Consider the following 448,808-nt stretch of genomic DNA (forward strand, 5'->3'; position numbering starts at 1 on the left):
CCCGAGAGAAGGCAACCCTTGAAGAACCCGAACGACCGCAGCTTCACTGATCGTCAGGCCAATTCCGCAGCCGCCAAGAAGGCGCTCCTCGAGCGTTTCAAGGCCAGGCCCGGTCCGGATGACCCGATCATGCAGCAGCGACGCGCGGAACGCGAAGCCGTCGCCGCCGCCCGCGCCGAGCGCGAGGCCGAGAAGGCCGCCGCCCGTGCCGAGCAGGAGCGTCTCGCCGAGATCGAGCGCGCCCGCCTGGCAGAGGAAGAGCGTATCGCCGAACTGGCGCGCGAGGCTGCACGCAAGGCCGAACAGGCCAAGCGCGACGCCGAACGCCCGCGCAAGGTGCTGCTCGAAGCCGTCCAGTACATGCAGATGCGTTCGGCCGGCAAGGGCGGCCGCCGCTAAGATAACGCCGATGCCGGGCACGCTCCTTCGTTCCCGGTGCGATGCTGACGGGGTTTCGCGTGTACGCCGATGGCGGACTGGGCTCGGCAGTCGACGATTCCGGTCAAGGCCGCCGTGTTCTTCGAGCGGGCAGTGCCTGGACCGGCGTGACACGCCTTTCTTCCGGAGCCGGGTCGCTTCGGGCCATTCGGCCTGGATCGGGAATCCGGCTTCCGCCGCACAATTGGAGCGAGCCGCCATGGCGACGCGAGGCCTCTCCCCCGACGAGATCAAGCGTCGTGCGCAACTCGCTTTCGACAAGGCCGATGCGCGCAAGCAGGAAGCCTCGCGCGCAATGGAGGCCGAGCAACTAGAGCGCGACGCCGTTCTGCAAAAGACGGCGCGCCTGAAGGCGCTGCGCCTCGCCAAGGAAGCGGCCGACGCCGAGACTGCGGCGATCGTTGCGGCCGAGCAGGCACGGGCCAAGGCCGAGGTCGCCGAAGCCAAGGCGGCCGCCAAGGCGGCGAAGTCTGCAAAGGCTACCGCTGCGGTCAAGCGTGTCGTGAGGGCCAGGCCCACCCCCTGACGGCCACCGCAAGGCCTGCGGCGGGTAGCTCGCGGAAAACCGGCTGTGACGCTGCAAATCGCGTCCTCCTGAGCACTTGCGAGAAATCCCTCCTGAACGATCCGATTTTCGGTGCGGCGGAGCTCCCTGCCCGCGCGACATCCCATATTCCGATGCTCGAAACGTCACTTCCGGTTGACCATCGCTGGCGATGACGTATGGAAAGTCGCCGCGGCCAGATTAATCTTGCTGCCGTTTGAACCTTTTCCACGCTCGCCGCGACCAACCCTTGCGAGCCGGATGTCAGGCCTCGAGGGCAATGCATACGGAATCGGACGAAGAACTCGTCAAACGTATCGCCAGTGGCGAACGGCTCGCAATGAAGGTGCTGTTTTCGCGGCATCAGACGCGGGTTTATCGCTTCTCTCTGCGCCTGCTGCGCGACGAGACGATGGCGGAGGATGTGACCGGTGACGTCTTCATGGATCTCTGGCGCCAGGCCGATCGTTTCGAGGGTCGTTCCTCTGTCACGACCTGGCTGCTCACGATCGCGCGCAACAAGTCCTATTCGGCCTTGCGCAAGCGGCGCGACGCCGGTCTCGACGATGAATTCGCCGAAAGCATCGAGGACGACGCCGACGACCCGGAGGTCGTGCTGCAGAAGCAGGACAAGGGTCTCGCGATCCGTGCCTGCCTCGGCAAGCTCTCCCGCGAGCATGCCGAGGTCATCGATCTCGTCTATTATCACGAGAGTTCCGTCGAGGAGGTCGCGAAAATCGTCGGCATCCCCGAGAACACCGTCAAGACGCGGCTCTTCCATGCCCGCAAAAAGCTGGGCGAGCTGCTCAAGGCTGCGGGGATCGACCGCGGCTGGCCTTGAGCCGAGACCGGACCCGAAGCGGGTTCGCGATGATCTGCCGATGCCTTGCCGCCGTCCGCCTTGCCACCATCAATCGGTCCGTTCCGGAGTTCAGTCATGACCGACACCATCGCGACCGATCCGAAGCGCGCGGAACTCGAACTGCTCCTGCCGTTCTATGCCAGTGGCCGGATCTCGGCCGCCGACAAGGCGCGCGTCGAGGCGGCTCTGGCCAGCGATGCCGAACTCGCCCAGCGGCTCGACATCATCCGCGACGACATGGCCGAGACGGTGCTGCTCAACGAGAGCCTCGGCGCGCCGTCGCCGCGTGCGCTCGACCGGTTGATGGCCGGCATGGAAGCCGAGCCGCGCAAGCTCGGCCTGCTCGCGGCCGCCAAGGGCGGCTTCATGAGCCGGCTGGGCAATCTGCTCGCGGCGCAGCCGCCGCGCCGGCTGGCCTGGGCCGGGGCCGCGGCCTGCGCGCTGATCGCGATCCAAGGCGTGGCTCTGACCGGCGTCATCCTGCGCGAAAGGACCGGCTTCGAGACCGCCTCGGCGCCATCGCAGTCCTCCGAGCGCTATGTGCTGCTGAGCTTCGCCTCGGATGCGCGGGCGGGCGACATCGCCTCCTTCTTCAAGCGTTTCGACGCATCGGTCGTCGATGGTCCGCGCGCCAACGGCTATTTCAAGGTTCGCGTCGGCGATGCTTCGCTGACCCAGGCCCAGGTCGACGCGATCGCCGCGCGGATGAAGTCGGAGGCTGCGATCGTCCGGTTCGTCGCGCCGGCTCCCTGACAGTGCGTGGCCGGTGACGGATCGTCATCATTCTGCTAAGCCGTCGCTGCATCCGAGCGTATCGGGAGAGCGCATCATGACGTTGCCCCGCCCCCTGAGCGATCATCGCGCCACGCCGGCCCTGCAACTGGCCTGCGGCGGCTGCCTTGCTCTCATGCTCGCTCTGGCTACCGCCCCGGCTCTGGCGCAGCAGCCTGGCCCCGGAGGCGGCAATACGCCGGCCGCCGGCTCGTCCGGGCAGACCAGGGCGGTGACCGTGCCGCCACCGGCATGGCAATTTCCGTTTGGCGCAGTGCGCCCCCGCACGGTCGTGCCGGCTGCGGACGAGAATCGTTTCGTCCCGGGCGAAATCCTGTTCGAACTGGCGCCCGATGCCCAGGCCGAGACCGTGCTGCGGCGCTATGGCGCGACCCTGATCACCAGCCGGCGAGTCGAGCTTGCCGGCACGACGATCATCCGGGCGCGGCTGGAGGCCGGGCGCGATCTGCGTGCGGTGCTGACGCAGATGGCGGACGACAATGCCATTGCCGGGGCGCAGCCGAACTTCACTTACGAACTCCAGCAGGAGATGGCGCAGCAGGTCAGCACGACGGCGTCCGGCGGAGCGCGCCCGGATGTTCCGACCCTGCGCCTGTCCGATCCGGCGGCCGTTCGGGCGACGCCCGCGCCGCGCCGCGAACTGCCGCCGCAATATGTCGTCGACAAGCTCCGGCTCGGCGATGTTCACAAGCTCGCGCGCGGGAATGCCGTCCGCGTCGCGGTGATCGATTCCGGCGTCGATGTCGGCCACCCGGAGTTGCGCGGAGCGGTTACCGGTCTCTACGACGCGCTCGGTGAGGAGTTCATCCCGCATGCGCACGGCACCGCCATGGCGGCGGCGATCGTGGCGCAGGGGCAGTTGCAGGGCGTCGCACCGGCGTCGCGCCTGCTGGTGGCGCGGGCCTTTTCCGGCCGCGCCAGCTCGGCCTCGGCCAGCGGCACAAGCCTGCATATCATGGCGGCGATCGAATGGGCGGTGAACCAGGGCGCCCGGGTGATCAATCTCAGCTTCGCCGGTCCGGAAGACCGCCTGCTGTCGCGCGGCCTCGCCGGAGTGGCGGCCAAGGGCGTGATCGCCGTCGCCGCAGCGGGCAATGGCGGGCCCACGGCCGCCCCACTCTTTCCGGGCGCGGACCCGAATGTGATCGCGGTCACGGCGACCGATGCCGACGACAAGATCTTCGCGCGGGCCAATCGCGGGGCCTATGTCGCGGTCGCGGCGCCGGGCGTCGACGTGCTCGCAGCCGAGCCGCAGGGGCGCTACGCCTTCTCCTCGGGCACCTCGATCGCTGCCGCCCATGTCTCGGGGCTCATCGCGCTGGTGCTGGAGAAGCGGCCGGATCTCGATCTCGCCGGCGCGCGTCGGCTGCTGACCGAAAGCGCTGTCGATCTGGGCTCGAAGGGGCGCGACCCCGTCTATGGCGCCGGCCGTATCGATGCGGCCGCGGCGCTGGCGCGAGCCTTGCCGGTCACAGCCTCGCGGCCCTGAAAGGTTGCGGTTTACGCCGTCGCTTTGGCGTTGCCGCCGAGGCGCTTGGCCGGCTCGTATTGCCCTTCGAGCCGGTTGGCATGACGGTGCAGCAGCCGCCAGCCACCTCCCTCGAAGCGGAAGACATGGGTGACCCGGTTCGTCCATTGCGTCGGCTTGTCCATGCCGGGCAGCGTCACGTTGAAGGTCTCGATGTCGGTCGTATAGGCGAGCTCGGTCCCGACGATGGTCGTGACGTTGTCGTGACTGACGGTGCCGCCTTTGAACTGCTGTCCGGCCCAGTCCCAGCGCTTGGAGATGTCGCCCCAGCCCTTCTCGTAGCCGCCCCAGCCATACATGCTGGTCGCATCGTCAGCATGCGAATAGATCGCCTTGATCGGCCCGACATCACCATTGGCGACATGGGCGAGCGCTTCGCGCAGCTTTGCCAGGGCCGAGGGGAAAGCCTCCGCTGCCGATGTGTTCGATGATCCGCTCATGCCTGCCTCCATCGGGCGTGGAGCTTAGCATGGCGCAGGGCTGATCCAACAAGTCTGCGAGTGCGGTCTTTCCATGCAATGGCGGCTTGACCTTCGGCGCCGCATCGGACTGATGTCGCGCCATGGCCCGCCCCAAGCTTCTCTTCGTCGCGACCGAGGACTGGTTCTTCGCGTCGCATTTCCTGCCGATGGCGCGGGCTGCGCGCGAGCTGGACTTCGATGTCGCGGTGATCGCGCGCGAACGTCACCATCGCCGCGCCATCGAGGCGACGGGTGCGCGGCTCATCGCGCTCGAGGCGGAGCGCCGCAGCCTCGATCCGCGGGCGCTGTTTCGCCAGATCATCGCGCTCCGGCGGCTGATCGAGGCCGAGCGGCCGCATATCCTGCATTGTATTGCGCTGAAGCCGATCGCGCTCGCTGGATTGGCGGGCAAGCTCGCAGGCGTGGATCGGCGTGTCTACGCCTTGACGGGCCTGGGCTTCCTCGGCGCGAAGCAGGGCGCGGGCGCCGCCGCTGCCCGGATGGCCGCGAGGCTCTGGCTGCGCGAAGCGATCGACGGACCGCAAGTCCGCTTCCTGTTCGAGAATCCGGATGATCCGGTCATGCTCGGGCTTGATCCGCAGGATGTCGGCAAGGTCGCGATCGTCGGCGGCGCGGGCGTCGATCCGCTGATCCTGATGCCGGAGCCGATGCCGGCGACGCCGCCGTTCAAGGTCGCGCTGGTCGCGCGCATGCTGTGGTCGAAGGGGATCGATCTCGCGGTCGAGGCAGTGAAGCTGGCGCGGGCCGAAGGGGCGCGGGTCGAGCTCACCATTCATGGCGCGCCGGACCCGTCCAACCCGAAGGCGATCCCCGAGGACACCCTGAAGCGATGGGCCTCGCGGCCGGGCATCAACTGGGCCGGGCCGACGCGGGACATCGAAGGCGTCTGGCGCGAGCACCACCTCTGCATCCTGCCGTCGCGGGGGGGCGAAGGCCTGCCACGCACCATCTTGGAGGCGGCCGCCTGCGGGCGACCGATCCTGACGACGGATGTGCCGGGGTGCCGCAGCTTCGTGCGCGACGGGCAGGACGGCATGGTGGTGGCGGTGGACGATGCCGCGGCGCTGGCGCGGGCTCTGATCGTGCTCGCCCGCTCGCCGGCGCTGGCCGAACGCATGGGGGCCAGCGCGCGGGCTCGGGTGATCGACGGGCATACCGAGCGCGACGTCATGAATGCGGTCAAGGCGCTCTATCGTGGGCTGCTCAGCCGACCTACCACGGATGTCGCGGCATGAGCGCGCCCGCCGCCTTGCTCGACAGGCGCGGGTTCATCCTCGCGCATACACGTCTCCTGCCGGTGCCCCATGCGCCGGAGATCGGCCTGTACGTCGCGCAGGAGGCGACCGAACTCTGGCAGAAGACCGAGGACGAACTGGCCACGATCGGCCTGCCGCCGCCGTTCTGGGCCTTTGCCTGGGCGGGCGGACAGGCGCTGGCGCGCTATCTGCTCGACGATCCCGGGATCGTGCGCGGCCGGCGCGTGCTCGACTTCGCCAGCGGCTCCGGTCTGGTCGCCATCGCGGCGGCGAAGAGCGGCGCGGCCAGTGTCGAGGCCTGCGACATCGATGCCTTCGCCGCCGAGGCAATCACGATCAACGCCGCCGCGAATGACGTCGCGATCACGGCCAGGCTCGACGATCTCGTCGGTCGGGACGAAGGCTGGGACGTCGTCTGCGCCGGCGACGTCTGTTACGAGCGGTCGATGGCCGAAAGCGTGATCGCCTGGCTGAACGAGCTTTCGTCGCGGGGGACGCGGGTGCTGATCGGCGATCCCGGCCGCAGCTATCTGCCGAAGGACCAGCTGGAACCACTCGCGAGCTACGCCGTGCCGGTGACGCGCTCGCTCGAGGATGCCGAGATCAAGCACAGCACGGTCTGGCGGCTGAAGGCGTAAGGCCGTCGCCGCTCGTTAGCCCCTCACGCCGCCCGGCGGGCCGGGGAGGGCATGGCGACGACGCGGCTGTCCTGCGTGCGGAAGCTCGAGATCAGCCGGTTGAGCTGTTCGATCTGGTCGAGCAGCGTGCGGGCGGAGGCTGCGCTCTGCTCGGCGAGCGCCGCGTTCTGCTGGGTGATGTCGTCCATATGCGCGACGGTCTGGCTCATTTCGTCGATGCCGTTGGCCTGTTCGCCGGAGGCGCTGGCGATTTCCTCGACCGTGGTCGAAACCCGCGCCGAGGCGTCGACGATCTGTTCGAGCGTCTCGCCGGCCAGCCGGACGAGCTTTACGCCCTCCGTGACCTCGGCATCGGAGGAGGCGATCAGCCCGGTGATGTCCTTGGCGGCGTCGGAGGAGCGCTGCGCGAGCGCGCGGACTTCCGCTGCGACCACCGCGAAGCCACGCCCGGCATCGCCGGCGCGGGCGGCCTCGACGGCTGCGTTCAGCGCCAGGAGGTTGGTCTGAAAGGCGATGCCGTCGATGACGTCGGTAATCTCGGAGATCTTCCGGGAGGCCGCCTCGATGCGCGTCATGGCCTCGGTCGCGTCCTTGACGATGGTGCCGCCGGTGCGCGCGATTCTGGTCGCGTCATCGGCCAGCGCCACCGATCGGCGCGAGGCCTGGGCCGAGGTCTTGACGGATGCGGCGAGCTGTTCGGTCGTCGCCGCGCTTTCCTCCAGCGCCGACGCCTGCTGCTCGGTGCGTGATGAAAGGTCCTCCGCGCCGGAGTTGATCTCCTGGGAGGAGGCCGCGATGGCGGCCGAACTCGACTTGATCGTCGAGATCATCTGCTCGAGCCGCGACATGGCTTCGTTGAAATTGTCGCGGATCAGCGCATATTCCGCGGGAATGTCATGTCCGATGCGGAAGGTCAGGTCGCCCTTGGCGAGTGCCGCCATCCCCTCGCTGACATAGCCGACGGCCTTCTCGCGCTCGGCCGCCTTGGCGGCTTCGACCACGCGGGCTTGCTCCTCAGCCTCGATGCGGGCCGTCTCCGAGGCCCGCAGGTAGACAGAGATCGCATAATCCATATCGAGCAGCGCCGCCTTGACGATCGCGCTGATCTCGGCGCCGCGTTCGGCTGCGCCTTCGCTCTTGCCGCCGAACCGGCTCTTCGGCCAGCGCGCGGCGACGATCTCCGTGATCAGCTTCTCCAGGATCAGGGCGTAGCCGCCGATGTACCAGCGTGGCTCCAACCCGATGCGGGCGTGGGTCTCGCCGACCATGGTGACGGCGGAGACATAGGTCTCGTCGAATTGGGCCCGGGCGATGCGGTCCCAATGCGAAGACTGGCGTTGCTTGGCTGCATCGATGTGCTTGTCGTCGCGGAAGAAGCGGCTGGTCTCCGGCGATTTGCGGACCTGGGCGTAGAATGCGTCGAGGGCGTCGGGGAGGGCCGCCGCGATCATGTCGTGCATGCCGTTGATCCGCTCGCGCGTACGCGCATCGAGCCGCATGAAGGAAAGGCGGCTGTTGAGATGATCCGACGACGACATGTGATGTTCCCGAATCTACAGCGCCGACCGTCGGCACCCGACTCGATAGGAAACCAGTTTGGTTAATTTCTAATCACCGCGGCGCTTGATCTGGATCAATTCGACACATCCGGATGGGCTGCCCCGCTGATCGATGCTCAGGTGCCGTTGGCGAGCGCGCCGCCTTCATATCGGTCGAGAAACTCCTCGACGGAGAGGCTGCGAAAATCGTCGAGCGCGTCGCGCAACCGGGAATGATCCCAGTCCCACCAGCCGAGCGCGATCAGCCTGTCGGCGATCGCGGCGGGGAAGCGCGAGCGGATCGGCTTCGCCGGGTTGCCAGCGACGATGGTGTAGGGCGGAACGTCCTTGGTGACGATGGCGCCCCCGGCGACGACCGCGCCCGTGCCGATATTGCGCCCGGGCAGGATGATGGCGCCGTGGCCGATCCAGACGTCGTGGCCGATCGTCACCGGGGCCGAGCGCCGCCAGTCGAAGAAGGCCGCGTCGTCCTGCACATCATCGAAATAGGCGCTGGCGCGATAGGTGAAATGCGACTGGCTGGCGCGCTGCATGGGGTGGTTGCCGGGGTTGATCCGGGTCATCGCGGCGATCGAGCAGAACTTGCCGATGGTCGTGTAGATGATGTTGGAATCATTCACGACATAGGAGTAGTCGCCCATCGTCGACTCGATGAAGCTCGTCCGGGCGCCGATCTCGGTATAGCGCCCGAGCGTCGCCTGCCGCACGCTGGCGGTGGGGTCGATCACGGGTTCGAGCCCGAGTTTCTTGGCTGCCATGTGGTGTCCCCCAGAGAGGCGTCTATTCGGCTCACTGACCGAGCGCAAAGCTGTCGAGCAGGCGGAAGCGGCTGTCACGGTCGTCCTGCCTGAACAGGGCCAGCCGGTCGATCGCGACCGGAGCGGCCGGCACGGCTGCGGCATGGGCCTGCGACAGAGCCGAGGTAGTGCCGGCAACATCGTCCTGCGGCAGCGGGCCGGTCAGCGTCATGTGGAAGCGGAAGGCGTCGCCGACATAGGGGTAGCCATAGGCTTCGAGATAGGCGCGATGGGCGGGCGTCAGCGGGCTCGCGAGCCGGCGTTCCAGATCGGCGGCGCTGAGCGCGGCCCTGAAGGGCTCGAACGCCTGGACGATGTCGAAGGCGAATTTCTGCAGGGCCGGGCTCGGCTCGGCCGGCGTCAGGGCGACGAAGCGGCCGAGCGCGGTCACCGCGAGCCCGGCCAGCGGAACGGCCGAGAGCCCCGCCGCGATCTGACGGGTGAAGGCGCGCAGTTGCCCTTCACTGCGGCCATTGGCCAGCTCGAAGGGCGCTTTCAGCGTCGCATGGAAACCGTAGCGGCGCGGCTCGGCGGTGAGATCGGGCCAGGCCGCCGCATCGCGGCCGGGCGGGATGGCAAAGGCGACATCCTCGCCGGTCAGGGCGTCATAACCCAGCGTTGCGCAGCCAAAGCGCCAGAGCGGGCTGTCGGCTGCAGGGGCGTAGTAGAGGGCGTAGCGCGGCGTGCTCAAAAGGCGCGCTCGCCTTGCGACCAGACGGCGGCGATGACCGGGGTCGGGCCTAGCGCCTTGAAGCGCAGGAGGTCGGCGCGCAACCCGGCGCGGAGATGGCCGCGATCCTTGAGGCCGAGGATATCCGCGACCTTCCAGGTCACCATGCCCATGGCTTGCGGCAGGGCGATGCCGTGGCTGTCGTGCAGTTTCAGCACGGCCTGCAGCAGGCTTGCCGGCACATAGTCGGAGGAGAGTCCGTCGAGCAGGTCCTTCTCGGCGAGCTCCGCGACCGAGACGCCGCCGGAATGCGAGCCGCCGCGCACGACATTGGGGGCACCCGCAATGGTGGCGAGGCCACGCTGCTTGGCGGCGGCGGCGGCCTCGACAGTGGTCGGAAATTCCGAGATCACCGCGCCCGAGGCGAGCCCCTCCTCGACATGCTCGACGGTGGTGTCGTCATGGGTCGCGATCGGGATGCCGCGGGCGCGGAACATCTCGACGACGGCGTTCCAGTTCCGGCCCACATTGGCGGCGCCTTCCTGCTGGCGCACCACGACATCCTCCTCGAACTCGGCCACGGTCTTGCCGTTGCCGACCGCATAGGTCTTGAGGTGTTCGAGGTTGCGCCACTGCCGCTGGCCGGGCGTGTGGTCCATCAACGAGACGAGCTGGACGAGATCGTCGTCCTGATATGGCTCGATGTCCTTGAGCAAGTCGGGGCTGGTCAGCTCGCAGCGCATGTGGATGCGGTGGTCGATGCGGAACACGCCTTCGCGCCGGCCTTCGGCCAGGGCCTTCATCACATCGGCGAAGATGTCCTTGCGGTAGTCTTTGGCGGAGAAGGGCGTGCCTGCGCAGATCGCGTCATAGACGGTGGTGACGCCGGCGGCCGCCATCTGCGCATCATGGACCAGCGCCGCCGCCAGCCCGTTCGGCCAGAAGACCTTTGGGCGGGGCATGAAGTGCTTTTCCATGTTGTCGGTGTGCATCTCGACGAGACCAGGCGCGACATAGTCGCCGCCGATGTCGATCGCCGACGGCAGGGAAGACAGGCCCTGATCGACGGCGGTGATGCCCGAGTTGTCGAAGGCGATCGTTCCGGTGACGATCTCGTCTTCGAGGATCAGGCGGGCATTGGTCAGAACGGTCTGCATCTTCAGGCCTTCCGGAAAGCGGTGATGTCGAGATAGCGCGTCGCGACCTTCTCGCGGACGGCCTCGTCGTGGAATATCCCGACGATGGCCGAGCCCTTAGCACGGGCTTCGGCGATCAGCTCGACGACGACGTCGCGATTGGAGGCGTCGAGCGAGGCGGTCGGCTCGTCGATCAGCATGATGGCGGAGGGATCGACGAAGGAGCGGGCGATGTTGACGCGCTGCTGCTCGCCGCCGGAGAAGGTCGCCGGGGCGAGGTTCCAGAGCCTCTCGGGCAGGTTGAGGCGCGCCAGCATCGACTTGGCCCGCTCGCTGGCTGCCTCCGGTGTGGCGCCGCGCGCGAGCAATGGGTCGCGGACGATGTCGAGTGCGCTGACGCGCGGGATCACCCGGAGGAATTGCGAGACGAAGCCGAGCGTGCGGCGGCGGATGTCGAGCACGGTGCGCGGCACGGCTTGGACGATGTCGATCGGGCGACCGGCATGGGTGATGTGGATATGGCCGGAGGTCGGCCGGTAATTGCCGTAGAGGATGCGCAGCAGGCTCGATTTACCGGCTCCGGACGCTCCGGCGAGCACGAGCGCCTCGCCGGCCTCGACGCTGAAATTGACGTCGTCGAAGACGGGCAGCCGCACCCCGCCCTGATTGTGCAGGGTGAAGGCCTTGGCGACGTTCTCGACGCGAATCATCGTGGTCATGGGATCCAAAATCCTGGGATCAGTGCCTTGTGCGGGCGGGGTGACGCGGATGTGACGGGAAGGGGCGGCGCAACCTCCGCCTGTTTGGCTTCGGGCAACCCTTCATCCGCCGCCGTGTCGCCGGGCTGGGCCGCACCCTGCCCGAGAGCGAGGCGATCCAACTCGTGCCCAGCCTTCTGCCGGTCATCGCCCGGCTCCGTCGATGAGGACGGAGGCGGGCCGGAAAATCCCGACCAGGGCGGGTGGACGAAGCCGCTCATACGCTGAGCACCGCCGATGTCAGAAGCTGCGTGTAGGCGTGGTGGGGATCGTCGAGAACCTGGTCGGTGAGGCCCTGCTCGACGACATGGCCGTCCTTCATCACCATCAGTCGGTCGGTGAGGAGGCGCGCCACGGCGAGATCGTGCGTGACGATGATCGCCGCCAGCCCGAGATCGCGCACGAGCACGCGCAGCAGGTCGAGCAGGCGGGCCTGGACGGAGACGTCGAGGCCGCCGGTCGGCTCGTCCATGAAGACGAGGCGCGGCTCCGAGACCAGGACGCGGGCGATCTGCAGGCGCTGCTGCATGCCGCCGGAGAACTGGCGCGGGCGGTCGTCGATGCGCGAACCGGCGATCTCGACGCGGGAAAGCCAGTCGAGGGCTCGCTCGCGGATCTGGCCGTAATGCCGGTCGCCGCGATCCATCAAGCGTTCGCCGACATTGCCTCCGGCCGAGACGTCCATGCGCAACCCGTCGCGCGGGTTCTGATGGACAATACCCCAGGCGGTCCGCATCAGCCGGCGGCGCTCCTGCTCGGGGACGGAGTAGATGTCGAGCGGTTCAGTGCCGCCCCGGAACAGCACTTCGCCCTCGTCGGGCTGGTCGATGCCGGCGAGGCAGCGCAACAGAGTCGACTTGCCGGAGCCGGATTCGCCGACGATGCCGAGCACCTCACCCGGCCAGAGGTCGAAGGAGACGTCCTTGCAGCCGATGCGCTCGCCATAGAAGCGCGAGACGCCGGCGACGGAGAGCAGCGGGGCGGGTTCGAGGGCGGTTTCGGGGAAGGTCGCGTGGACGGTCATGATTTGCTCTCCTCGACCAGCCCGCTCGCCGTCGCATCGCCCAACATCGCGCCGCGATGGCCGGCCTCTCGGCGCGTTTCGCAATGGTGGCTGTCGGAGCAGACGAACATGCGCTTTCCCTGGTCGTCGATCACGACCTCGTCGAGATAGGAATCGTCCGCGCCGCAGAGCGCGCAGGGCTCGGACCAGCTCTGGATGCGGAAGGGGTGGTCCTCGAAATCGAGGCTGCGCACGCTGGTATGCGGCGGCAGGGCGTAGATGCGCTTCTCGCGGCCCGCCCCGAAGAGCTGCAGAGCCGGCGACATGTGCATCTTCGGGTTGTCGAATTTCGGGATGGGCGAGGGCGCCATGATGTAGCGGCCATTGATCATCACCGGGTAGTCATAGGTCGTCGTCACCTCGCCGAAGCGGGCGATGTTCTCGTAGAGCTTGACCTGCATCAGCCCGTATTCGGCCCAGGCGTGCATCTTGCGGGTCTCGGCCTCGCGTGGCTCGAGCTTGCGCAGCGGCTCGGGCTGCGGGACCTGGTAGACAATGACCTGGCCCGCCGAGAGCGGCGCTTCCGGGATGCGGTGCCGGGTCTGGATGATCGTCGCCTCGGCCGTCGCCTCGGTGGTGCGGGCGTCGGCGGTCTTCTCGAAGAAGCGGCGGATCGAGACGGCGTTGGTGGTGTCGTCGGCGCCCTGGTCGATGACCTTGAGCGTGTCCTGTGGCCCGATGATCGCGGCGGTCACCTGGATGCCGCCGGTGCCCCAACCCCGGGCGAGCGGCATCTCGCGCGAGCCGAACGGTACCTGATAGCCGGGCACCGCGACGGCCTTGAGCAGGGCGCGGCGGATCATCCGCTTCGTCTGCTCGTCGAGATAGGCGTAGTTGTAGGCGGGGCTCGTGTCGTCGCCCGGCAGGGTCTGATGAACGGTCATTCCGCGGCCTCCGGCAGCTCGTTCGCGTCCTTGGCCAGACGCTCCTCGCGCTCGCGGTGAATGCGGCGGATCAGTTCGAGTTCGCCCTGGAAATCGACATAATGCGGCAGCTTGAGGTGCTCGACGAAGCCGGCCGCCTCGACATTGTCGGAGTGGTAGAGCACGAACTCGTCCTGCTGCGCCGGGTATTCCGCCGCCTCGCCGAACTCGCGGCATTTCAGCGCCCGGTCGACCAGCGACATCGACATCGCCTTGCGTTCGCTATGGCCGAAGGCGAGGCCGTAGCCGCGGGTGAATTGCGGGGGCACGTCCTTTGAGCCGGCGAACTGATTGACCATCTGGCATTCGGTCAAAGTGACCTCGCCGAGATCGACGGCGAAGCCGAGTTCCTCGGGCACGAACTCGACCGCGACCTCGCCGACGCGGATCTCGCCGACGAAGGGGTGGCTGTTGCCGAAGCCGCGCTGGACGGAATAGCCGAGCCCGAGCAGGAAGCCCTCGTCGCCGCGCGCCATGGATTGCAGGCGGACATCGCGATCGGCCGGAAACGAGACCGGCTCGCGCGTCAGGTCGAAGGGACGGGGGTCGCCTTCGGGCGGGGTCTCCGGTTCCATCAGCCCTTCGGCGCCGAGGATGTCGGGCACGCGCGGCATGTGAGCGTCGAGGGGGGCATGCAGGCCGTCATGCTCGGGCTTAACCCGAGCATCTCCGGACGAGTGAGACTGTGCTTGCTGGGCAGAGATGGTCGGGTCAGGCCCGACCATGACGTTCTGGTCGTCCATCAGCGCGAAATCGAACAGCCGGTGGGTATAGTCATAGGTCGGGCCGAGCACCTGTCCGCCAGGCAGGTCCTTGTAGGTCGCCGAGACGCGGCGGCGGATCGCCATCCGTGCGGTGTCGAGCGGTTCCGACGAGCCGAAGCGGGGCAGCGTCGTGCGATAGGCGCGCATCAGGAACGCGGCTTCGATGACGTCGCCCTGCGCCTGCTTCAGCGCCAGCGCAGCAAGATCGCCGTCATAGAGCGAGCCCTCGTTCATGACACGGGCGCAGGCGAGCGCCTGCTGCTCGCGGATCTGCGCGACGGAGATTTCAGGCACGCGAGGGTCGCCGCGCCTTGCCTCGGCGACCAGATCATGCGTGGCGAGGATCGCGGCCTCGCCGCCCTTGACTGCGACGTACATCTACCGGACCTCCTCGATCTGCGTCGAGCGTGGCAGGCCGATCGCGGCATCGCCGTGAGCCAGGAGCAGGTCAATGCCGATCGGGTAGCGGGCGTTGTTGGCCGCGACCTCGGTCCAGAAGCCGGCCCGCAGTCCGGCCGGAGCGATCACGCGGGAGCCGGCGATGCCCGGACCCGCCAGGATCACGGCCTTGCCGCCGTCGAACGCCGCGCACTGCACGATGACCGTCGTCGAGCGGTCGGGAAACTGGTCGTTGCCGGCATCGAAGGCTGACAGCGCCGGCTCGGGCGAGAGCCCGTCGATCACCGCAAAGGTCGCCCTGCTGGGGTCGCTCACCAGCGCCGCGCCGCAATGGAAGCGCAGCCAGGTGCCGGCCGGGCCGTCGCGCAGCACAGACGGCAGCCAGATCGGGGTTTCGTAGTCGGCCAGCGTCAGCAGGGCGGTCGCGGTCGCGGCCTGCAGGCCGTCTGGCGGTGGCGCGACGCCGACCGCGACGCACTGCCTCGTCCCCGGTTCGGCGAGGGCGGCCAGCAGCGCGCGGAAGGCGCCTTGCGACTGGAAGACGGGATCCGAGAAGCCCGGGCCGATCAGTGTGTCCGTTGTCATCAGGCGCCCCTGACCAGCGTGAAGAAATCGACCTTGGTGGCGGCGGCCTTGCGCGAGGCGAGGTCCCGGGCGGCGCTTTGCCGGTCGGCCAGATCATGGACGGAACGGTGCAGGGCGCTGTCCGGCGCTTCCGCCTGCAACCTCGCGTCGAGAATGGCGGCGAGGTGGGCCTTGCGGGCGTCGCGGCCGAGCGCATAGGCAAAGCCCATCGCGCCATCGTCGAGCCGAACGATGCAGCGCGTCACGGTCGCCTCGCCGAGGTTGAAGCGGCGGCCGGCGCCACCGGCGCGACCCTCGACCATCACAGTGCCGGTTTCGGGGGCCTTGAGAATGTCGTGGCGAGGAAGCTCGGCGCCGACGAGTTCGGTGATCTCGCTCCGCGTGGCGCGGGCGAGGATCGCCATCCAGCGCTGCCTTGAGGTTTTCTCTGCGGTTTGGGCCGTCATCATTATCTGCCGTCTGGTCGCCCGCTAATGTCTAGACTATAATAGGCTGGTCGCGAGGAAAGGTCTATACATTTTGCATGACGCTTTGGTGACTGATGCGAGCGAGCCCGCCGAGGCCGGGACGGCCGATAGCGGGACGGCCTGGCGCCGGATCGCGGACGAACTCGCCGGCTCGATCGGCAAGGGCGAGTATGCAGCGGGCGATATCCTGCCGGCGGCAACTGCCCTCGCCGAACGCTACGGCGTGCATCGGCACACGGTGCGGCAGGCCTTCCGGCATCTGGCCGAGCAGGGTCTCGTCACGGTCTCGCGCGGGCGCGGTACGCAGGTCAGCAGCCGGCGCGTGCCCTATCCGCTGGGCCGCCGCGTGAGCATGCGCGCCAATCTCGGCCGGATCGGCATGGTCGGGTCGAGCGCCGTGCTGACGACGGATCAGATCGAGGGTGAGGCCGAAACCTGCGCGACTTTGGGACTCGAGCCCGGCGCGGCGCTGTGGCGGCTCGAAGGCCTGAGCCTTGCCGACGGCACGCCGATGGGCACCGGAACGCACTGGCTTTCGGTTGCGCGCTTTCCCGGTTTCGACGCGGCCTATCGCGCGGCGGAAGGATCGATGACGGCGGCACTGAAGGCCTGCGGCGTCACAGATTATGTCCGCCTTTCCACGCGCCTTACCGCGCGGCTTGCCGGAGAAAGCGAGGCGGAACTTCTGCGGATCGAGCCCGGAGCGCCGGTGATGGTGTCGGTGGCGGTCGATGCGCTGCCGGACCTGACGCCGATCCACCTCGTCAGCAGCGTCTTCGCCGGCGAGCGCATGGAGATGGTGGTCGAGCCGTTCAGCGAAGAAGCGCGCTAGCACGCCCGGCTGGCGTGCCTTGCGCCGGCACGGGTTCGGCGCAATGCTCGGAAGGGGAACACGCGACGCCAAGATCGCGCGGAAACCGATCCGAGGAGACCATCATGATCCGTCTGACCGGGCTGCTGCGCGCGGCCGCTCTCGTCGTTTCCTGTGGCCTGGCGCCGTTCGCGCTCGCCGCGGATTATCCGGCGCCCAAGCGCGGCGTGTGGGTGGCGAAGGATTTCCGCTTTCACACGGGCGAGACATTTCCGGAAATCAAGCTTGGCTACGCCACGGTCGGCGAACCCACGGGCGAGCCGGTGGTGATCCTGCATGGGACGGCCGGCTCGGCCGCCAGCATGCTGACCCCGGCCTTCGCCGGCGAGCTTTTCGGTGCCGGACAGGCGCTCGACGCCAGCAAATACTACATCATCATTCCCGATGCGATCGGGGCCGGAACTTCCTCGAAGCCGTCGGACGGGCTGAAGGCGCGGTTCCCGCGCTATAACTACGACGACATGGTCACCGCCCAGCACAGACTCGTGAAGGAGGGTCTCGGCATCAGGCATGTCCGTCTCGTGCTCGGCAATTCGATGGGCGGCATGCAGAGCTGGATGTGGGGCGTGAAATATCCTGACTTCATGGATGCTCTCGTACCAATGGCCTCTCAACCGACCGAGATGTCGAGCCGCAACTGGATGATGCGGCGGATGATCATCGATGCCGTCCGCAATGATCCGGAGTGGAGGGGAGGGGAATATACCGCGCAGCCGCCGGCGTTCCGCATCGCCAATGTCTATTTCGGGATCGCGACCAGCGGCGGCACCCTCGCCTACCAGCAGCTGGCGCCGACGCGGGAGGCTGCCGACAAGCTGCTCGACGAGCGGCTGAAGGCGACGTTCAGCGCCGATGCCAACGACTTCCTCTATCAGTGGGACTCTTCGCGCGACTACAATCCCTCGCCCAGGCTCGACGCCATCAAAGCGCCGGTGCTCGCGATCAATGCGGCCGATGACGAGCGCAATCCGCCCGAGACGGGCATCATGGAGCGCGAGCTGAAGCGCCTCGGCAATGCCAGGCTCCTGTTGATCCCGGCGAGCGCCGAGACGCGCGGCCATGGCACCACGGGCATGGCGAAGTTGTGGGCAAAGGATCTGGCGGACTGGCTGCCGACAGTGCCGAAGCGTCCGGCAGGCAGCAATTGAGGGCAGCCCCCGCTTCGGAAGCGGGGGCTGCCCCGTCACACCGCCCGCTGCCCTATGATCGCGAAGCGCAGCCTGGCCGAGAGGAAATCGATCGCGGTAACGGCGGCGAGGATCAGCAGGATCAGGAAGGAGACCTGCTGCCATTCCAGCGTGCGGATGGTCTCAGCCAGATAGAGCCCGATGCCGCCGGCGCCGACGATGCCGATGATGGTCGAGGAGCGGGTGTTCGACTCGATGTAGTAGAGCACCTGGCTCGCGATCACCGGCAGCACCTGCGGGATCAGGCCGAAGCGAATCTCGTGCAGCTTGCCGCCGCCCATCGATGTGACGCCTTCGACCGGCTTGCGGTCGGCGGATTCGATGGCTTCGGAGTAAAGCTTGCCGAAGGCGCCGATATCGCTGGTCATGATAGCGAGCATGCCGGCGAAGGGGCCGAGGCCCACGACATTGATCCAGATCAGCGCCCAGATCAGCGCGTCGACGCCGCGCACCGTATCGAGCGAACGCCGGGCGAGGAAATGCACGATCCTGTTGGCGACGACATTGCGGGCGGCGATGAAGCCGAGCGGAAAGGCGAGGATGGCCGCCAGGATCGTGCCGAGGAAGGCGATCGCGATGGTCTCGAACAGCGCCTTCACAAAGATGATGGCGCGGGCGAAGGAGCCGGGATCGGGCGGCAGCATCAGGACCACGAAGGTGCCGAGGTTGCCGAGCCCGGACAGGATGCGCCAGAGCGAGACCTCGAAGGTGCTGACGCCATAGACGAAGAGGGCGAGCATGACGGCGACGACCGCGATCGTGGTCAGCTTCGTCTTGAGCGAACCGTCGATGGCAGCCTGGTGGCGGGCGACGAGCGCGGCCTGCTCGGCCGGGGAGAGGGCGAGGCTCATTTGCCGTGCTCCAGGCTGAGGAGGGCGTGGCGCAGCCGCTCGGTGCCGTAGTCGATCAGCATCACGGTCACGATGATCAGCAGCAGGATGGCGCTGACATCGGTGAAGTAGAATTTGCGGATGGCTTCGATCAAGTCCTGGCCGATGCCGCCGGCGCCGACGAAGCCCATGATCGAGGCGCCGCGGACATTGATCTCGAAGCGCAGCAGCGAATAGCTGGCGAAGTTGGAGAGCACCTGCGGGACGACTGCGAAGCGGATCGTCTGCCACCAGCCGGCCCCGGTAGCGGTCAGGCCGTCGACCGGCTTCATGTCGATGTTCTCGACGACCTCCGAGAACAGCTTGCCCATCGCGCCCATGGTGTGGATGGCGATGGCGAGCACGCCCGGCAAGGGCCCGAGCCCGAAGGCGATGACGAAGATCAGCGCGAAGACGATCTCCGGTACGGTGCGGCAGAATTCTAGGAAGCGCTTGGCGGTGAAGCGCAGCCAGCCCGAGCGGCCCAGATTTGCGGCGGCGACGAAGCAGAGCAGGAAGCCCCCGAGCGCGCCCAGGATCGTACCGGTATAGGCGATCAGGATGGTCTGCCAGAGCAGCCTGAGCCAGCCCTTCCAGCCCCAGAACCACTCGGCGAAATCGGCGCCGAGGCTGTTCCAGCGCAGGACCGGCATGGTCTCGAGGATGTATTTCGGGAAGCGCCAGGCGTTGTCGACGAATTTGCCGAGGTCGACTTCGGAGCCGATGGCGGCGAGCCAGACCAGGGCGGCGAGCACGGCCGCGCCGAGCAACGTCTGGCGGCGCTTGGCAGCCATCTCGCGGCGATAGCCGTCCGCACGGGCGCGGATCGCGGGGTCGTTGCTGTCGATCGCGAGGGTCATGAAGGGTGTTCCCTTAGCCGCGTGAGGCGCGGGGAACCCTCTCCCATAGGGAGAGGGCAGGGTGAGGGGGCGGCCGGAAAACCAGTTGCCTGAGTAGAGAGCCGGTGAGCGAGGCCAACCTCGAAACGGCCTTCACCTCACCCCTGCCCCTCTCCTTACAGGAGAGGGGTTTCCCGCGCCGAACTTGGCGAGCGATACGGTATCTTACGAGGACTTCTTCTTGCGGAGAGCGTCGACGAACTTGTTCAGCTCGATGATCGGGTCGTAAGCCTTGTTGTCGACGGCGACCAGCGGGCCCTGCTTGCCTTCATAGATCTTGTCGAAAGCGACCTTGTCCTTGGTGGCGAGGTTGAGCACCGCGTCCTTGATCTTGGCCTTCAGATCGACCGGCAGGTCGGTGAGGTAGGCCATCGGCGAGTTCACGATCTGCTCGGACTTGTAGATGATCCGGAAGTCCTCGGCCTTGACCATGTTCTTGCGGGCCATGCGCAGGAGGTTCGATTCCTGCTCGTCGTTCCACCAGTTGGCGGCGACGTCGACCGTGCCCTGGCCGAGGGCGATGACGGCGTTCTCATGGCTGCCGGTGTAGACGACCTTGCCGAAATAGGTCTCGGGTTCGATCTTCATGCCGTCGAGCGCGAAGCGCGGGACGTTGTTGCCCGAGGTCGAATTCGGGTCGACGAGGCCGAGGTTCTTGCCCTTCAGATCCTCGATCTTCTGATAGGGCGAGTCCTTCTTCACATAGAAGACCGAGTAGTAGCCCTTGGTGCCGTCGATGTTGGTCTCGATGGCGAAGGCGTCAATCTTGGCGCCGGTCATGAGCGCGCGGGCGAAGGAGGAGGGGCCGTACATGCCGATATGGATGTTGCCGGCGCGCTGTCCTTCGATGAGGGCGGCGTAGTCGCTGGCGATGCGCAGCGTGACTTTGGTGCCGAGCTCCTTCGACAGGTAGTTCACGAAGGGGGTGTAGCGCTCGACGACGCCCGAGGCGTTCTCGGCCGGGATGATCGCGAAGACGATCTCCGGATACTTCGCCTTCCAGTCCTGGGCGAAGGCAGGGGTCGCGAGCGAGGCGGCGAGAGAGGCCGCGGCGAGCGTCAGGGTAAGACGGCGGGTCAGCATGGTTTGCTCCTGGTGTTGGGGTAACGTCGGGTGCCCCGGGCGAGCCGGGGCCGGGACTCAGGCGACGGTCCGTTTGGCGCGCTGGGCTTCTTCGCTGGCGATGGCGTCGAGCTGGTCGAGCGCCTCGGCGCCGGCGTCTTTGGCCTCGATGCCGTAGAGGCTCGCCGCGACGTCCTTGGTGAGTTGATGCGGCGGGCCGTCGAAGACGACCTTGCCGGCGGCCATGCCGATCAGGCGGTCGCAGTATTTCGACGCGATATCGAGGTGGTGCAGGTTCGAGACGACGGTGATGCCGTCCTCGCGGTTGATCCGGAACAGGGCGTCCATGACGACCTGCGTGTTGCGCGGGTCGAGCGAGGCGATCGGCTCGTCGGCGAGGATGATCTTCGGCTGCTGCACCAGGGCGCGGGCGATGGCGACGCGCTGCTGCTGGCCGCCCGAGAGGGTTTCTGCGCGCTGGGACAGGAGATGGCCCATATCCAGGCGCTCGAGCGCCGCAATCGCGCGGATCTTGTCGTCGCGGGAGAAGCTCTTGACCAGCGTCAGCGCGGCGGAGCGATGGTTCAGCCGGCCGAGCAGGACATTGGTCAGCACGTCGAGGCGGCCGACGAGGTTGAACTGCTGGAAGATCATCGCCGTGTCGCGGCGCCAGCCGCGCAGGGCGGCGCCCTTCAGCGCGGTTACGTCGCGCTCGCCGGAGACGATACGACCCTCGCTCGGATCGGCGAGACGGTTCAGCATGCGCAGCAAAGTCGATTTGCCGGCTCCGGACCGGCCGATGACGCCGACCATCTCGCCCTTGGGGATGGACAGGGTGACGTTGTCGACGGCAGCCTTGCCGCCGAAGCGCTTGGTGAGGCCTTCGATGCGCAGCATGACGGCGTTCTCGCTTGCGGGACGAGCATGAATTTGGCCCGAGGCAGCAGGATGCCGTCGGGTTCACGCTGTTTCATGCCAGGAGAGCTAGCCAGCGCAGATGACAGGCTGGTGACAGGTCCAGCCGACGTCGAGCGCTGTGGGCGGTGATCGTCTCGGCAGGCCTCAGGCGCCGCGTAGCAAGAGCTCCACACAGGCCCGCACATAGTCGCTGCGGCCCGCCGCGGTCGCGGGCTTGATGCTCAGCAGGCCGCGGACCTGATGGAAACCGCGGAGCATGCCGATGAATTGTTCGGCCAGGATGCGCGCGCTTTCGTCGTCGAGCGGCTTGGCGAGCCCATCACCGATTCGTGAACGCTGCACCAGAAGCGTCGAGAGGTCGTGGAGCATGCGCTTCGCGCCAGCCTCGTAGGCGATGTGGCCCAGCTCCGGAAAGCGCACGGCGGCGCTCATCACGAGGCGGTGGAGGTCGAGCGAGGCCGGGTGCAGCATCATTGCCAGCGTATCCTCGCCGAGGCGCGTCAGAGTGCTGCGGAGATCTCCTTCAGATATCGATTTACGCAGCGGAATCGTAAGTCTTTCAGTGAGTTCGGTGCAGATCGCCTTGAACAGCGCTTCCTTGTCGGCGAAGTGGCTGTAGATGGTCTGCTTGGAGACGCCTGCACGCTGCGCGATCTGGTCCAGGGTAACCCTGTCGAAGCCCTCGGCGAGGAACATCTCGGAGGCCGCCTGGGTGATCGCATCGTGCTTGTTCGGCCGAGCCTTTTCGGACGGCAAGCGTCTTGCATCGGGAGCCTCGGTCGCGGAACCTTGCGACGTGGCCATGACTGTCATGTTTACGCCCATCGGGCCCCTTATCAAACTGGACCGTCCAGTCTAAGATAAACGCGCAACACCGGAGCGTCCAGTTCTATGAAGCGGCTTGTCTACCTGCTCCTGATCATCGGCCTAGCCGGCGGTGGCTATTACGGTTATCGCCACTTCAAGCAGGGCAGCGCACCCGCGCAGGCCGCGGCCCCGGCCGCACGTGCCGCAGGTGTCCCTGTCGAGGTCGCCAAGATCGAGCGGGCGACGGTCAACGAGGAGGTCGAGGCGCTCGGCACCCTGGCCGCTGACGAGTCGGTCGTGATCGCTCCCGAAATCGCCGGCCGCGTGATAGCGCTCGGCTTCAAGGAAGGCGAGCGCGTCGAGAAGGGACAGCTTCTGGTCAAGCTGGACACGGCGATCCTCGATGCCGAACTCAAGCAGTTGCAGGCCGATCTCGGCCTCGCCCGCGACACCTTCGAGCGCAATCGCTCGCTGAACCAGCGCGGCGTCGGAACCCAGGTGGCCTATGACGAGGCGACGGCGAAGCTCGCGGCTGCGGAAGCTCGGGTACAGTTGTCGCAGGCAAAGCTCGCGCAATCGGCGATCATGGCGCCGTTCAGCGGCGTGGTAGGATTGCGCTCGGTCAGCGTCGGTGACTTCGTCGCTGTCGGCAAGCAATTGATCACCCTGACCAATATCGACCCGATCAAGGTCGATTTCCGCGTGCCGGAGATCTTCCTGGCGCAGGTCAAGCTGGGCCAGACCATCAGCCTCAAGGTCGATGCGGTGCCGGGGCGCGAGTTCCAGGGACGGATCTTCGCCGTCGATCCGGTGGTCGACGTCAATGGCCGCGCGATCAAGCTCAGGGCGACCGTACCCAATGGCGATCTCGTGTTGAAGCCGGGCTTGTTCGCCCGCATCACCATCGTCGTCGACCGGCGCGAGAACGCGATGCTCGTTCCTGAATCGGCGGTCGTGCCGGATGGCGTCGGCAAGATCGTCTACATCGTCGACAACGGCAAGGCGAAGCGCGTTCAGGTCGAGCTGGGCAAGCGCCTGCCGGGCAAGGTCGAGATCGTGAAGGGGCTGACGCCGCAGATGCTGGTCGTCAGCTCCGGCCAGATGCGCCTGCGCGAGGGCTCGACCGTCTCGATCAAGAATGCCCAGCCCCCGGTACAGACGAGCGCGCTGCCCGGCTCCTCGCCGAGCGCCCAGCAATGAGCCTGTTCGAACTCTTCGTCCGCCGCCCCGTCCTCTCGACGGTGCTGAGCCTGCTCGTCCTGCTGATCGGCGCGGTGTCCTATACCCGCCTGACGGTGCGCGAATATCCGAACATCGACGAGCCGATCGTCTCGGTCCGCACCGTCTATACAGGCGCGAGTGCGGAGATCATCGAGACGCAGGTGACGCAGATCCTGGAGAACTCGATCGCCGGCATCGAAGGCATCGAGATCATCTCCTCGACCAGCCGCCAGGAGCAGAGCAACATTTCCGTGCGCTTCCGGCCGGACGTCGATCCCGACGTCGCCGCATCCGACGTGCGTGACCGCGTCAGCCGCGTGCGCGGCCGCATGCCGACCGAGATCGACGAGCCGATCATCGCCAAGGTCGAGGCCGACGCCCAGCCGATCCTGTTCCTGTCGCTGGTCAGCTCCCGGCACAATCCACTCGAACTGACCGATTTCGCCGACCGCTTCATCACCGACCGCGTGCAGAACATCACCGGCGTCGCCGAGGTGCAGATCCGCGGCGAGCGCCGCTACGCGATGCGCATCTGGCTCGATCGCGCCCGGATGTCGGCCTACAACATCACTGTTCAGGAGATCGAGGCGGCGGTCCGCGCCCAGAACGTCGAAATTCCGTCCGGCCGCATCGAGAGCAACAACCGCGAATTCACCGTTCTCTCGCAAACCGGGCTGACGACGCCCGAGCAGTTCCAGCAGATCGTCGTCAAGGACGCGAGCGGCTTCCCGATCAAGCTGCGCGACATCGCCCGTGTCGAGCTCGGTGCGCTCGCAGAGCGCAACGCCGCCTGGTTCTCGGGCAAGCCGTCGGTGACGATCGGCATCGTGAAGCAGGCGACGGCCAACCCGCTCGACGTCTCCGCCGGCGTACGCGCGGCCCTGCCCGAAATCATCGAGGACCTTCCCGATGGCATGACCATCGCGACGTCCTACGACACCTCGGTGTTCATCGACCGCTCGATCAAGGCCGTCTACAGCACCGTGCTCGAGGCGGTGGTGCTCGTCGTCCTGATCATCTTCATCTTCCTGCGCTCGGTGCGCGCGACCCTGATCCCGCTCGTCACGATCCCGGTCTCGCTCGTGGGCTCCTTCGCGCTGATGTATGCGCTCGGCTTCACCGTGAACACGCTGACGCTGCTCTCGATGGTGCTGGCGATCGGCCTCGTCGTCGACGACGCCATCGTCGTGCTCGAGAACGTCCATCGGCATATCGAGGACGGCATGGAGCCCAATGCGGCGGCCATCAAGGGCATCAACGAGATCGCTTTCGCCGTCATCGCGATGACGCTGACGCTCGTCGCGGTCTACGCGCCGATGGCGTTCTCGACCGGCCGCACGGGCAAGCTGTTCGTCGAGTTCGCGCTCACGCTCGCCGGCGCGGTGCTGGTTTCAGGCTTTGTCGCGCTGACGCTGACGCCGATGATGTGCGCCAAGCTGCTCAAGCACGATCATTCGCATGGCTGGCTGTACAATCTGCTGGAAGGCGGCTTCAACGCGATGTCGCGTGGCTACAAGGCCTCGCTGCGGGGCGCGCTGTCCGTGCGCCCGCTGATCGTGCTGTTCGCGCTCTGCGTCGCGGGCGGGAGTTATTTCTTCTTCACGAATCTGCGCTCTGAACTGGCGCCGGTCGAGGATCGCGGCAGTTTCACCGTCATCGGCGTCGCCCCGGAAGGCTCGACGATGGCCTTCACCGCGGAATATGCGCGGCGGGCGGAGGAATTCTTCAGGCAGTATCCGGATGTCGACACCAATCTCGTGATCGTCGGCTTTCCGGACGTGACGCGCGCCATCGCCTTCGCCCGGCTGAAGCCTTGGGAGGAGCGCTCGACCAAGCAACAGGCGATGGTGGCGGACATCAGCCGCAACCTGTCGCAGGTGCCCGGCATCAGGTTGTTCGCGAACAATCCGCCCTCGCTCGGGCAGGGTGGCGCCAACAGCAAGCCGGTTGAGTTCGTGCTGCGCTCCTCCGAGCCCTATGAGCAGATCAAGGGCTATGTCGACGCAGTGCTGGCGGAGGTCGCCGGTTCGCCGGTGCTGACCAATCTCGAATCCAACCTCATCCTCGACAAGCCGCAGATCAAGGTTTCGATCGACCGGCAGCGCGCCGCCGATCTCGGCGTCGGCGTCGACGTCATCGGTAGGACCATGGAGACACTGCTCGGCGGCCGCCAGGTCACGCGCTTCAACATGAATGGCGAGCAATACGACGTCGTCATCCAGGTCGGCGGCGAGGACCGCAATACGCCGCAGGCCCTGCAGTCGATCTATCTGATGGGGCGCAGCGGCGCCGTCGTGCAGCTCTCCAGCGTCGTCAAGATCGAGGAGACGGTCGCGCCGAAGGAGCTGATCCGCTTCAACCAGCTTCGCTCGGCGACGATCACCGCCATTCCCTCGCCGGGCTATTCGCTCGGCGACGCGCTGAACGTTCTGGAGCAGGCCGCGGCCAAGGTGCTGCCGAAGACGGTGCAGATCGACTATTCCGGACAGAGCCGCGAGTTCAAGCAGTCGGGCGCCTCGATCGCGATCGTCTTCCTGCTGGCGCTCGGCTTCATCTACCTCGTGCTCGCGGCGCAGTTCGAGAGCTTCATCGACCCCGTGGTGATCATGGTCTCGGTGCCGCTGTCCCTGACGGGCGCACTGGCCGCGCTCTACTTCACCGGCGGGACGATGAACGTCTACAGTCAGATCGGCCTGATCACGCTCGTCGGTCTCATCACCAAGCACGGCATCTTGATCCTGGAGTTCACTAACCAGCTTCGGGAAGAGGGCAAGGAGATGATCGAGGCGCTGGTCGAGGCGGCCGAGCTTCGCCTGCGGCCGATCCTGATGACCACGGGCGCGATGGTGCTGGGCGCAGTGCCGCTGGCGCTCGCCCATGGCGCCGGGGCCGAGAGCCGCTCGCAGATCGGCTGGGTCATCGTCGGTGGCATGACCTTCGGCACGTTGCTGACGCTCTATGTCGTGCCGGTCGCCTATTCCTATCTGGCGCGGAGCAAGCATGGCAGTCGCGGGACGGCTCATGCCGAAGCGTCGGCCGCGCATCCGCAGCCGGCGGAATAATCCCGCTCGCAATGACGGGAAAGGCTATTGCAGCCTGACCGAAACGCTTTCGCTCGCGCCGGTGCCGTCGATGACCGAAATCCGCATGAAGCCCTTGCCCGGTGGCTGCCAGACGGCTTCGCGTCGCCGGGTCGGGCTGAGTACCGGCGCGCCATCGACGAGCCAGGTATAGGGCGGGGCACCGCCCGCAGCCTTGAGGTTGAGCTGGGCCCGGCCGTCGTTGGCCGAGGCGGCGAGGTCGATCCGTGCGCCTTCGGGGGGGAAGGCGAGCTTGAGCGTCGGGGTCGCCATGGCCGCTACCGTCTTGGGCACGTCCTGGCGCAGATGGCGCAGCGGCGGCGGCAGATGCGTGCTGGTCGCGACGATGCTGTCGGGCGGCTGCGGGAAGGGGCGCGGATCGATGCCGAGTCGGGCGAAGGCGTCGAACAGGATCGGCGCCGCGACGGTGCGGCCGACGAGACCGGGCACGGCGCCGTTGTCGGCCCGCCCGACCCAGACGCCGATCGTATGCCGGCGGTCGAAACCGACCGCCCAGGCGTCGCGATAGCCATAGGAGGTACCGGTCTTATACGCGATACGACCGGGCACGGCGTTGAGCGGCGGCGGCGCGCCGAGCAGCGTGTCGGCGACATACCAGGCGGCGACCGGCTCGACGAGGCGCGGCGATGCAAGGCTCGGGCGTCCGGCCTCAGCCCTGACTCGTAGCTCCGGCACCTCGCCGCCGCGCGCGAGCCCGACATGGAGCCGCGTTAGGTCCTGCAGCGTGATGCCGAGCCCGCCGAGGCCGACCGCGAGGCCGGGCGGGCCGCCTTCCTTGGGCATCGCTACGGCGACGCCGGCATCGCGCAGGCGCGACAGGAAACGTTGTGGGCCGAGCGCTGAGAGCAGTTCGACGGCCGGCACGTTGAGCGAGAGCTGGAGTGCCTTTCGGGCCGAGACCATGCCCTGAAAGGTCATGTCGAAATTCTCGGGGACGTAGATGCCGTAGCGCGCCGGCCGGTCTTCCAGCATCGTCTCGGGATGGGCGATGCCGTTGTCGAAGGCGAGCGCATAGATGAAGGGCTTAAGCGCCGAGCCCGGCGAGCGCAGGGCCCGCGTCAGGTCGAGCGAGCCGGCGCGTTCCGCGGCGAAGTAGTCGACGCCGCCGACAGAAGCGCGCACCTCGCCGGTCTCGTTGTCTACCGCGAGGATGGCGATCGAGACCTGCGGAGCGAGGCCGAGGCTGCGCTCGCGGGCGAGGCCCTCGAGCCCGGCCTGGAGGCGGGCATCGAGGCTCAGGCGATGGCTGCGCGCGGCGGGCGCCTCGGCCACGACCTGCTCGGCGACATGTGGCGCTAGGTTGGGGAAGGGCTTGCGGGCGGTCGGCAGCGGCTCCTCGCGCGCAGCCGCAACCTCGGACGCCGTGGCGAGGCCGGCCTTCTCGACGCGGGTGAGCACGCGGTCGCGCGCCTTGCGCGCGGCATCGGCATAGCGGTCTGGCCGCCGCGTCTCAGGCGATTGCGGCAGGGCGACGAGCAGGGCGGCCTCTGCGGTCGAAAGCCGCTTCGGCTCCTTGCCGAACCAGGCGAAGCTCGCGGCCCGCACACCTTCGAGATTGCCGCCGAAAGGGGCCAGGGTGAGATAGAGATCGAGGATCTGCGCCTTGCTGAAGCGGCGCTCCAACTCGGTGGCGCGCACGATCTGCCGGATCTTGGCGGAGAGGGTGCGTTCCTCGCGCGGCTCCAGCAGCCGCGCCACCTGCATGGTCAGGGTCGAGCCGCCGGAGACGATGCGGCCGTTCAGCATCATCTGGCCGGCGGCGCGGGCGAGGCCGAACGGGTCAATGCCGGGATGGCTGTCGAAGCGCTTGTCCTCGAAGGCCTTGAGCATGGCGAGATAGCGCGGATCGACATCATCGACGCTAACCGGCAGCTTCCAGCGGCCATCGGCGGTGAGGAACGGGCGCAGCAGCCTGCCCTCGCGGTCGAGCACGACGGTCGAACGGTCGGTGGCTGCGGCGAGGTCGAGCGGGGGGAGGGAGTGGGCGTAGAGGGCAAGCGCGGCTGCGGCGGCGGTCGCAAGCAAAGCACATGATGCCGCGGCAATCTTCAGCTTGCGATAGCGGCGGTGCGCGAACCCCTCCCCACGAGGGGGAGGGGAGGAGCCCGTGCCGGAATCGTGCGAGATCACAGCTCGCCTCACCGCGCCGAGGCGATATCCACCGTGCCGAAGGCCGTCCGCCCGAAACGGTCGGGCCGGTACATGTCCTCGATCACGGCGGCGGGGGCGACATAGCGACCGGGCGAGACCGCGCGCGCGATATAGGCGACGGTGTAGACGAGCTTGTTTGTCGTGCCGACCGGGCGTTCGAAGGCCGCGACATAGCGGTCGTCGCGCGCCTCGGTGTGAACCGGGAAGACCTCCTGCTTCAGCCAGTCGAGGCCCGCGACCGAGGCGCCCTCGGTCAGGTTGGCGTTCTCGATCTCGAGCCCGGCGGGGACGGGGTCGACCAGCAGCAGCCGGCCATAGCGGCTCGCCGGCTCCGTCACCGTCAGCGCGACGACATAGCGTTCGTTCTGGCGCAAGCGCGCGGGATCGGCCCGCTCGCCCTTCATGGTGTAGATGACGCGCTCCAGCCCGAAGCCCTGGTTCAGCGCCGGCTCGGCGCCGGTGGGAATGCCGGAGACGGTGATGACGGCCTGGGCGGTGGCGGCGCCGGGGTTGGCGACGGTCAGCGGTTTTGCTTCCAGCGCCTCGGCGGAGATCGTGCGGTAGAGCGCACCCTTGCGCTCGGCGCCGTCGACGGTCAGCGTCATGCCCTCGGCGTCTTTCGCCATGGCCTGCGCCGCCAGCACCATCCACATCTGCTCCTGCGTCGAGGTGTAGCGTGCGCTGCTGCGGGCGCTGTCGAGCACGGCGGCGGCGCGGCTGATGTCGGCGCGCTCGCCGGAAGACTCTGCGATCAGAGCCAGGACGGCAGCGCCATCACGCAGGCGCGAGCCGTAATCGGGTCGCGACAGGCTGTCGTCGCCGCGTTCCTGCAGGCCGGCGAGCGCGCTGCCGAAGGCGGCGCGGCCGCGGCCGCGATCGCCGAGTGCCGAAAGCGCCGCGCCGATCTGGGCGCGGGCCAGCGGCGTGCCGAAATCGGCGAGCTTGTTGTCGGCGAGATAGCGCAGATCGCCCATCACCGGCCGGCCGTTGCGGGCCAGCACATAGAGCGCATAGGCGATGCCGGCTGCCTCCTCCTTGACGATCTCGCCGGTGTTGACGACCTGGTTGCGCAGCCGGTCGAGAGCGAGGTTGAAGGCGATCTGTGGCACGGCGAACTGGCGCTCGCGGGCCCGCGTCAGGAAGTCGGTGGTGAAGGCGTCGAGCCAGAGATCGTCGCCGCCGACGCTCCACAGCCCGAAGGAGCCGTTCGCGCCCTGCCGCGCCAGCACGCGCTCGATCGCGTTCTGGACGCGCTCATCGGCATTGGCGTCGAGCGCCAGATGCTCCATCGAGGCCAGCCGGTTGACGTGGAGCAGCGGCAGGGCACGGCTCACCGTCTGCTCGGTGCAGCCATAGGGGTAGCGATCGAGTGCCTTCAGCAACGCCGGCACGTCGAGCGAGGCGAGCGGCGAGACCGAGACGGAGACCTGGCCGGAATTAGGCACGAGATCGGCCATGAGGTCGGAGGAGACCGTGATCGCGCCGCCATTGCCGGGGATCGGGCGCACGATGCGGCGCGCGATCGTCGCGGCCGAGGGCTGCACCCGAACCGCGAGGTTCTGCACCGTGCCGACGCCACCCGGCCCGGTGATGCGGACATCGAACTCGGCGCGGCCGAGGCCCGCCGCGGTGACGGGGATCGTCATCTGCGCCTTGGCGCCGGCCGCGAGCTGGATCGTCCGGCGGGTCGCATCGGCCGCGACCAGCACCGGCCCGCGCACGTCGAGATCGACGACGTAAGGACCGGCAGGTCCCTCGACATTGTCGATCTGGAGATGGAAGCGCGACTGGTCGCCGATGGCGAGGAAGCGCGGCAGCGTCGCCTGCGCCACGACCTGATCGCGGACGATGACCTCGGTGCTGGCCTGGCCGGTGCGCCCGGCCGACCAGGCGACCGCCATCACGCGCAGCGAGCCGTTGAAGGCCGGCAGCTCGAAATCGATCTTGGCGATGCCGTCGGGGCCGACCTTGACCACGCCGGAATAGCGCGCGACCGGCTCCTGCGTCGGCTTCTCGCCTTCGAGTGCGGGTGCGGCGTCGCCGCCGGTGCGGATCGCCCCGCGCGTGCCCTGCATGCCGTCGATCAGATAGCCGTAGAGATCGCGCAGCTCATGGCCGATCTGGCGCTGGCCGAAGAAGAACCTGCTCGGGTCGGGGCTCTCGAAGCGGGTGAGGTTGAGAATGCCGACATCGACGGCCGCGACCGTCACGAAGGCCTCCTCGCCGGCGCGGGCGCCGGTTACCCTCACGGGCAGCGACAGCGTCGAGAGCGGCCGCACCAGATTGGGCGCGCCGAGATCGAGCGAAAGCGTGCGGGTCTCCTTGCCGATCTGGAACCAGGACAGGCCGATGGCGCGGCCGGGCAGGCGCTGGGCGGCGACATCCATCGGCCGGTGGGCGAGGACGACGAGATAGGCGCTGGCGCCCCATTCCGCCTTGACCGGGATGCTGGTCGTGGTGCCGCCCGGCGCGACGTCGATGGTGCGGATGTCCGCGACACGGTCGGTGACAACCGCGAGCGTCGCCTTGCCGGCGAAGCGCGGCGCGAGACGGACCTGCAGGCTCTCGCCATCAGCGTAGGATGGTTTGTCGAGGGCGACATCGAGCACATCGGGCGTGTCAGCCGTTTTGTCCGCCTCGTAGCCGACGCTGAAGGAGACCGAGGTTTCGGTGGAATCGGGGCCGTCGGCGGTGACGTCGAGGCGGTAATTGCCCCACTGCACGGGCGTTGCGATGCGGGTGGCAGCGCCTTCCGTGACCGTGACCTCGCCATCGGCGACGCGGCGGGTCGACTTCACGCCCTCGAAGTTCCAGCGGCCGTCCTGGAAGAACCATTGATAGTTGCGGGTGACCTTGGACAGTGTCCATTTGACGCCCGGACGCGCGAGGCGTCGGCCATCGCCATTGGCCATGATGACGTCGAAGGTCGCGGTCTGGCCGTTGCCGATTTCGCCGTCCTTGAACGCCTTGCGGACGCCGATGGCCGCGCCCTTGGGCACGATCGGCAGGGTCACGGAGCGGGCGATAGCGCGCCCGCCGGGCTCGCCGACGCGGATGGTGAACTCCGCCTCGAGCGGCCGGTTCGTTTCCGGCTGGGCGACGGGGTTGGTCACCGTGACCTTGCCGGCAGCGTCCGTCGTCGTGCTGTCCTCGAATTCGGATTGGACGGACTCGAAGGCCTCGTCGGTCAGGCCGACCTGATAGCCGGCGAAGCCCGGAATGGCGGATTGCGCGGCAGCGCGGATCGTCATCGAGCCGGTGACGTCGAGGCCTGAGCCCGGTGCGCCGTAGAGATAGCGGGCGGTCACGTCGATCTGCGCCGGCTCGCCCGCCTGAAGCACCGGCGCCTTGGGCGCCAGCGTCAGCTCCAGCCTTTCGGGAACGTAGTCCTCGACGAGGAAGGAGACTTCGCCGATCGCCGGACCTTTCGGATCAGCATAGGCCTGAACACGCCAGGTGCCGGTCGCCGCTCCCGAGAGCAGCGGGATCGAATAGGCGCGGCCGCCGGCGCCCTGGTCCTCGACCTGGCGGCGGCGGTACTCGACGCCATCGGGTCGCTTGACGACGAGCGTCAGCGGCAGGCCGGTCACGGCCGCGCCGCGCGCATCGCGCAAAAGGCTGGTCAGATAGACGGTCTCGCCGGAGCGGTAGACGCCGCGCTCGGTGTAGAGGAAGGCGTCGAGCCCGGCAGGGGCGACGCGGCCCTTGACGCCGCGATCAGACAGATCGAACGCCGTCTGCTTCAGGTCGAGGAAGCCATAATCCTCTCCGAGACCCGCCGTGACGATGCCGGGCGCGTTGCCGCCCTGGCCTTTCGCGAGGCCGGCATCGAAGCGGGCATAGCCATTGGCGTCGGAGCGCAGCGTCGCCAGGACCTCGTTGTTGCGGGCGATCAGCCGCAATTCTGCATTGGCGACGGGGGCGGCATTGGCGAGCGAGCGCACCAGCACATGCACGCCGTCGGGGCCGGAGAAGGAGGTCAGGCCGAGATCGGAGACGACGAACCATTGCGTCGCGCGCGTCGAGCCGTCATCGTAGCTGTCGCCATCCGAGACCTGCTGTGCCTGGCCGCCGCTCGGCTTGGCGAACATCACATAAATGCCGGGCTTGAGCGCCCCGACGGCCTCGATCACCGGGAAGGCGGTGACGACGTCCTTGTTGAGTTCGGACTTGACGTCCATCGAGCCTGTCCAGACGCTCTGGCCCTTGTCGCTGGCGATCTGGCTCGCCGAATAGGAGCCGAGCTGGCCGAGGAAGTCGTCGGAATGGACCGAGTTGATCAGGTTGCGGTCGCCGATGCGCATGACCTCGAGGTCGAGCCGGTCGGTGTTGACCGAGACGACCGGAACGCCCTGCTGGCCGGTGCGCGGCAGGACGTAGTTCTTGCCGGTGAAGCGCACGGAAGGGGTACGGTCGCGGACATAGACCTCGTAATCGGCGGATTTCAGCAGCTTCTCGTCGGGGATCGCCGAGGGCACGCCCTGGCGGATGACGAAGGCGTAGCGCTCGCCATGGCGCAGACCGTCGACGCAGATCTGCCTGTCTTCGGCCGACACGGCGAAATCGCCCCTGCCACCTGAGATCGCAACGTAAGGTGCGAAATCGACGCGACCCCGCGCCAGCGGCTCGGAAAATTCGAAGCACGCGCGCGGGCTGGCGGCGTCGGCATCGACCTTGTTGCCGGTCAGGCGGAAGCCGCGCTGGGCGCGCAGCCCCTCATAGGCGGTGCGCAGCGAGGCGTTGTCGACGAGGTCGAGGCTGAGACGATAGGTCGTCAGCGCCGGGCGCCAGAGCTCGTTCTTCTCGAAGAGGCGGGCGAGGACGCCGAGCGAGGCCGCCTCGTCATTGCGGCCGGCCGAGCGCTGATAGGCGAGGTAGGCCGCGCTGATGGCGCGCTCGCGCAGCTCCCAGCGCTCGCGATAGTCGCGGGGTTCGATCGCATTGGCGGCGCGCGCCATCAACCGCCAGCCGGCGGCATTGGCGGGCTCGGCGACGACGGCGGCGTTGGCCTGGGGCAGGGCGGCGCGGGCATCGCCGCGCCCGAGTGCCGCCTCGCCGGCGCGGATGGCGTCAGCCGCCGGGCGCGCGCCAACCGAGACTTCGCGCTTCAGCCGTTCCTCGAGCCGCTGCCCGTCCGCGGCGAGATCGTTGCGGATATAGGCCTTCTGGGCGAAGGCCGGATGGGCCGCCAGCGTGAGACCGAGGAGGAGAGCAAGACGGGCGAGCAGGGTCATCGTCGTTCCTCTGTGTCGGTCTGGTCGACAGTGCCGTGTCGAAGACTTCAGCCCTGTCACGTCCAGCGAGACGCGAGACCGGGCCGGCAGGCTATCACCGCGCCGCGCGGGTTCAAGTCATGCGAATGAAGGTCGCCGTCGAGCCGCCATTGCCGATCGTTTCGCTGCGCGACCTTTGGTCATCCGGCGGTTGCGGCGCGCTCCGTTCTGGCGCTCAATGCATGCCGCTCCGCCCGCCTTCGAGGACGAGATCCATGCCGCGCGCCCTCCTGTATCCCCCGCGAACCGAGCAGGTCCGACCCTTGGCCCTGGCGCTCGCCTTGCTGGGCGCATCGCTCGCCGGCGCGCAGGCCCAGGCCCCATCCCAAGCGCCCACGGGTGCGCCCAACCCTCAACTTGCCGCGGCGCAGGCGAGCTTCGAGAGCCTGCCCGAAGCGGAGCGCAAGGCGATCCAGACCGACCTGATCTGGACCGGCCATTTCAGCGGCGCGGCGAGCGGCTCCTATGGACCGCTGACCTTCCGGGCGATCAACGCGCTGAAGGCTCCGTCGCGGGGTGTCCCGGACGGGATGCTGAACCCGGCCGAGCGACGCGCCCTGGCGCAGGCGGCGCAGGCGGCGCGGGATGCGGCGGGCTTCAGGCTCGTCGCCGACGACAAGACCGGGGCCCGCATCGGCATCCCAACCAGGATCCTGCCGAAGCGGGATGTCTCGTCCACGGGCAGCCGCTGGCAGAGCGAGGACGGCAAGGTCACGCTCGACACCTCTGCCACGCCGCTCGGCGAGTCGCTGGAGGCCGTTTTCGAGAAGGCGACGGCGCCGACCCCGAACAACCCGGGCCGGAAGATCACCTACAAGCTGCTGCGGCCGGACTTCTTCGTCGTCACCGGCGAGACGTCGACCGGCAAGTTCTATCGCCGGCTGGCGGCTGGGCCATCAGGGCTGCGCGGTTTCTCGATTGGCTACGACAAGGCTCTATCGGGCACGATCGACAAGTTGGTCATCGCCATCGCGACGAGTTTCGAGCCTTTCCCGACCGGGCCGCTGCCGGCGGCGTCCGCCTCATCGCCGCCGCCCGCAGGCGCAGCCGTGGCCGTCGTGCCGGTGCGGGTCACGGAGCGCTATGGCGTCGGACTGGCGGTCGCCGATCGCGTCGTGGTCACGGCGGCTACGGCGGTCGATGGCTGCCGCTCACTGCGCGTGAGCGGGCGCGCCGCCAAACTGCGCGGATCGCCAGAGAACGGGCTCGCCCTGCTCGATGTCGAGGGAGGCCCAGTCTTCGCGCCGGCAGCCCTGCGGACGGAGGCGCCCGGCGAGCGCGAGAACCTCGTGCTGGTCGCCTTCGGCGACGAGAACGGCAAGCGCGCGGCCGTCGCCCTTCCCGGACAGGGCGTCCGGATCGGGGCCGGCATCGCCGTCGTCGCTCCGCTGCAGCCGGGGCAGGCCGGGGCCCCTTTGTTCGACCGGCAGGGGCGGCCCGCCGGGCTGGTCACCGGCAATCCCTCGGACAAGGTGCTGATCGCCGGCGTCGCGCCGCAGCGCTCCTATGCGGTGGCCGACAGCGTGGCCCTGCAGGGATTTCTGGCCCGGGCCGGGCTGACATCGCAGGCGGCGGCTTCCGGTCCCGAACTCAGCACCGGCGCGGTCGTCGACAAGGTTGCGCGCTCTGTGCTGCCGATCGTCTGCGGATTGTAGAAATCGGCCAAAGAGCAGTTGTCTCTGCCGCGACAATCGGCTCAGATGCACCGTCTAAGCAAGAGAGCCCCGTCGATGACGAGGAGCGCTCGGATACTAAATCGATTTAGGGAGAGGAACGTCAATGAACGACATTATCAGCAGGCGTGGTGTGCTCACGGGAGCGGCCGCGATCGGCGCGGCCGGCCTGATCGCGAAACCGGCGATCGCGCAGGCGCAGTGGCCGGCACGGCCTGTCACCGTGATCTGCCCCTGGGGTGCGGGCGGCGGCACCGATGCGACTGCGCGCATCGTCGCCCAGCTCATGGAAAAGGAACTCGGCCAGCCCTTCAACGTGGTGAACCGCACCGGCGGCTCGGGCGTGGTCGGCCATTCGGCGATCGCGACGGCTGCGCCCGACGGCTACACGATCGGGATGCTGACGGTCGAGATCACGATGATGCATCATCAGGGCCTGACCGAGCTCAAATCGACGAGCTATTCTGCGCTCGGCCTGATGAACGAGGACCCGCCGGGCGTGCAGGTCTCGACGTCGAGCCCCTACAAGGACATCAAGGCGCTGGCCGAGGCGATCAAGGCCGCTCCTCCCGGCAAGATGAAGGCTTCCGGCACCGGCCAGGGCGGCATCTGGCATCTCGCGCTGATCGGCTGGCTCGTTGCCATGGGCCTGAAGCCCGACCATGTCGCCTGGGTTCCGTCCAACGGCGCGGCGCCGGGCATGCAGGATCTCGCGGCCGGCGGCGTCGACATCGTCACCTGCTCGGTGCCGGAAGCACGCGCCATGATCGATGCCGGCAAGGCGAAGTCGCTGGCCATCATGGCCGATGCGCGCAACCCGATGTTCAAGGACGTGCCGACGCTGAACGAGACGCTCGGCATCAACTATTCCGTCGGCGCCTGGCGCGGCATCGGCGGGCCCAAGGGCATGCCGGCGGACATCCAGGCCAAGATCACCGCCTCGCTGAAGAAGGCCTTCGAGTCCAAGGAGTACCAGGACTTCATGAACGCACGTGGCTTCGGAATGAAGTTCGCGGACGGGCCGGGCTTCGCGAAGTTCATGGAAGAGGGTGACAAGGCTATGGCGGCCGCGATGAAGGCGGCCGGCCTCGCCAAGGCCTAAGCCTGCGTTTCACCGACGCCGGAGAGCCGCGGGCTCTCCGGCGTCGTCGTCTCTGGCCTTCGACATGATGGGGTTGCTGATGCAACTGTCCGACCGCTTGACCGGCGGCGTCCTCGCGGCGCTCGGCTCGGTTGCCTTCTATTACGGCTCGAAGCTGCCGCCGGTCCCCGGCCAGCAGGTGGGTCCCTCCGCCTTCCCGATGGTCGTCGGGGCCGGGCTGGTGATCTGCGGCGCGCTGATCATCTTCGGGATCGGGCGCCATTTCGAGGAGGTGGCGGAGGCCGAAGTCGCCAGCCATTCCGCGCCGGAGATGCTCGAACCCTTACCTGCCTGGCGCAACTGGCTGGCGCTGCTGCCGCCGGCGCTGGTGCTGTTCTACGCGCTGGCCTCGGAACGGCTCGGCTTCCTGCCGACGGCGGCGATCATGGTCGGCGCGGCGAGCTTCGCCTTCGGCGCCAAGCCCAAGCTGGCGATCCCGATGGCGATCGTCGCGCCGCTCGTGATCAACCTGATCTTCCTGAAACTGCTGCGCGTGCCGCTTCCGGGCGGCCTTCTGCCCTTCCCCTGGTGATGCTGCCATGATGAACACCATCATCCAGGCCGTCGGCCTCGTCTTCGCACCGGATGTGCTGATCGCGATCTTCGCATCCGCCATCTACGGGCTGGTCGTCGGTTCTCTGCCGGGCCTCTCGGCCACGATGGCGACCGCACTGCTCGTGCCCGTCACCTTCTATCTCTCGCCGATCGCGGCGGTGGCGACGATCATCACGGCATCCGCCATGGCGATCTTCTCCGGCGACATTCCCGGCTGCCTGCTGCGCATTCCCGGCACGCCCGCCTCGGCCGCCTATACCGACGAGGCCTATGCGATGACCCGCAAGGGGCAGGCGGAAACCGCGCTCGGCATCTGCCTGTGGTTCTCGGCGCTGGGCGGCATCGCGGGCACGCTCTCGCTGATGGTGCTGGCGCCGGTGCTGGCCGAATTCGCGCTGTCCTTCTCGACCTATGAGAATTTCTGGCTCGCCATGCTCGGCCTGATGTGCGCGACGCTGGTGGCGCGGTCCTCGCCGATGAAGGCGATCGCTTCGATGCTGCTCGGGTTGCTGATCACCTGCATCGGCATCGACAATCCCGGCGGCGTGGCGCGCTTCACCCTCGGCTCGACCGATCTGCTGGGGGGCATCGAGGTGATCCCGGCGCTGGTCGGCGTCTTCGCGCTGGCCGAGGTGATGCGGGCGATGACGGAGCACGAGCCGCCGAAGCTCGAGCACCGCCAGCTCGGCGGCATCCTCAAGGGCCAGTGGGAGCTGACCAAGAAATATCCCAAGCAGCAGGCGCGCGGGAATATCGTCGGCATCATCATCGGCGTGCTGCCGGGCGCCGGCGCCGACATGGCGGCCTGGGTCAGCTACGCCATGGCGAAGCGCTTCTCGAAAACGCCGGAGAAGTTCGGCACGGGCCATCCCGAGGGGTTGATCGAGGCCGGGGCCAGCAACAATGCCTCGCTCGCTTCAGGGTGGGTGCCGGCGCTACTGTTCGGCATTCCCGGCGACACGATCACAGCGATCGCGATCGGCGTGCTCTACATGAAGGGGCTGAACCCTGGCCCGACGCTGTTCACGGAGCAGGCGTCGAGCATGTATGCGCTCTACATCATCTTCATCCTCGGCAACATCATCATGATCCCGCTCGGTATCATCATGATCCGGCTGGCGAGCCGCGTCGTAGGTGCGCCACGCTCGGCGGTAATGCCGGTCATCATGGTGTTCTGTGCGGTCGGCGCCTTCGCTACGGCCGGCAACAACCTGTTCGCGGTCTATTGCGTCGCCGCCTTCGGCCTGATCGGCTTCGTGATGGAGAAGAACGGCTATCCCGTCGCGGCGATGGTGCTGGGCATCGTGATGGGTACGATGGTGGAGCAGAGCTTCGTCACCTCGCTGATCAAGTCGGACGGTTCGATTCTGCCCTTCTTCAGCCGGCCCGTTGCAAGCGTGCTTGCGGCCATGACCTTCGCCGCCTTGCTCTGGCCGGTGTTCTCCTGGGCCATGGACAAGGCCAAGGGCCGGCGGGCGGTCGCGGCCTAGCCGGCGGCCCGGGCGCCTCAGCGCTTGAGGAAGGCGGCGAAGGCGGCCTGCGCCTCTTCGGAGCGCAGGCGCTCGCCGAAATGCCGTGCCTCCGTCGCGATCGTCTCGGCGACGCTGGCAGCCTGGCCTCGCTTCAGCAGCAGCTTGGTCAGGGCGACCGATTGCGGCGGCAGGGCGGCCAGCGCCTTCGCCTTATCGAGCGCCGTCGCCAGCGCCGTGCCTTCCGCGACGACGGCATTGAGGAGGCCGGCATCGAGCGCGGCCTGCGGCCCGAAGGCCTCGGCCAGCATCAGCAATTCGGCGGCGCGCTTCGAACCTGCGACCAGCGGCAGCAGATAGCTCGAGGCCCCCTCAGGCGAGAGGCCCAGCGCGACGAAGGGCATGCGGAAGGTCGCGCCGGTGCCGGCAAAGGCGAGGTCGCAATGCAGCAGCATCGTCGTGCCGATGCCGACCGCAAAGCCCTCGACGGCGGCGACGACCGGCTTGGTCGCGGTCGAGATCGAGGTCAGGAAATCCATGGCGATGCGGGCGCCGTCACCGCCGGAGGCGGCGAAGTCGCGGATGTCGTTGCCGCTGGTGAAGCAGCCGCCGGCGCCGGTGACGAGGATGGCGCGAATCTGCGGGTCGGCCTCGGCCGCGGCGAAGGCCTCGATCAGCCCGACATAGCTGGCACGGTCGAGCGCATTCTTCCGATCCGGCCGGTTCATCGTGATCTGGAAGACGCCGGGCGCCACGATTTCGGTCAGAACGACGGCGCTCATCGGCAAATCCCATCCCTGCGGTCGGCCGATGTTCCGGCAGGCACCGGAGATCGGGCTCGTGATTGTCGTGTGGACAGGCTTGCCATGGCCGTTCGCCGGGGGTCAAGCAACTGCCCGGCTTGACAAACGCCACCCGCCGGACTTCCTCCTTCGCCCTCGATTAGCCGGGCAGATGTGCCGGCACAGCAGGGATATGCGCTGATGGAGACCGTCCGGCTCGCCCGTCATGGCGAGATCGCGATCGCGACGATCGACAACCCTCCGGTCAACGCGCTCGGCCAGGCCCTGCGCTCCGACCTTGCCCGCACCGTCGCCGATGCGGGTTCCGATCCGGGTGTGACTGCGATCGTGATCGCCGCCGCCGGCCGCGCCTTCATCGCCGGTGCCGACATCAGCGAATTCGGCAAGCCGCCGGCTGCGCCCTTTCTGCCCGATCTGCTCGATGCGATCGAAGCCAGCGCCAAGCCAGTCGTAGCGGCGATCCAAGGCGTGGCCCTCGGTGGCGGGCTCGAAGTCGCGCTCGCCTGCCATGGCCGCGTCGCTTCGTCGGTGGCGATGCTCGGCCTGCCCGAGGTCAAGCTCGGCCTGATTCCCGGAGCCGGCGGCACGCAGCGCCTGCCGCGCCTCATCGGTGCCGCGAAGGCGTTTCCGATGATGCTGTCGGGCGAGCCGGTCACCGCCGGCAAGGCGCTGGAACTGGGGCTCGTCGACGAAGTGACCGGCGGCGATGTGGTCGCGGCGGCAGTGGCGCTCGCGCGACTTCTGGTAACCCGTGGCGCGCCGGTGCGCCTGCGCGACGTCACCACTCGCCTGACTTCGGCCGATCGCGAGGCATTCGAGGCGCTTGCGGCCGAGGCCACGAAGAAGTCCGGCGACATGCCCAATGCGATGGCGTTGATCGAGGCGGTGCGTGCGGCGCTCACGCTGCCCTTCACCGAAGGGCTTTCCGTCGAGCGCGCGCTGTTCACGAAATTGCTGGCCGATCCCCGGTCCAAGGCTCTGCGCCATGTCTTCTTCGCCGAGCGCGAGATCGCCCGCGTGCCGGGCATCGGCCCCGAGGTGAAGCCGCGCGCTGTCGCGAAGGCCGCCGTGATCGGGGCCGGCACGATGGGCGGTGGCATCGCGATGTGCTTCGCCAATGCCGGCATTCCGGTGACGCTGATCGAGCAGGAACAGGCGCAGATCGACAACGGCATGAACCGGGTCGCGGCGATCTACGAGATGTCGGTGACGCGCGGCTCGCTGACACCGCAGAAGCGCGACGAGCGCCTGGCGCTGATCACGCCAGCCGTGGGGCTCGCCGCCGCAGCCGAGGCGGATATCGTGGTCGAGGCGGCCTTCGAGGAGATTGGCGTCAAGCAGCAGATCTTCTCGGCTCTCGACGCCATCGCGAAGCCCGGCGCGATCCTCGCCAGCAACACCTCCTATCTCGACATCCCCACCATCGCCGCCGCGACGAAGCGCCCGCAGGATGTGCTGGGGATGCATTTCTTCAGCCCGGCGAATGTCATGAAGTTGCTCGAGGTGGTGCGGCCCGAGGGCGTCGCCGACGATGCGATCGTCACTGCGATGGCGCTCGGGCGCCGGTTCGGCAAGGTGCCGGTCGTCGTCGGCAACGGCTTCGGTTTCGTCGGCAATCGCATGCTGGAGGCGCGCACTCGCGCCACCGAGCGCCTGCTCGTCGCGGGCGCGCTGCCTCATGAGGTCGATGCGGCGCTGACCGGTTTCGGCTTCAAGATGGGGCCTTGTGCCATGGCCGATCTTGCCGGCAACGACATTGGCTGGCGTTCGCGCAAGGCGCGGGGGACGACCGCCGCCGTGGCAGACGCGATCTGCGAAGCAGGCTGGTTCGGCCAGAAGACCGGGCGCGGCTATTTCCTCTATCCGGAAGGTGCCCGGGCCGGGCAGCGCGATCCGGAGGTCGAGGCCCTGATCGCCCGGATTTCGGAGGAGCGTGGCGTGATCCGGCGCAGCTTCACGGCGGATGAGATCCTTTCGCGCCTGCTCGACCCCATGGTCAATGAGGGAGCCCGCATTCTCGATGAAGGCATCGCGGCAAGGCCTGGCGACATCGATGTGATCTGGCTCAACGGCTATAATTGGCCGGCCTGGCGCGGCGGGCCGATGTACTGGGCCGACAGCGTCGGGCTCGACGTCATCGTCAGGCGCCTCGAAGCGCAAGCGGCGGAGACGGGCGACAAGACGCTCGAACCGGCGCCTCTGCTGAAGAGGCTCGCGGCCGAGGGCAAGGGTTTCGCCGATCTGAAAACGAAGGCCGCATAGTCTCGCCTGCTGGCGGGACCACGGCCGAGACAGACAACCGAACCAAATCCGATCGAAGGGATGAAACGTCCATGACCGAAGCCGTCATCGTCTCCACAGCACGCACGCCGATCGGCAAGGCCCATCGCGGCGCCTTCAACCAGGTTCGCGGCGCCGACATGGCGGCGCATGCGATCCGACATGCACTGGCGCGCGCCAAGCTCGAGCCCGAGGCGGTCGAAGAGGTGGTGGTGGGTTGCGGCTATCCAGAAGCTGCGACCGGCGGCAACGTCGCGCGCCATGGCGCGCTGGTCGCCGGGCTGCCGGTGCAGTCGGCAGGCGTCACGGTCAGCCGCTTCTGCGCCTCGGGGCTGGAGGCGATCGCACATGCGGCCCGGCGCGTCGTGATGGACGGCGTGCCGGTTGCGGTCGGCGGCGGCGTCGAGTCGATCAGCCTGGTGCAGCCGGTGGTGCGACGCGACCTCACGCTGAACGACTGGCTGCTGGCGAACAAGCCGACGATCTACACCTCGATGATCGAGACCGCCGACAATGTCGCGCAGCGCTACGGCATCACGCGCGAGGCGCAGGATGCCTTCTCGCTGGAGAGCCAGCAGCGCACGGCCGCAGCCCAGCAGCGCCGGCTCTTCGACGATGAGATCGTGCCGATGAGCGCGCTCATGGCCGTCACCGACAAGGCCACCGGCGAGGTCAGCCAGCAGGAGGTCACGTTGTCGAAGGACGAGGGCAACCGCCCTGACACTACGCTGGAGGGCCTGCTCAAGCTCAAGCCTGTGCGCGGCGAGGACCAGTTCGTCACGGCCGGCAATGCGAGCCAGCTTTCGGACGGCGCCTCGGCCAGCGTGGTGATGTCGGCGGATGAGGCGAAGCGGCGTGGCCTCTCTCCGCTCGGCATCTTCCGCGGCTTTGCCTCGGCCGGCTGCGAGCCCGACGAGATGGGGATCGGCCCCGTCTTCGCCGTGCCGCGCCTGCTCGAGCGCAATGGCCTCAAGGTCTCCGACATCGACCTCTGGGAACTGAACGAGGCCTTCGCCTCGCAGTCGCTCTATTGTCGCGACAGGCTCGGCATCGACCCCGAAAAGGTCAACGTCAATGGCGGCGCGATCGCGATCGGCCATCCCTTCGGTATGAGCGGGGCACGCCTCGTCGGCCATGCCCTGCTGGAAGGTCGCCGCCGCAAGGCGCGCTATGCCATCGTCACCATGTGCGTCGCTGGTGGCATGGGCTGCGCCGGGCTGTTCGAGATCAATCAGGGCTGACCGGTTTGCGGCCGCCGCGCCATTGTCATGGCGCGGTCGCCTGACTTAGCTTTGCTGCATCGCCGCATGGGGAGATGAGCCGTGGCCTCTGGACTGTTCGCGCTGCTCGACGATATCGCCGGCATCGCGAAAGTCGCGGCGGCCTCGGTTGATGATGTCGTGGCGCAGGCGACGAAGGCCGGCACCAAGGCGGCCGGCATCGTCATCGACGATGCGGCGGTGACGCCGCGCTATGCGGTGGGTTTCGCGGCGGCGCGCGAACTGCCGATCATCTGGCGGATCGCGGTTGGCTCGCTGAAGAACAAGCTGCTCCTCCTGCTGCCGGGCGCGCTTATCCTCGCGCTTGTCGCGCCCTGGCTGATCACCCCGCTGCTGATGGCCGGCGGCGTCTATCTCTGCTTCGAGGGCGCCGAGAAGATCCTCGAACTCGTCATGCCGCATGCCCCGGCGATACAGGAGGAGGGCGGCAAGGCCGCGCTCGACGCGAAGCAACTCGAGGAGCAGAAGATCGCGGGTGCGATCAAGACCGATTTCATCCTCTCCGCCGAGATCATGGCGATCACGCTTTCGACGGTCTCGACCGCGTCGTTCTGGACGCAGGCCACCGTGCTGGCGGTCGTCGGCATCGGCATCACCGTGCTCGTCTATGGCGTCGTCGCGCTGATCGTTAAGGCCGACGATGCCGGCCTCGCGCTGGCGCAGCAGCGCTTCGCTCCGGTCAGGCTGCTGGGCCGCGGGCTCGTCATCGGTATGCCGCATTTCCTGACGGCGCTCGGTGCGGTCGGCACGGCCGCGATGCTCTGGGTCGGCGGGGGCATCATCATCCACGGGCTGGAGGAATTCGGCCTCACTGCGATCGGCCATGCCAGCCATGGGATCGCCGCGGCGGCGGCCAAGGCGCTGCCGGCGTTTGGCGGCGTGATCGAATGGTTCGTCGGGGCGGCGCTCTCGGCGGTATTCGGCGTCGTCGTCGGCGGCGTCGCCATCGTTGCGATGCATCGTATGGTCGAGCCGGCGCTCAAGCTTGTGCGGAAGTCGGCTTAGCGCTCCGGAACTCAGTCGAGCCAGGTCGTGAAGTTCTCGACGGGCTCGCGCTCCGGCACGAGGCCGTTCTGCGGCGCGTCGGGGTCGGCATGGCCAATGGCGATGCCGCAGACCACGACTTCGCTCTCTGGGATCTCGAGTTCGCGCCGCACCACCGGGTGGAAGCGCGCGAAGATCGCCTGCGGGCAGGATTGCAGGCCGTTGCCCTGCGCTGCGACCAGCAGGCTCTGGACGAACATGCCGAGATCGAGCCAGGAGCCGATCTCGAGGTCGCGGTCGACCGTCAGCATTAGTGCAACGGGCGCGCCGAAGAAGCGCAGATTGGCCGCGCTCTGTCGCCTCATGCCGGCGACGTCGCCTTTGGTGACGCCGAGCAGCCCGTAGAGATCCCAGCCGACCTTGCGGCGGCGCGACAGATAGGGCTCGCGGAAGGTCTGCGGATAGTAGCGGTATTCCTCTTCCACCGGCATGCCGGGCGAATCCAGCGCCGCGATCAGCGCAGTCTCCAGCCGCCCGCGCGTCTGCGGGCCGATGACGCGCAGCTTCCAGGGCTGCATGTTGGTGCCGCTGGGGGCTTGGGCGGCGACTTCGATCAGGCGGCGGAGGAGCGCCGGATCGACGGGAGTGGGCAGGAAGGCGCGGATGGCCCGGCGGGAGGCGATCGCGTGCTCGACGGCTTGGGCGGCGTTGGTCGTCATCGTCTCACCTCGTCATGGCCGGGCTTGACCCGACCATCTCGGAAACCAGCCCGTTACCGTCCTGCGATTCCCGGGTCGCCGCAATGCGGCGCCCGAGAATGACGAGAGGGCTATCCAGCCTTGCGCGTACCGAGAAACGCGGCGTGCTCCTCGACCAGCTCGCCGGCGAGCGCCTTGGCGATGAGGGCGCGGGTGTTGGCGATGCCGTAGATCGCGGCAAACGAGCCGAAGCGCGGGCCCTGATCCTCGCCGAACAGCACCTGATAGATCGCCTTCCACCACTCTCCGGAGACGCCGGGTCGTTCCGGCGTCGCGTTCTTGGCGGCGAGGTTCTGGTAGCGCGGGATGCCACGGGCGACGTCCAGCGCCGTGTCCTGCACCGTCTCAGCGCTGGCATCCGCCGGCAGGGCGGCAAGCGCTGCGTCGAGCGCGGTGAAGGCGGCGGCTTCCGTATCGTCGGCGAGGCGGTAGTTCTTCGCCGGCTTCACGAAGTCGCGGAAATAGGCGATCGCGTAGCCGACCAGCGCGTCGAGACGCGGATGGGTCTGCGGCGAGATGCCCGGCGCATAGCGCTGGAGGAAGCCCCAGAGCACGGCCTTGTCCTCGGAATTGGCGACCGCGACGAGGTTCATGAGAAGGCCGAAGGTGATCTGCGCGCGCGACGCGTTCTCGCCCTCGCCGGTGGCGATGATCTCGGGCTGCGGAGGCTCGCCATTGTGGAGATGCCAGACCGGATTGCCGAGGCGGTTCTTCCAGTCCTGCTTCTCATAGCCTCCGAGGAACTGCAGATACTCGTCGACCGCGCGCGGGATGACGTCGAAATGCAGCTTCTTGGCCTCGCGCGGGCGCTGGAACATGTAGAGCGCCAGGCTCTCCTGCGGGCCGTATTCGAGCCATTCCTCGATGGTCAGGCCATTGCCCTTCGACTTCGAGATCTTCTGGCCCTGCTCGTCGAGGAAGAGCTCGTAGTTGAAGCCCTCCGGCGGCGTGGCGTCGAGGGCGCGGGCGATTTGGGAGGAGACCTTGACCGAGTCGATCAGGTCCTTGCCGGCCATCTCGTAGTCGACGCCGAGCGCGACCCAGCGCATCGCCCAGTCGGGCTTCCACTGCAGCTTGACGTGGCCGCCGGTAACCGGCGTGACGAAGCGCTCGCCGCTCGCCGGGTCAGCCCAGGCGATGGTGCCGGCCTCGACATCGACCTCGTCGATCGGCACCTGCATGACGACGCGCGTCACCGGATGGATCGGCAGGAAGGGCGAATAGGTCGCGGCCCGCTCTTCGCGCAGGGTCGCCAGCATGATCTTCATGATGGCGTCGTAGCGCGCCAGCATCTTCAGCAGCGTCGCGTCGAACTCACCGGCGCGGTAGCTGTCGGTCGAGGACTTGAATTCGTAGTCGAAGCCGAACTGATCGAGGAAGGCGCGCAGGCGGGCATTGTTGTGCCGGCCGAACGAGTCATGCGTGCCGAAGGGGTCGGGCACCTCGGTCAGCGGCTTGCCGAGCGCGGCTGCCAGCAACTCCTTGTTGGGGACGTTGTCGGGGACCTTGCGCAGGCCGTCCATGTCGTCGGAGAAGGCGATCAGCCGGGTCGGGATGGTGTCGCCGGTGAGGACGCGAAAGGCGTGGCGGACCATCGAGGTGCGCGCGACCTCGCCGAAGGTGCCGATATGCGGCAGGCCCGAGGGGCCGTAGCCGGTCTCGAAGACGACCTCCCTCTTGCCCGATTTCTCGATCCGCGCGACGAGCTTGCGAGCTTCCTCGAACGGCCAGGCGGCCGAACGCTGGGCGGCGTCCACAAGGGCGGGATCGAAAACGGGCATTTGGGCTGGTGTCCTCTCCGTGATGTCGAAAATCTTGGCGTCGAAAATGCGAGGGACGGGCTTTCGCAGATTGCGAAGGGGGGCGTCAATGCATCTGATCCGTCACGGCGTTGCTGGAGGTTGTCCGAGCGGTTGCCGGGTATAGTGTGTCGCCCTTCTGGCCTTGAGAAGGATGCCTGCCTTGGACCGCGACCTGCACGAAACCCTGACGGCTTGGCGCCGGCATCTGCATGCCCATCCGGAGCTTGGCCGGCATGAGAAGGCGACGAGCGCCTTCGTGCAGGCGAAGCTGACCGAACTCGGCGTTCCGTTCACCGCCGGCGTCGGCGGACATGGCGTGGTGGCGACGCTGAAGCGCGGGGCCTCGGAGCGCACGGTCGGCCTGCGTGCCGACATGGACGCGCTGCCGATCGCCGAGGCCAACGACCTGCCCTACAAGTCGGGCACGCCGGACGTCATGCATGCCTGCGGGCATGACGGGCACACGACCGCGTTGCTCGGGGCTGCGGCGCTGCTCGCGCGCGACGAGGGCTGGAGCGGCACGGTCCAGTTCGTCTTCCAGCCGGCGGAGGAGGGCGCCGGCGGCGCACAGGCGATGCTGGCCGACGGGGTGCTGGAGCGTTTCCCGATGGAGCGCATCTTCGCCCTGCACAACTGGCCTGGGCTGGAAGCCGGCACGATCGCGGTGCATCGCGGGCCCGTGATGTCGGAGCCCGGCCGCTTCAAGATCACGCTCACCGGAACGGCCGGGCATGCGGCCCTGCCGGAGACGACGCGCGATCCGATCGTCGCCATGGGGCATCTCATCGTCGCGCTGCAGACGATCGTCTCGCGCAATGTCGATCCGATGGAGTCGGCGGTGGTTTCGATCGGGCAGGTTCATGGCGGGCTCGCCTCGAACCAGATCCCGACAAGCGTCTTCATCGAGGGCACCTTCCGCACCTTCGTGCCGGCCGTGCGCGAGCGGCTGCTGGCGCGGCTCGGGGCCATCGCCCGGAATATCGCCGCGACCTTCGAGATGACGGCCGAGGTCGAGACGATGCATGGCGTCGCCACGGTCAACACCGCGCCTGAGGAAGAACTGGCCGCCGCCGCCGGCGAGGCCGCCGGCCTCACCGTCCGGCGCGACCTGAAGGCGAGCACCACCGGCGAGGATTTCGCCTATTTTCTCGAACGCCTGCCGGGTTGCTACATCTGGATCGGTAACGGGCCGGTCAAGGATGGCGGCGAACTCCATAATGACCGCTACGACTTCAACGACGCCATCCTGCCGGCCGCCTCGGGCTGGCTGGCGGCAGTGGCGAAGCAGGCGATGATGGCCAACGCTCCGGCACAGTGACTGCAACGAGCGATCGCTCGCCGTCATGCTCGCCCTTGTGGCGAGCATCCACGTCTCGAACGCCGCACGCGCCGAAGGAAGACGTGGATGGTCGGGACAAGTCCGACCATGACGCAAGAGGCGGTATGACGGCCGATCTTAGAACGGGCTCACCGGGAAGAAGCGCAGATAGAGCCGGGCATAGGTGCCGTCGTCCCAGAGCGATTGCAGCGCGTAGTCGAGCGCGCGCTTGAGCGGTGCCTCGTCCTTGCGGACGAGGAAGCTGACGCCCTCGCCGAAATAGCGGCTTTCGAGGAAGGGGCCGCCGGTGAAGGCGAGTTCGTTGCCGCCCGTTCCCGCCAGCAATAACGACAATGCGACGCCGTCGGCGAAGACGAACTCGGCATCGCCGCTGCGCAGGGCCGTGATCGCGCCTGCGAGCGTGCCGGTTTCGCGGCGCTGGATGAAGGGCAGGAGCCGCTCCAGGAAGGCCTGATGCGCGGTGCCGCCGACGACGGCGACGCGCTTGCCCTGCAGGCTGCGGGTGTCGAGTTCGGGCTGGGCGTTACCGCGCGTCGTCGCAAGCCGGGCCGGGCTGCGGAAATAGAGGTGGCTCGCGGCAAAGCGCTGGCGGATCTGCGGCGTGAGATTCACCGCCGCCGCAAGCACGTCTCCGCGGCCTTCGGCAAGCGAATCCAGCAGCGTGTCGAAGCGACGCGCCTGCACCGTGCAGGTCCAGCCGAGTTTTTCGCAGGCGGCGCGGGCGAGTTCGACCGAGAAGCCGGTGAGGCTGCCGTCGGGACCGGCGAAATGCAGCGGCGGATAGTCATCGTCGGTCAGGAAGCGGACGACGCGCGGTGGACCAGGCTCCGGCCGGTCGAGCCTGATGCGCGGGTCCCAGAAGTTCGGCACGACGACGCGCGATTGCGGCGATGCAGCCTGTGGGGCGAGCATCAGCAGGGCGAGCGCGAGGAGGGCGGCGCGGATCATGCGCGCATCTGGCGCTAGCGCGGGCACGGGATCAAGGGATTTGGTTGGGCGAATTGCTCCAACCACCCGCGCGTCATCCCGGACAAGCAGCGCAGCGGCGCTGCTCCGGGATCCATCGTAGAGCGCAGTTCCCTACGATGGATCCCGGAGTTCCGCTTCGCTGCATCTGAATCTATGAGGCCAGGGAAGCCGCCGTCGCCCTTGCGCCCTTCTCGAACAGTGCAGCCAGATGCGTCTCGACCGACTTGGCGAAACGCTCGTCGCGCGGTAGATCGGTGCCGAAGATCGCCTCGACGCCAAGCAGGGACCGGCTCAGGGCCGTGGCGTCGCGCCCGGCGGCTGTCGCCTTCTCGGCGAAGCTCGCAGCCAGCGGGTCGCGGACATCGATCGCCGCGCCGTTCTCGTCCGTGCCGCTGACATAGCGCATCCAGGCGGCGACGCCGAGGGTGAGGTGGTCGATCGGCGCGCCAGCCTTGAGCCGGTCGCGGATGGTGCCGAGCAGGCGCTGCGGCAGCTTCTGCGAGCCGTCCATGGCGATCTGCCAGGTGCGGTGGCGGATCGCCGGATTGCGGAAGCGGGCCAGCAGCGCATTGGCGTAGTCGCCGAGCACCACGCCCTGCGGCGCCGGCACGGTCGGGATGATCTCGGCCCACAGCCCTTGCAGGAAGCGGGCGAGGACAGGATCGCCGCTGGCGTCCGCCACGGTCTCGTGGCCGGCGAGATAGCCGAGATAGGCGAGGCTGGAATGGGCGCCGTTGAGCATGCGCAGCTTCATGAACTCGAAGGGCGCGACCTCGGAGACCATCTGCGCCCCGACGCGATCCCAGGCCGGGCGGCCGGCGGCGAAGACGTCCTGGATCGCCCATTGCCGGAAGGGCTCGCCGATGACGGGGGCTGCGTCCTCCAGCCCGATAAGACCCGCGACCTCGGCGATGTCGGCGTCCGTGGTCGCGGGCACGATGCGGTCGACCATGGTGGCCGGGAAGGCGCCGTTCGCCTCGATCCACTGGGCGAGCCCGTCGTCGCTCAGCGCCGCGAAGTCGCGCACGAGGCCACGCAGCACGCCGCCATTGTGGGGAAGATTGTCGCAGCTCAGCGCCGTGAAAGGGCCGAGGCCCGCCGAGCGCCGCGCCTTCAGCCCGGCGACGACGAGGCCGATGGCCGAGCGCGGCGTCTCCGGATGGCTGAGATCATGGACGATGTCGGGATGGTCGGCCCTGAGCCGGCCGGTCGCGGGGTCGTGGCAATAGCCCTTTTCCGTCACCGTCAGCGAGACGATGCGGGTTTCGGGCGCAGCCAAACGCGCGACCAGCGCCGCCGGATTCTCCGGCGCGACGAGGACGTCGCGGACGCAGCCGATGATGCGCAGCTCCGGCCCGGCCGGAGCGCGCTTCAGCAGGGTGTAGAGCCCGTCCTGCGGGGTGAGCCGGTCGCGCTGGTCGGGCCGCTGCAGGCTCGCGCCGGTGACGCCCCAGGCGCCGAACTCCAGCTCCAGCGCATCCTCGGTGTATTCGCAGAGATGGGCGCGGGCGAAGGCTCCGAGCCCGAGATGGACGATGCCCGGCGCGAGCGCCGCGCGGTCATAGGCGGGGCGGCGAACCGCACCTTGCAGGGAGGACAGGGTCCTCGTCGTCAGTCGCGTCAACGGAATACGCCCGGCAGCCAGAGGGAGAAGGCCGGCACATAAGTGATCAGCAGCAGCACCGCAACGCTGGCGCCGTAGAAGGGCCAGATCGTCTTCATGGATTCGCTGATCGAGACCTTGCCGATGGCGCAGGCGACGAACTGGACGGAGCCTACAGGAGGGGTGTTCAGGCCGATGCCGGCGTTGAGGATCAGGATCACGCCGAAATGCACGGGGTCGACGCCGATGGCCTTGACCACGGGCAGGAAGATCGGCGTGCAGATGATGATCATCGGCGCCATGTCCATGAAGGTGCCGAGCACCAGCAGGATGACGTTGATCATCAGCAGGATCACCAGGGGGTTGTCCGAGATCGACTGCATCAGCGCGATCGTGGCCTTGGGGACCTCGAGGAAGGCCATCAACCAGCCGAAGGAACTCGCGGCGCCGATGATGAGCAGCACCATCGCCGTGGTCCGGACCGCACCGAGCGTGGCATGGGTGAAGCCCTTCAGGTCGAGCCCGCGATAGACGAAGATCGTCACCAGCAAGGCATAGACCACTGCGACGCAGGATGATTCCGTCGCAGTGAAGACGCCGGAGCGGACACCGCCGAAGATGATGCCGATCAGCAGGATGCCGGGCATGGCGGCGACGAAGAAGCGGGCGACGGTGAGGAAGCCCGGGAAGATGTCGGCGGGATAGCCTCGGTTCACCGCGACGGCCCAGGCCGCGATCATCAGCGCGAGGCAGAGCATCAGGCCGGGTACGACGCCGGCGGTGAAGAGATCGGCGATCGAGATCGTACCGCCCGCCGCCAGCGAATAGATGATCATGTTGTGCGAGGGAGGGATCAGCAGCGCGATGATCGCGGCATTGGCGGTGACGTTGACCGCGTAGTCCGGCGCATAGCCGCGCTTCACCATCTGCGGGATCATGATGCCGCCGACGGCCGATGCGTCCGCCACGGCCGAGCCCGAGATGCCGCCGAAGAGCGTGCAGGTGATGACGTTGACCTGGCCGAGGCCCCCGCGCAGATGCCCGACGAGCGATGACGCGAACTGGATCAGCCGGTCGGCGATGCCGCCGCGGATCATCAGGTCGCCCGAATAGATGAAGAATGGGATCGCGAGCATGGCGAAGGCGTTCATGCCGGTCGACAACTGCTGGAAGATCACGACCGGCGGGATGCCGATGTAAAGCACCGTGGCCATCGAGGCGAGGCCGAGGCAGAACGCCACCGGCACGCCCATCAGCAGCAGGGCGGCGAAGGAGGTGAAGAGGATCGTGATGGCCATCGATCAGGCCTCCCCGCCGAGGCCGTTGGCGTTCAGCGGCATGGGCGCGAGTTCTTCGCCCGTCGCCAGCAGAAGCAGTTTTTCGATCGAGAACAGCGCGATCAGGCTGCCGCCGGCGATGATCGGGACATAGTCCCAGCCCTTGGAGATGCCGATCATCGGCAGCCGGTCGCTCCAGACCTTGGCGGCCAGTTCCGTGCCGTACCAGACCATCGCGAAGGCGAAGAGGGCGACCAGGACTTCGTTCACGGCGATGAGCGCGGTCTTCGCGGAACCCCGCATGTAGTGCAGCCCGACATCGAAGCCCATGTGGTCGAGCTCGCGCACGCCGACGGAACCGCCGAGCAGGATGAACCAGAGCATCAGGAACAAGGAGGTCGGCTCGCCCCAGGTCGGGGTGGCGTTCAGGACGTAGCGCCCGAACACGGTCCAGGCGACGATCGCCGTCATTGCGATCAGGCCAAAGCCGGCCGCCAGCAGGGCGATCAGGCTGAGGCGCGCGTTGATGCGCGTGAGCATCCGGGCGAGACCATTCATGTGGATGTCCTGAGGTTCGGATATGAAAACGGGCGGCGGGAAAGGCCGCCGCCCGGGATCAGGTGAGCCGGATTACTTGACCGCCTGGATCTTGGCGACGAGGTCCTTGAGGGCGGCGTCGGTGACGAACTTGTCGTAGACGGGCTTCATCGCGTCGATGAAGGGCTGCTTTTCGACCGTGTTAATCACGGCACCGCCGGCCTTCACCTTGGCTTCCGAGGCCTTCTCGCGGGCATCCCAGAGCTCGCGCATCTTGGCGACGGATTCCTTGGCGGCCGCCTTCATGATCTCCTGGTCTTCCTTGGAAAGCTTGTCGAAGCTGCGCTTGGACATGACCAGCACTTCCGGCGAGAGCGAGTGCTCGGTCTGCGAGTAGAACTTCGAGACCTCGAAGTGCTTGGTCGATTCATAGGACGGCCAGTTGTTCTCGGCGCCGTCGATGACGCCGGTCTGGAGAGCCGAATAGACTTCGCCGAAGGCCATCGGGGTGGCATTGGCGCCGAGCGCCGAGACGAGCGCGACGAACATGTCCGACTGCTGCACGCGGATCTTCATGCCCTTCATGTCGGCAGGCGAGGTGATCGGGCGCTTGGAGTTGTAGAAGGAGCGCGAGCCGGAATCGTAGAAGGCGAGGCCGACGAGGTCGTGCTTCTCGAATTCCTTGAGGATGCCGTCGCCGATCGGGCCGTCCATGACCTTCCGCATGTGCTCGACCGAGCGGAAGATGAAGGGCAGCGAGGGCACGTTGGTCGCCGGGATCAGGTTGTTGAACGGCGCCATGTTGATGCGGTTCAGGTCGATCACGCCGAAGCGGGTCTGCTCGATCGTGTCCTTCTCGTTGCCGAGCTGGGCCGAGTGGAAGACGTTGATCTTGATGCGGCCCTTGGTGCGCTCTTCCAGCAGCTTGCTGATGTGGCGGACGGCTTCGACCGTCGGGTAGTCGGTCGGGTGGATGTCGGTAGACCGCAGCGTGGTCTGGGCGCTGGCGCCGGTGGCGGCTGCGACGATGGCCGCGCCCGCGAGCGCGCCGAGCATGCGTTTGGTGAGCATGGTGGTTGTCCTCTCCCGTTTCATGATGGCGCCGGGTTTTTCCGGTCGTTCTTGTCCCGTGATGGGAGCCCTGCCGGCGGTGGCCGGCAGGGCGGTCTCAGAGAAACTCCTTCCGCATCGGCGTGAAGGAATCGATGAGCTGTCCGGCCTCGACCGCGGTGACGCCGTGGACGAGGTCGGCCGGCACGAAGAAGGTGTCGCCGGCGACGAGCCGCTCGGTCTTTCCGTCGATGGTGACGTCGAAGACGCCGCTCTCGACGTAAGAAGCCTGGCGATGCGGATGCTGGTGCGGCTTGCCGACCGCGCCGGCCTCGAAGACGACGCGCACGACCATGAGGTCCGGGCCATAGGCCATGATCTTGCGCTTCACGCCGGGCTCGGTCGGCTCCCAGGCGATGGCGGCCTCATGCTGGAAGAAGGAGTCGAGACGGTCAGTCATCGGGCGAGCCAGCCTCCGTCGACGGGGATGATGGCGCCGTGCATGTAGGCTGCGGCGTCGCTTGCGAGGAACACTGCGGCTCCGCCGATATCCGACGGCTTGCCCCAGCGCCCGGCTGGAATGCGGGCGAGTATGGCGCTGCTGCGGTCGGGATCGGTGCGCAGGGCCTCGGTATTGTTGCTCTCGATGTAGCCGGGTGCGATGGCGTTGACGTTGATGCCCTTGGCCGCCCATTCACAGGCCAGAAGCTTCGTCAGCCCTGCGAGGCCGCTCTTGCTCGCCGTGTAGGAGGCGACGCGGATACCGCCCTGGAAGGAGAGCAGCGAGGCGATGTTGACGATGCGGGCGCCGCGCCCGGCCGCGACGGCGGATTTCGCGAAGGCCTGGGCGAGGAAGAAGTTCGCCTTGAGATTGACGTTCATCACCTCGTCCCAGTCGCTCTCGCTGAAGTCGAGCGCATCGGCACGGCGGATGATGCCGGCATTGTTGACGAGGATGTCGAGCGGGCCGGCGAGTTCGGTCGCCCGTGCGATCACGCGGGGCGCGATGCCCGGCTCCTGCAGATCGACCTTGAGCGCGTAGGCGCTGCCGCCGGCCTCGGTGGTCGCCGCAATCGTCTCGCTCATGTCCGAGCGCCCGGCCGCGACCACGGTCGCTCCGGCCTGCGCCAGCGCGAGCGCGATGCCCTGGCCGATGCCGGTATTGGCGCCGGTCACCAGGGCCGTGCGACCCGTCAGGTCGAAGGGCGAGGCCGCCGCCATCAGCGCAGCGTCTCCACGGGGGCTGCGTCCATGTCGGTGAATTCGACATTGTCGCCGGCCATGGCCCAGACGAAGGCGTAGTTCGAGGTGCCGCAGCCGCAATGGATCGACCAGTTCGGCGCGATCACGGCCTGCTCATTGGCGACGAGGAGATGGCGGGTCTGCGTCGGCTCGCCCATGAAATGGAAGACGCGGTGGGCCGGGTCGAGGTTGAAATAGAGATAGGCCTCCATCCGCCGCGTATGGGTGTGGCAGGGCATGGAGTTCCAGACCGAGCCCGGCTCTAGCGCCGTCATGCCCATGACGAGCTGGTTGGTGCCGGTGGTGTTCGGCATGACGTATTGCCGGATGGTGCGCTTGTTCGAGGTCTCGGTGGCGCCGAGATGCAGCGTGTTGGCGTCCGACTGACGGATGAGCTGGTGCGGCGCCTCGCGATGGGCCGGGGCGCTGGTCAGGTAGAACTTGGCCGGGTTGGCGGCGTCCGCGCTGACGAAGGAGACGTCCTTCGCGCCGAGGCCGACATAGAGCGCGTCGAGGCTGGGCAGGTCGAAGGCCTTGCCGTCGATGGTCACGCTACCGGCGCCGCCGATATTGATCACGCCGAGCTCGCGCCGCGCCAGGAAGAAGGGCGTGCCAGTCGGCGGGTAGGGATCGAGCGTCAGCGGCTGCATCGTGGGCGTCGCGCCGCCGACGATCATGCGGTCGTAATGGCTGTAGGTCAGCGTGACCTCGCCCGGCACGAAGATGCGCTCGATCAGGAAATCGTTGCGCAGCGCTTGCGTGTCGTAGCTCCTGACATCACGCGGATGGGCGGCCTGGCGTTCGTCGATGGTCCCGGTCGCGGTCACAGCTTGTAAGCCTCCTTGGCCAGTCGGTAGGCGAGGTCATGGGCGACCTCGGCGGCCTCGTCCTCGTCGAGCCGGTGTTCGGCGACGAGCTTGGCGAGGTAGGTGCAGTCGCAGCGGCGGGCGACGTCGTGGCGCGCGGGGATCGAGAGATAGGCGCGGGTGTCGTCGTTGAAGCCGACGGTGTTGTAGAAGCCGGCGGTCTCGGTCGTCAGTTCGCGGAAGCGCAGCATCGCCTCGGGCGCGTCGAGGAACCACCAGCCCGGCCCGAGCTTCAGCGCGGGGTAGTGGCCGGCGAGCGGCGCGAGTTCGCGCGAATAGCTGGTCTCGTCGAGGGTGAAGGCGATGACGGTCAGGTTCGGCTCGTTGCCGACGGCGTCTAGCAGGGGCTTCAGCGCTGCGACGTAGTCCGTCTGGCGCGGGATGTCGGCCCCCATGTCGCGCCCGAAATTCGCGAACAGCGACGCGTTGTGGTTGCGCGAGGAGCCCGGATGGATCTGCAGGACGAGCCCGTCATCCAGGCTCATCTTCGCCATCTCGGTCAGCACCTGGCCGCGGAAGAGATCGGCTTCCTCGCCCGAGACCGGACCGGAGACGACCTTCGCGAACAGCGCCTCGGCTTCCGCCTTCGAGAGGTTGGCGGTGCGGGCCGTGGCATGGCCATGGTCGGATGAGGTCGCGCCGCGCTCGCGGAAATAGTCGCGGCGCTGGCGATGGGCGGCGAGATAGCCGTTCCAGCTCATGACGTCCTCGCCCGTCAGGGCGCCGAACTGCTCAAGATTGGCGGCAAAGCCCTCGAATTCGGGATCGACGACGCTGTCGGGACGATAGGCGGTTACGACCTTGCCGCTCCAGCCCGAGGCCCTGATCATGTCGTGCCATTTCAGGTCGTCGAGGGCGCCTTCGGTGGTCGAGATCGCCTCGATCCTGAAGCGCTCGAACAGGGCGCGCGGGCGTAAGCCCGGCTCGTCCAGCTTCTCGGCGATGCGATCGTAGATCTTGTCGGCATTTTCCGATGAAAGGCGCTCGTTGATGCCGAAGACGGAGGAGAGCGCGTGCTCGAACCAGAGCCGGGTCGGCGTGCCGCGGAACAGGTACCAATGCTTGGCGAAGAGCCGCCAGACGGCGCGCGGGTCGCTCTCGACCGGGCCGCCATCCTTGCGGGGAATGCCGAGCTGCTCGAGCCGTACGCCCTGCGAATAGAGCATCCGGAAGACGTAGTGGTCCGGCTTGACCAACAGCGTCGCGGGATCGGGAAAGGCCTGGTCCTCGGCATACCAGCGAGGGTCGGTGTGGCCATGCGGCGAGATGATCGGCAGATCGCGAACCGTGGCGTAGAGCCGGCGCGCGATGCCGCGCGTCACGGGGTCCGCAGGAAACAGGCGATCGTCGTGAAGCAACATTGGATCGGCTCTTTCGAACGAGCTCTGGGCAAACGTCGGCGGACCATAGTCGCGGCCGGGGCATGGGGTCAATATACTAATATACTAGTATGTCCAGCCGGCCCATGCTATTGCCCAAAAGGAGCAGAGGCCGACGCTCGGGCGGGGCAAAAGGCGAGTCGATGTCGCAGATCACCTATCCCCGGAATGCGGTCCAGGATGCCGGTCCTGGAGGCCCGCGACGCGAGCGCCGTCGTCAGCCCTCGGGCAGCATTCCGGCCGGGCGGGCGACCGCGGCTTCGGTGGTGCAGGACGAGCTGCGGCGCGCGATCCTGGCGATGGAGATCGCGCCGGGCGCGGCGCTGGTCGAGAAGGAATTGACCGCCCGCTTCGGTGTCAGCCGCACGCCGGTACGCGAGGCTCTGATCCGGCTCAAGGAGGAGGGGCTCGTGGAGATCTTCCCGCAAGCCGGCACCTTCGTTGCGCGCATTCCGACCGAGGCTATCCCCGAGGCCGTCTTCATTCGCCAGGCGCTGGAATGCGCGACCGTCGAGCTGGTGGCGCGGATCGGTACGGAGGAAGCTATCGCAAGGCTGGATGCGACGATCGCGCGCCAGCACGAGGCACTCGAGGCCGGCGACCAGGAGGGCTTCCACCTCGCCGACGAGGCCTTCCACGAAACGCTGGCGATCCTCGCCGGCTATCCCGGCATCTGGAAGATCGCGCATGCCGCCAAGAGCCAGATCGATCGGTGCCGGCGCATGACTCTGCCCGTGCCGGGGCGCATGGCGATGGTGATCCGCGAGCATCTGTCGATCGTCGATGCGATCCGCCGGCATGACGGGGCGGAGGCAGAGGTCGCGATGCGCCGGCATCTGGGCACGCTGCTACCGGACCTGCTGCATCTGCAGGAACAGCATCCCGACTATTTCGTCTGAGAGCGGCAATTCTCGTTTGAAAGGGCGGCAGGCGCGGAGCTTGCTTGCCCCGGCAATGCGGCGGAAGCCGGCGCGGGTTGCGCCGTGCGGCCGTGCCGTTTTCAGATCAGCCGTGGCATCAATCACTGCCACGCTGAGCCATGCCTGACGAGGATGATGCCGATGACCGATCCCGCCGATCTCAGTGCCGTCGAGCTGCTCGACGCCTATCGCGCCAGGGCGTTGTCGCCGGTCGAGGTCGCGGAGGCCGTGATTGCGCGCATCGAGGCCTGCGAGCCGCGGATCAAGGCTCTCTATGCCTATCAGCCGGAGGCGGCGCTTGCGGCTGCCAAGGCTTCGGAGGCGCGCTGGATGAGGGGCGAGGCGCTGCCGCTCGACGGCGTGCCCGGCACGATCAAGGAGAACATCGCGACCAAAGGCACCCCTATGCCGATCGGCACGGCGGCGCGCGATCTCGTGCCCATGCCGGAGGACGCGCCGGTTGCGGCACGGCTGCGCGAGGCGGGATTCGTCATGCTCGCCAAGACGACGATGCCGGATTACGGCATGCTCTCGTCCGGCCTGTCGAGCTTCCATGAGCTGGCCCGCAATCCCTGGGACCTGTCGAAGAATCCCGGTGGCTCGTCGGCCGGGGCGGGCGCGGCGGGGGCGGCCGGGTACGGCCCGCTGCATATCGGCACCGATATCGGCGGCTCGATCCGCCTCCCGGCCGGCTGGTGCGGGCTCGTCGGACTGAAGCCCAGCTTTGGGCGCGTGCCGATCGATCCGAGCTATTATGGCCGTGTCGCCGGGCCGATGACCCGCACAGTCGCGGACGCGGCACTGATGATGCGCGAGATCTCGAAGCCCGACGCACGCGACGGCATGAGCCTGCCGCCGCAGGAGATCGACTGGCTGTCGCTCGACATGGATCGGGGGCTGGACCTGACGGGCTTGCGTCTCGGCCTCCAGCTCGATCCCGGTATCGGCATTCCGGTCGAGCCCGAGACGAAGGCGGCGCTGGAGGCTGCCGGCACGGCCTTTGCCGCGGCCGGCGCGATCGTCGAGGAGGCGCCGGCCTTCATGACGCGGGCGATGCTGGACGGGCTCGACGATTTCTGGAGCCAGCGCGCCTGGGCCGATATCGGCGCGCTGGAGCCGGAAAAGCAGGCGACGGTGCTGCCCTATATCTTCGAATGGGCCAAGCGCGGTGAGGCATTGTCCGGAGAGCGCGTCTATCGCGGCATGAGCCAGATGCTGGCGATCAAGGACGCCGCGCTGAAGCAGAGCGCGCCGTTCGATTTCGTGCTCTCGCCCGTTGCTCCCGTGCCGAGCTATGCGGCCGAACTGGCTTCGCCGATCCATGATCCGCACCAGCCCTTCGAACACATCGTCTTCACGCTGCCGGCCAACATGTCGGACCAGCCCTCGATCGCCGTGCCGGCCGCGATGACGGCGGCGGGACTGCCGATCGGCCTGCAGATCACTGGCCGGCGCTTCGACGATCTCGGCGTGCTGCGCATGGCGCGCGCGTGGGAGCGGCTGCGCCGGCCGCTGCCGGATTTCCCACGACCGGCCTGAGCTGTCTCAGAACAACAGGTGCGGGGCGAAGAGCGCCAGCCCCATGAAGACCAGCGAGAGCCCGCCGAGGCCGCCCGCGACCAGGGCCAGCATGCCGACGCCGGTGATGATCGAGGCCGAGGCGACGACGATGCCGATCTGCAGGAGGCCCGAGGCGATCTCGAAATTCTCGCTGCGGGCCTTCTGATCGTCGCGGACCTGCTCGGTCTTCTTGGCGCGGGCCATCAGCTCCTTGCGACCCTCCTGCGTGTCCGGCTCGGATTCATAGCGGGCGACGGTGGCCTTCCAGCCATCGATGCGCTTCTGCATGCGCTCGCGGGCGGCCGGATCGGTCGTGGCGGCGAGGTCAACCTCCATCGCTTCGGCGGCGGTGCGAACGGCCGTACCTCGGATGGTCTTGGCCTGGAAGAAGGACCACAGATTCGAAGCGTCGATGTTCTTGGCGATGGCGTCGTTCTCCGCCTGCTTCCCACCGATCTCCGAAAGGGACAGCATCAACGCCAGAACGGCGATCAGCAGCGCGATCTTCTTGTTGCCGCCCTCGGGCGGGTCGATATGGCCGGACACGAATCACCCCATCTCTCGGATTTCCGCGCGTGCTTAGTGCATGCCTTGGCGGCAACCAAGACGGGGGGAGCGGGCTGGCGGCGTCAGCGTCCGGCGCGGGGATGGGCGGCGTCATAGGCTGCCATCAGCCTCGCCGAATCGATGCGAGTGTAGATCTGTGTCGTCGAGAGCGAGGCGTGGCCGAGCAGTTCCTGGATCGCGCGCAGATCGCCGCCGCGCCCGAGCAGATGCGTCGCGAAGGAATGGCGCAGCGAATGTGGCGTCGCGGAGGAGGGCAGGCCGAGTGCGCCGCGCAAGCCCTCGACCGCGAGCTGGATGATGCGCGGCGACAGCGGGCCGCCCTTGGCGCCGAGGAAGAGTGGGCCGTCCGGCGGCAGTCGCCAGGGGCAGAGGCCGAGATATTCGGTGATGGCGGCGACGACGACGGGCAGCACCGGAACCATGCGGGTCTTGTTGCCCTTGCCAATGACGGTGAGCGTGTCGCCGGCATGGGCGGGCGCCTGCGCGCGGGTCAGCGAGAGCGCCTCGGAGATGCGCAGGCCGCAGCCATAGAGCAAAGCGAGCACGGCGGCATCGCGGGCGAGGATCCATTGTTCGCGTTCCTCGCCGGCGCGCGTGTCGGCCTGGGTCATGGCCTTGGCTGCGCTGGCCTCGAGCGGGCGAGGCAGTGATTTTCCGATGCGAGGGCCGCGCGTCGCGGCGAAGGCGGCGGCTTTCAGCTTGCCGGTGCGCTCGCCGAAGCGGGCCAGCGAGCGCAGCGCTGCGAGCTGGCGCATCAGGGTGCGGTTGCCGACCCCGTCGCGGCGACGCCGGCCGAGAAAGGCGCGCAGGTCGGCCGGCTTCAGCGCGGTGATGTCGGCGAGCGAGGGCGCGCCGCCGAGATGCTCCGTGAGGAAGGAGGCGAACTGGCGCAGGTCGCGACCATACGCTTCCAGCGTCTTGGGCGAGAGCCTGCGCTCATGGGCGAGATGGCCGAGCCAGTCGCGGATCAGGCTGTCGAAATCGGTCATGGCTGCATGTCGCCTCGGCCGTCATGGTCGGCCTCGAGCCGACCATCTCTTGCCGCCCTTTCGTCCTGAGATGCTCGGGTCGAGCCCGAGCATGACGCCACTGTCTTAACGCGAAACGAATCACGCCTTCCGGCAGGCGAAGGGCATGAAGGTGCTGGCCATGCCCTGATTCATGCCCATGATCACCATGACATTGGCGAGGTTCAGCTCCTCGGTGCTGCGCGGGCAGACCTCGCCCTTGATGCTGCAGCCCGAAGCCAGAAAAGCTTCATGCGCTTCGATGAATGGCTGGCCGATGCCCCTGCGTCCGAACTTCGCCAGCGCCTCGCTCCAGGCCTTCGTATAGCGCTCGCATTTGACCGCCGGCCAGTTCTCCGGCGGCGCCGGTTGCGCAAAGCCCTGCGCAGCGCTGCCGAGGATGAGCCCTGTCGCGAGAGCAATGCGGATCAGATGGGGGGATGTTCTCGTCATGAATCCGCTCGTCATATCGGCCGGCTGCCGGGTGCAGGCCGCAGACACCACGCGATCGGGGCAATGCCAAGGCGAGCGCTGGCCAAGGCAGGCGGTTGTCGCTCTCGGTCCGAGAGGCTAGGCACGGGGGATGAGCGAAGCGGAGCAGATGGCGGAGGGCGGCACGGTCGAGGTGCTGATCCCGCTCGGGCTCGACCAGGCCTATAGCTATGCGGTTCCCGCCGGGCTCGTGCTCCAGCCCGGCGATGTCGTGCAGGTGCCGCTCGGCCCGCGCGAGACGGTCGGCGTCGTCTGGGACACCGGAAGCGGGCGCGGAGGCAACCTCAAGAAGGTGACCGGCAAGCTGGACATGCCGCCGCTCGATCCGGCACTGATGAAGCTGGTCGACTGGGTCGCCTGGTATACGCTGGCGCCGAAGGGCTCGGTGCTGGCGCTGGCGCTGCGGCGTCCGCCGGACGACACACCGGAGCGGCCGAAGCTCGGGGTGCGGCTTGTCGGCGCGCCGCCCGCCCGGATGACGCCTGCGCGGGCCAGGGCCATCGCGGCGGCGGAAGGGGGGTTGCTCATCGGCAAGGGCGCCTTGGCCGAAGCCGCCTCGATCAGCACGGCGGTGATCGATTCGCTCGTCGATGCCGGCACCTTCGCAGTCGAGCCGCTGCCGCGCGATGCGGTCGCGGCCATACCCGATCCGGACCGTGCCAAGCCGGCCTTGTCGGACGATCAGGCCGCCGCGGCGGCGGCGCTCGTCGCTTCGGTCAGGGCGGCCGCCTATGGCGTGACGCTGCTCGAGGGCGTCACCGGCTCGGGCAAGACGGAAGTCTATTTCGAGGCGGTGGCGGAGGCGATCCGGCTCGGGCGTCAGAGCCTCATCCTGATGCCCGAGATCGCGCTTACAGCGCAGTTCATCGACCGTTTCGAGGCGCGCTTCGGCGTCCGGCCGGGGCTCTGGCATTCGGCCGTGACCGGACGCAAGCGCGAACGGCTGCAGGCCGCGATCGCGAGCGGCGAGGCGCGGGTCGTGGCGGGTGCGCGCTCGGCGCTGTTCCTGCCCTATCGCGATCTCGGCCTGATCGTGGTCGATGAGGAGCACGAGGCCGCCTACAAGCAGGAGGACGGCGTCGCCTACCATGCCCGCGACATGGCGGTGGTGCGCGGGCGCATCGAGAACGCGCCGGTGATCCTGACCTCGGCGACGCCCTCGCTGGAGACGCGCGTCAACGCGGAGCGCGGGCGTTACACCCATCTCAAGTTGCCGGAGCGCTTCGGCGGCCGCTCCCTGCCGACGCTGGGCCTCGTCGATCTGCGTCAGGACAAGCCGCCGCGCGGGCGCTGGGTCTCGGATGCGCTGGCCAAGGCGATCGCGGTGAATCTGGAGGCCGGCGAGCAGTCGCTGCTGTTCCTCAACCGGCGCGGCTATGCGCCGCTGACGCTCTGCCGGGACTGTGGGCATCGCTTCCAATGCCCGAACTGTTCGGCCTGGCTCGTCGATCATCGCTTCCGGCGCGCGCTGGTCTGCCATCATTGCGGACATGTCGAGCGCCGGCCGCATGAATGCCCACAATGCCATGCGCAGGAGAGCCTCACGGCCTGCGGGCCCGGCGTCGAGCGGCTGGCCGAGGAGGTCGCGACGCTGTTCCCGCAGGCGCGCGGCATCGTGCTGTCGAGCGATTTTCCTGGAGGCACCGAGCGGCTGAAGACGGAGCTCATGTCCGTGGCCTCGGGCGAATTCGACATCGTCATCGGCACGCAGCTTGTCGCCAAAGGCCATAATTTTCCGGGCATGACGCTGGTCGGGGTGATCGATGCCGATCTCGGCCTGACCTCGGGCGATCCGCGCGCGGCCGAACGGACCTTCCAGGTGCTGAGGCAGGTCACGGGCCGTGCCGGGCGCGGCGAAAAGCCCGGCCGCGCGCTGCTACAGACGCATGACCCTGGCCATCCCGTGCTGAAGGCGCTGGTCTCGGGGGACCCGGAGCGGTTTTATGCCGCAGAGGCGGCGTCGCGGGAGGCTGCCGGCCTGCCGCCCTTCGGCCGGCTGGCCGGCCTGATCGTCTCCGCTAACAGCCAGGCGGAGGCCCAAGGCCATGCCCGCGCGCTGGCGCGCTGCGCCGAGGCACCGGACGGGGTCAGCGTGCTCGGGCCGGCGGAAGCGCCGCTCGCGGTGCTGCGCGGGCGCCATCGCATGCGCCTGATCGTGAAAACCGAGCGCGACGTCAATCTGCAGGATTACCTCCGCGACTGGCTCAAGCGCGCCGGCAAGCCGAAGGGTTCGGTCAGGGTCGCGGTCGACATCGACCCGCAGAGCTTCCTCTAGAAGGGTGGCCGGCTTCCTTTGAGGCGTTGAAAGGACGGGTAAAACCGCGTGCCGCAGAGCCATCAACGGATTGCGCACCCCAAGAGCACATGCTAGTGCACCGCCACATTTAGGTCGTGAAGCCGTCTTGCCGGGTTCTCGTCCATGGATACATCGCAGCGCCAGGACATCGCACTCCACCTTCGCGAGAAGGTCGCCGGGAGCGGTCCTATGAAACGAGAGACGTGACGCGTGGCTGACGGCGGATCGCAAGGATCACTGGTTTCGGGCGTAGCGGGCCGCTACGCCACGGCCCTTTTCGAACTGGCCGAAGAGGCCAGCGCCATCGACTCCGTTTCCGCCGAACTCGACAATTTCTCCGCTATGCTCGCCGAAAGCGAGGATCTGCGCCGCCTGGTCGGCAGCCCGGCCTTCTCGGCCGAGGAGCAGACCAGCGCGATCAAGGCGGTTCTCGCCAAGGCGGGCATGTCCGGCATCGCCGCCAACTTCATTGGCCTCGTCGCCAGCAAGCGCCGCCTTTTCGCGCTGCCGGGCATGATCGGCGCGTACAAGGCCCTCGTCGCCGAGGCCAAGGGCATCGTCAGCGCCGAGGTCACGCTCGCCGAGGCGCCCGCGCCGAAGCGTGTCGAGGAAATCCGCGCCGCGCTCGCCGCCGTCGCGGGCAAGGATGTCGACGTCTCGATCAAGGTCGATCCGGCGCTGATCGGTGGGCTCGTCGTCAAGATGGGCTCCCGCATGGTCGACGCCTCGCTGAAAACCAAGCTCAATTCAATTCGTCTTGCCATGAAAGAGGTCGGCTGATGGAAATCCGCCCCGCTGAAATCTCCGCGATCCTGAAGGCCCAGATTTCGAACTTTGGGTCCGAAGCCTCCGTCACAGAGGTCGGCCAGGTTCTCTCCGTCGGCGACGGCATCGCCCGCGTCTACGGCCTCGACAAGGTCCAGGCCGGTGAGATGGTCGAGTTCGAGAGCGGCGTGCGCGGCATGGCTCTCAACCTCGAGAGCGACAATGTCGGCGTCGTGATCTTCGGCTCCGACCGCGAGATCAAGGAAGGCCAGACGGTCAAGCGCACCGGCGCCATCGTGGACGTGCCGGTCGGCAAGGAACTGCTCGGCCGCGTCGTCGACGCGCTCGGCAACCCTATCGACGGCAAGGGTCCGATCAAGGCCGCCAAGCGCGCCCGCGTCGACGTCAAGGCGCCCGGCATCATCCCGCGCAAGTCGGTTCACGAGCCGATGGCGACCGGCCTCAAGGCCATCGACGCCCTGATCCCGATCGGCCGCGGCCAGCGCGAGCTGATCATCGGTGACCGCCAGACCGGCAAGACCGCCGTGGCGCTCGACACGATCCTCAACCAGAAGGCGCTGAACCAGGGCACCGACGAGAGCCAGAAGCTCTACTGCGTCTACGTCGCCATCGGCCAGAAGCGCTCGACCGTCGCCCAGTTCGTGAAGGTGCTCGAGGAGCGCGGCGCGCTGGAGTATTCGATCATCATCGCCGCCACGGCCTCGGACGCCGCCCCGATGCAGTTCCTGGCGCCCTTCGCCGGCTGCGCCATGGGCGAGTATTTCCGGGACAACGGCATGCATGCCGTGATCATCTATGACGACCTGTCCAAGCAGGCCGTCGCCTATCGCCAGATGTCGCTGCTGCTGCGCCGCCCGCCGGGTCGCGAGGCCTATCCGGGCGACGTGTTCTATCTCCACTCCCGCCTGCTCGAGCGCGCCGCCAAGATGGGCGACGCGGCCGGCAATGGCTCGCTGACGGCGCTGCCGGTCATCGAGACCCAGGCCAACGACGTCTCGGCCTACATCCCGACCAACGTGATCTCGATCACCGACGGCCAGATCTTCTTGGAGACCGACCTGTTCTACCAGGGCATCCGCCCGGCCGTGAACGTCGGCCTCTCGGTGTCGCGCGTCGGCTCGGCCGCACAGACCAAGGCGACCAAGAAGGTCGCCGGCAAGATCAAGGGCGAGCTCGCCCAGTATCGCGAGATGGCCGCCTTCGCCCAGTTCGGCTCGGACCTGGACGCCGTCACGCAGCGCCTGCTCAATCGTGGCGCCCGCCTGACCGAGCTCTTGAAGCAGGCGCAGTTCTCGCCGCTGAAGATGGAAGAGCAGACGGTCGTGATCTATGCCGGCGTGAACGGCTATCTCGACCCGCTGCCGGTCAACAAGGTCCGCGCCTTCGAGGACGGCCTGCTGGCGCTGGTGCGCGGCAAGCACGCCGACCTGCTGAACGAGATCGGCACGAGCAAGGATCTTTCGGACGCCAATGCGGCCAAGCTGAAGGACATCGTCTCCGATTACGCGAAGTCCTTCGCCTGATCGTCATGAGCCAAGCGCAGCGAAGCAATCCAGCCTCGCTGCGCCCGCCCTTCTGGATTGCTTCGTCGCTGCGTTCCTCGCAATGACGGGTAGGGGATTGAAGACCAGATGCCTTCATTGAAGGACCTACGAAACCGCATCGCTTCGGTGAAGGCGACGCAGAAGATCACCAAGGCCATGCAGATGGTCGCGGCCGCGAAGCTGCGCCGGGCGCAGGCCGCGGCCGAGGCCGCGCGCCCCTATGCTGAGCGCATGGAGACGGTGCTGGCCAATCTCGCCTCGGGCGTGACCGGTTCGAGCGCGCCGCGGCTGATTGCCGGCACGGGGTCCGACCAGGTGCATCTGCTGGTCGTCTGCACGGCCGAGCGCGGCCTCTGCGGCGCCTTCAACTCCTCGATCGCGCGCCTTGCCCGTGACATGGCGCTGGCGCTCAAGGCCGATGGCAAGACGGTCAAGATCATCTGCGTCGGCAAGAAGGGCTATGACCTTCTGAAGCGGCAGTTCGAGAAGGACATCATTGAACTGATCGACCTGCGCGCCTTCAAGCAGGTCGGCTACGCCAATGCCGAGACGATCGCCCAGAACATCCTTGCGCGTTTTGCGGCCGGCGAGTTCGATGTCGCGACGCTGTTCTTCTCGAAGTTCAAGTCGGTGATCGCGCAGATCCCGACGGCGCAGCGCATCATCCCGGCGGAAATCCCGGCCGAGGCGCCGAAGACCGAGGCTGTCTACGACTACGAGCCGGACGAGAGCGAGATCCTCGAGACGTTGTTGCCGCGCAACCTGACCGTGCAGGTGCTGCGCGCGATCCTCGAGAACGCGGCTTCCGAACAGGGTGCGCGCATGTCGGCGATGGATTCCGCCACGCGCAATGCCGGCGAGATGATCAAGAAGCAGACGCAGCTCTACAACCGCTCGCGCCAGGCGATGATCACCAAGGAACTGATCGAGATCATCTCCGGCGCGGAAGCGCTCTAACCGCCTGAATTCAAGGCCGGCGCACCGGCCATCCGACACGCTGAACGCGAATCCGAGGTTATCACCATGGCCAAAGCCGCTACGAAGAAGACCGCCGCCGCCGAGAAGCCCGCCAACACCGGCACCGGCAAGGTCGCCCAGGTCATCGGCGCCGTCGTCGACGTGCAGTTCGACGGCGCGCTGCCGGAGATCCTGAACGCGCTCGAGACCGACAATCTCGGCAACCGCCTCGTCCTCGAGGTCGCCCAGCATCTCGGCGAGAACACCGTCCGCACGATCGCGATGGACTCGACGGAAGGCCTGGTCCGTGGCCAGTCGGTCACCGACACCGGCGCTCCGATCGCGGTTCCGGTCGGCGACGAGTGCCTCGGCCGCATCATGAACGTCATCGGCGAGCCCGTTGACGAGGCCGGCCCGATCCTGACCACCGCGACCCGCGGCATCCACCAGCCGGCCCCGTCCTATGCGGACCAGGCGACCGAGGCACAGATCCTCGTCACCGGCATCAAGGTCGTCGACCTGCTGGCGCCCTACGCCAAGGGCGGCAAGATCGGCCTGTTCGGCGGCGCCGGCGTCGGCAAGACCGTGCTGATCATGGAGCTGATCAACAACGTCGCGAAGGCCCATGGCGGCTACTCGGTGTTCGCCGGCGTCGGCGAGCGCACCCGCGAGGGCAACGACCTCTATCACGAGATGATCGAGTCGGGCGTGAACAAGAAGGGCGGCGGCGAAGGCTCGAAGTGCGCCCTCGTCTACGGCCAGATGAACGAGCCGCCGGGCGCCCGCATGCGCGTCGCCCTGTCGGGCCTGACCGTCGCGGAAGACTTCCGCGACAAGGGCCAGGACGTGCTGTTCTTCGTCGACAACATCTTCCGCTTCACCCAGGCGGGCTCGGAAGTGTCGGCGCTGCTCGGCCGTATCCCGTCGGCGGTGGGCTACCAGCCGACGCTCGCGACCGACATGGGCAACCTGCAGGAGCGCATCACCACCACCAACAAGGGCTCGATCACATCGGTGCAGGCGATCTATGTCCCGGCGGACGACCTGACCGACCCGGCGCCCGCGACCTCCTTCGCCCACCTCGACGCTACCACCGTGCTCTCGCGTTCCATCGCGGAAAAGGGCATCTACCCGGCGGTCGACCCGCTCGACTCGACCTCGCGCATGCTTTCGGCCGACATCGTCGGCGAGGAGCACTACGGCGTTGCCCGCCAGGTCCAGCAGATCCTCCAGCGCTACAAGGCGCTGCAGGACATCATCGCGATCCTGGGCATGGACGAGCTCTCGGAAGAGGACAAGCTGACCGTGGCCCGCGCCCGCAAGATCGAGCGCTTCCTGTCGCAGCCCTTCTTCGTCGCCGAAGTCTTCACCGGCTCGCCGGGCAAGCTGGTCGCGCTCGAAGACACGATCAAGGGCTTCAAGGGCCTGGTCGAGGGCAAGTACGACCACCTGCCGGAAGCGGCCTTCTACATGGTCGGCTCGATCGACGAAGCGATCGAGAAGGCCCAGCGCCTCGCGGCCGAAGCGGCGTAAGCAGCGTCATTCTCGGGCTTGCCCCGAGAATCTCTTGACGAGAGCACACTGGTTTTCGAGATGGTCGGGTCAAGCCCGACCATGACGAGCCCGGGAGAGAGTACCGATGGCCACCTTCAAGTTCGAACTCGTCTCGCCCGAGCGAATCCTGTTCTCGGGCGATGTGATCAGCGTCATCGTCCCTTCCGTCGAGGGCGAGATGACGGTGCTGGCCGGCCACGCGCCGCTGGTCGCGACGCTGAAGGCGGGCATCGTCTTCCTGCAGACGACCGACAGCAACGGCAAGGAATTCTTCGTCAATGGAGGTCTCGTCGAGATCAACCATGCCACGACGACGATCCTGGCGGAGCAGGGCCGCTTCATCGAGGATGTCGACACCGAGATCCTCGATCAGGAAATCCTGACAGCCGAGACCAAGCTCGTCGGCTCGCAGGACGAGGCCGAGCAGAAGCGGTTGCAAGAGACGCTGGTGCAGTTGCAGGAATTCAGGCACGTCTTCGCCAACCGCAAGGCGGCCTGATACCTTCGCAACGAAGAACGAGACGTCGAGGGCCGCGCAAGCGGCCCTTTTTCGTCGTGCGGAAAGACGCGGATCAGGTCGTCGGAACGGCGAGCGCTGCGAAGGCCGCCACGACCCTTTCATAGACCGGGCGCTTGAACGGCACGACGCGCGCGGGCATCTCGGCGAGCGGCAACCAGGCCCATTCCGAGAACTCAGCGGGTTCATCGCCATTCGGCTGCGTGATGTCGAACTCCGCCTCTCTTCCGGTGAAGCGGAAGGCGACCCAGCGCTGGCGCTGGCCGCGGAAGGCGGTCAGCTTATGCGGCGGGCCGGAATAGGCCGGGAAATCGTAAGCCCACCATTCCTCGGTGGCGGCAAGGAACTGCGTGCTCGTCACGCCCGTCTCCTCGGCGAGTTCGCGGCGCGCGGCGGCAATGACGTCTTCCCGCGTATCGATGCCGCCCTGCGGCATCTGCCAGTCGAAACCCGGCATGACGATCTCCGGGCCGGCGCTGTGCGAACGGCCGGCGAAAACGCGGCCGTCGCGGTTGAACAGGGCGATGCCGACATTGGGGCGATAGGGGAGGCTGGTCTGGGTCATTCCACATCGCTCGTCATGGTCGGGCTTGACCCGACCATCTCGGAGACGAGTGTCTGCTCGTCACGAGATGCCCGGGTCAAGCCCGAGCATGACGGCAACGCGCTTCACTCCCCCATCGCGATCAGGCTGGCGTTGCCGCCCGCTGCCGCCGTGTTGATTGTGACGGTCTGCTCGGTCGCGAAGCGCATCAGATAGTTCGGGCCGCCGGCCTTCGGGCCGGTGCCGGAGAGGCCGTGGCCGCCGAAGGGCTGCACGCCCACGACCGCGCCGATGATGTTGCGATTGACGTAGATGTTGCCGGTGGAGAGCTGGCTCGTGACCTCCTCCACGGTCGTCTCGATGCGCGAATGCACGCCCAGCGTCAGGCCGTAGCCGGTCGCCTCGATGTCGTGAATGACCTTGTGGAGTTCGCCGGCCTTCCAGCGCACGACGTGCAGGATCGGGCCGAAATGCTCCTGGGTGAGATCGGCGATCCGGTCGAGCGAGATCACATGCGGCGCGACGAAGGTGCCGCCAAGCGCAGGCGCCTCACCGGCCCAGGCGACCCGGCCGAGCTTGCGCATCGCCTCGACATGCGCGTCGAGGCGATGCTTCGCGGCGGCGTCGATGACCGGGCCGATATGGGTGTCGATGGCGCGGGGATCGCCGAGCTTCAGCTCGCGCGTCGCGCCGACAGCCATCTCAACCATCTTGTCGGCGACGTCTTCCTGGACAACGAGCAGGCGCAGCGCCGAGCAGCGCTGGCCGGCCGAGCGGAACGCCGACATCACGACGTCGTCTGCCACCTGCTCCGCCAGCGCCGTCGCATCGACGATCATGGCATTGAGACCGCCGGTCTCGGCGATGAGAGGGACGATCGGGCCGTCCTTGGCAGCGAGTGCGCGGTTGATCGCGCGGGCGGTCGCGGTCGAGCCGGTGAAGGCGACGCCGGCGACGTCCTTATGGGCGACGAGGGCGCCGCCCAGCGCGCCGTCGCCCGGCACGAGATGCAGCGCGGAGGCGGGAACGCCGGCCTCGTGCAGCAGGCGGACGGCTTCGGCCGCGATCAGCGGCGTCTGCGGCGCCGGCTTGGCGACGACGCTGTTGCCGGCGACGAGCGCGGCCGCGATCTGGCCGGCGAAGATGGCGAGCGGGAAGTTCCAGGGCGCGATGCAGAGGAACGGGCCGCGCCCGCGCAGCACGAGACGGTTCTCCTCGCCGGTCGGGCCCGGCAAGGCGGCCGGGGTGGTGAACTTGGCCTCGGCCTCGGCAGCGTAGTAGCGGCAGAAATCGACGGCTTCGCGGACCTCGGAGATCGCGTCGTCCAGCGTCTTGCCGGCCTCGGCCTGGAGCAAGGCCAGCAGCAGGCCGCGCCGAGCCTCCATCAGATCGGCGGCCTTGCGGAGCGCCGCAGCGCGGTCGCGGGCCGGCGTTGCGTTCCAGGCGGGAAAGCCCGCCCTTGCCGCCTTCATCGCCGTCTCGGCCATAGCGGCATCGCCCTCGCGCACGCGGCCGATCACCTTGTTGTCGATCGGCGAGCGGACATCACGTGCCGTGCCGACCGTCGTCTTGCCGTCGATGATCGGGCCGGCGTCAGGGAATGGCTTGCCGGCTGCGGCCTTGATCTCGGCCAGGAGGTGATCGAGGCTTTCGGCATGGCCGAGTTCGACGCCGGCCGAGTTCTTCCGGGACGGGCCGAAGAGATCGGCCGGCAGCGGAATGCGGCGATGTCGGGCGGCACCGGCATTGCCGATGATGTCGGCCGGGGACACCAGCAGTTCAGCCACGGGCACGTCGGGATCGCCGGAGACACTGACGAAGGAGGAATTGGCGCCGTTCTCGAGCAGGCGCCGCACGAGATAGGCCAGCAGGTCCTGATGCCCGCCCACCGGCGCATAGGTGCGGCAGGCGAAGCCCTCGGAACCGGACAGCAGCTTCTCGTAGAGCGCTTCGCCCATGCCATGCAGGCGCTGGAACTCGAAGCCGTCGGAGCCGCCCGCCATCTCCGCGACGGTCGCGACGGTCTGAGCGTTATGGGTGGCGAATTGCGGGATGATGCGCGGGCGCAAGCCCAGGAGCTGGGCGGCGCAGGCCTCGTAGTTGAGGTCCGTCATCGCCTTGCGGGTGAAGACGGGATAGTCGGCCAGCCCGCGTTCCTGGGCGCGCTTCAGCTCGGTGTCCCAATAGGCGCCCTTGACGAGGCGGACCATCATGCGCCGGCCATGGGCTTCGGCGAGCGCGCCGATATGGGCGATCACCGCCGAGGCGCGCTTCTGATAGGCCTGGATCGCGAGGCCGAAGCCGTCCCAACCGCTGAGCGATTGATCGGCCACGACGGCGTCGATGATGTCGAGCGAGAGTTCAAGCCGGTCGGCCTCTTCGGCATCGACGGTGAAGTTGAGGTCGTAGGACTTGGCCTGCTGGGCGAGCTTGACGACCTTGGGCGTCAGCTCGGCCAGGACGCGCTCATGGTTGGTCGCGTCGTAGCGTGGATGCAGCGCCGAGAGCTTGACCGAGATGCCCGGCCGGTTCGGCAGCGGCTCGTTGCCGGCCGAGCGGCCGATGGCGTCGATCGCGGCGGCATAGGAGGCGAAGTAGCGATCGGCGTCCGCTTGCGTACGGGCGCCTTCGCCGAGCATGTCGAAGGAATAGCGATAGAGCTTGCCGCTCTTCGAGCCCGCGCGCTTCAGCGCCTCCTCGATCGTCTGGCCGAGGACGAAATGGTTGCCCATGACACGCATGGCCTGGCGGGTTGCGGTGCGCACGGTCGGCACGCCCAGCCGCTTGGCGAGCCCGCCGATGATGCTGGTCGGCGTCTCGCCGGGCTGGATCACGCGCGCGGTGATGCCGAGCGCCCAGGCCGAGGCCGAGACCAGGAAGGCGTCCGACTTCGATTCGTGATGGGCGAAGTCGCCCTGGCCGAGCTTGTCCTCGATCAGCCGGTCGGCGGTGGCGGCGTCCGGCACGCGCAGCAGCGCCTCGGCCAGCACCATCAGGGCAAGCCCTTCCTTGGTGGAGAGGGAGTATTCGCGCAGGAGCTCCTCGATACCGCCAAGGCCGACCTTTCGGGTGCGGATCGCCTCGATCAGCCCGGTCGCGCGGGCGTCGATCCGCGCCTTCGCGGCCGGCTCGCGGCGGGCGCCCGCCAGCAGCCGCGTTGCGATCGCGCCGTCATCCTCGGCGAAGGGCGCGCGGAAGGCGGGGACCGTGGTGACGGGGGCGGCCATGGACAGAGACTCCGAAGCGGTGTCGGCTGGATGATCTGAAGCATCGGGGGTTCGATGCCGCATATCAATTGGCAATTTTCCCAAGTTTGCTGTAAATTCTGTTGCTCATCCCAAATCTTGTAGTGATTGATCCTGTGCTTGACCGAACCGACCGCCGTATCCTCGCCTTGCTCCAGTCGGACGGCCGCATCGCTGGCGTCGAACTGGCCGAGAAGGTCGGCCTGTCGCCGACGGCGACCGGAGAGCGGCTGAAGCGGCTTACGCGTGAGGGCTACATCACCGGCTATCGCGCCACGCTGGATCCGCTCAAGCTCGGCCTCAATCTGCTCGTTTTCGTCGAGGTCTATCTCGACAAAACGACACCGGACGCGTTCGAGCGTTTCGCCGCGGCGGTGAAGCGCGCGCCGGAGGTGCTGGAATGCCATATGGTCGCCGGCGGCTTCGACTATCTGGTCAAGACCCGGGTCGCCGACATGAACGCCTATCGCCGCTTTCTCGGTGAGGTGCTGCTGGCGCTGCCGGCGGTGCGCGAGACTCGCACCTATGCCGTGATGGAGGAGGTCAAGACCGACGGTGCGCTGCCGCTCTGAGCGCGCGATCCGGCTTCCTAAGGTCTGCCTCAATTTTATGCAATTTTCAATTTTCAATGACGCTTTCGGCTTGACCTCCCGCATGGTTCCGCCAGTCTTGGATCGAGTGCTCGCCCGGCACGGTGCTTGCTGGTCGGAGCACGATTTTCGAAGCCATTCCTGTCCTTTCATTCGTTCGGAGCCAGAGATGTCCAGCGTGCTGCCTGCCCTTGTTGCGTCCCTGTCGCGGCGCGCGGTCCTGAGCGTCGCGGCGGCATCCGCGCTCGCCGTGGCCTGCCTGTCGGGCACGCAGCCGGCACTGGCGCAGACGCCGGTGCGCTTCACGCTCGACTGGCGCTTCGAGGGGCCGGCGGCGCTGTTCCTGATGGCGATCGAGAAGGGCTATTTCAAAGCCGAAGGACTGGACGTCACCATCGACACCGGAAACGGTTCGCGCGAGGCGATTCCGCGCGTGGCGTCGGGCACCTATGATGTCGGCTTCGGCGACGTGAACTCGTTGATCCGTTTCCGCGACGAGAATCCGGCTGTCGATCTCAAGGCCGTGATGATGGTCTACGACAAGCCGCCCTTCGCGATCGTCGGGCGCAAGAGCCGCGGCATTACGGCCGATGTGAAGAGCCTGGAGGGCAAGAAGTTCGGCGCGCCGGCGGCCGATGCCGCCTTCGCGCAGTGGCCGATCTTCAAGACCGTCAACAAGCTCGACGACAGCAAGATACGGCTGGAGAATGTCGGCTTCCCGGTGCGCGAGCCAATGCTGGCCTCGGGCGAGGTCGATGCCGTGTTCGGTTTCGCCAATTCCTCCTACATCAACCTGAAATCGCGCGGCGTGCCCGTCGACGACATCGTCACCATGCTGATGGCCGACTACGGCGTCGAGCTCTATGGCAACGTCGTCATGGTCTCGCCGAAATTCGTGGCCGAGAAGCCCGAGGCCGTGCGCGGCCTGCTGCGGGCGATCACCAAGAGCGTCAAGGATACCGTCGCCAATCCCGAGCTCGGCGCACAGCTCGTGATCAAGCGCAACGACGTCGCCAAGGTCGAGGTCGAGCTGGAGCGGCTGAAGATGACGCTCGAGCAGAATGTGATGACGCCTTGGGTCAAGACCAACGGCTTCGGCGGGATCGACAAGGAGCGCTGGGCCAAGGCGCTCGACCAGATCGCGCTGACCTTCACCTTCAAGGACAAGGCCAAGGCGGGCGATGCCTTCACCGACGCCTTCCTGCCGGCTTCGGCCGAGCGGGTGTTCTGAGAGCGGCGTGTCTTCGAAGTGAGGCGGTCCCCTTCCCCCTTGCGGGGAAGGGAGCGGGATGGGGGTGGCTCCGCTTGGTGAGAGCAGGCAGGACGACGGCTTTCGCTTCCGCCATTGCTTTCCCGTGCGCGTTCGACCTGCCGGTCGTTCACCTCCGCTTTTCGACCCCCACCCCTGGCCCCTCCCCACAAGGGGGAGGAGAAGCGCCTTTCCCGTCGAGCGTGGGGCTTCCTTGACCGCCTTCGTCGAACTTCACGATGTCACCCATATCTATGGCGGCGGCGCGGGTGCACCTGCCGTCGAAGGGCTGTCGCTGAAGGTCCGCGAGGGTGAGTTCGCGGCGATCGTCGGTCCGTCCGGGTGCGGCAAGTCGACGATGATGAAGCTTGCCACCGGCCTGCAGCGGCCGAAGGCCGGCACCGTAGTCGTCGACGGGCGCGAGGTCGCCGAGCCGATCAAGATCACCGGTATGGCCTTCCAGAACCCGGTGATGCTGCCCTGGCGGACGACGCTGCAGAACCTGCTTCTGCCGCTGGAGATCGTCCAACCGCATCGCTCGCGTCTGCGCGCGAACAGGGCGGAATATGTCGCCCGCGCCGAGATGCTGCTGGAGACGGTGGGGCTCAAGGGCATGGGCCCGAAGTTTCCCTGGCAGCTCTCCGGCGGCATGCAGCAGCGCGCCTCGCTGTGCCGCTCGCTGATCCACGAGCCGAAGCTCCTGATGCTGGACGAGCCGTTCGGCGCACTCGACGCCTTCACGCGCGAAGAGCTCTGGTGCGTGATCCGCGACCTGCACGCGCAACGCGGCGTCACGGTGATCCTGGTAACGCACGACCTGCGGGAGGCGGTGTTCCTGGCTGACCGGGTGTTCTGCATGTCGGCGCGGCCGGGCAAGGTCATCGCCGAGCGTGAGATCGGCTTTGCCCGCCCGCGCGATCTCGACATCACCTACACACCGGAATTCGCCGAGATCGTCCACGAGCTACGCGGCCATATCCGCGAGGCGAGGGCTGTCGCATGAAGCGCTCGACCTGGCTCAAGCTCGCGCCCTATCTCTTCACCTTCGCCTTTTTCGCGCTCTGGGAGCTGGTCTGCCGCGTCTTCAAGGTGTCGAGTTTCATCCTGCCGCCACCCTCTGCGATCTGGGCGGCGCTCGTCCAATACCAGAAGCCGCTCTACACCAACGCCTTCCACACGCTCTGGATGACCTCGCTGGGCTTCGGGATGTCGATCGTGTTCGGCTTGCTTCTGGGCCTGCTCGTCGGCTCTTCGAAGCTGATCTATGCCGGCCTGAATCCCCTGCTGGTCGGCTTCAACTCGATCCCTAAGGTCGCGGTGGTGCCGATCCTGGTGATCTGGTTCGGGGTCGGCTGGTTGCCGCCGGTGCTGACGGCCTTCGTGATCTCGTTCTTCCCGATCGTCGTCAATGTCGCGACGGGCTTGGCCACGATCGAGCCCGAGACCGAGGACGTGCTCAAGGCGCTCGGCGCCAGCCGCCTCGACATCATGACCAAGGTCGGCATTCCGCGCTCGCTGCCCTATCTGTTCGGGGCGCTCAAGGTCTCGATCACGCTGGCCTATGTCGGCTCGGTGATCGGTGAGCAGAACGCGTCGAATCTCGGGCTCGGCAACCTGATCACCCGCGCCTCGGCCGACTTCAACGTGCCGCTGATCTTCGCCGCGCTGATCGTGCTGGCCGTGCTCGGCGTCTTCCTGGTCGCCATCGTCGATGTCGTCGAAAGCCGGATGACAGGCTGGGCCAAGCGCTCGCAGATGGGCAACGCCTGAAAAGCCGCCGCAGCGCATTTCGAGCTGGATTTTGGAACCCTTCGTCCGGCGGATGCCGGCTCAGACCATTCCGGTGCTCTTGAGCTGCTGATAGGCCTTCAGGATTCCCTGCAGCGTGCCCTCGCGAGAGCGGTCGCCGCCATTCGCATCGGGGTGGAAGCGTTTCACCAGTTCCTTGTAGCGGGCCTTGATCGCAACGGAATCGGCATTCTCGTCGAGCCCGAGCGTCTCCAGCGCCTTGCGGGCGACGACGCCGACGCGCGACTCCGGCTGGGAGGCCTGCTGGGCGCGCCTGGCGCCGAAGATGTTGAAGGCGTCATGGACGTCGGGCGCTTCAGTCCCGCCCGTCACGCGGCCGCGCTGCGCCATCCGCGCCGCCTTGGAGTTTACCCCGAGCTTCCAGGTCGGCCGGTGGCCGATCGCTGCATCCTTGGCGTATTCGGCCAGGGCATCGTCGTTCATGCCGGCGAAGTAGTTGTAGGTCGCGTTGTAGGCCTTCACATGCTCCAGGCAGAACAGGAAGAATTTGCCCTCGCGGCCGCGCCCCTGCGGCGCGCGGAATTCACCCGACCGTTTGCAGCCGGGGTGGTCGCAGCGTGGCGCGTCGGATTCCTGGGCCTCCACCGCCTCGGCGGGGCCGATCCTGATGCTGTCGAACAGGCGCGAGTTGAAGTTCATGATCGAATGGTTATGAAACGCGGAATCGGAGCCGGCAAGTGCGATGCAGCAAGCACGCATCTGCGCGGCGGGAACGTGCCGTTCAATAGGCGGCATCTGGACGGATCATTCACAACGGTGTCGCGATCATGACCGGAATGGCTGAACGGATCACCAACAAACTGCAGAAGGCGCTTTCGCCCGAGCGCCTGAAGGTGATCGACGAGTCGCACCAGCATCAGGGCCATGGCGGCTGGCGCGAGGGCGGCGAAACCCATTTCAGGGTGGATATCGTGTCCGAAGCGTTCTCCGGCAAGAGCCGGCTCGAGCGTCACCGCCTCGTCAATGCCGCGCTGGTACAGGAACTGGCGGACCGGGTGCATGCGCTGGCGATCGTCGCGCGGGCGCCGGGGGAGGGTTGAGGCCGGCGAGGCCGGTTGACCTCCCTGCCCAACCTGATTCGGAAGCTCACTCCGCCTTCGGTCGCTCGGGCGTGAAGGCGTAGATCGCGGCGGAGGCCAGCAGGACGCCGGCGAAGATCCAGTGCAGATGGGCGAAGGTCGTCGCTGCGTCCAGGCCCGCCGCGCGCTGGCCTGCGATGAACCAGCCCGAGCCCGACTGAGCCAGCGCGGCGCCGGAGATGAAGAGGAAGTTCACCGCCGTCATGCCGCGCCCGAGCAGATGGGCCGGGAAGAACAGCCGCGCATGCGCCATCAGGATGGCGTAGGTGAAGCCGATCGCGCCGATCAGTGCAAAGAGCAGCGTCGCCACCATGGCCGAGGCTGCGCCGGCGACCGCGAGAAGGGCGAAGGTCGCCGCGGTGCCAACCGTGCCCCAGAACACCAGTGGCTTGGCCTGCCCGACCCATTTCTCCAGCCCGCCATAGATGAAGGCTCCTGCGACCATGGTGAGCGCCATGGCGGTCGCGGCATGGCCCGCGGCGACGGCATCGAAGCCATGGACATCGGCCATGAAAGGCGCGACCCAGAGCCCGCGGGCGGTCGCCAGGATGGCATAGCCGGTGAGCGTGATCGGCGCGAGCAGCCAGAGCGGACGCAGCTTCAGGATGCTGGCGAGGCCGGCGATCAGGCCCTCGGCCTTGCCCGAAGCGCTCTCCGCCCGCGGCGGATCGCGGATCAGCAGCCCGGCCAGCGCGGTGGCGACGAGGAAGCAGGCGGCTATCGCCAGCATCGAGGGTCGCCAGCCATAATGCGCGGCCGCGATGGCGAGTGGCGCGGCCCCGACCAGATTGCCGAGCGAGCCCAGCCCGATGAAGACCGAGGTCAGGAAGGCAAAGCGCGAGGCCTCCGCTGTCCGCGCGAACAAGAACAGGCTCGCCATGAAGATCGGCGAGCAGCCGATGCCGATCAGCGCCATGGCCAGCATGCCAGTGACGGCTCCGGTGGCATTGGCGAACAGGAAGGCGCCGATCGTGCCGATCGTCATCGCCGCCGTCACCGTCCGGCGCGGGCCAAGCCGGTCCAGCGCCCAGCCGATCGGAAACTGTGACAGCGCGAAGGCCGAGAACCAGGCGGCGCCGAGCAGCCCCAGCTCCCGCGGGCCGATCGCCAGATCCGTCATGACGGGCCCGGCGATCACGCTGAGGAAGGAGCGATAGAAGATCGACAGGAAATAGGCCGGCAGCAGCGCGAAAAAAACGATCACCGGCAGATCAGTCGATTGGCAAGCAGGCTGAAGGACCGATCACTTGATCCGCTCAAGCACCGAGACGTAGTTCGCGACCGCCGAACCGCCCATGTTGAAGATGCCGCCGAGGCGGGCGTCTGCAAGCTGCATGCCCTCGGGCGCCTCGCCGACGAGTTGCATCGCGCTGAGCACATGCATCGAGACGCCGGTCGCGCCGATCGGATGGCCCTTGGCCTTGAGGCCGCCGGAGACGTTGACCGGCAGCTTGCCGTCCTTCTGCGTCCAGCCTTCCTTGATGGCGCGGGCGCCGTCGCCTTCCTTGGTCAGGCCCATCGCTTCGTACTCGATCAGCTCGGCGATGGTGAAGCAGTCATGCGTCTCGACGAAGGAGAGATCGTCCAGCGTGACGCCGGCCGCGCTGAGGGCCTTCTGCCAGGCGAGCGCGCCGCCCTCGAATTTCAGGATGTCGCGCTTCGAGAGCGGCAGGAAATCCTGGACATGGGACATGCCGCGGAAGCCGACGGCGCGGCGCATGCCGAGTGCGGTCTCCTCGTCGGCCAGCACGAGCGCGGCGGCGCCGTCGGAGACGAGTGAGCAGTCGGTGCGCTTCAGCGGGCCGGCGACATAGGGATTCTTCTCGCTTTCCTCGCGGCAGAAAGCATAGCCGAGGTCCTTGCGCATCTGGGCGTAGGGGTTGTCGACGCCGTTCTTATGGTTCTTGGCGGCGATCATCGCGAGCGCGTCGGACTGGTCGCCATGGCGCTGGAAATAGGCGGCGGCGATCCCGCCGAAGACGCCGGCGAAGCCGCCCTGAGTGTGGCTTTCCTCGGCGAGATAGGAGGCCTTGAGCAGGTTCTTGCCGATCTCGGGACCGGGCGTCGTGGTCATCTGCTCGACGCCGACGACGAGAACGATCTTCGCCGCGCCCGCCTTGATCGCGCGGACCCCCTGATGCACGGCGGCAGAGCCGGTGGCGCAGGCATTCTCGACGCGGGTCGCCGGCTTGAAGCGCAGCGCCGGATCGGCCTGGAGCACCAGCGAGGCGGTGAAGTCCTGGGCGGAGAAGCCGGCGTTGAAATGGCCGAGCACGATCTCGTCGACCTGATCGGCGGTGATGCCGGCATCGATCAGCGCGTCGGTGGCAACCCGAACGACCAGGCTCTCGATCGTTTCCGCATCCTGCTTGCCGAACGGCGTATGGGCCCAACCGACGATCGCAGCACTCATGGCGTTTCTCCCATAGCGATTTCGACGTTATCCGACTTTGACCTCTAATTGCGCTCGCGAGCGACGCCTCGCAAGCAGGCAGTCATGCATTCCGGCCGTGCACGGAAAGAGGGACCATGATGCGGACCGCGCGTTCTTCTGGCCTGTTTGGAGCTCCCCTGTAAGCCCTCATCCTGAGGAGCGATCCGCCAGGATCGCGTCTCGAAGGATGCTCCAGGAGGCTATGGAGATGTCTGGAGCATCTTCGAGACGCCGCTTTGCGGCTCCTCAGGATGAGGGCTGAGTTGCCAGATGGCGATTTACAGCGCGTTCATCAGCAGGAGGCCGACGCCGCCGACGATCATCGTCATGCCCGCCATTTCGCGCCGGCTGGTTCCCTCCGAAAAAATGCGGCGCGAGGCGATCTGCGCGATGGGGACCTCGATCAGTGCCAGCGTGCGGACATTGGCGGCGCTGGTCAGCGAGAAGCCGATGAACCAGCATTGCGAAGCGGCCGCGCCGAGGAAGCCTGCGAAGAGCGATTTGCGCCAGTTGCGCAGGCTGGAAATCAGGGCAGGGCGATTGGCGAGGAGCATGTAGACCGTGAGGATCAGCGTCTGCAGGAACAGTCCGAGCGCCAGGATCGTGGTCGCCCGGATGAAAAAACCGCCCTCGGGCAGCGCCTGGATCGCGCCGCGATAGCCGATCGCCGAAAGCGCGAAGAAGGCGCCGGCCCCGACGCCGAGCACGGCCGGGCGCAAGCCAGCGCGGGTGAGTTTTTCGCCGGGCTTCCAGGAAACCAGCACGACGCCGGCGGTGGCGATGAGGATGGCTGCAAATTTGGTGGGGGTGAGTGCGTCACCGAGCAGTAAGGCGCCGAAGATCGCAACCTGCACGGGCTCGGTCTTGGTATAGGCGGTGGTGACGGCAAAGGAGCGTTCGCGCATTGCAGCCAGCATCAGCCCGGTCGCCGCGATCTGGGTCAGCGCACCAGCGATCATGTAGGCGAAGGCGCCGGCGCCGACCTGCGGCGGCAGGCGGCCGGCCACGAGGCAGACGCCGACCAGAAAGATCAGCGCGAAGGGCAGGCCGAAGAGGAAGCGCACCTGTGTCGCGCCGACGACCCCGATGATCTCGGTCAGCGAGCGCTGCGTGAGGTTTCGGGCCGTCTGCAGCAGCGAGGCCGCGATGGTCGCGGGAATCCAGAGGAGGGCGAGGCTCACGCGGCTAAGTCCGGTCGGTCGAGGGCGGTCTTGAGGACGACACTGGGCTTGTGAACTCTTGCCCGCGACTAGGCAAATCGCTCTGCTGGGGGTAGGTATGCATCTGTGGGCGGGGCCAACCTTGCCCGGCCGTCTCGAAAATGCCGCATGCGTCGCGTTGAAACCCCGCGCCTTCAACCCTCGTAAGACAGGTTCAAGACCCGCCCGATGATCGCTTCCCGCTTTACCGCAGCCCTCGTCTGCGGGCTCGCCCTCACCGGGTCGGCTTCGGCCGGTACCAGCCTCGTCATAGACGCGTCGAGCGGCGCGGTCCTGTCCAGCGAGAACGCCGGCCAGCCCTGGCATCCGGCGTCCACGACCAAGATGATGACCGCCTATCTGGCGCTGAAGGCGGTGCGCGAGGGGCGTCTCGGCCTGGAGACGGCGATCCCCGCCTCGAAGCGGGCCGCCGCGCAGCCGCGTGTGAAGGTCTATATCAAGGCCGGGCAGGAGGTCACGCTCGACAACGCGCTGCGCATCATGATGGTGAAGTCGGCCAACGACATCGCCTATGTGATCGCCGAGGGCGTCGGTGGCGATGTCGAGACCTTCGTCGGCATGATGAATGCCGAGGCCGCGCGGCTCGGCATGAGCAGCACGCATTTCACCAATCCCAATGGCTGGCACGATCCGGACCAGCAGGTCAGCGCGCGCGACCTCGCCATCCTCGCCATGGCCCTGATGCGCGAGTTCCCGGATTATTCGGATTACTGGAACACGGCCTCGGTCCAGCTCGGCAAGCAGGTTCTGAACAACACCAACGGTCTCGTCGGCCGCTATTCCGGCATCGGCGGGATGAAGACCGGCTTTGTCTGCGCATCCGGCTTCAATGTGGTCGCGACCGCGACACGTGGAGGCCGCACCCTGATCGCCGTCGTGCTCGGGGCGCTGTCGGGCACGGAGCGCACCATCAAGGCGGCGCAACTGCTCGATGACGGCTTCTCGAAATGGGGTGGTGGCTACTCGGTCGCCTCGATACCCGCGCAGGGCGGCCGCGCTTTCAACATCTGCGACGACGTCCGCCGCAAGGGCGGGGGGGTGGCGCTCGCCGACGACGCCGACGTGTCGGGTCCGATCGCAGCCCAGGCCTCGAATGTCGGCGGCAATGCCGAGGATGGCGGCCGCTTCGCCACGGCCTCCGCGTCGAGCTATGCTGGCAGCTCGATGCTGACCCGCTCGCCGTCGGGCCGTGTCTCGCTCGGCCCACGCGCCCAGACAGTGCCCGTTCCGGTCGCCTTCGGCCGCACGCCGGGCTCGGCCTCCGCGCCGCTGGCCGCCAATGTCTCCGGCGGCGCCGACAGCCGCGTCGCGCGCGGCGCGGCGCCGGTGGTCACGCCGTCTGCGCCGGTGATGGCTGGCCTGTTCGGCAGCCAGACTGGCGGATTGTTCGCCGATCGCGGGCGCACGGCTTCCGGCAATGGCGCCATTGCTGGTGCGACCACGGCTTTCGCGCCGACCGAGCCCGAGAAGGCACAACCGTCCCAGCCGGGTGGTCCGATGCGGCTCCAGGGCGCGATCCAGCCGGGAGCCGCCGCGGCTGCCAGCCTGCGGCCGGGCGCTGCGGCCGGGATCAAGCCGCCCGCGCGCCCGCCGGCCAAGCCGCTTCTGGTGAAGCCCTCGCCCAAGGCCGACCCGGCCGCGGCCAAGACCGCCCAAGGCAAGGCCTCGCAGGGCAAGCCCGCGCAGGCGGCGGCCAAGCCGCAGCCCGCCAGGCCGACGGTCAAGCCCAAGGCCAAGCCGAACGACACCAAGCCGAACGACGACGCCTGAGCGTGATCCCTTGACCGCCGATCCAGGCTCTTCCGCCAGTCGGCAGGGCATGCTGATGGCGCTGGCTGCGGCCGGCGCCTATGGCACCAATATCGTCAGCGCGCAGATCGCCGGCCAAGCGGGCCTCAACGGCCCGCTGCTCGTATTCTACCGCGTTTTCATCATGCTCGCGCTGGTCGGGACCGCCGTCGCGATCTGGCGGGCGCCGCTCGTCGTGCCACGCGGCGAGCGACGGGCGATGCTGCTGTTTGGCGTGACCAGCGCGCTGGTCGGCTCCGCTTACCTGTCCTCCGTCGCCTTCCTTCCCGTCACGGTCGCGGCGGTGGTGTTCTTCACCTATCCGGTGCTGATCGTGCTGGCCGAGCCCTTCCTCACACGGACGCCGTTCCAGCCCCAGCGACTGGCCGCCGCCTGCGCGGCCTTCATTGGTGTCGCGATGGTGGTGGGGCCGGACATGCATGGGCTCGATCCGCGCGGGCTGGCGCTGGCGCTCGTCGCCAGCCTTGGGGCCGCGACGCAGTTCTTCGCCGGGGCTGCCCTTTCCCGCACGGCGCTGTCGGCGCGGCTGTTCTGGTCGCATCTGCTGATCCTGCCGGTGACGGCACTGATCCTGGCGATCACCGGCGGCTTCCTGCCGCCCCACGCCTTCGCGCTCGCGCCGATCGCCGCCGCCGTGACAATCGGCGGCTATCTTCTCGGCTTCCTGCTGCAGGTCATCGCGCTGACACGCATCTCGCCCGGCGCGGCGGGCCTCGCCTTCTGCGCGGAGCCCGTCTGCGCCGTGCTGATCGCCGCGGTCTTTCTGGGCGAGCGGTTGTCCGGGTTGCAATATGGCGGCTGCGCCCTTGTCGTTGCGACGCTCGTCGCTAATGTAACATTAGAACAGATGAGGCGCTCGCCTGCGCCGGCCTGACGCGAAGCGTGACGATGATGACGAGCCAGCCTGTCCGTCCGGACCCCATGCCGTTGATCCTGCTGACCGGCTTTCTCGGCGCGGGCAAGACGACGCTGCTCAACCGCCTGCTGAAGGACCCGGCGCTCGCCCGGACGGTCGTGATCGTCAACGAGTTCGGCGAGGTCGGGCTCGACCACCTGCTGATCGAGGGAGTCGAGGACGGGATGATCCTGCTGGATTCGGGCTGCCTGTGCTGCACGATCCGCGACGATCTCATCGTCACGATGGAAGACCTGCTGCGGCGGCGTGACAATGGCCGGATCAGCCCGTTCGACCGGGTCGTGATCGAGACGACCGGCCTCGCCGACCCTGCGCCGATCCTGAACGTGCTGATCAACCACCCCTATCTCGCCATGCGCTTCCGGCTCGACGGCGTGGTGACGCTGGTCGATGCGGTCAACGCCATGGCGACGCTCGATGCGCATGAGGAGGCGCGCAAGCAGGTCGTGGCGGCCGACCGGCTCGTGCTGACGAAGGCGGATCTCGTGCCGAACCTCGCCGCGCTCGCCCCGTTGCGGCAGCGTCTGGCGCTGCTCAATCCGGGCGTTACACTGCTCGGCCCGGAGGCGGCGGCCAACTCACTGTTCGGGGCGGGACTCTACGATCTCGCCCGGCGCCCGGCCGAGATCGGCCAGTGGCTGGCGCGCGAGACATTGCCGGGCAGTGGGCACGAGCATCACGGACATCATCACCACCCCCACGATCATCATGACCATCATCACGATCACGGCCATGCCCATCACGACGTCAACCGGCACGATGCCAGCATCCGGGCCTTCGCATTGACGGCGGATGCGCCCATCCAGCAGGCGACCGTGGACCTGTTCTGGACGCTGCTGCGCTCGGTCCATGGGCCCAGGCTCCTGCGCATGAAGGGGCTGGTGCAGGTGGCGGAGCACCCCGACCGGCCGCTGCTGCTGCATGCCGTGCAGCAGATCCTGCACCCGCCCGTCATTCTCGAGTCCTGGCCGGATGGCGACCGGCGCTCGCGCCTCGTCCTCATCGTGAAGGATGTCGAGGAAGCGGTCGTCCAGCGTCTCTGGCAGGCCTTTCTCGGCCAGGCCGGGCAGGGCGCCGGCCGCGAGGCTGCCTCCGCCTGAGACAATCTGCCTGGCCCTGTTCTTGAAGCCTGCCTTCCGATCGTTCGACGCTTGGATCCCGGCTCGCCAATTTGGCACAGCCTCGCGCCAGATCGGTCCAGCGCAGGAAGGCAGGGTCGGATGAACCGGATCATGGCTTTGAGAGGCGCCCCGGCAGGCAGTGCCGGAGTCGGCGCCCGTTACGCTCCAGCGCCACACCCCGATGCAGCGATCACAATCGAGACTCGTCCGCTCGCGGCCTGCGCCGACATCGCCGAAGCCTGGAGCCAACTCGCCGGCCGGGCGCTGGAGACGAACCCCTTCCTCGAGCCGGGTTTCGCCCTGGCCGCCGCCCAGCATCTCGTCTCGTTCCGCGATGTGGTTGCGATCCTCGCCTGGCAGGGAGGTGCGGCCGATGCACGCCGCCGCCTTGTCGGGTTGATCCCGTGCTGCCGCCGGACCGGCCTCTTCGTGCCCGATGTGCTGATCGGCCTTTCCGACCGGCGCGTCTTCAGCGGCGCTCCGCTGCTCGACAGGCAGCAGGCCGGGGCGGTGATCGAAGCGGTGCTGGACCCGCGTCGCCAGGGTGGGATCGACGGGCGCGGGCTGATCCTGCGCTCGCTCGATCTCGATGGCGGGCTGGTGACGGCGCTCTGCGACGCGGCGGGGCGCTCGGGCCTGACAGCGAATGTTCGGCCCGCGCTCGCCGTTACCGCAGCAGGCCGGTCACCAGAGCGGAGCGAGCCCTCACGGGAGGCGCTGGCGCGACTTGGCAAGCTGAAGCTGGTCGAGCCCCGGACGCAGGCCGGCTTGCGCGACGCCGTCGAGATCATCCTGGCGATGGAAGCATCTGGCCCGCGCGCGCAGGCGGGAGCGGCGACGCTGCAGGACACGCGCGAGGTCGGCTTCCTGCGGGCGATGACGCGTGGCCTCGGCCGCGCCCGGCAGTGCCGGATCGGTCTGCTGATGCTCGACGACCAGCCGATTGCCGGTGCGATCGTGCTCGGCCGGGGCCCGCGCGGCTGGCTTTATCTGAGCGCGCAGGAGGAGGCCCATGCGCCGCTCATGCCGCTGCCAGTTCTGCTCACAATGATGCGGGAGGCAGCGCCGGTGCGGCAGATCCTGCGCGCCGACGGCTGGTCCGTCAGGGGGGACGAGCGGCTCTCGCTTGGCGACCTGCATTTGTCGCATGGTGCCGTTCGTAAGCCGCGCGATCTCGCAGGCCGCGCCCGCGACGTTTTGCGCGGCCCGCTGTTCAGGCTTGCGCGTGTCAGACCTCCGCGCGAAGAAGCCGCCTGATGATCTTGCCGGTCGTCGTCAGCGGCAGTTCTTCGCGGAAGGCGATCTCGCGCGGATATTCATGCGCTGAGAGCCGGCGCCGCACGAAGCCCTGAAGCTCGGCGGCGAGTTCCGGCGTGCCCTCATGGCCCGGCTTCAGCACGACGAAGGCCTTGACGATCTCGGTGCGCAGCGCGTCGGGCTTGCCGACGACGGCGGCGAGCGCCACCGCCTCGTGCCGCAGCAGGCAGTCCTCGATCTCGCCCGGCCCGATGCGATAGCCCGAGGAGGTGATGACATCGTCGTCGCGGCCGACGAAACGGACATAGCCGTCCCGATCCTGCACCGCCTGGTCGCCGGTCTTCATCCAGTCGCCGACGAATTTCTCGGCCGTGGCCTGGGGATTGCGCCAGTAGCCGAGGAACATCACCGGATCGGGTCGGCGTACGGCGATCTGGCCCTCCTCGCCTGCTTCGCAGACGTTGCCGTCCGGGCGGATGACTGCGACGTCATGGCCCGGCACCGCCTTGCCGATGCAGCCCGGCCGGCTGACGCCGATATGGGCGCAGGAGGCAAGGACGAGATTGCATTCGGTTTGGCCATAGGCCTCGTTGATGGTGAGGCCGAGCGCTTCGCGGCCCCAGGCCAGCGTCTCGGCGCCCAGCGCCTCACCTGCGGCCGCGACCGTTCGCAGGGAAAAGGCAAAGCGTTCGCGTGGACGATCGACGCTGCGCAGCATCCGCAGTGCGGTCGGCGGCACGAAGGCGTTGCGGATGCGGAGATCCGCCATCAGGCGGAAGGCCTCCTCCGGCTCGAAGCGCGTGACCGGCCGGGCCACGACGGCGACGCCGAAATGCAGCGCCGGCAGCAGCATGTTGAGGAGTCCGCCGGCCCAGGCCCAGTCGGCCGGCGTCCAGGCGAGATCTCCCGGCTGCGGCATGAATTCGTGCGGCATCTGCACGCCCGGCAGATGGCCGGGCAGGACGCGGTGCCCGTGGAGGGCGCCCTTGGGGTTCCCCGTGGTGCCCGAGGTGTAGATCATCAGCGCCGGGTCGTCCGGGCTCGTATCGACGGCGGCGAAATCGGGGCTGGCGTTGGCCAGCAAGGCCTCCCAGCCCAGTGCGTCGCGGTCGGCGCCGTCGGTCGAGATGGTCAGGTCCAACTCAGGCAGCGGTTCGGCGATCTGCCGGGTCTTGGCAAGCCCGGCCGTGTCCGTGACCAGAACCTTCGCGCCGGAGTCGCCCAGCCGGTAGGCCAGCGCATCGACGCCGAACAGGGCCGCCAGCGGCACTGCAATCGCGCCGAGCTTGTAGGCGGCGAGATGGGCGGCGAGCACGCTGCGGCCCTGCGGCAGCAGGATGGCGATGCGGTCGCCCGGCGCGACGCCGCGGGCGCGCAAGGCGTTGGCGAGACGGTTGGAGTCGTCGCGCAACCTTCCGAAGCTGACCGGCGTCACCTGCCAGTCGCCGGAGACCTCGATGATCGCGGTGCGGTTTGGATCGAGGGCGGCCCAGCTGTCGCAGACATCGGAGGCGATGTTGTAGCGCTGCGGAATCCGCCAGCGGAAGGCGTCGCGCAGCGCCTGGTGGTCGCGGAGGTCGGGAAGGATCAAGCGGGGGTATCCGGGAAAGGAGGCGGCAAAATAGGCCGGGGCCGGCCGCCTGTCACCGTGACGCAAGGCGAAGCGGTCTCGCCAGGCGGGCGGCGGCGTGTCAGGCTGACAGTTCGGAATCAGCGCGCCGGGAGACAGGGATCGGATCGATGGGGGATCTCACCAGCATTCTCGCGACGCTGGCGCTTCTGGGGATGATTGCGGTCTCGCTGCTTGTCCGGGCCTGGCGGTCGCGGCAGGGCTCGTCGAGCGCCGACTGGTCGTCCGATGGCGACGGAGGTGGAGATGGCGGCGACTGAGCTCGGCGCGGTCAGGTCACTCCCCTGGCGGCGAGGCCGGCGACATCGGCGATGATACCGTCCAGCTCGAAATTCTTCGGCGTGTAGACGGCGGCAACCCCCATATTGCGGAGCGCATTCTCGTCGTCGGGCGGGATGATGCCGCCGACCACGACGGGAACGTCCATGCCGGCGACGCGCAGGCGGGCCGTGACGTCCCGCACCAGCGGCAGATGCGAGCCGGAGAGGATCGACAGCCCGATGATGTCGGCCTGCGTTTCCTGCGCCTGCGTCACGATCTCTTCCGGCGTCTGACGGATGCCGCCATAGCTGACCGCCATCCCGGCGTCGCGAGCACGCACCGCGATCTGCTCGGCCCCGTTGGAATGGCCGTCGAGGCCGGGCTTGCCGACGAGGAAACGCGGCGTTCGGCCGAGCTTTTCGGTCGCTCGGGCGACGGCGGCCTTGACGGTCGCAAGGCCGGCATTGTTGCCGAGCTTGGCCGTGTCGACGCCGGTAGGAGCACGGTATTCGCCGAAGATCTCGCGCAGGGTTTGCGCCCATTCGCCGGTGGTGACGCCGGCCTTGGCGCAGGCGATCGAGGCCGGCATGACGTTGCGCTCCTCCTTGGCGGCCGAAGCCAGCTCCGCCAGCGCCGCTTCTGCCGCTTTCGCGTCGCGGGCGGAGCGCCAGGCCTTGAGCCGGCCGATAGCCTCCAGCTCGACGGAATCCGGCACGGTGACGACATTGCCTTCGCCGGCCGAGAGCGGGGAGGGCTCGCTGTTGGTGAATTTGTTGACGCCGATGACGATCTGCTCGCCACGCTCGATCGCTTCGATCCGGCGGGCGCCGTTCTCGACCAGCGCCTGCTTCATGTAGCCGGTCTCGATCGCGGCCAGCGCGCCGCCCATGTCGTCGATCTTCGCGAGTTCCTCCAGAGCCGCTGCCTTGAGGTCGGCGACGCGGGCGTCGATCACGGTCGAGCCGTCGAAGATGTCGCCGAATTCGAGCAAGTCCGTCTCATAGGCGAGGACCTGCTGCATGCGCAGCGACCATTGTTGGTCGAAGGGGCGCGGCAGCCCGAGCGCCTCGTTCCACGCGGGGAGCTGCACGGCGCGGGCGCGGGCCTTCTTCGAGAGCGTCACCGCCAGCATCTCGATCAGGATCCGATAGACATTGTTCTCCGGCTGCGGCTCGGTGAGGCCCAATGAATTGACCTGCACGCCATAACGGAAACGGCGCATTTGTTCGTCGGCAACGCCATACCTGCCTAACGTGATCTCGTCCCAGAGCTCGACGAACGCCCGCATCTTGCAGAGCTCGGTGACGAAGCGCATGCCGGCATTGACGAAGAAGGAGATGCGGCCGACGACCTCGGGGAACTCCTCCGCCGAGACCTCGGGCCGGGCCCGGATCGAATCCAGCAGGGCGATGGCGGTCGCGAGCGCAAAGGACAGCTCCTGCACCGGCGAGGCCCCGGCCTCCTGCAGATGGTAGGAACAGACATTGGTCGGGTTCCATTTCGGCAGCTCGCGGGCGGTGAACACGACGATGTCGGTGGTAAGCTGCATCGAGGGCCGCGGCGGGAAGACATAAGTTCCGCGGGACAGGTATTCCTTGACGAGGTCGTTCTGCGTCGTGCCCTGCAGGGCCTTGCGATCGGCGCCCTGCTCGTCGGCGACGGCGATATAGAGCGAGAGCAGCCAGGCCGCCGTCGCGTTGATCGTCATCGAGGTGTTCATCTGCGCCAGAGGAATCTGGTCGAACAGTGCCCGCATGTCGCCGAGATGGGAGATCGGCACGCCGACCTTGCCGACCTCGCCGCGCGACAGCACATGGTCGGGATCGTAGCCGGTCTGCGTCGGCAGGTCGAAGGCGACCGACAGGCCGGTCTGCCCCTTGGCCAGGTTGGTGCGATAGAGCCTGTTCGATTCCGAGGCGTCGGAATGCCCGGCATAGGTCCGGAAGATCCAGGGCTTGTCGCGAGATACTGGCTTGTTGCGCTGCGCGGGTTGGTCGCGCCTGCTGCCGGCGGGGTCGATCGCGTTCATGTCGTTCCACCCTCTTTTCAGAGCAATCTCAATGTTGCACTGCGGCGAGGATAACGCCAGAGGGGCAGCGAAGTCGCTTGAGACCTTCGGATGAGCGCCTGAAAGGGTCTCATCCGCGCCAGGGAACACCGAATGTCAGCGTCATCGGCAACTCCCTGGCGGCGCCCGGTGCGAGCAGGATCACGCCGGCGCGACGCTCCAGCGGCTCGTCCGGGTCCGGGGGCGAGGGCAGGCCGTGCCAGGGCTCGATGCAGATGTAAGGGCCGTTCGGCTTGGTCCAGATGCCGAGATGCGGCATGTCGGGGAAGTCGACCGCGACGCCCGGCAGGCCGTCCGCGCCATACCAGGCATGATGGCCTGCGCCTTCCGGAATGATCAGGGCATCCTCGATGAAGAGGGCATGGTCGAGCGTCAGGACGCCATCGACGAAGGCCGAGCGGTGGAGGGTCGGGGCGCGCTGGCCGTCGGCGCCGAGGCGAAGATGGGCTGGGCTCGCGCCATTGCCGAGGCGGATGCGATGCGGCAGGCCGTCCCCCGCCGGCAGAGGCCAGAGAAAGGCCGGGTGGTAGCCGAAGCAGAAGGGCATCACCGTGTCGCCGGTGTTGGCGATACGGGCGGTCAGGGTGAGAGCCGCGCCATCGAGCCGGTAGGTCATGTCGAGCGCGAAGGCGAAAGGGTAGGCCTGCTTCGTCTCATCATTGTCGGTCAGGCGCAGCGTGCAGGACGCGTCGTCCTGCGCGATCCGCTCGAACCGGCTGGTGCGGGCGACGCCGTGGCTCTTGATCGGGTAGCGAGCGCCGTCAATCAGCACCTTGCCGTCCGGATGCTTGCCGATGACGGGAAAGAGCAAGGGCGAGCGGCCGGCCCAAATCGCCGGCTCGCCGTTCCAGAGCCAATCCCGGCCCCTTGCATCGGTGACGGATTGCAGTTCGGCGCCGAGCTCGGCAATCGCGATGGTCAAACTGTCGTTGCCAAGCTCGATCATCGCTCGTGCGTATCCCACTCGAGACTTGCCGCGCCGTCAGTTCCCGGTGCCCGGCAGCCGCGGCAGCGGCATGAACGCGACGCCTTCCTCATGCAGCATGCGGGCGTCGTCGGCGGTGGCCTCGCCATAGATCGGGCGGTTGTCGCTCTCGCCGTGATGAATTTTCAGCGCCTCGTCGGCAAAGCGCGGACCGACATGCTCGGCGTTTTCCGCGACATGCTTGTGAAGCGCGCTCAGCATCTGGCGCAGCGCGATCTCCTGCTCACCCAGCAGGGCGGCGGGTGCTACCGGGACCGGTGCGGGCGGCGTCGCCACGGGTGATGCCTCGGACGGCGCCTCGCCGGCGCGGGGTCCGCGATCGGTACGGGCAACGTTCGGCGCCATGATCGCCCGCTCGACATGCCTGCTGTCGCAGACGGGGCAGGTGACGAGGCCGCGCCGCGCCTGCTCCTCGAAGCTCGACGAACTGGCGAACCAGCTTTCGAATTCGTGGGCGTTGTCGCAGACCAGAGCGTAACGGATCATGTCAACTCAACCATGCGGCAGGCATTTGCCGCGAGCACCTGGCAGAAGAGATAAGTGCCGGCCGTTCCGTCGCAAGCGTATGCGCCGCGAGCATCCGTCGGACGTGAATCCGGCTCACGCGGCCAGCAGCTTGTCGAGTTCGCCGCGCGCGTCGAGCGCGTGGATGTCGTCGGAGCCGCCGACATGCGTTTCGCCGATGAAGATCTGCGGCACCGAGGTCCGCCCGCCGGCGCGTGCGGTCATCGCCTGTCGCAACTCGGGCTTGCCGTCGACGGCGATCTCGTCGAAGGCGACGCCCTTCCTGGTCAGCAGCGATTTCGCCGCGATGCAGTAGGGGCACCAGGCGGTGGTGTAGATGGTGACGGCAGGCATGTCGGCATCCAGCTCTGTTGCAGTGCATCCTAATGTAGTGCGCCGTCACGCGTTCGTCACGGGCTGCGTCACGATCCGTCGGTGACGACCCTGGCGAAGGTGAGGATGTCGACCGCGCCGGCGCCGGCCCGCAACAGGGCGCGGGCGGAGGCATTGGCGGTCGAGCCGGTGGTCAGCACATCGTCGACGAGCAGGATGCGGCGCCCCTCGATCTGCGGCCGCGCCTTCGCGGGCACCTTGAAGGCGCCCTGCAGGTTCTCGGCGCGCTGGGGGCGCGTCAGGCCGACCTGCTGGCGCGTGCGCTTGACGCGAGCGAGGGACATGGGCGCGACCGGGACGCCGGACTGCCGCGACACGATCTGCGCCAGCGCGGCGGCCTGGTTGAACCTTCGAGTCCAAAGCCGAGTACGATGCAGCGGCACCGGGACGAGGAGGTCGGCATCGGGCAGAAGCTCGCGGCCGGCCTGCGCCATCATGCGGCCGAGCGTCAGAGCGAGATCGGTGCGGTCGCCGTATTTGAGGCGATGGACCAATTCGCGCGCCGTGCCGTCGAAGCGGCAGACGGCCCGGGCCCGCGCGAAGACGGGTGGGTCGGCTATCGCGGCCGGCGAGACCAGCCCCTCGCCGAGATCGACCGCAAAGGGCGTGCCGAGCCGTTCGCAATAGGGGCGCTCGATGAAGCCTATGTCTCCCCAGCAGGCCGGGCAGAGTGCCTGCGCCTCGCCGGTCGCGCCCTGGCAGGCGATGCAGGAGGGCGGATAGACGATGCCGATTGCGCTGTGCAGGCCCGCGCGAAGCAGCGCGGCGCCATGCCGGACCGGGAGCCATGCGAGGGGGGTGGAGAAGATTTTGCTGTATAGCGCCGCTCCGGGATTGTTGCTCATCTCCGGATCGGCGGCTTGCTCGGCCGATTGGTCTTGTTTTGCGGTGAGCGGGTTGGCCACCCTGTCATACTGCACTGCGGCACCCACATAGGGCGCGGACAATCCCACGTCCCGCCGTGCTCGGCACGGCGTCGATCGCGGCGAAGGTCCCGCTCACCATCCGGTCTGGCGTTTCCAAGGACATTTCCATGAACCACTCAGATTCGACCGTCCCGGCGCTGTTCACGCCGTTCAGCATCGGCGACATCGCCGTCAGGAACCGCATCGTCATGGCGCCGCTGACGCGCAACCGTGCCACCCGCGGCAATGATGCCCCCAATGCGCTCAATGTCGAGTATTATCGCCAGCGCGCCGGCGCAGGCCTGATCATCACCGAAGGGACGCAAGTGTCCCAGCAGGGCCAGGGCTATATCTGGACGCCCGGCATGTACACGGCCGAGCAGGTCGCCGGCTGGAAGGCGATCACGGATGCCGTCCATGAAGAGGGCGGCAAGATCGTTGCCCAGCTCTGGCATGTCGGCCGTGTCAGCCATGTCTCGCTCCAGCCCGGCGGGCAGGCGCCGGTTTCCCCCTCGGCGCGCGTCGCCAACACCAAGACCTATATCGAGAGCGGCTTTGCCTCGGTTTCGCCGCCGCGTGAGCTGGCGCTGGACGAGATCCCGCGGATCATCGCCGACTTCGTCACCGCGGCCGAGAACGCCAAGGCGGCCGGTTTCGACGGCATCGAGCTGCATGGCGCCCATGGCTATCTGATCGATCAGTTCCTGCGCGACGATTCCAACATGCGTACCGACGCCTATGGCGGCTCGATCGAGAATCGGGTCCGCTTCGCGCTGGAGGTCGTCGAGGCCGTCTCGAAGGTCTTCCCGAAGGGGCGCGTCGGCATCCGCATCTCGCCGGTGAGCCCCGCCAACGATGCCCGCGATTCCGATCCGCAGGCTCTGTTCACGCATCTGGTGACGAAGCTCAGCGAGGCCGGCATCGCCTTCATCCATGTCGTCGAGGGCGCGACGCGCGAAGCGCGCGACTACCTGCCCTTCGACTATGGCGCGCTGCGCCGGGCCTTCAAGGGCGCCTATATCGCCAATAACGGCTTCACCCGCGAACTGGCGATCGAGACCATCGCGAAGGGCGAGGCCGACGCCATCGCCTTCGGCCGCCTGTTCATCGCCAATCCCGATCTGGTCGAGCGGCTGCGCCGTGACGCCCCGCTGAACACGCCGGTGATCGAGACCTTCTATGGCGGCGACGCCAAGGGCTACACCGACTATCCAGCCCTCACCGAGGCGGCAGCCTGAGGGCCGCTTCTCATCATTGGGCTCGGGCTCGACTCAAGCGAGCGAGGGCGCGTCACCGACGCGCCCTCGCGAAATTTGCTGCATCAGCGCAAAAACAGTTGCAGCCCGGCCGAAGCCCGATTAAACAGCAGCCCTTGCCGCGCTGCTCCCATCGTCTAGCGGTCAGGACGTCGCCCTCTCACGGCGAAAACTGGGGTTCGATTCCCCATGGGAGCGCCATTCCTTTCGATGGCGTAGCGGTACTTCCCTACATCAGCGCTTCTTAGCCGATCCACGGCTCGTCCCCTCGCGCGCTGAAGACGGCCGTGCTGGCCTCCGCCGTTCCGCGCCCTCAACTCTTCGCTTCCGGCAGCTTGCGCTCGGCCGCCGGAGGCAGGAAGGACCGGTTGAAGACGTCCCCGACCTTCGGGGTGCTCTTCAGTTCGAAGGCTTCGCCGATCTGGACGATCGCCTTGGCCATGCGCTCGTCGGAGACGTCGCCGGCGCCGAGCTTCTGCGTCTCGGGCGTGAGCATATGCGCCTTGTAGGTGAATTCGATGCGCCTGGCCTCGATCTCTGCGTTCACTGTCGGCTCGACGCGGTTCATCACCTTGCCGCCTTCGGCCGGATCGGCGGTCAGTTCGATCATCGCCTTGTTGATCGCCCGGACGAGGCCTGCGACCGCCTTCGGGTTCTCCCTGGCGAGCTTCTGCGAGACCATGACACCGTTCGAATAGGATTCGATGCCGTGGTCGGCGTACATGATGAAGCGGTAGTCCTTGTCGGGGTTCTGCTTCATCCCGACCAGGTTCATGTAGGAAGTCACGGTGAAGACGAAGCCGCCATCGGCCTGACCCTGGACCAGCATCATCTCCTGCACGGAGGGGGCGATGTTGACGATCTCGACCTTGCCGGCATCGATGCCGTTGAGCTTGGCGAAGATCGGGAAAAGGCGCTGTGTCGCGGCTCCGGCGGGCGAGGTCAGCTTCCTGCCTTCCAGATCCTTTGGCGATCGGATCGGTCCGTCAGCCTTGTGGATGATAGCGAAGGGAGCCTTGTTGTAGATCATGTAGACCATGACCGGTGCCTCGCCCGGCTTGTTCACGGCCTGCTGGATGATGGCGTTCATGTCGCCGAAGCCGGCGTCATAGGCCCCGCTCATGATGCGGGTCACGGTGGCGGCCGAGCCCTCGCCCTGGTCGATGCTGACGTCGAGGCCCTCGGCGGCGAAGTAGCCCTTCTCCTTGGCGTGGAAATACCAGGCGTGGATGCCCTGGTATTTCCAGTCCAGCGTGAAGCGGATCTTGGTCGGGGTCTGGGCGCCGGCCGGAGCGGCGAGGCCGAGGGTCGCGGCAATGGCCGCGGCGAGCGTGGCTTTCAGGACGAGGCGGCGCATGGCGGCTCCTATGGGCTGCGGGTTCCGGGGCTTCAGGCGGAGGCGAGGTCGGTCTTGCGGTGGGCCCAGCCGGTAACGCGCCGCTCGATCAGCGAGAACAGGACGTAGAGGGCGACGCCGAGCCCGGCGAGAACGAAGAGGCCGGCGAAGACGAGCGGCACGTTGAAGCTCGACGAGGCGATCATCATCATGTTGCCGATGCCGCGATTGGAGGCGACCGTCTCGGCCACCACCGAGCCGACGAAGGCGAGCGTGATCGCGACTTTCAGCGCCGCGAAGAAATAGGGCATCGCGCGCGGCAGGCTGACATTCCAGAGGATGTCCGTCTTCGACGCCTTGAGTGTCTTCATCACATCCTCGAGCTCGGGCTCGACCGTGGCGATGCCGGTCGCGACGTTCACGACGATCGGGAAGATGCAGATGATCATCGCCGTCAGGATGGCCGGCACGGTGCCGGCGCCGTACCAGAGCACGAAGATCGGCACGACCGCGACCTTCGGGATCGAGGAAAAGCCGACCAGCAGCGGGTAGGCGGTGTCGTAGGCGAGCTTCGACGAGCCGATCAGGATTCCCAGCAGGAGCCCGATCACGACGCCGATGCCGAAGCCGACGATCGTCGTGTAGAGCGTCTGCCAGGTGTGCGGCCAGATCGCCGGCCAATACTGGATCAGCGCCTTGATGATCTGGGTCGGGCGCGGCAGCAGGATGTCGGAGATGCCCGCCATCAGGCAGAACAGCTCCCAGAACACGAAGACGCCGATGATCAGCGCGGTCGAGGCGCCCTTCTCGCGGATGATCTCACTGACGCGTTCCATCAGAGGCTTTCCTTCGTGAGGGCTCGGGTGAGGCTGTGGAACGGCGGGGTCATCCCGGGCGCAGCGAAGCGAAGACCCGGGATCCATGCCTGAGCCTTGATCGGAAAGGCTCCGGCATGGACCCCGGATCGGCGCGGCTTCGCCGCTTGTCCGGGATGACGAGGAGGGTGTGACGAGCGCTGCATCTGAACGATCCTTACGCCGCGCCGGGCGCGTGGCCGACGATGCCGGTGCCGCCGCGGGCGCCGACGATCATCGCCCGCAAGCGCTGGTTCAGCGCGACGAAGTCGGGCTCGAAGGTCATGTCGATCGTGCGAGGGCGGGGGATCGGGACGGCCGAATCGTCGAGGATGCGGCCGGGCCGCGCGCTCATCACGCAGATGCGGTTGGCGAGATAGGCGGCTTCCTTGAGATCGTGCGTGACGAGCAGCACGGTCAGCTTCTTGGAGAGCCAGAGATCCTGCATGATCGCCCAGAGTTCCTCGCGGGTGAACTGGTCGAGCGCGCCGAAAGGTTCGTCCAGCAGGAGGAGATCGGGGTCGTGGATCAAAGCGCGGCAGAGATTGGCGCGCTGCATCATGCCGCCGGAGAGCTGCCAGGGATATTTGTCGCCGAAGCCGCCGAGGCCCACCTGTTCCAGCAATGCCTCGACGCGGTCGCGGTATTCGGTCCTGTGCTTGGCGCGGTAGCTATGCCGGAACGGAGGCACGATCTTCAGCGGCAGCATGACGTTGTCGCGGATATTGAGCCAGGGCAGCAGCGTCGGGTTCTGATAGGCCATGCCGATGCGGATCGGCGTCGCGCCGATCTCGCGACCAGCGACGAAGACATGCCCCGTCGAGGGTTTCAGCAACTCGCCGACCATCTTGAGGATGGTCGACTTGCCGCAACCTGACGGGCCGACGAGCGCGACGAAATCGCCCTCGCCGATCTTGAGCGAAGTCGGCGCCAGCGCCTGCACGGCCTTCGCGCCGCGACCATAGGTGATCGAGGCCTCCTGGAACTCGATGAAGGTCGTGGCCTTTGTCTCGGCGGCAGGCCTGATGTCGATCGCGGCTGCGTTCATCATACGGTTCCCTTGGCGGCTCCCGTTGCGGTGGCAAGGCCTCGCAAGCAGGCTGCCAGCGTCTGGTCAGCGTTGCGGATGGTCGGCTTCGGCATCGTCTGGATCGCGGTGACCTGCCGGCCCCAGCCGCTCGTCGCCTCGATGAGCCGACGATCGCGCTGGACGAAGCGGCCGCGCACCAGCGTGTGAATCGGGACGCCGGTGACGCTGACGCCCTCGAAGGGCGTGATCTTGCCGCGTGAATGCAGCGCCTCGGCCCGGATCGTCTCGGTCCTGTCCATGTCGACGACCGCGATATCCGCTTCGGCGCCGGCCTCGATGCGTCCTTTCGCGGGCCAGAGCCCGAAGGATTTCGCCGGGTTCTCGGCGGAGACGCGGACATAGTGCTCGAGCGTGATGCGGCCCTGCGAGACCTCGTTCAACATCAGCGGCATCTGCGTCTCGACGCCGGGAAAGCCGCAATCGGCCTCCCAGATCACCGGCCTGGTCTTCTCCTCGACGGTGTGCGGCGCGTGGTCGGTCGCGATCATGTCGATGACGCCCGATTGCAGCGCGGCCCAGATCGCCTCGGAGTCCGAGGCCTCGCGCACGGGCGGATTGACCCGGATGATCGAGCCCAGCCGCGCATAGTCGCTGCTGTCGAGCAGGAGGTAACAGGGACAGGTTTCACCGGTGATCTCGACGCCGCGTGCCTTGGCCTCGGCCAGGGGGCGCAGTTCGGCGGCCGAGGAGATATGCAGGATGTGGATGCGCGCACCGGTCCATTCCGCCAGCTCGGCGGCGCGGGAGACCGCTTCGGCGGCGACAATCGCCGGCCGGGCCGCGATATGGGCGAGCGGGTCGTTGCGCCCCGCCGCCATCAGCCGCTGCTGCCGCCAGGCCATGATCGAGGCGGTCTCGGCATGGAGCGAGATCCGCAGGCCCGAGGGCGCGATGATCTCGAACCCCTCCAGCATTGCTCCGGTGGAGGGGGAGGGCAGGTTGCCGAAGGTGTTGCCCATGAAGCATTTGAAGGCGTTGACGCCGCCCTCGATCAGCCCTGGCAGCTCGTCGATATTGTCCTCGGCGAGCAGGCCGTAGATGCCGTAATCGACATGGGCCTTGGCGGCGGCTTCCTGCTTCTGCCGGAGTTCGACGATGGAGCGCGTCGGCGGGTTGGTGTTCGGCATCTCGAAGACGGTCGTCGTGCCGCCCATGGCGGCGGCCGCGGTGCCGGTGCGCCAGTCTTCCTTGTGGGTGTAGCCCGGCTCGCGGAAATGGACGTGGACGTCGATTGCGCCCGGAAGTAGGAATTTGCCGGAGACGTCGAGCGTCTCGCGCGCAGCCGGCATTGCCCGGGCCGAGCCGACCAGCGCGATCAGCCCGTCCTTGATCGCGACATCCGCAGCGAAGCGCGTCGTCCCGGTGACGACGGTGCCGCCGGTCAGGACGAGATCGGCGATGAAGGGAGCTTCGTTCATCGGGGCGCTCACAGCATGGCCCAGCCGCCATCGACCGGCAGGTCGATGCCGGTGATCTGGCGGGAGACGTCTGAAGCGAGGAAGAGGCAGGCATTGGCCACGTCCTCGTCGGTCGAGACGCGCTTCAGCGCATAGTCGGCGGCGTGCTTCGCGAAGGCTGCTTCCTCGGTGATGCCGAGGCGCTTCGCCATTTCCGGCACCACCTTGCCGCGGAAGCGCGGACCGTCGACCATGCCCGGCGCGACGCAGTTGACGTTGATGCCATGGGGGCCGGCTTCGAGCGCGAAGCTCTTGGTGATGCCGCGCAGGCCCCATTTCGAGGCGGAATAGGCCATGCGCCCGGCCCGGCCGCGCATGCCGAAGGTGCCGCCGACATTGACGATCTTGCCGGAACCCTGCTCGATCATGCTGGGCAGGCAGGCGCGCATCGTGTTGAAGCAGCCGCGCATGTTGAGATCGACGATCTCGTCGAACTCCTCTTCCGTCGTCTCCCAGCCGGCCTTGCCGATCGGGCCCGAGCCGCCGGCGACATTGACGAGGATATCGACGCCGCCGAAGGCCGCGTGGGCCTGTGCAATCGCTGCCTCGCAGGCCGCCCCCTTGGTGATGTCGCAGGCGATGACGATCGCCTCTGCGCCCTTGGCGCGAACCTCCGCCGCGACCGGCTCGATCGCAGCGACATCGCGGCCGATCAGGACGAGCTGGCAGCCTTCCGCCGCGAATGCGCGGGTGACGGCGGCGCCCATGCCCTTGGCCGGGCCGGTGATGACCGCGACGCGGCCGGTGAGGTTGAGATCCATGCGTGTGCTTTCGACGATAGGATGGAAGCGGCCAGCTCTCGGAGCAGCTGTCATTCTGGTGCGCCTCGCAGAGACGAACCCGGAATCCACGGGCAGGGGCAGGGCTTTTCGTCTCTCTGGCGCGCCCGGTCGTGGGTTCCGGGTTCTCGCTGCGCGAGCCCCGGAATTGCAGCGGCGGCTCAGCCGAGGGTGGTGACGCGCTCGGCCAGCGGCGGCAGGAAGGCGCGGCTGAAGATCTCGTCGGGGGCGGGCAGGCGCGGCAGGCCGTCGGCCTCGACGACGATCGCGATCGACTTCTTGAAGCGCGCATCGTCGATATCGCCGATGCCGGTCTTCGCCGCTTCGGGATGGCTCATCTCGGAGGCGAGCGTCGCGACCAGGCGCTCCTTCTCGACCGCCTTGTTGATCAGCGGCTCGCGCCTGGCGACGGCCTCGATCGCGGCGTCGTTGTCCTTCAGCGTGTCCTTGAGACCGCGATCGATTGCGCGCAGCAGGCCCTGGAGCGCCTTCGGGTTTTCCGTGGCGAGCCTGCGCGAGGCGATCAGGGCATTGGAGTAGAGGTCCATGCCGTAATCGCCGAAATTGATGAAGCGAAAATCCTTGGCCGGATCGATGCCGACGAGCTTGGCCGAGAAGGCGATGGTGTTGACGAAGCCGAACACGCCGTCGACCTGGCCGCGCTGGAGCATCTGCTCGCGCAGATTGGGCTGCATGTTGGTGATGTTGACCTTCGAGGCATCTATGCCGGCGAGCTTGGCGAAGGCGGGGAAGAGTTTCAGCGCGCCGTCATTGGCCGGGCCACCGATGGTGCGGCCTTCGAGATCCTTGGGCGTCTTGATCGGGCCGTCGGCCTTGACCGCGATGGTGAAGGGGGGGCGGTTGTACAAGGCCGAGATGGCCAGCGGCGTCGCTGCGCCGGCCTGGCTCTTAGCGACGAGTTGGATCAGTGCGTTGATGTCGCCGAAGCCGAGATCATAGGAGCCCGAGGCGACGGCGCCGACCGCGGCGCCCGAGCCATTGCCCTGGTCCATCACGATCTCGAGCCCTTCCTCGCGGAAATAGCCCTTGTCCTCGGCGAGGAAGAACCAGCCCTGCGGCCCCTGATAGCGCCAGTTCAGGATCATCTTCAGCTTGGTCGGCGCCTGCGCCAGTGCCGGACGGGGCAGCGTGGAGGCAAGTGCCGCGGCGGTTGCGGCAATATTGAAGCGGCGCCTGCTGATCGATTCCGTCATGCGAGATCTCCCGTTGCGGCCTGATGCCGCTGCCCGAAGAAAGCCTAGGGCGACTTGACCGATGCCGTCTTGTGCTGACTTCTTGCTGGAGCTGTTCGAAAAACGCACCAGCATCGAGAGGCGTGCGATGAAGCATTTGCGCCTGCTGCGCTATGTCGACGAGGTCGCGCGCGTCGGCTCGATCCGCCGGGCGGCCGAACGGCTGAACATCACGGCTTCGGCGTTGAACCGGCGTGTCCAGGATGTCGAAGACGAACTCGGCACCAAGATCTTCGAGCGGCTGCCGCGCGGCGTGCGCTTGAACGCGGCCGGTGAATTGCTGATCCGGCATATCCGCAGCCAGCTCGCCGATATCAGCCGCGTGCGCTCGCAGATCGAGGATCTGTCGGGCTTCCGGCGCGGCACGGTCTCGATCGCCTGCAGCCACGCGCTGGCGAACGACTTCCTGCCGGTCGAGATCGCCTCTTATCGAAAGGCGTTTCCTCTGGTCGAATTCGATGTGCGCGTCGCCAGCCATGGCGAGGCGCTGCGCGCGCTTGCGAGCTACGAGGTCGATCTCGCGCTGATTTTCCGGCTCGATACCAGCATCGGCTTCCAGATCATCGCCTCTGCAGAGCAGCGCCTCGTCGCCATTATGAGGCAGGATCATCCGCTGGCGGGGGAGGGCAGCATCCGCCTGCGCGAATGCAGCGGCTATCCGCTCGCCTTGCCGGACCGCAGCTATGGCGGGCGTCAGTTGCTCGATCAGGCGGTCGCGAGAAGTTCGTTCAAGCTCGCGCCGGTGATCGAATCGAATTCGTTCGAATTCCTGCGCAACTATGTCCGGCTGGAGGACGCGATCACCTTCCAGATCGAGATCGGCGCCCCGGCGAGCCTGCAGCACCGCGACGGGCTGATCTCACGCGCGGTCGACGAGCGTGACGTCCGGCCAGCCCGCTTCGCGATGGGCCAGCTCCATGGCAGGCCGCTGCCGGTGGCGGCCGCAAAATTCGCAGAACAACTCGCTGCGCGCCTGGAGACCGGAAGCGCTATGTTATCGGATCAAATGGAGCGTTCGGACCGATAGTCTGCGCGTCCGTTGCTGCATCGGCCTTCTCCGAAACCGCATCCCACTTTTCGGGACGATGCTCAGAGCCACTTCGAAACAGTGACGCGTTCGAAGCGTAGCAGGCCGTCGAGCAGCGCTGCGGGTTCCGGCGCGAGCACGATGCCGTCGCGATGGGCCGGCGGCAGGAAGCCTTGCGCGATCATGTGATCGATGAAGCCCATGAAAGGCTGATAGTAGCCGGCGACGTCGTAGAGGCCAGCGGGTTTGTCGAGCTCGCCGAGCTGGTTCATGGTCCAGGCTTCCATGAATTCTTCGAGGGTGCCGATGCCGCCGGGCATCGCGATGAACGCGTCGGCGAGCTCGGCCATGCGCTCCTTGCGGCGCCTGAGCGTGGGCACGATCTCCGCTTCGGTCAGGGACGGGTGCAGATGGCCGAGGCCGGCCAGGCGCTGCGTGATGATTCCGTGCGCCCGTCCGCCGGCCGCCAGCACGGCATCGGCGACGATGCCCATCAAGCCCTTATGCGTGCCGCCATAGACGAGCGTGATGCCGCGCCGCCCGATCTCATTGCCGAGGGCCGTGGCAGCCTGTGTGTAGGTGTCGCCGAGGCCGGCATTCGAGCCGCAGAACAAAGCGATGCTGGAGATGGCGCGCGTCATGCCGTCAAAAGAGGCGATCGATCGGGAATTGCAAGCCCTGCAGGAGCAACCTGGCATGGATCATGCTGCGATCCTGCCCGCCATGCGTGACACCGTTCCTTCCGGGATCCTGTGCGCCCCGCTCGCCCCCGGGCGCGGCCTTCAGCAGCAACTGCAGGAACGCATCGTCGAGGGGATCCTGTCGGGGCGGCTCTCGATGCATGAGCCTTTGCCGGCGACGCGCGCGCTGGCGCAGGCGCTTCAGATCTCTCGCAATACGGTCAGCCTCGTCTATGAGCGCCTGGCGGCCGACCGCTATCTGAAACCGGTCGGTCGGCGCGGCTTCTTCATCCATGAGGCGGCCCTGCGCGACCGGCTCAATGTATCGGTCAGCGGGCATGCCCATTCGCCGGTCGCCCCTGCAGGTCCGGATATGTCGCGCTGGCTGCGACACCGCTTCTGCGAGCAGGACAACATCGTCAAGCCGGCGAATTGGCGCGACTACCCCTATCCTTTCATCTACGGGCAGTTGTTGCCGGACAAGACCTCGCTGGCGCGCTGGCGCGATTGCGTGCGCCTTGCCGGCACGGCCCGCCATAGCGATGCCTGGACCGGCGACCTGATCGATGGCGACGATCTGCTGCTGATCGAGCAGATCCGCAAGCGCTTGCTGCCGCAGCGTGGCTTCGACGCATTGCCGGACTGCATGCTCGTCACGGTCGGCGCCCAGAATGCGCTCTTCCTGATCGCGACGCTGCTCGCCCGCTCCGGCACGCGCGTCGCGGTGGAGGAGCCTGGCTATGTCGATGCGCGCAACATGTTCCTGGCGCAGGGAGCGACATTGCTGCCGCAGCCGGTCGACGCCAATGGCATGCGGGTGACGGCGGCGCTGGCCGAGGCCGATCTCGTCTATATCACGCCCGGCCATCAGTCGCCGACCAATGTGACGATGAGCACGGAGCGGCGGCTGTCGCTGATGGCGGCCGCCGAGACCCAGGACTTCCTCGTCATCGAGGACGACTACGAGCACGAGCTGAATTTCGTAGGGCCGCCACGGCCCTCACTCAAGGGCTTCGACATGGCGGGGCGCGTGCTGCATGTCGGCAGCCTGTCGAAACCGCTCTTTCCCGGTCTGAGGCTCGGCTTCATCGTCGCGCCGGAGCCGTTGGCGTGGGAACTGCGGGCGCTGCGGCGATTGATGTATCGCCACCCTTCCGCGCTCGACCAGCGCGCCATGGCGCTGTTCCTGGCCGAGGGCCATTACGACACGCATATCCGCCGCCAGCGCCGGGACCTTACGGCGAAATGGTCGGCCATGCTGACCGAGATCGAGCGGCAGCTTCCGAACTGCGGCGTTACGATGACGACCGGCGGTTCGGGGCTGTGGCTAACCCTGCCCGAGGGTGTATCGGCGCGCGCCTTGCAACAGCGGGCGGCGGCGCGCGGTATCCTGATCGAGCCGGGCGACGTGCACTATCTCGGGCCGGAGCGCCCCGGCAACCGGATCAGACTCGGCTTCGGCGCGATTGTACCGGACAAGGTCGCGCCGGGGATCGCAGGCCTCGCCGAGGCGCTCGCCGACGAGGTCGCGGCCTCAGGCGGCGGCCGGTAGCGCGTCGAGATCGCTGCGGCCGAGCACCTTGCGCAAGATGTCGATCATGCGGCCGATATCCTCCTCGCTCGCCACCAGCGCGGGGGCAAAGAGCAGGGCGTCGCCGGTGGCCTTGAGGTGCAGGCCCTCATCGAAGAGCAGGCGCTGGACCAGCGAGCCCTTCTCGCCCGGAGCCTTGCCCGGCGTGAGCTGGATGCCGGCGAGCATGCCGTAGCCGCGCAGATCGAAGACCTGCGGCAGGTTGCGCAGGCCGAAGACGGCGTCGAGGAACGGCTGCGAGAGCGCCTTGCCGCGCGCGAACAGCCCTTCGCTGCGGTAGATTTCCAGCGCCGCCAAGGCCGCCGCGCAGGCGACCGGATGAGCCGAATAGGTGTAGCCGTGCATCAACTCCGGCCTGTCGGCCTGAATCGAGTCGATCACCGCTTTCTGGATCTCGGTCTTCACCGCCACCGCGCTCATCGGGATTGCGCCGTTGGTCAGCGCCTTGGCCATGGTCATCAGGTCGGGCGTGACGCCGAATTCCTGGGCGGCGAAGGCCTCGCCGGTCCGGCCGAAGCCGGTGATGACCTCGTCGAAGACGAGCAGGATGCCGTGCTTGTCGCAGATCGTGCGCAGGCGCTCCAGATAGCCCTTGGGCGGGACGATGGTGCCGACCGAGCCGGCGATCGGCTCGACGAAGACGGCGGCGATCGTGTCGGCGCCATAGGTCTGGCAGAGCGCCTCGAGATCGTCGGCGAGGTCGGCGCCCTCATCGGACTGGCCGCGGGTGAAGCGGCGCTCATCGGCCCAAGTGTGGCGCATATGGACGACGTCGCAGGTGACGGCGCCGTATTCGCGCCGGTTGCCGACCATGCCGGCGAGCGAGGTGCCGCCGAGATTGACGCCGTGATAGCCCCAGGCCCGCGAGACGAAGCGGGTCCGCTGCGGCTGGCCCTTGGCGCGGTGATAGGCGAGGCAGATCTTCATCGCGCTGTCGACAGCCTCCGAGCCCGACGAGGCGAAGAACAGCCGGTCGAGCCCTTTCGGCAGAAGGCCGGCAAGCTTCTCCGCGAGGACGAAGGAGATCGGCGCGGCGCGCTGGAAATGCGGGGTGTAGTCCAATTTCAGAAGCTGTTTGTGCACGGCTTCCGCGATCTCGGGGCGGCCATGGCCGGCGGCGCAGCAGAACAGGCCCGAAGCGCCGTCCATGATCTCGCGGCCCTCCGGCGTCCAGTAGCGCACGCCCTGCGCCCTGGCGAAGATCTGCGGTTCGGCGTGGAAGAGCCTGTTGTTGGTGAAGGGCAGCCAGTGATGGTCCATGGTCGGCACTTGCGGTTCCATCGCGCTCTCCCGCCTGTCGATGCGTTGCGCGAGAAGCTCTAGCCGCCAGGCCGGGCGAGGTCTTGGAGCCACGGGGGACTTTTGGTGGAGCCAGCGCGAACTCGCCGCCTTCATCGCCTTGTCACGGGCGGGCGTTGTGCTGCAAAGCGGCAGGTGCGATCTGGCGCGCTCCTTGCGAGCGCCTGCGACCTGACGAGGACAGCATGACGAAGACGATTCTGATCTCCGGCGCGACGGCCGGTTTCGGCGCCGCCACCGCGCGGCGTTTCGTGCAGGCGGGCTGGAAGGTGATCGGCACCGGGCGGCGCGCCGACAGGCTCGACGCGCTGAAGGCGGAGCTGGGCGATGGCTTCCACGGCGCCGCGTTCGACATCACCGACGAGGCGGCGATGGTGGCGGCGCTGTCGGCGCTGCCCGAGGGCTTCAAGGCGGTTGACGTCCTCCTGAACAATGCGGGCCTCGCGCTCGGCACCAAGCCAGTGCCCCAGACATCGCTCTCCGACTGGAAGACGATGATCGGCACCAATGTCACCGGGCTGGTTGCGCTGACACATCAGCTCCTGCCCGAGCTGATCACGCGCAAGGGCGCGATCATCAACATCGCTTCGGTCGCGGCGAACTGGCCCTATTCCGGCGGCAACGTCTATGGCGGCACCAAGGCCTTCGTGCAGCAGTTCTCGCTGGGCCTGCGCTCGGACCTGCACGGCAAGGGCGTCCGCGTGACATCGATCGAGCCCGGCCTCTGCGAGAGCGAGTTCACCCTCGTTCGCAATGGCGGCGACCAGGCGGCCTATGACGCGCTCTACAAGGGCGCCAATGCGCTGCAGCCGCAGGACATCGCCGAGACGATCTTCTGGGTCGCGACGCTGCCTGGCCATGTCAACGTCAACAGCCTCGAGCTCATGCCGGTGAGCCAGTCCTTCGCCGGCTTCCAGGTTCATCGCGAGGATTGAGGGGTGGCTTACGACCTCGCCGTCGTCGGAGCCGGCATCGTCGGGCTCGGCCATGCGCTGGCGGCGGCGCGGCTCGGCAAGCGCGTGGTCGTGATCGATCGCGACGCGCAGGCGAACGGCGCTTCGGTACGCAATTTCGGCTTCGTCACCGTGACCGGGCAGGAGGCCGGCGATTGCTGGCAGCTGGCGCGCCGCGCGCGCGACGTCTGGCAGGAGATCGCGGAGCCCGCCGGCATCGAGGTCCTGCAGCGCGGTCTGGTGCTGGCCGCGCGCCTGCCGGAGTCGGAGGCCGTAATCGAGGCCTTCCTGGCGACCGAGATGGGCGAGGGCTGCGAACGGCTGACGGCGGTGCAGGCGCAAAGCTTCGTGCCCTGCCTGAAGGCGTATGCCGCGCGCCTTGCGCTCTACAGCCCGCATGAGGTGCGCGTGGAGTCGCGGCAGGCCGTTCCGCGTGTCGCGGCTTATCTCGCCGATAGGTTCGGGGTCGATTTCCGCTGGTCGACCAGCGTCGTCGCCGTCGAGGCGCCACGGCTGATCGCGGCCGATGGCGGCATCATCGAGGCCGAGACGGTCGTGGTCTGCCCCGGCGACGAGTACACGGCGCTCTTCCCGGAGCGGATCGCGGCCTATGGCGTCACCCGCTGCAAGCTGCAGATGATGCGTGTCGTCCCGGCGTCGCCCGTCGCGCTGAGCACCGCCGTGATGTCCGATCTCGGCCTCGGGCGCTATCTCGGCTATGCGGCGTTGCCGGAGGCGGGCCCGCTGAAGGTGCGTCTCGATGCCGAGATGGCGGCGAAGCGCGAGAACGGCGTCCATCTCATCGTGACGCAATCGGCCGACGGCTCGCTGGTCGTCGGTGACAGTCACCACTATGCGACGACGCCGGACCCGTTCGGTTCGAGCGCGGTCGACGACCTGATCCTCGGCGAGCTGGACGCGGTGCTCGATCTGCCGGGCCGTATGGTCAGCGAACGCTGGATCGGCACCTATGCCTCGGCGCCGGGGCGCTGGCGCTTCACCGACGCGCCGTCGGATGCGGTGCGGATCGTCATCGTCACCGCCGGTTGCGGCGCCTCGACGGCGTTCGGCATCGGCGAGGAAACGATCGCGGATCTCTACGGGAGTGCGGCATGAGCCGGTTCAAGGCGGTGGTGTTCGACTGGGCGGGCACGGTGATCGATTTCGGTTCCTTCGCGCCGATGGGCGCCTTCGTCGAGACCTTCGCCAAATTCGGCGTCGAGACGACGATCGCCGACGCGCGCAAGCCGATGGGCCTGCCCAAGCGCGCCCATATCGCCGCGATGCTGGCCGAGTCGCATATCGCCGCGGGATGGCAGAAGGCGCGGGGCTCGCTGCCGGACGAGGCGGCGATCGACGCGGTCTATGAGATCTTCGTGCCGCTGAACGAGTCGGTCGTGAAGGATTACTGCACGCTGGTGCCCGGCACGCTGGATGCGGTCGCCTATATCGGTGGCAAGGGCATGAAGATCGGTTCGACGACCGGCTATACCCGCTCGATCATGGAGCGGGTGCTGCCGCTCGCCGCCGCGCAGGGCTACAAGCCGGACAATCTCGTTTGCGCCGACGACCTGCCGTTCGGGCGGCCGACGCCGATCGGCATGTACAAATGCTTCCTCGACCTGATGGTCTTCCCGGCCTCGGCCGTCATCAAGGTCGACGACACCGAGCCCGGCATCGCCGAGGGCGTCGCCGCTGGCTGCGTCACCGTCGGGCTGACGCTCTCGGGCAACGAGGCCGGGCTGACGCCGGAAGAGCTGGCTGCGCTGAGTGCGGCTGAGCGCCAGGCGCTTCACGAACGCGTCGCAGCGAAGCTCATCGCGGCGGGCGCGGACCATGTCATTGGTACGGTGGCCGAACTGCCGGCGCTGATCGAGCGGCTGGAGGCTGAAGTCTGGACGGAGTGATGAAACCCAACATCCTCCTGGTCACTGCCGACCAATGGCGCGGCGACTGCCTGTCCGCGCTTGGCCACGCGTCGGTCCGCACGCCGAACATCGATGCGCTCGCGGCGGAAGGCACGCTGTTCGCGCGCCATTATGCCGGCGCCGCGCCCTGCTCGCCGGCTCGCGCCTCGCTCTATACCGGCCTCTACCAGATGAACCACCGCGTCTGCCGCAATGGTTCCCCGCTCGACGATCGCTTCGATAACCTCGCCCGGATGGCGCGCCGTGCCGGCTATGATCCGACGCTGTTCGGCTACACCGACGTTTCGCTCGACCCGCGCAAGCTGGCGCCGGGCGATCCGCATCTGACCACCTATGAGGGCGTGCTGCCGGGGTTCAGTGTCCGTGAGCTGCTGCCGGAGCATGAGAAGCCGTGGCTGTCCTGGCTGCGTTCGCGCGGGTATGCGGAAGCGACGAGCCGCGACGTGCACGCCACTCCGGGCGGGGGCGCCTCCAACGCTCCGCCGCGCTACGGCGCCGACGAAACCCAGACCGCCTATCTGACCGATGCCTTCCTTCGCTGGCTCTCGGAGCAGGAGGCGCCGTGGTTCGCGCATCTCTCCTTCCTGCGGCCGCATCCACCCTTCATCGTGCCCGAGCCCTATAACGGCATGTTCGCACCGCCGGCGCAGGCGGCCTTCCGGCGCCACGCCGACCGACAGGCCGAGGCGGCGCTGCACCCTTTCGTGGCCTACCAGCTCAACCGGGCGAAGCAGTCGGACTTCGTCCATGGTGCGGTCGGGAAATTGAGCGATTGGAGCGCGGATGATTTCGCGACGCTGCGGGCGGTCTATTACGGCATGATCGTCGAGGTCGACGCCCAGATCGGGCGCCTCGTCGCCGGGTTGAAGGCTGCGGGTGCCTGGGAGCGGACCATCGTGATCTTCTGCTCCGATCATGGCGAGATGGCCGGCGATCACTGGCTCTTCGGCAAGGGCGGATTCTTCGAGGCGAGCTATCATATCCCGCTGGTGATCCGCGATCCCGCCGCACCCGCGACTGCGCAGCGCCGTATCGTGCGGGATTTCACCACCGCCGCGGACGTCATGCCGACGCTGGCGCAGAGGCTGGGGCAGCCGCCGCTCAACCATCAGGATGGGCGCTCGCTCATGCCGTTCCTGGCCGGCGAGCAGCCGAGCGGCTGGCGCGACGCCGCCTTCTGGGAGTTCGATTTCCGCGACATCGAGCATGGTGTCCCCGAAACGCATTTCGGGCTGGACTCCCATCGCTGCAACCTCGCGGTGCTGCGCGACGACCGCTTCAAATACGTCCATTTTGCCGGCTTGCCACCCTTGCTCTTCGATCTCGCCGAAGAGCCGGGCGAGATGCGGGACCTCTCACGCGAACCGGCCTATGCGGCCGTCAGGCTGGACTTTGCCGAGAGACTATTGTCCCTGCGCGCGGCCCATCTCGACCAGACGCTGGCCGGAACGATGCTGACGGCAGCCGGCCCGGTGACGCGAGGCACCGCCGGCTGAGCCGGCGCATCAGCCTGGCTCCATCGAATTCCCTGTCTGGCTCTACGTCGCTGGCCATCCCCGACCCAACCTCTGCCACGGCCGGCCCATTTCTTGCGAGCCGTAGCCAAGGCCCCACGCAGAGGGGCGCCATAAAGGGGATCAGCCATGTCGAACAAGCAGAATGCCGGCTCGATGCGTCGCCGCGACGTCCTCAAATTCGCCGCGGCCGGGGTTGCCATGCCGGCGCTCGTCAGCCGCGGGGCTCTCGCCTCCTCCGGCGAGATCAACATCATGATGTGGTCGGATTATCTGCCGGAAAGCTTCGTCAAGGCCTTCACGGCGAAGACCGGGATCAAGGTCAATTTCACCGGCATCGGCTCGAACGACGACATCCTCAACAAGATGAAGGCCACCAACGGCCAGGGCTTCGATATCGTCACGCCGACCGTCAACCGCAGTCCGCTCTGGGCGGAGCTCGGCCTGCTCCAGCCCTTCGACATGAAGAAGGTGGCGATCGAGAAGGTGAACCCGGCCATGGCGCTGGGCGAGACCCACTGGAACTTCGCCAAGAAGGGCGTCCATTGGTTGCCTCATATCTGGGGCACGGAGGGCGTCGCCTGGCGCACCGACAAGTTCACGCCGGCCGGCACGGCTCCGAGCTATTACGACGTCTGGGACGACGCCAATGCCGGCAAGACGATGGGCCGCGGCCATTCGATGCTGCTCGGCCTCGGCCTCGGCATGGAGCGGCGCGGCGAGATGGCGCCAGGGTCGATCTGGGAGGCCTACAAGACGCCTGAGAAGATGACGGAGGTCTGGACCAAGCTGACCGAGACCGCGATCAAGAAGAAGAAGAACATCAAGCTCGTCTGGAACGATGCCGACGCGCAGAAGAATGGCCTGCTGAACGAGGGCGTCATCGTCGGCCAGACCTGGGACGGGCCGCCGATCGCGCTCAAGACCGCGGGCGAGCCGGTGATGTATCGCGCGCCGGTCGAGGGGGCGATGGCCTGGGTCGACGGTCTGGCACTGCCGATCGGGGCGAAGAACATGGACCAAGTCTACGCCTTCATCGCGGCCTGCTACGATGCGCAGCTCGCGGGCGAGGCGATCAAGACCCATGGCTACAATTCGCCGGTGATCGGCGCCGACAAGTTCGGCGGCGAGGTCTACGCCAAGAACTTCGCCGACGCCTATCCGGGCGACTCGCTGGCCAAGCTGAACGCCTGGCCGGCCGAGGCGCCCTGGTACGCCAAGGCGCGCAGCGAGTTCACCAACAAGTTCCTCAGCGCCTGAGGTGAGGGTCCGGCGCTGGTCGCCGTGACATCACCTCGCCGTCATCCCGGCCAAGTGGCGAAGCCGCGCCGAGCCGGGATCCATGCCTGAACCGTTCCGGCATGGATCCCGGATCTCCGCTTCGCTGCGTCCGGGATGACGTGATGGAGAGACTGCATTTCACTTTCCGCCCAGGACCTGCATGACGAAGGATGTCGTTCTCGAACATGTCTCGATCCGCTTCGGCGGCTATACCGCCGTCGACAACGCCCATCTGACGATCAAGGGCGGCGAATTCTTCTCCTTCCTCGGCCCATCCGGCTGCGGCAAGACCACGCTGCTGCGCTGCATTTCCGGCTTCGTCGCACCGACCGAAGGGCGCGTGCTGATCGGCGGCAACGATATGCGCAATGTCGGGCCCAACAAGCGGCCGACGGCGCTGATCTTCCAGAACCTCGCGCTGTTCCCGTTGCTGAGTGTCGCCGAGAACATCGCCTTCCCGCTGGAGGTGCGCGGTGTCGGCCGCAAGCAGCGGCGGCGGCGTGCGGACGAACTGCTCGAGCTGATCGCGCTGCCCGGCACCGGCGACAAGAAGGTGCACGAACTCTCCGGCGGCCAGCGCCAACGTGTCGCGATCGCGCGCGCACTCGCCGCCGATCCCGACATCCTGCTGCTCGACGAGCCTCTTTCGGCGCTGGACCTCAAGCTGAGGCAGCACATGCGCACCGAGCTGCGCGCCATCCAGCAGCGCGTCGGGTTGACCTTCATCTACATCACCCATGACCAGGGCGAGGCGCTGACCATGTCGGACCAGGTCGCGGTGATGAATGCCGGGGTGATCGAGCAGGTCGCGGATCCCCGGACGATCTATGAACGGCCGCGCACGGCCTTCGTCGCGTCCTTCGTCGGCGAGACCAACATCATCGCCGGCGAGGTTCTCGGGCAGGACGGGCAGATGGTGACACTCGCCACGCCGCTGGGGCCGCTGACGGGCCGCTCGGGCGGCGGGCGCGACCATCGCCCCGGCACGCGCTGCCAGCTCTTCATCCGGCCGGAGCAGTTGCTCCTCGCCAGTGCTGCAGAAGTGCCGAACCGCATCGCTGCGATCTGTCAGCGCGAGGAGTTCGAAGGCAGCATACGCACGCTGCATCTGAACGCCGCCGGCGTGCCGCTGCGCCTCAATCGGATGAATGCCGGGCCGGCCGAGGCCGCGCTTCCGCCGGGCGCCAGCATCGTACTGGCCTTTGATGCCGAAGCGGCCGTGGTCCTGCCGGGCCAGGTCGATGAGAGCGCAGCCGCATGAAGGGGCTGCGGCGCATCCTGTCGGAGATGACGAACCGGCACGGGCTCGGCGTCGCGCTCTTCGTCGGCATCGGCGTGCTGTTCTGGATCCTCGTGCTGATCGTGCTGCCGCAGATTTCGATGCTGGACTTCTCCTTCCGGCACAATCTGCCCCGTGCCGAGATCGGCGGCCCGCGCGACACCTACACCCTCGACAACTACCGTTATTTCCTGTTCGGCAATGGCGGCGGCCTCAACACGCTCGATATCGGCGTTCTGTTCAAGACCTTCGCGGCCGCGGCCTTCGTCACGGCGATCGACATCATGATCTGCTATCCGATCGCCTTCATCCTCGCCCATTCGGCGACCGGCGTCGGCGCACGATTGATGGTCGTCGGGCTGATCGTGCCGTTCTGGATCAACGACATCTTGCGCGCCTTCGCCTTCAGGGTGCTGTTCGGTGCCACGGGCGTCATCAACGGCTTCGGCCAGGCATTGGGCCTGTGGGATATGCCGATCGACTTCATCCGGGCCGACGTCGCACTCTATTCGGCGCTCGCCTACACCTATGTTCTGATGATGGTGTTCTCGATCTTCGGCGCGATCGAGACGCTTGACCGCAACCAGATCGAAGCGGCCCGCGACATGGGGGCGAGCTGGTGGCGGGTGCATTGGCGCGTCGTCCTGCCCGTCGCCAAGCCGGGCATCGCGTCTGGCGCGACCATGGTCTTCATGCTGACGGCCGGCGCACTCGCCGCCCCGCAGATCCTCGGCGGCCCGTCCAATCTCTGGTTCACCCAGCTCATCTACCAATGGTTCAACGATGCCGGGGACTGGCAGCGTGGCGCGGCCTATTCGGCGATCCTGCTCATCGTCTGCCTGCTCTTCGTCTTCCTGACGATGCGGGTGTTTCGCGTGTCGATCGGGGCGATCGGCCGATGAACCGGGCAGTCGGCGGCGGCCTGTTCTCGCTGGGCTATGCCCTGCTCTTCTTCCTGTTCCTGTTCGGCCCGCTGATCATCATGGTGATCACGGCCTTCAACTCGTCGTCGTTCCCGCGCATCGTGCCGTGGGAATGCTTCACCACCGAATGGTTCGGGGTGCTCTTCGCCAATCAACGGCTGATGTCCGGGCTGTGGGCGAGCTTCTGGATCGCGCTGGCCGTCGTCGCGCTCTCGGTCCCGCTGGGACTGGCAGGGGCTCTGGTGCTCTCGGACCTCGGACCCAAGGCGCGGGCGGCGCTCTACGGCGCGCTGATCACGCCGATCCTGATCCCCGGCGTCGTCATCGGCATCTCGACCATCATCTTCTGGGGCGCGGTCGCGCGCGGGGTCGGTGCCGGCTACGATTCGCCGTTCTTCAACGGCGTCTTCCTGACCCTGCTGGGTCAGGTCAGCTTCATCGCCTCCTATACGATGCTGATCTTCATGTCCCGCCTGCAGCGCTTCGATCCGCTGCTGACGGAGGCGGCCCTCGATCTGGGGGCGACGCCGGGCCAGGCCTTCCGCAAGATCCTGCTGCCCTTCCTGAAACCCGCGATCGGCTCGGCCGCCTTCATCGCGTTCCTCGCGTCGTTCGAGAACTACAACACCACCGTCTTCACCATCCTCTCGGGCAACACCTTCACGACTGCGCTCGCATCCAAGGTCAGGCTCGGCACCGACCCCTCGCTCTCGGCGCTCGCGGTGATCATCATCGCGATCACGCTGGTTGGTGCGATGGTGAAGGAGGCCGATACGCGCCGGCGCGACCGGCTGCGCACGGGCCTGGCCGGAACCTCGGCCTATGTCAATCGGGCGACGCAGGTGCTCGGCCATCCTGCGACCGTGCTGGTCGTGCTGACGGGCATCGCCGCGCTGTTCGTTTGGCAGGGCAGTCGTCAGGATGCCTCGTCCTGCAAGGCCGGCATCCTGCGCGAGAAGCAGGAAAACCAGCAACGTCTCTTGCGCGAGCAGCAGGAGCGGATGCGCCAGCTCCAGCAGCCGGCGCCCGCACGCCCCGCGCAGCAGGCACCGAGCAACAATCCCTCGCCGTTCGGCGGAGCCTTCAACCCGAACATGCTGGCGCCGCCGTCGACGGCACCGGCTCCTGCGCCGGCAACTCCGCCGGCGAGTTCCAATCCGTCGCCTTTCGGAGGAGCGTTCGATCCCAAGTCGCTGGCTCCGCGGCAATAGCCCCGTGCGTGCGAGCGGAACTGCCGGGCGTCCCGGCCGGGCTCCGGCGAGCTTCAGGACTCGGGTTTGGCGGAGGGATGCTCGAGGTCGGCGACACGGTAGCGTCGTCCGGTCCAAAGCCTGATGATATGCCGAACCAGTCCGGCAATGACGACGACCAGCGGCAGCGCGAAGATCGCGCTGTCACTGAAGGCGAGCCACAGTGTCAGGCAGATCGTTGCAATGAGGGCGAGCGTCGGTAGGAGCATCACCATGCCATAGGGTGAGCCCGATCGCTCGCGACCTCAAGGGTCGGAGCGCTGGGATGCTTAGCAAAACCTTCGGGACCGGGTGGGCGAGTTAACCGCACGCCGTAGCGCCGGCGCTGCGGGGGGACTGCATCGTGCGAGCCGTAAGGACGGGGTCGAGCATCTGATCGGCTGCCGGCAATTTGGGGCGCGCTGCGGACCAACCCCGAATTCAGGCCGGAACCTTGAGATGGTGCAGGCGCAGCGGCTGGCGCAGCAGATAGCCGCCTTTCACATACTCGGCGAGAATGTGGAAGCGCTTCATCACCTTCTCACGCTCCTCCAGAGCCCTCTCCTTGCGCGAGGGATCGACCGCAACCACGCGGTCGATGAAGTCGGAGACCGTCGGATAAATCTCAACCCGGTCGTATTCGCTGCATTCCGCCAGCAGCAGGGGGCCGCTACGCAGGGCGGCGGCGATGGCCTCTTGCGCCGCCAACCGGATCAGCGTTTCGTCCTCGATCGGCCGCATCGATTCGAAGAAGGTGCCCTCCGGCAACGGCTCGACGATGACGACATCGCCGCCGGGCTCGACGATGCGGGCAGCCTCGGCGATTGCGCCGGCCATGCCGGAAGCCGGGACATGATGCAGGCTGTTGACGAAGATCGCGGCATGCATGGCGGCATCGACGAAGGGCAGGCTCTCGGCGCCCGCCTGGCGCAGGATCGCCGTCGGTGCGGTCTTGCGCGCCTCGGCCAGGGCCTCCTGATCCGGGTCTATCCCTGCGACCTTGGCACCGAGCCCGGCCAGCGCGGCGAGCAGGGTGCCGCGGCCGCAGCCGATCTCGACGATCCGACGCTCATCGAGCGGAGCGAGGATCGTCCGGAGGATCCTCAGCGTGTCGTTGACCGGGCGTGCTGCCATGACGGGCAAGCCTAGCGCATCACCACCGGGGCAAGGCAAGCGTTCCCCCGGTGGGCCTGTTCAAAACTCGCCGATCAGCCGACCAGAGAGGCGAGTTTGGTCAGATCGATATTGGCGCCGCAAACCAGCACGCCCAGGCGCTCGCCGGCCGCGGGCTTGTAGGCGCCGCAGAGCAGGGCGCCCAGCGCGGCTGCGCCACCGGGCTCCGCCGCGAGCCTGAAATCGCGCCAGAGCGTCACCTGTGCCTTTGTGATCGCCATGTCGGGCACGAGCACGACATGGTTTACGGTATCCTTGCAGACCTCGTAGACGAGCGGGCCGACATTGCGGGCGCCGAGCGAATCGGCGGCGACAGAGGCAACCTTGACCTCGGTTGGGCCCTTTGCCTCAAGCGCGGCCTGCAGGGCGCGCGAACCCTCCGGCTCGACACCGACGACCTTGACCTTCGTGCCGGCGAACCAGGAGGCGATGCCGGAGATCAGCCCGCCGCCTCCGACGGCGACCAGCACCGTATCGAGATCGGGCTCCTGTCCCTGCCATTCGCGGCCAAGCGTGCCCTGGCCGGCGATGGTTTCCTTGGCTGCGAAGGGGTGGATTTTGAGCGCGCCGGTCTCCTCGACAAAGCGGTCGCAGGCGGCCTGTGCGTCATCGTACTGCGCGCCACCGATCACGACCTCGGCACCGAAGCGCCGGATCGCCTCGATCTTGGCGGCCGGCGAGATCTCGGGGACGAAGATCGTCGCCTTCACGCCTCGCGACCGGGCGGCATAGGCGACGGCCGCGCCGTGATTGCCGCCCGACGCTGCCGAGACGCCGGCAGCCGACACCGGCAGCGAGAGCAGGTTGTTGAAGGCGCCGCGTGTCTTGAATGAGCCAGCATGCTGCAGGCATTCGAGCTTGAGCGAGATGTCGGCGTCGGAACCGAAGGCGCCGGTGCCCAGCCGCATCACGGGGGTCACGCGGGCATGGCCGGTGATGCGCTGCGCGGCCGCCTCTATCATCGGGCGGGGAACGGGGCGGTCGGTCATCGTGGAATCCTGCGCTTGTGTATGATCCGGCCGATACGTCCAGATCGCGATGGGAAGCCCGTGGCTATCGCGTCGCGGCGGATCGGGGAAGGGCTTTCCACGCCCGTCAAGGATGCGCCGGGCGACGACCAGGGCGGCCAGCGCGTCGAGGGCGTCGTCGGCGGCCGCGCCTTTCGGGGGGCGTGCCCGGACGGCGTCGAGCGGCAGCCCGGCAGCGACGAGGAGAGTCTGCCGTTCGGCCATGCCGGCGGGATTGATCGTTCCCTTGATCTTCTTTGGGTGGATCAGGGGCGCGCCCCGCATGGTCGCGAAGGCGAGTTCGGGGTGAATCTCATAGATGCGGTCGCACAAGGCCGGCTCAGCTCGCAACAGGGCGTCGATCTCGCGAATGCGCGGGAAGAGATGAAAGCCCTGTTGCGAGACCTTGCGCGGCGGCTGCGACGTCGCCAGCGCCAGGCGGCAAGCCTCGCTGTAATTCGGCGCCTGGACGGCCGCGCGGGCAGGTATCGAGAAGACCGAGGATTGGCGCTGGCCCAGCAGGGGCCGCACCAGTTGCTCCGGGCCGCGTCCCGAACCGTCGATCCGGTCGGGCAGGCCGATCGGCATGTCGACGGCGATCAAGGCCGGGCTTTCGGCCAGCAGTTCGGCGAGGCTGGCGATGACGCGCAGGATTGGTGGCGTATCGCTTGCGAGGTCGAGGATGGCCGCTATCCAGCCCGCCTTGCAGCCATCGACTCCCGCGATCCAAGCCATATCCCGCCCCCCTCATCCGTCTTTCGGAGAACTGACGTTGCATGCGCGTCACGTCTAGTGTGCAGTGCAATGCAGCTTGGTCCACTGGCGTCAGGAGAGACCCCATGCCGACGATCCGTCCGCGCCGCAGCGTGCTCTACATGCCTGGTTCGAATGCCCGCGCCCTCGAAAAGGCTCGCGAGATTTCCGCCGATGCCCTGATCCTCGATCTGGAGGACGCGGTCGCGCCCGACGTCAAGGCCGCGGCGCGCGACCAGGTCTGCGCAGCCGTCAAGGCCGGCGGCTATGGCCGGCGAGAACTCATCATCCGCACCAACGGTGTCGATACGCCCTGGTTCAAGGACGATCTCGCGGCCGCGGTCGAAGCCGATCCGGCTGCGATCCTGATCCCGAAGGTCTCGGCGCCCGAGACGCTGCAGCAGATCGGAGTGCAACTCGACGGGCTCTGGGCAAAGCCGGAATTGCGGATATGGGCGATGATCGAGACGCCGCTCGCGATCCTCGACGTCGAGCGGATCGCGCGCGCGGCGCGCGATCCGCGGGCAAGGCTGTCCTGCTTCGTGATGGGCACCAATGATCTCGCCAAGGAGACGCGCGCGCGCTTCGTGCCGGGCCGCGCGCCGATGCTGCCCTGGCTGACCAGCGCGATCCTGGCGGCGCGGGCACACGGCATCGACATTCTCGACGGCGTCTACAACGACATGAAGAACGAGGACGGCTTCAGGGCCGAATGCGAGCAGGGCCGCGATCTCGGCTTCGACGGTAAGACGCTGATCCATCCGAACCAGGTGGCGCTCGCCAATGCCGTCTTCGCGCCGGACGAGGCGGAGCTGGCCCAGGCCCGCTCGATCATCGCCGCGTTCTCCGAGCCGGAGAACCAGGGCAAGGGCGCGATCCAGCTCGGTGGCCGCATGATCGAGCTGCTGCATGCCGAGATGGCGAAGCGGGTGGTGGCACTCGGCGAGGCGATCGGGGCCTGAACGAGCAAGGGCCGCTCGCGCGACCCTTCCCTCATCATCTGCTGCCCAGAAATCTTCTCTCCGCGAGGGGAGAAGGATTCTTCACTTCTTCGCGGCCTTGGCGCGGTCCATCGCTTCGACGATGAGTTGCTTTGCCTTGGCGGCATCGCCCCAGCCGGTCAGCTTGACCCATTTGCCGGGCTCCAGATCCTTGTAGTGCTCGAAGAAGTGCTGGATCTGGTCGAGCGTGATCTTCGGCAAGTCGGTGTAATTGTGGACGTTCTCGTAGCGCTTGGTCAGCTTCGGGACCGGCACCGCGATGATCTTCTCGTCGCCGCCGCCCTCGTCCTCCATCATCATCACGCCGATCGGCCGGACCGCGATATAGGAGCCGGGGATCAGCGGGCGCGTATTGGCGACCAGCACGTCGCAAGGGTCGCCGTCCTCGGAGAGGGTGTGCGGGATGAAGCCGTAGTTTCCGGGATAGCGCATCGGCGTATAGAGGAAGCGATCGACGAAGAGCGTGCCGGCTTCCTTGTCCATCTCGTACTTGATCGGCTCGCCGCCGATCGCCACCTCAATGACAACATTGACTTCGTCGGGAGGATTCTTGCCGATGGAGATGGCGTCGAGGCGCATTGTCTTGGAACCTGTCAGAATTGGATACGGGCGTCTTATGAGGGTTCGCGCGGGAAACGCCAAGCCCGACCTTCGCACCAGGGTAAACCCCGCCGATTTGCGTGATTCCCGCAGCGCTGGTATCGGGCGCGTCATGACATGTCATTCGAGCCGCGCCGGCCATGCGACGCATGGGGGCCGCCTGTGCTGAACCGCCTGCGCCCCGATGAGGAACGCTATGCGCGGCGCATGGCCCGCATAGCGCGCTGGGATCGGCCGATCGAAAGCCGTGGCCAGCGTTTTCGCGCCTGGGCCAACATGCTGCTGGTCGACCACGGCATCTTCCGCCTGGCCTATCTGAATGCGCACAGGGTTACGCCGCGGCTGTGGCGGGCTGCCCAGCCGGCGCCGGGGCAGATCGCCTGGTTCGCCAGCCAGGGCGTGAAGACTATCGTCAACCTGCGCGGCGGACGCGAGCACGGCGCCTGGCCGTTGCAGCGCGAAGCCTGCGAGCGGCACGGCATCAAGCTCGTCGAATTCGTGCTGCGCTCGCGCGGCGCGCCCGATCGCGAGACCATCCTCGCTGCCGGGGATTTCTTTGCGAGCCTGAAGGAACCTGCGCTGGTGCACTGCAAGTCGGGAGCGGACAGGGCGGGCTTCTTCGCCGCGCTCTATCTGCTGATCCATGAGGGCCGCCCTTTGGCCGAGGCGATGCGCCAGCTGTCGCTGCGCTACGGCCATTTCCGCTTCGCCAAGACCGGCATTCTCGACGCGTTCTTCGAAGCCTACCGGGTCGAGGGCGAAGCCAGGGGCATCGCCTTTCTCGACTGGGCGCGGGACATCTATGACCCGGTGCGGCTCGAGGCCGGCTTCAAGCCGGGCTTCTTCTCGTCGCTGCTGGCCGACGGGCTGATCCGCCGGGAGTAAGAGGGGTCAGGACGCGGCGGAACGCGCACACACGACCTCCACAGCGTCGGGTCGCCGGTCACCCTCGCCGAGCCAGACGAACAGGATATGGGCCGCCGCGCGGGCGATCGAGATTCCCCCAACGACATAGAGAAGCTCCCGCGACAGCGCTCCGAACCACAGAATCGCCGTAACGATAGCGATCAGGGCGATGGCGTGGGATGCGAGCTGCCAGGCGGTTGTGCGCGACATTGCGGCGATGTCGTGCAGCGGGTTGAATAGCGCGACGCCGGCGTAAAACAGCGTCATCACGGCAACCACATCGCCGAGGCCTGCCCATTTGCTGCCGTCGAACACACTGCCGAACAGCTGCGCGGTGATCGCGATCGGCGCGAAGACACCGATTATGCTTGCGATGAGGCCGAGCATGGCCCAGCGCACCCAAAACCGTCGCCGCTGCCCGGCCTGGGCACGCAGCCCATTCATGAGAAGCGGACCTGACACCATGCCGAACATCTGCGTCGGCATGTCGAGCAATCGCATCGCCAGAGCGACTTGGGCGGCCAGCAATGGGTTGGCGGCATAAGGCAGGGCCAGCAACGGAGCGGCCGTGAAGCCGAAGGAAAGCAGTGCGGAGGGAAGCAGAATGCGCGGTGCGTCGCTCCATAGGCGCATTCCGCCGGCCAGTTCGCGCAGAGACCACAGACGAGGATGGACCAGGCGGAGGAGGTTGGCGCGGCGACGCACGACGAGGTAGAGCGTAGCGACCCAGTTGCCGAGCGCATCCGCCAGGAACAAGGCGAGTGCCTTCGGGCCGAACAGGCCGATCAGCAGCAGCATGACAATGGGCTGAACGACGGATTGGACGAGATTGCTGTTCCCGATCGCGCGGAAGTCCCCTTCCGCGGTGGCTTCGGCCCAGAGCAGGCGCAGGATGCTGCGCGACGCCAGCGAGAAGAAAAAGATCAGGGCGATGGCGGGTGGCAGCCAGCCAAGCGCCACGATTGCGCCCATGACGATGGCGCTGAGCCCCAGAAAGGCGACGCCGCTGGCCATGGCGAGCCGGAAGGCCAGGCCGAGATGGCTATGGTCGCTGCTGCGGAAGAAGACTGCCTCCAGCCGCATCAGGGCCGGGAGAGAGACGAAGGCCGCGGCCGCGGAGAAGACGGCGAAGGCGGCGAAGATGTGTGGCGGGCAGAAATAGGCTGCGATCAGCAGCCCCCAGACCGAAATAAGCCGGGCCTGGACGAAGCGCAGGCCGAGCATCGCGGCCGAGCCGAAGCCCTGGCGCAGCGCCGGCACGCGTCTCGCGACAAAGCGGCGGCCCTGCGCGAGGGCAAGGGCCGGGCGGCTGGGCGGAAAGCTCGCCCGCTCGAGGATAACATGCGCAACCATCTCGACATCCGCGGCTGGATTATCGGGCAGGCCGTCATCCTGCGGGTCGGCATGGTTGCCGGACGCCGATTCGTCGACAGTTGCGCTCACGCTGGCTTGGCCTTGGACAATCGAGGCTGCGCCAGCATGGTTAAGGGCCGGTAAAGACAAGGCATGACGAACTGCTGTTAGGGCCTGCGCCCGGGAATGGCGCGAGGACAGACCCTACAAATCAGGCCGCGCGATGGCCGGTCAGACGAATTTCGTCTTCAGGTTCTCGAAACGCGCGAGCTGATCCGGCAGCAGGGCGCGCTGGGCATCACGGCGCACGAAGATCTTGAACATCACGTCGCCGGCGCCGTTGAAGAACTGCACCGAGCAGGCTCGGCGCCCCTGGCCCGAAGCGCGGTCGACGAGGTAGATCGCCTTGCAGTTCTCGGCCTTGATATGGCCGCCGATCGGGCTGTCGCCATGGATGTTGTAGTAGCCATGGCCGAAGCTGCCGACCGGCAGCGTGCCGACGCATTCCAGCACGACGTCGGGCGTGTGCATCAGGAACAGCACCTCGCCCCAGGTCGCGATGTCCTGCCACAGGGCCTCGAAACGCTCGGCCGCAACGAAAAGCCGCTGCTCGCGCGGAAGCTGTTCGAGCGCGGTCTGGGTCGAGACGCCGGCCTCGCGGGCGATCGCCTCGATCAGCCCGTCGGGCTTGGCTGCGAGGAGGTCACGGACGCGCTGGACCGCGTCCTGAGCGGGAGCTACGGCTTCGATCGTCGACATGATCAAGCCTTACTCTGCCGCCTGGAGGGGGCGATGCGGGTTGATCTCGCTGAGAACGGTCTCGAAACCCTCGAACTCGGGATGACCGACGAAGAGCGGCTTCTCGCGCTTCTGGCCGGCGCTGCGGTGCGAGTCGCGGAACTGCTCGGACTTCGTCCAGGCGGTGAAATCGTCCTTGGAGGCCCAGGTGGTGTGGGAGGAATAGAGCGTATGATCCTCCCTCTCCGGTCCTTTCAGCAGGTGGAAGGCGAGGAAACCCGGCATCTCGTCGAGGCGGCTCTTGCGCGAGGACCAGACGGTCTCGAACGCGGCTTCCTCACCCTTCGCGACCTTGAAGCGGTTCATGGCGATGAACATCGGGATCTTCCTGTCTTCTGGCTCTGGCCCGGCGGGATGACATGCCGATCGGGTCTGTTGTCACGAGGTGGCGATGCGGCGCACTCAAAGACCGTGCCGCACCCTCACCTTGCCCTTGACCGCTTCTAGTAAAGCTGAATATCAACGTCAATAACGCTGACGTAATTCTCAGTTTTGAATAATTAAAAACTAGGAAGTACTTGGCGAATTGGCAATAGCGTCGGCGCCATGGCTCTTCGATCTTCGGGCGAAGAGGGGCCGCCGGCTATCGGGAGATCCACATTATGGTCGTGCGCTCCGCCCGTGCGGCAGATCGACGTCGGCAGCCCGACAGGCGCGAGGTGTCCGCGGCGCTCGGCCTGACGCTGCTTGCCGCATGCAGCCTCGTCCTGCCTGCGGGCATTGCCGGTCCTGCTCTGGGCCAGGCGCCGGAGCGCATCGTCGCGGTGGGCGGCGTGATCACTGAGGTGATCTACGCGCTCGGCCTGCAGGACCGTGTCGTCGGTGTCGACTCGACCAGCCAGTTTCCGCCTGATGCCCTGCGCGACAAGAAGAATGTCGGCTATGTCCGGGCTCTGTCGGCGGAGGGCGTGCTGTCGCTCAAGCCCTCGCTCGTGATGATGATCGAGGGAGCCGGGCCGCCCGGCGCCGTTGCCTTGCTGAACGAGTCCGGCGTCAAGATCGCGCGGATTTCGGACGAGACCAGCGCTGAGGGCGTAGCGAGCAAGATCGAGGCGATCGGCGCGGTGCTCGGTGCTGCGGAGCCGGCCGGTCGACTGGCGGCGCAGACGCGCGCTCGCTTCGAGGAACTGGCGACGCTGCGCGGCGCCATCGCCAAGCCGCGCCGGGTGCTGTTCGTGCTGTCGCTGCAGAACGGCCGCGTCATGGTCGGCGGACGCAACAGCTCGGCCGACGCGATCATCCGGCATGCCGGCGGCGTCAACGTCGCCGACGGCATCGATGGCTACAAGACGATGACCGACGAGGCGATCATGGCTGGCGCGCCGGACATGATCCTGATGATGCGCAACAGCGGCAGCCACAACACCACGCCGGACGAGCTGTTCGCGATGCCGGCCTTCGCCGAGACCCCGGCCGCGAAGCAGAAGCGGCTCACCACCATGGACGGGCTCTATCTGCTCGGTTTCGGCCCGCGCACCCCGCTCGCCGCCCGTGACCTGATGGCGGCGATCTATCCGGAAGCCGCGATTCCGCCGCTCAAGACGGCGAACGCCCCGTGACGCTCGCGGCTCCACCGGTGTCGGCCCTGCCTGTCGGCCTTGCGACGCTGATCGCGGGGCGGCGTCGGCTCGCCCTCTTCGCGGTGGTCGGTCTGGCGCTGGGCTGTCTGGTGCTGACGCTGGTCGCGATCGGCCAGGGCGCCATCGCCATCCCGCCCGGCCGCGTCGCCGAAATCCTGTGGGCGAGGCTGACCGGTGATGCCGCGCTGCTCGAGGGGCGCGACGTTCTCGTCGTGATGAACATCCGCCTGCCGCGCGTGCTGCTCGGCCTACTGGTCGGTGCTGGACTTGCCGTGTCCGGCGCGCTGATGCAGGGCCTGTTCCGCAACCCGCTGGCCGATCCCGGCCTCGTCGGCGTCTCCGCCGGGGCGGGGCTCGCGGCGGCGGCGACGATCGTGCTGGGCGATCGGTTCCTGACGGGCACGCTGATGAAGCTGCCCTTCGCGGTGCTGCCCTTCGGCGCGTTCTGCGGCGGGCTGATCTCGACGCTGGTGCTCTACCTGATCGCCACGCGCGAGGGCCGGACCTCGGTCGCGACCATGCTGCTGGCCGGCGTCGCGCTCGGCGCACTCGCCGGGTCCATGACCGGGCTGCTCGCCTTCATCTCGGACGATCGCCAGTTGCGCGACCTGACCTTCTGGTCGATGGGCAGCCTCGGCGGCGCGAGCTGGACCAAGCTGACGGCGATCGCGCCGATCATCATCCCACTGCTGCTCGCCATGCCGCTGCTGGCGCGCGGCTTGAACGGGCTGATGCTGGGTGAGGCTGAGGCCTATCATCTCGGCATCCCCGTCCAGCGCATCAAGGCGCTGGCGATCCTGCTGGTCGCGCTCGCGGTCGGCGCCAGCGTCGCCTCGGCCGGACTGATCGGCTTCGTCGGGATCGTGGTGCCGCATCTGATCCGCCTCGCGGTCGGCCCCGACCATCGCCTGTTGCTGCCGCTCTCGGCGCTCGGCGGGGCGATCCTGCTCGTCGGTGCCGATATCGTCGCCAGGCTGATCGTGGCGCCGGCTGAACTGCCGATCGGTATCGTCACCGCCGCGATCGGCGCGCCCTTCTTCCTGTGGCTGCTGCTGCGGCGTTCGGGGCCGCTCGATGTCTGAGGCCGGCATGACCGACGCCCTCGTCTCCGCCCGGGGACTGAGCTTCCAAGCCGGCGGGCGGGCGCTCGTCGGCGACGCCACGCTCGACCTCTTGCCGGGCACGACCACGATCCTGATCGGCCCGAACGGCGCCGGCAAATCGACATTGCTGAAACTCATGACCGGCGAGGCCAAGGCGTCGCGCGGGGATGTCAGTATCGACGGCGAGAAGCTGCATGCGATCCCGGCCTGGCGGCTCGCCTGCCTGCGCGCGGTGATGGCGCAGCACGCCCGGCTGGTCTTCCCGTTCAGCGTCTATGAGGTGGCGAGCCTCGGCGTCGACGGCATCGGCCGGGCGCTGTCGCGCCAGCGCCGCGAGGCATTGGTCGGCGAATGCCTGGCGGCGGCGGGTGTGCTCGATCTCGCCGGCCGGCGCTACCAGACGCTGTCCGGAGGCGAGCAGCAGCGCGTGCAGTTCGCCCGCGTGCTCTGCCAGATCGAGGCCGGTCGCAGCGTCGCCAGCCGGCAGGCGCTCTTCTTGGACGAGCCGATCGCCAGCCTCGACCTCTGCCATCAGCTCGCACTGCTCGACATGGCCCGTGCGATCGCCGCGCGCGGCGTCGCAGTGCTGATCGTGCTGCACGACCTCAACCTGGCCGTGACCTATGCCGATCATCTGGTGGTGATGGACCAGGGCGCGATCATCGCGCAGGGAGCGCCAGCGAAGACGCTGGACGATGCGCTGCTGCGACAGGTCTTCAAGGTGAACCTCTCGCTCAGCCGCGCTCCGTCGCCGGGCCTGCCCTTCCTGCTGCCGCAGCAGCACCGGCTGAACCCCGCCGCCTGACTGTTTTCGCCGATTCAGGGCGGATTCATCCTGAATCGAGGCTTCACCATATCGCTCAACCGCTGATTCAGGCGGTTCACGCCACATCTCCCGCCTGTTTTCCGTGCGGGAGTTTGCACCATGACCAGACGCCACGCTTCGATCGACATTCTGCTCGCGGGCGCCGTTGCGCTGCCGTTCACGCTTTTCGGCACCGGCCCGGCGGCGGCGCGCGACGTCGTGCAACTCAGCGATGCGCGCTTCCATCCCGGCACGATCGTCATCCGCACGGGCGAGCGCCGGCTCTATCTCGTGATGGGGCGCGGCGAGGCGATCCGCTACACCGTCGCGGTCGGGAAGGCCGGCAAGCAGTGGCATGGCGTCAAATATGTCGAGGAGATGCAGGTCGATCCGGCCTGGAGCCCGCCGGCTTCTGTCAAGCGCGACAACCCCCGCCTGCCGGACGTCATTCCCGGCGGTTCGCCGCGCAATCCGATGGGCGCGCGCGTGATCGGTCTCGGGCCGGGCGGGGAATACGCCATCCACGGCACCAACATGCCGGGCACGATCGGCACGGCGGCGTCCTATGGCTGCTTTCGCATGCACAACCAGGACGTCGCCGATCTCTATGCCCGCGTCCGCATGGGCACGCCGGTCGTGGTTCTGCCGTGAGGGACCGCTGCTAGAGCGGAACGCCCGAGGGGAGGGGCTTGCCGGCGAAGAAGGCCTCGAGATTGCGCAGTAGCAGGGCTTGCTGGGCGGCCTGGGCGCTGTCGGCCATGGCTGCGATATGCGGGGTCAGGACGACGTTGTCGATCGCCTTGAGGCGTTCGGGGACGTTGGGCTCGTTCTCGAAGACGTCGAGGCCGGCGCCGGCGATGACGCCCTGTTCCAGCGCATCGCAGAGTGCCTCCTCGTCGACGGCGATGCCGCGCGAGATGTTGACGAGATGGCCCTTGGGCCCCAGCGCCTTCAACACCTCCGCATTCACGGCGTGGCGGTTCTCTGCGCTGGCGCGAACGGCGACCATCAGCACATCCGACCATTCGGCGAGGCCAAGCAGGCTGTCCTTGTAGAGATAGGGCAGTTCCGGGCGCTGCGAGCGGTTGTGATAGCCGATCTCCATGCCGAAGGCGCTCGCCATCGTTGCGATCCGCGCCCCGATCGCGCCGAGCCCGTAGATTCCGAGCCGGCGGCCGGCGAGGCCGGGCACGATCGGCATGCGCTCGATCGCGGTGCCGCTCCAGCGGCCGCCGCGGATGAAGCGGTCGCCCTTGCCGATCTGGCGCACGCTCGTGATCATCAGGCCCATCGCGAATTCGGCGACGGCGGCGGCATTGGCGTCGGCTGCGTTGCTGAGCAGGACCCCTTGCGCTTTCGCATGCGCCTGATCGACGCCCTCGATGCCGGTGCCGTAGCAGGCGACGAGGCCGAGCTGAGGCAGGGCCTTCATCAGATCAGCACTCGTGCGCCAGCCGCCGACGGTCAGCAGGACGCGAGCCGCCTCGGCGCCAGGCGGCAGGGCATCCGGCGTCGCACGTTCCATCGGCCCGAGCAGTTCGTAATCCTCGCGCAGCCGCGCAACCAGCGTGGCAGGCATCTTGGGGGCCATGAGGATCGTCGGCTTCATCGGTCGGTCTGCTCCATCATCGGTGCTGCATCGCAGCATTTCGGAGCGTCCGGCTCAACCCGCGCGACCGCTGGGGCGGCATCCTTCCCGCGCATCACGGTACCGTCGCGCGATGCCTCCCAAAAAGGCGACGGTGGGTAAGCTGACCCCTCGCATGCGACAAAAAAGCGCGTTAACGTTTCCGGGCGCGACAGTAACCAACCGGGCGTAGCGCTGCCCGGCTCAACAGGGGCTACAGATGGATCATCTTGCCGACGTCAAGAAGTTCGCCAAAAAGCCACTCAACGAAGCGGCCTTCGCGGGCATGTCGAAGTCGTACGCACTCGTCATGAGCAAGCCCGACACCCGCTATGTCGCCTGCTCCGATGCGGCTGAACTGGAGCGTGTCCGCGAGAACTTCCTGAAAAAGAAGCTCGGCCTGAAGACAGCCGATCTCGATGCCTCAGTGAAGGCGATCTGCGAGCACATGAAGGCCGACAAGACCAAATCCCGCCTGACCTTCTATTATCTGCTCGCCGAGCATTACGGGAAGCTCGATCTCTTCGTGAAGAAGTAGGCCGGACTTCGCCACGTCATCTCCGGGCTTGATCCAAGGATCTCTCCAATGAGAGCTTTCTCCTCCTGGGATGGTCGGCTCAAGGCCGACCATGACGCTGGCAACGTCGATCAGCGATACAGATCCGCCCGTGTCAGCGGCAGGCCCGAGGCGCCCTTGCGGCGCTTCGAGACCAGGGTCTGGTTGACCAGCGCGCCACCGCGCTCGAAGGCGAGCGAGCAGCCGGCGAGATAAAGCAGCCACATCCGCGTACGCTCGGGGCCGATCTCGGCCTCGGCCTCGGCCTTCCTGGCCTCCAGCCGCTCCCACCACAGCCGCGTTGTGCGCTGATAGTGCTCGCGCCAGCCCTCGACATCGTGCACTTCGAAGCCGTAGCGCTCGAGATTGGCGATCGACATGCCCAGATGATCGAGTTCGCCACCGGGGAAGATGTAGCGCACCAGCGCGCGATACTCGGCCGGCATCTTGTTGAAAGCCTTGTCGGTCTTCTTGGCCCGGCGCGAGATGGTGTGGTGGAGATAAAGTCCGCGTGGGCGCAGCAGCCGGTTCACCGCCTGGAAATATGACGGGTGGTTGGCGATGCCGACATGCTCGAACATGCCGATCGACGAGATCTTGTCGAACTGCCCCTCCATCTGAGTGAAGTCCTTGAGATGGAGCGTGACCTTGTCGCCCAAGCCGAGCCGTTCGACCTTCTCGCGAGCAAGCGCCAACTGCTCTTCGGCCAATGTCACGCCATGGGCCTCGACGCCGTAATGCCGGGCGGCATGGCAGATCAGCGCACCCCAACCGCAGCCGATGTCGAGAAGGCGGTCGCCGGGCTCGAGACGAAGCTTACGGCAGATCATGTCGAGCTTGTCGCGCTGGGCGCGGTCGATATCGCCGTGGTCCTCGGTGAAATAGGCGCAGGTGTAGACCATCTCCTCGTCGAGGAAGAGCCGGTAGAAGGCGTTCGAGACGTCGTAGTGATAGGCGATGTTGGCCTTGTTGGTTTCGGGGGCGCCATCGCGGGCGATCTCGTCGCCCTTGAGATGGCCGACGCTGCTCGGTGCGGTGCCCGGCGCGAAGATGAAGCGGCGCAGCACGTCGAGCACGGCGCCTTTCGGGATATTGCGGGCGAGGCGACCGACCTTGCCCTCGGGCCGCGCCGTCGCGAGGTCGAAGATCGAGCCGTTGAGCAGGGCGATGCGGTCGCTGATGTGCAGGTTCAGCAGCGTGTCGAGCTTCGGCTTGCGGATGAGCGCCGCGACCGCGCCGGAATCGCGGATGGCGATGGCGAGCCCGTCCTGCGGCCAGTCGCCCGGAACGCTGCTGCCGTCCCAGAGCCGGAAGCCTAGCTTCAGCCCGAGTTTTTCATGCGCCTGCGAGAGGAGGCGCCGCAGCGCGGCGAGGCGTTTCTGGTCGCTGTCCATGCTCTTACCATCGGAGAGGCGGTCGAGACGTGTTTGGCCGGGCGCGGCGCGATTGGCAACCGCCACGCAGGAGGGGCGGGGCGGGAACGGTGTGCGAAGACGGCTCTGACGCGAACGGAAAAGTGACGATCACCGATATCGCACTTTGCGCCCCTCGCGCGCGTTCGATTGACAGCCGTCGTCGCCGGTTTCCTTTTGGGCCGGCCGCGCACTGCCAGGCTTGTGGATTTGATCTGGATCAAACTTGCCGCCCTATCAGATGCGTGCTGATATATAAGGCACGAAGGTTAGGTGGCGACGTTCACGCCAGTTTTTGTGGTTTGAAGACAGCGCCCGATGGTTTGGCCGCGCTTGGCTTGATCCTTGCCTTCTGTTTCGAGGTTCGGCCGTGCCGGATCGGGTGGGCGATATATGAGTGGCGCCGTCGCGCTTCCTGATGGCGCTCCGAAAGTCGGGACGCTGCGGAGGCCGGTGAGGCGTCCTTGAAATGAGGACGTGGCGGGCCAGGGCGATTTTCGTCGCCAGGCTCCGCCGCGGCAGGGTTTCCGCTGAAAATTGCGCGCTGCCGGACAAGGGCAGATCGGCCGACGCGCAGATGTCGACAGGGCCGCAACAGAGGGAAGGCTAACATCATGACCGGATTCAAGACCGTCGCCGCTGCGCTTGCCATGGCCGCCGGCATCTCGCTCGGGGCGCAGGGTGCGCTGGCGCAGAACAAGATGGAGCTCAACATGGCGACGCCCTGGGCGGGCGGGCACTGGCTCGACATCGGCGCCAAGAAATATGCTGAGAACGTTGAGAAGATGACCGAGGGTCGGATCAAGATCAACGTCTTCCCGGCCGGCGCGCTCGGCCCCGCGCTGAAGGTGACGGAGACGGTCCAGAAGGGCGTCGCCGATATGGGCCATAGCTGGCCGGGCTATGACTGGGCGGTCGACCGCACCGGCGCGATCTTCTCGGGCTGGTCGGCAGGGCCGAACCCCGAAGAAATGATGATGTGGCTCTACAATGGTGGCGGCGCCGATCTGTGGAAGCAGTGGCGCAAGGAGAAGTTCGACGTCGTCGCCTTCCCTTGCGGCGTGCTGGAGACCGAGTTCTTCATGCACTCGCACAAGCCGATCCGCACCGTCGAGGACATGAAGGGCCTCAAGCTGCGCACCTCGTCCTCCTGGGCCGAGATCGCGCCGATGCTCGGCGCCTCGACCGTGGTGCTGCCGGGCTCCGAAGTGTTCAGCGCGCTGGAGCGCAAGGTGGTGGACGCGATCGAATGGGGCGGCCCGGGCAGCAATCTGTCGGAAGGTTTTCACAAGGTCGCCAAATACGTGATCATGCCGGGCCTGCATGCGCCGTCCGGCGCGCATGACTGCGTCTTCAACAACGCGGTCTGGGCCAAGATCGGCGACAAGGACAAGCAGCTCCTGGAGCTGGCCGGTCGCCTGACAGTGCTCGACACCTATCTCGGCTATGCCAAGAGCGACCTCGACGCCTACAAGCAGATCAAGGCGTCGAGCATCGAGGTCGTCCAGGTCGATCCGAGCCTAACGGCGGCAGTGGTCAAGGCCTCCGGCGAGTGGGCCGACAAACAGGCCGCCTCGAACGCCTGGTTCAAGAAGGCCTATGACAGCCAGAAGGCTTTCATGGCTAGCGTGAAGCCGCTGAGCGAATTCCGCTTCGCCGTCGGCTCGCGCTGATCCTTCGCCTGTCGGCGGTCGCCCTCCGGGCTGCCGCCGACAGGCCTCCCGGCTCGAGGTTTCCATGCCCATCGTCCGTTTCATCAACATGCTCTCGCTGTGGTCCGGCCGCGTGGGGGCGCTGATCGTGCTGCCGCTGGTCCTGGCGATGGTGTACGAAGTCGTCAGCCGCTACCTCTTCGCAGCGCCGACGCAATGGGCCTTCGAGCTGAGCTACATGATGATGGGCTCGATCTTCCTGTTCGGCCTGTCCTATGCCGTTCTGGTCAACCAGCACGTCAATGTCGATTTCCTGCACCAGGTCCTGCCGCGCCGCGGCGTCGCGATCATCGACGCGATCGGCTATGTGCTGATGACCGGAATGCTGTTCTGGATCACCAATGCCCTGATCGGGAATGTCGCCAGTGTGTACCGCACCGGCGAGGGCACCGGGCTTTCGGCCTGGAACCCGCCGATCTGGCCCTATCGCGTGATCTACGTCCTCGGATTCGGGCTGTTTGCCCTGCAATGCCTCGCCAAAGCGATCGAGAACCTGCTGATCGTGTTCGGATATGAGACCGAAGGATCGGCTCGATGACATCACAGACCGTCCTCTGGATGTTCCCGGCGCTGCTGGGACTGATCTTCCTCGGCTTCCCCGTCGCCTTTTCGATGATGATCGCGGCGCTCGGCTTCGGCCTGATGCGCTTCGGCGGCACGCTGGTGCACCAGTTCGCGCAGCGCATCGACGATCTCTCGACCAACTACGTCCTGGGCGCGATTCCGCTGTTCATCTTCATGGGCTCCATCCTGGAGCGGGCTGGCATCGCCGAGCGGCTGTTCGATGCGCTCTACATGTGGACGCGCAGGCTGCCGGGCGGACTGGCGATTGCCGCCCTCCTGATGTGCACGATCTTCGCGGCTGCCAGCGGCGTCGTTGGCGCGACCGAGACGCTGGTCGGCATGCTCGCCATTCCCGCCATGGTGAAGCGCCACTATGACAGCAAGCTTATCGCGGGCACGATCTGTGGCGGCGGTTCGCTGGGCACGATCATTCCGCCGTCCGTGCCGGTCGTCGTCCTCGCGCCGATCGCGACGCTGCCGATCGGTGATCTTCTGGCCGGCATCCTGATCCCAGGCCTGACCATGTCGGGCCTGTTCATCCTCTACATTCTGGTCGCCTGTGGGCTGAAGCCGTCGCTGGCGCCGCCGGAGAAGGATCCCGATCCGCGCAGCCTGGGCGAGAAGATCAGGTTCACGCTGGTCGCGCTCGTGCCGCCGGGATTCCTGATCTTCACGGTGCTCGGCACCTTGTTCATGGGTCTGGCGACGCCCACGGAGGCCGCGGCCTGCGGTTCGCTGGGCGTCCTGCTGCTCGCCATCGTCTACCGGCGGATGAGCTGGCGCCTGCTGTTCCAGGCCTCGGTGCAGACCGTGTCGCTGACGGCGATGATCCTCGCGATCATTCTCGCGGGCGGCATGTTCTCGGGCGTGTTCTTCGCGTCGGGCGGCATGGCTGCGACCAAGGGCATCCTTGATGCGCTGGGGCTTTCGCCCTGGTCGGTGGTGGCGGCGATCCTGTTCGTCGTCTTCATCCTCGGCTTCCTGATCGACTCGATCTCGATCATCCTGATCGTCGTGCCGATCGCAATCCCGCTGGTGAAGAGCTTCGGGCTCGATCCGCTCTGGTTCTCGGTGGTGATGCTGGTGATGCTGCAGACCAGCTACCTGACCCCGCCGATGGCCCCCTCGATCTTCTACCTGAAAGCGATCGCACCGCCGACGATGCGGCTGCAGGACATGTACTGGGGCGTGATTCCATTCATCTGCTGCCAGTTGCTGGTGCTGCTGTTGCTGTTGTTCTTCCCGGCGATGGCGACCTGGATGCCGAAGGTGATGTATGGCTGAGGCCGCGCGGCGTGGCCGCGTCCCGCCCATGATGCGTATCGACCCGACGTGCATGGGCATGGCGCCCGCGTGAGCCGGTGTCCATGCTCGGCTGCGGCGGGCACGCCGTTGTGACCCGGCTTGGACGGGGGGAGGAGCTTCCTGTGATCTATGAAGAGCGGGATTATCGCATCAAGGCCGGCAAGCTGGCCGAGTTCGTGAAGATCTATGGCGAATACGGGCTGCCGCTGCAGAAGGAGCATCTCGGCGCATTCATCGCCTATTTCACCACCGAGATCGGCGAGCTGAACCATGTCGTTGCGCTGTGGAGCTACAACAGCCTCGACGAGCGCGCCGCCAAACGCAAGACGATGCTCGCCGATCCACGCTGGCAGGATTATCTCAAGCGCGTCGACGGGCTGATCGACATTCAGGATACGCGCATCCTGACCCCCGTTGCGTTTTCGCCGCTGCAATGAGCGCCGTTCCTGCATCTAGCGCCTTCTCGGTCACAACCAGGGACGGCGCGGTCCTGCAAGCCTTCGGCGAAGGCGAGGGGCCGGCGCTGCTGCTGGTCAGCGGTCTTGGCGGCACGGCCGGCTTCTGGAAGAGCAATGCCGCGACGCTGGCGCGGTCCTTCCGCGTCATCCGCTTCGACCAGCGCGGCATCGCGGCCAGCACACGTGGCGCCGCGTCCTGCACCATCGACCAGCTCGCCCTGGATTGCCTCGACGTGCTTGATGCCGCGGGCGTCGAGCGGGCCGTGCTGCTCGGCCATTCGACCGGGGGCTGCATCGGCCAGGCGCTCGGGCGGATCGCGCCGGAGCGGCTCGACGGGCTGATCCTGAGCGCGACCTGGCTCAGGCCTAGCCGTTATATGAGCGCGCTGTTCGGCGCGCGGCGCTCGATCCTGGATGAGAATCCGCAGGCCTATGCCGCGACCGCGGTGCTGATCTCCTATCCGCCGGTCTGGCTGGAAGCGAATTGGGGCGTCTACGAGGCGGCTCTCGCCGCGGCGCCGGCCTCGGCCGAGGCGCGTCAGGTCGTGCGCGAGCGCATCGACGCGCTGCTCTCCTTCGACGGTTCGGCCGACATCGCCGCGCTGCCGATGCCGACGCTGGTGCTGGGCGCGCGCGACGACATGATCGTGCCGTCCTTCCTGCAGGAGGAGCTGGCTGCGGCGCTGCCTGGCTCCCGTAAGATCCTGCTCGACAGCGGCGGGCATTTCTTTCCGGTCTCGCGGCCGGACGCCTTCACGGCCAAGGTCGTGGAGTGGATCGGAGAGCTCAGGTGAGTACCCGCCGCGTCGTCCTGATCGGCTATGGCGCGATCGCCGGAGACATCGCGGCGGCACTGCTCGCGGCGGAGGAGCCGGGCTATGCGCTCGGCGTGCTGCTGCGTCCGGGCTCGCCGTCGCGGGCGCGGGTGCCGGAGGGCGTCGCGGCCCTGTCGGGGCTCGATGAGGTCGCGGCCTTCGCGCCGGACCTGGTGATCGAGGCTGCCGGTCATGATGCGGTGCGCAGCAGCGTTCCGGGCTGCCTCGCGCTCGGCCTGCCGGTCCTGATCTCGTCGATCGGTGTGCTGCATGACGAGGCGTTCTTCGCTGAACTGGTCGCCACGGCGCGGAAGGGCGGCGGGCGGTTGCTGCTCGCCTCGGGCGCGCTCGGCGGGCTCGATTACGTTCGGGCCGTCAGGCACGCCAGGCAGCTCGAGCTGCGTTACCAGTCGCGCAAGCCGCCGGCCGCATGGAGCGGCGAATTGCGCGCGCTCGGCCACGACCCGGACGCCCTGTCGGAGCCGGTGACGCTGTTCTCGGGCACGGCGCGCGAGGCGGCTGCGCTCTACCCGCAGAACCTCAACGTCGCGGCGGCGCTGGCACTGGCGGGGCCGGGGTTCGAGGCGACCGGCGCCGATGTCGTCTGTGACCCGGCGGCATCCGGCAACATGCATGTGGTGACGGCGAAGAGCGAGTTCGGCACGATGTCGCTGGAAATCGCCAATCAACCTTCGCCGGCCAACCCGAAATCCTCCTGGATCGTCGGGCAGGCCTTGCTGGCGGCGGTCGAGCAGCATTTTTCGCCCGTGGTTATGCTGTGAGCGAACCTCGCTCGCCTCGCCATGGGGACGTCGGATGGAGGGCAAGACCATGAGGCTCGAAGGCAAGATCGCGATCATCACCGGCGGGGGCTCGGGCATCGGCCATGAGGCGTGCAAGCTTTTCGCCCGCGAGGGGGCGACCGTCATCGTCGCCGATCGTGATCTGACCGCAGCAGAACGCGTCGCCGCCGAGATCGCCGGGCAAGGCGGCAAGGCCCGTGCTCATCAGGTCGATGTCAGCAAGGAGGCGGAGGTCGTGACAATGATCGCCCGGACGGTCGCCGATCACGGCCGGCTCGACATCCTCGTCAACAATGCCGGCTATGGCTTCGCCGGTACGGTGGTCTCGACGTCGGAGGCCGACTGGAACGCGCTGATGGCGGTCAACGTCAACGGTGTCTTCCTCGGCTGCAAGCACGCTATCCCGGTCATGGAGAAGCAGGGCGGCGGCGCTATCGTCAACACCGCCTCGGCGGTCGCGAATGTCGGCATCTTCGATCGGGCGGCCTATGTCGCATCCAAGGGCGCGGTGGCGGCACTGACGCGCGCCATGGCCGTCGACCATGTCGGAGCCGGCATCAGGGTCAACGCAGTTGCGCCGGGCACGATCGCGACGCCCTATTTCAACAAGATCCTGAGCGGGCCGGACGGCGACGAACTGCGCAGCGGCCTCGAGGGGCGCCAGGCGATGGAGCGTCTCGGCCAGCCGATCGAGATCGCGCAGGCGATGCTCTGGCTCGCCAGCGACGAGGCCTCCTTCTGCACCGGCTCCGTCATGGTCGTCGATGGCGGCTGGACCGCGCGCGGCGACCGCAAACCCTTGAACCCGCGCACATCACAGAACAAGGCCTGACACATGTATGGACTGCAAGGACGCAAGGCGATCGTCACCGGCGCGGCACACGGCATCGGCCGGGCCATCGCGGCACGGCTGGTGGCGGAAGGCTGCGATGTCGGCATCTTCGATCTCGATCTGGCGGCGGCGAAGGCTGCGGCGGACGCGCTCGGGAAGGATGGCGGCAAGGTCGTGGTCGCGACCGGCGACGTGTCTTCTCGCGCCGATGTCGAAGCCGGCATCGGCGCCCTGAAGGATGCGCTGGGGCCGATCGACATCCTCGTGAACAATGCCGGCATCTGCAAGGTCGGCAAGCTGCTCGAGACCACCGAGGCGGAGTGGAAGGCGACCTTCGGCATCAATGTCGACGGGCTGTTCCACGTCACCCGCCAGATCGCGCCTGGCATGGTCGAGCGGCGTCGCGGGACGATCGTCAACATCGCCTCCTGGATGGGCAAGTCGGGCGTCGCCGCCTACGGCGCCTATTGCGCTTCGAAATTCGCAGTGGTCTCGCTGACGCAGTCGCTGGCGCTGGAGATCGGCGAATACGGCATCCGCGTCAACGCCGTGGCGCCGGGACTGATCGTCGAGACCAAGATGCGCGACGAATCCGAAATCCAGCGCGCCGCCGAGGGGCTGCCGACCGCCAAGGACCGCGCCAAGGCGATTCCGCTGCGCCGCGCCGGCCTGCCGTCGGACATCGCCAAGACGGTGGCCTTCCTGGCCTCCGACGAGGCGGACTACATCACCGGCGAAACCATCAGCGTGACCGGCGGCATCTGGAACGACTGATCGCCCGGCACGCGGGCTTCGCCATGCAGAAGGAGTCGACGATGCCCCGCTTCAAGGATTTCCGTCCCGCCGGCGTGATCCCGGCGACGCTGCTCGCGCTCAATCACGACATGTCGATCGACGAGCGCCAGACGCGTCGGCACCTGCGCGACTGTGCGCTGGTCGATGGCGTCAGCGCGGTGACGGTGAACGGCCATGCCTCCGAGGTGCATGCCTGTTCCTTCGAGGAGCAGAAGCAGATCCTCGCAGCGTCGCTGGCCGAGGTCGGCGACGCCGTGCCGCTGATCAACGGCATTTATGCGGACGGCTCGATCGAGGCGGCGCGGCTCGCGGCGATGGCGGCGCAGGAGGGGGCTTCGGCGCTCCTGGTCTTCCCGCCGAACAGCATGGCGATGGGCGGCCAGCTCCGGCCGGAAATGGCGGTCGCGCATTACCGGCGCATCGCGGACGCCACCGACCTGCCGATCATCGCCTTCCAGTATCCGATGGGCAGCGGGCTCGGCTATCCCTTCGAAACGCTGCTCGAGCTCTTCGACAAGGTGCCGACGATCGCCGCGATCAAGGACTGGTCGAACGACCCGATGCTGCACGAGAAGCACATCCGGACGTTCCAGAACCTGTCGCGGCCGGTCAATGTGCTGACGACGCATTCTTCGTGGCTGATGGCGTCGCTGACGCTGGGCTGCAACGGGCTCCTGTCCGGCTCGGGCAGCGTCGTCGCGGATCTGCAGGTGGCCCTCTGGCGGGCGGTGCAGGCAGGCGATCTCAAGGCGGCGCAGGCGGTGAACGACCGCATCGTTCCGCTGTCGCAGGCCTTCTATGCGCCGCCCTTCCTCGACATGCACAACCGCATGAAGGAGGCGCTGGTGCTGCTCGGTCGGCTCGACAAGTCGCTCGTGCGGCCGCCGCTGATGAAACTTCCGGAGGCCGAGATTGCGCGGATCAAGCAGGCACTCGACAAGGCCGGCATTGCGCGCGAAGGCGCCCTGGCGCTCGCGGCCTGAGGCCCGCACGCTCCGCCGGGGCGCTGGCACTGTTGCTTGGTGCCGTTACTTGGTGCTGTTACTTGGCGCCGGCGCTGACGAAGTTGCGCAGTTCCGGCGTCTGCGGGTTGCCGAAGACCTCCTTCGACGGGCCGCTCTCCCAGATCTTGCCCTGATGCATGAAGACGGTCGTGCTCGCGACATTGCGGGCGAAGTTCATCTCATGCGTCACCAGCAGCATGGTCATGCCGTCCCTGGCGAGCTTCTCCATGACCAGCAGCACCTCGCCGGTCAGCTCGGGGTCGAGCGCGGAGGTGACCTCGTCAAACAGCATCACCTTGGGCCGCATGGCGAGCGAGCGGGCGATCGCCACGCGCTGCTGCTGGCCGCCCGAGAGGTTGTCGGGGTAACTGTCGAACTTCTCGGAGAGGCCGACCTGCGCCAGCACTTCGCGCGCCAGGGTTTCGGCCTGCGCCTGCGGCACGTGCTGGGTGATGCGCGGCGAGAGCATGATGTTCTGGCCGACCGTCAGGTGCGGGAACAGGTTGTAGCTCTGGAAGACGATGCCGACATCCTTGCGGAGCTCGCGCAGCTTCTTCTGATCCTGCTCGACGACGTGGCCGGCGACCTCGATGCGGCCGGAATTGATCGCCTCGAGCCCGTTGATGCAGCGGAGCAGCGTGCTTTTGCCGGAGCCGGAGCGGCCGATGAGCGCGACGACCTGGCCCGTTTCGACATTGAGGGAGACGCCCTTCAGCACCTCCAGCTTGCCGAAGCTCTTGTGGACGTCGTCAATGAGAACGGCTGGCATTCATCACCTTTTCGAGATGGCGGCTGAGCCGGGACAGCGGGAAGCAGATCGCGAAATAGATCACCGCTACCAGCGAGAAGACCTGGAAGGCCTGGAAGGTGGCGTTGTTGACGAGCTGTCCGGCTCGCGAGAGTTCGACGAAACCGACGACCGAGACGATCGAGGTGTTCTTCACCAATTGGACGAGGAAGCCGACCGTTGGTGGCAGCGAGATGCGGACGGCTTGCGGCAGGATGACATAGCGATAGGTCTGTGCCGGCGTATGCGCCAGCGAAGCCGAGGCCTCCCATTGCTGGAACGGCACGGATTCGATCGAGCCGCGCCAGATCTCGGCGAGATAGGCGGAGACATAGACGGCGAGCGAGGCCGAGGCGGCGAAGAAGGGCGGCAGCTCGATGCCGATGATCGACAGCCCGTAATAGCTCATGAACAGGACCATGAGCACCGGGATCGACTGGATCACCAGGATGTAGCCGGCGGCGAAATTCCGGACCAGCTTGATCCGCGACAGCCGCATGATCGCGAAGGCGCCGCCGATCAGGCTGCCGATGACGAAGGAGATGGCGGTGAGCAGCAGCGTCCAGCCGGCTGCACGGAAGATGAACATGGCCTCGGGCCAACCGAAGGTCTGCATCAGGCGGCCTCCGCCTTGGAAGCGAGGCGGGCGAGGCCGGATACCTGCGGAAACAGCTTACGCCCGAGCCAGAGCAGGAAGACCTTCAGCGACAGTGCCATCACCAGATAGACGGCGGTGACGATGATGTAGGTCTCGAAGCTGCGGAAGGTGCGCTGCTCGACAATGGCGGCTGCTCCCGACAATTCCTGGACCGAGATGAAGGAGCAGATCGAGGAGGCAAGCATCATCAGTACGAACTGGCTCGACAGCGCCGGCCAGACCCGGGCGAAGGCGGGTTGCAGTACGACATACTGGAAGACCTGGCGGCGCGAGAGCGCCAGCGAGACGCCGGCCTCGAATTGCGACCTGTGGATCGAATCGACGCCGGCGCGAATGATCTCGGTCGAATAGGCGCCGAGATTGAGCGTCATGGTCAGCAGCGCCGCCTCGACGCCGGACATCCGGATGCCGAGCAGAGGCAGGCCGAAGAAGATCATGAAGAGCTGGATCAGGAAGGGCGTGTTGCGCATCAGCTCGACATAGGCGTCGACGACGTATCCGGCCCAGCGCCCGGCGAGCGTGCGCAGCGCCACGAGCAGCACCGCCAATGTACAGCCAAGCACGATCGCGCTGGCCGAAAGCACGATCGTCAACATGATCCCGTTCAGGATCAGGTCCGATTCGGCGAAGACGGGGTCGAACTGCAAGGAGAACTCCTCCCCATGTCAGGGGGCGGGCCGGGTCCCGGGATCAGGTGGGCGTTCTTGCCTGCGGGACAGCGGATCAGAGAGGCCGGCACGGGCCGATTGGCTCCGTGCCGGCGCGGTACGCGGTATCAGAAGGTGGGCAGCTGCGGCAGCGGGCCGCCGACCCACTTCTCGGAGATCGCGTTCAGCTCGCCATTCTGCTTGATGTAGTAGATCACGTTGTTCAGCCACTGCTGCAGCTCGAAGGCGTCCTTGCGGACGGTCATCGAGTTCGGCTGCATGCCGAAGAAGAACTTGACCTCGGTCTCGGTTTCGCCGCGCGCCTTGATGGCGGCGTTAGCCTGGGCGTCGGGGCCGGCGATGGCCTCGACCTGACCGGAGAACAGCGCCTGCATCGTGGTCGAGTCGTCCTCGAAGCGCAGGATGGTGAGGTTCAGCTCCTTCTCGCGGTTGACGAACTCGCGCTCGACGGAGGAGCCGCGATTGACGCCGACCTTCTTGCCCTTGAGATCGGCCCAGCTTTTGATCGCGGTGCCCTTCTTGGCGTAGATACCCATCTGGAAGGCGCTGTAGGGGATGGTGAACATCACCGCCTTGGCGCGCTCGGGGGTCGGGGCCAGCGTTGCGACGAGGAAGTCGACCTTGTTGGCTTCCAGCGCCGGAATGCGCGAGGGCGGGGTGAGCTGCACCACCTCGACCGGCAGGCCGATATATTTGCCGACGAGGGCGGCGACGTCAGCGTCATAGCCGATGGCGTTGCCGGTCGAGTCGACCGAGCCATAGGGCGGGGCGCCGATCAGCACGCCGATACGGACCTTGCCGCGCTTGGTTATGTCGGCCAGCGACTGGGCGGAGGCCTGGCCGGCGGCGAGCATGCCGGCGCCAAGCGCGAGCAGCGTGCCGGCGATCTTGAGATGCTTCATCAGGTTCATGGTGCCGTTTCCTCGGTTTGGCGACTGGTCACATGTTGTTGCTCCGGCTTCGTGCGGCCGGTTTGCTGGCGATTGGGCTCACTCTTCAAAGCATCGGATTGGCCCGAAAACCGAAAACCACTTTTCGGTCCGATGCTCTAAGGGCGCCCTTCTCGCACGACGTTGGTGAGAGCGATACCGGAGAAGCACCGCTTGATGTTGTCCGCCATGGTCTGTTGCCGGCGGCGGATGGTGCCGCTGGTCCAACCCGACATGTGCGGTGTCATTAAAACGTTTGAAAGCTCATGGAAAGCCAGTTTCGCTGGTAAAATATTAGGCTCGGCCGGATTGGGATACTGATACCATGTGTCTATGATCGCGCCGCCGATCCGGCGGGCCTGGAGTGCCTCGAACAGCGCGGTTTCGTCGATGGTGGGGCCGCGGCCGACATTGACGATCACGGCATCGGGCTTCATCGCCGCCAGAGCCGCCGCGCCGACGATGCCGGTGGTGTCCGCCGTCAGCGGCACGGAGACGACGACGACATCGACCGAGCTGCAGAATTCGTCGAGCCGGTCGAGCGTGAAGGCGCGGTCGACGAGTTCCGAGGTCGCGACCGGGCTGCGATTGGCGACATGCACCTGCATCTCGAAGGCCTTGGCGCGGCGGGCGATCGCTTTGCCGATATGGCCGAAGCCGAGCAGACCGATGGTCTGGCCTGCGATCTCGCCATGGACGCGGTCGGGCGAGCCGGCCCAGTAGGCCCAGTCGCCCCGGCGCAGCCTCGTGTCGGCGTCGGCCAGCGGGATGGCCCGGGCGAGCAGAGCGCCCATGACATATTCGGCGATCGCCTGCTCATGGCCGAAGCAGTTGCAGACGCTCGCCTGCGCCGGCAGCAGGCCGAGATTGACCGCGTCATAGCCGGCGCCGGGCACATGGAAGAGCTTGAGGTTCTCCGGCCGTGGCAGGCCGGCGTCGAATTTCACGCCGATGATCGCGTCGGCCTCGGCATAGGCTTGGCTGTCGGCAGGAGCCGCAAGGACATCGGGGAGGATGCGGACCTGCGCATCGCCATCGACGAGTTCGGCAAAGCCCTTGCTGAAGGAGGCGGCGTTGTCGCCGTGAAAGATGATGCGCATGGCGGGCAGCTTCTCGTCGTCCTGTTGTTCGGAAGTGGCTCGAGTCAGGTGCTCAGCAGCGGTTCGACGCTGCAATCGAGCAGGGAGGGATCGATGCGGCTCTCCATCTCGTCGAACATGCCGTCGACGAAGGCGATCAGCGCGTCCGAAGCCGCGACGGCTCGCTCGGCATTGCGCGTGGCGATCGCGTTCAGGACGGAGAGGTGGTGGTCGATGGTGCCGTCGAGGCTGGGCTGCTGCGCCATATGGGTGTGGTAGATGAAGCCGATCCGCCGGAAGATGGTGTGGAGCGGCCGCAGCGTGTGTTCGAGGAAGGGCTCTCCGGCGGCGGCGAGCACCATCTGGTCGATGCGACGGTCGAACTGGTTGAACTCTGCCAACGTCAGCCCGTTGCGCCGTTCCCGGAGCAGGCGCTCCATATGCAGCATCTGGTTGCGGTGGGACGGGCCGGCGCGCTCGGCGGCGAGCCTGATGACGAAGCGCTCGATGTCGCGGCGCAGTTGCAGGAGCACGCGCTCGCGGGCGAGATCGATCGGCGCGATCTGCAGGCCGTGGCGCGGGCGGATCACGATCAGCGTGTCGGCGGCGAGACGATTGACGGCGTGGTGGACGGGCGTGCGGCCGAAGCCAGTGATGTTCTGCAGGTCCTGCATGGCGAGGAAGCGCCCGGGCGCGAGTTCGCAGCGAACCAGCAGTTCCTCGATGCGCTGATAGGCCAGTTCGAACAGGTTGACGCGGTTGCGGCGCTGCGGCGCGCCCGCTTCCTCCGCCTCCACCAGTTTCGGCCGGCTTGCGCGCTGCGCCATCTCGTTCCTCCGTCGCGGAGCTCGTTGAGCGGCTCCAGTCTTGAAAACCAAACTAAACATATTGTGATATTTTACAAGCGCTCGTATGGTCTGCCCCGTTCCGTTGGGTTCCGCCGTGCTGCGGCTTCCGGCGGATCGGCATCAACCACAGCGTTCACCGGCCGTAACGGCTGTCAAAGAATGCGCGCCGCCAGGGAGGCTGCCCATGAAGATCACCGCGCTCGAAACGCTGCGGACGGAGGAGTTCGCCAATGTGCTCTGGGTGCGCGTGCATACCGATGCCGGCATCATCGGGCTGGGCGAGACCTTCTACGGCGCGGGCGCCGTCGAGGCGCATCTGCACGATACGCTGGCGATGCGCCTCCTCGGCAAGAACCCGCTGCATATCGAGGCGCTGCATCGCGAGATGACCAACCTGCCGATGGCGCAGGCCTCGACCGGGGTCGAATCCCGCGCCACCTCGGCCGTCGACATCGCGCTCTGGGACGTCTTCGGCAAAGTCTGCGGCCAGCCGGTGCACCAGATGCTCGGCGGCCTCTGCCGCGACAAGCAGCGAATCTACAACACCTGCGCCGGCTACAATTACGTCCGCTCGCAGAACATCAAGCCGGTCTCGACCTGGAATCTCGGCGCGACCGAAGGCCCCTATGAGGATCTCGGCGGGTTCATGAACCGGGCTGACGCGGTCGCCGAGAGCCTGCTCGAGAGCGGCATCACCGCGATGAAGATCTGGCCGTTCGATCCGCCCGCGATCGAGAACCACGGCCTGTTCATCACGCCCGAGCAGATGCGCAAGGCCTGCGAGCCCTTCGAGAAGATCCGCAAGGCGGTCGGCGACAGAATAGAGATCATGGTCGAGCTGCACTCGCTCTGGAACCTGCCGACCGCGATCAAGATCGCCCGCGAGCTCGAACAGTACAGCCCGACCTGGTACGAGGACCCGATCCGGATGAACTCGCCGCAGGCGCTCGCCGAATTTGCGCGCTCGACCACGGTCTCGGTCTGCGCCAGCGAGACACTGGGCTCGCGCTTTCCTTACAAGGACATGCTCGACCGCGACGCCATGCACATCGTCATGGCCGATCTCTGCTGGACCGGCGGCCTGACGGAAGGGCGCAAGATCGCGGCGATGGCCGACACCTATCACCGCCCCTTCGCGCCGCATGACTGCATCGGCCCGGTCGGCTTCATCGCGGCGATCCACGCTTCGTTCAGCCAGCCCAACACGCTGATCCAGGAATCGGTGCGCGCTTTCTATACCGGCTGGTACAACGAGCTCGTCACGACGATGCCGGTGTTCAAGGACGGCTATGTCCTGCCGATGGAAGGGCCGGGGCTCGGCGTCGAGCTTCTGCCCGCCGTCTTCGAGCGTTCGGACCTCACCGTCCGCCGCTCCAGCCTGTGAGGATCAGATGACCAACCCTCTCTTCGACCTTACTGGCAAGACCGCCCTCGTCACGGGTTCCTCGCGCGGTCTTGGCCGTGCCATGGCGGAAGGGCTCGCGGTTGCCGGCGCCCGCATCCTGATCAACGGCACCGACCCGCTGCGCGTCGCCGAGACCGTGTCGCAGTTTCATGAAGCGGGCTATGCGGCGGAGCCTGCCGCCTTCGACGTGACCTCGGAGGCCGACATCGTCAGGGCCTTCGAGGCCTTCGACGCCGCGGGCATCACTGTCGACATCCTCGTCAACAATGCCGGCATCCAGTTCCGCAAGCCGATGGTCGAACTCGCGACCGCCGACTGGCAGCGGGTGATCGACACTAACCTGACCTCGGCCTTCATGATCGGGCGCGAGGCGGCCAAGCGCATGATCGCGCGTGGGCACGGCAAGGTGATCAATATCGGTTCGCTGACCAGCGAACTCGCACGTGCGACGGTCGCGCCCTACACGGTCGCCAAGGGCGGCATCAAGATGCTGACCCGCGCCATGGCGGCGGAATGGGCTGAAGCCGGCATCCAGGCCAATGCGATCGGGCCGGGCTACATGATCACCGACATGAACCAGGCGCTGATCGACAACCCGAGTTTCGACGCCTGGGTGAAGGGCCGCACGCCGGCCAGGCGCTGGGGCAAGCCGGCGGAGCTGGTCGGGGCTGCCGTCTTCCTCGCCTCGGCGGCGTCCGACTACGTCAACGGCCAGATCATCTATGTCGATGGCGGCATGTCGTCGGTGTTGTAGGGACTTTCAGCGTCGGAGAGAGTGATGGAAGCGTCCGGCACGCACCGGGCGCTTCATCGCGCGTATGGGGTCCAGAACGCAAAAAGCGCCGGGAGACCCGACGCCTGCGACCTTGCGATATGCTATGATGTCCTGGAGCGGGAGAAGGGATTCGAACCCTCGACCCCAACCTTGGCAAGCGATTTAGCGACTTGTTCCAGTATTCCACCCGCATCCAGCAGGGTCACGCTATTACGCTGAAGTACGATTTGTCCAGAGTGCAATCGGTTGACTGGTATGAACTCGCGTGACTTCTGCGAACTGCCATTGAGGGGGCAGACTGTAACCGCGGGGTAACCGCGAGCCCTTTCCCGTATCTGCCGATATCTCGATGACTTCGAATCTGACGCGCCGCCAACTTTATGATTTGGTCTGGGATCACCCGGTGCCGGAGGTAGCATCCGATCTAGGCCTTCCCGAATGGCAGTTACGGCAAATCTGCGAGGCGCATCGTGTGCCGGTGCCAAAAGCCGCATTCTGGCGCGATAAGGCTGTGGGCCGTCGCGCGAAGCGGGCGGTCTTCACATCAACAGCCGATGCGCTGCTTGAAGTTATCACATTCGAGCCCTCTCTATCGCCTACGCCGCTTCCTAAACCGCTTCCTGAGACGAAAACACCGGTGGCCCTTGCCCGCGCACCTTCGAAGCCCAAACCCGAGTTTTCGGCGAAACGCAAAGGCGTTGAGTGGAAAATCGTCGAGCACCCGCATCCCAGCCTCAGATCGGTTGCAAAAGCTTTTCGCACCGCCAAGCCCGACGAGCACGGCGTCGTGTCTATCTCTGGTGAGAATAGCCCGGCGCTGTCCGTTGGGCAGCCTTCCATCGAGCGGGCGATTTACATTCTCGACGTCGTGTTCCGCGATGCTGAGAGCCGGGGTATCGAAATCGCGCTGTCGCGGCAGTGGTTCACCGCAAAGCGAGGCGAGGAGTCCGTTGACTTCAAGCTCTCGGAAAAGGTCGCGAAGGTAAAGCATTTGCCGACGTCCACCGAACTGCAGGCAGAGGCACGGCGCCTGCGGTTGGGCGGTAGCAACCATGATTGGTACTGGAACAAGGCGTATCCGGAGTTCGACTACCTCCTCACGGGTAACCTGAAATTCTCAATCTCAATGTGGGGTAGCCGAGGACGCCGCCAGGATTGGCAAGACAGGAAAACGTTCTCTCTTGAGGACCAGGCGTTGGAGATCGCCGTGGAGATCGAGGAACGATTAGAAGCGGACCGCTTGCACCGAATCGAACAAGAGCGACAGAAGCGGATTTGGCGGCGCGCAGAGGAAAACCAACGGCTGGCTGAGTCGCGTCGCAAGCGTGAGGATGAACGCGACGCGCTCATCGCGGAAATCGTGCAGCTGCAGGCGAAAGCGCGCGACCTTCGAGCCTGGATTGATTGGGCGGCGCCGATCGAGGACGACGAAACAATGCGCATGCTGGATTGGGCTAGAACTCGCCTGGCGTCGATCGAGCGTGCAGTGAATCCGGCTGCGTTTGGTGGTTGGCTCCGCGATAGGAAGCTCTTCCCGGAAACGGACCCTTTTGCACCACTCCCGGCTGATCCAGATGCAGCTGAGGGCGACCACTCCTGATAACCTCTGTAGCAATGCAGCTATATGGCCTGGCGCATAGCTCTCCATTGATGATTAAGCCGCCAACCACTCTTTGAATCGGTGTCTAAGATATTATTCTGTTCCTACTCACAAATGCAAATTAAGTACGCATTTATTGGGGCTTTTCACTCTAAGTTTTCCGATATTCGTTCAGTCGGTACCATCCGGATCTGGCTCGCCCCGCCATCTATGCTAGATTTGCGTCACCGATATTATGCACGGGTCCCGCGATCGCCTGAATGACAGCAAATGATTGATCTGCGTTCGTTTAGAGCGTTTAGTTACCGCCAGTAATTTTCGTAACTAGCGGATTGCATCAAATGAGCTTCGGAAAAATTGCTTTGTGCATCTTCTCGGGGGCACTCGTGGTTGCGGTCAGCGCGAGCGCCGAAGAAGTCGAATATGACACGTGCAGCTGTAAGCAGGTGCAAGTTGGAGCGCAATCGACCTTGCGTGGGGGTGTCTGTCAGCGAAGCGAAGCGGGCAAGTGTTTGATGGAGTGGGGCGCAAACGGCAGACCAAGGGATGCGCCCGGCAGAGGGCAGCCTCAAGAAGAGGCGGCTCGGCAGGCTGAGGAGTTGATTCAAAAAGGGGCAGGAAAAAATTTCGAAATTCAACCGTTGGTGCCAATGCCGAACAATAGATCTAAATTATCAATAGCATTGACAAATTTATCTCAAGTTCCTCCCGAAGCGTATGCAAAGCCTGGAATTCTAGATAGTTTTTTATTGGCCGCTTCCACAGCTCTTGTCCGCTTTGATGCGCCAGTTGATCTGCTTGCGCGCGATTTGCTGGGGGAGCGTCGCAAAAGTATGATTAATGCGTTGCAGACCGGCGAGAAATTTGTGGTTTCTGATTTTGACGTCGTGGCGTTGAGAGGGTGTCTCATCGTTCACGATAGGAGAAGCAAAGCAGCTGTGTACATTAAAACACCGTTTGCATTGACGGAGAGATGCTGATGCGCGTCATGACCGTGATAGCCGTGATAGCTTTCGCGCTTATCTCGCTCCTGACCGCTACCGTGACTGGTGCAGCTGAGCCTAAACTTCTAACGGACAGAGCCAAATCTGAAGTAGCGGATCGAGCTGTGGTTTTTGTGCACGGTTTAGGGGGTGCTCCGGGCGATTCTTTTGGGGGCTGGCCGTCGCTAATTGAAAATGACCAAATGCAGCTACCTGGCCATGGGCGCATGGGAGATATCGCTGTTTATGCAGTCGATTATGAAGCTGATTTTCAAACGCGGACTAAACTTGATGATGTAGCGGTCGGCGTCGCCCGAGATCTTGCTGCATCTGTGATTTTTAGAAAACATCGACACGTTTGGTTTGTAGCGCATAGTATGGGCGGCCTTGTGCTGAAACGCTCGTTTAACATTTGGGCGTTGGAGCAAAAGACGGTTCTCTTCGATCGCGTTATGGCGGTTGGCCTGCTCGGAGTTCCCTCAGCGGGCTCACCTCTGGCAGATTTAGCTCGTGACCGTGGAATTGATCAGGTCGCAACTGTCTTTGGCTGGAACGGCGGCTTATTGAAAGATTTGACCACCGATGGCGGCAGTTACCTCGATACAATTGAGACGGACTGGAAGCTTTTACAGCGACGGAAGAATTTAGAATTCCCCAGGAGGTTTACACCTGTGTACTCCTGTGGTTTTGAAACCAAACCGGAGATCACGCAGAGCTGGTGGTTGTGGGTCTCGTCGAAAATATTTGGAACCAGAGAAGATATTGGGGTCGTTGTCCCGAAGTTATTTTCTCAGTCATGCGAAGAGCAGCGGGGATTTTCTGTCAAGCATACCGACTTGATTAAGCCTGTAGGTGAGAATAGCCCCGTCTATGTTTGGCTTCGCGATCTTATTGTGAGATCCATCGTTGCTGGCTTAAATGAGACTCACGTCGAGCTAACAACAGCGCCTCCTTCTGTTGTTGTACAAAATCCAGTGGGTACATTGGCGGGGCGTGTCGCATTCATGAACGGCGATCTTGAGGCCAGCAATCTCGATAAGGCAACAGGGTTGCCAAAGCATCCCGAAAGCATTGTATATTCAGATGATAGATCAGAGCGCTTGGCGAAAACTTTGGTTTTGCGCGATGGACCCTTCCGAGGCAATACTAAGTTCGCCGCATTAAAAAGCGCATCGGCAAGGAATACCTGCTTGTCGGTAAATTCTGAAGGGAATAGACTCAAAATAATGCTAAGAATTACGGATGAAGTAATGGTGTGCGAAGGAGGGTTATCTGTTTGTCGCGATAAATCGTGCAATTGAGCACCCTCATTCCAATACGGCTCTGTGCCCATACTGCGCTACCGTACCGTCCCCACATATTCCGAATTGGGGGTTCGCCGCAGCTGCGCGCGCGCGGGCACATGGGCTATGGCAGCATATCAATCATTCAGAGGGTGTCGCTCGCCGGCCCCCGGGAGCTGCTAGGCAGATGCCAAAATCTCATCTGACACGCGGCCGGACGGCGAAGATTGGCGAAAATCTAGGGCCTGACGACCGATACTGGATAGGCTCGCAGGACGAAAAAAGATTCGATGATCAGGTCGACGCTGCCTACGGAGCGGTGTTTGCGCTTCGGCAAATCTTAAAGCCGATTATCGAGCGCCATGTGGCCGATGGTCCGATGGTCGAAGGACGAATGAACGCGGCTATACTGGCTCTTGTCGGAGAGAGCCCAAAAATCGGTTCACCCGAGCGCTTGCGAGACGAGTCGATGCTGTACGTGCTCGGCCAGCGCTATCACCGCGAGTTTGACCCGGCGAAACCAAATGCGATCAAAGTCGGTAGAATAATCCGCGAGATGTGCGTTAGGTCGTTTCCTAGTTTCGATAATGAAGATGAAGATAAGCAGCGTTCGATAGTGAAGGTTCTGAGAGATAAATTCAAAAAAGATATGGATCGGTATTGCACCGTCGGGTCGGCCCTTTCGGACGAGATGGTGCAGCAGCGCAATCGCGACATCGGCAAAATTGTTGCGCTCCTGAAACGTCTGGATCTGGCCTGATCGGGGCGATCACTCCCGACATTCCGCCCCCGACCGACGGATAAAATCCCCGTAATTGGCTGGCTCCCATCACGAGGAGCCAAATCATGCCCGATACCCCCGAAAAATTGCTTAGCCTGAAAGAAGCGGCCGAACTCGTCGGCGCTCGCTACTGGCAGCTGCTCCGCTTAGCGAACAGTGGCGGGTTGCCGGTGTTCCAGCCATTCAACTCGCGGAAGCTCGTTCGCCTGAGCGATGTGTTGGCTGTCATCGAAGCCTCTCGCACGGGAGGCGACCAGTGAGCCAGAACCACAAAACCTTTCGCGCCTGGGACGACCAGGACGAATTTCTGAGCCCGCCGGGCCAGCCCGGTTCGATGGTGGATCGCTTGGCAGCTCAACAGGCCGGCATTGCATTGCCGGCTCTCGACCACGTTGTCGTGCTGCCGCCGGGTCGTTATCGCTTCATAGTCATCGGTGACGTGGCCCACATCGAAATCGTCTGGAGGGCCGGAGCATGAAACTCCGCCCACAGGGTGATACCTCCGCCGCTATCGCGTTCCTGCGAGCCTTCCAACCGGACAGCCGCTGGGCGTTGTCGGCAATCAAGTCGACTGGCGGTCTGACCGGCAAAGTGTTCGATCCACAAGAGCGCGAGCAGGCGCTCACCTACATCCAGGCGCTGAATGGGAAGCAGAACCTATATTTTAGCGCCAATCGCGTCCGCGACGACTTCCCGGGCGGTAAGGCAACCAAGAAGGATATCATCGAGGCAGGCTGTCTCCACGTCGATATCGATCACCTCGATGGACTGGCGCGGCTTAAGGCATACCCGCTGCCCCCGTCGATCATCGTGTTCTCCGGGGGCGGATATCACGCCTACTGGAAGCTCTCCGAGGCGACGACTAATCTCGATCGCGTCGAGCGCGCAAATAGACAGATCGCCGCTGAGCTCGGTGGCGACCATTGCCAAAACATTGATCGGCTCCTGCGGCTGCCGGGGACGATCAACCTGCCGAACGCCGAGAAACGGGCAGCAGGTCGCGAACCGACGCTGGCCTATGTCGTCGAGATGTCGATGACGACATACAGCCTCGACCAGTTCCGCGAATTCAGCGAGACCGCAGCAAATCTTCCCGCGCTGAACGGGATCGATCTCGACGCGATCGTGCCCGTCACGATCGAAGCCTTGGGTGTCGCACTGCCGGAGAGCGTTCGTGCGCTGATCCGAGATGGCGACGACCTCGAACGCGCCATCACCAGCTGCGCCGCGTGGTGGGTTTTAAGGGCCCAGCTGAAGTGAATCCGGATCAGTTTGGCAAATTTCATTCTAGAGACACCTACAGCTTGTAGTATTTTTCGAATGCATCGGTCAGCATTCCAACTAGCTCAAGATCACTTGTGAATCGCAACTGTTGCCACGGGCGTAAATTGAAACCGATCGAATTGTCTCCCTTGAGCTCATTCTGATCGGCTATCAAGATGAAGTTGTCTTGATCGCCCCCGCGCCCCTTGTTGAGTCCCATCATGAAGCCAACTTCATGATAGACATTCTTATTTCCTTGCGTGAGGTCGGCAATCAGCAGACCGGAACCGTCAATGACACTGAGGATTTCGTCATTGATAGTATAGGAATGCCCCTTGATGACGCGGTCAATGCGAATTGGCTTCAAGGCGAGGTCGAGCTGGGCGAGCGAGTGCTTTGCGTTGACCTCGGCAATAGCCTTTTCGATAGCCTTGTAGACGTGGTTGGTATGGCCCCCGAACTCCATCGAGACGAAGACATCTCGGCTACGCGCCCGAAGGATGCTTTCAAAGACCTCCACAAGGCTCGCTGCATCCACGGCCTGGGTCTGGCCCAAGTGATAATGATAGCCTAACCCGCGCGTGGTACCGGCAGGGGTTAGTCTATCTATCCGATTGCTCGTGACCCAACGGGCAAAGGCGGGAAGCTGAGCGCCATTGTTCTTATAGGCGAAGAAGACGGCGGCCGTGAGCACGCCGTGGCATCCTGCTTCTCGCAGCTTCTGGTGCTGCGAGTCCTCGTACATCGCATTCGTACGCTTCAAGGCCTCACGGATCGGACCAATCTGAGCGTTGATATCTTCTGTGGTAGCTGCCTTGCCGAGTGCATCATCGCGCGCCATCAAGAACTGAGAGAGGCCGAGCGCCAGCGTGTGGCGGCTCTCGAAGTGCTTCGTCAAACCAGACAGAAATTTTGGCTCGAACTCGGGAAGAAGTTTCCGCGCCATTAGGTATGCCGGCCCAAGGCTCGGGTTACTTACGAGATCAGCGTCCTTGAATAGCGATCCGTCTCCCTCTTCAAGAATGAGGCGTAAATTTTCCTCCGACGTTAACGGTATCTGCTTAGCGTTGATGTTGTGGAACACTACCTTTTCGAACTGCCGAGCATGCATCGGGTCCTGATGCAACACGATGCAGAATGGCGTTCCGAGGTTGTATGTTTCCTGTCCAGGTTTGAGGCCATTGGCAGCACTGAGGCGATGATTGCCGTCAATGCGGAACAGTTTCACCTCATCGCCTGCGTTCAGCTCGCCCTCTGGCAGCTCCAGATAAACCAAAGTGGGAGCATTGACCCCACCGACCGTCTCCAGCGCCTTCGGCAATTTTGTTTGTTGCACAGTAATCTTGAGGCCGTTGACGTTTGAAACGAACCCCTTGCCCGTGAACAGATCGCCGAGCGGCTCCACTACACGGCGATGTGCCTTGTCGAAGTCGAACTTGAGCGAGGCGGACAGCACGACCTCGGGGAAAAATAGAAACTGCCGGTCTGCAAGGAAGCGTTCGATCTCCGCCTTGTGGGTGTCGATCAGATTGCGCTGGTAGGCAGGATCGAAACGCGAACAGCGAGCCAGGTCACCCAACGGTGCGACACCTCGGATGACGGCGAATCCACCCAGCGAATAATGAAGGATGCCGGGCAGGATCATGAAGCTACTCCATTCAACAAGCGGTCTTCGAACCGCTCTCGGGCGGCCTGCCAAATGGTATGGGCTTCTTCGCGCAGCCGGTTTGCTTCTACTTCTCGCTCACGGGCGGCGGCGACGATCCGATCTTGCACGTTCGGATCGGCAAGGGGGATCACAAGGTTCACCACGTCCTCATTGGCGATCCTCGGATGAGTGTTGCCCGTCATCATATGCTTGGTCTGGGCGACAATCAGTTCTGTTCGCATCACTACCGCAAGGTATTCAGGCTTCAGGAGACGTGCATCCTTCGTTCGCATAACGTGGAACTCCGTCGAGCAAACCCCGCTAAACGTCGACGCCCAAACTTTGTTAAGGTAAGGACGAAGACGCGCGTAAAGGATGTCCCCAGCCTGGAACCTGAAGCATTGCCCGGATGCTGTTTCGACAGCATTGGTCAGTTGCCCAGAATTGCTGGCGACAGATGCAAGGCCGAGATACCGCGTGGTGCCCGGCTCTTTCTGGATCGCCTTTTCGAAAGTGACTAAGGCGGCCAAATTGTCGTGCGGCACAGAACTAATCAACCGCAGCGCGCGAATGCGCTCCGGATGGTGATAATCGGCGGACAGATTGCTCAAGGACCTCACAGCGCCTCGCAGGGCAGCATAACCACCGTTGGGCATTGAGTTTGGTTTGGGCAGTTTGAGTTCGCTGGTTACCAATTCGTCGAGCGATCCTATCAATCCTTCCGCGTCTCGAAGGTGCCTATCGCGCTGAGCTACCGCCGAATTTAGTTCGGAGATCAATGTGCGTTGGTGCGCGAGGTCCGACGGAAGTGGAATCTCCAGCTCTCGAAGCTCCTCCGCATTTACGTTCGACATGCCCGCGATCTGACGGCTCACCTGGTCGATCTGCATCCGCCCGGCTTCCGTGTTTAGGAAGGCCGACACGAACTCGGGCAAGGCCTTGCTGCGATCCAGCCGAACACGGATGAGATAGGAAGCGAATACCCAGTCGCCCGGCTCGTTGAAGACCTCACACTTGCCAACCAACTCTTTGGAGTTGGTGCGATTGAATAGAATGTCGCCGGGTGCGAGCCTGTGCTTTTGTAGCGCGGCCTCGTCCAGCTCGATGTGCTTGAGGTCCGAAAGGTCCCAGCCGAGCGGTTGCAGGTTGTTCATACGGATTATCGGCACACCAGCGCCATCCGTGTTCGCCCGTTCGGAGATACCGTATTGGATGAACTCGGCTAGCGCGCCGATTTTTGTGAGTGGATAGAGTGGCCTCGCGTATCGGATTTCCTTCCGCCGCTTCAACTCCAAGAATTGAGGGTCCAGTCTGGCGCCTGTTTCCCCCCGTTGCACCGCGAAGCAGATTGCCTGCCTTGCGGGAGCGGGGGCTAGACGAAAAAAGGCGTCGGGTCCCTCTGGAAAGCCGCGTACTGGGCTAGCAAACCACTTCCAGGCGTCACCTCACGGTGGCGTTCGCTCCAAGTCCCGGGTTTCCGTCCTTCTCCCGGCTTCCAGTCATAGGTGACTTTCCAGTCGAAGAGATCGGAGCGGTGGCGCTCGATACGCATAGTCTCGGAAGTCTCGCTTAAAATCTCAATCTGATAAGTGTTTCGCCCGGCTGCGTCGTAACCGATGTTCTCGGCCATCGCCATGAAGATCGGCTCGTCATCACGAGCCCCGCTTACCACGACGATGTCCGTGCCATTGCGCTTGGTCGTCGAAAACGGACGCTTTTCAAGCAAGACGACGCTGGACTTTACGCCCGCGCCATAATGGGCGAAGGCATATTGCGGTAGTGAGACAACAGCCAACACCTTGAATCGCTCTAGCAGCCATTCGCGGACACCTTGAAGGCTGGCGTTGGTCAAGAGTCCGTCGGGTAGGACGACCGCCGCCTGCCCACCGGGTCTCAAAAGCTGCCAGATGCGTTCAACATAGATAATTTCGGTCTTGACGCTGGCGCGCTGCTTGATTGCTTTCTTGCCGGAACGTGGGCTGGTTGCATCGTCGAAATCGTCGTCGCCCCCGGCGCCTTTGGCGACATACCGGGATAGCTCGTAGCCACTCAGGTAAGTGTGCAGCTCTTCCTTGACCACGGCGCCAAAGGGCGGATTCGTCGGAATTTTCGAGAAGCCTTTGGTCTCGTCACGCCTGCCGGTGGCCCGGTCAATACCCATTATCCTTGCAAACGTTTCGTTGCGGGCGGCAACGACCGTGAGGGGCTCCAGAGCGTCATTGCCGATCACGTTGGTGTGTCCATCGTCATGGACGATCATGTTCATCTTGGCGACGCGCGCAATCTCCTCGTTGATCTCGATCCCGAAGAGCCTCTTTTCCGCAAAATCATGCCAATAGTTGAAATGCTGGGAGCTATCTTCGCTGTAGAACTCACTGGCCTGTCTGCGAACGTGGTCGAGAGCATGAAGCAGGAAGCCGCCCGATCCGCACGCTGGGTCCATCACCGTGTCGTTGTTGTCGATCCCGAGCATCTGAATCGAAAAAGCGATGATGTTTCGAGGCGTGAAATACTGCCCAAAATCGCCCTTGAAGAACCCATCCATGAACTGCTCGAAGGCGACGCCCTTGGTGTCAAGGTCGGTCGCCGTGAGGTTCACGCCTTCGAGGTGGAGAACAACGTTCTTTAGGGTGACGTCGTCAATCCGAATGCCCTCGTTGAAGACCTCAGGATCATTCGCCTGCTCAGCCTCATAAAGCGTGCGGATGCGCTTAGCCAACCTGTCAGGGGTCTCATTGGTCTTGATCTGGAACTCGTATGGCTCACCCTTTCGGCGTGGCTTCTTCTCATCGCGCGTTTTGACGAAAATGAGCTTGCACAACTCGCCGAAGGCAGTGGGCGGAGAAAGCCGCCCGCCGCCCCAAAGTGTTTGATGGCACTTCCGAATTGTCTTGATGAGGTCGTCGCGGCCCACTGCCGAAATATCGGGCTTCGGCGGGGCAGCATAGTAATACTTGAACTCTTCGGGTTTGCCATATTTTACGGGCAAGTCTGCGACGATGTTAGCTTCACGCTCAAGTACACCGAATCTATCGGAGCAGTCATAAAAAGCACGGGTTTGGCCTGCGATCACGCCGATATATTCAGCGCGGAACTTGTGCGCATGGCCGTTGCCAAAAGCCTGCTCAACTGCCTGTCGCAGTTCCGTATCTGTAACCCCGTCACGCTTGCATTCGATGACGGCGAAGGGTCGCGTACGGGCCTTGTCACGAAATATGACGAGGTCTGCACGGTCGTAAGGCACACGGTCAGGAACCGTCACTTCCACGCCGAGGACCTCAGGGGCATATCCATATCGATAGATCAATTCCGCATAGTAGGATGCGCGAACCTTTTCCTCCGGGTCGCTCCATCCTTCTGTGATATTGGCGGCAACGTAGCGGATCTTCTCGCTTCGGCCCGACTGGATTAGTTGCAGGTGCCCGTCACGAAGGGCAATTTCGACCCAGTTGGTAGGTTCTGATCCGGCCATTTGATTCTACATCCACTTGGCCCATCCGACATGACAAGCCCTGCGGTCTGCCTAGCACATACCTTGTTTTGCAGATAAGGGGTGCCGCTACGGACTCCCGCCATTGCGAATACGCGAACGCCGCACCTGCATTGTCTGCGGTGTCATCGAAAGAATTGGCTTAGGCAGTAAGGCTTAGCCGGCCTGCACTGGGGCAAACTTTCGCCGCCCGGAGTGCCCTTGTAACCACGGTGTAACCGCGGCGCTTCGCGACTCTTCTGCTTGCCTCCAACGACGGCCAAGTCAAAACGCAAAAAGCGCCGGGAAACCCGACGCTTGCGTGCCTCTCTGGCCGTGTGATGTCCTGGAGCGGGAGAAGGGATTCGAACCCTCGACCCCAACCTTGGCAAGGTTGTGCTCTACCCCTGAGCTACTCCCGCATCAGGACATGGCCGCGTCGTTTCCGCCGCGGAGGCCGGCTTATTGCCCCAAGGCGGCGCGCATTGCAAGCGCCTTGTTGCGGAAATTTCATGCTTAGCGAAATCGGGCCGGATGCCCGCGTTCAGCGGCTTCCCGATAGGCCAAAACGGTGCTTGTGGCCGGCATTCCGGAGCGTTAGGCAACGCGGGCAGGCCCATTGAGGTCTCCTTCCAGTGCGAATCCGACATCATCCGATGCTACAGACCGTCCCGACCGCCACCCATCTGACTCCTGATGAGCTTTGTGCCTATCTCAAGGAGCGTGGAATCGCGTTCGATCGCATCGATCACGAAGCGGTCTTCACAGTCGCCGAATCGCAGGCGCTGCGCGGCACGCTGCCGGGGCTGCATTCCAAGAACCTGTTCGTGAAGGACAAGAAGGGCCGGCTCTTCCTGGTCTCGGCGCGGGAGAATGCCCGCATCGACCTGAAGCGCCTGCACGAGACGCTGGGCGCCAGCGGGCGGCTCTCCTTCTGCTCGGCCGAGACGCTGATGGAGAAGCTCGGCGTCACGCCGGGCTCGGTCACGGCCTTCGCCGTGATCAACGACCGGGCCGGGGCGGTGACGATGGTGCTGGACCGCAACCTCACCACCGGCGCGGACATGAATTTCCATCCGCTGATCAACACGGCGACGCTGCGGATCGGGCGCGACGACATGTTGGCCTTCCTGCGCGACACGGGTCATGAGCCGCTGATTGTCGATTTGCCGGTTCCCGATGATGGACAGAACGGCTGATCCTCCCCATCTATGGTCCGGCCGCAGCGGCGACCGAACCCGAATATTCTCTGATCCGAGCGCGACGAAGGACGACCGATGCTGGTCAATGGCGATGCGGCCGAGCAACCCGGCCTGATCAAGGACACGACAACTCAAGGGTTTCGGCAGGACGTCGTGGCCGAATCGATGAACCAGCCCGTGCTGGTCGATTTCTGGGCGCCGTGGTGCGGCCCGTGCAAGCAACTCACCCCGGTGATCGAGAAGGTGGTCAAGGAGGCGCGCGGCAAGGTCCGGCTCGTCAAGATGAACATCGACGACTTCCCGGAGATACCGGGCCAGCTCGGCATCCAGTCGATTCCGGCTGTGATCGCCTTCAAGCAGGGCCAGCCGATCGACGGCTTCATGGGCGCGCAGCCCGAGAGCCAGGTCAAGGCCTTCATCGAGAAGCTGGTCGGCAAGATGGGGCCGGGCGCCACCGAGGAGCTGATCTCGGCCGCCCAGGCCGCCGCCGAGGCCGGGGATGCGGCCGGCGCGAGCGAGCTCTATGCGCATGTTCTCGAGCTGGAGCCCGAGAATCTCGCGGCGATCGCGGGCCTTGCGCGGCTGCATCTCGACATGGGCGATATCGAGGGCGCGACCGGTATCCTCGGCACGGTGCCCGAGGCGAAGGCGGCCGACCCGGTCGTCGCGGCGGTGCGCGCCGCGATCGAACTGGCGCAGCAGGCGGCTTCGCTGGGCGACACCGCCGAACTCGAGGCCAAGGTCGCGGCCAACCCGAAGGACCATCAGGCACGCTTCGATCTGGCGCTGGCGCTGAACGCCCGCGATCGCCGCGAGGAGGCCGTCGACCATCTGATCGCCATCATCAAGGCCGATCGCAAGTGGAACGAGGACGGCGCGCGCAAGCAGTTGCTGCAATTCTTCGAGGCGTGGGGGCCGATGGACGAGCACAGCATGGCCGGTCGACGCAAGCTCTCGGCCCTGCTGTTCTCCTGATCATGGAGTTGCCGCAGATGGGCATGAACGCCGTCTACAAGGGGCCCGAGGATTGCCCGTCGGTGATCCCGGTCTTCCCATTGGGTGGCGCACTCCTGCTGCCGCGCGGACAGATGCCGCTCAACATCTTCGAGCCTCGCTACATCGCGATGATCGACGACGCGATCCGCTCGCGTCGCACCGTCGGCATCATCCAGCCCGAGCTGGAGACCGGGCGCCAGTCGGCGACGCCGCCGCTGCTTCAGGTCGGCTGCCTCGGCCGGATCACGCAATTCGCCGAGACCGGCGACGATCGCTATATCCTGACGCTGACCGGCATCGCCCGTTTCCGCGTCGCGGAGGAACTCCCGGTCACGACGGCCTACCGGCAGTGCCGCGTGACCTATGACGATTTCATCATCGACTTCACAGCCCGCGCCGGCGAGGAGGAGGTCGACCGCGCCGCGCTGCTCAAGGCGCTGCGCGCCTTCGCCAAGGCGAGCGACCTCAAGATCGACTGGAAGGGCGTCAACGAGGCGCCCAACGAGGCGCTGGTCAATGCGCTCTCGATGATGTGCCCGTTCGGGCCGCGCGAGAAGCAGGCGCTGCTGGAGGCGCGGACCCTGAAGGAGCGTGCCGAGGTGCTGGTGGCGATCACCGAGATCGAATTGGCGCGCGGCGGCGGCGATCCCGAGACGACGCTGCAGTGAGTGGCGATCCAGGTAGCTTACATGTTTGAAACGCGCCGTCATCCCGGGCGACCGGAGGGAGACCCGGGATCCATGCCTGGGCCTTCGAGGATCAGCGTTCCGGCATGGATCCCGGGTCTACGCTTCGCTCCGCCAGGGATGATGTCGTCCCATTGTTTGCCGTCTGGCATGGTGATCAGCCCGCCATGGCCATGAGTTCGTCCGCGGATCGGGCTGAAACGCTGCCGACCCCTTATCCACCCCGCCGCGCCGTGACCGCCTGGCTGTTCTTCGACTGGGCGGCGCAGCCCTTCTTCACGCTGATCACGACCTTCGTCTTTGCGCCGTTCTTCGCCGCGGCGCTCGCCTCCGATCCGGCGCAGGGGCAGGCGCTGTGGGGCTATGCGACGGGGTTCGCCGGCCTTTGCATCGCGCTGCTCTCGCCGCTGCTCGGCGGCATCGCCGACCGCACAGGGCCGCGCAAGCCCTGGATCGCCGTGTTCGGCGCCTGCCTCGTGCTGGGCTCGGGCGCGCTCTGGTTCGCGGTGCCGGGTTCGCCCCTCGCGGTGCCGATCGCGCTTGGCGGCTTCGTGCTCGCGACAATCGGCGCCGAGTTCGCGACGACCTTCAACAACGCGATGATGACGCGGCTGGTGCCGCCGGAGCGGCTCGGCTGGCTCTCGGGCACGGGCTGGGCGATCGGCTATCTCGGCGGGCTCGTTTCGCTGGCGGTCACGCTCGGCCTGCTGGCGGCGGAGCCGGTCACGGGCAAGACGCTGGCCGGGCTGACGCCCATCTTCGGGCTCGACGCGGCGACCCGCGAGGGCGATCGCTTTTCGGGGCCGCTGACCGCGCTCTGGTTCGTGATGTTCGTGGCGCCGATGTTCCTGCTGACGCCGGATTCGCCGCCGACCGGCATGAGGCTAGCCGAAGCTGCCAAAGGCGGCGTCGGCCGGCTGAAGGCGACGCTCGCGGAATTGCCGCGCCTGCCCTCGCTCGGGCGCTTCCTGCTCGCCAATATGATCTACCAGGATGCGCTGGTGGCGCTGTTCGCCTTCGGGGGCATCTACGCTGCCGGCGTCTTCGGTTGGCAGACGATCGAGATCGGCATCTTCGGGATCATGCTGACCATCACCGGCACGCTCGGCGCCTGGCTCGGCGGTAAGGTGGACGACGCGATCGGCGGCAAGGCGGTGGTGCTGGGCGCGATCGGCTGCCTACTCGTCGCTTGTCTCGGCATCCTCTCGCTGGCGCCGGATCGCATCTTCTTCGTCGTGGAGGCCGTGCCGGCGGCGCCCGGGGATGGGCTCTTCGCGTCGGTGCCGGAGAAGGTCTATCTCGGCCTTGGCCTCCTGATCGGCCTCGTCGCGGGGCCGCTGCAGGCGTCGTCGCGCAGCCTGATGGCGCGGCTCGCGCCGCCCGATCGCGTGGGCGAGTTCTTCGGGCTGTTCGCCCTCTCGGGGAAGGTCACGTCCTTCCTGGGGCCGACGCTGGTCGCGCTGGCGACGACGGCCTTCGCGAGTCAGCGGGCGGGCCTCGCCGTGCTGATCGGTTTCTTCCTGGCCGGTGGGGCGCTGCTGGCTGGGGTGAACGTCAAACGGGTGCCCTAGCCGCGTATCATTCCGGGTTCGGCCCGAAGGGCCGAACCCGGAACCCACGACCGGGTGCGACGCCGACCGGGCTCGAACGTGTCGAGAGCCCGGTCATGGGTTCAGGGTTCAGGCGCTACGCGCCTGCCCCGGAGTGACAGGTTTTACCGAACCAGGATGTTCCGGAACTGCCAGGGATCGCTCTCGTCGATGTCTTCCGGGAAGAAGCCGGGGCGGCCATCGAGCGGAGTCCAGTCGGTATAGTGGCCGGTGACCGGGCCGAGATAAGGCAGTTGCACCTCGAGGCAGCGATGGAAATCCATCTCGTCGGCTTCGACGATGCCGGCGTTCGGGTTCTCCAGCGCCCAGACCATGCCGGCGAGCACGGCCGAGGTCACCTGCATGCCGGTGGCGTTCTGGTACGGCGCGATCCGGCGGGTTTCCTCGACCGAGAGCTGCGAGCCGTACCAGTAGGCATTCTTGCCATGGCCGTAGAGCAGCACGCCGAGCTCGTCGATGCCGTCGACGATCTCGTTCTCCTCGAGGATGTGGTGCTTGTCCTGCACCTCGCCGGCCGCGCCGAACATCTCGTGCAGCGAGAGAACGGCGTCGTTGGCGGGGTGATAGGCGTAGTGGCAGGTCGGCCGGTAGACGGCCTGGCCGGCCTCGTCGCGGACGGTGAAGTAGTCGGCGATCGAGATCGACTCGTTGTGCGTCACCAGGAAACCGTATTGCGAGCCGGGCGTCGGGCACCAGCTCCGGACGCGGGTGTTGGCGCCGGGCTGGAGCAGGTAGATCGCCGCCTGGCAGCCGCTCTCATGGGTGCGGCCGTTCTCCGGCATCCATGTCTCATGGGTGCCCCAGCCGAGCTCGGCCGGCTGCATGCCCTCGGAGACGAAGCCTTCGACCGACCAGGTGTTGACGAAGACGCCGGGCAGCTTCGGCTGCCGGGCGCGCTGGGTGTCGCGCTCGGCGATGTGGATGCCCTTGACGCCGACCTGCTGGGCAAGCGCGCCCCATTCGGCGCGCGTCTTCGGCTCCGGGGTCTCCAGGCCGAGATCGGCGGCGATGTTGAGCAGGCCCTGCTTCACGAACCAGGAGACCATGCCGGGATTGGCGCCGCAGCAGGAGACCGCGGTGGTCGTACCGGCGGGGCGGGCATGTTTGGCCGCGATGGTCGCCTCGCGCAGGGCGTAGTTCGAGCGCTCGGCCGCCCCCTTGCTGTGGTCGAAATAGAAGCCGAGCCAGGGCTCGTTGACGGTGTCGATATAGAGCACCCCGAGATCCGAGCAGAACTGCATGATGTCGAGCGAGGAAGTATCGACCGAGAGGTTGACGCAGAAGCCCTGGCCCTCGCCCGCGGTGAGGAGCGGCTCCAGCAGCGTCTTGTAGTTCTCGCGCGTCACGGCCTCATGGATGAAGCGGATGCCGCGCTCGTCGAGCAAGGCACGGTCGGCATCATCGGGCGCTATCACCACGAAGCGCGACTTGTCGTACTCGAAATGCCGTTCGATCAGCGGCAGGGTGCCGCGGCCGATGGAACCGAAGCCGATCATCACGATCGGGCCGGTGATCTTTCCGTGTACGGGCCAATTGCTCATTCTCGGGTTGTCTCCTTCGGGGATAGCGCTGTTGAAAGGGATGGCCGCGCGGAGCCATCCCCGGCTCGTATGGGCGAAGCGCCCTTCCGTCAATGACGCAAGCGACACGCGCCCTTGTCAGTGGTCGCCGGGATAGTCGGCATCCAGCACGAAGGGGTAGGGGCCCGGGAAACGCTCGACATAGGCCGTGTGCGTCACGAAACCGGCGGCCGGCCTGAACGAATGCAGCAGGTAGGCGGGCGGTTCCATGTGGAAGGTCGCGGCGCTCGTCTCCGAGAGGTCGAGCGTGACCTGATGCGTCACGCTTGGTCCGATCTGGGCGATGGTGCCGCCGAAGCGCGTCACGATCGGCCGGTGGTGGTGGCCGCAGAGGATGCGCTCGACATTCGGATAGCGTGAGACGATCGCGGCGAACTCCTCCGCGCCGTCCAGCAACCGGATCGCATCCATATGGGCGATGCCGCAGTCGAAGGGCGGGTGATGCATGAAGATCGCGACCGGTTTGCCGTTCGCCTCCTCCAGCGATTGTTCGAGGAAGGCGAGCCGCTTGTCGCAGAGCGCGCCGGCGCTCTTGCCGGGCAGCAGCGTATCGAGTCCGATCAGCCGCATCGGCCCGAGATCGGCGACGAACTGGACGAAGCCGTCGTCGAGAACCTGGCGCTGATCCAGGCCAAGCCCGTCGATCAGCGTCTCGCGACGGTCATGGTTACCCGGGACCAACAGGATCGGCATGCCGAGGCCAGCGAGCATCGCTCGCAGCAACTCGTATTCCTCGGGCAGACCGCAATCGGTGAGGTCGCCTGTGATCACCAGAAGGTCGGGGCGCGGGCTGAGCCGGGCGACGACATCGAGCGCCCGTTCGCTCAGCGCATTGGTTTCGGAGACGCGATAGGCGGGCTTGCCGCGCGGGCGGATATGCAGGTCGGTGATCTGGGCGATGAGCATGGTGTCTGATGTCCGGGTATGATCTCCCGTCATGCTCGGCCTTGTGCCGAGCATCCACGTCTTGCGAGGTGGATGAAGGGAAGACGTGGATGGTCGGGACGCGCCCGACCATGACGGCGGTGGCGGGGCGAAGAATGCATGCCCGGCTCAAGGCAGGGCATGCCGTCGATCGCCAGCGTCAGTTGGTCGGCAGCTTGAGCGCGGTCTGCTCGACGTAAGGACGCATGATCTCGTCGGCCTGCTTCTGGGCGGCGGCGAGCGCTTCCTTGGGCTGCTTCTTGCCGGAGAGCACGGCGGCGAGCTCGTCCTCGATCGCCTTGCGGACGGGGACGGTCTTGTAGGTGGCGAACCACGGCTTGGCGAAGGCGAGCTGGCTCACCGCGATGCCGGCATCGGGGTTCTTGGCGATGAACTCTTTCATTTCGGCTGTGTCATAGGCGGCCTTGTTCGGCGCGAAGTAGCCGGTGGCGCGGCTCCACCAGCCGGACTTCTCAGGGCTCGTCATCCAGTTGATCAGCGTCCAGGCGGCCTTGCGGCGCTCGCCCTCGACGCCGGTCGGGATGACCAGCGAGGCGCCGCCGATCGGAACCTCGTTCTTCACGTTCTTCGGGACGAAAGCGACCTTGTAGGGGAACTTGGCGTTGTTGCGGATATGGGTCAGCGAGCCCGTCGAGAGCAGCATCATCGAGGCCTGGCCGGAGAGGAAGGCCGAGGAGACCGCGCCGCCGGCCTGCACGCCTGCCGGATGGACCTTGTGCTTGGCGACGAGGTCGGACCAGAAGGTCAGGGCGCCGAGCATCGAGGGGGTATCGTAATAGACCTCGCCGCCGTAATCGACATTGAACCACTGGCCACCATTCGAATGGGTCAGGGCCTGCAGGATCCATCCGCCATAGTCGTAGTTCGAGGGCATCATCATGCCCCAGCGGGTGACGCGGTCGCCGTCGCGCTTGGTCAGCTTCTTGGCGGTGGCGGCGAGCTCTTCCCAGTTGGCGGGGAGCTTGTCGGGGTCAAGGCCGGCTTCCTTGAGGTGGTCGGTGTTGACGTAGAGCAGCGGCGTCGAGTTGTGGAAGGGCACGCCGTAGACCTGACGGTCGAGCATGGCGTTGCCGTGCAGGGCGTCGAAGAACTGGCCCATGAACTGGTCGTTCGTCTTGCCGTCGGCCTTGATCAGGGCGTCCATCGGCTGGATCTCACCCTCGATCTTGAGGTCGAGCAGGAAGTTGGCGGACATGATCACGGCGGCCGGCGGCTTGCCGGCCTTCATCGCGGCGCGGGTCTTGATCAGCGTCTCGTCATAGGAGCCGGTATAGACCGGCGTCGCCTTGATCGAGGGGTTCTTCTCGTTGAACTCCTTGAGCAGAGCCGACATGTCGCGGGCGAGCTGGCCATCGACGGGGACGGGGAAGAACAATTCGATCTCGGTCTGGCCTTGCGCGAAGGCGGGCGAGAGCGCGAAGCTCGCGGCGAAGGCGGCGCCTGCGAGCAGGCTGCGGCGGGTAGTCGTCATGGTGGCTTTCCTTATTTGATGCCGGAGGAGACGAAGGAGTTGACGAAGGCGCGCTGGAACAGGGCGAAGGCGACCAGCAGCGGCGCGCTGACCAGCAGCGTTCCGGCGGCGATGACACCCCAGGCCTGCGCTCCCTCCGAACCGCGGGTGAACGCCGCAAGTCCGACGGTGAGCGGGCGCAGATCGGGCGAGTTGATCACCATCAGCGGCCAGAGGAACTCGTTCCAATGGGCGGTGACGGAGACGATCGAGAAGGCGACGAGCGAGGGCTTGGCGAGCGGCAGATAGATGAAGCCGATGCGCTGCCAGACATTGGCGCCGTCGATCAGCGCCGCATCCTCCAGCTCGCGCGGGATCGCCCGAAAGGCCTGGCGCATCAGGAAGGTGCCGAAGGCCGAGGCGAAATAGGGCGCCATCACCCCGAGCAGCGTGTCGTAGAGGCCGAGTTTGGCGATCGTCGTCAGGTTGGGGACGATCAGCACGACCGGCGCCAGCATGAGCTGGAGCAGGAAGAGGTAGAAGCAGAGCGTCCGGCCGGGAAACTCAAGGCGCGCGAAGGCGTAGCCGGCTAAGGTGATCGTGACGATCTGCACGGCGAGGATGCCGAGGCTGATGATCGTCGTGTTCAGGCCATAGCGCGGGAAGTCGGCCGAGGCCCAGGCCTCGCGGAAGTTGGCCAGCGTCGGGATGTAGGAGGGCACCAGCGAGGCCATGCCGGCGCCGATGCTCTCAGGATTGAAGGCCGCGACCAGCATCCAGAGGAAGGGCACCATCCAGAGCGCGGCGACGAGCAGCGTCGCGGCATAGCCGAGCTTCGGCGAGATCTCGCCGGTCGCGACGCCTGAGCTGGCCTCGTTCATGCCGGACTGATTCATGGCTCCTTCTCCCCGAAGGAGCGCTCGAGCGTGCGCAGCGAGGAGGCGGTGACGGCAAGCAGCAGCGTCAGCATCACCAGCGTCCCGGCGGCGGCGCGCCCGGCGTCGTAATTCTCGACCGCCTGCTGGTAGACATAGAACAGCAGCAGGTTGGTGGAGTCCGACGGGCCGCCCTTGGTCAGGACGAAGACATGATCGACCTGCGTCACGACATTGAGCAGGCCGATGACCAGCACGAAGCCGATGGTGGGCTTGAGATAGGGCAGGGTGACATACCGGAGCCGCTGCCAGGGGCCGGCGCCGTCCAGGATCGCGGCCTCATAGGCGTCCGCCGGCACGGCCTGGAGTCCCGCGAGGAAGAACAGCATGTAGTAGCCGGCGTTCTTCCAGATCGTCAGCGCCATGATCGACCAGAGCGCGATATCGGGATCGCCGAGCCAGTTCGGGCCGGAGATGGCGAGCTTGGCGAGGTGATAGTCGATCAGCCCGACATTGGGCAGGAACAGGAAGAGGAAGATCGAGGCCGCCGCGACCAGCGGGATCAGCACCGGCAGGAAGAACAGGGCGCGGAACAGTGCGTTGATCCGGCTCGTCCTGGCCAGCGCCATGGCGAAGCCGAGAGCCAGCACGAGGCTCGGGACCACCGTGCCGAAGGCATAGACCAAGTTGTTGGCGAGCGCCTTGCGAAAGGCGGGATCGGCGAAGAGCTTCTGGAAGTTGTCGAGCCCGACATAGGCCTGCGGGCCGCCGACGCGGATCTGGCCGTGCAGCGATTGCCACAGGACCTGGACGACGGGCCAATAGGTGAAGAGCGCGAGGAAGACGAGCGAGGGCGCCAGCATCGCAAAGGCGAGCACGGTCGCCTCGCGGGGCCGCCATAGCGGCAACCTCCGGGCGCCTTGCCTGCCCGCCGTGAAAACCGCCTGTGCCATGAACCCCGCCTTTCGTAGGGGGTCATGGCGGCGGTTGACGACGAAGCCGTTACGGATCGATGACGGATGCGTGACGGCGCCGGCAAAATGCCGAGGCCGTCATGCTTATCCTCAGGCGGCGCGGCGCGCGGGCCCGGCCTGCCGGGTCGTCTCGTCCAGCGGCCCGGTCGCGACGAGCACGCCTGCCGCCCCCGCAAGAGCACCATCGCGCAGTTCGAGGCCGAGGAAGCGCTCGCGCTCGACCGGGCCGGGCATGGCGAGCTCGCGGGTCAGATCGCCGGAGAAGCCGAAGCGTTCGTAATAGGCGGCATCGCCGACGAGCAGCACGGCGCCATGGCCGCGGCAGGCCGCGCGCCAGATCGCCTCGCGCATCATCGCGCGGCCGAGGCCCTCGCCCTGGAGTTCGGGCGAGACGGCGAGGGGGCCGAGCAGGAGCGCCGCCTTGCCGCCGGCCTCGACATGCCAGAGCCGGACGGTGGCGACGACGACGCCGTCGCGCTCGGCCGTCAAGGCGAGACCTTCAGCCGGCAAACGACCCTCGCGGAGCCGTTCGCTCGACTTGGCGGTGCGGCGCTCGCCCAGGCAACGGTCGAGCAGCGCCTCGCGGGCGGGAACATCGGCAGCGACCTCGTCGCGGATCGTGATCATGACGCACCTCCGGCCGGAGCGCCTGCAAACCTGCAGACCTTCCCGGCGCCGCGCGGACGCGGCCACATGAAACAGGGATGTGTGGAAGAGGGTCCGGCGGGAGCCACGTCCGCGCGCGTCCATTCTTGGAGGCGCGAACACTCCGCCCGAAACCGTTGGGCGGCCTGCCGATCATGGCAGGGCGCTTCGCCGGACCCGATTGGCATAGGAGGCGCGAGAGCGCCTCCGTCCTAACCGTCAGATGACGTACTGCCTCAGCGGCGGGAAGCCGTTGAAGGCGACGGCCGAATAGGTCGTCGTATAGGCGCCGGTGCCCTCGATCAGCACGCGATCGCCGATCTCCAGACTGAACGGCAGCATGTACGGGGTCTTCTCGTACATGACGTCGACCGAGTCGCAGGTCGGGCCGGCGAGCACGCAGGGCACCGTCGCATCGCCGTCGCGGGCGGTGCGGATCGGATAGCGGATCGCCTCGTCCATGGTCTCGGCGAGACCGTTGAACTTGCCGATATCGAGATAGACCCAGCGGACGTTGTCGTCCTCGGACTTCTTCGAGATCAGCACGACCTCGGCCTCGATCAGGCCGGCTTCGCCGACCATGCCGCGACCCGGCTCGATGATCGTCTCGGGCAGCTGGTTGCCGAAATGCTTCGACAGCGCCCGGAAGATCGCGTCGCCATAGGACGGCACGCCCGGAATCGGCTTCAGGTAGCGCGCCGGGAAGCCGCCGCCGAGGTTGACCATCGACAGCGACAGGCCACGGGTGGCGCACTCCTTGAAGATCGCCGAGGCCGAGGCCAGGGCCGAATCCCAAGCGTTGACGTTCGCCTGCTGCGAGCCGACATGGAACGAGATCCCATAGGCATGCAGGCCGAGACGATGGCCGTGCTCGAGCACGTCCGCGGCCATTTCGGGCACGCAGCCGAACTTGCGCGAGAGCGGCCAATCGGCGCCGGCACCGTCGCACAGGATGCGGCAGAAGATGCGCGCGTCCTTGACGCCGGTCTTGTCGGCCGAACGAGCGACCTTCTCGACCTCCGCCGTGCAATCCACCGCGAAGAGACGCACGCCGAGCTCCATGGCGCGGGCGACGTCACGCTCCTTCTTGATGGTGTTGCCGAAGGAGATGCGGTCGGCCGTGGCGCCGGCAGCGAGGGCGAGCTCGATCTCGACGACCGAGGCGCAATCGAAGCAGGAGCCGAGCTTGGCGAGCAGGGCGAGCACCTCCGGCGCGGGGTTCGCCTTCACCGCGTAGAAGACGCGGGTGTCCGGCAGCGCCCGGGAGAAGGCACGATAGTTGTCTCTGACGACATCGAGGTCGATGACGACGCAGGGACCGTCCTCGCGACGGGTACGAAGGAACTCACGGATGCGCTCGGTCATGAGACGCGACTCCCTCCGGCGCAAGCGGCGCCGATGCGACGTGAAGCCGGCTTGAGTCGCTCGGGCGAACCACGGCGCGTTGGAAACGCCGCGGGTCACCGAACGAAACGTCCGGACCCTGGTAACCGTCGCTTGGGGAGACCCCGCACGCCCGGCAATGAAGGACAAGCCTCTTCGGTGCTGGTCTTTGGAGGACCAGCGAGACCAAAAAAAGCCCGTTCCGTCGTTGCTTTAAGCTGCGTCCCCCGTGGAGATTCGGGGTTCGCCGGTTTCGCCTCCGGCTGCCGATCGCTGTTCGGAGAACAATTCCCCTTGGGAGGGAACCGGGAGGCGTGATTTGAGGGGATGTCCATCCCCCTCCATCCGTCCTCCAACTCCTGGCGGCTGTCCGGCCTCTTGTCCGGATGCCCACCGATCGGCACGCGGCCACAGGCACGTGCGAATTGGGTGAACGCGATATACGGACGATGGACCCGGCATTCAAGTTTTTTCTGAAGTCCGGGCGCGGTTTTTTTGCCGAACGCGATCGAGTCCGGTCAGGCAAAGTCGGATGAAGCGATGCGCCCTATCCAATATCGGCGTCGGGTTGAATCCGGTCAGCTCTCGCCGCAGGCGCCTGAGCGTCTGTCAATGGCGCGCGTTGCCGCCTATATCGCACGATGCGGCCCTAGACCGGCCCCAATTCCTCGCCTAAGTCACTGGCAGGCCAGCCTTTGACAATTGCTAGCGCCGCGCCCGCGGCGGTGCTACGAGACGACGGAACCATCATGACCAACCCAGACCGCCGCCGTGTCCTGGCGGGGCTCTCAGCTGCGCTCAGCCTGTCGACGGCGCCGTCGGTGCTGCTGGCGCAGCAACCCGCTGCTCGGCCCGATCCGGCGCCCGAGCCGCCGCAGCCGCGCTTCGGCTTCGACGAGGTGGTCCGCCGCGCGCGCGAGATCGCCGCCGTGCCCTATGACGCCGGCCCGACCCTGCCAGAGCCGCTGTCCCGGCTCGATTTCGATTCCTGGCGAGACATCCGCTTCCGGCCGGAGCGGTCCCTGCTCGCGCAGAACGGTTCGCCGTTCCGGATGCAGATGTTCCATCCGGGCTTCCTGTTCACGCGCCCCGTCGTGGTCAACGTCGTCCGTGACGGCGTGCCGACGCCCGTGCCTTATTCGGCGAACCTGTTCGACTATGGCCGCGTCAAGTTCGACAAGCCGCTGCCGGTCAATCTCGGCTTCGCCGGCTTCCGGCTGCACTACCCGCTCAACGATCCGCGCGTCCATGACGAGCTGATCTCCTTCATCGGGGCGAGCTATTTCCGCGTGCTTGGCCGCGAGCAGCGCTACGGCCTGTCGGCGCGGGGGCTCGCGATCGGCGCCGGCGTGCCGGGCGGCGAGGAGTTCCCGATGTTCCGGGAGTTCTGGGTCGAGGCGCCGGCGGCCAATGCCGAGCGCGTCACGGTCTATGCGCTGCTCGATTCGCCCTCCGTCACCGGCGCCTATCGCTTCCACATCTATCCGGATGTCGATGCCGTCGTGGATGTCGGGGCGACGCTGTTCCCGCGCAAGACGATCGAGAAGCTCGGCCTGGCGCCGCTGACCTCGATGTTCTTTACCGGCGAGAACGACCGCCGGTTCCACGACGATTTCCGTACCGAACTGCATGATTCGGACGGGTTGATGATCCATTCCGGCACCGGCGAATGGATCTGGCGGCCGCTGCGCAATCCCAAGCAGCAGGCGGTGTCCTCCTTCGTCGAGCGCAATGTTCGCGGCTTCGGGCTAATGCAGCGCGACCGCGTCTTCGAGCATTATCAGGATCTCGACCTGAGCTACGAGCTGCGCCCGTCCTACTGGATCGAGCCGCAGGGCGATTGGGGCGAGGGCGTGGTCGAACTGATCGAGATGCCGACGACCGATGAGACCAACGACAACATCGTCGCGCTCTGGCAGCCTAAGACGCCGCTGGAGCCGGGGCGCGAATTCTCCTTCGGCTACAAGCTGACGGCGATGATGGATTCGAGCGACCTGCATCCGGGCGGGCGCATCATCAACACCTACCAGGCGCGGCCGAAGGCGCTCGGCTCCGGCGAGCCGGTGCCGGCCGGGGCGCGGCGCTTCATCGTCGATTTCGCCGGCGGCGACCTCGACTACCATCTGCGCCAGCCGGAGAAGGTCGAGATCGTGCCCTCGATCGCCTATGGCCGGATCGACCGCGCCTTCATCGTGCCGAACCCGAAGACGCAAGGCTTCCGCGCCTTCATCGACATCGTCGTGGAGCCCGGCCAGCTCGCCGAGATGCGCGCCTTCCTCAAGAGCGGCGACAAGACGTTGACCGAGACCTGGAGCTATCCCTGGCGGGCCGAGGCGTAGCCAGGAGAGAGGGATGGATCAGGTCATCGACAATACGGCGGAGAGCCGCTTCGAACTCGCGCTCGAAGGCGGCACCGCGATCATCGCCTACCGGATCGAGGGCGAGCGGATCGTGCTGATCCATACAGAGGTGCCGCAAGCCCTGTCGGGGCAGGGCGTTGGCTCACGGCTTGCCAAGGGGGCGTTCGAGCTGATCCGCACGAGCGGGCGCAAGGCGGTGCTGCGCTGCGCCTTCATTCGCGGCTGGATCGTCAAGCATCCCGACTATGACGACATCGTCGACGGCTAGTTTGTGAAAGGCGCTGCATGGGTCTGCTGATCGAGGGCCGCTGGCACGACCAGTGGTACGACACCGCCAAGAGTGGCGGCCGCTTCGTCCGGCAGGACAGCGCCTTCCGCAGCTGGGTGACGCCGGATGGCGCGCCCGGCCCCAGCGGCAAGGGCGGTTTCGCGGCCGAGGCGGGGCGTTATCATCTCTATGTCTCGCTCGCCTGCCCCTGGGCACATCGCACGCTGATCTTCCGGGCGCTGAAGGGGTTGAAATGCTTCATCGACGTCTCTGTCGTGCATTGGCTGATGCTGGACAAGGGCTGGACCTTCTCGGCGGGCGAGGGCGTCGTGCCGGATCCGGTCGGCGGCGCGAACTACCTGCATGAGGTCTATACTCGGGCCGATCCGCACTATACCGGCCGCGTCACTGTGCCGGTGCTCTGGGACAAGGCAACCGGCACGATCGTCAGCAATGAATCATCCGAGATCATCCGGATGTTCAATTCGGCCTTCGACGGGATCGGCGCGAAGCCGGGCGACTATTATCCGCAGGCTCTGCGCGCCGAGATCGACGCGCTGAACGAGCGCATTTACGCGACAGTGAACAACGGCGTCTACAAGGCCGGCTTCGCGACGACGCAAGCCGCCTATGAGGAGGCGGTGACGCCGCTGTTCGAGACACTGGACTGGCTGGAGGAGCGACTGGAGGCGCGGCGCTTTCTGACCGGCGATGCGATCACGGAAGCGGACTGGCGGCTCTTCACCACGCTGATCCGGTTCGATGCCGTCTATGTCGGCCACTTCAAGTGCAATATCAGACGCATCGCCGATTATCCGCGGTTGAGCGCCTATCTGCGGACGTTGCTCGCGGTTGAGGGCGTCGCCGCGACGGTCGATTTCAGCCATATCAAGCGGCACTATTACGAGAGCCACCGCACCATCAATCCCACGGGAATCGTACCGGTGGGACCGGATCTGTCGGGGCTATTCGAAGCCTAGCGCTTCTTGCCGCGCGTGGCAGGGCGCTTCTTGCGGCCATAGAGCTCGAGCCGGTGGCGGACGAGCTCGTAGCCGAGTTCGGCGGCGATGCGGCGTTGCAACTCCTCGATCGCGTCGGAAGAGAACTCGATCACCTCGCCGCTTTCGACGTCGATCAGGTGGTCGTGATGTCCCTGGTCGGCATGCTCGTAGCGCGAGACACCGTCCTCGAAGGCGTGCCGTTCGATTGCGCCTTGCGTCTCCAGCACCTTCATGGTGCGATAGACGGTGGAGAGCGAGAGCGTCGGATCATGCGCGAAGGCGCGGGTGAAGATGCCCTTGGCATCGGGATGGTCGTCGGCCTCGGCCAGCACACGCAGGATCAGCCGGCGCTGCTGCGTCATCCGCAGCCCGGCATCCCTGAGCTGGCCCTCGAAACCGGCCACGCGTTGCTCGACTCCCATCATGATGTCGAAATAGCAACTCTGCGTCGCATTTGCAAAAATTCCTTATTGCAAATCACTCGCAACTGCATTGACAGATGCAAGTGCGTTGCAATAGCGTGATGGGACGAACGGATAGCGGACAGGAGACCACATGCCTTCGCGTCGATCTTTCATGAGCGGTTCGCTCTTTGGCGGCTCATTCCTGGCCCTGGGGGCAGCTGCTATTCTGGTCGGCGGCCTGACCATGGGCTCCGGCGCCGCGCTGGCGCAGGCCAAGAAGCTGCGCGTCGTCACCACCTTCACGGTGATCCAGGACATCGCCCGGAACGTCGCCGGCGAGGCTGCGGTCGTCGAGTCGATCACCAAGCCCGGCGCCGAGATCCACGACTACCAGCCGACGCCGCTCGATGTGGTGAAGGCGCAGTCGGCCGATCTCGTGCTCTGGAACGGCATGAATCTGGAGCGCTGGTTCGAGCGCTTCTTCGAGAATGTGAAGAGCGTGAAGAGCGCGGTCGTGACCGTGGGCATCGAGCCGATGGGCATCAAGGAGGGGCCTTATGAGGGCAAGCCCAATCCCCATGCCTGGATGTCGACCAAGAACGCGCTGATCTATGTCGAGAACATCCGCAAGGCGATGGCGGAAGCCGACCCGGCGCAGGCGGAAATCTACGCCCGCAACGCCAAGGCCTATGCCGACAAACTCATGGCGGTCGATGCGCCCTTGCGGGCGCGGCTCGACAAGGTGCCGGCCGACAAGCGCTGGCTCGTCTCGAGCGAAGGCGCCTTCAGCTATCTCGCCCGCGACTATGGCTGGCGCGAGGCCTATCTCTGGCCGATCAATGCCGACCAGCAGGGCACGCCGCAGCAGGTGCGCCGGTTGATCGATCTTGTGCGCAAGAACAAGATCCCGACCGTGTTCAGCGAAAGCACGATTTCGGACAAGGCGGCCAAGCAGGTCGCGCGCGAGACCGGCGCCCGCTATGGTGGCGTGCTCTATGTCGACTCGCTCTCGGCCGAGGGCGGGCCGGTGCCGACCTATCTCAAGCTGCTCGAAGTGACCGTGGAGACGATCGCGAAAGGCTTCGGCCAGTGAACGTACGCCCCCAGGGCCTGCCCGCAGGGGTTGGTGTCGCGCCCTCGATCTCGGTCGAGGGCGTCACCGTGCGCTACGGCAATGGCGTGACGGCGGTGAACGACGCCTCCTTCGCGCTGGGCGCCGGGACGATCTGCGCGCTGGTCGGCATCAACGGCTCGGGCAAGTCGACGTTGTTCAAGACGCTGATGGGCTTCCTGAAGCCGGCGCGAGGGACGGTCTCGATTGCCGGCCTGCCGGTGCGCCAGGCGTTGAAGCGCGGTCTCGTCGCCTATGTCCCGCAGGCCGAGGAGGTGGACTGGACCTTCCCCGTGCTGGTCGAGGACGTCGTGATGATGGGCCGCTACGGCCATATGGGCTTCCTGCGCATTGCAGGCCAGGCCGATCGCGACGCGGTCGATCAGGCTTTGGCTCGCGTAAACATGCGCGATTTCCGCAAGCGCCAGATCGGCGAATTGTCCGGCGGGCAGCGCAAGCGCGTCTTCCTGGCGCGGGCGCTGGCGCAGGGCGGGCAGGTCATCCTGCTCGACGAGCCGTTCACCGGAGTCGACGTCAAGACGGAGGACGCGATCGTCGCGCTGATGCGGGAACTACGGGCGGAGGGACGGCTGATGCTGGTCTCGACCCATAATCTTGGTTCGATCCCCGAGTTCTGCGATCAGGTCGTGCTGATCAACCGGACCGTGCTGGCGGCGGGGCCGACCGAGACCACCTTCACCCACGAGAATCTGCAGCGTGCCTTTGGCGGCGCGCTCCGGCATTTCCGCCTCGGCGGCGCCGAACTGCATGACGATGCCGACGAGCGGCGCGTCACCGTCATCACCGACGACGAGCGCCCGCTGGTGCTCTACGGCAAGCAGGACAGCGAAACGCTGGCCGGCGGCAAGGCGAATGGCGACGCTGCTGAGAGTGCGAGGGCTTATCGCGACAAGGTCGACAGCACGAAGGATGCGGCGCCGTGATCGAGCTGCTGCTGGAGCCGTTCGGCTATCAATACATGCTCCGGGCGATCTGGGTCTCGGCGCTGGTCGGCGGGGTCTGCGCCTTCCTGTCCTGCTTCCTGATGCTGAAGGGCTGGTCGCTGATGGGCGACGCGCTGGCGCATGCGATTGTGCCCGGCGTCGCGCTCGCCTATCTGCTCAAGGTGCCCTATGCGGCCGGTGCCTTCTTCTCCGGGCTTTTGGCGGCACTCGCCATGGCGCTGGTCCGGGTGCGCACGCAACTGCGTGAGGACGCGGTGATCGGCATCGTCTTCACCACCTTCTTCGCGGCGGGCTTGCTGATCGTCTCGATCAATCCGACCTCGGTCAATGTGCAGTCGATCGTGCTCGGCAACATCCTTGGTATAGCCGATGAGGACGTCGTCCAGGTCGCGATCATCGCGGCGGTCTCGCTCGTCGTGCTGGTGGCGCGCTGGCGCGACCTGATGCTGGTCTTCTTCGACGAGAACCAGGCCCGTTCCGTGGGCTTGTCGCCGACCCGGCTCAAGATCCTGTTCTTCATGCTGCTCAGCGCCTGCACGGTCGCGGCCCTGCAGACGGTCGGGGCGGTGCTGGTCATCGCGATGGTGATCACGCCGGGCGCCACCGCCTATCTGCTGAGCGACCGCTTCGGCCGGCTGATCTGGATCGCGGTTTCGCTCGGCGTCGTCACCAGCGCAGCCGGCGCCTATGCCAGCTATTTCCTCGACGGCTCGACGGGCGGGCTGATCGTGGTGTTCCAGACGCTCCTGTTCCTGCTCGCCTTCGTCTTCGCGCCCAAGCACGGCCGGCTGGCCGCGGCGCGTGCTGCCGAGGCCGCATCGGAGACGGCGCCATGAGCGTGATCGAAGCCTGGCTTATCGCGCCGCTGGCGCATGAGTTCATGCAGCGCGGTCTCGTCGTTGCCGTGCTGGTCGGCGTCGTCTGCGCCGTCCTGTCCTGCTTCCTGATCCTGAAGGGCTGGTCCTTGATGGGGGACGCGGTCTCGCATGCGGTGCTGCCCGGCATCGTACTGGCGCAGATCGCCGGGTTGCCGCTGGCGGCCGGCGCCTTCGTAGCGGGCCTCGGCTGCGCGCTTTCGATCGGCTATCTCAAGGAGAACAGCCGGGTGAAGGAGGACACGGTGATGGGCATCGTCTTCGCCGGCATGTTCGCGCTCGGGCTCGTCATGTTCGTCAAGGTCGACAGCGACCAGCACCTGCTGCACGTCCTGTTCGGAAACATGCTCGGCGTACGCTGGGAGGACATCGCCGAGACGGCGGCGATCGCGGTGCCGACGATCGCGATCATGCTGGCCAAGCGACGCGACTTCCTGCTGCTCGCCTTCGACCCGGCGCATGCGCGGGCGATCGGCCTGCCGGTGCGTGCGCTGAACTTCGGGATGCTGATCCTGTTGGCGCTGACCATCGTCGCGGCGCTGAAAGCCGTCGGCATCATCCTCGTGGTCGCCATGCTGATCGCGCCTGGCGCCATCGGCTTCCTGACGACGCGGCGCTTCGACGCGATGCTGGCGGTCGCGGTCGGCGCCGCGACGCTGTCGAGCGTGCTCGGCACGATCCTGAGCTTCCATCTGGACGGGGCGACCGGCCCGTGCATCGTCGTGGTTCAGGCCGTGTTTTTCCTCGCGGCGCTGGGGCTCAACCTGCGCCGCTCGGCCCGGCGCGCAGCGGCCGCCGCCTGATCAGGCTGCTTGCTGGTCCGCATCATCCTGCGCCCGCGTGACGGTGATCGTCTGGGCCAGGCACTGGCAATTGAACTGGCTGGTCAGGAAGGCGATGTCGGCGGCGTCGCGGCCGCTGGCGATCCGGACCATTCCCTCGACGGGGGCGAGCCGCGTCGGGTCGACCAGCCACCAGCCGCCGTTGAGATAGACCTCGAAGATCGCATGGAAATCCGGCGGGTCGAGATCGAGCGCATAGGCGCTCACCGCCCTTGCTGGAATGTTGAGCGCCCGCGTCAGCGCGATGCCGAGATGGCTGAAGTCGCGGCAGACGCCAGCCCGGTCGATGAAAGTCTGCTCGGCCGTGGTCTGCGCATGGCTGATGCCGTGCACATAGTCGAGATGCTCGTGCAGCCAGTCGAGCACGGCCAGAACGCGTGCGCCACCGGCCTCGATGCTGCGGAATTCGCGCTGGGCGAAGCGCATGAACTCGTCGGAGGGAGAGAACCGGCTCGGCAGCAGATAGGGTAGCACGTCCTGCGGCAGCTCCGACCAGCCGTGCTGGCAGGCATAGGGCACGAGGGGGATGCGCTTGCCGTTGTCGACCAGGGCGCGGTAGCGGATCTCGACCTCGCCGGACAGCGTCGTGCGGAAGCGGCGTTCGCCGGTGACCGGGTCCTGATCGCGCACGAGGCCGGCTTCGGGCGAGACCGTCAGGCTTTCGGAAATGATCGCCTGGTCGGGGGAGCGCGCCGCCTCGATAGCGGCGATGACCTCCGTCGCGCTATTGAAGCCATAGGTCAGCGTCGCCGACACATTCAGTTTCATTGATGTCCCCGGGTGAATCGCGAGATCGAAGCCCGGGCAACGTGAACGGCGCGCGGAAGTTCCGCGTTGTCAGGCCGCGTGTGCGGCGATGCCGATTTCGGGAGCGATCTGGGCCAGGATCTCATAGGAGCGCTTGCGCGCCGCATGGTCGAAGATCGGCGCGGTCGCCATGATCTCGTCGGCTTGTGTCGCTGCGATGAAGGCGCGCAGATTTCGCTTCAGCGTCTCGGGCGAGCCGATGAAGGCGTAGCGCAGCATCGAGGAGACATGGGCCTTCTCGGCCGGCGACCAGAGCTGGTCGATGTCGTCGATCGGCGGCTGGAGCTTGCCGCGGGCGCCGCGGATCATGCCGAGGAAGCGCTGCTGCAGCGATGTCGCCAGACGCTGCGCCTCGGCATCGGTGTCGGCCGCGATGACGTTGATGCCCGGCATCGCATAGGCCTTGTCGAGCTGCTCGGAGGGCTTGAAGCGCTCGCGATAGACCGCCAGCGCCTGGATCAGCGCATCCGGTGCGAAATGCGAGGCGAAGGCATAGGGCAGGCCGAGTTCGGCGGCGAGCTGGGCGCCGAACAGGCTGGAGCCGAGAATCCAGAGCGGGACGTTCAACCCGGCGCCGGGCACGGCCTGGATCGCCTGGTTTGGTCCGGCCGGCGCGAAATAGGCCTGCACCTCGAGCACGTCCTGCGGGAAGGTGTCGGCCGACATCGGGTTTCGCCGGAGCGCGCGCATCGTCATCTGGTCGGTGCCCGGCGCACGGCCGAGGCCGAGGTCGATACGGCCGGGAAAGAGAGCTTCGAGCGTGCCGAACTGCTCGGCGATGACCAGAGGCGCGTGGTTCGGCAGCATGATGCCGCCGGCGCCGACGCGGATCGTCTTCGTCGCAGCCGCGAGCTGGCCGATGACCACTGCGGTCGCGGCGCTGGCGATGCCGGTCATGTTGTGGTGCTCGGCCACCCAATAGCGGGTGTAGCCGAGGGCTTCGGCATGGCGGGCGAGGTCGATCGAGGAGCGCAACGCGTCGCCCGGCTCCTGTCCTTCGCGGACGGGGACGAGGTCGAGAACGGAAATGGCGACCATGGCAGGCCTCTGCTTGGGGCCCGCAGTCGGAGCCGGTGGCGTTGGCCTTCAAATGGGACGGAGGGTGGCTTTGGTCCAGATGCGGCGCCGATCCGTCATGGCGCGTCTGCGTCGGCGTTCTGGCTAAGGTGCGGGTGAGGCGGCGCGCCCACCGGCCAGTGCCGCGCAGAGCGTTGGTGCGATCCGGGCATAGGCCTGCTCGTAATCGGCGAGATGCAGCCCGTCCGTGAGCTTGTCCCCGTCACGGAAGCTGTTGGCGACGCGGCAGGAGGCGCTCGCCCGGCAGGCGGCTTCGGCCGAGGCGCCGATGCTGGCGGCGGCTTCCGCCGAGAAGCCGGGGACATGCTGGGCATCCAGCGTCGGAACGCCCGTCACGACGACGAGATCCGCCTTTTGCGAGAGCTTCCTCAGCAGCGGGCGGAAACCCTGGGTGAAGCGGATGACAGCTTCGGGCGGGTCGCGGAAGCGCTTGCGATTGGCGTCGTTGGTGCCGACACTCAGGATGATTGCGCGCGGCGGGCGCGGCAAGGTGAGCTCCGCCAGCATGGCGACGGTATCATGCGCAGTCGCGCCGTTCACGCCGGCATTGACCAGGGGCAGGCCGCAGAATTCGCGGGCGCGCCAGCGTGCGACGTGGGAGTCGCCAGAGGCGAGCAGATAATCGCCATCGACCCGCCGGAGGTCGGCTGCAATCTCGGCGAAGCGCTGATCGCGATAGGAGATCGGGGGCGCGGAGGCGCGGCCGATCGCGAAGCCGGCCAGCGAGCCGAGCGCCAGCATGAGCGGAAGCAAGAGGACGAGGGCCAGCAGGATGTGGCGGGCGGAAATGCCTCGGGCCCAGCTGAATATCTGGCCTCCAAAGAATGCCGTGCGGCAAAGCACCGTCATCGCCCGCCTCCCGTTGCCGTAGAGCGAACCGGACACATGTCCTTGTCGGCGACGTGGGCGGATGGCGCCGGCCGGGTTTGGCCGGTGACCGGGTCGCGATAACTCGCCAGGGCGCAGGCATCGCGGCCGCGCAGCACGAAGCCGTCATGCGTCACCAGTGCAGGCAGCGCCCAGAGCCACAAAGCGACGGCGCCGATGAGGGCGATGGCGGCACCGGCGCGCCTGAAGGTTAGGTGCAGTGAGGGCGCGGTGGCGGGGGCGGAGGAGGAGGAGGAGGAGAGTTCGAACATCACGTCATGAGGCGCGGCTGCGCAGCCGGTTGTGTGACCGCTACTTTTCCGGATGACGTCTGGCGAGAGCCTTCTGGTATCCTTGCTTTTCCAGATGCGGGATTGGAAATGATTGGAAACAAATCCGGCCACGACCTCGCCGCGAGCCGAAGTTAGAGCCGATCCATGACCCGAACCCCGCATATCCTCATCGTCGAGGACGACCGCGAGATCGCGACGCTGGTGTCGCGCTTCCTGCGCAACAATGATTTCCGCATCACGGCCGTGCCGAACGGGCGCGAGATGGACGCCGCACTGCGCGACGGGCGCTTCGACCTGATCGTGCTCGACCTGATGCTGCCGGGCGAGGACGGCCTCAGCCTGTGCCGCAGGCTGCGCAGCGACGGCTCGATTCCGATCATCATGCTCACCGCGAAGGGCGAGGAGATCGACCGCATCCTCGGCCTCGAGATGGGCGCCGATGATTACCTCGTGAAGCCCTTCAACCCGCGCGAGCTGCTCGCCCGCATCCGCGCCGTGCTGCGGCGGGCCGGCGGCGCGCCTCCCCCCGAGGTCGGGGAAAGCACGGTCCTGTCCTTTGCCGGCTGGCGGCTCGACAAGGCGGTGCGGCGGCTGTTCAACCCGCAAGGCGAGCGTGTCGTGCTGACGGGTGCGGAAATCGACCTGCTGCTCGCCTTCTGCGAGCGACCGCGCCGGGTACTGTCGCGCGACCAGCTTTTGGATTTGACGCAAGGCCGGGCGGCGGCGCCGTTCGAACGCTCGATCGACGTGCTGGTCAGCCGGCTGCGCCAGAAGATGGAGCGCAATCCGCGCGAGCCCGAGCTGATCCAGACCATCCGCTCGGGCGGCTACATGTTCTCGCCGGAGATCCAGCTTTCGCCGGAGAATCCGGGCTGATGAAACGCCTCCTGCTGCGCCTGTTGCCGGCACGCGCCGCAGCGCAGATCACGGTCATCGCGATCGGCTCGCTGGTTCTCGCCAATCTGGTGACGATCGCGACGCTGGTGGTGTTGCTGCCGCCCGAGCTCAAGCGCGTTCCGAATCTGCCCTATGTGACGCAGCTCGTCTCGATCGGCCGGATGGTTGCGGCCGCGCCGACACGGGAGGCCAGGGCCGCGATCATCGAGGCGGCGCTGGCGACGCATCCGAAACTGGCTCTGCTGCCCGCCGGCGCCAAGGCGACGTCGCGCAGGCTGCCGTCGCCGGATGAACAGATGCTGGAAAGCGTCGCCGAGATGCTCGGCGATGCCGCCGAGGTGCTGGTCCTCGACAAACCGGACGAGCAGCGTGGACCGCCGCCGTTCGGCTTGCGCTTCAGCGACGGGACGGGGCTGGCGATGTCTCCCGATCCGATGATGCGGCCGCCGCGTGCCGCCGCCTTCATCGGCTATCTCGTCGTGATGCTTGCCTTGCTGGCCCTGCTCGTCGGGCTGCTCTCGCTTTGGGCGGCGCGCGCCGTGGCCTCGCCGCTGTCGCTCCTGGCCGAGGCGGTCGACCGTTTCGACCCCGACCGTGACGACATCGCCGCAGCCGAACAGGGGCCGAGCGAGGTCAAGCGTCTCGCGCGCGCTTTCGGGGAGATGGCGGCGCGCATCCGGCGGCTGGTCGACGACCGGACGCGGATGCTAGCGGCCGTCAGCCATGACCTGCGCACGCCGATCACCCGGCTGCGTCTGCGCGCCGACGAGATCAGCGACGGAAAGCAGCGCCGTGCCATCGTCGCCGATCTCGCGTTGATGGAACGCATGGTTGGCGGCGCGCTGTCCTATCTGCGCGAAGGGCGCGCCTCGGGCAGCATGGCGGCGACCGACATCCCGGCGCTGCTCCAGACGATCTGCGACGATTTCGCCGATCTCGGCCACATCGTCGTGTTCGAGGGGCCGATGCGGGCTTCGGCCCTGTGCGACTCCGACCAGATGACGCGCGCCGTCACCAATCTCGTCGACAACGCGATCAAGTTCGGCGGCAAGGTCGTGGTCAGGCTCGACGACGGCGATCCCGACGTCATCGCCATCATCGTCGAGGATGACGGGCCGGGTATCGCGCCGGAAGAGCGCGAGAAGGTGTTCGAGCCGTTCTATCGCAGCGACCTGGCGCGGACGCTGAAGCAGGGCAGCGGCTTCGGGCTCGGACTCGCGATCGTGCGCGCCATCACCGAGGCGCATCGCGGCGAGCTCACTTTGGCGGACCGGCAGGGCGGCGGGCTCGCGGCCCGGATCGCCTGGCCGCGCCGCTGCTAGCGGAACGCGCCGACCCCTGGCGCGTTACCACTGGACGAAAGCCTGCTCGCTCGACGCAGGCCGGTCATTAAGGGGGTCGCCATGTCGACGAGCACGAATCCCGCCAAGGAAAGCCTGCGCAAGGAGCAGCGCGAGCAGCGTCAGGCCAGCCGTAAGCACGGCAAGGACGCGGAGCTCGACAAGGCTCTCGAGGACACGTTCCCGGCGAGCGATCCGGTTGCGGCGGAGACGCCGACCAAGCCGGGCGCCAGCCGCAAGCGCCACTGAGGCCGATCAGGCGCGTTGATACAGCAGCCGCGCCCTGATGGTTCCATCGAGCGAGCGGATCTCGCGCAGGATTTCGCGGGCGTCAGCACCGATGCTGTCGGCTTCCATCACGACATAGCCGACCTCGCCGTCGGTCTGGTAGTTCTGCGCGGCGATATTGACGTTGCGGTTGGCGAAGACGTCGTTGAGCCGTCGCAGCATGCCGGGCACATTGCGCTGAACATGGATGAAGCGCGTGCCGATCGCGCGCGCCGCAAGCTGGACCTGGGGGAAATTCACCGCTCCGACCGTCGAGCCGACATCGGAATAATCCACCAGCTTGCGCGCGACCTCGGCGCCGATCCGCTCCTGCGCCTCCTCGGTCGAGCCGCCGACATGCGGGGTCAGGATGACGTTGGGCAGGCCTTGCAGCGGCGAGACGAAGCGCTCGCTGTTCGAGGCAGGCTCGACCGGGAAGACATCGACCGCAGCTCCAGCGAGATGGCCGCTGCGGAGCGCCTCGGCGACGGCGTCGAGATCGACCACGGTGCCGCGCGAATTGTTGATGAGGTAGGAGCCCGGCTTCATCCTGGCGATCTGTGCCGCTCCGATCATGCCTGCCGTCTGCGGCGTCTCGGGTACGTGCAGCGAGACGATGTCGGCGAAGCCGAGCAGGTCGTCGAGGCTCGGCACGGAATCGGTGTTGCCGTGGCGCAGGCGATCGGTCTGGTCGTAATAGACGACGCGCATCCCCATCGCCTCGGCGAGCGTGGACAGCTGGCTGCCGATATTGCCGTAGCCGACGATGCCGAGGATCTTGCCGCGGACCTCGAAGGAGCCGTCGGCCGACTTGTCCCAGCCGCCGTCATGGGCGGAGCGCGAGCGGTCGGGAATCCGGCGCAGCAGCATCACGATCTCGCCGATCGTCAGCTCGGCGACGCTGCGGGTGTTGGAGAAGGGCGCGTTGAAGACCGGGACGCCACGACTGCGGGCGGCCTGCAGATCGACCTGGTTGGTGCCGACGGAGAAGCAGCCGACGGCGAAAAGGCGATCGGCATGGGCGAAGACGGCGTCGGTCAACTGCGTGCGCGAGCGGATACCGAGCACATGCACGCCCTCGACAGCCTTGAGCAGGGCTTCGCTGTCGAGCGCCTTGGGCAGGCGCGTCATGTTGGTGTAGCCGGCGTTCAGCAGCAGCTCTGCGGCTGAATCGTTGATGCCTTCCAGCAGCAGGACCTTGATGCGGTCCTTGGACAGGGACAGGCGTTCGCTTTGTATCGTCATGGGAGCGTTCGGTCTGGCGGCGGAGCGTTCGCTATAGACCCGCTACGGCGCGACACAACCTGATTTTGCGATTGCCGCCCGGGGAGCGCGCTAAGCCTTCTCGACGACCAGCGTCGCGCCCTCGACGCGCACCACGCGGATTTCGCTCCCTGCCAGCAGCTCCGGGCCGATGACCCGCCAGGACGAATCGCCGACGCGGATGCGGCCCTCGCCGCCCGTCATCGTCGCCTCGAGCCGGAAGACCTTGCCGATGAGCTGGCGGCCGCGATCGTTGAGGCCGGTGGCGGCGTCGGGCTCCTCGCCCTTGCGACGCGTCAGCAGCCGCCCCACGACCACGCAGACGAGGCTGAATGCGGCGAAGACCAGCGCTGCCGCCTGCCAGCCGATCCCCGTGAGGCCGACGATGCCGCCGGTGAGCAGAGCCGCCAGCCCGAGCCAGATCAGGAAGACGCCGGGCGCGAAGACCTCGCCACCGATCAGGACGAGGCCGAGGATGACCCAGCCCCAGGCGCCCAGCCAAAGCATCGAAGACAGCATCGCCCGGTCCTCAGGCGTTGCGGCCGGCCGTCGGCACGGAACCGCCCCGTCTCGGCTCGGCCGCGTCGTCGCCGAAGACGGCGCGGGTGAGCTGCGCGATGCCACCGACCGTCCCGGCGAGCGCGGCGGCCTCGATCGGGACGATCACGACCTTGCTGTTATGGGCGCTGGCGATCGACTTGAGGGCCTCGGTATAGCGCTCGGCGATCAGAAAGTTGGCGGCCTGGATGTCGCCCCTGCCGATCGCCTCGGAAACCATCGCGGTCGCGGCGGCTTCGGCCTGTGCAGAGCGCTCGCGCGCCTCGGCATCGCGGAACGCGGCTTCCTTGCGCCCTTCCGCGGCGAGGATCTGCGATTGCTTCTGGCCTTCGGCCTTGAGGATCTCGGCCTGGCGCAGGCCTTCGGCTTCTAGCACGGCAGCGCGCTTCTCGCGCTCGGCCTTCATCTGCCGGTTCATCGCGCCGGCGATGTCGGCCGGCGGCAGGATGTCCCGGATCTCGATGCGGGTGACCTTGACGCCCCAGGGCGAGGCGGCGGCATCCATGACGCGCAGCAGACGCTCGTTGATCTCGTCGCGATGCGAGAGCAACTGGTCGAGGTCCATCGAGCCGACGACTGTACGGATATTGGTCATGGTCAGGACCATCAGCGCGTCGTTGAGCGAGGACACTTCATAGCAGGCCTTGGCGGCGTCGAGCACCTGATAGAAGGCTGCCGCATCGATCCGGACGCCGGCATTGTCCTTGGTGATCGCTTCCTGCGAGGGAATGTCGAGCACCTGCTCCATGACATTCACCTTGTGGCCGATGCGGTCGATATAGGGGACGATCAGGTTGAGGCCCGCGCTGAGCGTGCGCGAATAGCGGCCGAAGCGCTCCACGGTGTAATTGTAACCCTGCGGCACCGTCTTCACCAGGAAGGCGATGGTGATCACGACCAGCATCACGAGCACGAGGACGAAGATGCTGAAGCCCGACAACGTATCCATCCAATGCTTCTCCCGTTCCGTCCGGCCGCTGCGTCATGCCGTAGCGCCGATGCAACCTGACGATTGCGACAGGCCAATGCAAGCTGGCGCGACGGGCGTCGCCTCCAAGGATGGTGGCTCCGAAGCCCGAACGCGCTTTTGGCAGTTTCCGCTACGGCAGAAACATCCTTGGCAGAAAGTGCCAATCCATCTGTCGTTGAGCGGGTGATTACGGTTCACACCGCCTGTTTATTTCGTGCATGATCGCGATCTTGCTGGAGTGCAGACCATGTCCGATCCCCGCCTGCCGTTTCTGGCCGAGCTCGAGAAGAAGATTCTCTGGCTGGCGTCCTGGACGATCCACAACGCCAACCATCTGCGCGCCAGCGAAGACGGCATGAAGGTCGGCGGGCACCAGGCCTCGTCGGCCTCGCTCGCGACGATCATGACGGCGCTCTACATGGCGGCGCTGCGGCCACAGGACCGGGTGGCGGTGAAGCCGCACGCCTCGCCGATCTTCCACGCGATCAACTATCTGATGGGGCTGCAGACGCGCGAGAAGCTGGAGAACTTCCGCGGCTACAAGGGCGCGCAGAGCTATCCTTCCCGCACCAAGGACATCGACGATGTCGATTTCTCGACCGGCTCGGTCGGTCTCGGCGTCGCGCAGACACTGTTTTCGTCGCTGACGCAGGACTATGTGAAGGCGCATGGCTGGGCGAAGGACCGGCCCGAGGGCCGCATGGTCTCGCTGATCGGCGATGCCGAGCTCGACGAGGGCAACATCTTCGAAGCCCTGATGGAGGGCTGGAAGCACGGACTGCGCAACACCTGGTGGGTGATCGACTATAACCGCCAGTCGCTCGATGCCGTCATCCGCGAGGGGCTCTACGACCGCTTCGAGACGATGTTCCGCAATTTCGGCTGGGATGTCGTGACGCTGAAATACGGTTCGATCCAGCAGGCCGCCTTCAAGGAGAAGGGCGGCGAGCGGCTGAAGGGCTGGATCGATTCCTGCCCAAACCAGCTCTATTCGGCGCTGACCTTCCAGGGCGGTGCGGCCTGGCGCAAGCGCCTGATGGACGATCTCGGCGATCAGGGCCCGGTGACGAAACTGATCGAGAGCCGCTCGGACGCCGAGCTCTCGCGGCTGATGTGCAATCTCGGCGGGCACGACCTGCCCTCGATCCTGGAGGCTTTCGAGGCGATCGACCATGATCGGCCGGTCTGCTTCCTCGCCTACACCGTCAAGGGCTTCGGCCTGCCGCTCGCCGGGCACAAGGACAACCATGCCGGGCTGATGACCAAGGAGCAGATGGAGGGCTTCAAGGCCGCCAATGCGGTCCGCCCGGGCCATGAATGGGATCTGTTCGAGGGGCTCTCGCTGCCGCAGAGCGAGATCCGCGCCTTCCTCGACAAGGTGCCGTTCTTCTCGGAAGGGCGCCGCCGTTACAGCGCGCCCGCGCTGCCGGTGCCCGCCAAGCTCGAAGCCGGCATCCAGCCGGTGATGTCGACGCAGATGGGATTCGGCAAGATCCTCGACGAGATCGCCAAGGCAGGCGGGCCCCTCGCCGACCGCATCGTGACGACGGCGCCGGACGTGACCGTCTCGACCAATCTCGGGCCCTGGGTGAACCGGCGCGGCCTCTTTGCCAAGGCGTCGATGGCCGACACCTTCAAGGACGAGCGCATCCCTTCAATGCAGAAATGGGAGTTCTCGCCCAAGGGCCAGCATGTCGAGCTCGGCATCGCCGAGATGAACCTGTTCATCAATCTCTCGGCGCTCGGCCTTTCGCATGCGATCTTCGGCGAGCGGCTGATCCCGATCGGGACGCTCTACGACCCCTTCATCTCGCGCGGCCTCGATGCGCTGAACTATGCCTGTTACCAGGACGCCCGCTTCATCGTGGTGGCGACGCCGTCGGGCGTGACGCTGGCACCGGAGGGCGGCGCGCACCAGTCGATCGCGACGCCGCTGATCGGCATGTCGCAGGATGGGCTTTGCGCCTTCGAGCCGGCCTTCGTCGACGAGCTTTCGGTGATGATGCGCTGGTCCTTCGAGTATCTTCAGAAGGACGGTGAGGGCGATCCGGACGAGCGCACCTGGCTGCGCGACGAGACCGGCGGCTCGGTCTATCTCAGGCTTTCGACGCTTCAGGTCGAGCAGCCGCAGCGCGCGATGACGCCGGAGCTCGAAAGCGACATCATCGACGGCGCCTACTGGCTGCGCAAGCCCGGCCCGAACGCATCGGTGGTGATCGCCTATACGGGCGCGGTCGCAGCCGAGGCGATCAAGGCCGTCGGCCTGCTCTCCGAGGACCGGCGCGATGTCGGGCTGCTCGCGATCACGTCAGCCGACCGGCTCAATGCCGGCTGGCAGGCGGCCGAGCGGGCGCGCCAGCGCGGCAACCACCGCGCCACCAGCCATGTCGAGCGGCTCCTCGGCAATCTCTCGCGCGATTGCGGCATTGTCTCGGTGCTGGACGGCCATCCGGCGACGCTCGCCTGGCTCGGCAGCGTCCATGGCCACAAGCAGAAGGCGCTCGGCGTCGAGCATTTCGGTCAGACCGGAACGGTCGGCGACCTCTACCGCCACTTCGGCATCGACGCGAACGCGATCGTCCATGCCGCGAATGCCGCGTCGCCGGGGCGGCCGGTGCGCTATCTGAAGGCTTTGCCCTAACGCACATCCGTCATGGTCGGGCTTGTCCCGACCATCCACGTCTTCGCTGGCCGAGACCTGTGTTCAAGACGTGGATGCTCGCCACAAGGGCGAGCATGACGTGAGTGCTCGGCGGTTGGTCGACGGCGCTTCAGAAGCGCGGCGTCTCGAAGGTGTTGGCAAAGGGGTTCACGCCCGCGCCGATGCGGCCGGGGAGCGTGTCTTCGCCAAACCAGCTGCCGACGCTGGCATAGGCCGGCGTGGCGGAAATGTGCTGGCTTGCATAGCGGTTCAACGAGCCGACCGGAACGACGTTGCCGGCGTCGAAATAGCTGCGCTTCTGGACGGTGACGCGCAGCGGCCCGCGGCGGTTCTGCGCCTCCGCAACAGTGGCGAGTACGGTCGATGCCGCGATCGAAACCGCGAACACAGCGGCGAGTTGCTTGAGGGAACGCATGGCGACGACATCTCCGGAGCAGCGGCGGTCCGCTTGACGTAAGGACGAAAACTTCAAAGTGAAGAGTAGACGACCGTAGTTAACGATTTTGTCAGCGCGGCCACAGCGGAAATGAATCGCTGGAGCCGCCGGCCATCCCGACGACGCCGCCCTTGCGATCCCTGACGATCCGCCGCGTTCCCGGCGGATAGAAGGTGGTATTCGTGCAAAGCGGCGGTTGGCCAGCCCGGCTGGCGAGATAGGTCAGGGCGGCGGATTCGCGGTCGCCCGGCTCGAGTTTCATGCGGTCGATCATGCAGGCCAGGGCGGTCGCGTTGGCGGTCTGCTGGCCCGCGGCGCAATAGTAGCCGCCAAGCGCGAAAGAACCGGTCTCGAAAGCGTTGCGGAAGACGATGCAGGTCCGTATGCGCCCGTCGAATTCCTGGTAGATCAGATCCCGTCCGGTGAACGATCCCCAGCGCGTCGCCATGGTATAATGCGGGCCGCCGACCAGCGGGCGCAGGACGCGCAAGGGTTCGAACTGCCAGAACAGTGGCGTGGTCAGGGTAAAGGGTCGCCCGGCTTCGTCGGGCTCCGCCAAGACGAGTGCGGCGAAGGTTTCGCCCGTGCCCGGGCCGCCGAACTGCCAGCCCTCCTCGCGGCCGCGCGTCGGATGCGTCGCGACGAGGGGAGAGCCGGCGGCGCCCGGCGACTCCACGGACCAGGAGATGGCCGGGCTGCCCCGGCCGACGGTCGGCAGCTTGCCGAACAGCCACCAGGTGACGACCAGGATCAGCAGGAAGACGGCGGCACCAAGAGCGAGAAACAGGAAACGTGCCGTGCCCAGCGCGACGGATGCAGTCGCGCCGAGAACAGCCGTGGCCCGCGGGGCATCACCCGACATGGTCAGCGCTTGTCCTGCCGGCGCGCCGCCGTCGCCGTGACCGTCGCGCTCTTGGTGCGCAGGGCGGGAGCGGTGCCATCGGCGTCGAGCCAGGAGACCTTGCGGCCGGTGGCCGCAAGGCGCGGCGGGGCGCAGGCGGGTTGCCGGTTCAATTCCGTGCGGGCGAAGGCGGCGCGCAGGGCGCGGTCGTCGCCGGCATTGAGCAGGTCGATGCGCTCGATCAGGCAGACGAGCTGCTGCCGGTCGGCCGGCTTGCCCTCGCCCCCGCACCACCAGCCGCTCAACGCCAGGGGCAGGGCGCCCGCATCCATCCGGAAGGCGATGCAGGGGCGACTGGCTTCGCCGTCGTTCAGCGTCGCATCCGCCGTTTCGACCGGGCCGAAGCGGGTCTGGATCGCGCTCGGCATGCCGCTGCGCTGGACCGACATCGAGCGCGCCGCCGCCTCGCGCACCAGCGCGATGATGAAGGGCTGGGTCAGGTCGGCGCGACCATGCTCCGCGCTCAGGCGCAGCAGCAGATGGGCTTTCGGTTCGGCGAAGGCGCCGAAGCTCAGCACGTCCTCGCGCTGCGAGCCGTCCTGGCTGCGGCGGGCTTCGAGCGTCGCGGAGGCGCGGTCGAGCTCGGGCGATTCCAGCCCGAACATCGGGATCGGCTTGGTGATCGGAATCCAGCTCTCCCGGCCGCCAAGGCTCGGGCGCGGCTCCTGCCGGACATCCCGGACGGGGCGCGCTTCGTGGATCGGTGGCGCGGTGAGACTGGCGATGGTCGTCGGCTCACCGCCGGAGGACAGCGCAGTGACGAGCGCGGTGGTGAGCCCGATGCCGGTTGCGGCGGCGATGCTGCGCCAGACCAGCCCACTGCCGAAACGCAGGCCGGGAGCATGCAGCAGGGCACGCAGATGGCGCAGGCCGATGATGCCGCGCCAGAGATATCCGAAGCCGATCTCGATGCGGTCGGCGAAGCGGATCAGAGCGGCGGCGACATCGATAGCCGCGAGCCTGGCCCACAGGTTGCCTGCCGACAGGTTGCCCAGCCATGACCGGGCATCCTCGATGGCCGGCCAGGCCAGCCTGAACCGGCCGAGCAGATGCGATGCGATATGACCTGACACAACCCCGAACCCGCATGTCCGGTGCTCCCCGGGCAGCGCGGACGTCTTCACCCGCGCCGAGCGTGACGGAGGGCTGGTCAGCGGGCGGTTACCGGCCGCGGGGATTCGCGGCGCAGCGTGAACAGCGGGTCAACAGGCAGGGTTAATGCAGCCGGGGCTGGCGCAGGGCAGGCGGCCCCGTGCAAGGCCAGATTGACTTTTCGTCGCCTTCAGTGTTCTCACATCGTCGTGGCATGCGGGGCGACGCGCTCTGGATGACACCGCGAAGCTTTCAGCCTTTCGGGATTGGCCCTGTGACTGTCCGTCTCACGACGAAACGCACGACCAAACCGGCGACCGGGACCACCGGGACGCTGCGCTGAACTTCGCCTCGGTTCCGGGCCCCTCCCCCCCGGCGGGGGCATATGCCGAACCCGCCTTGCAAATGGCGGCCGGCGCCCAGGGGGAGACCAAACCGGCTAATCCAAAAGGAACAAGATCATGAGCTTCAAGGTCGCGATCGTCGGCGCCACAGGCAATGTGGGCCGTGAAATGCTGGACATCCTGGCCGAGCGGGCCTTCCCGGTGAGCGAGGTCGTGGCGCTCGCCTCCTCGCGTTCGATCGGCACGGAGGTTTCGTTCGGCGACAAGACGCTGAAGTGCAAGTCGCTCGAGCATTTCGACTTCTCCGACACCGACATCTGCCTGATGTCGGCCGGCGGCGAGATCTCGAAGGAATGGTCGCCCAAGATCGGCAAGCAGGGCGCGGTCGTGATCGACAACTCCTCGGCCTGGCGCACCCATCCGGACGTGCCGCTGATCGTGCCGGAGGTAAACGCCGCCGCCGCCGCGGGCTTCACCAAGATGAACATCATCGCCAATCCGAACTGCTCGACCGCGCAGCTCGTCGTGGCGCTGAAGCCCCTGCATGACAAGTTCGGCGTCAAGCGCGTCGTCGTCTCGACCTATCAGTCGGTCTCCGGCGCCGGCAAGGAGGGCATGGACGAGCTCTTCAACCAGACGCGGGCCGTGTTCTCGGCCGGTGAGGTCGAGACCAAGAAGTTCCCCAAGCGGATCTCCTTCAACCTCATCCCGCATATCGACGTCTTCATGGAGGACGGCTTCACCAAGGAAGAGTGGAAGATGATGGTCGAGACCAAGAAGATCCTCGACCCGAAGATCAAGCTGACCGCGACCTGCGTGCGCGTGCCGGTCTTCATCGGCCATTCCGAGAGCGTCAACATCGAGTGCGAGAAGCCGATCACGGCCGACGAGGCGCGCGAGGTTCTGCGCGCGGCGCCCGGCATCCTCATCGTCGACAAGCACGAGCCCGGTGGCTACATCACCCCGCATGAGGCGGCCGGCGAGGACGCGACCTACATCTCGCGCATCCGCGAGGACAACACGGTCGAGAACGGCCTCGCCTTCTGGTGCGTCTCCGACAACCTGCGCAAGGGCGCGGCGCTGAACGCGGTGCAGATCGCCGAGGTGCTGGTCAACCGCAAGCTGATCCAGCCGCGGCAGAAGGCGGCCTGAGGCGGATCGCGCCAAGGCGTTCCGACGGAGGCGGGTCTCGCGGCCCGCCTTTTTCGTTCCGGAGGATGCGCGGCGTGCCGGGTACCGGTGCGTGCTGCATGCAGGGCGTTCGTTCTTTGCGCAACCATCGCCGGGCAAAGCACTCTAGTGTCAGGGCTCATTCCGACGCGACCTTGTTTTGCCAAACGCCCCGCATCCCGAACCGCCGCCGCTGCCCAAGGGCGAGGCCACGCCGCCCGCGCGCCGCGACGCGCCATTCCGCGGCATCGGGCTGGTGCTGCTGGCGAGCATCTTCCTGACTTCGTCGGACATGGCCTCGAAGCTTCTGACGCGCGAGATTGCGCCGCTGCAGGTGACCTGGCTGCGCTACGGCACCTTCACGGCGATCATGCTTGCGATCGTCTGGCGCCGCGGCGGGCTCGAGCGGCTCGCGACGCAGCGGCCGATGCTGCAATTCCTGCGCGGAGTCGGTGTGCTGGCCTCGTCGGTGCTCTTCGTCATGGCGCTCAAATACATGCCGCTCGCGGATGCGACCGCGACGGGCTTCGTCGCGCCACTCTTCGTCACGGCCCTGTCAATCCCGATCCTCGGCGAGGCGATCGGCTGGCGCCGCTGGACAGCGACGCTGATCGGCTTCGTTGGCGTGCTCATCGTGGTGCGCCCCGGCGGGGCCGGCTTCCAGATCGCGTCGCTGCTGGCCGTGGTCTCGGCCCTGGCATGGGCCTTCGCGATGATCATGACGCGCATGATGAGCCGCACCGAAAGCCCGCTGACGACGCTGACCTATTCGGCGATGCTCGGCTTCGTCCTGACCAGCCTGGCGGTGCCGTTCCTGTGGACGCCGGTGACGCCGACGGTCCTGCTGATGGGCATGTTCGTCGGCGTCGCGTCGACGGTCGGGCATTGGCTGATCGTCCTGGCCTATCGCCATGCCGATGCGTCGCTGCTGGCGCCGTTCTCCTATATCCAGTTGCTCTGGGCTTCGTTGTTCGGCCTCTTCATCTTCGCGGTCCTGCCGGATTTCTGGACGCTGGTCGGCGCCGTCATCATCGCGGGCTCGGGTCTCTACACCGCGCATCGCGAACGGGTCAGGGCGAAGCTGCCGGATTGATCGCAAGGCTCAGCGCTTGGTGGTTCCGTAGCGCGCCATGAACATCTCGACCGCGGCGGCGACGACGCGCCGGATTTCGGCTTCCGATGGCGGTTCACGATGGGCGTTGAACAGGCGCGGCCTCAGCATCGTCGACTGGCAGAGATCGATGAACTGGACGGCTGCGAGATAGGTATCGTCGATCGACAGCTCGCCTGCATCCACCTTGCCGGCCAGGTATTGCGCGAGGCGATGGGCGCCCTGCTTGGGTCCCCGGTCATAGAATTCGCGGCCGAGATCCGGCATCCGCTCGGCGACGCCGATGACGATGCGATGCGCGCTGATGGCGAAGTCGCCGCAGAGCAGGCGCACCAGTCCCTCTCCGAAGCTGGTGAGAGCATGGCGGAGATCGGGATGGTCGCTCAGCGCGGCATAGACGCCCTGCTTCTGCGCCTCGCGCTCGCGCTCGATCAAGGCGACGAACAGATGCTCCTTGTCAGCGAAATAGACATAGAGCGTGCCCTTGGAGACGCCGGCAGCGGCAGCGATCTCGTTCATGCTGGCAGCATCGAAACCCTGCGCCGTGAACACCGCATGCGCGCCGTCGAGGATCTGGCGGCGCTTGTCGGGGTCCATGCCCGCGACACGACGATTGCGCGCGGTGCTCTTAACGGTCGGCTCAGCAGTCTCGTCCATGGTCCCCGTCCGGCAGCCAGAAGGCCTGCTAGAAAATAATCGAACCAAACGGTTCGATATGACTTGATATGCGCGAAGCTCCGCGCTATTTCAAGCCCAATCGAACCGGATGGTTCGAATTGATTTCCTCAGGACGAAGCCATGTCTGCCGAGACCACCACCCGCCAGCGTCGCGACCGGCTGCAACTGGTCGAACCCGCCGCCGAGGCCGTGCCGGCGCCCGCCGAGGCGCGGCGCGAGGCCGAGAGTGCGCCCACGACGACCGAAACGCCCGCCAGCCCGCCCAAGGGCAAGACGCTGCGCCGCGCGGGGCTGATGCTGCTCGGGACGGCGGCGATCGGCGCCGGCCTCTGGTTCGGCGGTAACTGGTGGTTCAATGGCCGCTTCATCGTCTCGACGGACGACGCTTATGTTGGCGCCGAGATGGCGACGATCTCGGCCAAACTCTCGGCGAATATCGCCTCGGTCTCGGTCGTCCAGAACCAGCAGGTCAAAGCCGGGCAGCCGCTGGTGGCGCTCGACGACGGCGACTGGCGCATCGCGCTGGAGAGCGCCCGGGCCAAGAGCGCGACGGCGGCGGCGACGCTCGCGCGCATCGACAGCCAGATCGAGGCCGGCCGCGCCAGCCTGCAGCAGGCGCAGGCGCAGGAGAATTCGGCGCAGGCCGGTGCGACCCGCACGGTCGCCGATTTCGAGCGCGCCAACAGCCTCGCGGCGAAATCCTATGGTTCGCAGGCGACGCTGGATGCGGCGACCGCCGCGCGCGACCAGGCCAGGGCGTCGCTCGTCAGCGCGCAGGCCGGCGTCGCTGCCGCTCAGGCCAATGTCGAGGTGCTCAAGGCCCAGCGCGTCGAGGCGGCGCGCCAGGCCGACGAGCTCAAGGTCGCCGAGCAGAAGGCCGAGCGCGACCTGAGCTTCACCAAGGTGAATGCGCCGATCGACGGGCTCGTCGCCAACACCAATGTCCAGCTCGGCGACCTCGTCAGCGCCGGCAAGCGGCTGATGTCGATCGTCCCGCTCGACCAGGTCTATGTCGACGCGAACTTCAAGGAGACGCAGGTCGGTCCGCTGAAGATCGGCGACCGCGCGACGATCACCGTCGATGCTTTGCCCGGGCAGGTCTTCGAGGGCAAGGTCAGCGGCATCGCCGGCGGCACGGGCTCGGTCTTCACCCTGCTGCCGCCGGACAACGCCACCGGCAACTTCACCAAGATCGTCCAGCGCGTGCCGGTGCGCATCGCTCTGGCGCCGGAGGCCACGGCCAAGCATGTGCTGCGGCCGGGCATGTCTGTGGTGGTGAGCATCGATCCGCGGCCGGAAGGCCGGCGCTGAAACACAACTGATCCAAACGAAACAAGGCCGTCATTCCGGGCGCAGCGAAGCGGAGGCCCGGAATCCATCATAGGGGACCGTGTTCTGCGATGGATTCCGGAGCGGCGCCGCCTGCGCGGCTTGTCCGGAATGACGGTGTGAGGTGAGAAGCGAGATGCCACCATGGCCACCGCGACCCTGACCAGTCCGGCCGGCGCTCCCCCGGCCGACGACGCCATTCCGATGCGCCGGATCTTCGCCTTCGTGGCGATGATCTTCGGCATGTTCATGGCGATCCTCGACATCCAGATCGTCTCGGCCTCGCTGGCCGAGATCCAGGCGGGGCTGTCGGCCTCGTCGGACGAGATCGCCTGGGTGCAGACGGCCTATCTGATCGCGGAAGTGATCATGATCCCGCTGTCGGGCTATCTCAGCCGAGCTTTGTCGACCCGCGTCTTCTTCACCATCGCGGCCGCCGGTTTCACCATCTCCAGCGTGCTCTGCGCGATGTCGTCCTCGATCAGCGAGATGATTCTGTGGCGCGCGGTACAGGGCTTCATCGGTGGGGGCATGATTCCCGGCGTCTTCGCGGCGGCCTTCACCATCTTCCCGCCGTCGAAGCGTCCGGTCGTCTCGCCGCTGATCGGCCTCGTCGCCACGCTTGCGCCGACGATCGGGCCGACCGTCGGCGGCTATCTCAGCAGCGCCTTCTCCTGGCACTGGCTCTTCCTGGTCAATGTCGTGCCCGGCATCGGCGTCACCATTGCGGCCTGGATGCTGATCGATTTCGACAAGCCGCAGAAGGGGCTGCTGAAGCGGTTCGACTGGCTCGGGCTGATCGGCATGGCCGGCTTCCTCGGCAGCCTCGAATATGTGCTGGAGGAGGGGACGCGGCTCGACTGGTTCGAGAGCCACGAGATCGTGTTCTTCACCGGCGTCATGCTGGCCGGCGCGGTGCTGTTCTTCTGGCGCGCGCTGACGCGCGAGGATCCGCTGGTCGATCTCTACGCCTTCAGCAACCGCAACTTCGCCTTCGGCTCGCTGTTCTCCTTCTGCATGGGCATCGGCCTCTACGGGCTCACCTATCTCTACCCGGTCTATCTCGGGCGCATCCGCGGCTATGACGCGCTGCAGATCGGCGAGACCATGTTCGTCACGGGCCTGTGCATGTTCCTGACGGCGCCGATCGCCGGCCGTCTCTCGCAGAAGATCGATCCGCGCGTGCAGATGATGATCGGCTTTGCCGGCTTCGCGCTGGGGACCTATATCGCGACGGGAATCACGGCGGACTGGGATTTCCACGAGCTCCTGATCCCGCAGATCCTGCGCGGCGTCTCGCTGATGCTGTGCATGGTGCCGATCAATAATCTCGCGCTCGGCACCTTGCCGCCGACGCAGCTCAAGAACGCGTCCGGGCTCTACAACCTGACGCGCAATCTGGGCGGCGCGGTCGGGCTCGCGGTGATCAACACCATGCTCAACAGCCGCACCGACCTGCACATCACCCGGCTGCATGAGAGCGTCACTGCGGGCCGGCAGGTGGCGGAGGAGGCTCTGGCGCAGACGATGCAGCGCTTCCTCGACTATGGCGAGGCGGCCGAGCAGATGGCGCTCGCGCTGATCAACCAGCGCGCCCACAAGCAGGCGCTGATCATGGCCTTCGGCGACGTGTTCCTGGCTCTGACCTTGATCTTCGGGAGCCTCGTGCTGCTGGCGCTGTTCATGCGCAAGCCGCCGGCCGCTGCACCGGGGGGTGGGGGAGGCCACTGAGGGGCCCGCCGCCGGGTCCTGCCATCACGGCTTCGTGCATCCCATGCACGGGCGGATGACCGGATGCCGCACCCGCGAAGATTGACATCGCCTGACCATTGCGACAAATATAACAGCAATATCAGTAGTTTAGACGTTTTCTAAACTACGGGCCGGGCATCCCGGCATTGCGGAAGGCGTTGTCGATGAGCGTTTCGTCCCTGAAGGATCAGGACCAGCAGCGGGCCATGGCGGATCATATTCCGTGGCCGCAGAAGAGCCCTGCCTCCTGCCCGATCAGCGCTGTGAAGGCGCGGCTGCGCACCGCCGGCCTGCGACCGACGCGGCAGCGCATGGCGCTGGGTTGGCTGCTCTTCGCCAAGGGCGACCGCCATGTCAGCGCCGAGATGCTCTATGAGGAGGCGCTGCGCGCCCGCGAGCCGCTTTCGCTGGCGACCGTCTACAACACGCTGCGCCAGTTCTCGGAAGCCGGCCTGCTGCGCCAGGTCTCGGTCTCCGGCCCGAAGACGTTCTTCGACACCAACGTCTCCGAGCATCACCATTTCTACAACGAGGACGACGAGACCGTCGTCGACATCCCCGGCTCGACGATCCAGGTCGCCGGCCTGCCGGAGGCGCCGGAAGGCATGATGATCTCCTCGGTCGAGGTCATCGTGCGCCTGCGCCGCGCCGATGGCCAGGAGATCGAAACCAAGATGCCGCTCTCGCATCTGGCCTCCCACCACGCCTGATTTTACACGGGTCATCCCGACGTGATCGTCTGTTCCTGCAACGTCCTGTCCTGCTCCCAGATCAAGGGTACCATCGCCCCTGACGGCTCCGGCCCGCGTACGGCCGGGGAGGCGTATGACTGTCTGGGTTGCAGCCCTGATTGCGGGCGTTGTGCGCGTGAGGTCCGCGCCATCCTGGCCGAGGCCCGCGCCGCCTGCATGACGCAGTGCGGTTCCTGCGCCAGCCGCGACATCGAATGCGCGGTCCATGTCTCCGTTGGCCGCATGATGGACGGGCTCGCCACCGATAACGAGCGCGTCGCCGCCTGACGGCGATCGAATTATCAGCGCCCAGGCGCCTTTTCGCTTCCCTTCTTGAATTCGTCGCCCTACATTAGGATCATTCTAATGTAATGCTCGGAGCGACGCCATGAAGGGTGACAAGAAGGTCATCGAATATCTCAACAAGGGGCTTCGCTCGGAGCTCACGGCCATCAACCAGTACTGGCTGCATTATCGCATGCTGGACAACTGGGGCCTGAAGGAGATGGCCAAGACCTGGAAGAAGGAATCGATCGAGGAGATGGTCCATGCCGACCGCTTCGTCGACCGCATTCTCTTCCTCGAAGGCTTCCCGAACCTGCAGACGCTCGACGCGCTGCGGATCGGCGAGAATGTCAAGGAGGTCATCGAATGCGACCTCAAGGCCGAGATCGAGGCGCGCGCGCTCTATCAGGAAGCCGCCAGCTATTCGCGCGAAGTCGGTGACTATCCGTCCGAGCAGCTCTTCAAGGACCTGATGGCGGATGAGGAAGGACATATCGACTTCCTGGAGACGCAGCTTGACCTGATCGCGCGCATCGGCCTCGAACTCTACACCCAGAAGCATGTGGGCTCGCTCGACGAGGGCCATTGAGTCCACGGCCCGTCAGGGCAGGATCAACAAAGCCGGCTCCGTCATGCAGGGCCGGCTTTTTCATATGGGCGTCTCGCCAGCGTGCCGTGTTCGTGCCAGAAGCCGCCTGCGGCGATAGGCGAGGAAGCTGGAGATGAATGCGACGGTGATCACGGTGAGCGGGGCTCCGGGGCACCGCTTCAGCAAGCCGGTGCAAGGTTCGATCCGCCTGCTGAAGGGGCTCGGCGTCGAGGGCGACGCGCATTGCGGCGTGACGGTGAGGCATCGCTCGCGCGTCGCGGTCGATCCGACGCAACCTAACCTGCGTCAGGTCCATCTGCTGCATGCCGAACTGCTCGACGAGCTGAACGCCGCCGGCTTCGACGTCGCGCCCGGGCAGATGGGCGAGAACGTGCTGACGCGTGGGCTTGATCTGCTGGGGCTGCCGGTCGGCGCGCGCTTGCGGCTGGGAGCCGATGCGCTCGTCGAGATCACCGGGCTGCGCAACCCTTGCGCTCAGATCGATACGTTCAGGCCGGGGCTGCTCAAGGCCGTGCTCGGCCGTGATGCGCAGGGCCGGATTGTCCGCAAGGCCGGGATCATGGGCATCGTTCTGGAGGGCGGCGAGATCGCGCCGGGCGATGCCATCCAGGTGACGCTGCCGGCCTTGCCGCACCGGGCGCTGGAGCGGGTCTGAGGGCGCGAACATCATCGGCGGCGGATCGGGTCGTGTTCAAGAATCCGTCGCTGTCACCGAGGAGCCGTTGGCTCCTCGAAAGGTGTGTAGGGCACTTCAAGCAATCCAGGTTCAAGTGCCAGGCTTGAAGGTCTCCGACCAATACTTCTTGATTTGTACTGCGAGATCATTGGGTATTGGCACATAGCCTAACCGCGCAGCCTCTTTTGCTCCATTCTCCAGCGCCCATCTGAAGAAATTCAACGTCGTTTGACTCCCCTCCGGAGAGAGCGCGCGTTTCGGCATGAGGATGAACGTCGAAGCGGCAAGGGGATAGACATCCTCCCCGGAAATCTCTGTCAGGAGTAGATAGAAATCCGTCGTGCGCCGCCAATCTGCGCGCGCCGCGGCCGCTTGAAATGTGGCCGGATCTGGTTTCACAAAATTGCCCGCACGATTGCGAACCAATGCGTATGCAAGCTTTTCTCGCATGACATAGCTGTATTCGATGTAGGCGATCGAATTCTTTGCATTCTTGATTGCGATCTGAACTCCGTCGTTGCCCTTGAAGCCCGTTCCGGTCGGCCATCTTATTGACGTGCCGACCCCCACCTTCTCCTTCCATTCCGGACTCGACGAAGCAAGGAAGCTGGCCCATGTAAATGTTGATCCGGAGCCATCAGTTCGGTGAATCACACCTATCGGTTTATTGGGAAGCTTGAGGTCGAGGTTCAACGCTTTAATAGCCGGATCATTCCAGCGTTCGATTTTGCCCAGATAGATGTCCGCCAAAATCTCTCCCGTGAGCTTGAGCGCACCGGGAGCAACTCCGTCGATATTCACGACAGGGACGACACCACCGATCACTATAGGAAACTGGACCAAGCCGGACTTTTCCAGTTCTTCAGGCTTGAGCGGCATGTCGGATGCGCCAAAGTCCACCGTTTTCTGCTTGATTCGCAGAATTCCTGCGCTCGATCCGACAGGCTGATAATCGAATTTCCTGTCATTCGCTTGACCATCTTTCATCCAGATTTGCGCCCAATTATAGATAATTGGGTAAGCAAATGTTGACCCTGCGCCTTTGACTTCTTGCGCGTTAGAATCGTACGTCGAAAAAAATAAAACAGACAAAGCACCAGCGCTCGCTAGGATAAATCTGAGCAATGCTCGCCTTTTAATGTTCTTTTCGAATGATGTTGTAGTATTCGTGTCGGATCTAAACTCAAGGCCATCGCGCTGATCGGATGCCATCGTTATGCCCCCACTGCGGGCCCTTCCTCGCGAAGCGCGATTATATGGGCGGCCAAGCTGTTTCAGGCGACGGTCCCGGCAGCCTATGTTCACCAGGAGCCGGCCGTCACACTAAGCCGGCTTAGATGAGAGTCTAACAACTAATAGTCGGGTCTACTGCCGGTTCGATGGAAACTGCGAATGGATCAGAGCGGGTGCTAGAGGGCGAGACATGATCGATATCGGACGTTCGATCCGACGTTCGCTCAAGGCCGTGCTCGGGCGCGACGCGCAGGGGAAGATCGTCCGCAAGGCCGGGATCATGGGCATCGTGCTGGAGGGCGGGGCGGTCCAGCCGGGTGATGCGATTGCTGTGACGCTGCCGGCCTTGCCGCACCGGGCGCTGGAGCGGGTCTGAGGGAGCATGTGATCGGACGGCGTAGTCGGCGACGTTCAAGACCACGAGGCCTTCACGGCGCTCCGGCGGTGCGTCAGAACTGTGTGCCCCCAGAAAAGCGAAACGCCTGGAGCTTGTCACCGCCATATTTGATCCCCGTCGCCGGATCTCTCCAGCCATCGTCCTTCGACAGCGCATAGGCGTAATCGAAGCGGATCGGGCCGAGTGGCGATTGCCAGAGGAGGCTGACGCCAACAGAGGAGCGGACGACGTTCTTGTCGCGCACGCAGGCGACATTCGACTGATAGCTGGAACTCGTCGAGACGTTGAACTGGCGGGCCTGTGAGCCGGTCGGGCAGCCGGTATAGCTGGCGCTGGTGATCGTGCTCGAACCGCCGTCGTAGTTGAACAGCGTGCCGGCATCGGCGAAGACCGCGCCGCGCAGGCCGAGGTCGCGCGGGAGCCCCCAAATCGGGAACTGAACCTCGAGCGAGCCGCCGAAATAGGTCGTGCCGCCCAGCGCCGTGCCGGTCAGCACGTCGCGCGGCCCTATGCCGCTCGAGGCGAAGCCGCGGACGAGCGAGGGGCCGAGCGCGTAGTGATCGATCATGCGCAGATTGCCGCTGGTCGCCTGAACATGGCCACCTTGCAGCCTGACGAAGCCTACGACGTCATCGAACAGTTCGCGGTAGTAGCGGGCATCGGCCGCAACCCGCAGGAACTTCGAATCGCCGCCCAGGCCGGCATATTCCGGCTTCAGTTCGGCGATGAAGCCGTTCCGCGGATTTTGCCGGCTATCGAGCGCGTTGTAGTTGAGGTTGAGGCCGATCAGGGAGGTCAGGGAGCTGCCCTGCGCTTCCTTGATCGCGACGGAAGCCTCGCCATTGGTGAGGCAGTTGTAGGTCGAGCTTTCCGCAGTGGCGCCGTCGGTACCGGGCGTGACTCCGGTCAGCGCGTTCGTGCAGTCGTTATAGGGATAGCTGCTGGTATTCGGGACCTTGATCTGCGTCGTGTAGAGGGAATAGCGCGGGGTGATCGAGAACTCTTCGGTGATCGGAATGGTGAAGCGTAGCTGTCCGCCGGTGACGCGGCTTTCGTAGCGGTTCGTGCTGTAATAGTCGTTGTATTTTGAGAAGAGGTCGATGCCGGCTGCCACGCGGTGACCGAGGAAGTACGGCTCCGTGAACGAAAAATCGACACCTTTGGTTCTTTCCCCCAGCGTGCCCGCAATGCGCACGTACTGACCGCGGCCGAGGAAGTTCGATTCCGACAGCGAAACCTCGCCGATGATGCCGTCCGAGGTCGAGTAGCCGCCGGCGATCGAGAACGAACCGGTCGGCTTGTCCTCGACATCGATGTTCAGCACGACGCGATCGGGGGTGGGGCCCGGTTCGTTGGTGATCCTGACCTTGCTGAAGAAGCCGAGATTGTTCAGGCGACGCTCGGCGCGGTCGATCATGACCTTGTTGTAGGCATCACCTTCCCCGAGATCGAGCTCGCGGCGCACGACATAGTCGCGGGTGCGGGTGTTGCCACGCACATTGACGCGCTCGACATAGACCCGCGGGCCCTCGTCGATGATGTAGGTGATGCCGATCACCTTGCCCGAGGCGTCGCGGTCGCCGCGTGGGCGAACCTGTGCGAAGGGGTGTCCGCTTTTCGACAGCTCGGTGGTGATGGCGACCAGGGACTTCTCGACGGCTTCGCTGTCATAGACGTCCCCGGACGATGTCGCGAGGACGCGATTGATAGTCGCTCCGTCGACCTGCGGGACCGAGGAATCGACCGAGACGCTGCCGACCTTGTACTGCGCACCCTCCGAGACGGTCACATCGATGACCCAGCCGCCGGCCGCCTCGTCGAAGCGGGCCGTGTTGCCGAGGATCTGGAAGTCGGCATAGCCGTTCTTCAGATAGAAGCGGCGGATGAGCTCGAGGTCGGCGGTGATCCGGTCGGGATCATAGACGTCAGAGGTCTTGATCCAGCTCAGGAAATTCGACTCGGTCGAGCTCATCAGGCCGCGCAGGCGGCCATCGGAATAGACCTGGTTCCCCCCGAAGTTGATCGACTTGATGCCGGTCTTGCCGCTCTCGTTGATCGTGAAGACCACGTCCGAACGACCGTTCGGCAAGGGCGCGATGCGGCCGCTGACGGAGGACAGGCCATAGCCGGCGCGGCGATAGACTTCCTTCAGGCGCGCGACGTCGGCGTCGATCAGCGCCTGGCTCAACGGGCCGCCAGCCTTCGACTGGACCTGCTGGACCAGCACCTCGCTTTTCAGGCGGCGACTACCCTCGAAGGCGACGCGGTTGATCCTGCTTTGCTCCGTGACGGTGACAATGGTCTTCGTGCCCTCTCGGGTCACGGCGACAGCGCTGAACAGCCCGGTTGCGATGAGCTTTTCGCGTATCTGGTCGGGCGCCAGCGCCTCTGCCGGCTCGATCAATTGGCGGATGGTTTCGGCGTCGACGGCCTTGTTGCCCCGCACGGCAACGGTTTGGGCGAATGCCGGCTCGGATGTCGTCAGAGCGACGACCGAAGCCAGGATGATGAGGCGTAGACGGATAAGCTGGAATTCTGAAATCGAACGCGTAAGCGTCATCTGGAGAGCTCGTGCATTTGAAGATATGCAATATTAGGAAAGTGACGATGTTCGCAAGAAGGCGGTCGTATTTCAATTTGTGTCCAGAATGTTTTCAGATTTTCAAACTAATCATATGATGCGGAAATTGTTTCTGATTCGATTTGTTGAAGTATTTCATTCTTCCGCTCGCGAATGAAAGCGCTGTCGCTGCTTTACTTTAACTGTGTTCGCCTCAGGGCTGCGGCAGGTGGATTCTCCGATGAAGGCGTTCGCTGGCACCCGGCGTTTGGAACCCGGGCGCCGTCGCTGGATGTTCGCTCGGCGCTGCTTTCGCGTCGCGCGTCTCGGCTGCGCCGCGCAAAGAAAAACCCGCCGGCGTGAGCCGGCGGGCGTGATCGTCTGTCGGGGCGGCTGCTTCAGATGAAGCTGACGTTGGCTGCTTCCGGACCCTTCTTGCCGGCGCGGATCGAGAAGCGCACGCGCTGCCCGTCCATCGGCGGCTGCAGGCCGCTGCGGCTGAGCGAGGAGACGTGCAAGAACACATCCGGCCCGCCCTGATCCGGAGCGATGAAGCCGAAGCCGCGCTCCGAATTGAAGAACTTCACGGCGCCGTCGAAGGGGCCTTCCATCGGGCCGCTGTCGCGGCTGCCGAAGCCGCCACGGTCGCCGCGGTCGGAGTAGCCGCCACCGCCACCGTAGCCGCCGCGATCGCCACGGTCCGAATAGCCGCCGCCGTAGCCACCGCGATCACCGCCGCCGTAGCCACCGCGGTCGCCGCGATCATTATAACCGCCGCCGAAATCATCGCGGGGAGCGCGGGGCGCGCGTGGAGCGGCAGGCGTCGCGGTCGAGGCGTCGATCTCGTGGACGGCGACGACCTGGAGGCCGCGGCGTCCCTCGCCGAGGTCGGCGATGATGGTCGCGCCCGGCTGGAGGTCCTGCTGATCGAGCGGGCCGATCGCGGAAATGTGGAGGAAGACATCGCCCGAACCATCGGCGGGCGATGCGAAACCGAACCCCTTCTCGGGGTCAAACCATTTGACCTTGGCTTCGATATTTTCGTGCGTGACGAAGGGCTGAGCGGCAGGAGGCTTGCGACGATCGAACATGGAGCTTCAAGGATGAGTGACCGGGAACGCGCAATCTAGCGCATGCGGAGCGCGCCGTCATCGGGGCGAACCGCTAAATAATTGGCAACCGGGACACTCCGCGCCGGGCGGCTCCCGGCAACGTCGCCGCGCCCTCGTCCATCTTGGCCGGCGTCTCCAGTCTAGTCCTGTCGATCGGCTCTGGCGAGCACCGACTGCAGCAGCACGTCGAGGCCGGGTTCCAGGTCCTCGCGCGTGCAGAGCTCGCCGTTGTTGTGGGTGACGCCGCCTCTGCAGGGGGTGAAGATCATCGTCGTCGGCGCGTGGCGGGCGACGAAATAGGCGTCGTGCCCGGCCTGGCTGAGGATGTCCATGTGGCGGTAGCCGCGCGCGGTCGCGGTCGCGCGGACCTGTTCGATCAGTTCGGGCGCGAAGATGCGCCCGCCCCATTGCCAGACATCGAGGATTTCGACGCCGCAATCGGTCTTGGCGGCGGCCTCGAAGGCGGCACGGCGCATCGCCTCCGCCATGACGGCCGAGGTCGTCGGATCGGGATGGCGGACATCGCCGACGGCCTGCGCCCAGTCGGAGAGGATGCCGGGCTTGTTGGGCCAGGCAACGAGGCGCGCGGCGGTCGCCTTGCCGCCGGTGCCGGCATGGGTCCAGCCGAGATCGTCGACCGCGACGAGGAAGCGCGCGCCGGCGATCAGCGCGTTCTTGCGCCGCTCCATCGGCCAGGGACCGGTATGGGCGGTCTCGCCCTTGAACTCGATCAGCATCCCCGTCGAGGGAAAGCCGCCGGTGACGATTCCGACCTGCATGCCCTCGCGGTCGAGGATTGGGCCCTGCTCGATATGCAGTTCGAAATAGGCGTCGAAGGCGTGGGGCTTGTCCTCCATCTCGCCGAGATAGCCGATGCGGGCGAGTTCCTCGCCGATCGACTTGCCGTCCTCGTCGCGGCGCCCCTGCGCCCAGTCGAGCGCATAGGCGCCGGTGAAGGCGCCGGAGCCGACCATCGGAGGCGAGAAGCGCGCGCCTTCCTCATTGGTCCAGTTGACCAGCTCGATCGGCCGGCGGGTGCGATGGCCGACCGTATCGAGCGCGCGGCAGACCTCGAGCCCGCCGAGCACGCCGAGCACGCCGTCGAAACGCCCACCGTTGAACTGGGTGTCGAGATGGCTGCCCATCACCACCGGCGCCAGGCTGTCATCCGTGCCGGCGCGGCGGGCGAAGATGTTGCCCATGCCGTCGATGCGGATCGTGAGCCCGGCCTGCCGGCACCAGGCGACGAACTGGTCGCGGACTTCCTTGTCCGCGTCCGATGCCGCGAGCCGCGACAGCCCGCCCGGCCGGCCGGGGCCGATCTCCGCCGAGCGTTCGATCGTCGCCCAGAAGCGGTCCATGTCGATGCGGGGTGCGGTTGGCTGTTGCATGGGTTTCGTCTTCGGTGCGGCGGTGAGGGGAAGAGGCGGCGACTATCGGGCGCTGCCGGGGAAGCGGGCAAATAGTTATTGCCGATGCCTGACATCGCCCGCGCCATTGCCGCGTCGCGCACCGGCAAGCACAGTGCGGCGATTCGGGGCGGGCAGATCATGGCGACCAGCGAAACGGACATCGTCATCCTCGGGGCCGGCCATAATGGGCTGGTCTGCGCCTTCCATCTCGCCCGCGCCGGGCTGAAGGTCACCGTTCTGGAGCGTCGCCATGTCGTCGGCGGCGCAGCGGTGACGGAGGAATTCCATCCCGGTTTCCGGAACTCGACGGCGAGCTACACGGTGAGCCTGCTGCGGCCGGAGATCATCGCGGAGATGGAACTGGCGCGCCATGGTCTGCGCATCGTCGAGCGCCGCATGGCGAATTTCCTGCCGCTGCCGGATGGGCGCTACCTCGCCGCCGGCAATGGGCGCACCGCTGCGGAGGTCGCCAAATTCTCTGTCTCCGATGCCGGGCGGCTCTCGGCTTACGAGGATCGCCTGGAGACGGTAGCCTCCGTGCTGCGCGACCTGGTGCTGCGGGCGCCGCCCAATGTGACGGAGGCCGGCTGGCGCGCGGCGCTGCCGGAACTGATCGAGGCCGGCCGGCTGGGGCGCCGCCTCGGCGGGCTCGACACCACCGCCCGGCGCGATGTGATGGACCTTTTCACGAAATCGGCCGGCGACTGGCTCGACGGCTGGTTCGAGAGCGAGCCGATCAAGGCGCTGCTCGGCTTCGATTCCGTCGTCGGCAACTATGCCAGCCCCTATACGCCGGGCTCGGCCTATGTGCTGCTGCATCATGTCTTCGGCGAGGTGAACGGCCGCAAGGGCGCCTGGGGCCACGCCATCGGCGGCATGGGGGCGATCACACAGGCGATGGCGAAGGCCTGCGCCGAGACCGGCGTCACGATCAGGCTCGATTCGCCGGTGGCGGAGGTGCTGACGGAGCGGGGCAGGGCAGTCGGTGCGGTGACGGAGGCGGGCGACGTCGTCCGGGCGCGGGCGGTGGTCTCGAACCTGCATCCGCGCCTGCTCTTTTCCAAGGTCGATCCAGCGATGGTGCCGGCGGACTTTTCCGAGCGCATCGGCCGCTATGCCTCGGGCTCCGGTACCTTCCGGATGAATGTCGCGCTCTCCGAGCTGCCGCGCTTTTCCAGCCTGGCCGAGGCGGGCGACCATCTCACCGCCGGCATTATCATCGCGCCCGGCCTCGGCTACATGGACCGCGCCCACGCGCAGGCGCGGCTCGAAGGCTGGTCGCGCGAGCCGATTGTCGAGATGCTGATTCCCTCGACGCTGGACGACACGCTCGCGCCGCCCGGCCAGCATGTCGCGAGCCTGTTCTGCCAGCATGTCGCGCCGGTGCTGCCGAACGGCCTCGCCTGGGAGGATTGCCGCGAGAGGGTCGCCGATCTGATGATCGAGACGGTCGATCGATATGCGCCGGGCTTCAAGACCTCGGTCATCGGGCGGCTCGCACTCGGGCCCGATGACCTCGAAGCACGATTCGGGCTCGTCGGCGGCGACATCTTCCATGGCCGCCTGACGCTCGACCAGCTCTTCTCGGCGCGGCCGGTGCTCGGCCATGGCGACTACCGCATGCCGGTGCCGGGGCTCTATCTCTGCGGGTCGGGCGCCCATCCCGGCGGCGGCGTCACCGGGGCGCCCGGCCGCAACGCGGCCATGGCGGTGCTGGCGGATAGGCGTTGGCGTCGCTTCTGAGGCGCTCTGAAGCGATTCGCCTGCTGTGGAACAGCTGACGCAAGGAGAGTAGGGTGACCGTCAGGCTGACCTAACCGGGGTTGTCGCATGAAGAGGCGGGACGTGCTTGCTCTTCTCGCCGGTTTTCCGGCGATCCCGAGCAGTCTGGCGCAGATCAGGGGCAGGGTGCCCGTCATTTGCTTTCTCGGTCTTGCGTCGGAACCGGCCGACCGTCCCTTGCTCGTGGCGCTCCGGCGGGGGCTGACGGAGCGAGGGCACGTCGAAGGCCAGACGATCCTGCTGGAGAGCCGCCACGCTGCAGGCGACCTGTCACAGGCCGCTCGCTTCATCGACGAGATGGCGCGTCGGCCAATCGACGTGTTCGTTGCGCCCGGACCGGCGGCCGCCCGAGCTATTCATCGCGCCACGCAGATTCCGATCGTGGCGCTGGGCCTGCCGCCCGTTCCCGATGATCAGGGCCTGTTTGCGAGCCTCGCCAGGCCCGCAGGCAGCGTGACTGGCTTCTCATATTTCGGAGAAGCCCTGTCGGCGAAGCGGATCGAGGCGCTGCGCGAGATCCTGCCGCGATCCTTCATGCTCGGTATTCTGCACAATGTCGCCGATCCGGTGTTCCGCGAGTGGGGCGGCCAGACGGAGGCGACCGCCCGGGCTCAGGGCTTCGAAACGATGCGCCTCGGGCTGCGATCCGCCTCGCCAGGGGATGTCGCCGAGCATCTGCGGGCGTTGAAAGGCCGTAGCGGCGACGCCGTGATCGTGATCACGGATTTCCTTACGGTCAGCCTCAAGGACGCGATCATCCGCAACTGCGCCGAGCTGAAGGTCGCGGTGATCTCGGAATGGCCGACATTCGTCGAGTCGGGCGCCCTGATGTTCTATGGCGCGGACATACCCGAGCTTTTCCGGCAGGCGGCGGGCTATGTCGACCGGATCGTGCGGGGCGAGCGGGCGGGTGATCTTCCGATCCAGCTCGCGACCAAGTTCCGGATGATCATCAACCTCAAGGCGGCAAGGATGCTGGACATCGCCGTCCCGCCGAGTCTCCTTGCCAGCGCCGACGAGGTTCTCGAATAGGCTCGCCGATGTCGATTCTTCGCCTGCTGGCGGCGAGGCAAAAAACGAAAGCCCCGGAAACCGCTTTTGCCAGCAGTCTCCGGGGCTTCGAAAATGGTGGGCGCGACAGGGATCGAACCTGTGACCCCTACGATGTCAACGTAGTGCTCTCCCGCTGAGCTACGCGCCCGTCTGCCGCGTCGGGGTGAACGTCGCGGCGGCCGGAACATGGCGGCGCCGTTTCGGGCTGACCATGTTGCGAGGTGTGCGGCTATAGCTGCTCGCCTCATCGCTTGCAAGGCGCTTGGCGAGAAAATCCTCGCTCGAAAGACGCCAGTGGAAAAGCCTCAGGCCGCGAGCAGTTTCTCGACCTCGTTCACCAGCTCGCGCAGATGGAAGGGCTTGGAGAGCACCTTCGCATCCTTGGGCGTCTGCGAATCGGGGTTCAGTGCCACGGCGGCGAAGCCTGTGATGAACATCACCTTGATGTCAGGATCGAGTTCGGTGGCGCGTCGCGCCAGCTCGATGCCGTCCATCTCCGGCATCACGATGTCGGTCAGCAGCAGCTCGAAAGGCTCTTCGCGCAGGCGGTTATAGGCCGAAAGCCCATTGTCGAAGGATGCCACGTCATAGCCTGCATTCTGCAGGGCCTTGACCAGGAAACGGCGCATATCGTTGTCGTCTTCGGCGAGAAGTATCTTGGTCATGGGCCTGATATGTCCGTCCCGTAAGGCCTGTCGTCACAGATGAGGGCGCGGCAGGCGACCCTCGTCCCGTTCTCTGGCGTCTGCGCCCATTCTCAGGGCTCAGCGCCGGCAGGGTTATCGGCCCATCCCCGTGCTTGGAACCCTGCCGTTCTATAAGGCACCACTATGGTAAACAACGGGTGAATCCGCAGCCGGTGGCGGCGTTGCGTGCGTGGCCCTTCTACCTCGCCGTTTTGTGTGCTTCTGTTCAGTGGCATGAGCGCGCTGCCCACCCCCTTTCCGCCCGGTCCCGAGGACGTCGTCGCCGAGATCGAGCGGCCCTTCACGCTGTACCAGCCGGCGCTCCACATCGTGCCGGTGGTGGTCGACGTGCCCCATGCCGGGCGTCGCTATCCGCGCGCCTTCGTCGATCGGGCGCGGCTGCCGCTGCGCTCGCTGCGCCGCTCCGAGGACGCCTATGTCGACCGGCTCTTCGCGCGCAGCGTCTCGCTGGGGGCGCCGCTGCTCGTCGCCGAGTTCCCGCGCGCTTTTCTCGACGTCAACCGCGAGCCCTATGAGCTTGATCCGCGCATGTTCGACGGTCGCCTGCCACCTTTCGCCAATACGCGCTCGATGCGGGTCGCCGGCGGGCTCGGCACGATCCCGCGCGTCGTCGGCGACGCGCATGAGATCTATTTCGGACGCATTCCGGTGGAGGAGGCGCTGGGGCGGATCGACGGGCTCTACCGGCCCTATCACGCGGGCCTGCGCGATCTCGTGCAGCGGACGCAGCGCTCCTTCGGGACCTGCATCCTGGTCGATGCCCATTCGATGCCGTCGAGCGGGCTCGATCGCGACGGGCCGGTCAAGCCCGACATCATCCTGGGCGATCGGTTCGGAACCAGCGCGGCGGCCTACATCACCGACATCGCCGAGGCAGCCTTCACCAGGCTCGGTCTGAGCGTGACGCGCAACCGGCCCTATGCGGGGGGCTTCATCACCGAGCACTACGGCGCGCCGGGCTCGGGCGTCCACACGCTGCAGATCGAGATCAACCGGGCGCTCTACATGGACGAAGCGACGCTGCTGCCGCATGCCGGCTTCGCGACGCTGGAGCAGGTGGTCGCATCGGCCATGGCGGATTGCTTCGCGCGCTGGAGCGGCTGGCTCGACGAGTTCCGCCAGGCCGCGGAATAGGCGGGGAGCCGGGGCTTCTGCCGACATGCCGCCGGCGGCCAGCGCCGCCGCTCATGCTGCCGTGGCAACCCAGAAAAAAGGGCCGCACACTTTCGTGGCGGCCCAAGTCTAGGGAGGAAACGCCCAAGGAGGGCAACGAAGGCTTGAGGTCATCGCCCCTTCGCAGTGCACAATATGACGGTGCAGTGCGAAAATGCAAGTGGCCTGACCAAAATTCGCAGCGAGGAAGCGTCGCATGTGGCATGCGTGCAACGCGGGGCGGAGCTTCGTGCCGCTTGGTCACCTTGCCTTTCAGCGGCTGCCCGCTCATCAGGAAGGCATGACGACGGACAGCGATGGCGCGGCGGCGCATCGCGCAAGCGTGGGAGCTTTCATGAGCGCGGTCGATTTCGGAGCCTTCGTTTCGGAGCTCGCGACGCAGTCCGGCCAGGCGATCCTGCCATTCTTCCGGGCGCATCATGCGCTGGAGGACAAGTCGGCGGGGGGCGTGTTCGATCCCGTCACCGAGGCGGACCGCGCCGGCGAGACGATCATGCGCCATCTGATCCAGCGCAGCTTCCCGGCCCATGGCGTGCTCGGCGAGGAGTTCGGTAACGAGAATACGGACGCCGAATATGTCTGGGTGCTCGACCCGATCGACGGCACCCGCGCCTTCATCTCCGGCATCCCGGTTTGGGGCACGCTGATCGGCCTGACCCGCGCCGGCACCCCGGTCTACGGCATGATGCACCAGCCCTTCACCGGCGAGCGCTTCTCCGGCGACGGGCGCGAGGCCCGCTATGAGGGGCCGGGCGGGGGAAGGACCCTGCGGACGCGGCAGGTGGCGGAGCTGTCGGCCGCCACGCTGATGACCACGACGCCGGCGCTGTTCAAGGGAGAGGAGGCGGCGGCTTACGCCAGAGTCGAGAGCCGGGTGCGCCTCGCCCGCTATGGTTGCGACTGCTACGCCTATTGCATGCTCGCTTCGGGCCATGTCGATCTCGTCATCGAGAGCGGGCTGAAACCCTATGACATCGTCGCGCTGATCCCGATCATCGAGGGAGCCGGCGGCGTCGTCACCTCATGGGATGGCGGCAGCGCCGCCGGCGGCGGGCGCGTCATCGCCGCCGCCAGCAAGCCGCTGCATGAGGCCGCGCTCGCGCTGCTCGCCGGCTGAAACGGGCTGCTCGGCGTTCAGGCTGGCATCCTCGCCGGGGATGAAGGCGTCGAAGGCGGCCCAGAACTGCGCCCTGATCGCGTCGCTTTCCATCAGAATCTCATGCCGCGCGGTCGGCAGGATCAGCGCCTGGCCGGTCTTGAGGCGGGCGGCGAAGCGCTCGATCGCCGGCGTCGAGACGACCCGGTCGCGGCCGGCGGCGATGACCAGCGTCGGCACCTTGACCTCGCGCGCCGCATGCGGCGCATTCAGCCGCGCCATCAGGCGGAAGGCGTTGCGGACCCAGGCGATGGTCGGGTCGCCGATGCTGAGATGGCGGGCGGCGGCCGAGAGCGCGCTGTTGCGGGCATAGCGATCGGGGTCGCCGGTCAGCCGGTTGCCTTCGAAGGGCTTGGTCGCGATCGCGGTGTCGCCGCCGCCGGGGACAAAGGCCCGGCCGAAGCCGAGCCAGAACAGCAGGCTTGCCAGCCGGCTCGCCCCTTTCGGATTCTCGGTGATGGTGAGGCCCAGCATCGGCGCCAGCGCCACCAGCCGGGAGACGGGCAGGGCGCCGTGGCGGGCGGCATCGAGGCAAAGTGCCGCACCCATCGAATGCGCCAGCGCAAAATGGGGGCCGGGCAGCTTCTCGCGCATCTGCGCCATCGCCAGCTCCAGATCGTTCTCGTAATGGCGCAGGCGGCCGACATGGCCCTTGCGCTCGCGCGAGACGAAGCGCTGCGAGCCGCCCTGCCCGCGCCAGTCGAAGGCCATGACATGGAAGCCGCGGCGGCGGAGTTCGGCGACGGTCTCGCTGTAGCGCTCGATGAATTCGGCCCGCCCTTGGACGAGGACCACGGTGCCTCGGACGAGCTTGACGGTCGGGCGCCAGCTCGCGAAGCGCAGTTGCGCGCGATCACGCGTTTGCGCGACCCAGGTCTTGCCATGGCCGGGCACCGGATAATTGGGATGAGCGAAGAGTTCGGCGTCGGCCATTCCGGGCTTCCGTGTCGGCAAACGGGTTCCGCCGCCTTTGTGCGCGAGCCCTATCTATGCCCGCCGTGACGGCCTCTTGAAAAGCCGAAAACACTTTCCCAACTCAGTGTGGCGCAGGCCGGAACCGGCTGCGCGAACCTGAACCGGGCCCGCGCTCATGAGAGGCGGGCTGGAGCAAACGTCGCTTCCTTTGGAGGACATCATGCGTCACTTCGATCTTTCCCCGCTCTATCGCTCGACCGTCGGTTTCGACCGCCTGTTCTCGCTGCTCGACCAGGCCGGCAGTGCCGATTCCGCGCCGAGCTACCCGCCCTACAACATCGAGCGGACCGCCGAGAACGCCTACCGTATCACCATCGCGGTCGCCGGTTTCGGCGAGGGCGACCTTGCCATCGAGAGCAAGGAGAATACGCTGACCGTGCGCGGTGAGAAGCAGGCCGAGGAGCAGGCCGATAAGCGCGAGATCCTGCATCAGGGCATTGCGGCGCGCGCTTTCGAGCGTCGTTTCCAGCTCGCCGACTATGTGCAGGTGACCGGCGCCAGCCTCGAGAACGGGCTGCTCCATATCGATCTCGTGCGCGAGATTCCCGAGGCCAAGAAGCCCCGCCAGATCGCGATCGGCGGGAGCAAGGCCAAGGTGCTCGAAGCCAAGGCCGCGTAACGCGCCGGCATGGATCGCCTGACATGAGGAGGGCGCTTCCGGGAGACCGGAAGCGCCCTTTTGCGTCATGATACCATAGCTACGGAACCATGGCCGTCATCGCGGGCTTGCCCCGGGATTCATCGGAGGGCTCCGGAACTCTACGATGGATTCCGGAGCAGCGCTGCTTCGCCGCTTGTCCGGGATGACGCGGGTGGCTGCCGAGCAAACTTCGCCTCGTGCATCAATCCAGCGGCGTGACCGGCACGGAAGGCGTTTCGGGCTTCGGCGCCGAGGGCGTGGCGTCCGGTGTCTGGACCGGCGGCAACTGTGCCGGGATGCCGGGCTGCTCGGAACGGGCCAGCGGCGGTTCGCGCTCGGCCGCTTCAGTGCCGCGCACGTCGCTGGGATTGACCAGTCTGGGCTTCTCGGCGCCGGTGGCGGGGTCGCTCGGGCCCGGCGTCGGCGCCGCCGGCATGGCGGGGGCGGGCGGGGTCTCCGTCGCAGGCGCGCTGGCCGCAGCCGGTGGCTTCTCTGCGGGGCGTGCGGGCTCTGCGCGCGGCGGCGCCACGGGGGAGGGGGGCGTCTCGGTTGCCGGTGCACTGGCCGCAGCTGGCGGCTTCTCGATTGCGGGCGCGGGCTCGGCACGTGGCGGGGCAGCCGGCGAGGGCGGAACCACGGTCGCGGGCGCCGTTGCCTGGCCCGGCGGCTTCAGGGAAGGCGGCCGCTCCGGCGGTCGCGGCACGGGGCGGGGCTGCGGCGGCCTGGCCTCGTCGCGGGGGTCGACGCGGGCGACGCGGGGAGCGCTGCGCGCCGGCCCCTGCAGCACGATCTGGTCGATGAGGTCGCCGCTATAAGGGTCGAGAATCAGCCTGACGCGTGCGCCCGACCGCGTCCGGCCGTCGACGACATAGGCGGAAGCTGTCCGGACCGTGCGATCGACCTGGGCGAGGCCGAAATCGCGGGCTGCGAGGCGGATGGCCGCGCGGGGTGGAATCTGTGCAGGTGGGCGGGGGGCCGCGTAGCGATAGCCGTAGCCGAAACGCTGTTCGAGATAGGGAGCGTCTTCTTCGTAAAGATAGGCTTGAGCCGATGCGGCGCCGGCCGTGCCGGCCAGGGCGCCGGCGACAGCCAGCCCCATCAGCACGGCGCGCTTCGGCGCGGACGAACGAAATGCCATAGAGTCATCCCTTCCAAGCACTGAAATCCAGCTTCAGTCTTCATTAGGGATTGCGGCATGCTTGGGGCTGGAATCGGGAGGGAATTCAGCCTTCTCGGGCCGCGACCAGCGCAATCAGCCTCTCGACCTGCTCTTCCCGCGTCGAAAATGACATCACGAAACGGCCGACGACCTCGCCTTCGGCCAGCGTCGTGCCTTCCGGCAGGGCCCGGTCCGACCATGCCAGGAAGCCGACGCCGGCGGCCTTGAGCCTTGCCTGCAGGGGAGCGGACAAGATCGGAAACACTTCATTGGCCTGGCAGGGCCAGGCGAGACGGGCTTCCGCGCTCTTCTCGATCGCGGCTGCGAGCTTCAGCGCCATCGCATTGGCGTGGCGGGCGAGGCCGAGCCAGTGCCCGTCCGCCAGCAGGCCGTCGAACTGGGCGCCGATGAGCCGGCCCTTCGACAGCGTCTGCCCGGCGCGCTTGCGGCGCCACCTCATTTCGCCCGCCGTGGCCGGATCGAAGAAGATCACGGCCTCGGCCGCCCAGGCACCGTTCTTGGTGCCGCCGAAGGAGAGGGCGTCGACGCCGGATTTCCAGGTCATCTCGGCCGGGCTGCAGCCGAGCGTCACCAGCGCATTGGCGAAGCGTGCTCCGTCCATATGCATGGTGAGCCCGCGTGGCGCGGCGGCGGCCTTCAGGGCTTGGATCTCTTCGAGGCTGTAGATCGTGCCGCACTCGGTCGCCTGGGTGATCGAGAGCGCTTGCGGCTGGACCTGATGCAGCGCGCCTTCACGGAAGCGCGTCAGGGTCTGCGTAACCAGATCGGGGGTGATCTTGTTGCCGACGCCGGGCAGGCCGATCAGCTTGGCGCCGTCGCTGAAGAATTCGGGAGCACCGCATTCGTCGTCGGCGACGTGGCTTTCCTCATGGGTCAGAACGGCGCCCCAGGGGCGGGTGATGCAGGCGAGCGCGAGCGCATTCGCCGCCGTGCCTGACGTCACCAGGAAGACCGCGACCTCGCGCTCGAAGATCTCGGCGAAGCGCCGCTCGGCCTTCTGCGTCCAGATGTCCGTGCCGTAGGCGGAGGCCGCGCCATCATTGGCGGCGGCGATGGCGGCCATGACGTTGGGGCTCGCGCCGGCGGTGTTGTCGCTGATGAAGTTCATGCCTCTGCGATAGAGACGCCATGCCGGTCTGCCAAGCGCATGCGCGCGAGGGGGCGTTGCGTTGCGGGCCGATGGGGCGGGGCACTAGGCGAGGAGCGCCGCGAAGGCCGACCAGAACAAGAACCGTGCGGGGCTGCTCAGGCTTTCGTGCCGGATATATCCGGCCATTCTGCAATATCGCAACAAAATTTCGTTTCGGCGCGAAATCGGCTCTTGTGCAGAGATTAGAATTCTGGCAAGTTCGTGGCAATAGGACAGTGTTGCTGTCCCATTTTTCACCGCGATGGCCGCAGCCTCGAACGCTGGCGGCCGCGCCAGCGCAACGGAGCGGAGCGATGACGAAGGGTACGGCCAAACACGCCAAAGCCATCCGTACGCGCGCCGCCCGTAAAGCGGCGGCCTAAACAGGCGCGGCAGGGCGACCAGCCCTAGCGCCTGCGGAGGACGCGGGCGCCCGAGAACAGCGCAAGCAAACCTCCGAAAAGACGACTGCGGCCCTGTTGGCCCCATCTTTGCTGCCGGCTCCCGAGGGCTGGAAGGCAGTGATGACGGCCCGGCGCGGCGGAAGGTTTGTATGGACTCAAAGGTGCCTCCCGGCGGAAGCTGGCAGGGCATTGGCAAGCGGGGTTTGACGATGAGCGAAACCAGCCAGTCGAGCGGTGCCATCATGGCCGGCACCACGTCTTTGGGCGGCGGCAAGCCTTTGGACAACGTCAAGCCTTTCGAGCGTTTTCCGGAGGTGCGCGATCCGGCGATGCCGGCGCGCCAGGGCCTCTACGACCCGTCGATGGAGAAGGATTCCTGCGGTGTCGGCTTCGTCGCCGACATGAAGAACCGCAAGAGCCACGCCATCGTCGCGCAAGGCCTGCAGATCCTGCGCAACCTGGACCATCGCGGCGCGGTCGGCGCCGATCCCAAGCTCGGCGACGGCTGTGGCATCCTGACCCAGATCCCGCATCGCTTCTTCAGCGAGGAATGCGCCAGGCTCGGCATCGCGCTGCCGGAGCCCGGGCATTACGCCATCGGCCAGTTCTTCATGCCGCAGGAGGCGGGCGATCGCGCCGTCTGCGAGGAGATCGTGGCGCACGCCGTCGCCGAGGAGGGGCTGATCTTCCTGGGCTGGCGCGACGTTCCCGTCGACAACAGCGATCTCGGCCAGGCCGTGCTGGAGACTGAGCCGGCCCATCGCCAGCTCTTCGTCGGCCGCCCGGCCGAGGTCGAGAGCGAGGACGACTTCGAGCGCAAGGTCTATGTCCTCAGAAAGTCCGTCTCCAACAAGGTCTATCAGCGCCAGGACCGGGCGACGGCGACCTATTACCCGGTCTCGATGTCGGCGCGCACCATCGTCTACAAGGGCATGGTTCTGGTCACGCAGCTCGGCACCTATTTCAAGGACCTGCTCGATCCGCGTTTCGAAAGCGCGCTCGCGCTCGTGCATCAGCGCTTCGCCACCAACACCTTCCCGTCCTGGCGGCTGGCGCATCCCTACCGGATGGTCGCCCATAACGGCGAGATCAACACGCTGCGCGGCAACGTCAACTGGATGGCGGCGCGGCAGGCATCGGTCGATTCCGAGCTGTTCGGCGCCGACATCTCGAAGCTCTGGCCGATCTCCTATGAGGGCCAGTCCGACACCGCCTGCTTCGACAACGCGCTCGAATTCCTGGTGCAGGGCGGCTATTCGCTGGCCCACGCCATGATGATGCTCGTGCCGGAGGCGTGGAACGGCAATCCGCTGATGAACGAGGAGCGGCGCGCCTTCTACGAGTACCATGCCGCGCTGATGGAGCCCTGGGACGGGCCGGCCGCGATCGCCTTCACCGACGGGCGCCAGATCGGCGCGACGCTCGACCGCAACGGCCTGCGGCCGGCGCGCTATCTCGTCACCGATGACGGGCTCGTCGTGCTCGCCTCCGAATTCGGCGTGCTGCCGATCCCGGAGGAGAAGATCGTCGAGAAGTGGCGCCTCCAGCCCGGCAAGATGCTGCTGATCGACCTTGAGCAGGGCCGGATCATCGGCGACGATGAGATCAAGACGAGCTTGTGCCTCGCAAACCCCTACAAGGACTGGCTGAAGCGCACCCAGATCGTGCTGGAGGATCTGCCGCCGGTCGAGGCGCGGGCGCAGCGCACCGACGTCGCCCTGCTCGATCGCCAGCAGGCCTTCGGCTACACGACCGAGGATGTGCGCCTGCTGATGGCGCCGATGGCGGTGACCGGGCAGGAAGCGGTCGGCTCGATGGGGACGGATACGCCGATCTCGGCCCTCTCGTCGAAGTCGAAGCTGCTCTACACCTATTTCAAGCAGAATTTCGCGCAGGTGACGAACCCGCCGATCGATCCGATCCGCGAGGAGCTGGTGATGAGCCTGCTCTCCTTCATCGGGCCGCGGCCGAACATCCTCGACCTGGAGGGCACCTCGCGCCGCAAGCGGCTGGAGGTGCGCCAGCCGATCCTGACCAATGACGATCTCGAGAAGATCCGCTGCATCGGTCATTACGAGGACCGCTTCGACACCAAGACGATCGACTTCACCTATCCGGCGCGAGACGGCGCTGCCGGCATGGCGGGCGCGGTCGAGCGGCTCTGCGAGCGCGCGGAAGCCGCGGTCCATGGCGGTTACAACATCATCATCCTGTCGGACCGGCTGGTCGGGCCGGACCGGATCGCTATCCCGGCACTGCTGGCGACGGCCGCCGTGCATCATCACCTGATCCGCAAGGGGCTGCGCACCTCGGTCGGCCTCGTCGTCGAGTCCGGCGAGCCGCGCGAAATCCATCATTTCTGCTGCCTCGCCGGCTATGGCGCGGAGGCGATCAACCCCTATCTCGCCTTCGACACGCTGCTCGACCAGCACGAGCAGGGGGCCTTCCCGACCGAGGTCGACGCCTATGAGGTGGTGAAGCGCTACATCAAGTCGGTCGGCAAGGGCGTGCTCAAGGTGATGTCCAAGATGGGCATCTCGACCTACCAGTCCTATTGTGGCGCGCAGATCTTCGACGCTGTCGGGCTGAAGAGTGATTTCGTCGAACGCTACTTTTTCGGCACGGGGACTGCGATCGAAGGCGTCGGCCTCGACGAGATCGCCGAGGAGAGCGTCAGCCGGCATCGCGACGCCTTCGGCGACGCCCCGATCTACCGCAACAGCCTCGATATCGGCGGCGAGTACATGTATCGCATCCGCGGCGAGGACCATGTCTGGCAGCCCGACGTCGTCGCCTCGCTGCAGCACGCCGTGCGCCTCAACGCTCAGGACCGCTACGAGGACTTCGCCCGGCAGGTCAACGACGAGGCGCAGCGGCTGACCACGATCCGCGGCCTGTTCAAGCTCAAGCTCGCGGCCGATGACGGGCGCAAGCCCGTGCCGCTGGAGAGCGTCGAGCCGGCGGCCGAGATCGTGAAGCGCTTCGCCACGGGCGCGATGTCCTTCGGCTCGATCTCGCGCGAGGCGCACGAGACCATCGCCATCGCGATGAACCAGATCGGCGGCAAGTCGAACACGGGCGAGGGCGGCGAAGAGCCGATCCGCTTCAAGCCGATGGCTGACGGGCGCTCGAAGCGCTCGGCGATCAAGCAGATCGCGTCAGGCCGCTTCGGCGTGACGACGGAGTATCTCGTCAATTCCGACGTGATGCAGATCAAGGTCGCCCAGGGCGCCAAGCCCGGCGAGGGCGGCCAGCTGCCCGGCCACAAGGTCGACGCCAAGATCGCCAAGACCCGGCATTCGACACCGGGTGTCGGCCTGATTTCGCCGCCGCCGCATCACGACATCTATTCGATCGAGGATCTGGCGCAGCTCATCTTCGACCTGAAGAACGTCAACCCGGCTGCCGACGTCTCGGTCAAGCTCGTCTCCGAGATCGGGGTCGGCACGGTCGCGGCCGGCGTCGCCAAGTCGCGTGCCGACCACATCACCATCTCCGGCTTCGAGGGTGGCACGGGCGCGAGCCCGCTGACCTCGCTGAAGCATGCCGGCTCGCCCTGGGAGATCGGGCTCGCCGAGACCCAGCAGACGCTGGTGCTGAACAAGCTGCGCGGGCGCGTGGCGCTGCAGGTCGATGGTGGTCTGCGCACCGGCCGCGACGTCGTCATCGGGGCGCTGCTGGGAGCCGACGAGTTCGGCTTCTCGACCGCGCCCTTGATCGCCGCCGGCTGCATCATGATGCGCAAGTGTCATCTCAACACCTGCCCGGTCGGCGTCGCGACGCAGGACCCGGTGCTGCGCAAGCGCTTCAAGGGCCTGCCCGAGCACGTCGTCAACTATTTCTTCTTCGTCGCCGAGGACGTGCGCAAGATCATGGCCGAGATGGGCTTCACCCATCTCGACGAGATCGTCGGTCGGTCGGACCTGCTCGACAAGCGCGACGCCATCGACCACTGGAAGGCCAAGGGGCTCGACTTCACCAGGCTCTTCCACAAGGTCGAGCTGCCGGAGGTCGCGATCCGCCATGTCGAATTGCAGAAGCACCCGATCGACGAGGTCCTCGACCGCAAGCTGATCGAGCAGGCCAGGGATGCGGTCCAGACCGGCACGCCGGTCGTGATCGAGCATGCGATCTGCAATGTCGACCGCAGCGCCGGCGCGATGCTCTCTGGTGTCGTCGCCAAGAAGTACGGCCATGCCGGCCTGCCCGAGGATACCATCACGGTGAAGCTCAAGGGCACGTCGGGCCAGAGCTTCGCCGCCTTCCTCGCGGCGGGCGTGACGGTCGAGCTGACCGGGCAGGCCAACGACTATGTCGGCAAGGGCCTCTCGGGCGGCAAGCTAATCGTGAAGCCGGACCCCGCCTCGAAGGCGGTGCCGGAGCGCTCGATCATCGTCGGCAACACCGTGCTCTATGGCGCGATCGCGGGCGAGGCCTATTTCCGCGGCGTCGCCGGCGAGCGCTTCGCGGTGCGCAACTCAGGCGCGGTCGCGGTGGTCGAGGGCACCGGCGACCATGGCTGCGAATACATGACCGGCGGCGTCGTCGCCGTCATCGGGCCCACGGGCCGCAACTTCGCGGCCGGCATGTCGGGCGGCATCGCCTATGTGCTGGACGAGGACGGCACCTTCAAGGCGCGCTGCAACCTCTCCATGGTCGACCTGGAACCGGTCGAGGAGGAGGAGGACCTGATGGAGCGCCTCCACCACCATGGCGGCGATCTCGAACACAAGGGGCGGATCGACATGGCCAACATGTCGGGCCATGACGAGGAGCGCCTGATGCAGATGCTGACGAACCACGCGAATTACACGGGTTCGGAGACGGCGCGTCGCATCCTCGACAACTGGGCCGATTACCGGACCAAGTTCGTCAAAGTGATGCCGGTGGAATACCGCCGGGCGCTGCGCGAGATGGAGCAGGCGCGCACGCTCCAGGCTGCCGAATAGGACGAGAGTTCAGCCCCGTCCGGATGTTTCGGGCGGGATCTCATCAGGACAGGCGCCTCGGCCAAACGGGGATGCCCGGCCCGAGGCTGGGCAGGACGGCGAGAGACAAGACATGGGCAAGGTCACCGGCTTCCTCGAATACGACCGGCAGGAGCAGAAGTATCAGCTCGCCGGCGATCGCATCCGCCATTTCCGGGAGTTCACGCTCCCGCTGGAGGAGCGCGACATCAAGAAGCAGGCGGCGCGCTGCATGGATTGCGGCATCCCGTTCTGCCATGGGCCGACGGGTTGCCCGGTCCACAACCAAATCCCGGACTGGAACGAGCTGGTCTATTCCGGCGGCTGGGAGGATGCGCTGCGCAACCTCCACTCGACCAACAACTTCCCGGAGTTCACCGGTCGCATCTGCCCCGCGCCCTGCGAGGAGGCCTGCACGCTGAACCTCGAGAACATGCCGGTTACGATCAAGACGATCGAGCAGGCGATCGCCGACAAGGGCTGGCAGGAGGGCTGGATCGTTCCCGAGCCTGCTGCCATCCGCACCGGCAAGAAGATCGCGGTGGTCGGCTCCGGCCCGGCGGGCATGGCGGCGGCGCAGCAGCTCGCCCGCGTCGGCCATGAGGTGCATCTCTATGAGCGCGAGGCGCGGGCCGGCGGCCTGCTGCGTTACGGCATCCCCGACTTCAAGATGGAAAAGAAGCACATCGACCGCCGCGTGAAGCAGATGGAGGCCGAGGGCGTCACCTTCCACTACAACGTCAATGTCGGCGTGACGCTGCCCTTCGCGACGCTGACCGCCGAGCACGACGCCGTGCTGATGACGGGCGGGGCCGAGGCGCCGCGCGATCCGGGCCTGCCTGACACCAATCTCCAGGGCGTGCATTATGCGATGCCCTACCTCACCCAGCAGAACAAGCGCACCGGCGGCGAGGACATCTCGGCGATCACGCCGATCCTGGCCGCAGGCAAGCATGTCGTCGTGGTGGGCGGCGGCGACACGGCGTCGGACTGCGTCGGCACGGCCTTCCGCCAGGGCGCGCTCTCGGTGACGCAGCTCGACATCCGGCCGATGGCGCCGGAAATCGAGGACAAGCTGACCGTCTGGCCCTATTGGCCGACGAAGTTCCGCACTTCTTCCTCGCAAGCCGAGGGCGCCGAGCGCGAATTCCAGGCGGCGACGCTGGGTCTGGAAGGCCGCAACGGCCGGCTGACCGGCGTGAAGTGCGCGCGCGTCGACGAGAAGCGCAAGCCGATTCCGGGCACCGAGTTCGTGCTGCAGGCCGATCTCTGCTTCCTCGCCATCGGCTTCGCGGGCTCGCTGATCGAGGGCATGGTGGCGCAGTCGGGCGCGGCGGTGGACAAGCGCGCCAACGTCATCGCGAATGAGCGCGACTACAAGACCAGCACCGAGAACGTCTTCGTTGCCGGCGACATGCGCCGCGGCCAGTCGCTGGTCGTCTGGGCGATCCGCGAGGGCCGCCAGGCGGCACATGCGATCGACAAGCACCTGATGGGCGAGACGATTTTGCCGGTGTGATCGCCAGCAGCCGTTCGCGGGGGACCTCAATCTGCTCTAGCGGAAGCGGCTGCCGGCCATCCAGATCGGCTTCCACGTCAGCATTCCAAGCAGCCCGCCGATGACGAACCCCAGGACACTGGAGGCGAGCCCGTCGCGTCCGTGTGTCCAGGGTAGAATGAGATATCCGTCAGTGCTGATCAGGGCACCGCGTTTGACGACGAGAACATAGGCGCTGCCGATCAGGAAGCTCCCCCCCAAGGCCATTAGGATCGCAAGCGCGATTCCGAGAGCCATGACGACCGCGAATTTGAGAAGCGTGCTCATCGCGAAATCACGTCACCGCGGCCAGCGGTGGTCGTCGATCCGTCCCGGCTTCGGCTCGGGCAGGACGCCTTCGCCGAAGATGCGGTCGAGCTGCCCCGCGATCTCGCCGCGGCCGCGCGCTTCGGGAATCGAGATCAGCAGCGCCTGATCGCCCGGCACGGCGCTGCCGGTGAGCGGCAGGATCGGGCCGGCCAGCGGCTTAGCCTGGAGTGCAGCCGGCAGGCTGATCGAGGGCAGGCCGCTGACCATCTGGTCGATCAGCCGTTCGACGCCACCGGGCTGCAATTCGGGGCTGGTGGGGGCGCCGGTCTCGGAGGAGACCGGCAGCGCGATCACGCTGGCCTGCGATCCGGGCTCGAACATCCGGCGCACCAGCACATCGACGAAATGCGCTGCCTTGCGGGCGCCGGCCGCGGTGAAATGGATGCCGTCGCCGAGCCGCAGCCGCATGGTCTGGCCGGAGACGTCCGGCCCCATCGCGGCATAGCGGTTCTCGGCATCGACGAAGGCGCCCCAGAGATCGACATATTGTCCCCCAGCGCGCTCGACCTGCTGGCGATATTGCTCGTTGAAGGTGACCAGATCGGCCGAGAGCCTGGCGTTCTGCACCGGGGGCGCGCCGACCCAGATCAGCGGCACACGCCGGGCCGTAAAGACCTGCGCCACGGCATTGATGCGTTCGCGATAGAGTTCGAGCCAGCGGGGGCTCAGCGGCTCATGGACGATGTCGCCTTCGCGGATGGCCTGCCGGTCGTTCAAGCCGATCAGCATGACGCCGAGGCTCACCTTCTGGTCGCCGGCCAGCAACTCGCCCACCACCTTCGGCCAGTCGTAGAAGTCGTTGCGGACGAGGCCGGAATCCGGCTTGGCCTTCTGGACCACTGCGAGGTCCGGCCGGTCCTCCAGAGCTTCCTCGAGCCCGTCGGCGAGGAGATGGGCCAATGAATCGCCCAGGACCAGAATGTGGTGAGCGACATCGACCTTGGGGATGACGGGATCGTCCCGGACGACGACAGGGGCGGCCGGGCGGCGGCGCACGACCGGCGCCACGCGCTGGCGCTGGGGCTGGACGACGGGTGGTGGCGCGGGCTGCTGCCAGAACCACTGGAAGAAGCCGCGCTGTTGCGGCTGCTGCTGGCGATATTGCTGGGCCAGCGAGGTCGGTCCGCCGGTCAGGAGCAAGAGGCCGGCGGCGACAAGAAGCATGAGGAGGGAGCGCAAACGCATCGGGCTCTCGATCCCGCGCCAGCCGATTGCCGGCGTCCCGGATATATAGTGCGTAACGGCGTCGGCGTCAGCGGGCCGCGCGCATCTTCGCCAGCAGGGCCGGGGTCGGCCAGCCATCGGCGATTTCGCCGTTGCGGAGCTGATACTGCCGGACAGCTTCGCGCGTACCGGTGCCGATGCGCCCGTCGGCGTCGTGGTTGTAGAGGCCGAGGGCCTTCAGCCGGTGCTGGACGTCCTGGATGCCTGATTTGTCGAGGCGCGGTGCCTGCACCGGCCAATCGGCCTGGATCGCGGCACGGCCCATGATCCGGTCGCCGAGATGCCCGACGGCGAGCGCGTAGGCGTCGGAGGAGTTGTATTTCTTGATGACGTCGAAATTCTCGGTCAGCAGCATCACGGGGCCGCGATGGCCGGCGGGGTAGAACAGGCGGGCTTCACCCGAGGAGGGCAGAGGCCGGCCGTCGGCGTGGCGCACGCCGGCCGAGGCGAAGCTGGAGAAGCTCGCCTTGTTGAGCCGATAGTCGAAGCCTTCCGGCAGGGTCACTTCGAGGCCCCAGGGCAGGCCCGGCACCCAGCCATAACCCTTGAGATAATTGGCCGTTGAGGCAAGGGCGTCGGCGGTCGAGGTCCAGATGTCGGCGTGGCCGTCGCCGGTCCAGTCGACCGCGTATTTCATGTAGCTCGACGGCATGAACTGGGTGTGACCCATGGCGCCGGCCCAGGAGCCGCGCAGCTCGTTGCGCTCGACATGGCCCTTCTGGATGAGTTCCAGTGCCGTCAGCAGTTCGTCGCGGAAGAAGTCGCCGCGATAGCGCAGATGGGCGAGGGTCGCGAGCGAGCGGATGGTGTCCTTGTCGCCCTTGAACGAACCGTAATTGGTTTCCATGCCCCAGACGCCGAGCACGATCTCCCTGGGCACGCCATAGCGTGCCTCGACCTGCGCCAGAACACTCGCATTGTCGGCGGCGGCGTCACGGCCGCGGGGGATGCGGGTGCCGCCGACCGCGCTGTTGAGATAGCCCCAGATCGGCGCGGTGAATTCTGACTGCTTCTTCGTCAGCGCGACGATCGAGGCATCGGGCGTGACGCCGCGAAAGGCGGCGTCGAAGGTGGCGCGCGAGATGCCGCGCTGCTGGGCGAGCGGCCAGAGCCGCTGCAGGAAGGCGTCGAAGGAGGCATTGGCCGGGACCGCCGCCGGCGCGGGCTTGGCATCCCTGGCCTTGGCGGCAGAGGTGTTGATCGAGCCGGTCGTCTGCGCGAGCGCCGGCGCGAGGCTGATCAGGGCCGTGGCGGCAATGACGGACAGGCGCATGAGGGCTCTCGGAACGGCTGGAGAACGGGGTCGCTTCAGAGCGCCTGAACAAGATTAACCAAAGGTTAAGTGGGCTCGCAATGCCGCTGATCCGCCCTGCGGCGCAGTGGCGCGATTTGACAAAGCGGAGCGCTTGGCCGAGCCTTGGGGCCATGGACAGCCATCCCCAGTTCTGCCGCGGTCTCCACCGCTCGGGCAATCTCATCGCGGGCCATTAGCCCCGCATCCGCGGCATCATAGCTCCGGATTCGGGGCCAGTGTCGCGCCGTTCGGCGCCTCCATCCTAGACCACTTATCCCTTCGGACAGTCGCGAGACGGCGCGGTCGATCAATCCCGCCGCCGGCTGCCGAGCCATTTTCAGGATTCATCATGACCAACTCGAGGAAGCGCTCGGCGCGGCCCGCCATCGTGCTCACAGCCGAAGATCATCTCATGCTCAGCCGCGCCGTCGCCGGAGCCGGCGAGCGCCTCGCCGATCTCGCGGCCGAGCTTTCCCGCGAACTCGATCGCGCCCGCATCCTGCCGGATGGGCGCAGCTCCGCCGACCATGTCCGCATCGGCAGCGGCGTCACCTTCCGTGACGAGGCGACCGGACGGGAAAGCACGATCACGCTGGTGCGGCCGGAAGAGGCGGATGTCGATGCCGGCCGGATCTCGGTAATGACGCCGGTCGGCGTCGCGCTGATCGGCATGGCCGCCGGCAAGTCGATCGACTGGGCGACGCACTCCGGTGAGACCCGCCGCCTGACCGTCATGAAGGTCAGGGACCCGGCCGATATCGCCGTGGCGGGCTGAAGTCACTCAGAGCGCATTCCTCGTCCTGAGCTTGTCCTCCCAGTTCAGGGCCTGGCGGACGATCTGCTCGAGGTCGTCATGTTCGGGCCGCCAGCCGAGTTCGTTGCGGATGCGGTCGGCTTTGGCGACGAGCGAGGCCGGATCGCCGGCGCGGCGGCCCGAGAGCTTCACCGGGAAATCCACCCCCGAGACCCGCTTGACCACGTCGACGACCTCCTTGACCGAATAGCCCCGGCCATAGCCGCAGTTGAGGGTCAGGTTGGCGCCCCCGGCGCGCAGATGATCGAGCGCAGCAAGATGCGCGCGGGCAAGGTCGGTGACGTGGATGTAGTCGCGGATGCAGGTGCCGTCCGGCGTCGGGTAGTCGGTGCCGAAGACCTCGAGCATGGCGCGCTGGCCGAGCGCCGCCTGTCCGGCGACCTTGATCAGATGCGTCGCGTTCGGTGAGGACTGGCCGGAGCGGCCCTTGGGATCGGCGCCCGCGACGTTGAAATAGCGCAGCACGACGAAGCCGAGGCCATGGGCGCGGGCGACGTCCTCCAGCATCCATTCGCTCATCAGCTTGGAGCGGCCATAGGGGTTGATCGGGGCAAGCGCGATCTCCTCCGGCACCGGGCTGATCGCCGGCTCGCCATAGACCGCCGCCGTCGAGGAGAAGATCACCCGCCTGACGCCGCCGCGCACCGCGCTCTCCAGCAGGGCTCGCGTCTTCACCGTGTTGTTAAGGTAGTAGCCGAGAGGATCGGAAACGGATTCCGGAACCACGATCCTGGCGGCGAAATGGGCGATCTCGGTGATGCCATGCTCGGCGATGACGCGCTCGACCAGTTCCTGGTCGGCGATATCGCCCTGGACCAGCACGGCCTCCTTCGGCACGGCCCACCAGAAGCCGGTCGAGAGATTGTCCAGGACCACCACGCTCTCGCCACGGTCGAGCAGTTCAAGCACCATGTGGCTGCCGATATAGCCCGCCCCACCCGAAACAAGTACAGCCATCGCAGAAAGCCATCCCCCGCTGCCAGAGGCCATCCTTGCGCGAAAAGCGTTGACGGGTTCTCAAGCTCGTTCTGGTATTAGTATGTCTATTCGTATGTCGCGGCCGTCTCCGCCCAAGTGGCGAGCCGGTCGGACTTCCACCCGCACCGCCGCAGGCATGCAAGGCCAAGGCGCCAACTGGACCTCCCATGACGAAACGCATCCGCAAGGCCGTCTTCCCCGTCGCCGGTCTCGGCACCCGCTTCCTGCCTGCGACCAAGGCGATCCCGAAGGAGATGCTGACCATCGTCGATCGTCCGGTCGTCCAGCATGTCGTCGACGAGGCGCGCGCGGCCGGCATAGAGCATTTCGTCTTCATCACCGGGCGCAACAAGGCCGTGATCGAGGATCATTTCGATCTCGCCTACGAGCTCGACGACACGCTGCGCAAGCGCAACAAGACCAAGGAACTCGAAGGGCTGCTGGCCGATCTGCCGGCCGCCGGCGCCACCAGCTTCACGCGCCAGCAGGCGCCGCTCGGCCTCGGCCATGCCGTCTGGTGCGCCCGCGACATCATCGGCGACGACGAGCCTTTCGCGTTGCTGCTGCCCGACATGCTACACCACACCCATGGCAAGGGCTGCCTCGCCGAGATGATCGACGCCTACAACAAGCATGGCGGCAACCACATCGCGGTCGCGCCCGTGCCCGAGGACCAGACCCATCAATACGGCATCGTCGGCGTCGAGAAGCGCGATGCGAAGGTCTCGCGCATCACCAAGATGGTCGAGAAGCCGGCCAAGGGCACGGCGCCCTCGAACCTTCACATCACGGGCCGCTACATCCTGCAGCCGACGATCTTCAACCTGCTCGCCAATCAGGAGCCGGGCGCCGGCGGCGAGATCCAGCTCACCGATTCGATGATCGCGCTGTCGCGGCTGGAGCCGTTCCATGCGGTGCGCTTCGACGGCGACATCTACGATACCGGCTCGAAGATCGGCTTCCTGACGGCCAATATCGCCTATGCGCTCGATCGCGGCGATCTCGGGCCGCAGATCCGCCAGGAGATCGAGCGGCTGCTGGAACGCTGATGAGTTCGAGAGGCCGTCCGGGTTCCCCCTCGATCCTCATCCTGAGGAGCCATTCCGCATGGAATGGCGTCTCGAAGGATGTTCCAGGAGGCTCCGGAGACATCTGGAGCCTCCTTCGAGACGCCGCTGCGCGGCTCCTCAGGATGAGGGCCGATCATTTCAGATGGCCTCTTCGCTTGGATCACGCTTGTGAGTGACGCCGGCGTCGTGTTCGACCGCGCACTCGGCCGCCGGCGCCTGACGCGGGCGCTAGCGGCCGGCTATCCGGATTTCCTGCTGGATCGCGCGACGGCGGATCTGGAGGAGCGGCTCTCCGCCGTTCTGCGGCAGTTCGGTGTCGCGGCCGATCTCGGCACGCCTTTGCCGCTGGCCGCGCCGGTGCTGCGCGCCAAGGCCGGGGCGCTCCTGCGCATGGCCGAGGCGAAGAGCGGCCCGGCCGGCCCCGCGACGGATTTCCTGGGCGATCTCGAACATCTGCCGCTGGCGACGGGCAGCCTCGATCTGGCGGCGTCGCTGCTCGCCCTGCAGGGCGTCAACGACCTGCCGGGCGCCTTGATCCAGATCCGCCGTGCCTTGCGGCCGGACGGGCTCTTCATCGGTTGCCTGCTCGGCGGCCGGACGCTGCAGGAACTGCGGCAGGCGCTGCTGGAGGCGGAAGCCGAGACGACTGGCGGTGTCAGCCCGCGCATCGCGCCCTTCGCCGATCTGCGCGACCTCGGCAGCCTGCTGCAACGGGCGGGCTTCGCGCTGCCCGTCGTCGACAGCGAGGTCGTGACGGTGCGCTATCGCGACATCTTCGGCCTGCTGCGCGACCTGCGCGGCATGGGCTGGGGCAATGCGCTGACCGCGCGCCGCCGTACCGGGATGCGCCGGGACACGCTGATGCGGGCGGCCTCCCTTTATGCCGAGCGTTTCGCCGATCCGGACGGGCGACTGCGCGCGACCTTCGAGATGGTCTGGCTCTCGGGCTGGGCGCCGCATGAAAGCCAGCAGAAGCCGCTGAGGCCGGGCTCGGCCAAGGCGAGGCTCGCCGATGCGCTGGGCGTGCCGGAGATCGGCACGGGCGACAAGGCTGGCGGATGAGAGGCAGGGGGACGTCGTGAGCGGAAAACAGCAGCGGCTGGGCCGCGACGCCTTCGGCATGTTCCGCACGGTGCCGACGCGCTGGGCCGACAACGACGTCTACGGCCACGTCAACAATGTCGTCTATTATTCCTGGTTCGACACGGCCGTGAATGCCTGGCTGGTCGAGCGCGGCTTTCTCGACATCGCCGGCAGCGCGGTCGTCGGCCTCGTCGTTGAGACGACCTGCAGTTATTTCGAGAGCATCGCCTTTCCCGAGGCCGTCGAGGTCGGACTGGGCGTCGAGCGGCTCGGCAACAGCTCGGTGACCTACCGGATCGGCGTCTTCCGCGAGGGCGGCGAGCAGGCCGCGGCGCAGGGCCGCTTCACCCATGTCTATGTCGATCGCGCGACGCAGCGCCCCGTGCCGATCCCGGCGGATTTGCGCGCGGCGCTGGAAGGCCTCACATCGTCAGGCGGATCTGGCTGATCTCGCGGGCGATCTGCTGGAAGATCGGTGTCAGTTGCGAGGCGTTGGAGACCTCGTAATACATGCCGGCGTCGCTGGCGCAGCGGCGCAGCAGGTTGCGGTTTCCGTCGATGACGCGGATCGAATAGATCTTGATGCCCGTGGCCTTGGCGCTGGTGCAGGCGGCCTCGGTGCGCTCGTCCATCGTGGTCTGGCCGTCGCCGAAGCGGTTCTGCGTGTTGTCGCCGTCCGTGAGCAGGATCATGTATTTCGTCAGCCGCGGCGTGTTGGCGGCGGCGGCTTCCGGCAGCGGCGCGACCGGGCTCAGGCTGGCCGCGCCCCAGGCGGCTCCGATGGTGACGTTGGTGTTGCCGACCGGCGTCATCGCATTGATCGTGCTGGTCAGCGCGGTCCAGTCGCTGGTCAGCGGCCGGATCGGCGTCAGGGTCGACTGCGCGCAGAAGTCGGCCGGGAACAGCGTCGCGTTCTGGCCCGTCACGGCGGCGGCGTCGCTGACATCATAGGGCTTGTCGCGGTCGCTGACGCAGCCTTCCCACGTCGCCTTGGTGATCGTCTGCTTGTTCTTGCCACTGCCCTTGGTCAGGTCGTAGCGCAGCCAGGGCGCATCCTTGTAGGTTGTGGGCAGGCGCACCTGCGTCGCGAAGGGGATCACCGAAACACGGATCTGGTCGGTCGCCGTCGAGGCGTCCTTCAGGATCTTGAGCAGGTCGAGCGAAGCCTTCTTGAGCTCGGTCATCTTGCTGGACGAGGCCATCGAGCCGGTGTTGTCGAGCACGAGAGCGAGTTCGACCGTGTTGGTGCCCCATGCGGACTGGGCGGTCGAGGAGACGGGGATCGTGTCGACGCCGATGACCTTGGTCAGGCTGGTCTCGACGGCGGTGTTGGCGGTGACGTCGACGGTGCGGGCCGTGCGATTGATCGAGACCGTGTATGTGCCGAGCTTGGCGTCCGAATTGCCGGCGAGATTGGCCCGGATCAGCGCCTCCGCCTGCGTCTTGAGCTGTGCGTCGGTCAGCTTCGTCGCCTCGCGGGCGACCATCAGGGCGGCGGAATCGACGGCGGCGCTCAAGCTCGTCCGGGCCGAAGTGGCGCGGGCGTAGTCGACCGCGGCGCCGGCGAGGCCGATCATCGGCAGCGCGATGATTCCGAACATCAGCCCGACATTGCCGGAGGCGTCTTTCCCGAAACGAGACAAAAGCGACATGGACTGTTTCTCCCTGGCACGATCCGCCCCGTGCCGGGGAAAACAGCGCAGATCGCGTGCCAGCAGGGCGATGCGGCGCCGGAATGCGTTGTCTCCTGCGGTCAGGCGCGCTATGCCCCGCGCAACCGAAGACTGGCCGCGCCGCCAGAACGCCAGGGACCGTCGCCTGTGATTCCCAACGACATCAAGATCACGCCGCAGCTCGTGGCCGAACATGGCCTGAAGCCGGACGAGTATCAGCGCTTCCTGCACCTGATCGGGCGTGAGCCGACGATCACCGAGCTCGGCATCGTCTCGGCGATGTGGAACGAGCACTGCTCTTACAAATCCTCGAAGATCCATCTCAAGACGCTGCCGACCAAGGCGCCCTGGGTGATCCAGGGACCGGGCGAGAATGCCGGCGTCATCGACATCGGCGACGGCCTCGCCATCGTCTTCAAGATGGAGAGCCACAACCACCCGTCCTTCATCGAGCCCTATCAGGGCGCGACGACGGGTGTCGGCGGCATCCTGCGCGACGTCTTCACCATGGGGGCCCGGCCGATCGCGGTGCTCGACGCGCTGCGCTTCGGCTCGCCGGACCACCCCAAGACCCATCATCTTGTTTCGGGCGTCGTCGCCGGCGTCGGCGGCTACGGCAATTCCTTCGGCGTGCCGAATGTCGGCGGCCTCACCGGCTTCCACACCCGCTATGACGGCAATATCCTCGTCAATGCCATGGCGGTCGGCATCGCCCGGGCTGACGAGATCTTCTACGCCAAGGCCTCCGGCGTCGGTAAGGCGATCGTCTATCTCGGTTCCAAGACCGGCCGCGACGGCATCCATGGCGCGACCATGGCCTCGGCGGCCTTCGGCGAGGGCGGCGAGGAGAAGCGCCCCACCGTGCAGGTCGGCGACCCCTTCGCCGAGAAGCTCCTGCTCGAAGCCTGCCTCGAGATCATGGCGGCGGGCCATGTCGACGCGATCCAGGACATGGGCGCCGCCGGCCTGACCTGCTCGGCCGTCGAGATGGGCGCCAAGGGCGATCTCGGCGTGGAACTCAACCTCGACGCCGTGCCCTGCCGCGAGGACGGCATGAGCGCCTATGAGATGATGCTGTCGGAGAGCCAGGAGCGCATGCTCATGGTGATCAAGCCCGGCCATGAGGAGCCGGCCGAGGCGATCTTCCGCAAATGGGGGCTGGATTTCGCGGTCGTCGGCTACACGACCGACAATCTGCGCTTCGTCGTGAAGCACCAGGGCGAGACCATGGCCGATCTTCCGATCAAGGAGCTCGGTGACGAGGCGCCCGAATACGACCGGCCCTGGATCGAGACGCCGCCGCAGCAGCGGATCGCGCCCGAGAGCGTCGAGGCGCCCCTGACCAACACGCAGGCGCTGCTGAAGCTGATCGGCTCGCCGGATCTGTGCTCGAAGCGCTGGGTCTGGGAGCAGTACGACACGCTGATCCTCGGCAATTCCGTGGTCACGCCCGGCGGCGATGCCGGCCTGATCCGGATCGAGGACGGGCCGAAGGGCCTTGCCATGACCGCCGACGTGACGCCGCGCTATTGCGAGGCCGATCCCTTCGAGGGCGGCAAGCAGGCTGTGGCCGAAGCCTGGCGCAACCTGACCGCGACGGGCGCGACGCCGCTCGCGATCACCGACAACCTCAACTTCGGCAACCCCGAGCGGCCCGAGGTGATGGGCCAGCTCGTCGGCTGCATCAAGGGCATCGGCGAGGCCTGCCGGGCGCTCGACTTCCCGGTCGTCTCGGGCAATGTCTCGCTCTACAACGAGACCAACGGCGTCTCGATCCTGCCGACCCCCACGATCGGCGGCGTCGGCGTGCTCGCCGATGTGACCAAGCATGCCACCGTCGCCTTCAAGGCCGAGGGCGAGACGGTGATCCTGCTCGGCGAGACAGCGGGCTGGCTTGGCCAGAGCGCCTATCTCGCGACGATCTGCACCCGCGAGGAGGGCGCGCCGCCGCCGGTCGATCTTGCGGTCGAGCGTCGCAACGGCGATTTCGTGCGCGGGCTGATCACGGCGCAGCGCGTCACCGCCTGCCACGATTTGTCGGATGGCGGGCTTGCCGTCGCACTCGCCGAGATGGCGATGGCGGGAGGCGTCGGCGCGGTGATCGAGCGGCTTCCGGCCGGGCCGGTCCATGCCGTGCTCTTCGGCGAGGACCAGGGTCGTTATCTCGTGACCGTGCCGAAGGCTGCGGCCGATGCCGTTCTGTCCGAGGCGAAGGCGGCCGGCGTGCCGGCGCTCGCGCTCGGCAGCACGGCAGCTGGCGCGCTCACCCTGCCGGGCGAGGCCGCGATCCCGCTGGCCGAGCTGCGTCAGGCCCATGAAGCCTGGCTGCCGGCCTATATGGCCGGCAAGGCCGCCTGAGGAGACCGGCCATGGCGATGGATGCCCACGACATCGAGGCGATGATCAAGGCGGCGCTGCCGGATGCGGTCGTCGAGATCAAGGACCTCGCCGGCGACGGCGACCACTATGCCGCGACCGTGACTTCGGCCGCCTTCAAGGGCAAGACGCGGGTGCAGCAGCACCAGATGGTCTACGCCGCGCTCCAGGGGAATATGGGCGGCGTGCTGCATGCCCTTGCGCTGACGACGGCGGTTCCCCAGAATTAGAGCAGATCGTTCCAACCGTCCTTGCGGGCCTTGACCCCGCCCAGGGAGACCAGACCATGACCGACGTCAATGCCCGCATCGATGCCGAAGTGAAGTCCGCCGATGTCGTGCTCTTCATGAAGGGCACGCCGCAATTCCCGATGTGCGGCTTCTCCGGCCAGGTCGTGCAGATCCTGTCTTATGTCGGCGTGCCGTTCAAAGGCGTCAACGTGCTGGAAGACCAGGAGATCCGCGAGGGCATCAAGGCCTATTCGAACTGGCCGACGATCCCCCAGCTCTACGTCAAGGGCGAGTTCATCGGCGGTTGCGACATCACCCGCGAGATGTTCCAGGCCGGCGAACTGCAAGCCCTGCTCGAGGAGAAGGGCATCACGGTCAAGCAGGCGAGCTAACGCTCCGCCGAAATCGGAACAGTAAAGGCTCGCGGCACGCAGCGTGCCGAGGGCCTTTTGCGTGAGGGGCGATCGGACGTCACTTTCCCCTGAACGCGATCGAGTTCGCGACGCGGTCGATCGCCGGCTTGAGCCCGTCGAAGGCTGCGCTCGGCGAGATCGCGAGTAGCCGCACGAAGCGCCCGTCCGGCCCGATCGCGAGACGCTGCTCGAAGCGCTTGCCCTCGCCATCCTGGCCGGCGAGCAAATAACCCTCCACTGCGGCGAAGCGGGTCTTTTCGCGCTGCGCGATCGTAGCGGCGGTGAAGCCGCGGGTCTGCTTGAGCAGCGTTTCCGACAGCGCCTCCAGTTTCGCGCCGCGGCCGCCCGAAAGCTGGGCGGCGACGATGATCAGAGGCTGGCTGCCGGAGGGATCGGCGTCGAGCGGTCCGGAGGTCATCAGCACGCCGGCGCCGCCGATGGTGTCGACGATGCGAAAGGGTTCGGCGCTGGCGACGGCGAAGGGAAGGGCGCCGAGCTTCTCTTCCAGGCTGGGTTCGGCGCCCAGCGAGACCGATTTCAGCATGGTCTCCACCGTGTCCGTGGACAGGCCCGCATCCTGCGGCGACTGCACGGTGATCATTACAGTCCTGCCGCCCTTGAAGAGCGCGACCCATTTCGCGAAGCTCGTGCCCCCGGCATTCTGCGTGCCGACCAGCAGCGGGACATTGCCCGCCCTGGTGTCGAGGTCCTTGCGCGAGGCCACGTCGACATTCTGCTTGGCGAAGTTGACCTTGGCCGTATCGAGGGAGGCGAAAAGCTGCGACAGTGCCGGATGCGCTTCGGCCGGCAGTTCCGCGACGAGCACCGAGGCCTTGGTCTGCGGATTCTGCAGCCCGGCGAAGCCATTGGCCGGGACGAAGCCCTTCGGCGGCACGAGCGAGACCGTGGTGCCGGGAACGGCGAGGCGCTCCTCGGCGAACGTCGGCAGCGCCGGCAAGGCGAAAAGCGCGGCGGCCAGGATGTGAGCCCCGCGGCGGGTCGGTCGGAGGATGGTCAAGCTCTGATCTCCTGCGCGTGCGACGATGGCCGCCGCGGCGTGCAGGCTAGGCAGGAGCATTGGCTGGATTGTGACGAGCGTTCACTTCACCAGCAGCCAATCCTCGACGACGAGCGCATCGAGCCCGCTGGTGTAGAACATCAGGATCGCGTCCTCCGCCGTGTGCAGGATCGGCTTGCCCATGATGTTGAAGGAAGTATTGAGGATCACCGGCACGCCCGTCAGGCCGTGAAAGGCCGAAATCAGCGCGTGGTAGCGCGGGTTGCGCTCCGCGGTGACGCTCTGGAGCCGCCCGGTGGCGTCCTCATGCACGACCGCCGGGACACGGTGGCGCACCGTATCCTTCCAGACCAGGGTGCGCTCCATATAGGGCGCGTCCTGATAGTCCTCGAACCAGTCCGGCGCATGCTCCGCCAGGATGGACGGGGCGAAGGGGCGGAAGGCCTCGCGGTACTTCACCTTGGCGTTGAGGATGTCCTTGGCCTCGGCGGGGCGCGGATCGGCGAGGATCGAACGGTTGCCGAGCGCCCGGGGGCCGAATTCGGCTCGGCCCTGGACCCAGCCGACGAGCTTGCCTTGTGCCAGCAGCGTCGCGGTGGCCGGCGCGATCTCGCCAGGCGCCAGCTTGCGCAGGCGTGGTTCCCAGGCCTGCATCCGCTCGAAGGGTTCGGTCGAGACGGCCGAACCGAGATAGGGCGACAGCGGGCCTTTCGGCGCGCGCCAATCGGGATTGGCTTCGGCATGGCTGAGCCAGGCGGCGCCGACGGCATTGCCGTCATCGGCCGGCGCGCTCGGCACGAAGACCTCGGTAAAGCCGTGGCGGCCGACGATCCTACCGTTGAAGGAGGAGTTGAGCGCGCAGCCGCCGGCGAGCACGAGATTGGTCGAGGGCACGAGGAAGGCCGTCTCGGAGAGCAGCGCGTCCATCATCTCGGCGAAGACATCCTGCCCGCAGCGGGCGAGATCGGCCCAGCCCTGCTCGAGCGCTTCGGCCGGACGCAGGCGCAAAATCTCGCTGCTGACCTCGCGCACGATGTCGGCGTCTGCGAAGGAGAGCTTGTGCCCGTCGATCTTGTAGAGCCGGCGCAGCAGCGCCATCAGGCGATCGTCGCGGTGACCATAAGGCGCCAGCCCCATGATCTTCCATTCCTCGCCCCTGGCCTGGTCGAAGCCTGCGAGATCGGTGACGAGGCCGAAATAGAAGCCGATCGATTCACGGCCGCGATGGCGCTTCACCTCGCGGATCTGTCCGCCCTCCAGCGCGAAGATGGCGGATGCGCCGATCTCGCCCATGCCGTCGACGACGAGGCAGGCCGCGTCCGTGAACGGGGAGGACCAGCACGCGTAAGCCGCATGGCTGAGATGGTGGCTATAGCGCTTCAGCCCGGTGACGTTGGCCTGGCCGAAGGCCCGGTCGAGGCCGAGCAGGGTGCCGATGCCGGCACTCTGCTGGCCCTGATGCAGCGAGGCGATCAGGGCGCGCTCGGTGCGCTCCGGCACCAGCGAGCGGTTGAGTTCGGGGGAGAGCTTGAGCAAGGCTTCGAGAGAAAAGGAGCCGGCGCGGCTCATCTGGTCGAGGAAGCCGGTGAAGTCCTCGCCCCAGCTCGAGGCGATCGCAACCTCCGCACCCTCGGGGATATAGCGCTTCAGCAGCCCTTCCATGCGCAGCACCGAATCCGGCTCGCAATTGGGCGCGCGCTTGTATTGCAGGTAGCGCTCCGTCGCCTCCGCGAACAGCACGTCGCCGTCAGGGCCGATGATCGCGATCGCAGGATCGTGGAAAGTGGTCGCAAGGCCGATCGTATAGGTCATGGCCGGCAACGTATCATGACAATCGTGAGTGATTTCCTGTCGCCTCGCCCGGCGGCTCGGTTGCGAGACCGGCCGACAGCGGCGCTTGCGTGGCGGCCGTCGTGGGCTACAGATGGCCATGCGGGCCGGTGAACTGCACCTTGGGGAGAGAGAAGCATGACGTCGCTGTCCCGACGGGCCTTCCTCGTAGCTCTGCCGGCCGCTGCGACCGGGCTTGCGTCCCCCCTTCGCGCGCAGGTCGCTCCAGTGACCGGCGCCACCGCGATCCTGTTCCAGAATGTGCGCATCTTCGACGGCTCGGGAAGCGCGCTCTCGGCGCCATCGCAGGTGCTGGTCCGCGGCAATTTGATCGAGCGCATCGCGACGACGCCGATCACCCCGGAGGCAGGCACGACCGTCATCGCGGGTGGCGGGCGGACCCTGATGCCGGGCCTCACGGACATGCACTGGCATGCGATGATGGTGCGCTCGACGCCGGCACAGTCGCTCTTCGGCAATCTGGGCTTCAACTACCTGACCGCCGGCGCCGAGGCGACCGACACCTTGATGCGCGGCTTCACCACGGTTCGCGACATGGGCGGGCCGTCCTTCGGCCTGAAGCAGGCGATCGATGGCGGCGTGGTGCCCGGCCCGCGCATCTATCCCTCGGGGGCGGTCATCACGGTGACGAGCGGGCATGGCGATTTCCGCCAGTTGACGGACCTACCCCGGAAGCCTGGCGCGCTGTCGCGCATGGAGGAGATCGGCGGCAGCATGGTCGCCGACAGCCCCGACGAGGTGCGGATGCGCGTCCGGGAGCAGCTGATGCAGGGCGCTTCCCAGATCAAGCTGACGGCGGGCGGTGGCGTCGCCTCGCCCTTCAGCCCACTCGACGTCTCGACCTTCACCGCCGACGAGCTGCGCGCGGCCGTCGAGGCAGCCGATAACTGGGGTACCTATGTCGCGGTCCATGCCTATACGCCCCGCGCGATCAGGCGCGCCATCGACGTCGGCGTGAAATGCATCGAGCACGGCCATCTGATGGACGAGGAGAGCGCCCGGCTGATCGCGGCCAAGGACGTCTGGCTGAGCACCCAGGCCTTCCCGGACGAGATGGCCGATGCGTTCCCGCCGGGTTCCTTCGAGCGACAGAAGGCCTATGCCGTGTTCGCCGGCACGGAGAAGACCTTCGAACTGGCGAAGAAGCACAAGCTGAAGATCGCCTTCGGGACCGACATCCTGTTCTCGCCGCAGCTCGCGACGCGGCACGGGGAGTTGCTGGCCAAGCTCGGCCGCTGGTTCACGCCCGCCGAGGCGCTCGGCATGGCTACGGCTACGAATGCGAAGCTCCTGGCGATGTCGGGCGAACGCAATCCCTATCCGGGTAAGCTCGGCGTGGTCGAGCAGGGGGCGCTGGCGGATCTGCTGCTGGTCGACGGCAACCCGCTGGAGAATCTCGGCCTGGTCACTGATCCCAGCAAGAACTTCGTCGTGATCATGAAGGACGGCCGGGTCTACAAGAACACCCTGCCGGGCTGACGGCGCCGCGGCGGCGATCTGCTCTCACGGCTGCTTCAGCGCCGCCCCGATCAGCACCTTGGCGTCGGCGCTGGCCCAGTCGGCGGGGCCCTGGAGGATCGCGAGTTCGCAGCCCTGCGCGTCGACGATCAGGCTGACCGGCATGCCCTCGACCTTGCGGGCGGCGCGCAGGTCCTGGAAGACCTTGGCCTGCGGGTCGGCATAGTAGGGCAGGGCGGCGATCTTACGCTCGGCCAGCCAGGCCTTCGGCTTGTCGAGACTGCGGGTGTCGATGTTGATCGCGACGACCGCGAAATCCGGCCCCCCGAGCGCAGCCTGCAAGGCATCCAGCGCCGGCATTTCCTTCAGACAGGGCGGGCACCAGGTCGCCCAGAGATTGACCAGGATGGTGCGGCCCTTGAAGGCGGCGAGCGATATGGGGACGCCGTCGGGCCCGTTGAAGGCAAGGTCCGGCGTCGGCACCGGCGTCGCGTTGACTTGCACGGCGGCGACTTCACCGCGCGCCAGCGGCGCCATGCGCTTCGCCGTCGCACGGGCGGCACTGCAAGAAGCGGAATTGCCGGCATCGCCCGCGACGGAGTAGAAGGCCGCGACGCCAGCGGCCGCGACAAGGGCCAGCGCTCCGATGGCGGCCGTGATTTTCGTTCGAGACCTCATCGCGCCCTAGAAGCAGGAAAGACCGTCGTGAGCAATCGCATGTGGGGTGGGCGTTTCGCCACGGGTCCCGACGCCATCATGGAGGAGATCAACGCCTCCATCGATTTCGATCAGCGCCTGTGGCGCCAGGACATCCGCGGTTCGCTCGCCCATGCAGCGATGCTCGGCGAGACCGGCATCCTGACGAAGGAGGATGTGGCTGCGATCAGCGCCGGGCTCAAGCAGGTCGAGGCCGATATCGAGGCCGGGACCTTCACGTTCTCGCGTGCGCTCGAAGACGTTCACATGAATGTCGAGAGCAGCCTGAAGGACCGGATCGGCGCCGCAGCCGGGCGCCTCCACACCGGCCGTTCGCGCAACGACCAGGTCGCGACCGACATGAAGCTGTGGGTGCGCGACACGCTCGACCAGCTCGACGAGCAGATGGCCGATCTCCAGCTGGCGCTCGCCGAGAAGGCCGAGGCCCACGCCGGTTCGGTGATGCCCGGCTTCACCCATCTCCAGTCGGCGCAGCCGGTGACCTTCGGCCACCATCTGCTGGCCTATGTCGAGATGCTCGGCCGCGACCGCGGCCGCGTCGCCGATGCGCGCGCCCGGCTGAACGAGAGCCCGCTCGGCGCGGCCGCCCTCGCCGGCACTTCCTTCCCGATCGATCGCGAGATGACGGCGAAGGCGCTCGGCTTCGACCGGCCGACCGCGAATTCGCTCGATTCGGTCTCGGATCGCGATTTCGTGTTGGAGACCCTGGCCGCGGCCTCGATCTGCGCGATGCACCTGTCGCGCCTCGCCGAAGAGATCGTGCTCTGGGCGACGCCGCAATTCGGTTTCGTGCGCCTGTCCGACGCCTTCTCGACGGGCTCCTCGATCATGCCGCAGAAGCGCAATCCCGATGCGGCCGAGCTGGTGCGCGGCAAGGCGGGGCGCGTCTTCGGAACGCTGCAGCAGATGCTGACGATGATGAAGGGCCTGCCGCTGACCTATTCCAAGGACATGCAGGAGGACAAGGAAGGTACCTTCGACGCGCTCCAGACGCTGTCGCTCTGCCTTGCCGCGATGGCCGGCATGGTCCGCGACATGCAGCCCGACCTGAAGGTGATGAAGAAGGCCGCCGGCCTCGGCTATGCCACGGCCACCGACCTCGCCGACTGGCTGGTGCGGGTGCTCAAGATGCCGTTCCGCGACGCGCATCACGTCACGGGCCGGCTCGTCGGCATTGCTTCGGAGAAGAAGGTCGGGCTGGAGAAGCTGACGCTCGCCGAGATGCAGGCGGTGGAGCCGAAGATCACCGAGGCGGTCTTCGCCGTGCTCGGCGTCGAGCAGTCGGTCAAGAGCCGCGTCAGCTATGGCGGCACGGCGCCGGCGAATGTCCGCCGTCAGGCCAAGCGCTGGCTCAAGAAGCTCGCGACGAAAAAGGCGTGATCCACCCCGTCATGCTCGACCTTGTGCCGACCATCCACGCCTTGAGCGCCTGTCATGCGCAAAGACGTGGATGGTCGGGACAAGCCCGACCATGACGCACAGGGTGCCAACATACCGAGTGACGCGGCGGGGTCGGCAAAGCCTCGCCTCCGCCGCCATCCTTCGCTACAGTCCCGCCACGCTTCGCCCAATATCTGCTTTGGCCCAAGGGTTCGCTTACGTGCTGCACTCCCGCCTGAAAATCGGCCGCGCCGTCCTGGTCGCTGGCCTGCTCGCCGTTGCGCTCGGGGCCTGTGGCCGCAAGGGACCGCTCGAAGCCCCGCCGAACGCGACCAACGCGATCGACCTGCCGGATTCGCAGATCGGCGCCGTCGAGAGCGATGCCGCCTCGCTGGGCCAGACCTCGATCATGGCCAAGCCGGCCAAGGCCAACCGGGCGATCACCGTTCCCGAGAAGCCCTTCGTGCTCGATCCGATCCTCTAAGAGCATCCGATGCATCATTTCAGCTATCGCGACGGTTCCCTCTTCGCGGAGGATGTCGATCTGCGCCGGATCGCGGCCGAGGTCGGCACGCCGGTCTATGTCTATTCCTCGGCGACGATCGAGCGGCACTACCGGCTGTTCGAGGCGGCGGTGAAGGCGGCTGGACCCACGGGACAGGCGCATGTCTTCTACGCGATGAAGGCCAACGGCAATCTCGGCGTGCTGAAGACGCTGGCCGCGCTCGGCGCCGGCGCCGACACGGTCTCCGAGGGCGAGATCCGCAAGGCGCTCGCCGCGGGCTTCCCGCCGGAGAGGATCGTCTTTTCCGGGGTCGGCAAAGCTGAGAGCGAGTTGCGCTTCGCGGTCGAGGCCGGGATCTACCAGGTCAATATCGAGACCGAAGGCGAGCTCGACCTGCTCTCGCGCGTCGCCGCTGCGCTGGGCAAGCGCCAGGAGGCGGTGTTCCGGGTCAATCCCGACATCGGCGCCGGCGGCCACGCCAAGATCACCACAGGCTCGTCGGAGAACAAGTTCGGCGTTTCCTTCGAGGAGGTCGGCCGGCTCTATACGCGCGCGGCCAACATGCCGGGCGTGCGGATGATGGGGCTCGCCGTGCATATCGGCAGCCAGATCCGCCAGACCGATTCCTATGAGGCGGCCTATTCCAAGATGGCGGCCTTGTTGGGCAGCCTGCGCGGCGAAGGCCACCGCGTTGACCGGCTCGATCTCGGCGGTGGCCTCGGCATCCCCTACGACATCCCCCGGGATTTCGACCACGGCCCCGGCCTGATCGAGGCCTATGCGGAGATGGTCGGGCGCGTCACCAAGGGGCTCAATGTCGAACTGGGCTTCGAGCCGGGGCGCCTGATCGTCGGCAATGCCGGCATCCTGATGACGCGGGTGCTGCATCTCAATCCGCGGCCGACCAAGCAGTTCCTCGTCGTCGACGCGGCGATGAACGACCTCGTCCGGCCGGCGATGTACGAGGCCTATCACGAGATCTGGCCGGTGTCGGAGCCGGAAGCGGGCGCGGCCGAGGTGGCCTATGACGTGGTCGGGCCGATCTGCGAATCGGGCGACACCTTCACCACGGGCCGGGTTCTCCCTGCCCTGAAGCCGAACGACCTGATCGCCTTCATGACCGCCGGGGCCTATGGCGCGAGCATGTCCTCGACCTACAACCAGCGCCTTCTGGTGGCGGAAGTGCTTGTAAAGGGCAGCGAATATGCCGTGACCCGGCCGCGCCAGAGCTATGAGGAGCTCCTCGGCACGGATCGTGCACCGCCCTGGCTCGCCTGAATTCGCGTTCACGAAACGTCGAGCAGGCTGTGTGTGACCGGCCTTCGCTCTGGCCTTGCCACATTCCCGTGTTAGCGTCGGGGACGCGGTGGATGTCCAGGCGGAGATTTCCCAGCGGCATTGGGGGCGGCTCGGAGCGACGGCATGAATGAGGCGCAGCGCCGCAAGGCGCCGGATCGGATCGAAGGCGTGCGGCAGCGGCTGGCGCGCCTCGCCATGGCGTCGCGCGTTTCGCTCGGCTGGGAACGGCTCTGGCCCAGGCTCTGGCTTCCCGTCGCGGTTCTCCTGACCTTCCTGGCCGTCTCCTGGTTCGGGCTGTGGACGCATCTGCCCTGGCAGGGGCGTGCGATCGGCCTCATTCTGTTCGCAGCGGCGCTCGCCGCCAGCCTCTGGCATGTGGCGATGATGGCGCTGCCGACGCATCGCGATGCGTTGGCGCGGCTCGACCAGTCGCTGGCTGGCAGTCATCGCCCGGCCTCGGCGCTGGAGGACAGCCTCGCCGTCGGCGCCAAGGACCCGGTCTCGCAGGCGCTCTGGGCCCTGCATGTCGAACGCCAGAGCGCGCGCATCGCCGGCCTGAGCGTCACCCCGCCCCAGCCGCGCATGGCGGGCCGCGATCGCTACGCACTGCGCGCCGTGCCGCTGATGGCGGCCGTCACCGCCTTCTTCGTCGCCGGCCACGAGACGATCCCACGGCTGCGCGCGGCCTTCGACTGGCGTGGCCCTTCGCTGCCGGCGCCTGCGATCCGCGTCGATGCCTGGATCGATCCGCCGGCCTATACGCGCCTGCCGCCGATGCTGATCGATTTCGCGAAGCTTGCGAGCCCGCAGATCAGCGCGCCGGAGAAGTCGACGATCGTCGTGCGGATCGCCGGCAAGACCTCGATGGATGTCGCGACGACCGGGCGGCTCGAGTTGCTGCCCCCGGCCGATGCCAAGGAGGGCAAGCCTGCCGCTGCGCCGAAGCCGGCGGGGAGTGAGGCCCCGGCCGTTCTGGAGAAGCGTTTTACCTTGGTGGGCAACGGCACGCTGCGGCTGACCGGCCTCGGCGCGCCAGGCGGGACGCTCGCGATCACCGCCATCGCCGACCAGCCGCCGCAGGTCTCGTTCGTGGAGCCACCCAAGCCGGTCACGGGCGCGCAGCCGGGCGGGCTTTCGGTCGCCTACCGCGTCAAGGACGATTACGGCCTCGCTTCCGTGGAAGCGACGGTCGAGCGCAGCGGGCCGCCCTCGACCGGGCGCTCGCTGGTCGAGGCGCCCAGGCAGACGCTCAGCGCGCCGTCCTCGCCATCGGGCGAGGAGGAGATGAAGAGCACCGTGGATTTCTCGGCCCATCCCTGGGCCGGCGCCAAGGTCCGGATGACGCTGGTCGCGCGCGACGAGGCCGGCCAGGAGGGGCGCAGCGAGCCGCTCGAGGTCGTGCTGCCGCAGCGCACCTTCGCCAAGCCGCTGCCCAAGGCCCTGGTCGAGCAGCGCCGCAAGCTCGTCATGGATGTCGATGACCGCCGCAAGGTGCAGCTTGCGATGGATGCGCTGATGATCGAGCCCGATCTCTTCATGAAGGAGACCGGCGTCTATCTGGGCATGCGGATGATCACCGAGCGGCTGCGCCGCGCCTCCAGCGACGACCAGTTGCGCGAGGTCGCGGAGCTGATGTGGGCGCTGGCGCTCCAGCTCGAGGATGGCGACCTGTCCGACGCCGAGCGGGCGCTCAGGGCCGCTCAGGAGAACCTGCAGCAGGCGCTGGAACGCGGCGCCTCCGAGGAGGAGATCAAGAAGCTCACCGAGGAGATGCGGCGGGCGCTCGACCAGTTCATGCGCCAGCTCGCCGAGCAGATGCAGCGCCAGCAGCAGAACGCCGATCCGAACCAGATGTCGCAGCTTCCGGAGAATTTCCGGACGGTGACGCCGCGCGACCTGCAGAACATGCTCAACCGCATCGAGGAATTGTCGAAGCGCGGCGACATGGCCGAGGCGCAGCGGCTGATGGAAGAGCTCAACCAGATGCTCAACAATCTCCAGATGGCGCGTCCGGGCCAGCAGGATCCGCGCCAGCGCGAGATGAATCAGGCGCTCTCCGATCTCGACCGGATGACGCGCGAGCAGCAGCAATTGCGCGACGAGACCTTCCAGCAGGAGCAGCAACGCCAGAACCGGACGCAGCGCGGCCAGCGTCCCGGCCAGCAGCAGGCCCGCCCGGGCCAGCAAGGCCAGCGCCAGCAAGGGCAGCGCGGCCAGCAGGGGCAGCGCGGCCAGCAGCCGGGCCAGCAACCCGGCGACCAGGGCGAGGATGGCGAGGACGGCGAAGGCCAGGCCGAGAACGGGCAGGGCCAGGGCGGGCAGAGCCTCGCCCAGCGCCAGCAGCAATTGCGCGAGCGCCTGCAGGATCTGCAGCGGCGCATGCGCGGCATGGGCGCGCCGCAGCAGGGTGAACTCGGCGAGGCCGAGGACGCCATGGGTGAGGCCGGCGAGCAGCTCGGCCAAGGCCAGGGCGAAGGCGCGCTCGACGCCCAGGGTCGTGCACTCGAAGCCTTGCGCAAGGGCGGCCAGAACCTCGCCCAGCAGATGCAGGGCCAGCCCGGCGAGGGCGGCGAACCCGGCGAGGGCGCCTATGGCGAGCCCGACGGGCAGCCGGCGGGGCGGCCTTCCGCGCAGCAGCGCGGCCGGGAAGATCCGCTCGGCCGGCCGCAGCGCCAGCGCGACTGGGCGGACGGCCGGGTGCGCGTCCCCGGCGCCGACGAGAGCGCGACGCAGCGGGCGCGGCGCATCCTCGAGGAGCTGCGCCGCCGTCTCGGCGACCCGTCGCGGCCGATGGAAGAGCTGGATTATCTGGAGCGCCTGCTCCGGCGGAATTGAATCCGCGCCGTTTCCAGAAAGGACGCGGGGAACCCTCTCCCGGAGGGAGAGGGCAGGGTGAGGGGTAGGCCGTTCGACGTTTGGCCGTGACCTCCGCTGCCGCCGTTAGGTTCCCGTTTCACTGGTCCAGCGGCCTACACCTCACCCCTGCCCCTCTCCTTACAGGAGAGGGGTTCCCCGCGGTTCCTTCGTGCGACGCTCCCAGCTCGCCACCAGCGCCCCGACCACGATCAGCACGCAGGAGATCGCGAGCAGCCAGCTCGGTGCGGCGTAGCCCGCCAGCACCAGCACGATCGTCGAGAGTACGGGGGCGGCATAGGAGGCGACGCCGAGCAGGGCGACGTCGCCCCGCTTCATGCCGATGTCCCAGACCACGAAGGCGAGCCCGATCGAGCCCAGCCCCAGGCCCAGCACGCCGGCCCATTCGACGGTTGTCAGCGACCAGAGCGTCGTCTCGAAGGCGAGGTGGCAGGCGAAGGCGGGAAGCGCGCAGCCGAGCATGGTGATGCAGAGGCTTTCGGAGGGCACGTTGGCGAAACGGCGCGAGACCACGGAGTAGCTCGCCCACACGAAAGCGCCGAGCGCGGCCAGCAGATGGCCGAGCGCCAACCCCTGGCCGGAGCCGAGACCGCCAGAGATCAGCATCGCGGTGGCGGCGAGGCCGATCAGCGCGCCGATCAGATGGCGCAGCTTGAGCTTGCCGCCGGGCAAAAGGGCGGCGAACAGCACGATCAGCAGCGGCCAGAGATAATGGATCAGATTGGCCTCGGCGGCCGGCGCGGTCTTCACGGCGGCATAGTAGAGCGCGGTGTCGCCGAACGGACCGTAAAGCCCCAGCGCAAAGGAGGCCGGCGTCGGGCGGATGCGGGAGAGCTCGCCGCGCAATGCGGTGATGGCGAGGATCAGCAAGCCGCCGATCACGAAGGTCATGCCGACGAGCTGGAAGGGCGGCACCCGCCCGCTCATCGCCGTGAACAAAGCGAGCGTCGACCAGAGCAGGATGGCGAGGAAGCCGATGAAGGTGGCGGTGCGCGGGGTCATGGTCGATGCAGTCGGCGGGCCCTGTGAGCGGGCGGCCTCGATAACAGGTAGCGCAGCGATTGCAGCAGTTCTTTCTGCTGTTCACGCCGCCTTTTGCGCCGCAGCACGGCTTTCACGCCATGGATGCCATGATCTGCACGCCGTGCCGTGGCATTGACCGCGGCGGGGCGAAGGCTCAAGCGTCGCTGCCATGACCACCTTATCGCTGCCCGCCGCCGAGCGCCGCCCGCTGATCCCGATCCTCGTCGCCCTGAGCGTCGCGCATCTGCTGAACGACCTGCTTCAGTCGATGATCCCGGCGCTCTATCCGCTGATCAAGGAGACGTACCGGCTCGATTTCGTCCAGATCGGGCTGATCACGCTGGCTTTCCAGGTGACCTCGTCGCTGCTGCAGCCGCTGCTCGGCTTCCTGACCGACAAGAAGCCCTGGCCCTATGCGATGGTCGCCGGCATGGGCGCGACGCTGTGCGGGCTGCTGGCGCTGGCCTTCGCTGCGAGTTACGGCATGGTGCTGCTGGCCGCGGCGCTGGTGGGCCTGGGCTCGGCGGTGTTCCACCCCGAGGCGACGCGCATGGCGCGCCATGCCGCGGCCGGCCGGCAGGGCCTGGCGCAGGGCCTGTTCCAGGTCGGCGGCCATGCCGGCTATGCGATCGGCCCGCTGCTCGCGGCCGCGATCGTGGTGCCGCGCGGACAGGCGAGCCTGGCCTGGTTCTCGATCGTCGTGCTGGTCGCGATGATGCTGATGTCCTGGACCGCCTCGCGCTACAGCGCCTTCCGGCGCAACCAGGCGAAGGGGCATGGCGACGACGTCGCAGCGCACGGCCTGTCGCGGGGGCGCGTGCTGTTCGCGATGACGATCCTGATCCTGCTGCTGATCTCGAAGAACGGCTACAACGCCGCCTTCACCTCCTACTACACCTTCTACCTGATGACGCGGTTCGAGATCACCGTGCAGCTCTCGCAGATCATGCTGTTCCTCTATCTGCTGGTCTCGACCTTCGGCGTCATCATCGGCGGCATGATCGGCGACCGGATCGGCCGCGACCGGGTGATCTGGCTTTCCATCGTGGGGTCCTTGCCCTTCGCACTTCTGCTGCCGCATGCCGACCTGTTCTGGACCGGCGTGCTCAGCGTGATCATCAGCTTCGTCATGGCCAGTGCCTTCTCGGCGATCCTGATCTATGCGATCGACCTCGTGCCGCACCGCGTCGGGCTGGTCGGCGGCCTGTTCTACGGGCTCTCCTTCGGGCTCGCGGGCGTCGCGGCGGCGGTGCTGGGTGCGCTGGCGGACCGGATCGGCATCGTCCAGGTGTTCGCGATCACGGCCTGGCTGCCGGCGCTGGGGCTCCTGACCTTCCTGCTGCCGAAAGCCGGGCGGGCGAACTGACGCGACAGCGTCCATCCGGCACTCGCAACCCTCATCCTTCGAGACGCAGCCTGCGGCTGTTCCTCAGGGTCAGGGCTCAAAAAGCGATCTCGACGAGCGCTTGAACAAATCATGAACATAAACTATGTTCATGTGAGCTGACCACGGGGATAGTAATCATGTCCGACAACAAGAAGCAGACATCATCCGATATAGCGTCGCAGGCAGCCTCCACGTTGAGTGATCCGGGAGCTTCTGCGATCGCCAAGAGCTTGGCAGCTTCGGCGCTGTCACAATCCGGCACCGGCCGCCAAACCGGCGCAGAGATGGAAGACAAGGCAGCGCGAGTCCTAACAAGCAGCAAGTACAGCGACGAGACCAAAGCGCTCGCCGGGTCGGTGCTCTCTCAATCGAACAAGAAGCGATAAGCGGGGCGGTGGCTCTGCAACGCCGCTTTTTCGTGCTGCGACGCAAGGAACCCACATTTCGCACCTAGCGTTTCCGCCTGATCCGGCCGTCTTCCCGGCGGCCGGCCGCGCAGGAGGAAAGCCGTGCTGGTTCAGATCGGAACGCTGATTGCCGCGACCAGCCTGATCCAGCTCGCCAATGGCTTCTTCAACACCTTCCTCTCGCTGCGGCTGACGACCGAGAATTTCGGAGCCACGGCGACGGGCATCGTGCTCAGCGCCTATTTCATAGGCTTCACCGTCGGGGCGGTCGGCTGCGGCGGCGTGATCCAGCGCATCGGCCATATCCGCGCCTATGCCGCCTTCGCCGGGTTCGTCATCGTCGGCGCGGCGCTGATGCCCTTGCTGGTCCAGCCGGCGGCCTGGATCGCCTGCCGCGTCGCGATGGGCATTGGTTGCGTCGGCCTGTTCATCACCACGGAGAGCTGGCTCAACGCCAAGGCCGAGCCGAGCCAGCGCGGGCGGGTGTTCTCGACCTATATGGTCGGCACCTTCCTGGCGCTCGCGGTCGGGCAGCTCGTCATCGCGAAACTCTCGATCGAATCGGCGGCCGCTTTCCACGTCGTCGGTGCGCTCTTCGCGCTGGCGCTGGTCATGGTCTGCACGACGCGGGCGGAGGCCCCCACGACCGTCGCCGAGGGCGCCTCGCTGCCCTATGGCGATCTGACGCGGCAGGCGCCGGTGGCGGTCGCCGGCTGCGTCGTCAGCGGCATCATCAGCAGCGCCTTCTATGCGCTGGTTCCGGCCTGGATGCTGACCAACGGCATCGCCCAGGGCACGATCGCCCTGTTCATGCTGGTCGCGGTGCTCGGCGGGCTGGCGCTGCAGGTGCCGGTCGGGCGCCTGTCGGACCGGAACGACCGCCGCCTGGTGCTGGCGGGGCTCGCGGTCGGCTTCGCGGCGGCGGCGGTTCTGCTCGTGCTGATGCCGGCGCGGCTCGCGGCCGTGCTGCCGGTCGCCGCCCTGCTCGGCGGCTTCATGTCGACGCTCTATCCGGTCTGCGTCGCCCATGCCTTCGACCGGATGCCGTCCGATCGCGTGGTTGCGGTGAGCGGCCGGCTGATCCTGGTCAGCGGCTTCGGCTCGGCGCTGGGGCCGGTGCTGGGCGCCGCCATCATGGCGCGCTTCGACATCAACGGCCTGCTCTACTTCATGGCGCTGATGACGCTGCTGCTGGCAGCGCTGGCGGGCTTGCGGATCCGCGTCAGGGAGGCGCCGGAGCGGATGGAGCGGCCCTTCGAGATCATCGACCCGATGACGGCGCCGATCTCGCAGGAACCCGAGGCGACCGAGGCGGACGGGTCGCCTCGGCCGGTTCCGGCCTGATCGTCAGGCCATGTACTGCCCGCCATTGACCGCGAAGGTCGCCCCTGTGGCGAAGGCGCCCTGCTCGGAGGCGAGGAACACCACCATCGCGGCGATCTCCTCGGGCTTGCCGAGGCGTCCGACGGGGATGCCGGCGACGACGCGCTTGAGCGCCTCCTCGGGCATCGCCGCGACCATGTCGGTGCCGATATAGCCCGGCGTGATCGCGTTGACGGTGATGCCCTTGTTGGCGTTCTCCTGGGCCAGCGCCTTGACGAAGCCGATGTCGCCGGCCTTGGCGGCGGAATAGTTGACCTGGCCCATCTGGCCCTTCTGGCCGTTGATCGAGGAGATCACGATGATGCGGCCGAAGTTGCGGGCGCGCATGCCCTCGATCACCGGGCGCGTCATGTTGAACAGCGAATCGAGATTGGTGCGGATCACGTCCGACCAGCTCTCCTTGGTCATCTTGTGGAAGAAGCCGTCGCGGGTGATGCCGGCATTGTTGACGAGGATGTCGATCGGCCCGACATCGGCCTCGACCTTGGCGATGCCCGCGGCGCAGGCGTCGTAATCGCCGACATCCCATTTGAACACCGGAATCCCGGTCTCGGCCTGGAATTTGGCGGCCGCCTCGTCATTGCCGGCATAGCTGGCGGCGACCTTGTGGCCGGCCTGCTGCAGGGCGCGGCTGATCGCCGCCCCGATGCCGCGCGTTCCCCCCGTGACCAGTGCAACCTTCGTCATGCCCGTTCCTCCTCGATGGCGGTCTCAGCGCCGCATTATTGTTCAGACAGCTTCAGATCGGGCGCATAGGCGCCGTCGATATCCTTGATGATGGCCTGGCCGCAGATGACGCGGCCTTGCGCTGCGTCAAAGGCCAAGGTCGGGTGCCCGTAGAGGACCCAGCCCCGGCTCAGGGCCTCCGAGACCCGATGACAGAAGGAGGCGTCATCGGGGCCCGTCAGGTAGCGATAGAGCGTCGTCTGCTTCGGCATGGCGCCCCGCCCTCAGCGCTCCACCGCCATGGCGACGCCCATGCCGCCACCGATGCAGAGCGTGGCGAGACCCTTCTTGGCGTCGCGCTTGGCCATCTCGTGCAGCAGCGTGACGAGGACGCGGGCGCCAGACGCGCCGATCGGATGGCCGATCGCGATCGCCCCGCCATTGACGTTGACGATTGCCGGATCCCAGCCGAGGTCCTTGTTGACCGCCAGCGCCTGCGCCGCGAAGGCTTCGTTGGCCTCGACGAGGTCGAGATCGGCGATCTTCCAGCCGGCCTTCTCGAGCGCCTTGCGCGTCGCCGGGATGGGCCCCGAGCCCATGATCGCAGGGTCGACGCCGGCGGTCGCCCAGGAGGCGATGCGGGCGAGCGGGGTCAGGCCGCGCTTGGCGGCTTCCTTGGCGGTCATCACGACGAGCGCGGCCGCGCCGTCATTGATGCCCGAGGCGTTGCCGGCGGTGACGGTACCGTCCTTGGAGAAGGCGGGACGCAGCTTGGCCATGGCCTCGAGCGTTGCGCCATGGCGGGGATATTCGTCGGCGTCGACGACGATGTCGCCCTTGCGGGTCGAGACCGTGAAGGGGACGATCTCGTCCTTGAAGCGGCCGGCCTTCTGGGCGGCCTCGGCCTTGTTCTGCGAGCCGACGGCGAACTGGTCCTGCTCCTCGCGGGTGATCTGCCATTTGGTCGCGACGTTCTCGGCGGTCGTGCCCATGTGGTAGCCGTGGAAGGCGTCCCAGAGGCCGTCCTTGATCATCGTGTCGATGAACTTGGTGTCGCCCATCTTGGTGCCGTTGCGTAAGTGCGCGGCATGCTGCGACATCGACATCGATTCCTGGCCGCCCGCCACGATGATGTCGGCGTCGCCATTGGCGATCTGCTGCAGGCCGATCGCGACGGTGCGCAGCCCCGACCCGCAGAGCTGGTTGAGGCCCCAGGCGGTCTTTTCCTGCGGGATGCCGGCGAGCATCGCGGCCTGTCGGGCGGGGTTCTGGCCCTGACCGGCGGTCAGGATCTGGCCCATGATGACCTCGTCGACCTCGCCGGCCTCGACCTTGGCGCGGACCAGCGCCTCCTTGATCGCGGCGGCGCCGAGATCATGGGCGGGAGTGTTGGCGAAGGCGCCGTTGAAGGCGCCGACCGCGGTGCGCGCCGCGCTGACGATCACGATGTCCGTATCGGCCATGGGGGAGTTCCTCGCTGTTGTCGCGACGGCCCGCTCGCTCTTGTCACTCGCTGTTGGCCGCCTGGTTCGATCGGCACCTTCGAAGCCTGCCGCGCCGCCGTCAAGTCAGCCGAAGGACATGGCCGCGCCCAATCGCAAGGCGGAGGCAAGTTTGCGTTGCCGCAAAGACGGGCAATTCCTGTCATGCTTTAGTCTTGTTTTTGCGCCGCACGCTCAAAAAACTTGCGACGCACGCCTGAGCGGCTACGATTGTCTGAGGGAGACCGTAAGTCCGGCCGTCGCGCGATCTTCGCGAGAGGGTTCGGGCCAACGTGATGCAGGATTCTGATGGCCAACGATAAAGAACCGACCGTCATCAAGAAATACGCCAATCGCCGTCTTTACCACACCGGCACGAGTTCTTACGTGACGCTGGAAGATCTCGCCGGGCTCGTCCGGGGCGGCGAGGATTTCGTGGTCTACGATGCCAAGTCCGGCGAGGACATCACCCGCTCGGTGCTGGCGCAGATCATCTTCGACGAGGAAGCGAAGGATGGGCAGAATCTGCTGCCGATCGCCTTCCTGCGCCAGCTCATCCGCTTCTATGGCGACAGCATGCAGGCGCTGGTGCCGCGCTATCTCGAATTCTCGATGGACAACCTGACCAAGGATCAGGGCCAGTTCCGCGAGCAGATGGCGAAGGCCTTTTCAGGCGGCGCCTTCGGTGGCGGCGCGATGGACGCGCTCCAGGCTCAGACCCGCGCCAACATGAAGATGTTCACCGAGGCGTTCCGGATGTTCAATCCCTTTGCCGCGGCGGCTGCCGCCAAGGCGCAGGAGGAGAGCGCCGCTGCTGCTGGTGGCGGCAACCCTGCCAAAGGAGATGATCTCGGCGATCTCAAGCGCGAGCTGAGCGAGATGCGCGAGCGGCTGGACAAGCTCGCCAAGACGAAGTGACGGGCCGGCGCGTCCATCCACGGCGTGTCGAATACTCTGGGAACCAGATCGTCATCCTGGGCCTGCCCCGGGATCCATCGGAGGGCGCCGGAGCTCTAAGATGGATTCCGGAGCGGCGCGGCTTCGCCGCTTGTCCGGAATGACGGGCCTTTCCGTAGAGGCGCAGCTTTGACCTAGCCGGCGGCGAATCTGGCTTCCGCGCCCGCCGCCGGCCGCCGTAATTCCGCGCGCCCCACCAGATGACCCTGCAGGTAAGTCACGCCCCAATCGGCGAGCATGCGGGCTTGCAGTTCGTCATCGACCCATTCGGCCACTGTGTCGACGCCGAGATGGTGGGCGAGATCGATCAGGGTGCGGACATAGAAGCGGTCGTCGGTCGAGCGGCGCAGATTCTGCGTGAAGGTGCCGTCGATCTTCAGCACGTCGATCGGGAAGGCGCGCAGGTGCCTGAGCGAGGTGTGCCCGGCGCCGAAATCGTCGATCGCGATTCGCGCCCCGCGGTCCTTGATCCGGCCGAGCAGCCTGGCGATCCGCGCCGGGTTCTCGATCGTGGCGGTTTCCGTGATCTCGACGACGAGGCGTTCGGCGATGCCGCGCGCTCCGCCGGTGCAGACGAGGAAGGCATCGAGCCATTCCGGATCGGAGAGCGAGCGCGGCGAGACGTTGACCGAGAGCGTCAGCGACGGCTCGTCGGCGAGCAGGCCGACCGCCAGTTCGAGCACGCGATGGTCGAAGAGCCGGACGAGGCCGCGCCGCTCGAGCATCGGGATCAGCTCCGCCGTGGCGAAGAAGGCGCCTTCGCGGCCGACCGAGACCCGCAGCAGCGCCTCGTGGAAGGCGACCTCGCGTGACTTTGCCCGCACGATCGGCTGCAGCGCGAGTTCGATGCGCCGTTCATTGAGGGCGGCCAATGCGCTGACGTCGAAGCCCGCGCGATTGTCGTCCGATTCGCGGCTCTCCTGGCGGCGTGCGATCACGGCGGCGTCTGCGGCGCCGGCCCTGGCTCCGGCGAGCGCATTCTCGGCGGCTGAGAGCAGCGTGCCGGCATGGCTCGACAGGTCGGGCGCGACGGCGGCGCCGACGCGCAGGCGTACGAGTGCTATGCCGCGCGCGGTCTCGATCGCCGCCTGCGCCACGGCCTTGCTGAAGCGCCGGGCGGCGGCCTCGACCTGGTTCTGCGGGCAGCCGGTGAGGAGTATGGCGAAGCGGTTGCCGGCATAGCGCACGAGATGGTCTCGCCGGCGCGTCACCGAACGCAGCCGGTCCTGCACCACGCCGATGATCTCGTCGGTCGCCTCATGGCCGAAATCGTCGTTCAGCCGGGCGAGTTCGTCGATCGCCGCGACCAGCACGACGATGCCGCGTTCGGCGGGCAGATGCTCGGACAGCGCCGAGCCGAGCCGTTCGAGCAGCGCGGAGCGGTCGCCGAGTTCCCCGGTCTGCACGACCAGTTCCTCGGGCCGCACCTGACGCTCCAGCCTGAGCACGCCGCGCGCGCAGGCCGGGCGGCCGTCGGTGCCGGCAAACCAGCGCCCGGCATCCTCGACCCACATGCTGCGTCCGGCGAGTTCGGCCGCGTAGCGCGTGCGGTAGATCACGCCCTCGCCCTGATCGTGGCCGCCGGAGGAGAAGATCGCGTCATAGCGGCTGCGGCCGCTGCCGGGCTCGACCAGGCCGGCGAAGCCGAGGCCGCGGGCCATCGCGGCTTCGGGAATCGCGCCCAGCACATCGGCCGCGTTGGGGCCCCAGGTCAGGGCGTCGCTCTGGATGTCCCAGCTGTAGACGACCTCGCCGATCGAGGACAACAGGTTGCGCGGGTCCACGCGGCTGTCGTCACGAGCGTTGAAGATCGACGGCACGGGCATCGCGTGGCGGCCTCGGTGGAACCGGATGCTGGGCACCGAAGCTTGTGCCGGGCTGTCCGGTCCGGATGGATGGGAATGTTTCGAAACGATGCGATGCGCCGCCTTAACACACCGTTAAGCTTGGCTTCCGGTTTGCAACTTTGCCCTGCGACGCGGTGTCTGCGTCCCGGAGTGGCACATGTCGGATGGCGGGTATCGGGAGCGGAACGGGGAGCGCGCGACGGCGGGCTTTGCGATGCTGCTGCTGCAACTCGCCGCGAGCCAGGCCGAGATCGGCCCCTTTGCGCGGCGGGACCGCGAAACGCCGCAGGCGGCGGCGCGGCTCTACCGCGCGGCTGCGCTCCGGGCGCGAATCAGTGGCTTGCGCGCCTGAGGGGCGCCCGACGCTCATTCAGACAAGACAGCGCGAGCCAAGCAAAGAAAAAGCCGGCCTCGCGGCCGGCTCACAACGCTGCGGGGCAGCGCCTCGAAGCTGAACCCTCGCGGGTTTCAGGCCTCGGTCTTTCAGGCGTCGGCCGTCTCAGGCCTCGGTCTTGGCCTTCAGCACCTGGCGGCCGCGATACATGCCCGACTTCAGGTCGACATGGTGCGGGCGGCGCAGTTCGCCGGAGTTCTTGTCTTCGATATAGGTGGGCTGCTTCAGCGCGTCGGCCGAGCGGCGCATGCCACGCTTCGACGGCGACGTCTTTCTCTTCGGAACGGCCATGATACTCTCCATCGTGCCGCCGCTCGGAGGGGCGGCCATCAAGGCCACGCCACCGTCACGACGACGGATCAATCTCGTGAGGCGTTGCCCATACACGCTCGGGCGCGGGATGGCTAGTCCTGAATCCCTGATTTCAGAATCCTGGTCATTCGCCATAGCCGCGGCGTCATACCGGGCAAGCGTAGCGCAGACCCGGAATCCATCGAAGGCTGTCGAACTCTACGATGGATTCCGGATCGGCGCCGCTGATGCGGCTTGTCCGGAATGAGTGCGCTCTTTTCTGAGACGAGAACGGCATCGGGTGCCGTGCCTCATCCTATCCCGGTACGGCGCAATCGCCCAGCGGGCCGAGCTGGCCGACGCGGCGCTGGATGCGCCCCGAAGCCGCTTGCAGGCCCCGCGTCGGGCGGGCGGGGTTCCGCAGGATCGGGTTGGGCAGCGCGCCGGCCAGCCTGGCTGCCTCGGCAGGAGACAGGCGAGCGGCCGGCTTGCCGAAATAGCGCTGGGCCGCCGCTTCCGCACCGAACAGGCCTTCGCCCCATTCGGCGACGTTGAGATAGACCTCGATCACGCGCTGCTTGGGCCAGGCGAGGTCGATCGCCAGCGCCAACGGTATTTCCATCCCCTTGCGGAGATAGGAACGGCCGGGCCAGAGGAAGACGTTCTTGGCGGTCTGCATCGTCAGGGTTGAGGCGCCGCGCGAGGGGCCGTCCTCATCGTCCAGCACCGCGTTCAGCTCGACCCAGTCGACGCCGCCATGGCTGCAGAAGCGCTGGTCCTCGGCAGCGATCACGGCGCGCACGAGCGTCGGCGAGATCGCCGTCAGCGGTACCCATTGCCGCTCGACCGGCTGGAAGGTCAGCCAGCGCCCGATCATGAGAGTGGAGGGCACTGGCACGAAGCGGTAGAGCACGAGCCCGAGCACCAGCGCGGCGAGCAGCGCGAATGCTATGAGCCAAAGCCAGCGCCAGGCGCGGGCCAGGATGCCCCGCCGCGTGCTCGCCCGCTCTGCCGCCATTGCTGTCATGCCCCGCCGGTTGCCCCGTCGCTTGCCCTGCCGGGCTCCCCATTGGCTTGACGGTTCGGCCGCACTCCGGCAAGCCCCGCCCGGTCAGCGAACGCGAGGCCATCGCAGGAGTTCCGCCCCATCATGAGTTCCGCGCAGCCCTCCGATACTGCCGCCCGCAACGGCGACGGCGATCTCGCCGCGCGTCTGGCGCAAACGGCCGGCGAAATCGAGGCACTGCTGGACGGGCTGCTCGGCGATACCGTGGGGGAGGGCGAGATCGCCCGCCCGGCCCGGCTGCTCGCGGCGATGCGCCATGGTTCGCTCGGCGGCGGCAAGCGGCTGCGCCCTTTCCTGAGCGTCGAGACAGCCCGCCTCTTCGGGGTTTCCCCCGCACAGGCGCTGCGGGCCGGCGCTGCGGTCGAACTGGTCCACTGCTACTCGCTGGTGCATGACGATCTTCCGGCGATGGACGATGACGACACCCGCCGCGGCCGGCCGACGGTGCACAAGGCCTATGACGAGGCGACCGCGATGCTGGCCGGCGACACGCTGCTGACCTTCGCCTTCGAGGTTCTGGCCGATCCGGCGACGCACCCTTCCGGCGAAGTCCGTGCGGCGCTCGTGCTCGCTCTCGCGCGCGCCTCGGGGCTGGGCGGCATGGCAGGCGGACAAATGCTCGACCTGGCTGCCGAAGGGCGCTTCGAGACGGGGGGTGCAGCCACCTTGTCGGAAGCCGAGATCCGCCGCCTGCAGGCAATGAAGACCGGTGCGCTGCTGGCGGGAAGCGTCGAGATCGGCGCCATCCTGGGCGGCGCCTCGGCCGAGCAGCACGCGGCGCTGGCGGTCTATGGCCGGGCGCTGGGGGCGGCCTTCCAGGTCGCCGACGACATCCTCGACGTCGAGGCGAGTCCGGAGCAACTCGGCAAGGCGACCGCCAAGGATCAGGGCAAGGGCAAGGCGACGCTGGTCTCCGCGCTGGGGCTCGACGCCGCCAAGCGCGAGCGCGATTGCCTGAGTGCACGGGCGGTGGCGGCTCTGGAGGGGTTCGGGGCGGAGGCGGACGTCCTGCGCGCGGCGGCGCGGTTTGCGGCTGAGCGGACGAGCTGAGAGGGCAGGTTTCGGGCTGTGCCCGATATGATACCGTATCCGCATTTATCACGTATCAGGCGCGGCGCGCCAAGGCCAAGGCGCGGATAGCGACGCGGTCGGCAAGCCTAGCAATTATGTGACGGACACTTGGTTGATCCCTGCATCAATCCACTCACGCGTCTGTTGCAGCACCTCATCCGAAAACGCTGGATCGTCGATCGCTCGAGCGAGGATCACTGCCCCCACCATCGCCGCAAAGCTTCCGATCGCCGCACGGCGTCTGTCTGCCGCGTCCAACTCCGGGAGCGCCTTGCCCATACGGTCGATCTGCGAGCGAAGGCCTACGGTCATGGCCGCGCGTGCTGCCGGGGTCTGATGGCGGACGGCCGCGGCAAGGCCCGCCGTCGGGCAACCACCGGCGCAGTTGTCGCGGTGCCGGGGTGACAGATAGGCCTCCAAATAAGCGCGAAGATCGCTCCCTCCGCCCGCGTCGGAGGCGAGGACATGGGCAATGCTCTGAGCGATCAGGTCATCCTTCGAACTGAAATGGCCATAGAAGCCGCCATGGGTGAACCCGGCGGCTTTCATCACCTCCGCCACGCTGACCGCGTCGAACCCCTTGTCGCGGAACAGCCGGCTGGCGACATCCAGAATCCGGCGACGGTTCTCCACCATCTGCTCTCGACTGACTTTCATTTCAAAATTCTCCGCCGGCTCCGTTGACATTTATATGATGAGCATCATATTTAGCGTCATTCATGACAATCATCATGAATATAGGGTCCAGCAGGGAAAAGAGCAACGCCATGACCACCATTCCATCAGTCCTCGTCACCGGCGCCTCCACCGGCATCGGAGCTGCCTATGCCGAACGCTTCGCGCGGCGTGGGCACGACCTCGTGCTGGTTGCCCGTGACAGGGCGCGCATGGAAGCTCTGGCAACCCGCCTGCGTAAGCAAAATGGCGTGGCCGTCGACATCATCCAGGCCGATCTCACCAAGGCGGACGAGCTTGCAACGGTAGAGACGCGTCTGCGCGATGACGCCCGCATCGGGATCCTCGTCAACAATGCCGGAACAGCCATCGGCGGAAGCTTCGTCGAGCAGAGCACCGACGATGTCGCGCGGCTGGTTGCGCTCAATACGACTGCACTTCTGCGGCTCGCCAGCGCCATCGCCCCGCGTCTTGCGAAGGCCGGTGAAGGGGCGATCGTCAACATCGGCTCCGTGGTCGGGCTGGCGCCGGAGTTCGGCATGACGGTCTACGGCGCGACCAAGGCCTTCGTGCTGTTCCTGTCGCAGGGACTCAGCCTCGAGCTCGGGCCGAAGGGCGTCTACGTCCAGGCCGTGCTTCCCGCCACGACGCGAACCGAGATCTGGGGCCATGTCGGCGCCGACGTCAACACGCTGTCCAACGTGATGGAGGTGAGCGATCTCGTCGACGCGGCGCTGGTCGGCTTCGACCGCCGCGAAGCGGTGACCATCCCGCCGCTTCCCGATGCCGGGCAGTGGGACGCGCTTCAGGCCGCGCGCCAGGCGATGCTGCCGAACTATCGGAACGAGCGTCCCGCCGAGCGCTACCGCACGGTCGCCTGAACACCAACCAAGCCATCTTGACAACGCCCCGCCGCGGCGGCGGCAAGCAAAGGTGACCCATGACGAGCAAATCGCTGTTTGAGCCCTATTCCCTCGGCTCGCTGACCCTCTCCAACCGTATCGTCATGGCGCCCCTGACGCGCAATCGCGCTGGCCCGGGCTTCGTTCCGGGTGATCTCGCCGCCGAGTACTACGGTCAGCGCGCATCGGCCGGCCTGCTGATCTCCGAGGCTACGCAGATCTCGCGGCAGGGTCAGGGGTATCAGGACACGCCCGGCATCTATTCCCAGGCGCAGATCGATGGGTGGCGCAAGGTCACGACCGCCGTGCACGCCAAGGGAGGGCGGATTTTCCTGCAGCTCTGGCATGTCGGCCGCGTCAGCCACGTCGACCTCCAGGAGAACGGGGCGGCGCCGGTTGCGCCCTCGGCGATCCGGGCCGGAACCAAGACGTTTGTGAACAACGCCTTCGTTGACGTCTCGGAACCCCGCGCGCTGGAACTGACCGAGTTGCCGGGCATCGTGAACGACTTCCGCCAAGCCGCCGCGAATGCGATTGCGGCAGGCTTCGACGGTGTCGAGATTCATGGCGCCAATGGTTACCTGCTCGACCAGTTCGCCAAGGACGGTGCCAATGTCCGCACGGACGCATATGGCGGATCGGTGGAGAACCGCGCCCGGCTGATGCTGGAGGTCGCGGCCGCGGTTGTGGACGAGACCGGTGCTGATCGGACCGGTATCCGGATTTCGCCCGTCTCGCCAGCCAACGGTGTCTCGAGCAGCGACCCCCAGGCGCAGTTCGACTACATCGTCGATCAACTCGACGCCTTGGGCCTAGTCTACATTCATGTCGTCGAGGGCGCCACGGGCGGACCGCGCGACGTCGCGCCGTTCGACTTCGGCTCGCTCCGCCGGCGCTTCAGGAACACCTACATCGCCAACAACGGCTATGATCTCGACCTCGCGACGTCGCGCCTGGCCGAAGACAAGGCCGACCTGTTCGCCTTCGGTCGCCCCTTCATCGCCAATCCGGACCTTGTGGAGAGGCTTGAAACCCGCGCACCGCTGGCGGCCGTCGACCCGGCTACGATCTATGGCGGGGGCGCCGCGGGATACACCGATTATCCCGCCATCGCTGCCGCAGGCCGCCCATGAGCCATCGGAGGACCGCGCCTGCGCGGCAACGACCTCGCGACGACAGCAGCGCCTCATCATCTCGGAGATCATCGCCATGCGCGTTCTAGAACATTCGGCCGCTTTCGCGCTCACCGCAGCCGCGGCACTCATGTCCCCGGCAGCGTGGGCAGACCCTGCCTCGCCCGTCGGCTTGTGGCGGAACGTCGACGACGTCAGCGGCAAGCCGAGGGCGCTGATCCGCATCACGGAAGCGAACGGCTCTCTGCAAGGCAAGGTCGAGAAAGTCTTCCTCGCCCCGAACGAAAGCGGGAGATGCGAGAAATGTGAAGGCGCGATCAGGAATGCGCCGGTGGTCGGCTTGATCATCCTGAGTGGCCTGAAGAAGGACGGGGCCGAGTATACCGGCGGCCAGATCCTCGATCCGGACAATGGCAAAATCTATAGCAGCAAGATCTACCTGACCGATGGCGGCAGGAAGCTCAACGTACGCGGCTTCATCGGAGTTTCGATGCTGGGGCGTTCGCAGATTTGGCAGCGGCAGGAATAGTCGGCGCGATCGAAGGCAAGACTGCCCGGTCCAGTGAAAAACTCGCAGAAAAAAGAAAACATCATGAAAGCCTTCATCCTCGATCGATTCAAGCCGTCCTGAACCGGCGGTCGTTGCGAGGCTCGCGGCCGTTCAGGTTGGTCCTTGTCCTCGGCGCGCTTCCGATTCGCCCCCACCCCTTCGCCGGACTCGTCAAGCTGACGTTTGGTCGCTAGCCTAGCGGGCCTCGATCCGGAACGGGGAGGTGGCTATGCCGAACGCCGATGCCGTGATGATCTTTTCCTGCGAGGAGCGCAGGGCCGCTGTCCTGAGAGCCGCACAGCTCCTCAACTGCGCGCCGGGAAGCGATGAAGAGCACGAATTCGAGATGCTGACGCAAGCGATCGTCGAATACGATCTCATTCAGCAGGCCCAGGCCCCCGTCGAGATCCCGGCCGAATTCATGCAGTTCATTCGCAACCGGGCCGCCGCACAGGCGGCCGGCAAGCCCGTCTGAGAGACGAGATCAGCGCCAGCGCCCGAAGGCATCCGCCAGCGTCTGGTTGCCGGGGCCGCCCTTCTCGAAGGTGATGATGCCGCGCTTGCCCGAGGCGAAGCGCACGGGCACGTCGATCCAGGCCCGGTTCAGCATCAGGTCGATGTTGCGCTCGACCTCGACCGGCACGTTCGAGAGAGCGGCGACGAAGAGGTTCTCGCCCAGCGCCGAGTTGATCGCCGAGAGCGGTGCGCCGCGCTCGCTCTCTTCGGTCTTGAACTGCGGCACGCCGACCTCGCGCACGGCTTCCGTCGCCGGGTCGCCGGTCGAGGTGAAGCGCATGCCGATGATGTGCGAAGCGGGGAAGGCGGTGTCGGTGTTGCGGCGGATCGTGAAATCGAGGGAAAGACCGATCTCCGCGACCTCGATGGTGGCGCGCACGATCGTCTCGACCGGGCGGCCCTGGCCGACGCTCTCGCTGTCGAGGCGCCAGAAGACGCGGCCGTTGACCGCGCGCGGCGCCTGCGGGCTGGCGGGGTCCTCGATGTAGAGGATGGCGCGCTGCGCGACCGCGATCTCCTGCGAGGGCGCGGTCGTGCTGCTGTTGCTGGCCGGGCGCTGGCTCGGCGCAGGCGTGCCGGCATCGCCGACGCGTTCGTTGATCTTGCCGGCATTGTCAGGCTGCGCCGGCTGGACTTGCGTCTCGACGCGCTGGCGCGGCGCCTCCGGCGGCTTGACCTTGTTGACGTAGTAGGCGGCAGCCGCGATCGCCGCCACGGCGATGGCGACGCCGGTCGCGACGACGGCCGTGCGCAGATGGACGGGCTTGACCCGCTTCTCGCGCGGCGGCGCGATGCGAGGCCGCATGACCTGAGGCTCAGCCGGTTCCTGCAAGGCGGCATCGAGGCGCTCGTCATCGCGCCCGGCCTCACTCTCGGCCGGCAGTGGTGCATGCGGCCGGGGCGCGGCCGAGGGGGGCTGCGGCTCGCTCGGCTCGGGTGCGGGCGGCTCGGGCTCGGGTTCCGCAGGCAGCAGCGGCGCGAGGTCCGGCTGGGGCGGTGTGTCGTCGTAATCGGCCTCGATCCGCGCCACGGCCTCGTCGAGCGACAGGCGCTCGCGCATGATCTCGGCCTCGCCGAGCGGCGGGTCGAGGCTGCGGAGCTGGGCCACGAGTGCGGCCTTGGCACGGTCATAGATGGCGTTGCGCGCCGCCGGAGACGTGTCGGGCAGCCCGGCGACCGCTCGTGCCAGGATGGGATAGAAGTCGGCCATTGGCCTCACTTGTCGTTGTTGGGCGGCCGCGTCAACCCTCGAGAGGCAAAGTCAACTTTCGAAGGGATTGTGCACGAGGATCGTGTCGTCGCGCTCGGGGCTGGTGGAGAGCACGGCCACGGTCGCGCCGATCAGTTCCTCGATGCGGCGGACATATTTGATCGCTTGGGCGGGGAGGTCGGCCCAGGAGCGGGCGCCGGCGGTCGAGCCTTCCCAGCCTTCGATCGTCTCGTAAACCGGCTCGACACGGGCCTGGTCGCTTTGGCCGGCCGGCAGATGTTCGAGGATCTCGCCGTCCAGCTTGTAGCCGGTGCAGACTTTGATCTCCTTGAAGCCGTCGAGGATGTCGAGCTTGGTCAGGGCGATGCCGTCGATACCGGAGGTCTTGACGGTCTGGCGCACCAGGCAGGCGTCGAACCAGCCGCAGCGGCGCTTGCGGCCGGTGACGACGCCGAATTCCTTGCCCTTCTGGCCGATCAGCTCACCGATCTCGTCGAAGAGCTCGGTCGGGAAGGGGCCCTCGCCGACGCGGGTGGTGTAGGCCTTGGCGATGCCCAGCACATAGCCGACTGCCGAGGGGCCGAGCCCCGAACCCGTCGCGGCCTGGCCGGCGACGATGTTTGAGGAGGTCACGAAGGGATAGGTGCCGTGATCGACGTCGAGCAGAGCGCCCTGCGCGCCCTCGAACAGGATGCGCTTGCCGGCGCGGCGCTGCGAATCGAGCAGGGCCCAGACCGTGTCGGCATAGGGCAGGATCTGGGGGCCGATCTCCTTGAGCTGGCCGAGCAGCTCGCCGCCATTGACCTCGGCGATGCCGAGCCCGCGCCGCAGCGCATTGTGGTGCGCGAGCAGGCGCTCGATCTTGGCTTCGAGGATCGCTGGATCCTTGAGGTCGATGACGCGGATGGCGCGGCGCCCGACCTTGTCCTCGTAGGCCGGGCCGATGCCGCGCTTGGTCGTGCCGATCTTGAGGCCCGCATTGGAGGTCTCGCGGAAATGGTCGAGTTCGCGATGCAGCGGCAGGATCAGCGTGGCATTGTCAGCGAGGCGCAGATTCTCAGGGCTGATCGCGACGCCCTGCGCACGCAGCCGGTCGATCTCCTCGACCAAGTGCCAGGGATCGACGACGACGCCGTTGCCGATGACCGAGAGCTTGCCGCCGCGCACGATGCCGGACGGCAGCAGCGACAGCTTGTAGACGTTTCCGTCGATGACGAGCGTATGGCCGGCATTATGGCCGCCCTGGAATCGGACCACGACATCCGCCTGGCTCGACAGCCAGTCGACGATCTTGCCCTTGCCCTCGTCGCCCCACTGGGCGCCGACCACAACCACATTTGCCATGGCTCAGCTGTTCCTGCTTGTCTTGCTCGTGTCGTTTCGGGCAAGCGCCGCACATGAAAAACCCCGGCGCAAGACCGGGGTTCCGAGGCAGGTTCTTGCAAGCCCTCATGAGCCAAGCGCGCGCCGAGGTCAAGCTTGGCGCACATGGAAGGCACGCCCGCCAGCATGTAGAAAAGGCTGCGGCGGCCATGAAGGCGCCGCGCTGGCAGGCTTCATGCTTGCCTTGCGGGGGCAGGCCAGCCGCCCGAAACGAGGAATGGACGCGCCGCGCGCGAAGGGGACATGAAGACGATGACGAGCGAACTCGACTCCTGGCTCGAACGGCACCATGCCGAGTTCAGCGCGATCCGGCAGGACATCCACGCCCATCCCGAGCTGGGTCTGGAAGAGCACCGGACGGCGGCGCTGGTGGCAGCCAAGCTGCGCGAATGGGGCGTCGAGGTCACCGAATCCATCGGCGGCACCGGGGTCGTCGGGGTCATCCGCGGCAAGCGGCCGGGCCAGCGGGCGATCGGCCTGCGCGCCGACATGGACTGCCTGGCGCTGGAAGAGCAGACCGGCCTGCCCTACGCGTCCAGGCATCCCGGCAAGATGCACGCCTGCGGCCATGACGGCCACACCACCATGCTGCTGGGCGCCGCGCGCTATCTCGCCGAGCATCCCGATTTCGCGGGAACGGCGATCATGATCTTCCAGCCGGCGGAGGAGGGGCGCGGCGGCGCCAACGCCATGCTGGCGGACGGGCTGTTCGAGCGCTTCCCCTGCGACGCGATCTATGGGCTGCACAACACGCCGGGGCTGCCGGCCTCGCATTTCGGCACCACGGTCGGCCCGTTCCTGGCCTCGGCCGACAGCTGGAAGGTGACCTTCCGCGGCGTCGGCGGCCATGGCGGCTCGCAGCCGCATCTCTCGACCGACATCACCTATGCGCAGGCGCAGTTCGTGCTCGGCCTGCAGGGCATCGTCGGGCGCAACGTGCCGCCGCTCGACACGGCGGTCATCAGCGTCGGCTACATCCATGGCGGCGACGCCAACGCATCCAACGTCATCCCGTCCGAACTCGTGATCGGCGGCACGGCGCGAACCTATTCGGCCGAGATTCGCGACACGATCGAGCGGCGCATCGCCGAGCTCGCGGCCGCGACCGCCCAGGCCTGGGGCTGCAAGGCCGAGGCGTATTACCATCGCGGCACCAGCCCGCTGATCAACAAGGCCGAGCAGGTCGAGGTCGCCCTCGCCGCGGCGTCGGCCTCGGTCGGGGCTGCGAAGGTGGACGGCAAGCTCCGTCCCGGCACCGGCGGCGAGGATTTCGCCGAGATGATGCTGATCAAGCCCGGCGCCTTCATGCGGATCGGCAACGGCGTCGAGGCGGATGGTTCCTTCAAGGGCCTGCACACGCCGCTCTACGACTTCAACGACGCGATCATCCCGGATGGCGTGCGCTACTGGGTCAATGTCGTGCAGGAAGAGCTCGGGATGCAGGAGCAGGCCGTGGCAGCGTAAAGCCTGCTGGTCTTTCCGGGGCGCCGCGAAGCCCCGGAAAGACGCCGAGCCAGGATCGCAGGGCTTCCTTACATTCCCGTCGGTTGCGCGGCGCGGGGGCAGGTCGTAAGCGGCGGGCTCCCGCAAGCCATTGGGGCACCGCCATGCAATCGCTCGCCATCTCGACTCTCACGATCTGCGGCATCGAGGAATTGCCGTCACACAGCGCGCGGCGCGTCACTCATGTGCTCTCCGTGCTCGATCCCGACCGCGCCGAGATCGATACGTTCGGAACCTATGGCGAGCACCATCGCGTGACGCTGCGCTTCCACGACATCATCGATCCGAGGCCCGGGCAGATTCATCCAGAGCCGGAGCATGTCGGACAGATCCTGCAATTCGGGGCAGGCCTGCGCGAGGGCGTCAGCGAGCGGGTGGAGGGGCATCTGCTCGTGCATTGCCATATGGGCATCTCGCGCTCGACCGCGGCGATGCTGACGCTGATGGCGCAGAACGATGCCGATGCGAGCGAGGACGAGCTGTTCGAGCGCCTGCGGGCGGTGCGGCCGCAGGCCTGGCCGAACTCCGTCATGATCGGCTTCGCCGACACGCAGCTCGGCCGCGGCGGCCGGCTTACCGAGGCGCTGCGCCGCCACTACGGCGTGCAGCTCAAGGTGCAGCCGAAATACCGGGAGTGGATGGACCAGCTGGGGCGCGGCCGCGAAGTGGCGATGGCGCTCTGACGCCAGCCCGACGTCATGCTCGGGCTTGGCCCGAGCATCTCGCGACCATGGAGCGGGGGCCTTTCGCCGCCAGAGATTCTCGGGTCTGCGCTGCGCTTCGCCCGAGAATGACGCGCAGCTGCGGCCGGCACCTCAGTTCGTCGGGCGCGGCGACGGGCCCGGCAGCGGCTGCTGGGCATAGGTGACCTCGCGATCACCCGGCCATTTGATGCGATAGGCGACCTTGATCTCCTTCTCCGCGCCGGGCGCGAGATCGAAGGTCCAGGCCGAGACGCCGCGCTTGTCGCCGACCTGCTTCTCGGTTGGCGGCGTGGTCTGGGCACCGATGCTCTCGACCGTGATCGCGGTGCTCTCGGAGAAGGGGATGCGCTCGGTGACGGTCACCTTGACCGGCTGTGCGTGCAGGCTCTTCACGATCGTTCGGAATTCGCGCAGGTCGGTGCGGGTCTGGCCCAGCCAGGTCGGCTCGTTCTCGCGGCGGCGGATGGGGGCGCGGGAGACCTTGAGCTTGTCGTCGGCGCCGAAGCCGAGCTCGACCTTGTCGCCCGGCGCCACCAATCCGATGCGGCCTCGGCCGATATAGCTGCCGTCGCGATGCAGGGCGACCGCGCCGGGCAGCAAGGGCGCCACCTCCTCATGGGTAAAGCTCGCTTCGAGATAGGCGGTCTCCTCCAGCTCCGGCGTGATGCGGGCCTGCAGCGTCGGCTCGGCCTTGGCCTGGCTCAGGACCACGGTCTTGGACGAGCCGTCCTGCGGGATGCTGACGCGGCCCGGCACCTGGAAGCTCGCCTGATAGGCGCCGGCCTCGACCTCCGCGGTCTGGACCTCGGCCGCGACCGGCGCGGAGACGGAACGCCTGGATTTCTCGGCCTGGGCCTGGGCGAGCGCTTCGGCTTCCGCCTCGGCCTTCGCGCGCGCCGTTGCCATGGGCGGGGGGGCGGCCCCAGGGCGCGGGCGGCTCTCGTAGACCGCCGGCGGTTCGAAGAACATCACCTGAACCGGCGCCAGCTCGGGCGCGCGGGTGCCACCGGCCGAGCGCGTGGTCGAGAGCGTCAGCGCGACGTCGTCCCAGTCCTCGCCGGTGCGCTGGCGCAGTTCAGCGCGCCGGATGAGTTCGAGCGTGGGCTTGGTCGCGCCGCTGCCGGTGGTCAGTCGCGCTTCGTATTGCGGCGTCCAGCCGGCGCCGCCGACGCGGTACGAGACCGCGAACTCGGCCGAGACCGGGCCGGGAGCCTCGACCGCGATGGCGATGTCGCGCTTCGGGGCGCCGGGCCTGGCCGCCTGCGGCTTCGCCCGTTCCAGTGCCGCGATCTCTGCATCGACATCGGCGGCGCGGGCGCGGGTGCCGCGCAATTCGTCATGGACCTTGACCAGCGAGGTGCCGATCGCGTCGAACACGGCCGGCCAGTCGGTGACCGGAAGGGCCTTGCCGTCCGGGCCGAGCTTGTCGGGACCGACCTGGGCGAAACGCTCGATCGTGGCCCGCTTGGCCTCGATCGCGCCGATCCGGCCTGAGAGCGTCTCCTTTTCCTCGCGCAGCGTCTTGAGCTTGCCTTCGATCACCGTGTCGAGCACCGGGCGAGCCTCGCCCGGCGTCAGGCGGACATCGACGGCGCCGACCGAAAAGGCGCCACTGCCCGGCCCTTGTGACACGCCTTTGCCCTCGACGCGGACCGAGGCGGGGTCGATTGTCGCCGGCAGGCCGCGCAGCACGATCCGGGAGGCGCCCTGCAGCAACTCGGCCTTGCCGAGCCGCGTCACGACGGCGCCGTCCGGATAGACGGTGACGCGGTCGATTCGCGAGGAGAGCTCGGTCTCGGCGGCGCCGGCGAGGCCGGGGGCGAGAACCAGGGCGGCGGCAATCCGGGTCATCATGCTGTGCTATCCCCTCAGACAATCACGAGGCCGTGATAGGCGGGCTCGAATTCGGCGCCGCCAAGGCGGAATTGGGCCGGATTGCGGACAGCATCGCAGAGGTGTTTCCGCCCGGCATCCTGCATTCGGGGGAGGGGCATCCGTCGGCCTTTTTCGGTTCTGGCTGGACGCGAAGGATCGGCCGGCACAGATCTGCTATCAGCGGCTCGTGACGACGATGGAAAGCCGATGATGCTGATCGCGCGCGCCAAGCAATGGGCACGAATCATCAAGCGGGACGTCCTTGCGTTATGGCTCGCCGCTCGTGACGATCGCACGCCCTGGTACGCCAAGCTCGCTGCCGGCGCGGTGGCAGCCTATGCGCTGAGTCCGATAGACCTCATTCCGGATTTTATCCCGGTGCTGGGATATCTGGACGACCTGGTCATCGTCCCTCTCGGCATCCTTCTGGCGGTCAGGCTGATCCCGCCTCGACTCATGGAAGAGTTCAGAGCGGCCGCGCTCGGACAGAACCGGCCCGCAAGCTTGACCGGGCTTGTCGCGATCGTGTCGGTCTGGGTCGCAGCGGCCGCGCTTCTCGTCTGGTGGCTCTGGCCCGGCGGCCAAACCGGAGCATTCTCTCGGCCCTGAACGAAAAAGCCCTGCCCGAATGGGGCAGGGCTCGCGTCGACGTGATGGCTGCGTAGCCGGCTTAGAACTCCTCCCAGCCGGTGTCGTCATGTCCGTTGGCGACTTTTTTGGCGGGGGTGCGGGGCAAGGGCGCCTTGGCTTGAACGAAGGCGGCCTCCGCGATCTGGCGCAGGCGGGCGGGCTCGGTCGCCGGCGGCGCGGCGCGGACCGGAGCCGGTGCCGGGGCATGCGCCGGTGCGGGTGGACGGTAGGCCAGAACGGTGCCGCCCGCGTCATGCCCGGTGCGGAAGGTCGCGACGAGATCGTTGAGCTGGCCGATGCGCCCCGTGAGCGAGCCGGCCGAGGCCGCGCTCTGCTCGGCGAGCGCGGCATTGGCCTGCGTCATCTCGTCGAGATGGGCGACGGCCTGGCTCATCTCGTCGATGCCGCTGGCCTGCTCGCCCGAGGCCGCCGAGATCTCGGCGATGGTCGCCGCGACCTTCTGCGAGGCGCTGAGGATCTGGCTCAGCTGCTCGCCGGCCTGGCGGACGAGCTTCACCCCCTCGCCGACCTCGCTGTTCGAGGAGGAGATCAGCGCCGAGATGTCCTTGGCCGCCTCGCTCGAGCGCTGCGCCAGGGTGCGCACCTCCGAGGCGACGACGGCGAAGCCCTTGCCGGCGTCGCCGGCGCGCGCCGCCTCGACCGCGGCATTGAGCGCCAGCAGGTTGGTCTGGAAGGCGATGTCGTCGATGACGCGGATGATGTCGGAGATCTTGGTCGAGGCGGTCTCGATCCTCGCCATGGCGTCGACCGCCTGGCCGGCGATGGCGCCGCCCGACTGCGCCGCCTGCATCGCCTCGTCGGCGACGGAGGCCGCCTGGCGCGAGGCCTGGGCGGTGGCCTTCACGGAAGCCGCGAGCTGTTCGGTCGTCGCCGCCGTCTCCTCGAGCGAGGAAGCCTGCTCCTCGGTGCGCTTCGACAGGTCGTCGGCGCCCATGTTGATCTCGCGCGCCGCCAGCCCGACATCCGCCGTCGTCGTCTGGATCGTCTTCACCGTCGACGACAGGCGCTCGACCGTGTCGTTGATGGCGGTCTTCAGGTCGGCGAAGCGGCCGTGATAGGTCCCGTCGACGCGGTGTGTCAGGTCGCCCGCCGCGATCGCCTGCAAGGCATCGGAAAAGTCGCGCGTTGCGCCGTCGACCACGGCGTTGATCTGGTTGATGCCGGCGACGAGCTTCTGCATCTGCTCGTCGGCCTGCGCGATCTGCAGACGCGCCGAGAAATCCCCCGCAGCCGCTGCGGCGACGACCTCGCCGACATCGCTGACGACGGCTTCCATCGACTGCGCCCGGGCAAGGCGGGCAGCCGCGGCGGCCTGTTCCTGCTGCTGCAGCATCGCGACCTGCTCGCTGCGTTCTCGCAGCACGGAGACCGCCTGTGCCATCGTGCCGATCTCGTCCTTGCGGTCGAGATGGGGCACCGCGACTTTGAGGTCGCCCTTTGTCAGCGAGGACATCACGGCGCTGAGATCGAGGATCGGCTTGGTCAGCGAACGCTGGGCGAAGAACAGCGCGATCAGCAGCGAGCCGAGAAGCGTCACGCCGAGCAGGATCGGCAGCGCGATCTGCGCCATCTGGGTGAATTTCGCGGCGTCCTGCGCCAGGGCGTCGCCCGCGGCCTCGTTGCTCTTGGCGAAGGCGACGAGCAGGTCGTTGAGGGCCTTGCGATTGCTCCGGTTGGCGTCGTTGTTGCCTTGCGCGTTCGCGGCCGCCGTCGAGACCTCGCGGCCGAGGCGGATCGTCTCGGAACGGAAGGTGATAAAATCGGCGATGGCCTTCTCGATGGCCCGCGTCTGGCCGCGTTCCGACTCGCGGGCGATCCGGGTCAGGTCCGCCGCCAGGGCGCGCAGTTGCGGAAAGCGCGCTTCCATGCCCTTGGCGAAGGGTTCGGCATCGGCAGCGGCCTTCGACATGTAGATGCCGCGGGCGTCCATCACGACACCCAGCACATGGCCGTTGATCCGGTCGGTGGTGAGGGCGAGGTCGGCCTGCACCGAGGCGCGCTGGCTCAGGTCGTTGGAGCGCGACAGGGCCCAGAGCCCGAGAGCGGAAGAGAAGACGGCGCCGAGCGAGATGATGGCGAGGATGGCGATGATCTTGATGCGGATGGACTTCAAGGCTTGGTGCCTTTGTGCTTGCGATGCCGATGGCGCGCACCGGGTCTGATTTCAGAGATTTAGGCATCGTCCCGACGCCGGGAGATGGGTCTTTCGGACAGCCGATCTCGCGAGCATCCCGCACAGTAAGGCGGCCGCTCAGTTTAAAATTAGATTAAATCAATTTAACTGAAGGCAAGGATATACTGCCGACCCCAAGCCGCGGTATACAATCCGGACCTATCTGAGCAACACTCAAATGAGAATGCAATCTCAGATTGTGTTCTCCTATTGTATATGTCGCCCGGGCTGTGGCGCTGAAACCTCACCTGGGCGCCGGCGACTCGATCGCCGGATCAGGCCCGTCCGCGCGCGCTCGCCTGCGGCTGCACCCGATGCGCCAGGAAGTTGCGCAGCTCGGTGACGCGGCGCTGGTCGTCCAGCACCTCGGCATCGAGACCATGCGCCCAGGCGAGGTCTTGCCGGGCCGGCTGCGCATCGAGCGTGCGCAGCTCGGCGAGCCAGTCATGGGCGGCGGCCTCGTCGGCGCGGAAGCCCTCCTCGATCAGGATCGGAACCATCCGGCCGAGAATCGAGGCGACCTGGCGCAGCGGGAATTCGGGATGGTACTGCACGCCCCAGAAGGTGCCGCCATCATGGCGGATCTCGGCGGCCTGGACCTCGCTATAGGCGTTGGAGGCGAGGATCGTGGTTTCGCCGGGCGGCAGGGCGATGGTGTCGAGATGGATCGCCGGGGCGTCGAAGGCCGCGGGCCGCCCGGCCAGCATCGGGTGGGTGCGGCCGGCCTCGTTCGGGGTGATCTTGCGGGCGAAGCCGACCTCGCGGCCCCTCGGGTTGCGCGCGACGCTGCCGCCGGCCGCGACCGCGCCCATCTGGATGCCCCAGCAGGAGCCGAAGCAGGGCGTGCCGCTGGCATAGATCGCGCGCATCAGTTCGATCTGCCGGGTTACCGCCGGTTCGATCTGGTAGATGTGCAGGGACGAGCCGGTGAGGAAGATGCCGTCATAGGATTGCAGGCCGGCACCACCGGGCAGGTTCGCGCCCTCATCGGCCGGCAGGCAGATGTCGGTCACGGCGCCGGGCACGATGCCTGAGACCTCGCTGGCATAGGCCTCGGCGGGTTGGGCGCCGTAGCCCGCGGCGTGGCTCTCGCGCTGCTCGCGTGTGTTGCCGTCGACGAAGAGCAGGCGGAGCGGGCGGGCCGGGACATCGATCATGGGGAGAGAGCCGGAGGAAGGATGCTGCAGAGGGATGCGCCGGGCGCCGGGCAACCGTGCGCCTCATCCCATAGGACGGGATGGGCATGCAAGGCTATTGCAGATGCCCGTCATTTGAGCAGGCCGCGCCTTTGTCTCCCGCCAGAACCCTGCCGCAGCGCCTCTGGGGCAATCCCTATCTGCTGCTGGTCCTGACCACACTGATGTGGGCCGGCAATTCGATCGCGAGCCGGATGGCCGTCGGCAACATCCCGCCGATGGCGCTGACTTCGCTGCGCTGGGTCTTCGTCTGCGCGGTGGTGCCGTTCCTGCTGCGCAAGCAGATTGCCGAGAACTGGCCGCTGCTGCGCCAGCGCTGGCGCTTCATCGCCGCGATGGGCATGCTCGGCTTCACCGTCTTCAATGCGCTGATGTACATCGCGGGCTATTCCACGACGGCGATAAATATCGGAATTCTGCAGGGCGCCATCCCGATCTTCGTGCTGATCGGCGCCTTCATCGTCTATCGCACGCCGATCGCGCCGCTCCAGGCGCTCGGCGTCGCCATCACGCTGGTCGGTGTCGCGGTGACGGCGAGCCGCGGCGACTTCCATGTCCTGGCGAACCTGACCTTCGCCCGGGGCGACCTCTACATGATCATCGCCTCGATGCTCTATGCCGGCTACACGGTCGCGATCCGCAAGCGTCCACCGGTGCCGGCCCTCGTCTTCTTCATTTCGGTCGCGAGCTTCGCCTGCCTGTTCTCGCTGCCGCTGCTCCTGATCGAGATCGCAACCGGCCATTTCTACTGGCCGACCGCGAAGGGCTGGGCGATCCTCGCCTTCGTGGTGGTCGGCCCCTCGATGCTGGCGCAGGTCACCTTCCTGCGCGCCGTCGAAATGATCGGTCCCGGCCGGGCCGGCGTCTTCACCAATCTCGTGCCGGTGTTCGCGCCGATGATGGCGGTCGCGATCATCGGCGAGACGCTGGCGCTCTATCACGCCGTGGCGCTGCTGCTCGTGCTCAGCGGCATCTTCATCGCCGAGCGGCTGGGACGGCGCTGAATTTTGATGCTTGCCGGTCAAGTTCGGAAACGCGTCGTCATCCCGGGCCTGCCCCGGGATCCATCGTAGGGCGTCGCACTCTATGATGGATCCCGGAGCTGCGCCGCTTTCGCGGCTTGTCCGGGATGACGGGTGTGGTTCCGACGCCGAGTCCCGTCAGCGCAGCGCCGCGACCGCAGCCTTCGCCACGGCGGCGTGTGCCGCCTCGCGTTGCTTGGCATCGGCGGTCGAGCCCGACAGATAGACCGCGACAGCGAAGACCCGGCCATTCGGCAAGGTGACGAGGCCGATGTCGTTGGTGGCGTGGTTGACCCCGTCCATGGTCAGGCCGGCGCCGGTCTTATGGGCGAAGCGGGCGCCTTCGGGCAGGCCGGCGCGGATGCGGTCGGGGCCGCTCTTCGTCTCGGTGACGATCCTGTCGATCAGGGCGCTGTGGGCCGGGTCGCGCAGCCAGTTGCCCTTGGCATGCGCCTCGATGAAGAGCACGCTGGCGTCGGGCGTGGCGCTGTCGCGCTTGTCCTTCAGCGCGCTTTGCAAGGCGGCCTGGCGCTTCTTCGGATCGAGCGCGGAGAGCTTGGCCCGATAGGCCGGCTCGTCGATGACATCGGACCACGAGAAGCCCGGCAGGCCGAAGACCTCGGGCTGGAACTGCCGCTCGTAGCGATCGACCGAGATGCCCTGGATGTCGCCGTCGCGCAGCATCTTCGTCACCACCTTCGGGCCGCCGATCTCGCGCATCAGGATGTCGGCAGCGGTGTTGTCGCTCTCGCTGGCCGCGAGCGCGATCAGCTCGCGCAGCGGATAGGCGTTGCTCTCGCCCTTGAAAGCCTTGGCGAGCGGGCTGTGATAGAGCGAAAACTCGCTGCGCCTGATCGTGATCCTGTCGTCGAGCCCGAACCTGCCGGCCTCGACCGCCTGCAGCGCCGCGATCGCGAGCGGCCATTTGAAGACGCTCTGCATCGGGAAGGATTCCGCCCCGCGATGGGACCAGGTCTTGCGGTCCTTCAGGTCGAGCAGAGCGACCCCGAGCCGGCCCTTCGAGTGCTTCTCGATCGCGACGATCTCGCGGTCCAGCTTCGCCCTGTCCCAATCGGCGAGAGCGGGCGAGGCGACGAGGCAGGCGAGAGCGAGGCAGGCATAGGCTTGGGCAGCGGCGCGAGGCATGGGCATCTCCTGTGAGCGGCGCGCACGGGAGAGGGCGATTGCGGCATCAGCGCGGCGGCGGCTCAGAAGGCCTTGGGCAGGCCGGCGTCCTTGAGAACCTGGTTGGCCGTGTGACGAGACTTGGTCCCGCCATCGACGGTCACTTGAGTCTTCGTTTCAGGATGGCGCCATATCTCATGGTCGCCCTTGGCGGGCCTGTAATATTCGTATCCGGCCTTGCGCAGAATTTTCTTCAGACGCGGGCCGATCTCAACCATCAGGCAGCTTGGACAACGTCCGAAACGTGCACTTCCATGTCGATCCGAAGTTCTTCTTCGGTTTCGAGGAAGTCCGGAACGAGCAGTTTCAGGCGCTCGCGCAAGGCTTCGATCGTCTCCGCTTCCGTGACGATACCGGCATCGGTGGTCGAACTGGCCCACCAAACGCCAGCTTCATCATCGCGAAAGACCTCGAACTTGACGATCCGCATGGTCCGCTCCTTCCGGAGCGAAACCATAGCACGCAGTGCGGCGAAATTCACGAGGATCAGAACCGCAGCCGCCGGGCGCGCTTGACCATCGGGATCTCGTGGATCTTGGCCAGCAGCTCGTCGGAGATCGGCTCGTCGACGGCGACATAGCAGATCGCGTCGCCGCCGGGCTTGTCGCGGCCGAGCGAGAAGGTCGCGACATTGACGCCGGCCTCGCCCAAGAGCGAGCCGAAAGCGCCGATGAAGCCTGGCTTGTCGGCGTTGCGGACATAGAGCATGTGCGGCGCGAATTCGGCATCGACCTGGATGTCGCGAATCTCGACGATGCGCGGCTTGCCGTCCTGGAACACTGTGCCGGAGGCGTGGCGCGGCATGTCCTCGGCCTCGACGACGATGCGGATGACGCTTTCGAGATTGCCGGCGACCTCGCGCGTCATCTCCTCGACGACGATGCCCTTCTCCTTCGCCACCATGGCCGCATTGACCATGTTGATCTCGGGCAGGAAGGGCCTGAGCACACCGGTGATCGCGGCGGCCGAGATCGCCTTGAGGTTGAGATGGGCGACGGCGCCCTCATACTCGATGCGGATGCCCTTGACCGGCGCCTCGGTGAGCTGGCCGAGGAAGGAGCCGAGCTTTTCGGCGAGCGCGACGAAGGGCTTGATGCGCGGAGCTTCCTCGGCCGAGATCGAGGGGAAGTTCACGGCGTTGGTGATCGCGCCCTTGAGCAGGTAGTCGCTCATCTGCTCGGCGACCTGCAGCGCGACGTTCTCCTGCGCCTCGTTGGTGCTCGCGCCGAGATGCGGCGTGCAGACGACGTTGTCGAGGCCGAAGAGCGGGTTGGTCTCGGCCGGCTCCTGCGAGAAGACGTCGAAGGCGGCGCCCGCGACATGGCCGGACTTGATGAGGTCCGCCAGCGCCTGCTCGTCGACGAGGCCGCCGCGGGCGCAGTTGATGATGCGGACGCCCTTCTTGGTCTTGGCGAGGTTCTCGGCCGAGAGGATGTTCTTCGTCTTCTCGGTCATCGGGACGTGCAGCGTGATGAAGTCGGCGCGCTTGAGCAGGTCCTCCAGCTCGACCTTCTCGACGCCCAGCGCGACCGCGCGTTCGGCTGAGAGATAGGGGTCGTAGGCGATGACGCGCATCTTCAGGCCGATGCCGCGCTCGGCGACGATCGCGCCGATATTGCCGCAGCCGATCAGCCCGAGCGTCTTGGCGGTGATCTCGACGCCCATGAAGCGGTTCTTCTCCCACTTCCCGGCCTGGGTCGACACGTCCGCCGAGGGGATCTGACGGGCGAGCGCGAACATCATCGCGATGGCATGCTCGGCGGTGGTGATCGAATTGCCGAAGGGCGTGTTCATCACGATGATGCCGCGCGCGGTGGCGGCGGGAATCTCGACATTGTCGACGCCGATGCCGGCGCGGCCGATGACCTTCAGGTTCTTGGCGGCCTCCAGCAGCTTGGCGGTGGCCTTGGTGGCCGAGCGGATGGCGAGGCCGTCATACTCGCCGATCACGGCGGCGAGCTTGTCCTTGTCCTTGCCGAGATTGGGATCGAAGGTCACGTCGATGCCGCGATCCTTGAAGATCTGCACGGCGGCGGGGGAGAGGGCGTCCGAGATCAGGACTTTGGGGGCGGTCATGAGGATGGCTCCGGTGGCGCGGCGCTGGGCGCTCTGCGCTGAAAGGGAAGGGTCGCCCCGCCTGTCATTCCGGGGCGGCGCGAAGCGCCGAACCCGGAACCCATGACGGGGTGCAACGCTGAGGTTCTGGCAAAAGCGGTGGAAAGGGCTCGCCCGGTCGTGGGTTCCGGGTTCGCGGGCCAAGGCCCGCGCCCCGGAATGACAGGGCGAAGCGCTCTTTACGCCGCCTTCTTGCCGAGTCCCGCCTTGGCCTCGGCGAAGGCGTATTCGATCCAGGGCAGCAGCGCCTTGAGGTCGCGCGACTGGACGGTCGCGCCGCACCAGATGCGCAAGCCGGGAGGGGCGTCGCGGTAATGGCCGAGGTCGAAGCCGGCGCCGGCCTTCTCGATGATCGACACGACCTGCTTGGCGAAGGCCGCCTGAGCATCGGGGCCGAGCGCCGTCACGGCGGGGTCGGTGAACTTCAGGCAGACGGAGGTGTTCGAGCGCGTCTTCGGCTTCACGGCGAGGAAGTCGATCCAGTCGTTCTCGCGCACGAATTTCGCGATGACGCGCAGATTGCCGTCGGCGCGCTTCACCAGCCCGTCGAGCCCGCCGACCTTCTTCGCCCAGTTCAGCGCGTCGATATAGTCCTCGACCGCGAGCATGGACGGCGTGTTGATCGTCTCGCCCTGGAAGATGCCCTCGATCAGCTTGCCGCCCGAGGTCATGCGGAAGATCTTCGGCAGCGGCCAGGCCGGCTTGTAGGTCACCAGCCGCTCGACCGCGCGGGGCGAGAGAATGATCATGCCATGGGCCGCCTCGCCGCCGAGCACCTTCTGCCAGGAGAAGGTGGTGACATCGAGCTTGGCCCAATCGAGGCGCTGGGCGAAGGCGGCCGAGGTCGCGTCGCAGATCGTCAGCCCCTCGCGGTCCTCGGCGATCCAGCTGGCGTCGACGACGCGCACGCCCGAGGTCGTGCCGTTCCAGGTGAAGACGACGTCGCGGTTCTTCGTGTCGACCTTCCTGAGGTTCGGCAGTTCGCCATAAGGCGCCTCGAAGGTGCGGACATCGGTGAGCTTGAGCTGCTTGACGACATCGGTAACCCAGCCGGCGCCGAAGCTTTCCCAGCTGACCATGTCGACGCCGCGGGCGCCCAGCAGCGACCACATCGCCATCTCGACGGCGCCGGTGTCGGAAGCGGGCACGATGCCGATGCGGTAATCGGCCGGCACCTGCAGCACTTCTCGCGTGAGATCGATCGCGAGCTTGAGCTTGTCCTTGCCGATCTTGGCGCGGTGCGAGCGGCCGAGCGCTGCGTCAGAGAGGGCCTTGAGGGACCAGCCGGGGCGCTTGGCGCAGGGGCCGGACGAGAAATGCGGCACGCGCGGACGCGTGGCCGGTTGGGTATTCGCCATCGATGTCTCCATCCTTACAGATGGGCGCGCCACGGTGGGGTGGCGTGTCCCGTCGATGGGGGTAAGGCGGGAGGGGTGGGGGAGTCAAGCGGGTGGGGGTGACCTCAGTTTGAACGGGTCTGTTTCCGCCCTCCGGGCACATCTATGTTATTATTGCTTGCCTGCCACATGACCACAGCAGAAGAGACCGAAAGTTCTTTCGCTATTTCGTCCGCTCTATAAACGGAAAGAACGTTGTTGGATGCCCTCTTTTTTATGTATTGAATTGGGGCAAGGAGCTCGGCTGCAAATGCACGACTTGCCTGTTGATCTCTAACTCGAGCTCTAGTAACCAGTCGGTCTCCTTCGCTGGCTTGATTCCACGCAAGAAAGCAGCTCCTGGCTGCGTCAAATCTTCTCGATTCAGAGCGGATGCGTATCAAATTCATTTGAACCTGATTGTCGTGTCTTCTGACGGAGCCATGCACAACAGGTTCGTCAACTTCGCGGAATCCTCGATTATCAGTAATCAGGCTGCTAATCCTAGTTGAATCAAAGAATTTTGTGCCGCCGCTGCCATCTGCCGCGTCAATGCCAAATTTCTCACGGATAGCATTTGCTGCCCCTAACCCGAGGCGCCAAGGTTTATGAGCAGCCGGGTACCGGATGCTGAATATCTTTGAAAAGTCGATCTCGGGTTCGCTATCGAGCGCCTTCAAAGATCGCAGTGTGTCTTCCGCCGCTTCAACAAAATCACCTTGATCTGCAGCTTCGCAGAGATCCTCAGCGATACTGTCGGATGCGTTACTAAGAAAATCATTCAAGACGACCTCAATGCCACCTTCTTGCGAATAGGGCGAAAGGCCCATCGCCCCCAAGAGGCGTGAGAATTTCCTTTCATCATGATCAAGGTCGTTGAATACGCTCCAGATTTTCTGGAGGAGTGTGTCGCCAATTCCCTTTTCGTCTAAGCGCGAAACAACACTATTAATAAACGTTTTTAGAGCCAGCTCCACTTCCTCGGCGACTAAGCGGGTGGACACTGTGGTAGGCATGATCATACGTGAATGCGACAAGAAGGTCGGCTTGCTTTGGATTTCTACAGCGCCGCGCCCTCCTGAAAATAGCCAGGCATCGGGCAGCGCAAATCCTTCGCGTGCGGTACCAAGCCAATGCCGAGACTTAAAGCCGGCGTCCTGCTTAGACGAGCTGCCCTTTTCCGGTTCGTGAATAATAGCCCACCAATTCTCGGCTATCCATTCAGCGAGTGGGTAAGCAGGAACTTCAACTCGATCGCCACGGGTACCATTTTGAGTTTCGAACGCAGTTAGCCATGCATCATTCACATTGATGCCCATACGGCCGTAACTAGCATCGAACTCCGGCTTCACGTCCGGTTCGATGTCGAGCCATTCGCTATCGACTCTTAGAGCCATCTACCACCAGCCCTCTGGGCCATTCGTCTTCATTCAAGGGGAAGGCGTGGTATGCACCTACGCCTTCATTGTGAAGAAAAGCCTCGTACACAACTTCATCGGCAACGTACCACACATTCCGTGGAAAGCCGCTTCTCCAATCGTCAGACACGTACCCTTGTGAAATGGCGCTCCGCAGTGCCGTCGTCGCAGTATCCTTGGTCCACGCATCATCGCACTTGCTCGCTGCAGGGTATCGGCGTGTCGCGGAGTTGCCATTTCCTCGTCGGCGATGGTACGCGCTGCCCTCGTATGTAGCGCTTGTCGCCGCCGTTTTAAGCTGGTCGGGTGGACAATCGCTCCATATCGCCTTTACGCGACGATTGGGTCGAAGGCCTGCAATTAAGTGTGAGCGCCTAATCATCCTCAGCCAAGTGTCGCAGCGTAATGCTGATAGAGGCTGCAGAAGAGCTTCCGAGGGCCTGCATGTCAACCAAAGCGCCAAATTCTATCCGTGTTGGCGAGCCGCGGTCGCGCCAGAGGCGCTAGTCGGGCTGATCGAGTGCGGTGGCGAGAGGCGGTATGCAGCAGTGAAGGCCGGCAGGCCGAAGTAATCGCGCCTGAACCAAGTCGTGGCCGAGAGGGCGTGATGTCAGCTAGTGTTCTCGGAGCGGAGAAGCCCCGGTTGGCTGCGGTTGCGAAAACTTATCCCCGCCCGCGCGCCACACGCCTATCCTCGGCCCACCTCATCCCCGAGGGGCAGCCATCCGGAGGTGTGCCGTTGGTCGGGATGAGGCCGGCGCCTGCGGGTGGAGTCACGATCCGCTCCCGGGAGGCTTCGGGGCACCGCCCTGGGGGTACTACGGCCCCTGTGCGAGGAGCTCGCTGGAAGGCTCGGCCGGTGACGAGCGGCGGATGAGGCGGGCGACGAGGCGATGAGCCGAACTGGCCTGCGGCAGATGCGGCTTACGATCCGACCGGCCGTATAAGCGCGGCCCGGAGTCGTCAAATCGCCGACGAGCGGAGCGCCACGGGGCGTGCGGATGGTGGCTCAATCCATCCGCGCCGCATCCTGGCTCAATGGATGCGGACCTCTACCCCCGCGCCTCGCGGCGCTCCGCTGCCCCTCAATTGAAAGCCGCCGCGCGGAAGCGTGGGCGGGGATTTGGCGTGCGTCGATAAGGTCAAGCGCGGGGAACCCCTCTCCCGGATGGGAGAGGGGCAGGGGTGAGGGACCGCCGCTGATCGTTGGAATGCGACGGCGCCGTTGCGGCCTCGAACGGATCGGGCAGGCCCTCATCCCTGCCCTTCTCCCACACGGGAGAAGGGTTCCCGCGGTTCCCGCGCCCTATGCGGCACTCCGCGCCACTTTCTCCCATCCGGGAGAAGGGAAGGGGCGTCGCGGTTCAATCCCCCGTCATCGTCATCTCGGCGTCGATGGCCTTCATCTTCGGATTGGCGGCGCAGAAGGCCCTGATCTTCGCCCGGATGGTCGTGGGATATTCGCCCGTGCCGTGGGCGCCGGATTTCAGCCAGTCGGCGCAGCTCAGCTCGCGATCCGTGATCCGGGCCGAGGCCGGGGCGGTGAGGGGGAGGCCGGCGAGCGCGGCGAACAGGAGGCGGGAGAGGCGGGGCCGGGAACGACGGAGCATCATGGTGACCTGAAGGAGCGGGCGAAGCGCAGCCGGAATTGCCGCCGCTCCTGCCCTGCGTCGCCGCCGCAGGCAAATGCGATTGTCGCGGCCCCGCCGTGCGGGCAGGGCAGGGAACAAAGCGCGGGTTCGCCGCGCAAGCCATTTTCGTGATAGGCAGCGGCCAACTCCGCAAACAGGTTCCCGACGCCATGGCCAAGAAGACCCCCGAACAGCTCGCCCGCGAATTCGAGGGCCGCAAGGCCAAGGGGCTGGCCAAGGGCGCGGCGGCGTTCTGGCCCAACATCATCGCCAATGCCGTGCTGAAGCTGACGGCGGCGAAGGCGGAGATCACGGTCGGCTCGCTCACTGAGCTGATCGCCAAGGACGCCGAATCGAGCGACGTGACCTTGAGCGCCGGCGCGAACGAGGCGCTGGCGCGTCTGCGGCAGGCGGTGGCGAAGGCGGAGGGCTGAGGTTTTAGCCCGGCTCGCCGGCGATGACGCCCTTGCGCAGCAGGAAGCAGCCATAGGGGCGGGGGTCGCCGACCTGCACCACGGCAAAAGCCCGGCGCGCCGCCTCGTAGAAGGCGAAGCGCTCGATGCCGGCGAGCGGCTCAGGCTTGCCCAGCGCCGCGTCGAGCTCGCGCTGCACGGCGGCCTGCACGGCGGGAATCGCTTCGGGGTCGCCGACGACCTGCATGCGGCGCACGGGCTCCGGCTCGAAATCGTCGATCGGCAGCACGGAGAGGATGGCCCGCGCCGCCCGCTCCATCGTCAGCCCGGGCAGGCGGACCAGCTTTCCGCTGGTGGTGGCGGCGGCGATGGTCTCGGCGGGGTGGTTGGCATCGACGAGGGCGAGATCGTCGCCATGGCCCATGGCGGCGAGCAGCCAGAGCAGGTCGGCGGAGAGGACGGGATCGAGGGTCTTCAGCATGGCGATCGGCTCATGTCGGTTGGCGCCCGCGTCGGGCGAGATAAAGGCGGGAGGCGTTGCCGCCGAAGATGGCGTCGCGCTCGGCCTCGCTGCAGCCGGCGAGAAGGGCGGTCGCGGTGTCGAACCAGCGGGAATAATCGGCGCGCAGCGTCACGACCGGCCAGTCGCTGCCGAAGATCAGGCGCTGCGGGCCGAACGTCGCCAGCAGGTGCTCGACCACGGGGCGCAGCGTCTCGATCGTCCAGTCGGCGGCGGCTTCGGTGACGAGGCCGGAGAGCTTGCAAAGGGTGCTGGGGTGAGCGGCGAGCGCGGTGATACCCTCGCGCCAGGCGGCAAGGTCGCCGGTGATGAGGTCAGGCTTGGCGGCGTGGTCGATCACCACGGGCAGTGTCGGGTGCCGCGCCAGCATCGCGAGCGCGGCGGGGATGTGCTGCGGCTTCAGCAGCGCGTCGAAGACGAGATCATGGGCGATCATCGCCTCGAAGGCCGGGCTCAGCGCGGGGCGGGCGAGCCAGCCTTCGTCGGCGATGTCCTGGACCATGGGGCGCAAGCCGACGAGCAGCGGGTCGGCGGCCAGCGCCGCGATGCGCCGGGTCACATCGGGGGCCTCGAAATCGGTCCAGCCGACGACGCCGGCGACGAAGGGCGTTCCGGCTGCGATATCGAGCAGGAAGCGCGTCTCGGCCTCGGTCGGCGCGGCCTGGACCAGGATCGTATTGGAGATGCCATGGCGGGCGAGCAGGGGGGCAAGGTCGGCGGGGCCGAAATCGCGGTGGATATGCCCCAGTGCCGGGGTCAGCCAGCCATAGTCGCCGCGCGCGATCTGCCAGAAATGCTGGTGGGCGTCGATGCGGGGCGGGCTCATGCCGGCACCGGCAAGGGGACTGGAACGTCGGCGCCGAGCAGGCCTTCGGCCTTGAGGTCGGCCCAGAGCGCGGCCGGCACGGGGCTGTTCAGCTCGGCAATCTGGTCGGCGACCTCGGCCGGCGAGACGGCGCCCATGACGAGGCTCGCCACGGCGGGATGGCCGAGCGGGAAATGCAGCGCGGCGCGGCGCAACGGCACGCCGTGGCGGGCGCAGACGATCTCGATGCGCCCGACGCGGTTAAGGATCGCGGGCGGGGCCGGGTTGTAATTGTACTTCGCGCCCGGCACTGGGCCGGTAGCGAGGATGCCGGAGTTGAAGACGCCGCCGAGCATCAGCCCGATGCCCTTCTCAAGCGCGAGCGGCATGAAGGAGGCCAGCGCCGGCTGCTCCAGCAGCGAATAGCGGCCAGCGAGCAGCATCGCGTCGAAATCGCCGGCGCGGGCGAAGCGCTCGCACATATCGGCCTCGTTGACGCCGACGCCGATGGCGCGGACGGCGCCGGAGGTGCGCAGCTTCTCCAGCGCGCGGTAGGCGCCGTTCATCGCCTCTGAAAACCGCTGCTCGATCTTGGCCGCGCCATGCGTCCAGACATCGACGTCGTGGATCAGGACGATGTCGATCCGGTCGGTGCCGAGGCGCAGAGCCGATTGTTCGAGCGAGCGCATCGCGCCATCATAGGAATAGTCGAAGCGCAGGCCGTGCGGCAGGCCGCCGAGATAGCCCGAGCCGTCGCCGCGCCCGGCGAAAGGCTCCGCGACGCGGCCGACCTTGGTCGAGAGGGCGATGCCGTCCCGTCCGGCCCGGCGCAGGCCTGCGCCGATGCGGTGTTCCGAGAGGCCATGGCCGTAGAGCGGGGAGGTGTCGATCAGCGTGACGCCGCCGGCGATCGCGGCCTCGACGGTCGCCACGGCCTGCGCCTCGTCGAGCCTTGCATAGAGATCGCCCAGCGGCGCGGCGCCGAATCCGAGCGTAGAGACGGGCAATCCGCTGCGACCGAGCGGGCGCGGCGCGAGGGCGGTGACGGCAGGCATGCGAGGCGTTTCCATTATCGTTGCGCACAGTATGTGCATACCAACATGTTAGCTTGCAACCGTCTTCGATCCGGATTAGCGTCCGCTCCAAGTCGCCGGAGCGCGACCGGCTCGATCCGGTGCGCCCGCCACATCAACAGGCCCGCCAAGGGCTGGAACATAGGTCCAGGGAGGACATCGATGAGCGAGATCATTCTCAAGCCGACCCGTCGTGCGCTGATGCGCGGCGCCGCAGCCCTGGGTGCCGCCGGCGCCATCGGTTCGCCCATGGTGCTGCGCGAGGCGCGCGCCCAGGCTGCCTTCAACTGGAAGCGCTTCTCCGGCACGAGCCTCGATGTGCTCTTGGTGAAGAATCCGCGCTCCGACCTTTTCCAGGCGGCCGAGAAGGAGTTCACAGAGCTCACCGGCATCAAGATCTCGTCCGAGCAGGTGCCCGAGCAGCAGCAGCGCCAGAAGGCAGTCATCGAATTCGCCTCGGGCAAGCCGAGCTTCGACGTCAGCGGCATCTCGCTGCATGTGCAGAAGCGCATGGCGGCCAAGGGCAAGTGGTTCGCTGACCTGACGCCGATGATCAAGGATGCGTCGCTGACCTCGCCGGACTTCCAGTTCGAGGATTTCGGCGCCGGCGCGGTGTCCTATGCCCGGCAGGCCGACGGGGCGCTCGATACGCTGCCCTTCTTCGTCGATTACTGGATGGTCTATTACAACAAGGAGCTCTTCGACGCGAAGGGCGTGGCCTTCCCGAAGACCATGGACGAGATGTTCACGGTGGCGCAGAAGCTGCACGATCCCGCCAAGGGCGTCGCCGGCTTCGTCTCGCGCGGGCTGAAGAACGCCAACGTCCCGGTCTGGTCCTGCCTGATGCTCGGCCAGGGCATGGAGGCGACCTCGCCGGCCGGCAAGCTGCAGACCGATACGCCCGAGGCGGTCTGGGCGGGCGAACTCTACAAGAAGCTGAACAAGGACACCGGCCCGGTCGGCTCCGTCGGCTTCAACTGGAACGAATGCCAGACCACCTTCATGCAGGGGCGCGCCGCGATGTGGCTCGACGGCATCGGCTTCGCCACGCCGCTCGAGGACCCCAGCAAGTCGCGCATCGTCGGCAAGGTCGGCTATGGCATCACCCCGCCGGGCCCAAAGGCGCATCACGCCGGCATGTTCGGCGACGGCATCGGCATCTCGCGCGGCTCCCAAAAGAAGGAAGCCGCCTGGCTCTACATCCAGCACATGACCAACAAGGCGCAGCAGCTCGCGATGCTGAAGGCCGGCGCCGGTGCGCCGGCGCGCTCCTCGGCCTATCTCGACAAGGCGACGATCGAATCGTCGAAATTCGGCAAGCAGTACTTCGACTGCCTGCTGAACTCGGCCAAAATTGCTCGCGCCGCGCTGCCCCAGATCGTCCCGGTCACCGAGTTCCGCGATGTCTTCGGCGTCGGCCTGACCAACATGATCGGCGGCGCGGATGTCGCGGCCGAGCTGAAGAAGGCGACGGAAGCCTTCGCGCCGGTACTCGCCAAGAGCGAGCAGGGCTGAGCGAGCAGGGCTGAGCAACAGTCCGCGGCCGCCCAAAGGCAGGGCGCGGGGAACCCTTCTCCCGGATGGGAGAAGGGCAGGGATGAGGGCCTGCCGCCGATTGTCCAGGCGCAACGGATCCGTGGCGCTCTCTGCGGAGACGGCACACCCTCATCCGGCGCTCCGCGCCACCTTCTCCCATTCGGGAGAAGGGAAGAGGCGTCGAGCTTGCACCAGATTGTCGATGACCGAATGACTGCGACCACAACAACAATCGCCGGCCGCATGGCTCATCCGCAGACTGCGCCCTTCACGCACTCGGCCGATTTCACGCCGCGCTACTGGCTGTTCGCCGCGCCGGCGGTGCTGGTGGTGGCGGCGGTGATCGTGTTTCCGTGGCTGTTCACGCTCTACATGTCCGGCCACGACTGGAAGATCGGCGCCGGGCCGGAGTTCATCGGGCTGGCGAATTTCGCCGAGCTGTTCCGCGATGCGCGCTTCATCGAGTCGATGGGGCACACCTTCTATTTCACGACGCTCGCGGTCGTGCTGCCGATCGTCTTCGGCACGGCGGCGGCGCTCGTCTTCCATCGCGAGTTTCCGTTCCGCGGCGTGCTGCGCACGATCTTCGTGATGCCGATGATGGCGACCCCGGTCGCGGTCGCGCTGGTCTGGACGATGATGTTCCATCCGCAGCTCGGCGTGCTGAACTATTTGCTCTCGCTGGTCGGCATCGGGCCGCAGGCCTGGGTCTATTCGCCGGATACGGTGATCCCGACGCTGATCCTGGTCGAGGTCTGGCACTGGACGCCGCTGGTGATGCTGATCGTGCTCGGCGGCCTCGCCGGCCTGCCGCGGGAGCCCTACGAATCCGCCCTGATCGACGGCGCCAATGCCTGGCACATGTTCCGCCACATCACGCTGCCGCTGGTCTGGCCCTTCATCATGGTGGCGATCGTGATCCGCACCATCGACGCGCTGAAGGCCTTCGACACAATCTTCGTGATCACGCAGGGCGGCCCGGGGACGGCTTCCGAAACGCTGAACATCTTCCTCTACCTGCAGGCGTTCCAGTTCTACAAGATCGGCTACGCCTCGGCCGTCGTGGTGATCTTCTTCGTCATCATCATCATGCTCTCGCTGCTCCTGCTCTATGCGCGGCAGAAGTCGAAGTGGAACGCGTGATGATCCGCCTCGCCAAGAAACTCGGCTTCTTCGCCTCGGTCTTCGTGCTGGTCTCGCCGGCGGTGCTGGTCTTCCTCTGGATGATCTCGCTGTCGCTCAAGAACGAGCTCGACAACACCGCCTTCCCGCCGGTCTTCATCCCGAACCCGCCGACGCTGAAGAACTATGTCGATGTCTTCGCGCAGAACAATTTCGCGCTCTATCTCTGGAATTCGGTGCTGGTCACGGGCGGCGCCGTGCTGATCGGCCTCGCGGTCGGGGTGCCGGCCGGCTACGGCATCGCGCGCGGCAAGGCGACGAAGTTCGCGATCCTCATCCTGGTCGCGCGGATGACGCCGGCCCTGTCCTACCTGATCCCGCTCTTCCTGCTGTTCCAGATGACCGGGCTGGTGGGCACGATCACGGCGCTGGTCATCACCCATCTCGTCATCACCATCCCGATCATCGTCTGGATCATGATCGGGTATTTCGAGAACGTGCCAATGGAGTTGGAGGATGCGGCCCGCATCGACGGCGCGACGACCTGGCAGGCCTTCCGCCATGTCGCGCTGCCGCTGGCGCGGCCCGGCATCGTCGTCGGGGGCATCCTCGCCTTCATCTTCTCATGGAACAACTTCATCTTCTCGGTCGTGCTCGGCGGCAAGAACAGCCGCACGCTGCCTTCGGCCGTCTACAACTCGCTGACCTTCGAGCAGATCTCCTGGGGGCCGCTGGCGGCTGCCGCGCTCCTCGTCACCCTGCCGGTGCTTCTGGTGACCGTGCTGGCCCAGCGCGAGATCGTCGCCGGGCTCTCGGCGGGAGGGCTCAAGGATGGCTGACCCGTTCCGTCATTGCGAGCGCGGCGAAGCAATCCAGAGCCGCTCGCTCGACGTCTCGCTGGACTGCTTCGTTGCGCTCGCAATGACGGCGAAATGCTTGCCCCGACAGTATCATCTCACTAACATGTCAGTAACTTCCTTCTCCTGAAAGACGCGACCATGCCACTCGCACCCAATCGTTTCGGCCTTTCCTGCGCCATTACCACCCCGATGCGGGAGGGCGGCAGCGTCGACCTGCCGCGGCTGGTCAAGCATGCGCGCCATGTGCTGGCGCAGGGCTGCGACAGCGTCACACTCTACGGCACGACCGGCGAGGGCGCGGCGCTCGGGCTGCCGGCGCGCGGTGCGATGATGGGCGCGCTGATCGGTGCCGGCATCGACCCGGCCACCCAGATCTATGCCGGTGTCGCCGCTTCCTCTCTGCACGAGGCTGTCGAGCAGGGGCGGCTTGCGCTCGATGCCGGAGCCAAGGGCCTGCTGGTCGCGCCGCCGTTCTATTTCAAGGGCGTCAGCGACGAGGGGCTCTATCGCTGGTTCTCGCAGTTCTTCGAAAAGCTCGGTGGCTCGGTGCGGAACGTCGTGCTCTACCACATCCCGTCGGTGACGGCCGTCGACATCAGCGTTTCCCTCGTCCAGCGGCTGAAGACGGCCTTCCCCGGCATCGTCGTCGGCGTGAAGGATTCGTCCGGCAGCTATGCCAATACCGAGGCGCTGCTCAAGGCGCATGGCGAACTCGCGATCCTGGTCGGCGATGAGCGCCAGCTCGCCAAGGCGGTGCGCAACGGCGCGCAGGGCACGATCTGCGGCGTCGCCAATCTCGTGCCGCATCTGCTGCGCCCGATGGTCTATGAGGGTACCGACAGCGCGGTCGTGAACGCGCTGGTCGACGAGATCTGCTCGCATCCGGTGCTGCCGGCGGTGAAGGCGCTGGTCGGGCATTTGCATGGCGACGCCGGCTTCGGGGCGATGCGCGCGCCGCTGGAGGCGCTCGACGAGGCCACGCGCCAGCGGCTTTTCGCAGCCTTCGACAGGATCACACAGGCGAAAGCTGCCTGAGAGGAGAGGACGTCTTGAACCAGCCCGAGCCCGATGCCCGCGAGGGCGAGCCGCTGAAGCTGAGGGAGCGCGCCTATGCCTCCTTCACCGAGCGGCTGCTGGCGCGCGAGATCAAGCCCGGGCAGTTCGTCACCCAGCGCGAACTCGTCGCGCTGACCGGCCTGCCGCTTGGCGCGATCCGCGAGCTGATCCCGCGGCTGGAGGCCGAGGGGCTGATCAAGACCGTGCCGCAGCGGGGCATGCAGGTCGCCCATGTCGACCTCAACCTGATCCGCAACGCCTTCCAGTTCCGGCTTTTCCTGGAGAAGGAGGCGACGGCGCTCTATGCGGCCAACGCCACTGACGACGAGATCGCAGAGCAGCGCGCCCGGCACGAGGCGATCATCGCCCGGGCCGAGGCCGGCGGCGATCCGACGCTGATCGAGGACGCCGAGGATGTCGACCGGCTGATGCATGAGGCGATCATCGACCATCTCGACAACGACATCGTCTCGAAGGCCTTCCGGGTCACCTGGCTGAAGATCAGGCTGATCCGGCAATACGAGACGCGCATCCAGAACCACATCCTTGTGCCGGTGATGCGCGACCACCTCAAGATCATCAGTGCGATCGAGGCGCGCGACCCGGTCCGCGCCGCAGAGGAGATGAGCATCCATATCGGCAACGCCCGCACGCGGGCGATGAATTACTGACCAAGGGAGAATTGCTGGGAAGCACCCCGTCATTCCGGACAAGCCGCGCAGCGGCGCCGATCCGGAATCCATCGAAGGGTGTCGCGCTCTACGATGGGTTCCGGGGCTCCGCTTCGCTCCGCCCGGAATGACGGCGTCGTGGATTTCCAACGGGCCGCCAGCTCTTCGAGGGCCGGGACATGACATCGAGCCGGAGAACCGGCCGCATTGGGAGGAGACCATCATGACCACGATCACCAAGCGCGACTTTCTTGCCGGTTCCGCCGCTATCGCCAGCGGTGCCATCGCGATGCCGACCGTCCTGCGCGCGCAGGCGACCGTGCTGCGCTGGGGCGAGATGCTGCCGACAACACATCCGCAGGTGCAGATGGTCGAGCGCATCGCCAAGCAGGTGAAGGAGAAGACCTCGGGCCGCATCGATATCCAGGCCTTCCCCGCCGGCCAACTCGGCTCCGGCAAGGACATGATGGAATCGGTCGCGTCGGGCGCGCTGACCATGACGACAGACGGCGCGGCGGCGCTCGGCGCCTTCCTGCCGCAGCTCTCGGTGGTCGAGGCGCCCTATCTCTGGCGCGACGCCGCCCATATGGCAAAGGTCGCCAAGGCGCCGGTCTTTGCGCAGATGAACGCGGAGCTGGAGAAGAAGCGCGGCATGCGGATGGCGGCCGTGACCTATTACGGCAAGCGCCACCTCACCACGGGCTCCAAGCCGGTGAAGAGCGTGGCCGACGTCGCAGGCCTCAAGCTCAGGGTGCCGCCGGTCGACACCTTCCGCGCCATGGTCGAGGCCTGGGGCGCCAAGGCGACGCCGGTCAACTTCAACGAGCTTTATCTGGCGCTGAGCCAGGGCGCGGTGGACGGGCAGGAGAACCCGCTGCCGACGATCCACAGCGCCAAGCTGCAGGAGGTGCAGAAGCACCTGATCCTGACCGGCCACATCATCACGCCGCGGCTCGTGATCGTGAACACCGACTTCTGGAAGGGGCTGAAGGACGCCGACCGCAGCCTGCTGGAGATGGCCATCGCGGACGGGGTCGCCTGGCAGGATGCGGAACTCGCGGGCCAGGAAGGCAGCCTCGTCGCGACGCTGAAGGCGGCCGGCATGACCGTGACCGAGCCGGATCTCGAAAGCTTCTCCAAGCCGGTGCTGGCGAGCCTGCCGAAGCAGTTCGAGGCGAAATGGGGCAAGGGCACCTGGGACGCGCTCGCGGCGCTGTGAGCCGAGGCTGAGGCGCCTTTCCAGCGCGCCGAGTCATCCCGGACAAGCGGCGCAAGCCGCGCCGATCCGGGATCCATTCCGGAGCGCAGCCGACACAGGCTCCGGCATGGATCCCGGGCCTCCGCTTCGCTGCGCCCGGGATGACCCGCGTGTTTCGTCGAGATCGCCGTCAATGGGGCTGATGCTTTGAAATCCCTCCTCCGCCTCTCAGACCGGATCGTGCGCTGGTCCGCCGTGGCGCTGCTGCTGGCGCTGCTGGCGTCGGTGCTGCTCGGCGTGCTGTCGCGCCAGTTGAACGCCCCGCTGGCCTGGACCGACGAACTGGCGCAGTACCTGCTGGTCTGGACGGGTTTCGTCGGCTGGATCATCGCGGCGAGGCGGCGCGCTCATATCCGCATCACGGTCTTCGCCGACAAGCTGCCGGAGGGCGCGGGGCGCGTGCTGGAGATCGTGACGCAGCTCGCGATCATCGTCTTCGCGGCCGTTCTGATCCGCTATTCGTTCGGACTGATCGAGCGCAACTGGGACGTCGAATCGATCGCGCTGCCGGTCTCCAGTGCAGCACTCTACATCGTCATGCCGCTGGCCGGCCTCGCGCTGATCCTGCAGGCCGTGGCCGAGATCGCCGACGTGCTGGCGGGCCGCAAGTTCTCTGCGCCGGAACCCGGGAGCCAGCCGCTATGACGGGTATCATGCTGCAGATCCTGCCGGTCTGGTTCGCCTCGCTGCTCATCGGCGTGCCGCTCTTCGTCTCGATGGGGCTGGCGGCGATCGCCTTTGCCTTCATGGGCGGGTTCCCGCTCGGCATCGTGCCGCAGAAGATCGCGCAATCCGCCAACTCCTTCCCGCTGCTGGCGGCGCCGCTGTTCATCCTGATGGGCAACATCATGAACTCGGCGGGGATCACCGACCGGATCTTCGCCTTCGCCACGGCCTGCGTCGGCTGGCTGCGCGGGGGCCTGTGCCACGCCAACATCCTCGCCAGCGTGATCTTCGCGGGCATGTCGGGCTCGGCGGTGGCGGATGCCGGCGGCGTCGGCACGCTCGAGATCAAGGCGATGAAGGACGAGGGCTACGACGCCGAGACGGCGGCCGCGATCACGGCGGCTTCGGCGACGATCGGCCCGATCATCCCGCCCTCGCTGCCGATGGTTATCTACGGCGTCTCGGCGGACGTCTCGATCGGCGGGCTGTTCCTGGCCGGCGTCATTCCCGGCCTGCTGATGGCCGGCGCGCTGATGGCGATGGTCGTCCATGTCGCGCGCAAGCGTAACCTCCCGCGTCATCCCTTCCCGGGGGCGGCCCAGCTCTGGATTGCCTACAAGGAGGCGCATTGGGCGCTGATGACGCCCGTTATCCTGTTCGGCGGGATGATGGCCGGCATTTTCACGCCGACGGAAGCCGCGGCGGTCGCGACGGCCTATGCGCTGGTGCTCGGGCTCTTCGTCTATCGCAGCTTCTCTCTGGACGACCTGCCGGAACTGGTCGTCCAAACGGTGGAGACCACCGGCGTCGTGCTGGCGCTGGTGATGACGGCGGCCGCGCTCGGCTGGTGCCTGTCGATCTCGCGCATTCCGCAGACGGTTGGCCCGATGCTGGTCGATCTCGCCGGCAACCCGCTGATCTTCCTGCTGATCGTCAACCTGCTGCTGCTCTTCGTCGGCTGCTTCATGGAGGCGCTCGCCGCCATGCTGATCCTGATCCCGATCCTGACGCCGGCGGCCAGCCAGTTCGGGATCGACCCGATCCAGTTCGGGCTGATCTTCGTGCTCAACCTGATGATCGGGACGATCACGCCGCCGGTCGGGGTCGTGCTTTTCATCACCTCGAAGATCGCTAGGATCAGCTTCGAGGCGATGTCGCGGGCCATCGTGCCGTGGCTCTTGCCGCTGCTGGCGGTTCTCGTCGCGATCACGCTCTGGCCGCCGCTGACGACCTGGCTGCCGAACCTGGTGATGGGGAAATAGCGGACGGCTCTCAGAGCGTCCCGTTCTCGCCGCCCTTGTGCAGGTAATCGTCGACCTCGACGACGACCTTGCGGTCGAGCTCGCCGATGGCGGCTTCGTCCTTGCCGTCATAGGGGATGGCGAGGAGGACATGGCGGATGGCGTTGAGCCGGGCCCGCAGCTTGTCGTTGCCGCGGATGACATGCCAGGGCGCCCATTTTGTCGTGCTGCGGGCCAGCATCTCGTCGAAGGCGTCGGAATAGGCGTTGAAACGCGGGATCGCCTCGAAGTCGATCGGCGACAGCTTCCAGCGCTTGAGCGGGTCGTGCCAGCGCGCGTGCAGGCGCTGCATCTGCATTTCCGGGCCGATGGTGATGAAGAACTTGATCAGCCGGATGCCGTCGCGGACCAGCATGCCCTCGAAGGCGGGCGCCTCGTGCAGCAGAGCGTCGGTCTGCTCCGGCGTGCAGAAGTCCATCACGCGCTCGACGCCGGCGCGGTTGTACCAGGAGCGATCGAAGAACACGATCTCGCCCGCCGTCGGCATCTCGGCGGCGTAGCGCTGGAAATACCATTGCCCGGCTTCAGTGTCGGAGGGCTTGGACAGGGCGACGACGCGGGCCTGGCGCGGGTTGAGGTGCTGGGTGAAGCGGCCGATCGTGCCGCCCTTGCCGGCGCCGTCGCGACCCTCGAACAGGATGACGATGCGCTCGTGCTTCGCGCGGGCCCAGGTCGCGAGCTTCTGCAGCTCGATCTGTAGCGCGTGCAGTTCCCGGTTGTAGCGCTTGCGCTTCATGCGCTTGCCATAGGGGTAGTCGCCGCTGCGGAAGGCGGCGTCGACAATCGCGTCGGGCAACGTGTCGGCCTCGATGTCGAAGCCTTTTGGACCGGCGGCCTTGCGCGATGTCGCGGGTTTGCGCGGGGAGGACGGCTGCTCTTCCGCCTTGGGAACGAGCTGGATCGCTCCCTTCAGCCGGCTACCGGATGCATTTTTCGCCATCGCATCGATCCTTATGAGTGGCGACAGCCTAGACCGCGGCTTCGCCGAAGGGAATTGACGCGCGCCGGGGTTCCGATCAGGAAGGGCGGCCCGCGTTCCGCAGCCGGCTCGTCGGTCGTGGCGCAGTGCGCGTCGAGGTTCCCAACATGGCTGATGCCGTCGATCCCAACGCCCCCGCGACGCATGCCCTGATCGAGGCGGTTGGCTCGGCCGTCGTCCTGCTCGACGTCCAGGGCGTCGCCCAGGCGCTCAGCCCGGCGATGCGGGCGCTGATGCCGGCGCTGGAGGCCGGGCAGCCCCTGACGCTGGTGATGCGCGATCCCGATCTGATCGAGGCGATCGACGGCGTCGCCCGGCAGGGCGGCCGGCAGGTCATCGAGCTGGTCGAGCGCGTCCCGGTCGAGCGCACCTTTCGCATCCACATCGCGGCGCTGCACGGCACGGGCTGGCGGCGGCCGGTGCTGCTGACCTTCGAGGATCTGAGCGAGCAGCGCGTCACCGAGCGCATGCGCGTCGATTTCGTTGCCAATGCCAGCCATGAGCTGCGCACGCCCCTGGCCTCCCTGCTCGGCTTCGTCGAGACGCTTCAGGGACCGGCGCGCAACGATGCCGGCGCGCGCGACCGCTTCCTTACGATCATGCGCGAACAGGGCTTGCGCATGGCCCGCCTCGTCGACGATCTCTTGTCGCTGTCGCGGATCGAGCTTCGCGCCCATCTGGCGCCCGAGAACCCGGTCGATCTCACCGGCATCTCGCGCGAGATCGTCGATTCCCTGACGTTGATGGCGCGCGAGCGCGAGGTGACGCTGACATTGCGTGCACCGGCCGAGCCGGTGCGGGTCGCGGGCGACCGCGACGAGCTGCTGCGGCTGATGGAAAACCTCGTCGAGAACGCGATCAAATACGGCAAGCGCGGCGGCGAGGTCGTGATCGATGTCGAGGATGGTCCGCTCGAGGCCGGCGTCGGCGTGCGCGACGACGGGCCGGGCATCGCGCCCGAGCACCTGCCGCGCCTGACCGAGCGCTTCTACCGCGTCGACACCAATGCGAGCCGGGAGGCCGGCGGCACGGGGCTCGGGCTGGCGATCGTCAAGCACATCGTCCTGCGCCATCGCGGCCGGCTGACGATCGAGAGCGCGCTCGGGCAGGGCGCGACCTTCCGCGCCGTGCTGCCGCGCTTCGGGGCGCTGCCGAAAAAGCCCTGATGAAAGCTTTATGACAGAGTGCGTGACGGATTGTCATGAAGCTGTCATGCAGAGGGTGTTCTGAACGGGCCGCTAAATGTGCGATCCAGAGAGGACATCTCATGCGCAAGATTTTCATTGTCGCGGCCGCCACGATCGGTCTTTCCGGCGTGGCCCAGGCTGCCGACATCACCGGCGCCGGCGCCACCTTCCCCTTCCCGATCTACTCGAAGTGGGCCGAGGCCTATAAGAAGGAGACCAATGTCGGTCTCAACTACCAGTCGATCGGCTCGGGTGGCGGCATCCGCCAGATCAAGGCCAAGACGGTCGCCTTCGGCGCCACCGACGCCCCGCTCAAGGGCGAGGACCTGACCAAGGACGGCCTGATCCAGTTCCCGACCGTCATGGGCGGCGTCGTCCCGGCCGTGAACATCGCCGGCGTCGAGCCCGGCAAGCTCAAGCTCTCGGGCGAAGTCCTCGCCGAGATCTATCTGGGCACCATCAAGAAGTGGAACGACCCGAAGATCACGGCGATCAACGCCGGCCTGACCCTGCCCGACGCCAACATCAACCCCGTCTATCGTTCGGACGGATCGGGCACGACCTTCGTCTTCACCGACTACCTCTCCAAGGTCTCGCCGGACTGGAAGTCGAAGATCGGCACCAACCAGTCGGTCCAGTGGCCGGTCGGCATCGGCGGCAAGGGCAATGAGGGCGTCTCGGCTTCGGTGAAGCAGGTCGCCAACTCGATCGGCTATGTCGAATACGCCTATGCCAAGCAGAACAAGCTCGCCCATGCGCTTGTGAAGAACGCCGACGGCAACTTCCCGGCTCCGGACGACAAGGCCTTCCAGGCGGCCGCCGCCAATGCCAACTGGAACGAGGCTCCCGGCTTCGGCATCTCGCTGAACAACCAGAAGGGCGCCGAGGCTTGGCCGATCACCTCGGCCACCTTCCTGCTGGTCCATGCCAAGCCGGAGAAGCCGGAAGAGGTTCAGGCTGCCCTGAAGTTCGTCGACTGGGCCTATAAGAGCGGCGACCAGCTCGCTCTCGACCTCGACTACGTGCCGCTGCCGGCCAACGTCAAGGATCAAGTCCGCGCCGCCTGGAAGGGCGTGACCGATCCGGCGGGCAAGCCGATCTTCTGATCGCTGCCAACGATAAGGCGAGGCGGGTTCGACCCGCCTCGCCAAAAACATTCAGCCCTCATCCTGAGGAGCCGCGAAGCGGCATCTCGAAGGATCACCCAGAGTGCACTGGAGCCTCCTTCGAGACGCGCTCCTGCTGAGCGCTCCTCAGGATGAGGGCTGAGGTTGACGAGGCCGGGCGTCCGGCAGCAGACGACTTCAGCTACCCCACCGGAGCCTCCGCGGATGACCGCAGCAACCGACATGACGAGCATTCCCGGCGCGACGCCGATCGTGCGGAAGACGCCCAAGGGTACCTTCGACATCGTCTTCCGCAATGCCAGCTTCCTGGCGGCGCTGCTCGTCCTGGTGCTGCTCGCCGGCATCATGCTGTCGATGGTGATCGGCGGCTGGCCGGCCTTCCGCGAGTTTGGCCTCGGCTTCATCACCTCCAGCGTCTGGGACACGCAGAACGACCAGTACGGCGCCTGGCCGGCGATCGTCGGCACGCTCTCGACGGCGCTGATCGCGCTCGTCATCGGCGTGCCGCTCTCGCTCGGCATCGCGGTGTACCTCACCCAGCTCGCGCCGCCCTGGTTCAAGCAGCCGGTGTCGACCGCGATCGAGCTGCTCGCCGCCGTGCCCTCGATCATCTACGGCATGTGGGGCCTGTTCGTGTTCGTGCCGCTCTTCGCGGCATATGTGCAGATACCGCTCTCGAACATCGTCGAGGGCATCCCGATCGTCGGCACGGTGCTCTATTCGCGCTCGCCCTCGGGGCTCGGCATCCTGACGGCCGGCTTCATCCTGGCCTTCATGATCATCCCCTTCATCGCCTCGATCACCCGCGACATGCTGGAGCAGATCCCCTCCGTGCTGCGCGAGAGCGCCTATGGCATCGGCGCGACGACCTGGGAGGTCGTGCGCCATGTGCTGGTGCCGCAGGCCGGCGTCTCGATCATCGGGGCGATCATGCTGGGGCTTGGGCGCGCGCTCGGCGAGACCATGGCGGTGACCTTCGTCGTCGGCAACGCCAACCGGCTCTCGTCCTCGATCATGGATCCGGGTTCGACCATCGCCTCGCGTATCGCCAACGAGTTCAACGAGGCGATGGGCCTGCAGCTCAACGCGCTGATCGCGCTCGGCTGCATCCTGTTCTTCGTCACCTTCGTCGTCCTCGTCATCGCGCGCATCCTCGTCTCGCGCGTCAAGAGCTACTGATAGGGCAAGCGATCATGAGCCTGGCGACCCCCTCCACCGTCCGCGAACTGCCGCATGCCCCTTGGGGCCGCGTTCGCCAGTCGCGCCGCACTGCCGACAAGGCAATGAAGGTCATTGCGACCGGCTTCACCTTCCTCGCCATCTTCGTGCTGTTCTGGATCCTCGGCATGTTGGTCGTGAAGGGGCTCGGCGGGCTGTCCGTCGCGACCTTCACGCAGATCACGCCCGGCCCGGGTTCGGAAGGCGGCGGCCTCGCCAACGCCCTCGTCGGCTCGATCGTGCTGACTTTCCTCGGCATCGCCGTGGCGACGCCGATCGGCGTGCTCGCGGGAACCTATCTCGCCGAATACGGCAAGAAGTCGCAGCTCGCGAACCTGATCCGCTTCATCAACGACATCCTGCTCTCGGCGCCCTCGATCCTGATCGGCCTGTTCGTCTACGTCATCCTGGTCGAGCCGTTCCGCGGCTATTCCGGCTGGGCCGGCGGCGTCGCGCTCGGCATTATCGCGATTCCGGTGATCGTGCGCACGACCGAGGACATGCTGCGCCTCGTGCCCGGTCCGCTGCGCGAGGCCGGCGCGGCGCTGGGCGCACCGCCTTCGGTGGTGATCACCTCGATCACCTGGCGGGCGGCCAAGTCCGGCATGGTCACCGGCATCCTGCTGGCGCTGGCCCGCATCGCCGGCGAGACCGCGCCGCTGATCTTCACCGCGCTGAACAACAACTTCTGGTTCTCGCCGAGCCTCGTCGGCGGCGTCTCCAACCTGCCGGTGACGATCTACCAGTTCGCCTCCGCCCCTTACGAGAACTGGCAGCAGCTCGCCTGGGCCGGCTCGCTGATCATCACCATGTCGATCCTGCTGCTCTCCATCGTCGCCCGCCGCATCGTGCGCGGCGGCAAGTGAGCTGCACAACCGAAACTTCGTCGCGTTCGATCTGAAGGAAAAAGTCGATGCTTTCGACGCTTGAACTCTCCCCGCAGACGCTCGATGCCGATGCCCCCGTCCGGATCGCGGTCAAGAACCTCGATTTCTACTACGGCGAGCACAAGGCGCTGAAGAACATCAACCTCGATTTCCGCGACCGCCACGTCACGGCGCTGATCGGCCCGTCCGGCTGCGGCAAGTCGACCCTGCTGCGCATCTTCAACCGGATCTACTCGCTCTATCCGGAGCAGCGCGCCACCGGCGAGATACTGCTCGACGGGCGCAACGTCATCTCCGGCGACATCGACGTGAACGAGCTGCGCTCGCGCGTCGGCATGGTCTTCCAGAAGCCGACCCCCTTCCCGATGTCGATCTACGACAACGTTGCCTTCGGCATCCGCCTCTACGAGAAGCCGCCGAAGTCCGAGCTCGACGACCGTGTCGAGGGCGCGCTCCGCCGCTCGGCCCTCTGGGACGAGGTTAAGGACAAGCTCAAGACCTCGGGCATGGGCCTCTCCGGCGGCCAGCAGCAGCGCCTCTGCATCGCCCGCACCATCGCGCAGAAGCCGGAGGTCATCCTCTTCGACGAGCCGACCTCGGCGCTCGACCCGATCTCGACCGGCAAGATCGAAGACCTGCTGGAGCAGCTCAAGAGCGACTTCACCATCGTCATCGTCACCCACAACATGCAGCAGGCGGCGCGCATCTCGCAGTACACTGCCTTCATGTATCTGGGCGAGGTCATCGAGTTCGCGCCGACCAACACGATCTTCATGAACCCGAGCAAGAAGCAGACGCAGGACTACGTCACCGGCCGCTTCGGCTGAACCGCTCGCGCTGCACAGGGACACACGCCGATGACCGAACATATCGTCCGCTCCTACGACGCCGAACTCGAGGCGCTGCGCCGCAGCCTCGCCGAGATGGGCGGCATGTCCGAGCGCATGCTCGGCGACTCCACCGTGGCGCTGGTGCGCCGCGACACCACGCTCGCCCAGAAGGTCATCACCGCCGACCAGCGGCTCGACAATCTGCAGCGCGATGTCGAGGAGCGTGCCGTGCTGACCATCGCGCGCCGCCAGCCGCTGGCCCAGGATTTGCGCGAGCTGATCTCGGCGATCCGCCTCGCCTCGGACATCGAGCGCGTCGGCGATCTCGCCAAGAACATCGCCAAGCGTGCGGTGGCGATCTCCGGCCAGTTCTCGCCGCCGCATCGCGCCGTGGTCGGGCTCGAGCATATGAGCCGGCTCGTCCAGGCCCAGCTCAAGGACGTGCTTGACGCCTATGCGGCCAACAACGAGCAGAAGGCGCTCGAGGTCTGGCATCGCGACGGCGAAATCGACGCGCTCTACACCTCGCTGTTCCGCGAGCTGCTGACCTATATGATGGAAGATCCGCGCAACATCACCTTCTGCACGCATCTCCTGTTCTGCGCCAAGAACGTCGAGCGCATCGGCGACCACACCACCAACATCGCCGAGACGATCCATTACCTCGTCACCGGCGAGTCGCTCGACCTCAACCGTCCCAAGCTCGACACCACCGATATCAGCGTCGAGGCGGTGACGGGGAATTGATGGAGTATCCATTGCGTCATGGCCGGGCTTGTCCCGGCCATCCACGTCTTGCGTCGTCGAGCGCTGTGACCAAGACGTGGATGCTCGCCACATGGTCGAGCATGACGGAATGTGTCGGCTGAATACCCAGAACGGAACCGCGCCATGCCCGCCCGCATCCTGATCGTCGAGGACGAAGAGCCGCTCACCTTGCTGCTGCGCTACAATCTCGAGGCCGAGGGCTTCGAGGTCGATAGCGTCGCGCGCGGCGACGACGCCGAGCTGCATCTGCGCGACTCGACGCCCGATCTCGTCCTGCTCGACTGGATGCTGCCGGGCCTCTCCGGCATCGAGCTCTGCCGCCGGCTGCGGGCGCGCCGCGACACCGAGCGTGTACCGATCATCATGCTGACCGCGCGCGGCGAGGAGACCGAGCGGGTGCGCGGCCTCGCCACCGGCGCAGACGATTATGTTGTCAAGCCGTTCTCGTTGCCGGAGCTGATCGCGCGCATCCAGGCGCTGCTGCGCCGGGCCAAGCCGGGCCATGTCGCGGGGCTGCTGACCGCGGGCGATCTCGAACTCGACCGTACGACCCGCCGCGTGCGCCGCTCCGGCGAGGAGCTGCATCTGGGACCCACCGAGTTCCGCCTGCTTGAATTCCTGATGCAGGCGCCCGGCCGGGTCTATTCGCGCGCGCAATTGCTCGACGCGGTCTGGGGTCGCGACGTCTATATCGACGAGCGCACCGTCGACGTGCATGTCGGGCGCCTGCGCAAGGCGATCACGCCCGGCGATGCCAAGGACCCGCTGCGCACGGTGCGCGGTGCTGGCTACGCCTTCGACGAGACGTTCGCGCGGGCGTGAGGGGGCTCTCTCCCTTTCGCACATCCGCGCGTCATCCCGGACAAGCCGCGTAGCGGCGCCGATCCGGGATCCATGCCTGAGCCGTTCCGGAATGAGTTCCGGGTCTGCGCTGCGCTTCGCCCGGAACGACAGCGCGCATTTGACAAACCCTCGATCCTCACCGCGGCGCCGCGATGATGATCGCCGCTCCCGCGAGGCAGACCAGTCCGCCCGTCACGTCCCAGCGATCCGGCCTGAATCCCTCCGCCGCCCAGAGCCAGGCGAGCGAGGCGGCGATATAAATCCCGCCATAGGCGGCATAGGCGCGCCCCGCGGCGTCGCTCTCGACCAGCGTCAGCAGCCAGGCGAAGAGGGCGAGGCAGACCAGGCCTGGCAGCAGCCACCAGACCGGCTTGCCGAGCCGCAGCCAGCCCCAGAAGGCGAAGCAGCCGGCGATCTCGAAGAAGGCGGCGCCGAGATAGGCGGCGATGGTCGGCATGATGCTGGCGGGTCGGGCTTTCCGGGATCGGACAGTCAGTCTAAAGCGAAGACCCTTCAGATGGAAACACGCCGTCATCCCGGACCAGCCGCGAAGCGGCGCCGATCCGGGATCCATGCCTGAACGGTTCCGGCATGGATCCCGGGTCTGCCTCCGGTCGCCCGGGATGACCGTGGAGAACGCGGGAACTTTATGCCAGACATCGCCATCATCGGCGCCGGCCCGGCTGGATTGATCGCAGCCGAGCGGCTGGCGCAGGCCGGGCATCGCGTCACGATCCATGAGCGGATGGCGTCGCCGGCGCGGAAGTTCCTGCTCGCGGGGCGCGGCGGGCTCAACCTGACGCATTCCGAGCCGCTCGACGGCTTTCTCGATCGCTACGGCGCGGCGCGAGGCTGGCTGGAGCCGGCGATCAGGGCCTTTCCGCCGCAGGCGCTGCGGGACTGGGCCGACGGGCTCGGCGCGGAGAGCTTCGTCGGTTCGAGCGGGCGCGTCTTCCCGAAGGCGATGAAGGCCTCGCCGCTGCTGCGCGCCTGGCTGGCGCGCCTTAACGGGCTCGGTGTCCGGTTTGAGGCCGGCCGGCTCTGGGCCGGCTGGGCGGCGGATGGCACGCTGACCTTCGCAGGGCGCGATGGGACGCCCGTGACCGTCCGCCCCGACGCGACATTGCTGGCGCTGGGCGGGGCGAGTTGGCCGCGGCTGGGCTCGGATGGCGGCTGGGTTCCGCTGCTGGCCGGGAAGGGCGTCTCGATCGCGCCGCTACGGCCCGCCAATGCCGGCTTCGCCGTGAACTGGTCGGCGATGTTGCGGGAGCGGTTCGCGGGAGCGCCGCTGAAGCGCATCGTGGTTCGCTTCCGGGAGCATGAGGTCGCCGGCGAGGCGATGCTCGATCCCGGCGGTATCGAGGGCGGCGCGCTCTATGCCCTGTCGGGGCCGTTGCGCGAGGCGATCGAACGCGAGGGCTCGGCCGAGATCGCGCTCGACCTGCGGCCGGATCTCGACCGCGCCCGGCTGGCGGAGAAGCTCACCAAGCGTCGCAAGGGCGAGACTCTGAGCAACCATCTGCGCAAGGCGGCGGGGCTTTCGCCCGCGGCCGTCGCCGTGCTGCGCGACAGCGCCGGCGGGCGGCTGGACGAAGCGCCGGAGGCGCTGGCGGCCGCGATCAAGGCGGCACGCTTGCGGCTCCTCGGCCAGATGCCGATCGCCCGCGCCATCTCCTCGGCCGGCGGCATCCGGGCTTGCGAGGTCGATCCGCATTTCATGCTGAGGCGCCTGCCCGGCGTCTTCGCGGCCGGCGAGATGCTGGACTGGGAAGCGCCGACCGGCGGCTATCTGCTGCAGGGCTGCTTCGCGACCGGGATCGCGGCGGCGGCGGGTATGGAGGCGTGGCTCAGGGAAAAGGCGAGCGTCGCCGGGTGATCCGGATGCCGCCCTCATGCGTTCAATCCGCAATGCGGAGCCCGCCATGAGCAAGCCCTACCCGACCGGAACCGACGTCACCTGGCGCTGGGGCGCGCATGTCGCGCGCGGGCGCATCGGGCAGGTCTTCACCCAGCCCGTGACCCGCACGATCAAGAGCACGGAAGTTCGCCGCAACGCCAGCCCGGAGAACCCGGCCTATCTGGTGACGCAGGCGCGGGGCGGCTACGCGCTGAAATCCCATAGCGAGGTCGAGGCGGAGGGGTGAAGGGCCTTCCCTGAAGCCACAAAGGCTCCGTCATTCCGGGCGTAGCGAAGCGGAGACCCGGAATCCATGCCGGAACGGGTCAGGCATGGATTCCGGATCGGCGCGGCTGCGCCGCTTGTCCGGAATGACGGGGAGATCTCTCCTGCCAGCTCCTGTCACCAGTCCGCCCGGCCATGCACTCCGCCCTCTCGCGCCGAGGCGGCTTCCGCCCCATATTGCGGCCATGGCCAAAATCTCCGACACGCCCGCCAAACCCGCCAAAGCCCCTGCGGCGAAGAAGCCGTCCGGCGCGCGCACGCCCAATTCCAAGGCGAGCAAGCCGGAGCTGAAGCCGCTGGAGGGCTATCTCGCCGATCTGCTGAATCCGGCGATCAATCGCGGCACGGCGGTTCCCGGTGGCGCCTCCGGCTTCAGCGACCAGCCGCAGGCGGACTATGAAGCGCGCCCCGGTGACGGCGACACACGACCGAAGCGCAAGCTCTCGAAGAAGGCCGATTCCGCCTTCGCCGGGGCCGAGGGCGCGGCGGCCGCGACGGCGACCTCGCTGCAGGCGCTGCTCGAGACCGGCAGCCCCTTCATCCAGCCCGGCAAGCCCTGGACGCCGCACCGGCCCGAGCGGCCGGACAAATCGGAAGGCGGCATCCGCTTCCGGATGAACTCGGAATACGAGCCGGCCGGCGACCAGCCGACCGCGATCGCCGATCTCGTCGACGGGATTTCGCGGCAGGAGCGCGACCAGGTGCTGCTCGGCGTCACCGGCTCGGGCAAGACCTTCACCATGGCGCAGGTGATCGAAAAGACCCAGCGTCCCGCCCTGATCCTGGCGCCGAACAAGACGCTGGCGGCGCAGCTCTATGGCGAGTTCAAGAGCTTCTTCCCCGACAACGCGGTCGAGTACTTCGTCTCCTATTACGACTACTACCAGCCCGAGGCCTATGTGCCGCGCTCGGACACCTATATCGAGAAGGAATCCTCGATCAACGAGCAGATCGACCGGATGCGCCACTCCGCGACGCGCTCGCTGCTGGAGCGCGACGACGTCATCATCGTCGCCTCGGTCTCCTGCATCTACGGCATCGGCTCGGTCGAGACCTATACGGCGATGACCTTCGGCATCAAGCTGGGCGAGCGCGTCGAGCAGCGCCAGCTCATCGCCGATCTCGTCGCGCTGCAATACAAGCGCACGCAAGCTGACTTCACCCGCGGCACGTTCCGCGTGCGCGGCGACAATATCGAGCTGTTCCCGGCCCACTACGAGGACCGCGCCTGGCGCATCGGGCTGTTCGGGGACGAGGTCGAGAGCATCCACGAATTCGACCCGCTGACCGGGCAGAAGACGGCCGAGCTGGAGTTCGTCAAGGTCTACGGCAATTCGCACTACACCACGCCGCGCCCGACGCTGACCCAGGCGGTGAAGTCGATCAAGGCGGAGCTGCGCGAGCGGCTCGACGAGCTGAACCGGATGGGGCGCTATCTCGAGGCGCAGCGGCTCGACCAGCGCTGCACCTTCGACATCGAGATGATCGAGGCCACCGGCTCCTGCAACGGCATCGAGAACTATTCGCGCTATCTCACCGGCCGCCGCCCGGGCGAGCCGCCGCCGACGCTCTTCGAGTATCTTCCAGATAACGCCCTCGTTTTCACCGACGAAAGCCATGTCACCGTTCCGCAGATCGGCGCGATGTATAAGGGCGACTTCCGCCGCAAGGCGACGCTGGCGGAATACGGCTTCCGCCTGCCCTCCTGCATGGACAACCGGCCGCTGCGCTTCGAGGAATGGGACGCGATGCGGCCGCAATCCGTGCATGTCTCGGCCACGCCCGGCGGCTGGGAGATGGAGCAGACCGGCGGCGTCTTCACCGAGCAGGTCATCCGCCCGACCGGGCTGATCGACCCGCCGGTCGAGATCCGCCCGGCCAAGCACCAGGTCGCCGACCTGCTCGACGAGATCAAGGAGGTCACTTCGAGCGGCTACCGCACCCTCGTCACCGTGCTGACCAAGCGCATGGCCGAGGATCTGACCGAATACCTGCACGAGAACGGCGTGCGGGTGCGCTACATGCACTCGGACATCGACACGATCGAGCGCATCGAGATACTCAGAGACCTGCGCCTCGGCGCCTTCGACGTACTGGTCGGCATCAACCTGCTGCGCGAGGGCCTCGACATTCCCGAATGCGGCTTCGTCGCCATTCTCGACGCCGACAAGGAGGGCTTCCTGCGCTCCGAGACCTCGCTGATCCAGACGATCGGCCGCGCCGCGCGCAATGTAGACGGCAAGGTCATCCTCTATGCCGACCACGTCACAGGCTCGATGGAGCGGGCGCTGGCCGAGACGACGCGCCGCCGCGAGAAGCAGATGGCCTACAATGCCGAGCACGGCATCACGCCGCAGACGATCAAGCGCGCCATCGGCGACATCCTGGGCAGCGTCTATGAGCGCGACCATGTCACGGTCGATACCGGCCTCGCCACGCCGGCCTCCGGGCACAACTTCAAGGCGGCTTTGGCCGATCTCGAAAAGCGCATGCGCGAAGCCGCCGCCGACCTCGAATTCGAAACCGCCGCCCGCCTGCGCGACGAGATCAAGCGCCTGCAGGCGACGGAGCTGGCGATCTCGGACGACCCGCTGGCGCGGCAGGGCGATGTCGAGGCGAGCGCCGGGAAGTATCGCGGCGAGCGGAGCTACGGCGCGAGCGCGAACCTGCCGCCGACGCGGGCGAAGAAGCCGACGGATGAGGATATGGGGCCGCACAACTGGGGCGGCGGCGAGGGCAAGCCGGTGGCGCGGGTGGCGCGGCCGAAGAAGCCGACGCTCGACGAGATGGGGCCACGGCCGGAGTCGCGGCCTAAGGGGGCTGGGGAGGGGGCGAAGCGAAGGGGGCGGAGGTAGGTATGTCAGTTCAAGCCGTAGATTTCAGTTGCCCAAGCGCGCACTGCTTCTGGTGTATTTGATTCGATTTCTTCCAAGTATTGAATATATTCGTCTCCGTTTTTCGTGCTGAATACCTTTGATGAGAGCTTAAGTGTGTTCTTGATTGGCTCTTCGTTTAGGAGATTTGCGCATTCATTGTCTAAAAAAATCGCATCAACGTATGGAGCGTATGTTGATATCGTTTTAAAGTCATTGAATATGCCGACAGTCGGTTGTTTGCGTTGTCCTTGCGCAATCCTTCTTGCGAGCGCAGCAAATAGATATGAGGAGATTTTATTATGAGGTAGCTCCCAATTTCCTTTCCACGCCCAAAAATTGAAGACCTTTTCGCATGACTCGTTTCTGGATACGCCGGATCGTTCGACGTGCTCTCGTAAGATTTGGAATTCTCTATATGTTCTTTTTGAAGTTGCTCTAATTGCATCGTCAAAATTGCCGCGTTCTATAGCGTTCGCCAGTTCTCGCGCGATGTTTTGAACAGTTTTTTTGTTTTCAGTGCCGTAGCCTTCTAGCTCAACCCGGAGCGCCTCTTGAAAGCTCGGCCGTTGTTCTGCCCATACTCTCAGTAAATTTTCATAAGCGGGCTTAATAGAATCGCGTTCGGAGCGAATCTCGGCTGCAAATATAGAAAAATCCATACTTGCTGTGATATGAAGATCAGAAATCCATTGGTCTTTATCGCCCTCTAGTGCGTTTTCAGCGCGGAAATCTATTTGTGGCGGTTTTTCTCCGCTGAGATATTTATCAAGAAATTCTACAGTTTGGTCTCTCATTATTCGATCTGATGCAATAAAAGAAACGTCGCCTCCTAGCATTTCGTGAGCCAGATTCAGTTCATCGGCATGGACATAAACCAATGTCTCATCGCGATGTATATCAGAGAGTGGAAACACAGCCTGCTGAAGCAAGAATACTCTCCTAGAAAGTTCTGACACTTTTCGCCAAAAATTCTCTCTGTTGTTATTGGATTTCATTCTTAAAGAAGATACTTTAAATATATTACTGATTGCATTTTGATCTAAATATATAACCTTCTTGTTTAGAGGCGGAAGATCATATTGTTGCTTATAGTTGCATTTTGTGCATCGTCTAGTCATTGCGGTTCCTCCAGCCCAAAGCAGGCCGAAGACGTTTTCTGCTCGGCAACGCGGGCAGGATTTAAATGGAGCGCGCTCGAACAAGGCCATCCCACTATCTAGATAAATTAACATGCTAATATAGAATAAGCTGCCCGCATACGCTGCAGGCGGGGGGAACCCTTCTCCTGTAAGGAGAAGGGCAGGGATGAGGTGTCGGTCCCTCGACCAGTAAAACACCGAGCCAACCGCATGCGGCGGTGGGGCTTGCCCTCTGCGGAGAACGGCAGACACCTCACCCTGCCCTCTCCTTACAGGAGAGGGTTCTGCGTCGAGGTTCCGGTGCCGTGGCGGCGACGGGCGCGAACCCTTCTCCCCTCGCGGGAGAAGGTGGCGGCGCGGAGCGCTGACGGATGAGGGGGCGCTGTGAGCTTTCCGCCGAACACAACGCCAACCGGCCCGCGCACGGCGCCCCCTCATCCGCCCCTGCCGGGGCACCTTCTCCCGCGAGGGGAGAAGGGAAGAGGCGTCGATGCTGCGGCGAAAGGCGCGGGAACCCCTCTCCCGGATGGGAGAGGGGCAGGGGTGAGGGACCGCCGCTGTTCGTTGAAACGAGACGGAGCCGTTGTGCCTGATTGCTGCAACGGCAGGCCCTCATCCGGCGCTCCGCGCCACCTTCTCCCATCCGGGAGAAGGGAAGGGGCGTCGCGGTTCCCTCAATCTTATCCCCGCCGCATCGCCCCATGCCTATCCTCCCCTCGCTCCACCCGACCAAGGGGGCTGTCGCGAGGCATCGTGCGGCCGGGCGGGGTTGCGGGTTTCGTCGTCTGAGGCCGTTGCGGGCCAGGGATGGCGGAGGCGCAGATCGCCATCGCGCAGGTGAGTCAGGCTGCGCGACCCGTGGCACGGATAACCAGAAGGCGATCTGGCGGCATCAAAGACCTGCGCGCGGGGCGGGGTGGCGGCTGACGGCGCTGCTTCGACACGACATTCGACATCGACATCGGCACGCAGCCGTCGACTGCGACGCCGCCTCGTCCCGCGCATCCCCTTGGATACGCATCTGCCCGAAACCCCGCGGCGATCAGCCGGCCGGGGCTTTCGGCGCGTGGCATGGCTGAGGCTTTCAATATGGGGCGCGAGGAACCCCTCCCCTCGTGGGGAGGGGCAGGGGGTGGGGGGCGTGCCGCCTGGTGAGCGCGTTGCGGAAAAGGCGACCCGGCAGCAGCGGCACTGCCACTCACCAGCGAATTCGTCCTGGCTTTACGCCCCCCACCCCTTCCCCTCCCCACAAGGGGGAGGGGTTTGCCCGCGCCGCACTTGCCGCGCCGGCCGGGCTGCCGTAACCGGGTAATCCCGCGCCGCAGCATCGATCTTCCCGCCCGCATGATCTTCCCGCCCGCATGACAGCCTCGATCACCGAACGTTACGCCGCCCTGGTCGAGTCCGGCGCGATCGAGCGCGATCCGGCGCAGGTCGCCGTGGTCAGGCGGCTGCAGGCCCTGGCGGAGACGCTGGCGAAGCAGCGGCTGGCGCGCAAGAGCAGCGCGCTCGGCTGGCTGTTCGGCAAGAAGACCGACACCAAGGACGTGCCGAAGGGGCTCTACATCTGGGGCTCGGTCGGCCGCGGCAAGACCATGCTGATGGACCTGTTCTACGATTCCGTCGCGGTGAAGCGGCGCCGGCGGGTGCATTTCCACGAATTCCTGGCCGATGTGCATGGCCGCGTCCATGCCTATCGCCAGCGCCTCAAGGCCGGCGAGGTCAAGGAGCCCGATCCGATCGGGCCGATCGCGGCGGAGCTGGCGGCCGAGGCCCGGCTGCTCTGCTTCGACGAGTTCACGGTGACCGACATCGCCGATGCGATGATCCTCGGGCGGCTGTTCACGGCGTTGTTTTCCGCCGGCGTCGTCGTGGTCGCGACCTCCAATGTCGAGCCGTCGCGGCTCTATGAGGGCGGCTTGAACCGCTCGCTGTTCCTGCCCTTCGTCGCGTTGCTGGGCGAGAAGGTCGAGGTGCTGAAGCTGGAATCGCGCACCGATTTCCGGCTGGAGAAGCTCGGCGGCGCGCCGGTCTATCGCGTCCCGGCCGACGAGACGGCGAAGGCGGCGCTCGACGACGCCTTCCGCAAGATCGCCGGCACGCCGCAGGGGCACAAGCTCGCGCTGGAGGTCAACGGCCATGAACTGCTCGTGCCGCAGGCGGCCGGCGGCGTGGCGCGGGCGCGCTTTGCCGATCTCTGCGGCAAGGCCTATGGTGCCTCCGACTTCATCGCGCTGGCGCAGCGCTTCCATACGCTGGTGCTGGACGAGATCCCGGTGCTGGCCGACGAGCAGCGCAACGAGACCAAGCGCTTCATCATCCTGATCGACACGCTCTACGAGCATCATGTGAAGCTCGTCGCCTCGGCGGCGGCCGAGCCGCATGAGCTCTATCGGGCGAAATCCGGCCGCGAGGCGTTCGAGTTCGACCGGACCGTGTCGCGGCTGATCGAGATGCGCTCGGACGATTATCTCGGCCTGCCGCATGGCCGGGCCGACTCGGCGGCTTCCGGCGACAGCGGCGGGCTGGTGGAGACCTGAGCGCCATGACGATGCGCGAGCCGAGCGAGACGCGGATCCTGACCGTCGCCGGCGAGCATCTGCGGCAGTTCGGGCTGAAGCGCTTCCGCATCGTCGCGGTGGCGGAGGCGGCCGGCATGACCCATGCCAATGTCTACCGCTACTTCCCCTCGCGCGGGGCGCTGATCGATGCGGTCGTCGACATCTGGCTGAAGGCGACGGAGCGCCGGCTCGCCGACATCGCCGACGGGCCCGACCCGGCCCATGACAAGCTGGAGCGCCTGATCCTGGCGCTGGCCAAGGCCAATCGCGACCTGCTGATCGAGGATCCGCATCTCTTCGCGGCGCTGTCGGAGGCGGTGGCGGAGCGTCATGCGATCAGCCGGCGCAACCGGACGCGGGTGCGGGCGCTGTTCGAGCGGGTGATCGACGAGGGCATCGCGTCGGGTGCCTTCGAGCCGCGCGACCGCGACCGGGCGATCGCCTTCGTCATCGACGCGACACATCGCTTCATCCATCCTGCCGTGATCGCGCTGGAGGCCGACGTGCCTCAGGCCTCCGTCGACACAAGGCTTTCGACCCTGATCCAGATCGCGCTGCGGGTGCTGACGCGGGGCCTCGTCTGAGCCTCTTTTCCAAGAAAATGACGATTTTTGTAAATTGTCATCGGTTTATTTTCAGGCCGCCGAGAGCGGCTCTGCGGGCGGAGCCCGCGTAAGTCACTGAGCGCAAGGGGTTATCCGCGTTCTGGGCGGCTTGGCCAGGTGTTTCGGCCGGCCGCGGCCGATGCTGCCGACAGGGTTGCGAGCAAACCCCGTTTCGGGCCAAAGGAACGCACGGTTTCGCCGGTTCTCCGGCATTTCGCAGCGTCAGGACAAAGGACTACGCAATGGCCCGCAAGAAGATCGCCCTCATCGGCTCAGGCCAGATCGGCGGCACCCTCGCTCACCTCGCCGGCTTGAAGGAACTCGGCGACATCGTGCTGTTCGACATCGCCGACGGAATCCCGCAGGGCAAGGGCCTGGACATCGCCGAGTCGGCCCCGGTCGACGGCTTCGACGCTGCCTACAAGGGCACCTCGTCCTATGAGGACATCAAGGGCGCCGATGTCGTGATCGTCACCGCCGGCGTGCCGCGCAAGCCCGGCATGAGCCGCGACGACCTGATCGGCATCAACCTGAAGGTGATGAAGGCGGTCGGCGAGGGCATCAAGACCTACGCCCCCAAGGCCTTCGTGATCTGCATCACCAACCCGCTCGACGCGATGGTCTGGGCGCTGCAGAAGTTCTCGGGCGTGAAGCCGAACATGATCTGCGGCATGGCCGGCGTGCTCGACTCGGCCCGCTTCCGCCACTTCCTCGCCGACGAGTTCAAGGTTTCGGTCAAGGACGTCTCGGCCTTCGTGCTCGGCGGCCATGGCGACGACATGGTGCCGCTGGTGCGCTATTCCGGCGTCGCCGGCATCCCGCTGCCCGACCTCGTCAAGATGAAGTGGACCACCCAGGAGCGTCTCGACGCCATCGTCGAGCGCACCCGCAAGGGCGGCGGCGAGATCGTCAACCTGCTCAAGACCGGCTCGGCCTTCTATGCGCCAGCGGCTTCCGCCATCGCGATGGCCGAGAGCTACCTCAAGGACCAGAAGCGCGTGCTGCCGGCGGCGGCGGCCCTGAAGGGCCAGTACGGCGTCAAGGACATGTTCGTCGGCGTTCCCGTCGTGATCGGCGCGAAGGGCGTCGAGCGCGTCGTGAAGATCCGCCTCAACGGCGCCGAGAAGGAGATGCTGGCGAAGTCGGTCGCCTCGGTGCAGGGCCTGATCGACGCCTGCAAGGCCATCGATTCGTCACTGGCGTGACCTAGAACGGACGGAGTGACGGCGCCGCCAAGGCGCCCGTCATCCCCGCCCGTCAATCGCCACCCGAAATACGCTTCCAGGGAAACCGAGCACATGAACATCCACGAATACCAGGGCAAGGCCGTCCTCAAGGAGTTCGGCGCGCCCGTCTCCGCCGGCTTCCCGGCCCTGACGGTGGCGGAGGCGGTCGAGGCCGCCAAGAAGCTGCCCGGGCCGCTCTATGTCGTGAAGTCGCAGATCCATGCCGGCGGTCGCGGCAAGGGCAAGTTCAAGGAGCTCGGACCCGACGCCAAGGGCGGTGTCCGCCTGGCCAAGTCGGTTGAGGAGGTCGAGGCGCACGCCAAGGAAATGCTCGGCAACACCCTCGTCACCGTGCAGACCGGCGAGGCCGGCAAGCAGGTCAACCGCCTCTATATCGAGGACGGCTCGGACATCGAGAAGGAGTTCTACCTCTCGGCTCTGGTCGACCGCGAGACCTCGCGCATCGCCTTCGTCGTCTCGACCGAGGGCGGCATGGACATCGAGGCGGTCGCCCATGACACGCCCGAGAAGATCGAGACCTTCTCGGTCGATCCGGCGACCGGCATCATGCCGCATCACGGCCGCGCCATGGCGCGCATCCTCGGCCTCTCCGGCGACCTCGCCAAGCAGGCCGGCACCGTGCTGAGCCAGATCTACACCGCGTTCGTGGCCAAGGACATGGACATGCTGGAGATCAACCCGCTGATCGTGACGACGCAGGGCCAGCTCAAGTGCCTCGACGCCAAGATCTCGTTCGACTCCAACGCGCTCTACCGTCACCCCGAGATCGTCGCGCTGCGCGACACCACGGAGGAGGACGAGAAGGAGATCGAGGCCTCGAAATATGACCTCGCCTATATCGCGCTCGACGGCACGATCGGCTGCATGGTCAACGGCGCCGGCCTCGCCATGGCGACGCTCGACATCATCCAGCTCTATGGCGAGAGCCCGGCCAACTTCCTCGACGTCGGCGGCGGCGCCAGCGAAGAGAAGGTGACGGCGGCGTTCAAGATCATCACCGCCGACCCGAAGGTGAAGGGCATCCTGGTCAACATCTTCGGCGGCATCATGAAGTGCGACGTCATCGCGCGCGGCGTCATCGCCGCGGTGAAGGCCGTCGGCCTTCAGGTCCCGCTGGTCGTTCGCCTCGAAGGCACCAACGTCCAGGAAGGCAAGGACATCATCTCGTCCTCCGGCCTCAACGTCATTCCCGCCGACGACCTCGACGATGCCGCGCAGAAGATCGTGGCCGCGATCAAGAAGGCTTGAGGAGCAACCATGTCCATCCTGATCGACAAGAACACCAAGGTCATCTGCCAGGGCTTCACCGGCAAGAACGGGACCTTCCACTCCGAGCAGGCGATCGCCTATGGCACGCAGATGGTCGGCGGCACCTCGCCGGGCAAGGGCGGTAGCTTGCATCTCGGCCTACCGGTCTTCGACAGCGTCGTCGAGGCCAGGGACAAGACCGGCGCCACGGCGTCCGTCGTCTATGTGCCGCCTCCGGGCGCGGCGGATGCGATCTGCGAGGCGATCGACGCCGAGATCCCGCTGGTGATCTGCATCACCGAGGGCATCCCGGTGCTCGACATGGTCAAGGTCAAGCGCTCGCTGGTCGGCTCCAAGACCCGCCTGATCGGGCCGAACTGCCCGGGCGTCGTCACCGCCGGCGAGAGCAAGATCGGCATCATGCCGGCCAACATCTTCAAGCCCGGCTCGGTGGGCATTGTCTCGCGCTCCGGCACGCTTACCTATGAAGCCGTGTTCCAGACCACGCGCGAGGGCCTCGGCCAGACCACGGCCGTCGGCATCGGCGGCGACCCGGTCAAGGGCACCGAGTTCATCGACATGCTCGAGATGTTCCTGGCCGACGATAAGACCGAGTCGATCGTCATGATCGGCGAGATCGGCGGCTCGGCCGAGGAAGACGCGGCGCAGTTCATCAAGGACGAGGCCAAGCGCGGCCGCAAGAAGCCGATGGTCGGCTTCATTGCGGGTCGCACGGCGCCTCCGGGCCGCCGCATGGGCCATGCCGGCGCGATCATCTCGGGCGGCAAGGGCGGCGCCGAGGACAAGATCGCGGCGATGGAAGCGGCCGGAATCCGCGTCTCGCCCTCGCCGGCGCGCCTTGGAAAGACCTTGGTCGAGGTGTTGAAGGGCTGAGGCAAGGCAGGGGCGTCATAGTCGGGTTCGACCCGGCGAATTCGCCCCTCGCCGGACGGCAAAATCGGCATGAGATGCTCGGGCTAAGCCCGAGCATGACGCAGTAGCAGGCAGGCAGGAAAAGGCAGAACGACCATGGCTCGCCAGGACATCAACGAGGCTCTCGCTCAGACGGGTTTCCTCTATGGCGGCAACGCGGCCTATATCGAGGATCTCTATGCCCGCTACCAGGCCGATCCGAAGTCGGTCGACGAGCAGTGGCAGGGCTTCTTCGCCGGGCTGAAGGATGACGGCCAGTCCATCGTCCAGAACGCCAAGGGCGCCTCCTGGAAGAAGGCCAACTGGCCCGTCGTCGCCAATGGCGAGTTGGTCTCTGCGCTGGACGGCAACTGGGCCGTGGTCGAGAAGGTCGTCTCCGACAAGCTCGGCGCCAAGGCGAAGGCCGCGGGCGCGACGCTGTCGGCCTCCGATGTCCAGCAGGCGACGCGCGATTCCGTGCGCGCGATCATGCTGATCCGTGCCTACCGGATGCGCGGCCATCTCCATGCCAAGCTCGACCCGCTGGGCATCGAGCAGGTCAAGGATCCCGAGGAACTGTCGCCGGCGGCCTTCGGTTTCGGCGAGGCGGATCTCGATCGCAAGATCTTCATCGACAATGTGCTCGGCATGGAGTTCGCCACGATCCGCGAGATGGTCGCGATCCTGCAGCGGACCTATTGCAGCACGGTCGGCATCGAGTTCATGCACATCTCCGATCCCGAGCAGAAGGCCTGGCTGCAAGGCCGGATCGAGGGGCCGGACAAGGAGATCGCCTTCACCAAGGAAGGCAAGAAGGCGATCCTGAACAAGCTCGTCGAGGCGGAAGGCTTCGAGAAGTTCATCGACCTGAAGTATACCGGCACGAAGCGCTTCGGCCTGGATGGCGGCGAGGCGCTGATCCCGGCGCTGGAGCAGATCATCAAGCGCGGCGGCGCGCTCGGCGTGCGCGACATCGTCTTCGGCATGGCCCATCGCGGCCGCCTCAACGTGCTGACGCAGGTGCTGGGCAAGCCGCATCGCGCGCTCTTCCACGAGTTCAAGGGCGGCTCCTTCGCGCCTGACGACGTCGAGGGCTCGGGCGACGTGAAGTACCATCTCGGTGCGTCCAGCGACCGCGAGTTCGACGGCAACAACGTCCATATCTCGCTGACCGCCAACCCGTCGCATCTCGAGATCGTCGATCCTGTGGTGCTCGGCAAGGTGCGCGCCAAGCAGGACCAGTTCGGCGACATCGTCGAGCGCTCCAAGGTGCTGCCGCTGCTGATCCATGGCGACGCGGCCTTCGCCGGCCAGGGCGTCGTGGCCGAATGCCTCGGCCTGTCCGGGCTGAAGGGCCACCGCACCGGCGGTTCGGTCCACTTCATCATCAACAACCAGATCGGCTTCACGACCTATCCGCGCTACTCGCGCTCCTCGCCCTATCCGTCCGACGTGGCGAAGATGGTCGAGGCCCCGGTCTTCCATGTGAACGGCGACGATCCGGAGGCGGTGGTCTTCGCCGCCAAGATCGCGATCGAGTTCCGGCAGAAGTTCCACAAGCCGGTCGTGGTCGACATGTTCTGCTATCGCCGCTTCGGCCATAACGAGGGCGACGAGCCGGGCTTCACCCAGCCCCTGATGTACCGCAAGATCCGCGGCCACAAGTCGACGCTGGAGCTCTACGGCGCCAAGCTCGAGGCCGAAGGCGTCATTGCCGCCGGCGAGCTCGACGGGATGCGCGCGGCGTGGAAGGCCAGGCTCGAGGTCGAGTTCGACGCGGGCCAGGCGTTCAAGCCGAACAAGGCCGACTGGCTCGACGGCCGCTGGGCCGGCATGAAGGCGATCCGCGCCGACGAGGACGATCCGCGCCGCGGCGCGACCGGCGTTCCCGCCGCCGTGCTCAAGGAGATCACCGAGAAGATCACCGCGGTGCCGCCGGGCTTCAACGTCCACAAGACGATCCAGCGCTTCCTCGACAACCGCCGCAAGGCGGTCGAGACCGGGCAGGGCATCGACTGGGCGACCGCCGAGGCGCTGGCCTTCGGCTCGCTGCTGCTCGACGGCAACCCGGTTCGGCTCTCGGGCCAGGATTGCGAGCGCGGCACCTTCTCCCAGCGCCATTCGGTGCTGATCGACCAGGAGACGGAAGCCCGCCACACCTCGCTGAACCATATCCGCGACGACCAGGCGCGCTACGAGGTCATCAACTCGATGCTCTCGGAGGAGGCCGTGCTCGGCTTCGAATATGGCTACACCCTGTCGGAGCCCAACGCGCTGACCTGCTGGGAAGCGCAGTTCGGCGACTTCGCCAACGGCGCGCAGGTGGTGTTCGACCAGTTCATCTCCTCGGGCGAGCGCAAGTGGCTGCGCATGTCGGGGCTCGTCTGCCTGCTGCCGCATGGCTATGAGGGCCAGGGTCCGGAGCACTCCTCCGCCCGTCTTGAGCGCTTCCTGCAGATGTGCGCCGAGGACAACATGCAGGTCGCGAACTGCTCGACGCCGGCGAGCTACTTCCACATCCTGCGCCGCCAGCTCAAGCGCGACTTCCGCAAGCCGCTGATCCTGATGACGCCGAAGTCGCTGCTGCGCCACAAGCGCTGCGTCTCGACGATCGAGGAGCTCGCCGAAGGCTCGACCTTCCACCGCGTGCTGCATGACGACGCCGAGCGCGGCAACTCGACGACCAAGCTGGTCAAGGATTCGAAGATCCGCCGCGTCGTGCTCTGCTCGGGCAAGGTCTATTTCGACCTGCTGGAGGAGCGCGAGAAGCGCAGCATCGACGATGTCTACCTGATGCGCGTCGAGCAGCTCTATCCGTTCCCGCTGAAGTCGCTGGCGCATGAGCTGTCGCGCTTCAAGGGCGCCGACGTGGTCTGGTGCCAGGAGGAGCCGAAGAACATGGGCTCCTGGACCTTCGTCGAGCCCTATCTCGAATGGGTGCTGGGCCATGCCGGCTCGAAGTCGAAGCGTCCGCGCTATGTCGGCCGCCCGGCCTCTGCCGCGACCGCGACCGGCCTGATGTCGAAGCACGTCGCCCAGCTCAACGCCTTCCTGGACGAAGCCTTCGCCGGCTGATCCCAGGCATCCGAACGCCAGACCAAAGACACGAAACAGAGGCCTGACATGGCGACCGAAATCCGCGTACCCACCCTCGGCGAATCCGTCTCCGAGGCGACCATCGGCAAGTGGTTCAAGAAGCCGGGCGATGCCGTGAAGGCCGACGAGCCTCTGGTCGAGCTCGAGACCGACAAGGTGACGCTGGAGGTCAACGCGCCGGCGGCCGGCGTGCTCGGCGAGATCGTTGCCAAGGAAGGCGACACGGTCGGTGTCGCCGCGCTGCTCGGCATGATCTCGGCCGGCGACGGCAAGTCGGCCGCACCGAAGGCCGACACGGCGGTGGCGCAGGCCGCCGGCAAGGCCGGCGAGCCGACCGTCGCAGCCGCCGAGAAGAAGACCGGCGAGGTCGCCGGAGACACCCAGATCAAGCCTGCGACCAAGGCCGCCGATTCCGGCCCGGCCGTCTCGCGCCTCGCCGCAGAGAGCGGCGTCGATCCGTCAGGCGTCGGCGCCTCGGGCAAGGACGGCCGCGTCACCAAGGGCGACATGCTGGCCGCGATCGCGACCGGCCCTGCCGTCGCCGCCTCAGCGCCGGCCGCGCCGGTTCAGGTCCGCGCGCCCTCCGCCCCCGACGACGCCTCGCGCGAAGAGCGCGTCAAGATGACCAAGCTGCGCCAGACCATCGCGCGCCGCCTCAAGGAGGCGCAGGCCACAGCCGCGATGCTGACCACCTTCAACGAGGTGGACATGACCAACGTCATGGCGCTGCGCAACCAGTACAAGGACGTGTTCGAGAAGAAGCACGGCGTGAAGCTCGGCTTCATGGGCTTCTTCGTGAAGGCCTGCGTCCAGGCTCTGAAGGAGATCCCCTCCGTCAACGCCGAGATCGACGGCACCGACATCGTCTACAAGAACTACTACCACATCGCGGTCGCCGTCGGCACCGACAAGGGCCTGGTCGTGCCGGTCGTGCGCGACGCCGACCAGCTGTCCATTGCCGGCGTCGAGAAGGCGATCGGCGCGCTCGGCAAGAAGGCCCGCGAGGGCAGCCTCAAGATCGAGGACATGCAGGGCGGCACCTTCACGATCTCGAATGGCGGCGTCTACGGCTCGCTGATGTCGACGCCGATCCTGAACGCGCCGCAGTCGGCGATCCTGGGCATGCACAAGATCCAGGAGCGCCCGATGGTCGTCGGCGGCAAGATCGAGATCCGGCCGATGATGTATCTCGCGGTCAGCTACGACCACCGCATCATCGACGGCAAGGAGGCGGTGACCTTCCTCGTCCGCATCAAGGAGGCGCTGGAGGACCCGGCGCGTCTCGTGCTGGATCTTTGATCGCTTTCATCGGCGGTCAACTCAGACGTCATGCTCGGGCTTGTCCCGAGCATCCACGACTTTTCTCCCGGCCTCCGAAGACGTGGATGGTCGGGACAAGCCCGACCATGACGGGCACTGCGAGGCAATTTAGATGTCCTACGATCTCGTCGTCATTGGAACCGGCCCCGGCGGCTATGTCGCTGCCATCCGTGCAGCCCAGCTCGGCCTCAAGGTCGCCGTCGTCGAGAAGCGCAAGACGCATGGCGGCACCTGCCTCAATGTCGGCTGCATCCCCTCAAAGGCGCTGCTGCACGCTTCCGAGATGTTCGAGGAGGCAGGCCACACCTTCGAGAAGCTCGGCATCGTCGTCGGCAAGCCCAAGCTCGACCTTAAGGCGATGGCGGCGCACAAGCAGGAAACCGTCGACGCCAACGTCAACGGCGTTGCCTTCCTGCTGAAGAAGAACAAGATCGAGCCCTTCCACGGCACGGCCTCGATCCCGGCAGCCGGCAAGGTCGTCGTCACCGCCGAGGACGGCAAGACGCAGGCACTGGAGACCAAGAACATCGTCATCGCCACCGGCTCCGAGGCGATGGGTCTGCCCGGCGTCGAGATCGACGAGAAGACGGTCGTGACCTCGACCGGCGCGCTGGAGCTGAGCGCCGTGCCGAAGGAACTCGTCGTCGTCGGCGCCGGTGTGATCGGGCTCGAAATCGGCTCGGTCTGGAGCCGTCTCGGCGCCAAGGTCACCGTCGTCGAATATCTCGACCGCATCCTGCCGGGCATGGATGGCGAGGTCGCCAAGCAGTTCCAGCGCATCCTGGAGAAGCAGGGTTTCACCTTCCAGCTCGGCTCCAAGGTCACCAAGGTCGAGACGGGCAAGAAGGGCGCGACCATCACGGTCGAGCCGGCCGCCGGTGGCGAGGCCAAGACGCTGTCGGCCGATATCGTGCTGGTCGCGATCGGCCGCCGGCCGAACACGGACGGGCTCGGGCTGGAAGCGGCGGGCGTCGCTACCGAGCGCGGCCGCGTCGTGATCGACGATCATTTCAAGACCAATGTCGCCGGCATCTACGCCATCGGCGACGTAGTGCGCGGGCCGATGCTGGCGCACAAGGCCGAGGACGAGGGCGTCGCTGTCGCCGAGATCATCGCCGGCAAGCACGGCCATGTGAACTACGACGCGATCCCCGGCATCGTCTATACCGCACCGGAAGTCGCGGCGATCGGCAAGACGGAAGAGGAACTGAAGGCCGAGGGCGTCGCCTACAAGGTCGGCAAGTTCCCGTTCACGGCGAATGGCCGCGCCCGCGCGATCCGCCATACCGACGGCTTCGTGAAGGTCCTGGCCGACGCCACCACCGACCGCGTGCTCGGCTGCCACATCATCGGCCCCCATGCTGGAGACCTCATCGCCGAGGTGACCGTGCTGATGGAATTCGGCGGCTCGTCGGAAGACCTCGCCCGCACATGCCACGCCCATCCGACGCTCGCCGAAGCGGTCAAGGAAGCGGCGATGGCGGTCGAGAAGCGCCAGATCCATATGTGATCGGCGGCCTTCGCGCGGGGCCCTGTTTGATGTAAAAATGGGGCTATGACCCGCGACGAAGCCACAGCCGAACTGGTTCGCCGTGCCGATGCGCTGCGTGCGCGCGGCGCCGAGGCTGTGTTCCTGTTCGGATCGACCGCGCGCGACGAGGCCGGCGACAGCAGCGATCTCGATGTCTTCATCGATGTCGCGCCCGGTCGCAAATTCTCGCTGATCGATCTTGCGGGTATGCACGCCTTCCTTGTCGAGGAACTCGGAATCGAGATCGACCTGACCACGCGCAAAGGTCTTCATCCAAAGCTTCGGGATCAGATCGAGAGCGAGGCCGTCCGGATATTCTGATGGCGCGCGACGTCGTCATCGTCCTGCAAGATATTCTGGACGCGATCGGCCTCGCCGAAGGGGCTTCCGCCGGGCACGATCTCGCCAGCTTCAGTGCCGATCGTTTTCTTCAACTCGGAATCGAGCGCTCGCTGGAAATCATTTCCGAGGCGGTGCGGCATCTTCCCGATGATCTTCTCGCGCAGCAGCCGGATATTCCCTGGTTTGGCATCAGGGCCATCGGCAATCTGATGCGACACGAATATTGGCGGATCGATCCAGATATCGTCTGGAAGGTCGTCACAGACGACCTTCCAGCATTGCGGGTGGCGGTCGAAGGTTTCCTGAGCAAATAGGACGAGGCCAATGCGACCGCTCAGTCGCCTCGACGCGCCTTGAAGGCCGTCAGCGTGTTGCGCAGCAGGCAGGCGATCGTCATCGGGCCGACGCCGCCGGGGACCGGGGTGATCGCGCCCGCGACCTTCACGGCCTCGGCGAAATCCACGTCTCCGACGAGCTTGCCGTCGGGCATGCGGTTGATGCCGACGTCGATGACAGTCGCGCCCGGCTTGATCCAGTCGGCCTTGACGAAAGCGGGGCGGCCGACGGCTGCGATGACGATGTCGGCGCGGCGCACGACGGCGGCTAAGTCCTTCGTACGCGAATGGGCGATGGTCACGGTGCAGTCGGCTTGCAGCAAGAGCTGCGCGGCGGGCCGGCCGACCAGCTCGGAGCGGCCGATCACGACCGCTTCCAGCCCCGAGAGCGAGGGCAGGACATGGCGCAGCAGCAGCATCGAGCCCAGCGGCGTGCAGGGCACGAGGCCGCCCGCCTTGCCGCCGGCCAGCCGGCCGGCATTGACCGGGTGAAGGCCGTCGACATCCTTCGCCGGGTCGATGGCGTCGACGACCGCCTCGGTGTCGAGATGCTTCGGCAAGGGGAGTTGCACCAGGATGCCGTCGACGCTGTCGTCGGCGTTGAGTTCGGCGAGCTTGGCCAGCAGGTCCGCCTGGCTGGTGTCTGCCGGCAGGCGATGGGCGACCGAGTTCATGCCGGCCTCGACGGCGAGCCTTTCCTTGGAGGCGACATAGACGCGGCTCGCGGGGTCGTCGCCGACGAGGACGACATGCAGGCCGGGCACGAGGCCGCGCTGCGCCTTGATGGCGGCGATCTCGGTTGCGATCTCGGCGCGCAGCGCGGCGGCGATGGCCTTTCCATCGATCAGGGTTGCCTGCGGCATGGGCCTTCGTCTCCATCGGCGGGGAAGCCGCCCTCATGCGCGATCGGGGGGCGCAGGACAAGCCCGGATGAGACGCGCGCTGTCGCGGCTGCGTCGCCGGCTTGCCTAATTCACCTTGCCCGCATTCGTCTTGTCCGGGCCATCGGCGGCCGGTATCGATCGTGCATGGCCCAGGCCAATCGAGATGCTGATGGAGATCCCGCCCCTGTGACGACCGGCTTCGCCTCGCTTCCCGCTTCGGACAGCTATCGCCTGGCCCGAGCCCGCGCCCCGCTTTGCCTGGTCGAGGCCGGCGGGTTAGCCGCCGACCGCGATGGGCTCGCCCTGATCGACATCGCGGTGGAGGAGGGGCGCATCGCCTCGATCCTGCCGACGGGAACGGAAAGCCTGCATGACGGCCCGGCCTTGGATCTCGACGGCGGCATCGTGCTGCCGCGCCTCGTCGACTGCCATGTGCATCTCGACAAGGGCCATATCTGGCCGCGCCAGCGCAATCCGGACGGCAGCTTCATGGGCGCGCTGAACAGCGTCATGGCCGACCGCGAGGCGAACTGGTCGGCCGCCGATGTGCGGGCGCGGATGGAGTTCGGCCTACGCTGCGCCTTCGCGCACGGCACGGCCGCGGTTCGGACGCATATCGACTCGCTCGGCAAGCAGATCGGCATCTCCTGGCCTGTCCTTGCCGAGCTCCGGGCAGAGTGGGCGGGGCGCGTCGCGATCCAGGCCTCGCCGCTCTTCGGCATCCAGTTCGCGCTCGATCAGAACCATATCCGCGATGTCGTCGCTGCGGTGAAGGCGCATGGCGACGGGCTGTTCGGCTGCGTCAGCTACATGATCCCGGAGCTGAATGATGCGCTCGACATCATCTTCCGGACCGCGATGGAGCACGGCTTCGATCTCGATTTCCACGTCGACGAGACCAACGACCCGACGGCTCGGTCGCTGGAGAACATCGCCGATGCCGCGATCCGGCATCGTTTTAAGGGCAGGATCCTCGCCGGGCATTGCTGCTCGCTGGCCCTGCAGGAACCCGAGGTCGAGGCGCGGATCATCGCCAAGGTCAGGGAGGCCGGGATCGCCGTGGTCTCGCTGCCGATGTGCAACATGTATCTGCAGGATCGCGTGCCCGGCCGGACACCGCGCTGGCGCGGCATCACGGCACTGCACGAGCTGCAGGCGGCTGGCGTGCCAGTGATGATCGCCTCCGACAACACGCGGGACCCGTTCTACGCCTATGGCGATCTCGATCTGATCGAGGTGCTGCGCGAGGGCACCCGTATCCTCCAGCTCGACCATGCCGGAAACGACTGGGCCAATGCGGTGGCCCGGACGCCTGCGACGATCATGGGACTGGAAGGCCGGGGCGTGCTGGCGGCCGGCGGGCCGGCGGACCTGATCCTCACGCGGGCCCGAGACTGGACCGAGTTCTTCGCGCGCCCCCAGGCCGACCGGAGCGTCCTGGTCGAGGGCCGCGCGATCGACCGGACGCTGCCGGACCATCGCGAGCTGGATCATTTGATGGGAGGGTGGTCGTGATGTTGTCCTCGTGCGCCATTCCTTACCGTCATGGTCGGGCTTGTCCCGACCATCCACGTCTTCCTTTGTCGAGGACAGTGTTGAAGACGTGGATGCTCGCCACAAGGGCGAGCAAGACGGCAGAGGCTGAGACTACATGACCACCCGCTACGACATCGCCGCCCTCAAGGCCCGCCTCGGCGGGATCAAGACCGAGGAAAACCCGGCGCTGGTTAAGCAGAAGAGTCGCGACTTCTTCTGGTATTCGCCGGTGCTGAAGCGCCAGCTCGACCATGTCACGGCCGACATCGTGGTCTCGCCGACAAGTGAGGCGCAGGTGCTGGAGGTGCTTGCCTCCTGCCATGCGCTCGGGATTCCGGTGACGCCGCGCGGCACAGGCACCGGCAATTACGGTCAGGCGATGCCGCTGTCGGGCGGTGTGCTGCTCGACCTTTCCGGCTTCAACAAGGTGCTGGAGATCGGCCATGGCCGCTATGTCGCCGAGCCCGGCGCGGTGATGGCGCGGATCGACGACGAGACCCGCGCGCATTCGCGGCAGGAACTGCGGCTGCACCCCTCGACCTACCAGACCGCCTCGATCGGCGGCTTCATCGCCGGCGGTTCCGGCGGCGTCGGTTCGATCAAATGGGGCGGCCTGCGCGACTGGGGCAACATCATCCGGCTCAGGGTCGCGACGATGGAGGAAAGCCCGCGCATCCTCGAACTCGCGGGCGAGGATCTGCACAAGGTCGCGCATGCCTATGGCACGAACGGCATCATCACGCAGGTCGAGATGCCGCTGGGACCGGCCTATGACTGGGTCGATGCGATCATTGGCTTTCCCACGCTCAGGGCTGCGACCGACTTCGCCAATGAGCTCGGCGAGCAGGACGGGCTGGCGCTGAAGAACCTCTGCGTCGTCGCAGCGCCCGCGCCGCACGACTATTTCCTGCGCCACCGCAAGTTCCTGCCGCGCGACAGCCATCTGGTGATCGTGATGGTCGCGGATTTCGCGGTCGAGTCGCTGCTCGCCTATGCGCGGCGGTTCAAGGGGGCGGAATTGCTGCTGCGATCGGACAGGCTCTCGGCGGAGGAGGCCAAGGGCCTGCCGCCGGCTTACGAACTCGGCTGGAACCACACGACGCTGCGGGCGCTGCGCGTCGATCCGTCGATCACCTATCTGCAGGTGCTCTACCCCTTCCCGAACCAGGTCGAGTTGATCGACGCGATCCATGCCCGCTTCGGCGAGGAGGTGGTCTGCCATCTCGAATTCGTCCGTTTCGACGGCAAGGTCACCTGCTTTGGCCTGCCCTTGGTGCGCTTCAGCACGGAGGAGCGGCTGGAAGAGATCATGGCCATCCATGAGGATATGGGCGCGCCGATCTTCAACCCGCATCGCTACACGCTGGAGGAGGGCGGCATGAAGCAGACCGACGAGGCCCAGCTCGCCTTCAAGCGCGAGGCCGATCCGCAGGGGCTGCTCAACCCCGGCAAGATGATCGCCTGGGAGGATCCGTCCTATGACTACCGCGCAGGCGGCACCTTCCTGTTCCGCAGCCTGTCGGAAGCTGGGGTCGGCTAAGGATGAGGGTGCTCGTCCTCTACGCCCACCCGAATCCCGAGAGCTATGGCGCGGCTCTTCACGGCGCTGTGGTCGAGAGCCTGCGGCTGGCCGGGCACGAAGTCGACGACTGCGACCTCTATGCCGAGGGGTTCGATCCCCTGCTGAGCCGCGAGGAGCGGGTCGGCTACCACGACCTCGTCAGCAATACCCAGCCAGTTGCCGGCTATGTCGCGCGAGTGCAGGCGGCGGAAGCGCTGGTGCTGTGTTTCCCGGTCTGGAATTTCGGCTATCCCGCGATCCTGAAAGGGTTCTTCGACCGCGTCTTCCTGCCCGGCGTCTCGTTCAAGATGGTGGACGGCAAGGTCCGGCCCAATCTCTGGAACATCCGCAAGCTAGCCGCCGTCACCACCTATGGCGGCACGCGCTGGCGCGCTTTGCTGATGGGCGATCCGCCGCGGAAGCTGGTCCGCCGGGTGCTGCGGGCGGTCTGCCATCCCACCGCAAGACCACGCTATCTGGCGCATTACGATATGAATCGCGCGACGCCGGAAGCCCGCGCGGATTTCCTGCGATCGGTCGGCGAAAAGATGCGTGCTCTGTGACAATTGGGGTATGATCGTCATCACGCTGTCATCTTGGCGAGCGAACAGGCAGCCGGCGAAGCGACTTCCTGATCCGCATAAAGATCGCGGCCGGGATCGAGCCAGGGATCGAGCCAAGGACCGAGCGAGATGACCAAGGCACTCGAGAAGAGCGTTGGCCGGGCCTTGCTCGTCACGGCTCGTCTGCATCGCGCGCGCATGGGCGAGAGGCTGAATGCGCTCGGCCTGTTTCCCGGCCAGGAGCAGGCGCTGAAGGCGCTGCAACCCGCACCGATGACGATGGGCGAACTGGCGACACTGCTGCGAGTCAAGCCGCCGACCGTGTCCAAGACCATCGGCCGGCTCTCGTTGCAGGGGCTGGTTACGCGCGAGGGCGGCGGCCGTGACGGGCGGCTCGTGCAGGTCGCGCTGACGGAGGCCGGGCACAAGACCGCCGGCGCGCTCGACGCGGTCTGGACGCAGGTCGAGGACGAACTGCTCGACAAGCTCGACGGCAAGGAGCGCAAGCAGCTTCGCCGCCTGCTGCGCAAGGCCGCCAAGGGGTTGTCCAAGGCCGGAGTCGAGGTCGATGATCCCGACGCCGATGGCGACGAGGTCGACAGCGACGCCTGAGCCGGACGCGGCTTCGCCCGGGCTTCGCGGCAAACCCTGATACGCGCATGGAGTGCATGCGCTCAGCCGCTGGTCAGAGGCTGCAAATCGGTTAAATCTAATCCCGTCATTCTCCCAGCGCATGACGGGAACAGCCTTGCCCGCCGCTTCGTCCCATCTTCCGGAAACCGGCCGCTCACGCCTGATCGCGATCGGCCTGATCTGCTGCGCGGTGCTGTTCTTCGCCCTGCTCGACACCAGCGCCAAGTGGCTGTCGGGCCATATGCATCCGGTCCAGGCGGTGTTCGCCCGCTATGCCGGCAGCATGGTCCTTGTGCTGATGCTGTTGAACCCCTGGAGCCATCCCGGCGTCCTGCGCACCAAGCGGCCCTGGCTCCAGGGCATCCGCTCGCTTCTGCTGTTGGGGGCGACGGCGCTGAACTTCGTCGCGCTCAAATACCTGCAGCTCGCGGAGACCGTCTCGATCATGTTCGCGGGGCCGTTGCTGGTGGCGCTGGTCGCCGGGCCGCTGCTCGGCGAATGGCCCGGTCCGCGCCGGCTGGCGGCGATCGCCGTCGGCTTCGTCGGCGTGCTCATCATCACGCGGCCGGGGATGGGCGGCATGCATCCGGCGGCGCTGCTCTGCGTCTTCGGGACCGTCTGCTACAGCTTCTATGCGCTGGCGACCCGGCAGCTCGCGGCCTACGACCCGCCGGAGACGACGATGATCTATTCCGGCGTCGCCGGAACGCTGGCCGTGCTGCCACTGATCCCGTTCTTCTGGACGACGCCGCAGACGCCGTTCGTCTGGCTGGTAATGCTCGGCACCGGCGCCTTCGGCGGTTTCGGCCATTGGCTGCTGATCCTGGCGCATCGGCTGGCGCCGGCGACCGTGCTGGCGCCCTTCATCTACTCGCAGATCGTCTGGATGATCCTGCTGGGCTGGTTCGTCTTCGGGCAGTTCCCGGACGCCTGGACCTTCGTGGGCGCATCGGTCGTGATCGCGTCGGGTCTCTACCTGCTCTATCGCGAGCGGGTGCGGAAGGTCCCGGAGACGGCGGCGCGGATGGATTGAGCGACGGGAGCGTCATTCTCGAGCGAAGCGTAACGCAGACCCGAGAATCCTCGTCATGAGATGCTCGGGTCGAGCCCGAGCATGACGTATCGGCCCTGCTCAGACCGTGACCTGGGTTCCGACCTCGACGACGCGGCCGGTGGGGATTTGGAAGAAGTTGGTCGCGTCGGTGGCGCTCTTGGTGAGCGAGATGTAGAGATTGTCCTGCCAGACTGGCATGCCCGATTGCGGCGAGGCCTTGATCGAGCGGCGCGACAGGAAGAACGAGGTCGACATGATGTCGAACTTGAAGCCCTGCTTGCGCAGGATCGCGAGCCCCTTGGGCACGTTCGGGCTCTCCATGTAGCCATAGACCAGATCGACCCGCCAAAAGTCGTCGGTGATGCGCGAGAGGCGAACGCGCTCCTCCTCGGCGACGCGCGGCGTGTCGGCCGAGCGTACGGTCAGGATGACGTTGCGCTCGTGCAGGACCTTGTTGTGCTTGAGGTTGTGCAGCAGCGAGGCCGGGGCCGTCTCGGGATCGCTCGTCAGGAAGACGGCCATGCCCTTGACCCGGACAGGAGGGCTCTTCGACAGCATGCCGACCAGTTCGAGCAGCGGCACATCGGTCTTGCGGGTCTTGTCGAAAAGGATCTTGGTGCCGCGCACCCAGGTCCACATCAGCATGACGAGCGCGATCGCCAGCAGCACCGGCATGTAGCCGCCGCTGAGCAGCTTCAGCATGTTGGCGGCGAAGAAGGCAACGTCGATGATGAGGAAGGGCAGGATCAGGGCCACCGTCGCAGGCAGGCTCCAGCCCCAGACGCGGCGGATCACGATGAAGGCCAGCAGCGAACTCACCACCATCGTGCCGAAGACCGCGATGCCATAGGCGTGCGACAGGTTCGACGAGGTCCGGAAGGTCCAGACCAGCACCAGGACGATGACGAGAAGCATCCAGTTGATGCGCGGGATGTAGATCTGGCCGGAGGTATGCTCCGAGGTGTGGCGGATCTCGAGGCGCGGCAGCAGGCCGAGCTGCACGGCTTGGCGGGTCAGCGAATAGGCGCCGGTGATCACGGCCTGGCTGGCGATGATCGTGGCGATCGTCGCCAGGATGACCAGCGGCAGGATCAGGACATCCGGGGCGAGCTTGTAGAATGGGTTGTCGATGGCGGTCGGGTCCGAGAGGATCAGTGCGCCCTGGCCGAGATAGTTCAGCCACAGCGACGGGAAGACCAGCCAGATCCAGGCGCCGCGGATCGGCCCGCGGCCGAAATGGCCCATATCGGCATAGAGCGCTTCGGCGCCGGTGACGGCCAGGCAGACCGAGCCGAGCACGGCAAGCGACACGCTGGGATGGTCGAGGAAGAAGCGCAGGCTGTAATACGGATTGACCGAGGCCAGCACGCCGAGGTCATCGGCAATGTGGTAGATGCCGAGCCCGGCCAGCGCCAGGAACCAAACCAGCGTGATCGGACCAAAGAAATTCGCGACCTTCGCGGTGCCGCCGCTCTGGACCAGGAACAGCGCGATCAGGATGCCAGTGGCGATCCAGACGACATATTGATCGAGCGCCGGTGTCACCAGTTTGATGCCTTCGACGGCCGAGAGCACCGAGATCGCCGGCGTGATGACCGCGTCGCCGTAGAATAGGGCCGCGCCGGCCATGCCGAGGAACAGCACGATGCCGCCGCGCGCCCGCCCGACCCCGCGCTGGGCCAGCGCGACCAGCGTCAGGATGCCGCCTTCGCCATTATTGTCGGCCCGCATCAGCAGCAGGACATATTTCAGCGTGACGACGATGACGAGCGACCACAGGATCAGCGAGAGCACCCCGATGACGATGTCGCGCGGCACCGGCGCGCCGACGACCGCGGCGCTCAGTTCGCCATGGGCCGCGGTCGCCGCCAGCACGGTTTCGCGCAGGGCGTAGAGCGGGCTCGTGCCGATGTCGCCGTAGACGACGCCGAGGGCACCCAGCGCCAGCGCTGCGTAGCTGCTGCCGGCATGGCCGTTCCGGGCCTCGCCGCCATGGCCGTCTTCCAGGCCGAAACGGGAATCCTCCGTCCTCTGGGCCGGGGGATTCGTCTGGTCATGCCCCATAGGGGATCTCCGCGCGCGCTGCCGTGCAGCGAAAGGCCGGGGCCTCTAACACAATGCCGTCAGCACGCAAAGGCGCAGCTTCGCAGTCGATGCCGGGCGGGCTGGATCATTCCGCCGCACTGGCCTGTCCACCGTAACGCTGCGCCACATAATCATCGACCATGACCTTGAAGTCGTCGGCGATGCCTGCGCCGCGCAGCGTCCGGACCTTCTTGCCGTCGACGAAGACCGGCGCCGTCGGTTCCTCGCCCGTGCCGGGCAGGGAAATGCCGATATCGGCGTGCTTGGATTCGCCCGGGCCGTTCACGATGCAGCCCATCACCGCGACATTGAGGCTCTCGACGCCGGGATAGCGCGTCTTCCAGTCGGGCATGGAGTCGGCAATCCAAGTCTGGATATCGCGCGCCAGCTCCTGGAAGACGGTCGAGGTGGTGCGGCCGCAGCCGGGGCAGGCCGCGACCTGCGGCACGAAGGCGCGGAAGCCCATGGTCTGGAGCAGTTCCTGCGCCGCCTTGACCTCGAGCGTGCGGTCGCCGCCGGGTTCGGGCGTCAGCGAGAAGCGGATCGTGTCGCCGATCCCTTCCTGCAAGAGGATGCCGAGCGCCGCCGAGGAGGCGACGATGCCCTTGGAGCCCATGCCGGCCTCGGTGAGGCCGAGATGGATGGCATAGTCGGAGCGGCTCGCCAGCATGCGGTAGACGGTGATCAGGTCCTGCACGCCGGAGACCTTGGCCGAGAGGATGATCCTGTCCTTGCCGAGCCCGATCTCCTCGGCGCGCACGGCCGAGAGCAGGGCCGACTGGACCATCGCCTCGCGCATGATGGCGCGGGCGTCGAGCGGGCGCGGCTGGCGGGCGTTCTCGTCCATTAGCGCGGTCAGCAGTTCCTGGTCGAGCGAGCCCCAGTTGGCGCCGATGCGCACCGCCTTGCCATGACGGATCGCGAGCTCGACGATCTGGCCGAACTGGCGGTCCTTCTTGTCCTTGAAGCCGACATTGCCGGGGTTGATGCGGTATTTCGCCAGGGCTTCGGCGCAGGCGGGATGATCGGCCAGAAGCTTGTGGCCGATATAATGGAAGTCGCCGATCAGCGGCACGTCGATGCCGACGCGGTCGAGCCTCTCGCGGATCTTTGGCACGGCCGCGGCCGCCTCGTCGCGATCGACGGTGATGCGGACCAGCTCGGAGCCCTGCCGCGCCAGCGCCGCGACCTGTGCCACCGTGCCGGCGATGTCGGCCGTGTCGGTATTGGTCATGGACTGGACGACGATCGGCGCGCCGCCGCCGACCGCGACGTTGCCGACCATCACCGGGACGGTCAGATGACGCGCCTGCGGACCGGAATGCTCGGCGCTCAGGCAGGGAAAGGCCCGCTCGTTCATGCCCGGCTCTCCCGGCAATGCTCGCAGCGGCCGACGATCTCGACCACCTGATGCGACGGGGAGAACTGCCTGGTCTGGGCGATCGCCGCGACGGCCTTCTTCATCGCGGGCGATGAATCCTCGTCGACGCCGCCGCAGACCTCGCAGATCAGGAAGGCCACGACCTCGCCCGCGCCATGGCCATGCAGGCAGGCGACATAGGCATTGCGCGAGGAGAGGCGGTGGACGAAGCCCTGTTCGACCAGGAAATCGAGCGCACGATAGATCGAGATGGGCGCCAGACGACGCCCACTGGGCGGCGAGATGCGGTCGGCCAGATCATAGGCGCCGACCGGGCGATGATCGGCATGGAGTGCTTCGAGCGCCTTGGCTCGGATCGGGGTCAGGCGCAGGCCGCGCTCGCGGCAGATGCGTTCGGCCCGGGCCAAGGCCTCGGCGGCATGGGCGCGGTGGTCATGCGCGTGACGGCAGCCTTCTTCGCCCTGCGGGAGGCGCCCGTCATGCGAGGCGCGGTGGTCGGCATGCGCATGGTCGTCGTGCGTATGGTCGCCATGAGGATGGGCGTGTGGCTGCATTTTCGTCATGTTGCGTTGCAAGGGGTCATCGGGCAACGTGCGGGCTATCCTGTCCAGACGGTCCTGTCTTGACTGTCCTGTCCTGGCGACATTGCCTTGTTCGGCCCGAACCTAAGCATTTTCCTACCGATTGTCAGGAGCCTTGAAGCCAATGTTTCTCAAAGATCGCGCGGCCGTCATCACGGGTTCCACCTCCGGCATCGGGCTCGCCTATGCAAGGGCGCTCGCCAAGGAAGGCGCCCATCTCGTGATCAACGGCATCATGCCCCCCGATGAGGCGGAAAAGCTCCGCTCCGACCTCGCCAGCGAATTCAGCGTGAAGGTGCTGTTCTCCGGTGCCGACATGACCAAGCCCGAGGAAATTGCAGGCTTCATCGCGCAGGCCGAAGACGCCTTCGGGGCGGTCGATATCCTCATTAACAATGCGGGCATCCAGTTCGTTTCCCCGATCGACGAGTTCCCGATCGCGAAATGGGACCAGATCATCGCTATCAACCTGTCCTCGGCCTTCCACACGACGCGCGCCGCGCTGCCGAAGATGAAGGCGAAGGGCTGGGGCCGGATCATCAACACGGCCTCCGCGCATGCCTTCGTCGCCTCGCCCTTCAAATCGGCCTATGTCGCCGCCAAGCACGGGATCGCCGGCCTGACCAAGACGGTGGCGCTGGAAGTCGCGACCAAGGGCATCACGGTGAATGCCATCGCGCCGGGCTATGTCTGGACGCCCCTGGTCGAGAAGCAGATCCCCGACACCATGAAGGCGCGCGGGCTGACCAAGGAGCAGGTCATCAACGACGTGCTGCTGGATGCGCAGCCGACCAAGGAGTTCGTCACGGTCGATCAGGTCGCGGCGCTGGCCGTGTTCCTCTGCACCGATGCGGCGAAGTCGATCACCGGCGCGACGCTGCCGATGGATGGCGGCTGGACCGCCGCGTGACCGGCCGCAAGAAGGCGACGCAGTCGATCGTCGGTCTCGCCGGGCCGAAGGCGGAGAAGTCGGTCTCGCTGGCGCTCCAGGGCGGCGGCGCGCATGGCGCCTTCACCTGGGGCGTCCTCGACGCGATCCTCGAGGATGGCCGGCTCGCCATCGAGGCGCTGTCGGGCACGAGCGCCGGTGCGATGAACGCGGTGGTGCTGAGCGAGGGCTGGATCGAGGGTGGCGCCGAGGGCGCGCGCACCAAGCTCGAGACCTTCTGGCGGTCGATCAGCGTCGACGGCAAATATGGTGGCTCCGAGCGCTCGCTGATCGACACCCTGCTGGGCGCCTGGGGCGGTTCCAACGGCGTGCCGCCGGGCATGATCTGGTTTGAGATGTTCTCGAAGGTGGCGAGCCCCTACGACATCAACCCGCTCAACATCAATCCGTTGCGCGGGGTGATCGCCGACCTGATCGATTTCGACAAGGTCAGGGCCTGCACCGCGGTGAAGCTCTTCATCGCGGCGACCAATGTCCGCACCGGCAAGATCAGGGTCTTCAACGGTCCGGAGATGACGGCCGATCACCTGATGGCCTCGGCCTGCCTGCCGATGCTGTTCCAGGCGGTCGAGATCGGCGGGGAGGCTTACTGGGACGGCGGCTATATGGGCAATCCGGCGCTGTTTCCGCTCTTCTACCAGGCGGCGGGCGACGACATCCTGCTGGTCCAGATCAACCCGCTGCTGCGCAAGGAGCTGCCGACCAAGGCGCGCGACATCCAGGACCGGCTGAACGAGATCACCTTCAACGCCTCGCTGCTGCGCGAATTGCGCGCCATCGACTTCGTCAACCGCCTGATCGACGGCGGCAAGCTGCCCAAGGACGAGTACAAGCGCGTCCTGATGCACCGGATCGACGGCGGCCCGCCGCTGGCGGAGATGACGTCGTCTTCGCGGCTGAACGCCGACTGGGATTTCCTGCTGCGGCTGCGCGACATTGGCCGCGCGGCGGCGCGGCGCTGGCTGAAGCGCAACTACGAGGCGATCGGAAAGGTCGGGACGCTCGACCTGAAGGCGGCGTTCTCGTAGAGGTTTACGACGGCCGAACGTCACAAGCATGGGCGCAGGCCTCGCTGTTCCACATTCGATGCAACACCGAACCGAGAGACTGCCGTTCCATGTCCGACCTCATCGTCACCGCGGGCCCCTTCACCTTCGGGGCCAAACTGGAGCGCGAGGCCGCGCCGAAGACCTGCGCCTCCTTCCTTCGCCACATGCCGTTCACCAGCAAGATCGTGCATGTGCGCTGGAGCGGCGAGGGCGTCTGGGTGCCGCTCGGCGATCTCGATTTCGGTGTCGGCTATGAGAACAACACGGCCTATCCGGCTCCGGGCCACATCATCCTGTATCCGGGCGGCGTCAGCGAGACCGAGATCCTGCTTGCCTATGGCGGCGTGCAGTTCGCCAGCAAGGCGGGCGTGCTCTCGGGCAACCACTTCCTCACCCTGACGTCGGGTCTGGAGAACCTCTACGCGCTCGGGCGCAAGACGCTCTGGGAAGGCGCGCAGGACATCAGGTTCGAACTGGCTTGAGCTCGTTTGGCGTGGAATCACGCCGTCATCCCGGACAAGCGGCGAAGCCGCGCAGCTCCGGGATCCATCGTAAAGCGCACTCTCTACGATGGATCCCGGAGTTCCGCTTCGCTGCATCCGGGATGACGGTGCGGTTCTTCGTGAATCGATCTATCAGGCCGGCTGCGGCTGAGCCGGTGGCTCCGCCGGCGGCGGTTCCGGGGCGGCGCAGAGCGCCAGCATGGCGCGGGCGATCTCGGCCTCGCCCATGATCGTCAGCGTCGCGCCGCATTTGGTCAGATGCGCCACCTCCGCGTCGGAATGGGCGCGGGCGACGATCGGCAGGGCCGGATTGTCGCGACGGGCCTGCTCGCAGACCTGGCCGGCCTCGAAGCTCTGGGGGATGGCGACGAAGAGCCGCTTGGCGCGGTCGAGCCCCGCCGCGGCCAGCACGGCAGGGTCGGCTGCGTTGCCGAGCAGCAGTTCGGCGCCGTCGCGTTTCGCGGCTTCGACCGCGTCCCCCTGCTCCTCGATGACCAGAACCTTCTCGCCGCGCGCCAGCAGGCCGGCGCCGAGCAGCGCGCCGACGCGGCCATAGCCGACGACGACCATGTGATCTTCGAGTTCGGTCGGGACGATGTCGAGATCGGGCTTCGCTTCCGGCTCGGGCTCGGCCGGGCTCGATTGTGTCGGGCCGGACTTGGGCTTCGCCGGACCGGCCTCGCCGCCGAAACGGTCGACCAGCGCGAACAGCACGGGGTTGAGCAGGATCGACAGGATCGCGCCGGCAAGGATCAGGTCGCGCCCCTGCGCCGGCAGGATCGCCAGCGAGACGCCGAGCCCCGCCAGGATGAAGGAGAACTCGCCGATCTGGGCGAGCGAGGCCGAGATCGTCAGGGCGACGCCGTTCGAACGGCCGAAGGCCCGCACGATCAGCCAGGCGGCGAGCGACTTGCCGAGGAGGATGATCGCCAGCGTCGCCAGCAGCGGGCCGGGGGCGCGCAGCAGGATCGCCGGGTCGAACAGCATGCCGACCGAGACGAAGAACAGCACCGCGAAGGCGTCGCGCAGGGGCAGCGATTCCTCGGCCGCTCGCTGGCTGAGCGGGGATTCGCTCAGGATCATGCCGGCGAAGAAGGCGCCGAGCGCGAAGGAGACGCCGAACAGGGTCGCCGCGATGAAGGCGACGCCGAGCGCCACCGCCAGCACGGCGAGGCGGAACAGTTCGCGCGAGCCGGTATGGGCCACCCAGTGCAGCACCCAGGGGATGACGCGCCGCCCGACGACGAGCATAAACGCCATGAAGGCGACGACCTTCATCAGCGTGAAGCCGAGAACGCCCCAGAGGCCGAGATCGAACTGCCCCGCCAGCGGTGTGGGCACACCTGGCCGCGAGCCGTTCAGCGCATCCGCCACCGCCGGGATCATCACCAAGGCGAGGACCATGGCGAGGTCCTCGACGATCAGCCAGCCGACCGCGATCTTGCCCTTCTCGCTCTGGACGAGCCGGCGCTCCTGCAGGGCGCGCAGCAGCACCACGGTGCTGGCGACCGAGAGCGCCAGGCCGAAGACGAGGCCGGCGACCCAGCTCCAGCCCAGCAGCAGGCCGAGCCCCATGCCGAGCAGCGTCGCGACGCCGATCTGAACGATGGCGCCGGGAACCGCGATCGCCTTCACCGAAAGCAGGTCCTTCAGCGAAAAATGCAGGCCGACGCCGAACATCAGCAGGATGACGCCGATTTCGGCGAGTTCGTTGGCGAGGTTCTGGTCGGCGACGAAACCCGGCGTGAAGGGCCCGACGGCGACGCCGGCGACGAGATAGCCGACCAGCGGTGAGATGCGGAGTTTCTGGGCAAGGGCCCCAAAGACGAAAGCAAGGCCGAGGCCCGCGACGAGGATGGCGATCAGCGGGCCGTGATGCATGGGTCTCCCGGAAGGATGTGCGACGAAAGGCCAGGAATGGGGCGCGGCCGACCATGCTGGCTGCGCCGGGTGATTTCAACCGCCGGGCTGTCGCACCGGGCGCTATTGCGCCGGGGACCGGCGCTGGTCGCCAGCCCCGCGGAAGGACCGTCCGCAGGCGGCCGTCAGGCCTTGGGTTTTTCGAGCAGGATCTGGCCCTGCTTCTCGACGCCGATCTTCAGCTTCTCGGCGAAGACGGCGAGCACCCAGGGCAGCATCACCTCGATGCGCACCAGCGCCTGCTCGACATCGAGCCGGCCGCGCACGGTGTAGCCGAGAGCGGCGACGCCGAAATGCAGGCTGTCGCCCTCCCAGCGCTCCTCGACGAGCTGCATCTTCACCATGCCGAGCCGGTCGCGAATGCGGTCGATGCCCTCGCGCAGGCGCGTCAGCGCGCCCTCGCGGCCGAGATCATGGGAGACGGTGATGCTGACGGGCTTGGCCATGGCGCTCCCTGCGCGGAAATCCGAAATGTCTGCTCGCTCAGAATGGTGTCGGTGGCGGCCGATTTCCAGAAGGAGGCCGCTCCGGGAGGCCGCCGATCGGCGCGGCGACCGGATGCCGGCCATTGGCGGCCCAAACGAAACCGGCCGGCGCGATGGAACGCGGCCGGCCGGCAAGGCGCAAAAGCGATGGAGCCGGATCAGATGTCGCGCTCGTGCAACCGGCGCTGGCCCCGCTCGGTGATGCGCCAGCGCTCCCCGGTCGCCTCGACGAGGCCCCGGCCCTTCAGGACGTGGAGCATCGAGACATCGAAGACGAAATGGTTGGTCTGTTCCTCGATGCTTTCGAGGGCGATCCATTCGGGGTCCGACATCACGCAGGGATGCTGGATCAGGAGGTGCTGGGCTTCCATGAGCGTCTCCTTATCGCGAACGAGTGGGTCGGTCGGAGAGGTCGCATTCAATCTTGGCCTTGTGATGACCGGTGGCGGCGTTTTAACGGCCGGAATGTTTCCGTTTGCGCCGGACGGCAGCTTTCTCGGTTCCGGCCGGAACTCTCGCGCCGGTGCCTCGTTCACTGTCCAGGCGCTCGCATTGCCAGCCGGCCGATGGCGCCGGCGATGAGCCCGATGCATCCGACCGCGTCCGCACAATGGAGACACCGCGATGGCGACCATGAACACCTTTCCGCCCGACGTTCCAAAAGATCGGGACGAGATCCGCGACGATATCGAGAGCACTGCCGGCACGGTGCGCGCCAAGGCTTCCAATCTGGCCGAGAAGGCGACGGAAACGGTCCGCGACAGCTATTACCGGGCCAGGGATGCGATTACGGAAACCGACCCGACAGAGCTCGCCCGCGAGAGCGGCGAAGCGGTCAGAGAGGCCGTGGTGCGCCATCCACTGGCGGCGTTCGGGCTCGGCGCGCTCAGCGTCGGGCTGATCGCCTGGGCTGGCCTTCGGGGATCGTCCTCTTCGCGCTTCGAGCGGTATGAGCCGGATTACGGGCGCTGGAGCCGCATGTTGCAGAACTATGGAAGCGATGCGGCGCAGGCCGGGGAGAATGCGCTCAAGAGCGGCGAGAAGTGGCTGCGCAGCAATAGTGGCGTGGCTCGCGAGCAGGTGCGCGACTATGCCAGCCAGGCGCGGGACTACGCCGACCATGGCGGGCGGATGATCGTCAGGCGCGCCGAGCGCGAGCCGATCGCGGCGCTGCTGGGCGTCGGCATCGCGATCTATGTGCTCGGCTCGCTGCTGTCCTCGGCCGGAGCCAGCGAGCCGGCGCCGGCCCGAAAGCGCACGGCCAAGCGCTGACGCGAACGGCCGGGTGCTTCCGGCCGACGCAGCAAAGCCCAAATAAAAACCCTGCCGCATCGCTGCGGCAGGGTCTGTTCTAGACTGGGGAAGGCCGCGACATCATGTTGCGGCCCCTCCCGATTTCACCACCAATAGCCGCCGTAATAGCCGCGACGATAATAGCCGCGATTGGCCGAGGCAGCGATCGCGCCACCGACGACGCCGGCCGCGACGCCGGCCGCAACGGCGCTGCTGGCCTCGTTCGAGGCGCGGCGGTTCTCGACATAGTTCGCGGAGCGGCACTGCTGATAGGCGCGAGTGCCGGGGCGGAAGCCCTGCGCCTCGCAGGTGACTTCGGCGTCAGCGAGCGATTCCTGCGCAGTCTGGCAGCCGGCAAGCATGGCCGCCATAGCCCCGACAATCAGAATGGTACGCATTTTTGGTCCCTTTTTGCAGCCTCCCAATGGCTGCTCGGGACTAAAATGCAGGAGCCATGGGAGGTCAAGCAAAACAGCGTGATTTGGGTTAAATGCGTGTGCGAAGTTGCTGCAATACTACGTCAATCGGTTTCCGCGGCCGGCGCCCATTCAGCCCTTTCGCGCGGGCTTTTCGGGGGGCTTTCCGGAGCGCTCGATGCTGGCGATCTCGAGCGGCGGCATGCCGGATTTCTCGGCGATGGCGCGGTCCTGCTCCATGATGGCGTCGCGGGCCGGCTCGTCACCGTCCAGGCCGCCGAGGATGGCGCTCGGCACACGCCGGTTGGAGCGGCGCGAGCCGTCGACATAGACGACGTCGAACATCACGAATTCGGCATCGAGCGGTTTTGATTTCTTGCGGGCCATGATGGGCTCCTTTGGGGAATGCGGAACCGGCGCCGCTCGGCGTGGCCGCGAAGGCGCGTCGCGGGGATCGCGCGGCAGGCGAACAGCGGGTCCGGAGGATGATGGGGGACGCCTAGACCATGGGCGGTCCGCGCGCAATCCTTCCGGCCCTGCCGAAACCGCAGGCGCCCCCGCAGGTTCCGGGCTTGCCGACGCGACAGCGACGCCCTTAGTTCGCTTGAACCCGCCCCTGCGACGAGGTGTCTCTCCCGTGAAAATCCTGATCTTCGGCGGCGCCGGCTTCGTCGGTCTCAACATCGCAGAGGCGATGCTCGCGGCGGGACACGACGTCGTGGCGTTCGACCGCTCCGCCATGCCGGAGGCGACGCTCCGCGCCTTCGCAGGATTGTCCGGGCGATTCGAGCCGCGGATCGGGGATGTCACCGATGCCGACGCGGTCGCGGCGGTCGTGCAGCCCGGCACCGACGTCGTGATCATGGGGGCTGCGATCACGGCCGGGCGCGAGCGGGACGCGCAGATGCCGGCGGCGATCCTGCAGGTCAACCTGCTGGCGCAGGTGCCGATCCTTGTAGCGGCGCGGGCGGCGGGCGTGCGCAGGGTGATCAATCTCAGTTCGGCTGCCGCCTATGGCGCAGCCGGCGAGCGGGTCGACGAACTCGCCGAGGACACGCCGGGCGATCCGGTCGGGCTCTATGCCATCACCAAATGGGCGAGCGAGCGGGTCGGGGCGCGGCTCGGCGATCTCTGGGGCATCGATCTGGTGAGCCTGCGGCTCAGCGGCGTCTTCGGCCCCTGGGAGCACGCGACCGGGGTGCGCGACACGCTCTCCCCGCATTGCCAGATCCTGGCGGCCGCTGCGGCAGGTAAGGCCGCGATCCTGCCGCGCGCGGGCCTGCGCGACTGGATCTACGCGCCGGATGTCGCCGATGCCGTGCTGGCGGTGGCGGGAGCGCCCCGGCTCGGCCACGGCGTCTACAACGTCTCGACCGGCCGCCGTTTCAGCATGCTGGACTGGGGCCAGCGGCTGGCCGCGTCCTTTCCGGGCTTCATTTGCCGGCTGGCCGGGCCCGGCGAGGCGGCGACGATCGATTTTCATGGCCCATCCGACCGGGTGCCGCTCGTCGTCGAACGGATAGCGGATGATCTCGGCTGGTGCGCCCAGACGGAGGGGCTGGATTCGGCCGACCTGCTCGCGGCCTGGTGGCGGGCGCATGGACAGGACATGGGGCTTGGACAGGACTCGGGACTTGGACAGAACTTGGGGCTTGGACAGAACTTGGAGACCGGACGATGAGGCTCGAGGGGAAGGTCGCGCTCGTGACCGGCGCTGGATCGGGGATCGGGCAGGCGATCGCGCTGCTCTTCGCGCAGGAGGGCGCACGCCTGGCTCTCGTGGACCGCGATGAGGCGGGGCTCGCCGAAACATCGGCGCAGATCGCGGCTGCCGGCGGCGAGGCGCTGACCGAGAGCGGCGATGTCGGGCTGCCCGGCTTTGCGGATGCCGTCACGCAAGCCTGCGCCACGCGCTTCGGTGGCCTCGACGTGCTGGTGACGGCGGCGGGCTTTTCCTGCGGTGGCACGGTGACGACGACGGCGCCGGAGGACTGGGATGCCGTGTTCCGCGCCAATGTCGGCGGGACCTTCCTGTTCGCGCGGGCCGCGATCCCGCTGATGCAGGCGCGCGGCGGTGGTTCGATCGTGACCTTCGCCTCGCAGCTCGCGCTCGCCGGCGGGCGCGGCAACAGCGCCTATATCGCCGCCAAGGGCGCGATCCTCAGTCTGACGCGGACGATGGCGCTCGACTATGTCGGCGACGGTATCCGCGTGAACGCGATCGCGCCCGGTGCGATCGATACGCCGATGCTGCGCCGGAGCTTCGCCCGCCATGCCGATCCGGAGCCCGTGCGCGAGGCCTCGCGCAACCGCCACGCGATGAAGCGCTTCGGGCGGGCGGAGGAGGTCGCGCAGGCAGCCCTCTATCTCGCCAGCGCTGCCTCCTCCTTCAGCACGGGGACGACGCTGGTGGTCGATGGCGGCTGGCTGGCGGCCTGAGCGATCGGGCAAGAGGCAGGGGTGGGGGAGATTGTCGGCATGAACGCTGCATCGGGACAGGCCATGAAACATGATGGCCTGTCCGTTCTCGAAAGCCGCATCGCGGCCGATCTCGACCGTACCGCGCATCCGCGTGCAACCTGGCTGAAGCCCGTCATGGCGCCGGACGGCAAGCCGGCTCACGACGTCATCATCGTCGGTGGCGGCCAGTCCGGTCTCGCCACGGCCTTCGGGCTGTTGCGCTCGCGGGTCGACAACATCCTCGTGCTCGACAAGGCCCCAGCCGGGCAGGAAGGGCCGTGGCGATCCTATGCGCGGATGCACACGCTGCGCAGCCCGAAGGACTTCACCGGCCCCGATCTCGACATGCCGAGCCTCACCTACCAGTCCTGGCACGAGGCGAAATTCGGCGTCGAAAGCTGGGACCGGCTCGGCTTGATCGACCGGCGGCACTGGGCCGACTACCTCGACTGGTTCCGCCATGTCGTCGGCATCCCCGTCCGCAACGAGGCCGAGGTGATCGACATCGCTCCGGCAGATGGATTGCTCGCGGTGACCGTGCGCAGCGGCGGGCGCAAGGAGACGTTGCATGCCCGCAAGCTGGTGCTGGCGACCGGGCAGGAGAGCATGGGCGACTGGAGCTTGCCGGCGCCGATCGCGGCGTTGCCGGCGTCGCGGCGGGCGCACTGCGCGGAACCGATCGATTTCGCGGCGCTTGCGGGCAAGCGCGTCGCCGTGATCGGCGCCGGCGCCTCGGCCTTCGACAATGCCGCGACCGCGCTCGAAGCGGGGGCGGCGAGCGTGCATCTGCTCTGCCGCCGGCCGCAGGCGCAGGTGGTGCAGCCCTATCGCTGGCTGACCTTCCGCGGCTTCCTGCGCCATCTCGGCGATCTCGACGACGCCTGGCGCTGGCGCTTCATGAGTGCGATCATGGCGCTGCGCGAGGGTTTCCCGCAGGCGACCTATGACCGCTGCGCGATCCACGATGCCTTCAAACTGCATCTCGGCGCGCCGGTGCTGAGCGCCGTCGACGGGGCCGGCGGGGCGGAGCTGGCGACGCCGGCGGGCTCGGTCGACGTCGATTTCGTGATCTGCGCGAGTGGTATCGAGATCGATCTCTCGACGCGGCAGGAGCTGTCGCGCTTCGCCCGCAACATCGCCTCATGGGCCGATCGCTATACGCCGCCAGCGCCTGAGCGCAACGACCGACTCGGCCGCTTCCCCTATCTCGCGGACGATTACGCGCTAAGCGAGCGCGTGGCCGGCGCGACGCCCTGGATCGCCGACATCCATCTGTTCAGCATCGCCTCGACGATGAGCTTCGGCGCCTCTGGCTCCTCGATCAATGCGATGACGACGGCCGTGCCGAGGCTCGTCTCCGGCCTGACGCGCGGGCTGTTCCGCGCCGATGTCGAGCGGCTCTGGGAGGAGTTCCAGGCGTATGACGAGCCGCAGGCGGTGGTTCGGCCGCCCGCCAGCGTCGCCTGAGAGCGTAGTGCATGGCACCGCGCTTGCATCCTGTTCCGTTCGGAACCAACCTGTCGATCGCGTTCAAGAATAATGAGGGGACATTCATGACCATCGTGCGCACGGCCTGCCTCGCGGCGGCGCTCCTGATGTCCACGGCGCTGCCGGCGCTGGCGCAGACCCGCGCCGAGACGCTGCGCCATGTCACCGGCGCAGCGATCAACACGCTCGACCCCAACATCCCGGGCTCGACCCGCGAAGCCTTCGGCCTGTCGCTGCTGACCTACGACCGCCTGCTCTCCTTCGGCAAGAAGCAGCTCGACGGCAAATGGGTCTTCGATCTCGACAACTTCAAGCCGGAGCTGGCCGAGAGCTACACCGTCAGTCCCGACGGGCTGAAGATCACCTTCAAGCTGCGCAAGGACGCCAAGTTCCACGACGGCACTCCCGTCACGGCCGAGGACGTCAAGTGGTCGCTCGACCGCGCCGTCACCGCGAACGTGCTCGGCAAGGGCCAGCTCCTGACGGGCTCGCTGACATCGGCCGACCAGTTCAAGGTCGTCGATCCTCACACCTTCGAGGTGACCCTGCCCAAGCCCGACAAGCTCGCGCTCGCCAATCTCGCCGTGGTCTATCCGGTGATCTTCAACTCCAAGCTCGCCAAGTCGAAGGCGACGGCGGAAGACCCCTGGGCGCTGGCCTGGCTGAAGGAGAACACCGCCGGTTCCGGCGCCTATATCATCGAGAGCTACAAGCCGGGCGAGACGACGATCCTGCGCCGCAACCCGGACTGGAACCGCGGCTCGGCCGAGAAGCCGGCTGCCTTCAAGCGCATCATCACCCAGACGATTCCGGAGGCCGCAACCCGCGCCAACCTGGTCGAGAAGGGCGATGCCGACATCGTCATCGATCTGCAGGCGACCGACGCGGCCGACCTCGAGAAGAAGGGCAAGCTCAAGGTCATCTCGACGCCTCAGTACAACTCGATCACCTTCGTCTCGTTCAACAACCAGATGGCGCCCTTCGACAAGCTCGAGGTGCGCAAGGCGATCGCCTATGCGCTGCCCTATGACGACATGTTCAAGGCGGCGCTGTTCGGGCGCGGCGCGCCGCTCTATGGCGCGAACTGGGCCGACGGCAAGGCGCCGACCGGCGCGACTTTCCCGATCCCGCAGCCGCTGAAGACCGATCTGGCCGAGGCCAAGAAGCTGCTGACGGCCGCCGGTTTCCCGGACGGCTTCTCGACGACCTTCTCGTTCAATGTCGGGCAAGCCGGCACGGCCGAGCCGATGGCGGCGCTGCTGAAGGAGGCGCTCGCCAAGATCGGCATCAAGGTCGAGATCCAGAAGCTGCCGGACGCGCAGATGTCGACGCTGATCAACGAGAAGAAGGTGCCGTTCTTCACCGAGGGCATCGTCGCCTGGCTGCCCTCGATGGATTACTTCTACCGCAACTTCTACATCGGCCCGATCCGCTGGAACTATTCCTCGCTGAACGACGCCAAGATCACGGAATGGGCGCAGGCCGCCCGCTTCGAGCCGGACATGGCCAAGTACGCCGCCTATGGCAAGGATCTGAACACCCGGCATTTCGAGCTGATGCCGCAGATCCCACTCTGGCAGCCGGCGCAGGACGCGGTGATGGCCTCGTCGATCGACGGCTATGTCTACCAGTTCCACCGGCAGATCGATTTCCGCGACCTCAGCCGGAAGTGAGGCGCGGCGCGATGCTGGTTCGTCATGGTCGGGCTTGTCCCGACCATCCACGTCTTCGGACGTCGGGCGCTATGCCAAAGACGTGGATGCTCGCCACAAGGGCGAGCATGACGGACTGGATGTCCTGAAGAATGTCGCAACTCTCCACCACCGCCAAACGGGCCGGCTGGCGCTTCGCCTCGTCGCTGCCGGCCCTGTTCGGCGTGCTCGTCTTCACCTTCCTGCTGATGCGGGTGCTGCCGGGCGATCCGGCGGTTTTCTTCGCCTCCGGCCCCAGCGCCGGCAAGGAGGAGATCGAGATGATCCGCAAGCAGATGGGGCTGGACAAGCCGGTTCCGGAGCAGCTCGTGCGCTATCTCGGCGATATCGGCTCGGGCAATCTCGGCCGCTCGCTGACCACGGGGCAGCCGGTGCTCGCCGACCTCAAATCGCGCCTGCCGGCCTCGCTGGAGCTGACCTTCTCTGCGCTGCTGATCGCGCTGCTGACGGCGGTTCCGCTGGGCGTCGCGGCGGCGTTGCGGCAGGGCTCCTGGATCGACCATGTCGTGCGCTTCATATGCGCGCTCGGCGTCTGCGTGCCGACCTTCGTCTCGGGGCTCTTGCTGATCTACGCCTTCTATTACCTGCTCGGCATCGCACCCGATCCGACGGGGCGCGTCGACATCTTCACCTCGCAGCCGCCGCTGGTGACGGGCTTCCTGCTGATCGATTTCGCGCTGGCCGGGGACTGGGAGGGCTGGCGCGCGGCGGCCTCGCAGCTCGTGCTGCCGGCCTTCACCATGGCACTGTTCGTCGTGGCGCCGCTGGCGCGCATCACGCGCGCGGCGATGCTGGCCTCGCTCGGCAGCGATTTCGTGCGCACGGCGCGCTCGCTCGGGCTGCCGCCGCGCAAGGTGATCGTCACCTATGCGCTCCGAAACGCGCTGCTGCCGGTGCTGACCATCGCCGGCATCGTGTTCTCGACCATGCTCGGCGCGAATGTGCTGGTCGAGAAGGTGTTCTCCTGGCCGGGCGTCGCCTCCTACGCGCTCGATGCGCTGCTGGCATCCGACTACGCGCCGGTGCAGGGCTTCGTCTTGCTGATGGCGTCAATTTTCGTCGTCGTGAACCTGACCGTGGACGTGCTCTACGGCATCGCCGATCCGCGGGTGTCGGTGGAATGACCTCCGCCACGCTTCGCCACACCGCCTGGATCCTGCGCGGCAACCCGGTCACGGCGGTCGCAGCAGCCGGCGCTTTCCTGCTTTGCCTGCTGGCGATCATCGGGCCGTCGATCGTGCCGTTCGATCCGATCGCATCCGACGTGCCCAATGCGCTGCAGCCGCCGAGCGCGACATACTGGGCCGGAACCGACCAGCTCGGCCGGGACGTGTTCAGCCGGTTGATTGTTGCAGCGAGGCTCGACCTCGCCATCGCGGCCTCCGCCGTGACGCTGTCCTTCGTGGTCGGCGCGGTGGTCGGCGCGCTCTGCGGCTATGCCGGCGGCCGGCTCGACCGCTATGTCGGGCGCTTCGTCGACGTGCTGATGGCGTTCCCGCTGTTCGTGCTCGCCATGGCGATGGTCGCGGCGCTGGGCAACCGGGTCGAGAACATCGTGATCGCGACCGCCATCATCAACCTGCCGTTCTACATCCGCTTCGCGCGGGCCGAGGTGAACGTCCGGCGCAATGCGGGGTGGGTGGAAGCTGCTCGCGCGAGCGGCGACAGCCATGTCTCGGTGGTCCTGCGCTTCCTGCTGCCGAACGTGCTGCCGGCGATGGCGGTGCAGGTCTCGCTCAATCTCGGCTGGGCGATCCTGAACGCGGCGGGCTTGTCCTTCATCGGGCTCGGCGTCTCCGCGCCGACTCCGGAATGGGGGATCATGGTCGCGGAAGGCGCGCGCTTCATCTCGACCGGCAAATGGTGGCTCGTAGCCTTTCCGGGACTGGCGCTGATGCTGACCGTGCTGTGCTTCAATCTGCTCGGCGACGGTCTGCGCGACATCCTCGACCCGCGGATGCGGACGTGACGCGCATGACCAATGCTGAGGATGGGCCGCTGCTCGCGATCGACGATCTGCACGTCACCTTCTCGACCCGACGCGGGCTGGTGGAGGCCGTGCGCGGCGTATCGTTCTCGGTCGCAGCCGGCGAAACGCTCGGCGTCGTCGGCGAGAGCGGTTCGGGCAAGTCGGTGACGGCCTTCGCGGTGACGCGATTGCTCGACGCCTCCGGCAAGGTCAGCCGGGGCAGCATCCGCTTCGGCGGCGAGGAGATCACGCGGGCTTCGTCGAAACAGCTGCGCCGGCTGCACGGCGCGGCGATCTCGATGATCTTCCAGAACCCGCGCGGGGCGCTGAACCCGATCCGTACCGTCGGCCAGCAGATCGCCGATGCGATCGGCGCGCATGAGGGCATCTCGGCGGGCGAGGGCCGGGCGCGGGCGCTCGCGCTGCTCAAGGCGGTGCTGATCCGCGATCCCGAGAAGCGGCTCGACGCCTATCCGCACGAGCTATCGGGCGGCATGTGCCAGCGCGTCATGATCGCGATGGCGATCGCCTGCGAGCCGAAGCTGCTGATCGCCGACGAGCCGACGACGGGGCTCGACGTCACCACCCAGAAGACGGTGATGGACCTCCTGGCGAAGATCACCGCCGAGCGTAACATGGCGATGATCCTGATAACCCACGATCTCGGCCTGGCCTCGCGCTACTGCCAGCGCGTTTGCGTGATGGAGCAGGGCCAGGTCGTCGAGGAGGCGCAGCCGCTTTCGCTGTTCAGCGCGCCGCAGCACGCCTATACGCGCCGGCTCGTGGCGGCCTCGCCGACGGCGACCTCGACGATCGCGGATCTGGCGCCGGAGAACCTCAGCCTTCATCCTGAGGAGGCCGCGTCTGCGGCCGTCTCGAAGGATGCTCCAGTGATCTTGGAGCCTCATGGAACATCCTTCGAGACGAAGCCTGCGGCTTCTCCTCAGGATGAGGGCTCGGGGAAGGCGAGGCAAAAGCCCGCTGCGGGAACGCCACTGCTGCTCGAGGTGCAGAACCTGGTGAAGCGCTATGACCGCGGCGTCATCGCGGTGAACGATGTCTCCTTCGCGATCCGGGCCGGCGAAAGCCTCGGCCTCGTCGGCGAATCCGGTTCGGGCAAGAGCACGATCTCGCGGCTGGTCTGCCGGCTGATCGACGCCAGCGAGGGGGAGATCCTGTTCGACGGGCAGGCGATCGGGACGCTGCCGGCGCGCGATTTCCACCGCTCGCCGCTGCGCAAGGACATCCAGATCGTCTTCCAGGACCCGACCGACAGCCTCAACCCGCGCTTCAATGCCTTCGACTGCATCGCCCATCCGCTGCGGCGCCTGCTCGGCATGAAGGAGGGCGCGGCGCTCGCCGCCCGCGTCAGCGAATGCGCCGAGCGCGCCGGCCTGCCGAGCGCGCTGCTGGAGCGTTTCCCGCATCAGCTCTCCGGCGGGCAGAAGGCGCGCGTCGGCATCGCGCGGGCGATCGCCTGCCGGCCGCGGCTGCTTATCCTGGACGAGCCGACGGCGGCGCTCGATGTTTCCGTCCAGGCCGTGATCCTGCAGCTGCTCGACCGGCTCCGGCGCGAGGACGATCTGGCGCTGCTCTTCGTCAGCCACGATCTCAACGTCGTCAGGATGATGTGCGAGCGCACCGTGGTGATGCAGAACGGCCGGATCGTCGAGCAGGGCGAGAGCCTCGAACTGTTCAGCCGGCCGCAGACGGACTATGCGAAGACGCTGCTCGACGCGGTGCTGCATCTCGGCGGTCCGACGGCACATTCAGAGGCCGCCGCGAAGCCCGCTGCGGCGGCCGTCTGACGCGACGGTCTGCGCTTCCGGTGCTCACGGACGGAAGTCCGCTCCGCTCCGGTTCTCGACCGCCACGCCAGCCGACTCGCCGGAGCGCGTTCGCGGCGACCTCCGCGCCGAGCTGGTCGGGGCCTTGAATTTGCGGCAAAGCCGCGGATCATGGCGACCGCCGCTCCTGCTACCGCCCGAGGATACGCCCGATGTCGAAACGCCTGCTGCCCGTGCTGATGATGCCGGCCCTGATGCTCGCCGCCTGCGCGATTCCGACCTCGCGCTCGAACATCGTCGTGCTGACGGACAACAAGGCGGTGGTCGAGCCCTGCAAGTCGCTGGGCGAGATCGACGGCGCCTCCGAGTTCCACTCGATCCTGGTGCTCGACAAGGCGCGCGACGCGACATTGGCGCGGATGAAAATCAGGGCGGCCGACATGGGCGGCACTCATGTCCTTACCCCCGTCGCCGATATCAAGTGGAAGGGCCCCTCGACGGCGGGGACGGTCTACAAATGTGGGACATGAGGATCGTTGCCGCTCGTCATGGTCGGGCCTGACCCGACCATCTCGGCAACCAGCCATCTTGTCGTAAGCTTCTCGGGACGAACCCGAGAATGACGCATTGGATTCGGCGCTCAGCGCCTGACCAGTTCGACCCGGCGATTGAGCGCGCGGCCAGCCTCGTCCGTGTTGGCGGCGACGGGCTGGCTCAGGCCCTTGCCGAGCGGGTTCAGCCGCGCACGGTCGATGCTGTAGTGCAGCGACAATTCGGCGACGACCGAGAAGGCGCGCAGGTCCGAGAGCTTGAGATTGAAGCCCGCGCCGCCCTGGCTGTCTGTATGCCCGATGATATCGAGCCTGAGGCCGGGGTTCTTCGTCAGCAGATCGGCGATGGCCGCGAGCTGCGGCTGCGACTCCGGCCTGATCTCGGCGAGGTCGACATCGAAGAGGATGCCGTAGACATTGGCGCGGCCCTTCTCGTTCAGCTCCCGGCCGAGCTGGTTGGCATCGGTGATCCTAACGATGCCGGTATCGAGGCCACCGGCTTGGACGACGCGGCCGGGCAGCGGCTGGTTCTGGGCTGTGGCGGTTGAGGGCATCAGCCAAGGCATCGCCCCGGACAGCGGGAGCGAGAGCAGGAGAAGGGCGGTCTTCATCGGGCCTTTCCGCGTCCTTGGCGAGACGGGTGCGTCCGGGTTCGAACGGCATCCCGCACAAAGGTCAGCCGACGATGGCGAGAGCGCCGCGCCCTCGCGTCATCCATATGAAGGATCGGGCGGGCTCAGAGCTTGGTCAGCCACTCGTGCTCGGCGGCGTTGTGGAACTTCCAGGTCCGCTTCGGGCCGGCCATGACGTTGAGATAGTAAAGGTCGTAGCCGTGGCAGGTGGCGCAGGGATGGTAGCCCTTGGGGACCAGCACGACGTCGCCATCCTCGATCGCCATCGCTTCGTCGAGGCTGCGGTCGTCGGTGTAGACGCGCTGGAAGCCGAAGCCCTGCGGCGGGTTGAGACGGTGGTAGTAGGTCTCTTCCAGATGGGATTCGCGAGGCAGGTCGTCCTGGTCGTGCTTGTGTGGTGGATAGCTCGAGGTGTTGCCGGCAGGCGTGATGACCTCGACGACGAGCAGCGAGTCGGCGGCTTCCGTCTCCGGCAGGATGTTGGTGACGTGGCGGGTGTTGCTGCCCTTGCCGCGGACCTCCTGGCCGAGATCGTCGGGGGCGATGACGCGCATCGGCAGGCCGCCGCTGAGGCCGGGCGCCGTGCAGACCGCTAGTTCCAGATCGGTGGTGGCCGTGACAGACCAATCCGAGCCCTGCGGGACATAGACCGACCAGGGCTTGCCCTCGAAGGGCGACATGCGCCGGCCGAGTTCGCCGAGAGGCTTGCCGCCTGCCGCGACCTCGCCCTTGCCGGTGACGAAGACGAGGCAGGCTTCGCGATCGCCGGTCTTGGCGGAGACCGTCTCACCCGGCTTCAGGCGATGCAGGTCGAAGCCGACATAGGTCCAGCCGGCGCTCTCCGGCGTGACATGGGTGACGCGGCCGTGGCTGCCGGCGGGCTTGATCTGGAGGTGGGACATGGGACGCGTCCTTGAGGTCTGTAGAGCGTGTCGAAAGCACTGCCGTCATTCCGGGCAAGCGAAGCGCAGACCCGGAATCCATGCCTGACCCTTTCCGGCAGGCGATCCGGCATGGATTCCGGAGCTGCGCCGCTTCGCGGCTTGTCCGGAATGACAGTGGAGAACGTTAGGCTAGCCCAGCCTCCTTGATGAAGCGCGAGAGATTGGCGTGGCCGAGCTTGGCGTAGGTCGCGGGATCGGCCTTCTTCGGGTCCTGCTCGGCCTCGACGACGATCCAGCCGGCATAACCCTGCAGTTCGCGCAGCACGCGGACATAGTCGATCAAGCCGTCGCCCGGCACGGTGTAGACACCGGCAAGAACCGATTCGAGGAAGGACCAGTCCTCCCGGTTCGACTGCCACATCACTGTCTCGCGAATGTCCTTGCAGTGGACATGATGGATGCGGGTCTTCCAGTGGCGGGCGATGCGGGCGGGGTCGCCGCCGCCCCAGGTGGCGTGACCGGTGTCGAGTAGGAGGCCGACCGCCTCGCCGGTGACCGCCATGAAGCGGTCGATCTCGGATTCGGTCTGGACCACCGTGCCCATATGGTGATGGTAGACGAGCTGGAGGCCGTATTCCGACTTCACCGCTTCGGCGAAATTGGTGTAGCGCGCGCCGAAATCGGCCCAGCCGTCCTTGGCCAGCACCGGCCGCGCCGAGAGCGGCTTGCCGATGTCGGAATGGATCGCGTTCGAGGTCTCGGCCGCGATCAGGACCGAGCAGCCCATGTCGCGCAGCAGCGTCGCATGGGCCTTCACGGCGGCCATCTCGGCGGTGACGTCGCGCACCAGCAGTTCGGTCGAATACCAGCCGGAGACCAGCGCATGGCCATGCGCGTCGAGGATCGGCTTGAGCTTGCTGGCCTCGCGCGGGAACTTATTGCCGAGTTCCATGCCCGTGAAACCGGCGGCGTGCGCTTCCTTCAGGCAGGTTTCGAGCGGGATGTCGCCGCCGATCTCCAGCATGTCGTCATTCGACCAGCCGATGGGGTTCGCGCCGATGCGGATCATGTGTCGTTCCTTGATGGCCGTCAGTGTTCAGGCAGAGATGTCGATGAAACGCGAGGGGAACCCTCTCCCGGAGGGAGAGGGCAGGGTGAGGGGATGGTCGCTGGACGTCCGTGCTATATCCTAACCGCTGCTGCGGAGAGGGCTGGGCGAACTGGTTCAAGGGCCTTCACCTCACCCCTGCCCCTCTCCTTACAGGAGAGGGGTTCCCCGCGCCCTCCCTCGTAGATGGCGGATCACTCACCGACATGCTGCCGCTTCCGGCTGACGTCGTAATTCGCCCGCGCCTCGCGCACCTCGACGCGTTCACTGACCTCCGGCACCGCCACGTCCCACCAGGCGCCGCCGGCGCCCGTCGAGATCAGCGGGTCAGTGTCGATGACGACGACAGTGGTGCGGGCGTTGCTCTTCGCCGCGGCAAGCGCGGTTTCGAGCTCCGCGATCGACGCGGCTTTCGTCGCGATCGCGCCCATGCTGGCGGCGTGGGCGACGAAGTCGATCTGCGGCAGGGTCTCATGGCGGGCGTCCTTCAGCAGATTGTTGAAGGAGGCGCTGCCGGTCGCGTTCTGCAGGCGGTTGATGCAGCCGAAGCCGCGATTGTCGAGCAGGACGATGGTGAGCTTCAGCCCCAGCATCACCGAGGTCGCGATCTCGGAGTTCAGCATCAGATAGGAGCCGTCGCCGACCATGACGACGACCTCCTTGTCCGGCCGCGCCATCTTGGCACCGAGGCCGCCGGCGATCTCGTAGCCCATGCACGAGAAGCCGTATTCGGCATGATAGGAGCCGGGCGGGCCGGCCTGCCAGAGCTTGTGTAACTCGCCGGGAAGCCCGCCGGCCGCATGCAGCAGGATAACGTCCGAGCCGAGCGTACGCTGGACGGCGCCGATGACCTGCGCGTCGGAGGGCAGGGCGGCGTTGGTCGCGGCGGTCGCCGCATCTGCCTCCTTGCGCCAATCAGCCTTGCCGGCCTTGGCGTTCGCCGTCCAGCCCTCGGGCGCCTGCCAGTTGCCGAGCGCGGCGAAGAGTTCGGTCAGGCCCTCGCGGGCGTCCGAGACGAGCGGCAAGGCGCGGTGCTTGCCGGCGTCGAAGGGCTGGACGTTGAGGCCGATGATCGCCTTCTCCGAAGCGCCGAACAGCGCCCAGGAGCCGGTGGTGAAATCCTGCAGCCGCGTGCCGACGGCGAGGATGAGGTCGGCCTCGGCGGCGAGGCGGTTGGCGGCAGAGGTGCCGGTGACGCCGATCGCGGCCATGTTGAGGGGCGCGTCGTCGGGCAGGGCCGACTTGCCGCCTTGCGTCTCGCAGACGGGAATGCCGGTCGTGGTCGCGAAGCGCGCGAGATCGTCGGAGGCGCCGGAATAGAGCACGCCGCCGCCGGCGATGATCAGCGGCTTCTTCGCGGCCTTGAGCGCGGCGGCTGCCGCTGCGAGCTCGCTGCGGTCCGGGCGCGGACGGCGCGGCGTCCAGAGGCGCTCGGCGAAGAAGCTCTCGGGGTAGTCATAGGCCTCGGCCTGAACATCCTGGCAGAGGGCCAGCGTGACGGGGCCGCATTCGGCCGGGTCGGTCAGCACCTGCATTGTGCGGGCCAGCGCCGGGATGATCTGCTCAGGCCGGGTGATGCGGTCGAAATAGCGCGAGACGGGACGGAAGCAGTCATTCGCCGAGACGGTGCCATCGCCGAAATCCTCGACCTGTTGTAGGACGGGGTCAGGGACGCGGCCGGCGAAGACGTCGCCCGGCAGCAGCAGCACCGGCAGGCGGTTGACATGGGCGAGCGCGGCCGCCGTGACGAGATTGGTCGCGCCGGGGCCGATCGAGGTGGTCGCGGCCATGAAGCGCCGGCGCATATTCGCCTTGGCATAGGCGATGGCCGCATGGGCCATGGCCTGCTCGTTATGGGCGCGGAAGGTTGGCAGGCGCACGCGCTCATGCCAGAGCGCCTCGCCCAGGCCCGCGACATTGCCATGGCCGAAGATCGCCCAGACGCCGCCGAAGATCGGCAGGCGCTTTCCGTCGATCTCGGTCATCTGGCGGCTGAGATAGCGCGTCAGCGCCTGCGCCATGGTGAGGCGGATGGTGCGGGTCATGTCGGCTTCCGACTCTTTGCAACAAGTGACGATGTCATCCCGGGCAAGCGAAGCGAGACCCGGGATCCATTCCGGAACCTAACCGATGAACGCTCCGGAATGGATCCCGGATCGGCGCCGCTGGCGCGGCTTGTCCGGGATGACCCGCGAGGGCGAAACAGCAGCACTGAGCTTACGCCGCCTTGCGGCCGCGCGTGGCAAGCCAGAGGTCGGTCAGGGCGCCGAAGCGCCTGGCCATGTCGGCGATGGCCGCCTCGTCGTCGAGCTTGCCGGCAAGCCAGCCCTCGGCGGCCGTCATGAAGATCGTCCGGCCAACGGCGAAGCCCTTGACGATGGACGCGCCGGACGTGGCCGCAAAGCCGGCTTCCAGCTCTTCGGCAGGAGCGTCAAGGCCCAACAGAAGCACGCCGCGACACCAGGGATCGTGCCTTGCGATCGTCTTCTCGATCGCTGCCCAGGCCGCGGGGGAGGATTGCGGTTCGAGCTTCCACCAGTCCGGCTTGATGCCGAGCGCGTAGATCTCCTCCAGGGCGCGGGCGATGGTGTCGTCCCCGAGCGGGCCGTTCTTGCCGGCGATGATCTCGACCAGCAATTCGCGGCCGACCTTGCGCGCCGCCTCGAACAGGCCGCGCAGCTTGTCCTGCTGGGTTTGCTTCAGGGCCGGCTCGTCATCGGGATGGTAGAAGCAGAGCGCCTTGATGCAGTGGTCCACCGGCCATTCCGGCAGGAGCGAGCCGACATCCTGGCTGATCTCGAAGCGTAGCGGGCGCGAGCCGGGGAGCTCGACCGGGCGGCCCAGCCAGGAGAAAGGGTGGCGGGCGAATTCGAATATCGCCTCGCGGCCATGCTTCTCGTCGAGCAGCATGCCGTAGCCGGGGCGGCCGGCGGCGACGCGGGCCGCTGCCTTCACCGCAAGTACCTTGAAGTCGCGGATGCGGGCCGGGTCGGCGTCGAGCTTCGTGGCGAGGTCCTCCAGCTGGGAGCGATGGTCGCAGGCGAGAGCCATCAGCGAGGGGATGTCGCGGCGGCGCGTCGTCGCCCAGTGGATGTGGTTGATGGCCTCGTCCTTGCGCAGCGCGCGATGCGGGCTGCCGTTCTTCAGGAAATATTGCAGCTCCGCGAAAGTTGGGCTCTCCGGCGAGCAGAGCAGGCGCGAGACCGCGAACGCGCCGCAGGCATTGGCCCAGGTCGCGGCGGTCTGGAGGCTCTCAGCCCCGAGCCAGCCGCGCAGGAAGCCGGACATGAAGGCGTCGCCGGCGCCGAGCACGTTGTAGACCTCGATCGGGAAGCCCTTGCCGACGATGCCCTGCTCCAGATCATCGGGGATTGCGCCGTCATAGACGATGCAACCCATCGGGCCGCGCTTGAGGACGATGGTGGCTGAGGAAAGCGCGCGGATCGTCTTCAGGGCCGGCAGCAATTCGCTCTCGCCGGAGGCGATCAGGACTTCTTCCTCGGTGCCGACGATCAGGTCGCAGCCTGGCAGAACCGTCTTCATTCGCTCGGAGACGGCTTGCGAGGCGATGTAGCGGTTGTCGCCGGCATCGTGGCCGGCGAGGCCCCAGAGGTTCGGCCGGTAGTCGATGTCGAGCACGACCTTGCCGCCCTGCGCGCGCATCAGGCGCATCGCCTTGCGCTGGGCGGCCTCGGTGTTGGGGCGGGCGAAATGCGTGCCGGTGACGACGACGGCGCGGGCCCGGGCGATGAAAGCTTCGTCGATATCGCCTTCCTCCAGCGCCATGTCGGCGCAGTTCTCGCGGTAGAAGAGCAGCGGGAAGGATTTGTCGCTCTCGACCGAGAGGATGGCGAGGGCGGTGAGCCGGGTCGGGTCCGTCTTCAAGCCGTCGAGATCGACGCCTTCGCGGGCGAGCTGTTCGCGCAGGAAGCGGCCGAACTGCTCGTTGCCGACGCGGGTCAGGAGGGCCGAGCGCAGGCCGAGGCGGGCGGTGCCGATGGCGATGTTCGCCGGGCAGCCGCCGACGGATTTGGCGAAACTGGTGACGTCCTCGAGTCGGGAGCCGATCTGCTGGCCGTAAAGGTCGACCGAGGCGCGGCCGATGGTGATGACGTCGAGCGCCTGCGCTGCTTCGCCCTGCGATCCCGCCATGTGTGTCTCCCGGCTATCCCTGCCCTTGCCATGCCTATGGCCCGCCGGTTGCCCGATGGCTCCGGCGATGCGGCGTCTACGAAATGATAATTCTACGGAACAGTCAATTCGGAACGTATGTTCCTGATTGCTCTATTCCGTCCAGCAAGAAGCGGCTAAGCCTTGCGGCGATCCTTGCCGGGCTTGCGGTCGCGCCTCGCTTCGCCGATGCCGACGGCCAGCGCCATCGACAGGGCCATCGTCGCCGACAGCGTGCGGAAGCCGCCGAAATCGGCTTCGGCGACCTCGAACCAGATCGTCGCGAACTGGACCAGCGGCGAAAAGGCGCTGTCGGTGATGGCGATGACGGGCACGCCACGCTCGGAGAGCAGGCGGGCCTCGTCGACCGTCTCTGCCGCATAGGGCGAGAAGCTGACAGCGAGCGCGATGTCTCGCTTGCCGGCGAAGGAGAGGATCTCGGGGCTCAGGCCCGCCGCCGATTCGACGAGCTGGTAGCGCACGCCGAGCTTGCCGAGCGCATAGGCCATGTAGCTCGCGACCGGATAGGAGCGGCGCCGCGCGAGAATGTAGACCGTTTCGGCGCCGGCGAGGGCCGCGATGGCGCGGTCGAGGGCTGCTTCGTCGAGGGAGCGCGCCATCAGGTCGAGCGAAGTGCCCGAGGCGGTCAGGAAGCCTTCGAGGATGCGGTGATTGGCGCCGTTGCCGCCGACATCGGCGCGCAGTGCGCTGAGGCGCTCCTCATAGCTCGAATTGCGCTCGCGCAGGCGCTCGCGGAACACCGTCTGCAGGCTCGTGAATCCGTCGAAGCCGAGATGCTGGGCGAAGCGCACCAGAGTCGAGGGTTGCACGCCAGCCGCGACCGCGATGCTGGCGGCGGTGCCGAAGGCGATCTCGTCGGGATTGTCGAGCGCATAGGCCGCGACCTGAGCGATGCGCTTCGGCAGCGACTGACGACGGCCGAGGATCAGCGCCCTCAGCCCGTCGAAATCGCGGGGGAGCCCGGGGGCCGTCCCGTCATCCATGCGAACGCCTCTGCATCAGTAACGCCTTTGCAGCGTTGGAACGATTCTCATCGTTCTGACAGTGCCGGCGAAATGGATCAAGTGTTCCATGTCTGGAATATCGCTGGCGGTTCCGCGGCATGGCTGGTCCTCCGGGGGCGGACATGGCACGCGGGGTGCAGGCGAGGTGCGCGGCGCATGCTCGCGCCATACGGCAGCGATACGGACGGTGACTGATGAAGATTCTGCTGCTCAACCCCAACACCAGCGAGAGCCTGACTGCGCGCCTCGTCGATGCGGCCCAGCAGGTGGTGGCGACCGGAACGGGAATCGTGCCCGCGACGGCGCCGCGCGGCGTGCCCTACATTTCGACGCGGGCGGAGGCGCAGATTGGCGGCGCGATCGCGCTGGAAATGCTGGCCGAGCGGGCGGGGAGCTACGACGCCGCGGTGATCGCGGCCTTCGGCGATCCCGGGCTGTTCGCGGCGCGCGAATTGTTCGAGGTGCCGGTCGTCGGCATGGCCGAAGCCGCAATGCTGACCGCCTGCATGCTGGGGCGGCGCTTCGCCATCGTCACCTTCGCGACGGCACTCGGCCCTTGGTATCGGGAATGCGTCGAGATGCACGGCATGAGCGATCGCTGCGCCGGCATTCGCATGCTGGACGGCGCCTTCCGCTCGATCTCCGATGTGCAGGAGGAGAAGGAGGAGCTGCTGGTCGCACTCGCCAATGATGCCGTCGCGAGCACGCAGGCCGATGTCGTGATCCTCGCCGGTGCGCCGCTGGCGGGGCTGGCCGCCAAGGTGCGAGAGCGCATCCCGGTGCCGGTGATCGACCAGGTGCAGGCGGCGGTGAAGCAGGCCGAGACGCTGGCGCTGCTGCGCCCGCTCAAGGCGCGGGAAGGCAGCTTCCGGCGGCCGGGGGCGAAGGAGAGCGCGGGGCTGCCGGGCGCGCTGGCGGACTGGATCGCGCATCGGAGGTGAGGGTGAGCGCTCAGCCCATCGCCCCAACCGAGCAGGTCTGGCCGCCATCGACCGGCAGGCAGACGCCGGTGATGAACCTGGCCTCGTCGGAGGCGAGGAAGACCGCTGCATTGGCGATGTCCCAGGCCGTGCCCATCTTGCCCATCGGCACGAGCGCGTCGCGGGCGGCGACCATCTCCTCAGCCGAGGCGTATTGCCCGGAGATCTGCTTGTAGATCATCGGCGTGTCGATCAGGCCGGGCATGATGCAGTTCGCCCGGATGCCCTGCCTTGCATATTGCATGGCGAGCGCGACTGTCGCCTGGTTAACCGCGGCCTTCGTCGCGTAATAGGCGAAATAGGGATATCCGACCCAGCGGATCGCTGCGATCGATGAGATGTTGACGATCGCGCCGCCGCCTCCGCTCAGCATATGCGGGATGACGGCCTTGGAGCAGCGATAGACCGGGCCGAGATTGAGGTCGATCGCCGCCTTGAACTGCTCTTCGGAGAGTTCGACCGGCCCGCCCATATGGGTCACACCGACATTGTTGTGCAGGATGTTGATGCGGCCGAAGCGGGTCATCGTCGCCGCGACAGCCGCATCGATCGAAGCCTGCTGCGTGACGTCGGCGGCGAGTGCGATGGCGATGCCGCCTTCGCCGTTGATGAGTGCGGCGGTCTCGTCGGCGGCGGCCTGGCTGATGTCGATGCAGGCGATGCGGGCGCCCTCCCGGGCGAAGGCAACGGCCGCCGCCTTGCCATTGCCCCAGCCCGGGCCGGAGGAGCCGGCACCGAAGACGATGGCGATCTTGCCCTTGAGCCGGTCGGCCATGGCTAACTCTCTCTACGAATTCGTGGAAACGCGCCGTCATCCCGGGCGGAGCGAAGCGGAGATCCGGGATCCATGTCGGCACGGTTCAGGCATGGATCCCGGATCAGCGCCGCTTCGCGGCTCGTCCGGGATGACGGCGCGGGTGTTGGAACCGCGTCAGCTGAGCGAGCCGCCGACCGCCTTCTCCAGGATGCCCCAGGCCTCGTCGCCATACTTCTTCTTCCACTCGGCGTAGAAGCCGGCCTTGCGCAGGGCGTCGCGGAAGGGGTCGGCCTTGGTCTCGTTGATGACCATGCCCTTGGAGGCGAGGTCGCCCTGCAGCCCGGCATTGAGCTTGGCGACGTCGGCGCGCTCCAGTTCGGCGGCGGCGTTGAGGTTCCTGGCAACGATCGCGCGCAGATCCTCGGGCAGGCGCTCCCAGGCGCGGCGGTTGCCGAGAAACCAGAAGCCGTCCCACATGTGGTTGGTCAGCGAGAGGTACTTCTGCACCTCGAACAGCTTGGCGGTCGAGATGATCGCGAGCGGGTTCTCCTGGCCGTCGACGACCTTGGTCTGCAGGGCGGTGTAGACCTCGGCGAAGTTGATGCTCGCCGGCGAGGACTGGAAGGCGGTGAACATCGAGGTCCAGAGCGGCGAGACCGGCACGCGGATCTTGAAGCCCTTGAGGTCGTCAGGGGTGTTGATCGGCCCCTTCGAGGAAGTCATCTGGCGGAAGCCGTTGTCCCAGATCTTGTCCATGACGACGAGGTTGGCCTTGCCGATCTGGCCGCGGACGTAAGCTCCGAGTTCGCCGTCCATCGCCTTCCAGACAGCGTCGTAGTTCGGGAAGGCGAAGCCGATGCCCGAGACCGAAGCGTTTGGCACCAGCGTCGAGAGGATCAGCGGCGACAGCGTGAAGAACTCGACGCCGCCGGAGCGGACCTGACTCAGCATGTCGGTGTCGGAGCCGAGCTGGTTGTTTGGGAAGATCTGGATCGCAACGCGGCCATTGGTCTCGGCCTTGATCTTCTCGACCGCCTCATTGGCGCGCTGGTTCATCGGATGCGCGATGGGCAGGTTGTTGGCGTATTTGTAGGTGAATTCCGCAGTCTGCCCGAAGGCGCTGCCGATGTGGAAGCTGCCGATCGCGGAGGCGGCGGCTGTGCCCTGCAGCAGGGTGCGGCGTGAGATGGTCATGGTCGTTTCTCCCGGTAATGCGTTGTCTTTCGAGAATCTGCCCGGTCGTTGCCGGGAAGCAGGGGGCGATATGCTGTCGGCGTCGGGTTTCTCCGTCACAGCACCCAGGTCGAGATACCGGGCACGACGGCGATGATGACGAGCCCGGCGAGCAGGGCGACGAGATAGGGCCAGATCGCGCCCATCGCCTCGTCGGGCGAGACGTTGCCGATCTTGCAGGCGATATAGAAGCCGATGCCGATCGGCGGCGTCATCAGGCCGATGTTCATCGCGGTGACCACGACCATCGAGTAATGGACGTCGTTGATGCCGAGATTCTTGGCGATCGGGAACATCAGCGGCGCCATCAGCACGATCGCCGGCAGGCCCTCGAGGACGCAGCCGAGGATCATGAAGACGACGATGGTCACCGCCATGAAGGTGAGCCAGCCGCCTGGCAGGCCGGCCATGAAGGTGGCGAGGTCGCGGGCGAAGCCGGTCTGGGTCAGGGCCCAGGCCATGGCCAGCGCCGTGCCGAGGATCATCAGGATCGCGCCGGACAGGGCGGCCGTCTCGACGAACATCGCGTAGAACTTCCGCGGGCTGATGCCGCCATAGAGCACCATGCCGATGATCAGCGCGTAGAGCACCGCGATGGTCGAGACCTCGGTCGCGGTGGCGATGCCCCCGCCGACGGCACCGCGGATGATGAAGGGCAGCACCAGCGCCGGGCCGGCGATCAGCGCGGTCTTGCCGATGACGGCGAAGGAGACGCGGCGCACGCCCTTGAGGTCCTCGTGGCGCGCCTTCCAGCGGGCGAGGATGGCGAGCGCCAGCAGCAACACCATGGCGATGGCGAAGCCGGAGTTGAACAGGCCCGCGATCGAGACGCCGGCGACCGAGCCCAGCACGATCAGCACGATCGAGGGCGGCACCGTGTCGGCCATGGCCGCGCCGGTCGAGAGCAGCGCAATCAGCTCCTTGGGCTGGTAGCCGCGGCGCTTCATCTCGGGGAAGAGCGCGGGTGCGACCGTCGCCATGTCCGAGACCTTCGAGCCCGAGATGCCGGAGACGAGGAAGAGCGAGCCGAGCAGCACATAGGACATGCCGGCACGGATATGGCCGAGCATCGAGGCGAGGAAGTCGACGATCGCCTTGCCCATGCCGGTGGCGTCGAGAATACAGCCGAGCAGCACGAAGATCGGCACCGAGAGCAGGATGATGCTCGACATGCCTTCGTCCATGCGGCCGACCATGACGATCATCGGCACGCTGGTCGAGAACATCAGGAAGCAGAGCGTGCCCATGCCGAAGCAGAAGGCGATCGGCACGCCGGCAACCAGGCAAAGCGCGACGACGCCGAGCAGGAAGATCAGGATGTTGCCGTAGCCCAGGCCCTTGAAGGTCGGGGTCAGCAGCCAGAAGGCCACACCGATGGCGACGACGAGCGCCGTCGCCAGCATGAGGTCGCGCAGAGTCGAGGTCCGCACCGCATGGCGCAGGGCCAGCAGCGTCATCAGGATGATGCCGGTGGCGATGGCCGAGACGCGCCAGCTATTGGGAATGTTGAGCGCGGCGGAGGTGACGAAGCTTTCCTCGATCGCATAGTCGATCGCCGGATAGACCATCGCCAGCAGGAAGGCCGCGACCACCAGCAGCGCGAAGGTGTTGGCGAAGCCGCGCAGGCGCTCCGGCATCATGCCGACGAAGAGCGTCAGCCGCAGATGCTCGTTGCGGTCGATCGCGATGGCCGAGCCCAGCATGGCGAGCCAGAGGAAGGAGATCGAGGCGACCTCGTCGATCCAAACCACCGGCAGCGAGAACACATAGCGCGAGGTCACGCCGAGCAGCAGCACGCCGATGATCAGCGCGACGAGCCCGGCCGCGATCATCTCGACCGGCCGCATGATGGGAGAACCCGGGCGAACATCGTCCAGGTCGGCGAGATCCTCGGGCAGTGCGATCCTGTCGGCGACGTCGACCATGTGCCGGCTCAGCCGCGAGCGCTGATGCAGGGCGTGGCGACGACGGCGTCAGCCAGCGGCGAAATGGCGGCGGGCACGCAGCCGGCGCCCTTGCGGGTTGCCTGCATCGGCATCGGTTTGTCCTCCCATGCGCGTCGATCTTGTTGGCTTGTCTGGCAGCCGTCGACACGGTCCATACTGTGATCGAAGTCACATCAGGTTGGCGCGGAGATTACACGACGGGCACCGCATTGCAATCCGGAATGGAGCGATCTAGTGTCATTCGACAAGAATAAGGTCCATATCGTGGACCAGGCTTGAGGAAGCCAAGGTGGCACAGTTCAACGAAGCGCGCACCGGCATGTCCGGTTCGCAGAGCGTCGACCGCGCTCTGCGGCTGCTCGCGCTGATCGGCCGCGAGCCGGCCGGCGGGCTTCCGCTGACGGAGATCGTGGCGGGCAGCGGGCTCAACAAGCCGACGGCGCGCCGGCTCCTGCTGGCGCTGATGCGCGCCGGACTCGTCGAGCAGGAGCCGCAGACGCGGCATTACTGCCTCGGCGAGGAGGCCTTCGTGCTCGGCGTGCTGGCGGCGCGCCGGCATGGGCTGCTCGAACTGGCGATGGAGAGCCTGAGACGGCTCTCGGCCGTGACGATGGATACGAGCTTCCTCTCGATCCGGCGCGAGAACTATTCGGTCTGCCTGCATCGCGAGGAGGGCACCTATCCGGTGCGGACGCATGCGCTGCAGGCCGGGCTGCAGCATCCGCTCGGCGTCGGGGCGGGCTCGCTCGCCATGCTGGCGGCGCTGCCGGACGATGATGTGGACCGGATCATCGAGGCCAATGCGCCGGTCCTGCTGACGCATTATCCGGGCTTTGCGCCGGAGCTGATCCGGGGCGATCTGGCGCTGGCGCGGGAGCGTGGCTTCGCGGTCAATCCGGGTCGGCTGGTCGCGAGTTCCTGGGGCATCGGCGCCGCCTTCCGCTATCCGGACGGGCGCGTCGCCGGGGCGCTCAGCCTCGCCGCGATCGACAGCCGCATGCAGCCGGACCGGCAGGAGGAACTCGGCCGCCATCTCGCGCTGGAAGTCGCCCGGATGGAACGCCGGCTGGCCGAGATGTTCGTGTCCGGGCGCAAGACGGCGAGCCGCGCCGGACGGCCCGCGGCCGCGCCGATTGAGGCGAGACGCGCGTGATGCTGCGCTTACCTAAAGACCATATCGATATGGGAGTGCCTTGAATGGCCGCATTGACGTCTTCCACCGCGCCCGCCGGCGGCGTCGTTCCGATGACGCGGCGGGTGATGAATCTCGGCCATATCGCCGCGCAGAATGCCCGGCGGCTTGCCGATCACCCGGCTTTCATCTGGGGCGATCTGACACTGAGCTGGGCTGATCTCGACGCGCAGGTGTCGGCGCTGGCGGCGGGCCTGCGGGCGCGCGGCATCGGCAAGGGCGACCGCATCCTGGTCCATTCCAAGAACTGCGACGCGATGTTCGTCTCGATGTTCGCGGCCTTCCGGGTCGGCGCCGTCTGGGTGCCGACGAATTTCCGGCTGCTGCCGGACGAAGTCGCCTATCTCTCGACCTCGTCGGGGGCCAAGGCCTTCCTCTGCCATGGCGACTTTCCCGACCATGCGGCGGCTGTGGCGAAGGCTGCGCCCGCACCGGATTTCACCTGGCGGATCGGCCCCGCCAGCTTCGGCGAGGACGAGGTCGGTGCGGTGATTGCGCGCCATCGCGGCGAGCGCGTCGTCGACGTCGCGGTCGAGCATGACGACCCGTGCTGGTTCTTCTTCACTTCGGGAACGACCGGGCGTTCCAAGGCCGCGGTGCTGACCCATGGCCAGATGGGCTTCGTCATCACAAACCATCTCTGCGACCTCGTGCCGGGCACGACCGAAGCGGATTCCTCGCTGGTGGTGGCGCCGCTGTCGCATGGCGCGGGCGTGCATCAGCTGATGCTCGCGGCGCACGGCGCGACGACGATCCTGCTGCCGACCGAGCGCTTCGACATCGACGAGGCCTATCGGCTGATCGCGCGCCACCGCGTCACCAGCCTGTTCACGGTGCCGACGATCCTGAAGATGCTGGTCGAGCATCCGGCGGTCGACAGCCATGATCATTCCAGCCTGCGCTATGTCATCTATGCCGGTGCGCCGATGTATCGCGAGGACCAGAAACGGGCGCTCGCCAAGCTCGGCAAGGTGCTGGTTCAGTATTTCGGGCTGGGCGAGGTCACCGGCAACATCACCGTGCTGCCGACTTATCTGCACGAGGAACAGGATGGGCCGGATGCACGCGTGGGAAGCTGCGGCTTCCCCCGCACCGGCATGCAGGTCCAGATCCAGGACGATGAAGGCCGCGAGGTCGAGCCGGGTGTGCAGGGCGAGATCTGTGTCATCGGGCCCGCCGTCTTCGCCGGCTATTACGACAACCCTGAAGCCAATGCGAAGTCGTTCCGCAATGGCTGGTTCCGCACTGGCGATCTCGGCCATATGGACGGGCAGGGTTTCGTCTACATCACCGGCCGCGCCTCGGACATGTACATCTCCGGCGGCTCGAACATCTATCCGCGCGAGATCGAAGAGAAGATCCTGACCCATCCGGCGATCGCGGAGGTCGCGGTGCTCGGCCTGCCCGACCCGGTCTGGGGCGAGATCGGCGTCGCGGTCTGCGTCTGCCGCGGCGGCGAGCGCCCGAGCGAGGCCGAGATCGCGGGCTTCCTCTCCGAGAAGATCGCCCGCTACAAGATGCCGAAGCGCTTCTTCTTCTGGGATGCGCTGCCGAAATCCGGCTATGGCAAGGTGCCCAAACGCCTCGTCCGCGACGAGCTGGAAGCGCGCGGCGAGCTCGAATGGCTCAAGGGGAAGGCCTCGTGAGGCGGATCGAACAGCCTGGCCGCAGCACGCCCGAGCGCATCCAGTGGGCGGAATGCCACGGCCTGCGTTTCCCGATGACGCTGGAGGCGGGGCTGCCGCTGCTGGAAGCCGTGCGGCGCGGATTCGCGGCCGCCGGTTTCACCTCCGGCGTGGCGAAGCTCGACGGCCTCGCGCTTGCGCCCTTCGCCTATGTGATGCCGGCGCTGTCGCAGACGCCGGAGCACGCGGCCTTCTACAGCGAGACCTTCAGGCCGGCCGGCGTCGCCCGGATCGAGACCGGCGCGATGACCTTCGGCCAGCGCGACGGCGCGCCGTTCTTCCATGCCCATGCGCTCTGGCTGGAAGGCGACGGCAAGCGCAGCGGCGGCCATATCCTGCCCGACGAGACGGTGTTGGCCGAGACGGTCAGGCTGCCGGCCGTCGGGCTCGACGGTGCCGCCTTCGTCGCCGAGCCGGACAGCGAGACGAATTTCAAACTCTTCGGCCCGCGCACGGCAGATCTGCTCGGCGCGACGCGCGAGGGGCGCTTCTTCGCGCTCAGGGTCAAGCCGAATGTCGATTTCTGCGGCGCGCTGGAGCGGTTCTGCGCCGAGCGCGGGATCGCGCGGGCGACGATCCATGGCGGAGTCGGGTCGACGATCGAGGCGCGGTTCGAGGACGGCAGCAGCGTGCAGAATTTCGCGACTGAGGTCGCGATCACGGCGGGGCGGATCGCCGATGGCGAGGCCGAGATCGATGTCGCGCTGGTCGATTTCACCGGGGCGATGGCGAGCGGGAGGCTCCTGCGCGGCGACAACCCCGTGCTGATGACCTTCGAGTTGGTGCTGGAGGTGCAGTGACTTCCCCGCGCCCCTCCTTCAACCCTCCCGCTTCCGCGCCGCCTCCATCTCCCGCAGATTCTTGCGCTGGATCTTGCCCGTTGCCGTCATCGGCAGTTCCGTCACGAACTCGATCATGCGCGGATACTGGTAGGCGGCGAGACGGTCACGGACGAAGGCCTGGATCTCGGCCGCCAGCGCAGCGGATGTCTCGATGCCCGGCTTCGGCAGGATGAAGGCCTTGACGATTTCGGTGCGCACCGGGTCGGGCACGCCGACGACCGCGACCATCAGCACGGCCGGATGGCGGATGATGCAATCCTCGATGTCGCCGGGGCCGATGCGGTAGGAGCCCGAGGAGATGATGTCGTCGTCGCGGCCCTGGAACCAGAAATAACCGTCCTCATCGCGAGTGCCGGTGTCGCCGGTGAGGAGCCAGTCGCCTGCGAACTTTGCGGCGGTGGCTTCGGGCTGGCGCCAGTATTCCAGCATCATCACGGGATCGGGCCTGGAGACAGCGATCAGCCCGGCCTCGCCGGCCGGCAGCTTCTCGCCCTCGGGCGAGACCACCGCGACGCGGTGGCCGGGCACGGCGCGGCCCATCGAGCCCGGCCTGATCGGAAACAGGCTCTCGCAATTGGCGACCAGCAGATTGGCCTCGGTCTGGCCGTAGAACTCGTTGACGGCGAAACCGAAGGTGTCGCGGCTCCAGTCGAGCATGTCGGCGCCGAGCGTCTCGCCGCCGCTGCCGATCGAGCGCATGGCGTATCCGAAGCGGCGCGGGTCACGGACCTGGCGCATCAGCTTCAGCGCAGTGGGTGGCAGGAAGGCATTGCGGACCTTGTGCCGCGCCATCAGGTCGAAGGCGGCCTCGGGATCGAATTTGCGGGCGCGCGAGGCGAGCACCGGAATGCCGCAACAGAGGCTCGGCAACAGCACATCGAGCAGCCCGCCGATCCAGGCCCAGTCGGCGGGTGTCCAGAACAGGTCGCCGGGTTGGGGGAAGAAAGATTGCGGCACCTGCACGCCGGGCAGATGCCCGAGCAGGACGCGATGGGCATGGAGCGCGCCCTTGGGCTTTCCGGTGGTGCCGGAGGTGTAGATGATCAGCGCCGGATCGTCGGCCCTCGTATCGACGGGTGTGAAGTCGTCCGAGGCCGTTGCCATCTCGGTTGCGAGGTCGAGATGACCGCCTGCGCCGTCGATGACGAAGATGCGCCTGAGATCGGGCAGGGCGTCGCGGATCGCCTCGATCTTGGGGAGGTTTTCGGCGTCGGTGATCAGGGCTGCCGCTCCGCTGTGCTGGAGCCGGTGCTCCAGCGCCTCGGGGCCGAACTGGATGAACAGCGGCAGCGCTATGCCGCCCAGCTTGTAAACGGCGAGATGCGCCATCGCCGTTTCCGGCCGTTGCGGCAGCAGGATGCCGACGCGCTCGCCCGGGCCGATACCACGGCCGCGCAGCATGTTGGCGATGCGGTTGCTGGCTCGTTTCAGGTCATCGAAGCTCAGTGTCGCGACGCCGGTTGCCTCGTCCTCGTAGACCAGCGCCGGCTTGCAGCCGCCGTCGGCATGACGGTCGCAGGCAGCGACGCCGATGTTGAAGCGCTCGGGGATGGTCCAGCGGAAGCGGTCGAAGGTTGCGCCATAGGTCGCGTGGCGTTCGAGCATCTGCTTCCTCATCTATGAACCGGTATGATCAGCCGTATCACGAAATGGATCGGCAACGACGGACGCATGTCCATTGGTCTTCATGGCGATCGTCTCACCGGTGTGTTATACGATATGTATAACACGGTTGGAGATGTGCCATGAAAGAGATCACCAAGCCGGAAACCGAGACTGCCGCCGTCCTGCAGCTTCGCAAAATTGGAAACTCGGTCGGTCTCATCCTGCCGAAGGAATTGCTCGCGCAGCTTGGCTTTGCCGAAGGCGACAGACTTGAGTTCGTACGGCAGCCTGAGGGGGGAATCAAACTCCAGCGCCATGACGATCTGCATGCTCGGGGCATGGCCATCGCCCGGAAGTCCTTCAAGAAATATGCGGCCACCTATCGCGAACTCGCCAAGTGAGCGAGCCGTTCTGGGTAGGCATCGAGCTTGCGCGAGGCATCCATGAGGAGCAACTCGCCATCTTCGGAGGACCGGCGGGCATCCGCGATCGGGCCCTGCTCGAATCGGCCCTGGGACGGGCCCCGAACAAATTTGCCTATGGCGAGACGGACCTCGCGGCGCTGGCTGCGGCCTATGCCTTCGGCGTTGCGCGCAACCATCCATTCGTCGACGGCAACAAGCGCGCGGCATTCGGCTGCATGATCGTTTTTCTCGGTCTCAACGGCATTGATTTCGATGTCGAGCCAGCCATGGCCGCCGCCGCCATCCTCGCGCTCGCCGCGGGCGAGGTCGACGAGGACGGGCTGACGCGCTGGATCCGCGACAACTGGCCGAAGGATGCGCCGGCATGAGGCTCTTGCGATGACCACGCCGATCTGGATCGAGGCTGCGATCAATGGCCCCTGGGGCAAGGAGCGCCAGCGCGGGATTCCGATCACGATTCCCGACATCGTCGCGGACGGCATCGCCGTGGTCGAGGCGGGGGCGGCGATCGTGCATCTGCATGTCTATGACGTCGAGACCGGGCGTCAGCGCGACGACTGGGAACTCTATGCGCAGGCGATCGAGGGCATCCGGACGAAGGTCGACGCCATCGTCTATCCGACGATCCCCATCCTCGGGTCGGCTTATGCCGGCGACATGATCGGTTCCGGGCGCTACACCCATCTGGAGGAGTTGGCGAAGCGCGGCCTCGTCGAATGGGGCGTGCTCGATCCCGGCTCCTGCAACTGGACGACCTTCGCGGGCATCCCCTCGGGCGAGGCGGGCTTCATCTACCAGAATCCCGGCGAGCATATCCGCGAGGGCATGGAGGTGGCGCAGCGCCATCAGGTCCATCCGAGCTATGCGATCTACGAGCCAGGTTTCACCCGGCTCGGCGCCGCGCTGGCCAAGGCCTATCCCGGCATGCCCAGCCCGATCTACCGGTTGATGTTCTCTGATGCCTTCGCCTGGGGCTTTCCGCCGCGCGACTGGGCGCTCGACGCGCATCTGAAATTGCTGGCGGAGGATGCGCCGGACGCGCCGGTTATGATCGCGGGGCTCGGCGTCGATCTGACCGGGCTGGTGCCGGCGGCGGTCGCGCGCGGCGTGCATGTCCGCGCCGGGCTCGAGGATGCGCCCTTCGGGGCGACGCAGACGAACGTCGCGCTGGTCAGCGAGACGGTGCGGCAAGTCGAGGCGGCGGGTGGCCGAGCTGCGAGCGCGGCCGAGGTCAGGGCGGATCTGGCGCAGCGGGAAGCAAGGCGCCGGACGTAGCGTCACCCCGAGCATTCGTGCCAGACTGGTTTGCCGGCATCTCCGGCTTCGCCTCATTCGGCTTGCAACGATCAGGTTTTCGCCATGAGCCCCATCGGTGTCGGCGCCATCGCCTTCCTTTGCGTGTTCGGCGGAGCGCTTCTTGGCATGCATCTGCGCTCGCGCCTGCCCGATCACCATCTCGGCCAGGAATCGCGCGATGCGATCAAGCTCGCGACGGCGATCATCGGCACGCTCTCCGCGCTCGCGCTCGGCCTCCTGATCGCCTCGGCCAAGCGCACCTTCGACGAAGCCAGCGCCGACCGGCGGACATCGTCGGCGCGAGTCGTCCTGCTCGACCGCGTGCTGGCGCAGTACGGCCCGCAGACCGCTGAACTGCGTGGCAAGCTCAAGTCGATCATGCAGGCGCGGCTGAAGGCCGAGCAGGAGTTGGCCGGCGGCGACCTCTCGCTGAATGACGGGCTCGATATCGAGGCGGCGCAGGACCGGCTGAGGAATCTGGTGCCGCAAACCGAAGCGCAGCGTTTGCTGCAGCAGCGCGCGATTCAGCTCAGTGGCGATCTCGCCGAGGCGCGATGGATTCGGACGGAAAGCGAGGTCGGGGGATTCCCGACCCCCTTCCTGGCCGTGCTGATCATGTGGTTCACGCTGCTCTTCGCCTCGTTCGGCCTGCTCGCGCCGGGCAATGGCACGGTCGTCGCGACGTTGCTCGTCTGCGCCTTGTCGGTCAGCGCGGCGCTGGTGCTGATCATCGACATGGACCATCCCCATCTCGGCTTCATCCGCGTTTCGGATGAACCGCTGCGCTGGGCGCTGGAGCGGCTCGGCCGGCCCTGACGGCACCTGGGACTTCGCTCAGGCGACGGCAGTCCTCGGCAGATTGGCCTCGCTGCGGCCCTCGAAGGCTGCCATCGCGGCCTGGACGCCGCCGCTGCGATGGGGGACGCCCGCCGCTGCCAACCCCATCTCGACGCCCGAGAGCGCGCCCAGCAGCGCAAGCTCGTTGCATTCGCCGAGATGGCCGATGCGGAAGACCTTGCCGGCGACCTTGCCGAGGCCGGAACCGAGCGAGATGTTGTATTTTTCCAGCGTGATCCTGCGGTAGCGATCGGCGTCATGGCTCGGCGGCATCAGCACCGCCGTCAGCACCGGCGAATGCTCGGCCGGGTTCTGGCAGAGCACTTCCAGCCCCCAGGCTTCGACGGCGGCGCGGCAGGCGGCGGCCAGGCGCTGGTGGCGGGCGAAGACGTTATCGAGTCCCTCCTCCTGCAGCATGGCGAGCGCTTCCTTGAGCCCGTAGAGCAGGTTCGTCGCCGGCGTGTAGGGGAAGAAGCCGCCGGCGTTGATCTTCACCATCTCCTGCCAGTCCCAATAGGAGCGTGGCAGGCTGTTGGCCTTCGAGGCGGCCATGGCCTTCTGCGAGATCGCATTGAAGCTCAGGCCCGGCGGGAGCATCAGCCCCTTCTGCGAGCCGGAGACGGTGACGTCGACCTGCCATTCGTCGTGGCGGTAATCGACCGAGGCGAGCGAGGAGATGGTGTCGACCATGAACAGGGCCGGGTGGCCAGCGGCATCGATTGCCTTGCGGATCTCGGCGATGCGGCTGGTCGAGCCGGTCGAGGTCTCGTTATGGACGACCATGACGGCCTTGATCGCGCGGGCCTTGTCGTCGGTCAGCCTGGCCTCGATCGCGGCCGGGTCGGCGCCGCGGCGCCAGTCGCCGGGGATGAACTCGACATTGATGCCGAAGCGGGTGGCGATCTGCTTCCAAAGCGTGGCGAAATGGCCGGTCTCGGCCATCAGCACGGTGTCGCCGGGCGAAAGTGTGTTGACGATGGCGGCTTCCCAGGCGCCCGTCCCGGATGCCGGGTAGATCACCACCGGCTGTTGCGTCTTGAAGACGGCCTTGCAGCCGTTCAGCACATGTTTGCCGAGGGCGGCGAACTCGGCGCTGCGATGGTCGATGATCGGCATCGCGATGGCGCGCAGGATGCGATCGGGAATCGGGCTCGGGCCCGGGATATGCAGGAAATGCCGGCCCTGTTGCGCGCTCATGCTGATCCTCCCTCGGCATCCTGGCGCAGTCCGTGCCGCACCTTCATGGTTGTCGCAAAATTGCATTCATTTTTGGCTTTGGCAATCGAGCGATCGAGCGCATAATTGTGACGATGGCGCTCGACAGGGCTATCTTGCTGAACTAGCGATGATTCATGGCGAGCACGGTTCTGGACAGGCAGGGCGACGACGACGCGGGAGCGGTTGCCTCCCTGCCGGGCGAGGCTGCGCGCGCGCCTGCCTCCCTGCACGACGAATTGCTGGCTGCGCTGCGCGACTACATCGTCGAGGGCAATCTCGAGGATGGCGCGCGCGTTCCCGAGCGGCTGCTCTGCGACCGCTTCGGGATTTCGCGCACGCCCCTGCGTGAGGCGCTCAAGGTGCTGGCTGCCGAGGGGCTGATCGACCTGCTGCCCAATCGTGGCGCGCGGGTGCGTGTCCTCAGCGCCGAGGATCTGCGCGAATTGTTCGACGTAATGGGCGGGCTCGAGGCGCTGGCGGGCCGTTTGGCCTGCGAGCGCATCAGCGACGAGGAGGTCGCCGAGATCGAACGGGTACATCACGAGATGTACCGTTTCTATCTGCGCCGCGACATGCACGGCTATTTCCAGTGCAATCAGGAAATCCATCGCATGATCGTCGAGGCAGCCGGCAACGCCGCGCTGAAGGCGACCTATGCGAGCTTCGCCGGGCGCATTCGCCGCGTGCGCTATTCGGCCAATCTCGCAACCGATCGCGACCGCTGGGGCGAGGCGATGCGCGAGCATGAGGCAATCCTGGACGCGCTGCGCCGCCGGGCCGGCAGCGAACTCAGCGACATCCTGTTCATTCACCTGCGCAACAAGCGCAAGGCCGCGCAGGCGGGAGTCGCGCGCTAGTCTCACGCGCTATGGTCTGCCAAAGGTCGTCATTTCGACGCGTTCTCATTTTCAGATTGAATGCAAAATTATTTGCTTCTAGGCTCTCCCCACGACGCCGTTAGAGCGCGATCCAAGGGAGGTGACCTGCATGACGAAGCATTGGCTTGCTGCATCCGCATTCCTGCTGGCCGGCGCGACGCCGGTCTTCGCCTGGGAGCCGACCAAGGCGATCGAGATCATCGTGCCGTTCTCGGCCGGTGGAGCCTCCGACCAGATGGCCCGCACGATCCAGGGCGCCATCCAGAAGCACAAGCTGACCGCGCAGCCGATCATCGTCGTCAACAAGCCCGCCGCCGGCGGCGCCGAGGGCATGCTCGAGATCCAGAAATCGGCGGGCGACCCCCATAAGCTGATCACCACCTCGAGCGGCCTCTACATGACGCCGATGGCCACCAAGCTGCCGCTGAACTGGACCGACTACACGCCGATCGCGATGATGGCGCAGGATAGCTTCGTCCTCTGGGTCAACGCCAAGGCGCCGTACCAGAACGCCGGCGACCTGATGGCGGCGGCGAAGACGGCTTCACCACCGATGAAGATCGGCGGCACCTCGTCGAAGCGCGAGGACAATCTGATCGTCTTCGCCATGGAGAAGGCAGGCGACACGAAGTTCGCCTATATTCCGCACACCAGCGGCGGCCAGGCCTCGACCCAGCTTTCGGGCGGACACATCGAGGCCTCGACCAACAACCCGGCCGAGGACGTCGCGAACTGGCGCGGCGGCGCGACCCGGCCGCTATGCGTCTTCTCGGACAAGCTGATGGGCTACACCGAGAAGGTCGCGGACGGGAAATCCTGGGCCGACATCCCGACCTGCCCATCGCAGGGGCTGAACGTCACCTACCAGATGCTGCGCGGCATGTTCATGCCCGGCAAGGTCACCAAGGAACAGCAGGCCTTCTATGTCGAGCTGTTCAAGAAGGTTGCCGAGACGCCGGAGTGGAAGGACTACCTCGCCCGCAGTGCGCTCGTGCCTGATTACCGGGACGGCGAGGCCTTCCTCGCCTTTCTCAAGGAGGACGAGGCCAAGCATGCCAAGCTGATGAGCGACGCGGGCTTCATGGCCAAGTGAGCGGTTGCGCCATCGGCCCTGCCGCTTCTCGTGCCGTCATTCCGGGCGCAGCGAAGCGGAGACCCGGAATCCATTGGAGGGCGCTGAACCCGACGATGGATTCCGGATCGGCGCCGCTTCGCGGCTTGTCCGAAATGACAGCGCGGGAGATGAAGAATGTCCGACCTGACTGACGTGCCTGCCCCGCCAGGCCTCTCCCGTCGCCCCGTCGAGCGCATCGTCGCGGCGATCCTGATCGGGCTCGCGCTGGTGGTGCTCTATGATTCCTACGGGCGCGGCGCCGGCTGGGACAATGGTCCGCAGAACGGCTTCTTCCCCGCCCGCGTCGGCTGGCTCTTCCTGGCGGCCTCGCTGTTCATCCTGGTACAGTCCTTCCGGTCACCCGCGGAGGGCGTCTTCGTTACCTATGAGCAGCTCCGGCAGGTCGTGCGGGTGCTCGGCCCGCTCGTCCTGTTCGTGACGCTGATCCAGCCGCTCGGACTCTATGTCGCCTCGGCGATCTTCATCGTTGTGTTCATGGGCATCGTCGCGACCTCGCGCTGGTATGCGATCGCGCTGACGGCCGTGCTCGTGCCGCTGGCCTGCTTCTGGGTCTTCGAAATCCAGTTCCGCGTGCCGCTGCCCAAAGGCCCTCTCGAAATCGCGCTCGGCTACTGAGGTCTCCCGATGGATGATTTCTCCTCGCTGATGGCGGGCTTCCAGGTCGCCTTGTCCTGGCAGAACATCGGCTTCATGGCGATCGGCGTGGTGCTCGGCATCGTCGTGGGCGTGCTGCCGGGGCTCGGCGGGCCGAACGGCGTCGCGATCCTGCTGCCGCTGACCTTCGGCATGGACCCGACCTCGGCGATCATCCTGCTCTCCTCGATCTATTGGGGCGCGCTGTTCGGCGGCGCGATCACCTCGATCCTGTTCAACATCCCCGGCGAGGCCTGGTCGGTCGCCACGACCTTCGACGGTTACCCGATGGCGGTGCAAGGCAGGGCGGCGGAAGCGCTGACGGCGGCCTTCACGGCCTCCTTCATCGGTGCGATCTCCGGGGTCATCCTGATCACCTTCGTCGCGCCGCTGGTCGCCTCCTTTGCGCTGCGGTTTGGGCCGGCGGAGTTCTTCGCCGTCTTCCTTTTGACCTTCTGCTCCTTCATCGGCATGGGGCGCGACAACCGCTCCAAGATCCTGGCTTCGCTGTGCATCGGCTTCCTGCTGGCGGCCGTCGGGCTCGATTCGATCTCGGGCGATCTGCGCATGACCTTCGGCTCGCTCGAATTGATGCGCGGCTTCGATTTCCTCATCGTGGTGATCGGCCTGTTCGGCGTCAGCGAAATCCTCCTGACGGTCGAGGAAGGGCTGGTCTTCAAGGGCAAGCAGGCGCGGATCGATCTCAAGGTCGTGCTGCGGACCTGGGCCGGGCTGCCGCGCTACTGGGCGACGCTGCTGCGCTCGGCTGTGGTCGGGATGTGGATGGGGGTGACGCCGGGCGGGGCCATCGCCGCCTCCTTCATGGGCTATGGCCTCGCCAAGCGCTTCTCGAAGCGCGGCAGGAACTTCGGCAAGGGCGAGATCGAGGGCGTGCTGGCGCCCGAGACGGCGGCGCATGCGGCGGGCACCGCTGCGCTCCTGCCGATGCTGGCGCTCGGCATTCCGGGTTCCGCGACGGCGGCCGTGCTGCTCGGCGGGCTTCTGGTCTGGGGGCTGCAGCCGGGGCCGCTGCTCTTCGTCGAGCAGAAGGAGTTCGTCTGGGGGCTGATCGCCTCGATGTATCTCGGCAATGTCGCGGGGCTCGTCATCGTGCTCGCGACCGTGCCGCTCTTCGCCGCGATCATGCGGGTGCCGTTTTCGTATGTCGCGCCGGTGATCCTGATCGTCTGCGCGATCGGCGCCTACACGATCTCGAATTCGATCTTCGATATCTGGCTGATGCTGCTGTTCGGCGTCGTCGGCTATGTCTTCAAGAAGCTGGATTACCCGCTGGCGCCGCTGGTGCTGGCGCTGGTGCTGGGGGACCGGGCGGAGGATGCGTTCCGGCAGGCGCTGCTCGGCTCGGCCGGCTCGCTCAACGTGTTCTGGGCGAACGGGCTCGTCGGCACCCTCGTCGTGCTCGCCATGCTGCTGCTGCTCTGGGGGCCGGTGTCCGATCTGATCGGCGCGGGGGCGCGGCGTGACCGGGCGGAGAAGCCCGCGGCGGCGGAATAGCGTCGATGGTCCTGGCATATGAACCACAGCGTCATCCCGGGCTTGCCCCGGGATCCATCGTAGAGCGCAGCTCCCTCCGATGGATCCCGGATCTCCGCTTCGCTGCGTCCGGGATGACGGTGCGGATGTGGATCGGAACTGTGATACGATGAACCAGGCCGCGCTCACAAAATCCCATGCCCGCAATCTCGGGCTCGAACGCCGTCTGGCTCAGGCCCTGGAGGGCGAGGTCCGTTTCGACGCCTTCACGCGCGGGCGCTATGCGACGGATGCCTCGATCTACCAGATCATCCCGCAGGGCGTCGCCTTTCCGAAGTCGGAAGCCGATATCGCCGCGGCTTTGACGATCGCCGCCGAGCACGGCGTGCCGGTCATCGCGCGCGGCGGCGGCACTTCGCAGAACGGTCAGCCGATCGGCGATGCGCTGATCCTCGACATGAGTCGGCACTTCAATGGCATCCGCGCCTATGACCCGGCGGCGCGCACCGTTTCGGTGGCACCGGGCCTCGTGCTGGAGGCGCTGAACGCGCATGTGAAGAAGGACGGGCTGTTCTTCCCGGTCGAGCCCTCGACGGCAAGCCGCTGCACGCTCGGCGGCATGGCCGGCAACAATTCGTCGGGCGCGCGCTCGCTGGCTTATGGCAAGATGGTCGACAACGTCATCGCCATGAAGGCGATGTTCCATGACGGCGAGGCGTTTGCGCTCGGCGAGGGGCCGGTCGGCGACAATGCCTCGGCCCGCGCGCGAGACCTGATGACGCGGATGTTGGCGCTGGCGGACGGGCACCGCGCCGAGATCGAGGCGATCTTCCCCAAGGTGCAGCGGCGCGTCGGCGGCTACAATCTCGACGAGCTCCTGCCTGCCCGTCCCAATCTCTCGCATCTGCTGGTCGGGTCGGAAGGTACGCTGGCGATCACCACCGAGGCGACGCTGAAGCTCTCGCCCCTGCCGCAACATCGCGTCATGGGCGTCTGCCATTTCCCGAGCTTCCGTGCCGCGATGGAGACGACGCGGCATATCGTGGGGCTCGGGCCGGTCGCGGTCGAGCTCGTCGACAACAATGTGCTGGTGCTGGGCGCCGACATCCCGCTCTTCGTGCGCACGCTCGCCGACATCACCAGGGGCCAGCCGAACTGCCTGCTGCTGGTCGAGTTCGCCGGCGACGACCTCGATGCGCTGAAGCGCGATCTCAAGCGGCTCGACCAGTGCATGGCCGATCATGGCTTTGCCGATTCCGTCGTCGAAGTGGTCGAACCCGCACGACAGAAGCCGGTCTGGGAGGTGCGTGAGGCCTGCCTCAACATCATGATGTCGATGAAGGGGGACGGGAAGCCGGTCTCCTTCATCGAGGATTGCGCGGTCCCGCTCGAACATCTCGCGGATTATACCGACGCGGTCACCGCGCTGTTCGAGCGGCATGGCACGCGCGGCACCTGGTATGCCCATGCCTCGGTCGGCTGCCTGCATGTCCGGCCGATCCTGAACATGAAGGACGAGGCTGGCGTCAGGGCGATGCGCGGCATCGCCGAAGAGGCCTGCGAGCTGGTGCGTCGCTTCAAGGGCTCGTTCTCGGGCGAGCATGGCGACGGCATCTCGCGCTCGGAATTCGTCGAGCCGATGTTCGGGGGGCCGCTGACGCGCGCCTTCGAGGCGGTGAAGGACGGTTTCGATCCGGGCAACCGGCTGAATCCCGGCAAGATCGTGCGACCGCTGCGCATGGATGACCGCAGCTTGCTGCGCTTCGCGCCGGGCTATGCGACGCCTGTCCCCGCAGAGACGGCGCTCGACTGGTCCGACTGGGGCGGGTTCGGCGGCGCGGTCGAGATGTGCAACAACAACGGCACCTGCCGGAAGATGTCCGGCGGGACGATGTGCCCATCCTGGCGCGCGACGCAGGACGAGACGCATGTGACGCGCGGGCGGGCGAACTCCTTGCGGCTCGCGATCTCCGGCCAGCTCGGCCCGGACGCCTTCACCTCGCCGGAGATGAAGGAGACGCTCGACCTCTGCGTCTCCTGCAAGGGCTGCAAGCGCGACTGCCCGACCGGCGTCGATATGGCCCGGATGAAGATCGAGTTCCTGAGCCATTACCATGCAAAGCACGGCCTGCCGCTGAAGGAGCGGCTGATCGCCTTCCTGCCGCGCTATGCGCCGTGGGCCGCGAGGCTCGCCCCGCTGATGAATTTGCGCGACCGCATCCCGCTGCTGGCGCGGCTGAGCGAACGGCTTCTCGGCTTCAGCGCGCGGCGCTCGCTGCCGGTCTGGCGCAGGCCGTGGCGGCAGGCGAACGCGCCGGCGAGGGTTGCCGATGTGAAGGGCGACGGGCGCGACGTCGTGCTCTTCGGCGACAGCTTCAACCGCTATTTCGAGCGCGAGAATCTGGAGGCCGCCGAGCGTGTGCTGGCGGCGGGTGGCTACCGGCTGCACCGGGCCGAGGCTGCGGATGGCGGCCGGCCGCTCTGCTGCGGGCGCACCTTCCTCTCGGCGGGGCTCGTCGACGAAGCCCGCGCCGAGGCGCGGCGCACGCTCGACGCACTCGCCCCTTTCGTCGCCAAAGGGGCCCGCATCGTTGGGCTGGAGCCGTCCTGCCTGCTGACCTTCCGCGACGAGTTCGCCGCGATGCTGCCCAAGGCGGAGGTCGAGCCGGTGGCCGGCGCCGCCTTCCTGCTCGAGGAACTGCTGGCGGCGGATCTGAAGACGGGCGCGACCACTCTCCCATTCAAGGATCAGGGCGCGCGCGTCGCGCATCTCCACGGCCATTGCCACCAGAAAGCCTTTGCCGCGATGGGGGCCGTCGAGGCGGTGCTGCGCGCGGTGCCGGGCCTCGAGGTCAGGCCAATCGAATCGAGCTGCTGCGGCATGTCGGGCGCCTTCGGCTATGGCGCGCAGACGATCGACGTGTCGATGGCGATGGCGGAGCTCTCCCTGCTGCCGGCGGTGCGCAAGGCCGGGGCCGGCGATCTGATCGTTGCCGATGGTACGAGCTGCCGCCACCAGATCCATGACGGAGCGCAGCGCGAGGCGCTGCATGTCGTGCGCGTGCTCGAGATGGCTCTGGCGGACCCGACACTCGCCGACATGGCTCTCGCGCATGCGCCTCCCGCGCCCAACGGCATGGCGCCCGGCGACCCGGCACGGGATGATCGCTCCGGCGCGTGAACACGATCGCGACCGACATCAGAGAGGCCGGGCAGGGCGATCAGCTCCTGCAACCAGCCCGATCAGGGAGGATACGAACCATGGCGCTGCCGCTCGAAGGCATCAGGGTGCTCGACATCTCACAGGTCATGGCCGGGCCGTTCTGCTGCATGCTGCTGGCGGATATGGGCGCCGACGTCATCAAGATCGAGCCGCCCGGCACAGGCGATTCGACCCGGCAGTCGATGGGGTTCCGGCTCAAGGGGGTCGACAGCCCAGGCTTCCTGGCGCTGAACCGCAACAAGCGTAGCATCGCGCTCGACCTCAAGCAGGATGCCGATCGCGAGGTGCTCTACGCGCTGGTGAAAACGGCCGACGTCCTGATCGAGAATGCCCGTCCCGGCGTCGCGGCCCGGCTCGGGATGGATTATCCGAGGCTGAGGACACTCAATCCGCGATTGATCTATGCCAGCATTTCCGGCTTCGGCCAGACCGGCCCCTGGTCGCAGCGGCCGGGCTTCGACCTGATCGCGCAGGCGGTCTCGGGCGTGCTCAGCTCGAACGGGCTTCCCGGCCAGGAGCCGGCGAAGAATTCGATCCCCGTCGCCGATCTCGGCGCCGGGCTCTTCACCGCCTATGCGGTGCTGAGCGCGGTGATCGGCCGGCAGAATTCCGGCGAGGGGCAGTTCGTCGATGCTTCGCTGTTCGAGGCGGCACTGGCGCTCTCGGTCTGGGAGACGACCGAACTCTGGGGCACGGGCAAGACGCCGGAGCCGATCGGCTCGGCCAACCGGATGTCGGCGCCCTATCAGGCGGTCGAGGCCTCGGATGGCTGGTTCGTGATCGGCGCGGCCAATCAGGGCCTGTGGCTCAAGCTCATCAAGGTGCTCGGCCGCGAGGAGTTGCAACTGGACGAGCGCTTCTCGACCAACGCCGCTCGCCTCACCAACCGCCTCGCCCTGATCGCGGCGATGGCGCCGAGCTTCGCGAGCCGGACAAGGCAGGAATGGATCGACGGGCTGCTGGCGGCCGGCGTGCCGGCGGCGCCGATCCTCGACTATGCGCAGGCCGTGGTCAGCGAGCAGGCGGTGGCGCGCGAGATGGTGCAGATGGTGCCTCACCCGGCCGAGGGCACGTTCAAGGCGCTCGGCTTCCCGGTCAAGCTCAGCGCCACGCCGCAGCAGATGCGCATGCCGCCGCCCTTGCTCGACGAGCATGGCGAGGAGCTGCGACGCGAGCTGGTCGAGCTCGGTCTGCTGGCGCTCGAGGCAGGAGCGGGCGCATGAACGCGACCGCCAGCCGCCCCCGCATCGGCTTCATCGGCATCGGGATCATGGGCGAGGCGATGGTGCGCCGGCTGCTCGATCTCGGCTATCCCGTCACGGTCTGGAATTTGGAGCCTGAGCGGCTGGCGACGGTGGTTCCGCATGGCGCGGCAGTGGCCGAGACACCTGCTGCCGTCGCGGCCGCGAGCGACATCGTCATGCTCTGCGTGCTGCATATGGCTGCGGTCGAGCGCTGCATCCTCGCCGAGGACGGCGTGGCGGCGGCCGGTGCGGGACCGGCGCTGGTGATCGATTTCTCGACGGCCGATCCGGAGGGCACGCGCGCCGTTGCCGCGAAGCTGAAGGCGCTTACCGGCGCCGGCTGGATCGATGCGCCCGTCTCGGGCGGGCCGCAGCTTGCCCGCAGCGGCGGGATGACCGTGATGGCCGGCGGTTCGCCGGAGGATTTCGACAAGGCGAGGCCGATCCTCGAACAGATGTCCGGCAACCTCACTCTGATGGGGCCGGTCGGCGCCGGGCAGACGACGAAGATCATCAACCAGGCGATCGTCGGCACCGGCTATGTCGTGATGGCGGAAGCGCTGATCCTGGCCGAGGCGGCCGGCATCGATGCGGCACGCCTGCCGCAGTGCCTGGCCGGCGGACATGCGGATTCGAGCCTGTTGCAGCGCCTATATCCGCAGATGCAGCAGCGAGCCTTCGAGCCGCCGTCGTCCTATGCGAGGCAATTGCTGAAAGATCTGAAAGCGGTCTCTGCCTTCGCGCAGGGGCTAGGCCTCGACCTCAAGGTCATCGAGCAGGGCGTGAAGCGGTACGGCGACTTTGTCGCGCTCGGCCATGAGATGTCGGATTCGGCGGCCGTGGTCAGGCTCTACGAGCACGACGCCGCGAAGCGCGGCGAGGTGCGGTCATGAGCGAGTTGCCGCAGCGCCCGCGGGCGGTGATCGACGCGCATCACCATGTCTGGGACCTTGCCAACGACCAGCCCTGGCTGAAGCATGAGCGCGTGCCCTTCCGCTATGGCGACTACTCGGCGATCTGCCGCGACTACATGCCGGCCGACTACCGCGCGGACACGGCCGGCTGGCCGGTCGTAGCTTCTGTCTATGTCGAGGCGGAATGGGCGCGGGACAAGGCGGCCGAGGAAAGCCGCTGGGTCGCGGCGGTCTCGCAGGCGGAAGGGCTGCCCTCCGTCGTCGTCGCCTGGTGCGACCTCGCGGTGCCGGGGGCGGCGGCGCTGCTCTCCTCCCATTCCTCCGTGCCGATCGTCCGAGGCGTCAGGCACAAGCCCACTGCTGCGGCGACGCCCGGCGAGGCGAAGCGCGGCGCGCCGGGCTCGATGGATGATCCGCGCTGGCGCGAGGGCTACGCGCTGCTGCAGCGGCATGGCCTATCCTACGACCTGCAGACGCCCTGGTGGCATCTCGACGCCGCCGCTGACCTCGCCCGGGATTTTCCGGCGACGCCGCTGATCGTCAACCACACCGGCCTGCCGGCCGATCGTGCGCCCGAGGCGCTCGCCGCCTGGCGGCGGGCGCTGGGCAAGGCCGCGGCGCAGCCGAATGTCGCGATCAAGATCTCCGGCATCGGCCTGCCCGGCCAGCCCTGGACGGTGGCGAACAACGGTCCGGTCATTCGCGACGCCATCGCGATCTTCGGCACCGACCGGGCGATGTTCGCCAGCAATTTCCCGGTGGACGGCCTCGTCGGCGATTTCGACACGATCTTCTCCGGCTTCCTCGAGGCGACGGCGATGTTTCCGGAAGCCGATCGCGACAAGCTCTTCCACGACAATGCGAGGCGCATCTACAGGATGTGAGGGGCGGCGGCGCCGCGTCGCACGGCGTCATAGGGACGGCGCGCCGCATTGGTGTCTCGCGCGGCGCATCCTACATGTGGTGCGACCCGTTCCGAAAGCGCCAAGCCTTCGAAAGTGCCCCGCCCATGTCCGAACGCGATACCGAAGCCAACCGCTTTTCCGCCCGCGCGGCGCGCTATGCCCGCGTCGGGGCCAATGTCGGCGGGGTCGCGGCGCGGATTGCCGGCACGCGGCTGTTCGGGCTCGACGGACGCAACGCCTCCAATGCCGAGGCCTTGGCCAAGGCGCTGGGCGGGCTGAAGGGTCCGATCATGAAGGTGGCGCAGCTCGTCGCCACCATCCCCGATGTCGTGCCGCCGGAATATGCCGCCGAGCTGCAGAAGCTGCAGTCGCAGGCGCCGCCGATGGGCGCGGCCTTCGTCAAGCGCCGGATGATGGCGGAACTCGGGGCCAATTGGCGCGAGCGCTTCGGCGAGTTCGACCTGAAGCCTGCGGCGGCGGCCTCGTTGGGCCAAGTGCATCGCGCGACGACCACGGATGGCGCGGCGCTCGCCTGCAAGCTGCAATATCCTGACATGGAATCGGCGGTCGAGGCGGACATCGCCCAGCTCGACATCCTGTTCGCGCTGCACCGGCGCATGGAGCCGGTCATCGACACCACCGAGATCGCCAAGGAGATCGGCGCGCGGGTCCGCGAGGAACTCGACTACCAGCGCGAGGGCAAGCATATCGCGCTCTATCGCGAGATGCTGGCCCAGACCCCCGAAGTGCGCGTGCCGGCGCTGGAGGCCTCGCTCTCGACGCGGCGGCTGCTGACCATGCGCTGGCTCGAGGGCGACGGCATCCTGACCCACAAGCAGGACGACCAGCAGGCGCGCGACCGGATCTCGACGGCGATGTTCAAGGCCTGGTGGCGGCCCTTCAGCCATCACGGCGTCATCCATGGCGACCCGCATCTCGGGAACTACACCGTCTTTTCAGAGGGCGACGCGCCGGCCGGCATCAACCTGCTCGACTATGGCTGCATCCGTATCTTTCCGCCTTCCTTCGTGGGCGGGGTGGTCGATCTCTATCGTGGCCTGCTGGAAGGAGACTCAGCCCGCGTCGTCCATGCCTACGAGACCTGGGGCTTCAAGGGGCTGACCAAGGACCTCGTCGACACCCTGAACATCTGGGCCCGCTTCATCTACGGGCCGCTGCTGGAGGATCGCAGGCGGCGCATCGCGGAAGGGGTGAGCCCGTCCGAATACGGCCGGCGCGAGGCCTTCCGGGTGCATCAGGCGCTCAAGCAGAAGGGGCCGGTGACGGTGCCGCGCGAATTCGTCTTCATGGACCGGGCCGCGATCGGGCTCGGCGGCGTCTTCCTGCATCTCGACGCGGAGCTGAACTTCCACCGCCTGTTCGAGGCGGAGATCGAGGGGTTCAAGGTCGAGACGATCGCAACGGATCAGGCCTCGGCGATGGCGCGTGCAGGGCTGGTGGCGAGCGGCTGAGCCATTTTCCGGCCGATTCCGGCTTGGGAATCCGATTCGGCGCTTGCCTGTGCGGCATCGGGCGGTCTAGATCGCGCGCTTCCTCCCCAGCGTTCCGGAAGCGCTCCCTGCCATGGCTACCACGTCTTCGCCCGTCGCCATCATCATGGGCAGCCAGTCCGATTGGGCGACCATGCGCCATGCCGCCGAGACGCTTGATGCGCTCGGCATCGGCCATGACGACCGCATCGTCTCCGCCCATCGCACGCCGCAGCGCATGGTCGATTTCGCGACCGGCGCCAAGGCCGAGGGTTTCAAGGTGGTGATCGCCGGCGCCGGCGGCGCAGCCCATCTGCCGGGCATGACCGCGTCCCTGACGCCGCTGCCGGTCTTCGGCGTTCCCGTCGAATCCAAGGCGCTCTCCGGCCAGGACAGCCTGCTCTCGATCGTGCAGATGCCGGCCGGCATCCCGGTCGGCACGCTCGCCATCGGCCGGGCCGGCGCCGTCAATGCGGCCCTGCTGGCGGCGGCCGTTCTGGCGCTTTCGGACGAGGCCTTGGCGGAGCGCCTCGATGCCTATCGCGCCCGCCAGAGCGCAGCCATCACCGATCGCCCCGTGAAGGACGAAGCGTGAGCAGGCCGGCTTTCGAGGGTCTCGCGCCCGGGGCCGTCCTCGGCATCCTCGGCGGTGGCCAGCTCGCCCGCATGATCGCGCTCGCCGCGGCCGATCTCGGCATCGCCAGCCACATCTTCGCTCCGGAGCTGGAGAACCCGGCCTTCGACGTCGCGGCGGCCCGCACCGTCGCGGCCTATGAGGACGAGGAGGCGCTCGCCAGCTTTGCCGCGGCCGTCGATGTCGTGACCTACGAGTTCGAGAACGTACCGGCCGCGACGGCGGCCTTCCTCGCGGCGCGCAAGCCGCTGCATCCCGGCGCGCGCGCCTTGGCGGTGACGCAGGACCGGCTGAGCGAGAAGAAGTTCGTCGCCAATCTCGACCTGGCCGTGGCGCCGTTCCGTGCCGTCGACTCGCTGGCCGATCTCGAGATCGCGGTGACAGCGCTCGGCCGGCCGAGCGTGCTGAAGACGCGGCGTTTTGGCTATGACGGCAAGGGGCAGGTCAAGATCCTGCCGGGCACGGACCTCGCGGAGGCTTATCAGGCGATCGGCCGCTCGCCGGCAGTGCTCGAAGGCTTCGTCACCTTCGTGCGCGAGGTCTCGGTGGTCGCGGCGCGCGGGGCCGATGGCTCCTTTGCCGCCTTCGACCTCTGCGAGAACGAGCATCGCGACCATATCCTCGCCTTCACCCGCATCCCGGCGCAGGTTTCGGCCGGGACGGAAGCCGCGGCGATCGAGGCCGCGCGCAAGATCGGGGCGGCGCTCGGTTATATCGGCGTCTTCGCGGTCGAGATGTTTGTCGTCGGCGAGGGAGCTGCCGAGCGCGTCGTCGTCAACGAGATCGCACCGCGCGTGCATAATTCCGGCCACTGGACCAGCGAGGGGGCGCAGACCTCGCAGTTTCACCAGCATGTCCGCGCCGTCTGTGGCTTTCCGCTCGGCTCGGCTGAGCGGCGCGGCCGCGTCGAGATGGAGAACCTGATCGGCGACGCCGCGCTGCGCTGGCGCGATCTGCTGGCCGAACCCGGCGCACATCTGCATCTCTACGGCAAGCGCGAGGCGCGGGCCGGCCGCAAGATGGGCCATGTCACGCGGGTTTGGCCGGAGGGCCGCTGACCCCCGGCGGACGCCCGACATCGAGGCTTTATTTTCAGCGCCTTTTCGGGCGTTACAGCGTGGACAGGCAGGTTGAATTCTGTTATCCGCACGATCCTCCGGGCGATCTGCGTCGCAGTGTCGCCGACCCGACCTTTTAGGCCAACCCGCTAAAGACGGACAATCACGTGCAGGTTCTCGTTCGCGACAACAATGTCGATCAGGCTCTCCGCGCTCTCAAGAAGAAGCTGCAGCGCGAGGGCGTTTTCCGCGAGATGAAGCTCCGCGGCCATTACGAGAAGCCCTCCGAGAAGAAGGCACGCGAGAAGGCCGAGGCGGTGCGCCGCGCACGCAAGCTGCAGCGCAAGAAGCTCCAGCGCGAAGGCCTGCTGCCGGCGCCGGTGAAGCCGAAGCGCCCCTGATTTTTGGTCGCTGCGGCAGCGTTCGCGCTGCTTCGTGACATCGCAAGGCCCGACTGCGCCTGGAGCCTGCTCCGGGCGCAGTTGCTTTTTCCGCGGCGTTAACCAAACCTTTGGCACAAAGCGGGCGTTCTCTACATCGGGGCGCTGTCGGTTGGGGGAGCGCGATGATGCGGCGTCGGTCCGGTTTCGGGCGGCGCTGCAGATGAAGCACGGAACCAGACCGATGGGACAAAGCACATGATGCGTGGCAGGAACTGGCTGGCGGCGGCGGGCATGGCGCTCGCGCTTGCGGGCTGCGACACCGTTTCGAGCATGTCGGGGCAGTCTGTCGCGGAGCTCGACACGGCCTCGGCGGCCGAGGCCAGCGTCAATATCGGCTCGCTCTCGGAAGTGGTCAGCCGCAATCCCAACGATCCCGGCGCCTACAATACGCGCGGCGCGGCCTATGCTCGCGTCGGCCGCTATTCGGACGCGATCGCCGATTTCACCAAGGCGGTGCAGCTCGATCCCAATCTCGGCTCGGCCTACACGAATCGCGGGCTCGCGCTGCGCCAGACCGGCCGCAACGATGCGGCGCTGGCGGATTTCAACCGCGCCACCACGGCCTCGCCGAACTATGCCCCGGCTTATATCGCCCGCGCCAATCTGCTGCGCGCCCAGGGCAACAGCCAGCAGGCGCTGGCGGATCTCAACACCGCGATCCGGCTCAATCCGGAATCGGCCGAGGCCTTCCATGCGCGCGGGCTGGTCTACCAGAAGGAAGGCCAGCACCAGTACGCGATCTCGGATTTCGATTCGGTGATCGACCGCAATCCTTACAACGCACCGCCCTATATCGCGCGCGGCCAGAGCCTGAATGCAGTCGGCAAATATGATGCGGCGCTCGAGGACTTCACGGCAGCGTTGAACGTCGACAACCGCAATGCCGATGCCTGGGCCGGTCGCGGCTTCGCGCAGGAGAAGCTCGGCCAGCGCTCGGAAGCCGCGCAGAGCTATCAGCGCGCGCTGGGCCTCGACGGCAACAATGCGGTCGCCCGCGCCGGGCAGGGCCGGCTGGGCGGCGGCGGCGGGCTGTTCCGCAGCTGAGGCAGCTACTCGACGGTGCGGGCTTCGGCGCCCTTGAGTGTGCCGCCGGCGACCTCGGTGAGGAAGCGCCTGACCTCCGGCAGCGAGCCATGGGCCGGCAGATCCTCATGGCGGCCCTGCGGAAAGCGCAGGAAGCGCTTAGGGGCATTGGCGAGGCCGTAGAGCGCTTCGCCCTGAGCGAAGGGGATGACGCCGTCGCGCGCCCCATGCAGCACCAGCAGCGGTGCGCGCACGCGGCCGATCACTGCCTGCGACTCGAACTGATCCAGCATCAGCAGGCGAATCGGCACATAGGGGTAGATGCCCTGCGCCACCGAGGCGGTCGAGAGATAGGGCGCCTCCAGAATGACGGCTGCCAGCGGCGCTTCGGCCGCGAGCTTCAGCACGACGCCGGTGCCGAGCGATTCGCCATAGCCGATCAGTTGGGAGGCGCCGAAGCGCTCCGCTGCTGCGCCATAGGCCGCGCGGGCGTCGAGATGCAAGCCCTCTTCGGTCGGCGTGCCGGTCGAGCCGCCATAGCCGCGATAGCTGACTGCGAAGAGGCCGGTGCCGTCCTCGGTCAGGGCCTTGAAACGGCCGAGACGGCCCGCTCCGCCGAGATTGCCGGCATTGCCATGGAAGTAGAGCAGCACCGGCTTGCCCGAGCGCGGCGGCACGACCCAGGCGACCAGGCGCTCGCCATCGGCCGTGGTCAGCGTGACCTCCTCCGCGCCGGGCAGCCCCGCCTGCGCGATGTCTACGCGGGCGGGGTTGCGCGGGAAGACCAAATCGCGCTGCCGCAGATAGAGCATCGCGAGCACGGCGAGATAGGCGCAGGCCGCGGCGGTGAGGCCGAATCTCAGCACTTGCAGGATCATCACAGCGCGCCGTTCGAAACGAAAAGGGCCGGCGATCAAGCCGGCCCTTTGCAGCGATGTGATGACAGAATGAACAGGCTCAGTGCGCCATCGCCTTGACGATCTCGTCGGTGACCTTCTTGGCGTCGCCGAAGAGCATCATGGTGTTGGGGCGGAAGAACAGCTCGTTCTCGACGCCGGCATAGCCCGCCGCCATGCCGCGCTTGATGAAGAGCACGGTCTTGGCCTTCTCGACGTCGAGGATCGGCATGCCGTAGATCGGCGAGGACTTGTCGGTCTTGGCGGCCGGGTTCGTCACGTCGTTGGCGCCGATGACGAAGGCGACGTCGGCCTGGCCGAACTCCGAGTTGATGTCCTCGAGCTCGAAGACCTCGTCATAGGGCACATTGGCCTCGGCGAGCAGCACGTTCATGTGGCCGGGCATGCGGCCTGCGACCGGGTGGATCGCGTACTTGACCTCCACGCCTTCCTTCTTCAGCAGGTCGGCCATCTCGCGCAGGGTGTGCTGGGCCTGCGCCACCGCCATGCCGTAACCCGGCACGATGATGACCTTGCCGGCGTTCTTCATGATGTAGGCGGCATCGTCCGACGAGCCCTGCTTCACGGGCCTCGCCTCGACCGCGCCACCGGCGCCGGCCGTGGCATCGTCGCCGCCGAAGCCGCCGAGGATGACGGAGATGAAGCTCCGGTTCATCGCCTTGCACATGATGTAGGACAGGATCGCGCCGGACGAGCCGACCAGCGCGCCGGTGATGATCAGCGCCATGTTGCCGAGCGTGAAGCCGATGCCGGCCGCGGCCCAACCCGAATAGGAGTTGAGCATCGAGACCACGACCGGCATGTCGGCGCCGCCGATCGGAATGATCAGCAGCACGCCGAGCGCGAAGGAGACCAGCACGATCAGCCAGAAGACCAGATGGCTTTCGGTCTTCAGGAAGACCAGCAGCAGCACGACGAGCGCGATGCCGAGGCCGATATTGATGCCATGGCGCTGCGGCAGCATGATCGGCTTGCCGCTCATGCGTCCGTCGAGCTTGAGGAAGGCGATGATCGAGCCGGTGAAGGTGATCGCGCCGATCGCGACGCCGAGGCCCATCTCGAACAGGCTCGCACCCTTGATCTGGCCGACATTGCCGATGCCGAAGGCGCTCGGCGCATAGAGCGCGGCCGCCGCCACCAGCACTGCGGCCAGGCCGACCAGCGAGTGGAAGAAGGCGACGAGCTGCGGCATCTGCGTCATCTGCACGCGCTTGGCCATATAAGCGCCGATGCCGCCGCCGATGCCGATGCCGGCCACGACCAGGAGCCAGCCCGAGAAGCCGGCCGGCGGGAAGAAGATGATGGTGGTGGCGATGGCGATGCCCATGCCGACCATGCCGTAGAGATTGCCCTGGCGCGAGGTGGTCGGATGCGACAGGCCCCGCAGGGCCATGATGAACAGGACGCCAGAGACGACGTAGAGAAGGGCGGAGAGATTCGCGGCCATCGGCGCTCAGCCCTTCTTCTTGTACATGGCGAGCATCCGCTCGGTGACGAGGAAGCCGCCGAAGATGTTCACCGAGGCGAGGATCAGGGCGAGGAAGCCGAAGATCTTGGCCCAGACCGGCCCGTCGCCCAGTGCGGGTGCCGCGTCGACGCCGACGGCGAGCAGCGCGCCGACGACGATGACCGAGGAGATCGCGTTGGTGACCGACATCAGCGGGGTGTGCAGGGCCGGCGTCACCGACCAGACGACGTAATAGCCGACGAAGACGGCGAGCACGAAGATGGCGAGGCGGAAGACGGTCGGATCGACGCCGACCGCGGCGCCGGCGGCGTGGGCCGCCTGCTCGGCATAACGCTCGGCGAGTTCGGCCGCTTGCTTGGCCAATGCTGCGGCGTTGCGCGCCTGTTCGAGGGCCTGTTCGGGTGTCGGATTAGCCATTGTTGACGCTCCCCTCGGCGGCAGGCTCAGGCTTGGGTTCGGGCTCAGGCGTCGGCTTGGCCGCGAAATTCGGATGAATCACGGCGCCGTCCTTGGTCAGGGCGGTCGCCTTGACCAGTTCGTCGTCCCAGTTCACCGCGAGCTTCTTCTCGGCCTTGTCGATCAGCGTCTCGACGAAGGCGAAGAGGTTCTTGGCGTAGAGCGAGGACGAGGTCGCGGCGAGGCGGCCGGGAACGTTGAGATGGCCGACGATCTTCACCCCGTTCGGGGTGGTGACGACCTCGCCGGGCCTGGCGAGTTCGCAGTTGCCGCCGCGCTCGACCGCGAGATCGACGATGACGGAGCCGGGCCTCATGCTCTCGACCATCGCAGCGGAGATCAGCTTCGGGGCAGGGCGACCGGGAATCAGCGCGGTGGTGATGACGATGTCCTGCTTGGCGATGTGGCTGGCGGTCAGCTCCGCCTGCTTCGCCTGATACTCCTTGGACATCTCCTTGGCGTAGCCGCCGGCCGTCTGCGCCTGCTTGAACTCCTCGTCCTCGACCGCGAGGAACTTGGCGCCGAGCGATTCGACCTGTTCCTTGGTGGCGGGGCGGACGTCGGTGGCGGTGACGATCGCGCCGAGGCGGCGCGCGGTCGCGATCGCCTGCAGGCCGGCGACGCCGACGCCCATGATGAAGATCTTCGCCGCCGGCACCGTGCCCGCGGCCGTCATCATCATCGGCAAGGCGCGGCCATATTCGGCGGCGCCGTCGATTACGGCGCGGTAGCCGGCGAGGTTGGCCTGGGAAGACAGCACGTCCATCACCTGCGCGCGGGTGATGCGCGGCATGAACTCCATGGCGAAGGCGGCGACATTGGCCTTCGACAGCGCCTCGAGCGCCGCCTCGTTGCCATAGGGGTCCATCGTCGCGATGACGAGGGCGCCGGCGGGCAACTGGGCAATCTCGGCTTCCGCCGGGCGACGCACCTTGAGCACGATAATCGCGCCCTTGAGCGCGTCCTTGGCGTTCTTGGCGATGCTGGCGCCGGCCGCCTCATAGTCGGCGTCGTTGATGCCGGAGGCGAGGCCCGCGCCTTTCTCGACGACGATCTCGGCCCCGAGTCCGATGAATTTGCGGACGGTCTCCGGCGTCACGGCGACGCGGGTTTCCGCCCCTTGCGTTTCGGCTGGCACGGCAATGCGCATGGCGGCGGAACCTCTCGGCGCTCTGTGGCGGGTTCAGTGTGCGGCGGGCAGGAGGAGCAGCGCCAGCAGCATCAGGACCAGAGGCACGGCGGTCGCCCTCCAGCCGATCGACTTCGCGGCAACGCCGACGCCGGTGCCGACGAGCGTCAGCAGCGTGCCGATGATCGCGGTGCCCCAGGCATGCTTGGTTCCGCCGACGGCGAGCGCGGCGACGATGGCGAGGCAGGCGACGGTGCCGACTTCCGCGAAGTGAATGAAGCCCTGATAGGTACGCTCGTGCTCGCGGTAGTCCATCTGCGGAATATCGTCGGCGTGGTGTCCGTGGCTGGCCATGGTCTGATCCCAATAAAACGGTCGTCGCATGCCTGTAGCGCACCTGCGGGAGGTCGGCAACGGAGTGCCGGGAGAGCCCTTCCGGAAGGAAACGTCGAGGATGTCGCGGTTGCGGCTCTACAGCGGCCGGGTGGTCATGTAAATCGATTTAGATAGAGGGGATTCCTCTTTATTGCGCCGAAAAGAGGATAATTCACGCGATGATGTCGGGCGTCAGCGCGTCCTCGATCTGCGAGATGCGGTCCTTGAGGTAGAGCTTGCGCTTCTTCAGCCGCTGGACCTGGATCTGGTTGATCGGTCCGACGCGTTCGAGTGCGTCGATGGCGCTGTCGAGGTCACGATGTTCCTCACGCAAGCGCGCCAGTTCCGTGGTGAAGGCCTCGACCTCGTCAGGGCTGAGCTCGAATCCCATAAGCCATCTCATCATCGCCGCGATTGGGCGCGACTATGCTGAGACGCCGGCTGCGCCGCAAGTGCGGCGACGCTCGGCGAAGGCCGTTACGTCATATTCGTCTCGTGCCGGAAAGGAGCTGGAGAGGATCACAAAATCTCATGGTGCGGTGCGAGATTGGCCCGCAGACGTGAAGCCGGCTCTATGTCAGACTGCCTCTGTCAACCGCTCATCAGGAGGATCCAGATGTCGCTGCAGACCCATCTCGTCGAACTCGAACGCAAGCATCGCCAGCTCGAGGAAGCCATCGCCCAGGCCGTGGCCCGCCCCTCGTCGGACGATCTCACCGTGGTCGAGTTGAAGCGAAAGAAGCTGCTGCTGAAGGAGGAGATCGAGCGCGTGCGGCAGACCATGCCGGACCGAACGCTGCATTGAAGCGCGTCGCCGGGCAAGATGCGGCCCGGTTCTCAAGAACCACCAGCGAATTTCAGCCGGCCCCGCAAGGGGCCGGTTTTTTGATGCGCTCGACGCGCTCGGGCCAGGTCGCGCCCCGCGTACGGTTTGGCCCGTTTCGCCACAATCATGGCGGCAGAATGGAACCTCCGGGCGGCTGCGGCTGTTCTGCAGCGATATGGGCTCAGCAAGGGAGGGATGCCGTGGGCTTCATCTGGACCATCATCATCGGCTTCGTGGCGGGTATCATCGCCAAATTCGTCATGCCTGGCTCGAACGAGCCCGCCGGTTTCGTGCTGACGACGATCCTGGGAATCGTGGGCGCGATCGTCGCGACTTATCTCGGCCAGTCGCTGGGTTGGTACGCGCCGGGCGAGGGGGCCGGGCTGATCGGCGCAGTCGTCGGCGCCATCGTCGTGCTTTTCGTCTGGGGAATGTTCTCCGGTCGCCGAAGCTCCGTCTGATCCGATTTTACTCAACCGTCGGGAGAGACATCGATGGATGACAATTCGAGCAGTGGATTTCCTTCGCTCACGGCCTTGCTGGGGCTCCTGGCAGTGGCGGGCTACCAGAACCGCGACAAGATCGGTGACTGGCTGCGCGGCGCGGCGCAGCCGGCGGGCGGAACGGATAGAGTGCCCGGCCCGACGGGTTCGACCCAGGCCGGTCAGGGCGATGGCGGCCTTCTCGGCGGGCTCGGGGAGCTGGTCGACCGCTTCACGCAATCCGGCCAGGGCCAGAAGGTGGATTCCTGGGTTCGTCAGGGCCCGAACGAGGAGGTGGCGCCGCGCGATCTCGAGCGGGCGCTGGGAACCGACCTGATCGCAGCGATCACGCGGCAGACGGGGCTGTCGCGCGAGGAACTGCTGGACCGGCTTTCCGCCGTGGTTCCGAAGGCGGTCGACAGCTCGACACCGGACGGGATGCTCCGGCGGAGCTGATATTGACGATTGTGGATGGCGCGGCGCTCACAGCGCCCGCGCCATGTCCCGCAGCCGGAATTTCTGGATCTTGCCGGTCGAGGTCTTCGGGACTTCGGTGAAGACGACCGTCTTGGGGCATTTGAACGAGGCCAGCAGGCCCTTGCACCAGGCTATGATCTCGGCTTCCGTCGCGCTCGCGCCAGGCTTGAGCTCGACGAAGGCGCAGGGCGTCTCGCCCCATTTCTCATCGGGCCGCGCCACCACGGCGGCTGCCTGCACGGCCGGATGCTTGTAGAGCGCGTCCTCGACCTCGATCGAGGAGATGTTCTCGCCGCCGGAGATGATGATGTCCTTGGAGCGGTCCTTGAGCTGGATGTAGCCGTCCGGATAGCGCACGCCGAGGTCGCCGGTGTGGAACCAGCCGCCGGCGAAGGCGGCTTTCGTCGATTTCGCGTTCTTGAGGTAGCCCTTCATCACGACGTTGCCGCGCATCATCACCTCGCCCAGCGTCGCGCCGTCGCGCGGGACAGGCTGCATGGTGTCGGGGTCGAGCACGTCGAGGCCTTCGAGAGCCGGGTAGCGCACGCCCTGGCGGGCCTTCAGCGCTGCCTGTTCGGCGGCGGGCAGGGCATTCCAATCGTCGTTCCAGTCGTTGACGACGGCGGGGCCGTAGACCTCGGTCAGCCCGTAGAGATGCGTCACCTCGAAGCCGGCCTGCTTCATCCCGGCGAGCACGGCCTCGGGCGGTGGGGCGGCGGCGGTAAAGAAGGAGACCTTCTGCGGGAAGGTGCGGCGCTCCTCCTCGGGGGCGTTGAGCAGCGCCGACATCACGATCGGCGCGCCGCAGAGATGGGTGACGCCATGGTCGGCGAGCGCATCATACATCGCCTTTGCCCGGACCTGGCGCAGGCAGACATGGGTGCCGGCCACGATCGAGAGCGACCAGGGGAAGCACCAGCCGTTGCAGTGGAACATCGGCAGCGTCCAGAGATAGACCGGGTGCTTGCCCATGTTGCCGGTGATGATGTTGGAGGTCGCGAGCAGGTTCGCGCCACGATGATGGTAGACCACGCCCTTGGGGTCGCCCGTCGTGCCGGAGGTGTAGTTCAGCGTGATCGCGTCCCATTCGTCGGCGGGCATCGCCCATGCGAAATCCGGGTCGCCGCCGGCGATGAAGGCCTCGTATTCGACGCTGCCCAGCCGCTCCCCCGGCCCGTCATAGACCGGATCGTCATAGTCGATCACCAGCGGCTTCACCTTGCACAGGCTCAGCGCCTCCTTGATCGTCTTCGAGAATTCGCGGTCGGTGATCAGGACCTTGGCTTCGCCATGGTCGAGCGAAAAGGCGATGATCGCTGCGTCGAGCCTCGTGTTCAGCGTGTTGAGCACGGCGCCGGCCATTGGCACCCCGTAATGGCACTCGAGCATGGCCGGGGTATTGGGCAGCATCGCCGCGACGGTGTCGTTCTTTCCGATGCCGTGGCGGGCCAGCGCAGAGGCGAGCCGGCGCGAGCGGGCGTAGAACTCCGCATAGGAGCGCCGCAGCGGCCCGTGGATGATGGCGGTGTGGTTGGGGAAGACGGCGGCGGCGCGCTCGAGGAAAGGCAGGGGCGTCAGCGGCTGGTGGTTCGCCGGGTTGCGGTCGAGATCGGTGTCGTATGCTGAGATCGTCATGCGGCTCTCCCCCCTCGCGCGACAGTTCTTCGGCCCGGCTCGGCTTGTCCAAGAAACGCACGCCGCTTCCCGGGCCGATGCTTAGCCTCTGCGGGCTTTCACCGTAATCCATCCCTTTGTCCGATGGCGCGCAAGGGCGGAGGCGTTGACGCGCCGTGAAGGCTAGAGGAGGCTGCGCACTCCGTCGATGACCAGCTTCAGGCCGACGGCGAGCAGGAGCCAGTAGATGATCGTGTAAAAGCGCTCGGCCGGTACGCGGCGGACCAGCCAGACACCGGCGATGGTCGAGGCGATGGCGACGGGGAAGAGCGCCAGCGAGGCGGTGAGATTCTGGGCCGAGAACTGGCCGAGCGCGATATAGGGCGCGAGCTTCACCAGGTTGAGCAGGGCGAAGAAGATCGCGCCGGTGCCGACGAAGACGCCGGGCGGCAGCCGCTGCGGCATGATGTAAATCTGGAAGGGCGGCCCACCGGCATGCGCGATCATGCTGGTGAAGCCCGACAGCGCGCCCCAGAAGGTGCCGGCGCCGAAGCGCGGGCGCGCGACGGCGGCTGTCGTCTTGCCCTGGGCCAGCATGCGCCGCAGCGCAAAGCCGATCGAGATGACGCCGACCGCGAAGCCGACGGCGGCGTCGGAAACCTTGGCCGCCAACAGGTAGCCGGCGAGGACGCCGAGCGCCGCGCCTGGCAGCAGCGTCGCGAGGTTCTTCCGGCTGAACTCCCGGCGGTAGGACCAGACGGTGACGACATCCTGCGAGATCAGCAGCGGCAGCATGATCGCTGCCGCCTGGATCGGCGGGACGAGGAGCGCCATCAACGGCAGGGAGAGCAGGCCGAGCCCGGAGAAGCCGCCCTTGGCGAGGCCCATCAGGATGACGGCCGGTACCATCACGGCGAAGAAGGTCAGGTCGAAAGTCATGGCCTCGGCAGCCTCCGGGGCGCGTCACGACGACGCGGGCACCGGTTGGAGGGGCCCTTGCTGGGCGAAAGTCTGACGGCGGGGCGCTTGCGCCCGCGGGGGCGAATGAGCACGATCCCGCGCAAAATGAGCCTCCGCCGCTGCCGGTCCCGGAGCGGGATGTAGGCCAGAACACGCGCGAGAGGAACGCCGCCGATGAATGCCTCGCATGCAAATGGCTATGCCTCGACCTATGCGCTCTGGCAGGCCGATCCCGAGGGCTTCTGGCGCGAGGCGGCCAAGGCGATCGACTGGATCAAGCCGCCGCAGCGGATCTTCGATGCCGAGGCCGGTGTCTACGGGCGCTGGTTCCCGGACGCCACCTGCAACACCTGCTTCAACGCGCTCGACCGGCATGTCCGGGACGGGCGCGGCGAGCAGACCGCGCTGATCTATGACAGCCCGGTCACCGGGACGAAGGCGCGCTACACTTACGCGCAGATGCTGGAGGAGGTCGCGGCGCTCGGCGCCGTGCTGCAGGATCTCGGTGTCGGCAAGGGCGACCGCGTCATCATCTACATGCCGATGGTGCCGGAGGCGGCCTTCGCGATGCTCGCCTGCGCGCGGATCGGCGCGGTGCATTCGGTGGTCTTCGGCGGCTTCGCGGCGAAGGAACTGGCGACGCGCATCGACGATGCCGAGCCCAAGGTCATCCTGACCGCGACCTGCGGCATCGAGCCGAGCCGGGTCGTCGAATACAAGCCGTTGCTCGACGCGGCCATCGCGATGTCCAGGCACAAGCCACAGACCTGCGTGGTGCTGAACCGGCCTCAGGCGGAAGCCTCGATGCATGCGACGCGCGACAAGAACTGGCGCATGCTCGTCGCCGCCGCCAAGGCGGCCGGGCGCAAGGCCGAATGCGTCGAGGTGGCGGCGACCGACCCGCTCTACATCCTCTACACCTCCGGCACGACCGGGCGTCCGAAAGGCGTGGTGCGCGACAATGGCGGCCACATGGTCGTGCTCAAGGCGACGATGGACCAGCTCTACGGCGTCGGGCCCGGCGAGGTGATGTTCACCGCCTCCGACGTCGGCTGGGTCGTCGGCCATGGCTACATCGTCTATGCGCCGCTGATCCAGGGCGCGACGAGCGTGCTCTACGAAGGCAAGCCTGTCGGCACGCCCGATCCCGGCGCCTTCTGGCGGGTCATCGCCGAGCATGGCGTCAAGGTGCTGTTCACGGCGCCGACGGCCTTCCGCGCCATCCGCAAGGAGGATCCGGAAGGCAGGCATCTCGCCGGCCATGATCTCTCGCGCTTCACGGCGCTGTTCCTCGCCGGCGAGCGGGCCGACCCCGAGACGCTGAAATGGGCGGAAGATCTGCTGAGGGTGCCGGTGATCGACCATTGGTGGCAGACCGAGAGCGGCTCGCCCATCGTCGGAAATCCGATGGGCCTGGGCCTGCTGCCGGTGAAGCATGGTTCGCCGACGGTGCCGCTGCCAGGCTGGGACGTGCAGTGTCTCGACGAGGGCGGGCGGGCGGTCGAGCCTGGGACGATGGGCGCGATCGTACTGAAACTGCCGCTGCCGCCCGGCGCGTTGCCGACGCTCTGGAACGACGATGCGCGCTTCAAGGAAGCGTATCTCGCGGCCTATCCGGGCTACTACAACACCTCCGATGCCGGCTTCATCGACGCGGACGGCTATGTCTTCATCATGGGGCGCACCGACGACATCATCAATGTCGCCGGGCACCGGCTCTCGACCGGCGGCATGGAGGAGGTGCTGGCGGCCCATCCCGCCGTGGCGGAATGCGCTGTCGTCGGCATCCGCGATCCGCTCAAGGGCGAGCAGCCCTGCGGCTTCGTCGTGCTGAAGGCCGGCGTCACGCAATCGCCCGCCGAGGTGGAGAGGGAACTCGTCGCGCTGGTCCGCGAGCGGATCGGGCCGGTGGCGGCGTTCAAGCTGGCGCTGACGGTCGGGCGGCTGCCAAAGACGCGCTCGGGCAAGATCCTGCGCGCGACGATGAAGAAGATCGCCGATGGCGAGGACTACGCCATGCCGGCGACGATCGAGGATCCCGCGGTGCTGGACGAGATCGGCGTCGCGCTGAAGGGCAGGGGCTTGGGGTAGATTCTGATTTTGTTGTCATTCTCGGGCGAAGCGATGCTTCGACCCGAGAATTTCAGGACTGGAAGGCTTTGGCTTCCGAAATGCTCGGGGCAAGCCCGAGCATGACGCCGCCAAAATGCCTCAGGCCTCGTCGTCTTCGTCGACCGGGCGCTTCATCTGCTTGAGCTTGGCGAAGACGGAGTCGACGTCGATCGCCGCTTCTTCCTCGCGCTTGGGCTTGCTCATGTCGGCGAAGGGCTGGCTCTGCGGAGCGGGCTCCGGCGCCGTCGTCTCCTCGGCGGAGAGCAGGGTCGAACCGGCCTCGGCCAGCGCGGCCGGGCGGTCCTTGGCGGCGCGGCCGACCTCGAAATCGAGATCGATCTGCGAGCACAGGCCGAGGCTGACGGGATCGATCGGCGTCAGCGTCTGCGCATTCCAATGCGTGCGGTCGCGGATCTGGGCGATCGTCGACTTGGTCGTGCCGATCAGGCGGATGACCTGCGCGTCCTTGAGTTCGGGATGGTTGCGCAGCAGCCAGAGGATCGCGTTCGGGCGATCCTGGCGCTTGGAGACCGGAGTGTAGCGCGGCCCCTTGGCGCGCTTGATCTCGGGCACCTTGACCTTGCGCTCGGCGAGCTTGAGGTGATGGGCCGGATTTTTGGCGGCGCGCTCGAGCTCCTCGCGGGTGAGCTGGCCCGAGGTGATCGGGTCGAGACCCTTGATGCCGGCGGCGACTTCGCCATCGGCGATGCCGCGCACTTCGAGCGGGTGGAGTTTGCAGAACTCGGCGATCTGCTCGAAGGTCAGGGACGTGTTCTCGACCAGCCAGACCGCGGTGGCCTTCGGCATCAGCGGGGGATTCGACACGGGCTGTCTCCTGAATTTCGAAAGCCGGCGATCGGGCCGGATCGGCCTCGCGGACAAGGGTTCTGGACAATAGTTCTCATGCGCCGACCGGCCTCCCCGGCCGGCCATCCAAATCATCGACGATGAACAGGATGGCGCGCCTTATAGGCGAGGCTGGGGCGGCTGTCCAAGAAAAAGCATGTCAATGCGCCCCGATACCGGGAGCGGCGTCATCCGGCCCTTGGGCCGCCGACGCGGCCATTTTGTTTGCATCGGCTCCTGCCGAAAACCGCATCCCACTTTTCGGTCCGATGCTCTAGTGTGCGCGCCGTCTTGCGTAGGGAAGGAGGCCCAGATGTCGCTGTTTTCCGACGATGACCGTCCGAAGCCCAAAATGCTCCACGAGATCGGCCAGGACCTGTCCATGCTCTCGCTGGCGGAGATCGACCTGCGGGTCGAGGCGCTGAAGGCCGAGATCGAACGCCTGACCGAAGCGCGATCGAAGAAGGCTGCCTCGCGCAGCGCCGCGGACGCCTTCTTCCGGAAGGCCGATTGAAAAAGCGGCAGTTTCGGGAGGCGTTAAGAGCCCCTTAACGATTCCAAAGTATGAATCGAGAGGTCCAGATTGTCTGGATGTGAGTGGCTCCTGCCCGCTCTGTTTGACGCCTCCCTGTTGACCTTCGAGCCGCCTCCGGGCGGCTCTTTTTTATGGTCTGTAGCCCCGTTAAGGTTAACCACACCTTACCGGCGCGAGGCCGCCCCATCGGCGCTATCCTTGCGACGTCGACAGCATGAACCGCGACGCGTGCCAAGCGGGCACGGGTTTGTGCCGATGGGAGACACCGCAATGAACGACCTGCTGATGCTCGAGCCGGCTGCCGATGAGGGCGCGATTTCCTTCGCGCGGGGCTTCGTGAAGTCGGATGCCTTCATGGCGCTGTTCCGGGAGGGGATGGGGCTCGTCGAGCAGACCGCAGCCTATCTCGACGGCGACGGCCGGGCGGCGTCGGCTGCGCTGCCGCGCGAGGTCGCCCTGTCCTATGCGACCGAGAGCATGCGCCTGACGACTCGGCTGATGCAGATCGCCTCCTGGCTTCTGGTGCAGCGCGCGGTCGCCGAGGGCGAGATGACCGCCGAGCAGGCGCGCGCCGAGAACGACAAGGTCAGGATTCCCGAGCAGATCCCTTCGACGCCGCAACTGGAGACCGAGCGGCTGCCGCAGGGCCTGCGCGACCTGATGGAGCATTCCTTCCGGCTGCAGGGCCGCATCCGCCATCTCGAAGGCCAGATGTCGGGCAAGGCGCCCGCCGTGGAGACGGCCAATCCGGTCCAGGACCAGCTCGCCAGCCTGCAGGCGCGCCTCGGCCTGGCGCGCTGAAGGCGCACGCAGCCGCAGCATCATCATCACGAAAATCAAAAAGGCCCGGTCGAAAGACCGGGCCTTTTTGATTCAGATCAGCGCGGGCGGTGACGCCCGCCGCCAGATCACTTCTTGCCGAGCGAGCCGATCGCGGCGAAACGCGAGTTGAAGCGCGAGACACGGCCGCCGCGGTCCAGCATCTGCTGGGTGCCGCCGGTCCAGGCCGGGTGCGTCGTCGGATCGATGTCGAGGTTGAGGGTGTCCCCCTCCTTGCCGAGCGTCGAACGCGTGAAGTATTCGGTGCCATTGGTCATGACGACCTTGATGGTGTGGTAGTCGGGGTGGATGCCGGTCTTGGCCATGGCTAAATCCTCAAACGTCTATAAACGGGCGTGGCCGACAAGCAGGCGAGCCTGCCCGGCCCGTCGAATAATTCGTATGAGCCTGTCGTGAAGTCGCGTGCACATATCGCAGCCGGGCCGACAGCGCAAGCAGAACAGGACAAAGTCGCGTGGCCTTAGCCGAAAAAGACGAGACAAAACCGCGCCCAGACTTTCGTTCGCTCGCCTCGTTCTGGCCCTATGCGTTGAAGCACAAGGGGCGCATCGGGCTGGCGCTGCTCGCGCTGATCGTCGCCTCGATCGCGACGCTGGTGCTGCCGGTGGCAGTGAGGCGGGTCATCGATGTCGGCTTCTCGGGCGGCGAGCAACGCCTGGCCAACAGCTATTTCATCCTGCTGACTGGCGTCGTCGCCGTGCTCGCGCTGGCGAGTTCGGCCCGCTTCTACCTCGTCATGACCGTCGGCGAGCGCATCGTCGCGGATCTGCGCTCCGACGTTTTCGCACATCTGACGCGGCTCGAGCCTGCCTTCTTCGATTCGAGCCGTGCCGGCGATCTCGTCTCGCGGCTGACGGCCGACACGACGCAGATCAAGTCGACTTTCGGCTCGACGGCCTCGATCGCGCTGCGCAATGCGATCATGACCATCGGCGCGCTCGGGCTGATGATCGTCACCAGCCCGCAGCTCTCGGCCATCGTGATCGGCGCGATCCCGCTGATCGTGCTGCCGCTGGTCTTTTCGGGCCGCTCGGTGCGCCGGCGCGCGCGGGCGGCGCAGGACCGGCTGGCGGATGCATCAGCCTTTGCCGCGGAGGCGGTCGGGGCGATCCGCACCATGCAGTCCTTCGGGGCGGCCCGGCAGACGGCGGCGCGCTTCGCCGCCGCTTCCGACGACGCCTATGGCGCCTCGCGTGCGGCCACGGCCTCGCGGGCGCTGCTGTCGGGCGTCGCGATCTTTTTGGTCAGCGCCAGCGTGGTCTGGGTGCTCTGGACCGGCGCGACCGAGGTGTTCGAGGGCCGGATGACCGGCGGGCGGCTATCGCAGTTCGTGCTTTACGCCGTGCTGGCGGCGAGTTCGCTCGGGCAGCTCTCCGAAGTCTATGGCGAGATTTCCGCGGCAGCTGGGGCTGCCAGCCGGCTCGGCGAGATTCTCGCCATGAAGCCGGCGATCGCGGCGCCGCCGCACCCTAAGCCGATGCCCGAGCCCTCGCGCGGCGAGCTTTCCTTCGAGAACGTCTCGTTCAGCTATCCCGGCCGCAGCGTCGGGGCGCTGTCGGAGCTCTCATTCTCCGTGCGGCCGGGCGAGCGTGTCGCGCTGGTCGGCCCCTCGGGCGCGGGCAAGAGCACGGTGCTGCAACTGGCGCTGCGCTTCTACGATCCGACGGCCGGCCGTGTCGTGGTCGATGGCGTCGCTGCGCCACAGGCTGATCCCGAGATGTGGCGGCAGCGCTTCGCGCTGGTGCCGCAGGAGCCGACCGTCTTCGGCGTGTCGGTGCGCGACAACATCGCCTATGGCCGTCCGGATGCGACGCAGGCGGAGATCGAGGATGCCGCCCGTCTGGCGGCCGCCGACGGCTTCATCCGCGGCCTGCCCGAAGGCTACGACACGATCGTCGGCGAGCGCGGGGTGACGCTGTCGGGCGGCCAGCGCCAGCGGCTGGCGATCGCCCGCGCCGTGCTCAAGGACGCGCCGATCCTGCTGCTCGACGAAGCGACGAGCGCGCTCGATTCCGAAAGCGAGCGCGCGGTGCAGGATGCGCTGGACGCGCTGATGCAGGGACGCACCACGCTGGTGGTGGCGCATCGCCTGGCGACGATCCTCTCCGCCGACCGCATCCTGGTGATGGAGGACGGGCGCGTGGTGGAGGAGGGCACGCATGCCGAACTGACCGCGCGCGGCGGGCTTTATGCGCGGCTGGCGGCGCTGCAGTTCGGGCTCGAGGCGGCGTAAAGGCGAGCTGGGCCGGGCCTCAGATCGGACGGATCAGGCCGCGTCCGCAAGCGGCATTGCCAAAGCAGGTCATGACGGCGTCGTCGAGTTCGCGTGAGCGCTGTCCGTCGAGGATCACATCGGGCATGCCGTTGTGACGCAGGAAGATCTGAAGCCGGAGAACCGCCCGGATGCCGCCCTTGTCGAGAACATAGGCGACATCCTTCATCGCCTCGTCTCGCCGGCCGACGGACGCCAGCAGCATCGCGCGCTGATAGGTCAGCTTTCCGAAGTCCTGATACTGCGGGGGCATTTGGTAAGGGCCGCCGGGCGGCCCGATCAGCTTTGCCAGGTCCGCGAGCGCTTCGTCGGTCTTACCGGCGCCGAGATTCGCAAGGGCACGAAGGTTGAGTGTGGTGGGGTCTCCGGGCCGTGCCTCCTGTACGCGATCGGCATCCGCGACGGCGGCTTCCAGGCGGTTTTCCCGAAGATGGAGCACGGCCCGGGTCTCCCGCGCTCTGACATTGCCGGGGTCGCGAAGGGCAATTTCCAGATCCTGCTCCGCCTTGTCGCGCTGGCCTAGAGCGATCAAAGTCGAGGCGCGAATCCAGCGGGCGTCGGGATCGTCGGGCATTGCCGCCAGCGCGACGTCGATCTCGCGCAGCGCTTCGGGCCAGCGCCGCATCTGCAGATGCAGATAGGCGAGTGAGCTCCTGACCGGGGCACTGCCGGGGTCGGCCTTGATGGCGGCGTCCAGGTCCTGCTCTGCGCCCTTGAGGTCGAGCATGCTGAGCCGAAGGCGAGCGCGCAGATGCAGCGCTTCGACGGCGGCCGGCGCGGCCGCGATCGCCTTGCCGAGTTCTTCCTTCGCCGCGTCCAGCCGCAGGAGCGCGATCAGCTTGCGGGCGCGCTCGACACGGGCGCTCGTCAGCGCCGAGGGCGATAGGCCGGCCGTGTCAGGCGCAGGCGGGTCGCAGGCTCCCTGATGTTGCGCGAGGCCTCCAGCGTCGCAGGTGGCCCCGCCCAGCATGCGGAAAGGCCCGGACGAACCTGCATTGTTCGCCGCGGCGCAGGGCGAGGCGGCGAGAGCGAGCAACAGCGGCAGGAGGGCAATGCGCTTCACGACGGTCAATGCTCCCGGCATTCTGGATCGAGAGAACAGGCCTTGAGTGCATCCTTGAGCAGCGGCGTCATCTCGGTCGGCGGCTGTCGGCTAGGGTAGTAGCCGGCGATTTCGAGGCGGGTGAGATGCCGAGGAATGAGCGACGGGTCGCGATCCAAGGCCGTGGTGAAATCGGCGAAGGCCTCGTCGAAGCGCCCGAGCTGCTTCAGGGCGCCCCCGCGCAACTCGTAAGTCTCACCCTTCGTATCGTCGATGGCGAGGGCCCGGTCGGTGGCTTCCAGCGCGTCTGCCCATCGCTTGAGGCGAAGCAATAACTCGGCTCTGGCCGCATGGAACCAGGTACGATGCGAGTGCGCTCCTGCCAGCATATCGAAGTCGCGCAAGGAATCCGCTTCGCGGCCGGGCTGGCCCGAGAGAAAGGCGCCGCGGGCGAGATAGGATTGGGGTCCCGGCTTGTAGGCGACCGCCGCGTTCACGTCCGCTTCCGCCTCGGCGACCCGGCCGCGGCTTTCGAAGAGTTTCGCCCGTTCTTCGAGCGCAACGATGTGGAAATCTTCGGGGAGGCCGTCCTGGCCGCGATAGCTGACGCGGGCGAGGCTCTTCTGGGGCAGGGAGACAAGTGCATCGGCATCCTTGAAGGCCTCCGGCCATCGGCCTGACGCGGCATGGGCCTTTAGCCGGAAGAGCAATCCGAATGGCTGCGTCGGGTCGATCTTCAGGGCTTGGTCGAGCAGCTTGAGCCCATCCGGCTGGCCCGACTCGATCATCAGATTCCCTAAGCTGACCAGAGCGCGGGTGTTTCGTTCGTTCAGGTGAAGCGCCGTTTGCAGATCTGCGACGCCGCCCTGAAAATCGTCACGGTTGAAGCGAGCGCTGGCCCTGCTGGCATAGAAGTCGCTGTTCTTCGGCTGCAGCGCGATGGCTTCTTCGTAATCCTGGAGCGCGAGCTCGGCCGCGCCGGTGCGGTCGCGGCCCCGGCCGCGGATGTGCAGGATTTCGGCCCGCTCCCTACGGCTGAGCTTGGCGGTATCGAGACGTGCGGTGCAAGGAGCCTCGACTGAAGCGGGATCGGTCTGCATTCGCTCCACCGTGCAAAGATTTGGACTGCGGGCGGCAACCGGCAGTGTCGTCACGATGAGGACGGAGCCCAAGGCAAGGGCAATGGTCGGGCGTAGGGGCATTGCGAGAGCTTCCGTTGGAATGCTCCCATCTAGCCGAGGTCGATCTAACGCTGGGTCAAGCCGCCAGCGAAATTCGGGCCTTTACCTTTAACGGATGCGCAAGGTTCCGAGGCTTGTCAGCTCGTGAAGGTTCACTCCGCCACCCCATGCGTGCGCGGATAGGCGCTCGGCTGTGGCGATACCCAGCCGGCCAACAGTTCCGGCTCTGTCCTGAAGATCTCGACCTTGAGCGGGTAGCAGGCGGCGGTGTCGCTGGAATGGGTCGAACCGCAATCGCCACCGGGGCAGGCGGAGAGCGCGCCGAGAAGGTCGATCTCGGCGAAAAACTCGATGTAGTCGCCCGGCCGCACCGGGCTCGCCTTCATGAAGTACTGATGCGTGTCGCGGGTGAAACCGGTGCACATGAAGACGTTGAGCACGTCATGGACATGCATCTCGGCCTCGCGCACCGGCAGGCCCTTCGCCTTCGCCAGGGCCCGCGTCAGGTTGGAATGGCAGCAATGGTGATAGTCGCCCCCGGAGAGCAGGCGGTTGGTGTAGGGGTCGCAGCGCGTGCCGATGACGTCGTGGATGCCGCCGCCATCTTCGTCGAAGCCATACCAGCCAAGCGTGTCATGCGTGATCGTTGCGAGCGGTCGCAGATGGGGCAGGTTGCTCCAGAGCCGGTCGCCGGTCGAGACATGGGTGGCGTGAAGCTGGCGGGTCTTGCCGCTGAAGAAGCGTTCGGAGAGGTCGTCAGCCTTCCAGAGGTTGAGATCGCCGACCTGCGGGCCGTCGATGCCGATAATGCGGAAGAAGTGCCCCTTGGGTACATGAAAGGCTTCGGCGTCGCGCGGCGCGACGAGGACCTCGTCGATCTTGGTCAGGTTCTGCCGGGCACGGTCGAGCATCGTCATGTCCGGCTTCGGCAGCGCCTCGACGGGATAGCAGACCGTCAGAGGCTGGGCGCGGCGCTGCGCGGCGTCGCTGGGCTCGGCGATCGTCATGGTCGTGGGTCCGTTTGTCCTCGGCCGTTGCGGCTCAGCGGGGCGGCGGATCGGCGCATCGACGCTCTCAGCGCTCGGTGATCTTGAACTCGATGCGGCGGTTGCGGCGCCAGGCATCGTCGTTGTTGGCGACATCGAGCGGCTGGTACTCGCCGAAGCCGGTGGCCGCGATGCGGTCGCTGGGCAGCCCCTTGCTGATCAGATACTCGACCACCGCGATGGCGCGCGCCGAGGAGAGGTGCCAGTTCGAGGGGAATTGCGGCGAGCGGATCGGCCGGTTGTCGGTATGGCCGTCGACGCGCAGGATCCACGGAATATCCGGCGGCATCTCGCGACCGAGATCGATCAGGATGGCGGCGAGCTTGTCGAGTTCGCCGCGGCCCTCCGGCTTCAGCACCGCCTGGCCGGCATCGAAGAAGACCTCGGACTGGAAGACGAAGCGGTCGCCGACGACGCGGATGTCGGGGCGCGTGCCGAGCACCTGGCGCAGGCGGCCGAAGAAGTCCGAGCGGTACCGCGCCAGCTCCTGCACACGCTGGGCCAGCGCCACGTTCAGCCGCGAGCCGAGTTCCGCGATGCGGGCCTGCGAATCCCTGTCCCTGGCCTCGGAAGCGCCGAGCGCTTCCTCCAGTGCCGCGAGCTGGCGGCGCATGGCGATGATCTGCTGGTTGACGAGATCGACGGTCGCCTGGGCGCGAGCGGACAGCTGCTTTTCGGCTTCGAGCGCCTTCTGGGCCTCGCCGAGCTGGGCGGCGCTGTTGCCGGGCTGCGCATTCAGCATGTCCTGGATGCGGGCGCGCTCGCCCTGCTCGCGGGAGAGCGAGGATTGCAGCAATTGCAGGTTCTCCTGCGCCTGCCGGTTCGAGGAGCGCTCCAGCGCCAGCAGGTCGGTCAGCTCCGAGATCTGGCGGTTGAGCCGGTCGAGCGCGGTGTCCTTGCCGGTCAGCTCCTGCGAGAGGAAGAACTGGCCGAGCACGAAGACCGAAAGCAGGAAGACGATGCCGATCAGCATCGTCGAGAGCGCATCGACGAAGCCCGGCCAGAAATTCGTCTCATCGCGACGGTGCGAGCGGGAGAGCGCCATGCTGGTCAGGCTCCTGCTGGTTTGGGGGCGACAGGCGCGGCGAGGACCATCAAGGCTCCATCACATTGTCGGCGGTGAGGCGTTCGAGCAGCCGCTTGAGATCCTTCTCGCGCGCAGCCTGAGCCTCGACCCAGTCGCGGATCAGCTGCTGCTCCGAGCGCATGTGCTGGACGAGGCCCTGGATGCCTTCGGCGAGATTGGCGAGCGCCTGGGTTGCCGCACGGTTGTTGGCGCCGCTCTCGGTCATGGCGACGCCGAGCCGGTCGAGCCTGTCGGAGAGCGGGTCGCCGGTCAGCGGCTGCAGACCGGCGACGACAGCTGCGCCCGCGGTCGTGGTTCGCGTGCCGAGCCAGCTTTCGACCTCGTTGCGGAAGCGGCGCTGGGCCTGGGCGACCTGCAGTTCGAGGAAGCCGAGGACGAGCGAGCCGGCGATGCCGAAGAGCGAGGAGGAGAAGGACAGGCCCATGCCGGCGAGCGGGGCGGCGAGGCCGGCTTTGAGTTCGTCGAACAGCACGCCGGCCTCGGCGCCGGTACGCAGCGACTTGATGACGTTGCCGACCGAGGAGACCGTATCGAGCAGGCCCCAGAAGGTGCCGAGCAGGCCGAGAAAGACGAGCAGTCCGGCGAGATAGCGCAGCACCTCGCGGCCGTCGTCGAGCCTGACCGCGATCGATTCGAGCACGCTCGCGGCCTGGGACGGGGCGAGGCTGCGGGCGTCGAGAGCCGGCAGGACCGGGCCCAGCGGCGCGATGACCTGCCCGCGCCGGACGTCCGCCAGGCCGGGGTCGGCCGCCAGCCGTGTCGCGGCGCGCGCCTCGCTGTGAAGGCGCCAGAGTTCGCGCAGCGCGATCAGGACGCCGACCAGGAGCGAGCCGAGAATCAGGCCGTTCAGGCCCGGATTGGTCATGAAGGCCGAGATCAGCCCGGCCTGGAGGATGAAGCCGAGGAAGCCGATCAGGGCGAGGAACAGAAGCGCGCGGATGACGTAGCGCAGCGGTCGCGAGAAGCGGGTTTCGTCCCGCACCGGCGCGGCCGTTGCCGTCTCGGCCGCCAAATCCTCATTCGCCATGCTTCGTCTTCCGTTCGTCTCTACAAGTCGAAGAGCGAAAGCATGATGCCGAAAACCGGTTCCCACTTTTCGGCATCATGCTCTGACCGCAGCGGGAACTGTCGCCTCCCATGCCGCGATGATCAAGCGCGAAAGATCAAAGACATATGACGAGCTGTCGACAGCCGGAGCCCGGCCGCGCCGTTCAGGCCGCCTTGAGAGCGGCCCGCAGCGCCTGTTCGCCGATCTCGTTGCCGCAGATGATGTCGCGCGCCATGGTCGGCTGCTTGCCGTCGAGCGTGCCGAAGGTGCCGCCGGCCTCGCGGATCATCACAGCGCCCGCCGCGAAATCCCAGGTGTTGAGGTCGCGCTCCCAATAGGCGTCCATGCGGCCGGCCGCGACATAGGCGATGTCGAGCGCGGCGCAGCCCATGCGGCGGACATTGGAGAAGCGCGGCATCACGGCGCCGAGCTCGCGCAGGAAGAGCGGGTGGCCGCCCTTGCCGATATGGGGCACGCCCATGCCGATCAGCATCTCGGTCGGCTCGCGGCGGCCGGAGACGCGCATGCGGCGGTTGTTGACATAGGCGCCCTTGCCCTTCTCGGCCATGAACAGCTCGTCCTTCGCGGCGTCGTAGATCACGCCGGCGATGAACTGATTGTCGCGCTCCAGCGCCACCGAGATGTTCCAGTGCGGGATGCCGCGCAGGAAGTTGTGGGTGCCGTCGAGCGGGTCGATATGCCAGCGATTGCTCTCGTCGGTGCCCTGGACGACGCCGCTTTCCTCCATGACGAAGCCGTAGCCGGGCCGGGCCTTCTCCAGCGCGCCGCGGATGATCTCCTCGGCTTTGTGGTCGGCCTTGGAGACGAAGTCGCCCGGCCCCTTGGCGAGCACCTGCAGGTTCTCGACCTCGCCGAAATCGCGCTTCAGCGAACGGGACGCCTTCATCACGGCGTCGGTCATCACGGTCATCAGGGGGGAGCGGATCATCTCAACCTCGTTCGCGCCATCCGGCGCAATCCTGTGGCGCTCAAGCCAGAGCGCGCGTCAGTTCGTCAAAATTCAATCGGTCCCTTGCGCGCCCGTCAGGGCGCCGTCAAGGCCGCGCCCTCGATCCGGCTGGCGGCGAGGAGGGCGGCCCGGCGCTGCTGCTCGGGATTGAGGCGGTCGAAGAGCTGCTCGAGGGCGGGGTCGTCGAGGCCCCGCGCCCGAGCCGCCAGATGCCAGGCCGCCGCCTCGATCGAGTCGGGTGGAATGCCGCGACCGATCTGGTAGAGCCGTGCGATGCGGTTCTGGGCGATCGGGTTGCCCTTGCCGGCGGCGCGGAGGAACAGCCTGGCGGCGGCCGTCTCGTCGGGGGCGACGCCGGCCCCGTTGAACAGCATGATGGCGTATTCGATCTCCGCGGGAACATGGCCGACGGCGGCGGCCTTCGCCATCCATTCCGCGGCGGCGACGTCGCTCGCCGGCATGGCGCGCCCCTGCTTCGCGAGGGTACCCAACGCATATAGGGCGTCGGGGATGCCAGCTTTCGCTGCAATCTGGAGGCTTTTGATGGCGGCTTCGTCGTCCTGCGCCTGCCCCGTGGCGAGCAATGAGAGCGCGAGGTTGTAGTTGGCGGCGGCGTGGCCTGCGGCTGCAGCCTGGCGCAACAGAGCACCGGCGCGGACCGGGTCGCTGCGGCCGCCTGCATCGCCGAGCAGGGCGATCGCCAGCGCATAGGTGGCGTTGACGTCGCCGCGCTCGGAGGCGCGCTCATACCATTCCGTCGCGACCTTCTGGTCGGGCGGGACGCCGAGCCCCTGCCGGTAGAGCTCGCCGACGAGGGTCATAGCGGCGGCGTCCTTGCTGTCGGCCTCGATGCGCTTCAGGGCCTCACGCAGGGCGCGGCGATAATGGCCGGTCTGGTAAGCGCCATAGGCGAGGTCCGTCTCGGCCGCCATCGCCGGAAGCGCCTGCGCAAGACCGGCGAGCAGCAGCAGGCAGATAGGCAGCAGGCCGGCGAGGCCGCGGCGCAGGCGCCTCATCTGGCGGCTTTCCGGGCGGCGCGAGCGGCGATGGCCTCGTTGGCCTCGGCGACGAGGGCGCGGATGTCGCGCCCTTCCTCGAAGGCCCATGCGCCGAGCGCAACGAATTCCGCGCCGGTCTCGACCAGCGCCGGCACCGATTCCGGATCGGGCGCATAGGCGACGCAAGGCGTCTCGAAGATCTCGGCCCACCAGCCGGCACGTTCGATCACCGCGGGCAGCGGCGGCACGCTGCCATCGGGGCGCGGCTCGCCGAACATGACGTAGTCGACGCCGGCCTCGCCGATATCCATGGCGTCGTGCCGGGCGCGCAGGCCGCCGGCGCCGATGATGCGCTCGCCCTTCAGGCTGGAGCGCGCCTCCGCGATCGCCTCGACGCCGCCGGTCAGATGTACGCCGTCGGCGCCGCCGCGCGTCGCCACCACGGCCGAGGCCTCGACCACGAGGGCGACATTCGCGGCCTGGACTGGGCCGGCGAGGCGCTTGATGCGTTCGATGCGGCTGCGCTCGTCGCCCTCGGCGAGGCGCAGCAGCACGGCCGCGATGTCGCCGCCGGCCTGGGCCTGCATCAGCTTGAAGGCCATCGCGTCGGCATCCGCCACGAGCGGGGTGACGAGCATCAGGCGGGTGGGTGGGTGCTGTATGGTCATGATCTTGCGCGCAAACGGCCTGCGACCGCGTCCAAAGTCAAGACGCTGAGGCCGGCAACGAGACTCCAGAAGGCCGACCCAACCCCGAACAGCGTCAGGCTGGAGGCGGCGACGGCAAAGGCGATGACGGCGGCGATACGCTCCCTTTCGGAAGCCATGGCCTGGCCGAGGGCTCCGGTGAGCGAGCCGAGAAGGCCCAGCCCGGCGACCGCCACGATCAGCGCTTTCGGCATGGCGAAGATCAAGGCGAGCAGAATGCCGGCGCAGGCGGCGATGGCGAGATAGGCGAGCCCGTAGAGCACGCCGGCCTTCCAGCGCTGGGCCGGATCGGGATGCGTATCGGGACCGGTGCAGATCGAGGCGCTGATCGCGGCCATGTTGACCATATGGGCGCCGAATGGCGCCGTGAGGAAGGAGGCGAGCCCGGTCGCGAAAAGGCTGGCCGCTGTCGGCGGCTTGTAGCCCGCCGCGCGCAGGACGGCGAAGCCGGGCAAGTTCTGCGCCGCCATGGTGACGAGATAGAGCGGGACGCCGACGCCGAGCATGGCTGCGATATCAAGGCGCGGTGTGACGAATTCGAGGCCGCTGAGAGTCAAGGCGCCGGCAGACCAGCTTGCGAGGCCGAGGCCGAAGCTGAGCGCGATGCCGGCGAACAGCGCCGCGATCACGCCGAGAAACGGGTTGATCAGCCGCGCCAGCAGGAAGACCGCCAGAAGCGGCACGACGAGGCCGGGCGAGACGCGCATTTCGTCGAAGACCGCGACGACGAAGCGAAAGATCACGCCGGCCAGCATGGCGGCGGCGACGGGCATCGGGATCTTCTCGATCAGCGCGCCGAGCGGGCGGAAGGCGGCGGTGAGCATCATCAGCGCGGCGGCCAGCAGGAAGGCGCCGACGGCGGCCGCCATGTCGAGCCCGCTCGTCGCGGCGATCAGCGCGGCGCCTGGCGTCGACCAGGCGCAGATCATCGGCATCCTGTAGCGCCAGGACAGCCAGATGCCGGCCCCGGCCTGGGCGATGGCGAGGCCGGCGATCCAGGAAATCGCCTGGCCCGGGGTCGCGCCAACCGCCTGCGTCGCGGCGAGCACCACCGCGACCGAGGCGGAGAAGCCGACGAAGGCCGCGACCAGCGCTGAAAAGACGATCGACATACAGAACCTGCGGCGAGGGCAGCGGTGAGCGCGGCGGGTGCTCCTTCAACCAGAAAGTGTCGCCGGCCGGAAGAGCCCGGGCGCCCGGCCGGCATGTGCGCTGCGTCTTGCAGGACTATTGTCACCGCAGCGTCACCGCCGCCGCCTATCGCTCGATTTCCTCCAATGCCAATCTGAAGCTTCGTCAGGACCGACCCCATGAGCGACGAGATCAAGAGCGACGAGACGCAATACGAATCGACCTTTGGCGCCAGCATGCTGGAGCACGAGGACGCCGAGCCGCGGAACCCGACCGACAATCCGACGATGGGCGAGCTGATCTCGCAGCGCTTCTCGCGCCGCGGGCTGCTCAAGGGCGCGCTCGCGGTCTCCGCGATCTCGGCGACCGTCGGCACGCTGGCGCTGGAGACGGCCGAGCAGGCGCAGGCGCAAGGGGTGAAGTCGGCCTTCTCGTTCAAGGAGGTCGAGGCCGGCGTCGATGCCGACCACCATGTCGCCGAGGGCTACGACGCCGACGTGCTGCTGCGCTGGGGCGATCCAATCACCAGCGGTGCGCCAGCCTTCGACCCGGCGAAGCAGACGCCCGAGGCCCAGGCCCAGCAGTTCGGCTACAACAATGATTTCGTCGGCTATCTGCCGATGCCGGGCGCGGCCGACCCCTCCGCCCATGGCGTGCTCTTCGTCAATCACGAGTACACCAACCCGCATCTGATGTTCCCGGGCGTCGTCGAGATGAAGGACGGCAAGCCGGTGCTGAAGAACGCGACGCCGGAGCGCTTCCGCATCGAGGCGATGGCGCATGGCGCGACCGTCGCCGAAATCCGCCGGACCGACGGCAAATGGGCGCTGGTGAAGGATTCCAAGTACAACCGCCGCATTACGGTCGCGACCGAGATGCAGCTCTCGGGCCCGGTTGCCGGAAGCGACCGCGTCAAGACCGGAGCCGACGCGTCCGGCCGCAAGGTTTTCGGCACGCTCAACAACTGCTCGGGCGCGATGACGCCCTGGGGCACCTTCGTCACGGGCGAGGAGAACTTTCACGGTTATTTCTCGGGCAAGCTGCCGGAGGGCCATCGGGAGGAGGCGAACTACAAGCGCCTCGCCGTGCCGTCCTCGCCTTACGCCTGGGGCCGGTTCGAGGAGCGCTTCGACCTTGCCAAGGAGCCGAACGAGGCCAATCGCTTCGGCTGGGTCGTCGAGGTCGATCCCTTCGATCCGAACTCGGTGCCGAAGAAGCGCACCGCGCTCGGCCGCTGCAAGCATGAGGGCGCCGACAACATCGTCGCGAAGGACGGCCGCGTCGTGGTCTATCTCGGCGACGACGAGCGCTTCGACTATGTCTACAAATTCGTCACGGCCGGGCGCTTCGACCCGAACAACCGTGCGGCCAATCTCGATCTGCTTGATTCCGGCACGCTCTACGTCGCGAAGTTCGCAGCCGACGGCGCCGTCGAATGGCTACCGCTGGTCTTCGGCCAGGGGCCGCTCACGGCCGCCAACGGCTTCCAGAGCCAGGCCGACGTGCTGATCGAGACCCGCCGCGCCGGCGACCTGCTCGGCGCCACCAAGATGGACCGGCCCGAGGACATCACGCCCAACCCGGTGACCGGCAAGGTCTATGTGATGCTGACCAACAATACGAGCCGCAAGGACGAGCAGATCGACGCTGCCAACCCGCGTGCCAAGAACGCCTTCGGCCACATTATCGAGATCATCGAGGAGGGCGGCGACCACACCGCGACCAAGGGGCGCTGGGAAATCCTGCTGAAATGCGGCGACCCGTCCGTCGCGGCGGTCGGGGCGAGCTTCTCGACCGACACGACGAAAAGCGGCTGGTTCGGCATGCCCGACAATGCCGTGGTCGATTCCGCCGGGCGCCTCTGGGTCTCGACCGATGGCAACGGGCCGGACGTGACCGGGCGGACCGACGGGCTCTGGGCGGTCGATACCGAGGGCGGTGCGCGCCGGACCTCGAAGCTGTTCTACCGCGTGCCGCATGGCGCCGAGCTCTGCGGCCCCTGCTTTACGCCGGACGACACTACGGCCTTCGTCGCCGTGCAGCATCCAGGCGACGACGGTCCGGACTGGCCGGCCTTCGGCCGCCGCTCCTATTACGAGGATCTCTCGACCCGCTGGCCGGACTTCAAGCCGGACATGCCGGTGCGCCCCTCCGTGGTGGCGATCACCCGCAAGGGCGGCGGCAAGATCGGGGTTTGATCGGGTGTGCCGCCCGATCTGTTGGAAAACAAGGCGCGGGAACCCTCTCCTGTAAGGAGAGGGTAGGGTGAGGTCGGGCGTTTGACGATTGGCTGTGACCTCACCGCTCCATTGCTTCGGGGTCGGCACTCGACTGGTCGAGGGGCCTACACCTCACCCCTGCCCCTCTCCTTACAGGAGAGGGGTTCCCCGCGCCTCGCCGAGAATGACGCCTTGCCTCAAGCCGCCTTCTGCGAGCCGAAGGTCGGGTCGAGCTCGCCCTTGGCGTAGCGCTTGGCCATCTCGGCGGTGGTCGCGACGCGCTTGATCTTCGAGGCCTGGCCGGCGGTGTTGAACTCCTGCAGGCGCAAGCTGCAGAGCTTGGTCATCGCCTCCATGGCGGGCTTCAGATACTTGCGCGGGTCGAACTCGCCGGGGTGCTCGGACAGGATCTTGCGGATCTGGCCGGTCATCGCCATGCGGTTGTCGGTGTCGATGTTGATCTTGCGGACGCCGTGCTTGATGCCGCGCTGGATCTCCTCGACTGGCACGCCCCAGGTCTGGGGCATCTTGCCGCCATACTGGTTGATGATGTCCTGCAGGTCCTGCGGGACCGAGGAGGAGCCGTGCATGACGAGGTGCATGTTCGGCAGCTTCTTGTGGATCTCCTCGATGACATGCATCGCCAGGATCGCGCCGTCGGGCTTGCGGGTGAACTTGTAGGCGCCGTGCGAGGTGCCCATGGCGATGGCGAGCGCATCGACCTTGGTCTCGGCGACGAACTTCACCGCCTCTTCCGGATTGGTCAGGAGCTGGTCGTGGGAGAGCTTCCCCTCGAAGCCATGGCCGTCCTCCTTCTCGCCCTCGCCGGATTCCAGCGAGCCGAGCACGCCGAGCTCGCCCTCGACCGAGATGCCGCCGAGATGGGCCATCTCGGTCACGGTCCTGGTCACGCCGACATTGTAGTCCCAGTCTCCCGGGGTCTTGCCGTCGGCCTTGAGCGAGCCGTCCATCATGACGGAGGTGAAGCCGGCCTGGATCGCGGTCATGCAGGTCGCCGGCTCGTTGCCGTGGTCGAGATGCACGCAGACGGGGATGTGCGGATAGATCTCGGTGACCGCGTCCATCATGTGCTTGAGCATAATGTCGTTGGCGTAGGAACGGGCGCCGCGCGAGGCCTGGATGATGACGGGGGCGTCGGTGGCGTCGGCCGCCGCCATGATCGCCAGAGCCTGCTCCATGTTGTTGATGTTGAAGGCGGGCACGCCGTAGTCGTTTTCGGCGGCGTGATCGAGCAACTGGCGGAGCGTAATACGGGCCACGATGGAACTCCCCTTGAAGGCAATGGATATGGGGAGCGTTTAAAGGCGAACTGCGACAAAGGTAAAGCGAAAGCGGGGAAAGCGCTTAAGATCAGCGGCCGCGCGCTTCCAATGCCGTCACGCGCTCTTCGATGGCTGCGAGCTCCTCGGCGAACTGGCCGGTGGTCGCCTTGGCCATGACGAGCAGGCCGGCCGTGTCGCGGCACTGCTTGCGGACCAGTTCTTCGAGCCGCTCGAAGCGCTCGTGCGTTTCCGTTCGAAACGAGGACATCTCAGCCTGAAGCTTCTTCAGGATTTCGTACATCGCCGTCTGGACGTTCCCGCTCACGGTCAACTCCCGCTTCACGGCGAGAACATAGCATAAACACGCTCTGCCACAAGGGCAGAGCGCAAGTCCATGTCAGCCCTTCCGCAGCGCCTCGACGCCCGGCAGGGCCTTGCCTTCCATCCATTCGAGGAAGGCGCCGCCCGCAGTCGAGACATAGGTCAGGTCGGCAGCCACGCCGGCATGGTTCATCGCGGCGACAGTGTCGCCGCCGCCTGCGACCGCGACCAGCTTGCCGGCCTTGACCTTCTGGGCCGCCGCCTTGGCGACGGTGACAGTGGCGGTGTCGAAGGGCGGCAGCTCGAAGGCGCCGAAGGGGCCGTTCCAGACCAGCGTCTTGACCTTGTCGAGCTTGAGCACGACCTCGGCGACGCTCAAGGGACCAGCGTCGAGGATCATCTCGTCGGCCGCAACCTCACCGGTCTGGACGACGCGGTGGCCGGGATGGGCCTTGAACTCACGGGCGACCAGCGCATCGACCGGCAGCATGATCTCGCAGCCGGCGGCCCTGGCCTTCTCCTCGATCTCGCGGGCGGTGCCGACGAGATCATGCTCGCAGAGCGACTTGCCGACATCGACGCCGCGCGCAGCGAGGAAGGTGTTGGCCATGCCGCCGCCAATGACGAGGACATCGACCTTCTTCACGAGGTTGCCGAGCAGTTCGAGCTTGGTCGAGACCTTGGCGCCGCCGACGATCGCCATCACCGGGCGGGCAGGGTTGTCGAGGCCAGCGGAAAGCGCTTCCAGCTCCGCCTGCATGGTGCGGCCGGCGTAGGCCGGCAGGACATGGGCGAGGCCTTCGGTCGAGGCGTGGGCGCGATGCGAGGCCGAGAAGGCGTCGTTGACGAAGAGGTCGCCATTGGCGGCGAGCGCCCTGACGAATTCCGGATCGTTCTTCTCGTCGCCCGCGTGGAAGCGGGTGTTCTCCAGCAGCAGGACCTCGCCGTTCTTCGCAGCCGATACCGCCTTCGCGACATCCTCGCCGATGCAATCGCCGACGAAGGTGACGGGCTGGCCCAGCGCATGGGCCAGCGCGGGGACGACCTGCTTCAGGCTGTTCTTGTCGTCACGGCCCTTGGGCCGGCCGAAATGCGCGAGCAGGACGACCTTGGCGCCCTTGGCCGAAATCTCCCGGATCGTCGGCAGGATGCGGTCGATGCGCGTCGCGTCGGTGACCTTTCCGTCCTCCATGGGGACGTTGAGGTCGACACGGACCAGGGCGCGCTTGCCTGCGAGGTCGGCGTCGTCGAGCGTCTTGAATGCGGTCACGGCAGCAGTCATGGCAGCTGTCACGGCAAGAGCTTGGGCATGAGGCCCGGCACGCCGAAGCGCAGCACGAGGACGGTCAGGATGACGGTGAGGACGGCAGTGACGATCGCTGTCGTGAACAGGGTCGCGGAGCGCGGCGTCGCATCGACCCGGTCGCGAAGGCCCGCGATCTCGCCGCGGATCGCGGCGAAATCCATCGTGCCGGCGGCGGCGTCGACCTTGTGGGCGCTGCGCTCCAGCGAAGCCTCGGCGCGGGTCAGAACGGCTTCGTAGCGGGCGAACTTCTCCTCGATGCGCGCGGCCTTCTCCTCGATGCGGGAGAGCTGGTCGAGCTGGCGCGGCTCGGTGACGGGCGCGGCCTGTGTCGAAGGCATGGCGCTACCGACGGCAAAAGGCGTGCCGTAGGTCGGTGCAGGCGCAACTGGCGTCGGGACGGAAGCGTCGCCTTGCGACGCGACGGTCGGCTCGATCTTGGCCATGGTCGTTCCGTTCGATTGGAGAAGGGAGCGAGGCCGCACCGGAGCGGTGCGGCCTCGAAAGAGCGTCAGATCAGAGCAGCTTGCCCATGGCGACGGCGGTGTCGCTCATGCGGTTCGAGAAGCCCCACTCGTTGTCGTACCAGGCGACGACACTGACGAGCTTGTCCTCCATGACCTTGGTCTGGTCGAGGGCGAAGGTCGAGGAGGCCGGGTCGTGGTTGAAGTCGACCGAGACGTTGGGCTGGTCGGTGACGGCCAGGATGCCCTTGAGCGGGCCGCGCTTGCTGGCCTTGATGATCGCGTCGTTGATCTTCTCGACCGTGGTCTTGCGCTTGGCGAGGAACTTGAAGTCGACCATCGAGACGTTGGGGGTGGGCACGCGCACCGAGGAGCCGTCGAGACGGCCCTTGAGCTCGGGGATGACGAGGCCGATCGCCTTGGCGGCGCCGGTCGAGGTCGGGATCATCGAGAGCGCGGCGGCCCGGGCGCGGTAGAGATCCTTGTGCATGGTGTCCAGCGTGGGCTGGTCGCCGGTATAGGCGTGGATCGTGGTCATGAAGCCCTTGTCGATGCCGACGGCGTCATGGAGCACGCGCACGACCGGCGCGAGGCAGTTGGTGGTGCAGGACGCGTTCGAGACGACGATATGGTCCGCCGTCAGGGCAGCGTTGTTGACGCCGAAGACGACGGTCAGATCGGCGCCGTCGCAGGGGGCGGAGACCAGCACGCGCTTGGCGCCGGCGGCGAGATGGGCCGAGGCCTTCTCCTTGGTGGTGAAGATGCCGGTGCATTCCAGCGCGATGTCGACGCCGAGCGCCTTGTGCGGCAGGTCCTTGGGATCGCGCACGGCGGTGACCTTGATCGGTCCGCGGCCGACATCGATCGTGTCGCCGGAAACCGTCACCGTGCCGGGGAAGCGACCATGCACGGAGTCGTAGCGGAAGAGATGGGCGTTGGTCTCGACCGGGCCGAGATCGTTGATCGCCACGACCTCGATGTCCTTGCGCTTCGATTCGATGATCGCGCGCAGCACGTTGCGCCCGATGCGGCCGAAGCCGTTGATCGCCACCTTGACCGTCATCTCAAACCTCTCCTTCGCCGAACTGAGGCGTTCGCACGCCATTCATGCGGGCAATTCGGCCAAAGCGTGGCCGAACGCAAGTGGTTGGTCGAGAAAATCGGGATGATGCCCGATTCTCTCACGCATTTTGCGAATCTCAGGCGTTGTGACGCTTGATCGCAGCCTCGGCCACGGCCTCCGGCGTGATGCCGAAATGCTTGTAGACCTCCTTGTAGGGCGCGCTCGCCCCGAAGGAGGACATGCCGATGAAGACGCCGTCATGGCCGATCACGGCATCCCAGCCGAAGCGGACGCCGGCCTCGAGCGCGATCTTGACCGGGGCGGTGCCGATGATGGCGGCCTGCGTCGCCTCGTCCTGCTGGAGCAGGAGTTCGAGCGAGGGCACGGAGACGACGCGCGCCTTGATGCCCTTCTCGGCCAGGAGCTTGCGGGCGGCCACCGCGATCTCGACCTCGGAACCGGATGCGAAAAGCGAGACCTGAGCCTTGCCGCCCTCGGCTGCGAGCAATTCGTAGCCGCCCTTGGCCGAACGATTGGTCGCGGTCGCGTCGGTGCGCAGCTGCGGCAGGTTCTGGCGGGAGAGCGCCAGCACGGTCGGGCCCTTGGTGTTCTCGAGCGCGAACTGCCAGGCCTCGGCGGTCTCGATCGTGTCGGCCGGGCGGAAGACATGCATGTTCGGCATGGCCCGCAACGAGGCGATCTGCTCGATCGGCTGGTGCGTGGGGCCGTCCTCGCCGAGGCCGATCGAGTCATGCGTCATGACGTAGACGACGGGCAGGCCCATCAGGGCGGCGAGCCGCATGGAGGGGCGGGCATAATCGGCAAATACGAGGAAGGTACCGCCGCCGGTGCGGAAACCGCCATGCAAGGTGATGCCGTTCATCGCGGCGGCCATGCCGTGCTCGCGGATGCCGTAGCGGACATAGCGGCCCTTCGGGGTCTTCGGCGTGAAGTCCAGGGCTGCCTTGGTGCGGGTGTTGTTCGACGGCGTCAGGTCGGCCGAGCCCATCACCAGCTCCGGCATGATCGGGGTGATCGCTTCGAGCGCCATTTCCGAGGCCTTGCGGGTGGCGACCGCCTGCGGGGCTGCGACCAGCGACTTCTTGTGGGCGAGGATGGCCTTGGCGAGCTTCGCCGGCACGCCATGGGCCAGGCGGCGTTCGAATTCGACGCGCTTGCGCTCGGAGAGAGCGCCGAAATGGCTCTTCCAGTTGGAGTGGGCATTGGCGCCGGCCGCGCCATGGCTGCGCCAGGTCTTCAGCACGTCGGCCGCGACCTCGAAGGCGCCGCCGGTGATGCCGAGCGCCTTCTTGGCGGCGGCGAGCTCCTCGGCGCCAAGCGGCTCGCCATGGGCCTTGGAAGTGCCGGCCTTCTTCGGTGCGCCGAAGCCGATCACGGTCTTGCAGGCGATCATCGTCGGCTTGCTGGACTTCTGGGCACGGCGGATCGCGGCCTCGATGGCGTCGGGATCATGCCCGTCGACGCGCTCGGAGCGCCAGCCGCAGGCCTTGAAGCGGGCGACCTGGTCGACATTGTCGGTGATCGAGAGCGGGCCATCGATCGAGATGCCGTTGTCGTCCCAGAGCACGATCAGCTTGTTCAGCTTCTGGTGGCCGGCGAGCGCGATCGCCTCCTGGCTGATGCCTTCCATCAGGTCGCCATCGGAGGCCAGAACGTAGGTATGGTGGTCGACTACCTTCTTGCCGAATTCGGCGGCGAGCATGCGCTCGGCCATCGCCATGCCGACGGCGGTGGCGAGACCCTGGCCGAGCGGGCCGGTGGTGGTCTCGATGCCGGCGGTCATGAAGTTCTCGGGGTGGCCCGGCGTCTTCGATTCGAGCTGGCGGAACTTCTTGAGGTCGGCGAGCTCCATGCCGGGCACGCCGGTGAGATAGAGCAGGGCGTAGAGCAGCATCGAGCCGTGGCCGGCCGAGAGCACGAAGCGGTCGCGGTCGGGCCAGCGCGGATCGGCTGCGTCATACTTCATCACGCGGGTGAAAAGCACGGTGGCGACGTCGGCTGCGCCCATCGGCAGGCCTGGATGGCCGGATTTCGCCTGCTCGACGCCGTCCATCGCGAGCGAGCGGATGGCATTGGCGAGCTTGTCGTGCTGGGCACGGTCGATCGTGGTCATGAGTATCTCAGGCTCCGTCTGGCGGGAGGACGAGGCCGCGGCCAAATCCTGCATAGCGGCAGGCCGGGACGGTCCGAAATTCCGATGTCGTCTGGTCGCGTCGAATGGTGGCTCGATTAGGCTGCCGGTTCGCTTCGAGTCAATTCGCCCCGGCGCTGTCCCGACAGGCAAAGGCGTGCCTCGATTTCGCCTTGCTGCATCCGCGAAGTCAGCAAGAGGGGCCAAGCCCTTGGGAACGGGCCTCATCTTCGCCATGCGATTCCCGTTTTCCGGCGATTTGGTCTAGGGTCGCGAATCGTGTGAGCCGGCTTCGATCTGAAGGGAGAGCGAACGTGGCGAGCCTGATGCTGGAGAATGCCCTGATGCGCCTCGACGGCGCGCTGGCGCAACTCGAGGCCGCGGCGCGGCGGCGTGTCGAAGCCGAGCGCGGGCGGGCCAATCTGGAGACGGAGCTGGCGCTGATGCAGGACGACCGCGCGAGGCTCGCGGCCGAGCTCGACGGCGCGACGGCGCGGCTCGGCGATGTCGAGACGGCCGCCGCCGATGTCGACCAGCGGCTGCAGCGCGCGATGAACGTCATCGGCGCCGTGATCGCGCGTGCCGAAGCCGCGGCGGAGCAGCCCGACGAGGGCGGCGAGGAGGCCGGCGACGACGAATCCGCCTATCCGGAGCCGGCGCAGGTCGGCCCCGGCATCCGGGAGCATTGAGCGGGGAGAGCCATGCCGCAGGTCAATGTCACCATCGCCGGCAAGGCCTATCGCATGGCCTGCGGGGAGGGCGAGGAACCGCATCTGGAAGGCCTCGCCCGAATTTATGACGGCAAGATCCAGGAGATGCGCGACGCCTTCGGCGAGATTGGCGACATGCGGCTGCATGTCATGGCCGCGCTGATGGTGGCCGACGAGGTTTCCGAATTGCAGCGCAAGGTCGCAAGGCTCGAAGCCGACCTCGCCCTGATCCAGGGCGATGCGGGGGCGGCCGACCGGCGCCTCGGCGAGGTGGAGGACCGCGCGGCCGAGGCGCTTGTGGCCGCCGCCGAGCGGATCGAAGGCGTGGCACGCAGTCTGATTCCCGGCCCCGTGGGCTGAAACCTTTCATCCAGATCGACGCGAGATATCCAGTTCATGACGACCAGATTGCGGGTTGCTGTTCTCCTGGGCGGGCAATCCGCCGAGCACGACGTCTCCATCCTCTCTGCCGGGAATGTGGTCCGGGCGATCGACAAGGCGAAATACGAGGTCGTGCCGATCCTGATCAGCCGGAGCGGCGAATGGAGCCTGCTCGAGCTGCAGAACGGCGTATTGCCCGATCCGATCCCCGAGGGTGGCGCCCAGATCTGCCTGGTGCCGGGGGGGCGTGGCCGTCTGCTCTGCCTGCCGAAAGGCGGCGCGCCCGAGGAACTGCCGGCGGTCGATGTCCTGTTTCCGGTCCTGCACGGTCTCAACGGCGAGGACGGCTCGATCCAGGGGCTGGCCCAGATCGCGGGCGTGCCCCTGGCCGGCTGCGGCATCCTCGGCTCGGCGACGGCGATCGACAAGGACATCGCCAAGCGCCTGCTTCGCGAGGCCGGGCTTCTGGTGGCGCGCTCGATCACGGTGCGGCGCGGCGAGACGCCGTCCTTCGACGAGGTCAACGCGACGCTCGGCCTGCCGCTCTTCGTCAAGCCCGCACGGCAGGGCTCGTCGGTCGGCGTCAGCAAGGCCCGCACGGCGGAGGAGTTTCGCGCCGCCTTGGCGGAGGCTTTCAAATTCGACCAGAAGCTGCTGGTCGAGGAATTCATCCAGGGGCGCGAGATCGAGTGCAGCGTGCTCGAACAGGCCGATGGCGAGACGATCGTCTCCGTGCCCGGCGAGATCGCGGCGGCCGCCAGCCACGGCTTTTACACCTATGAGGCGAAGTATCTCGATGCCGACGGCGCGGCGATCAGCATCCCCGCCGACCTGCCTGCCGATGTCGCGGAGCGGATCCGGGGGCTGGCGCTGAAGGCGTTCCATGCGCTCGGCTGCGACGGCATGGCCCGCGTCGATTTCTTCGTGCGGCCGGACATGAGCGCCGTGGTCAACGAGATCAACACGATACCGGGTTTCACCGACATTAGCATGTATCCGAAGGCGCTGGCGGTGACCGGGATCGCCTATCCCGACCTGATCGACCGGGTGATCCGGCACGGGCTGGCGCGGGCAGAGGCGGCGAAGGGCGGGGCCGGGGCGTAGTCAGCCCCAACTCGCCACTGGCGCTTTGCCGGCGCATTCCCTACATTGGCCGGGCTGGGCTGCCTGGTGCGTGCGAGGAACTGTATTCCCGGGCCCATACGACTCCCTAGGGAGCTGTCCCTGACCGGATCCCTGGACCCGGACACACGGCGCCCACCTACTTTAGTAGGTGTCCCGGGATCGAAATCTCCACGGCCGAGGTGGCTCAGCACTGTCCATGTCCAATACGTTTCTCGCCGATAGCGCCGCCGTGACGAAAGCAGCCCTGCGCGACGCCGCGCTCGCCCAGCGCGATGCGCTCGAAATCGACGATCGCCTCGAATGGGACCCGCTGATCGCGGAGCGCGTGCTGTCGCTGCCGGTTTTCGGAGAGGGCGCCGGTCCGGTTTCCGCCTATTGGCCGATGCGTTCGGAAGCCGATCCGCGGCCGATCCTCGAAGGGCTGCATGAACGCGGCCTGCCGCTCTGCCTGCCCGCGATCGTCTCGAAGCGGATGCTGTTCCGGCGCTGGGCCCCCTATGAGCCGATCGTGCCCGGCGGCTTCGGCACGCTCGTTCCGCATCCCGCCGAGCCGGAGGTCGTTCCGACGATCCTCCTGGTGCCGCTCGCCGCTTTCGACCGGCGCGGATACCGCATCGGCTACGGCAAGGGCCATTACGACGCGAAGCTCACCGAGCTTGGCTCGCCGCTCACGATCGGCATCGCCTATGCCGCCCAGGAGATCGAGGCCGTGCCCGACGAGCCGCATGACCGGCGCCTCGACTGGATCGTGACCGAACGCGAGGTCATCGCCTGCGGTTGATTGCCTCTAGTTGATTCCCGGCGACATTCGGGCGACGGAGGGTCTTTGCCGTTCCCGGATCGTCTCCCCATGCGTTTTCTCTTCCTCGGTGATGTCGTCGGCCGCCCCGGGCGGGCCGTGGTGCAGGAGCGCCTGCCGGCCTTGCGCCGTGCCTGGGCGCTCGACTGCGTCGTGATCAATGGCGAGAACGCGGCCGGCGGCTTCGGCATCACGGAAGCGATCTGCGACGAACTGCTCGCGGCGGGCGCCGATGCCGTGACGCTCGGCAACCATTCCTGGGACCAGCGCGAGGCGCTGGTCTTCATCGAACGGCAGGACCGGCTGGTGCGCCCGGCCAATTATCCGAAGGGCACACCCGGGCGCGGCGCCGCGGTGATCGAGGCCAGGAACGGCGCGCGCGTCCTTGTCGTCAATGTGATGGGGCGCATCTTCATGGATGCGCTGGACGACCCCTTCCAGGCAATGGAGCGGGAATTATCGGCCTGCCCGCTGGGCGAGGTGGCCGACGCCGTGATCGTCGATTTCCATGCCGAGGCGACCAGCGAGAAGCAGGCGGCGGGGCATTTCCTTGACGGGCGCGCCAGCCTCGTTGTCGGCACGCATACGCATGTGCCGACCTCGGACACGCGCATCCTTCCCGGCGGCACGGCCTATCAGTCCGATGCGGGCATGTGCGGCGACTACGATTCGATCCTGGGCATGCAGAAGGACGAGCCGGTGCGGCGCTTCCTGCAGAAGACGCCGGGCGCGCGGCTCGAACCTGCGACGGGCGAGGGGGCGCTGTCGGGCGTCGCGGTCGAGATCGACGATGCGACGGGGCTGGCGAAGGCGGTCTGGCCGGTCAGGCTCGGGCCGCATCTTGCGGAAGCCGTGCCGCCCTGGGCGGAACCCTGAGGCAGCCGGCTAGATGATCGGACCGAATACCGTATTCGATCCGATCAGCTAGCCCTTTATTCCGGCATCGGCTTTTCCGAAAACCGCATTCCACTTTTCGGGTCGATGCCCTGGGTTTCGCCTCAGGCGGCGTGGCTGCGCTTCATCAGGCCGTCGAAGGCGGCTGAGAGCGCGTTGGCTTCCCGCGCCAGCGTCCCGGCCACGTCGAGCACTTCGCCGACGCTGGTTCCGGCCGCGATGGCCAGATCGCTGACGCCGCAGACGGTCTGTGCCACCTCCTGCGTCCCGACGGCGGCGAGATCGACGCTGCGCGCGATCTCGGCCGTGGCCGAGCGCTGCTGTTCGAGCGCGCTGGCGACGGACGAGGTGGTATCGGACATCTGATGGACGAAGCCGACGATGCTCTCGATCGCCTCGACGGCCTCTCGGGTCGAGGCCTGCATGGCCGGCACCTGGGCGGCGATCTCGTCGGTCGCCTGGGCGGTGCGGGCCGAGAGCTGCTTGACCTCGGTCGCGACCACCGCGAAGCCTCGCCCTGCCTCGCCGGCGCGGGCGGCCTCGATCGTGGCGTTGAGCGCCAGCAGATTGGTCTGGGCTGCGATCTCGCGGATCATCTCGACGATCGAGCCGATGGTCTGGGCGGACTGGGCCAGGCTCTTGACGATGACGTCCGTCTTGATCGCCGCGGCATGGGCGTCCTGCGCCATGGTGGCGGCGCGCGTCACCTCGAAGGCGACATGGTCGAGCGAGGTCGACAGTTCCCCGGTCGCGCTGGCGACGTTGTGGACATTGGCGGAGGCGTTGTCGGAGGCGCGCGCGGCCGCGATCGCCTGGCTGCCGGTGTCCTGGATCACATGGTTCATCGTGCCGGCCAGCGTCTCGACCCTGCCGGCGCCCGCGTTCACGGTCGCGACCACCTGGCGGACGGTAGCCTCGAAGGCGGCGATCTCCGCGCGCGTCCGTTCCCGGCTCTGGCGTTGCACCTCGACATAGGTCTCCAGCAGCAGTTCGAGATCGAGGGCGGTCGCCTTGTTCAGCGCGGAGCGAAGCGCGATGCGTCGGCGCAGTTCCTTGCTGCGCCAGGGGCCGAGCTGCGAGAGCGAGTCGCGGTCGAGACTGAGCTCGACGCCGATCCGGTTGGTCACGATGGCGTGGCAGATCGCCACCGCATAGGCCGGCACCTCATGCTGATGGAAGGCCGTCGCGAGCCGATGGGCCGATTCCACGAAGCCATCCTGCAGATCGCCGGATGCGAGCCTGATCCAATGCGCGAGCCGGGCGTCGTGAACCTCGGGAATGCGCAGGGCGCGCGCCGTTTCGGGCCAGGGCGCGAACTGTTCGTGCAGGTCGACGAGCAGTGCGGGCAGGCGGGCCTTCGCGAACGCGGCCTGGCCGCGAAGCGCGGCGATGTCCTCCGGCCCGATCTGAAAGGCGCGAAACCGCGGCTCCTGATCTGCGATCACCGTGCTGGAGGATGGATTCATACAAGCCTACGTCTTCGGTGCCCCGGCGGGCGGTACCCTCGTCGCATGACAGTGGAACCGGTTTGGCAAAGAATGACTTAACGAAATGCAGAAACCCGGCGTGACGCACCGCTCCGGGCGCAAAACGGGGCCCGGCACCGGGCGGCTTGCTAGCCGGCGAGGGCGGCGCTTATAAGCCGGGCTTCGCCTGCCCGACATGGTCGAGGCGGGCTCTAGCGACATGACAGCAGAGGCTCGGGTTCCATGGCCGGTCATTCCCAGTTCAAGAACATCATGCACCGCAAGGGCAAGCAGGACGCCGTGCGCGCCAAGCTGTTCTCGAAGCTCGGGCGCGAAATCACCGTCGCCGCCAAGATGGGCATGCCCGATCCCGCGATGAACCCGCGCCTGCGCATGGCCGTGCTCGCCGCGCGCGCCGAGAACATGCCGAAGGACAACATCCAGCGCGCCATCAACAAGGCGGCCGGCGGCGAAGGCGACAATTACGACGAGGTCCGCTACGAGGGCTACGGGCCGGGCGGGGCCGCCGTCATAGTCGAGGCGCTGACCGACAACCGAAACCGCACCGCCTCGGCCGTGCGCTCCTACTTCACCAAGGCGGGCGGGGCGCTGGGCGAGAGCAACTCGGTCTCCTTCATGTTCAACCGCGTAGGCGAGATCAGCTACCCGCCGGAGGCCGGCGATGCGGACAAAATCATGGAGGCTGCGATCGAGGCCGGCGCCGACGATGTCATCAGCGACGAGAACGGCCACACCATCCTGTGCGCCTTCGACGCGCTGAACGAGGTCTCGAAGGCGCTCGAAGCCTCGCTCGGGGCTCCGGCCTCGGCCAAGCCGGTCTGGCGGCCGACGACCTCGGCCCCGCTCGACGAGGAGAAGGCGGCGTCGATGATGCGGCTGATGGAAGCCCTCGACAATGACGACGACGTCCAGAACGTCTTCGCCAATTTCGAGATCGCCGACGAGATCATGGCCAAGCTGGGTTGAGGCCTTTCCTCGCCGTCATGGTCGGGCTTGTCCCGACCATCCACGCCAGTTTTGGGCGATGGCGGTGTTCAAGACGTGGGTGCTCGCCACAAGGGCGAGCATGACGGGTCTGGCTGCTACCGCCCGACCACCGCATCCCAGAGCGGCAGGCTGACCAGCGCGCTGAGGAAGATCACCGCATAGGCGATGCGGCGGAAGGTGATTTCGTTCGCCAGGCGGAAGCCATGCGTTCCCGCCCACATGCCGGCGCCGTAGACCGCCATCAGCGGCAGCGCCATGGTCAGCGCGGTCATCGTCAGGATGCCGTTGCGCCAGAGGATGGCGCCGCTGACCAGCGTCGAGATGCCGAAGAAGGTCTGCAGGTTGGCGCGCGTCTTGTGACGGTCGTTGCGCTGGGCGCCGAGCCAGAACACGGCGAGCGGCATGCCGCCGATCGAGGCCATGCCGTTGAACAGGCCGGAGAGCACGCCGACGCCGAGCGAGAGCGGGATGCCCGGCCGGCCATGATAGCGCCAGCCCGAGGCCATCAGCGCGACAGCGGCCAGGATCAGCCCGGCCAGAATCCAGCGCATCGTCTCGCGATCGAGCCAGATCAGCAGCCAGATGCCGGCGGGCAAGGCGAGCGTCGCGGTCAAGAGCAGGGGTGCCACTTCGCGCCACTCGGCCTGCCTCGCGTTGCGCGCGGCGATCGGCAGGGCGAAGGGCAGGTCGATGCACCAGATCAGCCCGAGCGCCGCGACCGGGCCGAGCACCATCGAGGCCAGCGGCATGAACACCATCGCGAAGCCGAAGCCGGTGAAACCGCGGACGAGCCCGCCGAGCAGCGTCGCGGCCAGCAGGACCGCGAGGCCGGACGCGGAGACGCCGGGAAACAGGTGGCTGAGTAGATCGGTCATGCTGTCCGGCAGTGCGCGAGCGGATCGAATTTCTCCGCACCAACAGGCTAGCGACCGCAAGGACAACCCCTGTCAGTGTGATGCGACCGATGCGCGGCGTTCATCGATCGCCGACCGATCGAAGGGGATCGTTAGGATGATCCATGGAACAAAGCGTGTCCAACGGCTAGGCTGTACCCGACATGAACCCACCGATTCGCATTCTCGGCATCGATCCCGGCCTCCGGAAGACGGGCTGGGGCGTCGTCGTCTCGGAAGGCAGCAAGCTCGGCTTCGTCGCCTGCGGCTGCGTCGAGAGCGAGGCCGGGCTGTCGCTGCCGGAGCGGCTGCGCCAATTGCATGAGGGGCTGACGCGGGTCGTCGGCTCCTTCGGGCCGGACGAGGTCGCGGTCGAGGAGACCTTCGTCAATCGCGATCCGCAATCGGCGCTCAAGCTCGGCCAGGCGCGGGGTGTCGCGCTTGTGGTGCCGGCGCTGGCCGGGCTCGAGGTGGCGGAATATGCCGCCAATCTCGTCAAGAAGACGGTGGTCGGCGTCGGCCATGCCGACAAGAAGCAGGTCCAGATGATGATCCGCGTGCTCCTGCCCAAGGCCGAGACCTCCTCGGCCGATGCGGCGGATGCGCTGGCGGTCGCGATCTGCCACGCCCAGCATCGCGGCATGCGCTCGCTGGTGGCGCAGATGGGCGTGGGGTGAGGACATGATCGAAGTGGAACCCAACCATCAGCCGAGGCTGTCTTGACCTTTTTCCTGAGCGCGTCATCCCGGGCGACCGCAGGGAGACCCGGGATCCATTCCGGAGCCTCTCCGAATAGCGCTCCGGAATGGATCCCGGGTCTACGCTACGCTTCGCCCGGGATGACCCGCGGAGGGGGCAAAGCATGATCGGCAAGCTCAAGGGCATCGTCGATTCCTATGGCGAGGATCATGTCATCCTCGACGTGCAGGGCGTCGGATACGTCGTGCAGTGCTCGGCGCGCACGCTGCAGCGGCTTCCCAAGCCGGGAGAGCCATCCGCACTGTCGATCGAGACGCATGTGCGCGAGGATGCAATCCGGCTCTACGGCTTCATGTCCGACAATGAGCGCGACTGGTTCCGGCTGATGCAGATGGTGCAGGGCGTCGGCGCAAAAGTCGCGCTCGCGATCCTCTCGACGCTCGATCCCGGCGCGCTGGCGACGGCGCTCGCGACCAACGACAAGGCGGCGATCGCGCGTGCGCCCGGCGTCGGGCCGAAGCTGGCGCAGCGCATCTGCGCCGAACTCAAGGACAAGGCGCCGGCCTTCGGCCATGTCGATCCCTCGGTGGCGACGCTTGCCGGCGCGCTGGAGGACCGCAAGCTGCCGCAGCCGGTGGCGGACGCGGTCTCGGCGCTGAGCAATCTCGGCTATCCCCAGGCGCAGGCCGTGGCGGCGGTCGCGGCGGCCTCCAAGGCTGCGGGAGAGGGTGCCGGCACGGCACAGCTGATCAAGCTCGGCCTGAAGGAACTGGCGAAGTGAGTGCCGGCCGCCTGAGCGTCAGGCCGGTCGAGGACAAGAGCGCCTTTCTCGCGCTGATGCTGGCGAGCTGGGGTTCGCACAGCATGATGATCGATTTCACGGTCTATGATTGCGCGGAACTCGATCTGCTTGGGATCGCCGGTGCTGATGGGGCCTTCCTGGCTTATGCGAGTTGGACGATGCATGGCGATGTCGCGCTGCTTTGCGCGCTGCATTCGGTCGCGCCGGGGCAGGGCGCGGCGATCCAGCTGCTCGAAGGGGTCAAGGCGGCGGCGCGGGCGCGCGGGGCCGTCCGGCTCAAGGCGATGCTGACCAACGACAACATGCCGGGCCTGACCTTCTACCAGAAATGCGGTTTCCGCTTCTCGCGGCTGCATATCGAGGCGATCGACCATTTCCGCTCGGTGGTTCCGAGCATCGTGCGGACCGGCTACATGGACATCCCGATCCATGACGCGATCGAGCTGGAGATCGCATTGTGAGCAAGGGACGCCGTCCCGGCCTCCGTTCCGCCGAATGCCGCGGCAATGCGCTTGATCGTGTGCTGCAAGTCGGCCTGATGGAACTAGGCACCACAACGCTGGCTCAGCTTGATCAAGCTCGAGCTAAAGAAACTGGCGAAGGGGGCGCCGTATGATTCGGGGTGCGCTTATTGTCTTCTTTGCCGCGCTCGGGCCGCTTATGGGACTGCTCTCGTTTATTGTCGGGTTCTATTCACAGAAATTGCTGGTGAACGATAACCTTCAACACGATGAGTTCTTCGCGCTTGATAGTCTCGCTCTCGTTTACGTAGTCGGGCTCATTCCTGCTTTTGCCGTAGGAACTGCCGCAAGTTTCTCACTCGACGAAAGATTTCGATTTTCACTGCGAACTGCCCTGTGTGGCGGCGTTGTCGCCGGGCTCGCTCTAGGAGCTCCTTTGCTTCTCCTTGGCTATGATATGCCTCCGCGTACGCTCTATGAGCGCTTGGCGCCAACGGTGATGGTCGCCTGGGTCAATGTCGGCGCTGCACTTCTATCCTGGACCGTATGGGAGCTTGCTCGACGGACCATTGTGACGATTCGAAACTACAGAGAGCTTTAGGTTCGCATGGTTGCCCCCCGTCCCGGCCTCCTCTCCGCGGAGAAGCGCGACGACGACAGCGAGACCTCGCTGCGGCCGCTCTCGCTCGTCGATTTCACCGGTCAGGCGGCGGCGCGGGCGAATCTCCAGGTCTTCATCGAGGCTGCCAAAAGCCGCGGCGATGCACTCGACCATGTGCTGTTCGTCGGGCCGCCGGGCCTGGGCAAGACGACGCTGGCGCAGATCGTGGCGCGCGAGCTCGGTGTCAGCTTCCGCTCGACCTCGGGGCCGGTGATCGCCAAGGCCGGCGATCTCGCGGCGCAATTGACCAATCTGGAAGAGCGCGACGTGCTCTTCATCGACGAGATCCACCGGCTCAACCCGGCGGTCGAGGAAATCCTCTATCCGGCGATGGAGGACTATCAGCTCGATCTGATCATCGGCGAGGGGCCGGCCGCCCGCTCGGTCAAGATCGACCTGCCGAAGTTCACCCTAGTGGGGGCCACCACCCGCGCCGGCCTGCTGACGACGCCTCTGCGGGACCGCTTCGGCATCCCGGTCCGGCTGCAGTTCTACACCGTCGAGGAGTTGCAGGGCATCGTCGCGCGCGGGGCGCGGGTGCTCGGCGTGCCGATGTCGGATGACGGGGCGAACGAGATTGCCAAGCGGTCCCGGGGGACGCCGCGCATCGCGGGGCGCTTGCTCCGGCGCGTGCGCGACTTCGCCATCGTCGATGGCGACGCGATCGTGACGCGGGCCGTCGCCGACAAGGCGTTGAAGCTGCTCGATGTCGATCCGATCGGCCTCGACCAGATGGATCGGCGCTACCTCACCACCGTCGCGATCAATTTCGGCGGTGGGCCGGTGGGGATCGAGACGATCGCCGCCTCGCTGTCGGAGCCGCGCGACGCGATCGAGGAGATCATCGAGCCCTTCCTGCTGCAGCAGGGCTTCATCCAGCGCACGCCGCGCGGCCGCATCCTGACGCCGCATGCCTTCCGGCATCTGGGGATGCCGGAGCCCAGCCGCGAGGCGGCGCAGTTCGGATTGTTCGGGGACGGGGAGGAGTAAGTGGCACTGCGCGCGGGCGTCGTCGCGCCGGCATCCGGCAAATGCAGGACGCGTGATGGGGCGAGGTGCGATTCCTTAGATACCATTCCATTGGGGGAGCCCATGCGCCTCATTCGTCCGGCCTTCATCGCCTGTCTGTTGGCCTGTGCGCCCGCGAGCACTGCTTCGGCGGCCGAAAGCTCGCCGGACAGCGTCGTCCGTGAGGCCTATGCGATCACCGCCCGGTCGCTCGCCAGCATCGGCACGAAGAAGCGCGTAGAGCCGCCCTTCCGGCCGCCGCATCGGCAGCGGCTGATGTCGAAGGAGCTCTCGGCGATGTTCGCGCGCGACGAGCTCTTCATGGATGAGAGCGGCGATATGGGGCATGTCGCTGCCGACCCCTTCATCAGCGGCCAGGATGGCGAGGTCAAAAACCTGCAGGTCGCGGTGACGGAACCGCCGGTCGGAGGGAAGGCTCTGGTGACGGCCTCATTCCGCAGCTTCAAGCAGCCCGTCAGCGTCCGCTTCCGCATGATCGAGGAGGGCGGTGCCTGGCGGATCGACGATATCGTCAACCGCATCGACGGGAAGGATTATCCGATCCGCGCGGCACTCGCCGAGCCCTATGAGTGCGGCTCCTTCATGAAGAAGCCCTGCAAGCGCTGAGAGGCCGCCCCGAACGCTACTGCGGCGGCCGTCCGACGCAGCTTTCTGCGCTTCCGGTGCTCACGGACAGATGTCCGCTCCGGTTCTCGAAAGCCACGCCGGCCGACCCCCCGCAGCGCGCTCGCGACGGTCTCTCTCGCGGCAGCGCTTCGCTGACCGGTGCCGGTACTCAGCGCGCGAACTTCGACCGGTGCATCGCCGAGCGCTGGCCGGCATGGTCGAGCGCGCCGGATTTGGCGGTCTTGCGGGTCGGGACCGATTTCATGCCCTGGTCGGCGGTGCGGCTCTTCGGCCGTTCGGCCGCCTGCTGGCGTTGCTTCAGGGCGAGCGCCTTGCGCGCGAGCGAGCGCTGGCTCGGTGCGCGCAGCTTCTCGGTGCGGCGGGTCTGCTCGGCGCCGACGCGCTTGAGCGCAACCGTCAGCGCGTCGGCCTTGGCCTTGGTGCCGGTGTTGTCGGAAGCCGCGTCCACGCCCTGCGGTGCGGCCTTGCCGCGGAATTCGCGGCGCTGCCGGCGGGCGACGTCGCGCGCCTTGTCGCGGCGGTCGCGCAGGTTCTTCGCCAGATCACGAAGGTCGGTGTCGGGAACGTCCGCGATCGCACGGCTGCGGGTGCGGGCGACGAGGTCCCATTCGTCCTTGTCGAGAACGCGTTCCAGTTGCTTGGTCGAGAGCGACATGGGTTTTTCCCTTTCTTGTGGCTCTGGTCTCCCTGGGAGAACAATGCGCGCGCGGCCGGGTTCCCCGGCGTAGCGCCCTGTTCCTTCCCGACTATGCCGTCGCGCGCCCAGCGTTTAAAGCTCGCTGCTTCTCCCTCTCCTGATCCCCGATGTCATGACCGCCTCTCACAGCCTTTCCGTCCGCGTCTATTACGAGGACACGGACTTCTCCGGTGTCGTCTACCACGCCTCCTATCTGCGCTTCATGGAGCGCGGCCGCACCGAGCTGATCCGCTCGCTCGGCATCGAGCAGCGCGAATTGTTCGACGGCGCGACGGCGCTGGGCTTCGCGGTGCGAAGCATGCAGATCGAGTTCCTGCGTCCCGCCGTGATGGACGACATGCTGACGATCGAGACACGCTCGATCGCGGCTCGCGGCGCGACGATGGATGTCGAGCAGCGCGTGCTGCGCGGCGAGGAGGTCCTGGTCACGGCCAAGGTCAAGGTCGCCTGCGTCGGCGGCGGCCGGGCGAGGCGCATTCCCGACGGTCTTCGGCTGCGCCTGGGGATCAAGGATTGAGACGTGATCGACGACCGCGTTGCCCCATGTTAGCGCTCTTCACATGAGCTGGAAACGCGACAAACCCGAGCAGCCGCCGCGCGGCTACCACCATGGCAACCTCAAGGAGGAACTGGTGCGCGCGGCGATGGGGCTGATCGGCGAGAAGGGGCCGAACGGCTTCACCTTTGCCGAGGCCGCGCGGCTCGCGGGGGTGAGCCCGGCCGCGCCCTACCGGCATTTCCGCGACCGCGACGACCTCCTGGCCGATGTCGCGACGCGCGGCTTCACCGTGTTCGAAGCGGCGCTGGCCCGCGCCTGGGACCAGGGCCGGCCCGATCCGGAGACGGCCTTCCACCGGCTGGGACGGGCCTATCTCGCCTTCGCCCATGACGAGCCGGCCTACTACTCGGCGATGTTTGAGGCGGGAGTCTCGCTCGACGCCAGCCCGGAGCTGCGCGCGGCGGCCGACCGCGCCTTCCAGAATTTGCGTTCGGCGTCGGAGGCGCTGATCGCCTTGCTGCCAGCTGCCAAGCGCCCGCCGGCGCTGATGATGGCGCTGCATGTCTGGTCGATGTCGCATGGCGTCGCCGCGCTGTTCGGCCGTGCCGATGGCGGGCGGAGACCCCTGCCGATGTCGGCGGCGGAGCTGCTGGAGGCGGGGATGCTGATCTATCTGCAGGGCCTCGGGCTGGGCCGGGGCGACGCTTCGCGCTCCGCCGGCTGATCTCTTTCAGGCGCGATGCTTGACAAAGAGCGAGGTTGGGGCCATTTATGTAAATGTGATTTACATTCACGCTCTGTCATGAGAGGGAACGATGCCGATCGTCGAGAAGCTCGATGAATATGGGAAGGGAGCCTGGATCGCCTTCGCGGTTCTCGGCTTCATCGTGTTCTGGCCCCTGGGTCTGGCGACCCTGGCCTTTCTTTACTGGAGTGGACGCATGGGTTGCGGATTTGGCGGTTCCGACCGCTACGAACACCGGATGAACCGCCTGCAGGGCAAGATGGAACGCCTGCGCGAGAGGATGGCCGGCCGCGAGCACGGTTTCGGCGGCTTCGGTGGCGGCTGGCATCGCGCGCCGTCAAGCGGCAACCGCGCCTTCGACGAGTACCGCCAGGAGACGCTGCGGCGTCTCGAGGACGAGCAGCGCGAGTTCCAGGACTTCCTGGGCCGGCTGCGCATGGCCCGCGACAAGGCCGAGTTCGACCAGTTCATGGCCGATCGGCGCGCCCAGCCGCAGAACCCGGCGCCGACCTCCGACGCAGCGTAAGCGGTCGCTTTCGACGGCCACGACATCTTGAACGTCCGCTCGGGAAACCGGGCGGACGTTTTTTTTGCGCTGCGGGAGCCGCGTGCGGCGCTGCGAAGGCTCCTGCGTATACCCGGCATTAACCTTGCTGGAGGCTTAACTCGATCACGACCATGCGTTTCGCAGGAAACCCCGTTTCGGCCCATCTTTCGCCGGATTCAAAGGCGATTGACGGATACGGCATTCCCCGGATCGCAGAATCGGGCGGCGTCGTGGGGTTACCCGCGGCGCGTATGGCGGGGCGTTGGCCGGGCAGGCTGGCGCCGGGCCGCCAGGCAGAAGGAAGACAGGATGAACCCCGCCGACGTCGCGCAGACCGCGCCGCAGATCGACATGTCGTTCTGGACCCTGTTCTGGCACGCCCATATCGTCGTCAAGCTCGTGATGATGGGCCTGCTCGCCGCCTCGATCTGGTGCTGGTCGATCATCATCGACAAGACGCTGCTCTACCGGCGCACGCGCAAGGAGATGGACGCCTTCGAGGAGGTGTTCTGGTCCGGCCGCTCGCTGGAGGAGCTCTATCGCGAGCTCGCCGCCAAGCCGGTCTCCGACATGTCGGCCGTGTTCGTCGCGGCGATGCGCGAGTGGAAGCGCTCCTTCGAGAATGGCGGGCGTTCGGTCGCAAGCTTGTCGCAGCGCATCGACAAGGTGCTCGACGTGACGATCCAGCGCGAGACCGAGCGGCTGGAGTCGAAGCTTCTGGTGCTGTCGACCATCGCCTCGGCGGCGCCCTTCATCGGCCTGTTCGGCACGGTCTGGGGCATCATGCATTCCTTCACCGCCATCGCGGTCTCCAAGAACTCCTCGCTCGCGGTGGTCGCGCCCGGCATCGCCGAGGCGCTGTTCGCCACCGCGATCGGCCTCTTCGCCGCAATTCCGGCACTGATGGCCTACAACAAGCTGCAATCCGAGGTCGCGCGCGCCTCGAGCCGACTGGAAGCCTTCGCCGACGAATTCTCCGCGATCCTGTCGCGGCAGATCGACGAGCGGCTGGCGGCTTGAGGAGGCGCTGACATGGGGATGTCCGCAGCATCCGGCGCCAAGGCCGGGGGACGCCGCAGCCGGCGCGGCCGCAGGCACGGGGCCATCGCCGAGATCAACATGACGCCGTTCATCGACGTCATGCTGGTGCTGTTGATCATCTTCATGGTCGCGGCGCCGCTGATCGCGACCGGCGTGCCGCTCGACCTGCCGCAGACCGGCGCCAAGCCAATCAATGTCGACCAGAAGCCGATCACGATCGCGATCGACGGCAAGGGCCAGATCTTCCTGCAGGACCAGCCGACGCTCGAGCCCGATCTGGTGACGAAGCTCCACGGTCTCGCCAAGCAGGGCTTCGACGAACGGATCTATGTGCGTGGCGATCGCATGGTCGATTACGGGCGCGTCGCTTCGGTGATGTCGACGATCACCTCGGCAGGCTTCAAGCGGGTCGCGCTGGTCACAGAGCCGGCGGCGAAGTGACGACGGGTATGGCGAGGGTGTTTCGGGCGTGAAGCTATCGACCTCCGAACCGGGCATGGTGGTATCGGCGCTCGGCCACGCGACGTTCCTCGTCGCGGGGCTGCTGGCGTTCTCTTCGCCTGCGCCGCTGCCGGAGAACGAGGAGGCGATCGCGGTCGAGATGGTCGATGCCAGCGCGCTGAACCAGGTCACGCGCGGCGAACGCAAGGCCGAGAAGGTCCAGGCGCAGCCGATCCAGCGCGCCGAGCGCAAATCCGAGATCGTCGAGCGCAAGGAGGAGGGCGAGGCCAAGCAGGATGCGCCGGCGCCGCCGAGCCGCCCCGTCGAACTCAAGACGGCCGACGACAACGCGTCCGCGCCGCTGCCGCCTACGCGCGCCGCCAACCTGCCGAAGCCGGAACCGAAGCCCCCGGAGCCGGTGAAGCAGCCGCCGCAGAAGGCGGGCCCGAGCGCCGCCGAACTCGCCGAGCAGAAGCGCGAGGAACTGGCCAAGCTCGCCGAGGAGGCCGAACTCGCCTCCAAGGCCAGGCAGGCCGAGGAGGCCGCGAAGGCCGCCGCCAAGGCGAAATCGGAGACGGAAGCCAAGGCGAGGGCGGAGGCCCAGGCGAAGGCCAAGGCGGAAGCGGTGGCCAAGGCCGAGGCTGAGGAGGCCGCCAAGGAAAAGGCGGAGGCCGCCGCCAAGGCGAAGGCCGAAGCAGAGGCGAAGGCTAAGATCGCCGCCGCCGCCAAGGCCAAGCAGGAAGCCGACGCCAAGGCCAAGCGCGAGGCCGAGATCGCCAAGAATTTCAACCCGAGCGACATCTCCAAGCTGCTCCAGTCGAAGGAGCAGGCCCAGTCCACCGGGGCGGCGGCGCCGCAGGTCAACCGCACGGCGTCGCTCGGCACCGAACGCGGCGCCTCGCAGAAGCTCAGCCCGTCGCTGCGCGGCCAGTTGATCGGCATCATCCAGGACCAGCTCATGAAGTGCTGGAACGTGCCGATCGCGCTCGCCAATGCGCGCGGCGCCGTCGTGCCGCAGGTCCGCATGAAGCTGGCCGCGGACGGCTCGCTCCTCGGCCAGCCCGGCGTCGTTAACTCCTCGTCCGATCCGCTGTTCGCAGTCGCGGCCAGCTCGGCCCTGACCGCAACCCGCCGCTGCGCGCCTTTGCGCATCCCGGCTCAATTCGCCGCCTATTATGACGACTGGCGAGACGTCGTCGTCAATTTCGACGCAAGGGACGTGCTGTGACCCTGATCGACCGTAGTCCTCTCCCGCTTCTGACGGCTGCGCCGACGCGCCGTGGGATGCTCGCCCTTGCCGGGGCCTCGCTACTCGTTCCCGCAGCGGCCCGGGCCGAACTTGTGATCGACCTGCGGGGCGGCTCGTTCCAGCCATTGCCGATCGCTATCGCCGATTTCGCCGGAGAGGGCGGAATTCTGGTTTCCGGCGTCATCACCAACAACCTCAAGCGCTGCGGCTATTTCGCGCCGATCGACAAGGCCCGCCATCCCGACAAGAACCCGCCCTTCGACGCCGTTCCCGAGTTCGGCGCCTGGAAGGCCTCGGGCGTGCAGGCACTGGTGACGGGCCGTGTCTCGCGCGACGGGTCGGGCCGGATCAAGGCCGAGTTCCGCCTCTGGGACGTGACGACCGGCACGCAGACCGACGGCCAGCAATATTTCACCGATCCGAACAATGCCCGCCGCGTCGGCCATATCATCTCGGACGCGATCTTCACCAAGATCACCGGCGTCGGCGGCTTCTTCGACACGCGCGTCGTCTTCGTCGACGAATCCGGGACGAAGGAGAATCGGCGCAAGCGGCTCGCCATCATGGACCAGGACGGCGCCAATGTGCGCTATCTGACCGACGGTTCCGTCTCGGTGGTGACGCCGCGCTATTCGCCTGTGTCGCAGGAAGTGACCTACATGTCGCAGCGCCTGGGCGAGCAGCCGCGCGTGCATGTGCTGAACATCGAGACCGGCCAGCGCCAGATCGTGGGCAATTTCCCCGACATGACCTCGAGCCCGCGCTTCTCGCCCAATGGTGCGCGCATCGCGCTCAGCCTGCAGCAGGGCGGCAACGCCAATCTCTATGCCATCGACATCGGCTCGCGCACGACGATGCGGCTGACCTCGACCGGGGCGATCGACACCTCGCCGTCCTATTCGCCCGACGGCACGCAGATCGTCTTCGAGAGCGACCGCGGCGGCTCGCAGCAGCTTTACGTGATGGGCGCCGGAGGCGGCGAGGGCAAACGCCTCTCCTTCGGTTCCGGGTCCTATTCGCAGCCGACATGGTCGCCGCGCGGCGACCTGATCGCCTTCACCAAGCGCGGTTCCGGCGGTTTCGCCATCGGCGTGATGCGGGCGGATGGTTCCGGCGAGCGCCTGCTCACCGAGGGCTTCCACAACGAGGCGCCGAACTGGGCGCCCAATGGCCAGTACATCATGTTCTTCCGCGACCCCGGCGGGCAGTCCGGCGGCAAGCTCTACATGGTCGACATCACCGGCCGCGTCGAGGTTCCGGTGCCGACGCCGGCCTTCGCCTCGGATCCGACCTGGTCGCCGCTGCTGACCGCGGCGCGCTGACGAAGCCGCCGATCTGCCGTTATCCACAAGCCGCCCGGCCATTGCCGGGCGGTTTTTTGCTGCCGGGGCGAAATGGCAGCGGATCGCGGATTTGTGCGCATTTTGCTGAGAAATCGGCTGTCATGCCGCGCCGGAAATGCTGCTCTTCGCTCCCCACGATCGTTTTCCGCCAGGCGCCGGTGATGCACCTGCAACACGCGGCGCGATCGCAAGGCGTCCAACGGCCGCGTGCCTTATACGTGACAGACCAGGCCATAAAGCCGCCGAAGTTCCTCGCCATATCCCATGTCGAGTGATGCACAGATTGGACGGTTCGGAGAAAGAGAATCTTTGACGTTAAGTAACATCAGGCGCGAGCGCAGTAACACCGTTCAGATCGACTTTAAAAATTTTAAGGTGAAGCGCTTGCGATCAGAATCTTGTCTTTTCTGAATTTTTTCACGCAGGCTGGCGGCGAGAGGATCATCGCTAGCCGAGCCGCGGACAATCTCGACGCATTTGACGCGCCGAAGCGCCGGGCCCCGTTCGATGGTCCGCGAGTGCCGCCCTGGGGCCTGCCCTAGCTCGCAGCGATCCATCACCGCATTCCCCAAACAGACCCCGTCGAAAGAGCCACCGATGCTGCCGCCGGTCGACCGGCGCCGCGCATGCTCGGCCTGACCCTTGCCCCGGAGTAGACCGTATGAAACGCAACGCCCAGGCGGCGCTGCTCGCGCTCACGGCCTTTGCCGTGCTGCCCGTGAAATCCACCCCATCCACCTCGCTGACCCTCGCGCATGCCTCCTTCGGGATCGGCGGCGAAGCGCCGGGTTCAGGCGGAAGAACCGAGCGAATGAGCCGGCTCATCAGCGAAGGCGTCCTGGAATTCGGAAAGACCGACGATCTTCCAGGCTTGATTGCGGCCAGCCTGACCCCCGATGCGGTCTATGCCGGCGTCCAGGATCGATCATTGCGCGGCTTCGCGGTCGAGCCGCATGAACAGGGGCGGGCCGATCCTGCCCCGCCCGATACGTCTCCGAAGCAGGACGCGGCCCTGCCTGCCGGCGAAGGAGCGGTCCCGGCGGCTGCGATCCCAGCCACGCCAGGTTTGTCTACGGCTCCAGGTGAATCCGACGCCGACGCCTCGGCGCCTGCCCCTGCGATCACGTCCGGGCGCGAGAACGCTCCGAAGCCGCGGCTGACCTATATCGGCCTGATCGAGCCCGAGCACATCGTGCGCGAACAGCGCTGCCTCGCTGAGGCGGTGTATTTCGAGGCCCGTTCCGAGCCGGAGGAAGGGCGCGCGGCCGTCGCCCAGGTCGTGCTCAACCGGGTTAAGAGCGGGGTCTATCCGGGGTCGGTCTGCGGCGTCGTCTACCAGAACCGCCATCGCAGGCTCGCCTGCCAGTTCACATTCGCCTGCGAGGGCAAGGCGCTGCGCATCACTGAAGCCAGGTCCTGGGAGGTGGCGGTGCGCATCGCCCGCGACGTCTATGAGGGCAGGATCTATCTGGCGGAGGTAGGCGTCGCCACGCATTATCATGCCGACTATGTCCAGCCGACCTGGGCGAAGAAGCTCAGGAAAATGGACGTGATCGGCCGGCACATCTTCTACAGCTGAGTTTGTCATGCGCGGCATGGATGCCGACCAGACATGATCCGGCGGCATTGGCATAACGGCCGCGTGCATCACGGTCGGGGCGTCCGCTCGTCGAATCTCTATCGCCAGGATTGAGACGGCACACCTGCCCGCGATGGGCTGGCCGAGTTCACATCAGGTTCCGCTCGCCGGTTGCACTTTGTTCGGCGTGGTCGGCGGCGCTGTCAAACAGCGAGACTTCCTCCACCAAGACAGGCCTGTTCTCATTGGCCGGCTTCCGGGCGTCCCCCTTCGTCTTCCTCTGCCGGATCGTGTTTCCGAGGATGCTGCGAAGTTTTTCGCGCCTGGCGTAGTACGAGATCGAGCGATGCTTCTTCATCGTTCCTGCTCCGTTGCCCAGACGATACGCTGAGGCACGATGGGCGGATGCACATCCTTCACTTGGAGGATGAGTCCGCGCCAACCGTGGCAGGCGCGGCGGCTCGGCGAAGCTGTCGCAGTGCCTGTGTCGGCGTGGCCACACCCGTGACGGCATGCGCCTTTCGCCATCATTGGTTAACCATATGCCGCAATGCCGCCACTTCGCCTTGTTCTGGCAAGGTCTCGTTTAGGTTGACGCTTCATTGATGCATTCAAGTGCTTCGCTGCCTTGATCCTTCAATCCCGTCCGTGAAACGCGCCTCGCATAGATCGAACGCCCGGAGTCCATCATGTTCGCCACCCTTTTCTCGACTGGCCGTGCCGTCCGCTTCGCCGCCGCCATCGCCGCTTCGCTGGCGCTCGGCGCCTGCGCCAACAACCAGAACGCCGATGGCTTCGGCGCCGGCGGCGCCGCGACGCCCGGCAGCGCGCAGGATTTCGTCGTCAATGTCGGCGACCGTGTCTTCTTCGAGACCGATTCGACCGATTTGACGCCGACGGCCGTCGCGACGCTCGACAAGCAGTCGGCCTGGCTGCAGCGCTATCCGCGCTACACTTTCGTGGTCGAGGGGCATGCCGATGAACGCGGCACCCGCGAATACAATTTCTCGCTCTCGGCGCGCCGCGCCCAGACGGTACGCGATTACCTGTCTTCGCGCGGGATCCAGGGCAACCGCATGCGGATCGTCTCCTATGGCAAGGAGCGCCCGGTCGCGGTCTGCAACGACATCTCCTGCTGGTCGCAGAACCGCCGCGTCGTGACCGTGCTCGACGGCGCCGGCGGCGGCGTCTGAGGCTTCCCGGCAGAACCCGACCTGGGGCCGACATCTTCCTTTCGGGAAGGTGCCGGCCCTTTCATATTTTGGCCGTTGTCATCACGTGTTATAGGCGCCTCTTCCCGCTCAACCTCGGTTTTCGAATGATGCTCCGACCGTTCCGCCTCGACCACGGGATTCGCTCCGGCCTCGCCGCTCTCGCGTTTGGTACGGCGATCTCCTGCATGGGCCTGCCCGCGCGGGCGCAGGACGCCGCCGATCTGGTGGTGCGGACCTCGCGGATGGAGAACCAGATCCGCCAACTCTCCGGCCAGATCGAGCAACTCCAATTCGAGAACAGGCGCCTGAGCGAGCAGCTCCGCAAGTTCCAGGAGGACGTCGATTTCCGCCTGAACGAGCGCGGCGGGCGTTCGAGCGGCGCAGCCGCGCCGGGCAATGCGGCGCCCCGGCCGCAGCCGCAGCGCCGCGGCGACGCTTTCGATCCGACCATGCAGCAGGGTGCGGCCGGCGCGCCGCGCCCGCTCAACGGCAGCATCAGCGCGATCATCGATGACGAAGCCGCCGAGGGCGGCGCGGCCCAGGGGCCGCTCGACCTGCAAGGCGTCGGGCGCAACGTGCCGCAAGGCGGGCTGCCCCCCCAGACCGCTCCCCGCGGGCCGAGCGTTGCCGCGGCCAGCGGGCCCGCGACCGCCAAGGAAGCCTATGACCTCGCCTATGCCTCGATCCTGCGGAAGGAATACGAGCAGGCCGAGATGGGCTTCCGGCAGTTCTTGCAGAGCTATCCGCGCGACCGGCTCGCCGTAGACGCGACCTATTGGCTCGGCGAGAGCTATCTCCAGCGCAAGCGCTATCGCGAGGCGGCCGAGCAGTTCCTGAAGGTCAGCAACGATGCGCCGAAATCGAGCAAGGCGCCCGACAGCCTGCTGCGTCTCGGCATCTCGCTCAATGGCCTCGGAGCCAGGGATCAGGCCTGCGCGACCTATGCCAAGGTCGGGGTCGATTACCCCTCCGCACCGAATTCGGTGCGCCAGGGCATCGAGCGCGAGCGGCGACGCTCGGGCTGCGCGTGAGCGCGGTCCCCCAGGCGATCTGCGATTATCCTCCGCTCGGCGGCCGCGAGGCCGCCGCGTTGTTTTCAAGCCTTGCGGCCGAGGCGAAGCTGCTCGTTGCGGTGTCCGGCGGGCCCGATTCGGTCGCCTTGCTCGTCTTGCTGGCCGACTGGGCTCGGGAGCCGGGGCGCCCAACGCTCCATGCGGCAACGGTCGATCATGGCCTGCGCGCCGCCTCGGGCGAGGAGGCGCAGGGCGTGGCCGCGCTGTGCGATAGGCTCGGCGTTCCCCATCGCATCCTCCGCTGGGAGGGGCCCAAGCCCGGTACCGGCCTGCAGGAGCGCGCGCGCGCGGCCCGCTACGCGCTTCTGGCCGAGGAAGCTGAGCGTCTCGGCGGCGTGACGCTGATCACGGCGCATACGCTGGACGACCAGGCAGAGACACTGCTGATGCGGATGGCGCGCGGTTCCGGCCCGTCTGGGCTCGCGGCGATGCGCGAGCGGGTTCGCAAGGGGCCGGTCACGCTGGTGCGGCCGCTGCTCGGCGTGCCGAAGGCACGGCTCCTCACGACCTTGCAGGCGCTGGACCTGCCTTTCGTCAGCGACCCGAGCAACGGCGATTCCCGCTTCGAGCGGGTGCGCTGGCGAGCCCTGATGCCGGGCCTCGCCGACGCAGGCTTGAGCGCGGAGCGGCTGGGGCTGCTGGCTCAGCGGATCGCGAGGCTGGACGAAGCGGCTGCGCTGCGTGCGAAGGCCCTGCTGCCCGAGTTGCGGCTGCCGGCGCCAACCGGTGCGGCGGCGATGCTTCGCCTGCGCTTCACGGCGCTGTCGGCCGAGCCCGAGGAGATCGTGCTGCGCGTCATCGCGCTGGCGATCGAGGAGATTGGCGGGGAGCGCGGTGTGGTGCCGCGGCTGGAACGGCTCGAGACCTGCGTCGAGACGCTGCTCCGAGCTGTCAGGCAGGGGGAGCGCGTAGCCAGGACGCTGTCCGGCTGCGCGCTTTCGCTGGGCAGCGACGGGGTTCTGACCCTGCGGCTGGAAGGGCCGCGCAGACGAGGTGTTCACCCTGCGACGCCATAGGGTCGCGCCGCTTTCCTGTTTCCCTTGGCAAGGGCCCCTGTCGCACCTAGATTAGTCGAGCAAACTCTCGGCCTCTTCCGGTTGGTCCGGCAGGCCTGATCGGACTGGTGATGAATCCGAATTTCCGCAATTTCGCCCTCTGGGTGGTAATTTTCCTGCTCGTTCTGGCGCTCGTCACGCTGTTCCAGAGCCCGAGCCAGCGAGCCAGCACAAACGAGATCCCCTACAGCCAGCTCATCAACGAGTCTGAAGCGGGTCGTATCTCGAATGTCGTGGTGGCCGGGCAGGAGATTTCCGGCACGTTCTCGGATGGCCGCAGCTTCGTGACCTATGCACCCTATGGCGATCCGCAGCTTCTGAAGACGCTGGCCCAGAAGGGCGTGCAGGTCTCGGCCCGCGCTCCCGCCGAGGGGACGCCGTGGTTCATGGCGCTGCTGGTCAACTCGCTGCCCTTCGTGATCTTCATCGGTCTGTGGATTTTCATGTCCCGCCAGATGCAGAACGGCGCCGGGCGTGCGATGGGCTTCGGCAAGTCCAAGGCCAAGCTCCTGACCGAGGCTCATGGCCGCGTCACCTTCGAGGATGTGGCTGGCATCGACGAGGCCAAGGAAGACCTGACTGAGATCGTCGAGTTCCTGCGCGATCCGCAGAAGTTCCAGCGGCTGGGCGGGCGCATCCCGCGCGGCGTGCTGCTCGTCGGCCCGCCCGGCACCGGCAAGACCCTGACGGCGCGTGCCGTCGCGGGTGAGGCCAATGTGCCGTTTTTCACGATCTCGGGTTCGGACTTCGTCGAGATGTTCGTCGGCGTCGGCGCCAGCCGTGTCCGCGACATGTTCGAGCAGGCCAAGAAGAACTCGCCCTGCATCATCTTCATCGATGAGATCGATGCGGTCGGCCGTCATCGCGGCGCCGGTCTCGGCGGCGGCAATGACGAGCGCGAGCAGACCCTGAACCAGCTCCTCGTCGAGATGGACGGCTTCGAGCCGAACGAGGGCGTCATCATCATCGCGGCGACCAACCGGCCCGACGTGCTCGACCCCGCGCTGCTGCGTCCGGGCCGCTTCGACCGTCAGATCGTGGTGCCGAACCCCGACGTCGCCGGTCGCGAGAAGATTCTCAAGGTCCATGTCCGCAAGGTACCGATGGCGCCGGATGTCGATCTGCGCATCCTTGCCCGCGGCACGCCCGGCTTCTCCGGCGCAGACCTGATGAACCTCGTCAACGAGGCGGCGCTGCTGGCGGCGCGGCGCGGCAAGCGTATGGTCACCCATGCCGAATTCGAAGATGCCAAGGACAAGGTCATGATGGGCGCCGAGCGCAAATCCATGGCGATGTCCGAGGAGGAGAAGAAGCTCACCGCCTATCACGAGGCGGGCCACGCCATCGTCGGGCTCTACGTCCCGGCCGGCATCCCGGTCCACAAGGCGACGATCATCCCGCGCGGTCGCGCGCTCGGCATGGTCAAGTTCCTGCCGGAGGGCGACCGCTACTCGATGAAGTTCAAGGAATTCACCTCGCAGCTCGCGGTCGCCATGGGCGGACGCGTCGCGGAGGAGATGACCTTCGGCCGCGAGAACGTGACCTCGGGCGCCACTGGCGACATCCAGCAGGCGACCAAGATGGCCAAGGCCATGGTCACGCAGATGGGTTATTCGGACGAGCTCGGCATGGTCGCCTATGGCGACAACCAGGAGGAGGTCTTCCTGGGCATGTCGATGGGCCGCAGCCAGAGCGTCTCCGAGGCGACGGCGCAGAAGATCGACGCCGAGGTCAAGAAGCTGGTCGATACCGGCTATCAGGACGCCAAGAAGATCCTCACCGAGCACCACGAGCAGTTCGTGGCGGTGGCCGAGGCGCTGCTTGAGTTCGAGACGCTGACGGGCGAGGAAATCCGCGACCTGATCGCCGGCAAGCGACCCTCGCGTGATCTCGACGATACGCCGTCCTCGCCGCGCGGCTCGGCCGTGCCGAGCGCCGGCAAGGGCCGCAAGCGCGGCGAGCCGGATGCCGGGCTGGAGCCGCAGCCTCAGGCGTGACGATTGGGTTCAGAAGACCGGGAAGGGCGCCTCGCAAGGGCGCCCTTTTCGTTTGGGCGTTGCTGCGGCCGGGGTTTGGGGTCTGGTGCATTGTCGTGGAATGCACCGTCATCCCGGACGCAGCCCTCGGGTCCGACCTTTGGTCGGCCCAAGGACAGGCTCCGCGGAGATCCGGGATGACCGCCTGTTCCGAGAAAAATCAGCAGGCTCTAGGTATGCCTCAGCGGGCTGATGCCGTGCGGCGCGCGGTGGCGGCCTCGTCATCGACGACAAAGGTGTCGCGGCCGTTCTGCTTGGCGGCGTAGAGCGCCGTGTCGGCATGGCCGGCAGCCTCCGCAAATGCCTCCTCCGCCGCGACGAGACAGGCGCCGATGCTGACCGTGACCGGCAGCGACACACCCTCGCTCACGAGGATCGGCTTCTCGCGCATGGCCGCGAGGATTTTTGCGGAGACCGCGTTCAGCGCCTCAAAGCCGGCATCGCCGAGCAGCACGAAGAATTCGTCGCCACCCCAACGCGCGCAGAGATCGTAGTTGCGCAGCTGTCTGGTCAAGCGCGCGACCACTTCGAGAATCACCCGGTCGCCGGCCTGGTGGCCGTGGATGTCGTTGATCGGCTTGAAATCGTCGATGTCGACCAGCAGCAGGCCGAGGGTCCGGTCGTTGCGCCGGGCCCGGTTCTGCTCGGTCGCGAAGGCCTGTTCGAGGCCGCGGCGGTTGAAGATGCCGGTGAGTGGATCGAGGTGGGCGAGGCGCTCCAGCTTCTGCGTGCGTTCGCTGACCATCTGCTCGAGACGGTCGGTGTTGTCGCCGACGGCGCGCGCCATATCGCCGAAGGCGCGGGCGAGTCGGCCGATCTCGTCATCGGCCTGATCGGCGACGACGCTGTCGAAGCGCCCGGCCTGCACGCGCTCGACCGCAGCCTCGACCCGGGCCAGCCGGTCGAGCACGCTGCGCTTGAACAGGATCGTCATCAGCACCGCCGCAGCGAGAAGCATGGCGCCCAGCAGCAGCGCGATCGGGGCGAAGAGGCGCCGGTCGATGATCTCGTCGACATCCATGATGGTGACGTTGAACCAGCCGAGCCGGTCGAGATAACCGACGCCGACCAGAGCCTCGCGGCCGTCGATCTGCATGAAGCGGGAGCGGACGAGCGCGCCACCGGTCGCGACCTGTTCCATCATCGTCGCCAGCGCGCCGCGGTCGCGCTCGCTGTCGAGCTGCAGGAAGATCGTCCTCTTGGCCTTGGTGTCCTTGGTCAGGCTGTGGAAGTCGACCAGCTTCGGATCCCGGTGGGCCTGCACGGCACCGCTGCGGTCGACGAACATGCTCTGCACGCCGGTCTGCGGGATGTCGACGACCTCGCGGATGAACTGGCTGAGGTCGACTCCGGTGCCGATGATGCCGAGCACGCGGTCGGCCCGCCGGATGATGCAGTTGATCCAGACCTTGGTAACCTTGAGGTTGTCGTCATGGTCGACATTGAGGTGGCAGCCCGATCCGAACGCCGCCGTCTTGTAATACCAGCCGTCGCGCGGGTTATCGCGCGACAGGACATAGCGCTTGCGGTCGTGCTCGTAGTTGTTGTCCTTGTCGTTGAAATAGTAGCTTCCCGAGCCGTCGAGCACGGCGAAATAGCTCTGGTCCTTGAACGAGAGCCGGTAATGCTCGAGTTCGGCCAGGCCGCGCTCGGTCTTGGCGGGGTCGGTCTCGTCCTGTGCCCATTCGATGATGGCGGGCGAGCGGGCGACCGTCTCGGCCAGCGAGACCTCGCGCATCAGAGATTCCAGGCCGCGATAGCGGTCGAACAGGATTTGCTTCTCGGCGAAGAGCGTGCCGAGCTTCACCACCGTATTGTCCACGATCCAGATGAAGACGCCGGCCGCCGGCAGGGCGATCGCGACCAGGATCGCCAGCGTCCAGGCCAGCACGCGGGCCCTGAGGCCGCGGGGCAGCCGGATGGCTCCAGCGACGGCTTTCATCGTTGTGACGTCTCCTCACGCCGGACCCTGCCAATTCGGGCGTGGAGCCGGGCCGAAATCCTGTTGGGCAGGTTTTAAAGATCCGCCAACAACCGGTGCGGGGACAGCAGTTCCGCTCAAAACAGTCCTTCGATCCGCCCCTGCGCGTCGATATGGATGCGTTCGGCCGCCGGCGAGCGCGGCAGGCCGGGCATCGTCATGATGTCTCCGCAGATCGCGACGACGAAGCCGGCGCCGGCCGAGAGCCTGACCTCCCGCACCGGGACGATGTGCCCCGTCGGCGCGCCGCGCAGAGTCGGATCGGCGGAGAAGGAGTACTGCGTCTTGGCCACGCAGACCGGCAGGCGGCCATAGCCGCCCGCCTCGAGATCGGCGAAGCGGGCGCGCACCTTGAGGTCGGCGGAGATGCCGTCCGCACCGTAGATCTCGCGGGCGATGGTCTCGAGCTTGTCCCAGAGCGGCAGGGTGTCGGGATAGAGCGGCTCGAAATCGGCCTCGCCGCTCTCCGCGAGGGCGACGACCCGGCGCGCCAGCTCCTCGGTGCCGGCGCTTCCTTCAGCCCAGTGCCGGCAGATCACCGCCTCGACGCCGAGATGGTTGCGGCAGAAATTCGCGATCAGCTCATGCTCGGCCGGCGTGTCGCTGACGAAGTGGTTGATCGCCACGATCGGCGGCACGCCGAACTTGCGGATGTTGCCGACATGGCGCGCGAGATTTGCGAGGCCGGCGTGGAGCGCCGCCAGATCCTCCTGGCCGAGCGCCTCCTTAGCCATGCCGCCATGCATCTTCAGCGCCCGCACGGTCGCGACGACGACGGCGGCGGCGGGCTTCAAGCCCGTCTTGCGGCATTTGATGTCGAAGAACTTCTCGGCGCCGAGATCGGCGCCGAAGCCGGCCTCGGTCACCGTGTAGTCCGAGAGCTTCAGCGCGGCGCGCGTGGCAATCGCCGAATTGCAGCCATGGGCGATGTTGGCGAAGGGGCCGCCATGGACGAAGGCGGGCGTGCCTTCCAGCGTCTGCACCAGATTCGGCATCAGCGCCTCGTTGAGCAGGACGCTCATCGCGCCGGTGGCCTTCAGCTCGGCTGCCGTGATCGGCCGCTTGTCGCGCGTGCGGCCGACGACGATCCGGCCCAGCCGCGCCTCGAGGTCGGCGCGGTCGGTCGCGAGGCAGAAGATCGCCATCACCTCGGAGGCGACGGTGATGTCGAAGCCATCCTCGCGCGGGAAGCCGTTGCCGTTGCCGCCGAGCGAGGAGACGGTGCAGCGCAGGGCGCGGTCGTTCATGTCCAGCACGCGCCGCCAGGCGATGTGGCGCGTGTCGAAACCGAGCGCATTGTCCCAATAGACATGGTTGTCGATCATCGCCGCGAGCAGGTTGTGCGCGCTGGTAATGGCGTGGAAGTCGCCGGTGAAATGCAGGTTGATCTGCTCCATCGGCACGACCTGGGCGTGGCCGCCGCCGGCCGCGCCGCCCTTCACCCCGAAACAGGGGCCGAGCGAGGGCTCGCGCAGCGCGATGACGCAGCGCTTGCCGATGCGCGTCAGGCCGTCGCCGAGCCCGACGGTCGTCGTGGTCTTGCCCTCGCCCGCCGGCGTCGGGCTGATCGCAGTGACGAGGATCAGCTTGCCGTCGGGCCGCGTCGTGAAATCCGGGATTTCGTGCGTATCGACCTTGGCGATGAACTTGCCATAGGGATGGAGGGCGGCTTCGGGAATGCCGGCGCGTTCGGCAATATCGGCGATAGGCTGGAGCTTCACCGCGCGCGCGATCTCGATGTCAGTCGGCATCCGTATCCCTCTGCTACGTCTCGTCCGCCGTCTGCATCCCGCCGCGGAATCGTTTCGGCGACACTGCCGCGAAACCGGATATGCTGCCACTGCTTTCGCTGAAACCGGAGGGATGGAACAGACGTATGAGGGCAGTGGGATATGTCATTTGACGTGTAGTGTGGCGGCCGCGCCTGTTAGTGCTGCCAGTTGGTGGCACACAGCATGGAATCGGCCTCGTGCGCGCAAGGACGTCGATCGGCTGGGGGGATATGGCCGTGGCTGAGCGATCATGGCCCGCCGCTGGCGGCGAGGTGGGCGCGATCCTGCGCTCCTGGACGGGAGCCGAGACCGCGCTGGGGCCTGTCTCGACCTGGCCGGAGCGGCTGAGGTCCGCCTTGCAGCTCGTCCTGGCGTCGCCCACGCCGATGGTGATGTTCTGGGGGCAATCCGGGCTGCTGCTCTACAACGACGCCTATGCGGTCATCGCCGGCGCCAAGCATCCCGACATCCTCGGGCAGAGCATCTGGGACGCCTGGCCGGAGGTCACGGATCTCCACATCGAGGTGATGAAGACCGTCTTCGAGGGCGGACAGCCCTTGTCCTATCGCGATCTGCCGCTGGTCCTGCATCGCAACGGCGTGGCGGAGGATGTCTGGCTGAATGTCGACTACAGCCCGATCTTCGACGATGCGGGGGCGGTCCTGGGTGTGCTTGCCGTCGTCATCGAGACGACGACGCTGGTGGGCGCGCAGCGCGAGCGTGACGCGGCCGAACAGGCCCTGCGCCGCCGCGAGCAGGAGCTCGCCCAGGTCCAGAAGATCGGCAAGGTCGGCGGGCTCGAAGTCGAGTTGCGGGACGGCTTCCGCAACCGGCGCTCGCCGGAATATCTGTTGATCCACGGGCTGCCGCCCGAGGCGGTGCATGAGAGTCATGAGGATTGGGTCAGGCGCATCCATCCGCAGGAGCGGGCAATGGTCGAAAGCCATTTCCGCGAGGCGATCGCAGGAACGGCATGCGACTACCAGATCGAGTACAGGATCATTCGCCCCTCGGACGGAGCGGTGCGCTGGATCTCGGCCGTCGCCCAGATCGAGCGTGACGAGGCCGGTCGGGCCGTCCGGCTGGTCGGTGCCCATCTCGACATCACCGAGCGCAAGGAGGCGGAGGCGCAGCTGCGCTTGCTGATGCAGGAGCTGGCGCATCGCGTGAAGAACACGCTCGCCATGATCCAGGCGATCGCCTCGCAGACGTTGCGGAGCGCGACCTCGCTGGAAGCCGCGAACGAGGCCTTCACCGCGCGACTGGCGGCGCTCTCGCGCGCGCATGACCTGCTCGTCGCTGGCCAGCGCGCCAATGCGCCGATGGCGGACATTGCGGGCAGCGTCGTCGCGATCCAGGGCGATCCGGCGCGGTTCAGGATCGGCGGGCCCGATCTCGTGCTCGGGCCGAAATCTGCGCTCGCCCTGACGCTGATGCTGCACGAACTGGCGACCAACGCTGTCAAATACGGGGCGCTTTCGAACGAGTCGGGCACGGTCGACCTGTCATGGCGCATCGACGAGATCGACGGCGCCGCCCAGTTCCGCCTGCGCTGGCAGGAGAGCGGAGGGCCGCCGGTCACCGCTCCGTCGCGGCGCGGCTTCGGCTCGCGCCTGATCGAGCGGACCTTTCCAGCCGCGCAGGCGCGGGCGGAGAGCGCTTATCCGCCGAGCGGGCTGGTCTTCACGCTGGATGCGCCGCTTGAGGCGCTGAAGGACGGCGAGGGGGAGAACGGGGAGCAGGACTGACGTCGCTCCCGGTGCGCTTGCCCGCTCCGGCGCTGGGTCTTCCAACTATTCTCGGAACCACTCCGTCACCCCGGGCTTGCCCCGGGATCCATCGGAGGGCTCCGGAGTTCTCCGATGGATCCCGGAGTTGCGCGGCTTCGCCGCTTGTCCGGGATGACTTGGTTCTGTGTAAAGTCTGCAGGCTCTATCGGGCGAGATGGGCGTTCTGCGGGAACAGGAACTTGCGGGCCTCTTCGTCGAAGTCCGCCTTGAAGGCGAAGGCGTCCTTGAGAGCGATGGCGCGCTGGGCGGCCGGGCGCGCGGAGATCTCGTCGAGATGGCGTTTGACATGCGGGAACATGTCGACCCATGCGTCCCCGACGGCGAAACCGAGGCGCGTCGCCCAGCCCCAGACGGACATGTCGATCAGCGTGTAGCTGTCGCCGAGCATGTAGCGGTTCTTGCCGAGCCGCGCGTCGATGATCCCCCAGTGGCGTTCGGCCTCGCGGGCGTAACGGTTGATCGCGTAGGGGATCTTTTCCGGCGCGAAGCGGCTGAAATGCACGGCCTGGCCGCAATAGGGGCCGATGCCGGTCGCGACGAACATCAGCCAGGAGAGCATCTCGCCCCGAGCCTTCGGCGTGTTCTCCGGCAGGAACTGGCCGGTCTTCTCGGCGAGGTAGAGCAGGATCGCGTTGCTGTCGAAGACCGTGACGTCGCCATCGGTCAATGCCGGCGTCTTGGCATTAGGGTTGATCGCCAGGAATTCCGGCTTGAACTGTTCGCCCTTGCGCGTGTCGACCGGCACCATCTCGTAGGGGAGGCCGGCTTCTTCGAGGAAGAGGGCGATCTTCGCCGGGTTCGGCGAGGGGTGGTAGTAGAACTTGATCATGTCAGGCTCCTCGGGCGAAGGCGGGCTGCGCGGCGGATCATCCCCGGGAGAGGCTGCTCGCGGGACCGGCATAGGAGACGAGATCTGTCAGGGCCGCAATGGTCACATCTGCGTCAAGCCCGAGTTGCTCGGCCTGCATCCGCAGCGCCTTAAACATCTGTGCGGATCCAAAGGCGCTGCCGCCCCGGAGTTCCTTGTGCAGGGCATCCGGAGCCAGCCTCGCGATCCGTGCGACCCTGAAGCCATGCGCCTTGGCGCCGGCTATGTCGAAGCCGTTCGAGGAGACGAAGAGGATGTCCTCCCGGTTCAAGCCGAGCCGCGTCTCGACATGCCGGTATCCGCGCGGATCGGGCTTGTAGACGCCGATCTCGTCGACGCTGATCACGGCCTCGAACAGGCCGTTGATGCCGGCCTGGGCGACCAGCCGATTCAGCATCGCGGCGCTGCCGTTCGAGAAGATCGCCAGCCGCGAGGGGGCGAGCTGTTCAAGCGCCGCGCGCGCCTCGGGATAGAGCGCCAGCGCGTCATAGGCTTCCGCAATCTTCGCGACGAGTTCAGGCATCGCGGTGAGGCCGAGCGTCTCCAGCGTGTAGGCGAGGGATTCCTGCGTGACGTTCCAGAAATCCTCGTAGCGGCCCATCAATCCGCGCAGCCAGGTGTATTCGAGCTGCTTCAATCGCCAGATCTGGGTGATGACCTCGCCATGGCCGGGAAAGGCGGCCTCGGTGACGGCGCTGACGGACTGCACGTCGAACAAGGTGCCATAGGCATCGAAAACCACTGCCTTGATCGTCATGGCTGCTCTCCCGATGGGGGCCGTCCGCCTTCTTAGCACTCGCATTCGCGCCGGGCGGCGTGATACTCGCACAACGGTTTCCACGAATGCTCACAGGTCGGCCATGTCTCCTCGCCCCGTCATGCTGATGATCCTCGATGGCTGGGGCTGGCGCGAGGAAGCTGAAAACAACGCGGTGCGCCTGGCGCATACGCCGAATTTCGACCGTCTCTGGGCCAGTTCTCCCCGCGCCTTCCTGAAGACGTCGGGTCTCGATGTCGGCCTGCCGGAGGGCCAGATGGGCAATTCCGAGGTCGGCCACCTCAATCTCGGCGCCGGGCGGGTGGTGATGCAGGACCTGCCGCGCATCAACCAGGCGATCGAGGACGGTTCGATCGCGCAGGCGCTGGCGGACTCCGGGCTGATCGCCGCGCTCAAGGCCAGCGGCGGCGCCTGCCACCTGCTCGGCCTCGTCTCGCCGGGTGGCGTGCATGCGCATCAGGACCATGCCGTGGCGCTGGCGCGTATCCTGGTGGAGCAGGGCATTCCGGTTCGTGTCCACATCTTCACCGACGGGCGCGATACGCCGCCGCAATCGGCGGCCGGCTACGTCCGCGATTTCATCGCCGCCCTGCCGCCGCAGGCCGTGATCGCCAGCGTCTGCGGCCGCTATTTCGCGATGGACCGGGACAATCGCTGGGAGCGCGTCGAGCAGGCCTGGCAGGCGATCGTGCTGGGGGCGGGGCACGTGTTCCCGGATGCACCGGCGGCGATCGCGGGCGCTTATGCCGATGGAATCAACGACGAGTTCATTCCGCCGGCCGTGATAGGCGGCCATGCCGGCATGCAGGACGGCGACGGTCTACTCAGCTTCAATTTCCGCTCCGACCGCATCCGCGAGATCCTCGACGCGGTGCTGTTCGCGGACTTCACCGGCTTCATGCGGCCGCGTCGGCCGCAGTTGGCGAAAGCCGTCAGCATGACCTCCTACAGCGCCGAGCTCGACGAGATCATGCCGGCGCTGTTCGCGCCGCAGACGCTGGCCAACGGGCTCGGCGAGACGGTCGCCAAGGCCGGTCTCGCGCAGGTCCACATGGCCGAGACGGAGAAATATCCGCACGTCACCTATTTCTTCAACGGTGGCGAGGAGACGCCTTATCCGCGTGAGGACAGGATCATGGTACCCTCGCCGAAGGTCGCGACCTATGATCTCCAGCCCGAGATGTCGGCGCCCGAGCTGACCGAGCGTGCGGTGCAGGCGATCGAGTCGGGCCGCTATGACCTCATCGTGCTGAACTTCGCCAATCCCGACATGGTCGGCCATACCGGCGTGCTGTCCGCCGCGATCAAGGCGGTCGAGACGGTAGATGCCGGGCTCGGGCGC

General features: G+C 66.7%; 416 protein-coding genes, 3 tRNA genes and 1 other RNA gene (1 of these 420 cut by a window edge). 233 read left to right on the forward strand and 187 right to left on the reverse strand.

The genetic code is table 11. The features are described 5' to 3' along the window. The first annotated feature begins 18 nt into the window (after positions 1-18). From AC1RMY_RS01115 to AC1RMY_RS01135, 5 genes are all read left to right on the forward strand, one after another. The gene (locus AC1RMY_RS01115) at positions 19-399 is read left to right on the forward strand and encodes a DUF6481 family protein (RefSeq protein ID WP_492862094.1); all 381 of its coding nucleotides are present in this window, start codon (positions 19-21) and stop codon (positions 397-399) included. 238 nt (positions 400-637) lie between these two features. Continuing rightward, positions 638-964 (forward strand): hypothetical protein, encoded by a 327-nt coding sequence (locus tag AC1RMY_RS01120; RefSeq protein WP_492862095.1) that lies wholly within the window; start codon positions 638-640, stop codon positions 962-964. 298 nt (positions 965-1,262) lie between these two features. Further along, positions 1,263-1,823 carry a sigma-70 family RNA polymerase sigma factor gene (locus AC1RMY_RS01125; RefSeq protein ID WP_492862096.1) on the forward strand — a complete coding sequence of 187 codons (561 nt, stop codon included), beginning with the start codon at positions 1,263-1,265 and terminating at the stop codon, positions 1,821-1,823. 96 nt (positions 1,824-1,919) lie between these two features. Continuing rightward, a complete protein-coding gene (locus AC1RMY_RS01130; protein ID WP_492862097.1) occupies positions 1,920-2,597 on the forward strand; it encodes an anti-sigma factor family protein in 678 nt (225 codons plus the stop codon). Between the two features lie 76 nt (positions 2,598-2,673). Then, complete coding sequence (locus tag AC1RMY_RS01135) at positions 2,674-4,125, forward strand: S8 family serine peptidase (RefSeq protein ID WP_492862098.1); 1,452 nt, start codon at positions 2,674-2,676, stop codon at positions 4,123-4,125. 11 nt (positions 4,126-4,136) lie between these two features. Here AC1RMY_RS01135 and AC1RMY_RS01140 read toward each other — a convergent pair whose 3' ends face one another. After that, positions 4,137-4,604, reverse strand: a complete 468-nt coding sequence (locus AC1RMY_RS01140) for a YybH family protein (protein ID WP_492862099.1) — start codon at positions 4,602-4,604, stop codon at positions 4,137-4,139. Positions 4,605-4,726: 122 nt separating this feature from the next. Here AC1RMY_RS01140 and AC1RMY_RS01145 point away from each other — a divergent pair, with 122 nt between their 5' ends. Together AC1RMY_RS01145 and AC1RMY_RS01150 are read left to right on the forward strand one after the other, a co-directional pair. Then, positions 4,727-5,881, forward strand: a complete 1,155-nt coding sequence (locus tag AC1RMY_RS01145) for a glycosyltransferase (protein WP_492862100.1) — start codon at positions 4,727-4,729, stop codon at positions 5,879-5,881. Then, entirely contained in the window at positions 5,878-6,540 is a 663-nt protein-coding gene (locus tag AC1RMY_RS01150; protein WP_492862101.1) for a class I SAM-dependent methyltransferase, read from the forward strand. The genes AC1RMY_RS01145 and AC1RMY_RS01150 overlap by 4 nt, the downstream gene beginning before the upstream one ends. 23 nt (positions 6,541-6,563) lie before the next feature. On the opposite strand, the gene AC1RMY_RS01155 is transcribed toward AC1RMY_RS01150, so the two are convergent. From AC1RMY_RS01155 to phnG, 10 genes are all read right to left on the reverse strand, one after another. Then, on the reverse strand, positions 6,564-8,078 hold the full coding sequence (locus AC1RMY_RS01155; protein WP_492862102.1) for a methyl-accepting chemotaxis protein: 1,515 nt from the start codon (positions 8,076-8,078) through the stop codon (positions 6,564-6,566). A 137-nt stretch (positions 8,079-8,215) separates the two neighbouring features. After that, positions 8,216-8,857: a transferase hexapeptide repeat family protein gene (locus AC1RMY_RS01160; RefSeq protein WP_492862103.1), complete on the reverse strand. Its 642-nt coding sequence runs from the start codon at positions 8,855-8,857 to the stop codon at positions 8,216-8,218. Between the two features lie 31 nt (positions 8,858-8,888). Then, a complete protein-coding gene (locus tag AC1RMY_RS01165) occupies positions 8,889-9,587 on the reverse strand; it encodes a DUF1045 domain-containing protein (protein ID WP_492862104.1) in 699 nt (232 codons plus the stop codon). Beyond that, the gene (locus AC1RMY_RS01170; protein WP_492862106.1) at positions 9,584-10,723 is read right to left on the reverse strand and encodes an alpha-D-ribose 1-methylphosphonate 5-triphosphate diphosphatase; all 1,140 of its coding nucleotides are present in this window, start codon (positions 10,721-10,723) and stop codon (positions 9,584-9,586) included. Before AC1RMY_RS01170 ends, AC1RMY_RS01165 begins: the two co-directional genes overlap by 4 nt. A 2-nt stretch (positions 10,724-10,725) precedes the next feature. After that, a complete protein-coding gene (phnL, locus tag AC1RMY_RS01175; RefSeq protein ID WP_492862107.1) occupies positions 10,726-11,421 on the reverse strand; it encodes a phosphonate C-P lyase system protein PhnL in 696 nt (231 codons plus the stop codon). A gap of 256 nt (positions 11,422-11,677) precedes the next feature. Beyond that, positions 11,678-12,484: a phosphonate C-P lyase system protein PhnK gene (gene phnK / locus AC1RMY_RS01180; RefSeq protein WP_492862108.1), complete on the reverse strand. Its 807-nt coding sequence runs from the start codon at positions 12,482-12,484 to the stop codon at positions 11,678-11,680. Further along, positions 12,481-13,407, reverse strand: a complete 927-nt coding sequence (locus tag AC1RMY_RS01185; protein ID WP_492862109.1) for an alpha-D-ribose 1-methylphosphonate 5-phosphate C-P-lyase PhnJ — start codon at positions 13,405-13,407, stop codon at positions 12,481-12,483. The genes phnK and AC1RMY_RS01185 overlap by 4 nt, the downstream gene beginning before the upstream one ends. Further along, positions 13,404-14,588 carry a carbon-phosphorus lyase complex subunit gene (locus tag AC1RMY_RS01190; protein WP_492862110.1) on the reverse strand — a complete coding sequence of 395 codons (1,185 nt, stop codon included), beginning with the start codon at positions 14,586-14,588 and terminating at the stop codon, positions 13,404-13,406. The genes AC1RMY_RS01185 and AC1RMY_RS01190 overlap by 4 nt, the downstream gene beginning before the upstream one ends. After that, positions 14,589-15,194 carry a phosphonate C-P lyase system protein PhnH gene (phnH, locus tag AC1RMY_RS01195; protein ID WP_492862111.1) on the reverse strand — a complete coding sequence of 202 codons (606 nt, stop codon included), beginning with the start codon at positions 15,192-15,194 and terminating at the stop codon, positions 14,589-14,591. It abuts the gene before it with no gap. Next, on the reverse strand, positions 15,194-15,643 hold the full coding sequence (phnG, locus tag AC1RMY_RS01200; RefSeq protein ID WP_492862112.1) for a phosphonate C-P lyase system protein PhnG: 450 nt from the start codon (positions 15,641-15,643) through the stop codon (positions 15,194-15,196). The genes phnH and phnG overlap by 1 nt, the downstream gene beginning before the upstream one ends. 85 nt (positions 15,644-15,728) lie before the next feature. Between phnG and phnF the strand changes: the two genes are divergently transcribed. Together phnF and AC1RMY_RS01210 are read left to right on the forward strand one after the other, a co-directional pair. Next, a complete protein-coding gene (gene phnF, locus AC1RMY_RS01205; RefSeq protein ID WP_492862113.1) occupies positions 15,729-16,493 on the forward strand; it encodes a phosphonate metabolism transcriptional regulator PhnF in 765 nt (254 codons plus the stop codon). Positions 16,494-16,597: 104 nt separating this feature from the next. After that, positions 16,598-17,680, forward strand: a complete 1,083-nt coding sequence (locus tag AC1RMY_RS01210; protein WP_492862114.1) for an alpha/beta fold hydrolase — start codon at positions 16,598-16,600, stop codon at positions 17,678-17,680. 35 nt (positions 17,681-17,715) lie between these two features. Here AC1RMY_RS01210 and phnE (AC1RMY_RS01215) read toward each other — a convergent pair whose 3' ends face one another. The 5 genes from phnE (AC1RMY_RS01215) to AC1RMY_RS01235 all read right to left on the reverse strand — a co-directional run bounded on the left by phnE (AC1RMY_RS01215) (position 17,716) and on the right by AC1RMY_RS01235 (position 22,292). Then, entirely contained in the window at positions 17,716-18,570 is an 855-nt protein-coding gene (gene phnE / locus AC1RMY_RS01215; RefSeq protein WP_492862115.1) for a phosphonate ABC transporter, permease protein PhnE, read from the reverse strand. Further along, complete coding sequence (gene phnE / locus AC1RMY_RS01220) at positions 18,567-19,448, reverse strand: phosphonate ABC transporter, permease protein PhnE (protein ID WP_492862116.1); 882 nt, start codon at positions 19,446-19,448, stop codon at positions 18,567-18,569. The genes phnE (AC1RMY_RS01215) and phnE (AC1RMY_RS01220) overlap by 4 nt, the downstream gene beginning before the upstream one ends. A 204-nt stretch (positions 19,449-19,652) precedes the next feature. Continuing rightward, positions 19,653-20,570 (reverse strand): phosphonate ABC transporter substrate-binding protein, encoded by a 918-nt coding sequence (gene phnD, locus AC1RMY_RS01225; RefSeq protein WP_492862117.1) that lies wholly within the window; start codon positions 20,568-20,570, stop codon positions 19,653-19,655. Positions 20,571-20,627: 57 nt separating this feature from the next. Beyond that, on the reverse strand, positions 20,628-21,446 hold the full coding sequence (phnC, locus tag AC1RMY_RS01230) for a phosphonate ABC transporter ATP-binding protein (RefSeq protein WP_492862118.1): 819 nt from the start codon (positions 21,444-21,446) through the stop codon (positions 20,628-20,630). Positions 21,447-21,611: 165 nt separating this feature from the next. Continuing rightward, entirely contained in the window at positions 21,612-22,292 is a 681-nt protein-coding gene (locus AC1RMY_RS01235; protein ID WP_492862119.1) for a TetR/AcrR family transcriptional regulator, read from the reverse strand. A gap of 66 nt (positions 22,293-22,358) precedes the next feature. On the opposite strand from AC1RMY_RS01235, the gene AC1RMY_RS01240 reads away from it, so the two are divergent. Further along, the gene (locus AC1RMY_RS01240) at positions 22,359-23,474 is read left to right on the forward strand and encodes an efflux RND transporter periplasmic adaptor subunit (protein WP_492862120.1); all 1,116 of its coding nucleotides are present in this window, start codon (positions 22,359-22,361) and stop codon (positions 23,472-23,474) included. Continuing rightward, the gene (locus tag AC1RMY_RS01245) at positions 23,471-26,557 is read left to right on the forward strand and encodes an efflux RND transporter permease subunit (RefSeq protein WP_492862121.1); all 3,087 of its coding nucleotides are present in this window, start codon (positions 23,471-23,473) and stop codon (positions 26,555-26,557) included. Before AC1RMY_RS01240 ends, AC1RMY_RS01245 begins: the two co-directional genes overlap by 4 nt. Positions 26,558-26,581: 24 nt before the next feature. Here the strand turns inward: AC1RMY_RS01245 and pbpC are convergent, their stop codons facing one another. Together pbpC and AC1RMY_RS01255 are read right to left on the reverse strand one after the other, a co-directional pair. Next, on the reverse strand, positions 26,582-28,621 hold the full coding sequence (gene pbpC / locus AC1RMY_RS01250; RefSeq protein WP_492862122.1) for a penicillin-binding protein 1C: 2,040 nt from the start codon (positions 28,619-28,621) through the stop codon (positions 26,582-26,584). A 113-nt stretch (positions 28,622-28,734) separates the two neighbouring features. After that, a complete protein-coding gene (locus tag AC1RMY_RS01255; RefSeq protein WP_492862123.1) occupies positions 28,735-33,981 on the reverse strand; it encodes an alpha-2-macroglobulin family protein in 5,247 nt (1,748 codons plus the stop codon). Positions 33,982-34,235: 254 nt separating this feature from the next. Between AC1RMY_RS01255 and AC1RMY_RS01260 the strand changes: the two genes are divergently transcribed. The 4 genes from AC1RMY_RS01260 (at position 34,236) to AC1RMY_RS01275 (ending at position 38,879) form a co-directional block, all read left to right on the forward strand. Continuing rightward, the gene (locus AC1RMY_RS01260; protein ID WP_492862124.1) at positions 34,236-35,675 is read left to right on the forward strand and encodes a trypsin-like peptidase domain-containing protein; all 1,440 of its coding nucleotides are present in this window, start codon (positions 34,236-34,238) and stop codon (positions 35,673-35,675) included. A 124-nt stretch (positions 35,676-35,799) separates the two neighbouring features. After that, positions 35,800-36,795 carry a tripartite tricarboxylate transporter substrate binding protein gene (locus AC1RMY_RS01265; protein ID WP_492862125.1) on the forward strand — a complete coding sequence of 332 codons (996 nt, stop codon included), beginning with the start codon at positions 35,800-35,802 and terminating at the stop codon, positions 36,793-36,795. 79 nt (positions 36,796-36,874) lie between these two features. Then, a complete protein-coding gene (locus tag AC1RMY_RS01270) occupies positions 36,875-37,366 on the forward strand; it encodes a tripartite tricarboxylate transporter TctB family protein (protein WP_492862126.1) in 492 nt (163 codons plus the stop codon). A 7-nt stretch (positions 37,367-37,373) separates the two neighbouring features. After that, entirely contained in the window at positions 37,374-38,879 is a 1,506-nt protein-coding gene (locus tag AC1RMY_RS01275) for a tripartite tricarboxylate transporter permease (RefSeq protein ID WP_492862127.1), read from the forward strand. A gap of 17 nt (positions 38,880-38,896) precedes the next feature. Here the strand turns inward: AC1RMY_RS01275 and AC1RMY_RS01280 are convergent, their stop codons facing one another. Further along, positions 38,897-39,640 (reverse strand): enoyl-CoA hydratase-related protein, encoded by a 744-nt coding sequence (locus AC1RMY_RS01280; RefSeq protein WP_492862128.1) that lies wholly within the window; start codon positions 39,638-39,640, stop codon positions 38,897-38,899. 198 nt (positions 39,641-39,838) lie between these two features. On the opposite strand from AC1RMY_RS01280, the gene AC1RMY_RS01285 reads away from it, so the two are divergent. The 3 genes from AC1RMY_RS01285 (at position 39,839) to AC1RMY_RS01295 (ending at position 44,226) form a co-directional block, all read left to right on the forward strand. Further along, positions 39,839-41,923: a 3-hydroxyacyl-CoA dehydrogenase NAD-binding domain-containing protein gene (locus AC1RMY_RS01285; RefSeq protein ID WP_492863538.1), complete on the forward strand. Its 2,085-nt coding sequence runs from the start codon at positions 39,839-39,841 to the stop codon at positions 41,921-41,923. A 71-nt stretch (positions 41,924-41,994) separates the two neighbouring features. Next, entirely contained in the window at positions 41,995-43,182 is a 1,188-nt protein-coding gene (locus AC1RMY_RS01290; protein ID WP_492862129.1) for an acetyl-CoA C-acyltransferase, read from the forward strand. 81 nt (positions 43,183-43,263) lie between these two features. Beyond that, positions 43,264-44,226, forward strand: a complete 963-nt coding sequence (locus AC1RMY_RS01295) for a DUF808 domain-containing protein (RefSeq protein ID WP_492862130.1) — start codon at positions 43,264-43,266, stop codon at positions 44,224-44,226. 11 nt (positions 44,227-44,237) lie between these two features. Here the strand turns inward: AC1RMY_RS01295 and AC1RMY_RS01300 are convergent, their stop codons facing one another. Beyond that, the gene (locus AC1RMY_RS01300; RefSeq protein WP_492862131.1) at positions 44,238-44,924 is read right to left on the reverse strand and encodes a nitroreductase; all 687 of its coding nucleotides are present in this window, start codon (positions 44,922-44,924) and stop codon (positions 44,238-44,240) included. A 110-nt stretch (positions 44,925-45,034) separates the two neighbouring features. After that, positions 45,035-46,744, reverse strand: a complete 1,710-nt coding sequence (locus tag AC1RMY_RS01305; RefSeq protein WP_492862132.1) for a lysine--tRNA ligase — start codon at positions 46,742-46,744, stop codon at positions 45,035-45,037. A 181-nt stretch (positions 46,745-46,925) separates the two neighbouring features. Between AC1RMY_RS01305 and AC1RMY_RS01310 the strand changes: the two genes are divergently transcribed. Then, positions 46,926-48,083 (forward strand): amidohydrolase, encoded by a 1,158-nt coding sequence (locus AC1RMY_RS01310; protein ID WP_492862133.1) that lies wholly within the window; start codon positions 46,926-46,928, stop codon positions 48,081-48,083. A 138-nt stretch (positions 48,084-48,221) separates the two neighbouring features. On the opposite strand, the gene AC1RMY_RS01315 is transcribed toward AC1RMY_RS01310, so the two are convergent. The 9 genes from AC1RMY_RS01315 to uxaC form a co-directional block, all read right to left on the reverse strand. Next, a complete protein-coding gene (locus AC1RMY_RS01315; protein ID WP_492862134.1) occupies positions 48,222-49,052 on the reverse strand; it encodes a transporter substrate-binding domain-containing protein in 831 nt (276 codons plus the stop codon). Between the two features lie 172 nt (positions 49,053-49,224). Then, a complete protein-coding gene (locus tag AC1RMY_RS01320; protein WP_492862135.1) occupies positions 49,225-50,697 on the reverse strand; it encodes a mannitol dehydrogenase family protein in 1,473 nt (490 codons plus the stop codon). Next, the gene (locus tag AC1RMY_RS01325; RefSeq protein WP_492862136.1) at positions 50,694-51,974 is read right to left on the reverse strand and encodes a TRAP transporter large permease; all 1,281 of its coding nucleotides are present in this window, start codon (positions 51,972-51,974) and stop codon (positions 50,694-50,696) included. The genes AC1RMY_RS01320 and AC1RMY_RS01325 overlap by 4 nt, the downstream gene beginning before the upstream one ends. Before the next feature lie 3 nt (positions 51,975-51,977). Continuing rightward, positions 51,978-52,511, reverse strand: a complete 534-nt coding sequence (locus AC1RMY_RS01330) for a TRAP transporter small permease (RefSeq protein WP_492862137.1) — start codon at positions 52,509-52,511, stop codon at positions 51,978-51,980. A gap of 72 nt (positions 52,512-52,583) precedes the next feature. Continuing rightward, complete coding sequence (locus AC1RMY_RS01335) at positions 52,584-53,561, reverse strand: TRAP transporter substrate-binding protein (RefSeq protein ID WP_492862138.1); 978 nt, start codon at positions 53,559-53,561, stop codon at positions 52,584-52,586. Positions 53,562-53,658: 97 nt separating this feature from the next. Continuing rightward, the gene (locus AC1RMY_RS01340) at positions 53,659-54,000 is read right to left on the reverse strand and encodes a cupin domain-containing protein (RefSeq protein ID WP_492862139.1); all 342 of its coding nucleotides are present in this window, start codon (positions 53,998-54,000) and stop codon (positions 53,659-53,661) included. Further along, positions 53,997-54,761 carry a 2-dehydro-3-deoxy-D-gluconate 5-dehydrogenase KduD gene (gene kduD / locus AC1RMY_RS01345; protein ID WP_492862140.1) on the reverse strand — a complete coding sequence of 255 codons (765 nt, stop codon included), beginning with the start codon at positions 54,759-54,761 and terminating at the stop codon, positions 53,997-53,999. The genes AC1RMY_RS01340 and kduD overlap by 4 nt, the downstream gene beginning before the upstream one ends. Beyond that, the gene (gene kduI / locus AC1RMY_RS01350) at positions 54,761-55,609 is read right to left on the reverse strand and encodes a 5-dehydro-4-deoxy-D-glucuronate isomerase (protein WP_492862141.1); all 849 of its coding nucleotides are present in this window, start codon (positions 55,607-55,609) and stop codon (positions 54,761-54,763) included. Before kduI ends, kduD begins: the two co-directional genes overlap by 1 nt. Continuing rightward, the gene (uxaC, locus tag AC1RMY_RS01355; protein ID WP_492862142.1) at positions 55,606-57,009 is read right to left on the reverse strand and encodes a glucuronate isomerase; all 1,404 of its coding nucleotides are present in this window, start codon (positions 57,007-57,009) and stop codon (positions 55,606-55,608) included. The genes kduI and uxaC overlap by 4 nt, the downstream gene beginning before the upstream one ends. 161 nt (positions 57,010-57,170) lie before the next feature. On the opposite strand from uxaC, the gene AC1RMY_RS01360 reads away from it, so the two are divergent. Both AC1RMY_RS01360 and AC1RMY_RS01365 read left to right on the forward strand, forming a co-directional pair. Continuing rightward, positions 57,171-57,926, forward strand: a complete 756-nt coding sequence (locus tag AC1RMY_RS01360) for a GntR family transcriptional regulator (protein ID WP_492862143.1) — start codon at positions 57,171-57,173, stop codon at positions 57,924-57,926. Positions 57,927-58,088: 162 nt separating this feature from the next. After that, the gene (locus tag AC1RMY_RS01365) at positions 58,089-59,486 is read left to right on the forward strand and encodes an amidase (protein ID WP_492862144.1); all 1,398 of its coding nucleotides are present in this window, start codon (positions 58,089-58,091) and stop codon (positions 59,484-59,486) included. Positions 59,487-59,492: 6 nt separating this feature from the next. Here the strand turns inward: AC1RMY_RS01365 and AC1RMY_RS01370 are convergent, their stop codons facing one another. The 3 genes from AC1RMY_RS01370 to AC1RMY_RS01380 form a co-directional block, all read right to left on the reverse strand. Next, positions 59,493-60,053 (reverse strand): DUF4337 domain-containing protein, encoded by a 561-nt coding sequence (locus tag AC1RMY_RS01370; protein ID WP_492862145.1) that lies wholly within the window; start codon positions 60,051-60,053, stop codon positions 59,493-59,495. Positions 60,054-60,136: 83 nt separating this feature from the next. Further along, entirely contained in the window at positions 60,137-61,063 is a 927-nt protein-coding gene (locus AC1RMY_RS01375) for a tyrosine recombinase XerC (protein WP_492862146.1), read from the reverse strand. Positions 61,064-61,183: 120 nt separating this feature from the next. After that, complete coding sequence (locus AC1RMY_RS01380) at positions 61,184-61,534, reverse strand: hypothetical protein (protein WP_492862147.1); 351 nt, start codon at positions 61,532-61,534, stop codon at positions 61,184-61,186. 130 nt (positions 61,535-61,664) lie between these two features. On the opposite strand from AC1RMY_RS01380, the gene AC1RMY_RS01385 reads away from it, so the two are divergent. From AC1RMY_RS01385 to AC1RMY_RS01410, 6 genes are all read left to right on the forward strand, one after another. Beyond that, positions 61,665-63,848 carry a primosomal protein N' gene (locus tag AC1RMY_RS01385; protein WP_492862148.1) on the forward strand — a complete coding sequence of 728 codons (2,184 nt, stop codon included), beginning with the start codon at positions 61,665-61,667 and terminating at the stop codon, positions 63,846-63,848. 231 nt (positions 63,849-64,079) lie between these two features. Then, complete coding sequence (locus AC1RMY_RS01390) at positions 64,080-64,649, forward strand: F0F1 ATP synthase subunit delta (protein ID WP_492862149.1); 570 nt, start codon at positions 64,080-64,082, stop codon at positions 64,647-64,649. After that, positions 64,649-66,178, forward strand: coding sequence for a F0F1 ATP synthase subunit alpha (atpA, locus tag AC1RMY_RS01395; protein ID WP_492862150.1), 1,530 nt, complete (start codon positions 64,649-64,651; stop codon positions 66,176-66,178). Before AC1RMY_RS01390 ends, atpA begins: the two co-directional genes overlap by 1 nt. A gap of 108 nt (positions 66,179-66,286) precedes the next feature. Further along, positions 66,287-67,156, forward strand: a complete 870-nt coding sequence (locus tag AC1RMY_RS01400; protein ID WP_492862151.1) for a F0F1 ATP synthase subunit gamma — start codon at positions 66,287-66,289, stop codon at positions 67,154-67,156. Between the two features lie 66 nt (positions 67,157-67,222). Beyond that, entirely contained in the window at positions 67,223-68,689 is a 1,467-nt protein-coding gene (gene atpD, locus AC1RMY_RS01405; protein ID WP_492862152.1) for a F0F1 ATP synthase subunit beta, read from the forward strand. Between the two features lie 106 nt (positions 68,690-68,795). Next, entirely contained in the window at positions 68,796-69,209 is a 414-nt protein-coding gene (locus AC1RMY_RS01410; RefSeq protein WP_492862153.1) for a F0F1 ATP synthase subunit epsilon, read from the forward strand. Between the two features lie 73 nt (positions 69,210-69,282). On the opposite strand, the gene AC1RMY_RS01415 is transcribed toward AC1RMY_RS01410, so the two are convergent. After that, positions 69,283-69,792, reverse strand: a complete 510-nt coding sequence (locus AC1RMY_RS01415; RefSeq protein ID WP_492862154.1) for an RNA pyrophosphohydrolase — start codon at positions 69,790-69,792, stop codon at positions 69,283-69,285. A gap of 104 nt (positions 69,793-69,896) precedes the next feature. Further along, a complete protein-coding gene (gene putA, locus AC1RMY_RS01420; protein WP_492862155.1) occupies positions 69,897-72,998 on the reverse strand; it encodes a bifunctional proline dehydrogenase/L-glutamate gamma-semialdehyde dehydrogenase PutA in 3,102 nt (1,033 codons plus the stop codon). A gap of 134 nt (positions 72,999-73,132) precedes the next feature. Between putA and AC1RMY_RS01425 the strand changes: the two genes are divergently transcribed. The 4 genes from AC1RMY_RS01425 (at position 73,133) to AC1RMY_RS01440 (ending at position 76,625) form a co-directional block, all read left to right on the forward strand. Continuing rightward, positions 73,133-73,588, forward strand: a complete 456-nt coding sequence (locus AC1RMY_RS01425; protein WP_492862156.1) for an Lrp/AsnC ligand binding domain-containing protein — start codon at positions 73,133-73,135, stop codon at positions 73,586-73,588. Positions 73,589-73,775: 187 nt separating this feature from the next. Then, positions 73,776-74,837, forward strand: a complete 1,062-nt coding sequence (locus AC1RMY_RS01430) for an ABC transporter substrate-binding protein (RefSeq protein ID WP_492862157.1) — start codon at positions 73,776-73,778, stop codon at positions 74,835-74,837. Between the two features lie 232 nt (positions 74,838-75,069). Further along, on the forward strand, positions 75,070-75,858 hold the full coding sequence (locus AC1RMY_RS01435) for an ABC transporter ATP-binding protein (protein ID WP_492862158.1): 789 nt from the start codon (positions 75,070-75,072) through the stop codon (positions 75,856-75,858). Further along, positions 75,855-76,625: an ABC transporter permease gene (locus AC1RMY_RS01440; RefSeq protein ID WP_492862159.1), complete on the forward strand. Its 771-nt coding sequence runs from the start codon at positions 75,855-75,857 to the stop codon at positions 76,623-76,625. Before AC1RMY_RS01435 ends, AC1RMY_RS01440 begins: the two co-directional genes overlap by 4 nt. A 60-nt stretch (positions 76,626-76,685) precedes the next feature. On the opposite strand, the gene AC1RMY_RS01445 is transcribed toward AC1RMY_RS01440, so the two are convergent. Further along, positions 76,686-77,303: a DnaJ domain-containing protein gene (locus AC1RMY_RS01445; RefSeq protein ID WP_492862160.1), complete on the reverse strand. Its 618-nt coding sequence runs from the start codon at positions 77,301-77,303 to the stop codon at positions 76,686-76,688. Between the two features lie 137 nt (positions 77,304-77,440). On the opposite strand from AC1RMY_RS01445, the gene AC1RMY_RS01450 reads away from it, so the two are divergent. Continuing rightward, positions 77,441-77,704: a BolA family protein gene (locus AC1RMY_RS01450; protein WP_492863539.1), complete on the forward strand. Its 264-nt coding sequence runs from the start codon at positions 77,441-77,443 to the stop codon at positions 77,702-77,704. A 46-nt stretch (positions 77,705-77,750) separates the two neighbouring features. On the opposite strand, the gene AC1RMY_RS01455 is transcribed toward AC1RMY_RS01450, so the two are convergent. The 3 genes from AC1RMY_RS01455 to AC1RMY_RS01465 all read right to left on the reverse strand — a co-directional run bounded on the left by AC1RMY_RS01455 (position 77,751) and on the right by AC1RMY_RS01465 (position 81,358). Continuing rightward, positions 77,751-78,947 carry an MFS transporter gene (locus AC1RMY_RS01455; protein ID WP_492862161.1) on the reverse strand — a complete coding sequence of 399 codons (1,197 nt, stop codon included), beginning with the start codon at positions 78,945-78,947 and terminating at the stop codon, positions 77,751-77,753. Between the two features lie 39 nt (positions 78,948-78,986). Further along, positions 78,987-80,156, reverse strand: a complete 1,170-nt coding sequence (locus AC1RMY_RS01460) for an acetyl-CoA acetyltransferase (RefSeq protein WP_492862162.1) — start codon at positions 80,154-80,156, stop codon at positions 78,987-78,989. 299 nt (positions 80,157-80,455) lie between these two features. After that, positions 80,456-81,358, reverse strand: a complete 903-nt coding sequence (locus tag AC1RMY_RS01465) for a DMT family transporter (protein ID WP_492862163.1) — start codon at positions 81,356-81,358, stop codon at positions 80,456-80,458. 207 nt (positions 81,359-81,565) lie between these two features. On the opposite strand from AC1RMY_RS01465, the gene AC1RMY_RS01470 reads away from it, so the two are divergent. The 4 genes from AC1RMY_RS01470 (at position 81,566) to AC1RMY_RS01485 (ending at position 86,500) form a co-directional block, all read left to right on the forward strand. Beyond that, positions 81,566-83,167: a D-alanyl-D-alanine carboxypeptidase family protein gene (locus tag AC1RMY_RS01470; RefSeq protein ID WP_492862164.1), complete on the forward strand. Its 1,602-nt coding sequence runs from the start codon at positions 81,566-81,568 to the stop codon at positions 83,165-83,167. Between the two features lie 10 nt (positions 83,168-83,177). Beyond that, positions 83,178-84,080 carry a DMT family transporter gene (locus AC1RMY_RS01475; RefSeq protein ID WP_492862165.1) on the forward strand — a complete coding sequence of 301 codons (903 nt, stop codon included), beginning with the start codon at positions 83,178-83,180 and terminating at the stop codon, positions 84,078-84,080. Between the two features lie 14 nt (positions 84,081-84,094). Continuing rightward, complete coding sequence (locus AC1RMY_RS01480; RefSeq protein WP_492862166.1) at positions 84,095-85,222, forward strand: CobW family GTP-binding protein; 1,128 nt, start codon at positions 84,095-84,097, stop codon at positions 85,220-85,222. 132 nt (positions 85,223-85,354) lie between these two features. After that, positions 85,355-86,500 (forward strand): GNAT family N-acetyltransferase, encoded by a 1,146-nt coding sequence (locus AC1RMY_RS01485; RefSeq protein WP_492862167.1) that lies wholly within the window; start codon positions 85,355-85,357, stop codon positions 86,498-86,500. Here AC1RMY_RS01485 and AC1RMY_RS01490 read toward each other — a convergent pair. Then, positions 86,472-88,088, reverse strand: coding sequence for an AMP-binding protein (locus AC1RMY_RS01490; RefSeq protein WP_492863540.1), 1,617 nt, complete (start codon positions 88,086-88,088; stop codon positions 86,472-86,474). The genes AC1RMY_RS01485 and AC1RMY_RS01490 overlap by 29 nt on opposite strands. Positions 88,089-88,240: 152 nt before the next feature. Here AC1RMY_RS01490 and AC1RMY_RS01495 point away from each other — a divergent pair, with 152 nt between their 5' ends. Beyond that, on the forward strand, positions 88,241-88,390 hold the full coding sequence (locus AC1RMY_RS01495) for a hypothetical protein (protein WP_492862168.1): 150 nt from the start codon (positions 88,241-88,243) through the stop codon (positions 88,388-88,390). A gap of 11 nt (positions 88,391-88,401) precedes the next feature. Here the strand turns inward: AC1RMY_RS01495 and AC1RMY_RS01500 are convergent, their stop codons facing one another. From AC1RMY_RS01500 to AC1RMY_RS01520, 5 genes are all read right to left on the reverse strand, one after another. Continuing rightward, positions 88,402-90,420: a methylmalonyl-CoA mutase family protein gene (locus tag AC1RMY_RS01500; protein ID WP_492862169.1), complete on the reverse strand. Its 2,019-nt coding sequence runs from the start codon at positions 90,418-90,420 to the stop codon at positions 88,402-88,404. A 109-nt stretch (positions 90,421-90,529) separates the two neighbouring features. Then, the gene (locus AC1RMY_RS01505; protein WP_492862170.1) at positions 90,530-91,405 is read right to left on the reverse strand and encodes an aldose 1-epimerase family protein; all 876 of its coding nucleotides are present in this window, start codon (positions 91,403-91,405) and stop codon (positions 90,530-90,532) included. A 36-nt stretch (positions 91,406-91,441) separates the two neighbouring features. Continuing rightward, on the reverse strand, positions 91,442-91,930 hold the full coding sequence (locus tag AC1RMY_RS01510) for a DUF1178 family protein (protein WP_492862171.1): 489 nt from the start codon (positions 91,928-91,930) through the stop codon (positions 91,442-91,444). Between the two features lie 114 nt (positions 91,931-92,044). After that, the gene (gene grxC, locus AC1RMY_RS01515) at positions 92,045-92,302 is read right to left on the reverse strand and encodes a glutaredoxin 3 (protein WP_492862172.1); all 258 of its coding nucleotides are present in this window, start codon (positions 92,300-92,302) and stop codon (positions 92,045-92,047) included. A 68-nt stretch (positions 92,303-92,370) separates the two neighbouring features. After that, entirely contained in the window at positions 92,371-93,186 is an 816-nt protein-coding gene (locus AC1RMY_RS01520; protein ID WP_492862173.1) for a ComF family protein, read from the reverse strand. Between the two features lie 188 nt (positions 93,187-93,374). Here AC1RMY_RS01520 and AC1RMY_RS01525 point away from each other — a divergent pair, with 188 nt between their 5' ends. Beyond that, positions 93,375-94,484: an alkene reductase gene (locus AC1RMY_RS01525; RefSeq protein ID WP_492862174.1), complete on the forward strand. Its 1,110-nt coding sequence runs from the start codon at positions 93,375-93,377 to the stop codon at positions 94,482-94,484. Positions 94,485-94,628: 144 nt separating this feature from the next. Then, positions 94,629-94,703, forward strand: a tRNA-Glu gene (locus AC1RMY_RS01530). Positions 94,704-94,815: 112 nt separating this feature from the next. On the opposite strand, the gene AC1RMY_RS01535 is transcribed toward AC1RMY_RS01530, so the two are convergent. The 6 genes from AC1RMY_RS01535 to AC1RMY_RS01560 all read right to left on the reverse strand — a co-directional run bounded on the left by AC1RMY_RS01535 (position 94,816) and on the right by AC1RMY_RS01560 (position 101,232). Beyond that, a complete protein-coding gene (locus AC1RMY_RS01535) occupies positions 94,816-95,859 on the reverse strand; it encodes an ABC transporter substrate-binding protein (RefSeq protein ID WP_492862175.1) in 1,044 nt (347 codons plus the stop codon). A 32-nt stretch (positions 95,860-95,891) separates the two neighbouring features. After that, complete coding sequence (locus AC1RMY_RS01540; RefSeq protein WP_492862176.1) at positions 95,892-96,674, reverse strand: ABC transporter permease; 783 nt, start codon at positions 96,672-96,674, stop codon at positions 95,892-95,894. Positions 96,675-96,870: 196 nt separating this feature from the next. Beyond that, on the reverse strand, positions 96,871-97,743 hold the full coding sequence (locus AC1RMY_RS01545) for an ABC transporter ATP-binding protein (RefSeq protein ID WP_492862177.1): 873 nt from the start codon (positions 97,741-97,743) through the stop codon (positions 96,871-96,873). Next, complete coding sequence (locus AC1RMY_RS01550) at positions 97,740-99,200, reverse strand: dihydroorotase (protein ID WP_492862178.1); 1,461 nt, start codon at positions 99,198-99,200, stop codon at positions 97,740-97,742. The genes AC1RMY_RS01545 and AC1RMY_RS01550 overlap by 4 nt, the downstream gene beginning before the upstream one ends. 8 nt (positions 99,201-99,208) lie before the next feature. Next, entirely contained in the window at positions 99,209-100,000 is a 792-nt protein-coding gene (locus AC1RMY_RS01555) for an SDR family NAD(P)-dependent oxidoreductase (RefSeq protein WP_492862179.1), read from the reverse strand. A gap of 179 nt (positions 100,001-100,179) precedes the next feature. Beyond that, positions 100,180-101,232, reverse strand: coding sequence for an ABC transporter substrate-binding protein (locus tag AC1RMY_RS01560; RefSeq protein ID WP_492862180.1), 1,053 nt, complete (start codon positions 101,230-101,232; stop codon positions 100,180-100,182). A 127-nt stretch (positions 101,233-101,359) separates the two neighbouring features. Between AC1RMY_RS01560 and AC1RMY_RS01565 the strand changes: the two genes are divergently transcribed. Beyond that, the gene (locus AC1RMY_RS01565; protein WP_492862181.1) at positions 101,360-102,298 is read left to right on the forward strand and encodes a LysR family transcriptional regulator; all 939 of its coding nucleotides are present in this window, start codon (positions 101,360-101,362) and stop codon (positions 102,296-102,298) included. Positions 102,299-102,360: 62 nt separating this feature from the next. On the opposite strand, the gene AC1RMY_RS01570 is transcribed toward AC1RMY_RS01565, so the two are convergent. Then, positions 102,361-102,939: an LOG family protein gene (locus AC1RMY_RS01570; protein WP_492862182.1), complete on the reverse strand. Its 579-nt coding sequence runs from the start codon at positions 102,937-102,939 to the stop codon at positions 102,361-102,363. Between the two features lie 55 nt (positions 102,940-102,994). Here AC1RMY_RS01570 and AC1RMY_RS01575 point away from each other — a divergent pair, with 55 nt between their 5' ends. Further along, positions 102,995-104,530 (forward strand): aminotransferase-like domain-containing protein, encoded by a 1,536-nt coding sequence (locus tag AC1RMY_RS01575; protein WP_492862183.1) that lies wholly within the window; start codon positions 102,995-102,997, stop codon positions 104,528-104,530. Here the strand turns inward: AC1RMY_RS01575 and aptA are convergent. After that, positions 104,513-105,850: an omega-aminotransferase AptA gene (aptA, locus tag AC1RMY_RS01580; RefSeq protein WP_492862184.1), complete on the reverse strand. Its 1,338-nt coding sequence runs from the start codon at positions 105,848-105,850 to the stop codon at positions 104,513-104,515. The two genes, AC1RMY_RS01575 and aptA, sit on opposite strands and share 18 nt — an antisense overlap. Positions 105,851-106,053: 203 nt before the next feature. On the opposite strand from aptA, the gene AC1RMY_RS01585 reads away from it, so the two are divergent. The 8 genes from AC1RMY_RS01585 (at position 106,054) to AC1RMY_RS01620 (ending at position 114,957) form a co-directional block, all read left to right on the forward strand. Next, positions 106,054-106,803: an SDR family NAD(P)-dependent oxidoreductase gene (locus AC1RMY_RS01585; RefSeq protein WP_492862185.1), complete on the forward strand. Its 750-nt coding sequence runs from the start codon at positions 106,054-106,056 to the stop codon at positions 106,801-106,803. Positions 106,804-106,806: 3 nt separating this feature from the next. Further along, positions 106,807-107,937 carry a TIGR03364 family FAD-dependent oxidoreductase gene (locus AC1RMY_RS01590; protein ID WP_492862186.1) on the forward strand — a complete coding sequence of 377 codons (1,131 nt, stop codon included), beginning with the start codon at positions 106,807-106,809 and terminating at the stop codon, positions 107,935-107,937. After that, positions 107,934-108,728: a phosphonoacetaldehyde hydrolase gene (phnX, locus tag AC1RMY_RS01595; protein WP_492862187.1), complete on the forward strand. Its 795-nt coding sequence runs from the start codon at positions 107,934-107,936 to the stop codon at positions 108,726-108,728. The genes AC1RMY_RS01590 and phnX overlap by 4 nt, the downstream gene beginning before the upstream one ends. Continuing rightward, positions 108,728-110,245, forward strand: a complete 1,518-nt coding sequence (locus AC1RMY_RS01600) for an alkaline phosphatase family protein (RefSeq protein WP_492862188.1) — start codon at positions 108,728-108,730, stop codon at positions 110,243-110,245. Before phnX ends, AC1RMY_RS01600 begins: the two co-directional genes overlap by 1 nt. Positions 110,246-110,392: 147 nt before the next feature. Continuing rightward, positions 110,393-111,523 (forward strand): extracellular solute-binding protein, encoded by a 1,131-nt coding sequence (locus tag AC1RMY_RS01605; protein ID WP_492862189.1) that lies wholly within the window; start codon positions 110,393-110,395, stop codon positions 111,521-111,523. Positions 111,524-111,704: 181 nt separating this feature from the next. After that, positions 111,705-112,805, forward strand: coding sequence for an ABC transporter ATP-binding protein (locus AC1RMY_RS01610; protein ID WP_492862190.1), 1,101 nt, complete (start codon positions 111,705-111,707; stop codon positions 112,803-112,805). Further along, on the forward strand, positions 112,802-113,725 hold the full coding sequence (locus AC1RMY_RS01615) for an ABC transporter permease (RefSeq protein WP_492862191.1): 924 nt from the start codon (positions 112,802-112,804) through the stop codon (positions 113,723-113,725). The genes AC1RMY_RS01610 and AC1RMY_RS01615 overlap by 4 nt, the downstream gene beginning before the upstream one ends. Further along, positions 113,722-114,957 carry an ABC transporter permease gene (locus tag AC1RMY_RS01620; RefSeq protein ID WP_492862192.1) on the forward strand — a complete coding sequence of 412 codons (1,236 nt, stop codon included), beginning with the start codon at positions 113,722-113,724 and terminating at the stop codon, positions 114,955-114,957. The genes AC1RMY_RS01615 and AC1RMY_RS01620 overlap by 4 nt, the downstream gene beginning before the upstream one ends. A 53-nt stretch (positions 114,958-115,010) precedes the next feature. Here the strand turns inward: AC1RMY_RS01620 and AC1RMY_RS01625 are convergent, their stop codons facing one another. The 3 genes from AC1RMY_RS01625 to AC1RMY_RS01635 all read right to left on the reverse strand — a co-directional run bounded on the left by AC1RMY_RS01625 (position 115,011) and on the right by AC1RMY_RS01635 (position 117,890). Next, positions 115,011-115,205 (reverse strand): hypothetical protein, encoded by a 195-nt coding sequence (locus tag AC1RMY_RS01625; RefSeq protein WP_492862193.1) that lies wholly within the window; start codon positions 115,203-115,205, stop codon positions 115,011-115,013. Positions 115,206-115,416: 211 nt separating this feature from the next. Further along, positions 115,417-116,109 (reverse strand): class I SAM-dependent methyltransferase, encoded by a 693-nt coding sequence (locus AC1RMY_RS01630; protein WP_492862194.1) that lies wholly within the window; start codon positions 116,107-116,109, stop codon positions 115,417-115,419. Between the two features lie 74 nt (positions 116,110-116,183). Beyond that, a complete protein-coding gene (locus AC1RMY_RS01635; protein ID WP_492862195.1) occupies positions 116,184-117,890 on the reverse strand; it encodes a serine/threonine dehydratase in 1,707 nt (568 codons plus the stop codon). A 104-nt stretch (positions 117,891-117,994) separates the two neighbouring features. Here AC1RMY_RS01635 and AC1RMY_RS01640 point away from each other — a divergent pair, with 104 nt between their 5' ends. Continuing rightward, positions 117,995-118,870, forward strand: a complete 876-nt coding sequence (locus AC1RMY_RS01640; protein ID WP_492862196.1) for an HpcH/HpaI aldolase/citrate lyase family protein — start codon at positions 117,995-117,997, stop codon at positions 118,868-118,870. 81 nt (positions 118,871-118,951) lie between these two features. Here AC1RMY_RS01640 and ppa read toward each other — a convergent pair whose 3' ends face one another. Continuing rightward, entirely contained in the window at positions 118,952-119,488 is a 537-nt protein-coding gene (ppa, locus tag AC1RMY_RS01645) for an inorganic diphosphatase (protein WP_492862197.1), read from the reverse strand. 183 nt (positions 119,489-119,671) lie between these two features. Here ppa and AC1RMY_RS01650 point away from each other — a divergent pair, with 183 nt between their 5' ends. Next, the gene (locus AC1RMY_RS01650) at positions 119,672-120,394 is read left to right on the forward strand and encodes a fused DSP-PTPase phosphatase/NAD kinase-like protein (protein ID WP_492862198.1); all 723 of its coding nucleotides are present in this window, start codon (positions 119,672-119,674) and stop codon (positions 120,392-120,394) included. Between the two features lie 6 nt (positions 120,395-120,400). Here AC1RMY_RS01650 and AC1RMY_RS01655 read toward each other — a convergent pair whose 3' ends face one another. The 3 genes from AC1RMY_RS01655 to hmuQ all read right to left on the reverse strand — a co-directional run bounded on the left by AC1RMY_RS01655 (position 120,401) and on the right by hmuQ (position 122,884). After that, on the reverse strand, positions 120,401-121,858 hold the full coding sequence (locus AC1RMY_RS01655; protein ID WP_492862199.1) for a hypothetical protein: 1,458 nt from the start codon (positions 121,856-121,858) through the stop codon (positions 120,401-120,403). A gap of 141 nt (positions 121,859-121,999) precedes the next feature. Then, on the reverse strand, positions 122,000-122,527 hold the full coding sequence (hutX, locus tag AC1RMY_RS01660; protein WP_492862200.1) for a heme utilization cystosolic carrier protein HutX: 528 nt from the start codon (positions 122,525-122,527) through the stop codon (positions 122,000-122,002). A gap of 9 nt (positions 122,528-122,536) precedes the next feature. Beyond that, positions 122,537-122,884 (reverse strand): heme-degrading protein HmuQ, encoded by a 348-nt coding sequence (gene hmuQ, locus AC1RMY_RS01665; RefSeq protein ID WP_492862201.1) that lies wholly within the window; start codon positions 122,882-122,884, stop codon positions 122,537-122,539. A 341-nt stretch (positions 122,885-123,225) separates the two neighbouring features. On the opposite strand from hmuQ, the gene AC1RMY_RS01670 reads away from it, so the two are divergent. The 4 genes from AC1RMY_RS01670 (at position 123,226) to AC1RMY_RS01685 (ending at position 126,705) form a co-directional block, all read left to right on the forward strand. Then, positions 123,226-124,125 (forward strand): heme/hemin ABC transporter substrate-binding protein, encoded by a 900-nt coding sequence (locus tag AC1RMY_RS01670; protein WP_492862202.1) that lies wholly within the window; start codon positions 123,226-123,228, stop codon positions 124,123-124,125. A 26-nt stretch (positions 124,126-124,151) separates the two neighbouring features. After that, positions 124,152-125,228 carry a FecCD family ABC transporter permease gene (locus AC1RMY_RS01675; RefSeq protein WP_492863541.1) on the forward strand — a complete coding sequence of 359 codons (1,077 nt, stop codon included), beginning with the start codon at positions 124,152-124,154 and terminating at the stop codon, positions 125,226-125,228. A 7-nt stretch (positions 125,229-125,235) separates the two neighbouring features. Next, positions 125,236-126,054 (forward strand): heme ABC transporter ATP-binding protein, encoded by an 819-nt coding sequence (locus AC1RMY_RS01680; RefSeq protein WP_492862203.1) that lies wholly within the window; start codon positions 125,236-125,238, stop codon positions 126,052-126,054. Positions 126,055-126,174: 120 nt separating this feature from the next. Continuing rightward, positions 126,175-126,705 (forward strand): L,D-transpeptidase, encoded by a 531-nt coding sequence (locus AC1RMY_RS01685; protein ID WP_492862204.1) that lies wholly within the window; start codon positions 126,175-126,177, stop codon positions 126,703-126,705. Between the two features lie 10 nt (positions 126,706-126,715). On the opposite strand, the gene AC1RMY_RS01690 is transcribed toward AC1RMY_RS01685, so the two are convergent. Next, positions 126,716-127,663: an NAD(P)-dependent oxidoreductase gene (locus AC1RMY_RS01690; protein ID WP_492862205.1), complete on the reverse strand. Its 948-nt coding sequence runs from the start codon at positions 127,661-127,663 to the stop codon at positions 126,716-126,718. Positions 127,664-127,901: 238 nt separating this feature from the next. Here AC1RMY_RS01690 and AC1RMY_RS01695 point away from each other — a divergent pair, with 238 nt between their 5' ends. Next, a complete protein-coding gene (locus tag AC1RMY_RS01695) occupies positions 127,902-128,219 on the forward strand; it encodes a DUF2853 family protein (protein ID WP_492862206.1) in 318 nt (105 codons plus the stop codon). A gap of 110 nt (positions 128,220-128,329) precedes the next feature. Here the strand turns inward: AC1RMY_RS01695 and AC1RMY_RS01700 are convergent, their stop codons facing one another. Continuing rightward, complete coding sequence (locus tag AC1RMY_RS01700; RefSeq protein ID WP_492862207.1) at positions 128,330-129,631, reverse strand: class I SAM-dependent methyltransferase; 1,302 nt, start codon at positions 129,629-129,631, stop codon at positions 128,330-128,332. Positions 129,632-130,263: 632 nt separating this feature from the next. Here AC1RMY_RS01700 and dctP point away from each other — a divergent pair. From dctP to AC1RMY_RS01745, 9 genes are all read left to right on the forward strand, one after another. Continuing rightward, a complete protein-coding gene (gene dctP / locus AC1RMY_RS01705) occupies positions 130,264-131,322 on the forward strand; it encodes a TRAP transporter substrate-binding protein DctP (RefSeq protein WP_492862208.1) in 1,059 nt (352 codons plus the stop codon). 64 nt (positions 131,323-131,386) lie between these two features. Next, on the forward strand, positions 131,387-131,899 hold the full coding sequence (locus AC1RMY_RS01710) for a TRAP transporter small permease subunit (RefSeq protein ID WP_492862209.1): 513 nt from the start codon (positions 131,387-131,389) through the stop codon (positions 131,897-131,899). After that, entirely contained in the window at positions 131,896-133,209 is a 1,314-nt protein-coding gene (locus AC1RMY_RS01715; RefSeq protein ID WP_492862210.1) for a TRAP transporter large permease, read from the forward strand. The genes AC1RMY_RS01710 and AC1RMY_RS01715 overlap by 4 nt, the downstream gene beginning before the upstream one ends. A gap of 143 nt (positions 133,210-133,352) precedes the next feature. Next, on the forward strand, positions 133,353-133,667 hold the full coding sequence (locus tag AC1RMY_RS01720) for an NIPSNAP family protein (RefSeq protein WP_492862211.1): 315 nt from the start codon (positions 133,353-133,355) through the stop codon (positions 133,665-133,667). After that, positions 133,664-134,482: an alpha/beta fold hydrolase gene (locus AC1RMY_RS01725; RefSeq protein ID WP_492862212.1), complete on the forward strand. Its 819-nt coding sequence runs from the start codon at positions 133,664-133,666 to the stop codon at positions 134,480-134,482. Before AC1RMY_RS01720 ends, AC1RMY_RS01725 begins: the two co-directional genes overlap by 4 nt. Further along, on the forward strand, positions 134,479-135,285 hold the full coding sequence (locus tag AC1RMY_RS01730; RefSeq protein WP_492862213.1) for an aspartate dehydrogenase: 807 nt from the start codon (positions 134,479-134,481) through the stop codon (positions 135,283-135,285). Before AC1RMY_RS01725 ends, AC1RMY_RS01730 begins: the two co-directional genes overlap by 4 nt. Before the next feature lie 49 nt (positions 135,286-135,334). Then, positions 135,335-136,138, forward strand: coding sequence for an SDR family oxidoreductase (locus AC1RMY_RS01735; RefSeq protein ID WP_492862214.1), 804 nt, complete (start codon positions 135,335-135,337; stop codon positions 136,136-136,138). Positions 136,139-136,141: 3 nt separating this feature from the next. Continuing rightward, positions 136,142-136,912 (forward strand): SDR family NAD(P)-dependent oxidoreductase, encoded by a 771-nt coding sequence (locus tag AC1RMY_RS01740; protein WP_492862215.1) that lies wholly within the window; start codon positions 136,142-136,144, stop codon positions 136,910-136,912. Positions 136,913-136,953: 41 nt separating this feature from the next. Beyond that, a complete protein-coding gene (locus tag AC1RMY_RS01745) occupies positions 136,954-137,916 on the forward strand; it encodes a dihydrodipicolinate synthase family protein (RefSeq protein WP_492862216.1) in 963 nt (320 codons plus the stop codon). A 58-nt stretch (positions 137,917-137,974) separates the two neighbouring features. Here AC1RMY_RS01745 and AC1RMY_RS01750 read toward each other — a convergent pair whose 3' ends face one another. The 6 genes from AC1RMY_RS01750 to AC1RMY_RS01775 all read right to left on the reverse strand — a co-directional run bounded on the left by AC1RMY_RS01750 (position 137,975) and on the right by AC1RMY_RS01775 (position 142,885). Further along, positions 137,975-138,706, reverse strand: coding sequence for an amino acid ABC transporter ATP-binding protein (locus AC1RMY_RS01750; protein ID WP_492862217.1), 732 nt, complete (start codon positions 138,704-138,706; stop codon positions 137,975-137,977). Then, positions 138,687-139,340, reverse strand: a complete 654-nt coding sequence (locus AC1RMY_RS01755) for an amino acid ABC transporter permease (protein ID WP_492862218.1) — start codon at positions 139,338-139,340, stop codon at positions 138,687-138,689. Before AC1RMY_RS01755 ends, AC1RMY_RS01750 begins: the two co-directional genes overlap by 20 nt. Then, complete coding sequence (locus AC1RMY_RS01760; protein ID WP_492862219.1) at positions 139,340-140,029, reverse strand: amino acid ABC transporter permease; 690 nt, start codon at positions 140,027-140,029, stop codon at positions 139,340-139,342. Before AC1RMY_RS01760 ends, AC1RMY_RS01755 begins: the two co-directional genes overlap by 1 nt. A gap of 128 nt (positions 140,030-140,157) precedes the next feature. Further along, the gene (locus tag AC1RMY_RS01765; protein ID WP_492862220.1) at positions 140,158-140,961 is read right to left on the reverse strand and encodes a transporter substrate-binding domain-containing protein; all 804 of its coding nucleotides are present in this window, start codon (positions 140,959-140,961) and stop codon (positions 140,158-140,160) included. Between the two features lie 137 nt (positions 140,962-141,098). Continuing rightward, positions 141,099-142,079 (reverse strand): 2-hydroxyacid dehydrogenase, encoded by a 981-nt coding sequence (locus AC1RMY_RS01770; protein WP_492862221.1) that lies wholly within the window; start codon positions 142,077-142,079, stop codon positions 141,099-141,101. Positions 142,080-142,123: 44 nt separating this feature from the next. After that, entirely contained in the window at positions 142,124-142,885 is a 762-nt protein-coding gene (locus AC1RMY_RS01775; protein ID WP_492862222.1) for a GntR family transcriptional regulator, read from the reverse strand. Between the two features lie 205 nt (positions 142,886-143,090). On the opposite strand from AC1RMY_RS01775, the gene AC1RMY_RS01780 reads away from it, so the two are divergent. From AC1RMY_RS01780 to AC1RMY_RS01820, 9 genes are all read left to right on the forward strand, one after another. Continuing rightward, on the forward strand, positions 143,091-144,290 hold the full coding sequence (locus AC1RMY_RS01780) for a mandelate racemase/muconate lactonizing enzyme family protein (RefSeq protein ID WP_492862223.1): 1,200 nt from the start codon (positions 143,091-143,093) through the stop codon (positions 144,288-144,290). A gap of 7 nt (positions 144,291-144,297) precedes the next feature. Further along, on the forward strand, positions 144,298-145,065 hold the full coding sequence (locus AC1RMY_RS01785) for an SDR family oxidoreductase (RefSeq protein ID WP_492862224.1): 768 nt from the start codon (positions 144,298-144,300) through the stop codon (positions 145,063-145,065). Between the two features lie 370 nt (positions 145,066-145,435). Then, positions 145,436-146,686, forward strand: coding sequence for a hypothetical protein (locus AC1RMY_RS01790; protein WP_492862225.1), 1,251 nt, complete (start codon positions 145,436-145,438; stop codon positions 146,684-146,686). Positions 146,687-147,027: 341 nt separating this feature from the next. After that, complete coding sequence (locus AC1RMY_RS01795; protein ID WP_492862226.1) at positions 147,028-147,666, forward strand: hypothetical protein; 639 nt, start codon at positions 147,028-147,030, stop codon at positions 147,664-147,666. Then, positions 147,666-148,970: an alpha/beta hydrolase gene (locus AC1RMY_RS01800; RefSeq protein ID WP_492862227.1), complete on the forward strand. Its 1,305-nt coding sequence runs from the start codon at positions 147,666-147,668 to the stop codon at positions 148,968-148,970. Before AC1RMY_RS01795 ends, AC1RMY_RS01800 begins: the two co-directional genes overlap by 1 nt. A gap of 169 nt (positions 148,971-149,139) precedes the next feature. Beyond that, a complete protein-coding gene (locus AC1RMY_RS01805; RefSeq protein WP_492862228.1) occupies positions 149,140-149,712 on the forward strand; it encodes a hypothetical protein in 573 nt (190 codons plus the stop codon). 86 nt (positions 149,713-149,798) lie between these two features. Continuing rightward, on the forward strand, positions 149,799-149,993 hold the full coding sequence (locus tag AC1RMY_RS01810) for a hypothetical protein (RefSeq protein ID WP_492862229.1): 195 nt from the start codon (positions 149,799-149,801) through the stop codon (positions 149,991-149,993). Continuing rightward, positions 149,990-150,211 carry a hypothetical protein gene (locus AC1RMY_RS01815; protein WP_492862230.1) on the forward strand — a complete coding sequence of 74 codons (222 nt, stop codon included), beginning with the start codon at positions 149,990-149,992 and terminating at the stop codon, positions 150,209-150,211. Before AC1RMY_RS01810 ends, AC1RMY_RS01815 begins: the two co-directional genes overlap by 4 nt. Beyond that, on the forward strand, positions 150,208-150,993 hold the full coding sequence (locus AC1RMY_RS01820; RefSeq protein ID WP_492862231.1) for a DNA-primase RepB domain-containing protein: 786 nt from the start codon (positions 150,208-150,210) through the stop codon (positions 150,991-150,993). Before AC1RMY_RS01815 ends, AC1RMY_RS01820 begins: the two co-directional genes overlap by 4 nt. 37 nt (positions 150,994-151,030) lie before the next feature. Here AC1RMY_RS01820 and AC1RMY_RS01825 read toward each other — a convergent pair whose 3' ends face one another. The 4 genes from AC1RMY_RS01825 to AC1RMY_RS01840 all read right to left on the reverse strand — a co-directional run bounded on the left by AC1RMY_RS01825 (position 151,031) and on the right by AC1RMY_RS01840 (position 156,535). Then, positions 151,031-152,641 (reverse strand): hypothetical protein, encoded by a 1,611-nt coding sequence (locus AC1RMY_RS01825; protein WP_492862232.1) that lies wholly within the window; start codon positions 152,639-152,641, stop codon positions 151,031-151,033. Further along, the gene (locus tag AC1RMY_RS01830) at positions 152,638-153,798 is read right to left on the reverse strand and encodes a restriction endonuclease subunit S (protein WP_492862233.1); all 1,161 of its coding nucleotides are present in this window, start codon (positions 153,796-153,798) and stop codon (positions 152,638-152,640) included. Before AC1RMY_RS01830 ends, AC1RMY_RS01825 begins: the two co-directional genes overlap by 4 nt. A 218-nt stretch (positions 153,799-154,016) precedes the next feature. Then, positions 154,017-156,116, reverse strand: coding sequence for a type I restriction-modification system subunit M (locus AC1RMY_RS01835; protein WP_492862234.1), 2,100 nt, complete (start codon positions 156,114-156,116; stop codon positions 154,017-154,019). A 344-nt stretch (positions 156,117-156,460) separates the two neighbouring features. Beyond that, positions 156,461-156,535: transfer RNA gene (locus AC1RMY_RS01840), tRNA-Gly, on the reverse strand. A gap of 234 nt (positions 156,536-156,769) precedes the next feature. Here AC1RMY_RS01840 and AC1RMY_RS01845 point away from each other — a divergent pair. From AC1RMY_RS01845 to AC1RMY_RS01860, 4 genes are all read left to right on the forward strand, one after another. After that, positions 156,770-157,312: a prolyl-tRNA synthetase associated domain-containing protein gene (locus tag AC1RMY_RS01845; protein WP_492862235.1), complete on the forward strand. Its 543-nt coding sequence runs from the start codon at positions 156,770-156,772 to the stop codon at positions 157,310-157,312. A 78-nt stretch (positions 157,313-157,390) separates the two neighbouring features. Next, entirely contained in the window at positions 157,391-158,290 is a 900-nt protein-coding gene (gene trxA / locus AC1RMY_RS01850; RefSeq protein WP_492862236.1) for a thioredoxin, read from the forward strand. Positions 158,291-158,307: 17 nt separating this feature from the next. Next, positions 158,308-158,979: an LON peptidase substrate-binding domain-containing protein gene (locus AC1RMY_RS01855; protein WP_492862237.1), complete on the forward strand. Its 672-nt coding sequence runs from the start codon at positions 158,308-158,310 to the stop codon at positions 158,977-158,979. Positions 158,980-159,164: 185 nt separating this feature from the next. Beyond that, positions 159,165-160,568 carry an MFS transporter gene (locus AC1RMY_RS01860; protein WP_492862238.1) on the forward strand — a complete coding sequence of 468 codons (1,404 nt, stop codon included), beginning with the start codon at positions 159,165-159,167 and terminating at the stop codon, positions 160,566-160,568. Positions 160,569-160,711: 143 nt separating this feature from the next. Here AC1RMY_RS01860 and AC1RMY_RS01865 read toward each other — a convergent pair whose 3' ends face one another. The 7 genes from AC1RMY_RS01865 to AC1RMY_RS01895 all read right to left on the reverse strand — a co-directional run bounded on the left by AC1RMY_RS01865 (position 160,712) and on the right by AC1RMY_RS01895 (position 168,441). After that, positions 160,712-162,148 carry a homospermidine synthase gene (locus tag AC1RMY_RS01865; RefSeq protein ID WP_492862239.1) on the reverse strand — a complete coding sequence of 479 codons (1,437 nt, stop codon included), beginning with the start codon at positions 162,146-162,148 and terminating at the stop codon, positions 160,712-160,714. 117 nt (positions 162,149-162,265) lie between these two features. Then, the gene (locus tag AC1RMY_RS01870) at positions 162,266-163,093 is read right to left on the reverse strand and encodes a phosphodiesterase (RefSeq protein WP_492862240.1); all 828 of its coding nucleotides are present in this window, start codon (positions 163,091-163,093) and stop codon (positions 162,266-162,268) included. Positions 163,094-163,271: 178 nt separating this feature from the next. Then, positions 163,272-164,603, reverse strand: a complete 1,332-nt coding sequence (locus AC1RMY_RS01875; RefSeq protein WP_492862241.1) for an ABC transporter substrate-binding protein — start codon at positions 164,601-164,603, stop codon at positions 163,272-163,274. An 11-nt stretch (positions 164,604-164,614) separates the two neighbouring features. After that, positions 164,615-165,478: a carbohydrate ABC transporter permease gene (locus AC1RMY_RS01880; protein WP_492862242.1), complete on the reverse strand. Its 864-nt coding sequence runs from the start codon at positions 165,476-165,478 to the stop codon at positions 164,615-164,617. Next, a complete protein-coding gene (locus AC1RMY_RS01885) occupies positions 165,475-166,410 on the reverse strand; it encodes a carbohydrate ABC transporter permease (RefSeq protein WP_492862243.1) in 936 nt (311 codons plus the stop codon). The genes AC1RMY_RS01880 and AC1RMY_RS01885 overlap by 4 nt, the downstream gene beginning before the upstream one ends. A gap of 111 nt (positions 166,411-166,521) precedes the next feature. Further along, positions 166,522-167,058, reverse strand: coding sequence for a GNAT family N-acetyltransferase (locus AC1RMY_RS01890; protein ID WP_492862244.1), 537 nt, complete (start codon positions 167,056-167,058; stop codon positions 166,522-166,524). Between the two features lie 237 nt (positions 167,059-167,295). Continuing rightward, positions 167,296-168,441 (reverse strand): type III PLP-dependent enzyme, encoded by a 1,146-nt coding sequence (locus tag AC1RMY_RS01895; protein WP_492862245.1) that lies wholly within the window; start codon positions 168,439-168,441, stop codon positions 167,296-167,298. Positions 168,442-169,208: 767 nt separating this feature from the next. On the opposite strand from AC1RMY_RS01895, the gene AC1RMY_RS01900 reads away from it, so the two are divergent. Genes AC1RMY_RS01900 through AC1RMY_RS01910 form a run of 3 tightly spaced genes read left to right on the forward strand, consistent with a single transcriptional unit; the run spans position 169,209 to position 172,067 of the window. After that, a complete protein-coding gene (locus tag AC1RMY_RS01900) occupies positions 169,209-170,798 on the forward strand; it encodes an OpgD/OpgG family glucan biosynthesis protein (RefSeq protein WP_492862246.1) in 1,590 nt (529 codons plus the stop codon). Positions 170,799-170,811: 13 nt separating this feature from the next. Then, a complete protein-coding gene (locus AC1RMY_RS01905; RefSeq protein ID WP_492862247.1) occupies positions 170,812-171,087 on the forward strand; it encodes a GNAT family N-acetyltransferase in 276 nt (91 codons plus the stop codon). Between the two features lie 17 nt (positions 171,088-171,104). Continuing rightward, positions 171,105-172,067: a glutathione S-transferase family protein gene (locus AC1RMY_RS01910; RefSeq protein ID WP_492862248.1), complete on the forward strand. Its 963-nt coding sequence runs from the start codon at positions 171,105-171,107 to the stop codon at positions 172,065-172,067. On the opposite strand, the gene AC1RMY_RS01915 is transcribed toward AC1RMY_RS01910, so the two are convergent. Further along, positions 172,064-172,513 carry a Fur family transcriptional regulator gene (locus AC1RMY_RS01915; RefSeq protein ID WP_492862249.1) on the reverse strand — a complete coding sequence of 150 codons (450 nt, stop codon included), beginning with the start codon at positions 172,511-172,513 and terminating at the stop codon, positions 172,064-172,066. The two genes, AC1RMY_RS01910 and AC1RMY_RS01915, sit on opposite strands and share 4 nt — an antisense overlap. Positions 172,514-172,664: 151 nt before the next feature. Between AC1RMY_RS01915 and AC1RMY_RS01920 the strand changes: the two genes are divergently transcribed. The 4 genes from AC1RMY_RS01920 to AC1RMY_RS01935 are packed head-to-tail and all read left to right on the forward strand — an operon-like array spanning position 172,665 to position 176,246. After that, positions 172,665-173,585: a metal ABC transporter substrate-binding protein gene (locus tag AC1RMY_RS01920; RefSeq protein WP_492862250.1), complete on the forward strand. Its 921-nt coding sequence runs from the start codon at positions 172,665-172,667 to the stop codon at positions 173,583-173,585. Beyond that, positions 173,582-174,547: a manganese/iron ABC transporter ATP-binding protein gene (locus AC1RMY_RS01925; protein WP_492862251.1), complete on the forward strand. Its 966-nt coding sequence runs from the start codon at positions 173,582-173,584 to the stop codon at positions 174,545-174,547. The genes AC1RMY_RS01920 and AC1RMY_RS01925 overlap by 4 nt, the downstream gene beginning before the upstream one ends. Then, entirely contained in the window at positions 174,544-175,404 is an 861-nt protein-coding gene (locus tag AC1RMY_RS01930; RefSeq protein WP_492862252.1) for a metal ABC transporter permease, read from the forward strand. Before AC1RMY_RS01925 ends, AC1RMY_RS01930 begins: the two co-directional genes overlap by 4 nt. Beyond that, entirely contained in the window at positions 175,401-176,246 is an 846-nt protein-coding gene (locus AC1RMY_RS01935; protein ID WP_492862253.1) for a metal ABC transporter permease, read from the forward strand. Before AC1RMY_RS01930 ends, AC1RMY_RS01935 begins: the two co-directional genes overlap by 4 nt. Here the strand turns inward: AC1RMY_RS01935 and AC1RMY_RS01940 are convergent, their stop codons facing one another. From AC1RMY_RS01940 to AC1RMY_RS01955, 4 genes are all read right to left on the reverse strand, one after another. Then, positions 176,247-177,053 (reverse strand): transglutaminase-like domain-containing protein, encoded by an 807-nt coding sequence (locus AC1RMY_RS01940; protein WP_492862254.1) that lies wholly within the window; start codon positions 177,051-177,053, stop codon positions 176,247-176,249. A 69-nt stretch (positions 177,054-177,122) separates the two neighbouring features. Further along, complete coding sequence (locus AC1RMY_RS01945; protein ID WP_492862255.1) at positions 177,123-178,130, reverse strand: LLM class flavin-dependent oxidoreductase; 1,008 nt, start codon at positions 178,128-178,130, stop codon at positions 177,123-177,125. 123 nt (positions 178,131-178,253) lie between these two features. Beyond that, positions 178,254-179,018: an SGNH/GDSL hydrolase family protein gene (locus AC1RMY_RS01950; protein ID WP_492862256.1), complete on the reverse strand. Its 765-nt coding sequence runs from the start codon at positions 179,016-179,018 to the stop codon at positions 178,254-178,256. Then, complete coding sequence (locus tag AC1RMY_RS01955) at positions 179,015-179,308, reverse strand: hypothetical protein (protein WP_492862257.1); 294 nt, start codon at positions 179,306-179,308, stop codon at positions 179,015-179,017. Before AC1RMY_RS01955 ends, AC1RMY_RS01950 begins: the two co-directional genes overlap by 4 nt. Before the next feature lie 165 nt (positions 179,309-179,473). Here AC1RMY_RS01955 and AC1RMY_RS01960 point away from each other — a divergent pair, with 165 nt between their 5' ends. The 3 genes from AC1RMY_RS01960 to AC1RMY_RS01970 all read left to right on the forward strand — a co-directional run bounded on the left by AC1RMY_RS01960 (position 179,474) and on the right by AC1RMY_RS01970 (position 181,815). After that, complete coding sequence (locus tag AC1RMY_RS01960) at positions 179,474-180,205, forward strand: response regulator (RefSeq protein ID WP_492862258.1); 732 nt, start codon at positions 179,474-179,476, stop codon at positions 180,203-180,205. Beyond that, entirely contained in the window at positions 180,205-181,548 is a 1,344-nt protein-coding gene (locus AC1RMY_RS01965; protein ID WP_492862259.1) for an ATP-binding protein, read from the forward strand. The genes AC1RMY_RS01960 and AC1RMY_RS01965 overlap by 1 nt, the downstream gene beginning before the upstream one ends. Before the next feature lie 81 nt (positions 181,549-181,629). Next, positions 181,630-181,815, forward strand: coding sequence for a hypothetical protein (locus AC1RMY_RS01970; RefSeq protein WP_492863585.1), 186 nt, complete (start codon positions 181,630-181,632; stop codon positions 181,813-181,815). A 6-nt stretch (positions 181,816-181,821) separates the two neighbouring features. Here the strand turns inward: AC1RMY_RS01970 and serA (AC1RMY_RS01975) are convergent, their stop codons facing one another. From serA (AC1RMY_RS01975) to AC1RMY_RS01985, 3 genes are all read right to left on the reverse strand, one after another. After that, on the reverse strand, positions 181,822-183,078 hold the full coding sequence (gene serA / locus AC1RMY_RS01975; RefSeq protein ID WP_492862260.1) for a phosphoglycerate dehydrogenase: 1,257 nt from the start codon (positions 183,076-183,078) through the stop codon (positions 181,822-181,824). Positions 183,079-183,168: 90 nt separating this feature from the next. After that, positions 183,169-183,615, reverse strand: coding sequence for an NfeD family protein (locus AC1RMY_RS01980; protein ID WP_492862261.1), 447 nt, complete (start codon positions 183,613-183,615; stop codon positions 183,169-183,171). A 10-nt stretch (positions 183,616-183,625) separates the two neighbouring features. Then, a complete protein-coding gene (locus AC1RMY_RS01985; RefSeq protein WP_492862262.1) occupies positions 183,626-184,603 on the reverse strand; it encodes an SPFH domain-containing protein in 978 nt (325 codons plus the stop codon). A 268-nt stretch (positions 184,604-184,871) separates the two neighbouring features. On the opposite strand from AC1RMY_RS01985, the gene AC1RMY_RS01990 reads away from it, so the two are divergent. Next, complete coding sequence (locus AC1RMY_RS01990) at positions 184,872-187,265, forward strand: thiamine pyrophosphate-binding protein (RefSeq protein WP_492862263.1); 2,394 nt, start codon at positions 184,872-184,874, stop codon at positions 187,263-187,265. Positions 187,266-187,395: 130 nt separating this feature from the next. Here AC1RMY_RS01990 and AC1RMY_RS01995 read toward each other — a convergent pair whose 3' ends face one another. The 3 genes from AC1RMY_RS01995 to AC1RMY_RS02005 form a co-directional block, all read right to left on the reverse strand. Continuing rightward, on the reverse strand, positions 187,396-187,701 hold the full coding sequence (locus tag AC1RMY_RS01995) for a hypothetical protein (protein ID WP_492862264.1): 306 nt from the start codon (positions 187,699-187,701) through the stop codon (positions 187,396-187,398). 91 nt (positions 187,702-187,792) lie between these two features. Further along, positions 187,793-188,584: a hypothetical protein gene (locus tag AC1RMY_RS02000; RefSeq protein WP_492862265.1), complete on the reverse strand. Its 792-nt coding sequence runs from the start codon at positions 188,582-188,584 to the stop codon at positions 187,793-187,795. Between the two features lie 2 nt (positions 188,585-188,586). Then, the gene (locus AC1RMY_RS02005; RefSeq protein ID WP_492862266.1) at positions 188,587-189,696 is read right to left on the reverse strand and encodes a hypothetical protein; all 1,110 of its coding nucleotides are present in this window, start codon (positions 189,694-189,696) and stop codon (positions 188,587-188,589) included. Between the two features lie 480 nt (positions 189,697-190,176). Between AC1RMY_RS02005 and AC1RMY_RS02010 the strand changes: the two genes are divergently transcribed. Together AC1RMY_RS02010 and AC1RMY_RS02015 are read left to right on the forward strand one after the other, a co-directional pair. Continuing rightward, a complete protein-coding gene (locus AC1RMY_RS02010) occupies positions 190,177-191,211 on the forward strand; it encodes an aspartate-semialdehyde dehydrogenase (protein WP_492862267.1) in 1,035 nt (344 codons plus the stop codon). Between the two features lie 178 nt (positions 191,212-191,389). Beyond that, complete coding sequence (locus AC1RMY_RS02015; protein WP_492862268.1) at positions 191,390-192,322, forward strand: DMT family transporter; 933 nt, start codon at positions 191,390-191,392, stop codon at positions 192,320-192,322. Between the two features lie 9 nt (positions 192,323-192,331). Here the strand turns inward: AC1RMY_RS02015 and AC1RMY_RS02020 are convergent, their stop codons facing one another. Then, the gene (locus AC1RMY_RS02020; RefSeq protein ID WP_492862269.1) at positions 192,332-192,997 is read right to left on the reverse strand and encodes a TetR/AcrR family transcriptional regulator; all 666 of its coding nucleotides are present in this window, start codon (positions 192,995-192,997) and stop codon (positions 192,332-192,334) included. 141 nt (positions 192,998-193,138) lie between these two features. On the opposite strand from AC1RMY_RS02020, the gene AC1RMY_RS02025 reads away from it, so the two are divergent. From AC1RMY_RS02025 to AC1RMY_RS02050, 6 genes are all read left to right on the forward strand, one after another. After that, positions 193,139-194,329 (forward strand): HlyD family secretion protein, encoded by a 1,191-nt coding sequence (locus AC1RMY_RS02025; RefSeq protein WP_492862270.1) that lies wholly within the window; start codon positions 193,139-193,141, stop codon positions 194,327-194,329. A 162-nt stretch (positions 194,330-194,491) separates the two neighbouring features. Further along, complete coding sequence (locus AC1RMY_RS02030; protein WP_492862271.1) at positions 194,492-196,078, forward strand: DHA2 family efflux MFS transporter permease subunit; 1,587 nt, start codon at positions 194,492-194,494, stop codon at positions 196,076-196,078. 227 nt (positions 196,079-196,305) lie between these two features. Beyond that, complete coding sequence (gene irrA / locus AC1RMY_RS02035; protein WP_492863542.1) at positions 196,306-196,809, forward strand: iron response transcriptional regulator IrrA; 504 nt, start codon at positions 196,306-196,308, stop codon at positions 196,807-196,809. A 21-nt stretch (positions 196,810-196,830) separates the two neighbouring features. Beyond that, positions 196,831-197,118, forward strand: coding sequence for a (2Fe-2S)-binding protein (locus AC1RMY_RS02040; protein WP_492862272.1), 288 nt, complete (start codon positions 196,831-196,833; stop codon positions 197,116-197,118). Positions 197,119-197,218: 100 nt separating this feature from the next. Beyond that, positions 197,219-197,704 (forward strand): bacterioferritin, encoded by a 486-nt coding sequence (gene bfr, locus AC1RMY_RS02045; protein ID WP_492862273.1) that lies wholly within the window; start codon positions 197,219-197,221, stop codon positions 197,702-197,704. A 133-nt stretch (positions 197,705-197,837) separates the two neighbouring features. Further along, on the forward strand, positions 197,838-198,380 hold the full coding sequence (locus tag AC1RMY_RS02050; RefSeq protein ID WP_492862274.1) for an MOSC domain-containing protein: 543 nt from the start codon (positions 197,838-197,840) through the stop codon (positions 198,378-198,380). Between the two features lie 111 nt (positions 198,381-198,491). Here AC1RMY_RS02050 and pstS (AC1RMY_RS02055) read toward each other — a convergent pair whose 3' ends face one another. After that, the gene (gene pstS / locus AC1RMY_RS02055; RefSeq protein WP_492862275.1) at positions 198,492-199,613 is read right to left on the reverse strand and encodes a phosphate ABC transporter substrate-binding protein PstS; all 1,122 of its coding nucleotides are present in this window, start codon (positions 199,611-199,613) and stop codon (positions 198,492-198,494) included. Between the two features lie 211 nt (positions 199,614-199,824). Here pstS (AC1RMY_RS02055) and AC1RMY_RS02060 point away from each other — a divergent pair, with 211 nt between their 5' ends. Then, a complete protein-coding gene (locus AC1RMY_RS02060) occupies positions 199,825-200,010 on the forward strand; it encodes a hypothetical protein (RefSeq protein ID WP_492862276.1) in 186 nt (61 codons plus the stop codon). 73 nt (positions 200,011-200,083) lie between these two features. On the opposite strand, the gene bamA is transcribed toward AC1RMY_RS02060, so the two are convergent. The 3 genes from bamA to AC1RMY_RS02075 all read right to left on the reverse strand — a co-directional run bounded on the left by bamA (position 200,084) and on the right by AC1RMY_RS02075 (position 205,094). Continuing rightward, positions 200,084-202,591, reverse strand: coding sequence for an outer membrane protein assembly factor BamA (gene bamA, locus AC1RMY_RS02065; protein ID WP_492862277.1), 2,508 nt, complete (start codon positions 202,589-202,591; stop codon positions 200,084-200,086). A gap of 398 nt (positions 202,592-202,989) precedes the next feature. Further along, entirely contained in the window at positions 202,990-203,682 is a 693-nt protein-coding gene (locus tag AC1RMY_RS02070; protein ID WP_492862278.1) for a cold-shock protein, read from the reverse strand. Between the two features lie 161 nt (positions 203,683-203,843). After that, positions 203,844-205,094: a Zn-dependent hydrolase gene (locus tag AC1RMY_RS02075; protein ID WP_492862279.1), complete on the reverse strand. Its 1,251-nt coding sequence runs from the start codon at positions 205,092-205,094 to the stop codon at positions 203,844-203,846. 159 nt (positions 205,095-205,253) lie between these two features. Here AC1RMY_RS02075 and AC1RMY_RS02080 point away from each other — a divergent pair, with 159 nt between their 5' ends. Both AC1RMY_RS02080 and AC1RMY_RS02085 read left to right on the forward strand, forming a co-directional pair. Further along, positions 205,254-206,858, forward strand: coding sequence for a phytoene desaturase family protein (locus AC1RMY_RS02080; RefSeq protein ID WP_492863543.1), 1,605 nt, complete (start codon positions 205,254-205,256; stop codon positions 206,856-206,858). A 102-nt stretch (positions 206,859-206,960) separates the two neighbouring features. Beyond that, positions 206,961-207,929 (forward strand): ABC transporter substrate-binding protein, encoded by a 969-nt coding sequence (locus AC1RMY_RS02085; protein WP_492862280.1) that lies wholly within the window; start codon positions 206,961-206,963, stop codon positions 207,927-207,929. A 94-nt stretch (positions 207,930-208,023) separates the two neighbouring features. Here the strand turns inward: AC1RMY_RS02085 and AC1RMY_RS02090 are convergent. Beyond that, a tRNA-Val gene (locus AC1RMY_RS02090) sits at positions 208,024-208,098 on the reverse strand. A 157-nt stretch (positions 208,099-208,255) separates the two neighbouring features. Beyond that, positions 208,256-208,615 carry a cell cycle two-component system response regulator CpdR gene (gene cpdR / locus AC1RMY_RS02095; protein ID WP_038363805.1) on the reverse strand — a complete coding sequence of 120 codons (360 nt, stop codon included), beginning with the start codon at positions 208,613-208,615 and terminating at the stop codon, positions 208,256-208,258. A gap of 255 nt (positions 208,616-208,870) precedes the next feature. Between cpdR and AC1RMY_RS02100 the strand changes: the two genes are divergently transcribed. Together AC1RMY_RS02100 and hisN are read left to right on the forward strand one after the other, a co-directional pair. Then, on the forward strand, positions 208,871-209,791 hold the full coding sequence (locus AC1RMY_RS02100; protein WP_492862281.1) for an N-formylglutamate amidohydrolase: 921 nt from the start codon (positions 208,871-208,873) through the stop codon (positions 209,789-209,791). Between the two features lie 373 nt (positions 209,792-210,164). After that, positions 210,165-210,947 (forward strand): histidinol-phosphatase, encoded by a 783-nt coding sequence (hisN, locus tag AC1RMY_RS02105; RefSeq protein WP_492862282.1) that lies wholly within the window; start codon positions 210,165-210,167, stop codon positions 210,945-210,947. Here hisN and AC1RMY_RS02110 read toward each other — a convergent pair. Next, positions 210,852-211,919, reverse strand: coding sequence for an alpha/beta fold hydrolase (locus AC1RMY_RS02110; protein WP_492862283.1), 1,068 nt, complete (start codon positions 211,917-211,919; stop codon positions 210,852-210,854). The two genes, hisN and AC1RMY_RS02110, sit on opposite strands and share 96 nt — an antisense overlap. A gap of 202 nt (positions 211,920-212,121) precedes the next feature. Between AC1RMY_RS02110 and AC1RMY_RS02115 the strand changes: the two genes are divergently transcribed. After that, positions 212,122-212,580 carry an Hsp20 family protein gene (locus tag AC1RMY_RS02115; RefSeq protein ID WP_492862284.1) on the forward strand — a complete coding sequence of 153 codons (459 nt, stop codon included), beginning with the start codon at positions 212,122-212,124 and terminating at the stop codon, positions 212,578-212,580. Between the two features lie 223 nt (positions 212,581-212,803). Here AC1RMY_RS02115 and AC1RMY_RS02120 read toward each other — a convergent pair whose 3' ends face one another. Beyond that, positions 212,804-213,739, reverse strand: a complete 936-nt coding sequence (locus AC1RMY_RS02120) for a hypothetical protein (protein ID WP_492862285.1) — start codon at positions 213,737-213,739, stop codon at positions 212,804-212,806. Positions 213,740-213,824: 85 nt separating this feature from the next. After that, positions 213,825-214,889 carry a threonine aldolase family protein gene (locus AC1RMY_RS02125; RefSeq protein ID WP_492862286.1) on the reverse strand — a complete coding sequence of 355 codons (1,065 nt, stop codon included), beginning with the start codon at positions 214,887-214,889 and terminating at the stop codon, positions 213,825-213,827. Between the two features lie 754 nt (positions 214,890-215,643). Between AC1RMY_RS02125 and gltB the strand changes: the two genes are divergently transcribed. Continuing rightward, entirely contained in the window at positions 215,644-220,263 is a 4,620-nt protein-coding gene (gltB, locus tag AC1RMY_RS02130) for a glutamate synthase large subunit (protein ID WP_492863544.1), read from the forward strand. 112 nt (positions 220,264-220,375) lie between these two features. Further along, on the forward strand, positions 220,376-221,800 hold the full coding sequence (locus AC1RMY_RS02135) for a glutamate synthase subunit beta (RefSeq protein ID WP_492862287.1): 1,425 nt from the start codon (positions 220,376-220,378) through the stop codon (positions 221,798-221,800). Positions 221,801-221,836: 36 nt separating this feature from the next. Here AC1RMY_RS02135 and AC1RMY_RS02140 read toward each other — a convergent pair whose 3' ends face one another. The 3 genes from AC1RMY_RS02140 to AC1RMY_RS02150 all read right to left on the reverse strand — a co-directional run bounded on the left by AC1RMY_RS02140 (position 221,837) and on the right by AC1RMY_RS02150 (position 224,645). Beyond that, positions 221,837-222,106: a hypothetical protein gene (locus AC1RMY_RS02140; RefSeq protein ID WP_492862288.1), complete on the reverse strand. Its 270-nt coding sequence runs from the start codon at positions 222,104-222,106 to the stop codon at positions 221,837-221,839. A gap of 12 nt (positions 222,107-222,118) precedes the next feature. Then, positions 222,119-223,333 carry an SGNH/GDSL hydrolase family protein gene (locus AC1RMY_RS02145; RefSeq protein ID WP_492862289.1) on the reverse strand — a complete coding sequence of 405 codons (1,215 nt, stop codon included), beginning with the start codon at positions 223,331-223,333 and terminating at the stop codon, positions 222,119-222,121. 67 nt (positions 223,334-223,400) lie between these two features. Next, entirely contained in the window at positions 223,401-224,645 is a 1,245-nt protein-coding gene (locus tag AC1RMY_RS02150; RefSeq protein ID WP_492862290.1) for a lytic murein transglycosylase, read from the reverse strand. Positions 224,646-225,015: 370 nt separating this feature from the next. Here AC1RMY_RS02150 and rnk point away from each other — a divergent pair, with 370 nt between their 5' ends. Further along, positions 225,016-225,441 carry a nucleoside diphosphate kinase regulator gene (gene rnk / locus AC1RMY_RS02155; RefSeq protein ID WP_492862291.1) on the forward strand — a complete coding sequence of 142 codons (426 nt, stop codon included), beginning with the start codon at positions 225,016-225,018 and terminating at the stop codon, positions 225,439-225,441. 6 nt (positions 225,442-225,447) lie between these two features. Here the strand turns inward: rnk and galE are convergent, their stop codons facing one another. Then, complete coding sequence (galE, locus tag AC1RMY_RS02160) at positions 225,448-226,437, reverse strand: UDP-glucose 4-epimerase GalE (protein ID WP_492862292.1); 990 nt, start codon at positions 226,435-226,437, stop codon at positions 225,448-225,450. Positions 226,438-226,625: 188 nt separating this feature from the next. Here galE and AC1RMY_RS02165 point away from each other — a divergent pair, with 188 nt between their 5' ends. From AC1RMY_RS02165 to AC1RMY_RS02175, 3 genes are all read left to right on the forward strand, one after another. Continuing rightward, on the forward strand, positions 226,626-227,507 hold the full coding sequence (locus AC1RMY_RS02165) for a UTP--glucose-1-phosphate uridylyltransferase (protein WP_492862293.1): 882 nt from the start codon (positions 226,626-226,628) through the stop codon (positions 227,505-227,507). A gap of 189 nt (positions 227,508-227,696) precedes the next feature. Beyond that, a complete protein-coding gene (locus tag AC1RMY_RS02170; RefSeq protein WP_492862294.1) occupies positions 227,697-228,590 on the forward strand; it encodes a methyltransferase domain-containing protein in 894 nt (297 codons plus the stop codon). Positions 228,591-228,648: 58 nt separating this feature from the next. Then, complete coding sequence (locus AC1RMY_RS02175) at positions 228,649-229,059, forward strand: acyl-CoA thioesterase (protein ID WP_492863545.1); 411 nt, start codon at positions 228,649-228,651, stop codon at positions 229,057-229,059. Here the strand turns inward: AC1RMY_RS02175 and AC1RMY_RS02180 are convergent. After that, a complete protein-coding gene (locus tag AC1RMY_RS02180; protein ID WP_492862296.1) occupies positions 229,034-230,263 on the reverse strand; it encodes a VWA domain-containing protein in 1,230 nt (409 codons plus the stop codon). The two genes, AC1RMY_RS02175 and AC1RMY_RS02180, sit on opposite strands and share 26 nt — an antisense overlap. Before the next feature lie 168 nt (positions 230,264-230,431). On the opposite strand from AC1RMY_RS02180, the gene purL reads away from it, so the two are divergent. The 3 genes from purL to grxD are packed head-to-tail and all read left to right on the forward strand — an operon-like array spanning position 230,432 to position 233,282. Next, positions 230,432-232,642, forward strand: a complete 2,211-nt coding sequence (gene purL, locus AC1RMY_RS02185) for a phosphoribosylformylglycinamidine synthase subunit PurL (RefSeq protein WP_492862297.1) — start codon at positions 230,432-230,434, stop codon at positions 232,640-232,642. A gap of 11 nt (positions 232,643-232,653) precedes the next feature. Next, entirely contained in the window at positions 232,654-232,890 is a 237-nt protein-coding gene (locus AC1RMY_RS02190; protein ID WP_492862298.1) for a BolA/IbaG family iron-sulfur metabolism protein, read from the forward strand. 56 nt (positions 232,891-232,946) lie between these two features. Continuing rightward, positions 232,947-233,282 (forward strand): Grx4 family monothiol glutaredoxin, encoded by a 336-nt coding sequence (gene grxD / locus AC1RMY_RS02195; protein ID WP_492862299.1) that lies wholly within the window; start codon positions 232,947-232,949, stop codon positions 233,280-233,282. A 79-nt stretch (positions 233,283-233,361) separates the two neighbouring features. Here grxD and AC1RMY_RS02200 read toward each other — a convergent pair whose 3' ends face one another. Both AC1RMY_RS02200 and AC1RMY_RS02205 read right to left on the reverse strand, forming a co-directional pair. Continuing rightward, the gene (locus AC1RMY_RS02200; protein WP_492862300.1) at positions 233,362-234,321 is read right to left on the reverse strand and encodes a hypothetical protein; all 960 of its coding nucleotides are present in this window, start codon (positions 234,319-234,321) and stop codon (positions 233,362-233,364) included. Between the two features lie 81 nt (positions 234,322-234,402). Further along, on the reverse strand, positions 234,403-236,133 hold the full coding sequence (locus tag AC1RMY_RS02205; RefSeq protein ID WP_492862301.1) for a carbamoyltransferase family protein: 1,731 nt from the start codon (positions 236,131-236,133) through the stop codon (positions 234,403-234,405). A 156-nt stretch (positions 236,134-236,289) separates the two neighbouring features. On the opposite strand from AC1RMY_RS02205, the gene AC1RMY_RS02210 reads away from it, so the two are divergent. Next, positions 236,290-237,651: a metal-dependent hydrolase family protein gene (locus AC1RMY_RS02210; protein ID WP_492862302.1), complete on the forward strand. Its 1,362-nt coding sequence runs from the start codon at positions 236,290-236,292 to the stop codon at positions 237,649-237,651. 24 nt (positions 237,652-237,675) lie between these two features. On the opposite strand, the gene tlpA is transcribed toward AC1RMY_RS02210, so the two are convergent. After that, complete coding sequence (tlpA, locus tag AC1RMY_RS02215; protein WP_492862303.1) at positions 237,676-238,308, reverse strand: thiol:disulfide interchange protein TlpA; 633 nt, start codon at positions 238,306-238,308, stop codon at positions 237,676-237,678. A 27-nt stretch (positions 238,309-238,335) separates the two neighbouring features. On the opposite strand from tlpA, the gene argH reads away from it, so the two are divergent. From argH to AC1RMY_RS02235, 4 genes are all read left to right on the forward strand, one after another. Continuing rightward, positions 238,336-239,727: an argininosuccinate lyase gene (argH, locus tag AC1RMY_RS02220; protein ID WP_492862304.1), complete on the forward strand. Its 1,392-nt coding sequence runs from the start codon at positions 238,336-238,338 to the stop codon at positions 239,725-239,727. A 220-nt stretch (positions 239,728-239,947) separates the two neighbouring features. Beyond that, complete coding sequence (gene lptM, locus AC1RMY_RS02225; protein ID WP_492862305.1) at positions 239,948-240,211, forward strand: LPS translocon maturation chaperone LptM; 264 nt, start codon at positions 239,948-239,950, stop codon at positions 240,209-240,211. 9 nt (positions 240,212-240,220) lie between these two features. Beyond that, positions 240,221-241,510, forward strand: coding sequence for a diaminopimelate decarboxylase (gene lysA / locus AC1RMY_RS02230; RefSeq protein WP_492862306.1), 1,290 nt, complete (start codon positions 240,221-240,223; stop codon positions 241,508-241,510). Between the two features lie 144 nt (positions 241,511-241,654). Next, complete coding sequence (locus AC1RMY_RS02235) at positions 241,655-244,366, forward strand: TIGR02302 family protein (RefSeq protein ID WP_492862307.1); 2,712 nt, start codon at positions 241,655-241,657, stop codon at positions 244,364-244,366. Between the two features lie 159 nt (positions 244,367-244,525). Here AC1RMY_RS02235 and yddG read toward each other — a convergent pair whose 3' ends face one another. Continuing rightward, entirely contained in the window at positions 244,526-245,407 is an 882-nt protein-coding gene (yddG, locus tag AC1RMY_RS02240) for an aromatic amino acid exporter YddG (RefSeq protein ID WP_492862308.1), read from the reverse strand. 190 nt (positions 245,408-245,597) lie between these two features. On the opposite strand from yddG, the gene AC1RMY_RS02245 reads away from it, so the two are divergent. The 3 genes from AC1RMY_RS02245 (at position 245,598) to AC1RMY_RS02255 (ending at position 248,566) form a co-directional block, all read left to right on the forward strand. Continuing rightward, positions 245,598-246,794: an MFS transporter gene (locus AC1RMY_RS02245; protein WP_492862309.1), complete on the forward strand. Its 1,197-nt coding sequence runs from the start codon at positions 245,598-245,600 to the stop codon at positions 246,792-246,794. Between the two features lie 158 nt (positions 246,795-246,952). Continuing rightward, positions 246,953-247,201 carry a hypothetical protein gene (locus tag AC1RMY_RS02250; RefSeq protein ID WP_492862310.1) on the forward strand — a complete coding sequence of 83 codons (249 nt, stop codon included), beginning with the start codon at positions 246,953-246,955 and terminating at the stop codon, positions 247,199-247,201. 123 nt (positions 247,202-247,324) lie between these two features. Next, a complete protein-coding gene (locus AC1RMY_RS02255) occupies positions 247,325-248,566 on the forward strand; it encodes an MFS transporter (RefSeq protein WP_492862311.1) in 1,242 nt (413 codons plus the stop codon). A 3-nt stretch (positions 248,567-248,569) separates the two neighbouring features. Here the strand turns inward: AC1RMY_RS02255 and phbB are convergent, their stop codons facing one another. From phbB to AC1RMY_RS02270, 3 genes are read right to left on the reverse strand one after another with little or no spacing between them, the layout of a single operon-like run. Then, complete coding sequence (gene phbB, locus AC1RMY_RS02260; RefSeq protein WP_492862312.1) at positions 248,570-249,292, reverse strand: acetoacetyl-CoA reductase; 723 nt, start codon at positions 249,290-249,292, stop codon at positions 248,570-248,572. 35 nt (positions 249,293-249,327) lie between these two features. After that, the gene (locus AC1RMY_RS02265; RefSeq protein ID WP_492862313.1) at positions 249,328-249,543 is read right to left on the reverse strand and encodes a DUF1737 domain-containing protein; all 216 of its coding nucleotides are present in this window, start codon (positions 249,541-249,543) and stop codon (positions 249,328-249,330) included. Between the two features lie 12 nt (positions 249,544-249,555). Beyond that, complete coding sequence (locus AC1RMY_RS02270; RefSeq protein WP_492862314.1) at positions 249,556-250,734, reverse strand: acetyl-CoA C-acetyltransferase; 1,179 nt, start codon at positions 250,732-250,734, stop codon at positions 249,556-249,558. A 327-nt stretch (positions 250,735-251,061) separates the two neighbouring features. Here AC1RMY_RS02270 and phaR point away from each other — a divergent pair, with 327 nt between their 5' ends. Beyond that, complete coding sequence (gene phaR / locus AC1RMY_RS02275; protein WP_492862315.1) at positions 251,062-251,670, forward strand: polyhydroxyalkanoate synthesis repressor PhaR; 609 nt, start codon at positions 251,062-251,064, stop codon at positions 251,668-251,670. 173 nt (positions 251,671-251,843) lie between these two features. Here the strand turns inward: phaR and AC1RMY_RS02280 are convergent, their stop codons facing one another. Next, the gene (locus AC1RMY_RS02280) at positions 251,844-253,535 is read right to left on the reverse strand and encodes an EAL domain-containing protein (protein ID WP_492862316.1); all 1,692 of its coding nucleotides are present in this window, start codon (positions 253,533-253,535) and stop codon (positions 251,844-251,846) included. Between the two features lie 178 nt (positions 253,536-253,713). Here AC1RMY_RS02280 and AC1RMY_RS02285 point away from each other — a divergent pair, with 178 nt between their 5' ends. Then, complete coding sequence (locus AC1RMY_RS02285) at positions 253,714-253,908, forward strand: hypothetical protein (RefSeq protein ID WP_492862317.1); 195 nt, start codon at positions 253,714-253,716, stop codon at positions 253,906-253,908. Positions 253,909-254,055: 147 nt separating this feature from the next. On the opposite strand, the gene rpmF is transcribed toward AC1RMY_RS02285, so the two are convergent. Next, positions 254,056-254,241, reverse strand: a complete 186-nt coding sequence (gene rpmF / locus AC1RMY_RS02290; RefSeq protein WP_043233137.1) for a 50S ribosomal protein L32 — start codon at positions 254,239-254,241, stop codon at positions 254,056-254,058. Between the two features lie 316 nt (positions 254,242-254,557). Beyond that, the gene (mtgA, locus tag AC1RMY_RS02295; protein ID WP_492863546.1) at positions 254,558-255,259 is read right to left on the reverse strand and encodes a monofunctional biosynthetic peptidoglycan transglycosylase; all 702 of its coding nucleotides are present in this window, start codon (positions 255,257-255,259) and stop codon (positions 254,558-254,560) included. A 132-nt stretch (positions 255,260-255,391) separates the two neighbouring features. Between mtgA and AC1RMY_RS02300 the strand changes: the two genes are divergently transcribed. Then, on the forward strand, positions 255,392-256,357 hold the full coding sequence (locus AC1RMY_RS02300; protein WP_492862318.1) for a polyprenyl synthetase family protein: 966 nt from the start codon (positions 255,392-255,394) through the stop codon (positions 256,355-256,357). Positions 256,358-256,471: 114 nt separating this feature from the next. Here AC1RMY_RS02300 and AC1RMY_RS02305 read toward each other — a convergent pair whose 3' ends face one another. Next, entirely contained in the window at positions 256,472-257,035 is a 564-nt protein-coding gene (locus tag AC1RMY_RS02305; RefSeq protein WP_492862319.1) for a TetR/AcrR family transcriptional regulator, read from the reverse strand. Positions 257,036-257,145: 110 nt separating this feature from the next. On the opposite strand from AC1RMY_RS02305, the gene AC1RMY_RS02310 reads away from it, so the two are divergent. From AC1RMY_RS02310 to AC1RMY_RS02325, 4 genes are all read left to right on the forward strand, one after another. Continuing rightward, the gene (locus AC1RMY_RS02310) at positions 257,146-257,934 is read left to right on the forward strand and encodes an SDR family NAD(P)-dependent oxidoreductase (protein ID WP_492862320.1); all 789 of its coding nucleotides are present in this window, start codon (positions 257,146-257,148) and stop codon (positions 257,932-257,934) included. A 59-nt stretch (positions 257,935-257,993) separates the two neighbouring features. After that, entirely contained in the window at positions 257,994-259,088 is a 1,095-nt protein-coding gene (locus AC1RMY_RS02315; protein WP_492862321.1) for an alkene reductase, read from the forward strand. After that, the gene (locus AC1RMY_RS02320) at positions 259,027-259,617 is read left to right on the forward strand and encodes a DUF2147 domain-containing protein (protein ID WP_492862322.1); all 591 of its coding nucleotides are present in this window, start codon (positions 259,027-259,029) and stop codon (positions 259,615-259,617) included. Before AC1RMY_RS02315 ends, AC1RMY_RS02320 begins: the two co-directional genes overlap by 62 nt. 250 nt (positions 259,618-259,867) lie before the next feature. Then, positions 259,868-260,113, forward strand: a complete 246-nt coding sequence (locus AC1RMY_RS02325; RefSeq protein ID WP_492862323.1) for a hypothetical protein — start codon at positions 259,868-259,870, stop codon at positions 260,111-260,113. A 9-nt stretch (positions 260,114-260,122) separates the two neighbouring features. Here the strand turns inward: AC1RMY_RS02325 and AC1RMY_RS02330 are convergent, their stop codons facing one another. Together AC1RMY_RS02330 and AC1RMY_RS02335 are read right to left on the reverse strand one after the other, a co-directional pair. After that, positions 260,123-261,364, reverse strand: a complete 1,242-nt coding sequence (locus AC1RMY_RS02330) for a histidine kinase (protein WP_492862324.1) — start codon at positions 261,362-261,364, stop codon at positions 260,123-260,125. Between the two features lie 51 nt (positions 261,365-261,415). Beyond that, positions 261,416-262,708 (reverse strand): adenylosuccinate synthase, encoded by a 1,293-nt coding sequence (locus tag AC1RMY_RS02335; RefSeq protein ID WP_492862325.1) that lies wholly within the window; start codon positions 262,706-262,708, stop codon positions 261,416-261,418. A gap of 291 nt (positions 262,709-262,999) precedes the next feature. On the opposite strand from AC1RMY_RS02335, the gene AC1RMY_RS02340 reads away from it, so the two are divergent. Both AC1RMY_RS02340 and AC1RMY_RS02345 read left to right on the forward strand, forming a co-directional pair. Next, complete coding sequence (locus AC1RMY_RS02340; protein ID WP_492863547.1) at positions 263,000-264,211, forward strand: M20 aminoacylase family protein; 1,212 nt, start codon at positions 263,000-263,002, stop codon at positions 264,209-264,211. 143 nt (positions 264,212-264,354) lie between these two features. Continuing rightward, a complete protein-coding gene (locus tag AC1RMY_RS02345) occupies positions 264,355-264,933 on the forward strand; it encodes a tyrosine phosphatase family protein (protein ID WP_492862326.1) in 579 nt (192 codons plus the stop codon). A 132-nt stretch (positions 264,934-265,065) separates the two neighbouring features. On the opposite strand, the gene AC1RMY_RS02350 is transcribed toward AC1RMY_RS02345, so the two are convergent. After that, positions 265,066-266,808, reverse strand: a complete 1,743-nt coding sequence (locus AC1RMY_RS02350) for a mucoidy inhibitor MuiA family protein (RefSeq protein ID WP_492862327.1) — start codon at positions 266,806-266,808, stop codon at positions 265,066-265,068. A 228-nt stretch (positions 266,809-267,036) separates the two neighbouring features. Between AC1RMY_RS02350 and AC1RMY_RS02355 the strand changes: the two genes are divergently transcribed. Then, a complete protein-coding gene (locus AC1RMY_RS02355) occupies positions 267,037-267,438 on the forward strand; it encodes a YkvA family protein (protein ID WP_492862328.1) in 402 nt (133 codons plus the stop codon). A gap of 61 nt (positions 267,439-267,499) precedes the next feature. Here AC1RMY_RS02355 and AC1RMY_RS02360 read toward each other — a convergent pair whose 3' ends face one another. Next, positions 267,500-269,593, reverse strand: coding sequence for a methyl-accepting chemotaxis protein (locus tag AC1RMY_RS02360; RefSeq protein WP_492862329.1), 2,094 nt, complete (start codon positions 269,591-269,593; stop codon positions 267,500-267,502). A gap of 335 nt (positions 269,594-269,928) precedes the next feature. Beyond that, positions 269,929-270,810: a type 1 glutamine amidotransferase gene (locus AC1RMY_RS02365; RefSeq protein ID WP_492862330.1), complete on the reverse strand. Its 882-nt coding sequence runs from the start codon at positions 270,808-270,810 to the stop codon at positions 269,929-269,931. Between the two features lie 131 nt (positions 270,811-270,941). Between AC1RMY_RS02365 and AC1RMY_RS02370 the strand changes: the two genes are divergently transcribed. Beyond that, entirely contained in the window at positions 270,942-271,853 is a 912-nt protein-coding gene (locus AC1RMY_RS02370) for a DMT family transporter (RefSeq protein WP_492862331.1), read from the forward strand. A gap of 156 nt (positions 271,854-272,009) precedes the next feature. Here the strand turns inward: AC1RMY_RS02370 and bla are convergent, their stop codons facing one another. The 7 genes from bla to AC1RMY_RS02405 all read right to left on the reverse strand — a co-directional run bounded on the left by bla (position 272,010) and on the right by AC1RMY_RS02405 (position 279,575). Then, the gene (bla, locus tag AC1RMY_RS02375) at positions 272,010-273,017 is read right to left on the reverse strand and encodes a class A beta-lactamase (RefSeq protein WP_492862332.1); all 1,008 of its coding nucleotides are present in this window, start codon (positions 273,015-273,017) and stop codon (positions 272,010-272,012) included. Between the two features lie 62 nt (positions 273,018-273,079). Beyond that, the gene (locus AC1RMY_RS02380) at positions 273,080-273,274 is read right to left on the reverse strand and encodes a type II toxin-antitoxin system HicA family toxin (protein ID WP_492862333.1); all 195 of its coding nucleotides are present in this window, start codon (positions 273,272-273,274) and stop codon (positions 273,080-273,082) included. Continuing rightward, positions 273,274-273,486 carry a DUF1902 domain-containing protein gene (locus AC1RMY_RS02385; protein ID WP_492862334.1) on the reverse strand — a complete coding sequence of 71 codons (213 nt, stop codon included), beginning with the start codon at positions 273,484-273,486 and terminating at the stop codon, positions 273,274-273,276. Before AC1RMY_RS02385 ends, AC1RMY_RS02380 begins: the two co-directional genes overlap by 1 nt. Positions 273,487-273,542: 56 nt before the next feature. Further along, positions 273,543-275,132 carry a phosphoglycerate dehydrogenase gene (gene serA / locus AC1RMY_RS02390; protein WP_492862335.1) on the reverse strand — a complete coding sequence of 530 codons (1,590 nt, stop codon included), beginning with the start codon at positions 275,130-275,132 and terminating at the stop codon, positions 273,543-273,545. A gap of 218 nt (positions 275,133-275,350) precedes the next feature. Next, positions 275,351-276,529: a phosphoserine transaminase gene (locus AC1RMY_RS02395; RefSeq protein WP_492862336.1), complete on the reverse strand. Its 1,179-nt coding sequence runs from the start codon at positions 276,527-276,529 to the stop codon at positions 275,351-275,353. A 104-nt stretch (positions 276,530-276,633) separates the two neighbouring features. Beyond that, positions 276,634-277,944 (reverse strand): hypothetical protein, encoded by a 1,311-nt coding sequence (locus AC1RMY_RS02400; protein ID WP_492862337.1) that lies wholly within the window; start codon positions 277,942-277,944, stop codon positions 276,634-276,636. A gap of 1,385 nt (positions 277,945-279,329) precedes the next feature. After that, a complete protein-coding gene (locus AC1RMY_RS02405) occupies positions 279,330-279,575 on the reverse strand; it encodes a hypothetical protein (protein ID WP_492862338.1) in 246 nt (81 codons plus the stop codon). A 191-nt stretch (positions 279,576-279,766) separates the two neighbouring features. On the opposite strand from AC1RMY_RS02405, the gene AC1RMY_RS02410 reads away from it, so the two are divergent. Next, entirely contained in the window at positions 279,767-280,030 is a 264-nt protein-coding gene (locus tag AC1RMY_RS02410) for a hypothetical protein (protein ID WP_492862339.1), read from the forward strand. A 4-nt stretch (positions 280,031-280,034) separates the two neighbouring features. On the opposite strand, the gene AC1RMY_RS02415 is transcribed toward AC1RMY_RS02410, so the two are convergent. From AC1RMY_RS02415 to AC1RMY_RS02425, 3 genes are read right to left on the reverse strand one after another with little or no spacing between them, the layout of a single operon-like run. Next, positions 280,035-280,490, reverse strand: a complete 456-nt coding sequence (locus tag AC1RMY_RS02415) for an RbsD/FucU family protein (protein ID WP_492862340.1) — start codon at positions 280,488-280,490, stop codon at positions 280,035-280,037. A gap of 10 nt (positions 280,491-280,500) precedes the next feature. Beyond that, the gene (locus tag AC1RMY_RS02420; protein ID WP_492862341.1) at positions 280,501-281,355 is read right to left on the reverse strand and encodes an amidohydrolase family protein; all 855 of its coding nucleotides are present in this window, start codon (positions 281,353-281,355) and stop codon (positions 280,501-280,503) included. After that, the gene (locus tag AC1RMY_RS02425) at positions 281,352-282,389 is read right to left on the reverse strand and encodes an aldo/keto reductase (RefSeq protein WP_492862342.1); all 1,038 of its coding nucleotides are present in this window, start codon (positions 282,387-282,389) and stop codon (positions 281,352-281,354) included. Before AC1RMY_RS02425 ends, AC1RMY_RS02420 begins: the two co-directional genes overlap by 4 nt. Positions 282,390-282,569: 180 nt before the next feature. Between AC1RMY_RS02425 and AC1RMY_RS02430 the strand changes: the two genes are divergently transcribed. The 8 genes from AC1RMY_RS02430 to AC1RMY_RS02465 all read left to right on the forward strand — a co-directional run bounded on the left by AC1RMY_RS02430 (position 282,570) and on the right by AC1RMY_RS02465 (position 290,838). Further along, positions 282,570-283,922: an ABC transporter substrate-binding protein gene (locus tag AC1RMY_RS02430; RefSeq protein ID WP_492862343.1), complete on the forward strand. Its 1,353-nt coding sequence runs from the start codon at positions 282,570-282,572 to the stop codon at positions 283,920-283,922. A 264-nt stretch (positions 283,923-284,186) separates the two neighbouring features. Beyond that, positions 284,187-285,086, forward strand: coding sequence for a carbohydrate ABC transporter permease (locus AC1RMY_RS02435; RefSeq protein ID WP_492863548.1), 900 nt, complete (start codon positions 284,187-284,189; stop codon positions 285,084-285,086). Next, complete coding sequence (locus tag AC1RMY_RS02440) at positions 285,086-285,904, forward strand: carbohydrate ABC transporter permease (RefSeq protein ID WP_492862344.1); 819 nt, start codon at positions 285,086-285,088, stop codon at positions 285,902-285,904. The genes AC1RMY_RS02435 and AC1RMY_RS02440 overlap by 1 nt, the downstream gene beginning before the upstream one ends. 159 nt (positions 285,905-286,063) lie before the next feature. After that, positions 286,064-286,960: a dihydrodipicolinate synthase family protein gene (locus AC1RMY_RS02445; protein WP_492862345.1), complete on the forward strand. Its 897-nt coding sequence runs from the start codon at positions 286,064-286,066 to the stop codon at positions 286,958-286,960. Positions 286,961-286,974: 14 nt separating this feature from the next. Then, complete coding sequence (locus tag AC1RMY_RS02450) at positions 286,975-287,652, forward strand: GntR family transcriptional regulator (RefSeq protein WP_492862346.1); 678 nt, start codon at positions 286,975-286,977, stop codon at positions 287,650-287,652. A 223-nt stretch (positions 287,653-287,875) separates the two neighbouring features. Further along, entirely contained in the window at positions 287,876-288,871 is a 996-nt protein-coding gene (locus AC1RMY_RS02455; protein ID WP_492862347.1) for a sialic acid TRAP transporter substrate-binding protein SiaP, read from the forward strand. Between the two features lie 219 nt (positions 288,872-289,090). Beyond that, positions 289,091-289,555 carry a TRAP transporter small permease gene (locus AC1RMY_RS02460; protein ID WP_492862348.1) on the forward strand — a complete coding sequence of 155 codons (465 nt, stop codon included), beginning with the start codon at positions 289,091-289,093 and terminating at the stop codon, positions 289,553-289,555. Then, on the forward strand, positions 289,552-290,838 hold the full coding sequence (locus AC1RMY_RS02465) for a TRAP transporter large permease (protein WP_492862349.1): 1,287 nt from the start codon (positions 289,552-289,554) through the stop codon (positions 290,836-290,838). The genes AC1RMY_RS02460 and AC1RMY_RS02465 overlap by 4 nt, the downstream gene beginning before the upstream one ends. Before the next feature lie 10 nt (positions 290,839-290,848). Here the strand turns inward: AC1RMY_RS02465 and ppk2 are convergent, their stop codons facing one another. Continuing rightward, positions 290,849-291,817, reverse strand: coding sequence for a polyphosphate kinase 2 (gene ppk2, locus AC1RMY_RS02470; RefSeq protein ID WP_492862350.1), 969 nt, complete (start codon positions 291,815-291,817; stop codon positions 290,849-290,851). 146 nt (positions 291,818-291,963) lie between these two features. Here ppk2 and AC1RMY_RS02475 point away from each other — a divergent pair, with 146 nt between their 5' ends. The 7 genes from AC1RMY_RS02475 to phoB all read left to right on the forward strand — a co-directional run bounded on the left by AC1RMY_RS02475 (position 291,964) and on the right by phoB (position 298,695). After that, positions 291,964-293,022, forward strand: a complete 1,059-nt coding sequence (locus tag AC1RMY_RS02475) for an ATP-binding protein (protein ID WP_492862351.1) — start codon at positions 291,964-291,966, stop codon at positions 293,020-293,022. A 101-nt stretch (positions 293,023-293,123) separates the two neighbouring features. Next, positions 293,124-294,149 (forward strand): phosphate ABC transporter substrate-binding protein PstS, encoded by a 1,026-nt coding sequence (pstS, locus tag AC1RMY_RS02480; RefSeq protein WP_492862352.1) that lies wholly within the window; start codon positions 293,124-293,126, stop codon positions 294,147-294,149. A 225-nt stretch (positions 294,150-294,374) separates the two neighbouring features. Then, positions 294,375-295,349, forward strand: a complete 975-nt coding sequence (gene pstC, locus AC1RMY_RS02485) for a phosphate ABC transporter permease subunit PstC (RefSeq protein ID WP_492862353.1) — start codon at positions 294,375-294,377, stop codon at positions 295,347-295,349. A gap of 14 nt (positions 295,350-295,363) precedes the next feature. Beyond that, positions 295,364-296,254 (forward strand): phosphate ABC transporter permease PstA, encoded by an 891-nt coding sequence (pstA, locus tag AC1RMY_RS02490; RefSeq protein ID WP_492862354.1) that lies wholly within the window; start codon positions 295,364-295,366, stop codon positions 296,252-296,254. 47 nt (positions 296,255-296,301) lie between these two features. Continuing rightward, entirely contained in the window at positions 296,302-297,102 is an 801-nt protein-coding gene (gene pstB, locus AC1RMY_RS02495) for a phosphate ABC transporter ATP-binding protein PstB (RefSeq protein WP_492862355.1), read from the forward strand. Between the two features lie 30 nt (positions 297,103-297,132). Beyond that, positions 297,133-297,852 (forward strand): phosphate signaling complex protein PhoU, encoded by a 720-nt coding sequence (gene phoU / locus AC1RMY_RS02500; RefSeq protein ID WP_492862356.1) that lies wholly within the window; start codon positions 297,133-297,135, stop codon positions 297,850-297,852. Between the two features lie 144 nt (positions 297,853-297,996). Next, positions 297,997-298,695 (forward strand): phosphate regulon transcriptional regulator PhoB, encoded by a 699-nt coding sequence (phoB, locus tag AC1RMY_RS02505; protein ID WP_327525472.1) that lies wholly within the window; start codon positions 297,997-297,999, stop codon positions 298,693-298,695. Between the two features lie 157 nt (positions 298,696-298,852). On the opposite strand, the gene AC1RMY_RS02510 is transcribed toward phoB, so the two are convergent. Next, positions 298,853-299,173 (reverse strand): YnfA family protein, encoded by a 321-nt coding sequence (locus AC1RMY_RS02510; protein WP_492862357.1) that lies wholly within the window; start codon positions 299,171-299,173, stop codon positions 298,853-298,855. 192 nt (positions 299,174-299,365) lie between these two features. Here AC1RMY_RS02510 and AC1RMY_RS02515 point away from each other — a divergent pair, with 192 nt between their 5' ends. The 3 genes from AC1RMY_RS02515 to uvrB all read left to right on the forward strand — a co-directional run bounded on the left by AC1RMY_RS02515 (position 299,366) and on the right by uvrB (position 303,753). Beyond that, the gene (locus tag AC1RMY_RS02515) at positions 299,366-300,592 is read left to right on the forward strand and encodes a TIGR03862 family flavoprotein (protein WP_492862358.1); all 1,227 of its coding nucleotides are present in this window, start codon (positions 299,366-299,368) and stop codon (positions 300,590-300,592) included. Positions 300,593-300,638: 46 nt separating this feature from the next. Continuing rightward, positions 300,639-300,860, forward strand: a complete 222-nt coding sequence (locus AC1RMY_RS02520; protein WP_492862359.1) for a hypervirulence associated TUDOR domain-containing protein — start codon at positions 300,639-300,641, stop codon at positions 300,858-300,860. A gap of 223 nt (positions 300,861-301,083) precedes the next feature. Next, the gene (uvrB, locus tag AC1RMY_RS02525; RefSeq protein WP_492862360.1) at positions 301,084-303,753 is read left to right on the forward strand and encodes an excinuclease ABC subunit UvrB; all 2,670 of its coding nucleotides are present in this window, start codon (positions 301,084-301,086) and stop codon (positions 303,751-303,753) included. A 5-nt stretch (positions 303,754-303,758) separates the two neighbouring features. Here uvrB and AC1RMY_RS02530 read toward each other — a convergent pair whose 3' ends face one another. After that, positions 303,759-304,982, reverse strand: a complete 1,224-nt coding sequence (locus AC1RMY_RS02530; protein WP_492862361.1) for a hypothetical protein — start codon at positions 304,980-304,982, stop codon at positions 303,759-303,761. A gap of 1,292 nt (positions 304,983-306,274) precedes the next feature. Here AC1RMY_RS02530 and zapE point away from each other — a divergent pair. The 10 genes from zapE (at position 306,275) to AC1RMY_RS02580 (ending at position 318,089) form a co-directional block, all read left to right on the forward strand. Further along, positions 306,275-307,453, forward strand: a complete 1,179-nt coding sequence (gene zapE / locus AC1RMY_RS02535) for a cell division protein ZapE (protein ID WP_492862362.1) — start codon at positions 306,275-306,277, stop codon at positions 307,451-307,453. A gap of 5 nt (positions 307,454-307,458) precedes the next feature. Further along, entirely contained in the window at positions 307,459-308,058 is a 600-nt protein-coding gene (locus tag AC1RMY_RS02540; protein ID WP_492862363.1) for a TetR family transcriptional regulator, read from the forward strand. A gap of 263 nt (positions 308,059-308,321) precedes the next feature. After that, the gene (gene mdh, locus AC1RMY_RS02545; protein ID WP_492862364.1) at positions 308,322-309,284 is read left to right on the forward strand and encodes a malate dehydrogenase; all 963 of its coding nucleotides are present in this window, start codon (positions 308,322-308,324) and stop codon (positions 309,282-309,284) included. Between the two features lie 93 nt (positions 309,285-309,377). Then, complete coding sequence (sucC, locus tag AC1RMY_RS02550; protein WP_492862365.1) at positions 309,378-310,574, forward strand: ADP-forming succinate--CoA ligase subunit beta; 1,197 nt, start codon at positions 309,378-309,380, stop codon at positions 310,572-310,574. Between the two features lie 9 nt (positions 310,575-310,583). Continuing rightward, on the forward strand, positions 310,584-311,468 hold the full coding sequence (sucD, locus tag AC1RMY_RS02555; RefSeq protein ID WP_492862366.1) for a succinate--CoA ligase subunit alpha: 885 nt from the start codon (positions 310,584-310,586) through the stop codon (positions 311,466-311,468). Positions 311,469-311,603: 135 nt separating this feature from the next. Next, the gene (locus AC1RMY_RS02560; protein ID WP_492862367.1) at positions 311,604-314,561 is read left to right on the forward strand and encodes a 2-oxoglutarate dehydrogenase E1 component; all 2,958 of its coding nucleotides are present in this window, start codon (positions 311,604-311,606) and stop codon (positions 314,559-314,561) included. Between the two features lie 48 nt (positions 314,562-314,609). Beyond that, the gene (gene odhB / locus AC1RMY_RS02565; RefSeq protein ID WP_492862368.1) at positions 314,610-315,881 is read left to right on the forward strand and encodes a 2-oxoglutarate dehydrogenase complex dihydrolipoyllysine-residue succinyltransferase; all 1,272 of its coding nucleotides are present in this window, start codon (positions 314,610-314,612) and stop codon (positions 315,879-315,881) included. Positions 315,882-316,014: 133 nt separating this feature from the next. Next, positions 316,015-317,412 carry a dihydrolipoyl dehydrogenase gene (gene lpdA, locus AC1RMY_RS02570; RefSeq protein ID WP_492862369.1) on the forward strand — a complete coding sequence of 466 codons (1,398 nt, stop codon included), beginning with the start codon at positions 316,015-316,017 and terminating at the stop codon, positions 317,410-317,412. Between the two features lie 45 nt (positions 317,413-317,457). Beyond that, positions 317,458-317,754, forward strand: a complete 297-nt coding sequence (locus AC1RMY_RS02575; protein WP_492862370.1) for a nucleotidyltransferase family protein — start codon at positions 317,458-317,460, stop codon at positions 317,752-317,754. Beyond that, on the forward strand, positions 317,754-318,089 hold the full coding sequence (locus AC1RMY_RS02580) for a HepT-like ribonuclease domain-containing protein (RefSeq protein WP_492862371.1): 336 nt from the start codon (positions 317,754-317,756) through the stop codon (positions 318,087-318,089). The genes AC1RMY_RS02575 and AC1RMY_RS02580 overlap by 1 nt, the downstream gene beginning before the upstream one ends. 20 nt (positions 318,090-318,109) lie before the next feature. Here the strand turns inward: AC1RMY_RS02580 and folD are convergent, their stop codons facing one another. Beyond that, positions 318,110-318,973 (reverse strand): bifunctional methylenetetrahydrofolate dehydrogenase/methenyltetrahydrofolate cyclohydrolase FolD, encoded by an 864-nt coding sequence (gene folD, locus AC1RMY_RS02585; protein WP_492862372.1) that lies wholly within the window; start codon positions 318,971-318,973, stop codon positions 318,110-318,112. Between the two features lie 207 nt (positions 318,974-319,180). Between folD and AC1RMY_RS02590 the strand changes: the two genes are divergently transcribed. The 5 genes from AC1RMY_RS02590 to AC1RMY_RS02610 all read left to right on the forward strand — a co-directional run bounded on the left by AC1RMY_RS02590 (position 319,181) and on the right by AC1RMY_RS02610 (position 324,320). Then, the gene (locus AC1RMY_RS02590; protein WP_492862373.1) at positions 319,181-320,509 is read left to right on the forward strand and encodes a cytosine deaminase; all 1,329 of its coding nucleotides are present in this window, start codon (positions 319,181-319,183) and stop codon (positions 320,507-320,509) included. Positions 320,510-320,645: 136 nt separating this feature from the next. Further along, entirely contained in the window at positions 320,646-322,070 is a 1,425-nt protein-coding gene (locus AC1RMY_RS02595; protein ID WP_492862374.1) for an FAD-binding oxidoreductase, read from the forward strand. Between the two features lie 2 nt (positions 322,071-322,072). Next, entirely contained in the window at positions 322,073-322,654 is a 582-nt protein-coding gene (locus tag AC1RMY_RS02600; protein ID WP_492862375.1) for an NAD(P)H-dependent oxidoreductase, read from the forward strand. Positions 322,655-322,783: 129 nt separating this feature from the next. Then, on the forward strand, positions 322,784-323,266 hold the full coding sequence (locus AC1RMY_RS02605) for a MarR family winged helix-turn-helix transcriptional regulator (protein ID WP_492862376.1): 483 nt from the start codon (positions 322,784-322,786) through the stop codon (positions 323,264-323,266). A 136-nt stretch (positions 323,267-323,402) separates the two neighbouring features. After that, positions 323,403-324,320: a DMT family transporter gene (locus tag AC1RMY_RS02610; protein WP_492862377.1), complete on the forward strand. Its 918-nt coding sequence runs from the start codon at positions 323,403-323,405 to the stop codon at positions 324,318-324,320. A gap of 99 nt (positions 324,321-324,419) precedes the next feature. Here the strand turns inward: AC1RMY_RS02610 and AC1RMY_RS02615 are convergent, their stop codons facing one another. The 3 genes from AC1RMY_RS02615 to AC1RMY_RS02625 form a co-directional block, all read right to left on the reverse strand. Next, complete coding sequence (locus AC1RMY_RS02615; protein WP_492862378.1) at positions 324,420-326,405, reverse strand: potassium transporter Kup; 1,986 nt, start codon at positions 326,403-326,405, stop codon at positions 324,420-324,422. A 106-nt stretch (positions 326,406-326,511) separates the two neighbouring features. Beyond that, positions 326,512-327,786: a flavodoxin-dependent (E)-4-hydroxy-3-methylbut-2-enyl-diphosphate synthase gene (gene ispG / locus AC1RMY_RS02620; protein ID WP_492862379.1), complete on the reverse strand. Its 1,275-nt coding sequence runs from the start codon at positions 327,784-327,786 to the stop codon at positions 326,512-326,514. Further along, complete coding sequence (locus AC1RMY_RS02625) at positions 327,783-328,370, reverse strand: transcriptional repressor (protein ID WP_492862380.1); 588 nt, start codon at positions 328,368-328,370, stop codon at positions 327,783-327,785. The genes ispG and AC1RMY_RS02625 overlap by 4 nt, the downstream gene beginning before the upstream one ends. Positions 328,371-328,512: 142 nt before the next feature. On the opposite strand from AC1RMY_RS02625, the gene AC1RMY_RS02630 reads away from it, so the two are divergent. From AC1RMY_RS02630 to AC1RMY_RS02640, 3 genes are all read left to right on the forward strand, one after another. Further along, complete coding sequence (locus tag AC1RMY_RS02630) at positions 328,513-329,298, forward strand: 3-hydroxybutyrate dehydrogenase (protein ID WP_492862381.1); 786 nt, start codon at positions 328,513-328,515, stop codon at positions 329,296-329,298. Then, positions 329,295-330,365 (forward strand): patatin-like phospholipase family protein, encoded by a 1,071-nt coding sequence (locus AC1RMY_RS02635; protein WP_492862382.1) that lies wholly within the window; start codon positions 329,295-329,297, stop codon positions 330,363-330,365. Before AC1RMY_RS02630 ends, AC1RMY_RS02635 begins: the two co-directional genes overlap by 4 nt. Positions 330,366-330,454: 89 nt before the next feature. Then, complete coding sequence (locus AC1RMY_RS02640) at positions 330,455-330,868, forward strand: DUF3830 family protein (protein ID WP_492862383.1); 414 nt, start codon at positions 330,455-330,457, stop codon at positions 330,866-330,868. Between the two features lie 153 nt (positions 330,869-331,021). Here the strand turns inward: AC1RMY_RS02640 and ybaL are convergent, their stop codons facing one another. The 3 genes from ybaL to AC1RMY_RS02655 all read right to left on the reverse strand — a co-directional run bounded on the left by ybaL (position 331,022) and on the right by AC1RMY_RS02655 (position 333,665). Continuing rightward, complete coding sequence (gene ybaL / locus AC1RMY_RS02645) at positions 331,022-332,770, reverse strand: YbaL family putative K(+) efflux transporter (protein WP_492862384.1); 1,749 nt, start codon at positions 332,768-332,770, stop codon at positions 331,022-331,024. A 164-nt stretch (positions 332,771-332,934) separates the two neighbouring features. Further along, the gene (locus AC1RMY_RS02650) at positions 332,935-333,255 is read right to left on the reverse strand and encodes a polyhydroxyalkanoic acid system family protein (RefSeq protein WP_492862385.1); all 321 of its coding nucleotides are present in this window, start codon (positions 333,253-333,255) and stop codon (positions 332,935-332,937) included. A 197-nt stretch (positions 333,256-333,452) separates the two neighbouring features. Beyond that, positions 333,453-333,665 carry a hypothetical protein gene (locus tag AC1RMY_RS02655; protein ID WP_492862386.1) on the reverse strand — a complete coding sequence of 71 codons (213 nt, stop codon included), beginning with the start codon at positions 333,663-333,665 and terminating at the stop codon, positions 333,453-333,455. Positions 333,666-333,918: 253 nt separating this feature from the next. Between AC1RMY_RS02655 and AC1RMY_RS02660 the strand changes: the two genes are divergently transcribed. After that, the gene (locus AC1RMY_RS02660; RefSeq protein WP_492862387.1) at positions 333,919-334,566 is read left to right on the forward strand and encodes a hypothetical protein; all 648 of its coding nucleotides are present in this window, start codon (positions 333,919-333,921) and stop codon (positions 334,564-334,566) included. Positions 334,567-334,691: 125 nt separating this feature from the next. Here AC1RMY_RS02660 and AC1RMY_RS02665 read toward each other — a convergent pair whose 3' ends face one another. Both AC1RMY_RS02665 and AC1RMY_RS02670 read right to left on the reverse strand, forming a co-directional pair. Beyond that, the gene (locus AC1RMY_RS02665) at positions 334,692-334,985 is read right to left on the reverse strand and encodes a hypothetical protein (protein WP_492862388.1); all 294 of its coding nucleotides are present in this window, start codon (positions 334,983-334,985) and stop codon (positions 334,692-334,694) included. Positions 334,986-335,135: 150 nt separating this feature from the next. Continuing rightward, the gene (locus tag AC1RMY_RS02670) at positions 335,136-335,390 is read right to left on the reverse strand and encodes a hypothetical protein (RefSeq protein ID WP_492862389.1); all 255 of its coding nucleotides are present in this window, start codon (positions 335,388-335,390) and stop codon (positions 335,136-335,138) included. Between the two features lie 250 nt (positions 335,391-335,640). On the opposite strand from AC1RMY_RS02670, the gene AC1RMY_RS02675 reads away from it, so the two are divergent. The 8 genes from AC1RMY_RS02675 to AC1RMY_RS02710 all read left to right on the forward strand — a co-directional run bounded on the left by AC1RMY_RS02675 (position 335,641) and on the right by AC1RMY_RS02710 (position 344,949). Then, the gene (locus AC1RMY_RS02675; protein ID WP_492862390.1) at positions 335,641-336,684 is read left to right on the forward strand and encodes an NAD-dependent epimerase/dehydratase family protein; all 1,044 of its coding nucleotides are present in this window, start codon (positions 335,641-335,643) and stop codon (positions 336,682-336,684) included. Further along, positions 336,681-337,442, forward strand: coding sequence for an SDR family oxidoreductase (locus AC1RMY_RS02680; protein WP_492862391.1), 762 nt, complete (start codon positions 336,681-336,683; stop codon positions 337,440-337,442). Before AC1RMY_RS02675 ends, AC1RMY_RS02680 begins: the two co-directional genes overlap by 4 nt. A gap of 39 nt (positions 337,443-337,481) precedes the next feature. Then, entirely contained in the window at positions 337,482-338,930 is a 1,449-nt protein-coding gene (locus tag AC1RMY_RS02685; RefSeq protein WP_492862392.1) for an NAD(P)-binding domain-containing protein, read from the forward strand. A gap of 86 nt (positions 338,931-339,016) precedes the next feature. Next, on the forward strand, positions 339,017-340,624 hold the full coding sequence (locus AC1RMY_RS02690; RefSeq protein ID WP_492862393.1) for an ABC transporter substrate-binding protein: 1,608 nt from the start codon (positions 339,017-339,019) through the stop codon (positions 340,622-340,624). Between the two features lie 131 nt (positions 340,625-340,755). Next, positions 340,756-341,787, forward strand: coding sequence for an ABC transporter permease (locus AC1RMY_RS02695; RefSeq protein WP_492862394.1), 1,032 nt, complete (start codon positions 340,756-340,758; stop codon positions 341,785-341,787). Beyond that, entirely contained in the window at positions 341,784-342,632 is an 849-nt protein-coding gene (locus AC1RMY_RS02700) for an ABC transporter permease (protein ID WP_492862395.1), read from the forward strand. Before AC1RMY_RS02695 ends, AC1RMY_RS02700 begins: the two co-directional genes overlap by 4 nt. A gap of 5 nt (positions 342,633-342,637) precedes the next feature. After that, a complete protein-coding gene (nikE, locus tag AC1RMY_RS02705; RefSeq protein ID WP_492862396.1) occupies positions 342,638-344,440 on the forward strand; it encodes a nickel ABC transporter ATP-binding protein NikE in 1,803 nt (600 codons plus the stop codon). Positions 344,441-344,631: 191 nt separating this feature from the next. Then, positions 344,632-344,949: a hypothetical protein gene (locus AC1RMY_RS02710; protein ID WP_492862397.1), complete on the forward strand. Its 318-nt coding sequence runs from the start codon at positions 344,632-344,634 to the stop codon at positions 344,947-344,949. A 110-nt stretch (positions 344,950-345,059) separates the two neighbouring features. On the opposite strand, the gene AC1RMY_RS02715 is transcribed toward AC1RMY_RS02710, so the two are convergent. From AC1RMY_RS02715 to AC1RMY_RS02740, 6 genes are all read right to left on the reverse strand, one after another. Further along, the gene (locus AC1RMY_RS02715) at positions 345,060-345,581 is read right to left on the reverse strand and encodes an OmpA family protein (RefSeq protein ID WP_492862398.1); all 522 of its coding nucleotides are present in this window, start codon (positions 345,579-345,581) and stop codon (positions 345,060-345,062) included. Positions 345,582-345,706: 125 nt separating this feature from the next. Next, complete coding sequence (iolB, locus tag AC1RMY_RS02720; protein ID WP_492862399.1) at positions 345,707-346,504, reverse strand: 5-deoxy-glucuronate isomerase; 798 nt, start codon at positions 346,502-346,504, stop codon at positions 345,707-345,709. 166 nt (positions 346,505-346,670) lie between these two features. Then, positions 346,671-347,555 carry a myo-inosose-2 dehydratase gene (gene iolE / locus AC1RMY_RS02725; protein ID WP_492862400.1) on the reverse strand — a complete coding sequence of 295 codons (885 nt, stop codon included), beginning with the start codon at positions 347,553-347,555 and terminating at the stop codon, positions 346,671-346,673. A gap of 233 nt (positions 347,556-347,788) precedes the next feature. Further along, complete coding sequence (gene iolD / locus AC1RMY_RS02730; protein ID WP_492862401.1) at positions 347,789-349,639, reverse strand: 3D-(3,5/4)-trihydroxycyclohexane-1,2-dione acylhydrolase (decyclizing); 1,851 nt, start codon at positions 349,637-349,639, stop codon at positions 347,789-347,791. A gap of 172 nt (positions 349,640-349,811) precedes the next feature. Further along, positions 349,812-351,746, reverse strand: a complete 1,935-nt coding sequence (locus AC1RMY_RS02735; RefSeq protein WP_492862402.1) for a bifunctional 5-dehydro-2-deoxygluconokinase/5-dehydro-2-deoxyphosphogluconate aldolase — start codon at positions 351,744-351,746, stop codon at positions 349,812-349,814. 155 nt (positions 351,747-351,901) lie between these two features. Then, positions 351,902-352,768, reverse strand: coding sequence for a MurR/RpiR family transcriptional regulator (locus tag AC1RMY_RS02740; protein WP_492862403.1), 867 nt, complete (start codon positions 352,766-352,768; stop codon positions 351,902-351,904). A gap of 215 nt (positions 352,769-352,983) precedes the next feature. On the opposite strand from AC1RMY_RS02740, the gene AC1RMY_RS02745 reads away from it, so the two are divergent. Next, complete coding sequence (locus AC1RMY_RS02745) at positions 352,984-353,730, forward strand: aspartate/glutamate racemase family protein (RefSeq protein WP_492862404.1); 747 nt, start codon at positions 352,984-352,986, stop codon at positions 353,728-353,730. A 10-nt stretch (positions 353,731-353,740) separates the two neighbouring features. Here AC1RMY_RS02745 and AC1RMY_RS02750 read toward each other — a convergent pair whose 3' ends face one another. The 3 genes from AC1RMY_RS02750 to AC1RMY_RS02760 form a co-directional block, all read right to left on the reverse strand. After that, positions 353,741-354,544, reverse strand: a complete 804-nt coding sequence (locus AC1RMY_RS02750) for an SDR family NAD(P)-dependent oxidoreductase (protein ID WP_492862405.1) — start codon at positions 354,542-354,544, stop codon at positions 353,741-353,743. Between the two features lie 156 nt (positions 354,545-354,700). After that, a complete protein-coding gene (locus tag AC1RMY_RS02755; protein ID WP_492862406.1) occupies positions 354,701-355,720 on the reverse strand; it encodes a TRAP transporter substrate-binding protein in 1,020 nt (339 codons plus the stop codon). 95 nt (positions 355,721-355,815) lie between these two features. Further along, entirely contained in the window at positions 355,816-357,684 is a 1,869-nt protein-coding gene (locus AC1RMY_RS02760; RefSeq protein WP_492862407.1) for a TRAP transporter large permease, read from the reverse strand. 340 nt (positions 357,685-358,024) lie between these two features. Between AC1RMY_RS02760 and AC1RMY_RS02765 the strand changes: the two genes are divergently transcribed. From AC1RMY_RS02765 to AC1RMY_RS02775, 3 genes are read left to right on the forward strand one after another with little or no spacing between them, the layout of a single operon-like run. After that, positions 358,025-358,858, forward strand: a complete 834-nt coding sequence (locus tag AC1RMY_RS02765) for an IclR family transcriptional regulator (RefSeq protein WP_492863549.1) — start codon at positions 358,025-358,027, stop codon at positions 358,856-358,858. 44 nt (positions 358,859-358,902) lie between these two features. Continuing rightward, positions 358,903-360,543 (forward strand): acyl-CoA synthetase, encoded by a 1,641-nt coding sequence (locus AC1RMY_RS02770; RefSeq protein ID WP_492862408.1) that lies wholly within the window; start codon positions 358,903-358,905, stop codon positions 360,541-360,543. Next, complete coding sequence (locus tag AC1RMY_RS02775) at positions 360,540-361,382, forward strand: PCC domain-containing protein (protein WP_492862409.1); 843 nt, start codon at positions 360,540-360,542, stop codon at positions 361,380-361,382. Before AC1RMY_RS02770 ends, AC1RMY_RS02775 begins: the two co-directional genes overlap by 4 nt. 18 nt (positions 361,383-361,400) lie before the next feature. Here the strand turns inward: AC1RMY_RS02775 and AC1RMY_RS02780 are convergent, their stop codons facing one another. Further along, complete coding sequence (locus tag AC1RMY_RS02780) at positions 361,401-363,029, reverse strand: acyl-CoA synthetase (protein ID WP_492862410.1); 1,629 nt, start codon at positions 363,027-363,029, stop codon at positions 361,401-361,403. Positions 363,030-363,169: 140 nt separating this feature from the next. Between AC1RMY_RS02780 and AC1RMY_RS02785 the strand changes: the two genes are divergently transcribed. The 4 genes from AC1RMY_RS02785 to AC1RMY_RS02800 all read left to right on the forward strand — a co-directional run bounded on the left by AC1RMY_RS02785 (position 363,170) and on the right by AC1RMY_RS02800 (position 365,566). After that, on the forward strand, positions 363,170-363,430 hold the full coding sequence (locus AC1RMY_RS02785; protein WP_492862411.1) for an AbrB/MazE/SpoVT family DNA-binding domain-containing protein: 261 nt from the start codon (positions 363,170-363,172) through the stop codon (positions 363,428-363,430). Next, positions 363,427-363,822 (forward strand): type II toxin-antitoxin system death-on-curing family toxin, encoded by a 396-nt coding sequence (locus tag AC1RMY_RS02790; RefSeq protein ID WP_492862412.1) that lies wholly within the window; start codon positions 363,427-363,429, stop codon positions 363,820-363,822. The genes AC1RMY_RS02785 and AC1RMY_RS02790 overlap by 4 nt, the downstream gene beginning before the upstream one ends. 10 nt (positions 363,823-363,832) lie before the next feature. Then, complete coding sequence (locus tag AC1RMY_RS02795) at positions 363,833-364,729, forward strand: beta-keto acid cleavage family enzyme (protein WP_492862414.1); 897 nt, start codon at positions 363,833-363,835, stop codon at positions 364,727-364,729. A gap of 84 nt (positions 364,730-364,813) precedes the next feature. Further along, a complete protein-coding gene (locus AC1RMY_RS02800; protein ID WP_492862415.1) occupies positions 364,814-365,566 on the forward strand; it encodes a bestrophin-like domain in 753 nt (250 codons plus the stop codon). Positions 365,567-365,584: 18 nt separating this feature from the next. Here AC1RMY_RS02800 and AC1RMY_RS02805 read toward each other — a convergent pair whose 3' ends face one another. Beyond that, positions 365,585-366,784, reverse strand: a complete 1,200-nt coding sequence (locus AC1RMY_RS02805) for a pyridoxal-phosphate-dependent aminotransferase family protein (protein WP_492862416.1) — start codon at positions 366,782-366,784, stop codon at positions 365,585-365,587. A gap of 155 nt (positions 366,785-366,939) precedes the next feature. Here AC1RMY_RS02805 and AC1RMY_RS02810 point away from each other — a divergent pair, with 155 nt between their 5' ends. The 13 genes from AC1RMY_RS02810 (at position 366,940) to AC1RMY_RS02870 (ending at position 381,900) form a co-directional block, all read left to right on the forward strand. Beyond that, the gene (locus tag AC1RMY_RS02810) at positions 366,940-367,662 is read left to right on the forward strand and encodes a GntR family transcriptional regulator (RefSeq protein ID WP_492862417.1); all 723 of its coding nucleotides are present in this window, start codon (positions 366,940-366,942) and stop codon (positions 367,660-367,662) included. A gap of 130 nt (positions 367,663-367,792) precedes the next feature. Continuing rightward, the gene (locus AC1RMY_RS02815; RefSeq protein WP_492862418.1) at positions 367,793-368,776 is read left to right on the forward strand and encodes a Bug family tripartite tricarboxylate transporter substrate binding protein; all 984 of its coding nucleotides are present in this window, start codon (positions 367,793-367,795) and stop codon (positions 368,774-368,776) included. A 156-nt stretch (positions 368,777-368,932) separates the two neighbouring features. Further along, positions 368,933-369,433: a tripartite tricarboxylate transporter TctB family protein gene (locus tag AC1RMY_RS02820; RefSeq protein ID WP_492862419.1), complete on the forward strand. Its 501-nt coding sequence runs from the start codon at positions 368,933-368,935 to the stop codon at positions 369,431-369,433. A 9-nt stretch (positions 369,434-369,442) separates the two neighbouring features. Continuing rightward, positions 369,443-370,966: a tripartite tricarboxylate transporter permease gene (locus AC1RMY_RS02825; protein WP_492862420.1), complete on the forward strand. Its 1,524-nt coding sequence runs from the start codon at positions 369,443-369,445 to the stop codon at positions 370,964-370,966. Between the two features lie 148 nt (positions 370,967-371,114). Then, complete coding sequence (locus AC1RMY_RS02830; protein WP_492862421.1) at positions 371,115-374,126, forward strand: FAD-binding and (Fe-S)-binding domain-containing protein; 3,012 nt, start codon at positions 371,115-371,117, stop codon at positions 374,124-374,126. Between the two features lie 80 nt (positions 374,127-374,206). Further along, a complete protein-coding gene (locus AC1RMY_RS02835) occupies positions 374,207-375,391 on the forward strand; it encodes a CaiB/BaiF CoA transferase family protein (protein ID WP_492862422.1) in 1,185 nt (394 codons plus the stop codon). Next, positions 375,388-376,305 (forward strand): NAD(P)-dependent oxidoreductase, encoded by a 918-nt coding sequence (locus AC1RMY_RS02840; protein WP_492862423.1) that lies wholly within the window; start codon positions 375,388-375,390, stop codon positions 376,303-376,305. The genes AC1RMY_RS02835 and AC1RMY_RS02840 overlap by 4 nt, the downstream gene beginning before the upstream one ends. Next, positions 376,302-377,210: an amidohydrolase family protein gene (locus AC1RMY_RS02845; RefSeq protein ID WP_492862424.1), complete on the forward strand. Its 909-nt coding sequence runs from the start codon at positions 376,302-376,304 to the stop codon at positions 377,208-377,210. The genes AC1RMY_RS02840 and AC1RMY_RS02845 overlap by 4 nt, the downstream gene beginning before the upstream one ends. A gap of 125 nt (positions 377,211-377,335) precedes the next feature. Next, the gene (locus tag AC1RMY_RS02850; RefSeq protein ID WP_492862425.1) at positions 377,336-378,703 is read left to right on the forward strand and encodes an ABC1 kinase family protein; all 1,368 of its coding nucleotides are present in this window, start codon (positions 377,336-377,338) and stop codon (positions 378,701-378,703) included. A 112-nt stretch (positions 378,704-378,815) separates the two neighbouring features. Continuing rightward, positions 378,816-379,316: a 5-(carboxyamino)imidazole ribonucleotide mutase gene (gene purE, locus AC1RMY_RS02855; protein WP_492862426.1), complete on the forward strand. Its 501-nt coding sequence runs from the start codon at positions 378,816-378,818 to the stop codon at positions 379,314-379,316. Then, positions 379,313-380,413, forward strand: coding sequence for a 5-(carboxyamino)imidazole ribonucleotide synthase (locus AC1RMY_RS02860; RefSeq protein ID WP_492862427.1), 1,101 nt, complete (start codon positions 379,313-379,315; stop codon positions 380,411-380,413). Before purE ends, AC1RMY_RS02860 begins: the two co-directional genes overlap by 4 nt. 167 nt (positions 380,414-380,580) lie before the next feature. Next, the gene (rpsU, locus tag AC1RMY_RS02865) at positions 380,581-380,814 is read left to right on the forward strand and encodes a 30S ribosomal protein S21 (RefSeq protein WP_054140900.1); all 234 of its coding nucleotides are present in this window, start codon (positions 380,581-380,583) and stop codon (positions 380,812-380,814) included. A 237-nt stretch (positions 380,815-381,051) separates the two neighbouring features. Beyond that, the gene (locus AC1RMY_RS02870) at positions 381,052-381,900 is read left to right on the forward strand and encodes a tetratricopeptide repeat protein (RefSeq protein ID WP_492862428.1); all 849 of its coding nucleotides are present in this window, start codon (positions 381,052-381,054) and stop codon (positions 381,898-381,900) included. 5 nt (positions 381,901-381,905) lie between these two features. Here the strand turns inward: AC1RMY_RS02870 and AC1RMY_RS02875 are convergent, their stop codons facing one another. The 6 genes from AC1RMY_RS02875 to AC1RMY_RS02900 all read right to left on the reverse strand — a co-directional run bounded on the left by AC1RMY_RS02875 (position 381,906) and on the right by AC1RMY_RS02900 (position 386,615). Further along, positions 381,906-382,745, reverse strand: coding sequence for an alpha/beta hydrolase (locus AC1RMY_RS02875; protein WP_492862429.1), 840 nt, complete (start codon positions 382,743-382,745; stop codon positions 381,906-381,908). Positions 382,746-382,836: 91 nt separating this feature from the next. Beyond that, positions 382,837-384,243 carry an NAD(P)(+) transhydrogenase (Re/Si-specific) subunit beta gene (locus AC1RMY_RS02880; RefSeq protein ID WP_492862430.1) on the reverse strand — a complete coding sequence of 469 codons (1,407 nt, stop codon included), beginning with the start codon at positions 384,241-384,243 and terminating at the stop codon, positions 382,837-382,839. Positions 384,244-384,249: 6 nt separating this feature from the next. Beyond that, complete coding sequence (locus AC1RMY_RS02885) at positions 384,250-384,681, reverse strand: NAD(P) transhydrogenase subunit alpha part 2 (RefSeq protein ID WP_492862431.1); 432 nt, start codon at positions 384,679-384,681, stop codon at positions 384,250-384,252. Further along, on the reverse strand, positions 384,674-385,870 hold the full coding sequence (locus AC1RMY_RS02890) for a Re/Si-specific NAD(P)(+) transhydrogenase subunit alpha (RefSeq protein ID WP_492862432.1): 1,197 nt from the start codon (positions 385,868-385,870) through the stop codon (positions 384,674-384,676). Before AC1RMY_RS02890 ends, AC1RMY_RS02885 begins: the two co-directional genes overlap by 8 nt. Before the next feature lie 33 nt (positions 385,871-385,903). After that, a complete protein-coding gene (locus AC1RMY_RS02895; protein WP_492862433.1) occupies positions 385,904-386,203 on the reverse strand; it encodes an aa3-type cytochrome c oxidase subunit IV in 300 nt (99 codons plus the stop codon). 193 nt (positions 386,204-386,396) lie between these two features. Next, complete coding sequence (locus tag AC1RMY_RS02900) at positions 386,397-386,615, reverse strand: YdcH family protein (protein ID WP_492862434.1); 219 nt, start codon at positions 386,613-386,615, stop codon at positions 386,397-386,399. Between the two features lie 225 nt (positions 386,616-386,840). Here AC1RMY_RS02900 and AC1RMY_RS02905 point away from each other — a divergent pair, with 225 nt between their 5' ends. From AC1RMY_RS02905 to AC1RMY_RS02915, 3 genes are all read left to right on the forward strand, one after another. Next, a complete protein-coding gene (locus tag AC1RMY_RS02905) occupies positions 386,841-387,029 on the forward strand; it encodes a YdcH family protein (RefSeq protein ID WP_492862435.1) in 189 nt (62 codons plus the stop codon). A 221-nt stretch (positions 387,030-387,250) separates the two neighbouring features. Continuing rightward, positions 387,251-387,511 (forward strand): GlsB/YeaQ/YmgE family stress response membrane protein, encoded by a 261-nt coding sequence (locus tag AC1RMY_RS02910; RefSeq protein ID WP_492862436.1) that lies wholly within the window; start codon positions 387,251-387,253, stop codon positions 387,509-387,511. Positions 387,512-387,544: 33 nt separating this feature from the next. Continuing rightward, positions 387,545-387,988: a YidB family protein gene (locus AC1RMY_RS02915; RefSeq protein ID WP_492862437.1), complete on the forward strand. Its 444-nt coding sequence runs from the start codon at positions 387,545-387,547 to the stop codon at positions 387,986-387,988. A 27-nt stretch (positions 387,989-388,015) separates the two neighbouring features. On the opposite strand, the gene AC1RMY_RS02920 is transcribed toward AC1RMY_RS02915, so the two are convergent. Together AC1RMY_RS02920 and AC1RMY_RS02925 are read right to left on the reverse strand one after the other, a co-directional pair. Then, positions 388,016-389,644 carry an acyl-CoA synthetase gene (locus tag AC1RMY_RS02920; RefSeq protein ID WP_492862438.1) on the reverse strand — a complete coding sequence of 543 codons (1,629 nt, stop codon included), beginning with the start codon at positions 389,642-389,644 and terminating at the stop codon, positions 388,016-388,018. 162 nt (positions 389,645-389,806) lie between these two features. Beyond that, complete coding sequence (locus AC1RMY_RS02925; protein ID WP_492862439.1) at positions 389,807-390,562, reverse strand: sulfite exporter TauE/SafE family protein; 756 nt, start codon at positions 390,560-390,562, stop codon at positions 389,807-389,809. A 195-nt stretch (positions 390,563-390,757) separates the two neighbouring features. Between AC1RMY_RS02925 and AC1RMY_RS02930 the strand changes: the two genes are divergently transcribed. Continuing rightward, positions 390,758-392,674 carry a propionyl-CoA synthetase gene (locus AC1RMY_RS02930; RefSeq protein ID WP_492862440.1) on the forward strand — a complete coding sequence of 639 codons (1,917 nt, stop codon included), beginning with the start codon at positions 390,758-390,760 and terminating at the stop codon, positions 392,672-392,674. Positions 392,675-392,794: 120 nt separating this feature from the next. On the opposite strand, the gene AC1RMY_RS02935 is transcribed toward AC1RMY_RS02930, so the two are convergent. Continuing rightward, the gene (locus AC1RMY_RS02935; RefSeq protein ID WP_492862441.1) at positions 392,795-393,520 is read right to left on the reverse strand and encodes a DUF1013 domain-containing protein; all 726 of its coding nucleotides are present in this window, start codon (positions 393,518-393,520) and stop codon (positions 392,795-392,797) included. Between the two features lie 334 nt (positions 393,521-393,854). On the opposite strand from AC1RMY_RS02935, the gene AC1RMY_RS02940 reads away from it, so the two are divergent. Next, positions 393,855-394,055 (forward strand): DUF1192 domain-containing protein, encoded by a 201-nt coding sequence (locus AC1RMY_RS02940; protein ID WP_492862442.1) that lies wholly within the window; start codon positions 393,855-393,857, stop codon positions 394,053-394,055. Positions 394,056-394,346: 291 nt separating this feature from the next. Further along, complete coding sequence (gene rcdA, locus AC1RMY_RS02945; RefSeq protein ID WP_492862443.1) at positions 394,347-394,877, forward strand: protease adaptor protein RcdA; 531 nt, start codon at positions 394,347-394,349, stop codon at positions 394,875-394,877. A gap of 107 nt (positions 394,878-394,984) precedes the next feature. On the opposite strand, the gene rpmE is transcribed toward rcdA, so the two are convergent. After that, complete coding sequence (rpmE, locus tag AC1RMY_RS02950; RefSeq protein WP_492862444.1) at positions 394,985-395,221, reverse strand: 50S ribosomal protein L31; 237 nt, start codon at positions 395,219-395,221, stop codon at positions 394,985-394,987. A gap of 149 nt (positions 395,222-395,370) precedes the next feature. Between rpmE and AC1RMY_RS02955 the strand changes: the two genes are divergently transcribed. Further along, complete coding sequence (locus AC1RMY_RS02955; protein ID WP_492862445.1) at positions 395,371-397,149, forward strand: ABC transporter transmembrane domain-containing protein; 1,779 nt, start codon at positions 395,371-395,373, stop codon at positions 397,147-397,149. A gap of 19 nt (positions 397,150-397,168) precedes the next feature. Here AC1RMY_RS02955 and AC1RMY_RS02960 read toward each other — a convergent pair whose 3' ends face one another. After that, a complete protein-coding gene (locus AC1RMY_RS02960) occupies positions 397,169-397,915 on the reverse strand; it encodes a tetratricopeptide repeat protein (RefSeq protein WP_492862446.1) in 747 nt (248 codons plus the stop codon). 24 nt (positions 397,916-397,939) lie between these two features. Here AC1RMY_RS02960 and AC1RMY_RS02965 point away from each other — a divergent pair, with 24 nt between their 5' ends. Further along, positions 397,940-398,074 (forward strand): hypothetical protein, encoded by a 135-nt coding sequence (locus AC1RMY_RS02965; RefSeq protein WP_492862447.1) that lies wholly within the window; start codon positions 397,940-397,942, stop codon positions 398,072-398,074. 182 nt (positions 398,075-398,256) lie between these two features. Here the strand turns inward: AC1RMY_RS02965 and AC1RMY_RS02970 are convergent, their stop codons facing one another. The 8 genes from AC1RMY_RS02970 to AC1RMY_RS03005 form a co-directional block, all read right to left on the reverse strand. Further along, positions 398,257-399,330: a tetratricopeptide repeat protein gene (locus tag AC1RMY_RS02970; RefSeq protein WP_492862448.1), complete on the reverse strand. Its 1,074-nt coding sequence runs from the start codon at positions 399,328-399,330 to the stop codon at positions 398,257-398,259. 233 nt (positions 399,331-399,563) lie between these two features. Then, positions 399,564-400,418: an urea carboxylase-associated family protein gene (locus AC1RMY_RS02975; RefSeq protein WP_492862449.1), complete on the reverse strand. Its 855-nt coding sequence runs from the start codon at positions 400,416-400,418 to the stop codon at positions 399,564-399,566. Positions 400,419-400,485: 67 nt separating this feature from the next. Then, positions 400,486-401,502, reverse strand: coding sequence for a peptidoglycan -binding protein (locus tag AC1RMY_RS02980; RefSeq protein ID WP_492862450.1), 1,017 nt, complete (start codon positions 401,500-401,502; stop codon positions 400,486-400,488). 49 nt (positions 401,503-401,551) lie between these two features. After that, positions 401,552-402,571, reverse strand: a complete 1,020-nt coding sequence (locus AC1RMY_RS02985) for a flagellar motor protein MotA (protein WP_492862451.1) — start codon at positions 402,569-402,571, stop codon at positions 401,552-401,554. A gap of 184 nt (positions 402,572-402,755) precedes the next feature. Further along, positions 402,756-403,541 (reverse strand): inositol monophosphatase family protein, encoded by a 786-nt coding sequence (locus AC1RMY_RS02990; RefSeq protein ID WP_492862452.1) that lies wholly within the window; start codon positions 403,539-403,541, stop codon positions 402,756-402,758. Positions 403,542-403,636: 95 nt separating this feature from the next. Then, a complete protein-coding gene (locus AC1RMY_RS02995) occupies positions 403,637-404,578 on the reverse strand; it encodes a tetratricopeptide repeat protein (protein WP_492862453.1) in 942 nt (313 codons plus the stop codon). Further along, a complete protein-coding gene (locus AC1RMY_RS03000; protein ID WP_492862454.1) occupies positions 404,575-405,228 on the reverse strand; it encodes a thiamine phosphate synthase in 654 nt (217 codons plus the stop codon). The genes AC1RMY_RS02995 and AC1RMY_RS03000 overlap by 4 nt, the downstream gene beginning before the upstream one ends. Next, positions 405,225-406,379: a benzoate/H(+) symporter BenE family transporter gene (locus tag AC1RMY_RS03005; RefSeq protein ID WP_492862455.1), complete on the reverse strand. Its 1,155-nt coding sequence runs from the start codon at positions 406,377-406,379 to the stop codon at positions 405,225-405,227. Before AC1RMY_RS03005 ends, AC1RMY_RS03000 begins: the two co-directional genes overlap by 4 nt. A gap of 198 nt (positions 406,380-406,577) precedes the next feature. Between AC1RMY_RS03005 and AC1RMY_RS03010 the strand changes: the two genes are divergently transcribed. Continuing rightward, positions 406,578-408,596, forward strand: a complete 2,019-nt coding sequence (locus AC1RMY_RS03010; protein WP_492862457.1) for a PhoX family protein — start codon at positions 406,578-406,580, stop codon at positions 408,594-408,596. A 218-nt stretch (positions 408,597-408,814) separates the two neighbouring features. Here AC1RMY_RS03010 and fba read toward each other — a convergent pair whose 3' ends face one another. From fba to tkt, 6 genes are all read right to left on the reverse strand, one after another. After that, positions 408,815-409,897, reverse strand: a complete 1,083-nt coding sequence (gene fba, locus AC1RMY_RS03015) for a class II fructose-bisphosphate aldolase (protein WP_492862458.1) — start codon at positions 409,895-409,897, stop codon at positions 408,815-408,817. 91 nt (positions 409,898-409,988) lie between these two features. Beyond that, the gene (locus tag AC1RMY_RS03020; protein ID WP_492862459.1) at positions 409,989-410,225 is read right to left on the reverse strand and encodes a hypothetical protein; all 237 of its coding nucleotides are present in this window, start codon (positions 410,223-410,225) and stop codon (positions 409,989-409,991) included. 72 nt (positions 410,226-410,297) lie between these two features. Next, positions 410,298-411,491, reverse strand: coding sequence for a phosphoglycerate kinase (locus tag AC1RMY_RS03025; protein ID WP_492862460.1), 1,194 nt, complete (start codon positions 411,489-411,491; stop codon positions 410,298-410,300). Positions 411,492-411,511: 20 nt separating this feature from the next. Next, positions 411,512-411,970, reverse strand: coding sequence for a hypothetical protein (locus tag AC1RMY_RS03030; RefSeq protein WP_492862461.1), 459 nt, complete (start codon positions 411,968-411,970; stop codon positions 411,512-411,514). Positions 411,971-412,040: 70 nt separating this feature from the next. Then, positions 412,041-413,051 (reverse strand): type I glyceraldehyde-3-phosphate dehydrogenase, encoded by a 1,011-nt coding sequence (gene gap / locus AC1RMY_RS03035; RefSeq protein WP_492862462.1) that lies wholly within the window; start codon positions 413,049-413,051, stop codon positions 412,041-412,043. A 136-nt stretch (positions 413,052-413,187) separates the two neighbouring features. Further along, positions 413,188-415,185 carry a transketolase gene (tkt, locus tag AC1RMY_RS03040; protein WP_492862463.1) on the reverse strand — a complete coding sequence of 666 codons (1,998 nt, stop codon included), beginning with the start codon at positions 415,183-415,185 and terminating at the stop codon, positions 413,188-413,190. Positions 415,186-415,517: 332 nt separating this feature from the next. On the opposite strand from tkt, the gene AC1RMY_RS03045 reads away from it, so the two are divergent. The 6 genes from AC1RMY_RS03045 to AC1RMY_RS03070 all read left to right on the forward strand — a co-directional run bounded on the left by AC1RMY_RS03045 (position 415,518) and on the right by AC1RMY_RS03070 (position 419,094). Further along, positions 415,518-415,892, forward strand: coding sequence for a DUF4164 domain-containing protein (locus AC1RMY_RS03045; RefSeq protein ID WP_492862464.1), 375 nt, complete (start codon positions 415,518-415,520; stop codon positions 415,890-415,892). 12 nt (positions 415,893-415,904) lie between these two features. Further along, positions 415,905-416,273 carry a cell division protein ZapA gene (locus AC1RMY_RS03050; RefSeq protein ID WP_492862465.1) on the forward strand — a complete coding sequence of 123 codons (369 nt, stop codon included), beginning with the start codon at positions 415,905-415,907 and terminating at the stop codon, positions 416,271-416,273. A 36-nt stretch (positions 416,274-416,309) separates the two neighbouring features. After that, on the forward strand, positions 416,310-417,398 hold the full coding sequence (locus tag AC1RMY_RS03055) for a D-alanine--D-alanine ligase family protein (protein ID WP_492862466.1): 1,089 nt from the start codon (positions 416,310-416,312) through the stop codon (positions 417,396-417,398). A 53-nt stretch (positions 417,399-417,451) separates the two neighbouring features. Beyond that, a non-coding RNA gene (ssrS, locus tag AC1RMY_RS03060) (6S RNA) lies at positions 417,452-417,609 on the forward strand. A 6-nt stretch (positions 417,610-417,615) separates the two neighbouring features. Further along, positions 417,616-418,200 (forward strand): 5-formyltetrahydrofolate cyclo-ligase, encoded by a 585-nt coding sequence (locus AC1RMY_RS03065; protein ID WP_492862467.1) that lies wholly within the window; start codon positions 417,616-417,618, stop codon positions 418,198-418,200. A gap of 69 nt (positions 418,201-418,269) precedes the next feature. After that, complete coding sequence (locus AC1RMY_RS03070; RefSeq protein WP_492862468.1) at positions 418,270-419,094, forward strand: TIGR00282 family metallophosphoesterase; 825 nt, start codon at positions 418,270-418,272, stop codon at positions 419,092-419,094. A gap of 122 nt (positions 419,095-419,216) precedes the next feature. Here AC1RMY_RS03070 and AC1RMY_RS03075 read toward each other — a convergent pair whose 3' ends face one another. Then, entirely contained in the window at positions 419,217-420,578 is a 1,362-nt protein-coding gene (locus tag AC1RMY_RS03075; RefSeq protein ID WP_492862469.1) for a methyl-accepting chemotaxis protein, read from the reverse strand. A gap of 243 nt (positions 420,579-420,821) precedes the next feature. Between AC1RMY_RS03075 and AC1RMY_RS03080 the strand changes: the two genes are divergently transcribed. Then, positions 420,822-421,565: a YebC/PmpR family DNA-binding transcriptional regulator gene (locus AC1RMY_RS03080; RefSeq protein ID WP_492862470.1), complete on the forward strand. Its 744-nt coding sequence runs from the start codon at positions 420,822-420,824 to the stop codon at positions 421,563-421,565. 116 nt (positions 421,566-421,681) lie between these two features. On the opposite strand, the gene AC1RMY_RS03085 is transcribed toward AC1RMY_RS03080, so the two are convergent. Further along, a complete protein-coding gene (locus AC1RMY_RS03085) occupies positions 421,682-422,461 on the reverse strand; it encodes a sulfite exporter TauE/SafE family protein (protein ID WP_492862471.1) in 780 nt (259 codons plus the stop codon). A 182-nt stretch (positions 422,462-422,643) separates the two neighbouring features. On the opposite strand from AC1RMY_RS03085, the gene ruvC reads away from it, so the two are divergent. The 5 genes from ruvC (at position 422,644) to AC1RMY_RS03110 (ending at position 426,737) form a co-directional block, all read left to right on the forward strand. Further along, entirely contained in the window at positions 422,644-423,156 is a 513-nt protein-coding gene (gene ruvC, locus AC1RMY_RS03090; protein WP_492862472.1) for a crossover junction endodeoxyribonuclease RuvC, read from the forward strand. Positions 423,157-423,341: 185 nt separating this feature from the next. Beyond that, positions 423,342-423,959: a Holliday junction branch migration protein RuvA gene (gene ruvA / locus AC1RMY_RS03095; RefSeq protein WP_492862473.1), complete on the forward strand. Its 618-nt coding sequence runs from the start codon at positions 423,342-423,344 to the stop codon at positions 423,957-423,959. Then, positions 423,956-424,441: a GNAT family N-acetyltransferase gene (locus AC1RMY_RS03100; RefSeq protein ID WP_492862474.1), complete on the forward strand. Its 486-nt coding sequence runs from the start codon at positions 423,956-423,958 to the stop codon at positions 424,439-424,441. The genes ruvA and AC1RMY_RS03100 overlap by 4 nt, the downstream gene beginning before the upstream one ends. A gap of 607 nt (positions 424,442-425,048) precedes the next feature. Then, positions 425,049-426,092 carry a Holliday junction branch migration DNA helicase RuvB gene (ruvB, locus tag AC1RMY_RS03105; RefSeq protein WP_492862475.1) on the forward strand — a complete coding sequence of 348 codons (1,044 nt, stop codon included), beginning with the start codon at positions 425,049-425,051 and terminating at the stop codon, positions 426,090-426,092. Between the two features lie 102 nt (positions 426,093-426,194). After that, positions 426,195-426,737: a DUF3828 domain-containing protein gene (locus tag AC1RMY_RS03110; protein WP_492862477.1), complete on the forward strand. Its 543-nt coding sequence runs from the start codon at positions 426,195-426,197 to the stop codon at positions 426,735-426,737. Between the two features lie 169 nt (positions 426,738-426,906). Here the strand turns inward: AC1RMY_RS03110 and AC1RMY_RS03115 are convergent, their stop codons facing one another. Next, a complete protein-coding gene (locus AC1RMY_RS03115) occupies positions 426,907-427,413 on the reverse strand; it encodes a hypothetical protein (RefSeq protein ID WP_492862478.1) in 507 nt (168 codons plus the stop codon). Between the two features lie 154 nt (positions 427,414-427,567). Here AC1RMY_RS03115 and ybgC point away from each other — a divergent pair, with 154 nt between their 5' ends. The 8 genes from ybgC (at position 427,568) to AC1RMY_RS03155 (ending at position 434,899) form a co-directional block, all read left to right on the forward strand. Beyond that, positions 427,568-427,972 (forward strand): tol-pal system-associated acyl-CoA thioesterase, encoded by a 405-nt coding sequence (gene ybgC / locus AC1RMY_RS03120; RefSeq protein ID WP_492862479.1) that lies wholly within the window; start codon positions 427,568-427,570, stop codon positions 427,970-427,972. A gap of 43 nt (positions 427,973-428,015) precedes the next feature. Further along, positions 428,016-428,678 carry a TetR/AcrR family transcriptional regulator gene (locus AC1RMY_RS03125; protein ID WP_492862480.1) on the forward strand — a complete coding sequence of 221 codons (663 nt, stop codon included), beginning with the start codon at positions 428,016-428,018 and terminating at the stop codon, positions 428,676-428,678. Positions 428,679-428,769: 91 nt separating this feature from the next. Further along, complete coding sequence (locus AC1RMY_RS03130) at positions 428,770-429,225, forward strand: DUF2852 domain-containing protein (protein WP_492862481.1); 456 nt, start codon at positions 428,770-428,772, stop codon at positions 429,223-429,225. Positions 429,226-429,555: 330 nt separating this feature from the next. After that, entirely contained in the window at positions 429,556-430,266 is a 711-nt protein-coding gene (gene tolQ, locus AC1RMY_RS03135) for a protein TolQ (RefSeq protein ID WP_492862482.1), read from the forward strand. A 12-nt stretch (positions 430,267-430,278) separates the two neighbouring features. Further along, a complete protein-coding gene (locus AC1RMY_RS03140) occupies positions 430,279-430,728 on the forward strand; it encodes an ExbD/TolR family protein (RefSeq protein WP_492862483.1) in 450 nt (149 codons plus the stop codon). Between the two features lie 28 nt (positions 430,729-430,756). After that, positions 430,757-431,956: a cell envelope integrity protein TolA gene (gene tolA / locus AC1RMY_RS03145; RefSeq protein WP_492862484.1), complete on the forward strand. Its 1,200-nt coding sequence runs from the start codon at positions 430,757-430,759 to the stop codon at positions 431,954-431,956. Positions 431,957-432,012: 56 nt separating this feature from the next. Then, the gene (gene tolB / locus AC1RMY_RS03150) at positions 432,013-433,299 is read left to right on the forward strand and encodes a Tol-Pal system beta propeller repeat protein TolB (protein WP_492862485.1); all 1,287 of its coding nucleotides are present in this window, start codon (positions 432,013-432,015) and stop codon (positions 433,297-433,299) included. Between the two features lie 682 nt (positions 433,300-433,981). Beyond that, entirely contained in the window at positions 433,982-434,899 is a 918-nt protein-coding gene (locus AC1RMY_RS03155) for a cell wall hydrolase (protein ID WP_492862486.1), read from the forward strand. A 148-nt stretch (positions 434,900-435,047) separates the two neighbouring features. Here AC1RMY_RS03155 and AC1RMY_RS03160 read toward each other — a convergent pair whose 3' ends face one another. Next, complete coding sequence (locus AC1RMY_RS03160; protein ID WP_492862487.1) at positions 435,048-435,257, reverse strand: hypothetical protein; 210 nt, start codon at positions 435,255-435,257, stop codon at positions 435,048-435,050. 331 nt (positions 435,258-435,588) lie between these two features. On the opposite strand from AC1RMY_RS03160, the gene pal reads away from it, so the two are divergent. From pal to ftsH, 4 genes are all read left to right on the forward strand, one after another. Next, complete coding sequence (pal, locus tag AC1RMY_RS03165; protein ID WP_492862488.1) at positions 435,589-436,092, forward strand: peptidoglycan-associated lipoprotein Pal; 504 nt, start codon at positions 435,589-435,591, stop codon at positions 436,090-436,092. 125 nt (positions 436,093-436,217) lie between these two features. After that, positions 436,218-437,144, forward strand: a complete 927-nt coding sequence (gene ybgF, locus AC1RMY_RS03170) for a tol-pal system protein YbgF (RefSeq protein WP_492862489.1) — start codon at positions 436,218-436,220, stop codon at positions 437,142-437,144. Next, on the forward strand, positions 437,141-438,202 hold the full coding sequence (tilS, locus tag AC1RMY_RS03175) for a tRNA lysidine(34) synthetase TilS (protein ID WP_492862490.1): 1,062 nt from the start codon (positions 437,141-437,143) through the stop codon (positions 438,200-438,202). Before ybgF ends, tilS begins: the two co-directional genes overlap by 4 nt. A 110-nt stretch (positions 438,203-438,312) precedes the next feature. Further along, positions 438,313-440,238 carry an ATP-dependent zinc metalloprotease FtsH gene (ftsH, locus tag AC1RMY_RS03180; RefSeq protein ID WP_492862491.1) on the forward strand — a complete coding sequence of 642 codons (1,926 nt, stop codon included), beginning with the start codon at positions 438,313-438,315 and terminating at the stop codon, positions 440,236-440,238. Between the two features lie 220 nt (positions 440,239-440,458). Here the strand turns inward: ftsH and AC1RMY_RS03185 are convergent, their stop codons facing one another. Together AC1RMY_RS03185 and AC1RMY_RS03190 are read right to left on the reverse strand one after the other, a co-directional pair. Beyond that, positions 440,459-442,219, reverse strand: a complete 1,761-nt coding sequence (locus AC1RMY_RS03185; protein WP_492862492.1) for a sensor domain-containing diguanylate cyclase — start codon at positions 442,217-442,219, stop codon at positions 440,459-440,461. A gap of 116 nt (positions 442,220-442,335) precedes the next feature. Further along, positions 442,336-444,009, reverse strand: coding sequence for a formate--tetrahydrofolate ligase (locus AC1RMY_RS03190; protein ID WP_492862493.1), 1,674 nt, complete (start codon positions 444,007-444,009; stop codon positions 442,336-442,338). Between the two features lie 257 nt (positions 444,010-444,266). Here AC1RMY_RS03190 and AC1RMY_RS03195 point away from each other — a divergent pair, with 257 nt between their 5' ends. Then, positions 444,267-445,778, forward strand: coding sequence for a sensor histidine kinase (locus AC1RMY_RS03195; protein ID WP_492862494.1), 1,512 nt, complete (start codon positions 444,267-444,269; stop codon positions 445,776-445,778). Positions 445,779-445,962: 184 nt separating this feature from the next. Here the strand turns inward: AC1RMY_RS03195 and AC1RMY_RS03200 are convergent, their stop codons facing one another. Together AC1RMY_RS03200 and AC1RMY_RS03205 are read right to left on the reverse strand one after the other, a co-directional pair. Continuing rightward, positions 445,963-446,649 (reverse strand): glutathione S-transferase family protein, encoded by a 687-nt coding sequence (locus AC1RMY_RS03200; RefSeq protein WP_492862495.1) that lies wholly within the window; start codon positions 446,647-446,649, stop codon positions 445,963-445,965. 37 nt (positions 446,650-446,686) lie between these two features. Further along, complete coding sequence (locus AC1RMY_RS03205) at positions 446,687-447,445, reverse strand: haloacid dehalogenase type II (RefSeq protein WP_492862496.1); 759 nt, start codon at positions 447,443-447,445, stop codon at positions 446,687-446,689. A gap of 103 nt (positions 447,446-447,548) precedes the next feature. On the opposite strand from AC1RMY_RS03205, the gene gpmI reads away from it, so the two are divergent. Next, positions 447,549-448,808 carry the 5' portion of a 2,3-bisphosphoglycerate-independent phosphoglycerate mutase gene (gene gpmI / locus AC1RMY_RS03210; protein ID WP_492862497.1) on the forward strand. It continues 255 nt past the right edge of the window, so the window shows 1,260 of its 1,515 coding nt (coding positions 1-1,260); it begins with the start codon at positions 447,549-447,551; its stop codon lies off the right edge, out of view.

It is taken from the genome of Allobosea sp. GW822-FHT03F07 (assembly GCF_058801345.1).

Excerpts from the sequence above, each read along its gene's own strand:
- AC1RMY_RS01120 (WP_492862095.1), top strand. The coding sequence starts at position 638 with ATGGCGACGCGAGGCCTCTCCCCCGACGAGATCAAGCGTCGTGCGCAA.
- AC1RMY_RS01125 (WP_492862096.1), top strand. The coding sequence starts at position 1,263 with ATGCATACGGAATCGGACGAAGAACTCGTCAAACGTATCGCCAGTGGC.
- AC1RMY_RS01130 (WP_492862097.1), top strand. The coding sequence starts at position 1,920 with ATGACCGACACCATCGCGACCGATCCGAAGCGCGCGGAACTCGAACTG.
- AC1RMY_RS01135 (WP_492862098.1), top strand. The coding sequence starts at position 2,674 with ATGACGTTGCCCCGCCCCCTGAGCGATCATCGCGCCACGCCGGCCCTG.
- AC1RMY_RS01140 (WP_492862099.1), bottom strand. The coding sequence starts at position 4,604 with ATGAGCGGATCATCGAACACATCGGCAGCGGAGGCTTTCCCCTCGGCC.
- AC1RMY_RS01145 (WP_492862100.1), top strand. The coding sequence starts at position 4,727 with ATGGCCCGCCCCAAGCTTCTCTTCGTCGCGACCGAGGACTGGTTCTTC.
- AC1RMY_RS01150 (WP_492862101.1), top strand. The coding sequence starts at position 5,878 with ATGAGCGCGCCCGCCGCCTTGCTCGACAGGCGCGGGTTCATCCTCGCG.
- AC1RMY_RS01155 (WP_492862102.1), bottom strand. The coding sequence starts at position 8,078 with ATGTCGTCGTCGGATCATCTCAACAGCCGCCTTTCCTTCATGCGGCTC.
- AC1RMY_RS01160 (WP_492862103.1), bottom strand. The coding sequence starts at position 8,857 with ATGGCAGCCAAGAAACTCGGGCTCGAACCCGTGATCGACCCCACCGCC.
- AC1RMY_RS01170 (WP_492862106.1), bottom strand. The coding sequence starts at position 10,723 with ATGCAGACCGTTCTGACCAATGCCCGCCTGATCCTCGAAGACGAGATC.
- phnL (WP_492862107.1), bottom strand. The coding sequence starts at position 11,421 with ATGACCACGATGATTCGCGTCGAGAACGTCGCCAAGGCCTTCACCCTG.
- phnK (WP_492862108.1), bottom strand. The coding sequence starts at position 12,484 with ATGACCGTCCACGCGACCTTCCCCGAAACCGCCCTCGAACCCGCCCCG.
- AC1RMY_RS01185 (WP_492862109.1), bottom strand. The coding sequence starts at position 13,407 with ATGACCGTTCATCAGACCCTGCCGGGCGACGACACGAGCCCCGCCTAC.
- AC1RMY_RS01190 (WP_492862110.1), bottom strand. The coding sequence starts at position 14,588 with ATGTACGTCGCAGTCAAGGGCGGCGAGGCCGCGATCCTCGCCACGCAT.
- phnH (WP_492862111.1), bottom strand. The coding sequence starts at position 15,194 with ATGACAACGGACACACTGATCGGCCCGGGCTTCTCGGATCCCGTCTTC.
- phnG (WP_492862112.1), bottom strand. The coding sequence starts at position 15,643 with ATGATGACGGCCCAAACCGCAGAGAAAACCTCAAGGCAGCGCTGGATG.
- AC1RMY_RS01210 (WP_492862114.1), top strand. The coding sequence starts at position 16,598 with ATGATCCGTCTGACCGGGCTGCTGCGCGCGGCCGCTCTCGTCGTTTCC.
- phnE (WP_492862115.1), bottom strand. The coding sequence starts at position 18,570 with ATGAGCCTCGCCCTCTCCCCGGCCGAGCAGGCCGCGCTCGTCGCCCGC.
- phnE (WP_492862116.1), bottom strand. The coding sequence starts at position 19,448 with ATGACCCTCGCGATCGACAGCAACGACCCCGCGATCCGCGCCCGTGCG.
- phnD (WP_492862117.1), bottom strand. The coding sequence starts at position 20,570 with ATGCTGACCCGCCGTCTTACCCTGACGCTCGCCGCGGCCTCTCTCGCC.
- phnC (WP_492862118.1), bottom strand. The coding sequence starts at position 21,446 with ATGCTGCGCATCGAAGGCCTCACCAAGCGCTTCGGCGGCAAGGCTGCC.
- AC1RMY_RS01235 (WP_492862119.1), bottom strand. The coding sequence starts at position 22,292 with ATGGGCGTAAACATGACAGTCATGGCCACGTCGCAAGGTTCCGCGACC.
- AC1RMY_RS01240 (WP_492862120.1), top strand. The coding sequence starts at position 22,359 with ATGAAGCGGCTTGTCTACCTGCTCCTGATCATCGGCCTAGCCGGCGGT.
- AC1RMY_RS01245 (WP_492862121.1), top strand. The coding sequence starts at position 23,471 with ATGAGCCTGTTCGAACTCTTCGTCCGCCGCCCCGTCCTCTCGACGGTG.
- AC1RMY_RS01255 (WP_492862123.1), bottom strand. The coding sequence starts at position 33,981 with ATGACCCTGCTCGCCCGTCTTGCTCTCCTCCTCGGTCTCACGCTGGCG.
- AC1RMY_RS01260 (WP_492862124.1), top strand. The coding sequence starts at position 34,236 with ATGCCGCGCGCCCTCCTGTATCCCCCGCGAACCGAGCAGGTCCGACCC.
- AC1RMY_RS01265 (WP_492862125.1), top strand. The coding sequence starts at position 35,800 with ATGAACGACATTATCAGCAGGCGTGGTGTGCTCACGGGAGCGGCCGCG.
- AC1RMY_RS01270 (WP_492862126.1), top strand. The coding sequence starts at position 36,875 with ATGCAACTGTCCGACCGCTTGACCGGCGGCGTCCTCGCGGCGCTCGGC.
- AC1RMY_RS01275 (WP_492862127.1), top strand. The coding sequence starts at position 37,374 with ATGATGAACACCATCATCCAGGCCGTCGGCCTCGTCTTCGCACCGGAT.
- AC1RMY_RS01280 (WP_492862128.1), bottom strand. The coding sequence starts at position 39,640 with ATGAGCGCCGTCGTTCTGACCGAAATCGTGGCGCCCGGCGTCTTCCAG.
- AC1RMY_RS01290 (WP_492862129.1), top strand. The coding sequence starts at position 41,995 with ATGACCGAAGCCGTCATCGTCTCCACAGCACGCACGCCGATCGGCAAG.
- AC1RMY_RS01300 (WP_492862131.1), bottom strand. The coding sequence starts at position 44,924 with ATGACGACCAACGCCGCCCAAGCCGTCGAGCACGCGATCGCCTCCCGC.
- AC1RMY_RS01305 (WP_492862132.1), bottom strand. The coding sequence starts at position 46,744 with ATGCCCGTTTTCGATCCCGCCCTTGTGGACGCCGCCCAGCGTTCGGCC.
- AC1RMY_RS01315 (WP_492862134.1), bottom strand. The coding sequence starts at position 49,052 with ATGATCCGCGCCGCCCTCCTCGCGCTCGCCCTGCTGATGCTCGCCCCA.
- AC1RMY_RS01325 (WP_492862136.1), bottom strand. The coding sequence starts at position 51,974 with ATGGCCATCACGATCCTCTTCACCTCCTTCGCCGCCCTGCTGCTGATG.
- AC1RMY_RS01330 (WP_492862137.1), bottom strand. The coding sequence starts at position 52,511 with ATGAATGGTCTCGCCCGGATGCTCACGCGCATCAACGCGCGCCTCAGC.
- AC1RMY_RS01335 (WP_492862138.1), bottom strand. The coding sequence starts at position 53,561 with ATGCTCACCAAACGCATGCTCGGCGCGCTCGCGGGCGCGGCCATCGTC.
- AC1RMY_RS01340 (WP_492862139.1), bottom strand. The coding sequence starts at position 54,000 with ATGACTGACCGTCTCGACTCCTTCTTCCAGCATGAGGCCGCCATCGCC.
- kduD (WP_492862140.1), bottom strand. The coding sequence starts at position 54,761 with ATGGCGGCGGCCTCGCCCTTCGACCTGACGGGTCGCACGGCCCTGGTG.
- uxaC (WP_492862142.1), bottom strand. The coding sequence starts at position 57,009 with ATGTTGCTTCACGACGATCGCCTGTTTCCTGCGGACCCCGTGACGCGC.
- AC1RMY_RS01360 (WP_492862143.1), top strand. The coding sequence starts at position 57,171 with ATGTCGCAGATCACCTATCCCCGGAATGCGGTCCAGGATGCCGGTCCT.
- AC1RMY_RS01365 (WP_492862144.1), top strand. The coding sequence starts at position 58,089 with ATGACCGATCCCGCCGATCTCAGTGCCGTCGAGCTGCTCGACGCCTAT.
- AC1RMY_RS01375 (WP_492862146.1), bottom strand. The coding sequence starts at position 61,063 with ATGACCGATTTCGACAGCCTGATCCGCGACTGGCTCGGCCATCTCGCC.
- AC1RMY_RS01380 (WP_492862147.1), bottom strand. The coding sequence starts at position 61,534 with ATGACGAGAACATCCCCCCATCTGATCCGCATTGCTCTCGCGACAGGG.
- AC1RMY_RS01385 (WP_492862148.1), top strand. The coding sequence starts at position 61,665 with ATGAGCGAAGCGGAGCAGATGGCGGAGGGCGGCACGGTCGAGGTGCTG.
- atpA (WP_492862150.1), top strand. The coding sequence starts at position 64,649 with ATGGAAATCCGCCCCGCTGAAATCTCCGCGATCCTGAAGGCCCAGATT.
- AC1RMY_RS01400 (WP_492862151.1), top strand. The coding sequence starts at position 66,287 with ATGCCTTCATTGAAGGACCTACGAAACCGCATCGCTTCGGTGAAGGCG.
- atpD (WP_492862152.1), top strand. The coding sequence starts at position 67,223 with ATGGCCAAAGCCGCTACGAAGAAGACCGCCGCCGCCGAGAAGCCCGCC.
- AC1RMY_RS01410 (WP_492862153.1), top strand. The coding sequence starts at position 68,796 with ATGGCCACCTTCAAGTTCGAACTCGTCTCGCCCGAGCGAATCCTGTTC.
- AC1RMY_RS01415 (WP_492862154.1), bottom strand. The coding sequence starts at position 69,792 with ATGACCCAGACCAGCCTCCCCTATCGCCCCAATGTCGGCATCGCCCTG.
- putA (WP_492862155.1), bottom strand. The coding sequence starts at position 72,998 with ATGGCCGCCCCCGTCACCACGGTCCCCGCCTTCCGCGCGCCCTTCGCC.
- AC1RMY_RS01430 (WP_492862157.1), top strand. The coding sequence starts at position 73,776 with ATGTCCAGCGTGCTGCCTGCCCTTGTTGCGTCCCTGTCGCGGCGCGCG.
- AC1RMY_RS01440 (WP_492862159.1), top strand. The coding sequence starts at position 75,855 with ATGAAGCGCTCGACCTGGCTCAAGCTCGCGCCCTATCTCTTCACCTTC.
- AC1RMY_RS01445 (WP_492862160.1), bottom strand. The coding sequence starts at position 77,303 with ATGAACTTCAACTCGCGCCTGTTCGACAGCATCAGGATCGGCCCCGCC.
- AC1RMY_RS01450 (WP_492863539.1), top strand. The coding sequence starts at position 77,441 with ATGGCTGAACGGATCACCAACAAACTGCAGAAGGCGCTTTCGCCCGAG.
- AC1RMY_RS01460 (WP_492862162.1), bottom strand. The coding sequence starts at position 80,156 with ATGAGTGCTGCGATCGTCGGTTGGGCCCATACGCCGTTCGGCAAGCAG.
- AC1RMY_RS01470 (WP_492862164.1), top strand. The coding sequence starts at position 81,566 with ATGATCGCTTCCCGCTTTACCGCAGCCCTCGTCTGCGGGCTCGCCCTC.
- AC1RMY_RS01480 (WP_492862166.1), top strand. The coding sequence starts at position 84,095 with ATGATGACGAGCCAGCCTGTCCGTCCGGACCCCATGCCGTTGATCCTG.
- AC1RMY_RS01485 (WP_492862167.1), top strand. The coding sequence starts at position 85,355 with ATGGCTTTGAGAGGCGCCCCGGCAGGCAGTGCCGGAGTCGGCGCCCGT.
- AC1RMY_RS01495 (WP_492862168.1), top strand. The coding sequence starts at position 88,241 with ATGGGGGATCTCACCAGCATTCTCGCGACGCTGGCGCTTCTGGGGATG.
- AC1RMY_RS01500 (WP_492862169.1), bottom strand. The coding sequence starts at position 90,420 with ATGAACGCGATCGACCCCGCCGGCAGCAGGCGCGACCAACCCGCGCAG.
- AC1RMY_RS01505 (WP_492862170.1), bottom strand. The coding sequence starts at position 91,405 with ATGATCGAGCTTGGCAACGACAGTTTGACCATCGCGATTGCCGAGCTC.
- AC1RMY_RS01510 (WP_492862171.1), bottom strand. The coding sequence starts at position 91,930 with ATGATCCGTTACGCTCTGGTCTGCGACAACGCCCACGAATTCGAAAGC.
- grxC (WP_492862172.1), bottom strand. The coding sequence starts at position 92,302 with ATGCCTGCCGTCACCATCTACACCACCGCCTGGTGCCCCTACTGCATC.
- AC1RMY_RS01520 (WP_492862173.1), bottom strand. The coding sequence starts at position 93,186 with ATGAGCAACAATCCCGGAGCGGCGCTATACAGCAAAATCTTCTCCACC.
- AC1RMY_RS01525 (WP_492862174.1), top strand. The coding sequence starts at position 93,375 with ATGAACCACTCAGATTCGACCGTCCCGGCGCTGTTCACGCCGTTCAGC.
- AC1RMY_RS01535 (WP_492862175.1), bottom strand. The coding sequence starts at position 95,859 with ATGCGCCGCCTCGTCCTGAAAGCCACGCTCGCCGCGGCCATTGCCGCG.
- AC1RMY_RS01540 (WP_492862176.1), bottom strand. The coding sequence starts at position 96,674 with ATGGAACGCGTCAGTGAGATCATCCGCGAGAAGGGCGCCTCGACCGCG.
- AC1RMY_RS01545 (WP_492862177.1), bottom strand. The coding sequence starts at position 97,743 with ATGATGAACGCAGCCGCGATCGACATCAGGCCTGCCGCCGAGACAAAG.
- AC1RMY_RS01550 (WP_492862178.1), bottom strand. The coding sequence starts at position 99,200 with ATGAACGAAGCTCCCTTCATCGCCGATCTCGTCCTGACCGGCGGCACC.
- AC1RMY_RS01555 (WP_492862179.1), bottom strand. The coding sequence starts at position 100,000 with ATGGATCTCAACCTCACCGGCCGCGTCGCGGTCATCACCGGCCCGGCC.
- AC1RMY_RS01560 (WP_492862180.1), bottom strand. The coding sequence starts at position 101,232 with ATGACGGAATCGATCAGCAGGCGCCGCTTCAATATTGCCGCAACCGCC.
- AC1RMY_RS01565 (WP_492862181.1), top strand. The coding sequence starts at position 101,360 with ATGAAGCATTTGCGCCTGCTGCGCTATGTCGACGAGGTCGCGCGCGTC.
- AC1RMY_RS01570 (WP_492862182.1), bottom strand. The coding sequence starts at position 102,939 with ATGACGCGCGCCATCTCCAGCATCGCTTTGTTCTGCGGCTCGAATGCC.
- AC1RMY_RS01575 (WP_492862183.1), top strand. The coding sequence starts at position 102,995 with ATGGATCATGCTGCGATCCTGCCCGCCATGCGTGACACCGTTCCTTCC.
- aptA (WP_492862184.1), bottom strand. The coding sequence starts at position 105,850 with ATGGAACCGCAAGTGCCGACCATGGACCATCACTGGCTGCCCTTCACC.
- AC1RMY_RS01585 (WP_492862185.1), top strand. The coding sequence starts at position 106,054 with ATGACGAAGACGATTCTGATCTCCGGCGCGACGGCCGGTTTCGGCGCC.
- phnX (WP_492862187.1), top strand. The coding sequence starts at position 107,934 with ATGAGCCGGTTCAAGGCGGTGGTGTTCGACTGGGCGGGCACGGTGATC.
- AC1RMY_RS01600 (WP_492862188.1), top strand. The coding sequence starts at position 108,728 with ATGAAACCCAACATCCTCCTGGTCACTGCCGACCAATGGCGCGGCGAC.
- AC1RMY_RS01605 (WP_492862189.1), top strand. The coding sequence starts at position 110,393 with ATGTCGAACAAGCAGAATGCCGGCTCGATGCGTCGCCGCGACGTCCTC.
- AC1RMY_RS01610 (WP_492862190.1), top strand. The coding sequence starts at position 111,705 with ATGACGAAGGATGTCGTTCTCGAACATGTCTCGATCCGCTTCGGCGGC.
- AC1RMY_RS01615 (WP_492862191.1), top strand. The coding sequence starts at position 112,802 with ATGAAGGGGCTGCGGCGCATCCTGTCGGAGATGACGAACCGGCACGGG.
- AC1RMY_RS01620 (WP_492862192.1), top strand. The coding sequence starts at position 113,722 with ATGAACCGGGCAGTCGGCGGCGGCCTGTTCTCGCTGGGCTATGCCCTG.
- AC1RMY_RS01625 (WP_492862193.1), bottom strand. The coding sequence starts at position 115,205 with ATGCTCCTACCGACGCTCGCCCTCATTGCAACGATCTGCCTGACACTG.
- AC1RMY_RS01630 (WP_492862194.1), bottom strand. The coding sequence starts at position 116,109 with ATGGCAGCACGCCCGGTCAACGACACGCTGAGGATCCTCCGGACGATC.
- AC1RMY_RS01635 (WP_492862195.1), bottom strand. The coding sequence starts at position 117,890 with ATGGCTTGGATCGCGGGAGTCGATGGCTGCAAGGCGGGCTGGATAGCG.
- AC1RMY_RS01640 (WP_492862196.1), top strand. The coding sequence starts at position 117,995 with ATGCCGACGATCCGTCCGCGCCGCAGCGTGCTCTACATGCCTGGTTCG.
- ppa (WP_492862197.1), bottom strand. The coding sequence starts at position 119,488 with ATGCGCCTCGACGCCATCTCCATCGGCAAGAATCCTCCCGACGAAGTC.
- hutX (WP_492862200.1), bottom strand. The coding sequence starts at position 122,527 with ATGTCGACGATCGAAGCCGTAGCTCCCGCTCAGGACGCGGTCCAGCGC.
- hmuQ (WP_492862201.1), bottom strand. The coding sequence starts at position 122,884 with ATGTTCATCGCCATGAACCGCTTCAAGGTCGCGAAGGGTGAGGAAGCC.
- AC1RMY_RS01680 (WP_492862203.1), top strand. The coding sequence starts at position 125,236 with ATGACCGACGCCCTCGTCTCCGCCCGGGGACTGAGCTTCCAAGCCGGC.
- AC1RMY_RS01685 (WP_492862204.1), top strand. The coding sequence starts at position 126,175 with ATGACCAGACGCCACGCTTCGATCGACATTCTGCTCGCGGGCGCCGTT.
- AC1RMY_RS01690 (WP_492862205.1), bottom strand. The coding sequence starts at position 127,663 with ATGAAGCCGACGATCCTCATGGCCCCCAAGATGCCTGCCACGCTGGTT.
- AC1RMY_RS01695 (WP_492862206.1), top strand. The coding sequence starts at position 127,902 with ATGGATCATCTTGCCGACGTCAAGAAGTTCGCCAAAAAGCCACTCAAC.
- AC1RMY_RS01700 (WP_492862207.1), bottom strand. The coding sequence starts at position 129,631 with ATGGACAGCGACCAGAAACGCCTCGCCGCGCTGCGGCGCCTCCTCTCG.
- dctP (WP_492862208.1), top strand. The coding sequence starts at position 130,264 with ATGACCGGATTCAAGACCGTCGCCGCTGCGCTTGCCATGGCCGCCGGC.
- AC1RMY_RS01710 (WP_492862209.1), top strand. The coding sequence starts at position 131,387 with ATGCCCATCGTCCGTTTCATCAACATGCTCTCGCTGTGGTCCGGCCGC.
- AC1RMY_RS01715 (WP_492862210.1), top strand. The coding sequence starts at position 131,896 with ATGACATCACAGACCGTCCTCTGGATGTTCCCGGCGCTGCTGGGACTG.
- AC1RMY_RS01725 (WP_492862212.1), top strand. The coding sequence starts at position 133,664 with ATGAGCGCCGTTCCTGCATCTAGCGCCTTCTCGGTCACAACCAGGGAC.
- AC1RMY_RS01735 (WP_492862214.1), top strand. The coding sequence starts at position 135,335 with ATGAGGCTCGAAGGCAAGATCGCGATCATCACCGGCGGGGGCTCGGGC.
- AC1RMY_RS01740 (WP_492862215.1), top strand. The coding sequence starts at position 136,142 with ATGTATGGACTGCAAGGACGCAAGGCGATCGTCACCGGCGCGGCACAC.
- AC1RMY_RS01745 (WP_492862216.1), top strand. The coding sequence starts at position 136,954 with ATGCCCCGCTTCAAGGATTTCCGTCCCGCCGGCGTGATCCCGGCGACG.
- AC1RMY_RS01750 (WP_492862217.1), bottom strand. The coding sequence starts at position 138,706 with ATGCCAGCCGTTCTCATTGACGACGTCCACAAGAGCTTCGGCAAGCTG.
- AC1RMY_RS01755 (WP_492862218.1), bottom strand. The coding sequence starts at position 139,340 with ATGCAGACCTTCGGTTGGCCCGAGGCCATGTTCATCTTCCGTGCAGCC.
- AC1RMY_RS01765 (WP_492862220.1), bottom strand. The coding sequence starts at position 140,961 with ATGAACCTGATGAAGCATCTCAAGATCGCCGGCACGCTGCTCGCGCTT.
- AC1RMY_RS01770 (WP_492862221.1), bottom strand. The coding sequence starts at position 142,079 with ATGCGCATCATCTTTCACGGCGACAACGCCGCCTCCTTCAGCAAGGGC.
- AC1RMY_RS01775 (WP_492862222.1), bottom strand. The coding sequence starts at position 142,885 with ATGGCGCAGCGCGCAAGCCGGCCGAAACTGGTGGAGGCGGAGGAAGCG.
- AC1RMY_RS01780 (WP_492862223.1), top strand. The coding sequence starts at position 143,091 with ATGAAGATCACCGCGCTCGAAACGCTGCGGACGGAGGAGTTCGCCAAT.
- AC1RMY_RS01785 (WP_492862224.1), top strand. The coding sequence starts at position 144,298 with ATGACCAACCCTCTCTTCGACCTTACTGGCAAGACCGCCCTCGTCACG.
- AC1RMY_RS01790 (WP_492862225.1), top strand. The coding sequence starts at position 145,436 with ATGACTTCGAATCTGACGCGCCGCCAACTTTATGATTTGGTCTGGGAT.
- AC1RMY_RS01795 (WP_492862226.1), top strand. The coding sequence starts at position 147,028 with ATGAGCTTCGGAAAAATTGCTTTGTGCATCTTCTCGGGGGCACTCGTG.
- AC1RMY_RS01800 (WP_492862227.1), top strand. The coding sequence starts at position 147,666 with ATGCGCGTCATGACCGTGATAGCCGTGATAGCTTTCGCGCTTATCTCG.
- AC1RMY_RS01805 (WP_492862228.1), top strand. The coding sequence starts at position 149,140 with ATGCCAAAATCTCATCTGACACGCGGCCGGACGGCGAAGATTGGCGAA.
- AC1RMY_RS01810 (WP_492862229.1), top strand. The coding sequence starts at position 149,799 with ATGCCCGATACCCCCGAAAAATTGCTTAGCCTGAAAGAAGCGGCCGAA.
- AC1RMY_RS01820 (WP_492862231.1), top strand. The coding sequence starts at position 150,208 with ATGAAACTCCGCCCACAGGGTGATACCTCCGCCGCTATCGCGTTCCTG.
- AC1RMY_RS01825 (WP_492862232.1), bottom strand. The coding sequence starts at position 152,641 with ATGATCCTGCCCGGCATCCTTCATTATTCGCTGGGTGGATTCGCCGTC.
- AC1RMY_RS01830 (WP_492862233.1), bottom strand. The coding sequence starts at position 153,798 with ATGAACAACCTGCAACCGCTCGGCTGGGACCTTTCGGACCTCAAGCAC.
- AC1RMY_RS01835 (WP_492862234.1), bottom strand. The coding sequence starts at position 156,116 with ATGGCCGGATCAGAACCTACCAACTGGGTCGAAATTGCCCTTCGTGAC.
- AC1RMY_RS01845 (WP_492862235.1), top strand. The coding sequence starts at position 156,770 with ATGCTACAGACCGTCCCGACCGCCACCCATCTGACTCCTGATGAGCTT.
- trxA (WP_492862236.1), top strand. The coding sequence starts at position 157,391 with ATGCTGGTCAATGGCGATGCGGCCGAGCAACCCGGCCTGATCAAGGAC.
- AC1RMY_RS01855 (WP_492862237.1), top strand. The coding sequence starts at position 158,308 with ATGGGCATGAACGCCGTCTACAAGGGGCCCGAGGATTGCCCGTCGGTG.
- AC1RMY_RS01860 (WP_492862238.1), top strand. The coding sequence starts at position 159,165 with ATGGCCATGAGTTCGTCCGCGGATCGGGCTGAAACGCTGCCGACCCCT.
- AC1RMY_RS01865 (WP_492862239.1), bottom strand. The coding sequence starts at position 162,148 with ATGAGCAATTGGCCCGTACACGGAAAGATCACCGGCCCGATCGTGATG.
- AC1RMY_RS01870 (WP_492862240.1), bottom strand. The coding sequence starts at position 163,093 with ATGCTCATCGCCCAGATCACCGACCTGCATATCCGCCCGCGCGGCAAG.
- AC1RMY_RS01875 (WP_492862241.1), bottom strand. The coding sequence starts at position 164,603 with ATGACGACTACCCGCCGCAGCCTGCTCGCAGGCGCCGCCTTCGCCGCG.
- AC1RMY_RS01880 (WP_492862242.1), bottom strand. The coding sequence starts at position 165,478 with ATGAATCAGTCCGGCATGAACGAGGCCAGCTCAGGCGTCGCGACCGGC.
- AC1RMY_RS01885 (WP_492862243.1), bottom strand. The coding sequence starts at position 166,410 with ATGGCACAGGCGGTTTTCACGGCGGGCAGGCAAGGCGCCCGGAGGTTG.
- AC1RMY_RS01890 (WP_492862244.1), bottom strand. The coding sequence starts at position 167,058 with ATGATCACGATCCGCGACGAGGTCGCTGCCGATGTTCCCGCCCGCGAG.
- AC1RMY_RS01895 (WP_492862245.1), bottom strand. The coding sequence starts at position 168,441 with ATGACCGAGCGCATCCGTGAGTTCCTTCGTACCCGTCGCGAGGACGGT.
- AC1RMY_RS01900 (WP_492862246.1), top strand. The coding sequence starts at position 169,209 with ATGACCAACCCAGACCGCCGCCGTGTCCTGGCGGGGCTCTCAGCTGCG.
- AC1RMY_RS01905 (WP_492862247.1), top strand. The coding sequence starts at position 170,812 with ATGGATCAGGTCATCGACAATACGGCGGAGAGCCGCTTCGAACTCGCG.
- AC1RMY_RS01910 (WP_492862248.1), top strand. The coding sequence starts at position 171,105 with ATGGGTCTGCTGATCGAGGGCCGCTGGCACGACCAGTGGTACGACACC.
- AC1RMY_RS01915 (WP_492862249.1), bottom strand. The coding sequence starts at position 172,513 with ATGATGGGAGTCGAGCAACGCGTGGCCGGTTTCGAGGGCCAGCTCAGG.
- AC1RMY_RS01920 (WP_492862250.1), top strand. The coding sequence starts at position 172,665 with ATGAGCGGTTCGCTCTTTGGCGGCTCATTCCTGGCCCTGGGGGCAGCT.
- AC1RMY_RS01935 (WP_492862253.1), top strand. The coding sequence starts at position 175,401 with ATGAGCGTGATCGAAGCCTGGCTTATCGCGCCGCTGGCGCATGAGTTC.
- AC1RMY_RS01940 (WP_492862254.1), bottom strand. The coding sequence starts at position 177,053 with ATGAAACTGAATGTGTCGGCGACGCTGACCTATGGCTTCAATAGCGCG.
- AC1RMY_RS01945 (WP_492862255.1), bottom strand. The coding sequence starts at position 178,130 with ATGGTCGCCATTTCCGTTCTCGACCTCGTCCCCGTCCGCGAAGGACAG.
- AC1RMY_RS01950 (WP_492862256.1), bottom strand. The coding sequence starts at position 179,018 with ATGACGGTGCTTTGCCGCACGGCATTCTTTGGAGGCCAGATATTCAGC.
- AC1RMY_RS01955 (WP_492862257.1), bottom strand. The coding sequence starts at position 179,308 with ATGTTCGAACTCTCCTCCTCCTCCTCCTCCGCCCCCGCCACCGCGCCC.
- AC1RMY_RS01960 (WP_492862258.1), top strand. The coding sequence starts at position 179,474 with ATGACCCGAACCCCGCATATCCTCATCGTCGAGGACGACCGCGAGATC.
- AC1RMY_RS01965 (WP_492862259.1), top strand. The coding sequence starts at position 180,205 with ATGAAACGCCTCCTGCTGCGCCTGTTGCCGGCACGCGCCGCAGCGCAG.
- AC1RMY_RS01970 (WP_492863585.1), top strand. The coding sequence starts at position 181,630 with ATGTCGACGAGCACGAATCCCGCCAAGGAAAGCCTGCGCAAGGAGCAG.
- serA (WP_492862260.1), bottom strand. The coding sequence starts at position 183,078 with ATGACGATACAAAGCGAACGCCTGTCCCTGTCCAAGGACCGCATCAAG.
- AC1RMY_RS01980 (WP_492862261.1), bottom strand. The coding sequence starts at position 183,615 with ATGCTGTCTTCGATGCTTTGGCTGGGCGCCTGGGGCTGGGTCATCCTC.
- AC1RMY_RS01985 (WP_492862262.1), bottom strand. The coding sequence starts at position 184,603 with ATGGATACGTTGTCGGGCTTCAGCATCTTCGTCCTCGTGCTCGTGATG.
- AC1RMY_RS01990 (WP_492862263.1), top strand. The coding sequence starts at position 184,872 with ATGTCCGATCCCCGCCTGCCGTTTCTGGCCGAGCTCGAGAAGAAGATT.
- AC1RMY_RS01995 (WP_492862264.1), bottom strand. The coding sequence starts at position 187,701 with ATGCGTTCCCTCAAGCAACTCGCCGCTGTGTTCGCGGTTTCGATCGCG.
- AC1RMY_RS02000 (WP_492862265.1), bottom strand. The coding sequence starts at position 188,584 with ATGTCGGGTGATGCCCCGCGGGCCACGGCTGTTCTCGGCGCGACTGCA.
- AC1RMY_RS02010 (WP_492862267.1), top strand. The coding sequence starts at position 190,177 with ATGAGCTTCAAGGTCGCGATCGTCGGCGCCACAGGCAATGTGGGCCGT.
- AC1RMY_RS02020 (WP_492862269.1), bottom strand. The coding sequence starts at position 192,997 with ATGGACGAGACTGCTGAGCCGACCGTTAAGAGCACCGCGCGCAATCGT.
- AC1RMY_RS02025 (WP_492862270.1), top strand. The coding sequence starts at position 193,139 with ATGTCTGCCGAGACCACCACCCGCCAGCGTCGCGACCGGCTGCAACTG.
- AC1RMY_RS02030 (WP_492862271.1), top strand. The coding sequence starts at position 194,492 with ATGGCCACCGCGACCCTGACCAGTCCGGCCGGCGCTCCCCCGGCCGAC.
- irrA (WP_492863542.1), top strand. The coding sequence starts at position 196,306 with ATGGCGGATCATATTCCGTGGCCGCAGAAGAGCCCTGCCTCCTGCCCG.
- bfr (WP_492862273.1), top strand. The coding sequence starts at position 197,219 with ATGAAGGGTGACAAGAAGGTCATCGAATATCTCAACAAGGGGCTTCGC.
- AC1RMY_RS02050 (WP_492862274.1), top strand. The coding sequence starts at position 197,838 with ATGAATGCGACGGTGATCACGGTGAGCGGGGCTCCGGGGCACCGCTTC.
- pstS (WP_492862275.1), bottom strand. The coding sequence starts at position 199,613 with ATGGCATCCGATCAGCGCGATGGCCTTGAGTTTAGATCCGACACGAAT.
- AC1RMY_RS02060 (WP_492862276.1), top strand. The coding sequence starts at position 199,825 with ATGATCGATATCGGACGTTCGATCCGACGTTCGCTCAAGGCCGTGCTC.
- bamA (WP_492862277.1), bottom strand. The coding sequence starts at position 202,591 with ATGACGCTTACGCGTTCGATTTCAGAATTCCAGCTTATCCGTCTACGC.
- AC1RMY_RS02070 (WP_492862278.1), bottom strand. The coding sequence starts at position 203,682 with ATGTTCGATCGTCGCAAGCCTCCTGCCGCTCAGCCCTTCGTCACGCAC.
- AC1RMY_RS02075 (WP_492862279.1), bottom strand. The coding sequence starts at position 205,094 with ATGCAACAGCCAACCGCACCCCGCATCGACATGGACCGCTTCTGGGCG.
- AC1RMY_RS02080 (WP_492863543.1), top strand. The coding sequence starts at position 205,254 with ATGGCGACCAGCGAAACGGACATCGTCATCCTCGGGGCCGGCCATAAT.
- cpdR (WP_038363805.1), bottom strand. The coding sequence starts at position 208,615 with ATGACCAAGATACTTCTCGCCGAAGACGACAACGATATGCGCCGTTTC.
- AC1RMY_RS02100 (WP_492862281.1), top strand. The coding sequence starts at position 208,871 with ATGAGCGCGCTGCCCACCCCCTTTCCGCCCGGTCCCGAGGACGTCGTC.
- hisN (WP_492862282.1), top strand. The coding sequence starts at position 210,165 with ATGAGCGCGGTCGATTTCGGAGCCTTCGTTTCGGAGCTCGCGACGCAG.
- AC1RMY_RS02110 (WP_492862283.1), bottom strand. The coding sequence starts at position 211,919 with ATGGCCGACGCCGAACTCTTCGCTCATCCCAATTATCCGGTGCCCGGC.
- AC1RMY_RS02115 (WP_492862284.1), top strand. The coding sequence starts at position 212,122 with ATGCGTCACTTCGATCTTTCCCCGCTCTATCGCTCGACCGTCGGTTTC.
- AC1RMY_RS02120 (WP_492862285.1), bottom strand. The coding sequence starts at position 213,739 with ATGGCATTTCGTTCGTCCGCGCCGAAGCGCGCCGTGCTGATGGGGCTG.
- AC1RMY_RS02125 (WP_492862286.1), bottom strand. The coding sequence starts at position 214,889 with ATGAACTTCATCAGCGACAACACCGCCGGCGCGAGCCCCAACGTCATG.
- gltB (WP_492863544.1), top strand. The coding sequence starts at position 215,644 with ATGCCGGCGCGCCAGGGCCTCTACGACCCGTCGATGGAGAAGGATTCC.
- AC1RMY_RS02135 (WP_492862287.1), top strand. The coding sequence starts at position 220,376 with ATGGGCAAGGTCACCGGCTTCCTCGAATACGACCGGCAGGAGCAGAAG.
- AC1RMY_RS02140 (WP_492862288.1), bottom strand. The coding sequence starts at position 222,106 with ATGAGCACGCTTCTCAAATTCGCGGTCGTCATGGCTCTCGGAATCGCG.
- AC1RMY_RS02145 (WP_492862289.1), bottom strand. The coding sequence starts at position 223,333 with ATGCGTTTGCGCTCCCTCCTCATGCTTCTTGTCGCCGCCGGCCTCTTG.
- AC1RMY_RS02150 (WP_492862290.1), bottom strand. The coding sequence starts at position 224,645 with ATGCGCCTGTCCGTCATTGCCGCCACGGCCCTGATCAGCCTCGCGCCG.
- rnk (WP_492862291.1), top strand. The coding sequence starts at position 225,016 with ATGACCAACTCGAGGAAGCGCTCGGCGCGGCCCGCCATCGTGCTCACA.
- galE (WP_492862292.1), bottom strand. The coding sequence starts at position 226,437 with ATGGCTGTACTTGTTTCGGGTGGGGCGGGCTATATCGGCAGCCACATG.
- AC1RMY_RS02165 (WP_492862293.1), top strand. The coding sequence starts at position 226,626 with ATGACGAAACGCATCCGCAAGGCCGTCTTCCCCGTCGCCGGTCTCGGC.
- AC1RMY_RS02175 (WP_492863545.1), top strand. The coding sequence starts at position 228,649 with ATGTTCCGCACGGTGCCGACGCGCTGGGCCGACAACGACGTCTACGGC.
- AC1RMY_RS02180 (WP_492862296.1), bottom strand. The coding sequence starts at position 230,263 with ATGTCGCTTTTGTCTCGTTTCGGGAAAGACGCCTCCGGCAATGTCGGG.
- AC1RMY_RS02190 (WP_492862298.1), top strand. The coding sequence starts at position 232,654 with ATGGCGATGGATGCCCACGACATCGAGGCGATGATCAAGGCGGCGCTG.
- grxD (WP_492862299.1), top strand. The coding sequence starts at position 232,947 with ATGACCGACGTCAATGCCCGCATCGATGCCGAAGTGAAGTCCGCCGAT.
- AC1RMY_RS02205 (WP_492862301.1), bottom strand. The coding sequence starts at position 236,133 with ATGACCTATACGATCGGCCTTGCGACCACTTTCCACGATCCTGCGATC.
- AC1RMY_RS02210 (WP_492862302.1), top strand. The coding sequence starts at position 236,290 with ATGACGTCGCTGTCCCGACGGGCCTTCCTCGTAGCTCTGCCGGCCGCT.
- tlpA (WP_492862303.1), bottom strand. The coding sequence starts at position 238,308 with ATGAGGTCTCGAACGAAAATCACGGCCGCCATCGGAGCGCTGGCCCTT.
- lysA (WP_492862306.1), top strand. The coding sequence starts at position 240,221 with ATGCATCATTTCAGCTATCGCGACGGTTCCCTCTTCGCGGAGGATGTC.
- AC1RMY_RS02235 (WP_492862307.1), top strand. The coding sequence starts at position 241,655 with ATGAATGAGGCGCAGCGCCGCAAGGCGCCGGATCGGATCGAAGGCGTG.
- yddG (WP_492862308.1), bottom strand. The coding sequence starts at position 245,407 with ATGACCCCGCGCACCGCCACCTTCATCGGCTTCCTCGCCATCCTGCTC.
- AC1RMY_RS02245 (WP_492862309.1), top strand. The coding sequence starts at position 245,598 with ATGACCACCTTATCGCTGCCCGCCGCCGAGCGCCGCCCGCTGATCCCG.
- AC1RMY_RS02250 (WP_492862310.1), top strand. The coding sequence starts at position 246,953 with ATGTCCGACAACAAGAAGCAGACATCATCCGATATAGCGTCGCAGGCA.
- phbB (WP_492862312.1), bottom strand. The coding sequence starts at position 249,292 with ATGACGAAGGTTGCACTGGTCACGGGGGGAACGCGCGGCATCGGGGCG.
- AC1RMY_RS02265 (WP_492862313.1), bottom strand. The coding sequence starts at position 249,543 with ATGCCGAAGCAGACGACGCTCTATCGCTACCTGACGGGCCCCGATGAC.
- AC1RMY_RS02270 (WP_492862314.1), bottom strand. The coding sequence starts at position 250,734 with ATGGCCGATACGGACATCGTGATCGTCAGCGCGGCGCGCACCGCGGTC.
- phaR (WP_492862315.1), top strand. The coding sequence starts at position 251,062 with ATGGCCAACGATAAAGAACCGACCGTCATCAAGAAATACGCCAATCGC.
- AC1RMY_RS02280 (WP_492862316.1), bottom strand. The coding sequence starts at position 253,535 with ATGCCCGTGCCGTCGATCTTCAACGCTCGTGACGACAGCCGCGTGGAC.
- AC1RMY_RS02285 (WP_492862317.1), top strand. The coding sequence starts at position 253,714 with ATGTCGGATGGCGGGTATCGGGAGCGGAACGGGGAGCGCGCGACGGCG.
- rpmF (WP_043233137.1), bottom strand. The coding sequence starts at position 254,241 with ATGGCCGTTCCGAAGAGAAAGACGTCGCCGTCGAAGCGTGGCATGCGC.
- mtgA (WP_492863546.1), bottom strand. The coding sequence starts at position 255,259 with ATGGCGGCAGAGCGGGCGAGCACGCGGCGGGGCATCCTGGCCCGCGCC.
- AC1RMY_RS02300 (WP_492862318.1), top strand. The coding sequence starts at position 255,392 with ATGAGTTCCGCGCAGCCCTCCGATACTGCCGCCCGCAACGGCGACGGC.
- AC1RMY_RS02305 (WP_492862319.1), bottom strand. The coding sequence starts at position 257,035 with ATGAAAGTCAGTCGAGAGCAGATGGTGGAGAACCGTCGCCGGATTCTG.
- AC1RMY_RS02310 (WP_492862320.1), top strand. The coding sequence starts at position 257,146 with ATGACCACCATTCCATCAGTCCTCGTCACCGGCGCCTCCACCGGCATC.
- AC1RMY_RS02315 (WP_492862321.1), top strand. The coding sequence starts at position 257,994 with ATGACGAGCAAATCGCTGTTTGAGCCCTATTCCCTCGGCTCGCTGACC.
- AC1RMY_RS02320 (WP_492862322.1), top strand. The coding sequence starts at position 259,027 with ATGGCGGGGGCGCCGCGGGATACACCGATTATCCCGCCATCGCTGCCG.
- AC1RMY_RS02325 (WP_492862323.1), top strand. The coding sequence starts at position 259,868 with ATGCCGAACGCCGATGCCGTGATGATCTTTTCCTGCGAGGAGCGCAGG.
- AC1RMY_RS02330 (WP_492862324.1), bottom strand. The coding sequence starts at position 261,364 with ATGGCCGACTTCTATCCCATCCTGGCACGAGCGGTCGCCGGGCTGCCC.
- AC1RMY_RS02335 (WP_492862325.1), bottom strand. The coding sequence starts at position 262,708 with ATGGCAAATGTGGTTGTGGTCGGCGCCCAGTGGGGCGACGAGGGCAAG.
- AC1RMY_RS02340 (WP_492863547.1), top strand. The coding sequence starts at position 263,000 with ATGACGAGCGAACTCGACTCCTGGCTCGAACGGCACCATGCCGAGTTC.
- AC1RMY_RS02345 (WP_492862326.1), top strand. The coding sequence starts at position 264,355 with ATGCAATCGCTCGCCATCTCGACTCTCACGATCTGCGGCATCGAGGAA.
- AC1RMY_RS02350 (WP_492862327.1), bottom strand. The coding sequence starts at position 266,808 with ATGATGACCCGGATTGCCGCCGCCCTGGTTCTCGCCCCCGGCCTCGCC.
- AC1RMY_RS02355 (WP_492862328.1), top strand. The coding sequence starts at position 267,037 with ATGATGCTGATCGCGCGCGCCAAGCAATGGGCACGAATCATCAAGCGG.
- AC1RMY_RS02365 (WP_492862330.1), bottom strand. The coding sequence starts at position 270,810 with ATGATCGATGTCCCGGCCCGCCCGCTCCGCCTGCTCTTCGTCGACGGC.
- bla (WP_492862332.1), bottom strand. The coding sequence starts at position 273,017 with ATGCCTCGCGCCGCTGCCCAAGCCTATGCCTGCCTCGCTCTCGCCTGC.
- AC1RMY_RS02380 (WP_492862333.1), bottom strand. The coding sequence starts at position 273,274 with ATGGTTGAGATCGGCCCGCGTCTGAAGAAAATTCTGCGCAAGGCCGGA.
- AC1RMY_RS02385 (WP_492862334.1), bottom strand. The coding sequence starts at position 273,486 with ATGCGGATCGTCAAGTTCGAGGTCTTTCGCGATGATGAAGCTGGCGTT.
- serA (WP_492862335.1), bottom strand. The coding sequence starts at position 275,132 with ATGACCGCCCCCAAAGTCCTGATCTCGGACGCCCTCTCCCCCGCCGCC.
- AC1RMY_RS02395 (WP_492862336.1), bottom strand. The coding sequence starts at position 276,529 with ATGGCGAATACCCAACCGGCCACGCGTCCGCGCGTGCCGCATTTCTCG.
- AC1RMY_RS02400 (WP_492862337.1), bottom strand. The coding sequence starts at position 277,944 with ATGGCTCTAAGAGTCGATAGCGAATGGCTCGACATCGAACCGGACGTG.
- AC1RMY_RS02405 (WP_492862338.1), bottom strand. The coding sequence starts at position 279,575 with ATGCTCCGTCGTTCCCGGCCCCGCCTCTCCCGCCTCCTGTTCGCCGCG.
- AC1RMY_RS02410 (WP_492862339.1), top strand. The coding sequence starts at position 279,767 with ATGGCCAAGAAGACCCCCGAACAGCTCGCCCGCGAATTCGAGGGCCGC.
- AC1RMY_RS02415 (WP_492862340.1), bottom strand. The coding sequence starts at position 280,490 with ATGCTGAAGACCCTCGATCCCGTCCTCTCCGCCGACCTGCTCTGGCTG.
- AC1RMY_RS02420 (WP_492862341.1), bottom strand. The coding sequence starts at position 281,355 with ATGAGCCCGCCCCGCATCGACGCCCACCAGCATTTCTGGCAGATCGCG.
- AC1RMY_RS02425 (WP_492862342.1), bottom strand. The coding sequence starts at position 282,389 with ATGCCTGCCGTCACCGCCCTCGCGCCGCGCCCGCTCGGTCGCAGCGGA.
- AC1RMY_RS02430 (WP_492862343.1), top strand. The coding sequence starts at position 282,570 with ATGAGCGAGATCATTCTCAAGCCGACCCGTCGTGCGCTGATGCGCGGC.
- AC1RMY_RS02435 (WP_492863548.1), top strand. The coding sequence starts at position 284,187 with ATGGCTCATCCGCAGACTGCGCCCTTCACGCACTCGGCCGATTTCACG.
- AC1RMY_RS02440 (WP_492862344.1), top strand. The coding sequence starts at position 285,086 with ATGATCCGCCTCGCCAAGAAACTCGGCTTCTTCGCCTCGGTCTTCGTG.
- AC1RMY_RS02445 (WP_492862345.1), top strand. The coding sequence starts at position 286,064 with ATGCCACTCGCACCCAATCGTTTCGGCCTTTCCTGCGCCATTACCACC.
- AC1RMY_RS02455 (WP_492862347.1), top strand. The coding sequence starts at position 287,876 with ATGACCACGATCACCAAGCGCGACTTTCTTGCCGGTTCCGCCGCTATC.
- AC1RMY_RS02465 (WP_492862349.1), top strand. The coding sequence starts at position 289,552 with ATGACGGGTATCATGCTGCAGATCCTGCCGGTCTGGTTCGCCTCGCTG.
- ppk2 (WP_492862350.1), bottom strand. The coding sequence starts at position 291,817 with ATGGCGAAAAATGCATCCGGTAGCCGGCTGAAGGGAGCGATCCAGCTC.
- AC1RMY_RS02475 (WP_492862351.1), top strand. The coding sequence starts at position 291,964 with ATGGCTGATGCCGTCGATCCCAACGCCCCCGCGACGCATGCCCTGATC.
- pstS (WP_492862352.1), top strand. The coding sequence starts at position 293,124 with ATGCGCAAGATTTTCATTGTCGCGGCCGCCACGATCGGTCTTTCCGGC.
- pstC (WP_492862353.1), top strand. The coding sequence starts at position 294,375 with ATGACCGCAGCAACCGACATGACGAGCATTCCCGGCGCGACGCCGATC.
- pstA (WP_492862354.1), top strand. The coding sequence starts at position 295,364 with ATGAGCCTGGCGACCCCCTCCACCGTCCGCGAACTGCCGCATGCCCCT.
- pstB (WP_492862355.1), top strand. The coding sequence starts at position 296,302 with ATGCTTTCGACGCTTGAACTCTCCCCGCAGACGCTCGATGCCGATGCC.
- phoU (WP_492862356.1), top strand. The coding sequence starts at position 297,133 with ATGACCGAACATATCGTCCGCTCCTACGACGCCGAACTCGAGGCGCTG.
- phoB (WP_327525472.1), top strand. The coding sequence starts at position 297,997 with ATGCCCGCCCGCATCCTGATCGTCGAGGACGAAGAGCCGCTCACCTTG.
- AC1RMY_RS02510 (WP_492862357.1), bottom strand. The coding sequence starts at position 299,173 with ATGCCGACCATCGCCGCCTATCTCGGCGCCGCCTTCTTCGAGATCGCC.
- AC1RMY_RS02515 (WP_492862358.1), top strand. The coding sequence starts at position 299,366 with ATGCCAGACATCGCCATCATCGGCGCCGGCCCGGCTGGATTGATCGCA.
- AC1RMY_RS02520 (WP_492862359.1), top strand. The coding sequence starts at position 300,639 with ATGAGCAAGCCCTACCCGACCGGAACCGACGTCACCTGGCGCTGGGGC.
- uvrB (WP_492862360.1), top strand. The coding sequence starts at position 301,084 with ATGGCCAAAATCTCCGACACGCCCGCCAAACCCGCCAAAGCCCCTGCG.
- AC1RMY_RS02530 (WP_492862361.1), bottom strand. The coding sequence starts at position 304,982 with ATGGCCTTGTTCGAGCGCGCTCCATTTAAATCCTGCCCGCGTTGCCGA.
- zapE (WP_492862362.1), top strand. The coding sequence starts at position 306,275 with ATGACAGCCTCGATCACCGAACGTTACGCCGCCCTGGTCGAGTCCGGC.
- AC1RMY_RS02540 (WP_492862363.1), top strand. The coding sequence starts at position 307,459 with ATGACGATGCGCGAGCCGAGCGAGACGCGGATCCTGACCGTCGCCGGC.
- mdh (WP_492862364.1), top strand. The coding sequence starts at position 308,322 with ATGGCCCGCAAGAAGATCGCCCTCATCGGCTCAGGCCAGATCGGCGGC.
- sucC (WP_492862365.1), top strand. The coding sequence starts at position 309,378 with ATGAACATCCACGAATACCAGGGCAAGGCCGTCCTCAAGGAGTTCGGC.
- sucD (WP_492862366.1), top strand. The coding sequence starts at position 310,584 with ATGTCCATCCTGATCGACAAGAACACCAAGGTCATCTGCCAGGGCTTC.
- AC1RMY_RS02560 (WP_492862367.1), top strand. The coding sequence starts at position 311,604 with ATGGCTCGCCAGGACATCAACGAGGCTCTCGCTCAGACGGGTTTCCTC.
- odhB (WP_492862368.1), top strand. The coding sequence starts at position 314,610 with ATGGCGACCGAAATCCGCGTACCCACCCTCGGCGAATCCGTCTCCGAG.
- lpdA (WP_492862369.1), top strand. The coding sequence starts at position 316,015 with ATGTCCTACGATCTCGTCGTCATTGGAACCGGCCCCGGCGGCTATGTC.
- AC1RMY_RS02575 (WP_492862370.1), top strand. The coding sequence starts at position 317,458 with ATGACCCGCGACGAAGCCACAGCCGAACTGGTTCGCCGTGCCGATGCG.
- AC1RMY_RS02580 (WP_492862371.1), top strand. The coding sequence starts at position 317,754 with ATGGCGCGCGACGTCGTCATCGTCCTGCAAGATATTCTGGACGCGATC.
- folD (WP_492862372.1), bottom strand. The coding sequence starts at position 318,973 with ATGCCGCAGGCAACCCTGATCGATGGAAAGGCCATCGCCGCCGCGCTG.
- AC1RMY_RS02595 (WP_492862374.1), top strand. The coding sequence starts at position 320,646 with ATGACCACCCGCTACGACATCGCCGCCCTCAAGGCCCGCCTCGGCGGG.
- AC1RMY_RS02600 (WP_492862375.1), top strand. The coding sequence starts at position 322,073 with ATGAGGGTGCTCGTCCTCTACGCCCACCCGAATCCCGAGAGCTATGGC.
- AC1RMY_RS02605 (WP_492862376.1), top strand. The coding sequence starts at position 322,784 with ATGACCAAGGCACTCGAGAAGAGCGTTGGCCGGGCCTTGCTCGTCACG.
- AC1RMY_RS02615 (WP_492862378.1), bottom strand. The coding sequence starts at position 326,405 with ATGGGGCATGACCAGACGAATCCCCCGGCCCAGAGGACGGAGGATTCC.
- ispG (WP_492862379.1), bottom strand. The coding sequence starts at position 327,786 with ATGAACGAGCGGGCCTTTCCCTGCCTGAGCGCCGAGCATTCCGGTCCG.
- AC1RMY_RS02625 (WP_492862380.1), bottom strand. The coding sequence starts at position 328,370 with ATGACGAAAATGCAGCCACACGCCCATCCTCATGGCGACCATACGCAC.
- AC1RMY_RS02630 (WP_492862381.1), top strand. The coding sequence starts at position 328,513 with ATGTTTCTCAAAGATCGCGCGGCCGTCATCACGGGTTCCACCTCCGGC.
- AC1RMY_RS02640 (WP_492862383.1), top strand. The coding sequence starts at position 330,455 with ATGTCCGACCTCATCGTCACCGCGGGCCCCTTCACCTTCGGGGCCAAA.
- ybaL (WP_492862384.1), bottom strand. The coding sequence starts at position 332,770 with ATGCATCACGGCCCGCTGATCGCCATCCTCGTCGCGGGCCTCGGCCTT.
- AC1RMY_RS02650 (WP_492862385.1), bottom strand. The coding sequence starts at position 333,255 with ATGGCCAAGCCCGTCAGCATCACCGTCTCCCATGATCTCGGCCGCGAG.
- AC1RMY_RS02655 (WP_492862386.1), bottom strand. The coding sequence starts at position 333,665 with ATGGAAGCCCAGCACCTCCTGATCCAGCATCCCTGCGTGATGTCGGAC.
- AC1RMY_RS02660 (WP_492862387.1), top strand. The coding sequence starts at position 333,919 with ATGGCGACCATGAACACCTTTCCGCCCGACGTTCCAAAAGATCGGGAC.
- AC1RMY_RS02665 (WP_492862388.1), bottom strand. The coding sequence starts at position 334,985 with ATGCGTACCATTCTGATTGTCGGGGCTATGGCGGCCATGCTTGCCGGC.
- AC1RMY_RS02670 (WP_492862389.1), bottom strand. The coding sequence starts at position 335,390 with ATGGCCCGCAAGAAATCAAAACCGCTCGATGCCGAATTCGTGATGTTC.
- AC1RMY_RS02680 (WP_492862391.1), top strand. The coding sequence starts at position 336,681 with ATGAGGCTCGAGGGGAAGGTCGCGCTCGTGACCGGCGCTGGATCGGGG.
- AC1RMY_RS02685 (WP_492862392.1), top strand. The coding sequence starts at position 337,482 with ATGAACGCTGCATCGGGACAGGCCATGAAACATGATGGCCTGTCCGTT.
- AC1RMY_RS02690 (WP_492862393.1), top strand. The coding sequence starts at position 339,017 with ATGACCATCGTGCGCACGGCCTGCCTCGCGGCGGCGCTCCTGATGTCC.
- AC1RMY_RS02695 (WP_492862394.1), top strand. The coding sequence starts at position 340,756 with ATGTCGCAACTCTCCACCACCGCCAAACGGGCCGGCTGGCGCTTCGCC.
- AC1RMY_RS02700 (WP_492862395.1), top strand. The coding sequence starts at position 341,784 with ATGACCTCCGCCACGCTTCGCCACACCGCCTGGATCCTGCGCGGCAAC.
- nikE (WP_492862396.1), top strand. The coding sequence starts at position 342,638 with ATGACCAATGCTGAGGATGGGCCGCTGCTCGCGATCGACGATCTGCAC.
- AC1RMY_RS02710 (WP_492862397.1), top strand. The coding sequence starts at position 344,632 with ATGTCGAAACGCCTGCTGCCCGTGCTGATGATGCCGGCCCTGATGCTC.
- AC1RMY_RS02715 (WP_492862398.1), bottom strand. The coding sequence starts at position 345,581 with ATGAAGACCGCCCTTCTCCTGCTCTCGCTCCCGCTGTCCGGGGCGATG.
- iolB (WP_492862399.1), bottom strand. The coding sequence starts at position 346,504 with ATGTCCCACCTCCAGATCAAGCCCGCCGGCAGCCACGGCCGCGTCACC.
- iolE (WP_492862400.1), bottom strand. The coding sequence starts at position 347,555 with ATGATCCGCATCGGCGCGAACCCCATCGGCTGGTCGAATGACGACATG.
- iolD (WP_492862401.1), bottom strand. The coding sequence starts at position 349,639 with ATGACCCGCACCATCCGCCTCACCATGGCGCAGGCGCTGACGCGCTAT.
- AC1RMY_RS02735 (WP_492862402.1), bottom strand. The coding sequence starts at position 351,746 with ATGGCGGGATCGCAGGGCGAAGCAGCGCAGGCGCTCGACGTCATCACC.
- AC1RMY_RS02740 (WP_492862403.1), bottom strand. The coding sequence starts at position 352,768 with ATGGATGACGGGACGGCCCCCGGGCTCCCCCGCGATTTCGACGGGCTG.
- AC1RMY_RS02745 (WP_492862404.1), top strand. The coding sequence starts at position 352,984 with ATGAAGATTCTGCTGCTCAACCCCAACACCAGCGAGAGCCTGACTGCG.
- AC1RMY_RS02750 (WP_492862405.1), bottom strand. The coding sequence starts at position 354,544 with ATGGCCGACCGGCTCAAGGGCAAGATCGCCATCGTCTTCGGTGCCGGC.
- AC1RMY_RS02755 (WP_492862406.1), bottom strand. The coding sequence starts at position 355,720 with ATGACCATCTCACGCCGCACCCTGCTGCAGGGCACAGCCGCCGCCTCC.
- AC1RMY_RS02760 (WP_492862407.1), bottom strand. The coding sequence starts at position 357,684 with ATGGTCGACGTCGCCGACAGGATCGCACTGCCCGAGGATCTCGCCGAC.
- AC1RMY_RS02765 (WP_492863549.1), top strand. The coding sequence starts at position 358,025 with ATGTCCGGTTCGCAGAGCGTCGACCGCGCTCTGCGGCTGCTCGCGCTG.
- AC1RMY_RS02770 (WP_492862408.1), top strand. The coding sequence starts at position 358,903 with ATGGCCGCATTGACGTCTTCCACCGCGCCCGCCGGCGGCGTCGTTCCG.
- AC1RMY_RS02780 (WP_492862410.1), bottom strand. The coding sequence starts at position 363,029 with ATGCTCGAACGCCACGCGACCTATGGCGCAACCTTCGACCGCTTCCGC.
- AC1RMY_RS02785 (WP_492862411.1), top strand. The coding sequence starts at position 363,170 with ATGAAAGAGATCACCAAGCCGGAAACCGAGACTGCCGCCGTCCTGCAG.
- AC1RMY_RS02795 (WP_492862414.1), top strand. The coding sequence starts at position 363,833 with ATGACCACGCCGATCTGGATCGAGGCTGCGATCAATGGCCCCTGGGGC.
- AC1RMY_RS02800 (WP_492862415.1), top strand. The coding sequence starts at position 364,814 with ATGAGCCCCATCGGTGTCGGCGCCATCGCCTTCCTTTGCGTGTTCGGC.
- AC1RMY_RS02805 (WP_492862416.1), bottom strand. The coding sequence starts at position 366,784 with ATGAGCGCGCAACAGGGCCGGCATTTCCTGCATATCCCGGGCCCGAGC.
- AC1RMY_RS02810 (WP_492862417.1), top strand. The coding sequence starts at position 366,940 with ATGGCGAGCACGGTTCTGGACAGGCAGGGCGACGACGACGCGGGAGCG.
- AC1RMY_RS02815 (WP_492862418.1), top strand. The coding sequence starts at position 367,793 with ATGACGAAGCATTGGCTTGCTGCATCCGCATTCCTGCTGGCCGGCGCG.
- AC1RMY_RS02820 (WP_492862419.1), top strand. The coding sequence starts at position 368,933 with ATGTCCGACCTGACTGACGTGCCTGCCCCGCCAGGCCTCTCCCGTCGC.
- AC1RMY_RS02825 (WP_492862420.1), top strand. The coding sequence starts at position 369,443 with ATGGATGATTTCTCCTCGCTGATGGCGGGCTTCCAGGTCGCCTTGTCC.
- AC1RMY_RS02830 (WP_492862421.1), top strand. The coding sequence starts at position 371,115 with ATGAACCAGGCCGCGCTCACAAAATCCCATGCCCGCAATCTCGGGCTC.
- AC1RMY_RS02835 (WP_492862422.1), top strand. The coding sequence starts at position 374,207 with ATGGCGCTGCCGCTCGAAGGCATCAGGGTGCTCGACATCTCACAGGTC.
- AC1RMY_RS02840 (WP_492862423.1), top strand. The coding sequence starts at position 375,388 with ATGAACGCGACCGCCAGCCGCCCCCGCATCGGCTTCATCGGCATCGGG.
- AC1RMY_RS02845 (WP_492862424.1), top strand. The coding sequence starts at position 376,302 with ATGAGCGAGTTGCCGCAGCGCCCGCGGGCGGTGATCGACGCGCATCAC.
- AC1RMY_RS02850 (WP_492862425.1), top strand. The coding sequence starts at position 377,336 with ATGTCCGAACGCGATACCGAAGCCAACCGCTTTTCCGCCCGCGCGGCG.
- purE (WP_492862426.1), top strand. The coding sequence starts at position 378,816 with ATGGCTACCACGTCTTCGCCCGTCGCCATCATCATGGGCAGCCAGTCC.
- AC1RMY_RS02870 (WP_492862428.1), top strand. The coding sequence starts at position 381,052 with ATGATGCGTGGCAGGAACTGGCTGGCGGCGGCGGGCATGGCGCTCGCG.
- AC1RMY_RS02880 (WP_492862430.1), bottom strand. The coding sequence starts at position 384,243 with ATGGCCGCGAATCTCTCCGCCCTTCTCTACGTCGTCTCTGGCGTCCTG.
- AC1RMY_RS02885 (WP_492862431.1), bottom strand. The coding sequence starts at position 384,681 with ATGGCTAATCCGACACCCGAACAGGCCCTCGAACAGGCGCGCAACGCC.
- AC1RMY_RS02890 (WP_492862432.1), bottom strand. The coding sequence starts at position 385,870 with ATGCGCATTGCCGTGCCAGCCGAAACGCAAGGGGCGGAAACCCGCGTC.
- AC1RMY_RS02895 (WP_492862433.1), bottom strand. The coding sequence starts at position 386,203 with ATGGCCAGCCACGGACACCACGCCGACGATATTCCGCAGATGGACTAC.
- AC1RMY_RS02900 (WP_492862434.1), bottom strand. The coding sequence starts at position 386,615 with ATGGGATTCGAGCTCAGCCCTGACGAGGTCGAGGCCTTCACCACGGAA.
- AC1RMY_RS02905 (WP_492862435.1), top strand. The coding sequence starts at position 386,841 with ATGTCGCTGCAGACCCATCTCGTCGAACTCGAACGCAAGCATCGCCAG.
- AC1RMY_RS02915 (WP_492862437.1), top strand. The coding sequence starts at position 387,545 with ATGGATGACAATTCGAGCAGTGGATTTCCTTCGCTCACGGCCTTGCTG.
- AC1RMY_RS02920 (WP_492862438.1), bottom strand. The coding sequence starts at position 389,644 with ATGACGATCTCAGCATACGACACCGATCTCGACCGCAACCCGGCGAAC.
- AC1RMY_RS02925 (WP_492862439.1), bottom strand. The coding sequence starts at position 390,562 with ATGACTTTCGACCTGACCTTCTTCGCCGTGATGGTACCGGCCGTCATC.
- AC1RMY_RS02930 (WP_492862440.1), top strand. The coding sequence starts at position 390,758 with ATGAATGCCTCGCATGCAAATGGCTATGCCTCGACCTATGCGCTCTGG.
- AC1RMY_RS02940 (WP_492862442.1), top strand. The coding sequence starts at position 393,855 with ATGTCGCTGTTTTCCGACGATGACCGTCCGAAGCCCAAAATGCTCCAC.
- rcdA (WP_492862443.1), top strand. The coding sequence starts at position 394,347 with ATGAACGACCTGCTGATGCTCGAGCCGGCTGCCGATGAGGGCGCGATT.
- rpmE (WP_492862444.1), bottom strand. The coding sequence starts at position 395,221 with ATGGCCAAGACCGGCATCCACCCCGACTACCACACCATCAAGGTCGTC.
- AC1RMY_RS02960 (WP_492862446.1), bottom strand. The coding sequence starts at position 397,915 with ATGCTCGACCTCAAGGGCGCAGAGCAGGACCTGGACGCCGCCATCAAG.
- AC1RMY_RS02965 (WP_492862447.1), top strand. The coding sequence starts at position 397,940 with ATGCAGCGCTTCGACGGCGGCCGGCGCGGCCGCGATCGCCTTGCCGAG.
- AC1RMY_RS02970 (WP_492862448.1), bottom strand. The coding sequence starts at position 399,330 with ATGCAGACCGATCCCGCTTCAGTCGAGGCTCCTTGCACCGCACGTCTC.
- AC1RMY_RS02975 (WP_492862449.1), bottom strand. The coding sequence starts at position 400,418 with ATGACGATCGCCGAGCCCAGCGACGCCGCGCAGCGCCGCGCCCAGCCT.
- AC1RMY_RS02980 (WP_492862450.1), bottom strand. The coding sequence starts at position 401,502 with ATGGCGCTCTCCCGCTCGCACCGTCGCGATGAGACGAATTTCTGGCCG.
- AC1RMY_RS02985 (WP_492862451.1), bottom strand. The coding sequence starts at position 402,571 with ATGGCGAATGAGGATTTGGCGGCCGAGACGGCAACGGCCGCGCCGGTG.
- AC1RMY_RS02990 (WP_492862452.1), bottom strand. The coding sequence starts at position 403,541 with ATGATCCGCTCCCCCCTGATGACCGTGATGACCGACGCCGTGATGAAG.
- AC1RMY_RS02995 (WP_492862453.1), bottom strand. The coding sequence starts at position 404,578 with ATGAGGCGCCTGCGCCGCGGCCTCGCCGGCCTGCTGCCTATCTGCCTG.
- AC1RMY_RS03000 (WP_492862454.1), bottom strand. The coding sequence starts at position 405,228 with ATGACCATACAGCACCCACCCACCCGCCTGATGCTCGTCACCCCGCTC.
- AC1RMY_RS03005 (WP_492862455.1), bottom strand. The coding sequence starts at position 406,379 with ATGTCGATCGTCTTTTCAGCGCTGGTCGCGGCCTTCGTCGGCTTCTCC.
- AC1RMY_RS03010 (WP_492862457.1), top strand. The coding sequence starts at position 406,578 with ATGAGCGACGAGATCAAGAGCGACGAGACGCAATACGAATCGACCTTT.
- AC1RMY_RS03030 (WP_492862461.1), bottom strand. The coding sequence starts at position 411,970 with ATGGCCAAGATCGAGCCGACCGTCGCGTCGCAAGGCGACGCTTCCGTC.
- gap (WP_492862462.1), bottom strand. The coding sequence starts at position 413,051 with ATGACGGTCAAGGTGGCGATCAACGGCTTCGGCCGCATCGGGCGCAAC.
- tkt (WP_492862463.1), bottom strand. The coding sequence starts at position 415,185 with ATGACCACGATCGACCGTGCCCAGCACGACAAGCTCGCCAATGCCATC.
- AC1RMY_RS03050 (WP_492862465.1), top strand. The coding sequence starts at position 415,905 with ATGCCGCAGGTCAATGTCACCATCGCCGGCAAGGCCTATCGCATGGCC.
- AC1RMY_RS03055 (WP_492862466.1), top strand. The coding sequence starts at position 416,310 with ATGACGACCAGATTGCGGGTTGCTGTTCTCCTGGGCGGGCAATCCGCC.
- AC1RMY_RS03065 (WP_492862467.1), top strand. The coding sequence starts at position 417,616 with ATGTCCAATACGTTTCTCGCCGATAGCGCCGCCGTGACGAAAGCAGCC.
- AC1RMY_RS03070 (WP_492862468.1), top strand. The coding sequence starts at position 418,270 with ATGCGTTTTCTCTTCCTCGGTGATGTCGTCGGCCGCCCCGGGCGGGCC.
- AC1RMY_RS03075 (WP_492862469.1), bottom strand. The coding sequence starts at position 420,578 with ATGAATCCATCCTCCAGCACGGTGATCGCAGATCAGGAGCCGCGGTTT.
- AC1RMY_RS03080 (WP_492862470.1), top strand. The coding sequence starts at position 420,822 with ATGGCCGGTCATTCCCAGTTCAAGAACATCATGCACCGCAAGGGCAAG.
- AC1RMY_RS03085 (WP_492862471.1), bottom strand. The coding sequence starts at position 422,461 with ATGACCGATCTACTCAGCCACCTGTTTCCCGGCGTCTCCGCGTCCGGC.
- ruvC (WP_492862472.1), top strand. The coding sequence starts at position 422,644 with ATGAACCCACCGATTCGCATTCTCGGCATCGATCCCGGCCTCCGGAAG.
- ruvA (WP_492862473.1), top strand. The coding sequence starts at position 423,342 with ATGATCGGCAAGCTCAAGGGCATCGTCGATTCCTATGGCGAGGATCAT.
- ruvB (WP_492862475.1), top strand. The coding sequence starts at position 425,049 with ATGGTTGCCCCCCGTCCCGGCCTCCTCTCCGCGGAGAAGCGCGACGAC.
- AC1RMY_RS03110 (WP_492862477.1), top strand. The coding sequence starts at position 426,195 with ATGCGCCTCATTCGTCCGGCCTTCATCGCCTGTCTGTTGGCCTGTGCG.
- AC1RMY_RS03115 (WP_492862478.1), bottom strand. The coding sequence starts at position 427,413 with ATGTCGCTCTCGACCAAGCAACTGGAACGCGTTCTCGACAAGGACGAA.
- ybgC (WP_492862479.1), top strand. The coding sequence starts at position 427,568 with ATGACCGCCTCTCACAGCCTTTCCGTCCGCGTCTATTACGAGGACACG.
- AC1RMY_RS03125 (WP_492862480.1), top strand. The coding sequence starts at position 428,016 with ATGAGCTGGAAACGCGACAAACCCGAGCAGCCGCCGCGCGGCTACCAC.
- AC1RMY_RS03130 (WP_492862481.1), top strand. The coding sequence starts at position 428,770 with ATGCCGATCGTCGAGAAGCTCGATGAATATGGGAAGGGAGCCTGGATC.
- tolQ (WP_492862482.1), top strand. The coding sequence starts at position 429,556 with ATGAACCCCGCCGACGTCGCGCAGACCGCGCCGCAGATCGACATGTCG.
- AC1RMY_RS03140 (WP_492862483.1), top strand. The coding sequence starts at position 430,279 with ATGGGGATGTCCGCAGCATCCGGCGCCAAGGCCGGGGGACGCCGCAGC.
- tolB (WP_492862485.1), top strand. The coding sequence starts at position 432,013 with ATGCTCGCCCTTGCCGGGGCCTCGCTACTCGTTCCCGCAGCGGCCCGG.
- AC1RMY_RS03155 (WP_492862486.1), top strand. The coding sequence starts at position 433,982 with ATGAAACGCAACGCCCAGGCGGCGCTGCTCGCGCTCACGGCCTTTGCC.
- AC1RMY_RS03160 (WP_492862487.1), bottom strand. The coding sequence starts at position 435,257 with ATGAAGAAGCATCGCTCGATCTCGTACTACGCCAGGCGCGAAAAACTT.
- pal (WP_492862488.1), top strand. The coding sequence starts at position 435,589 with ATGTTCGCCACCCTTTTCTCGACTGGCCGTGCCGTCCGCTTCGCCGCC.
- ybgF (WP_492862489.1), top strand. The coding sequence starts at position 436,218 with ATGATGCTCCGACCGTTCCGCCTCGACCACGGGATTCGCTCCGGCCTC.
- ftsH (WP_492862491.1), top strand. The coding sequence starts at position 438,313 with ATGAATCCGAATTTCCGCAATTTCGCCCTCTGGGTGGTAATTTTCCTG.
- AC1RMY_RS03185 (WP_492862492.1), bottom strand. The coding sequence starts at position 442,219 with ATGAAAGCCGTCGCTGGAGCCATCCGGCTGCCCCGCGGCCTCAGGGCC.
- AC1RMY_RS03190 (WP_492862493.1), bottom strand. The coding sequence starts at position 444,009 with ATGCCGACTGACATCGAGATCGCGCGCGCGGTGAAGCTCCAGCCTATC.
- AC1RMY_RS03200 (WP_492862495.1), bottom strand. The coding sequence starts at position 446,649 with ATGATCAAGTTCTACTACCACCCCTCGCCGAACCCGGCGAAGATCGCC.
- AC1RMY_RS03205 (WP_492862496.1), bottom strand. The coding sequence starts at position 447,445 with ATGACGATCAAGGCAGTGGTTTTCGATGCCTATGGCACCTTGTTCGAC.